A 461,373-nucleotide genomic window follows, 5' to 3' on the forward strand; every position below is an offset into this window, starting at 1 on the left:
ACCGCTCGTGACCATGCCCTGCTGTGCCAGCCATTCACGCATGTAGTGGCCCATATAGACTTCGAGCACGCCGCCTTTGGTCGTCAGTTGGCCGCCGGGGACGTCCCACTCAGGCCAGGCGTTCGGCGTCGACTGCTCCAGCACGCTACCGTTAGTCGCTAAGGGTGCACGTAGGTTATGGCGGCTCATCATCAGCACCTGCTGAAGCTGATAGCCTTCGGGTGGGGTTTGCGCCTGACTCAATCCTGAGAACAATAATAGTGCCGGCATCGCTGCGGCGAGAAGCGTTTTCTTCATCCCTTATTCCTCACAATGTATTAACCAACCCAATGATTGTGACAGAACGTCGTCATTTTTCCTGGGCGGATACCGCATTCTGAAAGATTAGGGAAATTAATGTGATAGGAGTAGCAGAAGAGGAAAACGGGGGAGGCGTGAATCGACTCCCCGCTTGCAGGCGTATTTACTCGCCGCGATACACGCAGCCCGCCGTGCAGGTTTCTTTAACCATGACTGCGCTAAGCAGTGGAACAACCGGTTTTACCTGTTCCCAGATCCAGCGGGACAGTACTTCGCTGGTTGGGTTTTCGAGGCCCGGAATATCGTTCAGGTAGTAGTGATCCAGACGATCGTAGGTTGGCTTGAATGCCGCTTTCAGTTCGGCAAAATCCATGATCCAACCGGTATGCGGATCGACTTCACCGGTTATCTCAAGACGCACCATAAACGAGTGGCCGTGCAGACGACCGCATTTGTGTCCTTCTGGCACGTGCGGCAGATGGTGGGCGGCTTCGAAGGTGAAATCTTTAAACAGTGTGGTGGACATCATGAACTCTCAGTATTGCGGAAAAAAACGCCGCATAGTACCCGAATGCACATTTTTCTGCATTAACTAAAACGGCCAAATAGGCGACGAGTACAAGTATTAATCTCCGTGATGATTATTCTTTAATTATATCAACACCTTATTCAACCTGTTTTAGTGCTATTAACTACCAGGAAAACAGGTTAGTCCATTTGGTTATTTGATATTTCTATCACTTCTTTAATTGTTATTATCGACGTCGTTAACCTTACATTCAGTTCTGTTTTTCCTGATTAGAAACAGCTTTGCTACTGGAACATAACGACGCATGACAACACAGTCCCCCCCTTCAGCGTTGCTCCCGCTAAACCCGGAGCAGATGGCACGCCTTCAGGCGGCCACTACTGATTTATCACCAACCCAGCTTGCCTGGGTTTCCGGCTATTTTTGGGGCGTGCTTAATCAGCAGCCTGGCGCGGGCGCAGCTGTTGCCGCACCGGTCGCTGCTGAAGTCCCGAGCATTACGCTTATCTCTGCCTCGCAGACGGGCAACGCTCGCCGCGTGGCGGAAGCCCTTCGTGACGACCTGCAGGCCGCCAAACTGAACGTGAACCTGGTCAACGCCGGGGATTATAAATTCAAACAAATCGCGTCAGAAAAGCTGCTGGTCATTGTCGCTTCCACACAGGGTGAAGGGGAAGCGCCGGAAGAAGCCGTGGCGCTGCATAAGTTCCTGTTCTCGAAAAAAGCGCCGAAGCTCACCGATACCGCCTTCGCGGTGCTGGGGCTGGGCGACACCTCTTATGAATTCTTCTGCCAGGCCGGTAAAGACTTCGACAGCAAGCTGGCTGAGCTTGGTGGTGAACGTCTGCTCGACCGCGTGGATGCTGACGTAGAATACCAGGCTGCCGCCGCCGAATGGCGCGCGCGACTGGTTGATGTGCTGAAGGCGCGTGCGCCAGCTGCGCCTTCCGTTCAGGCGGCGGCGAGCGGTGCGGTTAATGATATTCATTCGAGCCCGTACACCAAAGAAGCGCCATTAACGGCAACGCTCGCGGTGAACCAGAAAATCACCGGCCGTGATTCCGAAAAAGACGTTCGCCATATCGAAATCGATCTCGGTGACTCCGGCCTGCGTTATCAGCCGGGTGACGCGCTGGGCGTCTGGTATCAGAACGACCCCGAGCTGGTCAAAGAGCTGGTCGAGCTGCTGTGGCTGAAGGGCGACGAGCCGGTCACGGTTGACGGCAAAACCCTGCCGCTGGCCGACGCGCTGCAATGGCACTTCGAGCTGACGGTTAACACCGCCAATATCGTGGAAAACTACGCCACGCTGACCCGCAGTGAATCTCTGTTGCCGCTGGTGGGCGATAAAGCGCAGTTGCAGCAGTATGCCGCGACCACGCCGATTGTTGATATGGTGCGTTTCTCTCCCGCTCAACTTGATGCTGAAGCGCTGATTGGCCTGCTGCGTCCGTTAACGCCGCGCCTCTATTCCATTGCCTCCTCTCAGGCGGAAGTCGAGAGCGAAGTGCACGTGACGCTGGGCGTTGTACGCTACGAGATTGAAGGGCGAGCGCGCGCTGGTGGTGCCTCCAGCTTCCTCGCCGACCGCGTGGAAGAAGAAGGCGAAGTCCGCGTCTTCATCGAACATAACGACAACTTCCGTCTGCCGGCTAACCCGCAGACCCCGGTTATCATGATTGGCCCGGGCACCGGTATTGCCCCGTTCCGCGCCTTTATGCAGCAACGCGCGGCCGATGGCGCAGAAGGCAAGAACTGGCTGTTCTTCGGTAACCCGCACTTCACCGAGGATTTCCTCTATCAGGTGGAATGGCAGCGTTACGTGAAAGAAGGCGTGCTGAGCCGTATCGATATGGCCTGGTCACGCGACCAAAAAGAAAAAATCTACGTACAAGACAAACTGCGCGAACAGGGCGCGGAACTGTGGCGCTGGATCAATGACGGTGCCCACATTTATGTCTGCGGCGACGCTAATCGCATGGCGAAAGACGTTGAGCAGGCATTGCTGGAAGTGATTGCTGAATTCGGTGCAATGGACATCGAAGCGGCGGATGAATTTTTAAGTGAGCTGCGCGTTGAGCGCCGTTATCAGCGAGATGTCTACTAATGAGCGAAAAATACCCAGGGCCTTTAGTGGTCGAAGGCAAACTGACTGACGCCGAGCGCATGAAGCATGAAAGTAATTTCCTGCGCGGCACCATCGCGGAAGACCTGAACGACGGTCTGACCGGCGGCTTCCACGGCGATAACTTCCTGCTGATCCGTTTCCACGGTATGTATCAGCAGGATGACCGCGATATCCGCGCCGAACGCGCCGAGCAGAAGCTGGAGCCGCGCCATGCGATGCTGCTGCGCTGTCGTCTGCCGGGCGGGGTGATCACCACTACCCAGTGGAAGGCCATCGACAAATTTGCCGCTGATAACACCATTTACGGTAGCATCCGTCTGACTAACCGTCAGACCTTCCAGTTCCACGGTATTCTGAAGAAGAACGTGAAGCCGGTGCACCAGATGCTGCACTCCGTCGGGCTTGATGCGCTGGCGACCGCCAACGATATGAACCGTAACGTGCTGTGTACCTCTAACCCGTATGAGTCAGAGCTGCACGCCGAAGCCTACGAGTGGGCGAAGAAAATTTCTGAACATCTGCTGCCGCGCACCCGCGCTTATGCGGAGATCTGGCTCGATCAGGAAAAAGTCGCGACGACGGACGAAGAGCCGATCCTCGGTTCAACTTATCTGCCGCGTAAGTTTAAAACTACCGTGGTGATCCCGCCGCAGAACGATATCGATCTGCACGCCAACGACATGAACTTCGTGGCTGTTGCTGAAAACGGCAAGCTGGTGGGCTTCAACCTGCTGGTCGGCGGCGGTCTGTCCATCGAGCACGGGAATAAGAAAACCTACGCCCGTACGGCGAGTGAATTCGGCTATCTGCCGCTTGAACATACGCTGGCGGTTGCGGAAGCGGTGGTGACGACGCAGCGCGATTGGGGTAACCGTACCGACCGCAAAAACGCTAAAACCAAATACACCCTTGAGCGCGTCGGCGTCGATACCTTCAAGGAAGAAGTTGAGCGCCGTGCGGGGATCAAATTTGAACCGATCCGCCCATACGAGTTCACCGGTCGTGGCGACAGAATTGGTTGGGTGAAAGGGATCGACAACAACTGGCACCTGACGCTATTCATCGAAAATGGCCGTATTCTGGATTATCCGGGCCGTCCGCTGAAAACCGGCCTGCTGGAGATCGCGAAGATCCACAAAGGCGATTTCCGCATCACCGCCAACCAGAACCTGATCATCGCTGGCGTACCGGAAAGCCAGAAGGCGAAGGTAGAGAAGCTGGCTCGCGATCATGGTCTGATGAATGCGGTGAAGCCGCAGCGTGAAAACTCCATGGCCTGCGTGTCGTTCCCAACCTGTCCGCTGGCGATGGCGGAAGCCGAGCGTTTCCTGCCGTCGTTTACTGACAAAGTTGAATCCATTCTGGAAAAACACGGCATTCCTGAAGAACACATCGTGATGCGCGTCACCGGCTGTCCGAACGGCTGTGGCCGAGCGATGCTGGCTGAACTGGGGCTGGTGGGTAAAGCGCCGGGCCGCTACAACGTGCATCTGGGCGGTAACCGCATGGGTACGCGCATTCCGCGTATGTATCGCGAAAACATTACGGAAACCGAAATTCTCGCTTCCGTAGACGAACTGGTTGGGCGCTGGGCGAAAGAGCGCGAAGCGGGTGAAGGCTTCGGCGACTTTACGGTGCGTGCGGGCATCATTCGTCCGGTGCTCGATCCAGCGCGTGATTTCTGGGAATAACCTGAATTGCCGGATGGCGGCATAAATGCCTTATCCGGCCTACCGTCTGCGTAGGCCTGATAAGCGAAGCGCCATCAGGCAAGGCATACAGCGAGGAACTTATGTCCAAACTCGATCTAAATGCGCTGAATGAACTGCCAAAAGTCGAACGCGTGCTGGCTCTGGCGGAAACTAACGCCCAACTGGAAAAGCTAAGCGCCGAGGAGCGTGTGGCCTGGGCATTGGAAAACCTGCCCGGTGAATACGTGCTCTCCTCAAGCTTTGGTATTCAGGCGGCGGTAAGCCTGCATCTGGTAAACCAGATTCGCCCGGATATCCCGGTGATCCTCACCGATACCGGCTATCTGTTCCCGGAAACCTATCAGTTTATCGACGAGTTAACGGACAAACTCAAACTCAACCTACAGGTCTACAGCGCGAAAGAGAGCGCCGCCTGGCAGGAAGCACGCTACGGCAAACTGTGGGAGCAGGGCGTTGAGGGCATTGAGAAATACAATGACATCAACAAGGTTGAGCCGATGAACCGGGCGCTTAAAGAGCTCAACGCACAAACCTGGTTTGCCGGCCTGCGCCGCGAGCAGTCTGGCAGCCGCGCGACGCTGCCGGTGCTGGCGATTCAGCGCGGGGTCTTTAAAGTGCTGCCGATCATCGACTGGGACAACCGTACGGTTTACCAATACCTGCAAAAGCACGGTCTGAAATACCATCCGCTGTGGGATCAGGGCTATCTGTCGGTAGGCGATACGCACACCACCCGCAAATGGGAGCCGGGCATGGCGGAAGAAGAGACCCGCTTCTTCGGGCTTAAGCGCGAGTGCGGGCTGCACGAAGGGTAATGACTCTTTACTCTATTTAACGCCTCTTGCTGTATAGCCGGGGGCGTTTTTATTTGTCAGCAACATGTCTCGATACAGATGGCATCTGCAGAAATAATCATATCAGGGATAAAATAGCGTTAGCAGTTCGGAGTAAGCAGATTCGCAACTCTCACCATCTTGGTGAAAGCTTGAGATACCCGATAAGAAGGTTTTTCGGTGGAATGTGAGATGCATGATAATGATTTTTTTAGTCTTTTAAAATCAATGTGTTAATTTTTGCTTTTGAACTCTGAAAGTTGGTAGAAATTAAAGCGGTATAAAAATATAATGAATTCAATTGGTTATTTTTAGAGTGTTCCCCGCGTGAGCGGGGATAAACCGGTAAGGAAGGTTGCCAGGGATGAGCTTGCAAAGTGTTCCCCGCGTGAGCGGGGATAAACCGCTGATTCTGGCGTTGCTCATATCGCGCAATGAGTGTTCCCCGCGTGAGCGGGGATAAACCGTCGCGCCTTATTTCGTGAAAGTGGAAACACTGGTGTTCCCCGCGTGAGCGGGGATAAACCGATAGTAGTCTCTATAGCGTGGATAACCGAGGGGTGTTCCCCGCGTGAGCGGGGATAAACCGCGCTAACGTTCGTCGGCTTTTCCGGTATCTGTGTGTTCCCCGCGTGAGCGGGGATAAACCTAAAAATATACAAAAAGGGATTGTATTGAGGGCGTGTTCCCCGCGTGAGCGGGGATAAACCGCAAGCTGGTCTGAACGGTGATGCTTTCATCGGGTGTTCCCCGCGCCAGCGGAGATGGGTCGAAAGGATGGGTAATTATTCACGCCTCAAATGATTTGGTAAGCATTAATTATAATGAGTCGGTTATTGAGCTATTAATAATAGGCCTTATTACCTGGGCAATACGACTTTAAATGCCATAAAATCACTTTTTCTTTTTGCTAGTTACATTGTAGATGATTAGCATATCCTTTGTTATATATGGTTTAACTATATAGATAAATTTTGTTTTGTGACGATAAATAATACACATCTATTAGTCATATTGAAAAATAATGTAATAGGATGTTTTATATAATGATGTTTTGAGGTATATCAAAAAATAAATATATGAGTTGCCCAATATAGGCAGATATTCTTGTCACCAACTTGAGGCTTTTGTGACGATATTTAAGTATTGGGGAAAAAGCGCACGTGGAGACAAAAACGGTGGCGACGATTATCACCTGCTGTGCTGGCACTCGCTAGACGTTGCTGCGGTCGGGCATTGGATGGTAATAAACAATATTTATTGTATCGACAATTATCTTCAGAAGTTGGGGTTACAAAGTACCGAGCAGGCCGCACATTTTTTTTCCTGGATTCTGTGCTGGCACGATATCGGAAAGTTCGCTCATTCATTTCAACAATTACATCTTCATACCGATTTTCTCTCTTCTGAAGCGCCCTTGCGGCAATATGAAAATATTTCCCATTCGACGTTAGGTTACTGGCTGTGGAATAATTATTTAAGTGAATGTTCAGAATTATTCCCTCTATCTACGTTATCAGCCCGCAAACTTCGCCGAACCATTGCAATGTGGATGCCGCTGACGACAGGGCATCACGGACGCCCGCCAGATGCTATTCAGGAAGTGAACAATTTTCGCCAGCAGGATAAAGAAGCGGCTCGCGACTTTCTTCTGGCGATAAAGCAGCTATTCCCATTGGTTGAGATTCCCGAATATTGGGATGATGACGAAGGCATTGAACAGATTAATCATCTTTCCTGGTTTATTTCAGCTGCGGTAGTCCTCGCCGACTGGACCGGTTCTTCAACGCGTTATTTCCCGCGTATCGCGGAAAAAATGCCCGTTGAGCATTACTGGAAGCTGGCGCTTAGCAAAGCGAAAGAGGCGGTTTCTGTTTTCCCTCCGTCTGCGGAGATTGCCAAATTCTCAGGTATCACCACGCTGTTTCCCTTTATTCAGCATCCCACGCCGTTACAACAGAAAGCCCTGCAATTGGATATTAGCCCTGATGGTGCTCAGTTATTTATTCTGGAGGATGTGACGGGAGCCGGGAAAACGGAAGCCGCGCTGATACTGACTCATCGTTTAATGGCTGCGGGAAAGGCGCGGGGGCTTTATTTTGGGTTACCAACGATGGCAACCGCAAATGCCATGTTCGATCGTCTGGCGGCAAGCTGGTTGGCGCTGTACCAACCGGAATACCGTCCCAGCCTGGTGCTGGCACACAGTGCAAGTGGATTAATGGACCGGTTTAATCAGTCAATCTGGTCAGGTGATTTAGCTGGCTCAGAGGAACCGGACGATTCACAGCCTTTCAGCCAGGGCTGCGCCGCCTGGTTTGCAGACAGCAATAAGAAAGCGCTGCTTGCCGAGGTGGGCGTCGGCACGTTGGATCAGGCAATGATGGCGGTCATGCCGTTTAAGCATAGTAACCTGCGGATGCTGGGGCTAAGTCAGAAGGTTCTGCTGGCTGATGAGATCCACGCTTACGATCAGTACATGTCACGGATCCTTGAAAGTTTGATCGAGAAACAGGCCCGTGACGGCAATTCCACCATTTTGCTTTCAGCCACACTCTCGCAACAGCAGAGAGAGAGGCTGATTGCGGCGTTTGCGAAAGGCGCGAAATGCCGAGCAGAAGCACCGCTATTAGGCTATGACGATTATCCCTGGCTCACCCAGGTTACGCGCTCGAAAGTGGTTTCCTCGCACGTGGAAACCCGTAAAGAAGTTGAACGTAGCGTCAATGTGGGTTGGATACACAACGAACAGGCGTGCATTGAACGTATCGGTCAAGCGGTGCTTCACGGCAGGTGTATTGCCTGGATACGAAATTCCGTTGATGACGCGGTGCGTATTTATCGACAGCTTGTTTCTCAGGGCGTCGTCTCGCCTGAAAATCTGACCCTCTTTCACAGCCGTTTTGCCTTCTATGACCGCCAGAGAATTGAATCTCAGACGCTTGAACTCTTCGGTAAGCAAAGTGCGGCTCAGCGTCGCGGCAAGGTCATTATCGCTACTCAGGTTATTGAACAAAGTTTAGACATCGATCTCGATGAAATGATCTCCGATTTAGCGCCGGTTGATTTACTGATCCAACGTGCTGGACGACTGCAAAGACACATTCGCTATCGCAATGGGCGAGTAAAAACCTCCGGTCAGGATGAACGAGATTCGCCAGCGTTGCTGATTCTTGCACCTGAATGGGATGACTCGCCGCAAGAAAACTGGCTATCCAGCGTCATGCGCAACAGTGCCTATGTTTATCCCGATCATGGTCGTCTGTGGTTGACCCAGCGCGTGCTGCGTCAGCAAGGCGAGATTCGGATGCCGCAGTCTGCCCGACGACTTATTGAGTCGGTATATGGTGAAGACGTTGAAATGCCTGAAGGATTCGCGAAGACGGAACAGCAGCAGGAAGGAAAATTCTACTGCGACCGGGCATTTGCCAAACAGAACCTCATAAATTTTGCACCAGGGTATAGCCCCGAAAGTGGTGATTTACTGCCGGAAAAACTGTCGACGCGGCTGGCTGAAGAGTCCATCACGCTGTGGCTGGCGAGGATTGTCGAAGGGGTCGTGAGGCCTTATGCGCCGGGAGAACACGCCTGGGAGATGAGCGCATTGCGCGTACGTCAGGGCTGGTGGGAAAAACATAAAGACGGGTTTGAACGACTGGAGGGCGAGGCACTGCGCCAGTGGTGTGTAGAGCAACATCAGAATAAAGAATTTGCCGTGGTGATTGTTGTGTCGAATTTAGATTCGTGCGGCTATTCGTCGCATGAAGGGTTAATCGGAAGTATGGAGGTTGAGCAGATACCTGAATGAATAGCTTCTCACTTTTAACAACGCCCTGGCTTCCCGTGCGCTTTAAAGATGGTTCCATAGGGAAGTTGGCGCCCGTCAATCTGGCGGATGAAAACGTGGTCGATATTGCCGCTACACGAGCCGATTTACAGGGGGCTGCCTGGCAGTTTCTGCTGGGATTGTTGCAATGCAGTATCGCGCCAAAAAACCGCAATCGCTGGGAAGATGTCTGGGAAGATGGACTCAGCGCGGATGCCCTGCATCGCGCGCTGGAACAACTGGAACACGCCTTTCAGTTTGGTGGCGAGACGCCTTCTTTTATGCAGGATTTTGAGCCGCTAACCGGGGAGACGGTTTCTATTGCTTCCCTGTTGCCTGAGATTCCTGGTGCGCAGACCACCAAATTTAATAAAGACCACTTTATTAAACGTGGCGTTACGGAGCGCTTGTGCCCACATTGCGCGGCGCTGGCTCTATTTTCGCTACAGTTAAATGCCCCAGCAGGTGGCAAAGGTTATCGTACCGGGCTTCGCGGCGGCGGGCCGATGACCACGCTTATCGAGTTGCAGGAGTATCAGGGGAACCGGCAAACGCCGCTGTGGCGCAAATTGTGGCTCAATGTCATGCCGCAAGATAGCGCCGAAATGCCGTTGCCTGGCTTATACGATGAATCTGTTTTCCCCTGGCTTGCGGCGACCCGTACCAGCGAACAGGCAAATGCCGTCACAACGCCAGAGCAGGTGAGCCCGTTACAGGCATACTGGGGAATGCCGCGGCGTATTCGCATTGATTTCAACACCACTCACTCAGGCCGTTGCGATATCTGTGAAACGGAAAGTGATGCGCTGCTGAGCGGTATGACCGTTAAAAATTATGGCGTCAATTATGAAGGCTGGCGGCATCCGCTCACGCCTTACCGCCTGCCATTAAAAGAAGGTAGTGGCTTCTATTCCGTTAAGCCTCAGCCTGGTGGGCTTATCTGGCGCGACTGGCTGGGATTGAATCACGAAGGGACTTCAGAAAATAACACTGAGTATCCGGCGCTGGTGGTCAAAACCGTTGGCGCGCATAGCCTGAAAGACACCAGGATTGGGCTGTGGGGCTTTGGTTATGATTTCGACAATATGAAAGCCCGCTGCTGGTATGAACACCACTTCCCACTGCTGTTAACTGAAAACCTCATCCCCAGTCTGCGTAAGGCGGCAAATACCGCGTCGCGTAACCTCAGCTTACTGCGTAGTGCGTTAAAAGAGGCCTGGTTTGCTGATGCTAAAGGCGCGCGCGGCGATTTCAGCTTTATCGATATAGATTTCTGGAATCTGACTCAGGGGCGCTTTTTGCAAATGATTCACGATCTTGAAAATGGCTGGGAGCTGGATGACCGGTTGAGCAAATGGCAAACGGATATCTGGCTATTTACCCGCAGCTATTTTGATGACCGCGTTTTTACCAACCCTTATGAAGGGGTTGATCTCAAACGCATCATGATGGCGCGGAAAAAATATTTCACGAAATCGGCGGAGAAGCAGAGTACGAAAGCCGCCAAAGCCAAAAAGCAGGGGGCTGCTGAATGAAAATAGTGAAGGACGATCATAGAGTGACGTTACGTCAGTGGCATGCAGGGCTACAGGAAAAGCGCGGTCTGCGTGCCAGCCTGCGCCACAGTAAAACGGTGACTGACATCTGTCTCTCGGAAGGGTTCCGCTCCCTGCTGATGCAGACCCATACGTTGTGGAAGATCGACGGGCAAGAGTGGCGCTTTACCGCGCTGGGTATTACAGCGGCGTTGGCCGCACACGTTAAATCAATCGATGAGCGACAGACGTTTGCTGCGCAACTGGGCCAGATGACGGGCAATAACCCGGTGATGTCGGAACTGCGTTTTTCCCGCTTATCGGCGGTGAAAACGCCCGACGAACTTTTGCGTCAGTTGCTCCGCGCGGTTCGGTTGCTGAACGGTGCCGTCAACCTGCCTTCTCTGGCGGAGGATGTTTTTCACTGGTGCCGGGAAAACGATGAATGGCTCAACCATATTCGCCGCCAGCAACGACCAACTGAATTTATTCGCGTCCGCTGGGCTCTGGAGTATTACCAGGCCGGTGAAGCAGATTGCGACAATAACAAAGATTAATAAGGACTCTCTAATGACAACGTTTATTCAACTGCATTTACTGACCGCTTATCCGGCAGCCAACTTGAACCGTGACGATACCGGCGCGCCGAAAACGGTCGTACTCGGTGGTGCCACGCGCCTGCGCGTTTCTTCGCAAAGCCTGAAGCGTGCATGGCGGACGTCCGAACTTTTTGAGCAAGCGCTTGCCGGGAATATCGGTATACGCAGCGGGCGCATTGCGCGCGAGGCGGCGAATATCCTGATTGAAAAAGGCATTGATCCGAAAAAAGCGGTCGAATGGGTAGAGGGGATCGCAAATTGCTTTGGCAAAGTAAAAGCAGATAAGAAAGCAAAAGATGTCCTGACTAACGCTGAAACCGAGCAACTGGTGCATATTAGCCCCGCCGAATTTGAAGCGGTAAAAACGCTGGCGTACCGTTTGGCAGAAGAAAAACGTGCGCCGAAAGAGGATGAACTGGCACTGCTGCGTAAAGATCGCATGGCCGTCGATATTGCGATGTTTGGCCGTATGCTGGCCAACAAACCGGAGTTCAATATTGAAGCTGCTTGTCAGGTTGCGCATGCCTTTGGCGTCAGTGAAACGATCGTTGAAGACGATTTCTTTACTGCCGTCGACGATTTACGTGCTTCTTCAGATGATGCGGGCGCAGGTCACCTGGGGGAAACCGGATTTGGCTCGGCACTGTTTTATACCTATATCTGCATCGACAAAGATCTGCTGCTGAAAAACCTGAATGGCAATGAAGAGCTGGTGAACAAAACGCTGCGTGCATTCGCCGAAGCGGCGCTGAAAGTCTCGCCAACCGGCAAACAAAACAGCTTTGCCAGCCGCGCTTACGCCTCCTGGGCGCTGGCGGAAACAGGGACCGATCAACCACGCTCACTGGCGGCGGCATTTTATAATCCGATCAACGGCACTAACCAACTGGATGTGGCGGTAAAACGCATTACCGAGCTGCGTGAAAAGATGAAAGAAGTCTATGGCGAGCAAACTCAATTTTGCCACTTTGACGTGATGCAGCAGCAGGGAACGATGAAAGACGTCCTGGACTTTATCTGCGCGTAAGGGGCGGCTATGAGCCAATATTTGGTTTTTCAGCTTCATGGGCCAATGGCCTCCTGGGGCGTCGATGCGCCCGGCGAAGTGCGCCATAGCCATGAGCTGCCTTCGCGTTCGGCATTACTGGGGCTGCTCGCGGCAGCGCTCGGTATTCGTCGTGATGAAGAAGCGCGTCTGAACGATTTTAATCGTCATTACTCTTTTTTGCTGTGTGCCAGTGAGGAACCGCGCTGGGCGCGGGATTATCACACGGTGCAGATGCCAAAAGAGGTGCGCAAAGCGCGTTATTTTAGCCGTCGGGAAGAGTTGCAGGATTCTGAGTTGCTCAGCGCGTTGATTTCCAGGCGCGACTACTACACCGATGCCTGGTGGATGGTCGGCGTTGCGATGACGCCGAATGCGCCTTATACGCTGGAGCAACTCCAGGAGGCATTACAACATCCGGTATTTCCTCTATATCTGGGGCGAAAAAGCCATCCGCTGGGGTTGCCGCTTGCACCGTTATTTCTGGAAGGAAGTGCGCCGGATGTCCTGCGCGCTGCCTATCGTCAGTATGCGGATAAATTCAATCAGCTCAAACTTCCTTTGGCGAAATTACAGAGTGAATGCTGGTGGGAAGGGGAACACGACGGCTTAACCGCGAATAAAATTCTGCGCCGCCGTGACAGGCCGTTGAGTCGCCAGCAATGGTTGTTTGGCGAACGTACCGTGAATCAAGGGCCGTGGCTCAGCAAGGAGGAACCGTGTACCTCTCAAGAATAACGTTGTATACCGCTCAGCTTTCGCCTTCACAGCTGCTTCATCTGGTGGATCGTGGTGAGTACGTCATGCATCAGTGGCTGTGGGAACTTTTTCCCGGCGGCAAGGAGCGACAGTTTCTTTATCGTCGCGAGGAGTTACAGGGGGCCTTTCGCTTTTTTGTTTTGTCGCAGGAACAGCCAGCAGAAAGTGCGCTTTTCGACGTGCAGTGCCGCGCGTTTAGCCCTGCGCTAAGCGTGGGGCAGACGTTGCGATTTAACCTGCGTGCGAATCCGACCATTTGCAAAGCAGGTAAGCGCCATGACTTGCTGATGGAAGCAAAGCGCCAGGCCAAAGCGCAGAGGGATAGCCAGGATATTTGGCTCCAGCAGCAGCAGGCGGCGCTGGCGTGGCTGTCTCGTCAGGGGGATCAACATGGATTCTCTCTGCGTGAGGTGAGTGTTGATGCCTATCGACAGCAGCAGATACGACGCGAGAAAGCTCGGCAGATGATCCAGTTCAGCAGTGTGGATTATAGCGGCGTGCTGGTGGTCAACGATCCTGAGCGATTCCTGCAACGACTGGCGGCGGGATACGGTAAAAGCCGGGCGTTTGGCTGCGGGATGATGATGATCAAACCGGGAGACAGTGAGTGACGTTTGTCCCGCTAAGCCCGATCCCCTTAAAAGATCGTACCTCAATGATCTTCCTCCAGTACGGTCAGGTGGACGTACTGGACGGTGCGTTTGTGTTGATCGACAAAACCGGAGTCCGCACGCATATTCCGGTTGGTTCGGTCGCCTGCATTATGCTGGAGCCGGGGACTCGAGTTTCGCACGCGGCGGTGCGTTTAGCGTCTACGGTCGGTACGCTTCTGGTCTGGGTAGGGGAAGCAGGCGTCCGGGTTTACGCTTCTGGTCAACCCGGAGGCGCTCGAGCGGACAAGCTGCTGTATCAGGCAAAGCTGGCGCTGAATGATGATTTACGTCTGAAAGTGGTGCGCAAAATGTATGAACTACGTTTTCGCGAACCACCGCCAGCTCGTCGCTCTGTTGAACAACTGCGTGGTATTGAAGGTTCTCGTGTGCGCCAGACGTATGCGTTGCTGGCGAAACAATATGGCGTGAAGTGGTACGGTCGCAACTATGATCCTAAAGACTGGGAAAAAGGCGATGTCGTCAATCGGTGTATTAGCGCCGCGACATCGTGCCTTTATGGTATTTCAGAAGCGGCTATTCTGGCAGCTGGCTATGCTCCTGCGATTGGTTTTATTCACAGCGGTAAACCGCTTTCTTTTGTTTATGACATAGCCGATATCATTAAATTTGACTCAGTCGTACCAAAGGCATTTGAAATTGCTGCCCGTCATCCTGCAGAGCCAGATAAAGAGGTGCGGCTAGCCTGCCGCGACATATTCCGCAGTACGAAGTTGACCGGCAAACTGATCCCTCTGATTGAGGAAGTCCTTGCCGCCGGTGAAATTGATCCCCCGCAGCCCGCGCCAGATATGTTGCCACCTGCAATACCGGAGCCTGAATTATTAGGCGACGGCGGTCATCGAGGGCGTAGTGGATGAGTATGGTTGTTGTGGTAACGGAAAACGTTCCGCCGCGTCTACGAGGGCGTCTGGCTATCTGGTTGCTGGAAATCCGTGCAGGTGTTTATGTAGGTGATACCTCAAAGCGAATTCGGGAAATGATTTGGCAACAAGTCATGCAATTGGGCGGAGTGGGAAATGTTGTGATGGCCTGGGCGACAAATACGGAGTCCGGTTTTGAGTTTCAAACCTGGGGTGACAATCGACGTACTCCGGTAGATTTGGATGGAATCAGACTGGTGTCTTTTCTTCCTGTTGATAATCAATAGGTTGAGTGTTCTTTAATAAATTGGAATTGTTGCTGATAAGTTGGTAGGTTGTTTCTTGGTAAAAAATGTAATAGAAAACAGTTATATACGTTTAGAGTGTTCCCCGCGCCAGCGGGGATAAACCGTTGCTGAAGCTGGGAAAACGAGGACAGACGATGTGTTCCCCGCGCCAGCGGGGATAAACCGGAAACCGTTCACGGCGAGTCCAACTGATGCTGGTGTTCCCCGCGCCAGCGGGGATAAACCGATTAATACACGTAGTGAAAGTTTAGAGTGTACGTGTTCCCCGCGCCAGCGGGGATAAACCGGAGTTCTGCTTGTCGATTTGCTTTTGATTGAGGTGTTCCCCGCGCCAGCGGGGATAAACCGCTGGTACGTAATGACCTGCTGGCAGCGGTGGGGTGTTCCCCGCGCCAGCGGGGATAAACCGAGTATTATCGACCTGAGCCAGTTACCACCGCCGTGTTCCCCGCGCCAGCGGGGATAAACCGGCATGAGCAGGACTTGACGCGCCAGCAGCAAGCGTGTTCCCCGCGCCAGCGGGGATAAACCGGCATGAGCAGGACTTGACGCGCCAGCAGCAAGCGTGTTCCCCGCGCCAGCGGGGATAAACCGCCAGCAGAGTCAGAGTCGGAAGTTGATGACGTGTGTTCCCCGCGCCAGCGGAGATAAACCGCAGAACGCCGAGGGCTTGAGTTCAACGTGGGCGTGTTCCCCGCGCCAGCGGGGATAAACCGTCATCATAGTATCGTATGAAAAATTGATATCCGTGTTCCCCGCGCCAGCGGGGATAAACCGGCTATAAGCATCCACGGGAATTTAATAAATAAGTGTTCCCCGCGCCAGCGGGGATAAACCGTCTTTAATCGTGACCAGTTCGTGGGACTTCAGGTGTTCCCCGCGCCAGCGGGGATAAACCGCCTGCAAATGACGAAACAACGACCTGAAGCACGTGTTCCCCGCGCCAGCGGGGATAAACCGCCATACAACAATTCGTCCTCAAGGTAGACATGGTGTTCCCCGCGCCAGCGGGGATAAACCAGGACGCAGCACGACGCGAACTGGCCCGACTGCGTGTTCCCCGCGCCAGCGGGGATAAACCGGCGGGTGTTCAGGCGCTGATTAGCTCCACCGAGTGTTCCCCGCGCCAGCGGGGATAAACCGTTCTCAAAAGACGATGCGGCAGCGGGATGGCAGTGTTCCCCGCGCCAGCGGGGATAAACCGGCTAAATTTGGACTGACTGATACCGCGGTCAAGTGTTCCCCGCGCCAGCGGGGATAAACCGCTGCTTTCCAAAGAAATTGGCAACGGCAATCGGTGTTCCCCGCGCCAGTGGGGATAAACCTGATCTGGATAATCTGGAAAGTTTAAGAAACCAGTGTTCCTCGCGCTCAGCGGGGATAATGCCGTTAACAGCGGAGTGCCCCCAGGGTGTAATGCGAAAAAGGTCAAGCAGGGCGCCTGACCTTGATAGTATCAGCTGCGCGCCTTCGCCAGCTCGCGCATCAGCGGCATCATCACCCGTACTACTTCACGGCTGCGGCGCTCAATACGCCCTGGCAGCGCTTTATCGAGATACTGTTGATTATCGATATGGGCGTTGTGCCAACTGGTGCCATCAGGGAAGCTCGCGCTCTTCGCCCGCTGCTGGTAGCCATCTTTTTTACCGAGTGACCAGTTCGTTGCCTCAACGGACAGCACCGGAATTCCGGCTTTATCGAAAATCTCGGCGTCGTTGCAGCAGCCGGTTCCTTGCGGATACTCCGCATTCAGGCCGGGGTTGGTTGCCGCCGCAATACCGCGGCTGTGGGCAATGGCCAGCGCGCGGTCGCGGGTCAGTTTACGAACCGACGCGGGGGTTTTTACGCCGCTGTTGAAATAGATTTTATCGCCGACCACCAGGTTATCGAGGTTGATAACCAGCAGGGTGTTTTTCTTCTCCGCGCTGCTCATGCGCTTCAATAAATTTTCCGCGCCGAGCTTACCTTCTTCTTCACCGCTGGTAGCGATAAAGCGAATGCCATATTGCGTCGGAATACCTTTAAAGCGTTCTGCCAGTTCCAGCATCACGCCGAGGCCCAGCGCGTTATCGTCAATGCCTTGAAGCGTCAGGCCGCCGAGGTTTTTCTCCACGTCGCTATCGCTGTGCGGAGCATAGGTGTCCAGATGCGCCATCACAATAATCTGCTGAGGTGATTTCCCTTCATGCGCCGCGATGACCGTGCTGCCGACAACGTTATGCCAGTTTTTACGGTTATCTTTGGTGGTGTAGATATAACGGCTATTAAAGGTGCGGATATCGCTCTGATAACCCATCTGCGCAAACTGCTGGCGAATATAGTCGGCAGAGAGCATTTCAGCTGGCGTACCGGTAATACGACCCGGGAAATAGGTGGCGATATAGCGAGCTTGCGTATTAGCGATGGTTCCCAGAGGCGCGGTGGCTGCCTGTGCGGGAAGGAGGGTGCAAACGCCGAGCGCCAGGGCTGCCATGCAGTGGCGCAGTGCGGAGAACATAGGAAGTCCTTACAACAGTGCAAAAAAATAGACGCACCTAGTATGAAACTGTGAGGGGCATTACACAATTTCAAAACCTCCTAAATGCCGGAAATTGCGGGCGTTAAGCACTTTTTGATATTTGCTTTTTCAGTTCGTTATTCCTTTGAGTAACAACTCATTCCTTTTCGTAATTTCATTTGGTCTGAACCACCCCCTATAGTCCCTCTATTGCTGATTGTTAGCGAGTTGTAGCACGACACCCGCCACCACAAAAAATAAGCATCGACGACACGACACAATCAGACCCAACACAACAGACGTGCAATGAATCAGGCTTAAGGAACGGTTATGGACCAAAAACGACTTACTCACCTACGGCAACTGGAGGCGGAAAGCATCCATATCATCCGTGAGGTGGCCGCCGAATTTGCAAATCCGGTGATGATGTATTCCATCGGCAAAGATTCCAGCGTAATGCTGCACCTGGCGCGCAAAGCGTTTTATCCTGGCACGCTGCCGTTCCCGCTGCTGCACGTTGATACCGGCTGGAAATTCCGTGAAATGTATGAATTCCGTGACCGTACCGCCAAGGCCTACGGCTGCGAGCTGCTGGTGCATAAAAACCCGGAAGGGGTGGCGATGGGGATTAGCCCGTTCGTACACGGCAGCGCTAAGCATACCGATATCATGAAAACGGAAGGGCTGAAGCAGGCGCTGAACAAATACGGCTTTGATGCCGCATTCGGCGGCGCGCGCCGTGACGAAGAGAAGTCTCGTGCCAAAGAGCGTATTTACTCCTTCCGCGACCGCTTCCATCGTTGGGACCCAAAAAACCAGCGTCCGGAGCTGTGGCACAACTACAACGGCCAGATTAACAAAGGCGAAAGCATCCGCGTCTTCCCGCTCTCCAACTGGACTGAGCTGGATATCTGGCAGTACATCTACCTGGAAAATATCGAGATCGTTCCGCTGTACCTGGCCGCCGAGCGCCCGGTGCTGGAGCGCGATGGTATGCTGATGATGATCGATGACGACCGTATCGATCTCCAGCCGGGTGAAGTGATTAAAAAACGGATGGTGCGCTTCCGTACCCTGGGATGCTGGCCGCTGACCGGCGCGGTAGAGTCCGACGCGCAGACGCTGCCGGAAATTATCGAAGAGATGCTGGTCTCGACCACCAGTGAACGTCAGGGCCGCATGATTGACCGCGACCAGGCCGGCTCCATGGAGCTTAAAAAACGTCAGGGTTATTTCTAAGGAGCCGCCATGAACACCACTATTGCACAACAAATCGCTGATGAAGGCGGCGTTGAAGCGTATCTGCACGCTCAGCAGCATAAAAGCCTGCTGCGCTTCCTGACCTGCGGCAGCGTGGATGACGGCAAAAGTACGCTGATTGGCCGACTGCTGCACGACACTCGCCAGATTTATGAAGACCAGCTTTCGTCACTGCACAACGACAGCAAACGTCATGGCACCCAGGGTGAAAAACTCGACCTGGCGCTGCTGGTGGACGGCCTGCAGGCCGAGCGCGAGCAGGGCATCACCATCGACGTGGCTTACCGCTACTTCTCCACCGAGAAGCGCAAATTTATTATTGCCGACACCCCGGGGCACGAGCAGTACACCCGCAACATGGCGACCGGTGCGTCAACCTGTGACCTGGCGATCCTGCTGATCGACGCCCGTAAAGGCGTGCTCGATCAAACTCGTCGCCACAGCTTTATCTCGACGCTGCTTGGGATCAAACACCTGGTGGTGGCTATCAACAAAATGGATCTTGTTGATTACAGCGAAGAGACGTTTAACCGCATTCGTGAAGAGTACCTGACCTTCGCTGAACAGCTGCCGGGGAACCTGGATATTCGCTTCGTACCGCTGTCTGCGCTGGAAGGCGATAACGTCGCCAGCAGCAGCGACAACATTGCCTGGTACAGCGGCCCGACGCTGCTGGAAGTACTGGAAACCGTGGAGATCCGCCGTACGGTGGACACGCAGCCAATGCGCTTCCCGGTGCAGTATGTTAACCGTCCGAACCTCGATTTTCGTGGTTTTTCAGGCACCGTTGCCTCGGGCAGCGTGAAGGTCGGCCAGCGCGTTAAGGTGCTGCCATCAGGCGTGGAGTCCAGCATTGCCCGTATCGTGACCTTTGACGGCGACCTGCCGGAAGCGTTTGCCGGTGAAGCGGTTACGCTGGTACTGAAAGATGAAATTGATATCAGCCGTGGTGACCTGCTGTTGGATGCGCAGGATGCCCTGCCATCGGTGCAGCGTGCGGCTGTCGATGTGGTGTGGATGGCCGAGCAGCCGCTGGCGGCAGGGCAGAGCTACGACATCAAAGTTGCTGGTAAGAAAACCCGCGCTCGTGTAGATGGCATTCAGTACCAGGTAGATATTAATAACCTGACCCAGCGTGAAGTGGATGCGCTGCCGCTGAACGGTATTGGTCTTGTGGATCTCACTTTTGATGAGCCGCTGGTGCTCGACAAATATCAGGAGAACCCGGTGACCGGCGGCCTTATTTTCATCGACCGGTTAACTAACGTTACCGTGGGGGCGGGGATGGTGCGCGAGCCGAACACCGAAGCAACCGCAGTGGCTTCAGAATTCAGCGCCTTTGAGCTGGAGCTGAATGCGCTGGTGCGCAAACACTTCCCACACTGGGGTGCGCGCGATTTGCTGGGAGGAAAATAATGGCTCAGCATGACGAAAACGTCGTCTGGCACGCCCATCCCATCACCGCGCAGCAGCGCGAGCAACTCCACGGTCATCGTGGGGTTGTGCTGTGGTTCACCGGGCTTTCGGGCTCGGGGAAATCCACCGTAGCCGGCGCGCTGGAAGAGGCGCTGCATGAGCTTGGCGTCAGCACCTATCTGCTGGATGGTGACAATGTGCGTCATGGCCTGTGCAGCGATTTAGGCTTTACCGATGCAGACCGTAAGGAAAATATTCGTCGTGTTGGTGAAGTGGCGAAGCTAATGGTCGATGCCGGGCTGGTGGTATTGACCGCGTTTATCTCGCCGCACCGCGCAGAACGTCAAATGGTACGCGAACGCGTGGGCGATGACCGTTTCTTTGAGGTGTTTGTCGACACGTCGCTGGCGACCTGCGAGGCGCGCGATCCGAAGGGGCTGTACAAAAAAGCACGGGCCGGTGAACTGCGTAATTTTACCGGAATTGATTCATCGTATGAATCTCCCGAGCGGCCTGCTGTCCGCCTTGATGGTGAACAATTAGTAACAAATTTGGTTGCGCAATTATTAGATCTACTCAAGCAGAGCGATATTATCAGATCCTGAAAACGTGCCGGAGTTTGTTGGCTCCGGCCTAACAGGATTATTTATGCGCAATACTCAGAACATCAACGTGGCCCAATCAGAGTCACTCGCCCCTAGCTATGATGAAACCACATGGTCTTTGTCAGGGGCTTTTGTCGGCTTTGTAGCGTGGTTGATGGCACTGGGTATTCCCTACCTGCATTACGGCAATAACACGCTGTTCTTCTTTTTGTACACCTGGCCATTCTTCCTCGCCCTCATGCCTGTTGCGGTCGTTATTGGTGTTGCCTTTCACTCATTAGTAAAAGGCAAACTAGGCTACACAATTGTTGCAACTCTGCTGACGGTCGCTGCTCTGTGCGGTTTGTTATTCATGTGGCTGATGAGTTAATGCTTCTTCATTAGCGATTATCCGCACCTTAGACCATGACAATACGTGTCTCTGTGCCGCTGAAATATGGTAAATTTCCAGCGATATGCGGTATCGCCTGCGGCCGGAGTGGAGAATGACGGTAAGTTATGGGATGATAGGGCCGTTTTTCAGGGGGCAGGATGGGTAAATTAACGCTGCTATTACTGGCTTTGCTGGTCTGGCTACAATATTCGTTGTGGTTCGGAAAAAATGGTCTGCATGACTTCAGTAAAGTTCGTGATGATGTGACCGTACAACAGTCAACCAACGCAAAATTAAAAGCGCGCAACGATCAGCTCTTCGCCGAAATTGATGACCTCAACGGCGGCCAGGAAGCGATCGAGGAACGCGCACGTAACGAACTCAGCATGACCCGTCCGGGCGAAACTTTCTATCGTCTGGTTCCGGATGCGTCTAAACGCACTCAGGGCGCGGGGCAAGCGCAAACTAATCGATAATCAGTCCCAGGATGACGACATGGCCGTAACTTTTCCGGGCGTATGCGCCGTGGTGCCGGCAGCCGGATTTGGCCGCCGCATGCAAACGGACTGCCCAAAGCAATATCTCTCAATCGGTAACAAAACGATTCTGGAACACTCGGTGGATGCGCTACTGGCTAATGCCCGCGTCCAGCGGGTGATTATCGCGGTCTCCGCCGGAGACGAACGCTTCCAACAAACCTCCCTTGCACAACATCCGCAGATAACCGTCGTCGAAGGCGGTGTCGAACGTGCCGATTCCGTTCTGGCAGGTCTGCGGGTGATTGATGACGCCGAATGGGTACTGGTGCACGATGCGGCGCGTCCGTGCCTGCATCAGGATGACCTCACTCGACTACTTAGCCTCAGCGACACCAGCCGCGTTGGGGGCATTCTGGCTGCGCCGGTGCGCGATACTATGAAGCGTGCGGAGCCCGGTAAAGCGGCGATTGCGCACACGGTCGATCGTAACGATTTGTGGCACGCGCTGACCCCGCAATTTTTCCCTCGTGAACTGCTGCTGGAGTGTTTAACCCGGGCGTTGAACGAAGGGGCGTCGATTACCGACGAAGCATCGGCACTAGAATATTGTGGCTTTCATCCTGAGTTGATTGCTGGACGTGCTGATAATATTAAGGTTACTCGCCCGGAAGATCTGGCGCTTGCCGAATTTTACCTCACCCGCTTGGGTTGACCTGGAGAAGACATAATGCGCATTGGACACGGATTTGACGTACACGCGTTTGGCGGTGTTGGCCCGATTATTATCGGCGGCGTACGTATCCCTTATGAAAAAGGGCTGCTGGCGCACTCCGACGGCGACGTGGCGTTGCATGCGCTGACCGACGCCCTGCTGGGCGCAGCAGCGCTGGGCGATATCGGCAAACTGTTCCCGGATACCGACCCTGCATTTAAAGGGGCGGACAGCCGTGCATTGCTGCGCGAAGCCTGGAAACGCGTGCAGGCCAAGGGCTACACGCTGGGCAACGTCGATGTGACGATTATTGCTCAGGCGCCGAAAATGCTGCCGCACATCCCGCAGATGCGCGTGTTTATTGCCGAAGACCTCGGCTGCCATATGGACGACGTAAACGTCAAAGCGACCACCACCGAAAAACTCGGCTTTACCGGGCGTGGTGAAGGCATTGCCTGCGAAGCGGTCGCGCTGTTGCATAAGGCGAAACCATGATTCAGTTTGATGCACTCACCTACCTGCACGGAAAACCGCAGGGAACCGGGCTGCTGAAGGCCAACCCGGAAGATTTTCTGGTGGTCGAAGATTTAGGCTTTGAGCCAGATGGCGAAGGCGAACATATTCTGGTGCGTATTCAGAAAAATGGCTGCAATACCCGATTTGTTGCCGACGCGCTGGCAAAATTCCTTAAAATACATGCCCGCGAAGTGAGCTTTGCCGGGCAAAAAGATAAACACGCGGTGACCGAACAGTGGCTGTGCGCGCGCGTGCCGGGCAATGCGATGCCGGATCTCAGCCAGTTCCAGTTGGAAGGCTGTCAGGTGCTGGAATACGCGCGGCACAAGCGTAAACTGCGTTTAGGCGCGCTGAAGGGCAACCAGTTCACGCTGGTGCTGCGTGAAGTTAAAGACCGCGAGGACGTTGAAGCGCGTCTGCAGGCGATCGCCGAGCGCGGCGTGCCGAACTATTTTGGCGCTCAGCGCTTTGGCATTGGCGGCAGCAACCTGCTTGGCGCGCTGCGCTGGGCCGAGAGCGGTGCGCCGGTGCGCGATCGTAATAAACGCAGTTTTTGGTTGTCGGCGGCGCGCAGCGCGTTGTTTAATCAGATTGTGAGTGAGCGCCTAAAAAAACCGGACTTTAATCAAGTTGTTGACGGTGATGCGCTACAATTATCGGGGCGTGGCAGCTGGTTTGTTGCCACCGACGACGAGCTTGCGGTGCTGCAGGCCCGCGTTGACGCGCGTGAACTGATGATTACCGCCGCGCTGCCAGGCAGCGGCGATTGGGGCACGCAGCGAACCGCCCTGGAGTTTGAACAAACGACGCTGGCTGAGGAGACCGCGCTGCAGTCATTGCTGTTGCGTGAAAAGGTTGAAGCCGCACGTCGCGCTCAACTGCTCTATCCGCAGCAGTTCAGTTGGAACTGGTGGGACGACGTCACCGTCGAACTGCGTTTCTGGCTGCCGGCGGGAAGTTTCGCGACCAGCGTGGTAAGGGAACTTATCAATACAACAGGTGATTATGCGAATATTGCTGAGTAACGATGACGGGATCCATGCGCCAGGCATTCAGACGCTGGCCAGAGCCTTACGGGAGTTTGCCGAGGTTCAGGTAGTTGCACCCGATCGTAACCGCAGCGGTGCGTCGAATTCGCTGACGCTTGAGTCCTCGCTTCGTACCTTCACTTTCGATAACGGCGACATCGCCGTCCAGATGGGCACGCCAACGGACTGTGTCTATCTGGGTGTTAATGCGCTGATGCGTCCGCGCCCGGATATCGTGGTTTCTGGCATTAACGCCGGTCCCAATCTGGGCGACGACGTTATCTATTCCGGCACGGTGGCGGCCGCGATGGAAGGCCGTCACTTAGGCTTTCCTGCGCTGGCGGTCTCATTAAACGGTCATCAGCATTACGACACCGCCGCCGCCGTTACCTGCTCTCTGCTGCGCGCCTTAGCGCGCGAGCCGCTGCGCACCGGGCGCATTCTGAACGTTAACGTTCCCGATTTGCCGCTCGACCAAATCAAAGGCATTCGCGTCACGCGCTGTGGCAGCCGCCACCCGGCGGATAAAGTCATCCCGCAGCAGGATCCACGCGGCAATACGCTCTACTGGATTGGCCCGCCGGGTGACAAATGTGACGCTGGCCCGGACACCGACTTTGCTGCCGTGGATGCGGGCTACGTCTCCGTCACGCCGCTACACGTCGATCTCACTGCCCATAGCGCAAATGAGGTCGTCAACGACTGGCTTGAGCAAGCGAGGGTTGATGCGCAATGGTAGTCAGTAAACGCATCCAGAGCCTGTTGAACCAGCTACGCCAGCTTGGCATTCATGACGAGCGGGTGCTGGAAGCCATGGCGCAGGTGCCGCGCGAAAAATTTATTGATGAAGCGTTTGAACACAGTGCGTGGGATAACGTGGCGCTGCCGATAGGGCAGGGGCAGACCATTTCGCAGCCGTATATGGTGGCGCGAATGACGGAGTTGCTGGAGTTGACCCCTGATTCAAGGGTGCTGGAAATTGGCACTGGCTCGGGGTATCAAACGGCAATCCTCGCACATCTGGTGCATCATGTCTGTTCCGTTGAGCGTATAAAAAGTCTGCAATGGCACGCGCGTCGTCGCCTGAAACAGCTTGATTTACACAATGTATCTACCCGTCACGGCGATGGCTGGCAGGGGTGGCAAGCGCGCGCCCCGTTTGATGCCATTATTGTCACGGCGGCTCCGCTGGAGATTCCGACTGCGCTGATGTCGCAGCTCGACGAAGGCGGTATTCTCGTTTTACCCGTGGGCGATGATCAGCAGTACCTGAAGCGCGTTCATCGGCGGGGAGACGAATTCATTATCGATACCGTAGAGGCCGTTCGCTTCGTTCCCCTGGTGAAAGGGGAACTGGCCTGAGACCCGGATTATTCTGAGGTTTTTTGGCCTTATTCAGCGTATGGTGAACACGTTTTCCAGTGTTCAGCACGTGCGTTGCGCGGTATTCAGTCACTGGCAGTTAACCTATTCCTGGGGGATAAATGAGCGCGGGAAGCCCTAAATTTACCGTTAATCGTATTGTGGCATTATCACTGGCTTCACTTTGGCTGGCCGGTTGTACTTCATCGAATAATGCACCAGCGCCAGTCAGCTCCGTGAACAGTAACGGTTCCAGCAGCACGAGTTCCGGCATGTTGATTACGCCGCCGCCGAAAATGGGCAGCACGGCGCAGTCTACTCCTCAGATTCAGCCGGTACAGCCGGTACAAACGCAGCCCGTTCAGACCCAGCCGCGCGTCGCTCAGCCCGTTGCTGAACAGCCGGTGCAGATGGAAAACGGCCATATCGTCTACAACCGTAAATACGGTGATATTCCAAAAGGCAGCTACGCAGGTGGCAGCACCTATACGGTGAAGCACGGCGATACGCTGTTCTACATTGCCTGGGTTACCGGCAATGACTTCCGTGACCTTGCCCAGCGCAACAACGTCGCCGCGCCATATGCGCTGAACGTCGGTCAGGTGCTGCAGGTTGGAAATGCTTCCGGTCAGCCAATTACCGGCAATAACCCGGTTGCGATAGCCAGTTCACAGTCCAGCAATGGAAGTTCCGGATTAGTCTCAAAACCTGCACAAAATTCAACCGCGGTTGTTGCGTCGACTCCGACAATTACGTATTCTGAGGATTCAGGTGAACAAAGTGCTAACAAAATGTTGCCTAACAACAAGCCTGCGACGAGCACCGTCACAGCGCCTGTAACGGCACCAACTGCGAGCACGACCGTACCGACTGCCAGCAGTACTTCAACCAGTTCGCCAATCTCTTCATGGCGCTGGCCAACTGACGGCAAGATTATCGAAAACTTTAGCGGCACCGACGGTGGCAACAAAGGTATCGATATTGCGGGCAGTAAAGGACAGGCAATCGTCGCAACCGCCTATGGGCGCGTCGTCTATGCCGGTAACGCACTGCGCGGTTACGGTAATCTTATTATCATCAAACACAACGATGATTACCTGAGTGCCTACGCTCATAACGATACAATGCTGGTCCGGGAACAACAGGACGTAAAAGCGGGGCAGAAAATCGCTACCATGGGTAGCACCGGAACCAGTTCAACACGTTTGCATTTTGAAATTCGTTACAAGGGGAAATCCGTCAACCCGCTGCAGTATTTACCGCAGCGATAATTCGGCAAAGTACTTCACATGAACGCTTTCAGGCGACGCTGGCCGCTGCTGGAGCCGCCTGAAAAGTGACATGATAAGGTGCATTGCCTGGGGATCACGGGTAGGAGTCACCTTAATGAGTCAGAATACGCTGAAAGTTCATGATTTAAATGAAGACGCGGAATTTGATGAGAATGGAGTAGAGGTTTTCGATGAGAAAGCCTTGAGTGAAGAGGAACCCAGTGACAACGAACTCGCGGAAGAAGAGCTCTTATCGCAGGGTGCCACTCAACGTGTACTCGACGCGACTCAGCTTTACTTAGGCGAGATCGGCTATTCTCCGTTATTGACCGCTGAAGAAGAAGTCTATTTTGCTCGTCGTGCTCTGCGTGGCGATGTTGCCTCACGCCGTCGGATGATTGAGAGTAACCTCCGTCTGGTCGTGAAAATTGCCCGCCGTTACGGCAATCGTGGTCTGGCGCTGCTGGATCTTATCGAAGAGGGCAATCTGGGGCTGATTCGTGCCGTAGAAAAGTTCGACCCAGAACGTGGGTTCCGTTTTTCAACCTACGCCACCTGGTGGATCCGTCAGACCATTGAACGGGCTATCATGAACCAAACCCGTACTATTCGTCTGCCAATCCATATTGTTAAAGAGCTGAACGTTTATCTGCGTACCGCGCGTGAACTGTCGCACAAGCTGGATCACGAACCGAGTGCGGAAGAAATTGCCGAACAGCTTGATAAACCGGTTGATGACGTAAGCCGTATGCTTCGTCTCAACGAACGCATCACCTCAGTTGATACGCCGCTGGGCGGGGACTCTGAGAAAGCACTGCTCGACATCCTGGCCGATGAAAATGAAAACGGTCCGGAAGACACCACGCAGGACGATGACATGAAGCAAAGCATCGTGAAATGGCTGTTCGAACTGAACGCCAAACAACGAGAAGTGCTGGCGCGTCGTTTTGGTCTGTTGGGGTATGAAGCAGCGACGCTGGAAGATGTTGGTCGCGAGATTGGCCTGACCCGCGAGCGCGTGCGTCAGATTCAGGTTGAAGGTCTGCGTCGTCTGCGTGAAATTCTGCAGACTCAGGGGCTGAATATCGAAGCGCTGTTCCGCGAGTAATACGGTTTTGTTCAAAGAGGTCAGCCGCGAGGCTGGCCTTTTTCTTTGCCTTTTTTCCGAACTATTCCATCATCTTACGCACCAGATGCGTAAACTGATCCTGCTCCTCGGGCGTTAAACGCTGCAAAAATTCGTTGTCCACGCGGTTCCCCACCGGCTGGCTGGCTGCCAGCAAGGCTTCGCCTTCTTCGGTCAAAAAGACAAATCGACGACGCTTATCGTCGGGGTCCTGCTCGCGTCTGACTAATCCTTTAATTTCCATCCTGCTGAGCATCTCGGCGAGCGTCGCCTTGGTGCTGACTGCCACGCTGGTCAACGCCACCTGTTCAATACCCGGGCTTTCGGCGATGGAGCGCATCACCGCATACTGCGGCTTGGTCAGCTCGGGCAATTCATGCTGCCAGCGTGAAGTATGCTGTTGAAAAAGATGGCGAAGCAGGTGGAATGCTTCGTTTTTGATTTCCATGATGACTCTCCGGCAGTGTGCGCGTCTCTATGATAGCCGTTTCAGGCACGTTGAACAAAATGAACAAAAAATGCGTGCGTATACGAACAATCTTGTCAGCGTCATGTAATAGGAGTAAGTTAACTCATATTGTTCGTACACGAACGAAATTGAGGTGAGCAATGAGACTGATTATTGGCATGACCGGCGCCACCGGGGCACCGTTAGGTGTTGCACTGCTCCAGGCACTACGCGATATGCCGGAGGTGGAAACTCACCTGGTCATGTCGAAATGGGCGAAAACTACCATCGAACTGGAAACGCCGTGGAGCGCGCGCGACGTCGCGGCAATGGCCGACTTTAGCCACAGCCCGGCGGACCAGGCGGCCACCATTTCCTCCGGTTCTTTCCAGACCGACGGCATGATTATTATTCCGTGCAGCATGAAAACGCTGGCCGGTATCCGCGCAGGCTACGCCGACGGACTGGTAGGGCGCGCCGCCGACGTGGTGATGAAAGAAGGGCGCAAGCTCGTGCTGGTGCCGCGTGAAATGCCGCTCAGCACTATCCATCTGGAAAACATGCTGGCGCTCTCCCACATGGGCGTGGCGATGGTGCCGCCTATGCCGGCGTTCTACAACCACCCGGAAACGGTCGACGACATCGTTCAACACGTGGTCACGCGAGTGCTCGATCAGTTCGGCCTCAAATACGATAAAGCGCGCCGCTGGCAGGGTTTACCGGCGACGAAACAATTATCACAGGAGAATGCATAATGGCTTTTGATGACTTACGCGGTTTTTTGCAGGCGCTGGAAGACCAGGGTCAACTGCTGAAAATCAGTGAAGAGGTAAACGCCGAGCCGGATCTGGCGGCCGCGGCCAATGCGACAGGCCGTATTGGCGACGGTGCGCCAGCCGTATGGTTCGATAACATCCGTGGCTTCACCGATGCTCGCGTGGTGATGAACACCATCGGCTCCTGGCAGAACCATGCCATTTCGATGGGCCTGCCGATGAATACGCCGGTCAAAAAACAGATTGATGAGTTTATTCGCCGCTGGGATAAATTCCCGATTGCTCCGGAACGCCGCGCGAACCCGGCATGGGCGGAAAACACCGTCGATGGTGACGACATTAACCTGTTCGACATCCTGCCGCTGTTCCGCCTGAACGACGGCGACGGCGGTTTCTATCTCGATAAAGCGTGCGTGGTTTCCCGCGACCCGCTGGACCCGGACAACTTCGGCAAGCAGAACGTCGGTATCTACCGTATGGAAGTGAAGGGCAAGCGTAAGCTTGGCCTGCAGCCGGTGCCAATGCACGATATCGCGCTGCACCTGCATAAAGCGGAAGAGCGTGGTGAAGACCTGCCGATTGCTATCACCCTGGGTAACGACCCGGTGATTACCCTGATGGGCGCCACGCCGCTGAAATACGATCAGTCAGAATACGAGATGGCCGGTGCGCTGCGCGAAAGCCCGTATCCTATTGCCACTGCACCGCTCACCGGTTTTGATGTGCCGTGGGGCTCTGAGGTGATCATTGAAGGGGTTATCGAAGGCCGTAAGCGTGAAATCGAAGGCCCGTTTGGCGAGTTCACCGGACACTATTCCGGCGGCCGTAATATGACGGTGGTCCGTATCGATAAAGTTTCTTATCGCACCAAGCCTATTTTTGAGTCTCTCTATCTCGGTATGCCGTGGACTGAAATTGACTACCTGATGGGCCCAGCCACCTGCGTACCGCTGTATCAGCAGTTGAAAGCGGAGTTCCCGGAAGTGCAGGCGGTTAACGCCATGTACACCCACGGCCTGCTGGCCATTATCTCCACCAAAAAACGCTACGGCGGTTTTGCCCGCGCGGTTGGGCTGCGTGCGATGACCACGCCGCATGGTCTGGGCTATGTGAAGATGGTGATTATGGTTGATGAAGACGTCGACCCGTTCAACCTGCCACAGGTGATGTGGGCGCTGTCGTCGAAGGTTAATCCGGCGGGGGATCTGGTACAGTTGCCAAACATGTCGGTGCTGGAACTCGACCCAGGTTCAAGCCCGGCGGGGATTACCGACAAACTGATTATCGACGCTACCACACCGGTTGCGCCGGACAACCGTGGTCACTACAGCCAGCCGGTACAGGATTTGCCTGAAACCAAAGCCTGGGCTGAGAAACTGACCGCTATGCTGGCTAACCGTAAGTAAGGAGGAAAAGATGATTTGTCCACGTTGCGCCGATGAACATATTGAAGTAATGGCGAAATCGCCGGTAAAAGATGTCTGGACCGTGTACCAGTGCCAGCATTGCCTGTACACCTGGCGCGATACCGAACCGCTACGCCGCACCAGCCGTGAACATTATCCAGAAGCGTTCCGCATGACGCAGAAAGATATTGATGACGCGCCGATGGTGCCAAGCATTCCGCCGCTGCTGGCGGAAGATAAGCGTTAATGTACTCAACAGCGATGGGGATTCACCTCGTCGCTGTTGCCTGTTTTTTTATGGGGAACACTGCCCATATACTGTGATCTGGTCTTATTTCTGCGACGCTCAATATTTCAAAGTATGTAAATATAGACATGATTTTAAAAACAGTATTGACACCGTGTGGTAAATGCGTAAATTGAGTTTTAACAGCACAATAAAAGTAAGTGTTTATTCAGAAGTACTGGGGTTAGCCATTTTGTAATAAGGCCACGAAGTTTGTAGTTTGGGATGCAGTATGTTTTAAGGCCTCGCAGTAATTGTGCTGGAAAGCAAAATGGTAGAGTATGCGCGACGATGTAACGCCTTGTTTTAAATTTATTTACTGCGATTATCGAATCAAGATAAACGCAACGGTAATAAGGCAACGCATCAAAGAGTATATGTCGCGATGGGGGAATGTACTTGTTTAAGACGCCATGCTTAAGTTAGTGATCAGGCTGGCGGTGTGTGTAACAGGATAACTAGAGGGAGGTTTTTAAGTTTTAATGCCCAATATTATCTGTAGTAAACGGGTGCATTTTAAAGCAGTATAAATTGTAGTAATAATTCAGTAAGTTAATTAATGTTAAATCTGAAGTTTGTACTTCCTTAAAAGCCCTTGCCGTACTGGTAAGGGCTTTTTTTCATTCGACGTAAGAGTACATTTTTATTTTTCGATAAATGCAACGGCTATAAATGCGCCACTTCAGCATAAGCGAAGCGGCGCAGATAATTACACCATTCCTTTCAGACGATAAATCCACTCCAGCGCCTGACGTGGGCTCAACGAGTCCGGGTCCAGACCTTCCAGCGCTTCTACCGCCGGGGAAGCCTCTTCCGGTGCCGACAGCAGCGACATCTGTGTCCCATCTACCTGCGTCGCCGCGGCGTTTGGTGAGATGCTTTCCAGCTCGCGCAGCTTCTGACGCGCGCGCTTGATAACCTCTTTCGGCACGCCCGCTAGCTGCGCTACCGCCAGACCATAGCTCTTGCTGGCCGCACCGTCCTGCACGCTGTGCATAAAGGCGATGGTATCGCCGTGCTCCAGCGCGTCCAGATGCACGTTCGCCACGCCTTCCATTTTCTCCGGCAGTTGGGTTAACTCGAAGTAGTGGGTTGCAAACAGCGTTAACGCCTTGATCTTATTCGCCAGATTTTCCGCACAGGCCCATGCTAATGACAGACCGTCGTAAGTTGACGTACCGCGGCCAATTTCGTCCATCAGCACCAGGCTGTTTTCGGTGGCGTTATGCAGAATATTGGCCGTTTCGGTCATCTCCACCATAAAGGTTGAGCGACCAGAGGCCAGGTCATCTGCTGCGCCCACTCGGGTGAAGATACGGTCGATAGGGCCAATCTCCACGCTCTGCGCCGGAACGTAACTGCCGATATAGGCCAGCAGCGCAATCAGCGCCGTTTGACGCATATAGGTACTTTTACCACCCATGTTCGGGCCGGTAATGATCAGCATTCGACGCTGCGGCGACAGGGTCAGCGGGTTGGCGATAAACGGCTCGTTAAGCACCTGCTCCACCACCGGATGGCGGCCTTCGATGATCCGGATACCGGGCTTGTCGATAAACGTTGGGCAGGTGTAGTTGAGCGCATAGGCACGTTCCGCGAGGTTCACCAGCACGTCCAGTTCCGCCAGCGCGCTGGCGCTCTGCTGAAGGTCTGCGAGGTGAGGTAGCAGCAGGTCGAACAGCTCGTCATAAAGCTGTTTTTCCAGCGCCAGCGCCTTGCCTTTTGAGGTCAGAACTTTGTCTTCGTACTCTTTTAGCTCAGGAATAATGTAGCGTTCGGCGTTTTTCAGCGTCTGGCGGCGCACGTAGTTGATAGGCGCCATATGGCTCTGACCGCGGCTAATCTGAATGTAATAACCGTGGACGGCGTTATACCCTACCTTCAGCGTGTCGAGTCCGGTACGCTCGCGCTCGCGAATTTCCAGGCGGTCGAGGTAGTCGGTAGCGCCATCGGCCAGCGCGCGCCACTCGTCTAGCTCTTCATGATAGCCCGGGGCAATCACGCCGCCATCGCGCACCAGCACCGGCGGTGCATCAATAATCGCCCGCTCCAGCAGTTCGCGTAGCTCGGCAAATTCGCCCATTTTCTCACGCAGCATCTGTACCGGCGCGCTGTCGACGCTTTCCAGTTGGGCACGCAGTTCCGGCAACTGCTGGAAGGCGTGGCGCATACGGGCGAGGTCGCGTGGACGTGCGGTACGCAGCGCCAGACGCGCAAGTATACGTTCGAGGTCGCCCACCTGACGCAGCACCGGCTGTAAGTCTGCGGTGGAATCCTGCAAGGCGCCGATAGTCTGTTGGCGCTCGGTCAGTACTTTGGTATCGCGCACCGGCATATGCAGCCAGCGCTTAAGCATACGGCTGCCCATCGGCGTGACGGTGCAGTCGAGCACGGAGGCGAGGGTGTTTTCCAGCCCGCCCGCCAGATTCTGGGTAATCTCCAGGTTACGGCGCGTGGCGGCATCCATAATGATGCTGTCCTGCTGACGATCCATGGTGATGGAGCGGATGTGCGGCAGCGAGGTACGCTGGGTGTCCTTCACGTATTGCAGCAGGCAGCCCGCGGCGCAAAGCCCGCGCGGCGCGCCTTCAACGCCAAAGCCGACCAGGTCGCGGGTACCAAACTGCAGGTTCAGCTGCTGGCGCGCGGTGTCGATTTCGAACTCCCACAGCGGGCGACGACGCAGGCCTCGGCGACCTTCAATCAGCGCCATCTCGGCAAAATCTTCGGCGTATAGCAGCTCGGCTGGGTTAGTACGTTGCAGCTCGGCAGCCATGGTTTCACGGTCGGCCGGTTCGCTGATGCGAAAACGCCCGGAACTGATATCCAGCGTGGCGTAGCCATAGCCTTTGCTGTCCTGCCAGACGGCGGCAAGGAGGTTGTCCTGGCGCTCCTGCAGCAACGCTTCATCGCTGATGGTGCCCGGCGTAACGATACGCACAACTTTACGCTCGACCGGACCTTTGCTGGTGGCTGGGTCGCCAATCTGTTCGCAAATGGCGACGGACTCGCCTTGATTCACCAGCTTGGCGAGGTAGTTTTCGACCGCGTGGTGCGGGATGCCCGCCATCGGGATAGGTTCACCGGCAGAAGCGCCGCGCTTGGTCAGTGAAATGTCGAGCAACTGCGATGCGCGTTTCGCATCGTCATAAAACATCTCGTAAAAGTCGCCCATGCGGTAAAACAGCAGGATCTCGGGATGCTGCGCTTTCAGCTTCAGATACTGCTGCATCATTGGGGTGTGAGAGTCTAGATTTTCTATTGTACTCATCGGTTTGTGATGTCCGTTTTCTTAATTTTTAATGAGTTAGTGGTTTTTGTGGTTATCGTTAGGTTTCACTATGTCTCATCGAATATCATGAAATCCTACATTTAAATGTAGGTTAAAGTGTAGCTTGCCAACCTGTGACTTGGTAAAATATGGGCACACACAGTGCAACCTACATTTATGTTCATGACTGCATAAGGTGCATGATAACGGAGTCTTTATGGTAGGAAAACAAGAGGGAAAGCCACTTTCGTTTAAAGCGGTAGAAATGATGAAGCCTGGCGACAAAGATAAGGCTGATGTAGGCGAAAATCGTGGCTTACGTGTCTCCTGCGGTGCAACTGGGGTTAAGTCTTTTTTCTACCGTTACACAAGTCCTCTGACTGGCAAGCTTGCTCAGGTTAAAATTGGTAACTTTCCGCAGACTTCTCTAGCTGCTGCACGTCTCAAACTCCACGAATTAAAGCTCCTCCGACAGGAAGGTCGGTGCCCTGCGACTGAACTCAAACAAGATAAGCTCCAGCGTGCGATTGAAGCTGAACAGGCTAAGATCCCTGAATTGACCGTACAGGGATTGGTTGAACTGTATCTTACCGAACGTATTGAGGATCGTAAAACGAAGGACGGGAAGGTCATTCCCGGTGCCAGAAAGCCGAAAGGGCAGGCTGAGGTTCGTCGTACTCTCTATGGTGACGCTGTTAAAAGCTTAGGAACCCGGAATGCTGCTGAGATTACGCGCCAGGATGTCATTAATTTAATCAATAACATTGTAGCTCGAGGTGCAACCGTACAGGCTGGGAATGTACTGAGGGAGCTTTCACTCGCATATGAATTTGCAATCGGCCTTGGGCGATTTGATGATAATTTCGCGAATCCGGCGCTGTTAGCAAAATCCAGCTTACGACAGACCAGAATCAAGCTCACAAACGGACGTGGAACACGAGTACTGAGCGAGGACGAGCTTGCAAAATTCCTTAAATGGCTTCCGGGTTCGGCTTACACGCCAACGATCAAAAACGTGTTACGTCTGACTCTCTGGACCGGGTGTCGTACCGGTGAAGTCTGCAATATGGCATGGAAGGATGTTGACCTTGAAAAGGGGACAATACACCTACGTGAAACAAAAACAGGCATTGAACGCTATGTGCAGCTACCTAATCAGGCCATTGATTTTTTAAAGGTTTTACGACTCAATTCCGATGCTTATTTGTTCCCTTCATCCCGTACGAAGTTGCCAATACAGCAGAAATATCTCACTGAGAACGCTTGGCGTATGCGGGAATCAGGAAAAATGCTAGATATACCCGGTTGGAGGCCACATGATTTAAGGCGGACGGTACGAACAGGGTTATCACGGTTACAATGCCCTAATGAAGTCGCTGAGGCTGTTCTTGGGCATACCAAAGGCGGGGTAGAAGGTATTTATAATCTATATAAATATGATGCTGAGTGTAAAAAATGGTTGCAGATATGGGCTGATTATTTAGATACCCTTCTGGATTAATTACATCAGGGGGCTGTGGCGTATTTGCCACGTTGTAACTGGTGTTGCCATCCGCTTGGTATAATCACTCACAGATTGCGATTGTGATGATAACTATTTGCACAAAGGAAATGATATAACCGAAGGCCCACTTCTCGCTCAAAGCGGATCTCCAACCCAGTTAACAAGTCCGCTTCGTGCCAAAAGCAGAACTTGCTTACATTGTGCTATGTTAATTTGTTGGGAGCAGGTCACAAAATCCAGCCAGGACGAAAATAAATAATTGCCATACATTTAGTGTTGATTATTTCGGGATTGTTCATCTATTCTGATTGTATCAGCGAGCAGGCCGGAGTCACTCTTCGTGGATCATCCCATACTTCAGAAAACAATCGTTCTCTTTATTCTTGCCCTATGGGTAATTGATCCATTCAGGACAAAGAGAAGAAAGCATACTGAATCCACCATTGAAGAAGCCGATGCCAGAGAACGTCATAAATGGCGATATCTCAGATGGGGAGTGCGAACAATACAAATTGCAGCGACAGTATATATGTTTGCTATGCTGATTCAGTTTTTACTGAAGTAGACGGCTCAGGCAGGTACGACCGGACGGAATTGGCAGCCAATTCAGCGGAGGCCGGACGGGGTTAAACGTCCCCTCTGTGCCAGTGACCTGCTCCTCGTTGATTCACACGGAAGGCTGTTAGAAATGTGCAATTTTTGCTCACAGCAGACTGTAAGAGTTGATTGTGTGTTGCACTGTGAGATCAAATCAAAACCAATATATTCAGGCATCTTCCCACAGCGCACCCCATTCAACAGGCAATTGCTCCTTATCAAATCCCTCAAACCAGTAAACACTACTTTTTGCCCAACAATAGGCACTTCTCCCCAACCCTAATGAAACAATGCGCGACTCCAGTCCGGCTTGAGACGACCATGCCGTTTAAGGCGCACACCATTACAAGCAGTTGCTCATATTGAGGGAAAGTTAATAAAGAAACTTAACGGCATTTCCTCTTTTGCGCACGTTTCAATTGCCTTGATATCCAGTCTTGGTTACGTTTGCGAATTTTTTGTTTCATTGGCTACTGTTCTGATTCGACTCACTTATTAATCAATGATCTTACTGTATTCCAACGCCATGCTTTGTACAGGAATGTCCGCTTTTCGCTCATAGCAGACGGTTTATAATAATTGTGCCCTGCTGGAGGGCACATCGCTATGTGAAATTTCAATTGATGCAGATTGGTTTTGCCAACTTAAGTTAAGCTTGGTTTCTCAATCCTTTTTCCCATCCAGCATGTCAATCATCATGGGATAAATTCTGTCGCAACTTATCTCTGGATTTTGTACAGCAAAATTCCATCCTTCATCCATCGCAGCAGCAACTTCAGTTGTTGAAGCTATGGGCCAGTCGCTTACGGTGCCATAGACTTTACGGATGGCCTGGTTCTTGTCCATACCCGAACGCTGCTGCTGGCACATACTGACCATCACTTCTGCGGCCTGAGCAGGCTGGCTTACCGGGTACGCTGCCAGCGCCGGAGCGGATACTGTTGTGATGAGCAGTGCGGTAATAATATGCTTCTTCATTGTGTTACCCCTCACTGAACCGGAATACCCTGGACCGGGCTGTTGTCCCATGTCATCGGTCGGTCTTCCGGAATTGCCGGGGCACTGTCAGTGGCCGGTTTGTCAAAAACAGGTTTTGCGCTGGCGGGAAGGTCATCCGGTGAAATAACTCGAGTTTTCACACCCAGCTTCCCACCAACAGCGGCGTTCATCTGGTCGCAGAGGGTTTTTATCTGGAGCCGGATACCGCTCTGGTTTATTCCTTCGCTTTTGAATTGCTGCTCAAGAATAAAGCGGTCCTGAAGGGAATGGTAATAGTTAATATTGTCCTTCGTTAATGTCATGATGTTGCCGGTATTATCCTGATAGCGATTGCTGCGGATAAGTTTGTCCAGTGCGGTTAAGGCCTCATCGCCAGTGTAACCATACTGGTGGCAGGTATTCAGGGTGGCATAAGCCTCATACAGCCCCTGCAAATTTTCTGCGGGGAGTGTTTTTGCCCCGGCACAACCTGAAAATGCCAGAAGCAACATGGCAGCGGTTTTCCTCATCTTCGGTGATCTCCTTTCATTGACGTTTTCATTATCCGTTATGCGCGCTACCGTTAACGGATGCGGATATTTCTGGTGATTTTCCTGGGTGTCAGCGGGCTGCGTTTTTCCACAAAGAAATACGCAACATTGAACGCTGATTTACGATGGTTGCCTCGGCCCAGGGAGGGCCAGTTTCTGAAGGACTCAATCTGTTCTTCGGTATAGGGCGTGTCAGAAAAATCGAACAGTACCAGCAGGGCTTTGCCGTCATACTTCATCAGTTTCTTTACCTCCGTGCTGTTGACTGAGGCTGACAGTGCAGAACGGGCGGCTCCTGGCTTACGGACGGCGAACTCCACCGCCACATCGTCAATGACGAAATCAATATAGCCATGCCCGGAGATACTGCCGGGCAGTTTCCCCCGGACTTCCGGTGAGACGCTGTCGGCAAACCAACCCAGCAGGTAGCAGCGTACCAGCGGTAGCAACTCCCGTTCACTGCATTCGTTAAGGCGCAGGGTTTTGACAAATGCTTTCCGGTAAAGGGAACTAAAAAGGTACTCAAAGCATTCCGTTACTTCAGTAATGGTGGTCGACATACCCTGCTTCCTTCAGCTTTCGTTTTTGACAGACCTACCTGCATAGCGCTCAGGCCAGATGGTTTCGGGCGTAGTGTTCAGTGCCTCCGCAATAATCTTTTCCGCCCGCGGATAGTGGCGCTCAAAAGCGTTATTCAGCGTCCTGGAAGCCAGCCCGTGTTGCCGGGAGAGAGCTGACAGGGAAAGTCCCCGCTTATGCAGGGCGGCGACAATATCTGCCCGGTGCCAGTTAACAGCACTTCCCTTACTTCGCTTTTTTTGCGAATCTGTTGAGTTACTCAATGTATTCACTCCGGGTTGTTAGTACCGGAGATATTAAAAGCGAACAAAAGGAAGTTATCAAGTTCCTTTTATGGTTATTTGCGCTCATTTAACTAACGCTTTGATAAGAGGTGAAATTTTATGAGCAGTGAACAGATGACTGAGCCCTGTGATGCCGGAATGACGGACAGGGGGGAGTGGCTTACAGCAGAGCAGTTTGCCGGAATGGAAGGAATGCCGGGCACAGCGAAAGGGGCGCGGCTACGTCTGGAAAAGCTCACAGCCCTACATCCGGAAATCCGCCGCAAACGCACCAGTGGGAAGGGGTTTCTGTACCATATCAGCGCGGCAGGGATGGCGTTGAAAAGTGAGCGGGATGCGGCAGATACCTCAGCAGACGAGCAGCTTAACCTGTGGATACAGTTGTTCCGTACCATGAAACCGGCCTCTAGGGATAAACTTTTGCAGCAGGCTCTGGCTCAGGTTGCAAGGGACCTGTCTGAAGGAGACGTTAACCAGTAACAAGTGAAGGAGTCGCTGGATAAGTGATAACAAGAATCACTTGCATTAATATATTGATTTTGTTATAATTTATACAGTGGCAGCCATCATGCGCTCAGCCACTGTATCACCACCATTCCGGCTGGTTCACAGCCATCACTTATCCCGGAAATTTACAATGACACTTCCTCGAGACGTTCATGCGTCCCGCCAGGGACAGCATGACTATTTGTGTGGCATCTACAGCCTGATTAATACCCTGAGTTACCTCTATGACGGCAGAGTAAGGCGGGAAAAATTAATGTACCGCCTGCTAAGCAGCTATAAGCGACGATGGGACTTATTTGATCTCCTGACGCTTGGCCTGGATGAAGAGCAGATGGACCACCTGATAGCAGATGTTCTGCTGAGAGGGCATTACGCCCAACATTATCCCCTCTATTTTCATACTCCCTTCCGTTATCGAACCTTGAGAACTCACCGAATATTTCATGATATCAGCGACTGGCTGGCTTCACCGGAGAATCAAGCGCAGCGCGTGGTGATTATGGGGACCACATGGCACTGGTCAGTGGTGGTTCGTACCGATGCTACCCGGTTGTTTTTGTTTGATAGCCTGGGGATACGCAGCCAGCGAAAGGACACGTTTTCAGTACAACCTGAGCTGAAGCGCCATACGTTGCTGCCGGATGCCATTTACTTTGTTGAACGTGAATTCTGAACTAAAAGGTAAGGAGTACATCATGACGTTTATCGCAAGTGATCGTAGCGGTCATTATCAGACGCTGGAGCCGGTTACCCGCGAACAGATTATCCGGTTTGCCCATTCTTTGCTGACCCGCCAGTTTCGCAATCGCCGAAAAATCACCTCATCTGAAGATGTACGTCAGTGGCTGGTGATGAAGCTGGCGCTTGAAAACCGTGAATCTTTTGGTGTGATAATGCTTTCACAGCAACATCATATTCTCGGCTACCAGACATTGTTTACCGGTACGCTGAGCCAGACGATGGTTTATCCCCGCGAAATAGTCAGCCTGGCACTGACGCACAACGCTGCTGCTGTGATACTGGTGCATAACCATCCCAGTGGTGAGCCTGAACCGAGCCAGGCCGATAAACTCATTACCCAAAAAATTACAGACGCACTGGCGTTGCTGGATATCCGCGTGACCGACCATCTCATTGTGGGAGGCGACAAAGCCTGGTCTTTCGCTGAACACGGGTTACTGTGAGTTACCTGGTTTAATACACATTAACCACGGTAATCCACGTTCGCCTTATCCCTTCATTTTTAAACTGTAAATACTGAGGTTTTACCCATGAACATCAATGCCGTTATTCAACCGGCAGGCTTTGTGCTGCCTGTCAGTCTGCAGCTGTTCGACATGTTGATGGCAGAGGCGGGCGAAATACCTGCCAGTAAACATCGCGTCACCGCCGTTACGCTCAACTTCCGGGACCCGGACTACAGCGTGGAGCGGGGCGGTTATCACCCGGTGGAAATCCGGCTAGTTCACCAGGGGGACGAGTGGTGTCTGGACTACGCCACCGATTTTGGCTATGTCGGCAACGTTTATCCCGAGCTTGAGAAAATCATCGATATCAGCTGGTCGCAGGGCTATGTCTGGCACTGCCGTACAGGGGATTTGTCCCCGTCTGAGGCCCGGGCGCTATACACCCTGTGGGAGCGCAACTTCCTGAGCTATCACGCCAGCGGGGTCTACACCACCCGCGTGATGTGGGAAAGCTGAACTGAAGATAATAAAGCCCTGCCGGAGGCGTATCTCACTGGCTGGAATATGGAGACACAAATATGACCCATTCAACACATACACCGTCGCCAGCAACCCCCTGGTGGGGGCTCTGGCGTGATGTGACGCCGCTGTTTGGTGCACGACTGGTACAGGAAGGCCACAACCTACATTTTCTGGCCGACCGGGCCGGGTTTAGCGGTGTGTTCAGCGAAAGCGATGCATGCCATCTGGACCAGGCCTTTCCGCTGTTCATGAAGCAGATGGAAGGCATGCTGTTGTCTGGTGAGCTGGAGCCGCGCAGGGCGAAGGGCATCACACTGCAGGCGAAGGAACTGACTTGTGAGGCTGATACGCTTGGCTCCTGCGGCTATGTATATATCGCCATTTATCCCACTCCTGTCCCGGTTCCAGCAACACAGGACTGAACATATCCGTTCTCTCTTCTGCCGGGCGGATTTCCATAAGCGCGGGCCGGGTTGCCGTTCATGTTCGCGCCTTTTTCAATACTACCCACATTATCACGAGAATACTGTCATGAAAAAACAACCTGTCTCACCGACACGGGTGGCATCGTGCTGCCTGTCGCCTGCTGAAGTCTGGCGCACCCTGCTGACTCACCTGTTGGCACAGCACTACGGGCTTACCCTCAGCGATACGCCGTTTGGCGAGGAAGACACCATTCAGGCGCATATTGAAGCCGGTGTTCCCATGGCGGAGGCCCTGAATGCTGTCGTTGAGATGTATGATCTGGTACGCACAGACCGGGACAATGCGGGCTTTATCCTTGGCTCCCCATTGATTACTACTATTGATGTTCTCCGGGCGCGAAAAGCCACCGGGCTTCTGAATCGGGGAACGTATAAGGCCGTCAGCCATATCACGCAGGGGCGCAGGTCTGCCCCGGACCGCGCCACAATCGCTGAACCCGGAGCGCCGTTGCCGTTGCTGCCATCGGACACGTTCACCCGACAGGATGCGGAGCGTGTTGTGTCAGCGTATGACCGTGTCGCTATTGAGGATGACCAGCATACCCACTTTCGGCTGGCAATACGCGATGCTGAAGGTCAGCTTATCTGGCGGGTCTGGAACTTTGAGCCCGGAGCCGGGCAGGGTCTTAACCACTATCTGCAACGCTATGGCGTGAAAAAATGACCACGCAGGGCTGAATGACATTACCAGATGAATTGACTGCTTCCCCGGCCTGCATGGCCGGGATACTCCATTTTTCAGTATTAAGGATGATGTTATGACCTCGAACCACAAGGGCAGGCGCGCGGAAACTGTACGCCTGCAAAACGTCTCCACCACCAATCCGGCACAGCTTTGGCTGGCAGGTCTGGCGCCTGCCGGGCGCAAGGGGATGCAAAGCCAGCTTCGGCGCTGTGCCGGTATCCTGCTTCCGGGCTCGGATATCGACAGTTACCCCTGGCAGATGCTGAACTACACGGGGGTGATGCTGGTGCGCTCGGCGCTGCTGAATGAGGGCTATGCTGTTGCTACCGTGAACATGGCGCTGTCGGCGCTGAAGTCAGTTGCCGGAGTGGCCTTCAGTATGGGGATACTGGATGCTGATATGCTGGAGCGGATACGCAACGTCAGGCGGGTCAGTGGTGACGGTTGTCGGCAGGGGCGTGCGCTGGCCCGCCATGAAATCCGGTCAATGCTGACGGCGGCAGCGACGTATTCCTCCGTGCGCTGTCAGCGCGAGCGGGCCATTTTATTGCTTCTGTGTGGTGCCGGGCTGCGTGCGGGTGAGCTGGTTGCCCTTAATGTTGAGGATATTGACGTCTCCACGGGGATCGTTTGGGTCAGGGAGGGGAAAGGGCGCAAAAGTCGTGATATTCACCTTGCCGTAAAGGTTTGGACACAGCTGCGGCGCTGGCTAAAGTGCCGGGGAGGGCATGAGGGGCCGTTATTCAGTCGTATCAGCTTGGCAGACCGGCTTGGGCCACGTAGGCTTACCACTACCGGATTGACGGGGCTGTTGGCACAGCTACGCCAGGCCGCTGGCGTGGACTATTTTACCCCGCACGACCTCAGACGAACGTTCATTACACAACTATTGGAACAGGGAACCGACCTCAACGTGGTACGCCAACTGGCAGGTCATGCCGATATCGCCACAACCACCCGCTATGACTACAGGGGCCGAGGTATGCTGGACAGGGCCTCCCGAGCGTTCTGTTGCTGGTAAATCGTAATGGGGGGGATGGCCTTCGTCACCTGCTGGCTAAACAATCAAACGGGGCCAGGGACTATTTTTGATGACTCACAGGCACGTCCAGGGCGGGCTTAGTGCTATGGGGAAGCCGGGAAAGTACGACCAACTCACCACTCCTGATGAATGACACTATCGTACTTCGCGGCCTGGGTATTCCAGAGATACTTGCAGTGTACAGTCTTACCGCCTGGCGCCTCTGCTGAGGCATCATTTTTCCAGTTGTATGTCATTATTTACATACTGACTAATATCATTTTCACTCCATTCCCCTTTCTTCCTATTCGGCGCTCTGTAGCTGCTTTCATTCATGATTTCAGCAACCTCTGCAAGTCTGCGTCTATGTGTATTACGCTGACCTTTCTCGTAAAGCTTGTTAATCATCGTCCGGAGAAAGAACTTATGAGGATTGTCTGTCGCTTCGCTGGCTCTGCACTCAGTGCCCAGATTTTTAGCCACAATGTCTGATACCACTTTTTCCCCTAAGCATGCTTCTGCCTGACTGTGGATACCGGCAGTGACAGCTATACTGCGGAACATATTGATTTCATCGCCCTTCATTTTACCTTCTGACAAGTTTTCCTGAAGTAACGCCAGTAATTCCAGTGTGGTTTCGTCAAGATAAACTTTCACCTGGGTCAGTCCCGCATCTGTCCGCATCTTTGTCGACCGCTGCTGGCGGCTCATCTGTTTTTTCCCTGCCATGTGTGGCTCCCTTCTTTAGCCATTTTAACCACTCTAGCATCTCCCATGTCTGGCCGACATTGATCATACACAAGTGTCGGCCCGACAATGAAACGTCTAACGTGCTTGCAGACGTCCCAAAACGTAGCCGCAGCTTCCGAATTTCGATCTTGTGAATAAGGCACTCCTTGAACTGCTCAAGAGTGCAGAAATATGAACGAGATGAAACTGGTGAAAATTCGGGTCGTACTGGAGCGCTGTGCGGTGAGCCGCGCCACGTTGTACCGGATGATTGAGAAAGGCACTTTTCCACGCCCTAAATCCCTGACTGGAGGGCGAGCGGTAGCCTGGCTGGAAAGTGACGTCAGTGAATGGATTGCTTCCCGCGTCACTACAGGAGGCTGCTGATATGTTTGGTGCAAAAGACCGCATTGCGCGATCAGTATACGTATCGCTGACAGAAGAAGAGCGCCAACTGGAAAAGCTGGCTCTCACCATTCCAGGGTTTGAAACCCGGGATCGGATGGAGAAAGAGCGCCAGTACCGTATAAGAGCAATACAAAAAGCTGTCCAGCAGGACAGGAATGATAACGAGAATGAAAGCAAAGAAGTCAGAAAAGCACACAAAAAGTGGCGAGGAAAGGCTCTTCGGCTAAAGAGGAAACTTAAAGCCTGTATGTTAGATAAGCCATGTGGCAGTGCTGCGTGCCCACAGTGCTTCCGCCTGCACAGGTTACGCAAACTGGCTGAACTGGCCCCGCTGCGGGGGTGTATGAGCGCGTACAGAGTGGTTACGCTGGTTTATTACGATGCCATGCTGGAAGAAGAGCAGATCAGTTGCTGGGACCATAAGAAATTCCGGGAACGGGTCTACAAGATGGTAAAAAGAGCCGGATTTACGGACAAAATAGTGGGGGGCTATGAGCTGGATTTTCACACCGATATTCAGCGCTGGATGCCTCATTTGCATCTGCTGATGCCAAGAGAGCCTGGCGCGCTCAAAACGCTAAGGAAGGCGATGAAAAGAGACAAAAATATACGGGCCAGAGCAGGGATAATTAGTCGACCAATGAAAAGCCAAAAACTAAGGGATTTTGATGCGCAGGTAACTTACTGTTTCAAGGGGATGTGGCAGGAAGTAAGACCCTACCCTGATGAGGTTGGCAAAAGGAGGACCCGCAAGCACAGGCTGCCACCTGTTCTACTGGCACGGGCGCTATGTAAGCAGGATGAGATGGGGTTTACTGGACTGACATTTACTTCTGGGGTGAGAACCCGTAAGTAGTTTGTCCATAAGACAGGATGTCCATAAGCGTTTAGACGCATGTAAGCCATCAGTTGATACACTCAATGGGTATGTATATCTATATGGGTGTATCAACACTATTCAGTGAATATCGTCGGTCATGGTGTCAGATTACATCTGGCTTAAATGTTTCACAGCCCAGATGTGTCCTCCAATAATAAGTAATGTTTCCATCAGTATCTGGTCCCATCCATACCTTTTGATTGAGAAAAAGCATTAGCACTTCTGTTCATGTGGGCGATTCCAGTAATCCGCGACACGTCACCCGTATGTAGCCTTACAAGAGAAAAGACTTCGCAGTTTTCACTTCTTCTTGTCCTCTCCGCTTTTACGTGGACAATAGGGCAAAATCAAGAGGTAATAAAATGACTAATTTTTCTTCAATGGCGGCTTTCTTATGGTCCGTCGCTGACTTACTACGTGGTGATTTCAAGCAATCTCAGTATGGCAGAGTGATTCTGCCATTTACCGTTCTTCGTCGTCTTGAGTGCGTGCTTGCGCCTACCAAACAGGCTGTACTTGATAAGTTACCTGTGGTTGAAAAGCTTGATGAGAACGCTGCCGATGCAATTCTTCGCCACGCTTCCGGGCAACACTTTTACAATACTTCGCCGTTGGACCTCAGTAAGTTGGGGGAAACACAGCCACGACTTAATCTTGAACGTTACATTCGCTCATTCAGCTATGACGCGCGTGAGATCTTCGAACACTTTAAATTCTATGAGTTTATACAGCAGCTTGATGATGCCAATTTACTCTACAAAGTAGCCAAAAAATTTGCCGAGGCTGATTTGAGCCCTTCTTCTGTCAGTAACCACGATATGGGGCTGATATTTGAGGACTTGATCCGCCGGTTTGCAGAAGGTTCTAACGAAACGGCGGGTGAGCACTTTACGCCACGGGATATCGTGCGACTGACAACCTCTCTGGTGTTTGCGGACGACGATGCAGCGTTGACTAAACCGGGACTGATCCGCCGCATCTACGATCCTACTGCCGGGACAGGCGGCTTCCTTTCCAGTGGTATGGAATACCTGCATGGAATAAATCCCAGTGCCAGCCTTCGGGCCTATGGTCAGGAGCTAAACCCAGAGTCTTACGCTATCTGTAAAGCGGACATGCTGATCAAGGGACAAGATATCAGCAATATCAAGCTGGGTAATACCCTCTCTGACGATCAGCTCTGGAATGAGCGTTTTGATTACTGCCTGTCCAACCCACCGTTTGGCGTTGACTGGAAAAAGATTGATACCGTTATCCGCAAAGAACATAAAAAGGGCTACGATGGGCGTTTTGGACCCGGTTTGCCGAGAGTATCCGATGGTTCTTTGCTGTTCTTGCTGCACCTGATTAGTAAGATGAACGATAACAGCCGTATCGGGATCATTCTTAATGGTTCGCCACTCTTTACCGGAGGTGCGGGCAGTGGTGAAAGCGAGATCCGCCGCTTTGTGCTGGAACAGGATCTGCTGGATGCTATTGTCGCGTTGCCGACCGATATGTTCTACAACACCGGGATTGCGACTTACATCTGGGTACTCAGCAATCATAAACCGAAAGAACGTAAGGGCAAGGTGCTGCTGATTAATGCCACGGAGCAATTTGCGCCGATGCGGAAATCTCTTGGTAGTAAGCGTAAAGAGTTAACGGAAGCGCAGATTGACGAGATTGTGAATCAGTATACGCGCTATCAACCTTCGGCTAATGTTAAGCTGTTTAAAACCTCTGATTTTGGCTATCGCCGTATTACGGTGGAAAGACCGCTTAAGCTGGCATTTTATCCACGCGATCTTGATCGTCGCGTAGCGTTGCTGGCGGATAAAGACTGGTCCAAATATGGTGATTTAGAGTTATTAGCCGCTCTGGATGCAATGGATGATAAATATTTAAGCCGGGAAAAATTCAAAAAAGCATTGCCGAAAGTTTCTGCTGCTCAGTTTAAGTTGTTGATAAAACACTTAAGTGAAACAGATGAGAATGCTGAAGTTTGTAAAACTAAGGGTAAGCCAGAACCTGACGCCAGTTTGCGTGATTATGAAAATGTGCCGTTGAGTGAATCTGTTGAAACGTATTTCACACGCGAGGTATTACCCTATATACCTGATGCGTGGATCGATATCGAAAAAACCGATCCTTATGATGGACAGGTCGGTTTAGTGGGTTATGAAATTCCTTTTAACCGCTATTTTTATCAGTATCAGTCGCCACGTTCCTTGGAAGAGATTGATCGCGACTTGGATGAAGTGAGCAGAGAAATTATGGTCTTGCTGGCGGAGGTCCATTCGTGAAGTACAGAGCATATTCAGAATATAAAGACTCTTGTGTGGAATGGCTTGGAGAGATCCCTGCTAGATGGACACTTGAGAAATTCAAATACTTGTTCCAAGTAAGTAATGAAAAAAATGGTGTGGAGCCTGTTGGGCAGATGTTATCTGTATCCGGTTATAGGGGAGTAGAAGTAAAAGAGTACAATGATGAGGCAAAGAAAAGAACGCTTGAAGAAGTAGCAGAATACCGTGTTGTGAGAAAAGGGCAGTTAGTTGTTAATACAATGTGGCTTAACTATTCTGGCCTAGGTGTTTCCGATTATGAAGGATATGTTAGTCCTGCATATAGGGCATATAGGTTTACAAAAAATGTTAATAAGAAATATATACATTATTTGTTGCGTTCAAATCCATACGTCATGGCTTATACTTCGCAAATGCAAGGTATAAGACCAAATTCATTACAAATTAAAACAGATGATTTTCAATCATTGCCTGTACTTTTGCCTTCAGTAGTTGAGCAGGAGTGTATTGCGAAATTTTTAGATTACGAATTGGATAAGATTGACCTATTAATCGACAAACAAGTTCGACTCATTGAACTTCTGAAAGAAAAACGGCAAGCGGTGATTTCTGATGTCGTAAGAAGAGGGTTAAATCATCGTGTTAAGCTCAAAGTTTCAGGAAATGAGTGGTTAGGTGAAGTGCCTGAGCACTGGGGGGTATCCCAGATAGGTTGGCTTTGTAAAGTTGGTAATGGCAGTACTCCTAATAGAGATAATCAATCCTACTGGCTTTCAGGTGATTACCCATGGCTTAATAGCTCTAAAGTAAACGATGATATTGTTACTAATGCAGAGCAATTTGTCACTTCAAAAGCATTGTTGGAGTGCAGTTTACCTTTAGTAAAAAAAGGTAGCGTCATCATTGCAATTACAGGGGAAGGGAAAACGAGAGGTACCTCCGCGTTATTGATGATGGATGCCACTATTAATCAGCATATTGCTTATATGACTCCTTTGTCAAAAAATAAAATATTACCAGAATATCTTCATTTATGGCTTCAAAGTAAATATGATCAGATTCGTTTTGAATCATCTGGTGGGGGCAGTACAAAGGCCGCAATAACTTGTTCTGACGTGAAAAAATATATTATCCCGCTACCGCCATTAAATGAGCAGAAAGTTATTGTTGCTGATGTTGAAGAAAAAAAACGATGTTTCAATACCCTTGTGATGCATTGTGAACAGCAAATATCTTTGCTAAAGGAGCGTCGTTCCGCCCTAATTTCCGCTGCCGTAACAGGTAAAATCGATGTACGCAACTGGCAACCCGCTGCTAAGGACGCTGCATGAGTGATATCCAGCTCTTTCGTTATGGTAAAAACGGTGTCTCTGAACTTCCGGGAAAATCAGCAGCCATTGAAAAAGATCTTCAGAAACTGATCGAGTCTCATATGGAGGCTTTCCTTGGGGTACGTTTTTTGGCGACAGAATACAGCACAGGCAAGACCCATAAGGGGCGCATTGACTCATTGGGGCTGGATGAAAACAACACGCCAGTGATTATCGAATATAAACGTCAGAGTAACGAGAACGTCATTAATCAGGGGTTGTTCTATCTGGACTGGCTATTAGATCATCAGGCCGAGTTCCGTTGGCTGGTGATGGATAAGTTTGGCAAACAGGTTGCTGACGATATCGATTGGTCCAATGCCCGTGTGATTTGCATTGCGGCAGATTTTACCAAATATGACGAGCATGCCGTTGCGCAGATTAACCGCAATATCAATCTTATCCGCTATAAGCTGTTTAACCCTGATCTCCTGATGTTTGAGCTGGTGAATGCTGCTACCGAGACTCACAAGCCTCAGCCTGTTGCAATAGAGAATCAGGTGCCGAAGCAGAAGAAAAATGCTCAACGCTATCGTCTGGATAAGTCTTCCCCTGAACTGGTTGCGCTTTATCAGAATATCTGTGATTTTGCTGATAGCTTGGGTGATGAGGTTCAGCGCAAAGAGTTACTGCTTTATACTGCGTTTCAGAAGATAAAGAATTTTCTAAGCGTCGTGATATGGCCCACAGCCAAAGAACCACACGTCAAGCTTTACCTGAAACTAAAACCGGAGCAGGTGATCATCTCTGATATCGTCAGAGATGTTACTAATTTGGGACACTGGGGAACCGGTGATATTGAGGTGGTTGTCCATAATCAGGCAGATTTAGCAAAAGCTAAGTTACTGATTGAGCAAGCGTATCAAGAGAACTGATATGGTATCTAAATCCGCAGAACTATTATTCCAGAATCACATTATTGAGCAACTATCATCCAGTGGTTGGTTATTTGGAAGCTCATCCGGCTATGATCGTGAAAGGGCGATTTATCCAGAAGATGCGCTTGCTTATGTACAGGAAACCCAGCCGGAAGTCTGGGACAAGTTTTGCGGAATTTATCCAAAAGATACAGATGTACATTTTCTCAACGCGGTTGAGAGACATCTTTCGGCTAAAGGAACCTTGTGGACGCTGAGACATACCTTAGCGGATCGCGGTGCTCGTTTTCAGCTTTGCACCTTTAAACCCGATCATGACCTTAATCCAGACTTGCTGGTTCGCTATTGCGCTAACCGTTTACGAGTAGTACCTGAACTGATTTATTCGCCCAATGGTTATGATGGCCGCATTGATTTGACATTGTTCCTGAATGGGTTGCCTGTCGCCACACTTGAACTGAAATCGGCGTTTAAACAATCGCTTGATGCGGCAAAACTACAGTATATCAATGACCGCCAGCCAAAAACCGGAAATAAACCAGAACCACTGTTGACCTTCAAACGCGGTGCGCTGGTCCATTTTGCGGTCAATCAGTATGAGGTGGCGATGACCACCAAACTGGATGGAAAGAAAACCTTTTTCCTGCCTTTTAACCGGGGAACCGCAGAAGGCGGGGCGGGTAACGATCAACCATTAGAGGGGTATGCGACAGCCTATCTATGGCAGGAAATCCTGCAACCGGATAACTGGCTGCGTATTTTGGGGCGCTACTTACATCTGGAGCAAAAGCGCGTTGATGATGCGCTTGGTCATCAGGAAATCAAGGAAACCCTGATTTTCCCGCGTTACCACCAATGGGTCGCTGTTCAGTCATTGCTGAATGCCGTTCGCGTGGAGGGAACAGGGCAAAAGTACCTTATTCAGCATAGCGCTGGTTCCGGTAAATCCAACTCAATAGCTTGGTTATCCCATCAGTTAGCGTCATTGTACCGCCCGGATGGTAACAAGTTTTTTAATTCGGTAATCGTTATTACAGACCGCACTGTGTTGGATGGTCAATTGCAGGACACGATTTACCAGTTTGAACATCAGGATGGTGTGGTTTGTAAAATCAGCCGTGAGTCGGGTAGTAAGTCTTCGCAACTAACCGAGGCTTTATCGTCTGGTACGGCAATTATCATCGTGACGATCCAGACTTTCCCGCATGTGCTCAAAGCTATTCAGGAAAGTACTGGTCTGAAAGGACGAAGCTTTGCTGTTATCGCTGATGAAGCACACTCAAGTCAGACGGGAACGACTGCTCGACAGCTTCGCGAAGTGCTGATGGCGGAAAAAATAGATGAAGAAGAAATGGATGGTCAGGATGTTATCAATGCGACGCTTGAGGCTCGCAGAGGTTCCTCTGATATAAGCTATTTTGCCTTTACTGCCACGCCTAAAGCCAAGACGTTAGAGCTGTTTGGTAGACCGCCTCATCCCGAAATGCCTTTGGCGAATGACAATAAACCGAAGCCATTTCATCTGTATTCAATGCGACAGGCGATCGAAGAAGAGTTTATTCTGGATGTTCTGAAAAATTACACCAGCTATGGGCAGGCTTATCGTCTGGCACATGATGCCGAAGATAAAGAAGTCGACCGCAAAAAAGCCAAAACGCAGTTGAGCAAGTGGGTTCGCTTACACCCTCACAATATTGCCCAGAAATCACAGGTCATCATTGAACATTTCCGTGAGCATGTTGCTCATTTACTAAATCACGAAGCGAAAGCGATGGTAGTAACCAGCAGTCGCCTCGAAGCAGTAAAATATAAGCAGGCGTTTGATAGCTATGTGCGAGAAAAAGGCTATAAACGTTTAACAGCAATGGTGGCGTTCTCAGGTGAAGTTGTCGATGAGGGCGAAAGCTACACGGAAAACTCGATGAACCCTGGCCTGCAAGGTCGGGATATGCGTAAAGCATTCGATACTGATGATTATCAGGTGATGCTGGTCGCTAATAAATTCCAGACAGGCTTTGACCAGCCCAAACTGGTCGCCATGTACGTTGATAAAAAACTCAAGGGCGTGGATTGTATTCAGACACTATCCCGTCTTAATCGTACGTATCCGGGGAAAAGCAGCACATTTGTTCTTGATTTTGTTAATGATCCTCAGGATATTCTGGCTGATTTTAAAGAGTATTATCAGAATGCCGAACTGGTGCAGGTATCCGATCCCAACCTTGTTTATGCCATTTTCCATAAGCTGAATGAACAGCATATATGGCAATGGCATGAAGTGATTAATTTTTCTGATGCTTATTTTGACCCGAAACGTGGTCCTGAAGCGCTAACGGGGTATTGTAAACCAGCGGTAGATCGTTTTACTCATCGTTACCGCTCCGCGATGGATGTATTACGAGGGGCGTTATCGACACTCGAAGATGCAAAGAAAAGCGGCGATGAAACTTGGCGAGTAAACTGCGAACGTAGTGTTAAGCAAGCTCGTGAAGCGAAGGACGTGCTGGATACGTTCAAAAAAGATATGAATAGCTTTATCCGTTTTTACGAGTTTGCTTCGCAAATTGTCGATCTGGCAGATGAAGAACTGGAACGCTTAAATGTCTTTGCTCGCCACTTGCTGCCGTTGTTAAGAGAGGAGCGGCTTGATGACGATCTTGATATCAGTCAGGTACAGCTAACACACTATAAACTGTGGGAAAAGCGCACCCAGGATCTGAAATTACAAGAAGGGGGAGAAGGACTTAAAGGGATCACCAGCGTCGGTGGCTCAATTGCTGAAAGGCCGAAAGATCTATTATCGCACATTCTGGAACAGCTAAATGAGTTGTTTGGCGAAGAAACGACTGATGCTGACAAGCTGGTATGGCTTGATGGCGTGGCGGCTAAAGTTTCCGAAAATGATTCTGTGATGGATCAACTTCGCCATAACGATATCGAGCAAATCATGCTTGGGGATTATCCTCAGGCCGTACAGAATGCTGTCATCGAAAGCATGGGGGCGTTTGAGAAACATTCAGTTGCTTACCTGTCTGATAAGGATGTTGCCCGTTTAGCCAATCGTTTCATACTTGATGTATTACTTAAAGGGCTTGGCCGATGAGTGAGTCTTTGACGGGGCTTAATGTGAATTCGCGCAGAAAGTTTGGTATAATGCTTAGATGATGTTTTCAGCCCAGATTTTGCTTTTCAGGAGTAATTATGAGCAACAACAAAAAAACTCAGGCAAGCTATGCTAAGCCGTCTCGTGCTGACATCGTTCGCTCAGTAGCAACATCTACGGCTGTTGAAACAGGGCAGTCCTCCGCGAAGATCGAAGCTTCCCTTGAAGCTACACGCAAAAAATTTGCTCATTTACGTCTTGCGGTTTAGCCCCTTCTTAATGCTTCTCTGACCCAGTGTCTCATCGGCTCGTAGTCCATTGATACGCCCGCATGGATAGCCGAGATATACTGGGTTTTGTTTTGCTCCCAGCTTTTATAATCCAGCGGTTTGTATCCTCCCTGAACGGCCATAACGTCGGCTAATAGTCGCGACAAACGCCCGTTTCCTTCTCTGAATGGATGGATGAGTATCAGCTCGACATGGGTTATGGCGATAGCGGTGATGAGTTGTTCTTCGTCCATGCCGCTACACGGCGTGTATTGAGTCAGATACTTCGTGTCGAACTCGTTCAGCAGTTTTGGCAACTGTGCTGAGGGGGCAAACATAAAGCCGCCTTTGCTGATATTAACCGCTCTTTCTTGTCCAGCCCACTCGTAGATGTTACCTAACCAGCGGCGATGCCAGCTTTTTAGCAGGGCTACGCTGAGTTGTCCTTCCGGGAACTGTTCTTCAAAAACAGACTGGTAGAGTTGTTCTAACAGGACAAGTTCAACCTCATCCATCTCATCAGAAGTAGCGATCCCCAGCTTATTAGCCAAAACCTGCTCGCCAGAGTCTTTCTCATACTGGCCTTCACTGCTGGATACATGGTATCGGCTCATGGGGATGCCCTGTGTTATTAGATGGATGGGAAAACAGAGGGAGTATAACGCTGGATGAGTACAGCAAACAATATTCTTAAAATCAGATAGTTACATAAATGTAGGTTGAAATATGGTTTTTATTTTCTGGTGGAAAATTATCTTTAATAATCAGCATTAACACACCAATGCATCATCGGCGTATGTGCATCGAAATTGTCGATTGTACTCATCCGTTTGTGATGTCCATTTTCTAAAATTTTACTGAGTGCGTTATGTGTTCGGACTCATCTGGTGCCGTGGATCTCATGAAATCCGGCCTGTTTTTTCATGAGTACGTAGGGTGCATGATAACGGAGTCTGGAGGGCAGGAAAACAGAAGAGGGGGCCTCGTCCTGAAATGGTGCTATCTGCAAATTGATCTCACCGACCTTTTGCGACGGTTGTCATTATCATGAAAGCGATAGCCGCTATAATCCCCGCCTCTTGTGCGGCTCTTCGCACATGACTCCTTCTGAGTTCAGAGGCTAACATCGATGACATGGCAACAATTTAAACATACCTTTCTGATTAAATTCTGGTCCCCGGTTCCTGCGGTAATCGCGGCCGGTATTCTCTCTACTTATTACTTTGGCATCACCGGCACCTTCTGGGCTGTGACGGGCGAGTTCACGCGTTGGGGCGGGCAATTGCTACAGCTTGCTGGCGTACATACCGAGACCTGGGGCTATTACAAGCTGATTGGCCTCGACGGTACGCCGCTGACCCGTATCGACGGCATGATGATTATCGGCATGTTCGGCGGCTGTTTTGCCGCGGCGCTGTGGGCCAATAACGTCAAGCTGCGCCTGCCGAAAAGCCGCATTCGTATTTTGCAGGCGATTGTCGGCGGGATTATTGCTGGTTTTGGCGCACGTCTGGCGATGGGCTGTAACCTCGCGGCCTTCTTCACGGGCATTCCACAGTTCTCACTTCACGCCTGGTTCTTCGCGCTGGCGACGGCCATTGGCTCCTGGTTTGGCGCACGCTTCACGCTGCTACCTATCTTCAGAATTCCGGTGAAAATGGTCAAAGTCTCGGCGGCATCGCCGCTGACGCAGCGTCCTGACCAGGCGCGCCGTCGTTTCCGTCTGGGTATGCTGGTGTTTATCGGCATGGTCGGCTGGGCGTTGCTGACGGCGGCGGGCAGCCCGAAACTGGGTCTGGCGATGCTGTTCGGTGTGGGCTTTGGTCTGCTGATTGAACGGGCGCAAATCTGCTTTACCTCGGCGTTCCGCGACCTGTGGATCACCGGGCGCACGCAAATGGCGAAGGCCATTATCTTCGGTATGGCGGTAAGCGCCATCGGCATCTTCAGCTATGTGCAGCTTGGCGTGGCACCGAAAATCATGTGGGCTGGCCCAAATGCGGTGATTGGCGGTCTGCTGTTCGGCTTCGGCATTGTGCTGGCCGGCGGTTGCGAAACCGGCTGGATGTATCGTGCCGTCGAAGGGCAGGTGCACTACTGGTGGGTGGGGCTTGGCAACGTGATTGGCTCAACCATTCTGGCCTACTTCTGGGACGATATCTCCCCGTCGCTCGCCACAAGCTGGGACAAAGTGAATCTGCTGACCACCTTTGGTCCGCTGGGCGGTCTGCTGGTGACCTACGGCCTGCTGCTGATTGCGCTGCTGTTAATTCTTGGCTGGGAAAAACGGTTCTTCCGTCGTAACGCTTCCGCCACAATTACTGCGAAGGAGAGTGTATGAAAACGATCGTCCCGGATTATCGTCTGGACATGGTGGGTGAACCTTGCCCGTACCCGGCGGTGGCGACGCTTGAGGCGATGCCGCAGTTAAAGAAAGGCGAAATACTGGAAGTGGTGAGCGACTGCCCGCAGTCGATTAATAACATCCCGGTGGATGCGCGCAACCACGGCTACACCGTGCTCGACATCCAGCAGGATGGGCCAACCATCCGCTATTTAATCCAGAAGTAACCTGCCGCCCTCGCCGTCCGGCGAGGGCGTATTGCTTTATCCAAATCTCGGTAGCAGGTTCAGCGTACTGCCGAACCAGCACAGAATCACCATGACCCCAAACAGGATAACCACCACCGGAATGGCCTTGCCGCCCCAGACGGTAAAGGTTTTCTCCGGGAAGCGTTCGCGCGATTTCAACGCCAGGAACGCGGGTACAATAACGGCCCAAACGGTCGCGCACAGCCCCGCGCCGCCGATGGCGTAAATAAAGCCGTTCGGGAAGATGAGGTACAGTGCCGCCGGGGGGAGGAAGGTGAGCAGCAACGTCTTAAAGCGGCCCCACGGGGTGTTGCCCATTTTGAACAGATCTGCCAGGTAATCAAACAGCCCGAGGGTCACGCCGAAGAAGGAGCTGGCGACCGCGAGGTTAGAGAAGATAAGCAGGAAGAACTCAATCACGCCGCGTTGGTTGGTCCCTAAGAAGGATTTCACTAGCGCATCCACATTCCCGCCCGAAGCAATAATCTCTTTAAAGCTGCTGCGGTGGATATTGCCCATCGTGCAGTAGAGCCAGAACAGATAGATAACCAGCGCTAACAGCGAACCGTAGACGATACTTTTAATGAGTTTGTCTTTACGTTTGCCGTAGCAGATTATCAGGCTGGGAATGTTGCCATGAAAACCAAACGACGCCAGGCATACCGGCACCGCCATCAGAATATAGGGGAGGTAGGTACTGTTCGCTTCCGGTGCCGCAATATCGCGAAGAATGGTGTAGTCGACCTGAAAGAAGAAGGAGCCAAAGACCACCACGAAGGCGATAATTTTAATGCCGAGGAAAAAGGAGGTGATACGGCTAGCCGCAAGGGAGCTAACCCACAGCACGCTGGCGACAAACACTGCGCTACAGATACCGACGATACGTGGATTAACATGCGTTCCGGCGTTGATGCTGATGGTTTCGCTGATGATCGCCCCGTTGGCCGAGATATAGGCATAGGTCAGGATATACAGAACGAAGGCAACGGTAATACCGCTGACCACATTCCACTTATTACCGATTAAATCTTTAGTGATGGTATTAAAACTGGAACCTACGGGATAATTAAGATTAGCCTCTAAAAGTAGTAACCCGGAATGCAACATAGAAAACCAGGAAATAATTAAAATAAATGCACCCCAGAAAAACCATGCCCCAGCAAGGTCAACCGGTAATGCAAACATTCCGCCACCGATGACGGTGCCGGCAATAACCATAATTCCCCAGAAGGAGGAATGTTTTGTATTCGACGCTTCTTCCATGGCCTTCCCTTATTGATAACGTTTACGTTTCTGCTGTCGTCAGAAATAATCAATGATGCCAGGTGCCAGAATCTCCAATGGCTATATCAGTGATATAGCCATTGGAATCGGTGGGAATTAAACTTCTTTCAGTTTTGCGGTGAAGTGTCGTAATACTTTAGGTTCGTACGTAAAGGTTAAGCCTTTAATATTTGGTGCATTCTCCTTCACGTGTTCAAAGGCTTCAATAATGAAGTCCATATGCGTTTGGGTGTAGGTGGCGCGTGGAATGGTTAAGCGCAGTAGCTCTGCCGGGCAAGGGAGCTGCTTGCCGGTTTTCGGATCACGTCCTAGCAGGAAGGAGCCGATCTCAACGGCGCGAATACCGGCGACTTTATACAGTTCACAGGCCAGCGCCTGCGCCGGGAACTGCTCGGCTGGGATGTGCGGTAGCAGCTTACCGGCATCGACAAACGCCGCGTGCCCACCCGCCTGTTGGCAGGTAACGCCGATAGCCTCCAGCCCGTCGACCAGATACTGAATCTGCTTAATACGATAGGAGAGCCAGTCCTGATTCATCCCGTCGGTCAGGCCAACGGCCAGACGTTCCATCGCCCCGCCTTCGAGGCCGCCGTAGGTTGGGAAACCTTCCTGCACCACGCACAGCGTGCGGCATTCGGTGTAAACATCGAAGAAACCATCATCTTTGATACACAGCAGGCCGCCCATCGGCACCATCGCATCTTTTTTCGCCGACATCGCCAGCATATCGGCATATTTGTAGGTTTCGCGGGTAATCTCTTCAATGCTCCAGTCGTGATATCCCGGTTCGCGCTGTTGAATAAACCAGGCATTTTCCGCGAAGCGCGCGGAGTCCATCACCACCGGAATGTCATATTTCTTCGCGATGGCATACATCGCTTTCAGGTTCGCCATGGATACCGGTTGGCCGCCCGCGGAGTTACAGGTGATGGTAGCAACAATATAAGGAACGTTATTGGGGCCGACCTCTTCAATGCCGTTTTCCAACCCCTGCAAATCGAAATCACCTTTAAAATCATTACGCGCAGAGGTATCAAATGCCTCTTTAATATAAACGTTGCGCACAGTGCAGCCGTTAATCTGGCTATGGCCTTGGGTGGTATCAAAGAAATAGTTGGAGAAGGCGACCATTTTGCTGCGGTCCAGCCCTTTTTCCTGCTCGCGCTTTTTGATTAATACCGGAATATAGATTTGCTCTGCGCCGCGTCCCTGGTGGGTTGGAATCGTGTACTGGTAGCCGAAAATCTCTTTAACGGCATGGCATAGCGCGTAGTAGCTGCGGCTGCCGCTATAGGCTTCATCGCCGCGCAGCATGGCAGCCTGCATATTTTGCGTGACGGCGCCGGTGCCGCTGTCGGTCAACAGGTCAATAAAAACATCTTCGCTGTCGAGCAGAAACGGGTTCATGCCCGAAGCAACAATCGCATTTTCACGGTGTTCCCGGGTGGTGCGTTTTACCGGCTCGATAACGCGAATACGGAAAGGTTCTGGCAAATGTTTAAAGTTATTCATGGCGTAATCCTTAATCCTTTTTTAGACACACTCGTCCCGCAGGTTATTCATTTATGATGAAAACCATTTTCTGGGCGCAATACGAATACCTTGACCAGATAACGTTATATAGCGACAAGCCCCGCTCGCGGCATATTAAAAATGCGTGCGGTACATCGCTGCTATTAAACAGTTATCTTGAGATAGGTATGTGATATCAGAAACAGAATTCAGGCTTCTGTTTGCAATGATATGGACGCGAAGTCGTATGAGGGGCTAAGGACGGTGATTGACAATAACGTTGTCAATATTAAACCATTTTGAGGTGTTATACGTTCTATTGTGGAAGTTCATAATGTATGCTCTCCATTAGACACGAATATACATTATTAGATTTAACTTATTTGTCTATTGGCGTTTTATTCAATTGTGAATTTGGTCACGAATGCGTATATCTCATTATCAATAGTGAGTGTTTAGCCTGCACTTAATAAATAAAGCAATAATGACCTACGTGAGTAATAAAGCGGGCGTGAAGCCACGCCCGCTTTATTAAGGTGTCAGATAAATCTGCGGTACCGCCGCTTCCGGGTGCTGGCACATCGCAATTTCTGCGCCGTACCAGCGGTGAATCACCGATTGCTGAATAACTTCCTGCGGCGTGCCCTGCGCTACAAGTTTTCCCTGATGCAGCAGCAGTATCGAGTCGGCCCACAGCGCGGCGAGATTGAGGTCGTGCAGCACGATACAAACATGCAGCTTGCCGCGTCGGGTCAGCTTTTTCAGCAGTCGCAGCAGGTGCTGTTGGTAGTAAAGATCCAGCGCCGAGGTGGGTTCATCCAGAAACAGCCAGCCCTGCGGGCCATCTTCACCCCATAGCTGCGCGAGGCTTCTTGCTAACTGTACGCGCTGCTGCTCGCCGCCGGAAAGCGCCGGATAAAGTCGGCCTGCCAGATGCGTACAGCCGGTTTCGGCCATCACCCGCGCAATCAGCGCCGGGTCAACCTGCGTTCCCCACGGCGCACGTCCCATCGCAATCACCGTTTCTACCGGCCAGTTGGCGTTAAGCTGCGTGCGCTGCAGCATCACCGCGCGGCGGCGGGAAAGGGCGGAGGCAGACCAGGCGCTCAGCGCCTTGCCCTCGATATGCTGCTCGCCGCTGTCGGCGGATAAAAAGCCGGTCAGCAGCCGCAGTAACGTCGATTTTCCTGCGCCGTTAGGGCCAATCAGCGCGGTCACTTCGCCGGGCTGTAGCGCCAGCGAGATATTATCAATTACCTTACGTTTGCCGAGTTTCAGCGATAGCGAGCGCGCAATGTACTGGTTATCCACGCATTCCCCTTTCCTGACGGAAAATAAGCCACAGGAACCACGGCGCGCCGAGCAGGCTAGTCAGCAGACCGACTGGCATTTCGGCGGGCGCGGCGATGGTACGGGCGAGGGTGTCGGCAATCAGCAGTAAAATGGCGCCTGCCAGCAGCGAGCCGGGGATAAGCCCCCGGTGATCCGGCCCCAGCCACATCCGCATCAGATGCGGCACCACCAGCCCGATAAAACCAATGACGCCGCTGATCGCCACCGCAGCGGCCACCAGCACCGCGCTGCACAGCAGCAGCAGCCGTTGCAATACCCGCACGTTAACGCCGAGGTAGTGAGCCTCTTCATCACCCAACTGGAGCAGGTTCAGGCGTGCCGCCGTCCACCAGACTACCAGCGAAGCAGGAATAATCAGCGTGGCGGCAACCAGCAGCGTCGGCCACTCGGCCTGCCCCAGGCTGCCCATTCCCCAGAGTGACATCTGGCGAAGCTGCGTGTCGTTGCTTATCCATGACAGCATGCCCACCAGCGCACCGCACAGGGCGTTAATCGCAATCCCAACCAGCAGCAGGCGGGAGAGCGAACCGTCTCCCGCCTTACTCAGGACAAAAATCACCGCCATCACGGCCAGGCTGCCGATAAACGCCGCCAGCATTGGCGCATACAGGGCCACCAGCGCCGGTACCGAAACGGGTAGCACTACCCAGAAAGACACTGCCAGCGCCGCGCCGCTGCTGATCCCGAGCAGACCCGGGTCCGCCAGCGGGTTACGAAACAGCCCTTGCATCACGCAGCCGGAGAGCGCCAGCGCGCTGCCAACCAGTAGCGCCAGCAGGACGCGGGGCAGGCGGATGGTGAGCCAGATATGACGCAGCACTTCATCGCCCGACGGCCAGATGCTCGCCAGCGGTAGGCGCATGGCGCCGAGCGTGGTGGCAAACAGCGTCAGGGCAACGAGCAGCAGCACCATCAGCCACAGCTGGCGTGAGGCGGTGACGTTCATCAGTGCAGTTGCTCCGCTTTCTGGCGCAGCTGTTGCAGCGCCTGCGGCGTACGCGGGCCGAAGCCCAGCAGTGCCATATCGTCAATCACCAGCACCTGCTTATTGCGCCCGGCAGGCGTTTGTGCCAGCCCCGGCAGCTTCCACAGCGCGGCTTCACCGCCCATGCCTTTCAGACCATCAGCGGAGATAACCACCAGATCCGGCAGGCTGGCTATGACCCCTTCCTGCGACATGGTGCGGTAGTGGTCGAAGCCCTGCATGGCGTTTTGCAAGCCTGCCAGCTTGATAGCACCGTCGGCCGCCGTTTGCTGACCGGCCACCAGCGCGCCGGAACCGCCGTGGCTCAGGATAAACAGCACGCGCTTGTTCAGCGGTTGAGACGGGATGTTGGCCATCTCGTCATGCAACGTTTTGCGCAGCGCATCACCCTGTGGCTGTTTACCCAGCGCGTCGGCAATGACCTTTACCTTGCTGTCCATCGCGGCGGCATCGTAACCGCCCGGCACGTTCACCACCTTCACCTTGCTGCCTTCTACTTTTTGCAGCACCAGCGAAGGCTGTGCCTGGCTGCTGGCGAGTACCAGCGTCGGGCGCAGTGAAAGAATGCCCTCGGCGCTCAGTTGGCGAAGGTAGCCGACATCCGGTAAAGCGGCCGCCTCTGGCGGCCACTGACTGGTGCTGTCGCGTGCGACAAGCGCCGACTTCGCCCCAAGTGCGTAGACAATCTCGGTGACGTCGCCGCCGAGCGTAACGAGTCTCTCCTGAGCAGCCGAAAAGGCCATCAGAGGAAATGCGGCAATCAGGGCAAGCAGGCATCTCATGCAGGCTGTCCTTCTGCTGTCAGCGCATTAATCTGCGCGCGCCACTGAGCCTGTTCTGGTTCACCTTCTGTACGCTGACCAAAAAGCTGGGCAATTTGCGTGCCGTCCTTAGCGAACAGTTCCAGGCTGGTGACGTGGCCGTCAGCGGTGGGTTTACGCGTGACCCAGGTTTCAGCGATATGCTCTTCCATCAGATGGAGAGTGAAGGTTGGGTTAAAGATGTTCAGCCAGCCCTTCATCGGCACGACCTTTTCAATGGTGCCGGTAAAGATTTGCACGCAGCCGGTATTTCCCACGAACACCATAATTTCGTTGGCGTCCTGATTTGCTGCTTCCAGAATCTGAGAAAGCGCATTGTTTGGCACTTTGCAGGCGAGATCGTCACCCACGAGCTCAAAGGCCTGCTGACGGCTCAGGTTATGGCGTTTCATCAGTAAGAAGAACTGGTGGACGTCGGTCATGGCGCGCCATTCCCGATCGACGGTCTGCGCGTCGGCCGTTACGGTGGTGCTGGTGGTTTCTTTGGCTTTCAGCACGAGTGGTGCATTTTCATCAACGATGAAACGCTGCAATACCGCTTCCCAGGCAGCGGTGTCAGTGTTGTCGGTTGCGTAGACTTTAAGCAAGGCATCGCCCTGATGGTCAAAGAACTGGATGCTCTGACGTTCGCCGCGGGCGGTATTCTCCTTGATGAAGAAGACGCTTGCCCACTGATTCAGGAACAGACGTAAATCGAGCGCGCGTGGGTTTAGCACTAACCCGGCATGGCCGCTCAACTGTTGATTGGTAAAAGCACCCACCTGCTCGTGTACGGCATATTCGTTACGGCAGATGCATTTGGTTTCGCCAACCGCTTCCAGCGCGGTCAGAATATCGCGAATTTCGCCGTTCAGTCGTTTGGCATCATGACCAACGCGAGCAAAGGTCAGCTCGGCTTCGCTGATGTTCATTAAACCTGCGATGTCGCGGGCGTATTTGCCTGGGTTTTGTTCTTTTAGCTCAAGCCAGCGAGTGTAGTGGTTCATTGTCTCTTCCTTCCAGATAATGGCCCGGCCAAATGCCGGGCCGAATTGTTACCATTGATAGCTTACGAAAAGTTTGCCGCTGCGGCCGTCCTGCGGGATCCCCTGCGGTGACCAGTACTCTTTATCAAAGGCGTTACCCAGCACCAGCGTGGTGGTCATGCCTTTCAGCGCTTGCTGACCTTGGTAGCTAACGTAGAAGTCGTTCACCGCGTAGCCTGGCTGTTTGCTATAAGAGCTGCTGATGTGCGTTGAGCGATCGGCAAACGTACCAATCCAGCCGACGGAGAAACCGCTGTGAGCAACCGGAATATCCAGCTTGCTGGTGACGGTATCCGGGTTGATGCTGGAGATATACTCGCCGGTATCCGTATCTTTACCGCGGGTGCGGTTATAGGCGACGTCGAGGCTGAACAGGTCAGCGGTATATTTGGTCATCACGTCCCAGCCCCAGATTTTGGCGTTAGGAACGTTATAGGACATGGTGGTCGCCGCGGCGAAATCGACGGTCGTGGAGATGTAGTCTTTCGCTTTGGTATCGAAGTAGCTGGCTTTAAATTCCAGTGCGTCGTTGGAGAGCATCAGGTTGTCAAAGCGTAAGCCGAACCCGTATTCCTGGGTTTCGTTCGTTTCCGGGCGAAGATTTGGGTTTGGTACCCAGTAGTTGGTGTAGAAACGGCCAATCGAGAAGTGCTTCTCGTCATTGTACATTTCACCCATCGTCGGCGCCCGGAAGGCCTGAGCGTAAGAGCCAAACAGCATCAGCCAGTCGGTCGGGCTGACGGTCATGCCCGCGCGCGATGACCATTTATCGGCATCTACATCCGCGTAGCCGTCGCTGCTGCCGCGATAGTTATCGTAGCGAGTGCCGCCTAACAGGGTGACAGGCAGGTCTCGTAGGGTGATTTCATCCTGCAACCAGCCGGAGCTGAAGTCGATTTTCGCGTCAGGGAAGCCGGTCGCCGCACCGCTTGGGCTCTGTTCCTGACGATAGTATTCGCCGCCGTAGGTCAGCAGGTTAGAAGCAAAGGAATCCGCGAACAGACGAGTACGGTTTTCTACCTTACCGCCTTTGGTGGTTTGTTCACGATATTCAGTCGTTTTATCCAGATTTTCGGCGTTAATTCGTGCCTCTGACCAGTACACTTTGGCATCGGCATTCAGCCAGTCGTTACCCTGTGGCGCAATTTTGTAGGACAGCTGCGCATCACGCTGGATAGTCGATCGGTCAACCATTGGGTTGCTGGAAGTTGAGGCTTCAATTTCCTGCGGGTTTTTCGGTTCCTGAGCTTTGTTGTTGTAATAGCGGAAGGAACCACTCAGCGCCTGCGCTTCATCAATGGTCCAGGTTCCCTTCGCCAGCATGTTGTTGATAGATTCATCATTTGGCGCGGTTGAACCGTCGCTCTGTTTTAAGTCCCCGCGATCGCGGCTAGACCAGGCAACCAGGCCATCCAGATTATCCGTACGCCCAAACGCACTGGCGCCCATCCCCAGGCTATGGTCGCCGGTAGCCCCTGTACCAAACACGCGGAATCCGCTGTTCTGGCCTTCCATCAACAGGTCTTTAGCATCCACGGTATCGTAGGAGATTACGCCACCCAGCGCGCCGCTGCCGTACAGTTGGGCGGATGGGCCACGCACGACTTCAATACGCTTGATCAGTGCAGGATCCAGGAACGTGCTATTCAGGTGACCCGTATCCGTACCCTGACGTACGCCATCGACCAGAACCAGCACACCACGACGGTCGTAGCCGCGAAGATTAATGTCTTGCCCGTTGGTTCGGCCTGTGCCGCTCAGCGTAATTCCCGGTACGCTACGCAGGAGGTCTGCGGCTGAACTGGCGGTCTGGTTTTCCGGTGCCGATGCATCAATCACGCTGACCATCATCGGCGCTTCGAAGGCGCTGCGGGCGTTGCCCGTTGCGGTGACGGTAAGGGTGTCTGTTTGGGCAAAAGCCGCTGCAGGTAAGAGGCTACTAATGGCAAGCGCTAACATTGAAGGGCGCAGCGGGGCGTATTGCAGGCGTAACATAACAACTCTCCATAGGGAAATTGAAAAGCGCTTGCTGCCTGGGGATAACCTGGGTGGCTGGCGGTATTTAATAGGTTGTGTTTATTTAGTCAGAATGAGCTTTCCGGATTGCGTCTGGCGCAGCAGATAGTGTTGACCATTATGTTCAATCAAGACCCAGCCTTCTTCGCCGAGCAAAGCTTTACTCTGGATCAGCTGTTTTGAACGGGTCGGAGAAAGCGGCGCGTTTTCTTTTTTTAGTATTGCCGTAGTGTCATGCATATGGGCACATCCGCAGTGAAATGATGAATAAATGTAAATAATGCGAATGATTATCTTTAAGATAAGCGTTCTCATCAAGAACTTTTTCGTAAATCTGTGTCTAAGGTGAATTTATGCGGAAATCATCAAAATAATGCGCTACAAATCGCTATCTTGTGAATATATTTGATTAAATTGATATGAGTATTAAATGATGCCGAAGCCCGCGATTGTTATTACGTACTGCTCCCAGTGCAACTGGATGCTCCGTGCCAGCTGGATGGCGCAGGAATTGTTACATACTTTTAACGTTGACATTGCCTCGGTGATGCTGGTACCCGGCACCGGCGGGATTTTTACTATTACCGTTGGCGAGGTGCTCATCTGGGATCGCAAGCGCGACGAAGGTTTCCCGGATGCTGCCGAGCTAAAGCGCCGGGTACGCGACGTTTGTTTCCCGGAAAAACCGCTGGGACACGTGGATAAGCACGAAGGATAATGCGGCTGCAAAAGCGTCATTAAAAGTGTATTATTAATGCATCTTTATTGGTAAGGAACAGGCTATGGCAGGCAAACGCATCGACCGGGAAAAACGGACCATCCGCAGCATGATTGCGCTCTATCAGCAACGTTGCCCGCAGGCGCAGGATGATGCAGAGCACTATCAGGCGCTGAATGCCTACGCTGATAAACGACTGGATAAGTGCGTGTTTGGCGAGGACAAACCGGCCTGCAAGCAGTGCCCGGTACACTGCTATCAGCCCACCAAACGCGAAGAGATGAAGCAGATTATGCGCTGGGCTGGCCCGCGTATGCTGTGGCGTCACCCGATCCTGACCCTCCGCCATCTGATTGACGACCGTCGCCCGGTGCCGGAGCTTCCGGAAAAATATCGCCCGAAAAAATAGCTACATCGTGCGGCAGTGACGGCGATATTCCGACGGCGAACGTGCCGTATGTTTACGGAAAATCCGGCAGAAGTAGTTGCTGTCCTCAAAGCCGCAGTGATGGGCTATCTCTTTTATTTTCATCTCATACCCACGCAGTAATTTCTTCGCCAGCTCCAGTCGTACTCCGGTCAGATACTCGTTGAATCCCACCGAGCCGGACTTCTGAAACAGGTGCGACAGGTAGTTCGGCGTAATGTGGAACTTCTTCGCCACCGTCTCCCGGCTGAGCGCCTCGGCGGCGTGCTCATCGATATATTCCTGAATGGCCAGAAATAGCTCTTTGCTCTTGCTGACCGTGTCCGCCAGATGGGTGAGCTGATCGATACAGTGGCTCAGCAGCCCGCTCAGCACAATCTGCGCCGTGGGCATCACCGGGCGAATAGCCAGCTCGTTCATCGCCAGCAGCAAATATGACCCGACCCGAGGCCCGAGGCGCGCGACGTGCTGCTTACGGATCTCGACGAATTTTTTGCCGTCGAAACGTTGCAGGCTGAAGCCCAGCTTTTGTTTGCTGAACAGAATGCTAAGGGTGGTGGCAGCACCTTGCCATTGTGGGGCATTCCAACGCCCGCCGGGCAAATAGAGCGCCTGCAATGGGCCTAGCGGCGCGCTCAGGCAGCCGTCTGCAAGCTCGCCTTCCAGCACGATTTCCAGCCGGGGGAACGATACGCTCATCGCCAACTCCGGCGCGGGCTGCGAGGTTTGCGGAAACCGCACGACAAGGTCGCTTTGCCGGGCAAGCAGCTGCTCCAGCACGGGGACGAGGGATTGCTCTGACATGCTCATGTCCTGGTTATTATTCTGGATTTTGAATCTCATCACACTTTATTTTGCTGTACACAAAAATCCAGTGTTGTGTAGCTATCTCATACAGAATGCCGACCGCGCGTGCAGTAACTTTTCATACATGTTGTGAAATGGTTAACAAAAGAGAGGGCGGTATGGACAAGCAAGCGGCATTCTGGCTGGAGGCGCTGGGCGCGAGCGGCGAACTGTCAGCAACGATGAAACATGAACTGGATACTCAAGGCTACACCATCGTCCACGGCGTGGCGGATGCCGACTGGCTGGCGGCGATGCGTGAACGCATTGACTATCTGGTGGAGAAAGAAGGGGAGAACCTGGCGGTGGAGCACCACCAGGAAGAGACGGCGACGCGCGTGGCGAACCTCGTTAATAAGGGCGTAGTGTGGGAAAAGGTGTGGTCGCATCCGCTGATTTTGTCGGCGTGCCGGTACATCTTTGAGGGCGAGTTTAAAATCTCCAGCCTCAACGCCCGCGAGGCGCTGTACAACGGCGGTCATCAGCCGCTGCACGCCGACTGGAAAAAACCGCGCCCGGATTTCCCGAAAGTTCACCTGGTGAATACCATCTGGGCCATCGACGATCTCTACGCCGCCAACGGCGCGCCGCGCATTATCCCGGCGACCCATCTGCGCCCGGAATTGCCGGAGGATGTGTTAGAAGATGTAGGGTTACCGCACCCGGATGAGGTGATTTTTGAGGCCCCGGCAGGCAGCGTGATGATCTACAACGCCCACGCCTGGCACGGCGGCACCACCAACCGCGAAGGCTCACGTCGCCGCGTGCTGCACGGGCTCTATATCGACCGGGCGGATACCGCGCAGCAGGATCAGCGCCGCTGGTTAACGCCGGAAACGGCGAGCCGGTTGACCCCGGCGCAGAAGTGGCTGTTGGATGTGGAATGAGATATTAACGCATTGGCACGGCCAGCTCCCTCTCCCTTTTTAAGGGAGAGGGTTGGGGTGAGGGTTTATCTCCGAGCTGGCCTGTTCCCCTCACCCTAACCCTCTCCCCAAAGGGGCGAGGGGACTGTGCGTTGCGGTCTGTCATTGTTTAGCCCCCCATCACCACCCGATACCCCGCCTGTTCCACCATCGCCCGAATCGGCGCAATCTCTTCGGCTTCCGGCGCTTTTACCCCCGCCATTGCCCACTCACGCTCCAGCAGGGAATACTTCGGCTCGCCGTACTGATGGAACGGCAGCAGATGCACTTCCTCAACCGGTAGCGGTGCCAGAAATGCCAGAATCTGCGCGACGTTCTCGGTGCTGAGGGTGTAACCGGGGATCAGCGGCAGCCGTGGTATCACCTTAATACCTTCTGTAACCAGCAGGCGAAAGTTCTCCAGCACCCGCGGCTGGTTCATGCTCAGCATCTGGCGCGCCTGCGCGCAGTCCATGATTTTGAGATCAAACAGCACTTCATCGCAGGCCTGCGCCAGAGGCAGCAGGCGGCGAGGAGAGGTATCGCCCGCGGTCTCAATAGCGGTACGAATACCCCACTGCTTGAGGCGCTGTAAAAAGCGGGTGGCGAACTCGGCCTGCATCAGCACTTCGCCGCCGGAGAGCGTCACGCCGCCGCCGGACGCGCGGAAGAACACCTCATCTTTGAGCACTTCCCGTTCGAGAGACTCCAGCGTCACGTCGCGGCCAATATGCTCCCACGCGCCCGACGGGCATTCGTCGGCATCCTGTAAACAGGTGGCGCAGTGCAGACACTTGCTCTCCCGGCGGACGGTCTCTATTTTTGGCGACATCGACTCCGGGTTGGCGCACCACGGACAAGAATGTGGGCAGCCTTTGAAGAACACCACGGTGCGGATGCCCTGACCATCGTTTAACGAATAGCGCTGGATATTGAAAATGCGCGCCGTATCGGCGCGCGTCTCAATCACCTCACAGCTGATGCGCGGTGCGGCGGATAATGTCATCCTGAATCTCCTTCGACAGCTCGACAAAGAAGGCGCTGTAGCCCGCGACGCGCACCACCAACCCGGCGAAATCCTGTGGTCGTTGCTGGGCTTCACGCAGCGTTTCGGCGTTTACCACGTTGAACTGAATATGCTGGAGCTTGAGCTTGGTAAAGGCGTGCAGGAAATCCGCCAGCTTATTAAGGCCGCTTTCCCCCTCGAGCGTCGCCGGAGTGAACTTGACGTTCAGCAGCGTGCCGTTGGAGAGCAGGTAGTTATCAAGCTTGCTCACTGATTTCAGCACCGCCGTGGGGCCCTGACCGTCCTGGCCGACCATTGGCGACAGCCCGCCGTCCGCCAGCTGTTCTCCGGCTAAACGTCCATCTGGCGTTGCGCCGACCACCGACCCTAGCGGTACGTGGGCGGAGACGGTATAGGAGCCTGGCGTAAACTGGCCGCCGCGCGGGTTGCGGTATTTTTCCACCTCTTTGCAGTAAAAACGCAGCAGATCGGCGCTGATGTTATCGACATCGTCGATGTCGTTGCCGTATTTCTCAAAGCGGTTAATCAGCCGCGCGCGAACTTTCTCGCCCTCCGGCGTGGCAAAGTTGGCCTTCAGCACCGCCAGCAGTTCGTCGAAGCTCATGCGCTGCTGGTCGAACACCATGCCTTTCAGTGCATGCAGCGAGTCGCTCAGGTTGGCGATACCAATGCCCTGCACGCCGGAGAAGTTGTAGCGTGCGCCGCCGTCGGTAATGTCTTTGCCGTTGGCGATACAGTCTTCAACAAACGAAGAGAGCAGCGGCACCGGTGCCCAGTCGCGGTGGCCGATATCGCAGATATTGCTGCCTTCGACCATCAGCTTAATGTAGTGACGAATTTTGTCGCGGATGCTTGCCAGCAGGCCGTCGTAGGTGAGCTGCGGATCGCCTTCGTGCTCAAGCATGACGATTTCCATTACCTTCAACAGGTTAAACATGGCGATGTCATGCAAACCGTAGGTGCGGCCAGGAATCGATAGCTCGACGCAACCAACCACCGCGTAGTCGCGCGCATCTTCCAGCGACACGCCGCGGTTGAGGAACGCTGGCACCACTACCTCATCGTTGAAGATTTGCGGAATGCCGGTGCCGAGACGCACGGTTTCGGCGGTTTTGCGCAGGAACGGGCGGTCGATCAGTTCGTTGACCCGCACACCGAGGTTCGGCTGCGGCAGACGCACGTTCTGGTAGGCATCCAGGCAGGTAAAGGAGAGGATATTCACCGCGCTGCGGCCATTCTCGGTCAGGCCGCCGAGCAGGGCGGTGTAGCCGGTCGGGAAACCTGCGAAATAGCGGGCGCTGCTGGTGGAGCGCAGCAGCACGATGTCGTTGCATTTCACCCACAATGACTCCAGCAGCTCCTGCATGAACGCCGGGTCTTCGCCGTGGTTCAGCGACGCTTGCCAGAACGGAAGCATGTACTGGTCAAAGCGGCCGAGCGAGATGGAACTGGCGTTCGACTCGTACTGCAAAATGATGTTCATGTACCAAAACAGCTGGCAGGCCTGCCAGAAGTTTTCCGGCTTCTGCCCGGCGTTATGGCGAGAGACGCTAGCGATGGTCTCCAGTTCCTGACGACGCTGTGGGTCAGGGCAACGGTTCGCCATCTCATCGGCCAGCGCGGCGTAGCGCAGGATGTGGCGCTGGGAGGCTTCCAGCAGAATCAGCACCGCCTGGTAAAAGGCGTTATCCGGCTGCTCGTGCAGGTGGGCGTGCATCTCATTAACCAGCGCGTCCAGGCCGTTATTCAGCAGGCGCGGATAGTCGATGATGATATGGCCCTGGCCTTTGTCGGTCTGGTTGACGCTGAATATCTGCGTGCTGACGGCGGCTTTCACTTCATCAGTCATTTGCGCGTTGATGAAGTCTTTCATTGAGCGCTTTTCCCAGTACGGGAACAGTTCGTCGCGGTACAGGCGCTTGTCGTCGTCGCTGATATTAAAACGGTCCTGCGGGCGGGTAGGGAACTGGTCCAGTTCTTTTAGCAGCCAGTATGGGTCCATCTCCGGCGATATAATCCCGGCGCGCGGTTTGATGGTGCGGTTGCCGGCAATCAGTTCATCGTCGCGAATGCTGATGGCGACGTTATCGAGAATATGAGCGGTGGCTTTGGCGCGGCGAATGATGACCGGCTCGCCGTCGGTCTGACGGTGGCTTTCAGTGTAGAGGACGGCACGCTCAAGGGAGATTTCGCGCGGGTTGGCAAAGAGGGCGTCTTTCAGGCGCTGGATACGATTAGTCATTTTGCGGGCTCCTCGGGAGATTAACCTGACGTTTCTTATGGCTTCTACGTTAGGCAAATGCGGGGCGGGGAGACAGAAGAGAATGAGGTGATTTACTGGATTATTGTGATCAAAAGGGAAAAATGAGATCTCAATTTTGTCTGGGTGGTAAACCAGATTGCCGGATGGCGGCTTCGCCTTATCCGGCCTACAGGTCCGTGCCGTTTTTGGGTTTGTAGGCCAGATAAGCGCAGCGCCGTCAGGCGCGACTAATGCAGCGAAGCAACCCAATTCATCGCCAGCTCCGGCCATGCGGCGGCGGGCAGGCCTTTGGTTCCGCGAATGCCAAACCCGTGTTTACCTTCGGCAAACAGATGCAACTCCGTCGGCACGTTATGCGCGCGCAGGGCGTTGAACATCACCAGCGAATTATCGACCGGTACCGACGGGTCATCCACCGCGTGCATCAGGAAGGTTGGCGGTGTTTGAGCGGTGACATTCAGCTCAGGAGAGTAGTGCTTAATCTGCTCGGCGGATGGCGTGTCGCCAATTAATGCGGTGCGTGAACCGGGGTGAGCAATGGCTTTATCCATTGAAATAACCGGGTAGCCGAGCACCACAAAATCAGGACGCGCGCTCTGTTTATCGACATCATCGAGCGGTGAGTAAACCGCTTCGTCGTAGCGCGTCTCAAGGCTTGCGGCTACGTGCCCACCCGCAGAGAAGCCCATCACACCGATTTTTTGCGGATTAATATGCCACTTTGCGGCATTAGCGCGGACGGTGCGCAGTGCTCGCTGGGCGTCAGCTAATGGCGCATTGGCCCCTTCGGCATGACCATCGGCGGGCATGCGGTAGGTCATCACAAACAGCGTGTAGCCTTTGGCGTTAAACGGCGCGGCTAAATCGCTGCCTTCTTTATCCAACACCACCCGCTGATAGGAGCCACCCGGCGTCACCAGCAGCGCCACGCCGTTCGGATGCGCCGGGGCGTAGACGGTGATTTGTGGCGCGCGGATGCCGGTAACGGCGCGATCCGGCAGTTTCGGATCTTTACTACGTTCCACCAGCGCGTAGGTTACCGGGCTGTTTTTAGCCCCCGGCGCTTCGCCATTGGGCCAGACGGAAAGGATGGGTAGAGCGGCAAAAGCCGCCTGCGCGGAAAATGCCAGAACAAGAGCAGCGGACAGAGGTAAGCGAATCATAGACGTCTCCACGGGGAAAACGCTTATTTATCATCCATTAAATTGTGAGAACGGGAATGTATTCACAAAATGGTGTTTCATAAATAGAGAAACGAGAAGGTGTGAGGTGGGTGTTATTCCCGGCGTCGCGTAGCCAAACTGAGCAGCGCGACGCCGGGGAAAACTTACGCGCGGGTGGCGATAAGAATCGCGGAAGCCTTGATCAGCGCAATAGCGCGGCTGCCTTTCGCCAGCTTCATCTCGCTCTGGCTTTCGTTGGTGACCACGGCAACAATCTCAAAGCCAGCGTCGGTTTTGATATGTACCGTCGCGTTTACCGCGCCTTCGGTGACTTGGGTCACTTCACCGGCAAACTGGTTGCGGGCAGAGAACTTCAGGCCACAGTCTTCGGTTGCCAGCGTTACCCACGGGGCTTTAATCAGGGCAATGGCTTCCTTCCCATTGACCAAGCCCAGCGCTTCTTTACTGCTATGGGTGACGATAGCCACCAGCTTTGCGCCGCCCGGCAGGGTCAGTTCGATTTCGTCGTTGACCGCGCCGGTTGAGACTGCGCTGATGATGCCCGTTAATTGGTTACGTGCTGAAACTGCCATACGATACTGCCTCCATTCACTTGTTATCGAATCAGAGGTCAGTATAGCCACAGTTTCTACATTAACGAATCCTTATCAATGCCCAGACGTTTCATTCTTGAGAGCAATGTGGTGCGCTTAAGCCCCAGACGCTGCGCCGCGCCTTTCGCCCCGGCGACCACGCCGTTAGTCTCTTTCAGTACCCGGACGATCAGCTGATATTCGTCTTCGCCCTCTTTCGGCGCTTCGGCAAGCGGCGTCGGCTCCGGTGTTTCTTCGCTGGCAAAGGCCAGCTCCGGCATCGAAAGCTGCAACACGCTGCCGCGCGTCAGCAGCACCGCACGCTCAATCACGTTCTCCAGCTCACGCACGTTACCCGGCCATTCCATCTGGCTCAAGGTGCGCAGCGTTTCCGCCGGAATGCTGTCGATATTGCGCCCCAAACGACGGGCGATTTTAAAGGTGAAGGCTTTCACCAGCAGCGGAATATCTTCCGGACGCTCGCGCAGCGGCGGCAGGTGGATCGGGAAAACGTTCAGGCGGTAGTAAAGATCGCTACGGAATTCGCGATCCAGCACCATCTGCTTGAGATCGCGGTTGGTGGCGGCGATCAGACGTACGTCGGTCTGGATCAGCTTATTGCTGCCCAAGCGCTCGAATTCCTGCTCCTGCAACACGCGCAGCAGCTTCGGCTGTAGCTCCAGCGGCATATCGCCCACTTCATCGAGGAACATGGAGCTTTTATCCGCCAGCTCAAAGCGGCCAATACGCTGGGCGCTGGCACCGGTGAACGCGCCGCGCTCGTGGCCGAAGAGATCGCTTTCCAGCAGACCGGCCGGCATTGCCGCGCAGTTCATCTTCACCATCCGACGGGTGTTTCGGCCGCTCAGATTATGAATGGCGCGGGCAATCAACTCTTTACCGGTGCCGGTTTCGCCGAGGATTAGCACGGTGCTGTCGCTTGGCGCCACCATCTCAACCTGCTTGAGCACGTTGAACATCGCTTCGCTGCGGCCAATGATTTCGCCAAACTCACCGTCAACGTTGTTGAGCTGTTCGGTCAGGGCGAGGTTCTCGTCGACCAGGCGCTCTTTCAGACGATGAATTTCCTGATAGGCGAGGGCGTTATCGACGGCAATGGAGACCCGCTCGGCGATTTGTTTGAGCAGCTTGAGGTTGGCGGCACTAAATACTTTTTCGTCACACTGGGCAAGTTTCAACACGCCAAGCATCTTGTCGCCAGACATCAGCGGCAGCAGGCACAGCGTCTGAATTTTGTCGTCCCACATTTCAAACAGCTGGCGTTCGTACGGGGCCAGCTTGTCCTGCTCGTCGAGGTTAAGCTTGAGCATCTCTTTGCTCTTGAACACCCGCTCGGTCAGCGTGCCGGACTCGTTCACTTCGCTCTGATCGTGGACCGGATCGTTTACGTCAATATAGTGCGTCGAGTAGATGTTCAGCTTGCCTTTGCGGTTACCGCGCAGCACCACGCTGATGGCATCGATATCAAAGTAGTAGTGGATCTCTTTGGCCACCGCGCCGACCAGATCGTCCATGTCGAGACGCGACAGCACGGCGTTGGTGATAGCCACCAGAATGCGGAAGTTATCGCGCTCGCGGCACAAGAGATCGTAGTCGACATTGTTGGTGACACGGCTTTGGATCTGCTCGGTCACCACGGCGACAATCTGCGTAAAGGTGTGCAGACGCTGGTACTCTTTTTCCGTCCATGGCTGGTCATTCTGGCGGATAAATTCACAGCCGCCGAAGATGCGCCCTTCAGCGGCCAGCGGCAGCAGGCAGTAATGGCCAAACGGCGTGTAGAGCCCGCTGTGCGCCAGCTGCGGCCAGGCTTCGAGAAACTCGCTGTAGCTACAATGCAGGGCATCCGGGCGTGAAAGCAGGCGTCTGACCGGCCCATTCGCCAGCACGTTATCGTCTTCATAGGCGATGGGGTTACCCGCTTCGCGCGTCGCGTGGTATCCCGCGCGGTGGTTTCCCGGCTGCAGCAGGATTATCGCCGCGCTGTCTGCCAGCGCAGATTGTTTTGCCAGCTGCGCCAGCGTTTCGCTGAGCGTGGCCAGATCGGGTTGTTGGAGAAGAGTCCGGGTGATATCAAACAGCCCTTGCTGTCCGAGATCGCCCATCGGTGTATACGACATGTAGCTTGCCCATAAAAGCACCGTGATCGGTGCGATAACTAATAATAATAATAAATTGCAGACCTTGAGCGGTCTGTTAACAGATTCGTGGCAGCGGTTCGGCGTGAGGAAGATCCAGCGTGCGTTTTACGCCATACAGGCCGGCAACGCGAACCCCACGACGTTCAGTGATTTCGCCAATGATAGCGGCATCACGGCCCAGTGGATGGGCGCGCAGTGCGGCGAGCACCTCTTCGGCTGCTTCGCGGGTGACGCCAATCATCAGTTTACCCTCATTTGCGAAGTTAAGGGCGTCAAGCCCCAATAATTCGCATACACCGCGCACGGCATCTTTCAGCGGAATATTCTGTTCATGAATCTCAACGCCGTGTCCGCTGGTGGCGGCAAATTCATGGGCTACCGCGTTCACGCCGCCGCGGGTGGCGTCGCGCAGCGCCTTCACGCCAGCAATCGGGCGCAGGCTTTGGATAAGCGGGGTGAGCACCGCGCAGTCGCTTTGCAGTTCGCCATCAAGGCCTAACTGTTCGCGCAGGTTGAGGATGGTCGCGCCGTGATCGCCCAGCGTCCCGCTGACAATCAGCAGGTCACCCGGCGTAAGCGTGGCCGCGCCCCAGTGGATATCGGACGGGATAGCGCCCATCCCGGCAGTGTTGATAAACAGCTTGTCCGCCGCGCCGCGACCCACCACTTTGGTGTCGCCGGTGACGATGGCGATATCCGCCGCTTTGGCCGTTTCCGCCATGCTGTTGACCACCGCCTCCAGCGTCTCCATCGGCAGCCCTTCTTCAATGATAAAGCCGCAGGAGAGATAACGCGGCACCGCACCGCTGACCGCCACGTCGTTGGCGGTGCCGCAAATCGCCAGCTTGCCGATATTGCCGCCGGGGAAGAACAGCGGGTCAATCACGTAGCTGTCGGTGGAGAAAGCCAGACGGTCGCCGTGGGCGGTCAGCGAAGCCAGCGACAGGCGCGCCTGATCTTCCTGCTCCGCCAGCCAGGGGTTGGCGAAGGCTTTCATAAACAGGCCATCGATAAGCTGCTGCATCGCCAGACCGCCGCTCCCGTGCGCTAACTGAATACTCTTCATGCTTCTGCCTCCTGACTACGATATTGATACCAGGCGGCGCACGCGCCTTCTGACGACACCATCAGCGCGCCGAATGCGCTCTGCGGGTTGCAGGTGGCGCCAAACAGCGGGCACTGATGCGGTTTGCAACGGCCGGTCAGCACGTCGCCGCAGCGGGCGCGCGGGTCATCGCAGACGCGCTGCGGCTGCGGTTTGAAGTGCGCTTCCGCGTCAAAACATTGATAGTCCGGCGTCAACTGCACGCCGGAGTCGTTAATTAACCCAAGGCCGCGCCATTCGCTGTCGCCTTTGACTGCAAACACCTCAGCAATGGCGTTCTGCGCAAGCTTGTTGCCGTCATCCGGCACCACGCGACGGTACTGGTTTTCGACACAGGGCGCTGCGGCAATTTTTTGCTCCACCAGCATGTTCACGCCTTGCAACAGGTCGACCGGCTCAAAGCCCGCCACCACCAGCGGACGCTGGTAATCGCTGGCGATAAAGCCATAGGCGTGCGTGCCGATGACCATGCTGACGTGGCCCGGCGCAAGAAACGCATCGATACCGTTGTCCGGCTGGTCGAGCAGACTGCGCAGGGTAGGAATAAGGGTAATATGCTGGCAGAAAAAGAAGAAGTTGCTGACCTTCTGCGCTTTCGCCTGTTGCAAGGTGATGGCGGTGGTCGGCATGGTGGTTTCAAAGCCTAAGCCAAAGAACACCACTTTGCGATCCGGGTTCTGCTGCGCCAGCTTAAGGGCGTCCATCGGTGAATAGACGATACGGATATCCGCGCCGCGCGATTTTGCCTGCATCAGCGAGCCGTTTTTCCCCGGTACGCGCATGGCGTCGCCGAAGGTGCAGAAAATCACCTCTTGATGGCTGGCGATTTCAATACAGGTGTCGATGCGTCCCATCGGCAGTACGCACACCGGGCAGCCTGGCCCGTGGATAAATTCGATGTTCTCCGGCAGCAGCTGGTCGAGACCGAATTTGAAAATCGCGTGCGTATGGCCGCCGCACACTTCCATGATGCGCAGTGGGCGTTCAGCGGTATAGGCCAGAAGCTGCGCCCGGTTTTTCAGGTGGGCAATCAGCTGCATCACCTGCTCGGGTGCGCGGTACTCATCAACAAAACGCATTATCTTTCCTCGCCAAAGAGCAGCGCGCCAACGTCGGGCTCAACTTCAAACATATTTTCCAGCGCCGCGAGAGTATCGCGCGCCTCTTCTTCGTTGATGATGCTCATGGCAAAGCCCACGTGCACCAGCACCCACTGGCCGATGCGCGACTGACCGTTTTCGTCCACCGCGCCGACCAGCGTCAGGTCGACATCGCGCTTAATGCCGCAAACGTCTACCTTCGCCTGTACGCCGTCAATGGCAGAAATTTGTCCAGGAATGCCTATGCACATCGCTGCGTCTCCAGCCAGTTCAGCCAGGTGTCCATGCCTTCACCGCTGGTGGCGGAGAGCAGGATGATTTCAATATTCGGGTTCACTTCACGCGCGCAGGCGAGGCATTTCTCAACGTCGAAATTGAGGTACGGCAGCAGGTCAACTTTGTTGAGCAGCATGACCGACGCGGCGGCAAACATATGCGGGTACTTGAGTGGCTTGTCTTCACCTTCGGTGACCGACAGCACGGCGACTTTGTGGCGCTCGCCTAAATCAAAGCTCGCCGGGCAAACCAGGTTACCAACGTTTTCGATAAACAGAATTCCGTTGCTCTCGAGCGGCAGGCGCGGGGCGGCATCGGCAATCATCTGCGCATCAAGGTGACAGCCTTTCCCGGTGTTGACCTGAATCGCCGGTGTGCCGGTGGCGCGAATGCGCGCGGCGTCGTTCACCGTCTGCTGGTCGCCTTCGATAACGGCGCAGGATACGCGGTCTTTCAGGCGCATCAGGGTTTCGGTGAGCAGGGTGGTTTTACCGGAGCCGGGGCTGGAAACCAGATTCAGCACCAGCAGCTCGCGGGCGGCAAAGCGCGCGCGGTTGCGGGCGGCAATCTGGTTGTTTTTATCCAGCACGTCGATTTCGACTTCCAGCATCCGGCGCTGGCTCATGCCCGGCGCGTGGGTGCCCGCTTCGCCGTGACCGTAGTGCAGGTCGCCGTTGTCGGCGGCCTGTGGTTCAAACTCTCGGGTTCTGACGCCGGTAATGGACAGCGCCGGACGGCCTGCCGGGGCGAAAGGTGCGCTGCGGAACAGCGAGTGCGGGTTACGTTCATCGCCCTCTATATAGAGGTTGCCATCGGCACAACCACAGGTGGTACACATACTTTACTCCTGATCAATTTCAATTCGCTGAATCTGTAAACCGTCGTCGGCGACGATGCGCAGGTTGTCGCTATGGCACTGCGGACAACGGCGCACGTGAACTGACACGAGCTGAACGTACTGCTGGCAGGATTCACACCAGCATTCCGCTTCCTGTTCCTCGACGTGCAGTGTACAGCCTTCAGCCAGCGTGCCGCGGCACACCAGATCAAAACAAAAGGTCATTGCGCTCGTCTCTACACAAGAAAAAGCGCCGACCTTCATCCAGACGCCGGTGACGCGCTTCGCGCCGTTCTGTACCGCCTGTTGTTCGACAATTTCCAGCGCTCGCTGGCAGAGCGTGATTTCGTGCATAACGCCTCCTGTTTCATAACTCGCCGTGATAATGCAATAACGATGCCAGAGATGAAAAAAGGTCATTAAAGACTGTCGATGACGATGTCGTACTGACGAAATGACATGTCACTGTGGCAGTGTCATTTCATTAAATATCAATTAAATCAATTAATTAAAAATATGGCATGAAAAGTGCTTAGGAGGCTTGTTTCTATTAACCGGGTAACCGACATGACTATTTGGGAAATTAGCGAGAAGGCCGACTATATCGCCGATCGTCACCGCCGCCATCAGGATCAATGGCGTGTCTACTGCAACTCTCTGGTTCAGGGGATTACGTTGTCCAAAGCGCGTCTGCATCACGGCATGAACTGCGCGCCAGAGAAAGAGCTGAGCTTCGTGCTGTTCGAACATTTCGTGGTTTCTGTCAGCCTTGCCAGCGGCTTTAACAGCCACACCGTTGAGTACGTTGTTGAAACCCGCGACGGCCTGAATAAACAGTGTGTGGGCAGCGCCGAGATGAGCATGAACGGCTTTATTGACGGCACCGTCAATATCCGTGACCGCGAGCAGGTGCTGGAACACTACCTGGAAAAAATTTCGCCGGTATACGACACCCTGTATGCGGCGCTTGAAAGCGACAGCCCGGTCAGTTTCAGCCAGCTGGCACCAGAGTCTCAACGGGCTTCTCACGCTTGATTATCGGTGTGTCGACGGGTGTCGAAATGACACTTGCTCTGCATGATTTCGTCAAAAATGACTGTCACCTGAGGAAGACCTGGTGAATCGTTTTGTAATTGCTGACTCTACCGTTTGTATCGGTTGCCGTACCTGTGAAGCGGCCTGTGCGGAAACGCATCGCCACCACGGCCTGCAATCTATGCCGCGGCTCAGAGTAATGCTTAATGAAAAAGAATCCGCGCCACAGATGTGTCACCACTGTGAAGACGCGCCGTGCGCCGGGGTATGCCCGGTCAATGCGATTACCCGCGTCGATGGCGCCGTACAGCTGAATGAAAGCCTGTGCGTCAGCTGCAAACTGTGCGGCATTGCCTGCCCGTTTGGGGCGATTGAATTTTCCGGTAGTCGCCCGCTGGATATTCCAGCAAACGCCAACTCACCGAAAGCGCTGCCTGCGCCACCGGCTCCGGCTCGCGTCAGTACGCTGCTGGACTGGGTGCCTGGCGTTCGCGCCATCGCGGTCAAATGCGACCTGTGCCACTTCGACGAAGAGGGCCCGGCCTGCGTGCGTACCTGTCCGACTAAAGCGCTGCATCTGGTGAACAATATGGACATCGCCCGCGTCAGCAAACGCAAACGCGAACTGACCTTCCACACCGATTTAGGCGATTTGACGCTGTTCCAGGCGCAACAAGGAGAGGCGAAATGAGCGTCATGACGTTGATTAATAGCGCAGTGGCCTGGTTTGCCGCTGCCGCCGTGCTGTCCTTTGTGCTGTCGTTTAATAAATCTCTGAGCGGTTTTGTCGCCGGTGTCGGCGGCGCGCTGGGCAGCCTGTGCGCGGGCCTGGCGGGCGTTCAGGTGCTGGTTCACGGTTTCCCGGTGATAGGTAGCCTGTCGCTGGTTCACTACAGCGTGCTGGTGTCGCCGCTGAACGCGGTATGGTTGATTGCGCTCGGCCTGTGCGGCCTGTTTGTCAGCCTCTACAACATTGACTGGCACCGTCACCCGAACGTGAAAAGCAACGGTCTGCTGATCAACATCCTGCTGGCGGCTGCCGTCTGCGCGATTGTGGCGAGCAGCTTCGGTTCGCTGGTGGTGATGGCGGAAATCATGGCGCTGTGCGGCGCGTTCCTCACCGGCTGTGCTTCTTCCGGCAAGCTGTGGTTTGTGCTGGGCCGTCTGGGTACCATTCTGCTGGCGATTGCCTGCCTGCTGCTGTGGCAGCGCTACGGTACGCTGGATCTGGTACTGCTGAACGAACGTGCGCAGATGCTGCCAATCGGTTCTGACATCTGGGTGCTTTGCGTGATTGGCTTTGGCCTGCTGGCAGGGATCATCCCGCTGCACGGCTGGGTGCCGCAGGCGCACGCTAACGCGAGCGCACCGGCCGCCGCGCTGTTCTCTACCGTGGTGATGAAAGTGGGTCTGCTCGGCATTCTCACCGTATCGCTGTTGGGCAACGTTCAACCGCTGTGGTGGGGCATTGCGCTGCTGGTGCTGGGCATGATCACCGCGTTTGTCGGCGGTCTGTACGCGCTGATGGAACACAATATTCAGCGTCTGCTGGCGTACCACACGCTGGAAAACATCGGCATTATCCTGCTCGGTTTAGGCGTGGGCGTGACCGGTCTGGCGCTGCAGGAACCGGTAATGGTGGCGCTGGGTTTGACCGGCGGTCTGTACCATCTGCTCAACCATAGCCTGTTCAAAACCACGCTGTTCCTCGGCGCGGGCTCCGTCTGGTTCCGCACCGGTCACCGCGACATCGAGAAGCTGGGCGGTATCGGCAAACGTATGCCGATGATTTCGCTGGCGATGTTAGTCGGCCTGATGGCAATGGCCGCGCTGCCGCCGCTGAACGGCTTTGCCGGTGAGTGGGTTATTTATCAGTCCTTCTTCAAGCTGAGCACCAGCGGGGCGTTTATTGGTCGTCTGCTGGGGCCGTTGCTGGCCGTTGGCCTGGCGATTACCGGCGCGCTGGCGGTGATGTGTATGGCGAAAGTCTACGGCGTGACCTTCCTCGGTGCACCGCGCACTAAAGAGGCGGAAAACGCCTGCTGCGCGCCGCTGCTGATGGCCATTAGCACCGTGGTGATGGCGCTGCTGTGTATCGTTGGCGGCGTTGCCGCGCCGTGGCTGCTGCCAATGCTGAGCGCCGCCGTGCCGCTGCCGATGGCCACCGCGCACACCGTGGTCTCCCAGCCGATGATTACCCTGCTGCTGATTGCCTGCCCGTTATTGCCGTTCATCATTCTGGCGCTGCTCAAAGGCAACCGCCTGCCAAGCCGTTCTCGCGGCGCGGCGTGGGTCTGTGGTTACGACCACGAACAATCCATGGTGATCACCGCGCACGGTTTTGCGATGCCGGTGAAGCAGGCCTTTGCTCCAGTGCTGAAACTGCGCAAATGGCTCAACCCGGTCTCTCTGGTTCCGGGCTGGCAGAATGCGGCGGCGCCGCTGCTGCTGCAACGTCTGGCGCTGGTTGAACTGGCGGTGCTGGTCGTGATTGTCATCTCTCGAGGAGCCTGAACATGACGTTCCTATTTGCTGTACTGCAGGCGCTGGTACTGTTCGCCGTCGCGCCGCTGCTTTCCGGTATCACCCGCGTGCTGCGCGCACGGTTGCATAACCGTCGCGGGCCGGGCGTGATGCAGGAGTATCGCGACATCATCAAACTGCTGGGCCGTCAGAGCATTGGCCCGGACGCTTCCGGCTGGGTGTTCCGCCTGACGCCGTTTGTGATGGTCGGCGTGATGCTGACGATTGCGACCGCGCTGCCGGTAGTGACCGTCGCATCCCCAATGCCGGGTCTGGGCGACCTGATTACGCTTATCTACCTGTTTGCCATTGCGCGTTTCTTCTTTGCCATTGCCGGCCTCGACACCGGCAGCCCGTTCACCGCTATCGGCGCAAGTCGTGAAGCGATGCTCGGCGTGCTGGTTGAGCCGATGCTGCTGCTGGGGCTGTGGGTCGCAGCGCTGGTCGCGGGCTCTACCCATATCAGCAATATCACCAACACCCTGTACCACTGGCCGGTCAGCCGCAGCATTCCGCTGGTGCTGGCCTTCTGCGCCTGCGCTTTCGCCACCTTTATCGAAATGGGCAAACTGCCGTTCGACTTAGCGGAAGCAGAGCAAGAGTTGCAGGAAGGCCCGCTGTCCGAGTACAGCGGCAGCGGCTTTGGCGTGCTGAAGTGGGGCATCAGCCTCAAACAGCTGGTGGTGCTGCAGATGTTTGTTGGCGTCTTCATTCCGTGGGGACAGATGACCAGCTTTAGCGTTGGTGGTCTGGTGATTGCCGTGATTGCCGCCATCGTCAAGCTGGTGGTCGGCGTGCTGATTATCGCCCTGTTCGAAAACAGCATGGCGCGTCTGCGTCTGGATATTACCGGTCGTATCACCTGGACCGGGTTCGGTTTAGCCTTTTTAGCCTTCGTCTCCTTGCTGGTGGCGTGATAAGAGAGTTTTGAGCATGTCTGAAGAAAAAGTGGGTCAACACTACCTCGCTGCGCTGCACCAGGCCTTCCCGGGCGTGGTGCTGGACGAAGCCTGGCAGACCAAAGACCAGTTAACGATTACCGTGAAGGTGAACTACCTGCCGGAAGTCGTCGAGTTTCTTTACTACCAGCAGGGCGGCTGGCTGTCGGTGCTGTTCGGCAACGATGAACGTAAACTGAACGGACACTATGCGGTCTACTACGTGCTGTCGATGGAAAAAGGCACCAAGTGCTGGATTACCGTGCGCGTCGAAGTTGACCCTAACACCCTCGAATACCCGTCCGTAACGCCGCGCGTTCCGGCGGCGGTCTGGGGCGAGCGCGAAGTGCGTGACATGTACGGCCTGCGCCCGGTGGGCCTGCCCGACGAACGTCGTCTGGTGCTGCCGGATGATTGGCCGGATGAGCTGTACCCGTTGCGTAAAGACAGCATGGACTATCGTCAGCGCCCGGCACCGACTACCGATGCCGAAACCTACGAGTTCATCAACGAGCTGGGTACCAAGAAAAACAACGTGGTGCCAATTGGCCCGCTGCACGTTACTTCCGATGAACCGGGTCACTTCCGCCTGTTCGTTGACGGCGAGAACATCATCGACGCCGACTACCGTCTGTTCTATGTCCACCGCGGCATGGAAAAACTGGCGGAAACCCGCATGGGTTACAACGAAGTGACGTTCTTGTCTGACCGCGTGTGCGGCATCTGCGGCTTTGCCCACAGCACCGCGTATACCACCTCCGTCGAGAACGCGATGGGCATCGTGGTACCGGAACGTGCGCAGATGATTCGTGCGATTCTGTTGGAAGTTGAGCGTCTGCACTCGCACCTGCTGAACCTCGGCCTGGCGTGCCACTTCACCGGCTTCGACTCCGGCTTTATGCAGTTCTTCCGCGTTCGTGAAGCCTCCATGAAAATGGCGGAAATCCTGACCGGCGCGCGTAAAACCTACGGCCTGAACCTGATTGGCGGTATCCGTCGTGACTTCCTGAAAGACGACATGATCCAGACCCGTCAACTGGCGCAGCAGATGCGCCGTGACGTGCAGGACCTGGTGGATATTCTGCTGAGCACCCCGAACATGGAACAGCGCACCGTCGGTATCGGCCGCCTGGATCCGGAAATCGCCCGTGACTTCAGTAACGTCGGCCCGATGGTTCGCGCCAGCGGTCACGCCCGTGACACCCGCGCCGATCACCCGTTCGTGGGCTACGGTCTGCTGCCGATGGAAGTGCATAGCGAGCAGGGCTGCGACGTTATCTCCCGCCTGAAAGTGCGTATCAACGAGGTGTTCACCGCGCTGAATATGATTGATTACGGCCTCGATAACCTGCCTGGCGGCCCGCTTGCGGTGGAAGGGTTCACCTACATTCCAAACCGCTTCGCGCTGGGCTTCTCGGAAGCGCCTCGCGGTGACGATATCCACTGGAGCATGACCGGCGACAACCAGAAGCTGTACCGCTGGCGCTGCCGTGCGGCGACCTACGCCAACTGGCCAACCCTGCGCTATATGCTGCGCGGCAACACCGTTTCCGATGCGCCGCTGATTATCGGTAGCCTCGACCCTTGCTACTCCTGTACCGACCGTATGACCGTGGTCGATGTGCGTAAGAAGAAGAGCAAGGTCGTGCCGTACAAAGAACTTGAGCGCTACAGCATCGAACGTAAGAACTCGCCGCTGAAATAAGGAATCGTCATGTTTACCTTTATCAAAAAAGTCATCAAAACCGGCACTACGACATCGTCCTATCCGCTGGAACCGATGCCGGTTGATAAAAACTTCCGCGGCAAACCGGAACACAATCCGCAGCAGTGCATCGGCTGCGCGGCGTGCGTGAACGCGTGCCCGTCGAACGCGCTGACGGTGGAAACCGACCGCGTCAGCAACCAGCTGGCGTGGCAGTTCAACCTCGGCCGCTGCATCTTTTGCGGCCGCTGCGAAGAAGTGTGCCCGACGGCAGCGATCAAGCTGTCGCAGGAGTACGAACTGGCGGTGTGGAAGAAAGAAGATTTCTTGCAGCAGTCCCGTTTTGATATCTGCAACTGCCGCGTCTGCAACCGTCCATTTGCGGTGCAAAAAGAGATTGATTACGCCATTGCGCTGCTCAAGCACAACGGCGACAGCCGCGCGGAAAACCACCGCGAAAGCTTTGAGACCTGCCCGGAATGTAAGCGTCAGAAATGTTTGGTGCCTTCCGACCGTATTGACCTGACTCGCCACATGAAAGAGGCCATCTGATGAGCAACTTAATAGGGCCACGCGACGACAACGGCATGCCGGTGCCGATGACGGTAGAAGAATCTATCGCCAGCATGAAGGCGTCGCTGCTGAAAAACATCAAGCGTTCCGCCTACGTATACCGCGTGGACTGCGGCGGCTGTAACGGCTGTGAAATCGAAATCTTTGCCACGCTTTCACCGTTGTTCGACGCCGAACGTTTCGGCATTAAAGTGGTGCCGTCACCGCGTCATGCCGACATTCTGCTGTTTACCGGCGCGGTGACCCGCGCCATGCGTTCTCCGGCGCTGCGCGCCTGGCAGTCCGCGCCAGACCCGAAAATCTGTATCTCCTACGGCGCTTGCGGCAACAGCGGTGGGATCTTCCACGACCTGTACTGCGTCTGGGGCGGCACCGACAAAATCGTGCCGGTAGACGTTTACATTCCGGGCTGCCCGCCAACGCCTGCGGCAACGCTGTACGGCTTCGCCATGGCGCTGGGCCTGCTGGAGCAGAAAATCCACGCTCGTGCGCCAAGTGAACTGGACGCGCAGCCGGCTGAAATTCTGCATACGGATATGGTCCAGCCGCTGCGCGTGCAGGTTGACCGCGCCGCGCGCCGCCTGGCGGGCTACCGCTATGGTCGCCAGATTGCCGACGACTATATGCTGCACTTGGGCCAGGGGGACACCCAGGTTCAGCAGTGGCTGGCCACAGAAAACGATCCGCGTCTGACGGAAATCGTCACGCAGCTTAACCACGTAGTAGAAGAGGCACGTATTCGATGAGCGAACAGGTGGTGTTCAGTCAACTGAGCCGTAAATTTATTGATGAGAACGATGCCACGCCTTCCGAGGCGCAGCAGGTTGTCTATTACAGCCTGGCGATTGGCCACCATCTTGGGGTCATCGACTGTCTCGAAGCCGCGCTGACCTGTCCGTGGGATGCGTATCTGGCGTGGATTGCTACGCTGGAAGCGGACAATACTGCGCGGCGCAAAATGGAAGGCGTGCCGAAGTACGGCGAGATTGTCATCGACAGCAACCATGTGTCGATGCTGGCGAACGCGTTTGATAAAGCGCGGGCGTCACAAACGCCGCAGCAAAAAGAGTGGAGCCAAGCGATGCTCAATATGCTGCACGCCATTCATCAGGAGAGCGCCATCTATCTGATGGTGCGCCGCCTGCGCGACTGATTTTACGATTGAGGAATGACCATGACTGACGTTTTACTCTGTGTCGGCAACAGCATGATGGGCGACGATGGCGCTGGCCCTCTACTTGCCGAAATGTGTGCAGCCCAGCCGAAAGGGGCGTGGGTCGTGATTGACGGTGGTAGCGCACCGGAAAACGATATTGTGGCGATCCGCGAGTTGAACCCGGATCGTCTGCTGATTGTTGATGCCACCGATATGGGGCTGAACCCCGGTGAGATTCGCATTATCGACCCGGACGATATCGCTGAGATGTTTATGATGACCACCCACAATATGCCGCTGAACTACCTGGTCGATCAGCTGAAAGAAGACGTGGGTGAGGTGATTTTCCTCGGCATTCAGCCGGATATCGTGGGTTTTTATTACCCAATGACCCAGGCGATTAAAGACGCGGTTGAGGTGGTTTATCAGCGTCTTGAAGGGTGGCAGGGGAATGGCGGGTTTGAACCGTTAGCGGTTGAGGATGAAGAGTAGCTTATCTTCGCCAGAAAAAAGGCCTCTTGAGGCGAACGCCGTCTTAAGAGGCCGTGTAAGAGATGATTTATACCTATAGGTAGCTTAGGCGTAGACGTAATTAACCTGCCGCTTCGACTTTAAAATCTTTATAGTAATACGCTTTATCCCGGTCGGTTATTTCTCTGATAACTTTGCATGGTACGCCCGCCGCAACGACATTTGCGGGAATATCTTTCGTGACAACGCTGCCTGCACCGATAACGCTGTTTTCTCCAATTGTGACTCCCGGATTGATAACCACGTTGCTGCCGATCCACACATTGTTTTCTATCGTCACCGGGAAAGAAAACATCTCGCCTTTTTCCCTCAATTCATGGTGGACCGGGTGTCCGGTTACCGAAATCGTAACGTTAGGGGCGATCAGGACATTATCACCAATCGTCACCGTGTGATCGTCAACAATGGTGAAGTTGAAATTGGCATAAAAATAGTCACCGATAAAAATATTACTGCCGTAGGCGAAGCGAATGGGCGGTTCAATCCACGGATTCTTTCCCACTTTACCGAACATTTTATAAATGAGCTCAATTCTCTTTTTTTCTTCGGACGGGCGGGTGTTATTAAAGTCATACATTAATTCTTTGCCGCGCAGTCTCTCTTCTGGTAACCTTTCACACATATCCGTGAATAGCATGCCTGATTTTATTCTCTCTCTCATCGGAATGTTCATTAGCGTTATTTCATCCTGATTTTATTGGCTATTTTTTGCGAGATAATGGGAGAACGGCTTTGCCCCGCTAAGGGTAAATACCGAGATGGCCGTGAAGCTTAGCGCAATCATCCCCAGAACCAGATAAGCCCCCTGGAAACCAATGCTCTCGTACATGTTGCCCGCCAGTACGGACATAAAAATCATTGCCAGCTGTTTGAAGAAACAGAAGCACACCAGATAAATCGTTGCGGAGAAACGCACCTCAAACTGGCTGGTGATGTATTTAAAGCAGCCGACTATCAGGAACGGTATCTCAAACATATGCAGCGTTTTAAGGATAACGACTTCCAGCGCAGAGGTGGCGAATGAGGAGCCGATAATCCGCACCGACATAATCGTCCCCGCCAGCAGCAGGGCGTTTTTACCGCCGATGCGATTCACAATCAGCGGCGCAAAGAACATGATGCAGGCGTTGAGCAATTCCCCCATGGTAGTGACGTAGCCAAACACGCGGGTACCCTGTTCACCGGTGGCAAAGAACGAGGTGAAGAAGTTGGCAAACTGTTGGTCAAATACGTCATAGGTACAGGAGACGCCGACTACGTACAGTGAAAGGAACCAGAGCTTCGGCTGCTTGAACAGTTCCAGAGCCAGCTTAAGGCTGAAGGCCGAGTGGTTGGCGCCTACCGCGTCTGCAACCTGTGCGGAAGAAGGAACCTCCGTTTTTGAAAAGAACAGCAGCAGGGCCAGAATGACTGCGCAGCCGGAGCCCAGCCAGAAGACAAACTGGTTATTGATGTTAAACATAATTCCGGCAATCGAGGCGCACAGCGCCCAGCCCACGCAGCCGAACATGCGCGCGCGGCCAAATTCGAAGTTGCTTCGGCGACTTGCCTTTTCAATATAGGCTTCAATCGCAGGGGCACCGGCATTGTAAATAAAGCCAAGGTAAATCCCGCCGACAATCGAACCCAGCAGAATATTAGCCTGTAATAATGGACCGAAGACGTAAATAAAGAATGGGGCAAACATCACCAGCATTCCGGTAATCACCCATAGCAGATGTTTACGCAGGCCGAGCTTATCGGAAAGTAAACCGAAAATAGGCTGGAATAGCAGTGAGAACAGTGAAATACAGGCGAAGATAATACCGGTATCCCCTTTGCTGATATGGTTTATATCGTGTAACCAGATCGGGAAGAAAGGGAAATAGGCACCCATAATGAAAAAATAAAAGAAGAAGAAAAAGCCAAACATCCAGAAATTAGTATTTTTTAAATAATACATGATGGACTTCCTTTCGAAGAAAGCTGGCAGGCGTTAACCTGCCAGATAATTATGTTTAACCCCAGACCAACTGGTAGTGGTAGCATCCGGCGCTCAGTTGGTATTCCGGAGAAACAGAAGGGCTCCAGGAGTCGTCTCCGCCCACGCCCATATGGAAGCCATCAATATTGAGCCAGGTTCCCGCTTCAGGTTGTAGCAGATGGCGGTGACTGGTCTCCATTAGCTGCTTCTGACCGTAGCGGCTAATGTTGAACTGGAAATCACCGCGCCAGCAGTGCGGGCCATAGCTCAGTTCGCGAGTGTGGCAGCGCAGGCCGTTTTCGCTTGGGAAAACATAAGGGGTGTACATGGCATCCAGCGGCAGATCCCAACGATCGACGCAGGCAGAAGAAAGCCGGTCTGGATAGTTTTCATGTGGGCCTAATCCCAACCAGTTGACCCGATCCGCCACTTGCGCAAGCTGACAGCTCAGGCCGATGCGTGCCGGATGCGGGGTCCCGCCGGCAACCTCAACGTCCACGCTGATGTGCATCTCGCCCTGGCCGTCAATGCGGTACGTTTTGCGGCTGACAAACAGCGTCTCTCCGCGGTACTGCCACGCGTGCGCGGTGGTTATCAGCACCGCGCTTGCCAGTGCGTCCGCCTCACATTGCAGTAAGGTAGCCTCAAGCTGATAGTGACCGGCAGCTTTCCAGCGTTCTACCCAGGCATTAGGATCAATGCGGGTTGACTCGCTCACGCCGATATCGTTGTCCAACGGCGCGCGGGTAAATTGATCGATGAGCGGGGTCAACAGCTGCGCTTCTTCGCCAATCGAATACTGCGTGAGCAGGCCAGCATGGCGGCTGAACACCCAGCATTTATTGCCGACGGTGATACGGTATTCGCCCTCGCTGGCGGTAAGCTCAGGTGTGCGGCTGGCGGATTTTGGCAGCGGCGTGCCGAGCTTCTCGCCCACTTTCCACTGCTGCCATGCGCAAATATGCCCTGCCTCTGACCATGCGGTTGCCTGCGGTTGTTCGACGCGAACCGTCAGCCACAGTTCACCCTCATGTGCCTGTTGCGGACGTTCTGGTAGGGTAATGACCTGCCGACCCTGCGGTGGAATATCCAGCGTCGTCACGCCTGAAGCCAACGGTTTGCCGTCCAGCGCCAGCGACCAGTGCAGCACTTCGTTATCGCTGTGGCGGAACAGGTATTCGCTGACAACTTCAATCTGACATTTGTCTCCCGGCAACAGAGCAAACTGGAAAAACTGCTGCTCGTGTTTGGCTTCATATAGCGCCGGGTGTGGCGTACGATCGGCGAACACTAGCCCGTTCATGCAGAACTGCCGATCGTTTGGCGTATCACCAAAATCGCCGCCGTATGCTGACCAGGCGTTACCGTTCTCATCGTATTTGATCAACGATTGATCCACCCAGTCCCAGACAAAGCCGCCCTGCAGGCGCGGATATTGACGGAACGCCTGCCAGTATTTGGCAAAACCGCCGAAGCTGTTCCCCATGGCGTGGGCATATTCGCAGAGGATCAGCGGACGTTGCTCTCCGGGTAATGACAGCCATTTTTTGATTGACCATTTTGGCACTGCGGGGAAGGGTTGATCCTGATCAACACGGGCGTACATCGGGCAGATGATGTCGGTGGCAGCAGAGTCTGCGCCGCCGCCTTCATACTGCACCGGGCGGGAAGGGTCTTCTGACTTCAGCCAGCGGTACAGGGCATCGTGGTTGGTACCATGACCGGACTCATTGCCCAGCGACCAGATAATGATGCTTGGATGGTTGCGATCGCGCTGCACCATGCGCGTCACGCGCTGGCTCATGGCCGGTAACCATGCCGGATCGTCGGTCAGGCGATTCATCGGCACCATTCCGTGCGTCTCAATATTGGCTTCATCCACCACGTACAGGCCGTAGCGATCGCACAATGTGTACCACAGCGGATGGTTCGGATAGTGAGAGCAGCGCACAGCGTTAAAGTTATTTTGCTTCATCAGCACGATATCCTGCACCATCGTTGCCTCGTCCATCACCTGACCGTTGACCGGGTGATGCTCATGGCGGTTGGTGCCGCGAATCAGCAGCGGTTTGCCGTTCAACAGCAGCAGACCATTTTCAATGCTGACCTGACGGAAGCCGACATCGCTGGCCTCAGCTTCTATCAGCGTGCCGTCGACGGTGTGTAATTGCGCCACGGCACGATACAGATTTGGCGTTTCCGCGCTCCACAGCGCCGGTTCTTTGACGTTCAGGCGCAGGGTAACCCGGTCCTGATAAGCTCCGCGCTCGTCAATAATGTCACTGCCCAACGCGGCGGTATTTTCACCAATTAACGTTTCGTTATCCCACAGCTGCACCGTCACGCGTAAATTATCGTGCAGCTCACCCGCGACCCGGACCTGCGTTTCCAGAACGGCACGGCTAAAGTCGTCGTTAAAACGGGTGTTAATTTGCAGGTCGCTGATTTGGGTGGCGGGCTTATGGAGTATTGATACATCGCGGAAAATCCCACTCATCCGCCACATGTCCTGGTCTTCCAGATAGCTGCCATCGCTCCAGCGCAGCACCAGTACCGCCAGACGGTTTTCACCGCTACGCAGATAATCGCTGAGGTCGAATTCAGACGGTAGACGGCTGTCCTGCCCGTAGCCCACCCAGCGTCCGTTACACCACAGATGGAACGCCGAGTTCACGCCGTCAAAGATGACCCTCGTTTGGCCTTGCTGAAGCCAGACATCGTCAATACAAAATGTGAGCGAGTAACAGCCTGTAGGATTCTCTGCTGGCACAAACGGCGGATTAACCGGAATAGGATACGCCACGTTGGTGTAAATCGGCGCATCATAGCCGTCCATCTGCCAGTTAGATGGGACGTTGATGGTATCCGCCTGAGGCAGATCGCTCGCCAGCCAGCTTTCCGGAACCGCTTCAGGAGAGGCAAACCAGCTAAATTTCCATTGCCCGTTCAGGCTGCGCTTTTGTGAAGAGTCTCGTCCGGCGTGAGCATCATCGGCATTTCGCCAGCTGTAAAAAGGAGGATGCGCTTCCAGACGGTTGAGCTGCGTTACGCCAGGGTTTTCCCAGTCGCGACGGTGTAGTACGGCGGCGAGTGAATCGGTGTTCAGGGACATATCTGTATCCTTATCGAAATTGTTATCCGCTCACAATTTTTGTTAAAATAGGGGCGTAGCGTTCTTTCTGTAAAGGATGAGATGAGCAATGAGTGAGCTAACTCACACAATTTCACTCGCTCACATTTTGGGGGAGAGCTGAGAGATCTGCCGTGCTAGCTGGATGAGTGAATTGGCCAATGCTTCAGGGGAAGCCGCATGGGTAGTGGGAGGACAAACGGTCTTGCGTTGAATCAGTGATACCGGCAGTAGCTGATTGTTCGCGGCGGGTTCGTCGGCAGATAGCTGTAGCAGCTTGTCTACGCTCGTTTTTCCAAGCAGCGAGAAATCCTGTCTGATGGTGGTTAGCGGCGGAATATAGCAGGCGCTATCCTCGGTATCATCATAGCCAATAATGGAGATGTCGCTCGCTACGCGCAGACCGAACTCGCTGATGGCCCGCATCGCGCCGAGCGCCATCTGATCGTTCGCGACCAGCATAGCGGTTGGAATGGTGCCGTTATTAAGCATCTGCAAGGTTTGCTGAAAACCGGACATCGCACTCCAGTCACCTTCCGTTTCGGCAACCGGCTGCAGGTGGTATTGCGTCAGATATTTATGCCAACCCGCGAGTCTCAGCCGCGCGGAGATTGATGAGTTTGGCCCGGCTAGTAGCGCAATGCGTTTATGCCCATGCTCCACCAGATGCTCAACCCCCAAACGTGCGCCATCATCGTGAGAGAAAATCACGCTGTTAATGGGAGAGGTATCAGAAACATCAAGAAAAAGTACCGGCACGTTGCCACAGCTTGCTGCAACCTCAATAGCGTCATTTTCATCGAGCGGATAGTTAACGATCAAACCGGTTACCCGTTGCGTTAGCAGATTATGTACTGCCGCTTTACAGGCTTCCACGCCGTTACGTTCCACCATGGCGATGACCACGCTGGCACCTGAACTGTCGGCGCGGGATTTAATCGCCGCGACAATCTGCGACGGCGCATGCAGCGCGAGGTTAGTGGTTGCAACGCCGATGAGCGGCGTCTGTTTCCCCGCCAATTGCTGCGCAACGCGGTTGGGGATGTAATTCAGCTCAGCCATTGCGGCTTCGACTTTTTCACGGGTTTTGGCGGAAACGTGGCGAGCCTGATTCACGACGCGAGAGACGGTCTGATAAGAGACCCCCGCATGGTCTGCAACATCGTACAGCGTTACCGGTTTCACACTCATTACCCCTGAATTCAATGTGTTCTGCACGCTATGATGCCACACCTCCCATAAAAATAGGAGGTGGTGCAATCTCATGCATTGAGCCAGAGAGTGACTTTTACGCCAAATCTTGCCCGTTGCTGGCAATCACCTTCTTATACCACCAGAACGACTTCTTACGCGTGCGAGCCAGCGTGCCGTTGCCCGCATCATCGCGGTCAACGTAGACAAATCCGTAGCGCTTGCTCATCTCGCCGGTCGACGCTGCCACGAGATCGATACAGCCCCAGGTGGTGTAGCCGATAACCGGAATCCCGTCTTCAATGGCTTCACCCATCGCCCGAATATGCTCGCGCAGATAGCTGATGCGGTAATCATCATCAATCTGCCCGTCCGCGTTGACCACGTCTTTCGCGCCGAGGCCGTTTTCCACCAGAAACAACGGCTTCTGATAACGGTCGTACATCATGTTCATGGTGATGCGCAGGCCGAGCGGGTCGATGCCCCAACCCCATTCGCTGGCCTTGATGTACGGATTTTTCAGCGACTTCACAATGTTTGCCGCATTGGTGTTGTTGGCGTTCATCTCCGCCGATGCGCAGCGCGAGGCGTAGTAGCTGAACGAGACAAAGTCGACGGTGTGCTTGAGGATTTCATCGTCGCCCGCTTCTTTAGCGATCGTCACGCCTTTCTCGCGGAACACCCGCGCCGAGTAGGCCGGATAGCTGCCGCGTGCCTGTACGTCGATAAAGAACAGGTTCTCGCGGTCTTTCTCCAGCGCCGCCCACACGTCTTCTGGCTTGCAGGAGTAAGGATAGAAGTTACCGCCCGCCAACATGCAGCCGACCTGGTTCTGCGGGTTCACCTCATGGGCGATTTTCGTTGCCAGCGCGCTGGCGACCAGTTCGTGGTGCGCGGCCTGGTACTTCACCTGATCCTGGTTTTCGCCGTCTTCAAACACCAGCCCTGCGCCGGAGAACGGGCTGTGCAGCATGATGTTGATTTCGTTGAAGGTCAGCCAGTATTTCACCAGTCCGTCGAACGCCTCAAAGCAGGTGCGGGCGTAACGGGCAAAGAAATCGACCATTTTACGGTTGCGCCATGAACCGTATTCGGTGACCAGATGCATCGGTACGTCGAAGTGGCACAGCGTCACCAGCGGCTCAATGCCGTACTTCTGGCACTCGCGGAACAGGTCGCGGTAGAAGGCGATGCCCGCTTCGTTTGGCGTCAGTTCGTCACCGTTCGGGTAGAGACGGCTCCAGGCAATCGAGGTGCGGAAAACGGTAAAACCCATCTCCGCCATCAGCGCAATATCTTCTTTGTAGCGATGATAAAAATCGATCGCCTGATGGCTCGGATAGAACTCATCGTCGCGCAGCGTAAAGCGCTTCTCTTGCCCCAGCTTCACCGGCAGGCGGTTCGCGCCGTGCGGAATCATATCCACGGTGGTCAGCCCTTTGCCGCCCTCAAGATAAGCCCCTTCGGCCTGGTTGGCGGCAATGGCGCCGCCCCAGAGAAACCCTTGCGGAAATGTCGACATGCGTTACCTCGCTAAAAATTTATGAAATTCGTGCCGTCACAGTAGCGGCAGGCGTAGCGGCCTGACGTTTACGTGCCTCAACGGCAGCCTCTTCGACGGGAATATCTTCAAAACCAAGAATCAGCGTCAGCACAAAGGAGAGCACCACCGCCAGCGCCATGACCCCAAACACCCAAACGATAGTCATTGGGTTAGCCGGGTCGAAGAACTGCACGCTGGTGAATAGCCCGGGCGCGGCCATGGAGTGGCTGGCAAGCCCGACAGCACCGGCAATACCGCCGCAGATAAAGCCACTTATCAGGCTGGCAATCAGCGGGCGTTTCAGGCGGATGGCGACGCCGTACAGCGCCGGTTCGGAAATCCCGGCCAGGATCGCGGAAGCGGCAGCCGCCAGTGCGGTCTGGCGCAGCTCCGGGTTTTTGGTTTTCCACGCCACCGCCAGTGACGAACCGCCGAGCGACAGGTTGGCACCGATTTCCGACGGCATCACCATGCCTTCTTTGCCGGTTTCGGCGATGGTCTGAATGATGGTTGGCGTAAAGACGCGGTGCATCCCGGTCATCACCAGCAGAGGCCACAGCGCGCCCATAATGGCGACCGACAGCCAACCTAGATAGCCGTGAATGGTGTACACCAGCGCGGAGATAGCGCTACCGATCCAGATACCAATCGGGCCGATCAGCAGGATAGCCAGCGGTGCGGCAATCAGCACGATAAGCATCGGCTTAAGGAAGTTTTTGGTCACCGCCGGGGTGATTTTGTCGACCCAGCGTTCAATGTAGGAGAGGCACCAGGTCATCACCAGCGCCGGGATAACCGTGTAGGTGTACTTGACCGCCGTCACCGGAATATAGGCAAATTCGACGTGCTCGCCCTGGGCGGCTTTCGCCATCAGCTCAATAAAGCTCGGGTGCACCAGTACCCCGGCGATAGCAATCGCCAGCGACATATTGGTTTTGAATTTCACCGCCGCGGAGGCAGCCACCATCAGCGGCAGGAAGAAGAACGCGCCGTCGCCGATCACCGTCAGAATGGTGAGCGTCGGCGCGCCTTTTGGCAGCACGCCGGTCATCTCGAGGATCATCGCCAGCAGCTTGACCATCGATCCACCGATAATTGCTGGGATCAACGGCGACATGGTGCCGATCAGCGCGTCGAGGATCCCGGCGCCAATGCGGCGTAAAGTGAGCTTCGGTTTTCCGACCGGGGCGGCAGGCTGCAGGTTGCTCGGCAGCAGGTTCACCACCTCGCGATAGGCCTGAGAGACGGTGTTGCCGATAATCACCTGGCACTGGTTGTCGTTACGCACCACGCCCAGCACGCCGCTGATGCCCTTGAGGCTGGCGCTGTCGACCTGCGTTTCGTCTTTCAGTACGAAGCGCAGACGGGTCATGCAGTGCGTGACGGCGGAGATGTTCTCCACGCCGCCGAGTGCGCCCACCACGGATTGCGCCAGAGCCGCATAGTTTTTAGACATCGGAAAATCCTGTTTTATCAGTAGGGTACTTATCGCTTATCGCCCGATGTAGTCGGGGTGATGAAACGTTGTATAGGAAACCGGTTCCACATAATATTCATGTGTTAATTTTGTTACATCAAGATCTAATTTTTGTTTTTGGTTAATTCGTGAAATCGATCACAGGAATGTCCGTTGAGCAAAAAGCGCACGCATCGGCGGGTGCTGTAAATAACGAAACGGTGCAGTACACTGCTGGCAAATGATTTCTCAAGGGTATGAATATGACGACAATGCTGGAGGTAGCGCGACGGGCGGGCGTGTCGAAAGCCACCGTATCCCGGGTGCTATCGGGCAACGGTTATGTCAGTCAGGAGACGAAGGACCGGGTGTTTCTGGCCGTCGAAGAGAGCGGCTATCGGCCCAATCTGCTGGCGCGTAATCTGGCGACCAAAAAGACGCAGACCCTGGGGCTGGTGGTCACCAACACGCTTTATCACGGTGTCTATTTCAGCGAGCTGCTGTTCCATGCGGCGAGTATGACGGAAGACCAGGGGCGACGCCTGATTCTGGCGGACGGTAAGCACAGCGCCCAGGAAGAACGTGAGGCGATTCAGTATCTGCTCGACCTGCGCTGCGACGGCATTATTATTTATCCCCGTTTTCTGAGCGTCGACGATATTGACGACATTATTCAGCAACAGCAGCAGCCGATATTAGTCATCAACCGTCGATTGCGGCGAAATAGCAGCCACTGCGTTTACTGCGATCAAAAATCCGCCAGCCAGAACGCGGTGGAGCGATTAATCAGCCTCGGCCATCGCGATATTGCATTTATTACCGGTTCGCTCGATTCGCCGACCGGCATTGAGCGTCTTTCTGGCTATAAAGATGCGCTAACGAAGCACGGTATTGCGGTACGCAACGAACTGATTGTTGAAGGAAAGTGGACGCCCGCAACCGGTGCCGCCGGGGTGGATACGCTGCGCGAGCGGCAGGTCAGCTTTAGCGCGCTGGTCGCCAGTAATGACGATATGGCGGTGGGGGCGATTAAGCGCCTGCACGTCCACGGAATAAACGTGCCGCAGCAGGTTTCGGTGCTGGGTTTTGATGACATAACCCTCGCGCCTTATATGGTTCCCGCGCTCTCCAGCGTGCGTATTCCGGTCACGGAAATGATCAAAGAGACCATTCATCGCCTTATTTTCATGCTCGACGGCGGGGACTTTAAATATCAGCAAACCTTCCCGGGTGAACTGATTGAGCGTGAGTCCATCGTTCCGGGGCCGCACGCTTAGCGTCGTCAGCTGTCATCGTCATAAGTGACGATGACAGCTTATCCTTCATCACCAGCCAAAAAATCCCCTTTAAAAACAGACAACTAAAAGTTGGCTCGAATAATGCATTCTCCCGCGAATTCACTGTCATTGCTGGAGAAGTTGATGAACCGTTTCATCATTGCTGATGCGAGTAAATGTATTGGCTGCCGGACATGCGAAGTCGCATGCGTGGTGTCCCACCAGGAAGATCAGAACTGCGCCGCGCTGACGCCGCAATCTTTCCTGCCCCGTATTCACGTTATTAAAGGCGTGAATGTATCTACCGCTACCGCCTGCCGTCAGTGCGAAGACGCCCCGTGCGCCAACGTCTGCCCGAACGGCGCTATCAGCCGCGACAAAGGTTTTATTCACGTGATGCAGGAACGCTGCATTGGTTGCAAAACCTGCGTGGTGGCCTGCCCTTACGGCGCGATGGAAGTGGTAGTGCGTCCGGTCGTTCGCGACAGCGGCGCGGGCCTTAAAGTGCGTGCGGAAAAAGCGGAAGCCAACAAGTGTGACCTCTGCTACCACCGCGAAGCTGGCCCAGCCTGTATGGAAGCCTGCCCGACTCATGCGCTGTTTTGCGTGGACCGCAGCAAGCTTGAACAGCTGAGCGCGGAAAAACGTCGTCGCGCTGCGCTCGATAGCGCCACGTCTATCTCTCTTTAATCATCCTTATTTCTCTTTTAACAGGTCTGTTACTGATGAAAAAAATCACGAGTGTGTGCCCTTACTGTGGCGCTGGTTGCAAACTGAAGCTGGTTGTCGACAACGGTAAAATTATTCGCGCCGAGGCCGCCGAAGGGAAAACCAACCAGAATGAGCTGTGCCTGAAGGGCTATTACGGCTGGGACTTCCTTAACGATACCAAGCTGCTGACCCCCCGATTAACGCAGCCGATGATCCGCTATGAAAAAGGCGGCAAGTTCACCCCCGTGAGCTGGGATGAGGCGATTCGCTATACCGCGAAGCGTCTTGGCGATATCAAAGCCAAATTCGGGCCGCGCGCCATTATGACCACCGGGTCATCGCGCGGCACCGGCAATGAAACTAACTACGTGATGCAGAAATTCGCCCGCGGCGTGCTGCACACCAATAATGTCGACTGCTGTGCGCGCGTCTGTCATGGCCCATCGGTGGCCGGGCTTCAGGATGTGCTGGGCAACGGCGCGATGAGCAACAGCATCGGCGATATCGAAAACTCCCGCTGCCTGCTGGTCTTTGGCTACAACTGCGCGGACTCGCACCCGATAGTGGCGCGTCGCGTGATTAAAGCGAAAGACAAAGGGGCCAAAATTATCGTCTGCGATCCGCGTCGTATTGAAACCGCGCGCATCGCCGACCAGCATCTGCAAATGCGCAACGGCAGCAATATGGCGCTGGTGAACGCTTTCGCCCACGTGCTGCTGGAAGAAGACCTGTACGACCACGAATACGTTTCTCGCTACACCACCGGGCTTGATGAACTGCGTGAAGTGGTCAAAGACTACGCGCCGGAAGCGGTGGAATCCCTGACCGGCATTCCGGCCATGCAGGTTCGCCAGGCGATGCGTACCTACGCGGCCGCGCCGTCGGCGACCATTATGTGGGGCATGGGCGTGACCCAGTTCGGCCAGGCCGTTGACGTGGTGAAAGGGCTGGCAAGCCTGGCGCTGCTGACCGGTAACCTCGGACGTGAAGCCGTTGGCGTTGGCCCGGTGCGTGGGCAGAACAACGTGCAGGGCGCGTGTGATATGGGCGTGCTGCCAAACCAGTTCCCTGGGTATCAGGACGTGGTCGATGCCGCCGTGCGCGAGAAGTTCGCCAGGGTCTGGGGCATCGACGCCAGCCTGATGGACGACAAAGTTGGCGTACGCATTACTGAAGTACCGCATCTGGCCATCGAAGGGAAGGTGAAAGCCTACTACATCATGGGCGAAGACCCGCTGCAAACCGAGGCGGATTTAGGCCTGGTGCGCCAGGGATTTGAAGCGCTCGACTTTGTGGTGGTGCAGGACATCTTTATGACCAAGACCGCCGAACAGGCGGACGTGCTGCTGCCCGCCACCTCATGGGGCGAACACGGCGGCGTCTTCACCTGCGCCGACCGCGGCTTCCAGCGCTTCGAAAAAGCCATCGAACCGACCTATAACGTGAAGCGTGACTGGGAAATTATCAGCCTGCTGGCAAGCGAAATGGGCTACCCGATGCATTACGACGACAACCAGCAAATCTGGGACGAAATGCGCGAGCTGTGCCCGCTGTTCTACGGCGTAACCTACGAAAAAATGGGCGAGATGGGGCACGTGCAGTGGCCATGCCCGACGCTCGATCATCCGGGGACGCCGTATCTGTACGAAGGTAATCAGTTCGCCACGCCTGACGGTAAAGGCCACCTGTTCGCGGCTCCGTGGCGTGCGCCAGCAGAAACGCCGGACGACGACTTCCCGCTGGTGCTCTGCACCGTACGCGAGGTCGGGCACTACTCTTGTCGCTCGATGACCGGCAACTGTGCGGCGCTGCAATCGCTCGCCGATGAACCCGGCTTTGTGCAGATGAACCCGCAGGATGCCAGCCTGCTTGGCGTGCATGATAAGCAGCTGGTGTGGGTCTCCTCGCGTCGCGGCAAGGTGATTAGCCGCGCCAGCGTCAGCGAACGCATCAACCATGGCAGCGTTTATATGACCTACCAATGGTGGATTGGTGCCTGCAACGAACTGACTCAGGACAACCTCGACCCTATCTCGAAAACGCCGGAAACCAAGTACTGCGCGGTGAAAATCGAGGCGATAGAGGATCAGAACTGGGCCGAAATCTACGCGCAGGACAGCTATCAGTCGATGAAAACGCGCCTGAACGCGGCGCTCAACGGGTAATCAAATGAACGCAAACGGCGTGCAGATCCGCATCTGCGGAAAAGTACAGGGGGTGGGCTTCCGCCCCTTCGTCTGGCAACTGGCACAGCAGCGCGGCTGCCTTGGCGATGTCTGTAACGACAGCGCTGGCGTCCTGCTACGCCTGTTCGGTGACGAAGCGGATTTTATCGCCGCGCTGTACCAGTACTGCCCGCCGCTTGCGCGTATTGATAGTACCCACGTCGAGCCATTCGAGTGGCCGACGCTGCCGACCGATTTTACTATTCGCCAGAGCGGTGCCGGGGCGATGAGCACCCAGATTGTCCCGGATGCGGCAACCTGTCCGGCCTGTCTGGCGGAAATGAACGACCCGCAGGAGCGGCGCTACCGCTATCCGTTTATCAACTGCACCCACTGCGGGCCGCGCTTTACCATTATTCACGCTATGCCCTATGACCGTCCGCTGACGGTGATGGCGGCGTTTCCGCTCTGCCCGTCGTGCGAGGCGGAGTACCGAAACCCTTACGACCGTCGTTTCCACGCCCAGCCGGTGGCCTGCGCCGAGTGCGGGCCGTGGCTAATGTGGCACAGCGGTGAGCAACGCGCGGAAAAAGAAGCGGCGCTTGCTGCCGCTATCGCCATGATTGAAGCCGGTGGCATTGTGGCGGTGAAGGGAATTGGCGGCTTCCATCTGGCCTGCGATGCGGGAAATGCCGCGGCGGTGGCGACGCTTCGGGCTCGCAAACATCGCCCGGCAAAACCGCTGGCGGTGATGATAGCTAACGCTGACGCGCTGTCGATTGACGCGCGCTCGCTGCTCAATACCCCCGCCGCACCGATTGTGCTGGTGGATAAACATCTGGTCTCTGGGATCTGCCAGGAGATTGCGCCGGACCTCGCGGAAGTAGGCGTGATGCTGCCCGCCAACCCGCTACAGCATCTGCTGATACAGGCGCTGGCGCGCCCGTTGGTGATGACCTCCGGCAACCTGAGCGGTAAACCTCCGGCGTTGACTAACGACAGCGCGCTGGCGGATTTGGCCGATATTGCCGACGGTTTCCTGTTACACAACCGCGATATCGTGCAGCGCATGGATGATTCGGTGGTGTGCCAGAGCGGCGAAATGCTGCGCCGTTCGCGCGGCTATGTGCCGGATGCGCTGACTCTGCCGCCGGGCTTTCGCGACGTACCGCCGATGCTCTGTCTTGGCGCGGACATGAAAAATACCTTCTGTCTGGTACGCGGCGACCGGGCGGTACTCAGCCAGCACTTTGGCGACCTGACCGACGATGGCGTGGAAGCCCAGTGGCGACAGGCGCTGGCGCTGATGCAGTCCATTTATGACTTTACGCCGCAGGCGGTGGTGGCGGATTACCATGCGGCTTATCGTTCTTCTCAGTGGGCGACGGAGCTTGCGCTGCCGCAGCATCAGGTACTGCATCACCATGCCCACATTGCCGCCTGCCTTGCTGAACACGACTGGCCGCTCGACGGTGGTGACGTGATTGCGATGGCGCTCGACGGTATTGGCATGGGCGAGCACGGCGCGCTGTGGGGCGGTGAGTGTCTGCGCGTGAGCTACCGCGAGTGCGAACATCTCGGCGGCCTGCCCGCCGTGGCGCTGCCGGGTGGTGATCTGGCGGCGCGTCAGCCGTGGCGCAACCTGCTGGCGCACTGTCTGGCGTTCGTTCCAGATTGGCAAATGTTCGGTGAGACGCAAGCGGTGCGGCAACAGAACTGGCCGCTGCTGGCGCAGGCGATCCAGCGTGGGCTCAATAGCCCGCTGGCGTCTTCTTGCGGCCGTCTGTTTGACGCGGTGGCCTGTGCGGTGGGCTGCACGCCGCTCGCGCTGAGCTATGAAGGCGAGGCGGCCTGTCGGCTGGAAGCGCTGGGGACAGGCTGCGCGGGCATTGTTCATCCGGTGACCATGCCGGTTGTTGATAGCCAGTTGGATCTCGCCACCTTCTGGCCGGCGTGGCTTGGCTGGCAGGCGACCCCGGCGCAAAAAGCGTGGGCGTTTCACGACGCGCTGGCGCAGGGCATCGCCACCTTAATGCGTCAGCACGCAGAACGTTTGTCGCTGTCGACGCTGGCTTTCGGCGGCGGCGTGCTGCATAACGCGCTGCTGTGCAGCCGTCTTACGCATTATTTACACGATTTCACTTTGCTCTTTCCGAAGCGTTTACCCGCGGGGGATGGGGCAATTTCATACGGGCAGTCTGTGATTGCTGCAGCTCGCCATCTGGTTTAAGGAGTTACTCATGTTGTGGAATGTTCTTCGTCAACAGCCGCGCGCAACGCTGCTGGTTCTGGTTCTTGTGTTGGCGAATTTACTGGCCTGGGGTTGGGCATGGCAGGCATTTGGTCATAACGGCGCGCTGATGGCCGCCAGTCTGCTGGCGTGGGGCTACGGCCTGCGTCACGCGGTGGACGCCGACCATATTGCGGCGATTGATAACGTCACCCGTAAAATGATGCAGCAGGGCAAGCGCCCGTTCGGCGTCGGTGCCTGGTTCTCACTCGGTCACTCCTCCATCGTGGTGCTGGCGTCAGTGGCGATTGCCGCCACGGCGACCGCGTTCCAGCACAAAATGAGCTGGTTCCACGACACCGGTAGCATCATCGGCACGACCGTGTCGGCGGTGTTCCTGCTGGCAATGGCGCTGGTGAACCTGATTATTCTGCGCGGCGTGTGGCGCAGCTTCCAGGCGCTGAAAAAGGGTGAGTCGGTCTCAGCCGAGCTGCCGGTTGCGGGCGGTATGATGAGCGCGCTGTTCAGCCGTACTTTCCGCCTGATTGGCAAAAGCTGGCATATGTACCTGGTGGGTTTCCTGTTTGGTCTGGGCTTTGATACCGCTACCGAAATTGGCGTGCTGGGCATCTCTGCCGCCAGCGCCTCGAGCGGGATGTCGATGTGGTCGATTATGGTCTTCCCGGCGCTGTTTGCGAGCGGCATGGCGTTGGTTGATACGCTGGATAACATTCTAATGGTGGGCGCGTACGGCTGGGCCTTCAATAAGCCGCAGCGTAAGCTTTACTACAACATGACCATTACCGGCGCATCCGTGGTGGTCGCGCTGTTTATCGGTGGGCTGGAAGCGCTGGGGCTGATTATCGATAAGTTCGACCTGACCGGCGGCATCTGGAGCGGTGTGTCGATGCTGAGCGATAACCTTGGTAACGCGGGCTTTGTGGTGATTGGTCTGTTCGCGCTGTGCTGGTTGGTGTCGATGGTGAACTACCGCTGGCGCAACTATGACGCACTGGTGGTGCGTTAAGGGAATTCAGCTACCCGCTTCGCGGGTAGCTGAAAGTTCGGTGACGTGTTATTCAAATTTCACCGGATTGTCGCGATAGGCTTTGAGCTTCTCACGCATCCAGCGGCTGCTATTACGGTTAACCGCGCTGACGACGCCCGTCGTGGCTCCGCCACCAACCTGTACGTGGAAAATACCGCGTGACGGGAAGTCGTGGTATTTCGCCGTCGAGAGATCCCAGGATTGGCGGCTAAATAGATCGCGAGGGTTGCGGCCCATCATACCAACGTGTACGTCGAGAAATTCAATGTCCAGCAGCTTGGTATTGATAGCATCTACGGCGCTGCCAATTTCAGGATGACCCATCAGATAGCTACCGCCGGTGCCCCAGAACTGTTCCTCCAGTTCGCCAACTTCCTCGCTGACGCTTGCCAGGCGGCTAGCCGGAACCTGCCATGGCATGACCGGCTGGCGCAGATGGCGGCTGAGCGAAGCGCAGAAATCAAACGTCCGATCCCACTCATAAGGCGAATAACAGTAACCGTTTTTATAGGCGCGAGCGGTGAAGTCATCGGCCTCGTAGCGATCGGCAGCCATAAAATCGGCTCCTTTGGCAACGGCGGATGCGCCATTGGCGAGCGTATATTCGATATCGTCAAACACGCCGACCATCAGCGCATATTCTGCCGAGAGTTTACCCGCGAGTTCAGGGGTAATGGTCATGCGCTTTTTCGTGCCGTCTTCAGGATCGAAAACATCATCGTAGGTAAAGTCCTGGTACACCCACTGTGAGCCGCCAACGCTCCACAGGTTGATTTGCCAGCCGAGAACGACGTCCGGCGCAACCACGCGTACCAGCCAGTTAACCGCCTTAATGTAGCCTTTCAGCGTGTCGGAAATGCCCGCCGGGATGGTGATATCAACACCGTGGTGCGCCATAGCTTCCGCCAGCGGCTTGCGAACCGTCACCGGATAATCTGCGGCGAAACCGTATTTTTGGCATTCGCCAAGGTAATCCGGGTTAACGATAAAGCCAGCCGGTACCGGGTGCTCGTCATCCTTCATTGCCTGAGCCATTTGCAGCGCCTGAATGAAGTTCGCGAAGCTAAACTGGTGACGGACAGGATCGTTAATAATATTGGTCACATCGCCCAATGACAGGTTGCAGGTATAGGACACCATGACGGGCAGCACGTGTTCTTGCGTGCTGCCCGTAACGTTACGCGCCATTTCGATGATTTTTGGCGTAGGCTCTTTTGCTGGATCCAGGTAGGCGGATGCATCTCCCATACCATCGTCGCCGGAATATTTAAAGAGAGACGACACGCGCGCTTCGGCAAGGTCCGCCACATTACTCGGCGACATATCGGCACAGCCGCCAAAGCTCAGAAAGTCCGGGAACCCTTTAACATGCAGATTCGCACCTTCTGTTACCGCGACCGTTAAGGTCAACGCTGCGTCATTATCAACCCGCAGCTGCTGCGAGGCGGTATCAACGTAATAAATGACGCCATTCTGAATCACGGTAGGGCTTTCTACACGGTAGTTCCCCGGCGCGATGCTGGCGATGGCGTTGTGATTGCCCGGCTGCATCGGCAGATTGCCGAAATGATATTGGCGCGGAGTATCATTTTCGTCGATGAGGCGAATATAAAATGCGGCATCCACGGTTTTTTCCGCGTTAATGGCGATATTAAGCGCGGCGGAGTGCGCCGCGGTATCACTCTGCGAGTGAATCTGAGCGTCGCCAAAAACAATATTCTCGTGCTGATTATTCAGCGGCCCTTGCACGACATCAACGCAGTAGTGGGCGTTGTTCAATCTGATATCGTCAATGCGCAGGGTGAACTGACCGCTAATCGGCAATTGCTGCAGGCGGACTGACTGCCCGACGCGCAGTGCGATGCGTTGCGCTTCAATCCCGTTCTCCTCGTAAACCAGCTGTAAAGTTTCATTGTACAGCGCGTGCGATGTGGATAAATCGAGCTTCACATCGAGGGTGGTACTGCGTTGTGCGGGCCCAAAGGTGACGTTCAGCGCGGTGCGCTGGCCTTTGCCGATGGTCACCTGAGAGGACCCCAAGGCTACCTCGGCCCGTACGGTTCCATCAGCGGTGCACAGCTGCGCGGCGCTGACGGTGTAGGTACCGGCGACAATACTCAATGTATTATTTCCCGCCACCAGCGCGCACGTTTCGCGTTGTTCACCGCGGGTCAGCACCAGTTCCAGCGGCGTCTGCTCCAGCCCGGCCGGGAAGGCGGCACAGGTGACGACAAGCTCGCCTGCGACCTGAGTTTCTTCATCTGCGGCGAGCGTGAAGGAATCCTGGAACGTCTGCCAGGCCGGCACCGTATCGGATGCCACATTCACGCCCATATGGATCGTGGAAATAGCGTTACCAATTGCAGAACCATCGGCAGCGGAAATTGTTAATTTGATATCAAATATACCGCTGGAAATTTCGCTGGTCTCGACATCTGTTTTTAATTCACACCATGGGTTGGTGGAAATAGTTATATCGCCGGCAGTTACCTTCCCCGGCGCGCTGAATGTCAGCACCATTTTTTCTTTGATATCGATAACTTCAGCGGTCGTCGATTTTAAATTGTTGATATCAACTGTCGGATACCAGGTATCGCTGCTGAAGGTGAGTTCAAATCCTAATTGCATGAGTTATCTCCGTTAATTTCTTTTTCATGTGGTATTTTTATGACACGCAGGGGCGTCTACCGCTTATTGGCGTTATTTACCCTGTGGGCTTTTACTTATAAACGACAGTTAATGAGAAAACAGCTATGTAAAAGAGATGGTGATAGTTAATGATTGAATGTTATCTGCGGCAGATTTATTAATGTCGCGAGGGGGTTGTGATGATGTAGAAATAGATTTTAATGATGTTAAGTTAGTCGGGGATAATAATAAAAAAGCCCCGGGCAGCGGGGCAAGTAACAATGAGACTTTCGCGCGTCCTTGCGCATGCGGTTAAATTAAACAGTGAACAGAGGGGGAAGCCTTATTGATGGAGTGACTTCAGCAAAGCAAAGGCCTCTTTCATTCGTTCTTCGCTCACCACGAAAGCGCACAGCTGCTGACGGTCGTCATACCCCTGCGCCAGCATGCCGTCGGCGCGAGTTTCAATCTTCCAGTTCAAATCCGGGCGGCGGGTTTCACCGGCCAGATGCAGCGGCAGATCCGGCGTTTTCACCTTTACCAGCATGTTCGGCAGCTTCAGCTCGCCGGGCTGGCCGAGCAGGTTTTTCGCCAGACACATGGCGCTCATCAGAATCGGCTGTAGGAACGGCAGCACCGTACCGTTAATCTCAGCGCAGTCGCCCAGCGCGTAGATATCCGGATTACTGGTGCGCAGCGTACCGTCGACCTTCACGCCGCGGTTAATCTCGAGACCTGCCATGCGCGCCAGCGCCGTTTCCGGGCGCAGGCCGGTGGCGGCCACTACCGCATCAACCTCGACGTGGGGGTCACGGTCAAAGGTGGCGCGAATGCCGCTGGCGGTCTGTTCTAGCGACTGCAGCTGAGATTTCAGCAGCAGATGAATACCCATGTCGGTCAGACGATGCTGCAAACGGCTGCTTACTTCCGGCGGCATCAGCGAAGCTAGCACGCTGGCAGAGTTATCGACCACGGTGACCGCTTTACCGGCGCGGCTGAAGTCCATTGCCAGCTCGCAGCCAATCAAACCACCGCCGATAATCAGCACGCGTCGGGCATCGCGCAGCGTACTTTGCGCCGCGCCAAACTCCTGCTGGCTGTTGAGGGTCAGCATCAGCTCTTTGCCCGGTACCGGCGGCACGATGGTGGATGCGCCCGTTGCCAGCACCAGTTTGTCGTACTGCCACTCATGGTTCTGGCTTTTCACCACATGCGCGGTTGCATCGATGCTGGTCACCCAGGTCTGCGGGAACAGGTTCAGGTTGTACTGCTCGGCGAACTCGCCTGCGGTTTGCAGTGTGAGGTCGGCGGCGGTTTGCCCCCGGCTCACCACATGGCTTAAGTCCGGCTTGTTGTACTCGTCGATGCTGTCGGCGGCGATGAGCGTCAGTTTGACGCTCGCGTCGAGCTTACGAATATTTTTCACCAGCTGGCGGGCGGCGAAGCCCGAGCCAACGATCACGATGCCATGATTCATTTTGCCTCCGTCGCCAGTACGTCGAAGACGTCTTTGCCTAAAGAGCATTCTGGACACAGGAAGTTGTCCGGGACTTCGCTCCACGGGGTGCCTGGCTGCACGTCCTGATTAGGTTCACCTTTGGCTGGGTCGTAGATCCACTGGCACACGCTGCACTGCATGCTTGGGCCGAGGTCGGCTGCGGCAGCGGCGGCACAGGCCTCTTTCGCGGCGTCGGGTTTTGCGGTGGCTTCTGGCAGCGGAGCCAGCGCCCACTGGCGAGCGATTTCACGACCGTGCTGACGGCACACTTCCAGCGCATCAACATCAGGACGCCATTTGGCTTTCAGACTCAGGGACATTTCAAAGCCAGCATCCTGCAAACGGGTCGACAGACGGTCGACCGCGCCGCCGCTCCAGCCGTGCGAACCAAAGGCGCTGGCGCGCTTGTTACGAAAGCGCAGGCCGGTCATCTCTTCCACCAGGCCAGCGATTTTCGGCATCATCACGTTGTTCATGGTTGAAGTCCCAACCAGCACGCCTTTAGAGCGGAAGACGTTGGTCAGAATTTCGTTTTTATCGCTGCGGGCGACGTTGAAGATTTTCACCGCCACGTTCGGGTCAACTTCGTTGATCCCCTGGGCAATGGCGTCCGCCATCATGCGGGTGTTGTTGGACATGGTGTCGTAGAAGATAGTGATACGGTCTTCCTGATAGTCCGCCGCCCATTTCAGGTACAGTTCAACAATCTGGGTTGGGTTATCGCGCCATACCACACCGTGAGAGGTGGCAATCATATCAACCGGCAGGTTGAAGCCGAGGATCTCGGTGATTTTTGGCGTCACCAGGCGGCTGAACGGGGTCAGGATGTTGGCGTAGTAGCGCTGGCACTGTTCGAACAGTTCGGTCTGATCTACTTCGTCGTTGAACAGGCGTTCGTCACAGTAGTGCTGGCCGAAGGCATCGTTACTGAACAGCACCGCGTCGCCGGTCATGTAGGTCATCATGCTGTCAGGCCAGTGCAGCATCGGGGTTTCCACGAAGATCAGCTGTTTGCCGTTACCGATGTCCAGGCTGTCACCGGTTTTCACCACGTGGAAGTTCCACTCTGGGTGATGGTGGTGACCGTTGATGGAGTCAATGGCGTTGGCGGTGCAGTAGATTGGGGTGTCCGGGATCTGCGACATCAGCTCGGTCAGCGCACCGGCGTGGTCTTCTTCAGCGTGGTTAATGATGATGTAGTCGATGTCAGCGAGGTCGATTTCATCGCGCAGGTTCTGTACGAATTCACGACTGAATTTATGGTCGACGGTATCAATCAGGACGTTTTTTTCTTCACGGATAAGGTAGCTGTTGTAGCTGCTGCCGCGCAGCGTTTTGTATTCGGTACCGTGGAAATCACGTACTTCCCAATCACGTTGACCAACCCAATGAATGTTATTTTTAACCAGAATAGACATAGCAACCTCAATTAATTCAGCGTTTTTCAAAAAAGATGTATTGCTAATTGCAGGTTGTGTGCCAACTTTTTAATTAATTGATTTTATTGAATTAATTAATTTTTACCTCTTTGTTGTTAGTCAAAATGACTATGCTTGATATTGTCAATATGACATTATGCATTGTCAAAATGACTGTAAGAGGTACGCCATGAGCTTTTCCGTTGATGTGCTGGCGGGCATCGCCATAGAACTCCAGCGCGGCGTCGGTCATCAGGACCGATTCCAGCGTCTGATCACCACGCTGCGTCAGGTGCTGGAGTGCGATGCCTCGGCGCTGCTGCGCTACGACGCCCGGCAGTTTATTCCGCTGGCGATCGATGGGCTGGCGAAAGACGTACTCGGCAGGCGCTTTACCCTCGAAGGGCATCCGCGGCTTGAAGCGATTGCCCGCGCGGGTGACGTGGTGCGTTTCCCGGCGGATAGCGATTTACCCGATCCGTACGACGGCCTGATCCCCGGTCAGGAAAGCCTGAAGGTCCACGCCTGTATCGGGCTGCCGCTGTTTGCCGGGCAAAACCTGATTGGCGCATTAACCCTCGATGGCATGTCGCCGGACCAGTTCGACGTGTTCAGCGATGAAGAGCTGCGGCTGATTGCCGCGCTGGCGGCGGGGGCGCTCAGCAACGCGCTGCTGATTGAGCAGCTTGAAAGCCAGAATATGCTGCCGGGCGCGCCGACCGACTTTGAGCAGGTAAAAGAGACGCAGATGATTGGCCTGTCGCCGGGCATGATGCAGCTTAAAAAAGAGATTGAGATTGTTGCTGCCTCTGACCTGAACGTGCTGATAAGCGGCGAAACAGGCACCGGTAAAGAGCTGGTGGCGAAAGCGATTCATGAGGGCTCGCCGCGCGCGGTCAGCCCGTTGGTTTATCTGAACTGCGCCGCGCTGCCGGAGAGCGTGGCTGAGAGTGAGCTATTTGGTCACGTCAAAGGGGCATTTACCGGGGCTATCAGCAACCGCAGCGGCAAGTTTGAAATGGCCGACAACGGTACGCTGTTCTTAGACGAAATTGGCGAGCTGTCGCTGGCGCTCCAGGCCAAGCTGCTGCGCGTATTACAGTATGGCGATATTCAGCGCGTCGGTGATGACCGCAGCTTGCGCGTTGACGTGCGGGTGCTGGCCGCCACCAACCGCGACCTGCGTGAAGAGGTGGTTGCCGGTAATTTCCGCGCCGACCTGTTCCATCGCCTGAGCGTGTTCCCGCTTTCTGTGCCACCGCTGCGTGAACGAGGTGATGACGTGGTGTTGCTGGCGGGCTACTTCTGCGAGCAGTGTCGGCTGCGGCTTGGATTATCGCGAGTGGTATTAAGCAGCGGCGCGCGGACGCATCTGCAAAGCTACGGTTGGCCGGGTAACGTGCGCGAGCTTGAACATGCGGTACACCGTGCGGTTGTGCTGGCGCGGGCAACCACGCGCGGCAACGGCGAGGTGGTACTGGAAGCGCAGCACTTTGCGTTTCAGGAAGGGACGCCAACGACGGCGGTCGTCGAGACAGCGGCGCCGATGCCGGCGGTGAACAACCTGCGTGATGCTACCGAGCATTTTCAGCGGCAGATGATTCGCCAGGCTTTAGAGACGCATCAGCATAACTGGGCGGCAAGCGCCCGGGCGCTGGAGACAGACGTCGCCAACCTGCACCGGCTGGCGAAACGTCTTGGGCTGAAGGATTAAAGGATCCCGGCCTGGTAGAAGTTTTGCAGGTTAATCGCGCCGACCAGTCGATGGTTTTCATCCACCACCGGCGCGGCGCTGATTTTCTGCTTCATCAGCTGTTCTTTGGCGTCGACCGCACGCGCTTGATCGTGCAGGGTCACGCCGCCTTTGGTCATCGCGTCGTTAACGCAATCGTCCAGCGAACCGCCGCTTACCAGCCAGCGGCGCAGGTCGCCGTCGGTGAAGACTCCCTGAACCTGTGATTGCTCGTTACAGACCGCGACCATCCCCATGCCGGTACGGCTGAGTTCGAGCATCGCGTCCATTACGCTTGCGTGAACGGTGACCTGCGGGACATCGTCCTCGTGACGCATCAGGTGGTGAACGCGGTTGAGCAGACGTGCGCCCAGCGAACCGGCCGGGTGAGAGCGAGCAAAATCTTCTTCGTTAAAGCCGCGGGCCTGCATAACGGCAATCGCCAGCGCGTCGCCCATCATCAGCGTGTTGACGGTGCTGGAGGTGGGCGCCAGGTGCATCGGGCAGGCTTCGCGCTCAACGGCAATGTCGAGCACGGCATCGGCCGCCTGCGCCAGCGCGGAGTTGGCCTTGCCGGTCATCGCCAACAGCACCACGGATTTTTCTTTCAGCCGCGGAATGATGTAGTCCAGCTCTTTGGCGCTGCCGGAGTAGGAGATAAAAAGCATGACGTCGCGGCTCTCTACCATCCCCAAATCGCCGTGCAGCGCTTCCGCCGGATGAACAAAGAAAGCGGGGGTGCCGGTGCTGGCGAAGGTGGCGGCGAGTTTTTTGCCGATATGGCCAGATTTGCCCATCCCGGAAACAATCAGTTTGCCTTTGCAGTTCAGGATGGCGTTGGCGGCCTGAACAAAGGTCTCGTCAAGACGGTCGGGTAGGCGGCTGGCTTCCTGCAGTTCCAGTAAGAGGGCCTTACGCCCGGCCTCTAACAAAAAATCACTCATTGCTCTCTCCGGTTATGATTACTTCAATCCCTTTGTCTTCCAGCGCTTGACGAAACGCCGGGTCGATTCCCGCGTCGGTAATCAGCTTATCAACGCTTTCCAGACTGCACACCACGTTAGGGCTTTTGCGTCCGAATTTTGAGGAGTCTGCCATCAGAATCACTTCGCGTGCGGCGTTGCACATCGCTTTACTGACGGTATAAACCTCGTTAAAGGTGGTCACGCCAGCGTTCAGATCGATGCCGTCAGTGCCCATAAAGAGTTTATCAAAGCTGAAATGCTCAAAGGCATTTTCCGCCAACTGCCCGTGGAACGAGGCTGATTTTTTGCGGAAGGTGCCGCCCGGCATCAGGATAGTCTGTTCATTGTCCAGTTCCGACAGCGCGTTAACGATATGCAGGCTGTTGGTCATGACGGTGATGTTGCGAAAGCGAGCAAGCATGGGAACCATCTGTAGCACGGTGCTGCCTGCATCCAGAATGATGGAGTCACCGTCGTGGATAAAGGTGATAGCCGCTTGCGCGATACGCTCTTTTTGGTGGGTATTGATGAGCGTTTTGTGATCGATAGGCGGGTCGGACTCATCTTTGTTTAACACCACGCCGCCGTAGGTTCGAATGACGGTTCCGGCATTTTCCAGAATGACCAGATCCTTGCGAATGGTGGTACCCGTGGTGTCAAAGTACTGGGCCAACTCTTCAACCGAGCATTTACCCTGTTTTTGCAGATGCTCAAGAATAGCGGCCTGACGCTGACGAGGTTTCATAGGCGTGATTACCCTGACATAAATTTGCGAAATGATAATTTCGCAAGCTATTAGCATTCACAACGAAATTACCCATGTTTCAGTTTAAGCGCCAATGATAGTGCATTCTGCGAGAGGGGATCATGGGGAAAGATCACATCGGGCTGTAATTCATCACGATGTTTTCATTTACCCCGTCAATTTCACCCGGTCTGGCGAACACGGTCACTCCTTTCATAAATAGCGTATCGACGATGTGGAGATGTTCATCCAGCGCGACAGCGACCACGACGCGTGGCTTAAAGCGACCGCCGGAGCGCCCTACGCCAACGCGACCCTACTGGCAGAGTTTGTCGAACGCCCGGTTGAAGCGGTGGATTTGCCAGCCGCCCAGCGTGAGCTGAGCGCACCAGGCGATAACGGCAACGGTAATCAGGGCTGAAACCATAGTGTGCTCCTGGTGGTGCCGGATGGCGGTGGTGCCTTATCCGGCCTACCGATTTGATGTAGGCCCGGTAAGCGTAGCGCCACCGGGCATAGCGTTTAGAACATCACCTGGCCGCCGGTGACGTTGATTGACTGGCCGGTACAGTAGGAGGCTTTCTGACTGGCATAGAACAGCAGCATGTTCAGCACATCCTGATAATCGCAGCCGCGTCTGAGCGGTACTTTATCGATGTAGTATTGTTCCACCTCACCCGGCTCAATACCAAGCTTGGTGGCATACTGCGGCAGCAATGATTGAAACATCGGTGATTTCAACAGGTTGCCCAACATTAGCGAGTGTACGGTGATGCCGTACTCGGCCAGATCTAACGCCAGCGACTGCGTTAAGCCTACGCCGCCAAACTTTGCGGCGCTGTAGCCGGAGTTGTGTTTGCTGCCCACCTTGCCGGATTTTGAGTTGATTTGAATGATCCGTCCGGCAACGCCGTCGCGGATCATCAGCCGCGAGAATTCGCGGGCGCAGAGGAAATAGCCCACCAGGTTGACCTGAAGCGAGCGGTCGAAATCACCCAGTTCGAAATCGCTGATAAATGCGGCTTTGGCGATGCCCGCGCTGTAGACCAGCAGATCTACGCGGCCAAAAATTTCGTCGACGCCGCGTGAGAGCGCCAGCACGCTGTGTTCGCTGGTGGCATCGGCACCAAAGCCATAGGCCATCCCCTCGCCAAATTCGGCGTTAATCTCTTGCGCCACGCTGGCGGCTTTATCGCTTTGAATATCGACCACGGCGATGCGGTATCCTTCTGCGGCGAGGCCGCGGCAGAGGAATGCCCCAAGGGTCTGGCCTCCACCAATAACTACGGCAACCTGCTTCATTATTTTCTCCTTAAATATTAATCGATAAACTGCAAAATGGTTCCCGGTGCGATATCGTCCGGCGTTGACCCAGCGAGGTGTACCGTGCCGGGAAATTTCGCTTCGTTTCGTCCATCGAAGCACAGAGTGATATGCCCCAGTTCACGTAAGTTTTGTTCGGCTACGCTGCCTACGGCGGTGACCCGATAGCGCAGTTCGCCTATCTCAACGTGCATGCCGCTCTGGAGGGGGCCATTTAAACTGCCGGGGCGGTGGATGTAGCAAAACTCTTCAATATCCGCCGGTGCACCTTCCCGGAAGGTGATCAGCATCTGGTCGCCCAACGCCTCCGCGGCGCTCTGGCCGATGCGAGTAATGGTGGTCTGATAAATCACGGTCATCACTGATTCTCTATTGATAGATAAATCCGGAAACAAACCAGGCAATCAGCACGGTTGGCGCTCCGGTCAGAAAACGGCTCACCAGCACGGAAGGCACGCCCACGCGTACGGTGTTTTGTCGCGCCTCGGCGAGGGATAACCCCACTGGAATAAAGTCGCATGCGGCCTGCGCGTTAATCGCAAACAGGGCGGGTAACGCCAGGTGTGGCGGGATATTGCCAAGCCCAATCTGTACGCCTATCAGGACGCCAATCACCTGAGCGATAACGGCCCCTGGGCCGAGGAAGGGGGATAGCAGCGGGAAAGAGCAGATTAGCGCCAGTGTGACCAGCCCGAGCGGATGGCTGGCAAGCGGTGCCAGTCCGTGGGCTATCCAGTCGCCGAGGCCTGACGCCATGATGATGCCGATAAGCGCCGAGACGAACGCCATAAAGGGAAGAATGGTCTTGAGTACCGTATCAATGGTATCTCGACCCGCCTGAAACAGTACCGCTACCGCCGAGCCCATTCCCATGCCGACTTTGGCGAGTAGGCCATCGCTCTGTTCAGTTATCTTTTTCGTGGTGTCGTAGTCGCGTCCGCTGGCGGTCGTAGGTTTTGCTGGGGGAGTTACGCCGGTAGCTTCGCTGGCTTCACCGACAAGGCGTATGTTCTCTTCCCTGACGCCGGAGACGTAAATGTCCTCCAGGATAAACTGCGCCAACGGGCCGGATTTGCCGGTGGCATGGATATTAATGGTAGGAATACGGCGCTTCGGATAGATGCCGCAGCGCAATGTGCCGCCGCAGTCGATGATCGCGACCCCTATTTCCTGTTCAGGCGGTTCACCCTCTTTAAAGCCATCGACGGCCTGCCAGCCGGTGAGCTCGGCGAGTTTGTCGACGATTGCCGGGCGGGTTCCGGCCGTGATGTAGACGATTTTCTTACCGGGTACAGCGTCCAGCTCAAGCGGGCCGCCCCAGCCGCCGGTTCCTCTTTCAATATGAATGCGCGTCATTATGCTGCTCCCGACAGTTGAACGTGCTGTTCCAGTTGAATGCCCATTTTTTTCTCAAAGACGGCGGTGGTGAAGTCCGTAATCCAGCCGCGGAAGAAGTTGGTGACCAGACCCAGCAGCAGGTAACTCACCGCCAGCGGCCCAAGCGGCAGCCCTAATGTCGTCAGGCCATTGGCGATGCCCAGATAGACAAACAGTTCGCCTGGGTTGATGTGGGGGAACAGCCCGTTCATGGAGTGGCAGCTATAGGAAGCGGCGGCATAGTAGCTGGGCTTGTACTTCTCTGGCATAAAGCGCCCCAGACTCAGAGTCATTGGGTTGCAAAACACAAATGTGCCAATGCAGGGCAGTAGCAGGTAGCGAGAGACCGGATTGCCCGCGCAGCGTTGAGCAAACCGCTCAATGCGGTGCTGACCGATGAAGTTAATGAGCGCATTCATGATGACCAGCAGGCTAATCAGCAGCGGAAGAATGCCAGTCACCATGCCGGTGAAGACCTCTCCGCCTTTCTGAAACAGCCCGATGAACCATTCAGCTCCCAGGGTAATGGTGTCGACCATAGTTATCTCCTGTAGGGATTTATCGTTTTATTACCAAAAGGTGGGATATTTTAATCAGATTGAAAGGTTTTAAAGTGTTATTTTGATCGCAAAATGAAAGGTAAATATTTTATTGTGAAAGTTATTGCGAGCGTGGCCGCAGGAAAAAGAGCAAACGAAGTGTAGAAATGAGAAATTCTGCGAGCGAGCGCGACAACCGCTTCCTTGCGGCGTGGCGGATGCTTTACCATATTTAACTCTTGCTGATATTGTTAAACGGATGTCCCATGTTGAAGCGTCGTGTTCTGGCTTTACTCCCCCTGTGTGTCCTGCTAGCTGCCTGTAGCAGCAAACCTAAAACGGCTGAAGTCCCGGCAACCACCTCCGGCGGTTTTCTCCTTGAACCTCAGCACAATGCGCTGATCCCGACCGGTGATTTTGCCAATAACCCGGCGGCGGAGCAGTTCATCGATAAGATGGTGAGTAAGCACGGCTTTGACCGACAGCAGCTGCATGAAATTCTCTCCCAGGCCAAGCGCCTGGACTACGTACTGCGCCTGATGGACAGGCAGGCGCCGACCGGCCAGCCGCCAGTCGGCCCGAACGGGGCGTGGCTGCGCTATCGTAAGCAGTTTATTACTCCGGATAACGTACAAAACGGCGTGGTGTTCTGGAACCAACACCAGGACGCACTGCAGCGTGCATCACTGGTCTACGGCGTACCGCCGGAAATTATCGTCGGGATTATTGGCGTTGAGACCCGTTGGGGTCGTGTGATGGGTAAAACGCGTATCCTCGATGCGCTGGCGACCCTCTCGTTTAACTATCCACGCCGCGCTGAATACTTCTCTGGCGAGCTGGAAACCTTCCTGCTGATGGCGCGTGATGAACAGGACGATCCGTTGGATCTGAAAGGTTCGTTTGCTGGCGCGATGGGCTACGGCCAGTTTATGCCGTCCTCCTATAAGCAGTATGCGGTTGATTTTAACGGTGATGGTCACATCAACCTGTGGGATCCGGAAGACGCTATTGGCAGCGTGGCGAACTACTTCAAACAGCACGGCTGGGTGAGCGGCGACGCGGTGGCGGTTCAGGCAATGGGGCAGGCTCCGGGGCTGGATAATGGGTTCAAAACCAAATACAGCGTTTCGCAGCTGGCGGCGGCAGGCTTAACGCCGATGCAGCCTCTGGGCAACCATCAGCAGGCAAGTCTCCTGCGACTGGATATCGGTACGGGCTACCAGTACTGGTACGGGCTGCCGAACTTCTACACCATCACCCGCTATAACCACAGCACCCACTATGCGATGGCGGTCTGGCAACTGGGCCTGGCGGTCGCTCAGGCGCGCGGTCAGTAATCCTTCCTTCTGGCTCCCCTCGGCTCTGAGGGGGGCTTGTTACATTTAGCATCATTTCCTGCCGTTTACATCTTAGCGCCAATCCAATATTGTTATGTTATAACATTAAATAGTGAGGCAAAGATGTTCACTCCTGTTTTTATGGCCAGCAGCATGACGCGGGTTTTGCTGGCCTGCGCGCTATTGGCCGCGCTGTGGTTGATGGTCTGGTGGGCGGTGTCGCTGCCATGATTGAACTGGATAATCTGGTGGCTGGCTATGAAGGCGCAGCCATTACGCCATCGCTGAGCGGCGTGATTCAAAAAGGCAGCATGACGGCGATTGTCGGCCTGAACGGCTGCGGCAAATCGACTTTACTGAAAACGCTGGCGGGGTTTATTCCGCCAGTGAGCGGCGTGATTCACTGGACGCCTTCGCGCCCGGTTATTGGCTGGCTGGCCCAGCGTCATGCGCTGGAGTCGCAGTTTCCGCTGACCGTGCTGGATGTTGTCAGTCAGGGCGCATGGCCACGCGTCTCGCTTCTGCGCGGCCTGCGTAGCGATACGCGCCAGCGCATTCAGGCGTCGCTGGCACGAGTCGGGCTGGCGAGCATGGCGAAAACCCCGATTGATGCGCTGTCCGGTGGTCAATTTCAGCGGATGCTCTTTGCCCGTGTGCTGGTACAGCGGGCACCGTTGGTGATGCTCGATGAGCCCTTTACCGGCATTGATGAAGCGACCAGCCATGACCTGATGGGCGTGATTCAGGAGATGCATCAGCAGGGGCAGACCGTGCTGGCGGTACTGCACGATAACCAGCGCGTGGCGGAGTATTTCCCGGAAACGCTGCTGTTGGCCCCACAAAATGCCTGCTGGGGACATACCCGCGACGTGCTTCCGGCGTTTAGTTCCGCGAGGCTCGCATGATCTGGCACACCTTTTTCCAACCCTTTATTGAATTTGGCTTTATGCGCCGGGCGCTGGTGGTATGCCTTGCCCTGTCGCTCAGCACCACGATCCTCGGCGTCTTTTTACTGCTACGGCGAATGAGCCTGATGGGCGACGCGCTGTCGCACGCCATTCTTCCCGGTGTGGCGGTGGGCTATCTGGTGAACGGCATGTCGCTGCTGGCGATGACCGTCGGCGGTTTTATTGCCGGTATTACGGTGGCGCTGGTGGCCGGCTGGGTCAGCCGTCGCACGCCGCTGAAAGAGGACGCCAGCTTTGCCGGATTCTACTTAGGATCGCTGGCGCTGGGGGTCACGCTGGTGTCGCTGCGCGGCTCCAACGTCGACCTACTGCACCTGTTGTTCGGTTCGATTCTGGCGGTGGATAACGATGCCGCGCTGTTTGTGGCGGGTGTCGCCAGCCTGACGCTGCTCTGCATTGCTCTCTTCTACCGGGGGCTGGTGAGCGAAGCGTTTGACAGCAGTTGGCTGCAGGTGAATGCGCGCTGGCTGCCCGTGTTGCTGCACGGGCTATTTCTGGCGTTGCTGGTGCTCAACCTGGTGGCTGGCTTTCAGGTGCTGGGCACGCTGATGGCGGTAGGCGTCATGATGCTGCCCGCCGTCGCGGCGCGCTGCTGGGCGAAAACCTTGCCGTCAATTCTGCTGCTGGCAGCGCTGATAGGCGGAATATGCGCCTGGATGGGGCTCAGCCTGTCCTGGGCGGCGAACCTGCCCGCAGGGCCATCGATTGTGCTCACCGCCAGCGGCGTATTTTTGATTTCTGTGTTTTTTGGCAAGCGAAGCCGGCTGACCGTTAGCTGGCAAAAACGAAGAGGATAGGGGACATAATGAAACGTATTGGGGTGATTCTGGCGTTGGCGTTAGGGCTGACGGCGCAAGGTGCGATGGCAAAAACGCTGAACGTGGTCAGCAGCTTCTCGGTGCTGGGCGATATGGTGAAACAGGTCGGCGGTGAACATGTTCATGTCGACACGCTGGTCGGTCCGGACGGTGACCCGCACACCTTCGAGCCGTCGCCGCAGGATAGCGCGCTGCTCAGCAAAGCGGATGTAGTGGTGGTTAACGGGCTGGGGCTGGAGGGTTGGATGGATCGCCTCATTAAGGCCTCCGGCTTTAAAGGTGAGCTGATAGTCGCCTCGACGGGAGTGAAAACGCATACGCTGGATGAAGACGGCAAAACGGTCACCGACCCGCACGCCTGGAACAGCGCAGCGAATGGCGCACTGTATGCGCAGAATATTTTGACCGGACTGGTCAAAGCCGACCCGGAAGACAGCGCGGCGCTGAACGCCTCCGGCAAGCGCTATATTGGTGAGCTTAACGACATTCACAGCTGGACTAAACAGCAGTTCAGCGCCATTCCACAGGCGAAGCGTAAAGTGTTGACCAGCCACGATGCTTTCGGCTATTTCTCGCGGGCTTATGGCGTCACCTTCCTGGCTCCGCAGGGGCTCTCTTCCGAGAGCGAAGCCAGCGCAGCGCAGGTAGCGGCGTTGATTACGCAAATTAAGGCGGACGGCGTGCATACCTGGTTTATGGAAAACCAGCTTGACCCACGTCTGGTGAAGCAGATTGCAGCGGCGACCGGCTCACAGCCGGGCGGTGAGCTGTATCCGGAAGCGCTGTCAAAACCGGGGGGCGTGGCGGACAGCTATGTCAAAATGCTGCGTCATAACGTCGAGCTTATCGCTGCCAGCATGCGCTAAATCTAGCCTTTCTTCGCCCCGGTTCTTCCGGGGCGTTCAATTTCGGAATCCCCCTCGTAAAATCACTATCCCGTCCCCACATCTGTTCTGAAAGTGCTATCTTTGATGGCCTCTTTATCGAGCTTAAGCGGAGCGATGATGACAGATTCAGAATTAATGCAGCTTAGCGAACAGGTCGGCTTGGCGCTGAAGGCTCGCGGGGCGACACTCACCACCGCAGAGTCCTGTACCGGTGGCTGGATAGCGAAAGCCATTACCGATATTGCCGGTAGTTCGGCCTGGTTTGAACGCAGTTTCGTGACCTACAGCAACGAGGCGAAATCGCAGATGATCGGCGTGCGTGAAGTGACGCTCGAACAGTATGGCGCGGTCAGCGAGCAGGTGGTTATAGAGATGGCAATTGGCGCACTGCGCGCGGCGCGTGCCGATTTTGCCATCTCGGTCAGCGGCATTGCCGGGCCAGACGGCGGCAGCGCTGAAAAGCCGGTGGGCACAGTCTGGTTTGGTATTGCCACCGCCGCTGGGCAGGGCATTACACAGCGTGAATGCTTCGAGGGGGACCGCGAATCAGTACGTCGTCAGGCGACGGCCTACGCGCTTAATCTCCTCTGGCAACAATTTCTACAAAACACTTGATACTGTATGACCATACAGTATAATTGCCTCAACAGAACAGAATTCACTATCCGGTAACACCCGGTATGACAGGAGTAATAATGGCTATCGACGAAAACAAACAGAAAGCGTTGGCTGCAGCGCTGGGCCAGATCGAAAAGCAATTCGGTAAAGGCTCCATCATGCGTCTGGGTGAAGACCGTTCCATGGACGTGGAAACTATCTCTACCGGTTCGCTTTCGCTGGATATCGCGCTGGGCGCTGGCGGCCTGCCAATGGGCCGTATCGTCGAAATCTACGGGCCAGAATCCTCCGGTAAAACAACGCTGACGCTGCAGGTTATCGCTGCCGCGCAGCGTGAAGGCAAAACCTGTGCGTTTATCGACGCTGAACACGCGCTGGACCCAGTCTATGCTCGCAAGCTGGGCGTTGATATCGACAACCTGCTGTGTTCTCAGCCGGACACCGGTGAACAGGCGCTGGAAATTTGTGACGCGCTGGCGCGTTCTGGTGCGGTAGACGTTATCGTTGTCGACTCCGTTGCGGCACTGACGCCGAAAGCGGAAATCGAAGGCGAAATCGGCGACTCTCACATGGGCCTCGCGGCACGTATGATGAGCCAGGCGATGCGTAAGCTGGCGGGTAACCTGAAGCAGTCCAACACGCTGCTTATCTTCATCAACCAGATCCGTATGAAAATCGGCGTGATGTTCGGTAACCCAGAAACCACCACCGGTGGTAATGCGCTGAAGTTCTACGCTTCCGTACGTCTTGATATCCGTCGTATCGGCGCGGTGAAAGAGGGCGACAACGTTGTCGGCAGCGAGACCCGCGTGAAGGTTGTGAAGAACAAAATTGCAGCTCCGTTCAAACAGGCTGAATTCCAGATCCTCTACGGCGAAGGCATCAACTTCTTCGGTGAGCTGGTCGACCTTGGCGTGAAAGAGAAGCTGATTGAGAAAGCGGGCGCCTGGTACAGCTACAACGGTGACAAAATTGGTCAGGGTAAAGCGAACGCTATCTCCTGGCTGAAAGAGAACCCGGCTGCGGCGAAAGAAATTGAGAAGAAGGTGCGCGAGCTGCTGCTCAACAACCAGGACTCTACGCCGGACTTCGCCGTTGATAACAACAGCGTTGAAGAAACCAACGAAGACTTCTGATAATCTCTGAACTGAGACGAAGGGCTGCTTATGCAGCCCTTTTTGCATTTATTACGACGGTAAAACATCATGACCGAAAACTCACCGCGTCGTTCCGCCTATGCCCGCCTGCTGGATCGCGCCATTCGCATTCTGGCGATGCGCGACCACAGTGAACAGGAACTGCGGCGCAAACTTACCGCCCCGGTGATGGGGAAAAATGGTCCAGAGCCCATCGATGCACCGCCGGAAGAGGTTGAAAAGGTGGTGGCCTGGTGTTTTGAAAACCGCTATCTCGACGATAGTCGCTTTGTGCAGCAATTTATGGCCGGACGTAGCCGCAAAGGGTACGGCCCGGCGCGGATTCGTCAGGAATTGGGGCAAAAGGGCATTGCGCGCGACGCCATCGAGCAAGCCATGCGCGAGTGCGACATTGACTGGGCGGCGCTGGCACGCGATCAGGCGGTGAGAAAATACGGTGAGCCGCTGCCGACCACCTTTGCTGAAAAGGTCAAAATCCAGCGATTTTTGCTCTACCGTGGCTACCTGATGGAAGATATCCAGGAAATATGGCGAAATTTTGCGGATTGACCGCACTGGGGATTTTACTTCCCTTTAAAGAAAACTTATCTTATTCCCACTTTTTCCGTCCGGAGGCGGGTTGTTTTTAAAGCGATCCGCGTCGGTGACGAATATTCCTTAATACACAAAATCATTCAAGCCGCATCCGAGCGGCGGGCGAGAGAAGCTTCAGGCGGGAACTTCAGTACGTGTCTGAAGGTGAAAACAGCCGTTGCCTCGCGGTTTGAAGGATGAAGTGTAGCTTGATGTCAGGATAATTATGAGCAAGAGCACCGCTGAGATCCGTCAGGCGTTTCTCGACTTTTTCCATAGTAAAGGCCACCAGGTAGTTGCCAGCAGCTCCCTGGTGCCGAATAACGACCCTACGTTGCTGTTTACCAATGCCGGGATGAACCAGTTCAAAGATGTGTTCCTCGGTCTCGACAAGCGTAATTATTCTCGCGCGACTACCGCGCAGCGTTGCGTACGTGCGGGCGGTAAACACAATGACCTGGAAAACGTCGGTTACACCGCACGTCACCACACCTTCTTCGAAATGCTGGGTAACTTCAGCTTCGGCGACTATTTCAAGCACGACGCTATTCAATACGCGTGGGAGCTGCTGACCGGTGAAAACTGGTTCGCCCTGCCGAAAGAGCGTCTGTGGGTCACCGTTTATGAGAGCGATGACGAAGCTTACGAAATCTGGGAAAAAGAAGTCGGTATCCCGCGTGAGCGCATCATCCGTATCGGTGACAACAAAGGTGCGCCGTACGCATCGGATAACTTCTGGCAGATGGGCGACACCGGTCCTTGCGGCCCGTGCACCGAGATCTTCTATGACCACGGCGACCACATCTGGGGCGGCCCTCCGGGTTCCGCTGAAGAAGACGGCGACCGTTACATTGAGATCTGGAACATCGTCTTCATGCAGTTCAACCGTCAGGCTGACGGCACCATGGAACCGCTGCCGAAGCCGTCTGTGGATACCGGTATGGGTCTGGAGCGTATCACCGCTGTCCTGCAGCACGTGAACTCCAACTATGACATCGACCTGTTCCGTAAGCTGATTGACGCGGTGGCAAAAGCGACTGGCGCAACCGACCTGAGCAACAAGTCCCTGCGCGTTATCGCGGACCACATTCGTTCCTGTGCGTTCCTGATTGCCGATGGCGTGATGCCGTCTAACGAAAGCCGCGGCTATGTGCTGCGTCGCATCATTCGTCGCGCGGTCCGTCATGGCAACATGCTGGGCGCGAAAGACACCTTCTTCTACAAGCTGGTTGGCCCGCTGGTAGACGTGATGGGTGCCGCAGGTGAAGAGCTGAAACGTCAGCAGGCGCAGGTTGAGCAGGTTCTGAAAACCGAAGAAGAACAGTTTGCTCGTACGCTGGAGCGTGGTCTGGCGCTGCTTGACGAAGAGTTGGCAAAACTGACCGGTGACACGCTGGACGGCGAAACCGCATTCCGTCTGTACGACACCTACGGCTTCCCGGTTGACCTGACGGCGGACGTTTGCCGTGAGCGCAATATCAAAGTTGATGAAGCTGGCTTTGAAGCCGCAATGGAAGAGCAGCGCCGTCGTGCGCGGGAGTCCAGCGGTTTTGGCGCCGACTACAACGCGATGATTCGCGTTGATGGTACTTCAGAATTTAAAGGCTATGACCATCTGGAACTGAACGGCAAAGTCACTGCGCTGTTCGTTGACGGCAAAGCGGTAGAGTCTATCGCTGCCGGTCAGGAAGCGGTTGTGGTGCTGGACCAGACGCCATTTTATGCTGAATCAGGCGGTCAGGTTGGCGATAAGGGCGAACTGAAAGGCGCGGGCTTTAGCTTTGCGGTCAGCGACACCCAGAAATACGGCCAGGCGATTGGTCACCTCGGCAAGCTGGCGACCGGCGCGCTGAAAGTGGGTGACGGTGTGCAGGCTGACGTTGATGTAGCACGCCGTGCACGCATCCGTCTGAACCACTCTGCAACGCACCTGATGCACGCGGCGCTGCGCCAGATTCTGGGTACGCACGTTGCGCAGAAAGGCTCGTTGGTAAACGACAAGGTTCTGCGTTTCGATTTCTCCCATTTCGAAGCCATGAAGCCGGAAGAGATTCGCGCGGTTGAAGATCTGGTCAACGCTCAGATTCGTCGCAACCTGCCAATCGAAACCAACATCATGGATCTCGAAGCGGCGAAAGCGAAGGGTGCAATGGCGCTGTTCGGTGAGAAATATGACGACCACGTTCGCGTTCTGAGCATGGGCGACTTCTCTACTGAGCTGTGCGGTGGTACCCACGCTTCTCGTACCGGCGATATCGGTCTGTTCCGCATCGTGTCTGAGTCAGGCACCGCGGCAGGCGTTCGTCGTATCGAAGCCGTAACCGGCGAAGGCGCGATTGCCACGCTGCACGCTGAAAGCGATCGCCTGAGCGATATTGTGCAGCTGCTGAAAGGCGACAGCCATAACGTCACCGAAAAAGTGCGTACCGTTATTGAACGTACGCGTCAGCTGGAAAAAGAGCTGCAGCAGCTTAAAGAGCAGGCGGCAGCACAGGAAAGCGCGAACCTTTCCAGCAAAGCTGAGACTATTAACGGCGTTAACCTGCTGGTGAGCGAGCTTGCCGGCGTTGAGCCGAAGATGCTGCGTACTATGGTCGACGATCTGAAGAACCAACTGGGTTCTGCGGTTATCGTGCTGGCGACGGTTGCAGAAGGTAAGGTTTCTCTGATTGCAGGCGTGTCTAAGGATGTGACCGACCGTGTGAAAGCAGGGGAGCTGGTTGGCATGGTCGCTCAGCAGGTGGGCGGCAAAGGGGGCGGACGTCCGGATATGGCGCAAGCTGGCGGTACCGACGCGTCTGCGCTCCCTGCTGCACTGTCCAGTGTGAAAGGCTGGGTCAGCGCTAAACTGTAATAACAATAAACGCATGCGGGTGCCTTAACGTTAAACGTTAAGGCACCTTGCATATGCGGTACTGATAACGATAAAGTCAGGTTGAAGTCATGTAAATCGGCTAAACTTACATTTAACAGAGTGTGATGCTGTGACCGCTTACACGAAGGTGTTTGTCATTGCTGACCTTTTGGCGTTATATGATGGAGAATGCCGGGATACAGAGAGACCCGACTCTTTTAATCTTTCAAGGAGCAAAGAATGCTGATTCTGACTCGTCGAGTTGGTGAGACCCTCATGATTGGAGATGAGGTCACTGTGACAGTTTTAGGGGTGAAGGGTAACCAGGTGCGCATCGGCGTAAATGCCCCTAAAGAGGTCTCTGTTCACCGTGAAGAGATCTACCAGCGTATCCAGGCTGAAAAATCCCAGCAGTCCAGTTACTAAGTTCTCGCGTCTCACCCCGCGGGTGAGACGCACCTCTCGCAGTTTTCTTCGCTTTCCTCTCATTTTTTTCCTTTTTTCTTCGCCCCAGCGCTTTTACGCCCATTTTCTTTTTTGCTGCTATACCGGCAAAAACGCAATTTATCTGTTGATAAAACGTGCATTCTGTCTTTTTTAACAGCTTATTGCGTGTGAAATGTGCAAACGAAAAAAATCTACGGAAAATTGTTTGACTTATAAGTCCCAGAAAGTAATATGTGCGCCACACAGCAACGATGAGCAGAAACAAGTTCTTCGAAGCACTCGCAAGAGGTGTTGTTGGTGAGGTGGCCGAGAGGCTGAAGGCGCTCCCCTGCTAAGGGAGTATGCGGTCAAAAGCTGCATCCGGGGTTCGAATCCCCGCCTCACCGCCATTTGCATCCGTAGCTCAGCTGGATAGAGTACTCGGCTACGAACCGAGCGGTCGGAGGTTCGAATCCTCCCGGATGCACCATCTTCTCTGAGATAACGCATTAGCGTTGTAACAGAAAATCGATAGCGCCTTAGCAGCGATATCAAATCTGCAGTAAAGTAAGTTTCCCGATGCATCCGTAGCTCAGCTGGATAGAGTACTCGGCTACGAACCGAGCGGTCGGAGGTTCGAATCCTCCCGGATGCACCATATTCTCCGAGATAACAGCTAAACTGTTGTTTCAAGGTCTGCGAGATGATCGCAAGCACCAGGGAGGATAGCGTTGCTTTAGCAACGACCCGAAGGGCGAGGCGCAGCCGAGTAATCCTCCCGGATGCACCATCATCTTACTTGATGTCGCTTTTATAGCGGTATCAATATCGGCAGTAAAGCAATTTTCCCGATGCATCCGTAGCTCAGCTGGATAGAGTACTCGGCTACGAACCGAGCGGTCGGAGGTTCGAATCCTCCCGGATGCACCATATTCTCTGAGATAACGCATTAGCGTTGTAACAGAAAATCGATAACGCCTTAGCAGCGATATCAAATCTGCAGTAAAGTAAGTTTTCCGATGCATCCGTAGCTCAGCTGGATAGAGTACTCGGCTACGAACCGAGCGGTCGGAGGTTCGAATCCTCCCGGATGCACCATCTTCTCGAAAATCCCCCTGTTTTCTAGTTCTCAATATTTCTACAAATCTGCCTGCTTTATTTTTCCCAAAAATCTTCTTCACACTTTTCTGATTGGCAACTCATTCTTTCCACTATAATTTATCTCTGATACACCCTTATTCTGGTGACCTGAGTGCAAGGAGAGAAATCCATGAAATGGTTCAAAGCAATGGCTGCGTCTTGTGCAGCGCTTCTGGTAGCTATCTCGCTGTCTGGCTGTGCGGGTTCTTCAACCAAGGAAAGTACCGGTGGTTATATCGATGATACGGTCGTGACCACGAAGGTAAAAACCGCGCTGTTCAGCGATAAACAGATTAAATCCAGCGAAATTAATGTGCAGACCTTTAAAGGTCGCGTGCAGCTCAGTGGCTTTGTGTCATCCGCTGCCGATGCAAAACGTGCGGTAGAGGTCACGCGCCAGGTTCAGGGCGTACGGGTTGTTGAAAACGACATGCAGATAAAATAACCCCGGCCAGTCACGATAACAAAGGCACCGATAAGGTGCCTTTGCCGTCTCTACGGCTATCAGCGACAATTAGCCCCTTTTGCGATAAAGTAACGTCACGTTGGCTAAGGATGAGAAGACAATGTACGAACGCTATGCTGGATTGATTTTTGATATGGATGGCACCATCCTTGATACGGAACCTACGCACCGTAAGGCGTGGCGTGAAGTGTTGGGGAAATATGGAATGCAGTTCGACGAACAGGCGATGGTTGCCTTGAACGGCTCTCCGACCTGGCGCATTGCCCAGGCGATTATTGAAAGCCATCAGGCCGATTTAGATCCTCATCTTCTCGCCCGTGAAAAAACCGCGGCGGTGAAATCGATGCTGCTGGACTCGGTCACGCCATTACCGCTTATTGAAGTGGTGAAGGAGTGGCACGGTCGTCGCCCTATGGCGGTGGGTACGGGCAGCGAAAGCGCCGTAGCTGAAGCGCTGCTCGCACATCTGGGGCTACGCAATTATTTTGCGGCCGTTGTCGCCGCCGATCACGTGAAACAGCACAAGCCAGCACCGGATACCTTTTTACTGTGCGCTGAGTTAATCGGCGTACCCCCTGAGCGCTGTGTGGTGTTTGAAGATGCCGATTTTGGCCTTCAGGCCGCGGCGGCTGCGGGAATGGATGCCGTTGACGTACGTCTGCTGTGAATGAATTTCTGGCACTAGGGTCGCTGTTTGCAAGCAGCTTCCTGAGTGCAACGCTGCTGCCGGGTAACTCCGAAGCCGTGTTGGTCGCGCTGCTGCTTTCGGGCGCGAGTAAGCCCTGGCTTCTGGTAGTAATAGCAACAATGGGTAATAGCCTTGGCGGGGCTACTAACGTTATTCTTGGTCGTTTTTTTCCATTACGCAAAACATCGCGGTGGCAGGAAAAAGCGGTGGGTTGGCTCCGACGCTATGGTGCAGCAACGCTGCTGCTGAGCTGGATGCCGGTCATCGGCGATTTGCTGTGCCTGTTGGCAGGGTGGATGCGTATTTCCTGGGGACCAGTACTCTTTTTTTTATGCCTGGGGAAAGCGTTACGTTACGTCGCAGTCGCGGCGCTGACGCTTCAGGGCATGACGTGGTGGCACTAATTGGATGGCAGGTGGAATATCGCATCTCCACGATGACAATTATGCTTAATAAAATGAATTCGACAGGCGGGAGGTCAATTTGATCCCGGACGTATCACAGGCGCTGTCCTGGCTGGAAAAACATCCTCAGGCTCTTCAGGGGATCCAGCGCGGACTTGAGCGCGAAACGCTGCGCGTTAATGCAGATGGTTCTCTGGCAACAACCGGTCATCCGGAAGCGCTAGGCGCAACCCTGACCCATAAATGGATCACCACGGACTTTGCTGAAGCCCTGCTGGAGTTTATTACTCCGGTCGATGGCGACATCGACCATATGCTGACGCTCCTGCGTGATGTGCATCGCTACACCGCACGTCAGCTGGGCGATGAACGCATGTGGCCACTGAGTATGCCTTGCTATATTGCGCCGGGCCAGGATATTGAACTGGCGCAGTACGGCACATCAAATGTTGGTCGCCTGAAAACCCTGTATCGTGAAGGGTTGAAGAACCGCTATGGCGCGCTGATGCAGACTATCTCCGGCGTACATTACAACTTCTCACTGCCAATGGCATTCTGGGAAGCGAAGTGCGGTTCGCATGATAAAGAGGCGATTTCAGCCGGTTATTTCCGTCTCATTCGCAACTACTATCGCTTTGGCTGGGTAATTCCGTACCTGTTTGGCGCCTCGCCGGCAATTTGTTCTTCCTTCTTACAGGGCAAACCGACCTCGCTGCCGTTTGAGAAGACGGAATGCGGCATGTACTACCTGCCGTACGCCACCTCTCTGCGCCTGAGCGACCTTGGCTATACCAATAAATCGCAAAGCAATCTCGGAATTACGTTTAACGAATTGCACGAGTATGTGGCAGGATTGAAGCGCGCGATTAAAACGCCGTCGGAAGAGTATGCCCGTATCGGTCTTGAGAAAGACGGAAAATACCTGCAAATCAACAGCAACATCCTGCAGATTGAAAACGAGCTGTATGCGCCAATCCGTCCTAAACGCGTCACGCGCGACGGTGAAACGCCTTCCGATGCGCTGCTGCGCGGCGGTATCGAGTATATCGAAGTGCGTTCGCTCGATATCAACCCGTTCTCACCGATTGGCGTGGACGAGCAGCAGATTCGTTTCCTCGACCTGTTTATGGTCTGGTGCGTGCTGGCCGATGCGCCAGAGATGAGCAGCGACGAGCTGCTGTGTACCCGTACCAACTGGAATCGCGTGATTCTGGAAGGGCGCAAGCCGGGCCTGACGCTGGGTATTGGCTGCGAAACGGCACAGTTCCCGTTGAGCAAAGTGGGTAAAGATCTGTTCCACGATCTCAAGCGTGTGGCGCAGACGCTGGACGGTATGAACGGCGGTACGGAATACCAGAAAGTGTGTGACGAGCTGGTCGCGAGCTTTGATAATCCAGAATTAACCTTCTCCGCACGCATTCTGCGTTCTATGCTTGATGAGGGCATTGGTGGCACAGGTAAAGCGTTGGCGGAACAGTATCGTACGATGCTGCGTGAGGAGCCGCTGGAAATTCTGAGTGAGGAAGATTTCGCGAAGGAGCGTGATGCGTCCCGTGCGCGTCAGCAGCAGATTGAAGAGGCGGATAACGAACCGTTTGAAGCACTGCTGGCAAGACACGCCTGATACAAAAGAAAAAGGCCACATCACTGTGGCCAAAATATACATCTCTGAATCAGGGATGATGATAACAAATGCGCGTCTTTCATATATTAAGACTGGCATGGGAACAAAGAGTTCAGTTTATTTTAAAAAAAATCACATTATCCTGAAGCGGAATGCGGTGGAATGCATAAAGTTGATTCTATTCAAGTGGTTATAAACCGTTGGTGATAGAAAAAAGTGCACTACCCGGGAGCATGAAGGAGATATCGGAGGTTACGAAATGCCGTTGTTAGATAGCTTCACAGTTGATCATACCCGTATGGAAGCACCTGCCGTTCGCGTAGCGAAGAAAATGAACACGCCGCACGGTGACGCGATCACGGTTTTTGACCTGCGTTTTTGCGTACCGAACCAGGAAGTGATGCCAGAACGTGGGATCCACACGCTGGAGCACCTGTTTGCGGGCTTTATGCGTGACCATCTGAACGGTAATGGCGTTGAAATCATTGATATCTCGCCAATGGGTTGCCGTACCGGTTTCTACATGAGCCTGATCGGTACTCCGGATGAGCAGCGCGTGGCAGATGCCTGGAAAGCGGCGATGGCAGACGTACTGAAAGTGCAGGATCAAAATCAGATCCCTGAGCTGAACGTTTACCAGTGCGGGACTTATGAAATGCACTCCCTCAGCGAAGCGCAGGACATTGCGCGTCATATCATTGAACGTGACGTTCGCATCAACAGCAATGATGAGCTGGCGCTGCCAAAAGAGAAGCTGAAAGAACTGCATATTTAGTTTTGTGCGTTCAGCAAGCTGATAAAACCCGGTTCGCTCCGGGTTTTTTATTGCCCGTCGTTCAGGTTGACTACGCTCCGTGTAGGCCGGATAAGGCAACGCCGCCATCCGGCAATTTGCGTCGGACTACCGGATGGCGCTCCGCTTATCAGGCCAACCGAGCGTGTGCGAATTCAAGTCAAAAAAAAGCCAGCTCGCTTGAGCTGGCTTTTTCATTAGTGGGCGCCTCCGCCCCCGCCACCCGCCCCGAAAGGCGGTCTGGCGAACCACACCAATCCCAACAGAATGAGGAATATCCCGGCCGAAACCCAGAAGATTTCGTTGGCGGAGACAATCAGCCCCTGGTTGGTAATCTGCTGGGCAATCCAGCCGGAAGCCTGCTGTTGCGTCATCCCCATGCCCTGCAGCTGATCGTACATCTGCTGGGCGTTAGGGTTAAACGGCGTCACAGACTCCGTTAGCTGCGCGTGGTGCAGCGCCTCGCGGTTGGTCCACAGCGTCGTGGTAATCGACGTGCCGATAGAGCCTGCTAGCGTACGGGTAAAGTTCGACAGGCTCGATGCGGCCGCCAGACGCTCAGGCGGTAGCCCAGAGAGCGTGATGGTGGTCAACGGCATGAAGAAGCACGCCACGGCGAAGCCCTGAATAAACTGTGGCCAGGCCGACGCGCCGAAGTCCATCCCCGGTTCGAAGGTATAGGCGCGCCAGTAGAAACAGACGGCATACATAATAAAGCTGAAGGTGACCAGTCGGCGCATGTCCAGCTTGTGGGCAAAGCGGCCGATAATCGGCGACAGCAGGACAGGGATAACCCCGACCGGCGCTGACGCCAGGCCTGCCCAGGTTGCGGTATAACCGTAGACCTCCTGCAATAGCTGCGGCAGCAGAACAATCGCGCCGAAGTAGAGCATATAGGCAAGGCTGATACACAGACAGCCGATGGTAAAGTTTCGCGACTTAAACAATGACAGATCGACTATCGGGTTATCGTCGGTCAGCTCCCAGACAATCAGGAAGCTCAGCGATACCACCGCCACCACCGTCAGTACGACTATCTCAGTTGAGTTAAACCAGTCGAGTTCTTTACCCTGGTCGAGCATAACCTGCAGGCTACCGATACCCAGCACCAGCAGCGCCAGACCAATACCATCAATGCGTCGCTGCTCGGTCTTGGTTTCACGTCCGCGCAGGCTCTGGAGGCTTAACAGCACGACCAGCGCACCGATTGGTACGTTGATAAAGAAGATCCAGCCCCAGTGATAGTTGTCGCTGATATAGCCGCCAAGAATGGGGCCGCAAATTGGCGCGACAATCACCGTCATTGACCACAGCGCCAGCGCGACGGCGCGCTTGGCCGGCGGGTAGTTGTTGAGCAACAGGCTTTGTGACAGCGGAATAAGCGGCCCGGCAACAACCCCCTGAATCACGCGGAAGAAGATCAGCATGCCCAGGCTGTTGGATACCCCACACGCCCATGACGCAATGACAAAGGCGATGGTTGACCACAGGAACAGCTTCACCTCACCGACGCGTTTTGCCAGCCAGCCGGTAATCGGAATGGAGATGGCGTTCGCCACCCCAAACGACGTGATTACCCATGTCCCCTGACTCAGCGATGAGCCAAGGTTACCGGCGATGGTCGGGATAGCCACGTTGGCGATGGTGGAGTCCAGCACCTGCATGAAGGTGGCCAGCGACAGCGCAATGGTCATAATGACCAGTTGCGCGCCTTCCAGCGGTTTTTGCTGTTGCATTACGCGCACCCCAGCATTAGTTGGCGTTGGCCTGGACGATGTCGTTGATCAGCTTGTTAACCGGGTCGAGGCTGATTTCACGCGCGTTACTCTCGTAAACCGGGCTGGTGCGAATCTGATTAGCCAGAATCTGACCGTCGCGGTTGGAGGTATCCACTTTCACCAGCGTAGACAGACCAATGCGCAGCGGGTGCTGTTCCAACTGTTTTTCGTCCAGTTCGATACGTACAGGTAAGCGCTGTACTACCTTGATCCAGTTACCGGTGGCGTTCTGTGCTGGCAGCAGAGAGAAGGCGCTACCGGTACCCATATCCAGACCGACCACTTTACCGGTGTACTTCACATCATCGCCGTAAATATCGCTGACGACGGTGACCGGTTGGCCGATACGCATATGCGCAAGCTGGGTTTCTTTGAAGTTCGCGTCTACCCACAGGTTACTGGCAGGCACAACGGCCATCAGCGGCGTGGTCGGGCTAATCTGCGCGCCCGGCTGTACGGAACGACGAGAAACGTAGCCGCTCATCGGGCTGACGATTTTGGTACGCTGCAGGGCAAGCCATGCGTTACGGACTTCGGTCGCGGCCTGACGAACCGTAGGCTGATCTTCAAGCTTAGTGCCGAGGATCATCGCCTGGTTAGCGTTGTACTGTTGAATTGCTACGTCCAGAGCAGCCTGCGCGCTGGTGACGGCGTCTTTGGCGTGCTGCAGCTCTTCACGGCCAATCAGGTTGGCGTTGCCCAGCGGGATACGACGGTTAAGGTCGGTTTGCGCCTGAGCCAGCGTGGTTTTACGAATATCGATATTCGCCTGCAGCTGCTTGTTGTTGATCATCAACTGACGCATCTGGCGGACGCTTGAGGCAAGCTGAGTCTGCGCTTTCTCAAAGGCCTGTTGAGCATCGGTCTGATCGAGGGTGACCAGCACGTCGCCCTGCTTAATATAGTCGGTGTTGTCGGCCCAGACTTTGGTCACGCTGCCTGATACCTGCGACATGATTTGAACCTGGTTACCTGCCACGTAAGCGTCATCGGTTTCTTCATAATGACGCAACACCAAAAACCAGTAGCTCCCATAGGCTACGGCAATAATAACAAAGAGCAAGGTCAACAAGATGAGGGCGCGTTTACGTTTGCCTTTCTTGTTGGCGGTTTGCTGCGGGGCTTGAGTCTCCGCATTTGCGCTCATGTGATTCTCCACATTCTTATTATTTATTTCGGCTTAGCCGACCTGTTTTTCTACCAGAAAGGCCAGCAGAGGTTATCTGCTGGCCTGTTCATCTGATTTTTTGGAGCGGTGGTATCAGCGCAAGGCATCCAGTACGGAACCGTCTTCTTCCATCTGATCCAGACGGGTGAGAAGCTTGCGAGTGATATGCTCAAGCTGGTCTTTCTCAGCCAGGCTCAATGAAGACCAAAGCTGATGCAGACAGTGATGCTGAGGAGGCAGAACCTCGTTCAGGAACTGATGACCTTTTTCAGTCAGCTGCAGGTGCAGGCAACGGCGGTCATTGTCGCTTTCACGGCGCTCAATCCAGCCACGTTTTTCCAGTTCATCGGCGATACGCGTGGCATTGGTGCGCGACGAACCCAGCGCGCAGCTGAGTTCAGAAGGCTGAATACTGTGATTTTCTTGAGACTCCAGCGTGATTAGCGCCATAAACAACGTCTCGTTGATCCCCTGAGCTTTCAGCATTTTATTACGGTTGTCCAGCAGCTTGCCCTGCATGTGCATGCAAAGACGAGTGAGAAGGATCTCCTGGAAAGGGAACTCTTCGCTGCGGCTGGCGCGGAATTTCAGCATTTGTTCAATGGGCGTAAACGAACTATCCATCTGGGCATTACCTCATTAGTTACAGTCGATATAGTAACGATAGTGACAAATAAAGTAAATGAATTATTATCCGTAATTTATGCGGTTAGTCTATGACATAAAGATGCCGGATACGTATATCCGGCGTCCGCTCTTTTATTCCGCTTCCTGACGATGATAACCCCACCACCAGACCAACAGGTTGGCAGCGGCTAGCAGACCACCTGCAAGGCACACGCCCATCCAGCCTGCGTGCTGCCAGGCGGAGGCTGAAAGCAACGAACCTGCCGCGCCGCCGATGAAGTAACTGGTCATATAGCCTGCGGTGAGGCGGTTACGGGCATCTGGCTGTACGCGGTATATCACCGTCTGGTTGGTGATATGCACGCCCTGCACCATCAGGTCGAGCACCAGAATTCCGATGATTAACGCGATAGCGGACGTATGCCCGTACCAGATAGCCACCCAGGAAAGCAGCAACAGTACCAGACCCCAGGTGGTGGTCAGATGCGCTTTGCCTTTATCCGCCAGCCCGCCAACCGGACGAGCGCCCAGCGCACCGGCAGCACCGGCTAAACCAAACAGGCCGATGGTGCCTTCCGAGTAGTTAAACGGCGCGCCGGAGAGCAGAAACGCCATCGACGTCCACAGAATGCTGAAGTTGGCGAAAGTCAGGCAGCCGAGCAGTGCGCGGGTGCGCAGCAGCTTGTCACGGGCAAAAAGGCTGAAGATGGAGCCGAGCAGCTGTGGGTAGTTGAGGTGCGTCTCCTGCTTGAGCTTCGGCAGCCCGCGCCACAGCGCGAAGGCCAGTAGCACCATCAGCGCGGAGGCGACCCAGTAGACGGTGCGCCAGCCGCCAAGGCTTGCCAGCAGCCCGGCAACGGTACGTGCCAGCAGTATCCCGAGCAGCAGCCCGCTCATCACCGTACCGACCACCTTGCCGCGTTTTTCTGGTGAGGCGAGGGTCGCCGCCATCGGCACCAGCAGCTGGGCGACGACCGAGAACAGGCCGGTCAGCGCGGTGCCGAGGATCATCATGCCAAGTGAACTGCTGCTGGCGGTAATCAGCATGCCGCCAGCGGCCAGCAGGGTCATGAGGACAATAAGCGAGCGACGCTCAAACATATCGCCGAGCGGCACCAGGAACAGTAGTCCGGCAGCATAGCCAAGCTGGGCGGCGGTGACGATAAAACCGGCCTGTCCGGCGCTGAGCGAGAAATGGCGGGCGATAGTCTCCAGAAGCGGCTGGGCGTAGTAGTTACTGGCTACGGCAAGACCGGTGGCAACGGACATTAAAACGATCAAAGCCGGGCTAAGCCCGTGAGCAGGTTTAGTCATGGTATTGAGAAAGTAAGGAAAGATGGGGTCGATAATAACGAAAGGTGTGGGGGAGGGGGAAAATGATGCGTAGCGGATTGTGCTTTTTGATGGACGTCGTGCCTTCCTCTGCCGGGCTGCCGGGCTGCCGGATGGCACTACGCTTATCCGGCCTACTTTGGCGTTGCATGTTCCTGTAGACCGGATAAGGCAAAGCCGCCATCCGGCAATCGGTGGCGGCGTAACGGCTAATTTACTTCTGCGCGGCCAGCGCCTCTTTCACCCAACCATCAAACACCTGCTGGTGGGCCTGAATCCAGCCATCTACCTGACCCTGCACGTCCGCTTCAGACGCTTTACCATCATGCATCATGGCGTTCTGGGCATTAATGTCGGACAGCGGCAGTTTCATAATGGCAAACAGCTTCGCCGCAGCCGGGTTCTTCTCGGCCCAGGCTTTGTTAGCCACAATGTGCATTGTGCTGACTGGGAAACCGTAGTTTGCGCCGTTAGACAGCTTAGTATCGATGTTTTTCTGCACGCCAGGCAGGGAAGAGAACGGCACCTGCAGCCAGACGACATCTTTACCCGGCTTCAGTACGTCGCTCACCCAGTAAGGCGTCCAGGTGTAGTACAGAATCGGCTTACCTTCTTTAAAACGGGTGATGGTATCGGCCATCATCGCCGCATAGTTACCCTGGTTGTGATCGACTGATTTAGTCAGATCATAGGCCTCCAACTGGTGGTTAATCACCGCTTCACAGCCCCAGCCAGGGTTACAACCGGTGAGGTCGGCTTTGCCGTTACCGTTGGTGTCAAACAGCTTGGCAATCTTAGGGTCTTTAAGCTGAGCAATGTTGGTGATGTGGTATTGATCGGCGGTTTTTTTATCGATCAGATAGCCCTGCGCTGCGCCGTTGACCAACGTGCCTTCGCGATAGAATTTCTTGTCACCACCGGCGGCGGCGTACATGTCATCATGCAGCGGGATCCAGTTGACGGCGGTGAAGGTGGCATCACCCGCGGCCAGCGAAGTGTAAGCCACGTTGTAGTCGACTTCGTTTGGCTTATCGACGGTATAGCCCAGTTTTTCCAGCGCGCGGCTCACCAGCAGGGTCTGGAAGGTTTCTTCAGAAAGGGTGCTCTGTACCGGCTGGACGGTAATGCCTTTCCCTGGGAGGTCGGCGGCGAAAGCGCTGGCCGAAACCAGCGTAGTGAAAGCGGTAGCTAAGACGAATGAGTGTCGCATCGTTGTTCCTTTAATAGTGATTGTTGCGGAGCATTGGCCCGACGCCTGCCGGGCCAATACGATGGTTACTTAGAGAAGGGGCGCATCAGCAGGCCGACCGGGCCGGTATTGAACCAGCGACGATTGCCTTTGCTGCGAGAATCGCGGCCTACGGCCTGGGTCAGGCGGTCGAGAATAATGGCGAGGATAACAATCCCCACGCCGCCTACGGTGGCAAGACCCATATCCAGACGACCGATACCGCGCAGAACCATCTGGCCCAGACCGCCGACGGCGATCATCGAGGCGATAACCACCATCGACAGCGCCAGCATCAGCGTTTGGTTAACACCGGCCATAATGGTCGGCATCGCCAGCGGCAGCTGCACTTTAAACAGCATCTGGCGCGGGCTGGCACCGAATGAGCGTGAGGCTTCGATAAGGTCGGCCGGCACCTGGTTAATCCCGAGAATGGTCAGACGCACAATCGGCGGCAGGGCAAAGATAATGGTCACCACCACCCCCGGTACGTTACCGATACCGAACAGCATGACGATCGGCACCAGATAAACGAACGCCGGAGTCGTCTGCATCGCATCGAGCAGCGGCCGGATAATCTTCGACGCCCGCGGGCTGCGCGCCAGCCATATGCCAAGCGGTAGGCCTATCAACACGCAGAACAGCAGCGCGGTGAGCACCAGCGCCAGGGTAATCATCGCCTGCGACCAGGCACCGATAGCACCGATAGCAATCAGCGAAATCAGCGTCGCAACGCCCATACCGACGCTGGAGATCTGCCAGGCAATCAGGGCGAAAATAATAATCGCCACCGGCGCAGGCATCCCTAACAGCAACTGCTGGAAGGCACTCAGGATGTAGTCGACGGGCACACGAATGCCCTGGAACACTGGACGGAAGTGCGTTACCACCCAGTCGATTCCTTCTGTCACCCAGCTATCGAGCGGGATCAGCGTCTTATGGAACGGGTCCATAATGTTGAAGTGTTCCGCCTGCGGTGCGGGCGCGCTGTGCAGCCAGTCTGCGCCGCCGCCGGAAGGGGCGGATGCCGGTGAACCCCAGGCATCGGCGGAGTTTGCCGCGCTATCGGCGGCCGGTGTGGTATCCCACGGATTAGATTGATCAGCCATTGTTGTTTACCCCCTCGCGATCTAATGCCTGTAGCAGCATTCTTTTTGAAATAACGCCGACATACTGCTGTTCTTCTCCAACAACCGGTACGGCGCAGGGTGCATGACCCACGTGAGAGAGCAATTCGCTGAGCGGCGTTTGGGCATCAACGGCCAGCGGCTCGTCAATTAATGCCGCCTCGATTCCCTGATTCGCCTTTAAGGCTTCTTTCAATGAATCGATGGACACAATGCCAACAAACTTATTACCGCGTTCGATGACGTAACCATATTCACGGTCATCATCCTGTAATAATTTCAGTGCCGAACGAGGACCGAAACCAGGCGTTTTACGGATAAGGCCATCCGGATTACGGCGGGCAATATCTTTGGCGCTAAATACCTGACTAATATCCACGCCGCGGAAGAAGGTGCGGACATAATCATTGGCCGGGTTATTCAGAATTTCATCAGGCGTGCCGACCTGTACCACTTCGCCATTTTGCATAATGGCAATACGGTCGCCAATTCGCATCGCTTCATCGAGGTCATGGGAAATAAAGACCACGGTACGCTGATGTTTCGCCTGTAATTTTACCAGCTCATCCTGCATCTCAGTGCGGATTAATGGGTCGAGCGCCGAAAAGGCCTCATCCATTAATAGAATGTCGGGATTGATGGCAAGCGCGCGGGCTAGACCGACACGCTGACGCATACCGCCGGAGAGTTCGTCCGGGTAGCCATGAGCGTAATTCTCAAGACCTACCTGACGCAGCGCGTCCAGCGCTTTCTCCTGGCGTTCCTGTGCGGGAACACCGGCCAGATCCATACCAAAGGCGGTATTATCCAGTACGCTCATATGCGGCATTAGCGCAAAGGACTGGAATACCATCGCGATTTTTTTACGGCGAACTTCACGCAGCTCGGCATCGGATATTTTGGCAATATCGATACCGTCTATCAGCACCTGACCACGTGTGGGCTCTATCAGACGATTGAGAAGGCGTACCATGGTGGATTTGCCGGAGCCGGATAATCCCATGATGACAAATATCTCGCCTTCTTCAATGGCCAGACTGGCGTCTTTAACGCCAAGTGATAATCCTGTTTTATCGAGAATTTGCTCTTTGGTAAAACCTTTCTCGATATATTTAAATGCTCGCTGTGGGTGCTCGCCGAATATTTTATAAAGATTCTTAACTTCTAATTTAACTGCCATGCAATATGCGATTTCCTGTTTTTAGTTTATGTCGATATGCTACCTGATGAGAATAATGACCTGTTTATACCCTAGCATACTGAGACGATGTGACAACCCTCAATCCGGTTTCACTCGAAATAATCCGAAGGGTGATATTGCCGTCATTTCCCATGATATAAGGGCTGAGGGCGAATTGAGGATTATTGAATTTTTTATGAATTTCGTTATGAAATTTGGTTGAGGTCTAAAAAATCGTATGAATATTGTCTGAAAATCCACAGGTGAATTCAGGCTGATATTTGTATGATGATGGTGATTTTTTAAGAAATATCCGGGTAATAATCAGGGTGATATTTGGCAGGGAAACGGAGAATGACGGTGGAAAATAAGTGCCCGCAAATAGCGAATATTTGCGGGCATTTTTTAACTACATGCGCATGCTGACGGCCAGGCGATTAAAGGCGTTCATCAGGCTGATGGCGAAGGTCATGTCGCTAATCTGCTCGGCGCTGAAATGGCTGAGCAGCGGCTGATAAACGCTGTCTTCGGCGCGGTTTTCGGCAATGTGGGTCAAATCTTCTGCCCAGGCCAGCGCCGCACGCTCGGCATCGCTGAAGTGATGACTCACTCGCCATCCTGCCAGCGCATCCAGCTTCACCTGATCGACGCCAGATTTACGCAGCGCTTTGCTATGCATCTCCAGGCAGAAGGCGCAGCCGTTAATCTGCGACACGCGCAGGTAAAGTAGTTCCAGAAGGGGACGCTCCAGCGAGCTTTTTTCCAGCGCCATGCTGGCCTGAACCAGCCCGGCGTAGACGTTTGGGCTCAGTTCACTATAGGGTTGGCGTAATGCAGTCATGTTGTCACTCCTCGTTCAAGATGGGACAAAAATAGCACTATAATGGTCTTAAAAAGATAGCCATATTTGGAGTAAAAAATAAGACCATGAAACCGAGCGGCGTACCACGCTATCAGCAGATTGCGAGAGAGCTGAAAGCGACGATTGAACAGGGCGAACTGAAGGCGGGCAGGCGCTTACCCTCCAGCCGGGTCTATGCACAAGAGCTTGGCGTCTCAAGGGTGACGGTGGAAAACGCCTACGGTGAGCTGGTGGCGCAAGGCTGGCTGGAACGCCGCGGGCAGTCGGGCACGTTTGTAAGCGATCACTTAACCCTTGAGCCCGTGACCGCCAAGCCACTGGGGTTTGGTGGCGAGCATTTCCAGCCGCAGCCTTTCCAGCTTGGCCTTCCCGCGCTGGATCTCTTTCCTCGTGGCCTATGGGCGCGGGTGATGGGGCACCGGCTACGCACGCAAACCCGTTTCTGCCTGGCTCTGGGGGACGTTTGCGGCGAACTGTTGCTGCGCCAGGCCATTGTGGAATATCTCAGGCTCTCCCGCAGCATAGAGTGCGAGGCCGAACAGGTGTTTATCACCTCTGGCTATGCGGCTTCTATGGGGCTTATATTGCAGGCGCTGGAAGCGCGCGGGGAGGGTATGTGGATGGAAGACCCCGGGTTTCCGCTGATTCGTCCGGTTATTGAACAACAGGGCGTCACGCTGCACCCGGTGACGGTTGATGATGAGGGAATGAACGTTGAATGGATAACGCAGCACCCTACGACCGCCCGTTTTGCGCTGCTGACGCCGGCTCATCAAAGCCCGACCGGGGTCGCACTTTCGCTTCCACGCCGTCGACAGCTACTGGATTGGGCCGCGCACCATGACGCGTGGATCATTGAAGATGATTATGACAGCGAGTTTCGCTATCAAGGCAAGCCGCTGCCGCCGCTCAAAAGCCTGGACGCGCCGCAGCGGGTGATTTACGCCGGTACGTTCAGCAAGTCGCTGTTCCCGGCGCTACGGACAGCCTGGCTGGTGGTGCCGCTGCCGCTGGTGGCGGCATTTCGTCGTCAGGCGCAGCGGCTGGCCTGCCCGGTACCGGTGTTGTGCCAGCAGACGCTGGCCGACTTTTTGCGCGAAGGGCATTTCTGGCGGCATCTGAAGAAAATGCGCGTTCACTATGCCGAGCGTCGGCGCTGGCTGGAAACCGCATTGCGAACAGAGGGTTTTCAGGTGCTGGAGCAGTTAGGCGGTATTCAGCTGGTGGTCACGGTAGAGGGAGACGATCGCGCGATGGCACGGCGGGCGCGACAAGCCGGGCTGGCGGTGCAGGCGGTGAACGACTGGCGAATCCACCCGCGCGGTAAGGCCGGGCTTATCATGAGCTTTACCAATATTGTGTCGCAGCAGATGGCCGATGCGCAGGTGGCGGCGTTGAAGGCGGCGATAAAATAAAAACCCCGGAGTATCAGAGACACCCCGGGGGAGACGCGTTTTTATTATCTACATCGTTGTGATTATATTATCGACGACTGCCTAATAATACGCCAATAAAAATCCCTACCGCCGCGGCAGCGCTCACACTTTGCCAGGGTTTATCGCGAATATAGTCATCAGCGCTGCCAGCAACGTCACAGACGCTTTGCTGTAAACGGTTGCGACCGTGCATGCGCGCGCGCGTTTCGCTTAGCAGCTTTTTCGCATTGTGGCGGACGGCCTCAATTTCGTCTTTGTCGTCGCTGGCCCAGCTCTTGATAATGCCTTCAAGGCTGTCGGCTAATTGGCTGACGTCGTTATGAATATCCTGAACTTCATCATCAGCATTGTTGCGATTAAGTGATTTAAACATGGCGTTCTCCACAAAATTAGATGGAGCGTTAAGTGTAGGTCACCTGACATAAATTGCCGAATATTATCCAGTTTCTGGAATTATCTGAAAGCGAGGCGAATACTGATTACGGTAAGGTGGCGATGCAGTAAAAGATGACGAGGATAAAATATGTATTTACGACCTGATGAGGTGGCGCGCGTTCTTGAAAAAGCGGGCTTTACCATGGATGCGGTAACCCCAAAAGCATACGGCTATCGCCGTGGCGAGAATTATGTGTACGTCAACCGCGAAGCGCGAATGGGGCGCACGGCGCTGATCATTCATCCGGCGCTAAAAGATCGCAGTAACAAATATGCCGAGCCGGCTTCCGATATTAAAGCCTGCGATCACTACGCTGAGTTCCCGCTCTATTTAGGCGGTGAAGTTGAGCAGCATTACGGTATCCCGCACGGTTTTAGTTCACGTATGGCGTTAGAGCGCTTTTTAGATGGGCTGTTTGGCGAGAAACGGTAAATAAGTGACTGGCTGAGCGTAGCCAGTCACTTATATCAATACGATTATGCTTTTGCCTGTGTGTACTGTTCCACGCGGAACAGACGACGGCAGAAATCCAGGAAATAGCCGTACGCGGCACCCATCACCAGCGATATGACGGCGTTAGAACTGACCGCCGCCAGAATCTGGTGCCAGTCGGCACCCACGCTCAGCAGAATAAGTACATATACCGGCGACTGGAAGGTGACATAAGCCAACGGGTCCGCCACGCGTTTTACCCAACCCGCCGGGCTAATGCGAGCCGCCTGTCGCATAATAAAATCGCGATAAATACCGTACGGCCACGCAATAATAATGTTGACCGGGATAGCAACCAGACGCGATGAAAGTGACTGCTCAAAGGTCATTCCTGAGAGAAATATTTCAATCATCATGTTCACGACGGAACAGTAGACAACCATGGCGAAAGTGTCTGCTGCCGCATGACGCAGGCGTGACTGCGCAGAGAACATCGGTATGCTCCTCGAAAATGAACGGTTAATACAGAAAGTGGTCTGTTTTATGGCGTTTTGGGTTGGTTTAATTGACGTGTATAGATTATCCATCTGGATTGGAACAAACAACTAGTGAAATATTTTTATTTAATGCGCTTTTGTCAATAAAATGCTCTGTTATTGATTGTTTTCTGTTTGCCGCGCTATTTTTGTTTTCATTGTCTATTTTTTATAAATAAATCATTGAGTTATTGTTTGTTTCGCAATGGTGAAAAAGGATGAGAAATAGTGCTAACCATGGCGTAAGTGAGGCAATGCTGATTTTTATGTGAATGGGGTCACATTCAGCGTTTTTATCCGATAAAAAGCCGATCTTTTAGCGTTTAGTTCTGAGTGAAGTATGTGGAAGGTATGCGGAATTTATGGATAACTATTCATTTCGTCAGGAAGGATGCGGTGAGCCATGCCCACCGCAGTCAACGTTAGCAAACGCCAAAGTCGCCTTCTTCACTATACGGCGCAACGTCCGCCGCTTTTAGCGTGTACTGCTTGCCGTTTTCATCATTGGCCTGTACTGCCACGATGCTGTCTTCATGTACTTCAATGACTTTTAATTTTGGTCCGCCCATTTTGGGTTGAACCAGAGAGCCAGGTGCAAACATCTCAGGTGCTCCTTTGTTATTGAGTTCTTATACGCCGCTGGTGGATGAGCGCCGATTCCACGGCATCACCGCCAGCAGTCGCGCCATGCCGCAAAAGCCGGTCACTCCCGCAAAGGTTAAACCTGCACCGACAAAGGCGCTGAGCAGGAAGAACGCGCTGGAGAGGCTATATCCGAGCACGACGCCCAGTAAAATTAGCACGCCTGCGGCAATCTGTACCTGGCGCATTAGGGGTAGGGGCTGCGATTTATCCACTGTGGTGGCGAGGCCGGCCTGACGCCAGGCTTCAATACCGCCCGCGAGGAGTTTGACCTGCGCCGGGGCTGCGGCGGCTATCAACCGGTTCAGGTTGTTGCGCGCGCGATTACCGGACTGGCAGTGGAAAATAATGACTGCGTCGTCATTGGCGGTAAGCGTGACGCCTTGTTCTATTTTACCCAGCGGCAACAAACGAGCGGCGGGAATATGTTCACGAGCGTACTCGTCGGGGTCGCGAATATCGACGAGCATAGCGCCTTGCTCAATCAGCGCAAGGGCCGCTTGTGGGGTGATCTCTTCAACGGTCATTCAACTTCCCTCTTCAGGGCAATAGACGGCTTTTAATGTGGCAACAATTTGCCTCACCGCCTCGTTGCGGATGGAATAGTGGATACGCTGCGCGTCGCGCTGGCTGTCAATCAGCCCCTCTTCACGCATGCGTGCCAGGTGCTGCGAGGTAGCGGATGGGCTTAGGCCGCTGGCAGTAGCTAACTCACCGGCGCTGATACCGGGCGCATCGCAAAGCATGCAGAGGATCAGCAGACGGTTGGGGTTGCTCATCGCTTTCAGCAGCGCGGCGGCTTCACCGGCGCGTGTTTTCAGGAGTTTGCTGTCATTCATAGTTATTTTAGTATTTTCTTAATTAAGTAAACTCTAAACTAACGAGCAGGCTTTTACCAGTTAAACGTTCAGCTTGTTAATGAACATGTTGAATTATGTGTGAGTGGTCTAAAAAATCTGGAGCAAGGAAAAAACGGAGATAGGAATATTCTTAGTTTGACTTAAGGAAACCGCATTTTATGTGATAAAAAAAGAACAGCGATATGCATGTGGTGGTTAATTTCGTTAAATTTACGCTGATAATGTTGCAATAAACCTCTGCTGCTGAAGATTGAATGTGTTTTCTTTTCTGATTTTGGGCAACATAAATTCATGGTTTTTTATTTTTATTTATACGGTGCAAATACTTTTACGGCTATTTCACTAAACAATAATTTTGCATCGCGAATTAATGAGCATACTATATGTGCAGTATATCTAATGAATTAATTATCATTGATTGCTAATTGGGTAATAAATATTTAATGGCTTCTGTTTGTATGCGTTAAACAGAGCTGAGATTGCGCATTAAATACCCTGCGGATGGAATGAATACATTATAAACATGGAGGATATGATGGCTGTAAGGTCGGTGGGTCATATTTTGAACCGGACTTTCGGCTTAAATATAAGTTTAATCGAGAACGATTATGAATACACAATTCCGCATTATGGCGTGCATCGTTGCTGCATTAGTTTCTGGCGCGGCTGGCGCTGCAACCGCCTCCACATCGGGTGCGCAGGGGGCTGGTGGACAGGTCAACTTTAAAGGCACCATCACGGATGCTTCCTGCAACGTGGATGCCGATAGCAAAGGACAGGATGTCGACCTTGGTACCTGGGATAAAAGCTATCTTAGCGCTGCGGGTACTGAAACGACAAAAACAGCCTTCCATATCAAAGTGGCCGATTGCCCTGATTCGGTAAAGCAAGTATCCGTTCTATTTGATGGTCAGAAGGACCAACAGATGCCAGAACTGCTTGCGGTGACGTCCGGCGCGACCGGTGTGGGTATCAAACTGTACGAAGACGACCAAACCAGTAAAGTTACGCTGGGCACAGCATCTAAAAAGCAAAATGTGGTTGCCGATTCCCAGGGGACGGGTTCAGCCGACCTGAAGTTCTACGCTGACTATATGTCTACCGGCGCGGCGATTACCGCCGGTCAGGCAAACGGCGTTGCTGATTTCAATATGGTTTACAACTAATAAAACCGAGAGCAGAAGGCGACTTCTGCTCTTTTTTCGTCCTGGAACGTTGGGTATTCCCATGAATCGATTGATTGCGAGCATCGCTCTTTCTTTATTTATTACCTCGGCTACGGCGCATGCGGGAATTGTCATGGGCGGTACTCGTGTAATATATGAAGAAGGTAAGCGAGAAGCCTCTATTTCGGTAACCAATGCCGACGGTAATACGCCTTATTTAGTGCAGTCGTGGGTTGAAAATTATTCTGCGAGTGATAAGTCTCAGCCACCGTTTATTGTTACGCCACCGCTGTTTCGCCTCGACCTGGAACAGAAAAACGTTCTGCGTATAAATTTTACCGGTAGTCGTCTGCCTGCCGATCGTGAATCTGTTTTCTGGCTGAATGTGAAAAGTATCGCACCATCAAATAAGAACGAGGCAAACAAATTACAGGTCAATATTAAGTCAAAATTTAAGCTTTTTTATCGTCCTGGAAACCTTTCTGGAGAGGCTCGCGATGCGTGGCAGAAGCTGACCTTTGAGACCCGCGGTGCAAGCCTGGTGGCGCATAACCCTACGCCGTACTTTGTCTCCTTTTTCTCGTTATCCGTTGGTGGTCAGGAGCTGGAAGCTCCGGGGATGATAGCCCCATTTAGCGACCAGTCCTGGCCTGTTAGCCGCTCTGGTGTGGTGAAATGGCGAGCCATCAACGACTTCGGCGGTATTACTGACTTCGCACAACGTTAACCTTTAATTCCGCTATTTCCGTGAAAAAGATAACTTCAGATCTGCTGCGCGATGATGCACTCGCCGCGACGAACACGCTGCTAGCCTGCGTACCCACGGCGCTTTTCTTGCTGTGCTATTACCCTTGCGCGCGTGCGGAAGACTATTTCGATCCGGCGGCGCTGGAGCTAAGCGATCCCCAGCAAAAGACCGCCGATCTGCACTATTTCGCGAAACCGGGTGGGCAGCAGCCAGGAAGCTACTCTGTTTCGGTGTGGGTTAATGATCAACAGGTTGCGCAGGAAACCATTGAGTTTGTTGATGACAGCGGCGAGCTGCTACCGCGTCTGACGGTGGCGAAGCTGGCGGAGTTCGGCGTGAACGTTAGCGCGTTGGCCGGGTTTAAACCATTGCACGATGGCGACACGTTGACGCACATTGAGCGGTTTATCCCCGATGCCCGCAGTCAGTTCGATTTTACCGCTCAACGATTAAACCTGAGCATCCCGCAAGCGGCGATGGAACAGCAAAGCCGGGGCTACGTTGATCCTTCGCGCTGGGACGATGGCATTCCAGCGGCATTCGTCGATTACAATCTGACCGGCTCGCAGGCGCGACAGGGTGAAAGCGACGTTCGTTCCAGCTACCTGAATTTGCGCAGCGGCGTGAATCTCGGTAGCTGGCGGCTGCGTAATATTGCGGCCATGCAGTATGACAAAACGCGCCGCTGGCGCTCGCAAAGCACCTATTTGCAGCGCGATATCCGGGCGCTGGAAAGCCAGCTTCGCATCGGTGATACCTATACCAACGGCGATGTGTTTGATAGCGTGCAGTTTCGCGGCGTGCAGCTAATGTCGCAAGAAGAGATGCTGCCGGATAGCCAGCGAGGATTTGCGCCGGTGATTCGCGGGATGGCACACAGCAACGCCAAAGTCACCGTTTCCCAGCATGGTTATGTGATTTATGAAACCTTCGTCGCGCCGGGTGCGTTTGTCATTAACGATCTCTATCCCACCGCGCAAAGCGGCGATCTTGAAGTGACCATTAAAGAGAGCGACGGTTCCGAGCGCAAGTTCACCCAGCCGTTCTCCGCGGTGCCGTTTATGCTGCGCCAGGGGCGGATGAAATACAGCGTGAGCGCGGGGCGTTATTACTCAACTCAGCCGCAAATTCGCCAGCCGCAGTTTGTGCAATCGACGCTGTTTTACGGTCTGCCTGCCGATATCACTTTCTACGGGGGTATGCAGCTGGCAGAGGACTACCAATCATGGTCGGCGGGTCTGGGTCACGGTTTCGGCGAACTGGGATCGCTGGGGGCAGATTACACCAGCGCTACCACCCGTACGCCCTCCGGTCAGCGCTATCGTGGTCATTCGGCGAGGTTACAGTATCAGAAGAGTTTTGCCTCCAGCGGCACCACGCTCAGCCTCGCGAGCTATCGCTACTCCTCCAGCCGCTATTATGATTTTGGCGAGGCAAACGGCCTGGAAGGGCGCTATGGCGTCTCCGATAACAAACGCAGCCGCGAAGAACTATCGCTGTCACAAACGCTCGGCGCGGTAGGGAGCCTTTCAGCATCCGCCTGGACCCAGACCTATTGGCACTCACAGGGGCATGATGAAACGGTACACGTCGGTTTTTATAGCACCTGGAAGGGCATCTCCTGGGGGCTCGGCTACTACTACACGCAGTCGTCACAGCGCTATAAAAGCGACCGCTCACTCTCTTTCAACATCAATATCCCCCTCGGCAGTCGGCTTGCAGACAGCGCTGTGAGCTATAGCACCACCTCTGATAACAACGGCTACACCTCACAGCAGGTATCGCTGTATGGCTCGGCGCTGGAGAAAAACAATCTCTACTACACCGTCCAGCAGGGATACGGCAACAAAGGGCAGGGGAGCAACAGCGGGATGTCGCTGGATTATCGTGGCGGCTATGGCGAAACGCAGCTTGGTTATCAGCACGATAAGAGCGGTAGCCAGCTGACCTGGGGGGCGTCGGGGTCGATTGTGGCGCACCCGCACGGCATCACCTTCGGCCAATATACCGGCGACAGTTTTGCCATCGTCCGCGCGCCGGGGGCCGATAACGTGGCTATCCAGAACGGTACCGACCTGCACACCGATTGGCGTGGCTACGCCATTGTGCCAACGCTGACCGCCTACCGAAAAAATGATATCAGCCTGGATACCGAATCAATGTCTGACGATACCGAAGTGGAATTACAAGGACAAACGGTTATCCCAAGCGGCGGAGCCATTGTTGAAGCCCGCTATCAAACCCATATCGGCAGCCGCGTGCTCTTTACCCTTCGCGGACAACATGGCCCGCTGCCGTTTGGGGCCAGCGCCAGGTTGCTGGGTGACGACAGCGCGGCATCGGGCATTGTTGCCGAGCAGGGGCAGGTCTATCTCAGCGGAATGCCAGATGACGGCATTGTTGAAGTTCGCTGGGACGATAACCGCACCGAGCACACGTGCCACGCGAGTTTCCATCTTCTGAACAACCCACAGCCTGTGCCGGTGAAAACGGTGAGTGCGCTGTGTCTCTGAAAGGGTTAAATATGTGCAGGAATCACGCAGTTATCCGCTTCATTATGCTGTTGGCGATGGCCTGCGGTTGCCAGAGTGCGTGGGCGGAAAGCTGCAGTAACACCATCGGTGAGATGACCATTAATACTCAGAACATACAGTATTTGCCGACGCTGCCGGTGAACTCCCAAATGTCACATTCGATGGCCGATAACGGCAGCGGCATCCGTTTTACCTGTGACCTGCAGGTGCCAGCGGCAAACTGGAAGCGAGTGGTTTATCAGCAGGTAGATACGTCGGGGGCGGCGGTGGCTGTGAACGGCGTGCATATCTTTTCCACCAAACTCACTGGATTAGGTTATTCGCTAGGCTTCCAGTGTAATGGCGGAGCGGTGCACTACATTGACGGCAGTTCAACGCCTGCGGGAAACGCCTCGGCAACCATCTGCGACAGCGATGATCTGCCGTCGCTGCTGACGCAAAAAGAGGTGGTCATCAAAGCCTACGTCACCTTCTACAAGACCGGGGATATCGCGCTTTCAGGCGGTAACCATACCAACGTCGATGCTCAACCTCAGGTCGGCAAACTGTTTATGGATCTACGTGATGCATCAAATACTGGCACGTCCACGACCTCGCCAACGTTTCTCGGCCTGTCGGCGCTGAACGTTGATATCGGTGCCAGCGGTAGCTGCCAGGTGACGACGCCGACGATAAACGTAGGGCTAGGCTCGGTGAGTAAAACGGAGTTTAAAGGCGTTAACACGACCGGCGGCACGGCGCAGAGCTTTGCGATACCGGTGTATTGCTCCCAGCCGACCGATGTACGCATTGGCTTTTTTGGCCAGGAGGCTGACCCGGCGTTCCCGGATACCCTGGCGATTACCCCGATGAGCGGCGCGGCAGGCGGCGTCGGCGTGAAGCTAAGCTATGGTAACAACAGCGCCCCTGCGCCAGCGGCCGGTACTGCGGTAAAAATTAACGAAGCCGCTAATCTTCCGTTGCTGAAAACGGTGACGGCAAGTGAGGCTGCCAGCGCCGAGCGAATTAACTTTACCGCCCAGTATGTGCAGACCGGCAGCGTGGTGAGCGCCGGGACGGCCAACAGCCTGGCGACGTTTACGCTTATTTATAACTAACCGGGGGAGAGGGTTAGGGTAAGGGGGAAATTGCGGAGGAATAAAAACTATCCCCTCCGCTTGTTTAAAACATAAGCTGAGAAACCTCAATACCGTCACTTTTCAGCAGGTTTCTGCGCGTGCAGGATCCGCTGCGTCTCATCACTACTCAGCGTGTAATCAAAGAAACGCTGGTAAAAATCCTGCGTCACTTTTGCGATATCCACCTCTGGGAAACGGTCCGGGTGCAGCATCAGCGCCGCCCACTGGATCTGTAGCGCGCTTTCGGTACCGTAGCGATCCCATGGGAACACGCCCGCAGGGTTCTGCAAGACCTTGCCGTTTTTCACCGCTTTGAGCCCCGAGAACAGCGCGGCATACTGCGAGTCCTCAATTGAGCCGCAGTTTGCCCCGAGAATAATCACGTCTGGCTGCCAGGCCAGTACCCGCTCCGGCGACACTTCTTTCATATTGCCCTGAATCTCCGCCGCGGCGTTTTTGCCGCCCGCGAGGTTAATCCAGGTATCAATCAACGTGTGGCTGCCATCCACTTTTAGCGGCTTAAGCGATTGAATATGCAGCACGCTTGGCCGCTGCTCCGCCGTCAGCCCCTGCATTTTGCTTTGCACATTTTCAAGCGCTGTCTGTAGATACTGGTTATAGGCCTTCGCCCGTGTCCGCGCATCGTCGGTACCCAGAACGTCGGCGGTAGTGGTGACGGATTTCATCAGCGACGGATAATCGGTAAAGGCCATTTGTAGTGTAGGCAATCCAGCCTGACGATAGCTTTCCGCTTTATCGTTGCCCGCGGAGGTGAAGACCACATCTACCTTTTTGGCCAGCAGGCTCTCGGGGTTAAAGGCGGTACCGCGAACCTGCAAGGCCTGATTCAACGTCGGCGTGATTTTAAACATCCACGGCTGACTTTCCGGATGGTTAACGGTGGCGACGATTTTACGGCCTGCCCCCAGCGTCATCAGCACCGAGTGGTGCGCAAACCAGCCGTCGGCGATGGCGTTCACCTGGTCGGGAACGGTAACGGTATGACCGGCATCATCCACGACCTGGCGGGAAGCCAGGGCGGGGAAAGCCAGCCAGGCGCAGAGCAACCACGCATGGCGACGTTTCATCGACTTACTCCTTAAAAATCAATCTGCATAGAGAGTTGTGCCTCTCGCGGCGCCCCAAGCTGCGCGCTGGCATTGCCTGCGCCGGTATAACCGGTTAACGCACCAGGAACCACGTTGGTCCAGTAGCGACGGTTAGTCAGGTTGGTGACGTCCAGACGAAAGGTCACGGGGGTGTTATAGACGCGAGTCGCGTAGCTCGCACCGGCATCCACCGTGGTGTAGCTGCCTACCCAACTGTCATTGGCGTTATCGGTCGCACGACGGCCAACGTAACGTACGTTGGTATCCACATCGACGCCCGGTAGCTGCTCAATGCTGTAAACCGCCAGCATGCTGGCGGTAAAGCGCGGTACGCCGACCACCTGCTTGCCGTCTGCGCTAGCGCTGGCGGTATCGTGGAGACGTGGGTCAAGCCAGGTGGCGCCGCCGAACAGACGTAAATTGTGGGTGACGTGACCATCAGCCATCAGCTCCAGGCCGCGGTTTTTCTGCATGCCATCCTGGGCGAAATCACCGTTGTCGTTGGTATAGGCAAAGGGACGTTTGGCCTGGAACAGCGCGGCGGAGAGCATCAAATCCCGCATTGGGGCATATTTCGCACCCACTTCAACCTGATGGCTACGGTACGGGTCGAGGATCTGTCCGGCATTGTTTGCGCCGGTTGGCGCGGTATCGCCCTGCTGCATGCTATCGGCCCAGGTGGTGTAAAGCGTGATGTTGTCGATAGGCTTATACATCAGGCTTGCAGAACCACTCGCGCCGCTGTCTTTTTTGTCGCTGGTCTGCTTGTAGGTCTTGTTGTAGTTGCTGACCGTAAACAGGTTTTCGCTGCCGGAAAGCAGCAGGCTCCACTGCGGGCTGAAGTGCAGGGTGTCGCTCAACAGGAAGGCATGCTGCGTGGTGGTCGCGGATTGATAGCGTTTGTTGAAATCTGGGTACGGTGGACGTGGGTAGACTGGGTGCTGATCCAACGAGGATTTACCCAGCGTAAAGGTGCCGCCGTCGACAGGGTTATAGTTTTTCCACACGAAGCCGCGCACCCCGGTGCTGATGTCGTGGGTCAGCCAACCGGTGTCCACGCTGCCGGTCAGGTTCGCCATATAGCTGTTGATGGTAAAGCGGCTGGCGGCGGAGTCGGAGGTGGTGGTGGTGTAGCTGCCGTGGTTATCGGTCAGGGTATTGGTGACGGTGGTGGATTCACGGTCCGCAATCTGGCGCAGCACGCCAACGTCCAGCAGCCAGTTACCGTCGAAGTCATGCTTCAGATGCAGGCTAGCGGTGCTGGTTTCATCATCGTTACCGGCATAGCTCTGGCCGTATTTGGCTTTGGTTGGGTCAAGTGGGGAAGGGAAGTGAACCCCTTTTGCCAGTGCGAATGAGCCCGGCATTCCTTTATCGTAATAGTGGTAATAGCTGAAGTTGCTCTCCAGTACCGTTTTATCGGTGAGCTGGAAGTCGAGGCCGAGGCCCGCATACTGTCGGCGTTTGTGGCTGCCGCTGGTATAGCCGTGACCCTCATCGTTCAGCAGGTTGAGGCGGTATTTTACACGGTCGCCGTCATCGATAGGGCCGCTGAAGTCCATGGAGGTCAGCGTGCCGTTACCGGTGCTGGTGCCTACGGTCACGCGGTGCAGCGGGGTGTCGGTCGGACGTTTAGAGACCAGGTTAAACATCCCCGCCGGGTTCGCCGGGCCGTACAGTGAACCTGCCAGGCCACTTAACACCTCAACGCTTTGGAACTGCTCTGCCGGGTATTCGGTGGTGGAGACGGCATTCAGGCCATCAATCATATGGTTTTGCACCACGCTGCCCTGCATACCGCGGGTTTGCGGGCGAACCCCGTCACCCTGCACGGAAGGCATGTAGCGGTAAACATCTTTGACGCTTTTGAGCTGCTGCTCGTTGATGAGTGGAGAAGACATCGTCTGAACTGACCAGGGAACATCCATCACCGTTCGTTTGCCCAGACTGCCTAAGGTCGCCTGTTTTTCCGAAGCGGGCGGCTCCTGCGCACTGCTGTTATCGGCAGCGGCGGCACCAGCGGAGACCACCATGGTGTCCTCAGCATAGCCAGATTGCGACATCGCCAGGCACGAGAATGCCAGGAGCCCCGAAGCGAACGGTATAGTTTTATTATCGAACATTTTAATATTCAGTGTGTTAGCGGAAAGACTGGTGGTAACCGGGTTACCATCTACGCATGAGGGGAACAGCTATTATTATTTGTATGATGAATATCATGGGGAATGTCGCTATATATGTCAATACATAACGAGTGGTAGGTGCAAGTGAAGAAGGTTTGTGCGTTATAGGGTAGGCAGGCGTAAAAAAAGCCGCATTAGCGGCTTTTTGAGGTTCAGGCGAGCAGGGTTATTCGCTGACTTTTTTCTCGAGTTCAGCGGCACCGTCTTTGGTTTTATCCCAGCCTTTCTGAGCGCCTTCTTTGGTGGCGTCCCACCCTTTCTGGGAAGCATCTTTGGTTTTATTCCAGCCTTTCTGGGCGCCTTCTTTGGTGGCATCCCACCCTTTTTCGGTCCCTTCTTTGGTTTTATGCCATGTTTTCTGAGCGCCTTCGCTCACCTGGCTACCTACGCTGTCGCTCTTACCTTCGGTGGCGTGCTTAGACTTCAGCTTAAGCTCTTCGCCCTGGTTCTGTGCCTGATGCAGTTTCTCTTTTGCGGTGTTCGCGTTTGCCTGTGCCTGGGCAACCGTGTCGTCGGTGGCGTGTGTGGTCGCTGCGAAAACAGGGGAAGCCAGCAGAAGCGCTGAAAGTGCAATTGTTGTTTTTTTCATAACAAATCCTCATCAGTTTGTGAGCGATAGGAATGATGGCACAGACTTTTGAATGAGGCTTTAGGAATAAACTGTAATTGAATCATTGTGTTCCAACAGGCGGTTTTGGTCAGCGTCCAAAACCGCCTGTGAATCATCATCTTTCCAGCACGATAAGCGGCGCGTCGTCGTGCGTTCGGGTGACGGCCACTTCGGCTTGATAAAGGTTGCGCAAGGCGGATTCCGTCAGCACTTCTTGCGGTGTGCCGTTATCAATGACCTGACCTTTTTCTAACAGCACGATGCGGTCGGCGTAGCGTGCGGCAAGGTTGAGGTCGTGCAGCACACAGCAGACGTTAAACTGCCGCTTCTGTACCAGCTCGCGCAGCAGACGGAACAGATGCTGCTGGTGGTGAATATCCAGCGCAGAGGTCGGTTCATCGAGGAACAGCCACTTTGGCGTAGGCTCCGGTTCCCACAGCTGTACCAGTAAACGCGCCAACTGGACCCGCTGCTGCTCGCCGCCGGAGAGGTGACGATAGTCGCGGGAAGCCAGTTCACGGCAGTCGCACAGCGCCATAATATGTTCCGTCTCATCGCGCGGGTTACTGCTGCGATGCGGGTGGCGACCCATGCGGATAACTTCCATCACGCTGAAGGGGAACGCCATATCGTGGTTCTGGCGCATCACGGCCCGGCTTTTGGCCAGCGCCTCGGTTGGCCACGCATCCAGCGGTTTGCCAAACATCGAGCAGGTTCCGCTGTCCGGCTTCAGGTAGCCGGTTAGCTGGCGCAGTAGCGTTGATTTCCCAGCGCCGTTTGGCCCAAGAATAGCGACGATTTCTCCACCGGGCAGCGTGAGTGAAACGTTGTGAGTCAGGCGACGGCCGTTGATGCTGTAGGTGAGATTCTGAGCTTCAATCATAGCGCTCTCCGTGTCCGCAGGATCAGCCAAAGAAAATAGGGGCCGCCGATAAGGCTGGTGAGCAGGCCAACCGGCATTTCAGCGGGCTGCACCAACGTGCGTGCCAGCGTGTCGGCAACCAGTAAAAGGCAGGCGCCAGCAAGCGTTGAGCAGGGCAGCAGCCAACGGTGATCGGCACCAATGGTCATGCGAATAAGATGCGGAATAACCAGACCGATAAAGCCAATGACGCCGCTGACCGACACCGCCGCGCCAACCAGAAGTGAACTGAGCAACAGCAGCAGTTGCCGCTTTCGCTTCACGTTCACGCCGAGGTAGTGCGCCTCTTCATCGCCGAGCTGCAGCAGGTTCAGCGTGGTGGCAAGCCAGGCGGTGGCGACCATGGCGGGCAGCGCAAACGACGCGGCAACCAGCAACGTCGGCCACTGTGCCTGGCCCAGACTGCCCATCATCCACAGCGTGAGCTGACGCAGCTGCTGTTCGTCGCCGACATAGCTCAGAATGCCGATCGCCGCGCCACAAAGCGCGTTGATGGCGATCCCCGCCAGCAGAAGCTGGATCATGCCGCCGTGGTGGTGGCGCAGGCTAATCAGGAAGATAACGGCGCACACCACCAGGCTACCGACGACGGCGAAAATCATCTGTTCGTACAGCAGAAACGCGGCGGGGAGTGAAACCGGGAAAATAATGGCGACGCCAACCATCAGCGCCGAACCGCTGCTGACGCCTAACAGGCCGGGGTCGGCCATCGGGTTACGAAATAGCCCCTGCATGATAACCCCGGCGGTAGCCAGCGCGCCGCCAACCAGCACGGCCAGCAGCACGCGGGGCAGGCGAATGTTAAGCCAGATGTCACGGTAGTGCGCATCCTGCAACGAGGCGAAGGTGATTTTTAGCGCTCCCTGGCTGGCGCCAACCAGCACGAGGGTCGCCAGTATCAGCAGCAGGCCGATAAAAACGCTGAAAGAAGAGAGTGAATCCTTGAACACGCAAAGCTCCGTTACATCGATGCGGCGCGATGGACCGCGCCGCAGAGTGATTATGCCGGTTTGAGGTCCGGCTCAACCAGGCTGTAAACCTGCTGGTTGAGCGTCGGGGCGCTGGCTAACGCCTGAATATGCGCGGCGACATCCGCACGCTGCACAAAACCATGCACTTCCTGTTGCTGCACGCGCAGCGCCTTACCGCTCGCTTCACCGCTGAGCAGGCCCGCAGGGCGCAGAATGGCGTAGTCCAGCGTGCTGGTTTGCAGCCAGCTTTCCGCCAGGCTTTTCTCGCGAACGGCCTGACCAAACGCCGCTTTGGCGCGCGGGGAGAGGAATGGCCAGCTATCGCCGCAGCCGAGCGATGTCACCAGAATCATGCGGCGAAGACCGGCTTTTTCCGCTTCATCAATCACTGTGCGGTGGGCGAGATAATCCTGTGCGCCGCCCATCGTGGAGATAACTGTCGCCGTTTCACCAGCGGCCTGGCAGGCCTTGGCGACAATATCAGCGTTACAGGCATCGCCGATAAAAACCTGCGCGCCTAGCGCTTCCAGCCGTGCGGCGGCCTCTGGGTTACGCACCAGCGCCACCACCGGGCGTTTTTCTGCCAGCGCCAGCGCGGCGGTGAGTGCGCCAATGCCTTTACCTCCCGCGCCAAAAATTAACCATGGGCTCATCAGGATTCTCCCTTCAGTACGGCCGCGAGCGTACGGAAGGCGTCAACCTGCTCGCTCAATAGTTGGCGGTGGTCGTCGCGACCAAGGAAGATTTTGAACATCGCGCTGCCCTCGGCGTTGAAGAACAGGATCGATGCGGTATCCATCGCCATAAATTTGCGTTCAACCAGGGCAATGTGGGTGCAGTTTTCCGCTTTGATGTGGCCGGTCATACCTTTCTTACCGCGCAGGTTAAAGTAGCCGTGGCGATGGAAGCCGGACGGCAGTTCACCGGTAAATTCCAGAATCACATCAGCGGTATGCACCAGCGTTGTGACCTTGCCCCATTCGGCGACGGTGTCCCAGACGGTGTCGAACTTGTCGCCCGCGACCAGCGTGTGGGATGGCAGGTTTTTCAGTACTTCCAGCAGCGTGGTGTTGTACTGGCCTGCGATAGCTTCCAGCGTGCCGTCAGGCTCGGTTTTTAAAAAATCGTGCAGGGATACGTTGCTCATCATTAACTCCTGTTATTGGGTTTCAGCCGCAATGCGCGGTGTGTTAAGTGCCTGAATAAGTTCATCAAGAGACTGCAAAATGTTGCTCGCCCAGAAGCGTCCTTCGTTGGTCAGGCGCAGGCAGGTTGAGTCGTCCAGCGTCAGCCCGGCGCGGTGCCATTGGGCGAGCAGCGGGGCGAGTTTCGCCGCATGCGGGGTCAGCGCGTCCAGCGGCACGCGGGCGGTTTCAACGCCAGATTGCAGCAGGTGCCGCCACTGGAAGCCGCGCTCGGCGGTACGCATCATCATCATCAGCGGCTTTTTCCCCGCGGCGATGGATTCGTGCCAGGCGTTGAGGTTGCGCTCGACCATCCACGAATAACCGTTGACGGAGCCGCCCGCGCCGGAGCCCAGCGCCAGGCAGTCTGCGCCCTGTTTAATCAGTAAATTGTAGAGGTTACGCTCGCGGGTGGTGCGCGCCCAGTGGCTATTGCTGATGCAGCGCCAGCCGGCCTGGTCCATAAAGTCGCAGCCCTGAAGGTAGAGGTCACGGCGCTCGGCAGGCTGCGGCACGCTGGTCCGGCCGTTCTCAACCGCCTTGCCAAGCGGCGTATTGGGCAGCAGATTAAGGGCGTAAAGGTCTACGCCATCAAGGCCGATATCACGGGCAATCGCCAGATCTTCCCCCCACAGCGCGGCGTTCTGGCCGGGCAGGCCAAACAGCAGATCACACACCACCGCGGCGCGGTCGCGCTTGACCAGCCCTTCCATAAAGGCGATGGCGGTAGGGCCGTCGGAGGTGCGGGCCATCTTCTTACGGATTTTGCTGTTAAACGACTGAATGCCAATGGAGAAACGGTTAGCACCGGCATCCAGACAGGCGTCGATACGCGCGTCGTCAAAGTTCAGCACCCGGCCTTCAATGGTGATTTCACAGTCCGGCGCCAGCGGTAGACGCTCGCGCAGCGCGGTGATGATGCGCGCCAGGTCGCGGGCCGAGAGCGCCGATGGTGTGCCGCCGCCGAAGTAGACGGCGTGAATTGGGGCGGACTGGTGCAGCACGCTGTCGGCCTCCATCTCTATTTCACGCAGCAGCGCATCGGTGTAGCGCGCGCAGTGGTCTTCTTCATAGCGGTTCTGGTAGAAACCGCAGAAGGTGCAGTGGGTAGCGCAGAACGGAATGTGCAGATACAGCAGGCGCTTGCGCGGCGGCGCGGCGTGAGCCAGCACCTCTTGCCAGGTGTGTTCAAGCTGTTCTTTGGAGATAGGTACTGCGCCACGCCAGGGCATCGTCGCCCGGCGGTCTTTAAAGGGCTGGCCGCCCTCCAGCGCAAAATGTGGGGTTAAATCCAGGTCGGTAGGGGTATTCAACATCATCGGTCTTTCTACGTCCTTTAGTGTGGCCAGAACTGGCGGTGCAGCGTTTCAACCGCGTCAGCAACGCGCGGGCCCATGCCGAGGATCAGTGATTGATCGAGTACCACGATGCGCTGGTTTTTCCACGCGTTGGTGCGGGTGATCCCAGCGATGGTGCTCAGGCGGTTGAGGTCGCCATCGACCATTTGTGAGGTGACGATAATCACCTCCGGGTTAGCGGCAATCAGCGCTTCTGCGCTGTAGCTGCGATACTGCGGATGCTGCGCGACGTTGCGGGCACCGGCGAGGGTCATAATGGCATCGGCAACGCTGCCTTTCCCCGCGACCTGCGGAGCGCTGCCCCCGGCGCTGAGAATAAACAGCGCGCTCACCGGGGCCGGTTTGCTGGCGCTGCTCTGCGCCACTTTTTCCAGCCGCTGGCTCAGCGTATTGATAAGCACAGTGCCGCGTTCTTCGTCGCCAAGCTCGCGGGCAAGCGTGCGGATATTGGTGTACATCTGCTCGACGGTGGCCGGAACGCGTGGCAGGGTCAGCACCGCGACGTGCTGCGAACGTAGCTGGTCAAACACCAACTGCGGGCCCGCATCCTGCCAGGTGATAAAGCGGGTAGGACGCAGCGATAAAATGCCTTCGCTGCTGAGCTGCTTCCAGTAGCCGATGTGCGGCAGCGCCGCGGTTTCCGGTGGGTATGAGGTGGTTTCATCCACCCCGACTACGCGCTCGCCCGCGCCGAGCGCGTAAATCAGCTCGCTAAGTGAACCTCCGGCAACCACGATACGGTCAGCCGCCTGGACACTGAACACGGCGGCCAGCGCCAGTAATCCGATAGCCAGTTTTTTCATCGTCAGAATTTCCATGCAAAGCCGACCGCCGCGTTTAAGCCCGCCGCAGGAATAGACTCATGCGCCGTGCGGTAGCGTTTATCGGTCAGGTTATTGAGCGCCAGATTGACCTGATACTGGTCGTTAGCGCCGAATTCGGTGTTAACCGCCAGGTTCAGCGTGGCCCAGCCAGGCGTGCGCGTCTCTTCCGTACCGGTATCGTCTTTGGCGCTGGAGGCTGCGCGGATAAAGAGGTCGGAAGTGACGTTTGCCGCATTGAGCATCAACGTGTGTTTCACCCCGACACGGCCGTTAATCGTCGGCTCGCCGGTATTGGTGGTTTTCCCCGTCGGGCTTTCAAATTCACGGCGAATCAGGTTGCCGCTGACGTAAGGCGATACGATCCAACCGTTATATTCAGCGCTCAGCTCCATGCCCCAGGTTTTGGCGCGGTCAATGTTGTCGTAGTAATAGTTGCCACTACGCGCTGAGTTGGTCGTGCCGTTACAGATAGCCTGACCAGAACAGGCGACGCTGGCGATATAGTCCTTTGCCTGCGAATAGTAGACTGCGCCATCCACCAGCCAGAGGTTACCGTTGTAGCGGGCACCCAGCTCGTAGTTGTTGGAGTGCTCGGCTTTCAGGTTGGCATTGCCGTAGGTTGTCCCGCCCCCTGCAGAGGTTTGCGAAAACAGCTGCGTCAGCGTTGGGAAGACGTAGCCTTGAGCGAACGCTGCGCGCAGTTCAATGTTATCGAATCCTGAGTAGCGCAGGCTGGTGGCGCTAACCAGCGCATTGTCGCTTGTAGACTGTGCTCCGATAGACGTGTCTTTCGTGATGCCGTTTGTTGTGGAATTCGAATCGCCACGGGTGAGTTTTGACGACAGCCAGTACTGGCGAGCGCCGAGCGTCCAGGTCCAGTTATCGGCAAAATGCCAGTCGTTCTGGGCGAACAGCGAGGTATTGCTCTGCTCAGACTCGTTATAAGCGCGGGTTTGGGTTTCACGCGATATCGGCTTCAGGTAAGTTGAGCCGTTGGTGGTCTGAGAGACACGGTCACGCTGGTACTGTGTGCCGACGACCAGGTTGTTATTGGCCGGCAGCGAGAAGTTGCTTTGTAACGTCACACCCTGGGTGTATTGCTTGTCGTTGGTTTGCGTTTGGTTATGAACAGCCGACGTCAGTACTTCGTTTTCAAACTTACGGGCGATGGTCTGCTCGTAGGCGTCGAGGTGGATCTTCTTCAGATAATCACCGTCGACATCGACGTCGTAGAACAAACCGACCTTTTCACGTTCCAGTTTCGGCAGCTTGACGCTAAAGGCATCGTAATCGCCGTTCGGGTCTTCGTAGTAGGTTTGGGTTGAGAGCTTGTAGCGGTCCAGCGACAGCCCGAAATGCTGATTATCCAGATTGTAGCCAAGCCAGACGCCCTGACTGTTGTTGCGGAAATTGGTGTTTGGTAGACGGCCGTCCGGCGTATCGCGATCGCCCTGATCGGAATAGCTGCCGTTGATACGGTAATCAAACTGTCCAATGCTACCCCACGCTGCCGCCGACTCTTCCCAGCCAGCCGTGGCGGAGTTGTAGACCGCTTTCACCGTCCCTGCGAGCGGCTTATCGCCGCCTTTTTTGGTGATGAAGTTCACCACGCCACCGATGGCCTGTGAGCCGTACAGCACCGAGTAAGGGCCTTTGACCACTTCAATGCGCTCCAGCGCCGACTCGTCAATCAGCAACCCGGCACCGTAGTTTTGCCCGGCACGCTGGTAGGTGACTTCCTGACCGTCGATCAAAATCAGTACGCGGGAGGAGGCCTCGCCGCGGATACGAATCTGCTTACGCCCGGCCAGCGCGTTATCGGTGATCTCTACGCCGGGAATATCCTGCAAATCGTCGGCAATGGAGGTGCTGGTAGAGTTTTGCAGCGTCTGGTGGTCGATAACCTGAATAGTTGCCGGGCTTTCCCACAGCGAGCTTTCCGAACGGTTCGCGGTGACGACGAGCGTCTCTTCTTTACTGGTTTTGTTCGGCGTGGTGGATGACGTAGAGGCTGACGCCGCGCTGGCGACAAACAGCGACAGCGCGGAGAGCACGAAGGACCCTCGGGTAATGGAGTGCAACATCGGAAACCCTATAAATAGATATGATAATAATAATTACTATCAATTACATTTGCACATGATAAAAAGCACGTCCAGCATCGAAGGTATAAACAAAATGCATCTTTGATTTGGGTCAATTTATGCGGGAGAGAAGCCAGCTGAATGTGATATTGATCACCATAATACTGATAGTAATTAGGTGGTTAATGATGTGAATTTTCGATAAGGAAGGATTATCAACTAATCGGGCGAGGGCAAAGAAAATAGAGGGAGGAGAACACATTAGAGGAATGTTGAATGTTGCTTTTTGGTAATGCGGTTGCTTGATTATGTATTACATTTGTTAATGTTTTGGATTTTTCAGGAAGGATCCCTGTAGGGGACGACCAAACATAACCGAGACCGGGTAAGACAATATGAAATACGTTATTTTACTGCTTATTATCATTTCGGTGCTCTACGTGCATTTTCGCGGCAAAATCCGCTTTCGATTCTGGCGACAGCTCTCCGACCACTCCACTTTTACCGCCCCCTTAAACGGCTTTATGTATCTCTTTTCACGCGTGCCGAATACCCCGTATCTCCGCCCAGAGAACTTCCCGGAGCTGGCGGTGCTGAGGGATAACTGGGAGACCATCCGCGAAGAGGGGATTCATCTGCAAAAAATGGAGCAGATTAAAGCCGCGGAAAAATACAACGACGCTGGCTTTAACTCCTTCTTTAAAACCGGATGGAAGCGCTTTTACCTGAAATGGTATGAAGACGCACACCCTTCGGCCAGTGAGCTCTGCCCAAAAACCACCGAACTGCTGCGCACCATTCCATCGGTTAAAGCGGCGATGTTCGCAACGCTACCCGATGGCAGCCGCCTACCGCGCCACCGTGACCCATACGCGGGTTCACTGCGTTATCATCTTGGCCTTGCAACGCCCAACGACGACCGCTGTTATATCGAGGTCGACGGCGATCGCTATAGCTGGCGCGACGGTGAAGGTGTGCTGTTTGATGAGACCTATATTCACTATGCGGAAAATACCAGCGGTGAGAATCGACTGATCCTGTTCTGCGATATTGAACGCCCAATGCGTTACCGCTGGGCGCAGAAAATTAACCATTGGTTGGGACGTAATCTGATGAGCGCCGCCGTAGCACCCAATGATACCGGAGACCGTATCGGTGGTATTAACCGTAGCTTCCGCTATATCTACCAGATTCGTATTGTGGGTAAGCGATTGAAGAAGTGGAATAAAACGGTGTATTACATTGTGAAATGGACACTATTTATAGGCATTGCGGTGCTGATCTGGCGAGCATTTTAGGTACATCTGATTAATGATTCGTTTTTATCCTATTAATTCTGATAGGGCAGCAAGCCTGCCCTGCGATTATATTTAAAATAATTTAACCCTTATTGAGTATAAATAGGGGTAGGTGCTGTTGAGATTAAAAAGTAATACCCTCGGTGATTAAAAGGGGTATATGATATGCATCATATTTTCCCATTCCAGACTACGCGCATCGGCGTGGAAAGAGAGGCAGAATCATGCAGCGAATCATTATCCCCACTCATTATGTTCATACCCGCACCACGCCGCTGTGGACCAAAGAAACCGCACCGGCGTCTATCTGGAAACGCCACCTTGATGCCGGTACGCGACAGGGGGTATTCCCTCGCCTGGCGGTGATGCAGGGGGCGATTCGCTACTATGGTTATGCCGATGAGACCAGCCCGGACCCGGTTGAAACCATGACGATTGAAGCCGGCCAGTTTGGCGTTTTTCCGGCGGAGAAATGGCACCGTATTGAAGCATTAAGCGACGACACCGTATTTAATGTTGATTTCTATGTCGATCCTAAGATTTTGATAGAAGGATGAAATGGGCACTATGAATAGTGAAAATAAAGGTTATTCCTTAGCGGTTATTAACGGTAATAACAAAGCGAAACAGGAAAAGGTTTATCTAAAACCGATGGCGCTTTATGTTCCTGATATTGCCGTACAGGCTGTCGCTGAGCTTATTTCTCCACTTTCTCCTGATAATTCCCAGGGTAAAGGCTTCCTGCTGACCGTCACCAATAATAATAACGGTGTGTCGGTGGATAAAGAGTTTGCTGAATTGAGCGAGTTGCAGGACCCGACCGTGGCCGCTGATGCGGTGAAAGATCTGGTGAACATTGTTCGCGGGTATGAGTCGGACGAAGAGACTAACGTCTGCGGTTGGTAGTACAGCTATTCCTTTCTTAGCATTGCATTACAGTTAGCAGGTATCCTGGACGGGTTTACAAGGTTATCTGCTGCTGTCCCCCCACGATCGCTTCCTGAATTTGCGCTTTTTAACCCCCTATTATTTGGAGCTAACGTTGCAAATGATTAGGCAACCTATTTCGTTGTGGATATGCTAAATGGCGAATTAAAAGATATAACATTCAGGAGGTTATGGTGCGTCATTTTTATTCTGGGATAGTTGTTGGTCTGGCATTACTGGCATCGGCATGTGCGCCGGGGCCTTTAGGTACAAAGCGTTACGATCCGTACACCGGGCAGGATGCAGCTGTTGTCTACACTCAGCTCAATGACCAACATCAAGGATTGGTTTACTTTCAGCGTTTTGCCAAAGAAGGTGATTGCTATAAAGATCAGGAGCTTATTTATATCAGCAATAACCTTATGGCAGGCAAAGTTCACCGCTTTTATGAAAGCCGAATTCGTCCCAACCAGTATTGGGCCCTCTATGTGATGGATAACTCAAGCGGCCGTCAAATCGTCACGCAAACCGCGTTTATTCCTGAAGCCGGAAAACATTATGTTGCCATACCTTACCAGGGCGTAGTGGAAGTGCCGCTGGATCTGAAGTTATCGGGTAGCGACAACTTAGATAAAATTTATGAACAATATAAAGATAAACCGGCTAAGCCGTGGAATGTGCGTAGTGGGGTGTGTAAGTTCTGGTTTGCGAAATTGATGGGGGCGTAGGTTTTTGCTTTGCTGGCGGCGAGTCTGCTTGCGGGTGTACTTCTGTTTGAACGTTTCAGACTTTGATATATCGCAGGATAAAATAGCAGACACAAAAAAGCCCGCTAGGCGGGCTTTTAGGACTTCGTCTCAGGCTCTGGTGACCATCAACAAAGAATTTTGGTGGGCTGGCGGAGTCTGAATTGGTTGTGTAACCAGTTGTTTTATAATACTTAACTTTCAATTCAATTTTCAATTTGGTCCCATTGTTGGTCCTAAAAGAAAATGTCAGGTTTTTTTGGCAGGGGAGGGGAGGTTATAGCAGGAGCCTCTTCGTTGGTGAGATTAGCATTTTGCTTTCCTTTAGTCTGCTCTGTATTTAAGCGTTTATTTCACGTTATTTTTTAGCAAGCCGGTAGAGCGCCTTGCTCGCAGAATATCCACTACGGAAATATACGGGGTTTGTTCTTGCCACGAAAATCCATTCCTGTCGATACGAACCAGTTCGTATTTTTCCACCAGAAAGTTGACTGCATCGGCCAGGGTGATCCCGGCATCAATATGTTCCTTAATAACAGTTTCATCACTGAATGGCGTGTCGTTCAGTGTCAGGCCATAGTGCGTTTCCAGCAGGCGTGTCAGTAACATTTGCCAGACGGCCACGGGCGGCAGACATAGCTTCGCCGCCTGCGGAGTTGTTGCAGGTAAAGTTTTCATGTTTGCTCTCGTGAAATTTGTTAGCGCTGAGTGGGATAAACGGCGACGTATACGTAGCCGCAACTGCCAAGGGTATCGGCTTCGCAGGTGAAACCGTTGTGATACAGGATGACGCAGTGGGCATGGCAAGGGTTCATTTCACCGGTGGTCAGCATCAATTCCATCTGACTGATAAAATGCGGAAATGCCACATCCAGCTTAAGACATTCGGCGTCACTGATCTTACCGGTGATACTGGCCCGATCAGCCAGATAATGCAGCCGGTTCCCCTCCTGCACCAGACGGGCTCCCAGGTGTGGCGTGATATTTCGCTGCAGACCCCATGTGATTTTGCTCATTGATAACCTCTTTATTGTCAGTTCAGGGTGATACTCATCAGGCAGGCATACGGTCCGTTGCGGTCCTGGCGGCGTTCGGCGTATACCGCCAGCACACCGGGAATATCCGGAATTTCCCTGCCGGTGTAATGGCAGACGCTGCCATGCCACTGGTATTTGCCGGTGCAGTAGCGAAAGATTCGGGACTCAGGATGCTGGCGGTATATCGTCATTGCCCGGCGTTTACTGATAATTTTCATTTAATACCTCACAGCAGACCGTGTTCTGCGAACGAATAGATTTGCCTGCCACCGACAATCAGATGGTCGGGGACACGGATATCCACCATCTGAAGTACCTGAATCAGCCGCTGCGTGAGGGCTTTGTCAGCCTGGCTGGGCGTCGTCTCGCCGGAAGGATGGTTATGCGCCAGTATTACCGCCGCCGCGTTGAAATACAGGGCGCGCTTGACCACCTCCCGGGGATGCACCTCGGTGCGGTTAATCGTGCCGCTAAAGAGCGTCTCATGGGCAATAAGCTGATTCTGGTTGTCCAGATACAACACCCGGAACTCTTCCCGCTCAAGTGCGGCCATATGCAGTCGCAGCCATTCACGGACAGCATGTGTGGAGGTGAAGGCCACCCCGGGCTCATGCAAATGCCTGTCTAGAACCCTGAGAGCACGCTGGATGAGACGCCGGTCCTGTGGCGTTATCTCGCCGGGTAAAAAGGAAAGCTGTTTCATTTGTTGTTCCTCCGGTCAGTCGATGATACGCAGAATGGCGTGGGCTTCAGGATGTTGGAGGGCATAGTCCCGCAGGCGATAATAGTGCTCCGTCATGGCATCGCATTCGGTGCGACAGGCGTGATGGCTGTATTCGATCAGGCAGACAGCAATGCCTGCGGCTTCCGCGCTCATTTCAGCACCATTGCCATTCATGCTGTTGAACAGATGCCATTTATCGTCATCCTCAGCATCGGGTGCCATAAACGCCCCGCCATTGCTGAGTGTGTAAAACGACCAGATACCGCCGCTGTACTTGTCACAGAAGCGGTCCATCCAGACAAAAATTCGTGGCTCCAGCGTTATCCACTGCGGAATGGAGCTGAAGTGCTGTGGCCAGAAGTTGATACGCTGTTCGTCGGGTACCAGCGTGGCACTGAGGGTGAACTGCGGTTCGTTAGCGGGAACAAACTCGTGCTGTGTCTGTGTTGTCATAGGGTTTCTCCGTCAATAAAAAACGCCAGCGGCGATGGCTGGCGTATGAGGTGGGGTAATCAGGGTCTGAAAAATGACTGCAGTCAGTCGGTGGATAATGCTCTGCAAATGCCATCCTGCCCGATATACCGGTTGAGGGCCGTACCGGCATCCGGTTCAAAGTTCCACGCCCGCCAGACCATCCGGCCTTCGGGGTCGCGAACCACCAGACGGAAGTGACTGTCCTGGTCGTCTTCAATGGCGATGTTGTGATATCGGCGGGTAATCGCTTCGGCCTGCTGTCGGATGAAAGGTCCCGGTGGTAACCATTTAGGTTCAGACATTCGGTGTACCTTAAAAGCAAAATCCCCTGTCGCAAAAGCGACAGGGGACTGAAAGAGAGGAAGGAAAAATAGGGTATGTTTCGTGTCGTAACGATAACACTACTGCTTAGCAGCTTGTTTTGCTTTTTCCCAGGATGGTCGGTTCGGGCCGGAAAACTCTTTCATGTCTGACCAGTAACCGATAGGGTACTGGATAACAGTTTCATCACCGACGCCGATGTCAACAGACAGATATTGACCACCTTTAATGGAGCCTTTGCGCACCCAAGCATTTGGACTACAGGTTCCAGTATCTCGCTGTTGCCAGGAACGGTCATCCCTGTCAATGATGTAAAAATCACCTAATGAACACCCACTTGCAGATTTGTGATTTAACACGGCGGCCACGTGTTTGGTATTACCAACAATCACACAACTGTTATGTTTACCGCCGCACATGTTCCACAGAGTGTCACCGTTACCCCCGGTAAATTCCCAGATGGTATTCGCTGGTGGTGCATCATTGGACGTGGTAGTGACGGTTGGCGTGTGTGTTGGTTCCGCAGTCCCATTGACTAATGCACGTAATACTTTCAGCTCACCATCACTTGGGGTGTTAACCCATTGCCCATCTTTACCGTTGCTGTAGAAGCCCACGAAGTTATGGAGGTCAGGCTGGTACAAGAATGTCAGATTGTGGTTACCACAGTTACCGTCTTCACACATAAAACCTTTCAGGTAGACTTTACCGTCAATTTTTACTGGTTCCATCGGACCCGCTGGACCATTCATCTCGTCGAGCATCGCCGGTAAACCATTCTGATTCATGGTCTCATCAAACGACTTTTTGTACGCTGGGTCGGTTTTGTACAGGTCGAAAGGATATGGGCAGGTATTGTTTTCTGACTGACAGTTCTTGGCTTCTACCGCCGTTTTGGCGGTTGCCTGGACTACAGTCGGGGCCATCAGTGCCACAGACAATGCCAACCAACTCCATTTCACATTTGCAGAGAAAGATTTTCTTTTCATTATAAGACTCCTTATAAAGCCCCTGATGCGTCAGGGGCTGTGGGCGTATGCTCGCGTATGGCGCTCTGAAGTAGCACCGAAGCTAGTGGGGTGGCGGAGACCGGTTGCCACTCCGTCATTCCCTGTCGCCAAACCAGAGTGGCGGCAGTCAGTTCACCGTGAACAATCAGGCCGGTGATGTCGTCTTCGGTCACATTGTCGTGACGTACGCCATTTATCTCGTAATGCCATGTCATTGTTTTTCCTTGTTAACAGAGGTCATTAAACCAAAGCTCATCCCGATCCCCCGTTATCGGCAGCCTGTGACAAAACTTCACGGATACAGCTGAAGTGAGGAAGTGCCCGGATAAAGCCTGCCTGAGTGGTTAACAGGCTGAGTCGTTTTCGAGGGGTAAAAGTGGTGTTCAGGATTGTCACTGCATGGATGGTCGCCAGAGGATGCACGGTTATATGCCCGTTAAGTTCACCGGTGAGGTACCAGCAGCCGTCGAGAAATATCAGACGGTACGGGGCCAGTCCGTCACAACGTTCACCGTCCGCGAGCAGCAATACACGCTGGCTGCCGGTGATGGCGCTGACCAGTCGATAAAATACCAGCGGGCTGGTGGTCGTTATCGGCTGTGGTGACTGCCACACCAGGCAAGGGGTTCCATCCGATGCCAGCAGTGCGCCCGCCAGACGCCGGTCCAGCCCCGGAAAGATATCGGCCAGCCCGGCCCGGTATGCAAAAGTCAGCACATCCAGTTCACCCTGCGGACCTGCACCGGTCCGCAGGCGATAGCATCCCTGATGACATTCGAGGTCCAGGTACATCAGTCGTTCGCGAAAATCCCGGTACAGGGTACGGACCGACACATCAAACTCGGTCGCCAGTTTTTGCATCTCTAACGTTTCACCCGCCACAAGACGGCTGATAATCAGCGACAGCCTGACCGCCAGCCTGTCGTAGCGGCGCTCTGTCAGTGGCATGGAGGCTCCTCCGCATGGTTAACTGACTGAAAGAAATAAGATTCTAAAGGAGAGGGTTGACAGGATATGTCCACGACGGGAATTAATTTGGGAAGCGCATGAAGCCCGTGATTATCAGACCTGCGCGGATTTCTGATGATTTAACCGGCAAGTTCTGTGCACCCGAAATGACAGGGTGTGTCATTTATTCACATTTTAATAACCATGCCAGAGGTAAAATGTGAACTCACGCAGGCCGGAAACCACTGAGCATGGCTTCCGCCATCACCCACAGTGCCCGGTTAAGCTTCACATCTCCGTCAATGCCGCGCACGGCACGGGTATGCGTTCGCACGCCTTTTACACTACGTCCGCTAAGCCCGCCTTTTATCAGGTTCTCCTGAATACGCTGGTAGGTGGTCCACAGGTCATTACTCTCATCCTGCCAGCGGCGTGGGGAAAGTATTTGTGACGGGGCAACCGGCTGGTGGTCCTCACCAAAGCGGTACGTCAGCGCGGCCTGTGCCAGAGCCTGCTGAGCAGGTGGCGGCAGCATCAGCGACTGCATGGCATCTCGCTTTTCTTCCACACGGTCAAAAATCCCCAGCACTTCATACGCCCCTTCAATCACCTGACTCACCACATCTCCTTTGTGCGGCACCCGCACCTCACCAAAAGACTCACCGCAGACGAGCCCGTTCTGGCACACTGCACGGAATAATCCCGGCAGCATCTGATACGAACTTGTGCCGTCATGCGAGTTGAGCAGAATGATTTCCGGGACCTGTTTACCGGTAATCTGTCCCTCCCGACGCAAACGCAACATATGCTTTGTATGCTCCCGACGACCAGGGTCACGTACCCGGGTCTGACAGGCAAAGAATGGCTGAAAGCCTTCGCGCTGCAGGCTGTCCAGCAGGGAGATGGTCGGAATATAGGTATAACGTTCACTGCGGGATTCGTGTTTATCCTCGCTGAACACGCTGGGCACCACACGAAACAGCTCTTCACGGGTTAACGGACGATCACGACGAATAAGGTTTGCTGCGCCAAAGCGCGAAGCCAGACGGGTCATAAGCAGACTCCTCATGATGGAAAATAAAGACAAAAAAGCCCTGCCGCTCAAATGGCGACAGGGCTCAGGAAACGACGGATTAAGAAGCAATATTCAGAAGAAGAAATTCCAGACGGCACGGGCAACCGACACCACTGTGCCGCGCACGGCCTGAATGACGGCCCGCATCGGGGCGGGAATAAGGGGCAAAGCACTGATGGTATCAAGTACTGCACCTACGGTTTCACCGAAATCGTCACGGGCCTGCTCCCGGACTACCGTTGTGCGAAAGGGATGCTGCAGTTGCGACACCACCGGGCTGCTGGCCTCACGCGGCAGGCAACGGATCATGCGCTCTGCCATCACCCGTAGTCCCCACTGTAGACGGACCGACACAGCACACACCGGATGCACGGGCTGGAACAGCTCATGCAACAGGCAGATTTTGCGGCTGATGTTTTGCTTCTGCTCTGTGGATAATCGTTCTCCTCCGCTGGTGGGTTCAGCTTTGTCTGACTGGCTGATAACAAACAGCACCTTATGCCGGTATGCCTCACCAATCACTTGCCGGTAAAAATGCTCATCCACCGCCAGAGCCCGATCATCAGCCTTAATCAGCCACAGTACTAGGTCGAGCCGGGGTAGCTGTTCGCGGTACAGCGCAGCATACTCAGTATCGCGTGCACCACTTTCCCCCACGCCGGGAAGGTCCACCAGCGTCATATAGCGCTCACCGACTTGCAGACGAAAGCGCAGAGGTTCACGTGTACAGGCCGCCACATCGCTGACCGGCGACACTTCACCGGCAAACAGGGCATTGCACAGCGACGATTTTCCCGCCCCTGTTTTCCCCATAATGCCGATAACTGGCTCGTAGTTTGTGAGCTGACGAATTTGCTGCATGACCCGTTCTGAGGCCCATTCTGGTAAGCCCTTAAGTGAGCCCTGCAAGGACTGCAACCCTCCCAGATTATTCATGATATCTCCTGAAACAAAGAAAACAAAAACGGCGAATCCTTATGGATTCGCCGTTATAGTGATATGTTCAAGATGATGATATATATTTGAAAAGTTTTGGAATGCGTTCTCATTGCGAACGGTATAAAATTTCTGGCGTTCCCTTTCATAATTACATTTTTTAGGATCAGGCAGGCACAATCTATGCAATGTCTGAGATAACTACATCCATTTTTACTTGACTACCACCAACAAAAATATAGTGGTGCAGGAGAAAACGTGAAGTATCAGATAGTAGGTGGTGCAGGCCTGCACCGCAGCGAAACCAAAACAGTTGATATGATGGTTAAGCAGTTACCAGATAGTTGGTTTGGCTATGCTGGCTTGGTTGTTACTGATAGCCAAGGATCGATGGAAATCGATACGCTAATTATTACTGCTGACCGGCTGCTATTAGTCGAGCTTAAAGAGTGGAATGGTAACATCACATACGAAGGGGGTAAGTGGCTGCAAAATGGTAAGCCACGAGGCAAAAGTCCCTATCAGATCAAGCGTGAGCATGCACTGCGACTAAAAGATTTGTTGCAGGAAGAGCTATCTCGTAAGTTGGGTTACTTTTTGCATGTTGAGGCTCATGTAGTGCTGTGTGGCACTGCAGGTCCTGAGAACTTGCCATCAAGTGAGAGTCGCTATGTTCATACCCGTGATGAATTCTTGACTATAGGCAACCCCAAAAATTACGAAAAGCTGGTGCAGGACACTAACTTTTCTCATCTTTTTGAGGGGGGAAAGCCTCGGCCAAATTCAGATGAGGCATTACCGATCATTAAGTCCTTCTTTGAAGGCCCAAAAGTCAGGCCTTTACCACTTAAAGAAAGCGGTTATCTTGCGAACGATAAGCCATTCTTTAGTCACCCTCACATGGTCTACAACGAATTCAGGGCTACCCACAAAGACAATAGTCAACACAGAGGTCTGCTGCGTCAGTGGAACTTTGATGCCCTGGGTGTGGCAAATGCAATGCAAACATTATGGTCTGAGATAGCGCTGCGTGAGACTCGAGTCGGTCGCTTGGTTCGTCATGGCAGTGCAACTATGCAGGATTATATGTTGCGTGCGGTAAGGGAATTATCCGAGGAGGATATAACTGATGATGCCCGTGAGCTGTATGAATTACGCCGTAGTTTTAGCCGATTGGATGAGATACTAGATAGCGAAGCTGACGGATGGAGTAAGTCTGATCGTATTGATCGCGTTCGTGCATTATTGGCTCCATTCTCTGAATTACATAGCCTAGGTATCGGCCATTGTGATATTGACCCGCACAATCTATGGTACGCAGGGGATCAAAAGAGCATTGTCGTTACTGGTTTTGGCGCAGCCTCGCTGGAGGGACATAATAGCCTAGAGGCATTACGTCCGACATTGCAAAGTGCTCCATATACTCTGCCCGAAGATGCTTTTGAAGAAGCAGTTGAGCCCTATCGCCTAGATGTATTCATGTTGGCTGTAATTGCTTATCGTATTTGTTTTGCAGGCGAATCGTTACTGACTCCTGGACAGATGCCTGAATGGCGAGCTCCATTAACTGATCCTTTTAGCGGCATTTTAAATAGCTGGTTTGAACAAGCTCTTAACCTTGAGCCAAGTAAACGCTTTCCACGTGCGGACATAATGCTCAATGAGTTTAATGCGGCTACTAAGGAACATAGCCAAGAATTTGATGAAGCTAACCAGATTTATCAAGAGTTAAAGCAAAACAAATTCTTTCGCGAAGGGATGAACAGCGTTGGTGTGTTAATTGAGTTTCCTCCGCTTCCTGAACAGTTGCCTATGGTTTACCCTGCGCTTGCTGCCATTGCTACGACTGGCAGCATCAGTTATCACTGTGAACAAGGTGGGAAAGCCCTGCAGGTAAAATTGTGGGATGGCGTGATTTTGAATCCTCAGCAACCTGGTGTTAACCGCCGTATCCACGCTTTTAAGCAGCGAATCGATAAGCTTACGCATATAAATCTGCCAACTCCTAAGGTGCGTTCCTGTGGACTATTAGGACAAGGCGGCTTGTATGTAGTGAGCGAGTATGTGGATGGTCTACCGTGGTCACAGTTTATTGCTGAGAACGTTTTAGAACAATCCCAACGTTTCACAATTGCGGAGACGTTGATCAACACCATTCATGCTTTTCATGAAAAACAGTTACCTCATGGAGATCTTTGCCCAGAGAAACTGCTGGTACAAGTCGGGGAGCAGACAGCAATTACTCTGATTGGATTGCTTGAATTCAGTGATGAATTAACTGCAGATAATCGCTACCAGCCAGATAATCCTGAAAGTACTGATGCTTTTGGGCGAGATTGCTTTGCAGTATATCGTATGGTGGAGGAGCTATTTAGTGAAGATATGCCAGTACCGGTGCAAGCTGAGTTAGAACGTGCAAAGCAAACCGTTGACGGTATACCTATCGCGCTCGATCCTTTGCTGCAGTCACTTCGAGCACCGGAACAAGCTGAGATTAAGCAAGTTGTGGAGTCTGAGTCACAGGATAATGTAATTCCTGTTTGCTGGGGCGCAGATGATTGGCCGCAAGAAGTGAAGCTTCTAGAACAAAATGATGGGATCTATCATTTTCACTGTAACTGGTCAGCTAACCCACGCTTTGCGCATGAATTGCGTTGTAACATCACTGGCCTAGGTGAGCGGCTATTGGTAGACCTGGATCCTGATAATCGCACTATTAATAGAATAGTGTATAAAAAAGGATTATCGATCGAAGAAAGTATAAAGGCTGGTAAATATTCCCAAGCTAAAATTAATACTCAACTTTCATTACAGCGTGGCTCACTTAATCAGCGCAATACTTTTATTGAACTACTGTTTAATCTCGAGCCAGTAATTGACGCCATCATTGAGCGGGCTAATCCTAATCAAGAGATGGATGAAGATGACTTCGATAGTAGTGAGTCAAGTCCAGTTGAGTTGTGGCAGGCATTGTCTGACACAGAAGTAGACCTACGAGATATAGTCAACATCGATTCAACTGACTTTCAGGAATCACCAAGTGGTTGCTTACTCTACCCATATACTACGGAATCCGGTGCTGACCTCAGCTTTGAACTTGATGATAAGATCATTGTTTATATTAAAGATAAGCGTGAATCAGTGCAGTTAGGGGAGTTGCGACTAAGTGAGACTACGCCGAATCTATTGGCTATTCGCTTTGATTTCGATGCTGCTCGTAAGCGAATTAGTAGCGGCAGCCAGCTACAATTGGAGTCGATCCGTGACAAATCATCAAGAGAGTTGCGTCAAAGAGCCCTTCAACGAGTAATTGAAAACAAAGCAGAGATCCAGCATCTGCCACAGTATTTTGATTACCACCAGAAACCCTGCATGCAGCAAATGCAACCGCGGCCATCCGCGGAGACATTACGCGAGCTTTATGATCAGCCTGGACAACGTTTTAATGAACAGCAGCTCATGGCGTTTCAACAGTTGGTCGAGTTGGGACCTGTTGGAGTTCTGCAGGGACCGCCAGGAACAGGTAAAACAACCTTTATTTCAAAATTTATTCACTATCTGTATCAACATTGCGGTGTGAATAATATTCTTCTGGTCGGCCAATCCCATGCGTCTGTTGATAATGTTGCCATCAAGGCTAGAGAGCTCTGCCATACAAAAGGAATGGAACTGGATACAGTACGTATTGGTAATGAACTTATGATTGATGAGGGTATGCTAAGTGTTGCAACTAAAGCTCTTCAGCGACAGATTCAGCATAAATTTCACCGTGAATATGACCTGCGAGTTAGCTCCCTAGGAAAGCGTCTAGGGATGGCTCCATTATTAGTCAAACAGTTATGTCAGTTACATCGTACGCTGAATCCCTTGATGGTGACATATGGCCAATATAGCCGTGAGCTGGATAAAGTAGAACAGACAAAGAGCAGTAGTATTAGTCATCAAGAGCGACTGACTGAATTATTAGAACAAAGCAATCAGCTTAAACTGCGAACACAAGAAATTATTAACTCAATATTCGATGACAGCTTGCTGAAAACTCTCGTCTATGATGAGACCTTGATAAGACAGTTGGCTGAGCAAATTGCCATACAATGCAGTTATAACAATCCAGAGAACCTTGAACGTTTTCTGCAGCTATTGGAAATGAGCCAAGAGTGGATGGATGTATTACGCGGCGGCGAGGCTGGGTTTGATCGATTTATGTTCAAAAGTAAGCGATTGGTTTGCGGAACTCTTGTTGGTGTTGGGAATCGTCGACTAGAGCTAGCTGAGTCTAGTTTTGATTGGGTAATAGTTGATGAGGCTGGCCGAGCACAAGCTGCTGAATTGATGGTAGCGCTGCAATCAGGCAAGCGAGTGTTGCTGGTAGGGGATCATAAACAATTGCCACCATTCTATCATCAACAGCATCTTAAGTTAGCCTCTAAGAAGTTAGAACTCGGGAAAGGGATCTTTTACGAGTCTGATTTTGAACGCGCTTTTAAAGCAACAGACGGCGTAACACTCGATACTCAATATCGAATGGTAGAACCAATTGGCGAGTTAGTATCGGAGTGCTTTTACGCTCAAGATATCGGTAAACTGCATTCATCGAGGAAAGTCTCGCCAGATTGGTATTCCCAGTTACCAAGTCCTTGGAACAAAACTGTTACTTGGATCGATAGTTCGAGCCCTAATGAAGCAGGTGCAGAAGAGCATAAGGGTAATGGCCGTTACTATAATCAACGAGAAGTCCGGCTACTGTTAGAGGCTTTGCAGTCATTGTCGAGCGATGACTGCATTGCACAGCTTGAGCAAACTATTACCACAGAGCAGCCATATCCTATTGGTATAATCACAATGTATCGTCAGCAAAAAGAGGAAATTGACAATGCTATCAGTCGGGCTGAATGGGCTGCATCGTTACGTGGTTTGATTAAGATCGATACCGTTGATTCATATCAGGGCCAGGAGAACAAGATAATTATCCTCAGTCTGGTTCGCGATAACCCCAACAAACTACAAGGTTTCCTGCGCGATGCGCCGCGAATAAACGTTGCTATTTCGCGAGCTCAAGAAAGGTTATTGATTCTGGGAGCTAGGCGTATGTGGTCAAAGACCAATAATGATTCAGCACTTGGAAACGTTCATGAATTTATTAGTAAACAGGTTGCCGTAGATGAACCCAACTACCAAATCCTGTGTGGTCAAAGTCTGCTTGGAGATAACAACTAATGTCAGAACCACGTCTGGGTAATCTGATTACCGTTTTACTACCTGCGCGTAGTTACAAGATCAACTGCGCTTTGACCACTGAAAAACTGATGCCTGGAATTGAACAGTTTGCATGTCGCTTGCTGCTGATTTTTGATCAGCTCTATCCCAGCGAGTTACAGAATTACTTTGGTCTAACCGATCGTGAGCGAGAGGTATTGCTTGATGGCTTGCTGGCTAACAGACTGATCAACATTAACCCTGATGGGCATATTGAGGCTAGCTCATTCCTACGTAAGCATGCAGCTAGTAATGGTGGGAAGCCAAGTTTAGTTAAGTATCAAGAACGTACAGAGGAAGTGGCATTCGATCTATTAACTCTTTCGATATGTAAACCGCAACCGAATCGTCGTTTTACTTCTGGACTGCCAGAGCTATTGCCTCGGCATCAGATCGGGGGAGATGCTGCTGCGGTAACAGAGGCTTTTAGCTCCCAGTTTCGCCACCATCTTTTGCTCAGCCGCAACAGCGAGTATGAGCGTCAAAGGACTAGATTATATAAGATAATGGGCTGTAGTTCGCATGAAATGGTGCAGCTCCCAATAGAGATAGAGGTTAGCTACGATGCTTCTGCTGGTAGCATTGAGCCGCAGAAATTTACTCGCTCCTATGAATATTTAGGTAACACCCGACTGCCGCTTTCAAACGAGCTGGAGGCTCATATCGCAGATTTTTTGGGAGAACATAAACTAGATGAATTTGGTATCGACTGTGAAGATTTCTGTAAACTAGCAAATGATAAAGTGTTGTTACAATTTGCTAATGGTTATAAGTTCGACTATTCCGGCTGGATAGAGGCTCGCGAACAACGGAAAACTGGCTACGGTACTTCATTGACTACCGGCATGTTAGGGGCTGTTTATTTGCCGCACAACTCTAAGCTGTTCATTAGTATGTTGCATAATGCATTACGTGATTATGTGGGTAAAACAGCTCCAAAAGCGCTGTGGTATAGCAGTAAAGTACCACTGTGGGGAGCTAATGGCAGTCAACTTTCGCGTTTTAATCGCGATCTAGGCGATATACTTGGTAATTATGCCGATGATAAGATTGCCCGCATTTCGCTTTTACACCCAAGCGCTGATGAAGGTGAGAAACGTCAAGAACGTAAGCGACACTTAGGTCGTTTTCCTACCGGTATTGGCCTTACTTCAGAGGCTAAGTTTGATCGTTTGGAGATCCTCTTAATTCCTGATGTGATTGCTTTGGTGCAATACCACGGTCAACCTAATTCTGATAGTGCATTAACCCTGCCGATTGGTTATATAACCGTTGAGCCAGAGCGTTTAGAATTACTTAAAAACCTAATGATTAAGCGAATTGAAGGGGTTGTTGCAACCATCAATTGGTCTGAATCAAAACTTGAAAATTTAACTTCGCTATTACCTGTTGAGTTTCTGATTAAACTGAATAAGAAAAGTGGTGAAGATGTGGATGCTGCAATACAAAAAATGCAAATTGCTAACCGTGCTGAAACCGCACGGGCAATTTTATCGCTGCGCAAGTAGCATTTATATTGCAGCGAATAAATTTTTCTAGGTTGCTATGAACTAGCTAAAGGACAAAAAATAGGTGAGCGGCGTTATTCATGTCAAATGAGATAATGCTAAATTGATAGGAATTTATACCCCTCCGACCATTTTGAATGGTCGGAGTTAATTATGCTTTTTTTTAAATAAATTGAGCTTTCGGTTTGACCTGCCCCCGGTGTAAGCATACCTGTTTTAGTTCCACGCACTTTTTGAGATTTCCGGGTTCCTGATGATATGCAGGCAGGGTAACGCTTGGAACCATAAGCGTGTTCACTGGATTTACTGTCTGCAGAAACTGAGTTTTCGTCGAAAAGGAAAGCAACGTCTGCCAAGCCGTAGCCCGGCACCACTGGCTACGCCAGAAGCGCTTAACCAGAGTGAGGTAATCCCCCCGTAGAAGGCCATGGAAGTCACTCTAAAATTTATGTTTGTAATGAATTTGAGTTCGACAGCAATTATCTACCTTATCCTAATAAAAACCTTGCAAATAGAAAGGGAACTTGCCCATATACTATAAATTCGGTAGCAGGTGTCGGGTCGAAGAACTTTCTGAGATTAGTAAACAGTTGTTTTGAAGAAAAATAATTGGGGACGTTATGTGGCATGACAATGAGACAACCGTTGATTACGTTAATTTTCGCCTAGTAGCAAAAGCATGTGCGGAGCTCATTCAAGATACCGGTGGGGAGCCAATCTCGATTGGGATCTCGGGAGGCTGGGGCGCAGGAAAATCGTCACTTGTACGGATGATCGCATCTGAGTTATCGCTGGAACAGACTGTCGGAGTGGGAATTGCCTCTGAGGAACGACCAAAACATGTAGTGATAACTTTCAATCCATGGCTTTACCAAGGCTTTGAGGATGCACGTACCGCGCTGCTACAGACGGTTGGAGATGCAGTACTTGAGGCTGTAGTCGCTCAGAATAGTGGACTTTTAGGTAAGGCAAAATCCCTCGTCAAGCGCATTAATTTTCTACGGTTGGCTCAACTTGGTGGAGAAGTTGCAGCCACTTTGATCACAGGGGTTCCGGTCGGTCTTATTGGAAAAGTTGTCGAGGCTGGAAAAGGTGCATTGCAGAATGAATCACTTAATGAAGGCATCGCAGTCGCCAAAGATGCATCAGATGCTACCAAAGGACTCTTGAACGAAGCTAAACCCGTTTCGCTGCCAAAAGAAATACAATCCTTTCGGGAAGCCTTGGAAGAGCTACTCGTCGAGCTGAATATCACGTTGGTAGTCTTTGTCGATGACCTTGATCGATGCCTACCTAAGACTGCTATTTCAACGCTCGAGGCTATTCGGTTGCTACTGTTTCTGCGTCGAAGTGCATTCGTCATTGCCGCGGACGATGTGTTTATTCGTGGAGCCGTCCGTGTCCACTTTGCTGGTACTGGTTTGGATGACGATATCGCAACTAATTATTTCGACAAGTTAATTCAAGTTCCATTGCGAGTACCAAGACTGGGCGCTAACGAGACTAAAGCATATACCGCGTTGCTATTTTTGGAACGTGCTCACCGCAGCGGACAGCTGAAAACCGAGAGTTTTGAGAAAGCTAAACTCAGCGTAGAAGCTCGACTACGAGAAACTTGGACGGGAAAAACCGTTGATCTTGCATTCCTCGAAACGCTGGTGGAAAAGGAGGATGCTGAGTTGCTCGACCTAATGGGGCTAGCTGAGAGGTTGGCTCCATTACTTTTTAGTGCAAGTACAGTCCAGGCCAACCCACGACTGATTAAGCGATTTCTTAATACCGTGTTTTTGCGTAAGACATTAGCTAAACCACAAGGCATTGATGTGGATGTACAAATTCTGGCTAAGTGGCATTTGCTCGAGCGGTGTGACGAAGCTACGGCGAATGCATTGGCAGAAAAGGTTTCGGCCGAAAACGAAGGCAGAGTCAGCATTCTTCATGACGCAGAGATGGCAGCTAAAGACCCGGATAATACGCTCCCCACCCTATTTGGAGATAAAGAGTTTGTTCGTGAGTGGCTGCAGCTTAAACCTCTGCTTGGTGATATGGATATGCGACCAATATTGCACCTCAGTAGAGATAGCACCGTTAGGGATTTTGGTGCCGATGATCTGAACGTAGCAGGTAAAGCATTACGTGATGCGTTGGTGGCAGCCCGAAATTCGAACGAAGCATTAAAACAGCAAATAATGGATGCTGGTGAACTGCAGTCTGGTCTTGCCATGGCTCGCGCCTGGGAAATTCGGCGACCAAACCGTTTATGGCAAAAGGCCGAAGAGGTCTTGATGCTTATCGAGGTGTCTCATATTCACCCAAGTACCGGGGCTCGAGCCGCTGCACTCATTAGTCAGGCACCTATTTCTCAGCTCGCCCCAGGCTTGGTTTCAGCTTTGACAGAGTGTAGCTGGGCGAAAGATGTTTTATCTAAGTGGGAACGGGACGAACAGATTCCGAAACCTGTTAAACGTGCAATTGAAAACGCAAGGAAGAAATAAATAAATGGGTACCTCGACCTCAAGCGCAGGAGCCGGTTCTGGCGCATCATTTGATCCACCATGGCTAGATGATGCTGAAACTGGCATTGACTCTAGCCAGGCAGACAAACCTATATCACCAAATCCAGCTCCCGAAGATGGCTCTGATGGTGCAAATGACAGTGACTCGGAGAATGACAACACTACACCGCAGCATGTAGAAAGTCCGGCGGCAGCGCCAGCGGGTCGTTATCAGGAAGCACGAAGGGCTCTCACGGGTTTCGTGCAATCTGGTAGTGGATCTGATTTACGGCGAGGTATTTCGAGTTTCATTAAAAAAGGTATGGGCGGCGCAGTAAAAGCGGCGAGTCGTATGCGCACCGGCGCTATAGCTTCTGCTTCATTAGGGGGCTTTCTGGCAACAGCCCGAGATGGGACCGACCCTGATATCGATGCGTGGGTTGCTTCGGTAAAACAGAGAAATCTATCTGCCCATGATACTGCACTAGAAGTTGTACAAAAGCTGCTGCCCACGGGTGGAAGTATTGACGAAGAGTCAGCCAAGCATGCAATGAATCAGGCCATCTCTCATCTTTATGAAGTAGATCCCACTGCTGATATCTTCAATCTTGCGGATGACCAGATTGCCAATGTAATGGCATTCACAGTGGCGTACGATGTTTACAACCGGGTTCAACTTGAACTCGGAAGGGTTTTTGAAAAGCTAAAATATGTACCCAGCGTCATACAACAGCGATTAGCACAAGTACTTGACTACATTATGGTTGTTGTTAACAAATCGATGGGAAAGGTACGTTCTGGCAGTACTTCACATTCCATGCGAGAAATTGCGACTTCGGCGTTACAAGACGCCCTTACGGTGTTCTCTGAATCATGAAAATTCTTTGCTCAAGTATCAATTCGCTACCCCAAAATGTGCCAGTAGGCACTCGTGCATTCACCTTCCTAGAGGCATCATCACGACCCGGCATTGGACGTATTGCCTCTGGTTGGCTGCGTAAGCTAGAAAGTGCTGGCTATGCCCCATCGATCCCAGTGTGGGATTTCATGCTTTTTTGTTTTGCTGTTTATGCCTCAGATGTTGCTGTTCTTCGCAAAAATAGTGCTGATGGTTGGACTCGCCAAATTGAGCTCGATATTACACTTAATGATCCAGTTCCTTGGGAAGCAAATAAAGCTATTGCAGAGGAAATGCTTCGAGTTCTTTCTGGTGACTTTTGGACGCTGCACTTCCTGCCTGGCGGCCCAACACCACCAAAAGGCAATCACAGAGAGTGCGACCGAGATTGTGTGTCACTACTTTCTGGAGGCCTTGATAGCCTGATAGGTGGTATAGATGCAACAGCAGCAGGGCGTAAACCAATTTTTGTGTCACAACTTGCTTTTGAAGATTCTGCTCGGCAAGTTGCCTATGCTGATGCACTAGGTGGAGGCGACTGGCATCAACAGTGGAGTCATAAAGTCGTTTTTAGTGGTAAAAAAGAAACATCGACCAGAGCTCGCTCAATGGCGTTCTATGGTCTTGCTGTGCTCGCTACATCATTGTTAGCGGTCAAAAGAGCCGAAATATTGGTACCAGAAAATGGATTCATAAGTATCAATCCTCCATTGCTTCCGGGAAGGATGGCTAGCCTCAGCACAAGAACAACACATCCACAGTTCATGACTTTCCTTCAAAAATTACTTGATGCCGTTGGCGTCAATGCTCAATTGTGTATGCCCTATCGGTTCATGACGAAGGGAGAGATGTTGGCACAGTGTGCAGATCAAACACTGCTAGCAAGATTTGCATGTGATTCGACAAGTTGTGGTCGTTTCCGTACCTACAACCGAACACACTGCGGTCGATGCGTGCCATGTATGGTTCGTAAAGCTGCGATTCAGCGTTGGGGTATTTCTGATACGACAAGATATAAATTCACCAATCTGTCGTTGGCAGGAAAAGCAAATGCTGACGATCCAATGGCAGTGGCTTGTGCTGTACTCGCCGCCGAAAAAAAAGGGATTGATGCCTTCCTAGGGGCCACACTAGCCTTTGCGTCAGCTGCGGATCGCCCTCATTATCGTCACGTTGCTGAACAGGGTTTAGCTGAGTTAGCTGCCTTGCTTCGAAGGGACGGTATAATTTGATGGATTTCCACTGCCACTTAGATCTTTATCCGAATGCCAAGAAAGTCTACATCGAAGCATTGCAGCGAACCGAATTTGTATGGCTGGTTACAACTAGCCCAAGAGCATACGCTGCAACTTCGAAAGTTCTGGCTACCACTCAGAAATGTTTCATTTCCCCAGGCCTACACCCTGAGATAGCAGATAAAAAACATAGCGAATTGGAAATGTTGCTATCACAAATGGAGGATTGCACTGGTATTGGCGAAATTGGTCTGGATGGTTCATCACGGTGCAGGCCGTACTTTGAACTTCAAAAGAATATATTTAAAGCCATTGTTGAAAAGTGTGTAGGACTAGGTGGGCGAGTTCTCAGCATTCATTCTCGGGCTGCAGCCAAGGAAGTTTTAGATATTCTTGATGTGAATCCTGGGTTTGGCACAGCGGTTCTTCACTGGTTTACCGATTCACCTTCCGTCCTTCGAAGAGCAGCCGATGCCGGCTGTTGGTTCAGTGTTGGACCAACAATGATGGAGTCTGCTAATGGACGTAAGCTGGCAGCACTGATGCCACGTGATCGAGTGGTCCCAGAGAGCGATGGACCATTTGCGAAAATGCGTGGTGCGCATGTAATGCCATGGGAGGCTAATACTGTAACAATTAAATTAGCTGAGATATGGAATATATCGCAAGATGAAACATCGTTTTTGCTGAGATCGAATGGCTTACTTCTAATGAAACGTTTAGGGCTCTAATTTTTTAGCATTACACTGAGTGTGGCTTCTTGACCTGAACAAAAGCATCATACTACGTCGGAAGTGGACGGATATAATTCTATTGAAACAAAGAAAAGCAATTGAAGAGACTCATCAGACGTTTGGGTATTTCCAGCATATCTTGCTGGATATGCCAGCTTACCCAGGTACTGTTAGAAATACAGAACGTTAAACCGATGAAGTGTTTTGAATTGCCGATAGTGGGAGCAACTCGTCTTCTCCTGAATGAGTAATCTAATGTGTATTAGCTTAGGCCAAAAGTGTGTATCTTGCTTCCTAGCAACTGCTACAGCTGCTACACGTAGCAGCTGTAGCAGGGGAGTCATAAAGCATCATTTGCTTTTTCGGACTGCGCCAGCGCTTTTCTGCTGACGTCTGGTCGTTTTTCCCTTCTTCTTAAATTCCCCCTCTCTACGTATTTCTGATGCAATCCTCAAAGCCTCACATATCTTTCCCCGAAGACGTCTTGGCTTTTCTGTTACTCCGGAAAATATCCTGATGTGTCCTAGTTCTTCTCCTGGGCATCTCAAATAACTAATAAAAACATTGATGCTACTCAGGAAATTATAAAGTGTGCATTTATCAAGTACGCCAACCAGGTTTTCATTCAATTCACGAGTTGTTAGTGTTTTATTTTTCACTATAAGCCCGGCTAGTTCATTACTGTCAATGCTATCACCTGTTTCGCGAATAAGGATATTTAATTTACCCAGCGCACATTCTATTTCATCAAGAATCCCGAATATAGCTTGTGGACACTCATCAGATAGTGAATCTTCAGATGAATAACTTACCTTTCTTATCAGGTGGTTATACATTTTTATTGCACGCATGATCGTCATGTTATCTGCGCATAATACAAGATTACTATCAGTTTCTCCCTGAGTTACAGCAATAAGTTCGGTAACAGCACCTTGATTGCTCAAGGTGCTGTTTATCACGGACAGTAATGTTTTGTTTCTTATTTTTTTTCTTTCCAGTTTCACTTTTAATGCCAGTTTGATAACTGAAAAGGCTGAGGGCAGGTAACCAATCGGTAAGGTAGTTAATGGGATTTTGTTTATAAGTCGGAATGCTTCATCTGTTTTATCCTGACTGAGAAAAATGATGACTTGCAAAAGTTGGAAGTAGGGTATTAGTACATCTGAGTTAGATGCGGATTTGAAACAAGATGCTATTTCGGCTAAATCCCATTTAGAATATTTGGTGTTATTCCTAGTGTTAAAAATAAGCCATTTTAATTCGTGTACATAACGATACGGTTTTTCCTCTATAGTTACCGAAACGGGCCGGATAGCCATATTATAAAATGGAAGAGTAATGTAATGTAACAGTTTTTCGTCATACCCCTTAGAGTAGATATATCGACACAAAATACCATAACTATTGTTATAATTAATGCCATTGTTCACTGTGTGTCGGTAATGCATGGATACCGCGGTGACTGCTGAGGTCTTGCGTTCGAATGCAAGCAGCACGTTAAGCGACAGATAAGCCCTTTCAATTTTATTTAAATTTAGTGAGTTGACTTTTATGTTCTTTTCAGGAATGTAGCTTTCATTATACTCTGAACGGCAATCTTCTATTACTCTCTTTATAGTCGCTTCCTTCTGTCCACTACTTGCTTTAATATTATTAATGAAATTAATAAGTGATGTCAGATGATCCGTGTAGTGAAAATCAAGTGTGCGAATATATTCCCGTAGATATTCTTTCACTCCTGCATAAATCTTTCTTTTATCAGCTCTTTCGTGTGGGCAGTGTGTGCTGATCAAAAAACGATGAATATGGTAATAGAAATGCATTTCATCATCGGGGGGAAGAGAATTATAGACGTCTAATGCTACTATGGGAGGCAATGCGACCTGAAGGTAGCGCTTTGTGATTTGGCGATTATCTAGATGAGAAAAGACCGGAATATGCATTAGCGCGTTATATAGTTGCTCGTATTTGTAAAAAACTTCGCGTCTTTCTTCGAGGCTGAAGACTTCATTGCTGTCAATTATTCTTATTACATCGTTATAGCCTTGATCAAAAAAATTCTGATGAAAGGAAAAACTGCTGTTTCCACGCACTTCACGCCGTTCGTCATCCTTTTCAAACAGGCCAAAGCACTGGTAAAGACGATACATCATATCAGCAAAAGCATGAGTCCCCACGTTCCCTCCGGTTGGTTTCCGTTTTATGACGGGGACAGTATCTCAGATGGTATGAGAGAGTTCGAGCGCTGACTAAGACGTCCAATAAGGGGAACTAACAATGTTAAAGCCATGCGAACAAACGAACCATTCTAACCAGCCTCTGCGCATTCTGCGTATGGCTGAATTGACGGCACTCCTGGGAATATCCCGATCCAGCATCTACGAGAAATTGAACCCAAAATCCCGTTACTACGATGCTGATTTTCCTAAACCGATCCGGCTTGGGGCTGCATCTGTCGGCTGGCGCTCTACCTCTGTAGACGAGTGGCTCGCTTCCCGAACAGTTTAATTTTTTTACCAAAAAAAGGATGATGCAATGAGCAATAAATTTAAAAGCAAAATTAATCATGAACTTAACCTGAAGTTTGACATACTACCACGCCACATCAGGTATTGGGCTTCGCATTTGCACTACATAACTGGAGTGGCTATCGAAATAATCCTTGTTACGTTATTAGCCTTTTTAGGGCTGGCCTGTCAGGATTTGTACTGTGTTCAGTTAAAGAATAAACAGCGATTTCCTCTGGCCTTATATCTGCTGCTGCTTTCAAGATCTGGCAGTGGAAAATCAACAATATTCAGATTGTTGAAAGACCCTTTTGCACAACAGGAACGGGAGTTTGAAGATACTTATCGTGCTGAGCTTAAAGCATATGAGCGAAAAAATATTCTTTGGGAGGCAGAGTTTGAAGTATTAAACAGGCTTTATAAAAAGACTCTGAGCAAGGGTGAAGATACTACCGAAACGGGTAAGGCGCTTGAAGAGTACATTGGTCGAAAGCCGGATAAACCAGTAAGAAAGATCATTATCACAACGAATCCGACAAGCGAAGCTCTCGCAAAAGCAATCGGGCTAGAGTATCAAAATAAGGCGCTTTTTAATGACGAGGCAACAGCAGTATACAAGGGGAGTGTGTTCAACAACCCCGCGCTTCTCAATACATACTGGTGCGGAGACAAAATCACGATAGACAGGGCATCCAGTGAAAGTTTTGTTATTGAAAATTATGTATTTTCATGTTTTTTAATGATGCAACCTCAACCTTATAACAATACCAGCAGACAGAAAAGAGTAAACATCAGAGAGACTGGATTGCAGGCGCGTACACTGATGATAGACATGGAGCAGATTACTACACCGTGCATCATCAGTGACCATTATACTCATAGTGAGTCAGTGCTTTCTGAATTGTACTCAGTGATAACGCGGCATTTAAAAGCGGGTGTGAGGCGAAGAGAAAATGATGATGAGTTAATAACACTGACGTTGACCCCGGATGCTCAGGAGCTATTGGGTGCAACTTCGTTAAGTTTGCAGCAAAAGATGAAACCTGGAGGCTCCTTGTATCACTACGATGATATAGGTGCTCGGATTATAGAGCAGGGGCTCAGAATGGCAGGCATTTTTCAAGTTTCTGGTGACCCTGATTCGACAATAATAACAAAGGAAAATTTGTTATCAGCTTTGAATCTGATGGACTGGTTTGTCAATCACGCCATCACAAAAATTGATTCTACAAGAGAGTTGAGTGATGAAGAAAAAATATTATTCTGGATGGAGTCGCGCCTTGTTCAAAATGGTTCTTATAATTTCAGTAGAAATGTCATGATCAAAAATGGACCGTTATCAACCAGATGCTCTGCGCGCTTGATGCCAGCATTGGCTAAGCTTGAATCTAAAGGAAAGGTACAATTATACGAAGAAGCAGGTATAAATTATGTCAAATTTACCGGTTCAAAAATGCATCCTGTCGAACTGGCAGAGAAAACTAACACACCCGTATACCTGTCTGGATCACTGGCAATGAGCAAGCTTGTTAAGCCTGAATAACTTCAGAGTAATATTTATTATTTATCAAGGGGTTACCTTGTTGGCAATCCCTGGCTGGTTGCGGGTTCGACTATCGCGGATAATATTTTTTCTTAGCTTAGCTAGTCGGTATATGTAATATACTGGATTGGCCCCTATATTTCCATACACTTTTTATCACTTAACCCATTACTGGTTCGCCGCCGCAGATATTCCCGTGGCGAACGATACCCCAGTGCACTATGCGGATGCCATTCGTTGTAATGTTCGAAGGCCTCCGCAAGGTTCTTTACCGCTGTTAACCCGTCGGGTTTCGGCATGATGCTGATGTAATCGCGCTTCATCGTTTTCACGAAGCTCTCTGCCATCCCGTTGCTTTCCGGGCTACGTACCGCCGTATGTTTAGGCTCCAGTCCTACCATTCTGGCGAACTGACGCGTCTGATAAGAACGGTAGGCTGAACCGTTGTCTGTCAGCCACTCAACTGGGGATGTCGGCAGGCTGTTACCGAAGCGACGCTCCACGGCACCCAGCATGACGTCCTGCACGGTTTCACTGTCATATCCACCGTTACTGGCCGCCCAGTAAAGTGCCTCGCGATCGCAACAGTCCAGAGCGAACGTGACCCGCAGTTTTTCACCGTTATCACAGCTGAACTCGAAGCCGTCAGAGCACCACCGCTGGTTACTTTCTCCAACGGCCACTTTCCCTGTATGCGCCCGCTTCGATGGCGGTATTTCCGGTTTACGCTCAAGCAGCAGCGCATTCTGACGCATGATGCGGTATACGCGTTTGGCATTGATCACCGCCATGTCGTCAGTTTCTGATTGTCTGCGCAACAGTGCCCATACCCGACGATAACCATAGGTGGGCAGATCGCCGATAACGGTATGGATACGGGCCAGCGCGTCAGTATCATCAGGCTTGCGCTTGCACCGACGATCCTGCCAGTCCTTCGACCGACGGGCTATGGCATGCAGTTGCGCACGTGAGACCCGGAGGCAACGACTGACAAGGCTTATTCGCCATCCTCCGGTAACAAGGGCACGTGCGCTATCCACTTTTTTTGTCGGCCATATTCAACGGCTTCTTTTAGCAGCTCGTTTTCCATGGTTTTCTTGCCCAACAGGCGCTGCAGCTCTTTAATTTGCTTCATCGCAGATGCCAGCTCCGACGCGGGCACAACCTGTTCTCCTGCGGCAACGGCTGTAAGGCTGCCTTCCTGATACTGCTTACGCCACAGGAACAGCTGACTGGCAGCAACGCCATGCTGACGGGCGACCAGCGACACGGTCATTCCGGGCTCAAAACTCTGCTGAACAATGGCGATTTTTTCCTGAACACTTCGCCGTCTGCGCTTCTCTGGACCTAAAACATCAATCATTCGGACTCCAACGACTAGTCTAAAAACTAGTATTAAGACTATCACTAACTTAAGTGATACCAACTGTCTGGAGATTCATGGGGCCAGTCTATATACCTCGTATATCTTGTTAACATATACGTGTATACCAGTTAACTAACCAGCCCTATATGACAGATACCAGCAGAGATAATACATCCCTGCAAAGGGACCTGTACGCCTAATTACATGGGTAGCCTACTGCTACCCACTAACAAAAATTACTTGAGTAATTTATTATGAGATCACCTAATGAGTTATCTGAAAAAGGATTTGAATCCCTTCTGCTGGATGCAGAAAATAAATATAGATCCCGGATGTCGCGATATATGCTTCGTCGCTCGCTTGCGGTGGTATATGATTTTCTTGAGAAGAATAACCGCATATTCGCCGTGTTTGCTGTCTTGAGATTTGCTCAGTCCCATGCTGCCGATGAACCTGATTTACCATTGTGTTTTCAAAGAGATGATGAGAAGGCTATCACCCGAGCCTTAGACTCCCTGAAAAGCCAGCTACGGGCTGAGCACCTGCGTTCAGGCAGGGCTGGTGAACCTGCATTACCCGCTTATATCTGGGCCCGAGAACGTAATACCAGCGAACATCCCCACTACCACCTAGTTCTGTTGTTTGACAGAGAGGTTTATGCTTATCTCGGGAATTATACCGAACCTGATGCTGATAATATGGCGACTCGTATTCAGAAAGCTTGGTGCAGCGCTATTGGACTTGATTATCCCGATTACGCCAGTCGGGTTCATTTCCCGAAGAACCACACAGCCTGGTTCACACGACACCACGCATTAACGTTAAGCCCTGATTATTATGACTTCCTGCTACGGGTCGCTTACCTGGCAAAGAACAACACCAAACATTTAAGTGACGGTTACCGGAACTTAGGCACAAGTCAGATAACGTCATAGCCACTGTAAGGCCAGTAGAACCTCAGTTGCAGATTTGCCGATATAAGCGCAGATCTGCACTCTTATCCTCGTTCTATGTTTACCATCAGCCAACAAGCTGGCGATAATCACATTCCATCTCATCGACGAAATCGTCACCGATTGTCGGAAATCCAAAGATTAAACGTTCCTTCCCTTGAATTCTAAATAAATTATAGAGATAGCTGTCCTTTCGGTGAGCGACGTGAACAGGCACAAATGGCCTGCTTCTTACGATATCTTCGTTTAGTTTACTGGCGTTGATGATGTTGTATTGGTCCCCAGTGATATCAATAGCGTAATCCCCCACTTCCAGCCAGTAGTGAGTTATCACGCCATTTTTACCGGTGGCTCCTGTGACACCCTTCAATTCCAGCTCGGGCCATAATTGCAGAAAGTGGAAGGAAAGCAGCATTGAGCAAAGCCTGCAACTCATGACAGGAAAGTCGTGAGGTATGAGGTAGGTTGTTGATGGATCACATTTTTCGAGTGGCTCTCTAAATCTACTCGCCTCTTCATGTGCAGCCCGAAGGGTAAACAAAATTTTTCCCCTGATTTATTATAATAGTGTCTGGAAGTGCCCGTACCAATGGAAGGCTGGTTTATCAGGTATTAGAGGTCGCAGCCAGAACATAATCTCCCATGTCTGCATCATTTGGCGTCATTCAACAAGTCTGTACGATTGCAGGCTGCTTCACATTTATTTCTGATAGTACGAGCCAATGCTCTTCCGGTCAAATCATGCATGTAGCCCAAGAAATAAGATATTTTAAAACAGGATTGCGTCATTACCACACACTCCTGTTTTTTGCTTTTGTGGATTAAGAATTTCTCCTATCCAGTGAGCTTTAATGTTGTAAATTCAACTTCAGTGAGGCTACCACTATCTGCCTTTTTCACAAAGTCAGCCCACCATTGCATCATTGGACGACGTTGCTCTAGGTAATCGCTACGATTATAAGCTCGCCGAACCTCATTTTTGTCAACATGAGCCAATGCTGCTTCAATAATATCAGGCGGAAATCCCTGCTCATTGAGAGCAGTGCTGGCGATAGAACGCAAGCCATGAGAAACGAGAACGCCTCCTAATCCAGCACGCTTGAGTGCTGCATTCACTGTTTGGCTGTTCATCGGCTGGGTTGGTTTGATGCGACTGGGAAAGATAAATTCTCGGCCACCACTGAGAGACTTCATCATTTCCAGAATAGCGAGAGCTCCATCAGATAATGGAACCGTATGGTCCCGGTTCATCTTCATTCGAGCAGCAGGAATTTTCCATTCTCTAGCATCAAAATCGATCTCATCCCATAGAGCTTCAGCGGCTTCGGCAGGGCGGGTAATGGTGAGAAGCTGCCACATGAACAGGCATCGTGTGGACAGGCTGATACTTGCCGTGCGCATAGTCTGCATTAGTTGTGGAAGTTGATCCGGGCGGATACTAGGCATGTTTTTCTTCTGCGGTTTCTCGAACGCTTTCCCGATGTTTACGCTGGGAACTGCATCAATCAAGCCTGTGTTCTGCGCATAAATCATGACTTCGTTAATACGCTGACAAAGGCGGCGAACAGTCTCTAATGCACCTCTGGCCTGAACCGGCTGAACTGCTTTAACCAGAGTATGAGCCTTAATCTCAGTGACACTGATATCACCGATTGCCGGGAAAACATCTCTCTCAAGCGAGCGCCAGATATCGTCGGCATAGTCCTCTGTTACGCTGGTTTTCTTCACATTCCACCAACGCTCGGCAACTAACAAGAAGGTATTGGTTTTGGCCTCTTGAGAATTCCTCACCTGTTCTTTCTGATGCTCCTGAGGATCAATGTCTTTTGCTAATAAAACTCGAGATTCAGCTCTTAGTTTACGCGCATCAGAAAGTGATACGGCAGGGTAGGCTCCAAAGCTCTGCTTGGTTCGCTGCTTTGTCAGAGGTCGATAGTAACGGAACTGCCATAGCTTACTACCACTGGACTTGATTAGCAGAGTAAGCCCGTCACCATCATACAGCTGGTAATCGGCATCTTTAGGTTTAGCGGCTTTGATTTCCGTATCGGTTAACGGCTTGGTTTTTCTTGCCATGGTGAGTCTCCATGCGTTTAGGACCAACGAAAACAATAGAGCTTTTCGTTGGGCCTATCAATGGGCCTAAAAGGTTCGGATTTAATTAGTTCTCTTCGGACTTAGCGGGACAAATTGAGGGCACAAAAAAGCCCGCAGGGCTTGCGCCGTGCGGGCTATTAGGACTTCATCGGATGACTCTGGTAATCACCGATGGAGAATTTTGGTGGAGCTGGCGGGAGTTGAACCCGCGTCCGAAATTCCTACATCCTCGGCACTACATGCTTAGTCAGTCTTTACATTCGCCTGGCACCTGCGGACAGACACGCCACTACCAGACTAGCCTGATTAGTTTTAACGCTTCAACCCCAGGCAGGGCTTCCACGCGATCTCTTTTGGGTTTGACCTCTCTTTGATCCCCGTCTTAAGAGCGGAAGCTAGGGAGAGAGGGCTCAGAGCAGGTTATTAAGCTGCTAAAGCGTAGTTTTCGTCGTTTGCGACTATTTTTTGCGGCTTTTTACGAGGCCAACCGCCCCTCGGCATGCACCTTGGGTTTCGCAAATCCCGTCGAATCCAGAATCAGCCCCAATGTGTTACAGCGAGTATAACAGATTTGCCATACGCCACACTAGTCCATATTGCAGGAAGTGTTGGGGAACATGCTTGCTGTATGAATTGCAATCAATCTGACAGCGGGATGCATTTTTTGATTGGGAAAAATCTTCGAACCACGGCAGCGAAACGTATCGATAGTACGTAATTAATTAATAAAAAGATATATCGTATATCTGCAATTTAATATCTTTAATAAGCTGATTATTTAAATTCTATTTAATGAATTTCATACTAAAGGTTTAGTGCTGCTTAACTTATGCATCAGAAGTATTGGATATATTATGTATCAAGAAAAATACCAATAAATTGTGATGTTTACATTTGCCTATACCGAGAACATTGATTATATGTTCTTATATTGTGAAAACATTGATGTCGATGAAAATAATGAATTTTCCGTTTAAAAACAGCCCCTTGGTATTCGGTGTGTTCATCTAGCATGAAATGTTGATTTCGCAAGTTTAATACTGTGCGTCAGGTCGCGTGCATCATAATTTCTGACGCTGAGATCGGATAATGCTTTTTCGAGGTGACAATATGGCCCCGCAAAATAGTCTTCCAGGTGCAGTTGATGTATTAAATCGAAAAACCGGCGATGTCGTCATGGAATATGCAAAAAATGGTGACCGGGTTGTGGATCTTACCGAAACCAGCGTTGTTCGGGTGAATGCATCACCGGATGTGGTGAGCGGATACGAGCGCCAAGGAAACGATCTGATTGTCCATATGAAAGATGGGACAACGGTTCGTTACCAGAACTTCTTTAAGCTTGATGCTGAAGGTTTACACAGCGAACTCATCTTTGAAGATGCCCTTGGCACTCATCATGCCGTCTTCCCTGCGGTCGAAGCCGCGCCGATGGCGGCTGAGGCTATTGTGCCGGTCTTTAGCGATGTTGCGCTGGGCACGCTGATTGGGGCTGGGGGAATTTCGGCGCTGGCCGTGTTAGGCGGACTGGCTGCCGTTGGCGGCATTGTTGGTATTGCGGCTGCGTCTGGTGGTGGAGGCGGTAATCATCACAGCGACGGCGACACGCCAACAAAACCTCCGGTCACGACACCAACTATCACCGTGTCTCCTATCGCCACCGATAACATTATCAACCAGGCAGAGAGTGCTATTGCGCAGATTGTTAGCGGCAATACGCAGTCGCAATTTGCCGGCAGCACGTTAACCGTCAGCCTGAACGGCCAGAGCTGGAGCACGACGGTAAATAAAGACGGTAGCTGGAGCGCCTCAATACCGCCGACGCTGCTACAGTCCATCGCGGATGGTTCGTATGTCGTTAAAGTGACCCTGACGACGAAAACGGGCGTCACGGTGAGTAAAGATGTCTCGATACTTATTGATACCACACCTCCCGATCTGACCCTGACGCCGTTCACTCCCGGCGGCGTGGTGGATCAAGCGCAGCATAGTGCGGATAAAATCGTTCGCGGTACGGTAAGCGATCTGGAGCCAGGCTCGACGATCGTTGTTACGCTCAATGGCAAAACCTACACCACCCAAGCTGATGCGAATGGTAACTGGCAGTTGCTGATCCCGCAGGCGGATATGGCGCTGTTGGGGGATGGTCAGTCTTATACCATTACCTATACCGCGACGGATACCGCGGGTAACAAAACCGTTGAATCCCAGACGATTACGACCAATTTCTCGGCCCCCGATATTTCTGTCGACCCGTTTGCTGGTGATAATATCGTCAATAGCGCAGAGGTGTTGGTCAACCAAACGCTCAGTGGGCATACCTCGAATATCCCGGCCGGACAGGTGGTGACCATCACGCTTGGCGGTAAAACTTACTATGCGGAAGTGCTGGGGGATGGCTCGTGGAAAACGATCATTCCTGCCGGGGACCTGGGTGCGTTATCGCAGGGGAACAATGCGCTGACGGTGACCGTTAACGATGGCAGCGGCAATTCCGCCATTAAGACCGTTCCTATCGATGTCGATACCACGCAGCCTGCTATCGCCATTGCCATTGTGTCAACCGACGACTACCTCAATGCTCATGAGGCCGAGCAGCCGCTGGTTGTGCGAGGCGTCGTAACGGGATTTGCTGCGGGCGTCGCGGTTACCGTGACGGTGAATGGCAAATCTTATACTGTGTCGACGATTGATGCCTCCGGGAACTGGAGCGTGTCGATCCCGTCGAGCGATCTGCTGGCGATGAAAGACGGGCCAAATGTTATCACCGCGACGGCAAGCCTGAATACCCAGACGGCGCAGGATCAGCATACGTTAAATGTGCAGATCCACACGGTGCCAGAACTGGTGATTGACCCGCTGTTTAACGATGGCTATCTGAACGCGAGTGAACAAAAGGTCAATCAGGTCATCAGCGGTAACACCGGCGTCACCGGCTCGGGGCAAAAGGTGACAGTACAGTTAGGCGGCAAAACCTATACCGCCACGGTTGATGGTGACGGCACCTGGAGCGTCACTATCCCAGCCGTCGATTTGCAGAAACTCCCGGATGGCCTGCTGACCGTGACGGTGAATGCCAGCGATGCGGCGGGCAACTCAATGCCAGCGACGCAAACCGCTATCGTCGACACGATTTCTCCACCTTTGACCGTTTTACCGCTGACCACCGACGGTAAACTTAATGCCGCTGAGCTGACGCATAACCAAACATTGAGTGGTATTAGCGGTGTGGGTGAGCAAGGGCAGGTGGTGACGGTGATCCTGAACGGGAAAACCTATTACGCCGTGGTGGGTAATGATGGTAACTGGAACCTGTCTCTGCCGAGTGTGGATCTCGGCCAGTTGCAAACCGGGAGTTATCCGCTGACGGTGACGCTTACCGATGCGGCCGGAAACACCACGACTGTGTCGCAATCCATCTCCGTGAAAACCACCCCGTTGCAACTCGGGGTGCAGGCATTAACGGATGGCAACACGCTGGACGCGGCGGAAGTGAAAGTCGACCAGATTCTGCATGGCACCTCCAATGCCGAAGCGGGCAGTATAGTCACGTTAACGCTGGGAAGTGCGACCTTCCAGGGGGTAACGGATGCACTCGGTAACTGGCAGATCACGCTGCCTGCGGCGGCGCTGCAAAAACTCAGCGACGGCACGCAAAACCTGACGGTCAGTATCACTGATGCTTACGGCCAGACCAAAACCATCACATCGAGCTTTGATGTTGATACCAAAACCGATGCGGTGGCGATCAGTATCATCTCCAATGATGATTACCTGAATGCCGATGAAGCGCTTGCCGGGTTAACTGTCCACGGGAATAGCGCCGGGTTACCCGCAGGCACAATCGTCAACATTTTACTCAACGGCGCAAGCTATGTAGCGGCTATCCAGGCCGATGGTTCGTGGCAAACCTTTATCAATGCCACCGCACTCAACGCGTTGACCGACGGCGTGCATACCCTTCAGGCAACGGTCGTGACGGCCAATGGTACGGTGATTGATAGCCACAACTTTATCTCGGCGATTCACACGCCGGTGGTGGTCTCCGTCAATACGCCGTTTGTTGATGGCATCGTAAACATTGTGGAATCAGGCCAGAACCAGACCCTGACCGGTACATCGGGGGTGACGGGGGCGGGGCAAACCGTGGTCGCCACGCTTAACGGCCAGCAGTATATCGGCGTTGTGAACAGCGATGGCACTTGGTCTGTTACGTTGCCACAGGGGGCGATGGAGAGCCTGCCTAACGGCCCTGGCACCGTTAATGTCAAAGTGACGGATGTCGCGGGCAATACCTCAAATACGGATGTTAACTTTACCGTCGATAAAACGGCGCCAACGCTGTCGATCACACCGCTCAACGGCAACGACGTATTGAATAATGACAACGTGACAAATGGGGTAACGCTTAGCGGTACAACCTCAACGGACACCGCGTCGGTGGTAGTGACCATTAACGGGAACAACTACACCGCCACGGTGACCAACGGAAGCTGGAGTATTGGCCTGGGCAACGGCGCACTGGGAGGGCTGTCGCAGGGGATCAATTCCTATACGGTGACGGCAACCGATAATGCCGGTAATACCACCTCAGTAGTGCGTAGCGTCAGCGTTGATACCGTCGCGCCGAACGTGGTGATGAACCCGGTCACCAGTGACAATACGCTTGATATCGCTGAACTGAACACAGGTTTTAGCCTGAGCGGCAAAACGGTACCCGCTGAACCGGGCGCGACGGTGGTGATTAATCTTAATGGGACAACGTTGACTGGAGTGGTGAGCGCGGACGGCAGCTGGACAATTCCTGTCTCGCCGAGCGTGGTCAGCGGCCTGACGAACGGTACCTACCTGGTTTCTGTCACCGTGACGGACTCGGCAGGTAACGCTTCCCAGACGGTCTCCAACGCCTTTAATGTCGATACCACGGCCAGCGCTATTGCGATTAACCCCATCGAGTCTGATGACAAAATCAGCGCTGTTGATATTGCCGATGGTTTGACCATCAACGGGACGTCGGCGCGCATTCCTGACGGTGGTACCGTCACCATCACGCTCAACGGCGTGCAATACACCACCACGGTTAACGCTAGCGGATTCTGGCAATTGACGGTACCGATGTCTGCCGCGGGCGCAATTGCCGACGGCACGGCGACGGTGACGGTTTCTGCGGTGGATATCGACGGTAAAGCCGTTTCCGGCGAACACCAGTTCACCATCATTACCCATAACTTACCGCAGCCTACCATTAACGCGCCGTTTGGCGATGGCGTGGTGAATGCCGCAGAAGCGGCGGCGGGCGGTAACCTTAGCGGCAGCACCGGTGTACTGGGCACGGGGCAAACGGTGACCGTCAGACTGGATAACGGTTCATTGCTGACGGCGACGGTGGATGCCAGCGGTAACTGGACGCTGCCGTTAACTCCTGCGCAGCTTGGCGCGCTAGGCCAGGGCGGACATACCGTGACCGTTACGGTGACGGATGCGGCTGGAAACCAGAATACCACCACCACGCCTGTTGTTGTGGACACGACCGCGCCGATCTTAGGGATTAATACGGTTACCAACGACAACATTGTCAACAGCATTGAGGCGGCAGGCACCGTCAACATTACCGGTACGGGCGTCTACGATCCGGCGCATCCCCAGACCATTAGCGTGCTGGTCAATGGGCAACACTACGACGCGATTCTGCAGTCTGATAACACCTGGAGCATCGCCTTACCGGCAGGGGCGTTATCCGGCGTGCCGGATGGCCCGGTCACGGTGAAAGTGACGATTACGGATTATGCCGGTAACAGCAATACGGTAACCTCCAGCTTTACCCTTGATGCATCTGCCGCGAATGCACCGCAGGTGCAAATTGGCAAAGTCTCTGGCGATGATTTTGTTAATGCCAGCGAAGCCGGTAATCCACTGATTATCTCCGGCACCACGGTGCGGGTGGAAGCGGGGCAATCGGTCACCGTGACGTTGAACGGCAAAACCTATTCCGGGACGGTGCTCGCCGATGGAACGTGGTCGGTCAGCGTACCCGCGCTTGACCTGGCAAACGTGCCGGACGGCGCGCGAGTGGTTACCGCTACCGTGACGGACATTTCGGGTAACACGGCATCGGTGAATCACAACGTGACGTTTGTCGCCCAGCCGGCGTCACAGCCGACGATCACTATTGGCACGGTGGCGCAGGATGATGTGATTAACGCCCTTGAACATAACGCGCCGCTGACGATCTCCGGCTCGTCGACGCATCTGGCGTCCGGTACGGTTATCACCGTGTTGTTCAACGGTAATATCTATACTGGCAGCGTGGGGAGTAACGGTAGCTGGAACGTTACCGTACCGCGCGCGGATGTGCAGGCGCTTGCCGACACGCCGACAAACGCCCCTTACGTCATTTCCGCCTCGGCGACCGATGCCGCGCAAAACCCGGCCTCCGCCACCCACAACGTCGCGGTGGATACCAGCGCGCCAACGCTGGTGGTCGATCTCGCCAACTCGTTCCTCAGCGATTCGCGAGTCAGTATTGCAGAGGCGGCCGTCGATCAAATCGTCAACGGAACCGGTACTGCAGGTGAGACGGTCACGCTGTCCATCAATAATAAAGTGCTCTCGGCGGTGGTTGATCAGAATGGAAACTGGTCGATGTCGATCTCGACAACGGACCTCAAATCACTGCCGCAAGGTTCTTCACAGTTGACGTTCAGCAGTACCGATGCACAGGGGAACAGCAGTTCGCAGACGGTGGGCATCAACGTGAAAACCACCGGTGGGCCGAGCCTCACATTGAACACCATGTTTGGCGATAACATTGTCAGCATTAATGAAGCGGCGAACGGCGCAACGTTGACGGGCACAGCCAGCGGTCTGGCAGACGGCTCAACCGTGGTTGTCAATATTAATGGCCAGCTTTTCACCGGAACGGTCTCCGGCAGCACCTGGTCGGTAGCGGTTGGTGCTGGTTTACTGACCACCAGCGGGCAGTTCACCGTGACCGTGACGGGACAAGATGCCTGGGGTAACCCGGCGACGGTGAACGGTAATCTGGATGTGGTGTTGCAGCGCCCAACCGCGGCGTTGATAGGCCCGTTGTTTGGTGATGACAATATTCTTAGCCAGGCAGAGGCCAACGCGGGCGTACAGCTGACGGGCTCAACGGGGCAGGCTGGGCCTGGGCAAACGGTCAAAATTATCCTTGATGGTTTACAGGAGTACACCGGGTCCGTTGATGTTAACGGCAACTGGACGGTTACACTCACTCCTCAGCAGTTGAACTCGATTGTTGATGGTACGCATGTTGTGAAGGTGTCCGTGACTGACCGCGCGGGTAATACCGCCGTCTCCGCCGATACCTCCATTAATGTCCGCACCGATCCATTACCGCAACCCGATCTGACGAAGCCGTTTACCGACGGTATTCTCAACGCCGCCGAAGCGGGAGTCGCGTTAGGTCAGACAATTACCGGGCAAATCGGGCTGTCGGCTTCGCTTGTCAAAAGTGTGATGGTCAGCATCAACAATGGTACGCAGGTCGCCGCAACGGTGAATGCCGACGGTAGCTGGTCGCTGCTTCTGGATACGGGAACGTTGCAGGCGCTACCGGATGGGACCTTGCCGGTTAGCATCATAGTGACCGATATCGCCGGCAACCAGTCCAGCGGGCAGGGCAGTTTCGACGTGATTACCCATGCGTTGCCGAAGGCAAACTACGCCATACCGTTTGGTGATTTTGCCATCAGCGCCAGCGAGATCCTGACCGACCAATCAATTACAGGGAACACGGGCGTCAAGGGCGCAGGACAAACGGTATCCGTGGTTCTGGGCACCAAAACCTATATCGGTACGGTGGATGATAACGGTGACTGGGTGGTGACCGTGCCGCAGTTGGATCTGTCTGCACTGACCAATAATGCGTCCCTCGGATTTAGCGTGACGGTTACCGATCGTGCGGGTAACAGCGCAAGCACCGTTCCGGGTGATACGCCAAACGTCACGGTACACACCAGCCTGCCTGCGCCAACGGTCATCAACCCGTTCGGCGATGGCATTCTCAACATCACGGAAGCTGCGGGCGCGGTGACGCTTATCGGGGCGACCGGTGTGACCGGGGCGAATCAGTATGTCACGGTAAAAATAGATGTGAATGGCATTACCTATACCGCCAATGTGGATCCGTCAGGCAACTGGTCGGTGAGCTTACCGGCAGGTTCATTGCAGTCGCTGACGGCGGGCCAGCATCAAATCACGATCTACGCCCAGGATCAGTACGGTAACAGCAGCACCAGCACCACCAATTACCAGGTTGCGTTGACACCACCTGCGGTGACGATCACCTCGCCTATCTTTGGCGATGGTTACGTTAGTGCGGCGGAGGTGCTGACGGGAACAACGCTGAGCGGCACGTTCTCAACGTCTTACCCGAACGGGACGTTGGTGAAAGTCACCATTGGCGGAAAAACCTTCGATGCGACGGTCAACGGTACGCAGTGGAGCCTGACGATGGACGCCACCGCCTGGGGGACCGTGACGGCGAGAGGCGCGCAGAGCATTATCGTGTCAGTAGAGGATGGCGCGCATAACGTCAATACGGCAACCTCGACGGTGACCCTGCTGCTGGATATCCCGACGGTAACCATTGGCACATTGTTTGCTGGCGACAACCTGCTCACCTACGCGGAAAGCCAAACCAACCAGTCAATTACCGGGACATCCACCAATCTGCAAACCGGCGACACGATACGTGTCACCTTTACCGGTGGCAGCGTCTTCACCACCACGGTGCAGGCGGATGGTAGCTGGTCACTGCTGTTGACGCCAGCACAAATGGCTACGCTGCAAACGGGGATAATTACCGTTGAAGGGATTGATAAAGCAGGAAACGTTGGCGGCATAGTGGGGAATGGCGGAGTACTGACCGTTAACCTGACGCCGCTATCTTATTCCGTCAATATGGATTTGGTGGCGGGAGATAACTACGTTAATGCCGGTGAGTTTACCAATGGCAACCTGCATCTTTCCGGTCATGCCTTCAATCTGGCCGGTACCACGGTCACTATCCTCAACGGTGTGACGCCAGTGGGGACGGAGTTGGTGGCAGCCGATGGTAGCTGGTACTTTGACATTCCTCGCGCTTCTCTTCCGGATGGGACGTATACCTTTACGGTACAAAGTAACGCCCAGGCGGCAATTCCCGCGTCGCAAACGGTAGTGATTGATACCGTGGCACCAACCTTAACCGTCGGCGCGTTTGCGGTGGATAACCTGGTGAATGCCGCGGAGAAAGGTGTCGCTCAGGCCATTAGCGGAACGTCAGATGCTAACGGCAGCCTGGTGACGATTACCCTGAACGGCAAAACGTACACCGCGCTGGTTGCGGCAGGCGTTTGGTCGGTAGACGTTCCTCAAGCCGATATGGCGGCGCTGGCGAACAGCAGTTACACCATCACAGCCACCATCCGTGATCCTGCGGGCAACCAGACGAATGCGTCGCAGACCTTCACGGTTGATAGCGTCGCGCCGTTGTTGACAGTTGATGCGGCGGGGATCCCGGCGGTACTGAGTACGGTCAACATGGCGACCGGGATCGTGGTGCAAGGTAAGGGCGAACCGGGAAATGCGGTTACCATTACGCTGGGGCCATTGACATGGAGCGGGACCGTCGATGCGCAGGGTAACTGGAGCTACACCTTCCCGCAGCTCAATCTGTCTTCGCTGACGGATGGCGCACAGGTGGTCAGTATCACCTCAAAAGATGCCGCGGGTAACGTTTCCACCAACAATGTGTCGCTGAATGTGGCGCTGAATGCCGGGCTGGGCGTGGTTGTCGACCAGGTCTTTAACGACGGCATTTTGAACGTTGCGGAGTCGCTGGTCACGCAGACGCTCACCGGGCATATCAACGGTAATTACCAAGGCGCGAAAGTGTCGCTGACGATTGCCGGGGCCAACTTCACGCTCAACAACATCGCTGTCGCCGCAGATGGGTCGTACTCCTTCTCGTTGCCGCCGTCGATTTGGCTGGGACTGGTGACCAATACGCTGCAACTGCGTGTCGATGTGGTGGATGCCAACGGCAACACGACCTATAAAACGGTCGATTTCGGCCTGGCATTAACCAATCTGCCGGTGATTAGCAATGTGCTGGTGGCGGGCGATAACTTCCTGAACCTCGCGGAAAGTACGGCTAACCAGGTAATTTCGGGTACCGTCAGTAACGTCACGAATGTAACTAAAGTGGTTATCAATTTCGGCGGGCAGGCTATTACGGCCACCGTTGATGCGCTGGGGAACTGGACGGCGAACCTTCCGTCTGCGCTATTGAGTAGCTTGCCGGACGGCGCGGCATCGATAGGCGTCGCGGTTACCGATAAATACGGCAACGTCATCAATACCAACGCCAGCTTTACGGTGGTCAGCCACAATCTGCCGATGATTTCGCTGGATGCGCTGTTTGGCGACGGCGTGCTGAGTATTCCTGAACTGGCTGGCGCGCTGTTAAGCGGTACGGCGACCAATCTGGCTGGGCGCACGTTAACCATCCAGATAGGCAATACCACGGCCTTCACCACCAACGTGGATAATACCGGGCACTGGTCGGTGAATCTGCCGGATGCGGTGAAATCAGTGCTGCAAGGGCTGGGCAGCGGTAATCAGACGGTGACGATTACCGCCACTGACCAGTACGGCAACCCGGCGAGCCAGACCGGCACGATTAAAGTCGATCTGATAGCCCCGGTCTTGAACAGCGTCGTGGCGTTTGGCGACGGGCTGCTTAGCGTCGCTGACTCGCTGATTAACCAAACCATCACCGGTACGGTTTTGAACGCCCCGCTGGGGTCCACCGTGCAGGTCACCATTGGCACGAAAGTGTTTAATGGCGTGGTGACGGCGTCGGGCAGCTTCACCATCGGTTTAACGCCGACCGATCTGGCAAGTCTGGCCGATGGCACCTTTACGCCGTCGGTGAAAATCACCACCCCGGACGGCAACGTCTCAACCACCGCCGGTGCGGCGATTACGGTGGGCTTGAAAAACCTGCCAACGGTGGCGATCACCTCCCTGTTCGGCAACGACGGCTATCTGAACCATGCCGAAGCCGTGGCGGCGCAGACCATCTCCGGGACGGTGACCGGGCTGACCTCCGGTCAGGTCACGGTGACGGTTGGGGGCACAAGCTATCTGGCTAACATCACCAACGGCACCTGGTCGCTGGCCTTGCCTGCGGGCGTACTGTCGTCTATTGCCGATGGCGCGATGAACGTCAGCGCGTCGGTCGTGGATGCGGTGGGGAATACGGTCTCCAGTAGCCAATTGATTAACGCCATCGTACAAGGGGTGCCGACAGTTGGGCTGAATACGCTGTTTGGCAACGGTATTCTTGACCTGGTCGATCTCCTGACCAATCCAATCCTTTCCGGGACCAGCACGCATCTGGCGGTCGGCACGCAAATCGTGGTGACGGTGGGGGCACTCACCTTCAATACCACGGTCGGTGCGAACGGTGTGTGGCAAATTGCCGTGCCATCAGTGTCGCTCCAGAGTTTGCCGGACGGAACCAACAGCCTGGCAGTGACGGTTAAAGCAACGGATGTTGCAGGTAACGTAGCGACGGCCTCGCAAAATGCCAGCGTGTCGATTCAGGCAACGCCGACGGTGTCCATTTCTTCGCTGTTTGGCGACAGTGCGCTGAGTCTGGCTGATGTGAGCGTTGCGCAGACCATTTCGGGTACCAGCCAGAATGCGGTGGGCACGACGCTGACGGTCTCGCTGGGGGGGAAAAATTACCTCACGACGATTGCTGCCGACGGTAGCTGGCTCGTCTCGATACCAAAAGCGGATCTCAGCGCGTTGGCCGACGGCTCTCAATCCGTCAGCGTTGCGCTGACCAACGCCGCCGGTAAGGTGGCAACCATTGCCAGCGCCGTTGACGTCATCACCCACAATCTGCCAACGATTTCGCTGACCTCGCTGTTCGGTAACGATGGTTACCTCAATATCAGCGAAGCAGCAAGTGGACAGGTGATCGGCGGCAAGATTGGCGGCGTAGTGAGCGGTTCCACGGTCGTGGTGACGCTCGGCGGGACGCAGCTCAATGCGGTGGTGGATTCCAGCGGTAACTGGACGGCGACGGTGAACAAGAGCTTGCTGCAAGGGCTGGCGAATGGTTCAACTACCGTCGGGATTTCGGTTACCGACCGGGTGGGAAATACCACGTCAACCTCGACCGATGTGCAGGTGAAATTTACCCAGCCGACGCTGAGCATGACGCCGTTAACTAACCTGGTTGGCCTGTTGCTGAACGTAGTGCTAGGGCTGGTGTCATCGGTCAAACTGACCATCAGCGGGACCTCAACGAACCTTGACCAGGGCTCAATTGTTCATCTTAACCTGGTGAACCTGGCGACCTCCACGGCCGTTGTCGGTTCTGACGGTAAATGGTCGGCACAGCTCGACGTCGGGCTGGATTTGGCAAAAATCCTGTCGTTGAGCACCATCATCAACCTCTATGCCGCGGATGTGGCGGGCAACGTTGGGTATCTCAACATTGGTTTAGGGGGCGGGAATGCCACCACAACGCCGCCAGCGGGCACCACGACGCTGGCGGCAGAGGCGACCACCTTCTCCCTGATGACGGCCAGTGCGGAGGATAATACCAGTACGCAATCAACGGACAGCTCGTCCACGACGACGCACACGACCACAACCACTGACGGTACAACCACCGAAAGCACGACGACGTCGGAGGCGGCTTACACCATTGGCGGGCTCACGATCTCGCTGGCCGACGGTACGACCTTGAGCAGCGATAGCGTACATGGCGGTACGGGTAACGACACAATCCACTTGTCGACGCTCGGGTTTACCGAAATTGATGGTGGGGCAGGTACCGATACGCTGGTGCTCGACGGTTCGAACATGGTGCTGAACCTGATCGAGCTTGCAGGGAAAGTGCACAACATTGAAGTTATCGATCTCGGTAGGGCGGGGAATAACAGCGTGACGTTGGACGTTAACGAAGCGCTGACGATCACCGATAAACCGGCGGACGATCTGTTGATCAAAGGCAGTGACGGCGACCAGGTCAACCTCAAGCAGGGAGCAAATGATACCTGGGCCGTTACCGGCCAACGTGAAGTGGACGGCGTCCAGTTCGATATTTACCACAACAGTTCGCAGACCAATACGCTCAGCGATGTGCTTATCCAGCATGGTTTGCACGTCAACATGGTTTAACAGAACGCGCCTCAGGGACGAGGCTAATTACCGACTGACAATATCACCACGGGCAATCCTAAGGTGGACAAATGAAAAACGCCGTATGTCTGTTGTTATTAGCTGTGCCCGTTGCGAGTCTGTTGGCGGCACCCGGTGGGGACGCGCAGTATCGCTGGCAGTCCGCGCCGAGTGAACAACTTCAGGCACAGCTCACCATTAAGGAAGCGATCCTCCGTGCTTTTGCCCGCAACCCGAAAATCGCCCAGGCCGCGGCGCAAATTCGCGTGGGGAAAGCCAATCTTGATGAAGCGAAAAGCGCCTGGTTCCCGCAAGTTTCCCTGCAGGGCAATATGGGGCGATCGCACCGTACCGACTCCGCCGGGTCGTTGAATAACAATGGTTCTGGCGGTGTGTTGCTAAAACAGCTGCTGTACGATTTTGGCAAAACGGGCGGCAGTATCGATGAGCAAAATAACCTCTCCGATGCGTGGCGTTTTGACCTTTACAGCACGCTCAATGACGTTGCGACGCAAACGTTGCAGACCTATCTCCAGGTAAAACGTTACCAGGCGCTGGCGCAGGTGGCGCGCGACAACATTCAATCGCTTAACAACATTGAAGAGATGGCCAAACTGCGTGCTCAGGCGGGATTAAGTTCACAGTCCGACGTGCTGCAAGCGCAGTCGCGGATTGCCGGAATGAACGCGACGCAGGCGCAGTATGAAGCACAAATGCATACCGCGCAGGCGGCGCTTAGCGTGCTCACCGGGGTCATGTCAAATTCACTTCCCGATCTGCCAGAAGATCTCATGAAGCAGAAAATCTCCGTAAATGCGCTGCCTTATGAGCGCAATAACGCCGTGCGCAGCGCGCAGTCCAAACAGCTGGCGGCGGAGCAGCGTATTCGCCAGGCGCAGGCGCAGCACTGGCCGACGATCTCGGTACAAGCGGGGCGTACTCGTTACGAAAACGATCAAAGCAACTATTGGGATGACCAGGTGCAGTTGGTGGTTGATGCGCCAATCTATCAGGGCGGCGCGGTCAGCGCCCGCGTAGATGCAGCACAGGGCGATCGGGCGAGCGCTCAGGCGCAGGTTGAAGCCAGCAAGCTGGATATCAACCAGCGTGCCGCCACCGCCTGGGCTGACCTGACCGGTGCGCAGACGCGCCAACAGGCGGGCGAGGCGCAGTCGGTCAGCGCTGAACTGGCACGTCGCGTTTATCGTGATGAATATCGTCTCAGCAAGCGTAGCCTGAACGATCTTCTGAGCGTTGAACAGGATGTGTTTCAGGCAGACAGCGCGTCAATTACTGCCCGCTATGATGGGTGGGACGCCGCCGTTCGCTACGCCGGCGCGGCGGATAATTTGTTGGATATGCTCGGGATTGAGCGCAGTCGTACCGTGGGCGATGACCTGCCCGCACTATAAGCCCTCAAAAGGCAGGAGTGTTTATGCAAGAGCCTGATACCGAAAGCTGGGTTAACGTCATGGTACGTGCGGCGGGGCGTTTTGGTTTACCCGCCGATGCGCCAGCGGTGCGCCAACAGATGCGCTGGTTTGAAAACCTGCCCCTCAATGCCCGGCTCGAGCGATTGAGCGGTTTAATGGGGTTGCAGGTACACCGTGTGCCGCTGGCAAAAATGCGCTGGAGCGCACAGAATCTGCCGGTCATCGTGCAGCTAGAAAGCGGCGAGCTGATGCTGCTGGAAGCGCTGAACGCCGATGGTTTGGTGACCTACTGGCTTAACAACGGCGGCGATCTGGTGCGTGAAGAGTCGCTGGAGACGTTGATTACCCGCATTAACCCCGAAGTGGTGATGCTGGGCATTGCCGTACGCGGGCGAGATTCACGTATTGATGACTTTACCCATCCGTGGGAAGCGCATTGGTTCTGGCGTCACTTCCGCCATACCGGGCGCAAGCTGTCGGAGATTGCGCTGGCCTCTATCGTGGGCAACGTGATGGCGCTGGCGGGGATTTTGTTTTCCATGCAGGTCTACGATCGCGTTATCCCGGCGCAATCTTTCCCCACGCTGTGGGTGCTGTTCTTCGGCGTGCTGCTGGCGGCGGCGCTGGAGTATATGATCCGTCTGGCGCGAACCTATGTGTCTGACATTATGGGCAAACATATCGATCTCGATCTATCGGCAATGTTCTTTGCCCGCGCACTGTCGATAAAAAACGATGCGCGCCCCAAATCCACCGGATCATTTATCTCTCAGCTTCGCGAACTGGATCAGGTGCGTGAATTGTTGACTTCGACCACCGTGGGCGCGGCGATGGATATGCCGTTTGTTCTGCTGTTTTTAGGCATTATTGCGTTGGTCGGCGGCCCGCTGGTGGTGATCCCGCTGATCGCCATTCCGTTGATTGTGATCCCTGGTTTACTGGTGCAGTGGCCGATGGCCAAGCTGGCGAAAGAGGGGATGCGCGAAAGCGCGATCCGCAATGCGGTGCTGGTGGAGTCGATCGAAGGGGTTGAAGACATTAAGGCGCTACAGGCCGAACCCTACTTCCAGCGTCAATGGGAAACAACTCATGCGGTGGGGGCCAGTATTGGCATGAAACAGCGCGTTTGGGGCGCAAGGCTTAGCGGCTGGGCGTCGACCGTCCAGCAGATTACGTATGCCGGTATGCTGGTGTTTGGCTGTTTTTTGGTGATTGATGGCAGTATCACCACCGGTACGCTGGTTGCTTGCAGCATGTTGTCTTCGCGTACGATTGCACCACTGATGCAGCTGACGATGGTCTTTTCCCGCTGGCAGCATGCAAAATCCGCCATGACCGGGCTGGATGAACTGCTGAAAAAGCCGCTGGATAAAGAGGCCGACAAAAAGATGGCGCATTGCCCTGTGCTGGCGGGGCACTATCAAATGCAGCAAATGCAATACAGCTACGATGTGGAAAAAGGCGAACAGGCGCTGAACATCGACGGGCTGGAGATTATGCCCGGTGAGCGAGTGGCCATTTTGGGGAAAACCGGGGCGGGGAAATCGACGCTGCTGCGGCTGCTGTCCGGACAGGTTCAGGCGACAAAAGGAAAAACCATTATTGATGGGGTCGATATGGCGCATGTCGATCCGAACGATGTTCGTCGTCAGGTTGGGTATTTATCGCAGGACTCGCGGCTGTTTTTCGGCACCTTGCGGCAAAACCTGATGCTGGGGCACCCGCATGCCACCGAAGCCGAGCTTATCCAGGCGCTGCGCATCAGTGGCGCGATAAACCTGGTGCAACAGGATGCCGCTAGCCTGGATCGGCTCATTAACGAAGGCGGCCGCGGTTTGTCCGGCGGACAGCGCCAGATGGTACTGCTTAGCCGCCTGATCGTGCGAAATCCGCAAATAGTGCTGTTGGATGAGCCGACCGCCTCCATGGATGAACAGCTGGAAGAGTGGGTGATCCGCCAGTTACACCAGTGGTTGACCGGGCGCACGCTGGTGCTGGTTACCCACCGGCCAGCGCTGCTCAAGCTCGTCGACCGAATTATCGTGCTGGAGAATGGCCGGGTTGTGGCGGACGGTCCGCGCGACGAGCTGCTGAATCAGGCACGGCGTAACAGCAATGTTGCTTCAATTGTTCCGGGCGGTGCGTCATGATCGAAGCCAAAATGCAGGATGAGCTTAATCGGCAAAGTCGTCTTTCTTCATCGGTTATCTGGCTTAGCGTGCTTGGGCTCCTGATCTTCATTCTTTGGGCGCGCTGGGCGATTCTGGACGAGGTGACGGTTGGCACCGGTAAGGTCACCCCTTCCACCCATGCGCAGGTGATTGAAAGCCTTGACGGCGGCATTGTGAGTGAATTGCTGGTGAAAGAGGGTGATATCGTCAATCGCGGGCAAATGCTGGCGCGGCTCGATCAGACTCGCTTCCAGTCTAATTTTGGTGAGGCGGCGGTGCGCGTACGGGCGCTGCGCGCGTCCAGCGAGCGTTTACGTTCTGAACTGACCGGCCAGCCGCTGAAGTTTAGCGCTGAATCACTGAAAGAACCGGCGCTGGTGGCACGTGAGCAGCAGCTGTACGACTCGCGGCGGAGAACGCTCAATCAAACGGTGGCGAATTTGCAAAAATCGCTGCAACTGGTGAATGCTGAAATCAGAATGACCAAGCCGCTGGTGGCGAGAGGCGCAGCCGGTGATGTTGAGGTTATCCGGCTGGAACGACAGGCGGCAGAGCTGCAGGGCAAAATGGATGAAGCGCAAAACCAGTACGCCGTGCGTGCACGCGAAGAACAGGTCAAAAACGATGCGGATCTCGACGCGCAGCTACAGGTGATGGCGGGGAAAGCCGACCAGGTTGAACGTGCGTCGCTATTTTCTCCCGTCCGCGGCGTCGTGAAGGATATTCAGGTCAATACCGTTGGTGGTGTGCTGCAGCCGGGCGGCAAATTGATGGAGATTGTGCCGCTGGAGGACCAGCTTTTGATTGAGTCGCGGATAAACCCGCGCGATATCGCCTACATTCGCCCCGGCCTGCCGGCGACGGTAAAAATCACCGCTTACGACACCTCCATTTATGGTGACCTGAAAGGGACCGTTGAGGTAGTGTCGCCAGATACTTTGCAGGATGAGGTGCGCCGCGATCAGTTTTACTATCGCGTGTATGTTCGCACGCAGCAGGCGGAGCTGGTGAATAAGCAGGGTAAACGGTTCCCGATAATGCCGGGGATGGTCGCTAACGTGGAGATCAAAACGGGGCAGAAATCGGTGCTCGATTATCTGATTAAACCGTTGAACAAAATGAAGGAAGCGCTGAGGGAACGGTAAGTTGTGAAGCACTTGCCTGCGATGGCAGGCAAGTGCGGGTATTATTAACGCCCGGCGTGTTTCATAATGCGGGCTTTATCCAACTGCCATTCGCGATCTTTGAGATCGGAACGTTTATCGTGCTGTTTCTTACCTTTCGCAACGCCGATTTTTACCTTACACCAGGCGTTCTTCCAGTACAGCGATAGCGCGACGACGGTGTAACCTTCGCGGTTGATACGCCCGAACAGGGAGTCCAGTTCGCGCTGGTTGAGCAGCAGTTTACGGGTGCGTGTCGGATCGCAAACGTAGTGCGTTGATGCTACGGCCATCGGGGTGAAGTTCGCGCCAAATAGGAAGGCTTCGCCATCTTTCAGGATAACGTAGCTATCACCAATGTTGGCTTTACCTGCGCGCAGGGATTTCACTTCCCAACCCTGGAGGGCAAGGCCCGCTTCAAATTCTTCTTCGATAAAGTATTCGTGGCGGGCGCGTTTATTCAGCGCAATCGTGGCTGATCCAGGTTTGTGTGCTTTTTTCTTTGTCATAATGTCCTGAACTTATCGCTTATCTCAATAACACTGCCTCAAGCTCCCGCGAGGCGCAATGGGTTATCTTAGCACGATATAGCCCGCCTCCGTTTTTTTTAGCAGTAGATAAATGATACTATTTACGCCGTGTTCGTGAATGGAAATTGCTATGCCTCAGATTAGCCGTACTGCGCTGGTTCCCTACAGCGCGGAGCAAATGTATCAACTGGTGAATGATGTGAATGCCTATCCGGATTTTATCCCCGGTTGTACAGGCAGCCGTGTTCTGGAGTCCGGCCCGACGCAAATGACGGCGGCGGTGGATGTCTCTAAGGCAGGTATCAGTAAGACCTTTACCACGAGAAATACGTTAACCAGCAACCAGAGCATCCTCATGCATCTGGTCGATGGGCCGTTTAAAAAACTGATTGGTGGCTGGAAGTTTACGCCGCTGAGCCAGGACGCCTGCAAGATTGAGTTCCAGCTTGATTTTGAGTTTACCAATAAGCTCATTGAGCTAGCGTTTGGTCGCATCTTTAAAGAGCTGGCGCTGAATATGGTGCAGGCGTTCACGATGCGCGCTCGCGAGGTGTACAGTGTCGGGTAAAATCGCCGTGGAAGTGGCGTATGCGCTGCCGCAAAAGCAGTACTTGCAGCGTGTGACGTTAGACGAAGGCGCGACGATAGAGCAGGCGATTCAGGCCAGCGGCCTGCTGACCCTGCGAGATGACATTGACCTCGCTAAAAACAAGGTCGGTATCTACAGCCGTCCGGCTAAGCTCGACGATGTGGTTCATGACGGTGACCGGGTCGAGATTTATCGCCCGCTGATTGCTGACCCGAAAGAACTGCGCCGCCAGCGCGCCCAGCAAAAGAGCTGACCATTCTGTAGCCCGGACGAGGTGCGATAGCACCGACTCCGGGGTTTCCCGGCGTCACTACGTTCGACCGGGCTACACGTTGTAGGCCGGATAAGGCGAAGCTGCCATCCGGCAAACCGTTCGGATCGCAGACATAAAAAAAGCGCTCAATGAGCGCTTTTTTTGCATTTGTGACACACCGCCGCTGATTTATTTGGTCAGCGCTGGCTTGTTGTCGATGTTAGTCAGTACGCCGCTGCTGTTGAAGGTCAGGGTCAGCGTCTGCTGAGTGACGGACTCATGCCCTGGCTGCTGACGGAAAACGTAGAACCAGGTGTTGGTGCCGAACGGGTCGGTCATCATCGGGGTACCTAAGGTATAGGCAACCTGTTGTTGCGTCATGCCAACACGGATTTTGGCAACGTCGTTAGGTACCAGGTAGTTCCCCTGACTAATATCAGGACGGTAAACCACTCGCTCCAGAGTGGAACAGCCTGCAGTCATCATCAGAAGAACCGCTGCGGCAGCAGTCAGCGTTTTACAGCGCATAGTGATTTGATTCCTTTTCGGGCCCGAGCAGTACGCGGCTCATATGTAATGTGCCGATGATAATAGACCTGAGGTAAGTTGGAAACCTTTGATATCAGGTCTTACGGCGTTTTTATTGTGAACTCAGACTCTAAGAAACCAAAAAAGTTTATGCGGCCAGCAACTCTTTCGCGTTTGCCAGCGTATTCCGCGTGACTTCGCTACCGCCGAGAAGGCGCGCCAGCTCCTGCAGACGGGCGCGTTTATCCAGCGGCTGCATGTGCGTTTCCGTCATTGCGCCGTCGGTCTCTTTGCTGACGTAGAAATGGTGGTGACCACAGCCAGCCACCTGCGGCAGGTGCGTTACGCACATCACCTGAGTGGATTCACCCAACTGGCGCAGCAGTTTACCCACCACCGCCGCCGTTGGGCCACTGATACCCACGTCGACTTCATCGAAGATAAGCGCCGGGGTTTCCATTTTACGTGCAGTGATCACCTGAATAGCTAACGCTATACGCGACAGCTCACCGCCGGATGCCACTTTGGCAATCGCCTGCAGCGGCTGACCGGGGTTAGTGGTCACGCGGAATTCAATGCGGTCTGCACCTTCGGCGGTCAGGTGCTGCTCTTCAAAGCGAACGTCGATATCAAACAGGCCGTGCGGCATAGAGAGCATGTGCATGCTGTCGGTAATCAGCTGTGAAAGCTCCTGAGCGCTTGCCTGACGCTGTGCATGCAGCTGGCGTGCCGTTTCCATTGCCATCTGGTGATGACGCGATACCGCGTGTTTCAGCGTCTCTAGTGAGTCGCTCTGGTCGTCGAGTAGCTGCTGTTCGTCCAGAAGAGATTGATAGTACTCCGGTAGCGCTTCCGGTGAGATTTGGTGCTTACGCGCCAGCGAGATCTGTTTGGACAGGCGCTGCTCCAGCTCGAACAGGCGATTAGGGTCGAGGTCCAGGCGGTCGCAGTAGTGGCGCAGCTCGTCGCTGGCTTCGCTCAACTGAATGGCCGCTTCCTCCAGCATGTCCAACACGCCAGACAGTTTGCCGTCCATGCTCACCAGTTCGTCCGCCAGCTGACGGGCGGTGTAGAGCTGGCTTTGCAGGTTGACGTCCTCACCATCGGCAAGGATTGTCAGCGCATGCTGGCTGGTGGAGATAAGCTGCCCGCTGTTGGCAAGGCGCTTGTACTCTTCGTCAATTTGTTCGTATTCGCCCGGACGTGGGTTGAACTCGATAAGCTCTTTTAGCTGATACTGCAGCAGCTCTGCGCGGGCGGCGCGCTCCTGGCTTTGCTGCTGATGGGTTGCGAGATCGCGGCAGCTTTGGTTCCACAGGCGGTAGTGTTCGGCCATTTGACGAACGAGAACAGATTCGCCGACGTAAGCATCAAGCAGGGTTTTCTGATGTTCAGGTTTAACCAACTGCTGATGTGCATGCTGGCCGTGGATCTGGATAAGCAACTGACCCAGCTCGCGCAGCTGAGAGAGTGGTACCGCTGTGCCGTTGATAAAGCCACGGGAGCGGCCGTCGCTGCTGATAACGCGGCGCAGCAGGCATTCGCGGCCGTCTTCCAGTTGGTTCTCTTCGAGCCAGCGCAGGGCTGCAGGGGTGTCTTTGAGTGCAAAGCGGGCGCAGAGGTCGGCGCGGCTGGCACCAGCACGGACCATATCGGCTTCGGCGCGGCCACCCAGGCATAGGCCGAGGGCATCGATTGCAATTGATTTACCGGCACCGGTTTCGCCGGTGATGGCCGTCATGCCGCTGTTGAAGTCGATTTCAAGTTCACGAACGATGGCAAAATTGCTGATGGTCAGTTGTGCTAACATAGCCGCTTCCTGTATGAAAACCCATAACTGTGTTTTCATACAGTATAAACTGGATTTTTATCCAGTAAAGAGGCGGCGATTAAATTAGAACAATTTTTTTGACCAGCCGAGCTTGGTGCTTAATGTGTTGAAATAACTGTAGTCTTTTGGGTGAATCAGATTGAGGTGGTAGTCGCTGCGGCGAATTAACACGTCTTCACCTTCCTGAATCGGCAGGGCTATCTGGCTGTCGCAGCTGATTTCAAGGTCGCTACGGCGGTGTGAGAAGCGCAGACGAATGGTGCTGTTGCTGTTAATCACCAGCGGGCGCGCCGACAGCGTGTGCGGGAACATCGGCACCAGGGTGATGGCATCCAGCGAAGGCGTCAGGATTGGGCCGCCCGCCGAGAGCGAGTAGGCCGTTGAGCCGGTTGGGGTAGAAATAATCAGCCCGTCTGAGCGCTGGGAGAACGCAAAGGTCTCGTCGATATAGACTTCAAACTCAATCATATGCGCGACTTTACCCGGGTGCAGCACCACTTCGTTGATGGCGGTGCTGATGCGCTTCTGGCAGTTTTGCTGACAGACCTGCGCTTCCAGCAGGAAACGTTTTTCAGCAATAAAGTTACCGTCCAGCACATCGGCTAATTGCTGGTGCGCGTTGTCCGGGTCAAGGTCGGTAAGAAAACCGAGATTGCCGCGGTTAATGCCGATTACGCTGATGTCGTAACGGGCAAGGGTGCGCGCCGCGCCGAGCATATTGCCGTCGCCGCCGACCACTACCGCCAGGTCCGCCTTCTGGCCAATTTCCGCCAGCGTGCCGGTCTGGACGTTGTCCAGCTTGAGTTCTTTGGCTATTTGACGCTCAACAATGACATCGTAGCCCTTGGTGCACAGCCAACGATAGAGCATTTCATGTGTCGTCAGGGCCGTCGGGTGACGGGGATGTCCTACAATACCGATACACTTGAAATGATTGTTCATTTTCTGAATGTCCTTGTGCCGAAGATGGGTGACAATGTGACAGCTTCCCTTGAAACCCGGAATCTGATCCCCATAATAAGCGAAGTTAGCGAGATGATTGCGAAAAAACGCGGAGAAATTCATGAGTAGTAAAGAACAGAAAACGCCTGAGGGGCAATCCCCGGAAGAAATTATCATGGAACAGCACGAAGAAGTTGAGGCGGTTGAACCAAACGCTTCTGCTGAACAGGTGGATCCGCGCGACGAAAAAATTGCGAACCTCGAATCGCAGTTAGCGGAAGCTGAAACCCGCGAACGCGAAAGCGTCCTGCGCGTGAAGGCTGAAATGGAAAACCTGCGTCGCCGTACCGAAATCGATGTTGAGAAGGCGCACAAGTTCGCGCTGGAAAAATTCGTCAACGAACTGCTGCCGGTGCTGGATAGCCTGGACCGTGCGTTGGAAGTGGCGAACAAAGACAACGAAGAGATGGCGCCGATGATCGAAGGTATCGAACTGACCCGTAAGTCGATGCTGGACGTGGTGGCGAAGTTTGGCGTGCAGGTTGTGGCGGACATCAACGTCCCAATGGACCCGAACGTACACCAGGCCATTGCGATGGTTGAGTCCGAAGACGTCGCGGCTGGCAACGTGCTGATGGTGATGCAGAAGGGTTATACCCTGAACGGTCGTACCATTCGCGCGGCGATGGTTTCCGTCGCGAAAGCGAAGGCATAATCTTCGCTTTTCCCTCTCCCCAGGCAGGGAGAGGGAATATTCTTTAATCCTTCACGCTTTCCCGAAGCGGCTTCACCGGATTCACCTGCACCTGCTTAATCACGTTATCCTGTACGTCGAGAATATCGATATCGTACTGGGCAATGCGCACGCGTGTGCCAGCGGCCGGGATCTCTTCTAACGCTTCCACAATCATGCCGTTAATGGTGCGTGCTTCGTCTTCCGGCAGGTGCCAGTTGAAGGCTTTATTTAATTCGCGCACGTTCGCGCCGCCGTCAATAATCACCGAGCCGTCGTTTTGTGGGTTGACCTCTTCGGCCAGCGAGGGAGACATTGACGTCGTAAAATCACCCACGATCTCTTCCAGAATATCTTCGACCGTTACCAGCCCCTGAATATCACCGTACTCATCGACCACCAGGCCGACTTTCTTCTTGTTACGCTGGAATTTCACCAGCTGCGTGCTGAGCGGGGTACCTTCCGGGACGAAGTAAATCTCATCGGCGGCGCGCAGCATCACTTCTTTGGTGAACTCCTTTTTCTCGGTCATCAGGCGGTAGGCTTCGCGGAGGCGGAGCATGCTGATGGCGTCATCCAGCGAGTCACGGTACAGCACGATGCGGCCATGCGGTGAGTGGGTGAGCTGGCGAACTATCGACTTCCAGTCGTCGTTGATGTTGATACCGACGATTTCATTGCGCGGCACCATGATGTCATCGACGCTCACTTTTTCGAGGTCCAGCACCGACAGCAGCATGTCCTGGTTGCGTCGTGAAATCTGCGAGCGGGATTCGTTCACGATGGTGCGCAGCTCGTCTTTGCTCAGCGCGCTGCTGATGGTGATGTCGGTTTTAATGCCCATCATGCGCATCAGAATGCGGGTAATCAGGTTCAGGAACCAGACCAGCGGCATCATCAGAATTTGCAGCGGTGCCAGCAGGAAGCTGCTTGGGTAGGCCACTTTTTCCGGGTAGAGCGCGGCAATGGTTTTTGGCAGCACTTCCGCGAATACCAGCACCACGAAGGTCAGCACCCCGGTGGCGATGGCAACGCCCAGGTCGCCGTACAGGCGCATGCCGACGATGGTGCCCAGCGCTGAGGCCAGAATGTTGACGAGGTTGTTGCCAATCAGCACCAGGCTGATGAGGCGGTCAGGTTTTTGCAGCAGTTTTTCGACGCGGCGCGCCGGTTTATTGCCCTGTTTTGCCAGATGACGGAGCCGATAGCGGTTCAGCGTCATCATGCCGGTTTCAGAGCCTGAGAAATAGGCAGAGATGACCACCATGATGATCAGCGTAACGATCAGCGTGGTGGTTGAGATATGTTCCAAGTGAATTCCTTAGTACTTAGCCCACAAATTGTTGAATGACACGGCTACCGAAGTAGGCGAGCGTCAGGATGCCGGCGCCGGCAACGTTAAACCAGACGACTCGACGACCGCGCCACCCTTCATGGTAGTGGCCCCATAACAAGACGATATAGACGAACCAGGCGATGATGGAAAGGACGGCCTTGTCGATATTTTCCATGCTGAAGAGGTTATGCATGTAAAACAGGCCGGTACAAAGCGTCAGCGTAAGCAGCACGACGCCAACCTGGGTGATGTGAAACATTTTGCGTTCAATGACCATCAGCGGCGGCATTTCATGGCTAAATGCCAGCTTCTTATTTTTCAGCTGATAGTCAATCCACGCTAATTGCAACGCATAGAGCGCAGCGATAATCAGCGTGGCGTAGGAGAACAACGATAGCCCGATATGCACCATCATTCCCGGTGTGGCTTCCAGGTGAGTAATAAACTCGTTGGGCATAAAGGTGGCGAAGGCGAGGTTTATCAGCGCGAAAGCGTAGACGATAGGCAGCAGCAGCCAGCCACGGTTTCGCGAGGCGACGATGGTCATTACCGTACAGATCATCAGGCTCACCAGCGAGCCGACGTTCAACAGGCTGAGATTCTGCCCGCTTTCACCGCCCGGCAGAATACGGGCTTCCAGCGCAAACGCATGGCACACCAGCGCAACGGTGGCAGAAAAAATCGCCATACGCCGCCAGCCGCTGTTTTTTTGCAGCAGGCCGGGAATGATCAGCGCCAGGCTGATGGAGTAGGCAACAAGCGCGAGCAGGGCAAAAACAGGCATAAAGTGTCGGCAGTCGTCAAATAGAAGAAAGAGATGCAGTATATACGCAAAATCATTCGAGTTGTATCAAGGCGCAGATCCTGCGTGAAGGATGATGTGAATGGCGTAACGTGATACAGCGCTAACCGCAGCATCACAACTCCCCCGGTGTCGTGTTATACTCCGGCAAATTTTCGTTTTTTTGTCGCGCTAGCGACTCACGTTTCCACCCCAGGCGAGAGACAATGTTTGATAATTTAACCGATCGTTTGTCGCGCACGCTGCGCAATATCAGTGGCCGTGGACGCCTTACTGAAGACAACGTAAAAGAGACGCTGCGCGAAGTGCGCATGGCGCTGCTGGAGGCTGACGTTGCGCTGCCGGTAGTGCGTGATTTTATCAATCGCGTAAAAGAAAAAGCGGTTGGTCACGAAGTTAACAAGAGCCTGACCCCGGGTCAGGAGTTCGTCAAAATCGTTCGTAGCGAACTGGTTTCGGCGATGGGCGAAGAGAACGAGACGCTCAACCTGGCGGCACAACCACCGGCCGTAGTGCTGATGGCGGGCCTGCAGGGTGCGGGTAAAACGACTAGCGTCGGTAAGCTGGGTAAATTCCTGCGCGAGAAGCACAAGAAGAAAGTGCTGGTCGTTTCTGCCGACGTTTATCGCCCGGCGGCGATCAAACAGCTGGAAACCCTGGCTGAGCAGGTTGGCGTGGACTTCTTCCCGTCTGACGTTGGCCAGAAGCCTATCGATATCGTTAACGCGGCGCTGAAAGAAGCGAAGCTGAAATTCTACGACGTGCTGCTGGTGGATACCGCCGGTCGTCTGCACGTTGACGAAGCGATGATGGACGAAATCAAACAGGTTCACGCGGCGATTAAGCCGGTTGAAACCCTGTTTGTGGTCGATGCCATGACCGGCCAGGATGCGGCGAATACCGCCAAAGCCTTTAACGAAGCGCTGCCGCTGACCGGCGTGGTGCTGACCAAGGTCGACGGTGATGCGCGCGGCGGTGCGGCGCTCTCTATTCGTCACATTACCGGTAAGCCAATTAAATTCCTCGGCGTCGGCGAGAAAACCGAAGCGCTGGAGCCGTTCCATCCCGATCGTATCGCTTCCCGTATCCTCGGTATGGGCGACGTGCTGTCGCTTATCGAAGATATCGAAAGCAAGGTCGACCGTGCGCAGGCTGAGAAGCTGGCGACTAAGCTGAAGAAGGGCGACGGTTTCGACCTGAACGACTTCTTAGAGCAGCTCAAGCAGATGAAAAACATGGGCGGCATGGCAAGCCTGATGGGCAAGCTGCCGGGCATGGGTCAGATCCCTGATAACGTCAAATCTCAGATGGATGACAAAGTGCTGGTGCGTATGGAGGCTATCATCAACTCGATGACGCTGAAAGAACGCGCGAAGCCTGAAATCATCAAGGGCTCCCGCAAGCGTCGTATCGCCCAGGGCTGCGGCCTGCAGGTGCAGGACGTGAACCGTCTGCTGAAGCAGTTTGACGACATGCAGCGCATGATGAAGAAGATGAAGTCGAAAGGCGGCATGATGAAAATGATGCGCGGCATGAAAGGTATGATGCCGCCAGGATTCCCTGGCCGTTAATCCCTCTTTGGAAGTGCGCTGACCAAAGGGTCGCGCACTTCTATACTGACAAATACGTCTACTTCACGCTGCCTATTACGATAACGCCCTGGTTATCGTGCGGTAAAAGGCAGATGTTGATTGCAATTCCCCCAAAAATGAGTAAAATTTTCGGGCTTTTAATATGACACCGGGCCCCCTCCCTCGATGGGGCCCGGTTGTTCTATTCACACAAGAGGATGTTATGGTAACTATTCGTTTAGCACGTCACGGCGCTAAAAAGCGTCCGTTCTACCAGGTTGTTGTTACTGACAGCCGTAACGCACGTAACGGTCGCTTCATCGAGCGCGTTGGTTTCTTCAACCCAATCGCTTCTGCGACTGAAGAAAGCACCCGTCTGGACCTGGATCGCATCGAGCACTGGGTTGGCCAGGGCGCAACTATCTCTGATCGCGTATCTGCGCTGATCAAAGAAGCTAAGAAAGCAGCTTAATCTGTCACGGTGGTCATGATGAGCAAGCAACACACCGCACAAGCACCTGTTGATCCGATCGTATTGGGGAAAATGGGTTCTTCCTACGGTATCCGTGGTTGGCTCAGAGTGTTTTCCTCCACCGAAGACGCCGAAAGCATTTTTGACTATCAGCCCTGGTTAATCCAGAAGGCGGGTCAGTGGCAGACCGTTGAGCTGGAAAGCTGGCGCTACCACAATCAGGATATCGTCATTAAGCTGAAAGGCGTTGACGATCGCGATGCCGCGAATCTGCTGACGAACTGCGAAATTATCGTGGATTCTTCGCAGCTGCCGGCGCTGGAAGATGGAAGCTATTACTGGAAAGACCTGATGGGCTGCCAGGTAGTAACCACTGAAGGCTACGGTCTCGGTAAAGTCATCGATATGATGGAAACCGGGTCGAATGACGTTCTCGTCATTAAGGCAAACCTGAAAGATGCATTTGGCATCAAGGAGCGGTTGGTTCCGTTCCTCGATGGGCAGGTTATCAAGAAAGTCGATCTCGCTACTCGTACTATCGAAGTAGATTGGGATCCTGGTTTTTAAACCACCGGATAAACGGTAAAAGACGGCGCTATGTGGATTGGCATAATTAGCCTGTTTCCTGAAATGTTCCGCGCAATTACCGATTACGGGGTAACTGGCCGGGCAGTTAAAAATGGCCTGCTGAACATCCAAAGCTGGAGTCCACGCGACTTCACGCATGACCGGCACCGTACCGTGGACGATCGTCCTTACGGCGGCGGACCGGGGATGTTAATGATGGTGCAACCTTTACGGGACGCCATTCATGCAGCAAAAGCCGCGGCAGGTGAAGGCGCGAAGGTGATTTATCTGTCACCTCAGGGACGCAAGCTTGATCAAGCGGGCGTCAGCGAACTGGCCACGAATCAAAAGCTGATTCTGGTATGTGGTCGCTACGAAGGCATAGATGAGCGCGTGATTCAGACCGAGATTGACGAAGAATGGTCTATCGGCGATTACGTTCTCAGCGGTGGTGAGTTACCGGCAATGACGCTGATCGACTCCGTTTCCCGGTTTATTCCGGGTGTACTGGGTCATGAGGCTTCAGCATTCGAAGATTCGTTTGCTGATGGATTGCTGGACTGCCCACACTATACTCGCCCTGAAGTGTTAGAAGGGATGGAGGTACCGCCAGTTCTGCTGTCGGGAAACCATGCTGAGATACGTCGCTGGCGTTTGAAACAGTCGCTGGGCCGCTCCTGGCTTAGAAGACCTGAACTTCTGGAAAACCTGGCTCTGACTGAAGAGCAAGCAAGGTTGCTGGCGGAGTTCAAACAGGAACACGCACAACAGCAACATAAACATGATGGGCTGGTCTGAGACCCCCAAATATCAGTTTACCCAGGATAAGAGATTAAATTATGAGCAACATTATTAAGCAACTTGAACAAGAACAGATGAAGCAGGACGTACCTTCCTTCCGTCCGGGTGATACCGTGGAAGTGAAAGTATGGGTTGTTGAAGGTTCCAAAAAACGTCTGCAGGCATTTGAGGGCGTGGTTATCGCTATTCGTAGCCGCGGTCTGCACTCTGCATTCACTGTTCGTAAAATTTCCAACGGCGAAGGCGTTGAGCGTGTCTTCCAGACTCACTCTCCAGTTGTTGACAGCATTGCTGTTAAACGTCGTGGTGCTGTACGTAAAGCTAAACTGTACTACCTGCGTGAGCGCACTGGTAAGTCTGCTCGTATCAAAGAGCGTCTTAACTAAGATTCGCGCAAGCGACATCCTGTTAAAGAGGGCTGGCCGAAAGGCTGGCCCTTTTTTATATACGCGGCCCTAACCATAGGACTGCGTAACGCTAACGGTTTAAAAATCCTCCATAAAATGGCACCTCTCGTTAACAGTTATTAGCTAAATCATTTACAATGCCTGCTCGTATCAGGAGAGTCGAGTGAGCAGAAAAGCCTTCAATCTATCAGCCCTTAAACAGCGAGCCGCCTGGCTTGCGCTGTTTGCTATGGCGCTGATTATTGTGGCACCGCTTATCTCGGTTTCGTTGCAGCAATCGCCGATGAGCGCGATGCCGGGTATGCATCATGAAATGAGCATGCCTATGCCGATGTCCGCACATCACTCTGCGCCGGACAGTATGCCTATCGATCACGGTGAGGCCTGCGGCTACTGCGTGCTCCTCACCCATGTTCCGGGACTGATTCTGGCCCTGTGCGTTCTGCTAAGCGCACTGATGCTTCGCGTGGCTACTGCACCTTTCCCGCCGCTGGTTTTCCACTGGCGTGAATTCCCCTGGCTGTTCCCCGAAACTCGCGCGCCGCCGGTGCCGTCTGCTTTACCTGCTTAATAACGATAACTAGCGCTTTAGCGTTACATCGCTCTTATTTGCTTAAAGGAAGAGTATGACAACCTGCACCTCGCGGGCGGCATGGGTGCACCTGCTGCGCCGCCTGCACTTTTTTATCGGCCTGTTTGTCGGGCCCTTTATTTTCATCGCGGCCCTTACCGGCACGCTGTATGTCGCAACCCCTCAACTGGAGAACTTGCTTTATCGCCAGGCGTTACAGGGGGAGATGACCGGTGAGCGGCATCCGCTCGTGGAACAGATTGCCGTGGCCAAGCGTACATTGGAAACGCCGCTGCGCCTGAGCGCGGTACGGCCTGCGTTGGAGGCGGGGGAGACGACGCGAATCATGTTCGACGACCCCGAACTCGCGCCTTCTGAGAACCGCGCTATCTTTATCGACCCCGTCACCCTTGCGGTAAAAGGTGATATGACGGTCTATGGCACCAGCGGAATCTTACCGCTGCGCCAGTGGATTGATTATGCCCACCGTTCGCTGCTACTGGGGGATATCGGGCGCTTGTACAGCGAACTGGCAGCATCGTGGATGTGGGTTGCTGCATTGGGAGGGATCGTGCTGTGGGCCTTTACCCGACCAAAACGACGCATCAAAAATCGTGTACAGAACACCCGCCGCATTCACGTTACGCTTGGCTGGTGCCTACTGGCCGGCATGTTGCTGTTTTCGGCGACCGGTTTAACCTGGTCCCAATGGGCGGGTGGTAACGTCGATAAGCTGCGTGCCACTTTTGGTTGGCTGACTCCACAGGTGAATACGCAGCTGCACGGTAGCAAAGCGATGGTGATGGACCCACATGCCGAGCATCATACACAACATCAGGGAATGGTGATGAATGAGCCGCCGGTAGCCCTGGATCGAATTGATGCGATCCTCCTGGCGGCACAGCGAAGCGGTATTGATGCAACGCATCTGGAGATCCGTCCACCGCGTAGCGTGGATCGCACCTGGACGGTGACGGAAATCGATCGCCGCTGGCCGACACAGGTTGATGCGGTAGCTATCGATCCTGGCTCACTGGCCATTCTCGACTATACCCGGTTCGCCGATTTCCCGTTGATGGCGAAGCTTACCCGCTGGGGCGTAGATTTCCACATGGGTGTACTGTTCGGCCTGCCCAACCAGCTACTGCTGATCGCCTTTGGTCTTGCGCTCTGTGTCGCGATCGTCATGGGCTATCGGCTGTGGTGGATAAAACGTCCGGCTCAAGCGCAGATAAGCCCGTTACAGACCTTGTCGCATAGCTGGTTGGCATTGTCGTTACCCGCAAGATTGGTGACGCTGGCGCTCGCCGTGGCTTGCGGATTATCACTGCCGGTGATGGGAGTGAGTCTGGCGTTGTTTATTCTGTTTGACTGGCTGCGCTGGCGAGCGGCGTTACGCATGCCTCTCGCCGAATCGTCCACCAAATAATATTATGGCGTGCTGATAACTACCGCAACCCGGCGGTTTTCAGCACGCCCTTGTGTGGTGCTGTTGCTGGCAACAGGGTATTTCTTACCGAGTCCTCGGGTAGTGAGATTACTACGAGGAATATTGGCTCCTTTAGCCCAGGCATCGGCAACGACATTTGCACGTTTCAACGACAGCATTTCGTTATAGCTGTCTTCACCGTAGTTATCGGTATGACCGTCCATTCTGGCATGATTTAAACCCGTTGCGGCAAGGCGTGAAGCCATGGTCTGGATCTGTGTTTCGCTCTCTGGGCGGAGCCCCGATTCATTTTTACCAAATAGAATTTTATCAGACAGCCCCAGCGACCAGTCGCCATTCAATTCGTTAAAGCCATAAGATTTCATCGCTGCGATTTGTTCAGGCGTAAATTTGCCTTCAGGTGGCGTCTGGCAGCCCGCCAGGACTAATGATGCCAGTAAACAGGGTGCAAGATATCGCTTTAACATGTTATTTTCCTTTCTAACTTGTTGTTTTATTTCGCTGATTTTTTACCTGATACATATTGCGATCTGCATTTTCCAAAAACAGCTCCAGTGAGTTACTTTCCCACGCCAGCGCATAGCCAATGCTAAGAGACATCGAGGTACGCTGGCCGTTGTGCAGATCGAACGAGCGATCAAACTGCTGCGCCAGGGCGGTACAAATACGTTGAACGTCTTGCACAGAATGGACGTCAGAGAGCACCATCGCAAACTCATCACCGCCGAGGCGGTAGGCGTGATAGCGTTGTCCGCCGAAGGTAATCATCCGGCTGGCAATTTCTGTCAGTACGCTGTCTCCCGCGTTATGTCCCCAGGTATCGTTGATGTGCTTAAAGTTGTCGGCGTCGAGAAAAAGCAACGCTGAGTGCGTTTTGGCAACGGGATCGTTCATTAACGCCGCAATGCTATTACGAAATGCCGCCCGGTTTGCCAGGCCGGTGAGAGGATCGTGCATAGCAGAGCGCATCAACTGGGCGTTTTTATCTTGTAGTTGTCGTTGCCATTCTTCCATTTCGTCCAGAAGGCTGTTGAAATCTTCGCCAAAGCGATGGAATTCCTCAATGCGTCCTTCTTTTACGCGGCGCGAGAAATTACGGTTGGTGCGTACATCATGGACAACATCGGTGATATTTTGCATTTCGTCGACCATGCCATGATGCAGCGAACGCGTGATGGTGAGCGCAATGGCGGAGGCAAAAAGAATGCAGCCGGTCAGCACCGCAAAGGACATCCAGATGAAGTGGCTGATCAGACTGTCGCGAGCCGTCAGACAGATTTCGCCCACCAGATTTCCGTTATGCATAATTGGCTGAGTGACAGGAACGGGGAATAGCCATTGGCTGACCAACAGGCCAAGCGTATCGGTATTCCCTTCTGGGCGCCATTCCCAGTGTGCGAACTGTTTGTTATTCCTGTCATAGACGTCCGCCATTGCAAACTGCCCCTGTCTACCCAGCGTGGCAAGGGTTTCATTGGCGGCCTGCGGATCGTTGAAAACCAGCGTGGCTTCAAGGGTGTGACTCATTGTGGCACCCGTGAGTTCGAGATTCTTTTGTGCGTATTGCTTTAACGTTAATACGGAAGCAAAACACAGCAGAAGCCATATAAATGTCATCGTTGTGATGACGCTTATCATACTGATACGCCTCAACGTTTTTTTAAACGTCGGACGGGTCGTTGATGTGGAATCCTTATTCATGCTTCTTATTCCGTGCAAGCATTAATACATCCGGATGGACCCTTACACCACTACGAGACAGTGCATCCAGATTGACAGAAAACCGGACCTGACCGCCATCGATGACTAAACAAAATGCGCTACCAACAGTACAGTCTGGGTTATGTTCCGAGATGACGAGCAGCGGCTGGCGGTGATATTGGTTAATTAACTCAATCTGTTGGTCAGGTGTTTCAGTGCCGAAATAAATACCATTACATTTTGCCACCAGAGCGTCCTGAGCATTGCGGACAAGCTCTGGAGTATAGGGTAATGCGCTTTGCTCACTGGCCATGCTGAGCGCCTGTATATATTGGGATGAAGAAAAAATACAGAGCTTTGGCTGCCCAGAAAGTGAAGGCCATCGCGTATAGCTTACGATACCAGACACCATAGAACGTACCGATTTATCGGTGTCCGTGAAGGGGCTAGCGGTTGCAGGAACCAGCGCCAGGGATAGTAGTAGTGTCAGTATCAGTCGGAGCAAAGAGGTCAATGGAGATTTTCTCACAAGAATCCGCCATTCCATCCGGAAAATAGTCACTCGGTTGAGTTGCTGGCAGAACATTATTGTTAATCAAAGCCATTATTATGTCAGATATTCTATGTGTGTAATTTAAGTTAAATCTCACTGTTGTATTTATTTCATCACGATAATAGAAATCAATGAGGGCTGTAGATGTTGAGTTTTCTTCCCTTGTATCTTTAGTCAGTCTTCATGGATAGTGTGGAAGAAAATATTCGCCAGCTAATATTTTGTGATGAGTAATATTTCGCATATCCCTTCTCTTTTGCAAGCCATCGGTATCATGGCTGGCATATTCATTACGATTTCTTGCTGCATTGTTAAATTTATCGGCCAGGGTCGGGTTATCTTTAATCTAAACGTCATGGCAGGATTTTTAACGCGACTCAGGCGTAAGAGAATCTGGAGCGAGCAGGAGAATGTGGTGCCAGTAACGCATCTCCCGCTTTGACTCGTCATCGGCTAAAAAGCGTGCGTACCAAAAACTTTACGCATTTAGAGGTGATTATTTGCAATAAAATAGGCTTTGTAAAGTAAAGTGTACGTATTTTGGATTGAAATCTTTACTTTCTGTGATATTGTTAGTTCACCTCATTGAGGAAACCACTATCGCAAACGAGCCATAACAGGTAATGCCATCATGCAAAAAGACGCGCTGAATAACGTAAATATCGCCGATGAACAGATTCTGATCACCCCGGATCAGCTGAAAGCTGAATTCCCGCTCACCGTTGAGCAGGAAGCGCAAATCGCCCAATCACGTAAAACGATTTCTGACATTATCGCCGGCCGCGATCCGCGCCTGCTGGTAGTGTGTGGGCCTTGCTCTATTCACGATCCTGAAGCTGCCATCGAATACGCGCGTCGATTTAAAACCCTTGCGGAAGAGGTCAGCGATAGCCTCTACCTGGTTATGCGCGTCTATTTTGAAAAGCCTCGTACTACCGTGGGCTGGAAAGGGCTTATCAACGATCCGCACATGGATGGCTCGTTTGATGTCGAAGGTGGTCTGAAAATTGCTCGTCGTCTGCTGGTTGAGCTGGTCAGCATGGGGCTGCCGCTGGCAACCGAAGCGCTGGATCCGAACAGCCCGCAGTACCTGGGGGACCTGTTTAGCTGGTCCGCGATTGGTGCGCGTACGACTGAATCTCAGACCCACCGTGAAATGGCCTCTGGTCTGTCTATGCCGGTTGGTTTCAAAAACGGTACCGATGGTTCACTGGCCACCGCTATCAACGCCATGCGTGCCGCGGCTATGCCACACCGCTTTGTCGGTATCAACCAGGCCGGTCAGGTCTGCCTGCTGCGCACCCAGGGTAACCCGGATGGTCATGTGATTCTGCGCGGTGGTAAAAAGCCGAACTACGGCCCGGAAGATGTAGCGCAGTGTGAAAAAGAGATGGAACAAGCAGGACTGCGTGCATCGCTGATGGTAGATTGCAGTCATGGTAATTCCAATAAAGACTACCGCCGTCAGCCTGCGGTGGCGGAATCCGTTGTCGCACAGATCAAAGACGGTAACCGTTCAATTATTGGTCTGATGATTGAGAGCAACATTCACGAAGGTAACCAGTCTTCCGAGCAGCCGCGCTGTGATATGAAATACGGCGTATCGGTCACTGATGCCTGCATCAGTTGGGAAGTGACGGATGCACTGTTGCGTGAGCTCGACAAGGATTTACGCGGCCATCTGGCGGCTCGTCTGGCGTAAGAGGATTGTATGGTTGCTGAACTGACCGCACTGCGCGATCAAATTGATGAAGTGGATAAAGCGCTGCTGAGCCTGCTGGCTAAGCGTCTGGAATTGGTGGCGGAAGTTGGGGAAGTCAAAAGTAAATATGGCTTACCGATTTACGTCCCGGAGCGTGAAGCGTCCATGCTGGCTTCACGCCGCAAAGAAGCGGCTGCGCTGGGCGTACCGCCCGATTTGATTGAAGATGTGCTGCGTCGCGTCATGCGGGAGTCTTACTCCAGCGAAAACGACAAAGGCTTTAAAACCCTTTGTCCGTCGCTGCGCCCTGTTGTGATCGTGGGCGGCGGTGGCCAAATGGGGCGACTGTTTGAAAAAATGCTGACGCTGTCTGGCTACCAGGTGCGGACGCTGGAGAAAGATGACTGGGCGCGTGCGCCTGAGCTGGTTGCTGATGCCGGAATGGTGATTGTCAGCGTACCTATTCATGTGACTGAGCAAATTATCGAGAAGCTGCCGCCGCTGCCAGCGGATTGTATTCTTGTCGATCTGGCGTCGGTAAAAGCGGGTCCGTTACAGGCCATGCTTTCCGCGCATCAGGGGCCCGTTTTAGGGCTGCACCCGATGTTCGGCCCGGACAGCGGCAGCCTGGCAAAGCAGGTTGTTGTGTACTGCGATGGCCGTCAGCCAGAGGCGTACCAGTGGTTCCTCGAACAGATTCAGGTCTGGGGCGCGCGTCTGCATCGCATCAGCGCGGTAGAGCACGACCAGAACATGGCCTTTATCCAGGCACTGCGTCACTTTGCGACCTTTGCCTACGGCCTGCACCTGGCGGAAGAGAACGTCCAGCTGGAGCAGTTGCTGGCACTCTCGTCGCCGATTTACCGCCTGGAGCTGGCGATGGTCGGGAGGCTGTTCGCTCAGGACCCGCAGCTTTATGCTGATATCATTATGTCGTCTGGCAATAACCTGGCGCTGATTAAACGCTACTACCAGCGCTTTGGCGAGGCTATCGGTTTGCTGGAGCAGGGGAATAAGCAGGCGTTTATCGACAGCTTCCGCAAAGTTGAACACTGGTTCGGCGACTACGCGCAGCGCTTCCAGAGTGAGAGCCGCGTCCTGTTACGGCAGGCGAACGACAGTCGACAATAACGAAACTGTATATACTTGAAAGCCAGGGGAAATCCTCTGGCTTTTTTTATGGGATGAACAGAATGGCTGACGCAAACCTGCTGTTTGATTACACCGGCCACCTGCCGGAATGCCCGACCTGGAGCGAAGCGGAACAGGCGCTCTACTGGGCGGATATCATGGAGTGTGAAATTCACCGCTATGTGCTGGCGACCGGCGAGCATCGGGTTTTACAGTTCCCGGAAGAGGTGGGCTGCTTTGCACTGCGGGAAAACGGTGGCTTTATTGTCGCCCTACGCAGCGCTATCTGGCTTGCCGACAGCCGTGGCCTGCTCCAGCATAAAGTGTGTGATAACCCGAGTAACCCGCAGCTGGCGCGCTTTAACGACGGCGGCACCGACCGCGACGGACGTTTTTATGCCGGTACCTTCTGGGGGCCGGGTGACTATAACGGCGCGCTGCTGGTGAGGATTGATAATCAACTGAGGCCGAAAGTGGTTCAGTGCGATATTCACGGCGCGAACGGGCTGGCGTTTAGCGAAGATAAAAACTGGATGTATACCTCGGATACGCCAAACGGCGTGATTTACCGTACGCCGCTGGATAAGCATGGCGAACCGCAAAGACGTGGGGTGTTCCGCCGGTTTAACGCGGGGGAGGGCATTCCTGACGGTGCGGCTATCGACGAAGAAGGATGCTACTGGAGCGCGATGTTTGACGGCTGGCGGATTGCACGCTTCTCGCCAACGGGCGAACAGCTTGCCGAATATCGCTTGCCGGTGCGCTGCCCGACGATGGTGTGCTTTGGTGGCGCGGATAGGCGCACGCTCTTTATCACCACCACCCGCGAGAACATGTCGGCGGCGGAGGTGGCGCAGTATCCGCTTTCCGGCGCCATCTTCACCCTGCCAGTAGAGGTAGCAGGGATGAAGAAGCTGCCGTTTATCGAACGTTAAACCGGGTCGACCGGCACCACGTTCTCGCTTGGGTAACAGCCCAGCACTTTCATCGAACGGGTGATTCCGGAAAGCTCTTTCAACGCCTTTTGCATCGGCAGGGATTCCAGGTTGGCCTGGATGTCGAGATAAAACATCTCTTCCCACGGGTTGCCGTAAATAGGGCGTGATTCGAGCTTAGTCATGATCAGGTTATGGTTGCGCAGAACCAGCAGCGCCTCAACCAGCGCACCAGCCTGTTGTCCGGTAGCGATAAGCAGGGTCGTTTTAGCCGGTACCTGATCGGAGACGTTCACTGATTTACGCGCCAGCACCAGGAAGCGGGTGATGTTCTGCGTCTGGTTGGCCTGGCAATGCTCCAGTACCTGCAGACCATACAGCTTCCCACCGGCTTCGCTGCCTAATGCGGCGACGGTAGGGGAGTTGGCCTGCGCGACTTTTTCCATCGCCGCCGAGGTGCTCTCGGTGTACTCAATTTTCCACTGCGGATAATGGCTCAGGAACTGACTGCACTGCTGGAACGGTTGCGGGTGGCTGTAGACCGTCTCGATGGTCTCAAGCGTTGTGGTACCGTTCACCAGCACGCAGTGGTCAATAGGCACCGTCATCTCACCGACAATCGACAGGCTGGTGTGCTGCAGCAGATCGTAGACATCGTTAATCCCGCCGGAACTGGTGTTTTCGATAGGCACGACGGCGTAGTCGGCCTGGCCGGTCTCGACCTGATTAAAGATATCGGCGAACTTCACGCACCCGCTTTCGATAAACTGCTCGAAGTGACGAGCGGCATACTGGCGCGCAGCCAGATGCGAGTAAGACCCTTTTGGTCCCAGAAACGCAACGCGAGCAGAGTGCGGGTTTATTTTGTTCAGGTGCTGCTGCAATAGCGTCTGCTGAGTGAGCACGGAATCTTCAATGATGAGCTGGAACAGACGCGTGATGTAGTGGGCATCGAGCTGATGCGTTTTGCCGATGGTGATAAGGCGTTCCAGCAGGTCACGTTCGCGATCGATATCGCGTACCGGGCGATGAGAGGCCAGCTTTGCCTTACCCACTTCTATGGCAAGGCCGCGGCGTTCTGCCAGCAGGCTGACCAGTTTCTCATCGAGGGCGCTTATCTTATCGCGTATTGCCAGTAACGGGTTTTCCGAAGTCATCATGTTTGCCTTTCTTGTTATCAATAAAAAAGGCCTCCCGGGTGGGAGGCCTTATTGTTCGTCTTCGCATTCTTTATCACACGACGAAACGCCTCCCAATCAGGGGAAGGTAAAAAAGAATGCGAAGAAAAACGGTAGTCGTATCACAGCAGGTTAAATCCTTAGTGTGGTGAGGTTTTACAGTACCTGCTCTGTTTTCGTTCTGTCAATAAAAAACGCGCCCGAAGGCGCGTTGGCGATACACATTAAAGTACAAAGTTCAGTTTACTCTTCTTCAACTTCTTCTACGAAGCTTGCGTCTTTCACCGACGTTGCGGCGCGACGGGCTTCCCCTTTGTGTTGCACCTTATTGAGCTGCCGCTCCAGCTTGTTGATCAATTCGTTAATGGCGGTGTACATATCTTCATGTTTAGCGCTGGCGACCAGATGCCCGTTTGGGGTATTCATCGTGGCGTCCGCTACAAATCCCTGTGGCTCTTTGGACAGGATGATATGTGGGTTAATTAAGTGGGTTTGCCATTTTTCCAATTTTGAGAGACGGTCTGCGACATGCTGGCGAATAGCCGGAGTAATTTCCATTTGTTTACTGGTAATGTTCATTGTCATAAATTTTACCTCTTGTCTTTCCGTCTTGGTGATTCCAGCATACCTCGGATTTGGTTAAAATGTGTGATAAAGATCACATTATTTTGTCACTTTTTGTCAGTGCATTCATTTTGTGAGTCAGGACAGGAAGAAGTGATTTTTTACTTGTCGGTTCGGGAAAATACCGCCATATTTGATAGGATGACCTGGAGCTAAACCGCTTCAGCTATGACGTGAAACGAATAAAAAAACGGCAGCCACAGGGCTGCCGTTTTGCTTGATAGGATTGTCCGAATCAGGACTGCGTATTTTTGCTGTTGGCCGCGATGATTTTCGCGACTTTATCAGCCTGCGCGGTCATCTGCATTTCACGATAGGCGTTTTCCATCTTAGGAAGCGCGTCGCGGGTAGCCTGAGTGTCCGGGTAGTTACGCAGCATGTTTTCGGTGCGGTTAACCACAGCTACCCATGCACCACGTGCAGTGTAGTAATCAACAACGGAAAGTTCATACTTCGCCAGACGGTCTTTCAGGAAGATAAGACGCTTGTTGGCATCGGTGACGTACTGACTGTTCGGGTAGCCGCGCACCAGCTTCGAGAAGTCATTGAATGCGTCACGCGCATGTTGCGGATCGCGGTCGGAACGGTCTACGCCGAAGAAGCCCTGCAGCGCGCTATCGTCCAGCGCCATGTTCGTCAGGCCGCGCATGTACATCACATAGTCGATGTTCGGATGGGTCGGGTTAAGACGAATGAAACGGTCAATTGCGGCCTGGGCCAGCGGCAGATCGGCATTCTTATAGTATGCGTAGATCAGATCCAGCTGGACCTGCTGAGAATATGGCCCAAACGGATAGCGGTTATCCAACGCTTCCAGTTGCGTTATTGCCTGTTTCCAGTTACCGTCCTGCAGCTTTTGCTGAGCAGTTGCGTAGATTTCATTAGGCGGATTATCAGGAACTTCGTCCTTTGAACCAGAGCACCCCGCCAAAGCCAGGCTCAACGTGGCCGCTGCCACCAGATATTTCATGCGCGTCATGACGTTTTGACTTTCCTCAAAATGTTTATACGGGATATTCACAGTTCCTGTTCCCGACTAAGACCAGCTACAATAGCACACTATATTAAACGGCGAAGCCGTAAAAACCCAACGTTAACGAAGAAGCTGTATATGGCACAACGAGTACAACTCACCGCAACGGTGTCCGAGTCACAACTTGGACAACGCTTAGATCAGGCTTTGGCCGAAATGTTCCCTGATTATTCGCGTTCGCGCATAAAAGAATGGATCCTCGACCAACGCGTACAGGTAAATGGCAAAGTTTCAGACAAGCCAAAAGAGAAAGTCATGGGCGGCGAGACCGTCTCTATTGACGCCGAAATCGACGAAGAGATCCGCTTTGAAGCGCAGGATATCCCACTCGATATCGTTTATGAAGATGATGACATCATGGTCATCAACAAACCGCGTGACCTCGTGGTGCACCCAGGCGCCGGTAACCCGGACGGCACGGTGCTGAACGCGCTGCTGCACTATTATCCACCGATTGCTGATGTGCCGCGTGCGGGCATCGTGCACCGTCTGGATAAAGACACTACCGGGTTGATGGTGGTGGCGAAAACCGTTCCGGCACAAACGCGTCTGGTGGAATCGCTGCAGCTGCGTGAAATCACCCGTGAGTACGAAGCGGTGGCAATTGGTCACATGACCGCAGGCGGTAGCGTTGAAGAACCTATCAGCCGCCACCCGACCAAGCGTACGCATATGGCGGTACATCCAATGGGCAAACCGGCGGTAACGCACTATCGCATCATGGAACACTTCCGTGTGCACACGCGTCTGCGGCTGCGTCTGGAAACCGGACGTACGCACCAGATCCGCGTGCACATGGCGCATATTACCCATCCGCTGGTGGGCGATCAGGTCTACGGTGGCCGGCCACGTCCGCCGAAAGGTGCATCGGATGAGTTCATTTCCGTACTGCGTAAGTTTGACCGTCAGGCGCTTCACGCGACCATGCTGCGCCTCTATCACCCGATTTCGGGGATTGAAATGGAATGGCATGCGCCAATCCCACAGGATATGGTTGATCTGATTGCGGTGATGCGCGACGACTTTGAAGAACATAAGGATGACGTAGACTGGCTATGACCAAAATCATTGTCCCGGAGTGGCCGCTGCCAGCAAGCGTAGCAGCCTGCAGTTCAACGCGCGTGGGCGGGGTTAGCGAAGGCGCGTGGGATTCTCTGAATCTCGGCGCTCACTGCGGCGATAACCTCGAACACGTAGAAGAGAACCGTAAGCGCATGTTCGCGGCAGGCAAGCTACCGTCGAAACCGGTGTGGCTTGAGCAGGTGCACGGTAAAGATGTTCTGCATCTGACCGGTGAGCCGTACGCTGCTAAACGTGCCGATGCCTCCTACAGCAATACGCCCGGGACAGTGTGTGCGGTGATGACAGCCGATTGTCTTCCCGTTCTCTTTTGCAACAAAGCGGGAACGGAAGTGGCCGCAGCGCATGCTGGCTGGCGTGGTTTGTGCGACGGTGTGCTCGAGGAGACCGTTGCCTGCTTCAAAGACAGTCCCGAAAACATTCTTGCCTGGTTTGGCCCAGCGATTGGGCCGCAGGCCTTTGAAGTCGGCCCCGAAGTGCGTGACGCGTTTATGGCGAAAGATGCCAACGCGGTTAGCGCATTCCGTCCAGTCGGCGAAAAATACTATGCTGATATCTACCAGCTGGCGCGTCAGCGTCTGGGTAATATCGGTGTGACCGCTGTCTTTGGCGGTGACCGCTGTACTTTCAGCGAAAAGGATGATTTTTTCTCTTATCGCCGTGACCGTACTACAGGTCGTATGGCAAGTTTCATCTGGCTGATATAACCTATAGAATCAAGACGATCCAGAAGGCAGACATTTTTTTCTCATTGACCAGGTCATTTAACCTTGAATAATTGAGGGATGACCTCATTTAATCTCCTGTAGCAAATTTGACCTAGTATGGGAGGAGTCATGCGTCTGGATCGTCTTACCAATAAATTCCAGCTTGCTCTTGCCGATGCCCAGTCGCTGGCACTCGGGCACGACAACCAATTTATCGAACCTCTTCATTTAATGAGCGCCTTACTGAATCAGGAAGGGGGCTCGGTACGTCCATTATTAACGTCTGCTGGCATTAATGCCGGCCAGTTGCGTACTGCTATCGATCAGGCGTTGAGCCGCTTACCTCAGGTGGAAGGCACCGGTGGTGACGTGCAGCCGTCTCAGGATCTGATGCGTGTACTGAATCTTTGCGACAAGCTGGCGCAAAAACGTAACGACAACTTTATTTCGTCAGAACTGTTCGTTCTGGCGGCGCTTGAGTCTCGTGGCACTCTGACCGACCTGCTAAAAACGGCAGGCGCAACTACCGCCAATATCACTCAAGCAATTGAACAGATGCGCGGAGGTGAAAGCGTGAATGACCAGGGTGCCGAAGACCAACGTCAGGCATTGAAGAAATATACGGTCGATCTGACCGAACGCGCCGAGCAGGGCAAACTTGACCCGGTTATCGGCCGTGATGAAGAAATTCGCCGTACCATTCAGGTACTGCAGCGTCGTACCAAAAACAACCCGGTATTAATTGGTGAGCCGGGTGTAGGTAAAACCGCCATCGTTGAAGGGCTGGCGCAGCGCATTATTAACGGTGAGGTACCGGAAGGCTTAAAAGGCCGTCGCGTACTGGCGCTGGATATGGGCGCGCTGGTGGCCGGGGCGAAATACCGCGGGGAGTTTGAAGAACGTCTGAAAGGCGTGCTGAACGATCTGGCGAAACAGGAAGGTAACGTCATCCTGTTTATCGATGAGCTGCATACCATGGTCGGTGCAGGTAAAGCCGACGGCGCGATGGATGCCGGTAACATGCTGAAACCGGCGCTGGCGCGTGGTGAACTCCACTGCGTAGGCGCAACGACGCTGGATGAGTATCGCCAGTACATCGAAAAAGATGCGGCGCTGGAACGTCGATTCCAGAAAGTGTTCGTTGCAGAGCCTTCGGTGGAAGACACCATCGCGATTCTGCGTGGTTTGAAAGAACGTTATGAACTGCACCACCACGTGCAGATTACTGACCCGGCAATCGTGGCGGCAGCAACGCTGTCTCACCGTTATATTGCCGACCGTCAGTTGCCGGATAAAGCCATCGACCTTATCGATGAAGCTGCGTCCAGCATTCGTATGCAGATTGACTCGAAGCCGGAAGAGCTCGACCGACTAGACCGCCGTATCATTCAGCTGAAGCTGGAGCAGCAGGCGTTAATGAAAGAGTCTGACGAGGCGAGCAAGAAACGTCTCGATATGCTGAACGATGAGCTGAACGATAAAGAGCGTCAGTACTCTGAGTTAGAAGAGGAGTGGAAAGCGGAAAAAGCGTCCCTCTCCGGCACGCAGACCATTAAAGCTGAACTGGAACAGGCGAAAATCGCCATTGAGCAGGCGCGTCGCGTCGGCGATCTGGCGCGGATGTCCGAACTGCAGTACGGCAAAATTCCAGAGCTGGAAAAACAGCTGGAAGCGGCAACCCAGTCTGAAGGCAAAACCATGCGCCTGCTACGTAATAAAGTGACGGATGCTGAGATTGCCGAAGTGCTGGCGCGCTGGACCGGTATTCCGGTTGCCCGCATGCTGGAAGGCGAGCGTGATAAGCTGCTGCGTATGGAGCAGGATCTGCACAGCCGCGTGATTGGGCAGAACGAAGCGGTTGAGGCGGTATCGAATGCGATTCGCCGTAGCCGTGCGGGGCTGTCCGATCCTAACCGTCCAATTGGCTCATTCCTGTTCCTGGGGCCAACCGGGGTAGGTAAAACCGAACTGTGTAAAGCGCTGGCTAACTTTATGTTCGACAGCGACGACGCCATGGTGCGTATCGACATGTCCGAGTTTATGGAGAAACACTCCGTGTCTCGTCTGGTCGGTGCGCCTCCGGGATATGTCGGTTATGAAGAGGGCGGTTACCTGACGGAAGCGGTTCGTCGTCGTCCTTATTCCGTCATCCTGCTGGATGAAGTAGAGAAAGCGCATCCGGATGTATTCAACATTCTGCTGCAGGTTCTGGACGATGGTCGTTTGACCGACGGGCAGGGGAGAACGGTCGACTTCCGTAACACGGTGGTCATCATGACTTCTAACCTCGGTTCCGACCTGATTCAGGAACGTTTCGGTGAACTGGACTACGGTCATATGAAAGATCTGGTACTGGGTGTGGTCAGCCACAGCTTCCGTCCAGAGTTCATTAATCGTATCGATGAAGTAGTGGTCTTCCATCCGTTGGGTGAAAACCATATCGCTTCGATTGCTCAGATTCAGCTGCAGCGTTTGTACCAACGTCTTGAAGAGCGTGGCTACGAAACGCAGATGTCTGATGAAGCGCTGCAATTGCTGAGTCAGAACGGTTACGATCCGGTGTATGGCGCACGTCCGTTGAAACGTGCCATCCAGCAGCAGATTGAAAACCCGCTGGCCCAGCAGATTCTGTCCGGCGAGCTGATTCCTGGCAAAGTTATCCGTCTGGAAGTTAAAGACGACCAGATTGTGGCAGTGCAGTAAGTCACAAAAAGCAGAAAACGAGCCCTTTAGGGCTCGTTTTTGTTTAAAAACCAGGCGAAAATAAGATGATTGAATGAAAAGTGAGCGAATGATAAGTTTTTTCTAATTTATGCTTGCGACTTCTCAGTATCTCCCTATAATGCGCCTCCACTGACACGGAACAACGGCAAACAAGCCGCCGGGTCAGCGAGATTCTCCTGAGAATCTCGAGAGACGAAAGCGAAAATAAACGCTTGACTCTCAAGCGGGAAAGCGTAATATGCACATCCCGCGCCGCTGGCAAAGCGAAGCGGCACTGCTCTTTAACAATTTATCAGACAATCTGTGTGGGCACTCGAAGATACGGATTCTTAACGTCGCAAGACGAAAAATGAATACCAAGTCTCTGAGTGAACACGTAATTCATTACGAAGTTTAATTCACGAGCATCAAACTTAAATTGAAGAGTTTGATCATGGCTCAGATTGAACGCTGGCGGCAGGCCTAACACATGCAAGTCGAACGGTAGCACAGAGAGCTTGCTCTTGGGTGACGAGTGGCGGACGGGTGAGTAATGTCTGGGAAACTGCCCGATGGAGGGGGATAACTACTGGAAACGGTAGCTAATACCGCATAACGTCGCAAGACCAAAGTGGGGGACCTTCGGGCCTCACACCATCGGATGTGCCCAGATGGGATTAGCTGGTTGGTGAGGTAATGGCTCACCAAGGCGACGATCCCTAGCTGGTCTGAGAGGATGACCAGCCACACTGGAACTGAGACACGGTCCAGACTCCTACGGGAGGCAGCAGTGGGGAATATTGCACAATGGGCGCAAGCCTGATGCAGCCATGCCGCGTGTATGAAGAAGGCCTTCGGGTTGTAAAGTACTTTCAGCGAGGAGGAAGGCATTAAGGTTAATAACCTTAGTGATTGACGTTACTCGCAGAAGAAGCACCGGCTAACTCCGTGCCAGCAGCCGCGGTAATACGGAGGGTGCAAGCGTTAATCGGAATTACTGGGCGTAAAGCGCACGCAGGCGGTCTGTCAAGTCGGATGTGAAATCCCCGGGCTCAACCTGGGAACTGCATTCGAAACTGGCAGGCTAGAGTCTTGTAGAGGGGGGTAGAATTCCAGGTGTAGCGGTGAAATGCGTAGAGATCTGGAGGAATACCGGTGGCGAAGGCGGCCCCCTGGACAAAGACTGACGCTCAGGTGCGAAAGCGTGGGGAGCAAACAGGATTAGATACCCTGGTAGTCCACGCCGTAAACGATGTCTATTTGGAGGTTGTTCCCTTGAGGAGTGGCTTCCGGAGCTAACGCGTTAAATAGACCGCCTGGGGAGTACGGCCGCAAGGTTAAAACTCAAATGAATTGACGGGGGCCCGCACAAGCGGTGGAGCATGTGGTTTAATTCGATGCAACGCGAAGAACCTTACCTACTCTTGACATCCAGAGAACTTAGCAGAGATGCTTTGGTGCCTTCGGGAACTCTGAGACAGGTGCTGCATGGCTGTCGTCAGCTCGTGTTGTGAAATGTTGGGTTAAGTCCCGCAACGAGCGCAACCCTTATCCTTTGTTGCCAGCGGTTCGGCCGGGAACTCAAAGGAGACTGCCAGTGATAAACTGGAGGAAGGTGGGGATGACGTCAAGTCATCATGGCCCTTACGAGTAGGGCTACACACGTGCTACAATGGCATATACAAAGAGAAGCGACCTCGCGAGAGCAAGCGGACCTCATAAAGTATGTCGTAGTCCGGATTGGAGTCTGCAACTCGACTCCATGAAGTCGGAATCGCTAGTAATCGTAGATCAGAATGCTACGGTGAATACGTTCCCGGGCCTTGTACACACCGCCCGTCACACCATGGGAGTGGGTTGCAAAAGAAGTAGGTAGCTTAACCTTCGGGAGGGCGCTTACCACTTTGTGATTCATGACTGGGGTGAAGTCGTAACAAGGTAACCGTAGGGGAACCTGCGGTTGGATCACCTCCTTACCTTAAAGAAGCGTTCTTTGAAGTGCTCACACAGATTGTCTGATGAAAAGTAAATAGCAAGGCGTCTTGCGATTGAGACTTCAGTGTCCCCTTCGTCTAGAGGCCCAGGACACCGCCCTTTCACGGCGGTAACAGGGGTTCGAATCCCCTAGGGGACGCCACTTGCTGGTTTGTGAGTGAAAGTCGCCGACCCCAATATCTCAAAACTTACCTTCGGGTGACGTTTGAGATATTTGCTCTTTAAAAATCTGGATCAAGCTGAAAATTGAAACAGCACACTGAATTCTGTTCTCCGTAATAAGAACAGACTGAGGTGTGTTTGAGTCTCTCAAATTTTTGCAGCACGATGATGAATCGAAAGAAACATCTTCGGGTTGTGAGGTTAAGCGACTAAGCGTACACGGTGGATGCCCTGGCAGTCAGAGGCGATGAAGGACGTGCTAATCTGCGATAAGCGTCGGTAAGGTGATATGAACCGTTATAACCGACGATTTCCGAATGGGGAAACCCAGTGTGTTTCGACACACTATCATTACGTGAATACATAGCGTAATGAAGCGAACCGGGGGAACTGAAACATCTAAGTACCCCGAGGAAAAGAAATCAACCGAGATTCCCCCAGTAGCGGCGAGCGAACGGGGAGCAGCCCAGAGCCTGAATCAGCATGTGTGATAGTGGAACGGTATGGAAAGGCCGGCGATACAGGGTGATAGCCCCGTACACAAAATTGCATGTGTTGTGAGCTCGATGAGTAGGGCGGGACACGTGGTATCCTGTCTGAATATGGGGGGACCATCCTCCAAGGCTAAATACTCCTGACTGACCGATAGTGAACCAGTACCGTGAGGGAAAGGCGAAAAGAACCCCGGCGAGGGGAGTGAAAAAGAACCTGAAACCGTGTACGTACAAGCAGTGGGAGCATCCTTCGGGGTGTGACTGCGTACCTTTTGTATAATGGGTCAGCGACTTATATTCTGTAGCAAGGTTAACCGAATAGGGGAGCCGCAGGGAAACCGAGTCTTAACTGGGCGTTAAGTTGCAGGGTATAGACCCGAAACCCGGTGATCTAGCCATGGGCAGGTTGAAGGTTGGGTAACACTAACTGGAGGACCGAACCGACTAATGTTGAAAAATTAGCGGATGACTTGTGGCTGGGGGTGAAAGGCCAATCAAACCGGGAGATAGCTGGTTCTCCCCGAAAGCTATTTAGGTAGCGCCTCGTGAACTCATCTTCGGGGGTAGAGCACTGTTTCGGCTAGGGGGTCATCCCGACTTACCAACCCGATGCAAACTACGAATACCGAAGAATGTTATCACGGGAGACACACGGCGGGTGCTAACGTCCGTCGTGAAGAGGGAAACAACCCAGACCGCCAGCTAAGGTCCCAAAGTCACAGTTAAGTGGGAAACGATGTGGGAAGGCTCAGACAGCCAGGATGTTGGCTTAGAAGCAGCCATCATTTAAAGAAAGCGTAATAGCTCACTGGTCGAGTCGGCCTGCGCGGAAGATGTAACGGGGCTAAACTGTGCACCGAAGCTGCGGCAGCGACACTATGTGTTGTTGGGTAGGGGAGCGTTCTGTAAGCCTGCGAAGGTGTCCTGTGAGGGATGCTGGAGGTATCAGAAGTGCGAATGCTGACATAAGTAACGATAATGCGGGTGAAAAACCCGCACGCCGGAAGACCAAGGGTTCCTGTCCAACGTTAATCGGGGCAGGGTGAGTCGACCCCTAAGGCGAGGCCGAAAGGCGTAGTCGATGGGAAACAGGTTAATATTCCTGTACTTGGTGTTACTGCGAAGGGGGGACGGAGAAGGCTATGTTAGCCGGGCGACGGTTGTCCCGGTTTAAGCATGTAGGCGGGAAGTTTAGGTAAATCCGGACTTCTTTTAACGCTGAGGTGTGATGACGAGGCACTACGGTGCTGAAGTAACAAATGCCCTGCTTCCAGGAAAAGCCTCTAAGCATCAGGTAACATCAAATCGTACCCCAAACCGACACAGGTGGTCAGGTAGAGAATACCAAGGCGCTTGAGAGAACTCGGGTGAAGGAACTAGGCAAAATGGTGCCGTAACTTCGGGAGAAGGCACGCTGATATGTAGGTGAAGTGATTTACTCATGGAGCTGAAATCAGTCGAAGATACCAGCTGGCTGCAACTGTTTATTAAAAACACAGCACTGTGCAAACACGAAAGTGGACGTATACGGTGTGACGCCTGCCCGGTGCCGGAAGGTTAATTGATGGGGTTAGCGGCAACGCGAAGCTCTTGATCGAAGCCCCGGTAAACGGCGGCCGTAACTATAACGGTCCTAAGGTAGCGAAATTCCTTGTCGGGTAAGTTCCGACCTGCACGAATGGCGTAATGATGGCCAGGCTGTCTCCACCCGAGACTCAGTGAAATTGAACTCGCTGTGAAGATGCAGTGTACCCGCGGCAAGACGGAAAGACCCCGTGAACCTTTACTATAGCTTGACACTGAACACTGGTCCTTGATGTGTAGGATAGGTGGGAGGCTTTGAAGCGCGGACGCCAGTTCGTGTGGAGCCAACCTTGAAATACCACCCTTTAATGGCTGGTGTTCTAACGTAGACCCGTAATCCGGGTTGCGGACAGTGTCTGGTGGGTAGTTTGACTGGGGCGGTCTCCTCCTAAAGAGTAACGGAGGAGCACGAAGGTTAGCTAATCCTGGTCGGACATCAGGAGGTTAGTGCAAAGGCATAAGCTAGCTTGACTGCGAGAGTGACGGCTCGAGCAGGTGCGAAAGCAGGTCTTAGTGATCCGGTGGTTCTGTATGGAAGGGCCATCGCTCAACGGATAAAAGGTACTCCGGGGATAACAGGCTGATACCGCCCAAGAGTTCATATCGACGGCGGTGTTTGGCACCTCGATGTCGGCTCATCACATCCTGGGGCTGAAGTAGGTCCCAAGGGTATGGCTGTTCGCCATTTAAAGTGGTACGCGAGCTGGGTTTAGAACGTCGTGAGACAGTTCGGTCCCTATCTGCCGTGGGCGCTGGAGAATTGAGGGGGGCTGCTCCTAGTACGAGAGGACCGGAGTGGACGCATCACTGGTGTTCGGGTTGTCATGCCAATGGCATTGCCCGGTAGCTAAATGCGGAAAAGATAAGTGCTGAAAGCATCTAAGCACGAAACTTGCCCCAAGATGAGTTCTCCCTGACTCTTTAAGAGTCCTGAAGGAACGTTGAAGACGACGACGTTGATAGGCTGGGTGTGTAAGTGTAGCGATACATTGAGCTAACCAGTACTAATGAACCGTGAGGCTTAACCTTACAACGCCGAAGATGTTTTGGCGAAAGAGACATCGATATTCAGCTTGATTACAGATTACATCAGAACGCACAAAGCGGTCTGATAAACAGAATTTGCCTGGCGGCTGTAGCGCGGTGGTCCCACCTGACCCCATGCCGAACTCAGAAGTGAAACGCCGTAGCGCCGATGGTAGTGTGGGGTCTCCCCATGCGAGAGTAGGGAACTGCCAGGCATCAATTAGTGAAGAAGCCCATCCTGACGGATGGGCTTTTTTGCGTGTGTGGAAAATGAAAGCACGAAGCATGAAGCACGCTGCCGGATGGCGGCGAAAACGCCTTATCCGGCCTACAAATGCCCTACCTTTAACGTTTTCAACCCCCTTCGTTTGCCCCTTGTACCTGCAGTTACTCCTAAACCGTGATCTTGCTAATGAAAAATGTGATGCTAATCACTAATTTAAATATAACAATTATATAACATTTTATTTACTAAAATACCTGCCTGCGTGACGTGTACGCCCGGTTAAGGCAGGAGATCGCTTTTGGCAGGAGTTAACGAATGGCTGTAACCAGTGTGACCCCAGAAGGGACGCTTACCGGCAGCGATACTCGCCGTCGAGTCATGGCAATTGTTGGGGCATCATCGGGGAATCTCGTTGAATGGTTTGACTTTTATGTCTACTCGTTCTGTTCTCTGTATTTTGCTCATATCTTCTTTCCATCCGGAAATACGACCACCCAGCTTCTACAAACCGCAGGCGTCTTTGCTGCTGGTTTTCTGATGCGCCCTATTGGAGGATGGCTATTTGGCCGTATTGCCGACCGTCGCGGGCGTAAAGTCTCGATGCTTATTTCCGTCTGCATGATGTGCTTTGGCTCGCTGGTTATCGCCTGCCTGCCCGGTTACAGCGTGATTGGTACCTGGGCTCCAGCGCTGCTGTTGCTGGCTCGTTTATTCCAGGGACTCTCTGTTGGCGGGGAATATGGCACCAGTGCAACCTACATGAGTGAAGTGGCGGTTGAAGGACGTAAAGGATTCTATGCGTCATTCCAGTATGTCACCTTAATCGGCGGCCAGCTGTTAGCGGTACTGGTCGTCGTTATCCTGCAAAACGTAATGGACAGCGACAGTCTTCACGCCTGGGGATGGCGTATCCCATTTGCTATGGGGGCGGTACTGGCTATTGTGGCATTGTGGCTGCGCCGTCAGCTCGATGAAACATCGCAGAAAGAAACCCGGACGCTGAAAGAAGCGGGCTCCTTCAAGGGGCTATGGCGTAATCGTAAAGCATTTATGATGGTGCTTGGTTTTACTGCTGCTGGCTCGCTAAGCTTCTATACCTTCACGACTTATATGCAGAAATATCTGGTGAACACAGCGGGCATGAGCGCTAACCTCGCCAGCGTCATTATGACGGCAGCATTGTTTGTCTACATGCTGGTACAGCCATTCTTTGGCCTGTTATCAGACAAAGTCGGTCGTCGTACCTCTATGCTTTGTTTTGGCGCCCTTGCAACGCTGTTTACCGTGCCGATTCTCTCCGCATTGCAGAACGTCACCTCACCGTATGCCGCGTTTGGCCTGGTCATGTGTGCATTGCTGATTACCAGCTTCTATACCTCGATTAGCGGGATCCTGAAAGCTGAGATGTTCCCGGCACAGGTGCGCGCACTGGGTGTCGGACTCTCTTATGCGGTCGCGAACGCGTTGTTTGGTGGTTCAGCTGAATACGTGGCGCTGTCGCTGAAGTCGCAGGGTATTGAGACCGCCTTCTTCTGGTATGTTACCGTGATGGCGGCGTTGGCCTTCCTCGTATCGCTGAAGCTGCACCGCAAAGGGAAGGGGTTACGCCTGTAGCGTTAATGCTGCGCCAGCTGCCACACCGCATAGCCGGTTGTGGCACCGGCGACGTCCCACGCAAAGTCTTTCCAACTCCAGCCGCTCCCAGCCGGGCGGCTGTCCCAGAGCTCTTTCGATGCCCCCAGACTCACCGAAAACATAAAGCCAATAGCGGCGCTGCGGTCACGACTGATACCCTGGTGCTGTGCATACTCATTACCAGCGGCAGAGAGCATAGCTGATGCAATAAAGTGCTGTGCTTTATCCTGGCCGGTCCAGCTATCGTTTGCCATGTGGCTACAACCGCTTAATAAGAGCGTACAGAAAAGAACAAACACGCGGATCATTGGAGGCTCCCTGAAAAAAAGCCCCGTCGAAACGAGGCTGCAATTTAAAGGATACGGCTGATGAGTCTGTCGATACGAATACGTCGCAGACGGCGGATAAGCTTGCGTACCTTAACCGGATATTCGGCGATACTTTGCAGATCGCGGAAATCATTCACCACTGTGGTGTGTTTGCGGATCAGATCCAGCTCTTTCTGGCGCATTGAGGCCAGCTGCTTTTTCGGATCGTGGATCAGCACGGCATTTTCCAGATCCAGACGCCAGGCGCGTGGATTGAGGTTATTGCCGGTGAGCAGGATCCACTCGTTGTCGACCCACATCCCCTTCAGGTGGTAGGTATTATCCTCGTCTTTCCACAGACGCACGGTTAACTGATCGGTATTAATGTAATACTGCAGACGGCTCAGGAAGCGACGCAGGTTAATTTCATACAGATAAGGCAGCGCGCCGATAATTTTAAACGGCTCGCTTTCCGGGATGTAGAAGTCATTTGCCGTTTTATCACCGACGATAATCTCGACCTTTTTTCCATCCCGCAGCAGGCGAATAATATTCCGTACTAGCAGCGCAGGCAGGTTGAAATACGGCGTGCAGATGGTGAGTTTTTCCTCAGTGCACGGCATCAGGTGGAAAATCGTCTTGTTCAGAACGCTGGTTTTACCCAGACCAACTAATGGCGTGACGGTGAGTTCATCATCGCTGGCATCGCCTTCAAAATGGTAACTGGTATCACGTAACTCCTGGCGGTACAGGCGGATATCGTTTTTGATTTCTGGGCTTTTCGGACGCTCGGTATTATCGAGACGGTTAACGCCGCGGCCTTCAACCAGATTTTCCGACACCCAATTAAACATGATGTCGGCCATTTTCGGATTACGAATGCACTGATAGCGGTCATAGCGATATTTATCGTGCTGGTGCAGATAGACATCGTTGATACTCGCGCCGCTGTACAGCACGCAGTCATCAATAATGAAGCCCTTAAAGTGCAGTACGCCGAGCGCTTCACGGGTGTTGATAGGCACGCCGTAAACGGGAACCTCTACGCCCGGGTTTTCTTTCGCGGTACGGCAGTACCAGTCGGCATTGGTGTTAGATGCCGCTGCACCAATACGCCCACGCTGTGCACGATGCCAGTCAACCAGCACACGGACTTCAAGTTCCGGGCGTTGACGTTTGGCGTTGTACAAGGCTTGCAGAATCGTCTTTCCGGCGTCGTCCTGTTCGAGGTACAACGCGACGATGCAGATTCGGCGCGTGGCGCTGGCGATTTTTGCGAGCAGAGCTTCACGGAAATCTGCTGGAGCATAGAAAAACTCAATATCATCAACAGACTGTGAAAGCTTGGGTAGTTGGGCAAGGTGTTGTTGATGTTTATTACGCTTAAATTTTGACAACATCACAGTGCGTTTCTTCTCTGGTTTAGTGAAGGGTCCTCTGTACCTGGCAGACGACGTAAGCGGTCAATGATATCATCTCTGTCGGGTAAGGGCAGCATTTCCAGCAACTTAGTCATTACTCAGCCTTAAGGAAAGACCCACAATCCCATCTTCCAGCTGAATATCAACGTCAAAGCCGAGCTTTCTCGCGAGCGCTATCATCCCGCGGTTATTGGGCATGGTAATGCCATTCAGGCGCAGTAAACCGTGAGCGCGGGTATAGTTAATCAGTTTATCGAGTAGCCGCCCGCCGAGCCCAAGGCCTTTCAGATCAGAACGTACCAGTACGGCGAATTCCGCATCGATATTATCAGGATCGGAAATCGCTCGTGTTACGCCGAGGATCTCTGTCTCATCGCCGGAACCATGAACGGCAACAAAGGCCATTTCTCGATCGTAGTCGATCTGCGTCATATTGGCTAAATCGTCGTGGGTAAACTCGTTAATCTCGCTGAAGTAGCGATAGTAAAGATCTTCTTTTGTGACTCGAGCGATGAACTGCTGCAACAGCGGTTCATCTTCCGGGAGGATAGGGCGGAACAAACAGCGCTCACCGTTTTTCATGATCACCCACTCCTCAAGATGTTGAGGATACGGGCGAATAGCAAGGCGGCTTTCGCTTGAACCGCTAAATGGAGCGATATCCAGCGTGACGTCCAGCGCGGTAAATTCACTGCCGGAAACTAACAGCGGATGAATATCCAGGCGTTGGATTTCCGGGCAATCGACAATCAGGTTAGAAACCTGGACTAAAAGCTGGCTTAAGCCCGGGATATCTAACGGACGGAGTGCGCTGCGGCCGCGGATTTTTTTGCTCTTAATTGCCTGAATAACCAGATAGCGCGCCAGCGTCATATTGAGCGGCGGTAGCGCAACGGCGGCCTGATCTTCCGCACGCCACTCTACACCCCCCTCGCCCAGCATAATCAGTGGGCCGAAAACCGGGTCGTGCTCAACCACCACGCGTAATTCCTGTGCGCCGGCACGGTTAGCCATACTTTGTACCAGCAGGCCGTGAATGCGCGCCTGTGGCCAGGTCATTTTGACACGGTCGAGGATTGCGTCGGCGGCTTGCTGCACTTCGGTAGCGGTGCGAAGATAGAGCATCACGCCCTGAACTTCCGATTTATGCGGGATATCCGGCGAGCGTAGCTTCAATGCCACGGGATAACCAATTTGCTCGGCGATATGAACGGCCTCTGCGCTGTCTGAGGCAATCCAGGTCGGCAGCGTATTCAGCCCGTAGGCTTCCAGAATCGGACGAACTTCGTGGGTGTCCAGCGCGCCGATGCCGTTGTCTATCGCCTGCTGTAATAGCTCGTGGGCCTGCGAGGTATTTGCCGTCAGGCTATGCGGCAGCGCCGGTGTTTCCCGCAGCTGCTTCTGGTTACGCCGGTATTCCACCATATGCATAAAGGCGGTAATCGTCCCTTCCGGCGTGCGGTAGGTTGGAATGCCCGCATCGCTGAACATGCGGCGCGCTTCCCGCGATGAGTATTCGCCGCACCAGTTGGTCAACACGCTAATATAGTTCCCGCGCGGGTGCTTCTTGATGAGGTCAATCAACGCTGTCGCGCTTTCACTTCCCGGCGCCGTGGCGCTTGGGGAGTGGATCACCATCAGGGCATCCAGGTCCGGGCTATCGAGCAGCACTTTCACCGCCGCTAAATAGTGTTCAATGCTGGCATCGTCACGCAAATCCAGCGGGTTATTGGCTTCGACGGTTTCCGGCAATAGCTGCTGTAGCTGCTGGCGCGTCTCGTCGCTGAGTGTGGTGAGTTTACCGTTGCGCGCCCAGTGTTCATCCAGCGCCAGTGCCGCTGGGGCCGCACCGTTGCTGATAATCATCAACCGCTCGCCGCGCAAGGGGCGCATATGGCTAAGGGTTTCAACGGCAGAGAAAAGTTCGTGAGTGTCCTGTACGCGCAGCAGACCCGCGCGTTGAATCGCGGCATCCCATGCCGGGTCCATACCTGAGTTAACGTGAAGCAGGCGTTGTGCCGCCGGGCTGCGTCCGCTTTTGATCACCAGAATCGGCTTATTGCGTGAGGCGCTGCGCGCGGCAGAGACAAAACGTCGCGCATCGCTGAGCTGCTCCAGATAGAGCAAGATGGCGCTGGTTTTGCTGTCCCGCGCCAGATAATCGAGCAGGTCGTCGACATCAATGTCCAGGCTGTCGCCAAGCGCGATAAAGTAGGAAAACCCCATTTCGCGCTGTTGGGCCCAGTCGAGAATGGTATTGGAAACGGCGGCAGATTGAGAAATAAAGGCCAGTTTTCCTTTGCGAATGGGCACCGGTGAAAAGCTGGCATTCAGACCCTGCCAAGGCGCGAGCAAGCCCAGGCTGTTTGGCCCAAGGAGGCGCATCTGGTAGCGGGCAGCACATGCTTTAAGTTCACTGAACTGGTCGGGCGTCGAGGAGAGAATAATGCAGGTTTTACAGCCTTTTTCCCCCAGAGCCTCCAGCAGTTCGAGGTTACGACGCGCGTGGGTACAAAGTACCGCAAGATCTGGAGAGAAGGGCAAGCTGGCAATAGTCGGCCAGGCGAGAACGCCGAGCACCGCTTTCCAGGCCGGAGTTACGGGCAGAACGGGGCCAGCAAAGCCACCGGCCAGCAGGTTCTGCATCATTAAAAAACCGGCCCGCTGTGGTTTCATCGAGGCGCCAATCACCGCAATAGATTTTGGCCTCAGAAGTGCTTCCAGCCCACGTTGACTCATAGCCGTCTTCCTTACGCGACAGTAATCCTATGAGTTTAACCGTTTTCCGCTTCGGCTGTTGTGATGTTGCCCTGATGATGAGCTTTTCCTGCAAGGTAGTTATCACGAAAGCGGGTGAAGTGCTGGCTAAGTGCTGAAGCCGCGCCGGTATCATTGGCTAAATCCAGCAGCGCAATGGCCACTTCCGCAGTGCAGTACTGACCTTCGGCATGCACCTCCCGCAGGCTGTAGGCGGATACGCGCGACAGGTCGACGGAGATAAGCGGGATATTGTCCAGCCACGGGCTTTTGCGGAACATTTTCCGCGCTTCTGGCCAGGTTCCGTCTAACATAATAAACAGCGGCGGCTTTCCAGCGGGGGGCGCGCTGAGTACCTGACGGTCCGGGTCGGCATAAGATGACGGGAAAACCACCATTGGCTGATAGTCCGGGTTTTTAACCAGCTCGAGCAGCGCCTGAGGCGGCTCGGTACGTGACCATTGGAACGCATCTGTTTGCGGCAAAATATCGGCAATCAGGCGACCCGTGTTGCTGGGCTTCATTGGTTCGGTATCGAACATCACCAGGCAAAAGCGGCTCTTTGCCGGATGCGGGGCGATGGTGTCGCACAGACAATAGCGTTGCACCAGCAGACAACGCTGGCAGCGGCGAACCCGATTACCACGGGCAAGGAAAGGTCGAGTCGCACGGGCTAAACGCTCAGCGCGCAACCGAAGAACGGCGTTATCAATCATGGGAATCGTACGGCAAAGAGACTATTGTCGCAGAGGCGGATACGGGGCACAAGATGTGCCCCGGTGGGATTATGCCTGCAGCGCTTCGTTCAGCCAGCTTTCAAACGGCGCTTTTGGTACCGCGCCGTTAAGCATATCGACGACTTCACCATTTTTGAAAATCATGATGGTCGGGATGCTGCGGATTCGGAAACGGGCGCTGAGCTCGCGTTCCGCTTCGGTGTTCACTTTCACAAAGCGAATTTTGCCGCTTTGTTCTTCGGCCACATCCTCGAAGATGGGCGCGAAGTTACGGCAAGGGCCACACCATGGCGCCCAGAAATCAACAACAACGGGGAGATCGTCCTTCAGCAGTTTATCCAGCGTGCTGTCCGTGGCATTAATGACTTCGCCATCAAACAGGTCTTCACCACAGCGTCCACATTTTGCCGCTTCGTTAATACGCGCTTCTGGAATGCGATTAAGCGCCTGGCAGTGGGCACAAACGGTATTCATAACTCACCTCTGGGTCATCGTGTTGCAGAACGGCAATGTTGCCGAATGTTTCTATAATGTTACGCATTATCGTTCAGAGCGTATTAATCGACAATGTGTTTTATCCAATGGGTACAATAGTCGTGGTCTTTTGTACGAAGTCATAGCTAAGCGCTAGCACATCAGGTAATCTGCGCGCTTCGCGCAGCGCAGGTGGAGAAAAACATGAGCGACGAACTGAAGAACAAAAACGGCAAGGTCAAAGTGATGTACGTCCGCAGTGACGATGACTCGGACAAACGCACCCAAAATCCTCGTACTGGTAAAGGCGGAGGCCGTCCTGGCACATCCCGTGCTGGTGCTTCCCGTGCCGAAGGCGGTCGTCGCCCTGCCCGTGATGAGAGAAAGGGTCCTAACAGCGAACGCGGCCGTGAACGTGGCCGTGACCGCGATGTAGAACGCGATCGCGATCGTGGTGAAGGCTCCCCATGGCGTACGGTTTCCCGTGCTCCGGGTGATGACGCACCGGCGAAAGCCGATCACGGCGGGATCAGCGGTAAAAGCTTTATCGATCCAGAAGTACTGCGTCGTCAGCGCGCGGAAGAGACTCGCGTATACGGCGAAAACGCCTGTCAGGCACTGTTCCAGAGCCGTCCGGACGCTATCGTTCGCGCATGGTTCGTACAGAGCGTAACCCCGCGCTTTAAAGAAGCGCTGCGTTGGATGGCGGCAAACCGTAAAGCCTATCACGTGGTTGATGAAGAAGAGCTGGCGAAAGCGTCCGGTACTGAACACCACGGCGGCGTGTGCTTCCTGATCAAAAAACGTAACGGGACTTCCGTACAGCAGTGGGTCGCCAAAAGCGGCGAAGATGACTGTGTACTGGCGCTGGAAGATGCGGGTAACCCGCATAACCTCGGCGCAATGATCCGCAGCTGCGCGCACTTCGGTGTGAAAGGCGTGGTACTGCAGGATGCGGCTCTGCTGGAATCCGGTGCGGCTATCCGTACCGCAGAAGGTGGCGCTGAACACGTTGAACCTATTACCGGTGACGGTTTCATCGATGCGCTGGAGCAGTTCCGCGATGCGGGCTACACCATCGTAACGACCAGCGGCAACGGCCGTGGCCTGCCGCTGTTCCAATCCGAGCTGCCTAAGAAGATGGTTCTGGCGCTGGGTCAGGATCGCGATGGCGTTTCCGAAGCGGCGGCCGCTATTGCTGACATGAGCGTTTCTATCGACGGAACTCGTGCCGTTGAAGGCCTGAACGTCTCTGTGGCGACGGGCGTGCTGTTAGCCGAATGGTGGCGTCAGCATAAAGCGTAATCAAACGCGATGTTGAAAAAAAACCGGAAGAGGCGACTCGACCGGTTTTTTTATATCTGCAATATTTCCCGAACTATTCCGGCAGCACCGGCATCCAGTCAATCGGCGCTTCGCCACGCTGCTCTAGCCACTCATTCGCCTTCACAAAATGGTTACTGCCAAAGAACCCGCGGTGCGCAGAGAGCGGCGATGGGTGAGGTGCTTTCAGCACGCAGTGGCGCTGAGTATCAATAATCGCGCCTTTTTTCTGCGCGTGCGATCCCCATAATAAGAACACGACGCCTTCGCGATGTTCGTTAATCAGCGCGATCACTTTATCGGTAAAAGTTTCCCAGCCAAGGCTTGCGTGCGAGTGCGCCTGTCCTGCACGAACGGTCAGCACGGTGTTGAGCAGCAGCACGCCCTGGCGCGCCCAGCTCTCAAGATAGCCGTGGTTTGGGCGCGTAAAACCGGGGATGGTTCCTTCAAGCTCTTTATACATATTCAAGAGGGAGGGCGGCGTCGCGATACCCGGCTGCACGGAGAAGGCCAGACCGTGCGCCTGATTGGGACCGTGATACGGGTCCTGCCCGAGGATCACGACCTTCACATCGTTTAACTCGGTAAAGCGAAAAGCGTTAAAGACATCTTTCTGCGGCGGATAGATAGTCTGGCCGGACTGACGCTCGCTGGCGACGGTGGCTAGGGTGTTCACAAAATAAGGCTGCTCTTTCTCAGCGGCCAGCACGTCGTGCCAGGTTAATGGGGTGGTCATCTCGCTCTCCTGCGAATTGCTATCGGTATAGCTTAACTGCTTCTTTCGACATCACAAAATCAGAAGGCGTCGGTTATTGCTGGTGGGACAAAAAAAGTTGAATCTTTACAAAGATTTTTGTGTGCATCGCAGGGCGTAACTTGATGCAAAACAAGTATATTCAGATATGACCTCTTTTATGGTGTGGTTTTTATTGATTTAAATCAAAGAATCAAGGGTGTTCGAGGGGTATATATACACTCAAGCAACAATGGTTTTACCAATTGGTCGCGGTCAGGCCGGTTAAAAACGAATATAAAGAGCCTTAGGGAGGCATCAAATGATTACAGGTATCCAGATCACCAAAGCTGCAAACAAAGACCTGCTGAACTCATTCTGGCTGCTCGACAGCGAGAAAGGCGAAGCACGCTGCCTGTGTGCAAAAGGCGGTTACGCAGAAGATGACGTTGTAGCCGTTAGCGCGCTGGGCGACATTGAATACCGTGAAATCCCGGTTGAAGCGAAACCAGAAGTTCGCGTAGAAGGCGGTCAGCACCTGAACGTAAACGTGCTGCGTCGTGAAACTCTGATGGACGCGGTTGAGCATCCCGAAAAATACCCACAGCTGACCATCCGTGTTTCTGGTTATGCAGTGCGCTTTAACTCACTGACTCCAGAGCAGCAGCGCGACGTTATTGCTCGTACCTTTACTGAGAGCCTGTAATTTCTCAGGGGTGGGAAAATGGCGTGCCGGGCTAGCCCGGCATCAGTAGACGAATCCCTCCGCAGGGTGCCTGCGGGGGGATTTTTTTATTTTGCTTCTTCGCGTCCAATCAGAAAGGTAGTGAGCGTAAAGGAGAGGATCAGCGCGATGGCCACGCCGGAAAGCGCAAAGACAAAATAGGGGCCGATATAGGCGGGCAGGCTAAAAATACTCGATAAAATATAGCCATACAGCCGCACACCAAAGAAGGCGATAAACGCCGATGCCAGAGAACTGGCGATGGTCGCCGCGATAAACGCTTTTTTGTAACGCGTAAGTACGCCGAACAGCGCGGGCTCGGTAATGCCCAACAGCGCGGAAATCGCGGCGGAAAGCGTCACCGTCCGGTTCTCTTTGCTCACTCGCCAGATGGCAAAGGTGGAGCCTGCGATGGCCATGTTAGCCATAAACATCATCGGCATCAGCATGTCGTAGCCACGGTCGCTAAAGTTTTGCAGGGCAATCGGCGTCATGGCGTGATGCATTCCGGTCAGAATCGCCACCGGACGAATCGCGCCGACAACCAGCCCGGCGAAGCTTGCCGACACGCCAAACAGCCCTTCGATAAACCACGCCAGCATTTTACCCAGCCAGATACCAATCGGACCAATGATGACCAGCGCTGCCAGCGCGGCAAGGAACAGCGTCAGCGTTGGGGTAAAGACCGTTTTCAATACCTCCGGCATGATTTTGTCGACCGCTTGATGAATGTATTTCAGCGCCAGAATCGAGAAAATGACCGGGATAACGCTTGAGGCGTAGTTAAAGACCGAGACCGGAATGGCGTTAAATAACCAGAGCGCAGAGGCAGCATCCGCCTGATGGGCCGCCAGCGCTTTTGCGGCGTCAATTAGCGTCGGATACATCAGGCATGCCGCAACCGCCGCCGCCAGATACTCATTGGTCTTGAAGATCTTCGCTGCCGAAACGGCCAGGAAAAACGGTAGGAAGTAGAAAACACCGCTCGCGATCAGGTCGATTATCATCACGGTATCACTTTTCGGCGACACCAGCTTCAGGGCGATAAGCCCGGCCAGCAGCCCTTTAATCATCCCCGCGCCCGCAATTGCGGGAACGATTGGACCAAATACGCCAGAGACCGTATCCATAAACAGCGATACCAGGCTTTTACGCGCTTTAGGCGTGCTGTGAGATACGTTCTGGCCGCCGGTGCCTAAGGTCTCCTGCAGTTGTTCGTACCAGCTATTGACCCTGGGCCCGATAATTATTTGAAACTGATCGCTTTGTAGCTGTGCGCCCAGCACGCCAGGCAGGTTTTTAATTTCTTCCTGCGCGACTTTATTATCATCAATTAAATCAAAGCGTAACCGCGTCATACAGTGCCAGACTTTATTGATATTTTCCCGACCACCCACCAGACCAATAATTCGGCTGATAGCCTCTTGCGTCCCCATAGCGGCTCCTGCGATATGTATGTTGTTATCTTTGTCTGTAGAAATGGTAAATAAGCTAATCAGTAAAAACAAACCAATAAATGATGATGAAAATCACATTCTTTCCTGTATTTGGTATTGAGTGGTAGGTAATCGGTAAATTGGTACGTTTTTTAAATATAAATATCTCTATTTCCAGACCAAAATATTTATTCGATAAAAAGGTTTACCGAACCCTGAAAATAGGGTGAAGATAATAAGAAATTGATATTTATTTTGCACAGGGAGCTTTCTGTGAAACCGACGTTGATTACTGCGATTGAGTGCTTTATCACCCGCCCAGACCGCCACAACCTGGTGACGGTGCGGGTGACAGCGGATAATGGAGTGGTGGGGTTGGGCTGCGCAACGTTCCAACAGCGCCCGCTGGCGGTGAAAACGCTGGTGGATGAATATCTTCAACCGTTGCTGGTGGGGCGAGACGCCAACAATATCGAAGACCTCTGGCAGATGATGAACGTTAATGCTTACTGGCGTAACGGCCCGGCGATGAATAACGCCATTTCAGGTGTGGATATGGCGCTGTGGGATATCAAAGCGCAGCTTGCTGGTATGCCGCTGTATCAGCTGTTGGGGGGAAAATCCCGCGATGCGATTGCGGCCTATACCCATGCCAGCGGCGAAACGCCAGATGAGCTGTTTATCTCTGTCGATAAGCTTCTGGAGCAGGGCTACCGTCATATTCGCTGCCAGCTCGGTTTTTACGGCGGTACGCCGCGAGAAATGCATACGCCGGAGAACCCAACGCCGGGAGCATGGTTCGATCAGGACGAGTACGTGCGCAATACGGTTGAGATGTTCTGGCTGCTTCGCGCGCGTTACGGGCATCGTTTCCACATTTTACATGATGTCCACGAACGCCTCTTTCCGCAGCAGGCGCTACAGCTGGCAAAGCAGCTTGAACCCTATCAGCCGTGGTTTATTGAAGATATTTTATCGCCGCAGCAGAGCCCGTGGCTGGCGCAGATTCGCCAGCAGAGCAGCGTGCCGTTAGCGATGGGGGAGTTATTCAATAACCCTGCTGAGTGGCATGACCTTATCGTCAACCGGCAGATTGATTTTATCCGTTGCCATATTTCGCAGATTGGCGGCATTACGCCTGCGCTGAAGCTGGCGGTACTGTGCCAGGCCTTTGGCGTGCGCCTGGCATGGCACGGTCCTGGGGATATGACGCCTATCGGCGTGGCGGTGAATACGCACCTGAATATCCATTTGCACAATGCCGCTATCCAGGAGTTTATCCCACGCTCTGCCATGACGGATGCGGTATTCCCCGGTGCGCCTGAGGTGAAAAATGGCTTTATCTACCCGCCGACGGTGCCCGGCATTGGCGTAGGTTTTGATGAGGCGCTGGCGTTGCAGCATCCGGTAGCGTACCGCCCGCACGAATGGACCCAGAGCCGTCTACCAGACGGTACTATTCACACGCCGTAAATCAGCTCTGAGGCTGCTGGCGGAAGGTGAGGTTGTCGCGGTTATGTGGGATCACGTAGGTGCAGCTGTAGTTGATATCGATAATGTCGCTTATCTCATACACGCGACCGCCGTCGAGGATCCCGCGGTTATTGATGTGCATCGCTGGGCTGCCCTTTTTGCAGCCCAGTAGAATTGACTGCTCGCGGCTTACGCTGACCGCCCGGTAGCTGGTCAGCAGGTGGGAAATCTGCAACCCTTTGCTCAGCACGTATTGCTGCAACGAGCGTTCAATCACGACCTGATTGAGATCGCTGAACATCTCGGCGGGCATGCGGGAGATTTCAATTTGGGTTGCGACGTCATCGACAATGCGTAACCGGCAGAACTGCCAGATAAAATCATCATCGGTGAGGCCGAAAATTTGCCTGTCTTCCCGTTCGGGCCGCTTTTTGTGCAGGCTTATCATACGATAGCGCATCTGATCGAAGCGCTTTTCGGTTATTGAGTTATAGACCAGCGGGTTGTTGCGCGTCTGCTCGTTAATCCAGATACCGGAACCTTGCACAATGCGAACCACCCCGATACTGGCGAGTTTCTCCAGCGCCTGACGAATGGTAAAGCGCGACACGCCGTACTCCTCTGCCAGCTGTCTCTCTGGCGGGAGCTTACGTGGCCCTTCGCTGTGCTGCTGGTAAATTTTGCTGAGGAGATCCTGGGTCACAAACTCTTTTTTCTTCATGGCCAGCGTCCGTTACTTTCCAATATGAAAACGCCGGGAGGTTATCCCGGCGTTTGCTTTACTCTTCGCTAGTCTGCTCTGGCGCAGCGCCGCCGCTTGGCTTGCGGCGTTTGCCAACGTTCTTGGCATCGCGATGGCGTACCTTGACGCGCGGTTTTTCTTTGTCCTTTTCTTTTTTCTTCTCAGCGCGTTTAGCGAGGACTTTCTTCGACGGTTTACCCGTCATTTTGTCGCTCGGTGCGCGCGTCGTCGGACGCAGTTCTTCAATCACGCGAGACTTCAGCGGTTCTTCGATATAGCGGCCAATTTTCAGCAGCAGCAGGTGATCGTGCGTTTCCACCAGGGAAATCGCCGTCCCTTTACGTCCGGCACGGCCGGTACGACCGATACGGTGCAGATAGGTATCTGCGCCGCGCGGCATATCGAAGTTAATCACGTGGCTGACGTCGGGGATATCAATCCCGCGCGCGGCAACGTCGGTTGCGACCAGCACGTTAACGCGACCATCGGTCAGACGCTTGATGCCCTCGTTACGCTTGATCTGCGGCATTTCGCCTTCGAGGTAGCAGTTGTTGATACCGGCCTGGCGCAGGATTTCCGCCAGCTCGTGCACGCGCTCACGCTTACGCACAAACACGATGGTACGGGTGGCATCTTCCTGCTTCAGCAGGTGTTTCAGCAGCTCAACCTTGTGCTCGAAGTTATCAGCGCGATAGTACCACTGATGAATTTTCTTACGCTCGCGGGTCGACGGTGTTGCAGATACTTCGACCGGATCTTCCAGCAGACGTTCGGCAAAGTCTTTAATCGCTTCGCCTTCCAGCGTGGCGGAGAACAGCAGCGTCTGCTTACGCCAGCGGGTTTCACCGGCAATATGCTCGATGTCCTGGGCGAAGCCCATGTCCAGCATACGGTCTGCTTCGTCGAGGATCAGCGTCTCAACGGCGCGGCAGTCGAAGTTTTCTTCTTTAATATACTGCAGCAGACGACCGGTGGTCGCCACCACGATATCCTGGTTTTCGCTGAACACTTCGGCGTGGTTCATATACGCGACGCCGCCGGTGATGGTAGCGATATCCAGATGCGTGTTTTTTGCCAGCTCGCGAGCATGATCGGCGACCTGCATCGCCAGTTCACGCGTAGGCGTGAGGATCAGGATGCGCGGCGGGCCAGATTTTTTGCGCGGGAAGTCGAGCAGGTGCTGCAACGCAGGCAGCAAATACGCCGCTGTTTTACCGGTGCCGGTTGGCGCAGAACCGAGAACATCACGTCCATCGAGCGCAGGCGGAATGGCGGCAGCCTGAATGGCAGTCGGGCGTGTAAAGCCTTTGCTCTGGAGGGCTTCCAGAAGGCTTTCGTCAAGTTCAAGTTCGGAAAAAGTCGTTACAGTCATGATTACCTCTGTGTGAGGCGCTGATTATAGACGTTACGGCTCTAATCTTCATCTGTTTGTATGGCTATCTGTTCTCGGGTATTGTGCATAGCTATAAAAGCACATGCAGTTCCCCTGGCAAGGTTGACCATGATCTCTGATTCTAAATCCGCGCTGCGCCGCAACGGATTTACTTTTAAGCAGTTTTTTGTTGCCCACGATCGTTGTGCGATGAAGGTGGGTACGGACGGTATTTTACTGGGTGCGTGGTCGCCTATCGCTCGGGTTAATCGGATCCTTGATATTGGTACGGGAAGCGGCCTGTTGGCGTTAATGCTGGCGCAGCGTACCGATGAAAATGTGGTTATCGATGCCGTTGAGCTCGATGAAGATGCGGCTGAACAGGCGCGGGAAAACGCGGCCGAATCGCCGTGGGCTGAACGTATTCAGGTTCACACAGCGGATATTCAGCAGTGGGTGGCTGGATTGACGACGCGCTATAACCTGATTGTCAGCAACCCGCCTTACTATGAGCAGGGCGTGGAGTGCGCCACGCCGCAGCGCGAGCAGGCGCGTTATACCACCTCACTCGACCACGAAACGCTGCTGGCCTGCGCGGCGAATGCGATTACTGAAGATGGTTTCTTCTGCGTGGTGCTGCCGGAAAACATCGGCCAGATGTTTACTCAACAGGCGTTATCCATGGGCTGGCATTTGCGCCTGCGCACCGACGTGGCGGAAACTGAAATGCGCCTGCCGCATCGCGTACTGCTGGCGTTTTCTCCAAAAGGGGGAGAGTGCTTTAGCGACAGGCTAGTGATCCGTGGGCCAGAGCAGCAGTACTCGGAAGGCTACACTGCGCTGACCCAGGCGTTCTATTTATTTATGTGAACCAGCGGCGAAAGGACGGATGGGCCCGACTCCGCTAACAGATCCGGATAATCCAGCGTGTAGTGCAGGCCGCGACTCTCTTTGCGCATCATCGCGCAGCGTACGATAAGCTCGGCAACCTGAACCAGATTACGCAGCTCCAGCAGGTTGTTCGATACGCGGAAACGTGAATAGTACTCGTCCAGCTCCTGTTGCAGCATGGTGATACGACGCAGCGCGCGCTCCAGACGTTTGGTGGTGCGCACAATGCCGACATAGTCCCACATAAAGAGGCGCAGCTCGTGCCAGTTATGCTGGATGACGACCAGCTCATCGGAGTTTTCCACGCGACTTTCATCCCACGCGGGCAGTTTTTCCGCCTGACGCGCGTACGGCATGCGCTTGTGAATATCTTCCGCCGCCGACCAACCGTAGACCAGGCACTCCAGCAGTGAATTCGACGCCATGCGGTTGGCCCCGTGCAGGCCGGTATAGCTCACTTCGCCGATGGCATAAAGGCCGTCAACATCGGTGCGGCCATAGTCGTCAACCATCACGCCGCCGCAGGTGTAGTGCGCAGCAGGTACGATCGGTACCGGTTCTTTGGTCAGGTCGATGCCAAGCCCCAGTAATTTGTCATAAATCATCGGGAAGTGCTGGCGCACAAAATCTTCTGGCTTATGACTGATGTCGAGGTACATGCAGTCGACGCCAAGGCGCTTCATTTCATGGTCGATAGCGCGCGCGACGATATCGCGAGGTGCCAGCTCAGCGCGCTCGTCAAAGTCTGGCATAAAGCGACTGCCATCAGGGCGCTTCAGATGCGCGCCTTCGCCGCGCAGCGCTTCGGTCAGCAGGAAGTTACGCGCCTGTGGATGGTACAGCGCCGTCGGGTGGAACTGATTAAACTCGAGGTTCGCCACGCGACAGCCTGCGCGCCAGGCCATGGCGATACCGTCTCCAGAAGAGATATCCGGGTTGGTGGTGTACTGATAAACCTTGGATGCCCCGCCGGTGGCCAGTACGACTGATTTTGCCGCACAGGTTTCAACCTTCTCTTTATTGCGATCCCAAATCCACGCTCCTACCACGCGACGGGTCCCTGGCAGGCCGACCTTATCTGAGATAATTAAATCAACGGCGTTGCTGCGCTCGAGAATACGGATATTGGGGTGGTTAATGGCCTTACTCACCAGGGTATTTTCGACTTCGCGCCCGGTAGCATCGGCGGCGTGCAGAATGCGTCGATGGCTGTGTCCGCCTTCGCGCGTCAGATGATAACTCTCTTCTCCGTTTGCCTGCACCTGAGTATCAAACAGCACGCCCTGATCGATAAGCCACTGCACGCAGTGTTTAGCGTTGCTGGCGACAAACGATACGGCCTGACGGTCGCAAATTCCGGCGCCGGCAATCAGCGTGTCATCAATGTGCGATTCAATGCTGTCCGTTTCATCGAAAACGGCGGCGATACCGCCTTGCGCATAGAAGGTTGAGCCTTCGCTAATCGGCCCTTTGCTCAGCACGATAACCGAACTGTGCTCTGCAAGACGCAGCGCCAGCGATAAACCCGCAGCCCCGCTGCCGATAATCAGTACATCACAAGAAAGTTCTGGAAGTGAGTTCATTATCTTTGTTTAATTTACTAAACACGGTGATCGCAGAGTAGCACTATAAAAGCGAGGTGTGCAGGGTTTTTTTGAACTATGGTTGTAATTGCTAAACATCTGGTGACAAAACAGGCGAGAAGAGAGGCGAAGAAATAAGAAGAACGCTATGAGGTTTGAGACGTATTTATGGTGAAATAAAAGCCGCGTTACGTTACTCTTCACGGGATTTGCGTTTTTATTTCGCAACTTACGTATTGGTAAGCATCAGCAGACTTATAATGATAGACAATGAACGGTTTGCGGCTAAAGAAAAAACAAAGCGTAACGGAACTTTACGAAACTCGAACACTCTAAGTCACTGCTTGCTCATAATGTAGTGCTGGAGTGGCATTCTGATTACGCATGGGAATAAGGTTTGGGGAGACATTACCTCGGATGAGCGAGCAGTTAACGGACCAGGTCCTGGTTGAACGGGTCCAGAAAGGAGATCAGAAAGCTTTTAACCTTCTGGTAGTGCGCTATCAGCATAAGGTTGCGAGCCTGGTCTCCCGCTATGTACCCTCTGGCGATGTGCCGGATGTGGTACAAGAGTCTTTTATTAAGGCCTATCGCGCGCTGGATTCTTTCCGGGGAGATAGTGCTTTCTATACGTGGCTGTACCGTATTGCGGTGAATACAGCTAAAAATTACCTGGTTGCTCAGGGTCGTCGTCCGCCGTCTAGTGATGTTGACGCGAACGACGCCGAAAACTTTGAAAGCGGTGGCGCTTTGAAAGAAATTTCGAACCCTGAGAACTTAATGTTGTCAGAAGAACTGAGACAGATAGTTTTTCGTACCATTGATGCGCTTCCGGAAGATTTACGCATGGCAATTACCTTGCGGGAGCTCGATGGCCTAAGCTATGAAGAGATAGCGGCTATCATGGATTGTCCGGTCGGTACGGTTCGTTCACGTATCTTCCGTGCGCGAGAAGCTATTGATAATAAAGTTCAACCGCTTATCAGGCGTTGATGGAAGCGGGATACTGGAAAAGGTATTAGGCATGCAGAAAGAAAAACTTTCCGCCTTAATGGATGGTGAAACGCTGGATAACGAGCTGCTGACAGAGTTGACGCGCTCGCCAGAGTTACAGGAAACCTGGGCAAGCTATCACCTGATCCGCGACTCGCTTCGCGGCGACACCGGTGACGTGCTTCACTTCGATATTTCCTCTCGCGTTATGGCCGCCATCGAAAATGAGCCCGTTCGTCTTCCGACAGCGCCGCTTATTCCTGAAGCCCAGCCAGCACCACATCAATGGCAGAAGATGCCGTTCTGGAGCAAGGTTCGTCCATGGGCCAGTTCGCTTACCCAGATGGGGGTGGCAGCTTGCGTATCGCTTGCTGTTATTGTCGGCGTTCAGCACTATAATGGGCAACCGGAATCCTCCCAACCTGAATCACCGGTATTCAACACGCTGCCGATGATGGGTAAAGCCAGTCCAGTGAGTCTGGGGGTTCCTTCGGAAGCGTCGGCAGGCAGCACCGGGCCGCAACAGGTTCAGGAACAGCGCCGCCGTATTAATGCTATGCTGCAGGACTATGAATTGCAGCGTCGCTTGCATTCAGAACAGCTTCAGTTTGAGCAGGCACAAACCCAGCAAGCGGCTGTTCAGGTGCCAGGATATCAAACTCTAGGAACGCAATCGCAGTAATGAAGCAACTTTGGTGTGCCATGTCACTTGTGGCTGGTAGCCTGTTCTTCACCGCCAACGCCTCGGCTGATGTATCGTCCGGGGCGTTGTTGCAGGAGATGAATCTGGCCAGTCAGTCACTCAACTACGAGCTGTCGTTCGTCAGCATTAATAAATCAGGCGTTGAATCTCTGCGCTATCGTCACGTGCGTCTTAATGGACAACCGCTGGCGGAATTGCTGCAGATGGACGGCCCTCGCCGCGAAGTGGTTCAGCGTGGAAACGAGATCAGCTACTTTGAGCCGGGTCTCGATCCGTTCACGCTGAACGGCGACTATATTGTCGACTCGCTACCCTCTCTGGTTTATACCGATTTCAAACGTCTGGCGCCTTACTACGATTTTATCTCCGTAGGACGTACGCGTATTGCGGACCGCATGTGTGATGTGATCCGCGTCGTGGCGCGAGACGGCACACGCTATAGCTATATCGTGTGGATGGACTCCGAAAGCAAGCTGCCGATGCGCGTTGACCTGCTCGACCGCGATGGCGAGACGTTGGAACAGTTCCGGGTTGTGGCTCTCTCAACGGGCGATCAGGTAAGCTCCAGCATGCAGGGGCTGGCGAAAGCCAACCTGCCGCCGCAGCTCTCCTTGCCAACAGGGACCAATGCGACCTTCAACTGGACGACAAGCTGGCTGCCGCAGGGCTTTAAAGAGGTCTCCAGCAGCCGTCGCACGCTGCCGAGCGTCGACAGCCCGGTTGAATCCCGTCTCTATTCCGACGGCCTGTTTAGCTTCTCTGTGAACATCAGCCGCGCGACGGCTAACAGCAGCGAGCAGATGCTGCGTACCGGTCGTCGAACGGTCACAACGACCATCCGCAATCAGGCTGATATCACGATTGTTGGCGAGCTTCCGCCTCCGACGGCGAAACGCGTTGCTGACGGTATTCAATTCAAGGGCGCACAATGATTAAAGAGTGGGCTACCGTTATTGCATGGGATAACGGAATTGCGCAGGTGAGTTGCGATGTAAAAGCCTCCTGCAATAGCTGCGCATCACGTGCAGGCTGCGGCAGCCGAGTGCTGAATAAGCTGGGGCCGCAGACCACCCACACCATTTCTGTTCCTAGCGCTGAACCGCTGGTGACAGGGCAAAAAGTGGAATTGGGCATTACCGAAGGTAGCCTGCTTGGCTCTGCCATGCTGGTTTATATGTCTCCGCTGCTGGGGCTGTTCGTGGTCGCGGCACTGTTCCAGGTCCTGTTCGGCACCGATATTGCGGCGCTCAGCGGCGCGGTGCTCGGCGGCGTTGGCGGGTTCCTGATTGCCAAAGGCCTCTCGCCGCGGCTTGCCGCGAGGGAAACCTGGCAGCCCATCATCATCAGCGTGGGGCTTCCGCCCGACCTGATTCGCACGACATCGTCTACCGAAATGAGCCAGTGATTACGCTGGCTTTATTATTTTTGGAACGCTCCTCGCAGGAAGCGCTATGCTTGCGGGAAGAGCATTTCCTGGTTACGCGGTTGTAGTGTAGAATGCGGCGTTTTCGAACGACTATACACAAAATCATTCGAGTTGCATCAAGGCGGCAAGCGAATGAATCCCCGGGAACGTACACCAGTACGTGATAGGGGTGAGTGAGTGCAGCCAACGCCGAGGCAACTCGAAGGATGACGTGTATACAACGTCAGGCTCCGTACCGCGGCCTCAAAGTATTCGTAAGGCATAAATATTTTAATATATGAAGAATATACGTAACTTCTCCATCATTGCACATATCGACCACGGTAAATCGACGCTGTCTGACCGCATTATTCAGATTTGTGGTGGCCTTTCCGACCGCGAAATGGAAGCCCAGGTTCTGGATTCAATGGATCTGGAACGCGAACGTGGCATTACCATCAAAGCGCAGAGCGTGACGCTGGACTTTAAATCAGCCGACGGGGAAACCTATCAGCTGAACTTTATCGACACCCCAGGCCACGTCGACTTCTCCTATGAAGTTTCCCGTTCCCTCGCGGCCTGTGAAGGCGCATTGCTGGTGGTTGACGCCGGGCAGGGCGTAGAGGCACAGACGCTGGCTAACTGCTACACCGCCATGGAAATGGATCTGGAAGTCGTGCCGGTTCTGAATAAAATCGACCTGCCAGCCGCCGATCCAGAGCGCGTAGCGGAAGAGATTGAAGATATCGTCGGCATCGACGCCACCGATGCAGTACGCTGCTCGGCGAAAACCGGCGTGGGCGTGACCGACGTGCTGGAACGTCTGGTGCGCGATATTCCACCGCCGGAAGGTGACCCGGAAGGCCCGCTGCAGGCGCTGATTATCGACTCCTGGTTCGATAACTACCTGGGCGTGGTATCGCTGGTGCGTATTAAAAACGGCACTATGCGTAAAGGCGACAAAATTAAGGTGATGAGTACCGGTCAGGTCTACAACGCAGACCGTCTGGGTATCTTCACGCCGAAACAGGTTGACCGTACCGAGCTGAAATGCGGCGAGGTAGGCTGGCTGGTTTGTGCAATCAAAGACATCCTGGGCGCGCCGGTAGGGGATACCTTAACGACATCGCGTAACCCAGCGGATAAAGCGCTGCCGGGCTTTAAAAAGGTGAAACCTCAGGTTTACGCCGGCCTGTTCCCGGTCAGCTCTGACGATTACGAAAACTTCCGTGATGCGCTCGGCAAGCTGAGCCTGAACGATGCTTCCCTGTTCTATGAGCCAGAAAGCTCTACGGCGCTGGGCTTCGGCTTCCGCTGCGGCTTCCTCGGCCTGCTGCACATGGAAATCATTCAGGAACGTCTGGAACGTGAATACGATCTGGATCTGATCACCACCGCGCCTACCGTAGTGTATGAAGTGGAAACCACGGGCAAAGAAACTATCTACGTTGATAGCCCTTCCAAGCTGCCGCCGCTGAATAATATTTATGAACTGCGTGAGCCAATCGCGGAATGTCACATGCTGCTGCCGCAGGCTTACCTCGGCAACGTGATTACGCTGTGTATTGAGAAGCGTGGCGTGCAGACCAACATGGTTTACCACGGTAACCAGGTCGCGCTGACCTATGAAATCCCGATGGCGGAAGTGGTGCTCGACTTCTTCGACCGTCTGAAGTCTACCTCCCGTGGCTATGCGTCGCTGGACTACAACTTCAAACGCTTCCAGGCGTCTGACATGGTTCGCGTTGATGTTCTTATCAACAACGAGCGCGTCGATGCACTGGCGCTGATCACGCACCGCGATAACTCTCAGAGCCGTGGCCGTGAACTGGTTGAGAAGATGAAAGATCTGATCCCACGTCAGCAGTTTGATATTGCGATTCAGGCGGCCATCGGCACGCACATTATCGCGCGTTCAACCGTTAAGCAGCTGCGTAAAAACGTTCTGGCGAAATGCTACGGTGGCGATATCAGCCGTAAGAAAAAGCTGCTGCAAAAACAGAAAGAGGGTAAAAAGCGAATGAAGCAGATCGGTAACGTTGAACTGCCGCAGGAAGCCTTCCTCGCCATTCTGCATGTCGGTAAAGACAATAAATAATCTCTAAGGAGTTGGCATGGCGAACATGTTTGCCCTGATTCTGGTGATTGCCACACTGGTAACGGGCCTTTTGTGGTGCGTTGATAAGTTTATCTTCGCGCCCAAGCGTCGGGAACGTCAGGCGGCAGCACAGGTTGCCACCGGCGAAGCGCTGGATAAAAAGACGCTGAAGAAAGTTGGCCCGAAACCGGGCTGGCTGGAAACCGGCGCGTCGGTCTTCCCGGTGCTGGCCATCGTGTTGATCGTGCGTTCATTTATCTATGAACCGTTCCAGATCCCGTCTGGTTCGATGATGCCAACGCTGCTGATTGGTGACTTTATCCTGGTGGAGAAATTTGCCTACGGGATTAAAGACCCTATCTACCAGAAGACGCTGATTGAAACCGGTCATCCGAAACGTGGCGACATTGTGGTGTTCAAATACCCGGAAGATCCGCGCCTTGATTACATCAAGCGTGCCGTGGGTCTGCCTGGGGATAAAGTCACCTACGATCCAATCGCCAAGCAGGTCACCATTCAGCCAGGTTGCAGCTCCGGTCAGGCGTGCGGTAGCGCGCTGCCGGTGACCTACTCCAACGTTGAACCGAGCGATTTCGTCCAGACCTTCTCCCGCAGCAACGGCGGCGAAGCGACCAGCGGCTTCTTTGAGATGCCACAGGGCGAAAGCAAAGCGGATGGCGTGCGTCTGACGCAGCGTCAGGAGACACTGGGCGATGTGAATCACCGTATCCTGACCGTGCCAATCGCGCAGGATCAGGTCGGCATGTATTACCACCAGTCCGGTTTGCCGCTGGCAACCTGGATAGTGCCACCGGGCCACTACTTCATGATGGGTGACAACCGCGACAACAGCGCGGACAGCCGTTACTGGGGCTTTGTGCCGGAAGCGAACCTGGTGGGTAAAGCGACCGCCATCTGGATGAGCTTTGAAAAACAAGAGGGTCAATGGCCAACCGGCGTGCGTTTAAGCCGCATCGGTGGGATCCATTAATTCTTAGCCTGACTTCACGCGGTGGCTGAATAGTCGCCGCGTGAATTATTTCGTGTTTTAATCCATTCAAACTAACGACATCCCTTGTCGTTGCGTATAGAATATCCCCCCGAAGTTTCGGATGTCTCTTATCAGGGACACGGCACACGAAACCGCATTGGTTTCCTTCAGGTCTGTTTCGTGTGCTGCATTTTTGACGCATTTATTTATTTGGTATCGCATGAACCCCATCGTAATTAATCGGCTTCAACGAAAGCTGGGCTACACTTTTGTTCATCAGGAACTGTTGCAACAGGCATTAACGCACCGCAGTGCCAGCAGCAAGCACAACGAACGCTTAGAGTTTTTGGGCGATTCAATTTTAAGCTATGTGATCGCGAACGCGCTCTATCACCGCTTCCCACGCGTGGATGAAGGCGATATGAGTCGTATGCGTGCGACGCTGGTTCGCGGCAATACGCTGGCGGAAATCGCTCGTGAATTTGAGCTGGGCGAATGCCTGCGCTTAGGGCCGGGTGAGCTGAAAAGCGGCGGCTTCCGTCGGGAATCTATTCTGGCGGATACGGTTGAAGCGTTAATTGGCGGGGTGTTCCTCGACAGTGATATTCAAACCGTTGAACAACTGATCCTCTCCTGGTACCAGACACGTCTGGACGAAATCAGCCCAGGTGATAAACAAAAAGATCCAAAAACACGCTTGCAGGAGTATCTGCAAGGCCGTCACCTGCCGCTGCCGTCTTATCTGGTGGTTCAGGTGCGCGGGGAAGCACACGATCAAGAATTTACTATCCACTGCCAGGTTAGCGGCCTGAGTGAACCGGTGGTCGGCACAGGTTCCAGTCGTCGCAAGGCGGAACAGGCTGCCGCCGAACAGGCGTTGAAAAAGCTGGAGCTGGAATGAGCGAAGAAAAAACTTACTGCGGATTTGTTGCCATCGTCGGTCGTCCGAACGTTGGCAAATCCACGCTGCTGAACGAACTGCTGGGGCAGAAGATCTCCATCACGTCTCGTAAAGCGCAAACCACGCGTCACCGTATTGTCGGTATTCATACCGAAGGTGCGTACCAGGCTATCTATGTTGATACCCCGGGTCTGCACATGGAAGAGAAGCGTGCAATCAACCGTCTGATGAACAAAGCGGCGAGTAGCTCTATCGGTGACGTTGAGCTGATCATTTTCGTGGTTGAAGGTACCCGCTGGACGCCTGACGACGAGATGGTGCTGAACAAACTGCGCGGCGGTAAAGCGCCGGTGATTCTGGCGGTGAACAAAGTCGATAACGTGCAGGAAAAGGCGGATCTGTTGCCGCACCTGCAGTTCCTCGGCAGCCAGATGGATTTCCTCGATATCGTACCGATGTCTGCAGAGACCGGTCTGAACGTGGATACCATCGCTGGTATCGTGCGTAAGCACCTGCCGGAAGCTATTCACCACTTCCCGGAAGACTACATCACCGACCGTTCGCAGCGCTTTATGGCCTCTGAAATCATCCGTGAAAAACTGATGCGTTTCCTGGGTGCAGAACTGCCGTATTCAGTCACCGTTGAAATCGAACGCTTCGTCTCTAACGAGCGCGGCGGATACGACGTTAACGGCCTGATTCTGGTTGAGCGTGAAGGGCAGAAGAAGATGGTTATTGGTAACAAAGGTTCCAAGATTAAAACCATCGGTATCGAAGCCCGTAAGGACATGCAGGAGATGTTCGAAGCGCCTGTTCACCTTGAGCTGTGGGTGAAAGTGAAATCTGGCTGGGCCGACGACGAACGCGCACTGCGCAGTCTCGGTTATACCGACGATCTCTGAGAATAACCCCCGATGGAAGGCTGGCAGCGCGCATTTGTCCTGCATAGTCGTCCCTGGAGCGAAACCAGTCTAATACTGGACGTCTTCACGGAAGAGTCGGGTCGCGTGCGCCTTGTGGCTAAAGGCGCACGTTCCAAACGTTCCAACCTTAAAGGTGCGCTTCAGCCCTTTACCCCCTTATTAGTTCGCTTTGGCGGGCGTGGCGAAGTCAAAACGCTGCGTAGCGCGGAAGCCGTCTCTCTTGCACTTCCCTTAAGCGGCATCACGCTTTACAGCGGCCTGTACGTCAACGAGCTGCTCTCCCGCGTGCTGGAGCACGAAACCCGCTTCTCTGAACTCTTCTTCGATTACCTGTATTGCATCCAGGCGCTGGCCGGTGCGACGGGCTCGCCAGAACCCGCGCTGCGCCGCTTTGAGTTAGCGCTGCTGGGGCATCTGGGCTATGGCGTCGATTTTCTGCACTGTGCCGGGAGCGGCGATGAGGTCGATGACACCATGACCTACCGCTACCGTGAAGAGAAAGGGTTTATCGCGAGCGTGGTTATCGACAACAACACCTTTACCGGGCGCCATTTGAAGGCGCTTGAGAGCCGCGAATTTCCTGATGTGGACTCGCTGCGCGCCGCGAAACGCTTTACCCGTATGGCACTGAAGCCGTATCTTGGTGGCAAACCGCTTAAGAGCCGCGAGCTATTTCGCCAGTTTGTCCCCAAGCGGTAACCCTGATTGCACTCATCCCGTTTTTCCCTCGCCCTGTGGGCGGGTTGCTGGGGTGAGGGGAAATGAACGTTAAAAATAAAGACACGAGGATTGTCATGGCTGAATTACTGTTAGGCGTCAATATTGACCACATTGCCACCCTGCGTAACGCGCGCGGCACCGCCTATCCCGATCCGGTTCAGGCGGCATTTATCGCCGAGCAGGCCGGTGCGGATGGCATCACCGTGCATTTACGTGAAGATCGTCGCCACATCACCGACCGCGACGTGCGCATTCTGCGTCAGACGCTGGACACCCGCATGAACCTGGAGATGGCCGTCACCGAAGAGATGCTGACCATCGCCTGTGAAACCAAACCGCATTTCTGCTGCCTGGTGCCGGAAAAACGTCAGGAAGTGACCACTGAAGGTGGTCTGGACGTAGCCGGTCAGCTCGACAAAATGCGCGATGCCTGCAAACGCCTTGCCGACGCCGGTATTCTGGTGTCGCTGTTTATCGATGCCGATAACGCACAGATTAAAGCCGCTGCCGACGTTGGCGCGCCGTATATCGAAATCCACACCGGCTGCTATGCCGATGCCACCACCGATGCGGAACAGGCTAAAGAGCTTGAGCGCATTGCGAAAGCGGCGACCTATGCAGCCAGCCTGGGACTGAAGGTTAATGCGGGTCACGGCCTTACCTACCACAACGTTAAAGCCGTTGCCGCGCTGCCGGAAATGCACGAGCTGAATATCGGCCATGCCATTATTGGTCGTGCGGTAATGACCGGTCTGAAAGAGGCGGTTGCCGAGATGAAACGCCTGATGCTGGAAGCGCGCGCGTAATGGCGATTCTGGGGCTCGGTACCGATATCGTCGAAATCGCCCGTATTGAAGGGGTCATTGCCCGTAGCGGCGATCGCCTTGCTCGTCGCGTGCTCAGCGATAACGAATGGGCCATCTGGGAGACGCACCAGCAGCCGGTGCGTTTTCTGGCGAAGCGCTTTGCAGTCAAAGAAGCGGCCTCTAAAGCGTTGGGCACCGGTATTCGTAACGGCCTGGCGTTTAACCAGTTTGAAGTTTACAACGATGAGATGGGTAAACCGAAGCTGCGGTTATGGGGGGAGGCAAAGTTGCTGGCAGAGCGAATGGGCGTGGCGCATATGCATGTGACGCTCGCCGATGAGCGTCACTACGCCTGCGCAACGGTGATTATCGAAAGCTAGATCTTGTCCGCGTGATGCATCTGGACGAATTTATCCCACAGCTGCTCTTCGCTTTCTGCATGTGCCGGATCCTTGAGAATGGTATTCGGGATCGGGCACACTTTCTGACAGGTTGGCGTGTCGTAATGGCCAATGCACTCGGTGCAGCGATCGCTGTTGATCTCATAGATGCTATCACCCATCGAAATCGCCTCGTTCGGGCATTCCGGTTCGCACATATCGCAGTTGATACATTTTTTGGTGATTAACAGCGCCATCAGGACATTCTCAGAAACGAAATAAACAGGGCGCGCATTATACGCTCATTTTCCGCCCAGGCCATACCTTTTCTGTGGTAATAGCACCGGCGATCAAACCAGCTTTTTCACCAGCGCTTCGCTATGGCGAATACGCTCCGGCGCGTTTTCCAGGTCCTGCTGTACCAGTCCCATAAACAGCAGGTCGGTCAGCATCATCTGCGCGCTGGTCGAAGAGATAGCCGCGCTGCGGGTGGCTTGCTCTTCGGCAATGGTATACAGACAGTGTGTCGCACGCTGCTGAAGGGCATTGGGCGAAAAGCCGGTGATAGCCACCACCTTGCCACCGACACGCAGCATCTCATCGGCGGCGAGATTAATTTCACGACGCGCACCGGAGTAAGAGATAGCCAGCAGCAAATCATCCTGAGTCATCGCCTGAACGGTAGCCAGCAGGGCGTGCATATCCTGCTCGGAAACGGCGTTCAGACCGATTTTCATCAGCTTCCAGCTAAAGTTACGCGCAACCAGGCCGGAGGCACCAATCCCCGTCAGGACAATGCGGCGCGCGTTGCGCAGCAGGTTGACTGTCTCCAGCAGCTTGTCTTCAGTGTTGACATCGAGCGAAGCGTGCATCGCCGCCACGTTGTCTTTAATCAGTTTCTCACCGACAAGACGCAGGGGGTCATCACCGCAGATCTGGTTATGAACCGGCACGGAATGCGGATTCGCGTTGCTGGCGAGGGCTTCGCTCAGTGCGAGTTTAAGCGCGGGAAAGCCTTTAAAGCCGAGCTTCTGGGCGAACTTCACCACGCTAGATTGGCTGACGCCAGACTGGCTGGCGAGCTGCTGCGAACTTAAATGCCGCGCTAAATCAGGCTGCGCCAGAATAAAATCGGCGAGCTTTCTATCGCTTTGCGCCAGCTGGGGATAACGCTGACGAATACTGAGTAAACAATTCATAATAACCTCGCGGGCACAATGAGCACGACGTGCCAGGCCACCATTCTGCTCGTTTGCAAGAATTTTGTATTCTATTATAACGGAATATATCGAATTAAATGTGCTATGTGTTTGTAAAAACGTCGCTATTTTTATCAAACGCGCCCGGTGGCGAAAGTCAGAGGGTTCTCTGATAGTCTGTAATCTGGAACGTCAGGAACTGACAGGAGTTGCATTTGGCTAATCACGTTCGCCGCGTGGTGTTTTTTGACCTTGATGGCACGCTGCACCAGCAGGATCTGTTCGGTGCTTTTTTACGATATCTGCTGCGCCGATTACCGCTGAATACGCTGCTGGTGCTCCCTTTGCTGCCGATTATTGGCGCGGCGATGCTGGTGAAAGGCCGCGCGGCGCGCTGGCCGGTGAGCGTGTTGCTGTGGGCATGCACCTTTGGCCGTCGTGAGACCACGCTAAGGGCGCTGGAGGCCAGCTTTATCGTCAGGTTTCGCGCTGCCGTCACGCCGTTTCCCGCGGTTCAGCAGCGGCTGGATAGCTACCTCCAGCATCAGGATGTCGACGTCTGGCTTATCACCGGCTCCCCCCAAACGCTGGTAGAGCGCGCATATGTGGATGCGCGTTGGATGACGCAGGTGAACCTGATTGGCAGCCAGATGCGTCGTGCCTTCGGCGGCCGAGTGTTATCGGTGCGCTGTCTGGGGCGTGAAAAAGTGGTGCAGCTTGAACAGCGCCTCGGCGCGCCGCTGCGTTTATACAGCGGCTACAGCGACAGCAAGCAGGATAACCCGCTACTCTTTTTCTGCGAGCATCGCTGGCGGGTGACTTCTCACGGCGAGCTGGAGCAACTGGAATAGTCAGCGCTGCGCTTTGGCGGAATTTGTGTATAATGCGCCGCGTTTTATCATCTGGAGTCCCCACGTTGTCCGACATTGAACTGAATCATGAATACTGGATGCGCCATGCGCTTGTGCTTGCCCAACGAGCCTGGGACGAGGGGGAAGTACCGGTGGGGGCTGTGCTGGTGCATAACAATCAGGTGATAGGTGAAGGGTGGAATCGCCCGATTGGCCGTCATGATCCTACTGCGCATGCGGAAATCATGGCGCTGCGCCAGGGAGGACTGGTGCTGCAAAACTACCGTCTGATTGATACTACGCTGTATGTGACGCTGGAACCCTGCGTGATGTGTGCCGGTGCGATGGTGCATGGGCGTATAGGTAATCTGGTCTTCGGCGCGCGTGACGCCAAAACCGGCGCGGCAGGGTCGTTAATCGACGTGCTGCATCATCCGGGAATGAACCACCGGGTAGAGATAACCGAAGGGGTGCTGGCTGAGGAATGCTCAGCGATGCTTAGCGACTTCTTCCGCCATCGTCGCCAACAGCAAAAGGCGCTCAGGCAGGCGGAGAAGGGCAGCTAGTTTTTCGAGGTGAAGCGCAGCAGCGGTGAGTCGCTGTTATTGCGATCGCCCCGGCGCAGGAACGAAAAAATGCCCGTGTCGTTTTCGCTGTGCTGTAACTCATGTGGCGATACCGCCGGATAGGCTTCCGCTATCGCCATCTCTTCCGTCGCTTTCTTCTCTTTTTCCTGCAAATAGCCCACCAGGCTTATCTGGTACTTACGGATGTTTTCCACATAGGCATAGGCCTCGTGCCCGCGGGCGTAGCCGTAGGTGAGCTTGCTGTACCAGGGTTTCTGGCTGAGCAGCGGAAGCCGCTGTTTGACGTCGGCCCAGCTATCCGGATTGCCTTTCTGCTTCGCCGTCAGCGCGCGGGCGTCGAGCATATGCGCATAGCCCATGTTATAAGCCGCCAGCGCAAACCAGATTTTTTCATCCTGCGGCACGCTGTCCGGCACTTTGCTCATCATATCCTGTAGATAGCGCATCCCGCCGCTGATGCTCTGCTCGGCATCGGTACGGTCGCTGAGTCCAAGACTCTGCGCGGTATTTTTGGTCAGCATCATCAGGCCGCGCACGCCAGTAGGCGAGGTGGCAAGCGGGTCCCAATGTGATTCCTGGTAGGAGATGGCGGCGAGCAGCTTCCAGTCGATTTCGCTCGCGTACTTCTCAAATAGCGGCTGCAGGTCTGGCAGTACGCTATCGACCGCGCGCAGGAACGAGCGGGTATCGACATAGTCGAAATCGTCGCCGTGGCCGAGGTACTTCTCTTCCAGGCGGGCAAGGGTGCCGTCTTCATTAATATTGTTGAAGAAGTCGAGCATCGCCGCGGAGAGCGTGTTGTCGTCATCTTGCAGGCTAAACCAGGTGACTGGCTGTTCGTCGGTGACATCAAGGGCCACCGCGAGCTCCGGGTGTACGCGCTGGAACAGGCCGATAGCCACGGAGTCGGCGATGGTGTAGTCGAGCTTACCGTCGATAACCGCCTGCATCAGATCGGCTGAACTGCGTTTTTCATCAACGGTCCAGGAGAGGTCCGGATATTTCTGTGCCTGCAAATTTTGCAGGTCGCTGATGACCACCTGACCAGGGGCAATGGTCAACTGGTCGGCGGTTACGTTGCTAAGATTTTTCGGCCGCGTGCTGCCAACGCGGTAAACCAGCTGCTGGGAAACCGAATAGTATGTCGGCCCCGCCTGGTAGCTTTTGATGCGCTCGCTGTTATAGACCAGACCGGCGGCCAGCATATCGGCATCACCATGGTCCAGGTCGTCAAATAGCTGGCTGATGTTTTGTCGCACCGTGACTTTCAGCTTCACACCCAGGTAGTCGGCAAACTGCTGGGCAAGCTCATAATCAAGCCCGTAGTCTTTATCATTGACGGTGGTGTAGGTCAGCGGGGACTGTACGGTACTGACGCGCAGCTCCCCCCGCTCTTTGATCGCGGCGATACGATTCTCTGGTTTGCCAAACCAGGGAATAGAGGGCCAAAGCGCCGCCGCGAGCAGCAGCGTAACCAGGCCAATGAGCAGGTAATTAATCTTTAACTTTTTCAAATAGTTAATTCACTGCGTTGCCAGAAAAGTAACCCGATAATCTAAAGTGTTGTTCCAGAATGAGCGGCATTTTGCTTAACATTGCGCCAGTTGGCAACTTATTCGAGAGATACGTCACATCTATTGATAAAGAAAAGAGATGCGTTTATTTCGACGCAAACGGTTTCGTCGGGACGCAGGATTCTCTATAATAGCGCCCGTTCTCCCCCATTGCGCACACTGAAAGCTGAGAAGACGAGAGACTTATGATGGAAATTCTGCGTGGTTCGCCTGCACTGTCTGCATTTCGTATTAACAAACTGCTGACGCGGTTTCAGGCAGCCAACCTCCTGGTAAGCAATATTTACGCCGAGTATGTCCATTTTGCTGACCTGGACGCGCCGCTTAATAAAGAAGAGCGAGCGCGACTTGAGCGACTATTGCAGTATGGCCCAAGCCTCAATAGCCATAACCCAACCGGTAAACTGCTGCTCGTCACCCCTCGCCCTGGCACCATCTCCCCCTGGTCTTCAAAAGCTACCGATATCGCCCACAACTGCGGCTTAGCGCAGGTTCTGCGTCTGGAACGCGGCGTGGCGTACTACATTGACGCTGCCAGCCTGACCGCTGAGCAGGTGAGCGCGGTGGCGGCCGAACTGCACGACCGCATGATGGAGAGCGTATTTGACTCGCTGCAGGACGCCGAAAAACTGTTTGCCCATCACCAGCCGGCACCGGTTGCCAGCGTGGATCTGCTGGGGCAGGGTCGTCAGGCGCTGATTGATGCCAACATTCGTCTGGGTCTGGCGCTGGCAGACGACGAAATTGACTACCTGCAGGATGCGTTCACCAAACTGGGTCGCAACCCGAACGACATCGAGCTCTACATGTTCGCCCAGGCGAACTCAGAGCACTGTCGTCACAAGATTTTTAACGCCGATTGGATTATCGACGGTAAACAGCAGCCGAAGTCGCTGTTTAAGATGATCAAAAACACCTTTGAAACCACGCCGGATCACGTGCTGTCTGCCTATAAAGACAACGCCGCGGTGATGGAAGGCTCTGAAGTCGGCCGCTACTTTGCCGACCACAAAACCGGACGCTACGATTTCCATCAGGAGCCTGCGCATATCCTGATGAAGGTAGAAACCCATAACCACCCGACGGCTATCTCTCCATGGCCGGGCGCGGCAACCGGCTCTGGCGGGGAAATCCGTGATGAAGGTGCAACCGGTCGCGGCGCGAAGCCAAAAGCGGGGCTGGTGGGCTTCTCCGTTTCCAACCTGCGTATTCCTGGTTTTGAACAGCCGTGGGAAGAAGATTTCGGCAAACCGGATCGTATTGTTACCGCGCTGGATATCATGACCGACGGCCCGCTGGGCGGCGCAGCGTTTAACAACGAATTTGGTCGTCCGGCGCTGACCGGCTACTTCCGTACCTACGAAGAAAAAGTGAACAGCCACAACGGCGAAGAGCTGCGCGGTTATCACAAGCCGATCATGCTGGCGGGCGGGATCGGCAACATCCGCGCCGATCACGTACAGAAAGGTGAGATCGTGGTGGGCGCGAAGCTGATCGTGCTCGGTGGCCCGGCGATGAACATCGGCCTTGGCGGCGGTGCGGCCTCTTCAATGGCTTCCGGCCAGTCTGACGCCGACCTCGACTTCGCTTCCGTGCAGCGCGACAACCCGGAAATGGAACGCCGCTGCCAGGAAGTTATCGATCGCTGCTGGCAGCTGGGCGATGCCAACCCAATTCTGTTTATCCACGACGTGGGCGCGGGCGGTCTGTCTAACGCCATGCCGGAACTGGTGAGCGACGGCGGACGCGGCGGTAAATTCCAGCTGCGCGACATCCTGAGCGATGAGCCGGGCATGAGCCCGCTGGAAATCTGGTGTAACGAATCCCAGGAACGCTACGTGCTGGCGGTAGCCGCTGATCAGCTTCCGCTGTTCGATGAGCTGTGTAAGCGTGAACGCGCGCCGTACGCGGTCATCGGTGAAGCCACCGAAGAGAAGCACCTGACGCTCAGCGACAGCCACTTCGACAATCAGCCAATCGACATGCCGCTGGACGTACTGCTCGGTAAAACGCCGAAGATGACGCGCGACGTGCAGACGCTGAAAGCGAAAGGCGAAGCGCTTGCGCGTGAACACATTACGATTGCCGACGCGGTGAACCGCGTGCTGCACCTGCCAACCGTGGCGGAGAAAACCTTCCTCGTGACCATCGGCGACCGTACCGTCACCGGCATGGTTGCGCGCGACCAGATGGTCGGCCCGTGGCAGATCCCGGTCGCCAACTGCGCGGTGACAACCGCTAGCCTCGACAGCTACTACGGCGAAGCGATGTCTATCGGTGAGCGTGCGCCCGTTGCGCTGTTGGACTTCGCGGCTTCCGCCCGTCTGGCGGTAGGCGAAGCGCTGACTAACATCGCCGCGACCCAGATTGGCAACATCAAACACATTAAACTCTCGGCAAACTGGATGTCGGCGGCAGGTCACCCTGGCGAAGACGCCGGTCTGTACGAAGCGGTGAAAGCGATCGGCGAAGAGATGTGCCCACAGCTGGGTCTGACCATTCCGGTGGGCAAAGACTCCATGTCAATGAAAACCCGCTGGCAGGAAGGCAATGAGCAGCGCGAAATGACCTCGCCGCTGTCGCTGGTGATTTCTGCCTTTGCCCGCGTTGAAGATGTGCGTCACACCATCACGCCGCAGCTGGTCACCGAAGACAACGCCTTGCTGCTGATTGACCTTGGTAAGGGTCATAACGCGCTGGGTGCGACCGCGCTGGCGCAGGTTTACCGTCAGCTGGGCGATAAACCGGCCGACGTGCGTGACGTCGCGCAGTTGAAAGGCTTCTACGAGGCGATTCAGGCGCTGGTCGCGCAGCGTAAGCTGCTGGCCTATCACGACCGTTCCGACGGCGGCCTGCTGGTGACCCTGGCCGAGATGGCCTTTGCCGGTCATTGCGGCGTGGAAGCCGACGTGGCAACTCTTGGCGACGATCGTCTGGCGGCGCTGTTTAACGAAGAGTTGGGTGCGGTGATTCAGGTTCGTGCCGCTGACCGTGAAGCGGTAGAAGCGATTCTGGCGGCCAACGGCCTGGCAGACTGCGTACACTTCCTCGGTAAAGCCGTTGAAGGCGACCGCTTCACCCTGACTGCCAACGGTCAGCCGGTATTCAGCGAAAGCCGCACTACGCTTCGTATGTGGTGGGCTGAAACCACCTGGCAGATGCAGCGTCTACGCGATAACCCAGAGTGTGCCGATCAGGAACACGACGCGAAAGCGAACGATAACGACCCGGGCCTCAACGTGAAGCTCACCTTTGATATCGACGCTGACGTGGCGGCACCTTACATTGCGACCGGCGCGCGTCCGAAAGTGGCGGTGCTGCGCGAGCAGGGCGTTAACTCCCACGTTGAGATGGCGGCTGCTTTCCACCGTGCGGGCTTTGATGCCATCGACGTACACATGAGTGACCTGCTGGCAGGACGTACCGGTCTGGCAGACTTCCAGGCGCTGGTGGCCTGCGGTGGCTTCTCCTACGGTGACGTACTCGGTGCGGGCGAAGGCTGGGCGAAATCCATCCTGTTCAACAACCGCGTACGCGATGAGTTTGCGACCTTCTTCCACCGCCCTCAGACGTTGGCGTTGGGCGTGTGTAACGGCTGTCAGATGATGTCTAACCTGCATGAGCTGATCCCTGGCAGTGACCTGTGGCCGCGCTTTGTGCGTAACCATTCCGACCGTTTTGAAGCGCGCTTCAGCCTGGTGGAAGTGGCCAGCAGCCCATCGCTGCTGCTCGCTGGGATGGAAGGTTCCCGCATGCCAATCGCCGTTTCTCACGGTGAAGGCCATGTAGAAGTTCGCGACGGTGCGCATCTGGCACAGCTTGAAAGCAAAGGGCTGGTGGCACTGCGCTTCGTAGATAACTTCGGCAAAGTTACCGAAGCTTATCCGGCGAACCCGAACGGCTCGCCAAACGGGATCACTGCCGTGACCAACGAAAGCGGTCGCGTCACCATTATGATGCCGCACCCGGAGCGCGTGTTCCGTACGGTCTCCAACTCCTGGCACCCGGAAAACTGGGGCGAGGACAGCCCGTGGATGCGTATCTTCCGCAATGCGCGTAAGCAGCTTGGCTAAGACTAACGCTTAACGTATCAAGCCCCTCCTGGTGAGGGGCTTTTTTGTTTCTGCGCTTTCCCGGCATTGCGTTTCTCGGCCGGGCTACATTCGAGGCGATGCGAGGGTGTCGGGAAACCCCGACATTGATGGTATTGCAGTGTCGCCAAATGGAGACGTTTAATTTAATGATTTATATATAGTTTTTAATAATCGATTTTTGGTGTTGCTAATTAGCGACAGAAAGCCCAAAAGCCGCTCAGCAGTGACCAATATGGTTATTGGTATATTTTCTATATTTATCATTATGTTAATTTATTGTTTTGTATTGTGGCACGCATCGTGCATAATATTAACCAGTGGCTCATTCACCTTCTTATGTCAGCCCCTTCGGGACGTGCTACATAAACTTCGAATGACGCACAACAAGGTGCCTGCCGTCCAGCAACTGATAATAGCGCTGCTTTATCAACCATCGGGCGAAACGTTGAGTTAGGCACCGCCTTATTCCATAACAAAGCCGGGCTTCTGCCCGGCTTTGTTATTTCTGGCCTTTCCCTCATCGATAACCTCAGTTAGCATTCCGTTACGTTGATTGACTGAGACATCTCTTTTGAAACGCCTCTCGCTTTCCCCACGATCGCTTCGCCAACTGGTGACGCTGGCTTTCCTGCTGATTCTGCTGCCACTGCTGGTGCTTGCCTGGCAGGCATGGCAGAGCCTCAATATGCTCAGCGCGCAGGCCGAACAGACCAACCGCACCACGCTGATGGATGCCCGACGTAGCGAAGCGATGGCGAACGTCGCGCTGGATATGGAGCGCAGCTACCGCCAGTACTGTGTGCTGGATGACCCGACGCTGGCGAAGGTGTATCAGAGCCAGCGTAAGCGCTATAGCGACATGCTGGAGGCGCACGCAGGCGTGCTGCCGGACGACACGCTTTATCAGCGGCTGCGGCAGAATCTTCATGACCTGACGACGCTCCAGTGCACCAACAGCGGCCCGGAAAAGCAGGCGGTGGCGAAGCTCGAAGCCTTCTCCAGCGCCAACGGCGAGCTGGTGCAGGCGACGCGAACCGTGGTCTTCTCTCGTGGACAACAGCTACAGCAAGCGATTGCTGAACGCGGCCAGTTCTTTGGCTGGCAGGCGCTGGTGCTGTTCCTGGTCAGTCTGGCGATGGTGCTGCTGTTTACCCGTATGATAATCGGCCCGGTGAAGGGCATTGAGAGCATGATTAACCGGCTGGGCGAAGGGCAATCGCTGGACGGCGAAGTGATGTTCCGCGGCCCGCGTGAATTGCGCTCCGTTGGGCAGCGTATTATCTGGCTCAGCGACCGCCTCTCCTGGCTGGAGTCGCAGCGTCACCAGTTCCTGCGTCACCTCTCCCACGAACTGAAAACGCCGCTGGCCAGCATGCGCGAGGGCACCGAACTGTTAGCCGATCAGGTTGTCGGCCCGCTGACGGCGGAGCAAAAAGAGGTGGTGGCTATTCTCGACAGCAGCAGCCGCAATCTGCAGACCCTGATTGAACAACTGCTGGACTACAACCGTAAACTCAGTGAAACCACCGTACGCATGGAGTACGTGGCGCTGGCACCGCTGGTGGAAATGGTGGTTTCCGCGCACAGTCTCCCGGCACGGGCTAAACTGATGCACACGCAGGTTGACCTACAGGCGCCAGCTTGTCTGGCTGAGCCGACGCTTCTGATGAATGCGTTGGATAATCTCTACTCGAATGCGGTGCACTATGGCACTGAATCCGGTAACATTTATCTTCGTAGCCATCGGGATGGCGCGCGGATAGCCATAGACGTTATCAATACCGGTACGCCGATCCCGGACGGCGAAAAATTAATGATTTTCGAGCCTTTCTATCAGGGCAGCCATCAGCGTAAAGGTGCGGTGAAAGGAAGCGGCCTGGGGTTAAGCCTTGCGCGTGACTCCGTTCGGAAAATGCACGGAGAGCTTCAGCTTCTCGACACCCCGGACGGCAGCGTCTGTTTTCGCATTGAGCTTCCCGTACCAGGGCTTGAAAAAACAATCACATGAATCAAAATCGAGTCACTATGCCCCAATTTTTAGCACGGACAAGTCGGATACCACGGCGGTGGTGCGGCGGGTTAATTGGACTCGCCTGCCTGATGCTTTCCGGGTGTAATAGCACGCTGACGCCGCATAGCCTTGGCAGCAGCGCCGAAAGCGGCGAACCGCGCCAGCAGGTCGCGGATTATCTATCGACCAACTGCGACGATATCTGGTCGCTGGACGGCGACACCGCCGAGAACAACCCCCTTTACTGGCTGCGCGGCGTAGACTGCGCCAACCGTTTGTCGGCGGCACACGCGCGTGCTGAAGCCAGCCCGCTGACAGCGGATACCTGGCAGGGTGCGTTGAAGCGCGGCATCCTGCTGGCTAACGCTAAAATCACCCCGACCGAGCGTCGGCAGGTGGTCACGGCGATTGATAACCTCAGCCCGCAAATACCGGTCCGCATTCGCCCGCTGTACCAGCTCTGGCGCGATGGACAGGTATTACAGCTGTCGCTGTCTGATGAACGTCAGCGATACAGCAAACTACAGGAGACCAGCGACGGACAGTTGGATGCGCTGCGCCTGCAACAGCAGCAGCTACAGGGCGAACTGGATTTAACCACCCGCAAACTGCAAAACCTGACGGATATCGAACGCCAACTCTCCACCCGTAAACCGGGCGCTGATATGTCTCATGGCGCGGCAGCTGACGAGGATAAACATGACTAACCGTAAACCTGCGCACCTGCTGCTGGTGGATGATGACCCCGGCCTGCTGAAGCTTCTCGGGATGCGTCTGACCAGCGAAGGCTATCGGGTCGTTACGGCAGAAAGCGGCCAGCAGGGGCTGCGTGTGCTGGCGAAAGAGCGTATCGACCTGGTGATTAGCGACCTGCGCATGGACGAGATGGACGGTCTGCAGCTGTTCAGCGAAATTCAGAAAGTGCAGCCGGGGATGCCGGTGATTATCCTGACCGCTCACGGTTCAATTCCTGAAGCGGTCTCAGCGACCCAGCAGGGCGTGTTCAGCTTCTTAACCAAACCGGTGGACAAAGACGCGCTGTATAAAGCTATCGATGAAGCGCTGGAGCGCACGTCACCGGCTAACGATGAACGGTGGCGCGAAGCGATTGTCACCCGCAGCCCGCTGATGCTACGCCTGCTTGAACAGGCGCAGATGGTGGCGCAGTCGGACGTCAGCGTGCTGATTAACGGCCAGAGCGGCACCGGTAAAGAGATTCTGGCGCAGGCCATTCATAACGCCAGCCCGCGCCACGCCAAGCCGTTTGTGGCTATTAACTGCGGGGCTCTGCCGGAGCAGCTTCTGGAGTCTGAACTGTTTGGTCATGCGCGCGGCGCGTTTACCGGCGCGGTCAGCCACCGGGAAGGTCTGTTCCAGGCGGCGGAAGGCGGCACTCTGTTTCTTGATGAAATTGGCGATATGCCCGCGCCGCTGCAGGTGAAACTGCTGCGCGTATTGCAGGAGCGCAAGGTGCGTCCGCTCGGCAGCAACCGCGACCTCGATATCAACGTGCGCATTGTCTCCGCCACCCACCGGGATCTGCCGAAAGCGATGGCCCGCGGCGAGTTCCGTGAAGATCTCTTCTACCGCCTGAACGTGGTAAATCTCAAGATCCCAACCCTTGCCGAACGTACCGAAGATATTCCTCTGCTGGCAAACTACCTGCTGCGTCAGGCGGCGGATCGCCATAAGCCGTTCGTTCGCGCCTTTTCCACCGACGCGATGAAGCGCCTGATGGCAGCCAACTGGCCTGGCAACGTGCGCCAGTTGGTCAACGTGATTGAGCAGTGCGTGGCGCTGACCTCATCGCCGGTTATCAGCGACGCGTTGGTCGAACAGGCGCTGGAAGGGGAGAACACCGCGCTGCCCACCTTCGTGGAAGCGCGCAATCAGTTTGAACTCAACTACCTGCGCAAGCTGCTGCAAATTACCAAAGGTAACGTCACTCATGCGGCACGTATGGCCGGACGAAACCGTACGGAGTTCTACAAATTGCTCTCCCGACATGAACTGGATGCGAACGACTTTAAAGAGTAGCACCCGAAATACGTCTGATTTATGATACGGTGAGCAACCGGTTACGCGATAAAAACGACAGGAACACCATGAAAAAGATTGATGCGATTATTAAACCCTTCAAACTGGATGACGTACGTGAAGCGCTGGCGGAAGTTGGCATCACCGGGATGACGGTAACGGAAGTGAAAGGTTTTGGCCGTCAGAAGGGCCATACCGAACTGTACCGCGGTGCGGAGTACATGGTCGACTTTCTGCCGAAGGTAAAAATTGAGATCGTGGTGACCGACGATATCGTCGATACCTGTGTGGATACCATTATTCGTACCGCGCAGACCGGTAAAATCGGCGACGGCAAAATCTTTGTCTTCGACGTGGCGCGCGTGATTCGTATCCGTACCGGCGAAGAAGACGACGCAGCAATCTAATCGAGGTGGGCCGGATGATGGCGTAAACGCCTTATCCGGCCCACTGCTTTACTCGTCGGCCTGCGCCAGCGGTACGCTGGACGAACCCAGCAGACGTTTCAACGCTACCAGCACCACAATCAACGCCACCACGCCCAGCGTCCATTCCCCCATCTGCGAGAAAAAGTGCCCATAGGCATCGATAGCCGTATCGCTAATTTGTGATTCGGTGGTTTTCTGCGCCACCACGCCCGCCAGCCAGTTGGCCACCGAGCCGGTTGCCAGCATGTAGATGCCGGTTAGCACGCCGGTTACGCCGGGCAGGTTCAGTCGCGTAATCTGCGCCATCGCCACCGGGTCAATAAACAGTTCGGCGAAGCCCATCAGCGCTAGTCCGGCGACCATCATGCCCATCGAGGCCTGACCGTGCAGTTGAGCACCGTGCGCGTTCAATGCCAGCAGCATAAAGCCCGCGCCCATTAGCACCAGCCCGAACGCGAACTTCAGCCATACCCGCAGGGCGGAGCTGATGCTGCTTTCCGGACGCGCAAGCCAGGCCAGCACCACGCCCGCCGTCATCACTGCCACGGCGTTGACCGACTGGAAGAGGGCGGTAGGCACCTCGAAACTCAGCCAGTGACGGTTAACAAAATGGTCGATGAACAGACTGATAGAGCTACCGCCCTGCTGGGCCAGCACCCAGAACAGCGTCCCGGTCAGCATCAACAGAATGATTTGCCACAGCGCGCGGCGATGTTCCGGGAAACGCAGCATAATGCGCGCGACGATAACCGTCGCGACCGCGCAGACCAGCGCCAGTAGATAGCCTGACTAGTCATTTTGCAGCAGCAGGGTGAAAAACAGCGGTGCGGCGCACAGCATCAGCACCAGCCAGCCCCAGGTCGGCAGGACGAACTTCACCGCCCGTAGCGCCGGTTGGTTAACCCCCTGCGTATGACGGAAGTGGCGATGGCCGCTTAAGAACACGATAAGGCCAATGAACATGCCGATGCCCGCCAGCGCGAAGCCGACGTGCCAGCCGTACCACTGCGCTGCCAGCCCGCAGGCGATAGGCGCGGCGATAGAGCCGATATTGCCAGCGGCGTAGAGCAGCGAGAAACCACCGTCACGGCGATGGTCGTCTGGTTCGTACATTTCACCCAGCAGGCAGCTGATGTTGGACTTAAACAGCCCGTAGCCGCAGATAATAATCGCCAGTGCGAGATACAGGCTCCACGTGGAGTCCGATTCCACGCCGAGCACGATATGCCCGAGCGTCATCAGTAGCGCGCCTGCAATGACGGCGGTGCGGTTGCCGAGCAGGCGGTCGGCGAGCCAGCCGCCCAGAATAGGGGTCACATAGACCAAAGAGGCGTAGGCGCTGAAGAGGTCGATAGCGTGGCTATCGTTGAAGCCAAGCTGGTGGGTAAGATAAAGGATGAGCAGGGCACGCATGCCGTAAAAACTGAAATATTCCCAGATTTGAATCGCCACGATGTAGTAGATCGCGCGCGGTTGTGAGGGTGTTTTCATCTCGACTCCTTGCTGTGTGAATGCATGAAAAAGGGAAGTGGCAAGCCACTTCCCTTTGGTCTTTCTAATTATTTTTTAGCGTCTTTCAGCACTTTAACCGTGTAACGACCATCGGCTTGACGATACGCGCCGTGGATGTCGGTTTCAAAGCCTGGGTAATGCGCGCCGATTTCGCACAGCATCTGCAGGAACTCCAGCACCGGACGGCTCTCTTCGGTGATCATCTCGCCTGGCATCACCAGCGGTACGCCTGGAGGATACGGCAGGATCATGTTGGCGTTGATGCGGCCAACCACTTCATCCAGGTACACCTCTTCCGTTTCGCCGTGCAGCTCTTTCTGGAACGCTTCGAACGGCGTGATTTCCATGGCTGGCAGCACTTCGAACGCGCGGAACATCAGATCCGGCAGGTTGTGGTGCTCAACCAGTTTATGGATGCTCTGCGCCAGCTCCTGGATACGCATGTTTTCATAGAATTCAGGCGCTTCCTGGTACAGCGAAGGCAGAATGTTTTTCACGCGCAGGTTCAGGTCAAAGGCGCGTTTGAACTCGGTCAGCGCGCGCAGCAGGCTCAGCGCTTTGGTTTTATCGATGCCGATGCTGAACAGGAACAGCAGGTTGTATGGGCCCGTTTTCTCAACGATGATGCCGCGTTCGTCGAGGTACTTAGCCACCAGGCTCGCCGGAATACCGAAGTCGTCCATGGTACCGTCTTTCTTCATGCCCGGAGTCAGGATAGTGACTTTGATCGGGTCGAGGTACATGTGTTCATTGTCGATATTTTTGAAGCCGTGCCATGCGCTGTCAGAACGCAGCGGCCAGCAGTCAGGGCCGTCGATGTGCTCAGGCTGCCAGACGTCGAAGAACCAGCCTTCGGACTCGCCTTTCAGACGTTTGATCTCTTTACGGAACTTGATAGCGCGTTCTATAGAACCGTTAATCAGACGCTTACCGGCATTGCCTTTCATCATCGCCGCGGCGGTTTCAGTGGATGCCACGATACCGTAATGCGGAGAGGTGGTGGTGTGCATCATGTAGGCTTCGTTGAAGGTCTCTTCGTTGATGTCGCCCTTCACGTGGATCATCGATGCCTGAGAGAACGCTGCCAGCAGTTTATGCGTGGATTGGGTCTCATAAATCACTTTGCCTTCAACACGGTCGCCGCTCATCCCACATTTACCCGCATAGATTGGCGAGAAATTGGTGTAAGGCACCCAGGCTGAGTCGAAGTGGATGGATTTCACATCCAGCGTCTTCTTGATGTAGTCGGTGTTGTACAGCAGGCCATCATAGGTGGAGTTGGTGATCACCGCGTGCACCGGCCAGGTGGCGTTTGGCGTAGCTTTCACGCGTTTTTCAATGGTAGCGCGCTGGAATTCGCTCTGCGGGATGCCGCCGAGAATACCGTAAGCGTTACGGGTCGGGCGGAAGTAGATCGGCGTGATGTTGCTCATCATCATCAGATGCGTCAGCGATTTATGGCAGTTACGGTCGATAAGCACCGTGCTGCCCGCCGGTGCGGAGTACATCCCGACGATTTTGTTCGCGGTAGACGTACCGTTAGTCACCATATAGCTACGTTCGGCGTTAAAGACGCGCGCAATATACTCTTCGGCTTCTTTGTGCGGGCCAGAATGGTCCAGCAGAGAACCCAGCTCGGAAACGGAGATGGAGATGTCAGATTTCATCGCGTTAGGGCCGAAGAAATCATGGAAGATGCTGCCTACCGGGCTTTTCTGGAAGGCGGTGCCGCCCATGTGGCCTGGCGTACAGAAGGTGTATTTGCCCTCACGCACGTATTTGAACAGCGCTTTGGTCAGCGGTGGCAGAATGGTATCGATGTATTCGTCGGTGCTCTGGCGGATTTTCGCCGCGATGTCTGCCGCTGCGCCCAGCGCATACTCGAAGAAGCGAACCTGCATGCGCAGATCGTTGAGGCTAACGTCCAGCGTGGAGTAGCTGTTGGCAAAAGCGTAAACCGGCATGTACTCGTTCAGCGCGCTGATCTCTTCGCACAGCTCAAGGTTGTACTTATCCCAGTCGAAAATCACGCCGCAAAGATTGGCATTATTTTCAATCAGCTTCAGCAGGTCTTCACGGTCATTTGGGTAAACGATGCGGAAGTTCAGGCCTTCCAGCGCACGATGAAGTTCACGAATAGGCTCTTCTTTAAAGTAGACGCCCATGTGGTTCATGATAGCAATAACGTTCATAGTCATAGTCATGTTTCCGGATAAAGAAGGCCCCTCCCGCAATGATGTTGCAGGTGAAGGAAGGAGCCTTAGAGAAATGAGGGGGAGCGATTAAAGCGCTTCAGCCGTTTTGTTTTCGTCGTCGTTATGCTGACGCTGGTGCATTTTGCGACCATAGAACATCAGGATGACCAGGCTGACGATAAAGGTGCCGGACAGTTCGAAGGAGCTTGCGCCCATCAGCGCGATGAAGCAGAACGCACAGCCCAGAACCGAACAGATAAGGCTCACGAAGTTGCGCACGTTGATGCCTTCGAAGCGAATCAGGTCAACGCAGGAGTAGAAGTAAGGCAGCATGGTCAGCAGTACGGCAATACCGGTCAGTTCGCCGAACAGGTCAGAGGCTTTACCGCCGCTGGAGTTCATCACAGTGATGATAATCATCAGACCGGTCATTTTCAGGGCCGCCAGCAGCAGGCCTTTCTTAGGAATGCCGTTTTTATCAAGCTCGCCATACACTTTCGGGAAGTTGCCGTCGTCGGCGGCACGCACGCCTGCCTGACCAACCAGCATCATCCAGGAGCCCAGAGAAGTCAGGCACGCGAAGGCGGTAAAGGCGGAAACCAGCGGCGCTGCCCAACCGCCCAGAATGGTAGAGGCGCTGACGGCAAACGGTGCACCGGAAGAGGCCATCACGGAAGCCGGGTACATACCGGAAATAACCTGAGTGGCGGCGATATAAACGATACCTGCCAGCGCGGTACCCAGCATGGTTGCCATCGGTACGGTACGTTTCGGGTTTTTCACCATGCCGGTGCTGACAGCGGCAGATTCCACGCCGACAAACGCCCACAGGCACAGCAGAATACTTTTGATAACCGCATGTGGATCGGTGGTGGTTGAGGTGTTCCAGTTTGCGTGGTAGGTCGCCATATCAAACCAGTGCCAGCCGACAACGGCGGTCAATACAACCGGAATCAACACCAGGAACAGGCCGATAGTGGTCAGACGGCTTACCCAGGTACCACCCAGCATGTTGATAAAGGTGAACAGCCACACGATGGCGATACACGCGATACCGGCAGGAATCGGGTTATTGAGAACTGGGAAGTAGGTAGATAAATAGGAGACAGCAGTAATACCGATAGCCAGGTTACCGATCCAGTTGGCGTGATAATAAAGTACGCCTGTCTGGAAACCGAAAGCCGGAGATAATTCGCCAGCGTACGCAATTGGTCCACCCTGCTGCGGGTTTTTTGTCGCCAGTCGGGCGTAAACGTAAGCCAGTGACATGGCACCAATAATAGAAATAACCCAGCCCCAAATAGCAATACCACCGATGCTGGCGAGGTTCGCGGGTAATAGTGCAATACCGCTCCCCATCATATTCCCGGCAACAACGCCGGTACAGGCAAATAGCCCGATCTTCTTGGCAGAACTCATGTTCGTTTCTCCTGAACAGTATTTTTAGGACCGGATCGCTGAATGAGTAATACCAAGTGACCCGACCAACTGATGGCAATTATTACTGAGCAGGCTAAGAGAAGTCCTAAAGTAAAAGTGAAATTAAAACAAACACAGAAAAGATGAGGTCTTTACCTTTTTCGCGTAACACATCAGGATAAAAACTTTATATCAGGAAAAGGTAAATGACGACTAATTACAAATGGTTAGGTGGTGGTATCTTGCGGAGCTTGATGTTGCTGCAAGGTAACAATTAACACCTTGCGGCAACATCAATATTACATTAAGAAATTGATTATTTAACCAGAATAATCGAATAGTCTGGCTAACGATTACTCATTGATTAAAAATGTCTGCAAATAAGGGACTATTTTTTCTATCGACGTCTGGAATACGCCGTTTTGAATCCAATACAGCGTGTTCTCGCCAGGGCGCAAATTGAATGCCGTAATATACGCATCTGCCGCCAGTCGACTCTCGCCTTTCATTTCATAAGCCTTACCGAGCAGCACGTAGTTGAGCCATGACATCTCCAGCGCAATGCTTTTATTGATGGCGTCATAAGCATTATCAACGTGGCCTTTACTTAAATAATCGATAGCTTTAATGCGATAAAGCACGGCGCTGTTTTGAATTTCCGGTATCTGCTCCACGCGCGTTAATTCTTCATTCAGCGCTGCCAACTGCTGGTTATCAAAAGGCTGCTGAGATTGGCGTAATACATCCACCATTGTTTTTTGTGCGGAGGCGTACGAGAAACCCGGTGAAGATTTAATAATGCTGTCGAGCAGAGTGCTGGCCTTGTTTAACGATGGCGCATCGCCAATCGACACCAGTTGCAACGCCTGGTAAAACTGCGCCAACGACTGTGCTTCAGGCAGCTTAAGCCGCGTCAGCTGCTTCTGCATGTCTTCAGGCCACGGCTGTGCCAGGACGCTGGAGAGGCTATCGAAGAGATCGCTCTGGATGGAAACGAGGTTACTGTCGGTCACGAAGTAGCGTTTATCGAGCATCGTGGAAGCATCGGCGTTGTCGACCAGCAGGACGGACATAAAGCATTGCTGGGCGCGATAGTGGCGCTGGTTAACAAAGCTGATGGTCAGCGTCTTACCCGAACTGCTGGGTTCATTGACGTTATAGTTGGTTTTGTCATGAACCATAAAGGTTGAGTAAGTGTTCAGCGAGGTGGTAATCAACGTCCCGAGACCGATGGCATAAGACTGCTGAGAGACCCAGTTATTACAGGAGGATCCGGGCTCAAAGCGTACGTCAATATCACGCGGGTTAAGCAGCAGATGCGAACGCGTCACCTGTGGGTGCGGGCGGACTATGGTCAACAGGACCATGGCAATCAGCACGCCAAGCGACAGTAAAAAGGCGCACTGGGTCCAGAAGTTGGCAAACCAGCGGCGATTTTTCTGCGTGGGTGGCGCTTGTACAGACGGTTTTTGCGTCGGGACGACCGGCGCTATCTCGGGGGCGGTCGCATCCAGAGGTACCTGCGTTTCATCTTTTATGTCGGACTCATCAAGCCAGGTGACCGCTGCCGTTAACTGATAACCGCGTTTGGGTACGGTAATAATGTATTCAGCGTTGCTGTCTCCGCCGTCGCGCAGCGACTTACGCAGCTCTGAAATACTCTGAGTGACCACGTGACTGGTGACGATATTACGCATCCAGATGTTATCAATGAGTTCGTCACGACTCAGTACTTCCCCCGGGTGACGGGCGAAATACATTAATAGATCGATTAACCGAGGTTCGAGGGTGAGCTGGCGTCCGGGCCGGCTGATTTGATTAACTGAAGGCGTGACCAGCCATTCTCCAACGCGCACAACGGGCTGTTGCATAACAATAAGTCACCAAAGGAAAAATAATGGGAGAAGTTATCAATGATAACACAGTTGAATACCCTATTTTTTGACTCGGGAGAGCGTTAATGAAGAGAGTCTGGTGCGGTGAGCGGGTAGAAAACTACCCGCTCGGAAAGAAAAGATTACAGGACTTTATGCGGGCCGAAGCATTCGTAATGAATACGCTCGGCGTTGACGCCTAAGGCAACCAGCTGTTTTGCCGCGTGCTGCATAAAGGCAACCGGGCCGCACAGATAGAATTGCATCTGCGGGTCACGCAACTTATCGGCAAGTGTTGAGAGCGTCATCAGTCCTTCGCTGTCGAATGCGTTGGACTGGCGGTCTGCGTCGGTCGGGGTGCGATACCACAGGTGCGACGTGAAGTCAGGCAGCGCGCTACCCAGCGTTTTCACCTCATCGGCAAAGGCGTGAACGTCGCCATTTTCGGCTGCATGGAACCAGTTAACCTGCGCTGGGTGGTGGTTTTTAGACAACGTATCCAGCATCGCCAGCATCGGCGTTTGCCCCACGCCGCCGGAAATCAGCGTGACCGGCGTCTGCGGGGTGACGTTCAGGAAGAAGTCGCCAGCAGGTGCAGCCAGATAGACTACATCACCTTCTTTTGCTGCGTTATGCAGCCAGTTCGATACCTGACCGCCGTTTTCACGTTTCACGGCAATGCGGTAGCCTTTACCGTCTGGTTTACGGGTCAGAGAGTACTGACGAATTTCCTGATACTCGAAGCCTTCCGGCTTCAGCCATACCGCCAGATACTGGCCCGGCTGATAATCCGCAACTGGCTGACCGTCCACCGGTTCCATCTCGAAGCTGGTGATAAGTGCACTGCGCGGCGTCTTTTTCACGATGCGGAAGGCGCGGGTGCCTTCCCAACCGCCGGTTTTGCTGGCGTTATCCTGATAAATCTCGGCTTCGCGGTTGATAAACACGCCCGCCAGCACACCGTAGGCTTTGCCCCAGGCGTCCAGCACTTCCTGGCCCGGGCTAAACATCTCATCCAGCGTCGCCAGCAGATGCGCACCTACGATGTTGTACTGCTCCGGCTTAATCTGGAAGCTGGTGTGCTTCTGGGCAATTTTCTCTACCGCTGGCAGCAGTGCAGGCAGATTTTCAATATTGCTGGCGTAGGCGGCAATGGCGTTAAACAGCGCTTCACGCTGGTCGCCGTTACGCTGGTTGCTCATATTGAAAATCTCTTTCAGCTCCGGATTGTGGGTGAACATCCGATCATAAAAGTGGGCGGTGAGCTTTGGTCCAGTTTCAACCAGCAGGGGAATAGTGGCTTTTACGGTGGCGATGGTTTGAGCGTCTAGCATGGCAGGTCTTCCTTTCAATGTTATCTAATGTTGCATGTTAAATGCATCTTATAAAAATACCCCTGCTTTGTAAATGGTTCTTTGAAGGAATGCGCTATTGCGGTTACAACTTGAATTATTCACATCACAATCCTGAAAAGAAATCCGTTTCCCTGTCGTAGCCCTTTATTCCTCAACCCCTTGTGTGGCGCGGAGGTAAACGTTTGCGTAATTTCGTTTGTCAAGACCTGTTATCGCAGAACTAATCAGTTATACTGTTGGCCGTTGTCCAATTGGACTGCCTTTTCAGGCCAAAATTTAATTGTTAGCTGAGTCAGGAGATGCGGATGTTAAAGCGTGAAATGAACATTGCCGATTATGATGCCGAACTGTGGCAGGCTATGGAGCAGGAAAAAGTACGTCAGGAAGAGCACATCGAACTGATCGCCTCCGAAAACTACACCAGCCCGCGCGTTATGCAGGCGCAGGGTTCTCAGCTGACCAACAAATACGCTGAAGGTTACCCAGGCAAACGCTACTACGGCGGTTGCGAATACGTTGATATCGTTGAACAGCTGGCGATTGACCGTGCGAAAGAACTGTTTGGCGCAGACTACGCTAACGTGCAGCCGCACTCCGGCTCTCAGGCTAACTTCGCTGTCTACACCGCGCTGCTGCAGCCGGGCGATACCGTGCTGGGTATGAACCTGGCGCAGGGTGGCCACCTGACTCACGGCTCCCCGGTTAACTTCTCCGGCAAACTGTACAACATCATCCCTTACGGTATTGATGAGTCCGGTAAAATTGACTACGACGAGATGGCTAAGCTGGCTCAGACCCACAAACCGAAAATGATCATCGGTGGCTTCTCTGCTTACTCCGGCGTTGTAGACTGGGCAAAAATGCGTGAAATCGCAGACAGCATCGGTGCTTACCTGTTCGTCGACATGGCACACGTTGCCGGTCTGATTGCCGCAGGCGTTTACCCGAACCCGGTTCCACACGCACACGTTGTGACCACGACCACTCACAAAACCCTGGCGGGTCCACGCGGTGGCCTGATCCTGGCGAAAGACGGCAGCGAAGAGCTGTACAAAAAACTGAACTCCGCCGTGTTCCCAAGCGCGCAGGGTGGCCCACTGATGCACGTGATCGCCGGTAAAGCGGTTGCGCTGAAAGAAGCGATGGAGCCAGAGTTCAAAGTTTACCAGCAGCAGGTTGCTAAAAACGCTAAAGCGATGGTGGAAGTGTTCCTGAACCGCGGCTACAAAGTGGTTTCTGGCGGTACTGAAAACCACCTGTTCCTGCTGGACCTGGTGGATAAAAACCTGACCGGTAAAGAAGCTGATGCCGCGCTGGGCCGCGCTAACATCACCGTTAACAAAAACAGCGTACCGAACGATCCTAAGAGCCCGTTCGTGACTTCCGGTATCCGTATCGGTTCCCCAGCGGTAACTCGCCGCGGCTTCAAAGAAGCTGAAGTGAAAGAGCTGGCCGGCTGGATGTGTGATGTGCTGGACAACATCAACGATGAATCTGTCATCGAAAGCGTCAAAGCGAAAGTGCTGGATATCTGCGCTCGCTTCCCGGTTTACGCGTAATCGCTAACCGTAAGATGCAAAAAAGGCCGCGTATGCGGCCTTTTTTTATGCCTGATAAGCATAGTGCCTTCAGACAAACCATCAACGCCTATCTAACGAAATTTTCCCCGGCCCGGCAATCGCCAGCAGCAGGAACGCGCCTGAAATACTGACGTTCTTGTAGAAGTTAATCATGTTTGGCATCACCGCATCACCGGTCATGTTCCAGAAGTGGTGGCCAATCACCGCCGTCCCCAGAGTGTAGAAGATAAAAAGCACCGCCAGCGGACGGGTAAAGAAGCCCAGAATCACCAGGATAACGGCAGGCACTTCCATCACAATGGCAATAATGGCGGCGAGGGAAGGCATCGGTGCGCCCGACGCCGCCATATATTGTACCGTCCCGTCGAAGTGAAGCATTTTGGGATAGCCGAAAAGAATAAACAGCAGCACGATGGCGATACGGGCGATTAGCAGTAGCAGATCGCGCGAAGCGCCGAAGTCGAGATAACGGAGAGCGTTCATGGTCATTCCATTGTGTAAGTACGTGTGATTTAAACGTAATACACAATATGGCTCCCTGCCAGCGCGCGCACATAAATCAGTCTTATGGCTGGAACGCACGTATTGTGCCTGACGGGACCATAACCCTGCTTTGATGCCCGGTTATATGAATATTTCTAATACGAAGTTCGTCGTTTTTCTGCTCGCTCTTATTACAGATTCAGCGAGAAGCCTTTAGAACCTTACCGCATTTTTCATCGCTCGCCTGGCCGTTGCCGCTCATTGCGGCCTGAATGCACTCCTGGTAATCCAGCGATGAAAGGGTTTCGTTACTGCTATGCGTTTGTGGCTTTGACGGTGTGCTGGCACAGCCCATCAAGAAAAATACAACGAGCGCGGGGAGAAGGGGTTTCATGGTTCCATCCTGAGATATTGGTGTCCGTGATGACAGTGTGCACCGCGGTGAAGCGAGCGCTGTAACCGTTTGTGCGGACGGATGACTGGCGCAAAAATAGATAAAGGTGACGCCCATCACAATTATCTCGTTAACGTGAGGAGTAGTTCTCTTCAGAATGTGGGTTGAGTCATTAGACTAGGGATTCCACAACGGGAGGAACCATGGTTTTGCACTCCACGCGCTGGCTGGCGCTCAGTTACTTCACCTACTTTTTTAGCTACGGTATTTTTCTTCCTTTCTGGAGCGTCTGGCTCAAAGGCGCAGGGCTATCGCCCGAAACCATCGGTCTGCTGCTCGGCGCGGGGCTGGTTGCCCGTTTTCTCGGGAGCCTGCTGATTGCGCCGCGCGTGAGCGATCCTTCGCGCTTAATCAGCGTACTGCGCATTCTGGCGCTGATGACGCTGCTGTTCGCCGCCGCGTTCTGGGCGGGAACGCAGGTCGCCTGGCTGATGGTGGTGATGATCGGCTTCAACCTGTTCTTCTCGCCGCTGGTGCCATTGACCGATGCGCTGGCGAATACCTGGCAAAAACAGATAACCATGGACTATGGCCGGGTGCGACTGTGGGGCTCGATTGCCTTTGTGATTGGCTCTGCGCTCACCGGTAAGCTGGTCAGCCTGTTCGATTATCACGTGATTTTGTTGATGCTGAGCCTTGGCGTCGCGTCGATGCTGTTGGGGATGCTGCTGAAGCCTTCGGTGATGCCGCTCGGCGAAACTCGCCATCAGGAGAGCGTTGGTTGGCCAGCCTGGCGCTCCTTAATCACGCAAAACTGGCGCTTTCTCGCCTGCGTCAGTCTGCTTCAGGGGGCTCACGCGGCCTATTACGGTTTCAGCGCCATCTTCTGGGAAGGGGCAGGATATTCGGCATCGGCCATCGGCTATCTGTGGTCGTTGGGCGTGGTCGCCGAAGTGGTCACTTTTGCGCTGAGCAAAAAAGTTTTCCGCCGCTTTAGCGCGCGGGATCTGCTGCTGCTGTCGGCGGTTTGCGGCGTTATCCGCTGGGGGCTGATGGGCTGGACCACGAGCCTGCCGTGGCTGATTCTGATTCAGATCCTGCATTGCGGCACCTTCACCGTCTGTCATCTGGCGGCGATGCGCTATATTGCCGCCCGCCAGGGAAGCGAAGTCATTCGCCTGCAGGCGGTCTACTCGGCGGTGGCGATGGGCGGCAGTATTGCGGTGATGACCATGTTCTCCGGCTTCCTTTATCAGCATCTCCATCAGGGGTTGTTCTGGGTGATGGCGCTGGTGGCACTACCGGCACTGGTGCTGCGACCAAAAACCGTCGCCCGCTAGGTCTCCAGAATCTTGCAGATATGCTGCTGCTGGTGCTCGCTGAGCGGTTGTTCGGCGTGGATCAGCGGCGGCGAAAACAGGGGCAGGGCAATCGCGTAAGGCGAGATAACCAGCGTGCTGTTTTTCGGCGCGCCTTCTTTCTGGAACGTATTAACCGCCAGGTATTTCACGGTCAGCGGCAGCAGCGTCAGTTCGCGAAGCTGCTGTTCTATCTCTTGCTCAAGCGCCGGGTTATTTCCGGTCAGCAGTACCACCTGTTTTTCCTGTAGATCGCTTTCCTGCATCAGTCCTGCTCCAAAAATTACCGCAATCAGCGCCGCTTCATCGTCGCTAAAATTCAGGCTATAGCGCGTTTCAAAGTCACTCAGCGCCGCGCGGGTGGTACGAATTAAGCGTGGGTAGAGGCGGTGGATCTCTTCGGGGAGATGATGATCGATACCGATCTCAAACACGCAGCGATTCAGCGCCTGCGACAGATGCACGTAGAGTTGATCGTGCAGACCGCGCTCATCGGTGAAATGGCAGTGCGCTTCATGTTGAAAACGATCGACCAGCCTGGCAATTGCCAGATGCAGCTGCTTATCCTGCTCACGCCCATCAAACAGAGGATTGGGCACCTTCAGCAGCATAAACAGCAACGCGAGGAAGTGCTGCTCGTTATGATTCGGCGTCTGCATAACGCGTCGCTGCCAGTGATGGACAATATCCGCCGCCATCTGGTATTCAACGGTCGACTGTGTCCAGGCGCTTTGTAGCGGAGTAAAGCGTGGGCTTTCTCCCTGATGGTGCTGTAGCAGACAGTATTGCAGATACAGACGCAGGAACTGCCCGTCGCGACATTCGAATTCGCGCTGCAGGCTGCGGGCACAGCGGTTTACCAGCGCCTGCAGGTTGGTTTCATCGTACAGCGTACGAGGAATTTTCAGCCGTTTGAGCTGCGTTTTAAGTGCCGGTGTAAAATGTTGGGTAACAAAATGGGGGCACAAACGCAATGCGCGGCGAAGCCAGTGCAGCAAGCACAGGCGCAGGTCGAGAGTGGTGCCTTCAATCCGATAGCAGCCATCCGCCTGAGTGGCGATCGCCAGACGATGGTAACGCTCAACCTCCTCTCCGGCTTCAATGACATCTTGCCGGGCGGTGGAAACATCGACATTATTCACCATGCCAATGTATTCCGCCGTGATGGAATGACCAGGGAGATAGAGCATCAGCAGCGCCTGGCAGCGGCGCTGCGGACTGGAAAGCACAGATGGCGGTTCGAGTACGGTCATCATCTGTTGGGATCCAGCAGCAGGTTATGAGCTTAAGAATAGACAAAAGATAACGGTAGCTAATGAGCTTTAGCTAAGGAATGCAGGTGACGGTCACAGAATTTTTCACTGAGGAACGGATGAAGAGAGTGAAACAATGCGCGGTTCTGACGTTTCTTACGCTTTTATCGGCAAACGCCGGCGCGCATCCGCATAGTTTTATTACCATCACCAACCAACTGGTGGTGGCCGATGGCAAGCTGACCGGCATGAAAATGCGCTGGGTGATGGATGAGCTCACCTCGGCGGATTTGCTCTATGACGCGGGGAAGGCGAAACCGGGCGATGAGGTCTGGAAAAAACTGGCAGCGGAAGTGATGGCAAACGTGCTGGGACAGCACTATTTTACCGAGTTCTGGCACGACGGGAAAAAGGTGAAGTTCGAGAATCTGCCAACCGCTTACGGCCTGGCTCGTCAGGGGCATCAGGCGGTGCTGACCTTTACGCTACCGCTGGCAACGCCGCAGCCGCTGGCGGGACAGACCTATACCTTTTCCACTTTTGACCCAACGTACTATGTCGATATGAGCTATGAAAAGGACGGTGACGTCGCGTTCGGCCCTGATTTCAAAGGGGCATGCAAGGTCAGCGTTCATACGCCAAAACCGAATGAAGACATGCTCTCCTACGCGCAGTCGCTCGACAAAGCGGATGCGCCGCCGGAGGACATGGACCTTGGAAAACAGTTTGCTCAGAAGGTGACTATCGCATGTCAGTAACCTCCTTTAGCCGCCGTACGTCGCGCCGCTGGCTTCCACTCTGGCCGCTGCTGTTGTTCTTCATCGTCGCAGCCTTCGGCCTGCTGTGGCTTTGGCACGCCTGGCCGCAGGTCATGATGAAAAGCGTTATCTGGCAGCGCGATGTTAACCAGCAGATGAGTGGCTTATTAAAAGCGGTGGCGGAGAATCCGACTCAGGCGGGTGGGGCGCTACTGTTGTTCAGCTTTGTCTACGGCGTACTGCACGCGCTGGGGCCAGGACACGGAAAGGTGGTTATCACGACGTGGCTGGCAACCCATCCTTCAAAATTAAAATCCAGTATTGGCCTCACGCTCGCCGCTTCTTTATTACAGGGGCTGGTGGCAATAGGGCTGGTGGTGGTGGTTCTGACGCTGTTGCAGCTTCCGGCGAGGCAGCTGCATCTCAGCAGCTTTTGGCTAGAGAAGGGCAGCTATGCGCTCGTGGGCGTACTGGGACTCTTATTGTGCTGGCGGGCGCTAAAAAAGCTGCGGGCAATGCTGCGCAAACCGAAGTTTACCGCGTTTACGCCGCACCACGTTCATGACCAACACTGCGGCTGCGGCCATCAGCATATGCCCGACCCGAAACAGCTTGAGCGCGATGAAGACTGGCGTGCCAGGCTGGTGATTGTGCTGTCGATGGGAATGCGCCCCTGCTCCGGGGCCATTATGGTGCTGCTGTTTAGTAAAGTGATTGGCGTGTTCGGCTGGGGCGTTGCCTCCGCGCTGGCGATGGCGGCGGGTACATCTATCACCATCTCTTCTCTGGCGCTGCTGGTTCACGCTTTTCGCACCCTTGCGGTGAAACTCAGCGGCAATCGCACGCCGGTACTCTGGCGGCAGGTAGGCTGGACGACGCTAGCGCTGGCAGGTGGGGTGGTTCTGGTGGCAGCGGCTGTGGTCATGTGGGTGAGCGCAGTGCCGGTCGGTAGAGGGTTAAGACCGTTCTAAAGCTGAAATGCTGGTCAAAATAAGGTGACCAGCATGCTTTCACGAGAGGATTCGGCCAGCTTTAACGTTAGTTCAACGTATAATTCAGCGTGATTTCAGCCTTCAACACCTGGGAAACCGGGCAGCCCGCTTTGGCTTTCTGGATGATGCCATCAAACTGTCTCGGATCGATACCGGGCACTCTCACCTTACTTTGCAGGGCGATTTTGGTAATGGCAAATCCGCTATCGGTTTTGTCCAGCGAGACGTCTGCCGTGGTATCAATGGTATCAGCGGTATAACCCGCTTCGCCCAGCATCAGTGATAACGCCATCGAAAAACAGGCTGCGTGTGCGGCGCCAATCAGCTCTTCCGGGTTGGTGCCTTTTGCGCCTTCAAAGCGAGTATTAAAGCCGTAAGGTTGTTGGTTAAGAACGCCGCTTTCGGTAGAAACCGTCCCTTTTCCGCGTTTGATATCGCCTGACCAGTGCGCTGAACCATGCTTGTGAATTGTCATTCTCATTCTCCTTTTGGCTAACAAAAGGTTAAGTATAGACGACGGATTTGGGAGTAACGGGAAGCGCGATAATTCTGGGGCAGGGGAGGGGTAAAAAAAAGAAGCCCACAACGGGCTTCTTCTTAATGACGCAATGTCCGGACTTAGCGCTTCAGCGCTTCGCTCAGCTCGTCACGCATGTTCGCCAGCATGGCTTTCACGATGCGTGGGTTACCAGCAACGATGTTGCCGGTCATCATGTAGTTGTGGCCACCGGTGAAGTCACAAACGATGGAACCTGACTCACGAGCGATCAGTTCGCCAGCGGCGAAGTCCCATGGCTTCAGGCCGATTTCGAAGAAACCGTCAACGCGCGCAGCGGCAACGTAGGCCAGATCCAGCGCAGCGGAACCGGAGCGACGGAAGTCCGCGCATTCGGTAAACATTTTGCCGAGGATGTTCATGTAGGCAGGGGCGTGCTGTTTCACTTTGAACGGGAAACCGGTCGCGATGATGGTGCCATCCAGGTCGCGGGCAGTGCTGCCACGCAGACGGTAACCGTTAAGCTGTGCGCCCTGGCCGCGAGTTGCGGTGAACAGTTCGTTGCGCATTGGATCGTAAACCACAGCCACTTCAGTACGGCCTTTGATGCGTACGGCGATGGAAACGGAGAAGTGTGGAAGACGTTTGATAAAGTTGGTGGTGCCATCCAGTGGATCGATAACCCATTGAACATCCAGATCTTCGCCAACATGTTCACCGCTTTCTTCGGTGATGATGGTGTGTTGCGGGTAAGATTTGCGAATGGTGTCGATAATCATCGCTTCAGCGGCTTTATCAACGTTAGTCACGAAATCGTTGCTGCCTTTCTGGCTCGCTTCAACAGCTTCTGGTGTTTCGTAGTTTTTGGCAATCAGGTTACCCGCCTTGCGCGCTGCGCGCACGGCGATGTTCAGCATCGGATGCATCAGGTTACTCTCACTGGATGTTAAAGAACGGGGAAAACGGCGTATATCATAGCAGCGAATTCGGATTCTGTCTCAGGTTTATGGTAATATGGTCGAATAATCTTTAGACGAAGAATGACAATGCTGCAAAATATCCGAATCGTGCTGGTCGAAACCTCTCACACCGGCAATATGGGCTCCGTCGCCCGCGCTATGAAAACCATGGGGTTAACCAACCTGTGGCTGGTCAACCCGCTGGTGAAACCGGACTCCCAGGCCATCGCTCTGGCCGCCGGTGCCAGCGATGTCATTGGCAACGCGCAGATCGTCGATACCCTCGATGAAGCGCTGGCCGGTTGTAGCCTGGTGGTTGGCACCAGCGCGCGTTCCCGTACGCTGCCGTGGCCGATGCTCGACCCGCGCGAGTGCGGTCTGAAAAGCGTCTCAGAAGGTGAACATGCGCCGGTCGCGCTGGTGTTCGGTCGTGAGCGCGTTGGCCTGACCAACGATGAACTGCAGAAATGTCATTACCACGTCGCGATTGCCGCTAACCCGGAATACAGCTCGCTGAACCTGGCGATGGCCGTGCAGGTTATTGCTTATGAAGTGCGCATGGCCTGGCTGGCGACGCAGGAAAGCAATGAACCGAAGGTTGAGCACGAAGAGACGCCGTACCCGCTGGTGGACGATCTTGAACGTTTCTACGGTCACCTGGAGCAGACGCTGCTCTCTACCGGTTTCATTCGTGAAAACCATCCGGGGCAGGTGATGAGCCGTTTACGTCGTCTGTTTACCCGCGCGCGCCCGGAAAGCCAGGAGCTGAACATCCTGCGTGGAATTCTGGCGTCTATCGAGCAGCAGAATAAAGGCAAGTAACCGCGTTAATGCCGGATGGCGCTTCGCTTATCCGGCCTACAAATCGTGCGGCCCGTAGGCCGGATAAGCGAAGCGCCATCCGGCAAATCAATACCGCACGGAACGCCAAATACCTGACTAAATTACTCAAGTAAATAGTTGACTGTTTTAGTCAGGAATGTCAGACTTGGCCCTGCTATGCAATACCCACAATATTATTAAAAACCCCGGGCAGGGGCGAGTTTGAGGTTAAGTAAGACATGAGACTGACATCTAAAGGGCGTTATGCCGTAACCGCGATGCTGGACGTTGCACTCAACTCCGAAGCGGGCCCGGTGCCGTTGGCTGATATTTCTGAACGTCAGGGAATTTCACTCTCCTATCTGGAGCAGCTGTTCTCCCGTCTGCGTAAAAATGGCTTAGTATCCAGCGTACGCGGACCTGGCGGTGGTTATCTGCTGGGTAAAGAAGCAAACCACATCGCAGTGGGTGAAGTGATTAGCGCAGTGGACGAGTCCGTTGACGCAACCCGCTGTCAGGGGAAAGGTGGTTGCCAGGGCGGCGATAAATGTTTGACCCACGCACTCTGGCGCGATCTGAGCGACCGTCTGACTGGCTTCCTGAACAACATCACCCTCGGTGAACTGGTCAATAACCAGGAAGTTCTGGATGTGTCTGGTCGCCAACATTCGCACGACACCTCCCGCAATACCCGCGTACAAGACGCAATCGACGTTAAGTTACGTGCATAATCCACCTGCTCTGCCGTGTGCCTTATCGGGCGCACGTAGCAGGGCTGGTTATAGATAAAAATGAGATTTCAGAGTCAGGCCGGGACAGCGTCCCGTCAACACGGTCGTACATCCAGCCGGTTGCCTGACTCCTTGCATTGAGTGATGTACGGAGTTAAAGAGCAATGAAATTACCGATTTATCTCGACTACTCCGCAACCACGCCGGTGGACCCGCGTGTTGCCGAGAAAATGATGCAGTTTCTGACCCTGGACGGGACCTTTGGTAACCCGGCCTCTCGTTCACACCGTTTCGGCTGGCAGGCTGAAGAGGCGGTAGATATCGCCCGTAACCAGATTGCCGACCTCGTGGGTGCAGACCCGCGTGAAATCGTCTTCACCTCCGGTGCGACTGAATCCGACAACCTGGCGATTAAAGGTGCAGCCAACTTTTATCAGAAAAAAGGCAAGCACATCATCACCAGCAAAACCGAGCATAAAGCCGTGCTGGACACCTGTCGTCAGCTCGAGCGCGAAGGTTTCGAAATCACCTATCTGGCGCCACAGCGCAACGGCATTATCGATCTCAAAGAGCTCGAAGCCGCTATGCGGGACGACACCATCCTCGTCTCCATCATGCACGTGAACAACGAAATCGGCGTGGTGCAGGATATCGCGACCATCGGCGAAATGTGCCGTGCACGCGGCATTATCTATCACGTGGATGCCACTCAGAGCGTGGGCAAACTGCCTATCGACCTGAGCCAGCTGAAAGTTGACCTGATGTCCTTCTCCGGTCACAAAATCTACGGTCCAAAAGGTATCGGCGCGCTGTACGTTCGTCGTAAACCACGTATCCGTATCGAAGCGCAGATGCACGGCGGCGGTCACGAGCGCGGCATGCGTTCCGGTACCCTGCCTGTTCACCAGATCGTCGGCATGGGCGAAGCTTACCGTATCGCGAAAGAAGAGATGGAGACCGAAATGGCCCGTCTGCGCGGTCTGCGTAACCGTCTGTGGAACGGCGTGAAGGATATGGAAGAAGTCTACCTGAACGGTGACCTTGAGCAGGGCGCTCCAAACATCCTCAACGTGAGTTTTAACTACGTTGAAGGTGAATCCCTGATTATGGCGCTGAAAGACCTGGCGGTTTCCTCCGGTTCTGCCTGTACTTCCGCAAGCCTTGAGCCATCCTACGTGCTGCGCGCACTGGGCATGACCGATGAGCTGGCGCATAGCTCCATTCGTTTCTCTTTAGGTCGTTTCACTACCGAAGAAGAGATTGACTACACCATCAATCTGGTTCGCAACTCCATTGGCCGTCTGCGCGACCTTTCTCCACTGTGGGAAATGTTCAAGCAGGGCGTGGATCTGAACAGCATTGAATGGTCGCATCATTAATCGGTACCGATAAGGAGAATTCATCATGGCTTACAGCGAAAAAGTAATCGATCACTACGAGAACCCACGTAACGTAGGTTCTTTCGACAACAGCGACGAGAGCGTCGGTAGCGGCATGGTCGGTGCTCCGGCCTGCGGCGACGTGATGAAGTTGCAGATTAAAGTCAACAATGAAGGTATCATTGAAGACGCGCGTTTCAAGACCTACGGCTGCGGTTCCGCCATTGCTTCCAGCTCCCTCGTGACCGAGTGGGTGAAGGGGAAATCCCTGGACGAAGCACAGGCCATTAAAAATACCGATATCGCAGACGAGCTTGAACTGCCACCAGTGAAAATTCACTGTTCTATCCTGGCAGAAGACGCGATTAAAGCCGCCATTGCGGATTACAAAAGCAAACGTGAAGCAAAATAATTAAGAGTTGAGGTTTTTATGTCGATTACCTTAAGCGACAGTGCAGCAGCGCGAGTCAATACCTTCTTGTCAAACCGCGGTAAAGGGTTTGGTCTGCGTCTTGGCGTGAGAACGTCCGGTTGTTCAGGTATGGCCTATGTACTGGAATTTGTTGACGAGCCGGCGGCAGAAGATACCGTTTTCGAAGACAAAGGCGTGAAGGTTGTCATCGACGGTAAGAGCCTGCAATTTCTTGACGGCACGCAGCTCGACTTCGTGAAAGAAGGTCTGAACGAAGGGTTTAAATTTACTAACCCGAACGTCAAAGACGAGTGCGGTTGCGGCGAAAGCTTTAACGTCTGATTTTGAGTCCTGCCAACCCCACCATAGTTTTACGGCTGTGCGTGGGGTTTGTTTTAAATAGTTAACCCTGAGATCGTCATGGATTACTTCACTCTCTTTGGATTGCCAGCCGATTATCACGTAGACACTCAGGCCCTCGCGGCACGCTTCCAGGACCTGCAGCGTCAGAACCACCCCGACCGTTTTGCTAGCGGCAGCGACGCTGAACAGCTCGCGGCGGTTCAGCGTTCTGCGAACATCAACCAGGCATGGCAAACGCTGCGTCATCCGCTGACGCGTGCTGAATATCTGCTCTCCCTTCACGGCTTTGATCTTGCCTCCGAACAGCACACCGTGCGCGACACCGCGTTCCTGATGGAACAGCTGGAACTGCGCGAAGAGCTCGACGAAATTGAACAGGCGAAAGACACTGACCGTCTGGAAGGGCTTCTCAAGCGTATCAAATCGATGTACAGCCAACGCCAGCAGCAGATGGTGGCCGAACTTGATTCGCAGACGTGGGACGCGGCGGCGGATACCGTACGCAAACTGCGTTTTCTCGATAAACTCCAAAGCAGCGCTGAATTACTCGAAGAAAAGCTGCTCGATTTTTGATTCTGGAAGCTTAACATGGCCTTATTACAAATTAGTGAGCCGGGTCTGAGCGCCGCACCGCACCAGCGTCGTCTGGCGGTGGGTATTGACTTAGGCACCACCAATTCCCTGGTGGCTACCGTGCGTAGCGGTCAGGCAGAAACGCTGGCCGACAATCAGGGGCATCACCTGCTGCCTTCCGTTGTGCACTATCAGGAGCAGGGCCACGTGGTCGGCTACGATGCACGCACCAACGCCGCGCTGGACCCTGCCAACACCATTAGCTCCGTCAAACGCATGATGGGCCGCTCGCTGGCGGATATCCAGGCGCGTTACCCACACCTGCCGTACCAGTTCCAGGCAAGCGAAAACGGCCTGCCGATGCTGGTGACCAAGGCCGGTGTACTGAACCCGATCCGCGTCTCGGCCGATATCCTCAAAGCGCTGGCGGCTCGTGCCACCGAAACGCTTGAAGGCGAACTTGATGGCGTGGTGATTACCGTTCCCGCTTACTTCGACGATGCACAGCGTCAGGGCACCAAAGACGCCGCGCGTCTGGCGGGCCTGCACGTGCTGCGTCTGCTGAACGAACCGACCGCCGCAGCTATTGCCTACGGCCTCGACTCCGGTCAGGAAGGGGTGATTGCCGTCTACGATCTGGGCGGCGGCACCTTCGATATCTCTATTCTGCGCCTGAGCCGCGGCGTGTTTGAAGTGCTGGCCACCGGCGGCGATTCCGCGCTGGGCGGCGACGACTTCGACCACCTGCTGGCCGACCATATCCGCGAACAGGCGGGCATTGCCGATCGCAGCGACAACCGCGTACAGCGCGAGCTGCTTGACGCCGCTATCGCCGCCAAAATCGCCCTGAGCGATGCCGACCGCGTGACCGTTGAGGTTGCAGGCTGGAAAGGTGAAGTGACCCGCGAACAGTTTAACGACCTGATTTCCGCGCTGGTGAAGCGCACGCTGCTGGCCTGCCGCCGCGCGCTGAAAGATGCGGGCGTGGAAGCCGAAGAGGTGCTGGAAGTGGTCATGGTCGGTGGTTCTACCCGCGTACCGCTGGTTCGTGAGCGCGTAGGTGAATTCTTTGGCCGCACGCCGCTAACCTCTATCGACCCGGATAAAGTGGTCGCCATTGGCGCCGCTGTTCAGGCTGATATTCTGGTCGGCAACAAGCCGGACAGCGAAATGCTGCTGCTCGACGTGATCCCGCTCTCTCTCGGCCTCGAAACCATGGGGGGCCTGGTAGAGAAGGTTATCCCGCGTAACACCACCATTCCGGTGGCGCGCGCGCAGGAGTTCACCACCTTTAAAGACGGCCAGACCGCGATGTCCATCCACGTGATGCAGGGCGAACGCGAACTGGTGCAGGACTGCCGTTCACTGGCGCGCTTTGCGCTGCGCGGTATCCCGGCGCTACCGGCTGGCGGTGCGCACATTCGCGTGACCTTCCAGGTGGACGCCGACGGCCTGCTGAGCGTCACCGCCATGGAAAAATCCACCGGCGTTGAGTCGTCTATTCAGGTGAAGCCGTCCTACGGTCTGACCGATGGCGAAATCGCCACCATGATTCAGGATTCCATGAGCTATGCCGAGCAGGACGTGAAAGCACGTATGCTGGCAGAGCAGAAAGTGGAAGCCGCTCGCGTGCTGGAAAGCCTGCACAGCGCGCTGGCCGCTGATGCCGCGCTGTTAAGCGCCGCAGAGCGTCAGGAAATTGACGAGGCTGCCGCCGTGCTGAGCGCGGTTGCCGAGGGCAATGACACTGACGCCATAGAACAAGCCATTAAAAACGTTGACAAACAAACCCAGGAATTCGCCGCTCGCCGTATGGACCAATCCGTCCGTGTCGCGCTGAAAGGCCAATCCGTGGACGAGGTTTAATATGCCAAAGATTGTTTTTTTGCCACATCAGGACCTGTGTCCGGATGGCATCGTTGTGGAAGCTGAGACCGGTGAAACTATTCTGGATGCTGCGCTGCGTAGCGGTATCGAGATTGAACACGCCTGCGAAAAATCCTGTGCCTGCACCACCTGCCACTGCATCGTGCGTGAAGGCTTCGACTCGCTGCCAGAAAGCACCGAAGACGAAGACGATATGCTGGATAAAGCCTGGGGGCTGGAACCAGATAGCCGCCTGAGCTGCCAGGCCCGCGTAACGGATGAAGACCTGGTGGTCGAAATTCCGCGTTACACAATTAACCACGCGCGCGAGCACTAAGAGGATAGTATGGGACTTAAGTGGACTGACAGCCGCGAAATCGGCGAAGCGCTATACGATGCTTACCCGGATACTGATCCGAAAACGGTGCGCTTTACCGACATGCACCAGTGGATTTGCGACCTCGAAGATTTTGATGACGATCCTCAGGCATCAAATGAAAAAGTTCTTGAGGCAATTCTGCTAGTCTGGTTGGATGAAGCAGACTAAGTCACATAACGGGCTGCCATTCGGCGGCCCGTTTGCTAATAAGGATAAAAAAATGACAGAAGCCATGAAAATTACCCTTTCTACTCAGCCAGCCGATGCGCGCTGGGGTGAAAAAGCGGCCTATAGCATTAATGATGAAGGTATTGTCCTGCACCTGACCGGCCGCGACGATGCGGGTCTTATCCAGCGCGCGGCGCGTAAGATCGACGGCATGGGCATCAAGCATGTTGCGCTGGCTGGTGAAGGCTGGAATGTTGATCTGGCGTGGGCTTTCTGGGCGGGCTACAAAGGGCCAAAAGGCACCCGTCAGGTTGAATGGCCTGAACTGGACGACGCACAGCGCCAGGAACTGGACAACCGTCTTATCTACATTGATTGGGTTCGCGACACTATCAACGCCCCGGCGGAAGAACTGGGGCCGGAACAGCTGGCGCAGCGTGCGGTTGACCTGCTGTGCGGTGTGGCGTGCGACAATGTCTCTTATCGCATCACCAAAGGCGAAGATCTGCGTGAGCAGGGTTACGCTGGCCTGCACACCGTGGGTCGTGGTTCCGAACGTCCACCGGTGCTGCTGGCGCTGGACTACAACCCAACGGGCGATAAAGAAGCACCGGTTTACGCTTGCCTGGTCGGTAAAGGGATTACCTTCGACTCCGGCGGCTACAGCATCAAACAGAGTGCGTTCATGGACTCCATGAAGTCCGATATGGGCGGTGCGGCGACGGTGACCGGCGCGCTGGCGCTGGCGATTACTCGTGGCCTGAACAAGCGCGTAAAACTGTACCTGTGCTGCGCGGACAACCTGATCAGCGGTAATGCCTTCAAGCTTGGCGATATCATCCACTACCGTAACGGTAAAAATGTGGAAGTGATGAACACGGATGCGGAAGGTCGCCTGGTGCTGGCCGACGGCCTGATTGACGCTAGCGCGCAGAAGCCTGAGCTTATCATCGATGCGGCAACCCTGACCGGGGCGGCCAAAACCGCGCTGGGCAACGATTACCACGCGCTGTTCAGCTTTGACGACAAGCTGGCTAACCGCCTGCTGGCGAGCGCCAGTGCGGAAAATGAAGCCTTCTGGCGTCTGCCGCTGGCGGAGTTCCACCGCAACCAGCTGCCGTCTAACTTTGCTGAGCTGAACAACACCGGCAGCGCGGCCTACCCGGCGGGCGCAAGCACCGCGGCGGGCTTCCTGTCCCACTTCGTAGAGAACTATCACGAAGGTTGGCTGCACATCGACTGTTCCGCCACCTACCGTAAAGCGGCCGTTGAGCAGTGGTCGGCGGGTGCAACCGGGCTGGGCGTGCGGACTATCGCGAATCTGTTGACCGCCGAATAATCTTTTCCCCTCACCCTAACCCTCTCCCCAAAGGGGAGAGGGGACCGTCCGGTGTTCTCCCTTACCCAATGGCGATGGTTTTTCTCCCTCGCCCCTTTGGGGAGAGGGCCGGGGTGAGGGGTATTCACACCTTCTGGAAGCACTATGTCTGAAAGCAAAAACGAACTCGAAACGCTGCTGGAACAAGCGGCGACCGAACCCGCTCATCGTCCGGCCTTTTTCCGCACCTTGCTGGAATCCACCGTCTGGGTTCCCGGCAGCGCGGCTGACGACCAGCAGGTTGTTGACGACAGCGCCTTAGAATTACAGCACTGGGAAAAAGACGATGGCACCTCCGTCATCCCGTTTTTCACCTCGCTGGAAGCGTTGAAAGAGGCGGTGACGACCGAGCAGGCCTTCGTGGTCATGCCGGTACGTACGTTGTTTGAAATGACCCTCGGTGAGACGCTGTTCCTGAACGCAAAGCTGCCGACCGGCAAAGAGTTTACTCCGCGTGAAATCAGTCACCTGATTGGCGAAGAGGGCAATCCGCTCAGTACGCAGGAAGTGCTCGAAGGCGGCAGCGCGCTGCTGCTCTCGGAAGTGGCAGAGCCACCGGCTCAGATGGTGGAGTCGCTGACTACGCTGTTTAAAACCCTGAAAACGGTGAAACGTGCGTTTATCTGTTCCATTAAAGAGCGTGCGGACGAGCAGCCGAATCTGCTGATCGGTATTGAAGCGGAAGGGGATATCGAAGAGATTATTCACGCCGCTGGCAGCGTGGCGACCGACACTCTACCGGGTGACGAGCCGATTGATATCTGTCAGGTAGTAGAAGGCGAGAAGGGCATCAGCCACTTTATGCTCGCCCATATCACGCCGTTCTATGAAAAACGCTGGGGCAGCTTCCTGCGTGATTTTAAGCAGAACCGAATCATTTGAAACCATGCCGGATGGCGGCGTAAACGCGTTATCCGGCCTACCATTGTAGCCCGGGCGAGGCGTTTACGCCGACCCCGGGATGGCTTTACACCTGAGGCTCAATCGGCAAATCGTCGCGCGCGCCCCATTCGCTCCAGGCGCCGTCATACAGCACCACCTCTTTTGCATCCAGCGTTTTCAGCGCCAGCAGCACTACCGCCGCCGTCACGCCGGAACCACAGCTGGTGATAATCGGCTGGCTAAGATCAACGCCCTGACGGGCAAAAATCGCTTCCAGCTCGTCCGTGGTTTTCAGTTCACCGTTAAAGGTGAGCTCGTTCCATGGCACGTTCAGCGCACCGGGAATATGGCCGCGGCGCAGGCCGGGACGCGGTTCATCCACTTCAGCATTAAAACGACCGGCTGGACGTGCATCGACAATCTGCACCGAGCGCTCATGGCTTGCCAGCAGCACATCGGTCAGACGTACAACGGCCTCGGCGTTAAACTTAACCTCAAATTCGCCTTCACCGGCATCAACATCGCCTTTTTCGAGCAGCAGTTCATCGCGCTGCCAACCCGCGAGGCCGCCTGCCAGAATAGAAACGTTTTCCACGCCGAAGGTTTCCAGCATCCACCACGCGCGCGGCGCGGAGAACAGGTTACCTTCGTCATAGACCACCAGATGCTTATCGCTGTTGACGCCCAGTTCGCGCATGGCAACAGCGAAGGCTTCAGGACGCGGCATCATGTGCGGCAATGAAGTGGTATGGTCGGAAAGCGCTTCGATATCAAAGAACAGCGCGCCAGGCAGATGACCCGCGCGGTATTCGCCTGCCATATCCCGGTGCTCCTGCCCTGGAGGTGCCATCCGGGCATCAATGATTTGAACTGCCGGGTCGTTAATGTGCTCAGCCAGCCAATCGGCGGCGACAAAGAAAGAGGTGGTCATGAGGTGCCTCCATTTGCAAACGTAGAGGAATTGTCGACGTTTTCCCTTAGGCTGACAAGTTAACTACGCCCTGGTTGTGATTGAGGCGATAGGGAATCTGAAAAGGATGTCCGGAAATGACCGTTCTATTGGTAAAAGTCACGTTTGCGCATAATACTATGTCAATTAACGAAATAGAGACTTAACGTCAGAGGTTCTAAGGATGAAACCGTTCCGTTTAGCCGTGCTTGCTATGCTGACCGCCACGCTTCTTGTCGGATGTGACGATAGCAAGAAAGCGCCGGATGCCAAACCCGCCGCTTCCGCATCGCAGAAAGCCGCGCCCGCCAAACCAGATGCTGCACAGTTGGAAAAGCTGGCTCAACAAAGCCAGGGTAAAGCGCTTACGCTACTTGATGCCTCTGAAGTGCAGCTCGATGGCGCCGCCACGCTGGTGTTGACCTTCTCTATTGCGCTTAACCCCGATCAGGATTTCAGCAAAACCGTCCACGTTGTGGATAAGAAAAGCGGCAAGGTTGACGGCGCCTGGGAGCTAGCACCCAACCTGAAAGAGCTGCGCCTACGCCATCTTGAGCCTAAGCGCGACCTTATTGTGACCGTCGACCCCGAACTGGTGGCGCTGAATAAAGCGACCTTCGGTACCAGCGTTGAAAAAACGCTGACCACCCGAGATATTGCGCCAAGCGTTGGTTTTGCCAGCCGTGGCTCTCTGCTGCCCGGTAAAGTGGTTGAAGGGCTGCCGGTGATGGTGCTCAACGTGCCGCACGTCGACGTTAACTTCTTCCGCGTGAAGCCTGAGTCGCTAGCGGCGTTTGTCAGCCAGTGGGAGTACCGCAGTTCGCTCAGCAATTGGGAATCTGATGAACTGCTGAAAATGGCGGACCTCGTCTATACCGGACGTTTTGACCTGAACCCGGCGCGCAACACGCGGGAAAAATTGCTGCTGCCGCTGAAAGACATCGCGCCGCTGCAGCAGTCTGGCGTTTATATTGCGGTGATGAATCCGGCCGGACAATACAGCTACAGCAATGCCGCTACGCTCTTTACCTTAAGCGATGTTGGCGTATCGCTGCACCGCTACCACAATCAGCTGGATGTCTTCACTCAAAGCCTCGAGAACGGCGCTGCCCAATCAGCAGTTGAGCTGACGCTGCTTAACGACAAAGGGCAAACGCTGGCTCAGGCCAACAGCGATAGCCAGGGCCATGCTACCCTCAAAACCGATAAAGACGCCGCGCTGCTGCTGGCGCGAAAAGAGGGGCAAACCACTTTACTCGACCTGAAACTTCCGGCACTGGATCTGGCCGAGTTCGATATTGCGGGGGACCCGGGCTACAGCAAACAGTTCTTTATGTTTGGCCCTCGAGATCTTTATCGTCCCGGTGAAACGGTGATCCTCAACGGTTTGCTGCGCGACGGTGACGGCAAGCCGCTGCCAGAACAGCCGGTGAAACTGGAGGTGGTGAAACCGGACGGGCAGGTCATTCGTAGCGTGGTGAGCCAGCCGGTCAACGGCCTGTATCAGTTTACCTACCCGCTGGACGCTAGCGCGGGAACCGGCATGTGGCATATTCGCGCTAACACTGGCGATAACCAACTGCGCGAGTGGGATTTCCACGTTGAAGATTTTATGCCCGAACGCATGGCGCTGAACCTGACGCCGCAGCCCACACCGCTAGCACCGGGTGACGACGTGAAGTTTGACGTGGTGGGTTACTATCTTTACGGCGCGCCAGCCAGCGGTAACAGCCTGCAGGGTAAGCTCTTTTTACGTCCGCTACGCGAGGCCGTGGCCGCGCTACCGGGCTTCCAGTTTGGTGATATTGCTGAAGAAAATACCTCCCGCAGCCTCGATGAAATGAACCTGACGCTGGACGGCAAAGGTCGTGGTGAGGTCACCACCGCCAGCCAGTGGCAGGAAACGCACTCGCCGCTGCAGGTCATCCTGCAGGCAAGTTTGCTGGAGTCCGGCGGTCGCCCGGTAACCCGTCGTGCCACTCAGGCCATCTGGCCCGCGCCTGAACTGCCGGGTATTCGTCCGCAGTTCGCCAGCAAGGCGGTCTATGACTACCGCACCGACACCACGGTGAATCAACCGATCGTCGATGAAAACAGCCAGGCGTCGTTTGATATCGTTTACACCAATGCGCAGGGTGAAAAAAAGGCTGTTTCTGACCTTCAGGTTCGGCTGATCCGCGAACGGCGTGACTACTACTGGAACTGGTCGGAAAGCGACGGCTGGCAGTCCCGTTTTGATCAAAAAGATCTGGTCGAGGGCGAAGAGTCGCTGAGCCTGAAAGCCGATGAAACCGGCAAGGTCAGCTTCCCGGTAGAGTGGGGCGCTTATCGGTTAGAGGTTAAAGCGCCTGACGACGCGGTGACCAGCGTGCGCTTCTGGGCCGGTTATAGCTGGCAGGACAACAGCGACGGCAGCGGCGCGGCGCGTCCGGACCGCGTCACCCTGAAGCTGGACAAACCGAACTACCGACCTGGCGATACCATTAAACTGCACGTCGCGGCCCCGGCGGCGGGGAAAGGCTATGCCATGGTGGAGTCCAGCGACGGCCCGCTGTGGTGGCAAGAAATCAACGTTCCGGCGGAAGGGCTGGATCTTTCCATTCCGGTGGATAAGAGCTGGAACCGTCACGATCTTTACCTCAGTACGCTGGTGGTGCGCCCGGGTGATAAATCCCGCTCCGCCACGCCGAAACGGGCGGTGGGCGTGCTGCATCTACCGCTTGGCGATGAACAGCGTCGGCTGGGTGTGACGCTTGAAAGTCCGCAAAAAATGCGGCCAAACCAGCCGCTGACCGTCAAGGTGAAGGTGAACCGCAAAGAGGGCGATACGCCGAAGCAGGTGAACGTGCTGCTTTCCGCCGTGGATAGCGGCGTGCTGAACATTACCGACTACACCACCCCCGACCCGTGGCAGGCGTTCTTCGGCCAGAAACGTTACGGCGCGGATATCTATGACATCTACGGCCAGGTGATTGAAGGTCAGGGGCGATTGGCGAGCCTGCGCTTTGGCGGCGATGGTGATGAACTTAACCGCGGTGGTAAACCGCCGGTTAACCACGTCACGATTATTGCCCAGCAGGCGCAGCCCGTCACGCTTGATGAAAACGGCGAAGGCACCATTACGATGCCGATTGGTGATTTTAACGGCGAGCTTCGCGTGATGGCGCAGGCCTGGACGGTGGAAGATTTTGGCAGCGCTGAGTCTAAAGTGGTGGTTGCCGCACCGGTGGTGGTTGAGCTGAATACGCCGCGCTTTATGGCCGGTGGTGACAGCGCGCGACTGACGCTGGACGTAACCAACCTGACGGACAAACCGCAGACGCTCAACGTTCAATTAGCGGCCAGCGGCCTGCTACAGCTGAAAGGCGCACAGCCGGAGCCGGTTACGCTGGAGCCTGGCGTACGCCATACGCTTTTTGTCCCAGTTAGCGCTGGCGAAGGCTACGGTGATGGTGAAGTCGATGTCACGGTGACGGGGATGACGCTACCGGGTGAAACTCTGGCCGACTTCCACAAACAGTGGAAAATTGGCGTGCGTCCGGCCTATCCGGCACAAACCGTCAACAGCGGCGCGGTGCTACAACCGGGTGAAAGCTGGAACGTTCCGGAAAACCAGCACCTGAACTTCTCACCGGCTACGCTACAGGGGCAGCTGCTGTTAAGCGGTAAACCACCGCTGAATCTGGCCCGCTATATTCGCGAACTGAAGGCCTATCCGTACGGCTGCCTGGAGCAGACCGCCAGCGGCCTCTTCCCGCAGCTTTATACCAACGCCGCGCAGCTTAAAACGTTGGGCATTGTCGGTGATAGCGACGACAAACGTCGCGCGGCGGTGGATATCGGGATTTCGCGTCTGCTGCAAATGCAGAAAGATAACGGCGGCTTCGCGCTGTGGGATAAAGACGGCCCGGAAGAGTACTGGCTGACCGCCTACGCGATGGACTTCCTGGTGCGCGCGGGTGAGCAGGGCTATAGCGTACCGGCAGAGGCGATTAACAAAGGCAATAACCGTATGCTGCGCTATTTGCAGGAGCCGGGGCTGATGAACGTACGTTATACCGACGATAACGCGGCAAGCCGCTTCGCGATTCAGGCCTATGCAGGTCTGGTGCTGGCACGGCAGCAAAAAGCGCCGCTTGGCGCGCTGCGTGAACTGTGGGAGCGTCGTGCTCAGGCGGGTTCCGGCCTGCCGCTAATGCAGCTAGGGATTGCGCTGAAAGCGATGGGGGATGCACCGCGCAGCGAACAGGCTATCCAGCTTTCGCTCACCACCAAACGTGAGGATCAGCGGCGCTGGCTGGCGGATTACGGCAGTGCGCTTCGCGATAACGCGCTGATGCTATCGCTGCTGGAAGAGAACAAGCTGCTGCCTGACGCGCAAAACACGCTGCTGCAAACGCTCTCCGAGCAGGCGTTCAGCGAACGCTGGCTGTCGACCCAGGAGAACAATGCGCTGTTCCTGGCGGCGAAAGGTGTACTGGACCTGCCGGGCAACTGGCAGGCGCAAACCTCGTTTGAAAGCCAGCCGCTGCAAGGGGAGAAAGCCCTGACGCGAAATCTCGACGGTGACCAGCTTTCTACCTTGACGGTGACGAACAAGGGTGAACAGCCGCTGTGGCTGCGCCTTGATAGCACAGGGTATCCGGAGAATGCGCCTGTGGCGTCAAGCAACGTGCTGCATATCGAGCGGCAGTTCTACGGCACCGACGGGCAGCGTAAATCGCTCTCATCATTGCGCAGCGGTGAACTGGTACTGGTGAAGCTGGACGTTAACGCCAGCCAGAACGTACCGGATGCCCTGGTTGTTGATATGCTGCCGGCGGGGCTGGAGTTAGAAAACCAGAACCTGGCGAACAGCAGCGCCAATCTACAGGACAACGGCGCTGAGGTGCAGGAGTGGCTAAACCAGATGCAGCAGGCGGATATCCAGCATATGGAATTCCGCGACGATCGCTTTGTGGCGGCGGTTTCGGTGAGCGCCAATCAACCGGTGACGCTTATCTACCTCGCTCGTGCGGTGATGCCGGGCACCTACCGCGTGCCGCCGTCTCAGGTTGAGTCTATGTATGTTCCGGGCTGGCGCGCCGTTGGGGCAGCGGACGATATGCTAATCGTTGTGCCGTAGGATGCGTCTTGCCTGGATTAAACGCCCCGTCTGGCGATGGCTAGCCGGGGCGGTCGTGTTGTTGTGCGCTGTCGTTGTGCTGGCTGATAAACTCTGGCCGTTGCCGCTCCATGAGGTCACCCCCGCTCGGGTAGTAGTGGCGGAGGACGGCAGCCCGCTGTGGCGTTTTGCCGATGCGCAGGGGATCTGGCGCTATCCGGTGACTATCGAAGAGGTGTCGCCGCGCTATCTTGATGCTCTCATTCAGTATGAAGACCGCTGGTTCTGGGATCATCCCGGCGTAAATCCGTTATCTATTGCGCGTGCGGCCTGGCAGGATGTGACTTCGGGGCGCGTAGTGTCCGGCGGCAGCACCCTGACCATGCAGGTCGCGCGCTTGCTCGACCCGCACCCGCGAACCTTCGGCGGTAAATTTCGTCAGCTCTGGCGCGCGATGCAGCTGGAATGGCACCTCTCCAAACGAGACATCCTTACCCTTTACCTCAATCGTGCCCCGTTTGGCGGTACGCTACAGGGTATTGGTGCGGCAAGCTGGGCCTATCTTGGCAAACCTCCCGCCCAGTTGAGCTACGCCGATGCCGCACTGCTGGCGGTGTTGCCACAGGCACCGAGCCGCCTGCGCCCGGACCGCTGGCCCGCTCGCGCTCAGGCGGCGCGTAATAAAGTGCTGGACCGCATGCTAGTGCAGCAGGTCTGGTCGGCCGAGGTGGTGAAAGAGGCGAAAGAGGAGCCGGTCTGGCTGTTTCCGCGGCAAATGCCGCAGCTTGCACCGCTCTTTTCACGCCATATGCTGGCCCGCAGTCGGGATGAGAAAGTGGTCACAACTCTGAATGCCGGGTTACAGCGCCAGCTTGAAGAGATGGCTCTGAACTGGAAATCGCGCTTGCCGCCGCGTAGTTCGCTCGCGATAGTGGTGGTGGATAACCGAGACATGAAAGTGCGCGGCTGGGTGGGCTCAGTGGATATCTCCGATGACAGCCGGTTTGGTCATGTCGATATGGTGACGGCGGTTCGCTCGCCGGGTTCGGTGCTGAAACCGTTTTTGTACGGCATGGCGCTCGACAGCGCGTTGATCCATCCGGCTTCGCTGTTGCAGGATGTGCCGCGGCGAGTGGGTGACTACCGCCCCGGCAATTTTGACAGCGGTTTTCACGGCCCGGTAAGCATGAGCGATGCGCTGGTGCGTTCATTGAATCTTCCGGCGGTGCAGGTGCTGGATGCCTACGGGCCTAAGCAGTTCGCCGCTCGTTTGCGTAATGCCGGGCTGCCGTTGATTTTGCCTGCGGGTGCGGAGCCAAACTTGTCGCTGATTCTTGGTGGCTCGGGGGCAAGGCTTGCGGATATTACCGCCGCCTATAGCGCCTTCGCCCGTCATGGCAAAGTGGGCAAACTGCGCCTGCTGGCCAGCGATCCGTTGGTAGAGCGCCCCTTGCTCTCTGCGGGGGCTGCGTGGATTATTCGCCGCATTCTTGCCGGAGAAGCCCAGCCGGTGCCCGATGCCTCATTACCGCAGGTCGTGCCGCTGGCATGGAAAACCGGTACCAGCTATGGCTATCGCGATGCGTGGGCCATCGGCGTAAACGCTCGCTATAGCATTGGTATCTGGACGGGCAGACCGGACGGCACGCCGGTAGCCGGGCAGTTTGGTTTTGCCAGCGCGATTCCGCTGCTCAATCAGGTGAGTAACCTGCTGCTGGCCAGCACTACGCGCCAGCAGGAAGGGCTCGACCCGCGCCCTGCATCGGTAAGCTCGGCGGAGATTTGCTGGCCAGGTGGGCAACCCTTGCCGGCTGGAGACAGCAACTGCCGTCGACGGCTGTCCACCTGGGTGCTGGATAACAGCCTGCCGCCGACGCTGCTGCTGCCGGAGCAAGAAGGGATGCAGGGAATTCGTTTCCCGCTGTGGCTGGACGCTGAAGGTAAGCGCGTCGCGGCGGATTGTCCTGACGCCCGTGAAATCAAGCTCGACGTCTGGCCGCTGCCGCTGGAGCCGTGGCTGCCCGCCGGAGAGCGCCGCGCCGCGCGACTGCCGCCGGTTTCGACGAGTTGCCCGCCGCGCCAATTGCAGAATGCCGCCCCGCTGATGCTTTCCGGTATTCGTGAAGATGCGGTGATTCGACGTTTGCCCGGTGAGCCGAGCGCAAAAGTCGTGCTGCAGGCAAGCGGTGGGGAAGGGCGACGCTGGTGGTTCCTCAACGGTGAACCGCAGGCGAGTGCTGGCGATAGTCTGACGTTAACGCTGACAGCCCCGGCGGCTTATCAACTGGTGGTGATGGATGAAGCGGGGCAGACGTCGGTGGTGAATTTTACGCTACAGTGAGTGACGTCGCCGGTTGGTGTTACGCTTACCCGGCCTACAATATGGCATCGACCCGTAGGCCCGATAAGCGTAGCGCCATCGGGCAAAACCGGCGCGCAATAACCAAACCGAGCGTGTTACAAAATGTGTTGCTTAAAAGTGTTTTATTTTAAAAAAATGTTACCTTCATCCATAGGCAACGACGCATCCGGTCTTTATAATCCGCGCCAGGTCATACAACTGCTGTATGCACGACAACATAAAATTAGAGGTAATCATGGCTATTGAACGTACTTTTTCCATCATCAAACCAAACGCGGTGGCAAAAAACGTTATTGGCAGCATCTTCTCTCGCTTTGAATCAGCAGGGTTTAAGATTGTTGGCACCAAAATGCTGCACCTGACCGTTGAGCAGGCTCGTGGCTTCTACGCTGAGCACGATGGTCGTCCATTCTTCGACGGTCTGGTTGAGTTCATGACCTCCGGCCCAATCGTGGTTTCCGTACTGGAAGGCGAAAACGCCGTTCAGCGTCACCGTGACCTGCTGGGCGCAACCAACCCAGACAACGCGCTGGCTGGCACGCTGCGTGCTGACTACGCGGACAGCTTCACCGAAAACGGCACCCACGGTTCTGACTCCGTAGAATCCGCCGCGCGCGAAATTGCTTTCTTCTTCGCAGAAGGCGAAGTGTGCCCACGTACCCGCTAAGGGCACGTTTACACTTTATTTAGCGAATGCCGCGTGCAGACGTGGCATCCGTGCGCCAGAATTTGTACAATGCAGCGCCCCCGGACGAGCAGACCGCTTTCCTGGGGCGCTTCTTTTTATCAACCCTCCAGGGGCCATAACGTGTAACAACGAGGCCGGAATAGAAAATGTCTGAACAAATTGTCACGCCTGAGAGCGCCATCCCGGCGGTTCCCAACAAAGATGGAAAAATTAACCTGCTGGATCTTAGCCGTCCGCAGATGCGCGAGTTTTTTAAAGACTTAGGCGAAAAACCCTTCCGCGCCGACCAGGTGATGAAGTGGATGTACCACTACTGCTGCGACGACTTTGATGAAATGACTGACATCAACAAAGTCCTGCGCGGCAAGCTCAAAGAAGTCGCTGAAATTCGCGCCCCGGAAGTGGTGGAAGAGCAGCGTTCATCTGACGGCACCATCAAATGGGCGATTGCCGTTGGCGATCAGCGCGTTGAAACCGTTTATATTCCAGAAGACGATCGCGCCACCCTGTGCGTCTCTTCACAGGTCGGTTGTGCATTAGAGTGTAAATTCTGCTCTACGGCTCAGCAGGGCTTTAACCGTAACCTGCGGGTATCGGAAATTATCGGCCAGGTCTGGCGCGCGGCGAAAATCGTCGGTGCCGTCAAAGCGACCGGCGTACGTCCTATCACCAACGTGGTGATGATGGGCATGGGTGAACCGCTGCTGAACCTGACCAACGTGGTTCCAGCAATGGAAATCATGCTGGACGATTTCGGTTTTGGTCTCTCTAAACGTCGCGTTACCCTGTCTACCTCAGGCGTTGTGCCTGCGCTGGACAAACTGGGCGACATGATTGACGTGGCGCTGGCTATTTCCCTGCACGCACCGAACGACACCATCCGTGACGAAATTGTACCTATCAACAAAAAGTACAATATCGCGACGTTCCTGGAATCTGTTCGTGGCTACATTTCGAAGTCCAACGCCAATCAGGGCCGCGTGACCATCGAATACGTGATGCTTGACCACGTCAACGACGGTACCGAGCATGCGCATGAGCTGGCTGCACTGCTGAAAGATACGCCGTGCAAGATCAACCTCATTCCGTGGAACCCGTTCCCGGGTGCGCCGTATGGTCGCAGCTCTAACAGCCGTATCGACCGTTTCTGTAAAGTGTTGATGGGCTACGGTTTTACCACTATCGTGCGTAAAACTCGCGGAGATGACATTGATGCCGCCTGCGGTCAGTTGGCCGGTGATGTTATCGACCGTACCAAGCGTACAATGCGTAAGCGTATGCAGGGTGAAACCATTGAAGTAAAAGCGCTGTAATTCAGCGTGACGTGCGCCTGAAAGGGCGCACGTAGAGTCAAGTGCTTAAGGATTAGGCGAAACGTACTGATCTGGTTAATAATTACGGTGCGTTTCGACAAGTATTGAGGCAGTATGTAGCGTTGCAATTACAGCGTGAATACTGCCTTTGACGCTGTTTTGGATAGGGTACACCCGACAGCCAGTCTGTCAGTTCGAACACACGACCGGATGTTTCGCGGTGCGGGCAAGATTCCGCATCAGAACCTTAAATTTCACGAATCAGCAGTTGTAGCGAATGAATACTGAAACCAACCACGACCAACAAGAAGCACAGACCACGGGTGTCCGTTTGCGTAATGCCCGTGAACAACTCGGACTCAGCCAGCAAGCCGTTGCAGAACGCTTGTGCCTGAAGGTTTCCACCGTTCGTGATATTGAAGAAGATAAGGCGCCTGCTGAACTCGCTTCAACATTCTTGCGTGGTTATATCCGTTCCTACGCTCGCCTCGTGCATATCCCCGAGGAAGAGCTGCTGCCGATGATGGAAAAGCAAGCGCCGGTACGCGCGGCGAAAGTCGCACCGATGCAGACCTTCTCCTTGGGTAAACGTCGCAAAAAACGCGATGGCTGGCTGATGAGCTTTACCTGGCTCGTGCTGTTCGTGGTGGTCGGTTTAACCGTCGCCTGGTGGTGGCAGAACCACAAAGCGCAGCAGGAAGAGATCACCACCATGGCCGATCAGTCCTCCGTTGAGCTGAAAGCGAACGGCAGCGACGCTCAGGATATCCCGCTGAACACCGGCGCGGATGCTAACCAGGCTCCAACAACCGCTGATTCCGCAACAGCACCAGATACCGCGACCGCCGCACCAACGGATGCCGCACCATCTGCGACTACCGCACCAGCAGCGACAGCACAGAATAACGCCGTTGTGGCACCGTCTCAGGCTAACGTCGACGGTACCGTAGCGCAAACCACAACTCCTGCACCACAGACCGCTACGCCGGGCGCACTGCCAACTGACCCGGCTCAGACAACTGCCCCGGTTGCTGATGGCAACGCGCTGGTGATGAACTTCTCCGCCGACTGCTGGCTGGAAGTCACCGATGCTACCGGTAAGAAGCTGTTCAGCGGTCTGCAGCGTAAAGGTGGTAACCTGAACCTGAGCGGTCAGGCACCTTACAAACTGAAAATTGGTGCACCGGCCGCAGTACAGATTGAATACCAGGGTAAACCTGTCGATCTGAGCCGCTTTATCAGAACTAACCAGGTTGCGCGCCTGACCGTGAGTGCTGAACAATCACCAGCACAATAACAGACGCGTAATGCGGGAGATTTTTCATGCACAACCAGGCTCCAATTCAACGTAGAAAATCCACACGCATTTACGTTGGGAACGTGCCGATCGGCGATGGGGCTCCTATCGCCGTACAGTCGATGACCAATACGCGCACAACAGACGTTGAAGCGACGGTTAATCAAATTAAGGCGTTAGAACGCGTTGGGGCGGATATCGTTCGCGTATCCGTACCGACGATGGACGCCGCAGAAGCCTTCAAGCTTATCAAACAGCAGGTTAACGTCCCGCTGGTTGCCGATATTCACTTCGACTACCGTATCGCCCTGAAAGTGGCGGAGTACGGCGTTGACTGCCTGCGCATTAACCCGGGTAACATCGGCAACGAAGAGCGTATTCGCATGGTTGTTGACTGCGCTCGCGATAAAAACATCCCTATCCGTATCGGCGTTAACGCCGGGTCGCTGGAAAAAGATCTGCAGGAAAAATACGGCGAGCCTACGCCGCAGGCGCTGCTGGAATCAGCCATGCGCCACGTGGATCACCTCGATCGTCTGAACTTCGATCAGTTTAAAGTCAGCGTGAAAGCGTCAGACGTTTTCCTGGCAGTGGAATCTTATCGCCTGTTGGCGAAACAGATCGATCAACCGCTGCACCTTGGGATCACCGAAGCGGGCGGTCTGCGTAGCGGCTCCGTGAAGTCGGCGATTGGCCTTGGTCTGCTGCTGTCCGAAGGGATCGGTGATACGCTGCGCGTTTCGCTGGCGGCGGATCCGGTTGAAGAGATCAAAGTTGGTTTCGATATTCTGAAATCACTGCGTATCCGCGCGCGCGGGATCAACTTCATCGCCTGTCCAACCTGTTCACGTCAGGAATTTGACGTTATCGGGACGGTCAATGCGCTGGAACAGCGTCTCGAAGATATCATCACCCCGATGGACGTATCGATCATCGGCTGCGTGGTAAACGGCCCTGGCGAAGCGCTGGTGTCGACGCTGGGCGTGACCGGCGGCAACAAAAAAAGCGGCCTGTATGAAGACGGCGTGCGTAAAGACCGCGTTGATAACGACGATATGATTAGCCAGCTTGAAGCAAGAATCCGCGCGAAAGCCTCGGTGCTTGATGAAGCGCGTCGTATCGACGTTCAGCAGGTTGAAAAATAACGAGATGGGAAGCGGCTTGCTTCCTGTGTATGATTGAACCCCAGGCGCAGAACGCGCTGAGGGTTCATTTTTATATATAAAGAGAATTAACGTGGCAAAAAACATTCAAGCCATTCGCGGCATGAACGATTATCTGCCTGGCGAAACCGCCATCTGGCAGCGCATTGAAGGCACACTCAAGCAGGTGCTCGGCAGCTACGGTTATAGCGAAATCCGTTTGCCGATTGTAGAGCAGACCCCGTTGTTCAAACGCGCTATCGGTGAAGTGACCGACGTGGTTGAAAAAGAGATGTATACCTTCGAAGACCGCAATGGCGATAGCCTGACGCTGCGTCCGGAAGGTACTGCGGGCTGTGTACGCGCCGGCATCGAACATGGTCTTCTGTACAATCAGGAGCAGCGTCTGTGGTACATCGGGCCGATGTTCCGCCACGAACGCCCTCAGAAAGGACGTTATCGCCAGTTCCATCAGCTGGGTTGTGAAGTCTTCGGTCTGCAGGGCCCAGACATCGACGCTGAGCTGATTATGCTGACTGCGCGCTGGTGGCGTGCGCTGGGTATCTCTGAACACGTGAATCTGGAGTTGAACTCCATCGGTTCTCTGGAAGCTCGAGCCAACTACCGTGACGCGCTGGTCGCCTTCCTTGAGCAGCATGTTGAAGTGCTGGATGAAGACTGCAAACGTCGTATGTACAGCAACCCGCTGCGCGTGCTGGATTCCAAAAACGCAGACGTTCAGGCGCTGCTGAATGACGCTCCTGCGCTTGGCGACTATCTGGATGAAGAATCCCGTGAGCACTTTGCTGGCCTGTGCGCACAGCTTGATGCTGCCGGTATCGCCTACACCGTTAACCAGCGTCTGGTTCGCGGTCTGGACTACTACAACCGTACCGTTTTCGAATGGGTTACCAACAGCCTCGGCTCGCAGGGTACCGTGTGTGCCGGCGGTCGTTATGATGGTCTGGTTGAGCAGTTAGGCGGCCGCGCTACCCCTGCGGTAGGCTTCGCGATGGGTCTGGAACGTCTTGTTTTATTAGTTCAGGCAGTTAATCCGGAATTTAAAGCAGATCCTGTTGTCGATATATACCTGGTTGCTTCAGGCACCGATACTCAGTCAGCCGCAATGCGTCTGGCAGAACAGGTGCGTGATGCATTACCGGGTGTAAAACTGATGACCAACCACGGCGGCGGCAACTTTAAGAAACAGTTCGCGCGCGCTGATAAATGGGGCGCACGTATTGCCCTGGTTCTGGGTGAGTCAGAAGTTGAGCAAGCCACTGTTGTCGTGAAGGATTTGCGCTCTGGTGAGCAGACAACCGTAACGCAGGAAGGCGTTGCCGCGCATTTGCGCACTATTCTGGGTTAATCTCCAGGACATCATTATCAGGAGAAGGGCTGCGTGGAAATAAATAACGAAAACGATCAGGTTGAGGCGCTTAAAAGCTTCTTTGCTGAAAATGGCAAAGCGCTGGCCGTTGGGGTAATTTTAGGGATCGGTGCGCTGGTTGGCTGGCGTTACTGGAATTCCCATCAGGTAGACTCGGCCCGGGAATCTTCCGCGGCTTACGAAAATGCCGTTTCTTCTCTTAGTTCAGGGAAACCGGAAGCGCTGGCCGCGGCTCAGAAATTTGCCGCAGAGACCAAAAACACCTATGGTGCGTTTGCCTCTCTGGAACTGGCTCAGGTCTTCGTGGACAAAAGCGACCTTGCTCAGGCTGAAAAACAGCTGCAGCAGGGCCTGGCAGCCGCATCTGATGATAATCTGAAATCCGTTATCAGCCTGCGTCTGGCGCGCGTTCAGCTACAGCTGAAGCAGCCTGACGTTGCTCTGAAAACGCTGGAAGGCGTGAAGGGCGAAGGCTGGACGGCAATTGTTGCTGATTTACGCGGGGAAATCCTGCTCAGTAAAGGTGACAAGCAGGGCGCACGTGCGGCGTGGGAAGCTGGCGCTAAGAGCGATGCATCGCCCGCGCTGAGCGAAATGATGCGCATGAAAATTAATAATTTGTCCGTCTGAGAGGGACCCGATGCAATTGCGTAAATTACTTTTGCCAGGACTGCTTTCTGTCACTCTGTTGAGTGGTTGTTCACTGTTTAGCGGCGAAGAAGATGTTGTTAAAATGTCTCCTCTGCCAACCGTAGAAAACCAGTTTACGCCGTCTACCGCATGGGATGTTTCCGTCGGCAGCGGTATCGGTGATTTCTACTCCAACCTGCATCCGGCCTATGCGGACAGCGTGGTTTACGCGGCTGACCGTAAAGGTACCGTGAAAGCGTTGAACGCGGATGACGGGAAAGAAGTGTGGTCCGTTAACCTGGCGGAAAAAGATGGCTGGTTCTCTCGTAAGCCAGCGCTGCTCTCCGGCGGCCTGACCGTTGCCGGTGGCCACGTGTACGTGGGCAGCGAAAAAGCGCAGGTTTATGCGCTGGATGCGGGCGACGGCGCTGTTGTCTGGAAAACCACGGCAGCAGGCGAAGTGCTTTCTCGTCCAACCGTCAGCGATGGCCTGGTTCTGGTTCACACCAGCAACGGTCAGCTGCAGGCGCTGGATGAAAACAGCGGTGTTGTGAAATGGACGGTGAACCTGGATATGCCTGCGCTCTCTCTGCGCGGCGAATCTGCACCGGCTGTTGCTTATGGCGCGGCGATTGTTGGCGGCGATAACGGTCGCGTGAGCGCGGTACTGATGCAGCAGGGTCAAATGATCTGGCAGCAGCGTATTTCTCAGGCTACCGGCTCTACCGAAATCGACCGTCTGAGCGATGTGGATACCACTCCGGTTATCGTGAATGGCGTTGTCTACGCGTTAGCCTACAATGGTAACCTGACGGCGCTGGATCTGCGTAGCGGTCAGATTATGTGGAAACGCGAGCTGGGCTCGGTGAACGATTTCATCGTTGACGGCGACCGTATCTACATCGTTGACCAGAATGACCGTCTGCTGGCGCTGACCACCGACGGTGGCGTGACCCTGTGGACGCAGAGCGATCTGCTGCACCGTCTGCTGACCTCTCCGGCGCTGTATAATGGCAGCCTGGTGGTAGGTGATGCAGAAGGCTACATGCACTGGATTAACCCGGAAGATGGCCGTTTCGTGGCTCAGCAAAAAGTTGACAGCGCGGGCTTCCTGACGGACCCGGTTGTTGCCGACGGTAAACTGCTGATTCAGGCGAAAGACGGTACGGTTTACGCGATTACGCGTTAACACCGGCGTTAATTCAGCAATGGACGGCTCCTGAATGCTCAGGGGCCGTTTGCTATTTATAGATTTTGTCAAAATTTTGAGTATATGAGGCTTTAACATGGTACCTGTGGTCGCGCTTGTCGGGCGCCCTAATGTTGGAAAATCCACGCTTTTTAACCGCCTGACGCGCACTCGTGATGCGCTGGTTGCGGATTTCCCGGGTCTGACTCGTGACCGTAAGTACGGTCGTGCTGAAGTTGAAGGGCGTGAGTTTATCTGTATCGATACCGGCGGTATCGATGGCACGGAAGAGGGCGTGGAAACGCGCATGGCGGAGCAGTCACTGTTGGCGATTGAAGAAGCCGACGTTGTGCTGTTTATGGTTGATGCACGTGCGGGGCTGATGCCTGCGGACGAAGGTATTGCCAAACATCTGCGTGCTCGTGAAAAGCCAACCTTCCTGGTGGCGAACAAAACGGACGGTATTGATCCGGATCAGGCCGTTGCTGACTTCTGGTCGCTGGGCCTTGGTGAAATCCACGCGATTGCGGCCTCTCATGGCCGTGGCGTGACCACCCTGCTGGAAACCGTTCTGCTGCCGTTCGTTGACGATATCAACCCGCCGGAAGAAGTGGACGAAGACGCCGAGTATTGGGCGAAATTCGACGCTGAAAATGGCGAAGGGGTAGAAGAGCCGGAAGACGACTTCAACCCGCAGGATTTGCCAATCAAAATCGCTATCGTCGGTCGCCCGAACGTAGGTAAGTCTACGCTTACTAACCGTATCCTCGGCGAAGACCGCGTGGTGGTTTACGATATGCCGGGCACTACCCGTGACAGTATCTATATCCCGATGGAGCGCGATGAGCGTGAATACGTGCTTATTGATACCGCAGGTGTGCGTAAGCGCGGCAAGGTAACGGATACGGTTGAGAAATTCTCCGTTATCAAAACCCTGCAGGCCATTGAAGATGCTAACGTTTGTCTGCTGGTCATTGATGCCCGTGAAGGTATCTCCGATCAGGACCTGTCGCTGCTGGGCTTTATCCTCAATAGTGGGCGCTCACTTGTTATCGTCGTCAACAAGTGGGACGGCCTGAGCATGGAAGTAAAAGAGCAGGTGAAAGAGACCCTGGACTACCGTCTGGGCTTTATCGACTTTGCTCGCGTACACTTTATCTCCGCGCTGCACGGCAGTGGAGTAGGTAATCTGTTCGAATCTATCCGTGAAGCGTATGACAGCTCGACCCGCCGCGTCGGTACCGCGCTGCTGACCCGCATCATGACCATGGCGACTGAAGATCACCAGCCTCCGCTGGTTCGTGGTCGTCGCGTGAAGCTGAAATATGCCCACGCCGGTGGTTATAACCCGCCGATTGTGGTTATCCACGGTAACCAGGTGAAAGACCTGCCGGATTCCTACAAGCGCTATCTGATGAACTACTTCCGCAAATCGCTGGACGTGATGGGTACGCCTATCCGTATTCAGTTCAAGGAAGGCGAGAACCCGTATGCGAACAAACGCAATACGCTGACGCCAACCCAGATGCGTAAGCGTCAGCGTCTTATTCGACACATTAAGAAGAGCAAATAAGCAATTCTTTTAGCGCCGAATAGCCAAAAACCCGCGGAAGCGGGTTTTTTTATGGTCGCTGTAGGCCGGATAAGCAGAGCGCCATCCGGCGTCAAAGCGCACGTTGCCCGCGCTAAGATTTCCAGCGCGACTGACGAATCACGCTGCAGAAATTGCCGGGAACAAACGTTGGGTCTTTGTCGGCAATAACGTCTGCCTTTACGTTACCGAAGGTGGTCTGCGTTTTACCCTTAATACCGTCGTAGAATGCGCTGATGATGTTCTCTTTAAAATTGTCGAGGCGCGGGTGCTGCTGAACCACGGCTTCACGGCTCTCGTCATTAAATTCCTCGTAACCGATACCCAGCACGTCCATTTCCACCCCAGCGGTTAACAGCGCAATTTCAGGTGCCATAAATTCCGGAATACCCGGCGTGGTATGCAGCGCTATCGCCGTCCACACTTTATCGATATCGGCAGTCGCCACGCCGTGCCCTTCCAGGAATGCGCGGGCGGCGTTAGCGCCATCCACTTCAAAACGTTTATCACAGCTGCAGTGCTCATGTGTCAGGCCAATATCATGGAACATGCAGCCGACATACAGCAACTCGTGGTCTACCTTCAGTTCGCGGCGTAAACCGACCAGTGCGCCCCAGTAGTAGACGCGGCTGGAATGATGGAACAGCAGATCGCTTTCGGTATCGCGAATAAATTCAGTGGTTTCGCGGGCCAGTTTGCTGTCGGGAATACGGATGCCTTGCACGTTGATAGTCATATTTTCCTCCTCACGGGTTGTTGAAGGGGAGTTTACAAGGCATTCTGTATGTCATGAATTGTCGTTTTACGACGATTTAAGACATTGCATCGAATCAGGACACTCCCATTTATGAAACGCGTTATTGCCCTTCTTGCCGTGCCTGGCGTTCAGCTATTGGACGTTTCCGGCCCGCTGGATGTCTTTGCTGAGGCTAACCGGATCCTACATCGCGAGGTGTATGAGTTTGCCGTTATCGCGCTGGAGGAGACGACGGTGAGCGCCTCATCTGGTGTGAAGCTGGTGGCGAACGCGCGATTGGCAGACACAGATGCACTTCAGCCGGATACGTTTTTGCTGGCCGGTGCGCCGGAAGTCTGGCAGCAGACGCTGAACGATGAGCAAATCACGCGTATCCGCAGGCTTTGTGAAAACAGTCGTCGCTATGGCTCCGTCTGTACCGGCGCGTTTCTATTAGCGCAAACGGGGCTGCTGACCCAGCGTAAAATCACCACGCACTGGGCCATGACCTCCCGCTTTATGGCGACGTTTTCAGACGTTGAGGTGGATGCGGATGCACTCTATGTCGCGGACGGCCCGGTCAGAACGGCGGCGGGCGTGACTTCGGGTATGGATTTAGCCATCCGACTGGTGGAAGAGGATTTGGGGCGCGAGGTGGCGCAGGAGATTGCCTGTAATCTGGTCATGTTTTTCCGCCGCCCGGTTAATCAGGGACATTTTATACTCCACAGCGCAGTCTCCACGACCGGTCGCAACGCGTTCCAGGATTTACAGCGCTGGACGCTCGCGAATCTGGCAACGGTGCTGAACCTGCAGGATATGGCCGACCATATTGGTCTGAGCGCTCGCCATCTGGGCCGGCTTTTTCGCCAGGAGATGAATATGGCCGCCGGTGAGTGGCTGGAGGCCGGGCGCATTGACCGCGCGAAAATGCTGCTGGAAAGCGGCACGCTGCCGCTGAAAACCATCGCTAGCCAGTGCGGATATTCCAGCAGCGACGTGCTGCGAAGGGCTTTTATCAAACGCGTCGGCATCACGCCTTCGATGTACCGACGGTTGAATGTGGCCCGGCCGTGGTCAGAATAAATGTACCTAAGCGGTGGCTTATAACGGAGTTTGCTCGCGTAGCTGAAAATTATCACCCAGACTTAAGTCAAAGACATAGTTTGTGCACGCATTGTGCTTTACACTGCGCGCTGCAAAAATTGAGTCAACAAACGGTTAAAGTAGGCGGTAAGGTCGATGAACGGAACAATCACAACCTGGTTTAAAGATAAAGGTTTTGGGTTTATCAAAGATGAAAACGGCGATAACCGCTATTTTCATGTGATTAAGGTTGCCAACCCCGATCTGATTAAGAAAGATGCCGCGGTGACCTTCGAACCCACGACGAATAACAAAGGGCTGTCTGCTTATGCGGTGAAGGTCATTCCGGAAAGCAAGCATATCTATATCGCGGGCGAGCGTATCAAGCTCACGTCGATCAAATCCTTCCTGGTTTACAGCGAGGAAGTACCTGCCGATGCCCCGATTGATAAAGAGAATGCGGTGCTGTCCGTGGGGCTTCTGATGAACAGCATCAAGCCGAAATCGGCGGAGAAAAAGGGTGAAATGCGTACGCTGAAGAAGCTGGCGATCACCACTTTCCAGGGCACGACGCTTATCTTCTCAGAAGATGAGATTGATATTGAAGCCACGGTGAAAATGCTGAAGGTCTGAAACCTGTACAGCGTCGAAGAATGAGACTAACCCCAGGAGCGATGTATGAATAATGACATTCCACTGAAGTATTATGATATAGCCGAAGAGTACGCCTCAGAATCAGCCAAGCCCGTCGGTGAGTCTGAATTGGATGCACTGGCGCATTACTTCCAGCTGCTGTTGACCCGTTTGATGAACAACGAAGAGATCAGCGAAGAAGCGCAGCAGGAGATGGCGACTGAAGCCGGTATCAGCGCCCAGCGTATTGATGAGATTGCCAACTTCCTGAATGAGTGGGGCAACGAGTAATTTGCTACGCCTCTCCGGGGCTTTGCATCCAGCGATCCCAGTCGGGGTTTTCCCCGATGCTTTCGACCAGAAAATCGATAAAACTTCTGACTTTGGGATCCTGGTAATGCCCCGGATGATACAGTGCATACAGGCTGTAATCATTTTCCCGTGCGCTGTATTCCGTCAGTACAGGCACCAGTTCCCCTCTGGCGATTGAATCGCCCAGCATGTAGGTCGGCAGGCTGACAATCCCCTGATGATGCAACGCGGCATGAAGTAGCCCGAGCGTACTGTTCACTTCGATTATGCTCTTCACCTTTAGCGCGCTAAAGCCGCCATTGACGTTCTGATAGCGCCAGTTATCGGAAACATTGGGGTTTATCAGACAGTCGTGTTGCTCAAGATCTTCCAGTCTTTGCGGTATGCCGCACCGCGCAAAATAGTCCCGGCTGGCGCAGTACACCCAGTTAATTTTGCAGATTTTACGCAATGCAAAATTGGTCGGCGGGTGTGCGGTAATCCTAAGGGCTATATCAAAATTTTCTTCGTTAAGATTAACGTTCTGGTCATTTAAATCGACACCGAGCGTGACGTCCGGGTTATCCTGGCGATATTCGCTATAAATTCGCATAAGATGGCAGACGCCGAAGGCAATAGAGCAGGTGACGCGCAGCTTGCCCTGCGGGTGATGGTTGAAGCTGGCGATATTGGCCAACGACTCGTCCAGCTCTTCTAACAGGCGCTGTGCGCGGAACAGCAGATATTGCCCCGGCTCGGTCAGAATTAGGGTACGGGTGGTTCGCTTTAACAGCACGACACCGAGCTGATCCTCAAGCTGGCTGATACTGCGACTCACGGAAGAGGGAGTCAGGTTCAGCTTGTGTGCGGCTGCAGAAAAGCTATTGCATTCCACCACTTTGATAAACGTTTTCAGGTGATGAAAAATGGAATAGTTATCAATTTTTAATTTCGCGAGTGCCGCATTTTTATTTGATGACATCGCTATTCCTTTTTTAACGATTTATAGCCGTGACGGTTTTGAAATTTGAGGCCAATCACAGTAAACATGACTCGACGCCCCATCTATTCGCTATGCGCAATAAAAAACGCCGTCAGCTGCTACCTTACCCGAACGAAGCAGGAAAGAAAAATAGAATCTTTTTATGGTTTAATGCTTTGTTTTTAATGATGTTATTTATTTTTTCATAAAAAGCGAGAGGCTCGTCAATTTTTGCGTTAAATGCAAAGGTATTGTTAGTGATTAACACCGTTCAGACCTTTCTTTATCCCTATCAGATCCCCTACCATTTGTACTGACAGATACATCAATACGGTTTTTTGAGTTTCTATTCTAAATAACACTTATAAATAGGAATGCATATAATGGCTGAGATACTCGAAAATAAATCTAATAATTTATATAAGTCCATTCCCTTTACGAAATATGATGTTGGCTGGGTGATTCTCTGCATTGGTATGGCCATTGGTTCTGGCATCGTTTTTATGCCGGTACAGGTGGGTATTAAAGGGATTTGGGTCTTTATTGTTTCGGTGGCAATTTCATACCCCGCCATTTACATCCTGCAGAGTCTTTATCTGAAAACGCTGTCAGAAACGGATGATTGCCAGGATTACGCCAGCGTCATCACCCAGTATCTGGGAAAAAACTGGGGGATAGGTTTAGGCATTGCCTACTTCCTGATGCTGCTACACGGAATGTTTTCTTACTCGCTGGCGGTAAGTTTTGATAGTGCATCTTATATTCAAACCTTTGGCCTGACGGAAGGACTGCTGTCTGATTCTATCTGGTATGGGCTAATAATTCTGACGGTGTTGGTCTGCATTGCTTCGCAGGGTGAAAAGCTGCTGTTTAAGGTTTCTGGCCCGATGGTGTGCGTAAAGTTCGGTATTATCGTGATGCTGGGTTTGGTGATGGTGCCATACTGGAACTTCAGCAATATCAGCGCATTTCCGCCCGTTCTGGAGTTTATGCGTGACGTTTTCCTGACGCTACCTTTTACGTTATTTTCTATTTTATTTGTACAGATATTAAGCCCAATGAATATCGCGTATCGCAAGATAGAAGCCGATAAACGTATTGCGACTTATCGGGCGATTCGCGCCAATCGAGTGGCCTATATTATTCTGGCCGTCGCGGTACTGTTTTTTGCTTTTTCGTTCACCTTTGCCATTAGCCACGAGCAGGCCGTATCGGCTTTTGAACAGAATATATCGGCGCTTGCTATTGCAGCTCAGGTTATTCCTGGTTCGGTCGTTAAGGCGATGAGCGCGCTGCTAAATATCTTTGCCATTCTGACGGCGTTTCTTGGTATCTATCTTGGTTTTCAGGAAGCCATCAAGGGGATCGTTGTTAACGTGATTACCCGGTTTATTCCAGAAGAAAAAATTAACCAGAAGGTGCTGCATGTGGCCATCAGCATTGGGGTGATCCTCGGGCTGTGGGTCTGGATCTCCACGCGCTTTTCGATCCTGTTCTTTATGCAACTGGGGAGCCCGCTATTTGGCCTGGTTTCCTGTCTGATCCCTTGCTATCTGGTTTATAAGGTGAAGGTGCTACATCAGTTTAAAGGGGTAGGTGTCTGGTTCATCATTTTCTTCGGCATCTTGCTGTGCTTATCGCCTTTCTTTAAGTTCTTTGAGTAACGTTCGGTGGTTACGATGTTTTCGCGACCAGGGAAATTAATGAGGTAATCCATGAGTAATCGATCCACATCCGACTTTAACATCAGTACCCAAATCACCCAGCTTGGCCGGGATGCCAGCAAACAGGCGGGGTTTGTGAACGTACCGGTCTATCGCGGCTCGACGGTGATTTTCCCGACGGTAAACGATCTCGAGCATAATCGCGCCGAGTTTAATTACGGCACGATGGGCACGCCGACCATTGCCAGCCTGGAAAATGCCTGGAGCGCGCTGGCGGGCGCGGCGGGTACGGTGCTATCGCCGTCTGGCCTGGGGGCGATTGCGCTATCGCTTTTGACCACCCTGAAAGCGGGCGATCACCTGCTGATGCCCGACAGCGTTTATCGGCCAACCCGCAATTTCTGCGCCGGGATGCTGACCAAAATGGGCATTGAGACCACCTACTATGACCCGCTGATTGGCGCGGAGATTGAGAGCCTGTTCCGGCCCAATACCACCACGCTGTTTCTGGAATCGCCGGGTTCGCAAAGCTTTGAGATTCAGGATGTTCCGGCAATGACCCGCGCGGCGAAAAAGCACAATATTGCCACCATTATCGATAACACCTGGGCGACGCCGATTTTCTTCCGCGCCCACGAACACGGTTGCGACCTGTCGCTGGAAGCGGGGACGAAATACCTCGGTGGGCATTCTGACCTGCTGATGGGGGTGGTGTCGGCTAATGAAAGCTGGTGGCCTAAGCTTCGCCAGACCTACGATCTGATGGCGATGCTGCCCGGCGCTGAAGACTGCTTCCTGGCGCTACGCGGCCTGCGTACCATGCATCTGCGGCTGAAAGAGGCGGAAAAACGCGGTCTGGAGATGGCGCACTGGTTAAGTGAACGCCCTGAAGTGATGAAGGTACTGCACCCGGCGCTACCGGAATGCCCGGGACATGAACTGTGGAAGCGTGATTTTACCGGTTCATCGGGGCTGTTTTCTTTCGTCCTTAAGCCGGAATTTACCAAAGCGGGCGTGGCGAACATGCTGGATCATATGGGCATTTTCGGCATGGGATATTCGTGGGGCGGCTTTGAAAGCCTGATGATTCCATTCAACTGCGCTGACTATCGTACCGCCACCACCTGGCAGCCGGGGGGCCTGACGCTGCGCATTCAGATTGGCCTCGAAGATATGGATGACCTGAAGACCGATCTGGCCGAAGGTTTTGCCCGATTACGTGCAGTTGTGTAACCCGATACGCCACCGCGGACAATACTTCACGGTGGCGCTTCACGCATAATGGCGCTAAATGTCGTTATCTTATACGTGAGTCGGAAATTATGAATATTGGATTTATCGGCCTGGGCGCCGTGGTAGAAACCGCCTATCTTCCTGCGCTAGCACGACTGTCATTCCCTATCTCCTCGCTTTGGGGATACGACCTGAATCCACAGCGCACGCTCCCGGGTGTGAACGCCTGTGAGTCACTGGCTGAGCTGCTGGAAAAGCCGCTTGATGTGCTGTTTATCACCACCGTCTCGTTGCAGCATCTGCCCGCGCTCGAGCAGGCGCTGCGTTCTGATATTCCCCGCATCGTGGTGGAAAAACCGGTTGCCGCCACGCTTGCGCAAATTGATAGCCTGCGCCAACGTCTTGTCCATGAAGACAATGCCCGACGCGTGCTGGCGCTGGACCACTGGATGGCTCGCGATGGCGCGTGGTGTCTGGCGCAGGGGAAAATGGATGACCGCTGGCAGCCGGAGGATTCGGCGAGCGTAACTGCGCCGCCGGTGACTTCGCTGGACGATATTGTCAGCATCGACGGCTTTCTGCTGGAGCCGAGCGGCTTTAATGCCGCAGGCGAGCCTATCGCCCTGAACTTTACCACCGGCGAGCCCGACACCCGTGAGTTTCGCCATCCTGATGGCGTGATTGTCGATATCGGCACCCACGTGCTGGCGATGATGCGTGAGACGGTGCGCTATCTCGGCGGTAGCGATGAAATTCAGCTGGTGGCGGAACAGGTGAAAGACCGGCTGGGGCGGCCTATCGCGCATGGCGATACCGAAACGGCGGAAGGGGAGGCGCACCTCAAAGGCACGCTGGGTCATATTCCGGTTAACCTGTGGCTGAACAAATACGCCGGGCCGGGCGTTGAGCGCAAAGGGATCCGTATTTATCTACGCGACGGGCGCATTATCAGCCAGACTCGTGCCCCCGGGGGTGAAAGCGTGGAGCTGATTGATGGTGATAGCGTGATGCGCTGGACGCGACCGGGTGCCATTTATGCACACTGTCTCGGAGAGCAAATCCTCGGCAAGCGCAGCCTGTTTTTCCGCGCGCCGGATGAAGTGGCAAAACTCACTCAGCGACGCATGGCGGAAGTGGAGACGCTTTTACGTATCCAGCAGCAGCTACGCGGGGAACACTGAGCGGTGAGTCGTGGTAAAATAGCGGCACAAGAACCGCGTTAAGGAGTCGTCATGGAATTCATCTGCCCAACCTGTCAGGCCTCGCTGGAGGTGCTGGGTAAACAGGCACACTGCGACCACTGCGAGAAAGATTTTACGCTGGAGGCGCGCTGCCCGGAATGCCACAAACCGCTGGAGGTGTTGAAAGCCTGCGGCGCGGTGGACTACTTCTGCCAGAACGGCCACGGCCTGATATCGAAAAAGCGGGTGGAGTGGGTGCCGGTCGGCGAATAATTTTACGGTGGTACCACGTTTATGCCGGGCGGCGGCTGTGCCTTACCCGGCCTACGTGCGTTTGTGCCCGACGGTAGGCCTGATAAGCGCAGCGCCATCAGGCATTGGCTTTATCATCGGCCTCTTACAACGCTTTTTTACGCGCTCGCGTTTTCTTCTGTGCGGTGATCGTGCGGATTTCACTTTCTACCCAGCCGTCTGCCAGACGCGTAGTCAGCATCTCTCCCGCCTTCGCCTGCTTCGTTTGCTTCAGCACTTTGCCATCGCTGGCGGTAGTGACGCTGTAGCCACGGGCAAGCGTTGCCAGCGGGCTGACGGCTTCCAGATGCGTAACCGCATTGCCAAAGCGCTCGCGCTGCTCGCTGAGGCGGGCGCGAATATTCTCGGCCAGACGATATTCCAACTGCTGAATACGCGATTGGGCGCGATGAATGCGCGGCTGCGGGTTTTGCTGGTTCAGGCGCTGTAGCGTGCGCTGCTGGCGCTGATTGGCCTGCTTCATCTGGTTTTCCAGCGCCGTGCTCATGCGCTGGCGAAGACGTTCTAGCGTCGTCTGCTGGCGCGCCAGTCGCAGCTGCGGGTGCTGCTGCTGGAGGCGATGGAACATCTGGGTAAAGCGGCGGCTGCGGTTGGCTAGATAGTAGTCCATCGCCATGCCGAGACGCTGCTGAGCGGATTGGATCTGGCGGACTAACTCCTGCTGATTGCGGCTGACGATTTCCGCTGCGGCGGACGGCGTCGGCGCGCGTAGGTCGCCAACGAAATCAGCAATGGTAACGTCGGTTTCATGGCCGACGGCGCTTACCACCGGAATACGGCTGGCAAAAATAGCCCGCGCCACGCGCTCGTCGTTAAAGCTCCATAAATCTTCCAATGAACCACCGCCGCGCCCGACGATCAGCACGTCGCATTCGCCGCGGGCGTTGGCCAGCTCAATGGCGCGCACGATTTGCCCCGGCGCATCTTCGCCCTGAACGGCGGTAGGGTAAATCACCACCGGCAGCGATGGATCGCGGCGTTTCAGCACGTGCAGAATATCGTGCAGCGCTGCCCCGGTTTTCGAGGTGATGACTCCAACGCAGTGCGCCGGTGAGGGGAGCGGCTGTTTAAACTGTTGGTCAAAGAGGCCTTCGGCCTGGAGCTTCGCCTTCAGCTGCTCGTATTTCTGCTGCAACAACCCTTCGCCCGCTGGCTGCATGCTCTCGACGATGATTTGATAATCACCGCGCGGCTCGTACAGCGTAATATTGGCGCGGACCAACACCTGTTGCCCATGCTGAGGGCGGAACGTCACGCGGCGGTTGCTGTTGCGGAACATCGCGCAGCGCACCTGGGCGTTATCGTCCTTTAAGGTGAAGTACCAGTGGCCAGAAGAAGGTTGAGTGAAGTTTGAAATCTCGCCGCTAATCCACACCTGGCCCATCTCCTGCTCAAGCAGTAGACGCACCGTCTGGTTAAGGCGGCTAACGGTAAAAATTGAGGGGCTTTGTGAGGATAACATGTGAGCGGGATCAAATTCTAAATCAGCAGGTTATTCAGTCGATAGTAACCTGCCGGGGGGCGATCGCAAGCATTTTTTGCAAAAAAGTGTAGATGCAATCGCTTACGCTCTGTATAATGCCGCGGCAATATTTAATAACCTCCCAGGTGAGATATTGCCCATGCTACGTATCGCAAAAGAAGCCCTGACGTTTGACGACGTCCTCCTCGTTCCCGCTCATTCTACCGTTCTGCCGAACACTGCTGACCTCAGCACCCAGCTGACCAAAACGATTCGTCTGAACATTCCTATGCTCTCTGCGGCAATGGACACCGTGACTGAAGCGCGCCTGGCAATTGCCCTGGCACAGGAAGGCGGCATTGGTTTTATCCACAAAAACATGTCCATCGAGCGCCAGGCGGAAGAAGTTCGCCGCGTGAAGAAACACGAATCTGGCGTGGTTACCGACCCACAGACCGTTCTGCCAACCACGACGCTTGCTGAAGTGAAAGAGCTGACCGAGCGTAACGGCTTCGCGGGCTACCCGGTTGTGACTGAAGAAAACGAACTGGTCGGTATCATCACCGGTCGTGACGTGCGCTTCGTGACCGACCTGAGCCAGCCGGTGAGCGTTTATATGACGCCGAAAGAGCGCCTGGTTACCGTTCGCGAAGGCGAATCACGTGAAGTGGTCTTCGCTAAAATGCATGAACGCCGCGTAGAGAAAGCGCTGGTGGTTGACGATAGCTTCCACCTGCTGGGCATGATCACCGTTAAAGACTTCAAAAAAGCAGAACGTAAACCAAACGCCTGTAAAGATGAGAAAGGTCGTCTGCGCGTAGGCGCGGCGGTTGGTGCAGGTGCGGGCAATGAAGACCGCGTTGATGCGCTGGTTGCGGCGGGCGTTGACGTCCTGCTGATTGACTCCTCCCACGGCCATTCCGAAGGCGTTCTGCAACGTATCCGTGAAACCCGTGCAAAATACCCAGATCTGCAGATCATCGGCGGCAACGTGGCAACTGGCGCAGGCGCTCGTGCCCTGGCTGAAGCCGGTTGCAGCGCGGTTAAAGTGGGTATCGGTCCTGGCTCCATCTGTACGACTCGTATCGTAACTGGCGTAGGTGTACCGCAGATCACCGCCGTTTCTGACGCGGTTGAAGCGCTGGAAGGCACCGGTATCCCGGTTATCGCCGACGGCGGTATCCGTTTCTCCGGTGACATCGCCAAAGCGATCGCCGCAGGTGCTGCTGCCGTGATGGTAGGCTCCATGCTGGCAGGTACCGAAGAATCCCCGGGCGAAATCGAACTCTACCAGGGCCGTTCTTACAAATCTTACCGTGGTATGGGCTCCCTGGGCGCGATGTCTAAAGGCTCTTCCGACCGTTACTTCCAGAGCGATAACGCTGCCGACAAACTGGTACCGGAAGGTATCGAAGGTCGCGTAGCCTATAAAGGTCGCCTGAAAGAGATCATTCACCAGCAGATGGGCGGCCTGCGTTCCTGTATGGGTCTGACCGGCTGTGGTACCATCGACCTGCTGCGTACGAAGGCTGAATTCGTGCGTATCAGCGGCGCGGGTATCCAGGAAAGCCACGTTCATGACGTGACCATCACCAAAGAGTCCCCGAACTATCGCATGGGCTCCTGATAAGTTTCCGCGCCCGGTTTTCACCGGGCGCTTTGTTATTGTTTCACTTGCCTCGGAATTAATGTCAAATGACAGACAATATTCATAAACATCGCATTCTCATCCTTGATTTCGGTTCCCAGTACACCCAGCTGGTTGCACGTCGCGTACGTGAACTGGGCGTCTATTGTGAGCTGTGGGCATGGGATGTTACTGAAGCCCAAATCCGTGAGTTCAATCCGAGCGGTATCATCCTCTCCGGCGGCCCGGAAAGCACCACCGAAGCAAACAGCCCACGTGCGCCAGAGTACGTGTTCAACGCTGGCGTGCCGGTCTTCGGCGTATGCTACGGCATGCAGACCATGGCAATGCAGCTCGGCGGCCACGTTGAAAGCTCCACCGAGCGTGAGTTCGGCTACGCGCAGGTTGAAGTGCAGACCGACAGTGCGCTGATTCGCGGTATCGAAGACTCCCTGACCGCTGAAGGCAAACCGCTGCTGGACGTATGGATGAGCCACGGCGACAAAGTGACCGCCATCCCAGAAGGCTTTGTCACCGTTGCCAGCACCGAGACCTGCCCGTTCGCCATTATGGCGCACGAGGAAAAACGCTTCTATGGCGTGCAGTTCCACCCGGAAGTGACCCACACCCGTCAGGGTCTGCGTATGCTGGAACGTTTTGTACGCGACATCTGCCAGTGTGAAGCGCTGTGGACCCCAGAGAAAATTATCGACGACGCCGTTGCCCGCATCCGTGAGCAGGTTGGCGACGATAAAGTGATCCTCGGCCTGTCCGGCGGCGTGGACTCTTCCGTGACCGCGATGCTGCTGCACCGCGCAATCGGTAAAAACCTGACCTGCGTGTTCGTCGACAACGGTCTGCTGCGTCTGAATGAAGCGCAGCAGGTGATGGATATGTTTGGCGACCACTTCGGCCTGAACATCGTTCATGTTGAAGGTGAGCAACGCTTCCTCGATGCGCTGAAAGGCGAAAACGATCCGGAAGCCAAACGTAAAATCATCGGCCGCGTGTTCGTTGAAGTCTTCGACGAAGAAGCGCTGAAGCTGGAAGACGTTAAGTGGCTGGCACAGGGCACTATCTACCCTGACGTTATCGAATCTGCGGCTTCCGCTACCGGTAAAGCGCACGTCATCAAATCTCACCACAACGTGGGCGGCCTGCCGAAAGAGATGAAGATGGGTCTGGTTGAACCGCTGCGTGAGCTGTTCAAAGACGAAGTGCGTAAAATTGGTCTGGAACTGGGCCTGCCGTACGACATGCTGTACCGTCACCCGTTCCCGGGTCCAGGCCTCGGCGTTCGCGTGCTGGGCGAAGTGAAGAAAGAGTACTGCGACCTGCTGCGTCGCGCGGACGCTATCTTCATTGAAGAACTGCACAAAGCTGACCTGTACAACAAAGTGAGCCAGGCGTTCACCGTGTTCCTGCCGGTCCGTTCCGTTGGCGTGATGGGCGATGGCCGTAAGTACGACTGGGTTGTCTCCCTGCGCGCTGTCGAAACCATCGACTTTATGACGGCACATTGGGCGCACCTACCGTACGATTTCCTCGGCCGCGTATCCAACCGCATCATCAACGAAGTCAACGGCATCTCCCGCGTGGTGTATGACATCAGCGGTAAGCCACCGGCTACGATTGAGTGGGAATAATATTCCTGCGGTAGTGACGTTAATAAGCCTCTGCTAGCAGAGGCTTTTTTTATGCAGCGTTATCTCTACTTTGTATATCCCATAGACATATCCCAAAACATCCTTATACTATTCATAAGTACAAAAAATAGCCGCCGGAGGTCGCAATGGAAAAGACAACGATATTCAAAAGCAACCGCAGCCAGGCGGTGCGTTTGCCAAAAGCGGTAGCGATGCCGGAAGACGTTAAACACGTCGATATTATTGCTATTGGGCGGACACGAGTGATTACGCCTGCAGGTGAAAGCTGGGATAGCTGGTTTGACGGCGAAAGCGTTACATCAGATTTTATGGCGACGCGGGAACAGCCGGGTGAACAGGATAGGGAAACGTTCTGATGCTCAAGTATATGCTGGATACTAATATTTGTATCTATACCATCAAGAATAAACCGCAGGCGGTTCGTGAAGCATTCACTCAGCACTACGGGCGAATGTGCATCAGTTCCGTCACGTTGATGGAGTTAATCTATGGGGCGGAAAAATCCGCAGCGCCGGAAAAAAATCTGCGCGTGGTAGAAGGTTTTGTGGCCCGGCTGGAGGTACTGAACTATGGCAATGACGCCGCCATTCAGACCGGGCAGATAAGGGCTGAGTTGGCAAAGGCAGGCACCCCTATTGGCCCGTATGACAGTATGATAGCCGCCCATGCTCGTTCGCTCGGGTTGATTATGGTCACTAATAATACCCGCGAATTTGAGCGAATCAGCGGGCTGCGTCTCGAAGACTGGAGCATTAGCTAGCCGCGTAACCGTCTGAACATCAAGCTCGGCTCCTTCCCCGGTACATCATCAATTTCCTGCACCAGCGTCAGCCCGCACTTTAGCAGCACCTTCTGCGAGGCAAGATGGTTTTTGCGCACGATGCCCACCACGTCTTCCAGCTTCAGCACGTTGAATGCGTAATCGATAGCCAGCAGGGCAAACTCGGTTGCCAGGCCTTTGCCCCAGGCTTCGGGGGAAAAACGATACCCCAGGTTGTTCACCGTAAAGTCGGGATAATCGACAATGCGTATACCACCAAAACCAATGATTCGCTGCGGGTTTGCTCGCAGGCTAATCGCCCAGTTGCCGTAGCCATAGCTTTCAATATGTTCGAGCCACCCCGCCAGCACCTGGCGCGAATAGGCGATATCCGCATGCGGGCCCGCGGGGTTAAAGGTGTTGGTCGCCGGGTCACCGTAAATGCGATAAAGATCGTCGAGATCGTCTGCCGTTGCCGGGCGTAAGGTGAGATGTTCGGATTGCAGATGCATGTGGATTATCCTTGTCGATAAGGTTGTTCATCGCGCGTTTTTATTGTGCGACTAGCCTGGCACAGCGCAATCGACACCGCCAGCCCCGCAACGATAAGTGCCAGTACGGCAGATATCATCAGGCTGCCATTGATGCCCAGATGCTGGTTTAGCCAGGCATAGGCAAACGGCGAAGCGGCGGCCAGCAACTGCGCAGGAATCAACAATATGCCGGTGCGTCGGGCATAGTCTTCTGCGGCGAAGAGCTGTAGTGGCAGGGTGGCCTTAAAGACGGTGGTTAGCCCATTGATAGCGCCATAGCCGAAAACAAAGCCACCGGCAGCCCAGGCGATATGCGCGCTGCTGATGCCGAGAAGAAAACAGAGCGGGATGGAAAACGTGGTGAGCAGCGTGAGCTTTATCGGCGTTAACGCTGAGCCTGAGGCTACCTCAAGAAAACGTGCGCCGGTCTGCCCGACGCCCCAGAGTATGCCAATAGTGACGGGCAGACCGTGGGCCGCGATAAACTCTGGTAGGTGCGTGGAGGTGCCGTTGGAGATAAAGGTCACCAGCGCAATCAGCAACGCGAAGAGCAGGCCGGTGCGGCGATCGCGCAGTGATGCGGGAGCGCGTTGCAAAGACTTCACTGAGGGTAATTTTTGGTTTGGCAACGTTGTTACCAGCAGGGCGCTGATAACCCCCAGTAGGGCGTAAACCAATAACGCATCTCGCCAGCCGATAACCGTCAATAGCGCCGCACCCAGCGGCCAGAACAGGGCGGAAGCAAGTCCACCGGCAAGCGTAACGCGAGAGAGTGTCGGGCGGGCGCGCTGGCCGTACAAATTCACCAGTGCGGCGAAAAGCCCGTCATAGAGCGCCAGCCGCATACCGATACCGGTTATCAGCCAGGCGGCATACCAACCCATGAGCGTGTGAATCACGGACATCAGCAGGCAGCCAGCGGCTATCAGTAGCGTGCCGCTCACGACCACACGCTGACCGCCAAAATGCGCCAGCAGGCGGGCAACCCAGGGGGAGAGTAGCGCCATCATCAGCATCGCCAGCGTCAGTCCCAGATAAATATGCGTTGATGCCCATCCGGTATCCTGCGCAATCGCGCGGGCGAAGGTGCCCGGCATATAAAATGAAATCCCCCAGTTGATGAGCTGGTTACCCCCAGCAGCGAGCGTGATGGAGAGCGGTGCGGCAGGTGTTTTCATTAGCTTTCCGTAAGTTATGCAGTTGCTGGCAGCATAACCTGCGCGCTATTGTGCAGGCAGAGCCCCCCGTTTATGACCCTGATAAGAGAAACTTTGAATGATGACGCTGAACCTGGGATATCTGGCGACGTTTCGTTTGGTCGCCCAACGTGGCAGCTTTTCCGCGGCGGCGGATGTGCTGGGTATTTCCCAGCCTGCGGTGAGCCTACAGGTGCGGCAGCTTGAACAGTTTTTGCAGACCAGGCTGATTGAACGTACCGGGCGCGGTGTGAAGGCAACGGCGGCGGGCATGGCGCTACTGTTGCATGGTGAACGTATTGAACAAGCGGTGAATGAAGCGGTGCAGTCGGTCAATGACTGCAGTCAGAACGTGAGCGGCACCGTTTCGCTTGGGACCGGCGCCACGGCCTGTATTCATCTGTTACCGCCGCTTTTGCAGCAGTTGCGTGAACGATACCCGATGCTGGTGGTGGGGGTGACCACCGGTAATACGCAGGATATTGCCCGTGCGGTGGAAGAGAACCGTCTCGATATGGGGTTGGTTACGCTCCCTGCTAGCGGACGCGGTCTGGATATCACGGCGGTATTACGCGAAGAGTTTGTGTTTATTAGCGCTAGCGCTCAGGCCGAACTCAGCCCTGAGGCGTTACAGAACCTGCCGCTGATTGCCTTTGAAGCCGGGAGCGGGACGCGCACGCTGATTGATGGCTGGTTTCAGCAGGCCGGGTTGCAGGTGACACCCGTGATGCAGCTTGGCAGCATTGAAGCCATTAAACGAATGGTGGCCGCAGGTTTGGGGTACAGCATTATTCCGCGTATGGCCGTTGCGCGTCGCTACGATAGTGAAGGGCTGCATGTTCAGTCGCTGTCGCCGCTGCTTTATCGTCAGCTGGGTGTGGTGCTGCGTCAGGATAAAATTCGCAGTAAAGGGATAACGGAGGTTATCCGGTTATTACAGCAGCATGAGTGGAATACTCCCCTCTGAAAAGAGGGGAGACGGCAGTTAGCCTACCCGGTGCAGCTGTCGCTGAGGCCGGTTGGTGACGTTCTCCACGCGAATATCCATCTGCGGGTACGGAAGGTCGATGTGATTGGCATCCATCGCTTCTTTGATGTTTTCCAGCAGATCGTAATAGGTGTTCCAGTATTCGGCGTTACGTACCCACACGCGAACGTAGAAGTTCAGTGATGAGGCTCCCAGCTCACCCAGACGTACGGTCGTCCCCCGGTTCTGGTCGATACGTTTATCCTGTTCGATGATGTGCGTAATCACGCTTTTCACATCAGCGATACGACTCTGATAGCCAACGCCAATGACCAGATCGATACGGCGGAATGGGTGACGTGAGTAGTTGATGATGTTGTCGGCGATGATCTTACCGTTCGGGATAACCACTTCTTTACTGTCACCGGTAAGCAGAGTGGTGGAGAAAATATGGACCTTCTCAACGGTGCCGGTCATGGTGCCAATCTGCACCACTTCACCGGCACGGAAAGGACGCAGGGAGACCAGCATCACGCCGGCGGCAAAGTTTGACAGCGAACTTTGCAGCGCCAGACCAACGGCCAGACCCGCAGCACCGATGACCGCAATGATGGAGGATGTTTCAATGCCCAGGCGACCCAGCGCGGCGACCACGGAAAAGGCGAGCGTGATGTAACGCACCAGTGCGGTAAAGAACTGCACAATGGTGATATCAACCTTGCGCTTTAACAGCAGTTTCTCCAGGCCACGGGAGAGCACACGGGATATAAATTTACCGATAAATAATAGAATAATCGCGGCAACGATGTTCCAGCCAAACTGGATAACGGCGTCACTGTGCCCTGACATCCACTCCAGGCCGCTTTTTATTTTTGGAAATAACGTAAAACCAGTCATGCTCAAACCCTGTCGCGTTAAAGTTAATAGTGGGTAAAACAATTAAATATTCAAAACATATATAAATTTTTTATATATTGGGGTGATTTTTGAGTTATGCCTTGGTGATTATTAGTGCGCTTACTGATTCTTTTTTATGCTCTTTATCTGGGCTGTAAAAAATCAGCGCGGCATGTTGCGACTGTAGAAAAAGAAAAGTTTGTGTAATTGTGCTGGAATTAGTTTTTTTACCAATATCGGCAGATAAAGTTCGGGGTTCAGCCAGAAAGCGGGGTAGCCAAATTCCTTACCGGATGGTTAAAAGTCGGGTTGTTAGCCATCCGGTAAGGAATCTCGGTGTAAAAAAATGGTGGGTGCAGGGCGTTAACGAACGTCTGTTTGTGCGGGAGGCGTCTTTTGCGACAGGCTGCTTTGCTGGGATTCTTTTTTGTCCTGGTGGTGATGCCACGCACCGATAGAGGAGTAGACGAAGCGTCCGAAGAAGAAGATAAAGCTGATAAGCAGTACGATTCGGGTCATTCGACCGTTAAATCGGTGTCGCTTGCGTAGGCTGGTAACCTGGCTCACAAAGGGGTCCTTTTGTTATACCCATTGACGGGCGATGGGTACATTAAGGCACAGAGAGGGGCGGGGGTCAATTGCGGTGAATGTAAAGAACCGTCAGATAAAACATTAATTAATGTTATATAAGATATTATTCGTATTCACAAGCTGGCGTTGATAATTGGCGATAGACCTAAAAATAGAAAATTAATGTTTTGATGTGTGCTATTTGTTGACTCATATCAAACTTCATTCGTAACCGATAACTAAAATCTTCGCCTGACCCGCGTAATAGCTTCTGTCGCGGCCTTTTTAAGCCAGGTTGGATGCCTGTCTGAAAATACCCAGCCGGATTTGGGGTATCCTTAGAGCATCTATGAATTTCTGTAAATTATATAAGCAATATCGAGATGAATGGTGGGGGCTACCCCTGATATTGCCTCTTCTTGTGTTACCCGTTATCAAAATTGCTAATACATATACCTATATTGGCGGTGCCAGGACTTATCTTTATTACCTTCCTCTGCCTTTTATGCTTTGCATGATGTTGTTTTTTAGCTGGAAAGCACTGCCTGGTCTGATTGCCGGTATTGGCTGCTATCTGACGAAAGATATGCACTTCGTTGAAAAGTTGGGCATCGCGCTACAGTTCCTCATTCCGACGATAGTGGCGTGGGGAGGCTATCAGTTTTTTAACCAGCAGAGAAAGATGGTCTCGCATGGCGATACACGGCTGATGGCGTATAGGCTGTTCTGGCAGATGTTCATCCCGGCGACGATTTTCCTGCTTTTGCTGCAGTTTACCTTATACCTGGGGCTCTACCCGAGCCAGAGGAATACGGCGTGGGCCTCGCCGCTGACCCAGCGTAATTTAATTAACTATCAGTCGCTGCTGATGGGGTATCTCACGGGGGTACCGCTGTGCTATTTGCTGATTCGCTTAATCCGTAATCCTAACTACTTCCGCAGCTTTTTATCGCAGGTTCGACGCGATTTCGATCCTAAGGTGACAGGGCTGGAGATGCTGGTCTGGGCGGTAATGGTTGCCGGCATCTTTTCGATGCTGATGTCCCCACTGACGAAAGCGAGCTCGATTTTTAGTACGAACTACACGATATCTTTGCTGCTGCCGGTTATGCTCTGGGGCGCAATGCGTTTTGGCTACCGCTTTATCTCGGTGGTCTGGACGATGATGTTGATTGTGGCCATCCATTATCATTACCACTTTGTTCCCCGAAGCGCGGGCTACAGCGTGCAGATGGCGATTACGTCATCCAGCTTTCTTATTTTCTCGTTCATTATCGCGTACATGGCGATGCTCTCCAGCCGTCAGCGGGCGATTCATGAACGCGTACGCCGTATTGCGTTTATCGACCCGGTTGTCAGCTTGCCCAATATGCGCGCGCTGAGTCGAGCGATTAACCATACTCCCTGGTCGGTACTCTGTTTTTTGCGGATGCCGGACCTCGAAGTACTGACGCGCCACTACGGCATTATGCTGCGCATTAACTACAAGCAGAATCTGGCTAAATATATCTGCGATGTACTTCGCCCCGGCGAGGATGTGTACCAGCTCACCGGTAGCGATTTGGCGATGCTGTTGCATACCGAATCCTACAAAGATCGCCTTGACGACCTGTATGCCCATATACAGCAATTCCGCTACAGCTGGAATGGGATGCCGCTCCAGCCGCAGGTTGGGGTCAGCTACTGCTATATTCATTCGCCGATCTCTCATCTCTCGTTAATGCTAGGCGAGCTGAATACGGTGGCAGAGCTCTCTTTGGTCACCAATAGGCCGGAAAACCTGCAGCGCCGTGGCGCGCAGTATCTGCAGCAGGAACTGAAAGATAAGATTGCGATGATGGTAAGGGTGCAGCAGGCGCTGGAGAACAATGGTTTCCGCCTGATGGCGCAGCCGATTGTCGGCGTGCGTGGCGATGATTATCACGAAGTCCTGCTGCGTATGGTGGGTGACGATGGCGAGCTGATTTCACCGCTGCTGTTCTTACCCGTCGCCTACGAGTTTGGCATGGCGTCGCGTATCGATCTTTGGGTGCTGGAAAATACGTTGCGCTTTATGGCGAGTCGTCGGAAAAGCAACCCGGGTATGCGTCTGGCGTTGAATCTCTCACCCTCAACGGCGAGCGGGACCGGGTTTTCTCAGCAGGTTAAAGACCTTCTGGCAGAGTACAGTATTGAGGCCTGGCAGCTGGTCTTTGAAATTACCGAGAGCCATTCGCTGGTTAACGCCGATCAGGCGCGGCGAACGCTGCATGAACTTCAGGATCTGGGCTGTCGGGTGGCGATTGACGACTTCGGTACCGGCTATGCCAGCTACGCGCGTCTCAAACATATCAGCGCCGATATTCTGAAAATCGACGGTAGCTTTATCCGCAATATTGCGACCAGCAGCCTGGATTACCAGATTGTCTCGTCTATTTGTCATCTGGCGCGGATGAAGAAAATGCGGGTAGTGGCGGAATACGTCGAGAACGAAGAGATTCGCACGGCGGCGATTGCGCTGGGGATTGATTATCTGCAGGGGTACGGTATTGGCAAGCCAGCTCCCCTGGAGGAGCTGGCGATAGCGGAACCAGCGGCGTGTGAATCAGGCGGCGACGACTTCGTCGGGCTCCCGCTCCTCAGTGATTTTTAACAGCCAGCCGGTGACGCTTTCCCAATACTGCTGCTCTTTTTCCAAATCGAGCAGCACCAGCGCGTTCTGGGTAAACCAGTCGTGCGGGAAGCAGAGCGTCCAGTGGTTCGCTTCCGTCGTCAGCTTCAGCGTCGGCGGCGTTGTCGTTGCCTGTCGCTGATTATTCAGCAGCACGCCAAGGCGCAGTAGCTGAATCATCGGCAGGAACTGTTTCTTTTTGAACAACGTAAAGCGTGGTAGCTCATCGAGCTTAATCGCCTTACGGTGGAAACGAACCAGCGTCGACATCAGGTACTGCTGCTCCTGGTTAAAGCCCGGCAGGTCGCTGTTTTGCAGAATATAGGCAGAGTGGCGATGCATACCGCTGTGGTTAATATTCAGCCCGACTTCATGCAGCATTGAAGCCCATTTCAGCAGTGCGGTCAGCTGAGGATTGCCCAGTTTAGGGTTCTGCTCCAGCCACTGATCGTACATTTGCATGGTCGTTTCCAGTACGCGCTGCGCCTGTTCACGGTCGATGTTGTACTGATTTGCCAGGCTTTGCGCGGTACGGCTGCGCACGTCCTGGTGACGGAAGCGGCCTTCCATTTCATACAGCACGCCTTCACGCAGCGCACCGTCGGAAAGACGAAGCTCTTTAATCGCCAGCGAATCAAACACGCCGCAGAGAATCGCCAGCCCGGGTACGAACACGCCTTTACGTTCTTCCGACAGGCCCGGCAGGCTCAGACTATTGAAGTTTTTATACTTCAGCACCTCTTCAACCAGCATCTCGAGTCGCTCTGGGGTGATAAACCCGTCCTTTTCGCCCATCTCGACCAGCACTTCATGCGCCGCTTTGATGGTGCCTGACGCGCCCATGGCAAAATTCCAGCCCTGAATACGGTACTGCCATGCCAGCGTCTCCAGCTTCTGCACCGCCGCAAGGCGAGCACGCTGGAAGTTCTCACGGTTGATGGTCCCGGCGAGGAAGAACTGTTGCGCAAAACTCACGCAGCCCATGCGACGGCTTTCAACCAGGCGAGGTTCAAAGTCTTCACCGATCACCAGCTCAGTAGAGCCGCCGCCGATATCGATAACCAGCTTGCGGCCTTTTTCAGGCTGGGTGTGCTCTACGCCCATAAAAATCAGACGGGCTTCTTCGTTCCCGGAGATGATTTCAATGGGGTAAGGGATCACCTTTTCTGCACGCGTCAGAAACTCGGTGGCGTTCGCCGCCTGACGCAGGGTGTGAGTACCCACGATGCAAACGCTGGAAGGGGAGAACCCCTGTAGGCGTTCAGCAAACAGTGACAGGCAGCTCAGCCCGCGTTCAATCGCCTCTTCGCTCAGCATGTTGTTTTCATCCAGCCCATCGGCCAGATGAACGCGCTGCTTCAGTCGGCCGATAATCTGCATCGCGCCGTCGACAACGCGCGCGATAACCATATGAAAACTGTTCGAACCGAGATCAACCGCCGCAAACTCCTGCGGCCGGGGTGCTTTGCTTTTTATTGGCATAGGTTAGTCAGGTTGTTCAAGTAATTTGAGGTAATCGTAAATCGCCTGCTGCGCGCGGACCTTGCGTCGGTTACCGCGTGGCACATAGCGATTACTCAGTTCTTTATCAATAAAGCGGGCCTTCACCGTATCACTGAACAGAATATCGATAATATCGAGGATCCGCTGTTTAAGACGCGGGTCGAGCAGCGGTGTGGCTACTTCGATACGGTAGTCGATATTTCGGGTCATCCAGTCAGCGGAGGAGAGATAAACGCGTTTATCGCCGCCGTTCTCAAAAATATAGATGCGATCGTGCTCAAGGAAACGGTCAACGATACTAATTACGCGAATATTATCGCTGATCCCTTCCAATTCTGGAATCAGAGAACACATGCCGCGGATGAGCAGATTAACCTGCACACCAGAACTGGAGGCCGCATACAGGCGATCGACCAGCCCTTTATCGACCAGGTTGTTCAGCTTCAGGGTGATCCCCGCGGCCTGGCCGTTTTGCGCATTGGCAATTTCACGGTCGATCATCTCGTAAAGCAGACGACGGGAGTTCTGCGGCGATACCAGCAGGTAGTCGAAGGTGACCGGGCGGTACGGGTTCTCAATAAAGTTGAACACTCGACGCACTTCGTTGGTGATACGGGCATCGGCGGTGATTAACGAGTAGTCGGTGTAGATTCGCGCCGTTTTCTCGTTAAAGTTGCCGGTACCAATGTGCGCGTAGCGCACCACGTCATCGCCCTCTTTACGCGAGATAAGGAACAGCTTGGCGTGAATTTTCAGCCCCGGTGCGGAGAAGATAACGTGAACGCCCGCTTCGGTCAGGCGCTTCGCCCAATGGATGTTGGCTTCTTCATCAAAGCGCGCCTGCAGCTCCACGACCACGGTGACTTTTTTACCGTTGTGGGCGGCATGGATCATCGCATCAATAATGCGTGAGTCTTTCGCCACGCGGTAGATGTTGATCTTAATGGCCAGCACGCTCGGGTCAAACGAGGCCTGACGCAGCAGCTCGAGCACGTGCTCAAAGGTGTGGTACGGGTAGTAGAGCAGCACATCGCGTTCGCGAATGGCATCAAAGCCGTTACGGAACTTATCAAACCAGACGTGGCGCAGGCGCGGCATCGGCTTGTTGACCAGGTTGGCTTTGCCGACGTTCGGGAAGCCAATAAAGTCTTTAAAGTTATGATAGCGACCGCCCGGCACGATGGAGTCGTAGCGGGAAATGGTCAGCTTTTTACGCAACATTTCTACCATGGCGTCCGGCATATCGCGCTGATACACAAAGCGTACCGGCTCAGCGGTGAGACGCTGCTTCAGGCTCGAGGACATCAGCTCCATCAGGCTCGACTCCATCTCGTGTACCAGATCGTACTCGGCATCACGGGTCATTTTCATGGAGTAGGCGTTGAGGGCATCGTAGTCGAAGAAGCCTTTGAAGATGTCATCCAGACAGTAGCGAAGGATGTTATCGAGCAGGATCATCGGTTTACGACGGCGCGGCGTTTCGGGTGGCAGGTTAACGAAGCGCGGCACTTTATCTGACGGGATCTCCAGCAGCGCGTAGTTGATCTCATCGCCGCGGATGATTTCTACCGCCAGATAGGTGTAATCGTCTTTCAGGAACTGGACCAGGTCGGTCTCCCGGTTCAGCAGAATCGGGGTGATATGCTGGCGCAGATGCTGTTTAAAGTAGTGACGAAGCCAACCCTGTTGATTAACGGAAAGCTGACGTTCGTTAATCAGGAAGATTTGGTTGCGGGCCATCTCCAGCAAGAGTTCGTTGTACAGGCCATCAAACTCTTGATCGGCTTTCAGCACCCGAGCCTGAATACGGCTCAGCAGGTGACGGGAATGCGTGGTTACGCCTTGTTCTTCACTAATGATGATGCGGCGCTTCAGCTCTGCAAAGCGGACCTTATAGAATTCGTCGAGGTTGTTGGAGTAGATCCCCAGAAAACGCATGCGCTCAATCAGCGGGTTACTTTTGTCTGCCGCTTCCTGGAGGACGCGCTCGTTGAATGACAACCAGCTCAGTTCTTTTTCGATGTACAGTTTTTCCTGACCCATTACTACTTACACTCCGGTTTGTTCACGGGACGCGGCAAAGTCGTCTCACTGTTTATATTGCTAGCTTTGCCGGGCTATGTCCAACTGTGTCATCTAAGTATGACAGTTATCCTGATTTGCATAAAAAAGAGGGCCATAAAGGCCCTCTTAGTAAGGTAGCCCGGCCGAACGAAGTGACGCCGGGGAGATACCCCGGAGTCGACGCTGACGCGTCTCGTCCGGGCTACAGGATTTATTCTGCTGCATGGCCTTCCGGTGGCAGCTTCACGTCATCCAGCCAGGCATGGTTATCCTGCATCTTCAGACGACCACTGAGGAACCAGCCCACCACCAGAGGATAGATAGCGTGCTCCTGCGCCTGAACGCGAGAGGTGATTTCCTCTTCATCATCTCCGTCGAAAACCGGTACCTTGGCCTGCAAAATGACCGGCCCGCCGTCCAGTTCTTCGGTAACAAAGTGTACCGAGGTGCCGTGTTCCGTATCGCCGTTATCGAGCGCCTGACGATGGGTATTCAGCCCTGGGTATTTCGGCAGCAGGGAAGGGTGGATGTTGAGCAGTTTGCCCTGATAGTGCTGAACGAACTCAGCGCTCAGAATGCGCATGTAGCCCGCCAGCACCACGACATCGGGCGCATAAGCGTCAATTTCATGCATCAGCTCGCGGTCAAAGGCTTCGCGGCTGGCAAACTGACTTGCCGCCAGCGCGTGCTGGGGTATGCCCGCCTCGCGCGCCCGCTCAAGGCCGAACGCATCGGCCTTGTTGCTGAATACCGCTCGAATGGTGCCAGGAATCCTTTTCTGCTCACAGGCGTCAATTAGCGCCTGTAAGTTGCTGCCGCTGCCGGAAATCAGCACCACGATATTTTTCATTTATTCGATGACCACACGCTGTTCGGAATCAGAGGCTTTGATATAGCCGATTTTCCACGCGTTTTCACCTTTTTCGTTCATCAGCGCAATGGCTTTGTCAGCCTGGTCAGCCGCCAGCGCGATAACCATGCCCACGCCGCAGTTGAAGGTACGGTACATTTCATGCTGACTCACGTTACCGGCATCCTGTAGCCAGTTGAATACTGCTGGCCACTGCCAGGAGGATTCATCAATAACGGCCTGAGTATTGTCTGGCAGCACGCGCGGGATATTTTCCCAGAAGCCGCCACCGGTCAGGTGCGCAATGGCGTGAACATCAACGCTGGCGATCAGTTCCAGGATAGATTTCACATAGATGCGGGTCGGTGCCAGCAGATGGTCAGCCAGTGTTTTGCCTTCAAGCTGGGTGGTGTCCGGGTTGCAGCCGCTGACTTCAACAATTTTACGCACCAGCGAATAGCCGTTGGAGTGCGGGCCGCTGGAGCCGAGGGCAATCAGCACGTCACCGTCGGTCACTTTGCTGCCATCAATGATTTCTGATTTCTCAACGACGCCGACGCAGAAACCGGCCACATCGTAATCTTCACCGTGGTACATGCCCGGCATTTCAGCGGTTTCGCCGCCAACCAGCGCACAGCCAGACTGCAGGCAGCCTTCAGCGATGCCGTTGATAACGCTTGCTGCGGTATCGACGTCGAGCTTACCGGTCGCATAGTAGTCGAGGAAGAACAGTGGCTCAGCGCCCTGAACCACCAGGTCGTTTACGCACATTGCCACGAGATCGATCCCGATGGTGTCGTGACGTTTTAAATCCATCGCTAAACGCAATTTGGTACCAACGCCGTCAGTGCCGGAAACCAGCACCGGTTCGCGATATTTTTGTGGCAGCGCGCACAGTGCGCCGAAACCGCCTAATCCACCCATCACTTCTGGACGGCGAGTTTTCTTCACCACCCCTTTGATACGGTCAACCAGAGCGTTTCCTGCGTCAATATCAACACCGGCATCTTTATAGCTGAGAGAGGTTTTGTCGGTCACTGCTAAGTCTCCACGCGTTTGCGATAGCAAGAAAAATCGGCGCAATTCTATCAGTCCAGGCAAACGTTTGCGAGCCTATTCTGATCCCAATTTTCGTGGCCCGGTTTTTCCATCGTTTCCATCAATATATCGGTCAAATATGATACTGCTCACGAAAATGAAACCGGGTACACCCTTGTTCTTGCATCCATTACGGCGAATCCACATCATGTCACTGAAACCGGTTTCTGTTTTTGTTTCAGCAGAGCCAATAGCAGATGTGAAAACGGCCACAAGGGATGAACGGAATGAAGATTGCTGCCTTTGATATTGGAGGTACGGCGTTAAAGATGGGCGTTGTTGCCGCAAGCGGTGAACTGCTCGAAAAAGGAAAACAGCCCATCAGCGACAGCGATGGCGACCAGATTCTGGCGGCAATGGAAAGTTGGATTGCGGCCCATCCTGAATGCACCGGTATCGCTATCAGCGCGCCGGGCTACGTTAACCCCCATACCGGTTATATCGAAATGGGCGGTGCCATTCGTAAATTCGATAACTTTGCCATTAACGCGTGGCTGGAAGAACGAACCGGGCTTCCGGTCGCTATTGAGAACGATGCGAACTGTGTGCTGTTGGCCGAGCGCTGGCAGGGCAAGGCTCGCGATATGGCTAACTGCCTGGTAATGACCATCGGCACCGGCATCGGCGGCGCTATCTTCTGTAACAACCAACTGGTGCACGGTGCCCGTTTTCGCGCTGGCGAATTCGGTTATATGCAAACCACCCGTCCCGGCGCTCGCGACGTTCGTCGCTACTCGATGAATGAAAACTGCACGTTGCGCGTGCTGCGCTATCGCTACGCGCAGCATATCGGCAAAACGCTGGACGAGGTGACGGGCGAGGAAATTTTTGACCGCTTTGAGGCGGGGGATGCCGTCTGCCAGCGGCTGGTGTCGGAGTTTCTCAATGATATCGGCACCGGCCTTTATAACCTGGTGAACCTGTTTGACCCGCAGACCATTTTCATCGGTGGCGGCATCGTGGAGCGGCCTGGCTTCCTGGCGCTGATGCGCGAACATCTGGCCTGGTTCGGCATCGCTGAATATATCGATACCGTCAGCCACGGCAACGACGCCGGGCTTATCGGCGCGGTTTACCATTTCAATCAGCACTATTCGCAGCGACAACTTACTGTTTAACGAGGGAAAGATATGTCTGGATTTAAAGCTGGGTTTCTCTGGGGCGGCGCGGTAGCCGCACACCAACTTGAAGGCGGTTGGCAGGAAGGCGGGAAGGGCGTGAGCGTGGCGGACGTGATGACCGCCGGGGCGCACGGCGTGCCGCGCGAAATTACCAACGGCGTCCTGCCAGGGAAAAATTATCCAAACCACGAAGCCATCGACTTTTACCACCGTTATAAAGACGATCTGAAGCTGTTCGCCGAAATGGGCTACAAGTGCTTCCGCACCTCTATTGCCTGGACGCGTATTTTCCCCAACGGCGACGAGCTGACGCCGAACGAAGCGGGCCTGCAGTTCTATGATGACCTGTTCGACGAATGCCTGAAGCTCGGTATCGAGCCGGTCATTACCCTGTCGCACTTCGAGATGCCGTATCACCTGGTCACCGAGTACGGCGGCTGGCGCAACCGTAAGCTGATTGAATTCTTCGTTCGCTTTGCCAAAGTGGTGTTTACCCGTTACCAGCACAAAGTGAAGTACTGGATGACGTTCAACGAAATCAACAACCAGGCGAACTTCCACGAAGATTTTGCGCCTTTCACCAACTCTGGCCTGAAGTATCAGCCGGGTGAAGACCGCGAGCCGGTGATGTATCAGGCCGCACACTATGAGCTGGTGGCGAGCGCGCTGGCGGTGAAAGTCGGGCATGAAATCAACCCTGCGCTGCAAATTGGTTGCATGATTGCCATGTGCCCAATCTACCCGCTGAGCTGCGCGCCGAATGACATGATGATGGCGATGAACGCCATGCACCGTCGCTACTGGTTCACCGACGTGCACGTGCGCGGCAAGTATCCGCAGCATCTGCTGAACTACTTCGAGCGTCGTGGTTTTGAACTCGATATCACCGATGAAGACCGCCAGGCGCTGGCTGAGGGCTGCGTCGACTACATCGGCTTTAGCTACTATATGTCGTTTGCCACCAAAGCCACCGACGATAACCCGCAGCTCGACTACGACGAAACCACCAGTCTGGTTTCCAACCCGTACGTACAAAAATCTGACTGGGGCTGGCAGATTGACCCGGTGGGGCTGCGCTACTCCCTGAACTGGTTCTACGACCACTATCAGCTGCCGCTGTTTATCGTGGAGAACGGCTTTGGGGCGATTGACGTGCTGGAGAGCGACGGCACGGTGAACGACCAGTACCGTATCGACTATCTTGCTGCGCATATCGCCGAAATGAAAAAAGCGGTCGTGGAAGACGGCGTGGATCTGATGGGCTACACCCCGTGGGGCTGCATCGACTTGGTTTCCGCCGGTACCGGCGAAATGAAGAAACGCTACGGCTTTATTTATGTCGATAAAGACAACGAAGGCAACGGCACGCTGGCGCGCAGCCGTAAAAAATCTTTTGCCTGGTATCAGAAGGTGATTGCGACCAACGGCAGCGAGCTCTAACTCGCTGAATACGTAATATAAAACCCCGCGAGTCGGGGTTTATTTTTATCCTGTCTAATACTCTCTGAGGACCCATTCGCCGCTTTGCTTGATCCTGGTCAATCATCATAGGTATGGCGCAATCGGAAAAAAGCGGTATAATCCCGCGATTTTTTTTGTGGCTGCCCCATCTAAAGGAGAAAGAGAATGAAGATTGTGGAAGTTAAACACCCACTCGTCAAACACAAGCTGGGCCTGATGCGCGAGAACGACATCAGCACCAAACGCTTCCGTGAACTCGCCTCCGAAGTCGGCAGCCTGCTGACTTATGAAGCTACCGCCGGTCTGGAAACCGAGAAAGTGACCATCGAAGGCTGGAATGGTCCGGTAGAAATCGACCAGATCAAAGGTAAGAAAATTACCGTTGTGCCAATCCTGCGTGCAGGCCTGGGCATGATGGACGGCGTACTGGAAAACGTACCAAGCGCGCGTATCAGCGTGGTCGGTATGTACCGCGACGAAGAGACGCTGGAGCCGGTTCCTTACTTCCAGAAGCTGGTCTCTAATATCGATGAGCGTATGGCGCTGATCGTTGACCCGATGCTGGCAACCGGCGGCTCCGTTATCGCTACCATCGACCTGCTGAAAAAAGCGGGCTGCTCCAGCATTAAGGTGCTGGTGCTGGTTGCTGCGCCGGAAGGTATCGCGGCGCTGGAAAAAGCGCATCCGGACATCGAGCTGTACACCGCGTCGATTGACCAGGGCCTGAACGAGCACGGATACATTATTCCGGGCCTCGGCGATGCCGGCGATAAGATTTTTGGTACTAAGTAAACGAAAAAATAAAAAGAGCCGACTTTGATAGTCGGCTTTTTTTTGAATAAAAAAACTGAGACTAATAACACAGAGGAAAACACAATGACGCGCCGTGCAATTGGGGTAAGCGAAAGACCACCGTTGTTACAGACCATCCCGCTTAGCTTGCAGCATTTATTCGCCATGTTTGGCGCAACCGTGCTGGTGCCAGTCCTGTTTCACATCAACCCGGCCACCGTCCTGCTGTTCAACGGTCTCGGAACGCTGCTGTATCTCTTCATCTGTAAAGGCAAAATCCCGGCTTATCTGGGCTCCAGCTTTGCCTTTATCTCCCCGGTACTGCTGCTGCTGCCGTTAGGCTACGAAGTGGCGCTGGGCGGCTTTATTATGTGCGGCGTGCTGTTCTGCCTGGTCTCCTTCATCGTGAAAAAAGCGGGCACCGGCTGGCTTGACGTGATGTTCCCCCCTGCGGCGATGGGCACAATCGTTGCCGTTATCGGCCTGGAATTGGCGGGCGTTGCGGCTAACATGGCGGGTCTGCTGCCGCCGGACGGTCAGTCTGCGGATACTAAAACCATCATCATCTCCCTGGTGACGCTGGGTGTAACCGTGTTTGGCTCGGTGCTGTTCCGTGGCTTCCTGGCTATTATCCCGATTCTTATCGGCGTGCTGGTGGGCTATGCGCTCTCCTTCGTGATGGGCGTCGTGGACACCACCCCGATTGCCGAGGCGCACTGGTTCGCGCTGCCAACCTTCTATACCCCACGCTTTGAGTGGTTTGCCATCTTCACTATCCTGCCAGCGGCGCTGGTGGTCATTGCCGAACACGTCGGCCACCTGGTGGTGACGGCGAACATCGTCAAGAAAGACCTGATTCGTGACCCTGGCCTGCACCGCTCGATGTTTGCGAACGGTCTCTCCACCGTGATCTCCGGTTTCTTTGGCTCTACCCCGAACACCACCTACGGCGAAAACATCGGCGTGATGGCGATTACTCGCGTGTACAGCACCTGGGTTATCGGCGGTGCGGCAATCATTGCGATTCTGCTCTCCTGCGTTGGTAAGCTGGCGGCGGCGATTCAGATTATCCCACTGCCGGTCATGGGCGGTGTTTCTCTGCTGCTGTACGGGGTCATCGGGGCTTCCGGTATCCGCGTGCTGATCGAATCCAAAGTGGACTACAGCAAAGCGCAGAACCTGATCCTGACCTCCGTTATCCTGATCATCGGCGTGAGCGGCGCGAAAGTGCACATCGGCGCGGCTGAGCTGAAAGGCATGGCGCTGGCGACGATCGTGGGTATTTGTCTGAGTCTGGTCTTCAAACTGATCAGCGTCCTACGCCCGGAAGAAGTGGTGCTGGACGCGGAAGACAGTGAAACCTCTAAGTCGTGATCCTAAAGCCGGGCGGATCGCCGCCCGGTTCTCTCCCCAGCTATTTCTGTGTTAAACTCTTCCCGTTTTTTCGTAAGCCCATGTTGAGGTCTCCTCTGAACGCACCGGCACAGCTCTCTTTGCCACTTTATCTTCCTGATGATGAAACCTTTGCGAGTTTCTTCCCAGGCGATAACCCTTCTTTACTTGCTGCACTGCAAAACGTGCTGCGGCAGGAACACAGCGGATACATCTATATCTGGGCGCGCGAAGGCGCCGGGCGCAGCCATTTGCTGCATGCGGCCTGTGCAGAACTCTCCCAGCGCGGCGATGCCGTGGGCTACGTTCCGCTGGATAAACGTACCTGGTTTGTGCCGGAAGTGCTGGAAGGGATGGAGCAGCTTTCGCTGGTTTGCATCGATAACATCGAGTGCGTGGCGGGAGACGAATTGTGGGAAATGGCGATTTTTAATCTCTATAACCGGATCTTAGAGTCGGGGAACACTCGCTTGCTGATCACCGGCGATCGTCCGCCGCGTCAGTTGAATTTGGGCCTGCCGGATCTTGCTTCGCGCCTCGACTGGGGGCAAATCTACAAGCTCCAGCCGCTGTCTGATGAAGATAAATTACAGGCCTTGCAATTACGTGCTCGTCTGCGCGGCTTTGAAATGCCGGACGATGTGTGTCGCTTCATGCTTAAACGCCTGGATCGCGAAATGCGCACGCTGTTCCAGACGCTGGATCAGCTCGATCATGCCTCCATTACCGCTCAGCGCAAGCTAACCATTCCGTTTGTGAAAGAGATTCTGAAGCTGTAGTACATTTCCCGGCGGCGCTTCGCTTGGCCGGGCTACACGAAGCAGTAGCCCAGCCGAACGCAGTGACGCCGGGTTTACTCTCTAATATCCAGATCGTTAAGCAAATGCTGCATCAGCAGCGGAATTGGCCTGCCTGATGCCACGCTTTTCCCCCCTTCGCGCCACAGCGCCGTACCGCTGACATCCAGATGCGCCCACGGAATATCTGCCGGGCAGAAGTGGTGAAGCAGCCAGGCCGCAGAGGCGCTGATCGCTGCGTTGTTGGTCGGCGTATTGCATAGATCAGCAATGGCGCTCTCCGTTTGCTTTTTCAACCTGGCATCCAGCGGCAGCGACCAGACTTCATCGCCGCTCTGTTCCCCGGCGGTGGTTAAGGCCGAACGCAACGCGTTATCCTGGGTCATCAGCCCGCTCAGATCATAGCCCAGCGCTTTAACCACCGCACCGGTTAGCGTGGCGAGGTCGATAATATACTGCGTTTGCGCATGACGCTGGCTGGCCCAGGCGATAGCGTCGGAGAGCACCAGGCGGCCTTCGGCGTCGGTATTATTAATTTCCACCGTCATGCCGTTACAGGCGCGGGCCACGCTGCCCGGCTGCATGGCGTCGGGGCCGATGGCGTTTTCCGCCAGCGCCAGTACGCCCATCACCCGCACCGGTAATTTAAGCTCAGCGATGCAAAGCATCAGTCCAAGGACGTTGGCCGCACCGCACATGTCATACTTCATGGTGTACATGCCCGCGCCTTCTTTCAGCCACAGGCCGCCAGTGTCGAAAGTCACGCCCTTGCCGACATAGCTGCGCACCGGGCCATGGCTCGCCCCTTCGTAATGAATGGCCAGCAGGCGCGGTGGGCGGCTGGCACCCTTGCCTACCGCATGCAGCAGGCCAAGGCCTTGTTCGACAATGGCCTTTTCATCCAGCACTTCACAACGCAGGGTAGGGAAGGGGGCGCACAGACGCTGGGCTTCTTCCACCACATACTGCGGCGTGCACTGCTCGGAAGGGGTATCCGCCAGGCGGCGGGCGGCAATCATGCCGTTGGCTATCGCCTGCTGTTGGCTGAACAGGGTTTCAAGACGTGCCTGTTCAGCGTCGGAACAGAAAGCATCAATATGCGTCAGGCGTACATCGCTTCGTGCGGACGTTTTCAGCCCGAGGTCCGTCAAGGTGTGGGACTGGTTAAACAGAAAACGCAACGTTTTAGTCAGGGCCGTGTTGTGAATGTGCGTACAGTCGAGCAGCACGTTGCTGCATATCGGCGTGGCAAACAGCGGACGCAGGAAGGTGAGCAGCGAGTCGGTCAGGCTGTCCTGCCAGGCGTTTTGCGGCACGATGGTGATACGGGCGAATGGCCCACAGCCGAAACCGGTGTCCGCCAGCTTTCCCTGGGCTGCGCGCGCCGTCATCTCGGCAATCAGCGGGTTATTGCGCAGCACATCCTGCTGGAGCAAAGGGCTGTCGGGCCAGGTGATGAGATGGCTCTGTTCTTGCTCGCTTCCGAGCGTCGTCACTAAGCGGTAGTTAATCATCGTTTATTCCTCGATAGGGGCGCGAATGCGGTCGGCATAGGCCTGCATCCAGGCGTCGTCCACCGGCTGATAATGGGTTTTCTCTTTAACGCGCTCGGCGCGGAACACCGTCAGCGGCTGAGTGGCGGTGGCGACCACAAACGAGAAGGTTTTGATGTTGGTTGCCGCGCCGAACTCGCCTTTGCGGTTCATGCAAACCACGGAGAGATCCCCCGCACGGCCAAAGCGCGACATCAGCTTATCTTCCAGTTCGTACACCACCGAATCCGCCGCCTGCTGCGGGGTCATACCCTGTTCCATCCGGCGGACGATTTCGTAGCTGGTGCAGCCTTTCATTAAATCTTCACCCACGCCGGTGGCGGTAGCCGCGCCGATGAGGCTGTCGCAGTAGAAGCCGGAGCCGATAATCGGTGAGTCGCCAATTCGTCCGCGTTTTTTCATAAACAGGCCGCTGGTGGAGGTGGCCACGCTCATCGAGCCCTTTTTGTCGAGAGCGATAACGCCGACGGTGTCGTGACCGTCGTAGGGGCTTAGCCCTTTGTCCAGCGTCTCGCGGCAGCGTTTACGGTAGTGCTGCATCGCGCGTTCGGTGAGCATTTTTTTCTCGGTAAAGCCCTGGCTCAGCGCCCATTCGCGCGCGCCCTGGCCGACCAGCAGCGAGTTATAGCGCTGGCGACCCAGCGCCTGCGCTACTTTCACCGGGTTAGCGATGTCGACCAGATTACCCACCGCGCCAAAGGCCAGCGTATCGCCGTCCATCCAGGCGGCGTCCAGTTCTACCTCGCCGTTCTCGGTTGGCAGGCCGCCATAGCCTACCGATTTGTAGAACGGAAAATCTTCTACTGCGACCACGGCATCCACCACGGACGTCGCTGCTGCACTGCCTGCTGCCAGCGCGGACGCCGACTCCTCTACGCCTTCCAGCGCCATACGCCAGGTTGCAATAATTCCCCACATCTTTTTGTTACTCCTGTTTTGCTAGCGTGCTGGATTCCTCAACGGTACTGATTTCCGCATTACGGTACTGCTTATCGACGATGCGCATAAACGGCAGGTACAGCATCGCGCCAATCAGCAGGTTAATGATTTGCATCACGCTGCCGGAAATATGTCCGGTAACGATAAATCCGCTGATCACCGGCGGCAGCGTCCACGGGATAAACACCCCGGTGGTCACGGCGACGGCACCCACTTTCATCGCCAGATACTGGATAGTCACCAGCACCAGTGGCACCAGGTTGAACGGGATCAGCATGATAGGGTTCATAATCACCGGCAGGCCGAAAAGTACCGGTTCGTTGATGTTGAAGATGGATGCCCCCGCGCCCAGTCGCGCCACTTCGCGCATGTTTTTACTGCGTGCGAAAATCAGCATGGCGATGACCAGCGACAGCGTGGCCCCTGCGCCACCCATCCAGATCATGTCGAAAAATTGTTCGGTAATAATGTGCGGCGGCGTGACGCCTGCCTGAATGGCTGCAATGTTGTCGGTCTGGTTTTCCATCCACAGTGGACGGATGATGCCGTTGACCATCGAACCCGAGTTAATCCCCACTGACCACAGAATGGTGATGCTGAATACGGTCATCAGTGCGCCAAAATAGGAGGTGCCGAAGTGGCGAACCGGGGTGGCGACGACGTCATAAATGAACTGGTGAATGGTGCTGTAGTGGGTGTTCTCAAAGCCGATGCGAATCGCCAGTACCAGAATCATCACCACCAGTGCCGGAATCAGCGCAGCGAAAGATTCCTGTACCGCAGGTGGTACCCCTTCCGGCATTTTGATGACCAGTTTTTTGCGCTTCAGCCAGCAGAACAGCTCGGTCCACAGCAGTGAGCCAATCATGGCGACGAACAGACCTTTGGTGCCAATCCATTCAACCGGCATCACGGTAATGCCGCCGTTTTCGGCAACCTTAATAAACGGCGTCAGGATCAGGAAGCAGACCAGCGCCAGAATGCCGCTGGAGATGCGGTCATCGCCGTAGTGCTCCGCGAGTCGGTAGGCGACAAGGAAGCTGATAAACAGCGACATGGTAGAGAAGACCGCGTTAAACGGGATCTCGATAATGGCGCTCCAGCTTGCGCCGAAGGTGCTGGACATAAACTGCTGATAGCCCTGATTCGGGAACGACGAGATAACCAACAGAATGGAGCCGACGATAATAAACGGCATAAAGGAAACATAGGCACCGCGGATGGCACCAAGATGACGTTGCTGTGCGGTTTTCGCCGCAATCGGCATCAATTTCTCTTCTAAAAATCCCAGAACATTGTTCATTGTGAACTCCGTATAAGATTAACGGACATTGTGTGTGTTATGTAATAGAAAACGACGAAGAGGATTATGGGAGAAAGCCTGGCCCGGAAAGGTGAAACGGGTCACAATGCATCGACTTTATTCATATAAATCTCATATGATTAGTTATAAATATCTCAAGGAAAGCCATGGAAATTAAGCTGCATGCTAACGCGACAACGACACCGCGTATTCGTAAATACCTCCAGGAATCGGATAAAAGTGACCGTGAACTGGCGCTGGAACTGGGTATTTCCGTGACGACAGTACGGCGCTGGCGTAAGCGTGAGCAGACGGCGGATAAAAGCACGACGCCTGTGGTGATACACAAAGCGATGAGACAAGAGCAGATTGTGTTGATTAACGCGCTGCGCGAAATCCTCCGCGCGCCGTTAGACGATCTGCTGTTTATGGTGCAGGAAGGGCTAGGCATTCCGCTGTCCCGCGCGACGCTCAGCCGTTACCTGACGCCGTCTTATCCGAAAAATGGTGAGGCCATACTGCAAGGTAAGAAGGCGCTTAAAGCGGGCATTCGGCCACAGACGCTGACGCTGCATTACCGCTTTTTGTCGCTGCATATGGACGATGACGGTGACCATCACCTGCTGTGGGCGCAGGAGCCCGTAAGCGGCTGGTGTGCGGCGCGCATCTACTCGGGTATGTCATCGCCGCTGGTTATCCACTGGCTGGATGCGGTGCTGGAACAGTTTCCGGGTGATATCCAATCTGTTGAGATTAAAAGTGATGAGTGGTTAAGCGAAACGTATATTACCGCGCTAAGTCAGCATCTGGCCGAGCGCGAGATAAACGTCAGCGTAACGACGACGGAGCGGAAGCATCAGGCGGTGGCGGTCACCGTACCGCTGGTGACGATTATCCCCGCGCTGCGTGCTTGTACGCCAGACGAACTCGTCATGAAGCTGTGTGCGTTATTTAACGGCGGCAAGGAACAGAAAAAACTGGGGAATATGACGCCGCAGGCTTTTCTGGAAGCGCTGCGGCTTTAGGGGGAATCAGCGGACGATTTCCAGGACCTGCTCCGGTGGGCGGCCAATGCGTGCCTGCCCGTTGTGGACCACGATAGGGCGCTCAATCAGCTTCGGGTTCTCTACCATCGCCTGGATAAGCTGTTTTTCGCTAAGCTGGCTATCGGCAAGGTTCAGCGACTTGTAGAGATCTTCTTTCTGGCGCATCAGTTCGCGTGCGCTGCCAAGCCCCAGCATCTTGATCAGCTTGCCGATCGTGTCGGCATCCGGTGGCGTGTCGAGGTAAAGCACGACCTCAGGGTCGATACCGTTATCCTTCAGCAGGCTTAAGGTCTCGCGGCTCTTTGAGCAGCGCGGGTTGTGATAAATCGTGACCGAATCCGTCATCGTCTCTCCTATTACATTTTCTGATAAGGGCGGAAGCGTTCCTGCAGCTGACGCAGCTGATCGATACGGGCATCGTAACGAGCCTGCTGCAGACTGCGCAATTTCACCTGCGCGCTGGCCGCGCTGAGCATGGAAATTGCCTGGTCGAGCCTTCCCACCAACGCCATATTCTCGGCGCGAGCGGCCAGCTCCTGGTCTCGGTTACCCAGTGCGGCCTCCGCCTGGGCGAGCAAATCCCAGCCGTTGGTGTCGTCTTTATTGTTAAAGGTGTAGCGATTAAGAATGGTTGCCGCTTCCGCTGGCTGCCCGCCTTCAAGCAGGGCGTTAGCGAGGTTGAGCTGTAGTACCGGGTTCGTGCGCAGTTCACGGGCATTCTTCAGACGAGTAATGGCCTCGTTGGTTTTCTTCTGCCCGAGATCGATATCCGTTGCCAGGTCAAGATACCAGGCATTTTGCGGATCGGCACTCAGCAACGGCTGAAGCTGTTTGCTTGCTTCGGCGTAGTTCTTGGCTTCCATTGCCAGCAGCGCACGTCCGTACTGGGCGGCATGCTGTTCGCGAATATTGCCCTTCGACCAACCGTCAAGCAGGTCGCTGCCGAGCTGGTTTTGCCCGGAGTTGTACATGCCCAGCGTACGTGCTTTGGCAAAGTAGAAATCCGCGGAAGATTGCACGACCACCGGGCGCATCTGGTTTGCACGGTTACGCGCATCGGCCAGACGGCTTTCCGGCAGGGGGTGAGTCAGCAGCATTTCCGGTGGTCGCGATGAGTAACGCGACTGGTCGAGCAGCTTTTCCATAAAGGCCGGCATGGCCTGTGGGTCGAAGCCTGAACGTTGCAGTACCTGAATACCAATACGGTCAGCTTCTTCTTCATTCTGTCGGGTAAAGCTGATGATGCCCTGTTGGGTGCCCGCCAGCGTACCGCTTAATGCGGCCATACCCGCCTGTGGGCTGGCCATAGCCAGCAGAATTGAGCCGAGCGCGCCGACCCAGGTCAGCGGAGCGTTGCGCTTTTGGTCTTCCATTGCGCGCGCAAGGTGGCGCTGCGTCACGTGGGAGATTTCGTGCGCCATAACCGAAGCCAGCTGGCTCTCGGTGTCAGAATAGCGGAACAACGCCGAGTGCAGCACCACGTTACCGCCGAAGAAGGCGAAGGCGTTGATATCGTCGTTATTAATCAGATAAAAGTGGAACGGTGTCCGCACGGAAAACGCGTGCGAGACCAGACGCATGCCGAGTGAGTTGATGTACTGGACCAACAGCGGGTCGTTAATCAGCGGCGCGCTTCCGCGCAGCTGGCGTACGTAATAATCCCCCATCTGCATCTCCTGACCAATGGAGAGCGTGCTTCCTGCGGAGGTGCCCATATCCGGGAGGTTGTCCGCAGAATCTGCAAAGGCGGGAGCAATTTGCCCGAGCGCAAGCGTTGCAATAAGGGATGCCAACAGCGTTTTTTTCAACTGCCTGAACATAACCTCTGTCCTGTAATGTGGGGATGTGCCTGTTTTGACCAACAGCCTAATGTTACGTTCCATTATGTGCTGCTCTGGGAGTGTATCTATCTGCTCACGGGTTGAAAATGATAATCGCGTGATTGTTGGGATAAATATAAAAAGCGGAGTCTTTTTTGTGACACTTCGATACAATTCATCTTCTGTGTGAAAGCAACACGTTCAGGGAATCGATTTATGCTCGAGATGTTGATGCAGTGGTACCGCCGCCGATTTAGTGACCCGGAGGCGATCGCGCTGCTGGTTATTCTGGTAGCAGGTTTTTGCATTTTGTTCTTCTTCAGCGGCCTGTTGGCGCCGCTGCTGGTTGCGCTGGTGCTGGCCTACCTGCTGGAGTGGCCGACCGTCCGTCTGGAGCGGCTGGGCTGGTCTCGTACCTGGGCTACTACCGCGGTGATGGTGCTGTTTATCGGCATTCTGCTGCTGATGGCCTTTGTGGTAATGCCGATTGCCTGGCAGCAGGGGATTAACCTTATCCACGATATGCCCGGCATGCTGAATAAACTCTCCGATTTTGCCGCCACGTTGCCGCGTCGTTACCCAGCATTGATGGATGCGGGCATTATTGATGCGATGGCTGAAAACATGCGTACGCGGATGCTGACGCTGGGCGATTCGGTGGTCAAATATTCCGTCGCTTCGCTGGTCGGGCTGCTGACGCTCGCGGTCTATCTGGTGCTGGTGCCGCTGATGGTCTTCTTCCTGGTGAAGGATAAAGAGCAGATGCTGAACGCCGTGCGCCGCGTGCTGCCGCGTAACCGGGGTCTGGCGGGGCAGGTGTGGAAAGAGATGAACCAACAGATTACCAACTATATCCGCGGTAAGGTGCTGGAGATGATCGTCGTTGGGGTTGCTACGTGGCTTGGCTTCCTGATGTTTGGTCTTAACTACTCGCTGCTGCTTGCCGTGCTGGTTGGGCTGTCGGTACTTATTCCTTATATCGGCGCATTTGTGGTCACCATTCCGGTGGTCTGCGTGGCGCTGTTCCAGTTTGGCCTGGGCACCGAGTTCTGGAGCCTGTTTGCGGTCTATCTGATTATTCAGGGGCTGGACGGAAACCTGCTGGTACCGGTGCTGTTCTCCGAAGCCGTGAACCTTCACCCGCTGGTGATTATTCTCTCGGTAGTGATTTTCGGCGGGCTGTGGGGCTTCTGGGGCGTGTTCTTTGCGATTCCGCTGGCCACGCTGATTAAAGCGGTGGTGCACGCTTGGCCAGATGGGCTGGTGACGGAAGAAGATGTGTCGAATTGACGTGTAGCCCGGGCGAGACGTTTACGCCGACCCCGGGGAAATCCCGGCGTCGCTGCGCTCGGCCGGGCTACGTTATTGGCTTAAGAATTTGCCTGCAGCCAGCCCAGCACGATGTCGTGGTGGTTGGTGGTCTTGAAGTCGTCAAAGACGTGCTCGACTTTACCATCTGCGTCAATCAGGAAGCTGGTACGGTGAATGCCGTCATAGGTTTTGCCCATAAAGGTTTTTTCACCCCAGATGCCAAACTGCTCGCAAACCTGGTGATCTTCATCGGAGAGCAGCGTGAAGTTCAGCAGCTCTTTTTCGGCAAAGCGGGAGAGCTTTTCAGGCTTATCGGTGCTGATGCCCAGCACTTCAACGCCCACTTTTTTCAGCTCATCCATATTGTCGCGAAGGCCGCAGGCCTGCACGGTGCAGCCAGGGGTCATTGCTTTCGGGTAGAAATAGACCAGAACACGTTGTCCCTGGAAGTCGGTTAAATTTACCTGCTCGCCGTCTTGATCGGGCAAACTAAATTTCGGTGCGATATCACCGGCTTTCAGTGGGTTCATTACTCAGCTCCATCCTGTTCGTCATGCTGTGAATAATTGATCACGTTTATACTGCCTTGTGCATTGAGTTCTGTACATAGGGCTTTGAACGCTTGCTCAATATTTGATGCATTTTTCGTAGCGGGACTGTGGGCCGTAATCTGGATGAACAGCTGTGCGACGCCTTCGTTATCGCCCGGCTGCGTGCGTGACACCAGCTCGGCAATGTTCATCTCCCAGCTATCAAACAGCGCGGTAAAGCGCTCAATAATATGCGGCGAATCAGGCACCTCGACCTGCACCCAGACCGTTGCCGGCATAGCCGGACGTGGACGCGCGGTGGTACGTTTCATCACGATAAGCAGATCCAGCTCTGCGCCTTTTAGCGGCAAGGTGGACTCAATCAGCGTAATCGCATTCCAGGAACCGGAAAGCAGCATAATAAAAGTGAACTCATCCCCCAGCATGGCCAAGCGACTGTCTTCGATATTACAGCCGCAGCTGCTCACGTGACGGGTAATCGTATTGACGATGCCAGGGCGATCCGCGCCCAGGGCTGTAATGACCAGATAGTGTTGTAATGAGGCTGTCAAACCTGTTCTTCCTTTAAAAAGGTGCGGTATTCCTTAGGAAAGCATAAAAAAAACCGGCATACAACATTCTGAAGGGCTTCAGTCTCTTGCTTTTATTACAAGACCAAACGTACCATTGAGATTCATGTCCGCACGTCAGCACAGAGGATGGCCCATGTTCACGGGAAGTATTGTAGCGCTTGTCACGCCGATGGATGAAAAAGGTAATGTCGACCGTTCAAGCCTGAAAAAACTGATTGATTACCATGTCGCCAGCGGAACCTCGGCGATTGTCTCGGTAGGGACTACCGGCGAATCAGCAACGCTCAGCCACGAAGAGCATGGCGATGTCGTGATGACCACGCTGGAGCTGGCCGACGGCCGCATTCCGGTTATCGCGGGTACGGGGGCAAATGCAACCGCAGAGGCGATCAGCCTGACCCAGCGTTTTAATAATAGCGGCGTGGTAGGTTGTCTTACCGTTACCCCGTATTATAACCGTCCGACCCAGGAAGGTTTGTTCCAGCACTTCAAAACGATCGCTGAGCATACTGACCTGCCGCAAATTCTGTATAATGTGCCGTCCCGTACCGGTTGCGATATGCTGCCGGAAACCGTAGGTCGCCTGGCGAAGATTAAAAATATTATCGCGATTAAGGAAGCCACGGGGAACTTAAGCCGTGTTCATCAGATCAAAGAGCTGGTTTCAGATGACTTCATCCTGCTGAGCGGTGATGATGCAACGGGTCTGGACTTCATGCAGCTCGGCGGTCAGGGCGTTATTTCGGTGACGGCGAACGTTGCGGCGCGTGATATGGCGGAAATGTGCAAACTGGCAGCTGATGGCCAGTTTGATAAAGCGCGTATCATTAACCAGCGTCTGATGCCGCTGCACAATAAATTATTTGTCGAACCCAATCCGATCCCAGTGAAATGGGCATGTAAGGAATTGGGACTTGTGGCGACCGATACCATGCGTTTGCCGATGACACCTATCACCGACCACGGTCGTGATGTTGTGGCATCTGCATTGAAGCATGCCGGTTTGCTGTAAAGTTTAGGGAGATTTGATGGCTTACTCAGTACAGAAGTCGCGCCTGGCGAAGGTTGCGGGGGTATCGCTGGTTTTACTGCTTGCGGCCTGTAGTTCCGACTCGCGCTATAAGCGCCAGGTGAGCGGTGATGAATCCTACCTGCAAGCAACACCGTTAAGTGAACTTCACGCCCCTGCGGGCATGATTCTGCCGGTTGAAAATGGCGACTACAACATTCCAGTCGCCAACGGCAGCGGTGCCGTCGGCAAAGCGCTGGATATCCGTCCGCCGGCACAGCCGCTGGCGCTGGTTTCCGGTGCGCGTACCCAGTTTACGGGTGATACCGCCACGCTGCTGGTAGAAAATAGCCGTAGCGGTTCTCTGTGGCCGCAGGTTGTCAGCATCGTTCAGGCGAAAAACTACACCATCACCAAACGTGATGATGCTAGTCAGACGCTGACGACGGACTGGGTTGAGTGGAACCGTCTTGATGAAGACCAGCAGTACCGTGGTCGCTATCAGATCTCCGTACAGCCTCAGGGTTATCAGCAGGCTGTAAACGTGAAGCTGATTAACCTCGAACAGGCTGGCAAGCCGGTTGCTGACCGTGCTTCCCTGCAGCGTTATAGCGCTGAAATGCTGAACGTTATCTCTGCGGGCCTGGATAAGAACGCGACAGATGCCGCGAACAACGCCAGAGGCTCTGCCGGTGCAACCTTCGACGTTCAGAGCGCCGCCGATGATACCGGTCTGCCAATGCTGGTCGTCCGTGGTCCGTTCAACCAGGTGTGGCAGCGTCTGCCAGCAGCGCTGGAAAAAGTGGGCATGAAAGTGACCGATAGCACCCGCTCTCAGGGCAGCATCGCGGTGACTTACAAACCGCTGTCCGACAGCAGCTGGAGAGATCTGGGCGCAAGCGATCCGGGCATGGTATCCGGTGACTACAAACTTCAGGTCGGTGACCTGGACAACCGTAGTAGCCTGCAGTTCATCGATCCGAAAGGCCATCCGTTGACGCAGTCTCAGAATGACGCCCTGGTAGCAGCATTCCAGGCAGCATTTACGAAGTAATTAAAGAGGGCTGGAGCAATCCGGCCCTTTTTTCTGTATAGTGACGCAATCGTGTGCGTCGGCAGAAAATGCACAAATATTTATCGTAATCATCACTGGAGTGACAAAGATGCAAAAGCTAGCTGAGTTGTATCGTGGTAAAGCGAAAACCGTATACAGCACCGAAAACCCGGATCTGTTGGTACTCGAATTCCGTAACGATACGTCAGCAGGGGATGGTGCTCGCATTGAGCAGTTCGATCGTAAAGGCATGGTGAACAACAAGTTCAACCATTTCATTATGAGCAAACTGGCAGAAGCGGGGATCCCAACCCAAATGGAAGCGCTGTTGTCTGATACCGAATGCCTGGTGAAAAAGCTGGATATGGTGCCGGTGGAATGCGTTGTGCGTAACCGTGCTGCAGGATCGTTGGTGAAACGCTTAGGGATTGAAGAAGGTATCGAGCTCAATCCACCGCTGTTTGACCTGTTCCTGAAAAACGATGCGATGCACGACCCGATGGTTAACGAATCCTACTGTGAAACCTTCGGCTGGGTGAGCAAAGAGAACCTGGCGCGTATGCAGGAACTGACCTTCAAAGCGAACGACGTGCTGAAAAAGCTGTTTGACGATGCGGGCCTGATCCTGGTCGATTTCAAACTGGAGTTCGGTCTGTTTAAAGGCGAAGTGGTGCTGGGCGATGAGTTCTCGCCGGACGGCAGCCGTCTGTGGGACAAAAAGACCATGGACAAAATGGACAAAGACCGTTTCCGTCAGAGCCTGGGTGGCCTGATTGAAGCGTACGAAGAAGTGGCACATCGTTTAGGCGTTAAGCTCGACTAAGTTTTTATGCTTTCCCCGGCGTCGCTTTGCTCGACCGGGCTACCTGATTCGTAGCCCGGTCGAGCAAAGCGACGCCGGGAATCCCCGCACAACATTTCCAGTGGTAATCCCCCCCGTAACCGCCTACGATCGTATCAGTATTTCTGAGAATAAGACTGAGGTAGTTATGCGTTGGCAAGGTCGTCGCGAAAGCGACAATGTAGAAGACCGGCGGAACAGTTCGGAATCCCCGATGATGGGAGGGCGCGGCCCTGGTTTTCGCATCCCGAGCGGTAAAGGCGGCATTGTTTTGCTGATTATCGTGCTGGTGGCCGGTTACTATGGCGTGGACCTCACGGGCCTCATGACCGGTGAACCTGTAGGCCAGCAGCAAACCTCTCAGCGGGTGAGCGGCCCGAAAGATGATGAGGCGGCGAAATTTACCTCAGTTATCCTTGCCACTACGGAAGACACCTGGGCGCAGGAGTTTAAGGCGATGGGTAAAACCTATCAGCCGCCGCGTCTGGTGATGTACCGCGGTGCGACCCGTACCGGTTGCGGCACCGGGCAATCGGTAATGGGGCCGTTCTACTGCCCGACCGACAGCACGGTCTATATCGACCTCTCATTCTACGACGACATGAAAAACAAACTTGGCGCGGGCGGCGATTTTGCGCAGGGCTATGTCATTGCGCATGAAGTCGGCCACCACGTACAAAAGCTGCTGGGTATCGAGCCTAAGGTGCGCCAAATGCAGCAGGGTGCGTCGCAGGCGGAGGTGAACCGTCTGTCCGTGCGTATGGAGCTGCAGGCGGACTGCTTTGCCGGTGTCTGGGGCCATAATATGCAGAAGCAGGGTATTCTGGAAGCCGGTGACCTGGAAGAGGCGCTGAACGCCGCCCAGGCCATTGGCGATGACCGTTTGCAGCAGCAGGGTCAGGGGCGTGTGGTGCCGGATAGCTTTACGCATGGCACCTCACAGCAGCGCTATACCTGGCTGAAACGCGGCTTTGATAGCGGTGACCCGGCGCAGTGCAATACCTTTAGCAAATCGCTCTGACGACATGCCGAAGGTCATGGATGAACTGCTGGCGCACGCTGAGCGCATGGCACAGGAAGGAATTCGCCGCCTGCTGGTGATAAGCGGCGAACGCGCATGGAGCGAGCAGCAGGCCGCGGCGTTTCGCGCCGCGGTGGGTGATGATGTGCTGTGGGTCGGCCTGAGTCCGGTCTCCGAGCCCTTTTGCCCGTCATCTAAGCTGGTGACGCTGCTGGGGCGTGAGTTCCAGCACGCTATCTTCGACGCCCGCGATGGCTTTGATGTCTCCGCTTTTGCCGCACTGGCTGGCACGCTGCGGGCCGGAAGCTGGCTGATACTGCTGGTGCCGGAATGGGGCGAATGGTCCCATCAGGCCGATGTGGATTCGCTGCGCTGGAGCGACACGCCGGAACCTATCGCTACGCCGAACTTTGTCGACCATTTTTGCCGGTCGCTCTCCCGACATCCCGAGACGTTAGTCTGGCGACAGGGCGCGCCGTTGCCGTTCCTTACGTTCTCCGTAAGAGCTGACTGGCATCGTGCTAACGGCGAGCCCGCGCGCGAGCAGCAGACGATTTTAGCGGCGTTGGCGAACGCGAGCGCACCGGTATCGGTAATAACGGCAGAACGCGGGCGTGGAAAGTCAGCGCTGGCGGGTATGCATATCCAGCGTATGCCCGGTGAAGCTATCGTCACCGCGCCTTCCCGTGCTGCTGCGGAGGTCATTGCCGCCTTTGCTGGCGATCGTTTTCGCTTTATGGCTCCTGATGCGCTGCTGGCGTCGGATGAACGCGCCGACTGGCTGGTGGTTGATGAAGCCGCTGCTATCCCCGCACCACTACTCCAGAAACTTATCGCTCGCTTTCCCCGTACGCTGCTGACCACCACCGTGCAGGGTTACGAGGGCACCGGACGCGGCTTTTTACTTAAACTCTGCGCTGCGTTTCCAGAACGTCACGTTTTCACCCTCAACCAGCCTATTCGCTGGGCGGCAGGGTGCCCGCTGGAAGCGCTGGTTAACGATGCGCTGATTTTTCACGATGAGGCGTTCACGACATCGCCAACCGGTGAGGTGACGCTGGTGCCCGTTTCGCAATCCGCCTGGCGGTCCAGCCCTGAACAACCTACCGCGCTGTACCAGCTTCTTTCCGGCGCCCATTACCGCACCTCACCGCTCGACCTCCGGCGGATGATGGATGCGCCGGGTCAGCATTTTATCAGCGCGGAAACGCCGCAGGGGCTTGCTGGTGCGCTCTGGCTGGTCGATGAAGGCGGATTGTCGCCCGAGCTGAGCCAGGCAGTATGGGCGGGCTTTCGTCGTCCCCGAGGGAATCTGGTAGCACAGTCACTGGCGGCTCATGGTGGCAGCCCGCTGGCCGCGACGCTTATCGGGCGGCGTATTAGCCGGGTTGCGGTCCACCCACAGCGTCAGCGCGGGGGTATCGGACAACAGTTGATAGCGCGGGCGTGGGCGAGGGCGGCGGGATGTGACTATCTCTCGGTGAGTTTTGGTTATACCGAGGCGCTGTGGCGGTTCTGGCAGCGCTGTGGTTTTACGCTGGTGCGTATCGGCACTCAACGAGAGGCGAGCAGCGGCTGCTACGCTGCGATGGCGCTGCGCCCGCTCACCTCGGCTGGAGAGGCGCTGACGCAGCGCGAGCACCGTCGGTTGTGTCGTGAGTGGCGTTGGCTTTCCCTGTGGGTCGATGAAAAAGTGCCGCTCGCGGAAATAACCGAGACTATCCTTACAGATGATGACTGGTGGGATCTGGCCGGGTTTGCTTTTGCGCATCGCCCGATGCTGGCAGCACTCGGGAGCTTGCATAAGCTGTGTGAAGCCAGCACGCTTTCGCTGCCAGCGCTGCGCGGGCGGCTTTCCGGTGATAGCGAACCCGCTCTTTGCACTCGCCTGCGGCTGCACGGGCGAAAAGCGCTGTTGGTGCGCCTGCGTGATGAGGCAGCACAGGCTATGCTGAGTCTTGACGGTGAACGAACAAATCAACTCGCCAAACGTGTCCAACAACTGCAATTTTTTTAACTGACTCATTCAGTTAAATGGCATGGTCATTATTTTGGTGCGGCGTAAACTGACCGTCAAAACCAAGGAGACAGCCATGACACACGATCACTTTGTTGTTCAAAGCCCCGCGAAGCCCGCTCAACAGCTGCTGCTGTTGTTTCATGGCGTGGGCGATAATCCGGTGGCAATGGGACAGATCGGCAGCTGGTTTGCGCCGCTGTTTCCTGATGCGCTTATCGTTAGCGTAGGGGGGGCGGAGCCCTGTGGTCCGGCACCAGGCCGCCAGTGGTTCTCCGTGGCGGGCGTGACGGAAGAAAACCGTCAGGCACGCATTGATGCCATCATGCCGACCTTTATTGAAACCGTGCGCTACTGGCAGAAACAGAGCGGCGTGAGTCCTCAAGCGACGGCATTAATTGGCTTTTCTCAGGGGGCAATTATGTCGCTCGAGGGGATTAAAGCGGAGCCGGGGCTGGCATCACGGGTGATTGCCTTTAACGGCCGCTACGCGACGATGCCGGAAAAAGCGGACACCGCCACGACCATCCACCTGATTCACGGTGGAGAAGATCGGGTTATCGATCTTGCCTGGGCGGTGAAAGGTCAGGAGGCGCTACAGGCCGCAGGCGGCGATGTGACGCTGGATATCGTTGAGGATTTAGGCCACGCGATAGACGATCGCAGCATGCAGTTCGCGCTGGATCACCTGCGTTATACCGTGCCGAAGCACTATTTCGATGAAGCGTTGGGCGGCAGCACCCCGAAAAATGACGATCTCATCGAGATGATGTAAGTCTTGTGGGTTCCCGGCTTGCCGGGAACCTGTAGGCCGGATAAGCCAAAGCCGCCATCCGGCAATTCATGGCGGCGATGCCTGATGGCGCTGCGCTTATCAGGCCTACATGAGAGCGGCCGACTGATGAAGTGATTTATTTCTTCGGCTGGTCCTTCTTCGGCCAGTCGTCGTCATCATCCCATTTGTCGTTAAAATCACGGTGCGGAGGCAGCTCCGGTTTATCGGCGAGGAATTTTTTGTGATCGACGCGATTCAGATCTTTGATCACGTTGATAATGACCCCTACCAGAAACACCAGTACCAGAATCCACCAGTATTTTGTCAGCCAATCCATGCGCATTACCCCTTATGTTGTGCCGTCAGGCGACAAGTTGTTCCATGATGCGCTGGTACATCCGCGCCAGCATCTGCAGGTCTGCGGCGTTCACACACTCATTAATTTTATGAATGGTGGCATTCACCGGACCCAGCTCAACAACCTGCGCGCCCATCTGGGCGATAAAGCGACCATCTGACGTCCCGCCGGTGGTCAGCAGTTGTGGTTCTATTTCATTATAGTGCGCGATAGCGTTCACTACCGCGTCGACCAGTTTACCGCGTGCGGTCAGGAACGGCTGTCCGGAAATCCACCAGTCAACGCTATAACGGAGCTGATATTTATCCAGCAGGGCGATAACGCGCGATTTGATCATCTCGTCGGTTAGTTCGGTGCTGAAGCGGAAGTTGAACTGCACGAACAGATCGCCTGGGATCACGTTGTTGCTGCCAGTACCGGCCTGAATGTTGGCAATCTGCATGCTGGTCGGCGGGAAGAATTCGTTGCCCTGATCCCACTCGATCGATACCAGTTCATTCATCCACGGCGCGGCGCGGTGAACCGGGTTATCGGCGAGGTGTGGATACGCCACGTGCCCCTGAACGCCGTGAATGGTCAGGTTGCAGGTCATTGAGCCACGGCGACCGTTTTTAACCACGTCACCCACCACTTCCGTGCTGGACGGCTCGCCCACCAGGCAGTAGTCCAGGCGCTCATTGCGCGCCATCAGCGCTTCAACCACTTTTACCGTACCGTGAGTAGCGCTGGCTTCTTCATCGGAAGTGATCAGGAACGCCAGGCGACCTTTATGATTCGGGTGCTGGGCGACGAAACGTTCTGCCGCCACAACCATCGCCGCCAGCGAGCCTTTCATGTCGGCAGCGCCGCGGCCAAACAGCATGCCGTCGCGGATTGTCGGTTCAAACGGTGGGTTAATCCAGCGGTCAGCATCGCCAGCAGGCACCACGTCGGTGTGGCCTGCGAACGCCAGCGTTTCTCCTTTGCCGCGCCATGCCCAGAAGTTCTGGGTATCGCCAAAGTCCATCGGCTCAATGGTAAAACCTGCTGCACGCAGGCGTTCAATCATTAACGCCTGACAGCCCGCATCGTCCGGGCTAAGAGAAGGGCGGCGAATAAGCTGCTGAGCCAGCTCAATGACTGGGCAAGACATAAACTAGACCTCGTTATTTTCGTTATCTGAAAACAGTAGAACAGGGCCAACGGCGTTAGCGCGCTTTGGCGACCCATTGGCTATAACTGGTATCACTAAAACCCAGCAGCATAGGCTGTGCGGGCGCGCAGAGCAATGGTCGTTTGATGATAGCGGGCATTTCCAGCATCAGCGCGGCAGCGGCGTCGGCGTTGTTGATTCCGACGCGGACCTGCTCATCCAGCTTACGCCAGGTGGTGCCACGGGTATTCAGCAGCGCTTCCCATCCCAGCTCATTAATAAAGGATGCCAGCAGCTCGGGCGTCAGGCCATCAACGCGATAATCGTGAAAGCGATATTCAACCTGGTGCTCATCCAGCCAGCGGCGGGCTTTCTTGATGGTGTCGCAGTTCTTTATTCCGTAGAGAGTGGTCATGTTCCGCCTTTATATCTGCAGGTTTTAGGGGACTCGAATATACACGTAATTCAGTCCGCTGCCCGTTTTAATTTCATCCGGCCAAAGTGGCTGAAAAAAGTACAGTTTATCATGCTGTCTACGCGCTTTTACGTAGTTTGATTGCTTTGTCGTAGGGTAAATTTGTATCATATGATTCACATTCTGATAACTATTTCAGAATGTTGCTGTGCGTCACATTAAATGTCAAAATTCCGGCCCATAGTGACCTCAAGCAGTAAAGAAAGGTTGGCAGCGGCAATCAAAGTAATCGGATTAACCGTATTCACAGGTCATACATTTGTACGTAAAATACGCATAATAATAAGAGAGGTAGTTATGATCGAACGTGAACTGGGGAACTGGAAAGATTTTATTGAAGTGATGCTTCGTAAATAATTTTCAGCAATGTGATTAAAAGCGCTGTGTTCTTTCAATTACCATGATGGTGTTGTTTGCAGTACAGAGTAGTTGCATCACATAAAGGTAAAAAGGCGACATTTAAATGTCGCCTTTTCTGTTTCTGGCTTTCGCGTTCAGGCTGGCTGAAACAGCCTGAACGATTTTGTAGCAATTTACTCTGGCTTCTCTTTCAGCGGGAAGCGTCGACGTACCAGAACAAAGAACAGCGGTACGAAGAAAATGGCCAGAATGGTTGCCGAAATCATCCCGCCAACCACGCCGGTGCCCACGGCATGCTGGCCGCCGGAGCCTGCACCGGTGGTGAGGGCCATTGGCAGCACGCCGAAGATAAAGGCCAGTGAGGTCATTAAGATCGGGCGCAGACGCTGGCGACAGGCTTCAAGCGTAGCGGTCATCAGATCTTCCCCTTTCTGGTTCAGATCGTTGGCAAACTCGACGATCAGAATAGCGTTTTTCGCCGATAGCCCGATGACCGTCAGCAGACCCACCTGGAAGTACACGTCATTTTCCAACCCGCGCATCCAGGTCGCCAGCAGCGCACCGATAACCCCCAGCGGAACCACTAGCATGACCGAGAAGGGCACGGACCAGCTTTCATACAACGCTGCCAGACAGAGGAAGACAACCAGCAGCGAGATAGCATACAGCGCCGGAGCCTGTGCGCCCGACAGCCGTTCCTGATAGGACATTGCCGTCCACTCAAGGCCGAAGCCGGTTGGCAACTGCTGCACCAGGTTTTGCATCACGTCCATAGCGGTACCGGTACTGACTCCCGGCGCGGCTTCACCAATAATTTCAACCGCCGAGTAACCGTTGTAGCGCTCCAGACGCGGGGAACCAGTCTCCCAGCGTGAAGTGGCAAAGGCGGAGAACGGCACCATCTGCCCGGAATTATTGCGCACGTACCACAGATTCATATCTTCCGGCAGCATGCGGTATTTTGCGGCGGCCTGAACGTACACTTTCTTCACGCGACCGCGATCCATAAAGTCGTTCACGTAGCTTGAACCCCACGCGGTTTGCAGCGTGTCGTTGATATCATCGATAGAAACGCCCAGCGCCTGTGCTTTACGCTGATCGATATCGACCTGCAGCTGTGGGCTATCGTCCAGACCGTTGTGGCGTACGCGCGTCAACTCTGGATTGTTGCCCGCCAGCTCCAGCAGTTTGTCACGGGCAGCCATCAGCGCATCGTGTCCGGCACCGGCGTGATCCTGCAGCTCCATATCGAAACCGGCAGAGCTCCCGAGGCCGCTAATGGCCGGCGGGCTGCTGGCGTAGACACGGGCCTCTTTGATTTTATTCAGCGCTTTGGTGGCGCGTTCGATAATGGCAAACGCGGTGCCGGTTTTGCTGTCACGTTCGTCCCAGTCTTTCAGGCGCACGAACATGCGTGCGACGTTTTGACCGTTACCGCCGGGGCCGGAGCCGATGGTGGCAAAGATGGACGTGACGTTGTCTTTCTCGTTTTTGAAGAAATAATCTTCAACTTGTTCAACTACCTTCAGCGTCTGCTGTTGGGTTGAACCGCTCGGCAGCTGTACCGAGGTGGTGAACATACCGCGGTCTTCCAGCGGCAGGAATGACGAAGGCAGGCGCAGGAACAGGAACACCATACCGCCCAGCAGCAGCACGTAAATCAGCATCCAGCGCACGCTGCGATGGAGAATTCTGGCCACGCCCGACTCATAGCGGCGGGCGCTGGCATCAAAGTGGCGGTTGAACCAACCGAAGAAGCCTTTAGTGCCGTGCACTTCCCCTTTATGAATAGGCTTGAGGATCGTCGCGCATAGCGCCGGGGTCAGAATCATCGCCACCAGCACCGACAGCACCATCGCCGAAACAATGGTAATGGAGAACTGGCGATAGATTGCCCCAGTGGTGCCGCCGAAGAAGGCCATTGGAATAAAGACCGCCGACAGCACCATGGCGATGCCCACCAGCGCGCCCTGAATTTGCCCCATCGATTTGCGCGTCGCCTGCCGCGGCGTGAGCCCTTCGGTACTCATTATTCGCTCGACGTTCTCAACCACCACGATAGCATCATCCACCAGCAGGCCGATGGCGAGCACCATCGCGAACATCGTCAGGGTATTTATGCTGTATCCGCAGGCGTAGAGAATGGCGAAGGTGCCCATCAATACGACCGGTACGGCAATAGTGGGAATCAGCGTGGCGCGGAAGTTCTGCAGGAACAGGTACATCACCAGGAACACCAGCAGGATGGCTTCGAGCAGCGTTTTTACCACATCCTTGATGGAGGCTTTCACGAACGAAGTGGTCTCGTAGGCGACTTTATATTCCAGCCCGTGCGGGAAGTACTGTTTCAATTCGTCCAGACGCTGGATAACCCGCTCGGCGGTGGCCATTTCGTTGGCACCGGAGGCGAGTTTAATCCCTAAGCCGGAGGCTGGGTTGCGGTTATAACGGCTGAGGTAGTCATACTTTTCGGCACCCATTTCCACGGTGGCGACATCGCCCAACGTCACCTCTGAACCGTCCTGGTTGACGCGAAGCGTAATGTCGCGGAACTGCTGCGGCGTTTGCAGCAAAGATTGGGCGTTAATCGTGGCGTTCAGCGCCTGCTTGTCGATAGACGGTGTGCCGCCAAGCTGGCCGACCGCAATCTGGGCGTTCTGCGATTTAATGGCATTGGTCACGTCCGCAGTGGTCATCTGATAGCTGTTCAGTTTGGCCGGATCCAGCCAGATACGCATCGAATACTGCGAGCCGTAGGCGTCGATATCACCCACGCCATCAACGCGGCTGATAGGGTCCTGAACGTTACTGGCGACGTAGTCGGAAATATCCTGCTTATCCATGCTGCCGTCGGTGGAGACGAAGGCGATGGTCAGGATGTTGGTATCCCCGGTTTTTCGCACCGTAACACCCTGGGTTTGCACCGCCTGCGGCAGCTTGTTCATGGCGGTTTGTAGCTGGTTTTGCACCTGCTGCACCGCTTCATCAGGATCGGTCCCGGCGACGAAGCTTAAGGTAATCGTCGCCTGCCCGGTGGCGCTGCTTTGGGAAGACATGTACATCAGGTTATCGATACCGGTCATATTCTGCTCGATAACCTGCGTGACGGTGTTCTCCAGCGTTTGCGCGGAGGCACCAGGATAGTTAGCGGTCACACGCACGTTAGGCGGTGCCAGGTCAGGGTATTGCTCAACGGGTAATGAAAATATCGCCAGGGCCCCTGTGAGGCACAAAAGGATTGCCAGCACCCAGGCAAAAATGGGGCGATCAATAAAGAAATTCGCCATCAGGATCAGAACCTCATGTTGTTCATTTTTTTATGTACTGAATTGCGTGAAACACTGTAGCCGTAAGGCTCTCAGCAATCGTGGAGAAAAAAAGGAGATAATGTAAATTATCATTCCGCTTTTCTGAAACGGTTTGCACATCCTTACGCTATTGGCCTCACGACCTGAAACGTAATTTCATTGAAGCTGAAATTTTTTGATCTGCCACATCATACTGATAAATAGTCCCCGTTTCTGGGCAAATGGACATTGCCTGGGGGATAAGTACTCGGCTAATAAATAGGACTTATAAATATAAGGTTAATTTGGACCATAGGCTGAGAATGTATGAACCGTTTTATTAGGGTAGATAGCCAAAAATGCATTGGATGCAAGGCGTGTGAAGTAGCCTGCGTGATGTCGCATAACAATGAACAGCATGTGTTAACCCCTGCTCAGTTTATTCCGCGTATTACCACCGTGAAGATGAATAATCAGCGAGGGGCGGCAACCTGCCATCACTGTGAGGATGCCCCTTGCGCTCGTAGCTGCCCGAACGGCGCGATTCGTCAGAGTGATGATGCTATTCTGGTCGATCAGGCGAAATGTATCGGCTGCAAATCCTGCGTCGTTGCCTGCCCGTTTGGCACCATGCAGATAGTGCTGACGCCAACTGCAGAGGGGCGCGTTAAAGCGAGCGCCCACAAATGCGATCTGTGCCATGAGCGCGCGGCGGGTCCGGCGTGCGTGGAAAACTGCCCGGCGGATGCACTTCAACTGATGACCAGTCAGCAGCTTACCGATATTGCTAAAAATCGTCGCCTACAGACCGCGTGCCGGGAAGCGCAGCCGTGGCATAGCGACAGCCGCGCCGTTGCGCCGGAAGTGAAGCGCAGTAAAGTCGAGCAGATGGCACAAACGCCGACACGCGGTGAGGCCGATAAGCTCAACATTGAGGCCCGCAAAACCGGCTTTGCGGAAATCTATCTGCCGCTAAAAGAAGCGCAGGCGCAGCAGGCTTCCTCACGCTGCCTGACCTGCGGCGAGCACAGCATCTGCGAATGGACCTGCCCGCTGCACAACCATATTCCGCAGTGGATTGAACGGGTGAACGCTGGTGATATCGACGCGGCGGTAGAACTGTCGCATCAGACTAACCCACTGCCGGAAATCACCGGCCGCGTCTGCCCGCAGGATCGACTCTGCGAAGGAGCCTGCACCATTCGTGATGAACATGGTGCGGTGACTATCGGCAATATCGAACGCTATATCTCTGATCGCGCGCTGGCTAAAGGCTGGCGGCCTACCGTCGGTAACGTTGCCAGCAGCGGCAGACGAGTGGCGATTATCGGTGCTGGCCCGGCGGGGCTGGCGTGCGCCGATATTCTGGTGCGTCAGGGGGTAGAGGCGGTAGTGTTTGACCGCCACCCGGAAATTGGTGGCCTGCTGACCTTCGGCATTCCTTCCTTCAAGCTGGATAAATCGCTGATGGCGCGTCGGCGTGAAATTTTCACTGAGATGGGCATTCGCTTTGAGCTGAACTGCGAGGTGGGTAAAGATATCGCCCTGGAGACGCTGCTTGCTGATTACGACGCGGTGTTTGTCGGCGTTGGGACCTATCGCTCGATGAAGGCCGACCTGCCGAATGAAGACGCGCCGGGTGTTTACGACGCCTTGCCGTTCCTGATAGCCAACACCAAAAACGTGATGGGCATCAGTGAGCTACCTGACGAACCCTATATCAATACCAAAGGGTTGAACGTGGTGGTGCTCGGTGGCGGCGACACGGCGATGGACTGCGTGCGTACCGCACTTCGCCACGGCGCGCAAAAAGTGACCTGTGCCTATCGACGCGACGAAGCCAACATGCCGGGGTCGAAAAAAGAGGTCAAAAATGCCAAAGAAGAGGGGGCCGAGTTTGAATTTAACGTTCAGCCGGTGACCCTTGAACTGGATGAGAAGGGCCACGTGTGTGGTATTCGCCTGCTGCGTACCCAGCTTGGCGAGCCGGATGCTCAGGGCCGCCGACGTCCAATGCCAATACCAGGCAGCGAGTTTGTGATGCCCGCGGATGCGGTGATCATGGCCTTTGGCTTCCATCCGCACAGTATGCCGTGGCTCAATGCCAAGGGTGTCGATGTGGATGACTGGGGGCGCATTCGCGCCAACGTCAATTCGCCTTACCGCTACCAGACCAGCAATCCACAGATTTTCGCCGGCGGTGACGCTGTGCGTGGCGCTGATTTGGTGGTGACGGCGATGGCGGAAGGGCGGCACGCCGCGCAGGGTATTCTCGACTGGCTTGGGGTAAAAATCACTCCAGCGCATTGACGATAGCTGGGCTCGGCGGCGTAATATGTCTTATCCGTATTACGCCGTGGAGCCCGCATGTCCCTGAATATTACCGTCATCAAAGATAAAATTCTCTCCGATAACTACTTTATCCTGCGCAATATCACCTACGATTTAACCCAGCGAAACGGCGATGTGGTCCAGCACAAACGTGAAGTCTATGACCGTGGTAACGGCGCGACGGTGTTGCTGTATAACCGCCAGAAACAGAGCGTGGTACTGGTGCGTCAATTCCGTGTCGCCACCTGGGTTAACGGTAACCTCGACGGGATGCTAATCGAAACCTGCGCGGGGCTGCTGGACGATGATGAGCCGGAAGCCTGCATCCGCAAAGAGGCGATTGAAGAGACCGGCTACCAGGTGAGCAACGTGCGTAAGGTCTTCCAGCTTTATATGTCACCGGGAGGCGTTACCGAGATAGTTCACTTCTTCATTGCCGAATACGATGAGCGTCTGCGACAAAATAACGGTGGTGGGGTGGAGGATGAAGACATTGATGTGTTGGAATTGCCGTTCGCTCAGGCAATTGAGATGATTCGTAGTGGCGAAATTTGCGACGGTAAGACGGTGATTTTACTTCAGTATCTGCAAAGTTCAGGCCTTATGGCGCAATAAAGGACAATGCTCAATCCGATAATTCTGATTGAGACTCGCCGCTTCGCTAGTGAAGATACCCCCCAGTATATTGATGTTTTTTTCTTCTGGGGTTGTACCGTCCATGCGTTACCACGTTCTCCTCTTTTTCTTCTGCATCGGGTTGCTCCCGACGTCGTTGACGTGGGCGGCCCCGGCGCAGCAGCTTTTCTCTGATTGGTTAGTCACCTGTAATAACCAGAATTTCTGCGTAACGCGCAACGTGGGGTTACACCATGGTCTGGTCATGACGCTCAGTCGCAGCGCCGGGGCGCACACCGATGCCCAGCTCCGTATTGAGTTGGGTGGCCTGGTCAACCCGGTAGCGGCCGTACCGGCGATAGAGCCGCGTCTGCTGCTTGATGGTCAACCGCTTAAGCTGACCGGCGAGCACTGGAAGGTGCAGCCTAAGCTACTGACCACCGGCGATAGCGTCACCATTGATGCCTTCTTACAGCAAATTCAGGATGCCGATGCCATCACGCTGGTGAAGGGCGTTCAGGTGATGTCGCTAAAAGGGCTGAAGGCGGCGCTGCTGTTTATCGATGCCCAGCAAAAACGCGTAGGCAACGAAACGGCATGGGTGCGCAAAGGGGATGAGCCGCCGATGAGCGTACCGCCCGCACCGGCGTTGAAGTCGGCGGTGAAAGTAATTCCTGCGCCGACGCCGCTCAGCCACGACGAGTACAACGACCTGCTCGATTTCGGCACCTGGCGTATGAACAATAATCAGTGCTCACTGGATCCTGGCCGCCGTGAAGTCTGGGTGACGGCATTAAGCGATGATAAAGCATTGATAATGACCAGCTGTGAATCAGGTGCTTATAACACCATCTATCTCGGCTGGCTGGTGTCGCGCAAGAAACCCTTTATCACCACGCCCATTCGTCTTCGTCTGCCGTTCCTGCCCGCTGGCAGCGACAGCCGCGATATCGAGTTGGTCAATCTGACCTTCAATGAGAACTCGCGGGAACTGGTGACGTTGGATAAGGCCCGCGGGCTGGGCGACTGCGGCGTGCAGACGCGCTGGCGTTTTGACGGCCAGCGTTTCCGCCTGGTGCGCTACGCCGCGCAGCCAGAGTGCGATAACTGGCAAAGCGCCGACGCGTGGGCGACACAGTGGGTCTCAGGTTAACGTTTTCTGATTTCCGTAATATAGGTAACGGCCACGTTGGCGGCAAAGTTGGGTACGTCGTCAAACGCCTTCTGGCCTACTGGAGAAGCAAAGGCAGCCATCGCATCCTCTAGTGAATCAAACCACAGTTCAGAAAATCCGTCGATCGGCGAGTCGGGGTAGACCCGGCGGTCGATAGGATTCAACACATAGCCACGTAGCCCCGGCAGTTCGAGGGCAATTTTGCTGTGTACCGCCTGCCAGTGGGCCACAAACTCTTCAAAACTCTGCGTTGTTTTTTTCGTCAGCAGACCGACGTGCTTAAAACCGTTTGCCGTTGTCATCGTGTTCTCCAGCCTATCAACTCAATGATTAATTTAACTATTTAGGATGATGGCTTAACAGGCCTGCTTTGCCACATGATGATGATTCGTCATCACGTTGCATACTATGATTGATTTTATTTTGGCGATAAATGGGGGATTGGTTGCTTCTTTGTAGACATAAATTCTCCAATACGCTAAAGCATAGCGATGGCAACCCAATGGATGAACAACGATGCGAAAAACCGATAATCTTGGCGGTATTACTGCTTTTGTAACGACCGCGCAGCAGGGAAGCTTTACCGCCGCCGCAGAGCTGCTGGGGCTGACTAAATCGGCTGTAGGCAAGAGCGTGAGCCGTCTGGAAGCGCGCCTGGGACTGACGTTGTTCCTGCGTTCCACCCGCCGTTTGAGCCTGACGCCGGATGGGGAAGCCTTCCTCTCCCGCTGCCAGCAGGCCATTGATATCCTTGAGCAGGCAGAAGCGGAGCTCACCGCCCACGTCATTCACCCGGCGGGCAGGCTTCGGGTTGACCTGCCGTCGGCCTTCGGTCGGCAACGTATTCTTCCCATCCTGCTGGCGATTACCCAGCGCTACCCTGAACTGTCGCTGACGGTGACCTTTAGCGAACGCTTTGTCGATCTGATTGAAGAGGGGATCGATTTGGTGGTGCGGATCGGTGAGCTGGCTGACAGCAGCGGGCTGGTGGCCAGAAGGCTAACGACGCAGAAGCTGGTTATCTGTGCGGCTCCCGCGTATCTCAAGGCGTTCGGAGAGCCGCAGTGTGTCGATGCTCTCGCTCGTCATCGCTGCGTGGTCGGTTTTCGGCGCAATCAGCCTCTATCCTGGCTTATCAAATCGGCGGACGGAAAGATAACGCGTTTCACGCCGCCGCCCACTTTTGAGATGGCCGACGGCGACGCGATGCTTGCCGCAACGCTTGCGGGCTGTGGGCTATCGCAGCTTCCACGCTGGCTGGTGGCGGAATCATTGGCGTCGGGGGCGCTGGTCGAAGTCCTGGCCGAAACCGCCGGTGGCGAAATGCCTATCAGCGCCATCTGGCCAAAAAATCGTCAGATGCTGCCGAAAATTCGTTATGCGGTGGACGAGCTGATAAAGGCAGGGCTTGAAGGACGGCTGGATTAAAACCATAACTTTTTGGTTATAGCTGGCATAACGAAAAAGCATAGATGGATATCATGATCTTGCTATCGATAATTGGTAACATATAGACAATAAATCAATAACAAATCAAGGCGTGTTCGCAAGAGTATGGCGGCCTTCAAAGTTTACCGGGCTGTCAAAGGCGATACTAGGCGCTTCCTTCGGGAGTGCATCAGGAACGTAATTGCGCTTCACCCTTTTAGTTCGATACGTGAAAGGAACCCCAAATGGACGACCAATTAAAACAAAGTGCCCTCGATTTCCATGAATTCCCTATCCCAGGAAAAATTCAAGTCTCTCCGACTAAGCCGCTGGCAACGCAGCGCGACCTTGCGCTGGCCTACTCTCCGGGCGTAGCGGCCCCGAGCCTGGAAATCGAAAAAGACCCGCTGGCGGCGTACAAATATACGGCGCGTGGCAACCTGGTCGCGGTGGTGTCAAACGGCACCGCGGTACTCGGGTTGGGGAATATCGGCGCGCTTGCCGGTAAACCGGTGATGGAAGGCAAGGGCGTTTTGTTCAAGAAGTTCGCCGGTATTGATGTTTTCGACATCGAGGTGGACGAAACCAACCCTGATAAATTTATCGACGTGGTTGCTGCGCTGGAGCCGACTTTCGGCGGCATCAACCTGGAAGATATCAAAGCACCGGAATGTTTCTACATTGAGCAGAAACTGCGCGAGCGTATGAACATTCCTGTGTTCCATGACGATCAGCACGGTACGGCTATCATCAGCACCGCGGCTATCCTCAACGGCCTGCGCGTGGTAGAGAAAAATATCTCCGACGTGCGCATGGTGGTTTCCGGCGCGGGCGCGGCGGCGATTGCCTGTATGAACCTGCTGGTGGCGCTGGGGATGCAGAAACACAATATCGTGGTATGCGACTCGAAGGGCGTGATTTACGAAGGCCGCGAGCCCAATATGGCGGAAACCAAAGCCGCTTACGCGGTGAAGGATGACGGTAAACGCAGTCTCGACGACGTGATTGCTGATGCGGATATCTTCCTTGGCTGCTCCGGCCCGAAAGTGCTGACCCAGGAGATGGTCAAAAAGATGGCACGCGCGCCGATGATTCTGGCGCTGGCTAACCCTGAGCCAGAAATTCTGCCGCCGCTGGCGAAAGAAGTGCGTCCGGATGCCATTATCTGTACCGGCCGTTCTGACTACCCGAACCAGGTGAACAACGTGCTGTGCTTCCCGTTCATCTTCCGCGGTGCGCTGGACGTTGGCGCAACGGCGATTAACGAAGAGATGAAGCTGGCGGCAGTCCACGCGATTGCGGAACTGGCGCACGCCGAGCAGAGCGAAGTGGTAGCCTCCGCCTACGGTGACCAGGACCTGAGCTTTGGCCCAGAATATATTATTCCTAAGCCGTTCGATCCGCGTCTGATCGTTAAGATCGCTCCTGCGGTAGCGAAAGCGGCGATGGATTCCGGCGTGGCGAAGCGCCCGATTGCCGATTTCGATGCGTATATCGAAAAACTGAGCGAGTTCGTCTACAAAACCAACCTGTTCATGAAGCCGATTTTCTCGCAGGCCCGTAAAGAGCCGAAGCGCATTGTACTGGCGGAAGGGGAAGACAATCGCGTGCTGCACGCGACGCAGGAGCTGATTACGCTCGGTCTGGCGAAGCCGATTCTGATTGGCCGCCCAAGCGTCATTGAAATGCGTTTGCAGAAACTGGGCCTGCAAATTAAAGCCGGCGTGGACTTTGAAATCGTCAACAACGAGTCCGACCCGCGCTTTAAAGAGTACTGGCAGGAATACTACAGCCTGATGAAGCGCCGCGGGATTACCCAGGAGCAGGCGCAGCGTGAAATGCGCAGCAACACCACCGCGATTGGCTCCATTATGGTGCTGCGCGGCGAAGCTGACGGCATGATCTGCGGCACCATCGGTGACTACCATGAGCACTTCAGCGCCGTACAGCCGCTGTTTGGCTACCGCGACGGCGTTCACACCGCGGGCGCAATGAATGCGCTGCTGCTGCCAAGCGGCAACACCTTTATTGCCGATACCTACGTCAACAATGACCCAACGCCAGAACAGATTGCTGAAATCACCCTGATGGCGGCGGAAAGCGTGCGTCGTTTTGGTATTGAACCGCGCGTGGCGCTGCTGTCACACTCTAACTTTGGCTCGTCCGATTGCCCATCAGCCAGCAAAATGCGCGATGCGCTGGAACTGGTGAAGGCACGTGCGCCTGAGCTGATGATTGACGGTGAGATGCACGGCGATGCCGCGCTGGTGGAAAGCATTCGTAATGACCGTATGCCGGACAGCCCGCTGAAAGGCTCTGCGAATATCCTGGTGATGCCAAATATGGAAGCGGCGCGTATCAGCTACAACCTGCTGCGCGTATCCAGTTCTGAAGGGGTAACCGTGGGGCCAGTGCTGATGGGGGTATCGAAGCCGGTACATATCCTGACGCCGATTGCTTCCGTCCGCCGCATCGTTAACATGGTGGCGCTGGCGGTAGTCGAAGCGCAGACCCAGCCGCTGTAACAATGTAGCCCGGGGAGGCATTCACGCCGACCCCGGGAATGGCACCGAGCTAATCCCGGCGGCACTTCGCTTGGCCGGGCTACAGGAGCCAGTCTTTCACTTTGATAAATTCGCTTAAGGCGGCTTCCGGGCTGCCTTCTTCCGGCTGGTAGTTATACTCCCAGCGCACCAGCGGTGGCATCGACATCAAAATCGACTCCGTGCGCCCGCCGGTCTGTAGGCCGAACAGCGTGCCGCGGTCCCACACCAGATTAAACTCCACGTAGCGCCCGCGGCGATAGAGTTGGAAATCGCGCTCACGTTCGCCGTACGCCATCGCTTTTCGTCGTTCAACAATTGGCAGGTAGGCATCGGTGAAGCCTTTCCCTACCGCTTGCATAAAGCCAAAGCAGTGGTCGAAATCAGGCGTATTCAGGTCGTCAAAGAACAAGCCGCCAATGCCGCGCTGCTCGTTGCGGTGCTTGAGATGAAAATAATCATCGCACCACTTTTTATAGCGCGGATAGACATCCTCGCCAAACGGCAGACACAGGTCTCGGGCGACAGTGTGCCAGTGCACCGCATCTTCCTGAAAACCGTAGTAGGGCGTTAAATCGAAGCCGCCGCCAAACCACCATACCGGCTCAGCGCCCGGTTTTTCGGCGATAAAGAAGCGGACGTTAGCGTGGCTTGTCGGCACGTATGGGTTGCGCGGGTGTACCACCAGCGACACGCCCATGGCTTCAAAACTGCGTCCGGCAAGTTCAGGGCGATGTGCCGTTGCTGATGCGGGCATCGCATCGCCATGGACGTGGGAGAAGTTCACCCCGGCCTGTTCAAAGACGCTGCCATCGCGCAGTACTCGGCTGCGACCGCCGCCGCCAGCTTCACGCTGCCAGCTATCTTCAATAAAGGTGCTGCCATCTACGCGCTCAAGCTGCTGACAGATATCGTCCTGCAGCTTGAGCAGAAAGGCTTTCACCTGCTGTACGTTGATGGTCATTAACGTCTCTTCGCGTGGGCTTTCTGGTTATCAAACCAGTGGAAGTAGCTGATGATGCCGGAAGCAATCGCATCGGCAATTTTCTGCCTGAACGCGGCGGTACCCAGCAGCTTCTCTTCTCCTGGGTTGGTGATAAACGAGGTTTCCACCAGCACTGAAGGAATGGACGGCGACTTCAGCACCACAAATGCGGCCTGTTCTGTACTGCGACTGTGCAGCTTGTGCACCGGCTTAATTTTCTTCAGCACGTGCGAGCCGAGCGTCAGGCTGTTTTTAATGGTGTCGGTCTGAACGAGGTCAAACAGCACCTGCTGGAGCAGGTGGTCTTTATCCTTGGCCTTTTTACCGGCGAGTTCATCGGCGGCGTTCTCTTTGTCCGACAGGTATTTTGCCATGGCGCTACTGGCCCCACGGTTAGAAAGGGCAAACACCGATGCGCCCGCCGCTGAAGGGTTAGTAAAGCCGTCCGCGTGAATCGACATAAACAGATCCGCGCCGTGCTGATGGGCAATTTCGACCCTGTCGTAAAGCGGAATAAAGGTGTCGCCCGAGCGGGTCAATTTGGCATCGATACCGTTCTTCTGCAAAATAGCGCGGACGTTTTTGGCAATCGCCAGCACCACGTGTTTCTCTTTCGAACCGTTATGCCCAATGGCGCCGGTATCAATACCGCCGTGGCCTGGGTCCAGCATCACTAAGCGTCTGCCCGACGATTTCTTCGCCGGTTTGCTGTGACCGTTGCTGGTTTTTAAATTGGTCTCTTTAGCGACTGCCTGAGAGGCGATCCCCGACAGCGTGAGTGCAGCCAGTCCGGCTTTTAGCACCTGGCGGCGCGAAGTCAGTATTTTTAAGGGTTTAAAAGTGCTCATTCCGGCCTGAGTTGTAAAAACAAGAATCCATATGTTATATCGTATCGAGAATTTCGTTACGACTGTTCGTGATGAGAATTGTTTTACTTTTCATTTCAATACGTGTCTGTACCGTATTATGCCATTTTTTTCACTGTGCCGCGTCAGATATTGGCTAAATTGCCCGTTCACGCCATAATCACTGTTTTTAAACCTGAAAAGGCGGGCAATACCATGGAGATACGCGTTTTTCGCCAGTCGGACTTTGAAGAAGTCATCACCCTGTGGGAGCGCTGCGATCTGTTGCGCCCGTGGAACGATCCGGAGATGGACATCGAGCGCAAGGTTAACCATGACGTGAGTCTGTTTCTTGTCGCGGAAGTCAACGGTGAAGTGGTCGGCACCATTATGGGCGGCTACGATGGCCACCGCGGCTCTGCGTACTACCTGGGTGTGCACCCGGAATACCGTGGCCGCGGCATCGCCAATGCGCTGCTGAATCGCCTGGAGAAAAAGTTGATTGCCCGCGGTTGTCCGAAAATCCAGATCATGGTTCGTGAAGAAAACGACGTGGTGCTTGGTATGTACGAACGTTTAGGCTACGAACATGCCGACGCACAAAGTTTAGGTAAGCGCCTGATAGAAGATGAAGAGTACTGAGTTTTCACCCGCTGATTACGACCCGCAGGGCCGTCTGCGCCTGCCTTTTCTGTTCTGGTGTCTGCTACTGTTGCAGGCGCGGACGTGGGTACTTTTCCTGATGGCGGGCGCATCACGCGATCAGGGCGATGCGCTGCTGAATCTGTTTTATCCTGACCATAGCCTTTTCTGGATTGGGCTGCTTCCCGGCGTGCCGGCGGTTCTGGCCTTTTTGCTAAGCGGGCGGCGGCATCTTTATCCGCGCCTATGGAAATGGCTGCGCCCGGTCCTGATCCTCGCCCAACTGATTTTACTGCTCTGGCAGCCGTGGATGTGGCTGGGCGGTGAAGCGCTTTCCGGCGTGGGATTAAGCCTGTTTTTACTCGATATTTTTGCCTTATGGTGGCTTATCACCAACCGGCGTTTACACGCCTGTTTTACGGATGTCGCAGAATAGACGGCACTTTTTGTGTTTACTGGACTCCAATAGGCCTGACTTGAATATATAGGAAGTATCAATGAAATCGCTGCGTTTACTCTTGTGTGCCCTCCCTCTGGCGCTGACCGGCTGTTCAACGTTGTCGTCGGTGAACTGGTCTGCCGCCTATCCGTGGAACTGGTTTGGTTCCTCCGCCGGTGTGACGGAGCAGGGCGTGGGCGGCCTTAATGGGTCCACCGCGCTGAACGAACAGGCGATTAGCGATGCGCTTGGTAGCAGCTATCGTCTGCGTAGCGGGATGAAGGCGCACGACGGTAACATCGTTCATTACTTTGAAGCGCTGCGCGGCGATAAGCTGGCGCTGGTGATTAACGGCGATAGCGGCACCGTTAGCCGTATTGATGTTCTTGATGACAGTATTGAAGCCGCAGATGACGTGAAGGTCGGCACTCCGTTTAATAAAATTTACGATAAAGCCTTTGGCAACTGTCAGGCGACAACGGGAGACGACAGCAACGTCGTCGAGTGTAAGGCCAAAGGCAGCGAGCACATCAGCTACCAGTTCTCGGGCGACTGGCAGGGGCCGCAGGGTTTGATGCCGCCGGACGATACCTTGAAAAACTGGACGCTGAAGAAAATCATCTGGCGTCGCTAAATTTGACGCTAGATAGCCCGTAGATGTCAAAAGCGGGTACAATGTGTGAGGTTTTTATATGCCACGATGTCGTGGCATTTTATTTTCAGGAGGAGCGATGTCTCAGGTTCAGAGCGGCATTTTGCCGGAACATTGCCGCGCGGCGATTTGGATTGAAGCCAATGTTAAAGGGGACGTTAACGCCCTGCGTGCCGGTAGCAAAATTTTTGCCGAAAAGCTGGCGGCGTTTCAGGATAAATTCCCGGACGCGCATTTAGGCGCAGTGGTGGCGTTTGGTCACGACACCTGGCGCGAGCTGAGCGGCGGCGTAGGTGCAGAAGAGCTGAAAGACTTCCCTCCGTACGGTAAAGGACTTGCACCCTCCACGCAGTTTGATGTGCTGATCCACATTCTGTCGCTGCGCCACGACGTAAACTTCTCCGTTGCTCAGGCTGCACTGGTGGCGTTCGGTGATGCCCTGGACGTGCAGGAAGAAGTGCACGGTTTCCGCTGGGTTGAAGAGCGTGACCTGAGTGGTTTCGTTGATGGCACCGAGAACCCGGCGGGCGAAGAAACTCGCCGTGAAGTGGCCGTGATTAAAGACGGCGTTGATGCGGGCGGCAGCTATGTCTTCGTTCAGCGCTGGGAGCACAACCTCAAGCAGCTTAACCGCATGAGCGTACCGGATCAGGAAATGATGATTGGCCGTACCAAAGAAGCCAACGAAGAGATCGACGGCGACGAACGCCCGGAAACCTCTCACCTGACCCGTGTTGACCTGAAAGAAGACGGCAAAGGGCTGAAAATTGTGCGTCAGAGTCTGCCTTATGGCACCGCGAGCGGTACCCACGGCCTGTACTTCTGCGCGTACTGTGCGCGTCTGCATAACATTGAACAGCAGCTGCTGAGCATGTTTGGCGACACCGACGGTAAGCGCGATGCGATGCTGCGTTTTACTAAGCCGGTGACCGGTGGGTATTACTTTGCGCCTTCGCTGGATAAGTTAGTGGCGTTGTAAGGTGCATTCTCTTCAGATGCCATAAAACGTGTCGTCTGATAGTGATACCGGCATGCCGCAATCAGTAGAGCATCGTTATCAAGTTTGTAGACAAGTCGATGCTCTAATGTGATCCGGCGGGACCAGAATCCCGCCAGATCAAATTTCAGCGGTTCTGGCTTACCTTTGCCGATAAAGGGCGTGCGTTTAATCTCCCTGATAAGCTCGTTTATCTTTTTTATCATGCTCTTATCCGTATCTTGCCAGTACAGATAATCGTCCCATGCCTGTGCTGACCAGATAAGTTTCACTCCATCAGATCCCTTTGGATACCTTTTCCAGTCTTTAGCTCCTCAATCGCATCCATGAGTCGTCCGGCATTTGCGGGTGATTGCATCAGATAAGCGGTTTCTTCCAGCGAACTGTATTCCTCGAGCGACATCAGCACGCATGCCTTACCGTTTTGTTGGGTGATGATAATAGGGGCGCGATCTTCCGTCGCTTGCCGTAACGTTGTGGATAGGTTTTGCTGGGCTTCGCTATCGCTGATTATTCTCATTGCACTCTCCAGATGATGTCATACATATCCATTGTATGTGTGCGGATATTTGACCCTGGATTAACAGCCCGAACAAGCCGTTGATAATGCTTTTGCGAGGCGTTATCCAGATATTCCTGGCATGTTAAAAATCCTTATTCTCTTTTCAACTTCCAAATCACCAAACGGTATATAAAACCGTTACTCCTTTCGTCTCCGTTATAAATACACTGGTGCTCAGAGAGTCTTCAAACGATAGGGTGCGCAATGGCTATGACGTTACTGAAAAAAAGATACCTGGCGCTGGCCGCTTCAATGCTGCTGGTGGCACAAGCACAGGCGACGGAGCTGTTAAACAGCTCTTATGACGTCTCCCGTGAGCTGTTCGCCGCCCTGAATACGCCGTTTGAACAGCAATGGGCGAAGGACAACGCGGGTGACAAGCTGACGATTAAGCAGTCTCACGCCGGTTCTTCCAAGCAGGCGCTGGCTATTTTGCAGGGCTTAAAAGCTGACGTTGTAACTTATAACCAGGTGACCGATGTGCAGATTCTGCACGACAAAGGCAACCTGATCCCGGCCGATTGGCAGTCTCGTTTGCCAAATAACAGCTCGCCGTTCTACTCGACCATGGCGTTCCTGGTGCGTAAGGGCAACCCGAAGCATATCGAGAGCTGGAGCGATCTGGTGCGTCCGGACGTGAAGCTGATTTTCCCGAACCCGAAAACCTCCGGCAACGCGCGCTATACCTATCTGGCAGCGTGGGGCGCCGCGGACCAGGCTGACGGCGGTGATAAAGCCAAAACTCAGCAGTTTATGACTCAGTTCCTGAAAAATGTCGAAGTGTTTGATACCGGCGGCCGTGGCGCGACCACCACTTTCGTGGAGCGCGGTCTGGGCGATGTGCTGATCACCTTCGAGTCTGAAGTGAACAATATCCGCAAGCAGTATGAAGATCAGGGCTTCGAAGTGGTGGTGCCGAAGGTCAACATTCTGGCGGAGTTCCCGGTCGCGTGGGTCGACAAAAACGTCAAGGCTAACGGTACCGAGAAGGTGGCGAAAGCCTACCTGAACTATCTGTATAGCCCGCAGGCGCAGACCATCGTCACCGACTACTACTACCGCGTGAACAACCCGCAGGTGATGGACAAGCTGAAAGACAAATTCCCGCAGACCGAACTGTTCCGCGTGGAAGACAAATTTGGCGCCTGGCCTGAAGTGATGAAAACGCATTTCGCCAGCGGTGGTGAGTTAGACAAGCTGTTAGCGGCGGGGCGTAAGTAATGTTTGCTGTTTCTTCCAGACGCGTGCTGCCGGGCTTTACCCTGAGCCTCGGCACCAGTCTGCTGTTTGTTTGTTTAATTCTGCTGCTGCCGCTGAGCGCGCTGGTCATGCAACTGGCGCAGATGAGCTGGTCGCAGTACTGGGACGTGATTACCAACCCGCAGGTGGTGGCAGCCTACAAAGTGACGCTGCTGTCGGCGTTTGTGGCTTCGATTTTTAACGGCGTGTTCGGCCTGCTGATGGCGTGGGTGTTAACCCGCTACCGTTTCCCGGGCCGTACGCTGCTGGACGCGTTGATGGATCTGCCGTTTGCGCTGCCAACGGCGGTGGCAGGCCTGACGTTGGCGTCGCTGTTCTCAGTGAACGGCTTCTACGGTGAGTGGCTGGCGAAGTTTGATATTAAGGTGACCTACACCTGGCTCGGCATCGCGGTTGCGATGGCGTTCACCAGCATTCCGTTTGTGGTACGTACCGTTCAGCCGGTGCTGGAAGAGTTAGGCCCTGAATATGAAGAAGCGGCGGAAACCCTGGGTGCTACGCGCTGGCAGAGCTTCCGTAAAGTGGTGCTGCCGGAACTTTCCCCGGCGCTGGTGGCGGGCGTCGCGCTGTCGTTCACCCGCAGCCTTGGCGAGTTTGGCGCGGTGATTTTCATCGCCGGGAACATTGCCTGGAAGACGGAAGTGACCTCGCTGATGATCTTTATTCGCCTGCAGGAGTTTGATTATCCAGCGGCGAGCGCGATTGCATCGGTTATCCTCGCAGCCTCTCTGCTGCTGCTGTTCTCCATCAATACCTTGCAAAGTCGCTTTGGTCGACGTGTGGTAGGTCACTAATGGCGGAAGTTACTCAATTGAAGCGCTATGACGCACCCCGCATCAACTGGGGTAAATGGTTTCTGATTGGTACCGGGATGCTGGTTTCGGCCTTTATCCTGCTGGTACCGATGATCTACATCTTCGTCCAGGCCTTCAGCAAAGGGCTGATGCCGGTGCTGCATAACCTGGCCGACCCGGACATGCTGCACGCCATCTGGCTGACGGTGATGATTGCGCTGATTACCGTGCCGGTAAACCTGGTGTTCGGCGTGCTACTGGCATGGCTGGTGACGCGCTTTAACTTCCCGGGTCGTCAGTTGTTGCTGACGCTGCTGGATATCCCGTTTGCCGTCTCGCCGGTCGTCGCGGGTTTGGTTTATCTGCTGTTTTACGGTTCCAACGGCCCACTCGGCGGCTGGCTGGAAGCGCATAACCTGCAAATTATGTTTGCCTGGCCGGGCATGGTGCTGGTCACCATCTTTGTGACCTGCCCGTTCGTGGTTCGTGAATTGGTACCGGTAATGCTGAGCCAGGGCAGCCAGGAAGACGAAGCGGCGGTGCTGCTTGGCGCTTCCGGCTGGCAGATGTTTAAACGCGTCACGTTGCCAAATATTCGCTGGGCGCTGCTGTACGGCGTGGTGCTGACTAACGCCCGCGCAATCGGTGAGTTTGGCGCGGTGTCGGTGGTCTCCGGCTCGATTCGCGGCGAGACCCTGTCGCTACCGTTACAGATTGAACTGCTGGAGCAGGACTACAACACCGTCGGTTCCTTTACCGCCGCCGCGTTGCTGACCCTGATGGCTATTTTGACCTTGTTCTTAAAGAGTGCGTTGCAGTGGCGTTTGCATAATCAAGAAAAACGCGCGCAACAGGAGGGAAATCATGAGCATTGAGATTGCCAATATTAAGAAGTCTTTTGGTCGCACCCAGGTGCTGAATGATATCTCTCTGGATATCCCTTCCGGCCAGATGGTCGCGCTGCTGGGGCCGTCCGGCTCCGGGAAAACCACGCTGCTGCGCATCATTGCCGGGCTGGAGCACCAGACCAGCGGGCATATTCGCTTCCACGGCACCGACGTCAGCCGCCTGCACGCGCGCGATCGTAAAGTGGGATTTGTGTTCCAGCACTACGCGCTGTTCCGCCATATGACGGTGTTCGACAACATCGCCTTTGGCCTGACGGTGCTGCCTAAGTGCGAGCGCCCAAACGCCGCAACCATTAAAGCAAAAGTCACCAAACTGCTGGAGATGGTGCAGCTCGCCCATCTGGCAGACCGCTATCCGGCACAGCTCTCTGGCGGACAAAAACAGCGCGTGGCGCTGGCTCGTGCGCTGGCGGTGGAGCCACAGATTTTACTGCTCGACGAACCGTTTGGCGCGCTGGATGCGCAGGTACGTAAAGAGCTGCGTCGCTGGCTGCGTCAGCTACATGAAGAGCTGAAATTCACCAGTGTTTTCGTCACCCACGATCAGGAAGAAGCGATGGAAGTCGCTAACCGCGTGGTGGTGATGAGCCAGGGTAATATCGAACAGGCCGATGAGCCGGATCAGGTATGGCGAGAGCCAGCCACCCGCTTCGTACTGGAGTTTATGGGGGAAGTGAACCGTTTGCAGGGCACCATTCGCGGCGGGCAGTTCCACGTTGGCGCGCACCGCTGGCCGCTGGGCTATACGCCGTCGTATCAGGGGCCGGTGGATCTGTTCCTGCGTCCGTGGGAAGTGGACGTGAGCCGCCGTACCAGTCTCGATTCCCCGCTGCCGGTTCAGGTGCTGGAAGCCAGCCCAAAAGGTCACTACACCCAATTAGTTGTCCAGCCTCTGGGGTGGTATCACGAGCCGTTGACGGTGGTGATGCGCGGGGACGACGCGCCGCTGCGTGGCGATCGTCTGTTTGTGGGCTTGCAGAACGCACGCCTCTATCACGGCGACCAGCGTATTGAGTCCCATGAGACGCTTGCTCTGGCAGAAACGGCCTGATAGCTTAATCGCACGTGGTTTTGCCGGGTGGCGCTACGCTTACCCGGCCTACAAAACAATACTGACAGGCCCGGTAAGCGAAACGCAGCCGGGCTTTTTATTGGACAGCAGAAGTGAATACATTAGAACAAACGATCGGCAACACGCCGCTGGTCAAATTACAACGTCTGGGGCCGGATAACGGCAGTGAAATCTGGATCAAGCTGGAAGGCAATAACCCAGCGGGGTCGGTCAAAGACCGCGCGGCGCTGTCGATGATTGTCGAAGCCGAAAAACGCGGTGAAATAAAGCCGGGCGATGTGCTGATTGAAGCGACCAGCGGTAATACCGGCATTGCGCTGGCGATGATTGCGGCGCTCAAGGGCTATCGCATGAAGCTGCTGATGCCCGACAACATGAGCCAGGAGCGCCGTGCGGCAATGCGGGCCTACGGTGCCGAGCTGATTCTGGTCACTAAAGAACAAGGGATGGAAGGGGCGCGTGATTTAGCCCTTGAAATGGCCCAGCGCGGCGAAGGCAAGCTGTTGGATCAGTTCAACAATCCGGATAACCCGTACGCGCACTACACTACAACCGGCCCGGAAATCTGGCAGCAGACTGCGGGGCGCATTACCCATTTCGTCTCCAGTATGGGCACCACCGGGACGATTACCGGCGTGTCGCGCTTCTTACGCGAGCAGGACAACGCGGTGACTATCGTTGGCCTGCAGCCGGAAGAGGGCAGCAGCATTCCGGGGATTCGCCGTTGGCCTGCGGAATATATGCCGGGCATTTTTAACGCCAGTTTGGTTGACCAGGTGCTGGATATTCACCAGAACGACGCGGAAAACACCATGCGTGCGCTGGCGGTGAAAGAAGGCGTGTTCTGCGGCGTGAGTTCCGGCGGTGCGGTGGCGGGCGCCATTCGCGTGGCTGAACAACATCCGGGAGCAGTGGTGGTGGCGATCATCTGCGATCGCGGCGATCGCTACCTTTCAACCGGCGTGTTTGGCGAAGAGCACTTCAGCCAGGGCGCGGGGATTTAAACTTCCGGATTATCCAGCAGGTCTGTGCCGTAGGAGTTATCTACGGTACAGAGCCAGCGGCCTGCGAACTTTTGAAAAACGTAGGTAGCGCGGCGCGTAACCTGCGTTGACTCTCCCTGCGCTAACGGAATATCCAACCGGGTTTCCATAATCACCAGCGCGTTATCACCGCCTTCAATAATCTCCATTCGCCCCTGCGTCACCACTAGTCGATGCTGAAAATAGTCGGCGATGGCAGTAAACGCTTTGCGAATATTCTCTTTGCCGCTAACGACCATGCCCGGTTTGACCACCAGGGTGGCGTCGTCAGCATAGTATTCCATCAGCGTGGCGTAGTCCTCCTGCGAGATGGCGCGGTCGCAGGCTTCGATAACGGCTTTAAGCGATGATGCTGGCATGGATTCTCCTTGGCTAGGGGGACTTCCCCGGCGGCGCTGCGCTTGGCCGGGCTACGGGGTGCAGACTCGTAGCCCGGACGAGGAGAAGCCGACTCTGGGGAACTACTGGGTCAGCTTATCAAGGAATGCCCATAACTTCTGGTTCATTTCGCGATAATCGTGCGCGCGCATCTCCTCCACCGAGCGGATAAACGGTTTGCCTTTGGCCTCCGCCAGTTCCTGCTCGGAATGCTGAATCAACCCTTCGACGGCGTCAGCGGTAAATTCCATATGGCACTGGAAGCCATAAACCTTATCGCGATACTGAACGATTTGGCGCGGGCAGCCGGCGCTTTCGGCCAGGATTACCGCGTCTGCCGTCAGACCTGGCATATCGTTGTGCCAGTGGCCTACGGTTAAAGGTGAGCCCAAATGGCTGAATAGCGGGTGTTCGAGCCCAGCTGCGGTAAGCGTAATCGGGTAGTGGCCGATTTCTTTATTTGGGCTCTGTTGTACCTCTGCGCCCAGCGCTTCACCAATCAGCTGCGAGCCAAGACAAATCCCTACCACGATACGCCCAGCTTCAATCGCCTGGCGAATCAGCCGCTGCTCGGCTTTCGAATCAAAATAGGGGCACTCGGCAAGAGTGGTGCGCGGTGACTGCGGGCCGCCAAAGACCACCAGCATATCAAACCCGTCGGCGTTCTCCGGCACCGCGTTACCGGCGTAAACGTGGGTCTCGCTCATATTATGGCCGCGCGTAGCAGCCCAGGGCAGGTAGGCTCCCGCAGATTCAAATGATTCGTGGATAACAAAATGGACGCGCACGGAAGTTCTCCTGTTAGCGGCTTAGCGCCTGACGAATATCGCCAGCTAGCCGGTTGATGTCGTTGTCGTTGAGTGTTGAAAGCGTAATACGCAGGCCTTGCGCCGGAGACTGCACGCCAAAAGCATCGCCTTCGCGTACCAGCCAGCCGGATTTGGCGAGCGTAAAAGCCATGTCCTGGCTGGAGTCCGTAAGCGGTAGCCAGAAGTTCAGGCCATCGCCGTGGGCAATATGGGTTATCCCTTGCGCACGTAGCGCCTGCGCCATTTTTTGTTGTTGCCCGGCGTAAAACTGTCGGGTCTGTTCGAGGGATTGCTGGAAATCTGTGTCGCTTAAGCAGGCGTAGACCAGATCCTGCAACAGATGGCTGACCCATTGACTACCGGCGTTAAGCCGCAATCTCAGCTTCGCCGAGGTAGCGGTATCGCTGGCGACAAAAGCTAGCCGCAGATCCGGGCCTAACGTTTTCGACACTGAACGAACCACCGCCCAGTGCTGTGTTTGCGGCGCAATCACCGGGTGCCAGGGCGCTTCGGCGAGTAGGGCAAAGTGGTCGTCTATTATCACTAGCGTTTGCGGGTAGCGGCTCAGCACCTGCTGTAATGCAGCGGCGCGGGCGGCGCTCAGGCTGCACCCGGTGGGGTTATGGGCGCGTGGCGTCAGGATCACGGCACGAGCGCCTTTACTCAACGCCTGCTCCAACTGTTCTGGCTGCATCCCTTCACGGTCAATGCTGACCGGGCTGGCGTTAAAGCCGCTGTAGCGTAGCATGCTGATGCTGCTCAGAAAGCAGGGGTCTTCGACGGCAACGCTGTCGCCAGGCAGAAGGTGGGCGCTCAGCAGGCGCTCAATAGCATCAATCGCCCCGCTGGTAAGGTCGATTTCTCCAGCTACGGGCATAACATCCTGCATCCACTGCGCCGCCCAATCGGCCAGAGCTGGTGATACCGGCGTATCGCCGTACAGACGCGGCGTGCTGCTGATGCGTGAGAGGTACTGCGCCAGGTTTGGCAGTCGTTTCGTTGCGGGATTACCGCTGGAGAGATCGGTAAGCGGCGTATGCGGATTACCGCCTTCCAGCGCCACCGGAGCGGCGGTCTCTTTAACCACGGTGCCGTTACGACCCAGGCTCAGCGCCAGCCCGGAGGTCACCAGCCGCTTATAGGCAGACGCCACCGTGTTGCGGTTTACGCCAAGCCGGGTAGCCAGTTCACGCACCGGCGGCAGCGTTTCTCCCTTCGCTAATGTCCCGCGGGTGATATGCTGACGAATACTGTCAAAGATTTCGTTGGCGCTTTTTCCGTCGATCATTATTGACCTATGACAAAATGAATTTTAGCATATGACGATAATAGTGAGGCGTTAGCCCGCTGTCCAGAGTCAGAGGAGAAGTAGATGGGGCAGGATAGTGAGATACAGTCGGTGCTCTTCAACGATACGCACCGGGCATTACAGACGGACATCGTGGCCGTTCAATCGCTGGTGGTCTACGGCAGCGTAGGTAACAGCATTGCGGTACCCGCGATAAAATCCCACGGCCTGAGGGTGACTGCCGTGCCGACGGTGCTGTTCAGCAACACGCCGCACTACGAGACGTTCTACGGCGGCGTCATTCCCGGTGAGTGGTTCGGCGGCTATCTGAAGGCACTGAATGAGCGTGATGCGCTGCGTGAACTGAAGGCGGTCACCACCGGCTATATGGGCAGCGCGGAGCAAATTGCGCTACTGGCCGAGTGGCTGAAAACGGTACAGGTATCGCACCCGGATATCTGCATTCTGGTCGACCCGGTCATTGGCGATGTCGATAGCGGTATCTACGTGAAGGCGGAAATTCCGCAAGCCTATCGTACCCATTTGTTGCCGCTGGCGCAGGGGCTAACGCCGAACGTGTTCGAGCTGGAAATGCTGAGTGGCAAGCCGTGCCGTACGCTGGATGAAGCGGTTCTGGCGGCAAAATCTTTACTCAGCGATACGCTGAAGTGGGTGGTGATCACCAGCGCGCCAGGACGGACGGAAAACAACATTACCGTCGCCGTTGTGACACCGGAAGCGGTAGAGGTGATTGAACACCCGCGTCTGGAAACGGACTTAAAAGGCACCGGCGATCTGTTTTGCGCTGAGCTGATTAGCGGCATCGTACGGCAACAGCCGCTCGCCGCCGCGGCACATGCGGCGGCAGAACGGGTGCTGGCAGTGATGAGTTGGACGCAGAAATGCGGTTGTGATGAGCTAATACTGCCGCCGGCAGGGGAGGTGCGATGAAGTGTTATCGTCTGGTTATTCGGCATAATGGCCGTCTGGTAGGGCATTTTGATACCAGCGGGCAGGATGCCCTTGAGGATGCCTGCGTCGCGCGGGCAATGTTTGGCGTTACCGGTGGCTATCAGTGTGAACTGCTGGTGTCCGATTCCGAGCGCCGGATGCTGGAAAGCGGGCCGGAAGGAATGAAAGTTCTGATGCGCGAACCGTGTTTTCGTCCGGTGACGTCACAGCTGTAACCCGTAAGTTGGCGCTGAAATGTTCGCAATATTGTAGGCCTGATAAGCGTAGCGCCATCAGGCAGTGCGCCGCTCCATCGCCGGATGGCGGCGCAAGCGCCTTATCCGGCCTACATACTACAGGCAAAAAAAATGGCGCCATTCGGCGCCATTTTTATATGCGGTTAAGCATTATTTTTTAATGCGAATAACCGGGGTCTCACCCACTGTCACGCTACCGGACAGTTTGGTCAGTTCTTTGATCTCGTCCATGTTGGAGATAACCACCGGAGTCAGGGTAGACTTGGCTTTTTCTTCCAGCAGGGCCAGATCGAACTCAATCACGGTGTCGCCAACTTTAACGCGCTGGCCTTCTTCCGCGATGCGAGTGAAACCTTCGCCTTTCAGTTCAACGGTATCGATACCGAAGTGAACGAACAGCTCGATGCCGCTATCGGATTCGATAGAGAAAGCGTGGTTGGTTTCAAAAATTTTACCGATGGTGCCGTCAACCGGTGCAACCATTTTGTTACCGGTTGGTTTGATAGCAATGCCATCGCCAACAATCTTCTCAGCAAACACTACATCCGGCACGTCTTCGATGTTGACGATTTCGCCAGAGAGCGGTGCAATGATCTCAATGGTTCCGGTGTCTTTTTTATCATCAGAAACCAGAGATTTCAGTTTATCGAACAAACCCATGATCTTCTCCTAAGCAGTAATTTGGGCCGCGTCTCGTGGATTAGCAGATTGTTTTTTCTTCAATGAACTTGTTCACCAACGCCAGCAGTTCGTCTGTGGTCGGTTGAGCAAGCGCTTGCTCTGCTAATACCTTCGCATCTTCGAAGTTCGTGTTACGGATAATCTTCTTAATGCGCGGGATAGAAATGGCGCTCATAGAGAATTCGTCCAGACCCATCCCCAGCAACAGAAGTGTAGCACGTTCGTCGCCTGCAAGCTCACCACACATGCCAGTCCATTTGCCTTCAGCATGAGAAGCATCAATAACTTGCTTGATCAAAGTGAGGACAGACGGTGACATTGGCTGGTAAAGATGTGAAATCATATCATTACCACGGTCAACTGCCAGAGTATACTGCGTTAAATCATTGGTACCGATACTAAAGAAATCAACTTCTTTGGCTAAATGACGCGCAATGGTCGCTGCCGCAGGTGTTTCCACCATTACGCCAACTTCGATTGATTCGTCAAACGCTTTACCTTCGTCGCGCAGTTCCTGTTTGTAGATTTCGATCTCTTTCTTCAGTGCACGCACTTCTTCAACAGAGATGATCATCGGGAACATGATGCGCAGTTTGCCGAAAGCAGAGGCACGCAGGATAGCGCGAACCTGGTCACGCAGGATCTCTTTACGATCCATTGCGATACGCACGGCACGCCAGCCCAGGAACGGGTTCTCTTCTTTCGGGAAGTTCATGTACGGCAGCTCTTTGTCGCCACCGATATCCATGGTACGGACGATAACTGCCTGAGAGCCACACGCTTCAGCAACGGCTTTGTACGCCGCAAACTGCTCTTCTTCAGTTGGCAGCGCGTCGCGGTCCATGAACAGGAATTCGGTGCGGTACAGACCAACACCTTCTGCGCCGTTACGCTCAGCACCGTCGATATCACGCACGGTACCGATGTTGGCACAAACTTCAACCTGGTGGCCATCAAGGGTGATTGCCGGCAGATCTTTCAGTTTAGCCAGTTCGGCTTTCTCATTGGCAACCTGCTCCTGAATGGCGCGCAGCTGCTCAATTTCTTCGTTAGTTGGGTTGACGTAAACTTTGTTGTTCACGGCATCCAGAATCAGATAGTCGCCATTTTTCACCTGAGTGGTGACGCTACCGGTACCCACGATGGCTGGCAGCTCCAGGGAACGCGCCATGATAGAGGTGTGGGAAGTACGGCCACCGACGTCAGTGATAAAGCCCAGCACCTTCTTCAGGTTCAGCTGTGCGGTTTCAGACGGCGTCAGGTCTGCGGCAACCAGGATAACTTCATCCTGAATGGCGCTCAGGTCAATAATGGCCAGACCCAGGATGTTGCGCAGCAGGCGCTTACCGATGTCACGTACGTCAGCCGCACGTTCTTTCAGGTATTCATCATCCAGTTCTTCCAGGGCAGTTGCCTGACCTTCGATAACTTCATGCGCAGCTGCATCAGCCGTCATGTTCTTATCTTTAATCAGGGCTATGATTTCCTGCTCCAGCTCCTCATCTTCGAGCAGCATGATGTGCCCTTCGAAGATGGCTTCTTTTTCTTCACCGAAAGTTTCGCCAGCCTTGGTCTTGATAGCTTCCAGCTGAGCTGACGCTTTAGAACGACCGCTCAGAAAACGTTCAACTTCCTGCTCTACTTTATCGGCAGAAATTTTCTTCCGGTCGATGACAATTTCATCTTCTTTCAGCAGCAGTGCGTTGCCAAAAGCGATACCCGGGGATGCTAAAATGCCTGAAATCATAACCCTACCTTACTTGTGACTGATATTTAAAAGAACTCGTTGAACTTACTCGAGTTCAGCCATCAGTTTAACCAGATGCTCAACTGCTTTCTGCTCGTCTTCACCTTCTGCGGACAGGGTAACAACGGTGCCCTGGGTCAGACCCAGAGTTTGCAGTTTGAACAGGCTTTTCGCGCTAGCGCTTTTGCCGTTGGAGGTCACAGTGATCTCGGAAGTGAAGCCTTTCGCTTCTTTAACAAACTGAGCAGCAGGGCGGGTATGCAGACCGTTCGGAGCGGTAATGGTAACTTCTTGCTGGAACATTATATTTCCCCAACTTATAGGTTTAGTGTTGTGGAACTAAAGTCTAGCCTGGTGGATAGACTTTAGCCTGTATTACAAATCAAGCGACGCCCACAAAATCAGCACTACCATCGGCGACAAACCATCCGACGCAGACGCTTCTGGCCTTTGACGTTTCGCTTATCATTAAACATTATGCCGTGAAAGCAGGATTTGAACCAAATCATAAAATCGATTCAGCTAGTGGAAAACCTGTTAAGAATAATTTCGCGGCTCAAAATAAATATGAGAGGTTAAATACCAGACCTACGGAGGTGAATCAATGCCAGGGGGGGTAAAAGTTTGATGTATGCCACAAAAAAGCACCCAGAAGGGTGCTTTTTTACACGATTTTAACCGACTGGCATTACTGTTGCAGTTCTTTCTCGGTGAAGAGATCTGCGAACAGCGCCGTGCTTAAATAACGCTCACCCGAAGACGGTAGGATAACCACAATATTCTTATTGGTAAAGGTTTCATCTTCCTGGAGTTTCAATGCTGCGGCAACCGCTGCACCGGAAGAGATACCCGCCAGAATGCCTTCTTCTTCCATCAGGCGGCGCGCCGTGGAAATAGCTTCTTCGTTGGTAATCGCGACAACTTTGTCGATCAGCTTCAGATCGAGGTTGCCTGGGATAAAGCCTGCACCGATGCCCTGAATTTTGTGTGGGCCTGGTTTCAGTTCTTCGCCCGCCAGCGCCTGAGCGATAACCGGAGAATCGGTTGGCTCAACGGCAACGGAAATCAGGTCCGTTTTGCCTTTGGTATTTTTGATGTAGCGCGTAACGCCGGTCAGCGTACCGCCGGTGCCCACGCCTGCAATGAATACGTCAACCTGCCCGTCGGTATCTTCCCAGATTTCCGGGCCGGTGGTTTTTTCGTGGATTTCCGGGTTAGCCGGGTTGCTGAACTGCTGCAGCAACAGGAATTTTTCTGGGTTGCTGGCAACGATCTCTTCGGCTTTTTGAATGGCACCTTTCATGCCTTTCGCGCCTTCGGTCAGTACCAGATTCGCGCCCAGCGCTTTCAGCAGCTTGCGGCGTTCAACGCTCATGGTTTCTGGCATGGTCAGCGTCAGCTTATAACCACGCGCGGCTGCAACATAGGCCAGAGCGATACCGGTGTTGCCGCTGGTTGGCTCAACCAGTTCGATGCCAGGTTTCAGCACACCGCGTTTTTCGGCATCCCAAATCATATTGGCACCGATACGGCATTTGACGCTAAAGCTTGGGTTACGTGACTCAACCTTCGCCAGAATACGTCCGTTACCGATGCGGTTCAGTCGTACCAGTGGTGTATGACCGATAGTCAGGGAGTTATCTTCAAAAATCTTACTCATGGCCTATCCTTAACTGTATGAAATTTGGGGTACTCGACCAGCATACCTGCTTAAAGATTCTGCGGAAGTAAGGATTTCGCATATCTATATACTGAAGGGAAATAATGGCTATCGGGATGGAATAAGGCAAGGCATAACGGTAAAAGGTAGGCCGGATGGCGCTGCGCCTATCCGGCCTAAACATCAGTTGTGCATTAGGTCTGAAAGTGAGGTTATTTCCACATGGCGTGTTTATCGCGATAGCAGTCAACCCACATCGCCGTTGCGCCGCAGATAGCGACGGGAATAATGACCAGGTTCAACACGGGAATCAGCGTGAACAGGCTTACCAGTGAACCAAACTGCATATTGGTCACTTTGCGGGTGCGCAGCGCCTCTCGCATGGTCTTAAACGGTACTTTATGGTTGTCGAATGGATAGTCGCAGTACTGAATGGCCAGCATCCATGCGCTGAACAAGAACCACAGCACAGGGGCTACCGTCTGACCGATTCCCGGAATAAAGTACAGCAGGAGCAGCACGATGGCGCGTGGCAGATACCACGCGAGCTTCTGCCATTCGCGTTTCATGATGCGCGGCAGATCCTTCATCATGCCAATCACCCCAGTATCCGGCGGCGTTGCACCAGTTAAGCGCGCTTCCAACTGTTCGGCCAGCAGGCCGTTAAACGGCGCGGCAATCCAGTTGGCGATGGTTGAAAAGAAATAGCCGAAAACCAGCAGAATGGAGATAACCACCACCGGCCATAGCAGGTAGCTCAGCCACTGCAGCCAGTCGGGGATACGGCTCATTAAGGACGGAATCCAGCTTTCCAGCTTGCTGAACAGCCACCAGAAGGCGCCGCCCATCAGAATAATATTGACCAACAGCGGTAAGATGACGAATCGGCGGATACCCGGCATGCCGATCAGTTTCCAGCCCTGAGAGAAGTAGTAAACGCCGCTACGTGCGGCAGGGGTGGGCGATGAAACCATGGTCAGATGAAGCTCCTTTAACTGACTACATTGAAAAGACGTCTATATATTATCGGGTTGTTGGACAATGACCAGTTAGGAAATGTTCGAAAAACCAGCAAAAAATACGATTTTACTCATCTTTCTGCGGTGAATGTCATGTGCACACTTGCACTTGACGTGATGGGCAAATACTCTTAGTGAGTAAATGTTTGCCGTGGTGGCAAGGTGTTAGAACAACAGAGAATATAATGATGCAGGATTTGCGTCTGATATTAATCATTGTTGGCGCGATCGCCATACTTGCTTTACTGGTTCATGGTTTCTGGACGAGCCGTAAAGAGCGTTCATCTATGTTCCGCGATCGTCCAATGAAGCGAATGAAGTCTCGTGATGCCGATGATGAATCGGAAGAAGACTTCGATGACAATGTTGAAGGCGTGGGTGAAGTTCGTGTCCACAAGGTCAATCACGCCCCTGGGGCTGCTGGGGAGCATGAAGCCCCTCGTCACGCGCCTCAACACCAGTACCAGCCGCCTTACGAGCGTCAGGCGCCTCAGCCTGCGCGCGCGCCAGAGCCGGTACAGCAGCCGCATGCACAACAGCCGCATCAGCCTGCACAGCCCGCGCCGGTACCGCCGCCGCAGCCTGTACAGCAGCCTCAGCGACCGCCGGTGGTAGAGCCTCAGCCTGTGGCCCAGGCGCCACAGCACGTTGCTCAGCAGCCCGTCGCACCGCAGGCACCACAGCCGGTTGCAGAACCCGTACAGCCGCCGCAGCCAGAACCGGTTGCTGCCCAGCCTGCGCCTGAACCCGCTCAGCCAGAGAAACCTGAGCGTAAAGAAACGGTCATCGTGATGAACGTCTCTGCGCATCAGGGTACGCAAATTAACGGTGAACTGCTGCTGAACAGCATCCAGCAGGCCGGTTTTAAATTTGGCGATATGAATATTTTCCATCGTCATCTCAGCCCGGACGGCAGTGGCCCGGCATTGTTTAGCCTGGCCAACATGTTGAAGCCTGGTACTTTTGATCCAGATACCATGGCTGAGATGCTCACGCCTGGCGTCACCATCTTTATGCAGGTGCCGTCCTACGGCGACGAGCTGCAGAACTTCAAGCTGATGCTGCAATCAGCGCAGTATATTGCTGACGAAGTGGGTGGTGTGGTGCTGGACGATCAGCGCCGTATGATGACGCCGCAAAAGCTGCGTGAGTATCAGGACCGTATCCGCGAAGTCAAAGACGCTAACGCCTGATAGGCTCGCGCGTTGCCAATCCTTCCTGAACCCCCGCCTGTCGGGGGTTTTTTATCATTGATGGTGTGATATGCAATCTATAGAACAACAACTGAATGAACTGCGAGCGACGCTTCGCCATCATGAATATCTGTATCACGTTTTAGATACCCCGGAACTGCCGGACGCGGAGTATGACCGTCTGATGCGTGAACTGCGCGAGCTTGAAGCGCAGCACCCGGAGCTGATTACCTCCGATTCGCCGACTCAACGCGTTGGCGCCGAGCCGCTGGCGGCGTTCAGCCAGATTCGCCATGAAGTGCCGATGCTGTCGTTGGACAATGTCTTTGACGAAGAGAGCTTCCTTGCTTTTAACAAGCGCGTTCAGGATCGCCTCAAGAGCACGGATAAACTGACCTGGTGCTGCGAGCTTAAGCTGGACGGCCTGGCGGTCAGTATCCTGTATGAAAACGGTGTGTTTGTCAGCGCTGCGACCCGTGGTGATGGTACCACCGGTGAAGACATCACTTCGAACGTCCGAACTATTCGCGCCATTCCGCTGAAGCTGCGCGGAGATAACATTCCGGCTCGCCTGGAAGTGCGTGGCGAAGTGTTTATGCCGCAGGCTGGGTTTGAAAAAATCAACGACGAAGCTCGTCGCACCGGCAATAAAGTGTTCGCCAACCCGCGTAACGCCGCCGCAGGCTCACTGCGCCAGTTAGACCCGCGGATTACCGCGAAGCGACCGCTTACTTTCTTCTGCTATGGCGTGGGCGTACTCGAAGGCGGCGAACTGCCGGATACTCATCTGGGGCGCTTGCTACAGTTTAAAGCCTGGGGGCTGCCGGTGAGCGATCGCGTCACGCTGTGCGACTCCCCGGAGGAAGTGCTTGCTTACTATCACAAGGTAGAAGCAGACCGTCCGACGCTCGGTTTTGATATCGATGGTGTGGTCATCAAGGTGAACTCGCTGGATTTACAGGAACAGCTAGGCTTCGTGGCCCGTGCGCCGCGCTGGGCGGTGGCGTTTAAGTTCCCGGCGCAGGAACAGATGACCTTTGTGCGCGACGTGGAGTTTCAGGTAGGGCGCACCGGGGCGATTACGCCAGTGGCGCGCCTTGAGCCGGTGCAGGTAGCCGGTGTGCTGGTCAGTAACGCGACGCTGCATAACGCCGATGAAATCGAACGTCTTGGCCTGCGCATCGGCGATAAAGTGGTGATTCGCCGTGCGGGTGATGTTATTCCGCAGGTGGTCAACGTGGTGCTTTCCGAGCGTCCGGATGACACTCAGGAAATCGTCTTCCCGACCCATTGCCCGGTGTGTAATTCCGATGTCGAGCGCGTGGAAGGCGAAGCCGTTGCTCGTTGCACCGGTGGCCTTATCTGCGGCGCACAGCGCAAAGAGTCGCTCAAGCACTTCGTTTCCCGCCGTGCGCTCGACGTGGACGGCATGGGCGACAAAATCATCGACCAACTGGTCGAAAAAGAATATGTCCATACTCCGGCCGATCTTTTCACCCTGACCGCAGGCAAACTGACCGGGCTTGACCGTATGGGGCCGAAATCGGCGCAGAACGTGGTCAGTGCGCTGGAAAAAGCGAAGCAGACCACCTTTGCTCGTTTCCTCTATGCGTTAGGTATCCGTGAAGTCGGTGAAGCGACGGCGGCCGGGCTGGCGGCCTACTTTGGCACGCTTGAGGCGCTGGAAGCTGCGTCCATTGAAGAGCTGCAAAAAGTCCCTGATGTCGGCGTGGTGGTGGCGAATCACGTCTTCAACTTCTTCGCCGAAGAGAGCAACCGTAACGTTATCCAGCAACTGCTGAAAGAGGGTGTGAACTGGCCTGCTCCAGTGGTGATTAACGCCGAAGAGATAGACAGCCCGTTTGCTGGCAAAACCGTGGTGCTGACCGGCAGCCTGAGCCAGATGTCCCGTGACGATGCCAAAGCGCGTTTGGTTGAGCTGGGCGCGAAAGTCGCCGGTAGCGTGTCGAAGAAGACCGACCTGGTGATTGCCGGTGAAGCCGCGGGCTCGAAGCTTGCCAAAGCGCAGGAGCTTGGTATTGAGGTTATCGACGAAGCTGAAATGCTGCGTCTGCTAGGAGTCTGAGGTGGATAAAGCGCAGCTGATTGAGATAGCCAACACCGAAATGCCGTTCGGCAAATATAAAGGTCGGCGGCTGATTGATGTGCCGGAAGAGTATCTGCTGTGGTTTGCCCGAAAGGATCAGTTTCCGGCCGGGCACCTTGGCGAACTGATGCAGCTGACGCTGCTCATCAAAACGGAAGGGCTGAGCCAGCTGGTTCAGCCCCTGAAACGCTAGCTTCCTACGCGGGCATGCTCTTTGGCCTGCGCTTTTTCGGCCTGCGCCTTGTAGCGACGGGCCAGCACCGCACAGGTCATCAGCTGAATCTGGTGGAAGATCATCAGCGGCAGCACCATCATCCCCAACACTGACGTCGGGAAGAGAATATTGGCCATTGGAATACCGTTGGCCAGACTCTTTTTCGACCCGCAGAAGACAATCGTAATCTCATCCGCCTTGTTGAAGCCCAGACGACGAGCGACCACGGTATTAATCAGAATCACCAGCGCCAGCAGCACGATGCTTACCACGACGATAAACAGCAGTGACCCTACGCCAACCTTATGCCAGATACCGTTGACCACCGCTTCGCTGAAGGCGGAATAGACCACCAGCAGAATAGAAGTCTGGTCGGTTTTGGATATCCACTTTTTGTGTTTGGTCACAAACGCCGCCGTCCATGGACGGGAAAGGTGCCCCAGCACAAACGGCAGCAGCAGTTGCAGCATGATTTTGCCCACCTGCTCAAGGCTACCGCCTGCGCCGTGTACGTTCATCACCAGGCCAACCAGCAGCGGCGACAGGAAGATACCCAGCAGGCTGGACGCCGATGCAGAACACACCGCGGCGGCGACGTTACCGCCAGCCAGTGAAGTAAAGGCGATAGCGGACTGTACGGTAGCGGGCAGAATGCACAGATACAGGAAGCCGGCATAAAGCTGCGGGTCGACGTTAATCGGTGCCCACCAGGCAAACAGTACGCCCAATACCGGGAAGACCACGAAGGTGCTGCACATTACCCACAGGTGCAAGCGCCAGTGGCTACCACCGGCAATAATCGACTCACGGGACAGCTTGGCACCGTGCATAAAGAACAGCAGTGCGATGGCGGCTGTGGTCAGATTTTCAAAAAAGGGAACGAAGTCGCCGCGCGCCGGAAAGAAGGTGGCAAGCAGGACAACCGCAATAAGGGTCAGCGTAAACGGATCTAAAATGCGGAAAAGTTTCATAAAGACTCCTGAAGATCGATGCATACATTTTGCTTTTTTATTTTTGAGAAATAAAATTGATTTATTGCATTCATTCATGAAAAAAACAGATGAATTACTCATTGCGGCAGTTGAAGGTGTTTGTCACGGTGGCGCAGGCGAAGAGTTTTAGCCGGGCAGGGGAGATAATCGGCCTCAGCCAGTCGGCGGTCAGCCATAGCGTGAAGGAACTGGAGAGTCAGACGGGCGTCCGCCTGCTTGACCGTACCACGCGCGAAGTGGTGCTGACGGAAGCGGGGCAGCAGCTTGCCGCTCGCCTGGAACGGCTTCTGGATGAGCTACAGGGCACGCTGCGGGAGGCGGGACGTACCGGACAGCAGCTAAGTGGTACGGTCAGGGTGGCGGCTAGCCAGACGATTTCAGCGCATCTGATCCCTCAGTGCATCGCCGAAAGCAACCGCCGGTATCCGGACATTCGCTTTGTGCTGCACGACCGGCCGCAGCAGTGGGTGCTGGAGAGTATCCGCCAGGGAGATGTTGATTTTGGTATCGTTATCGATCCTGGCATAGTGGGGGATTTGCAGTGCGAAACGGTGCTCTCCGAGCCGTTCTTCCTGCTGTGTCGCAACGATCACCCATTTGCCGTTATGCCGGAAGTGGACTGGCAGGCGCTTCAGGGGGCGGAACTGGTGCTACAGGATTATGCTTCCGGCAGCCGGATGCTGATTGATGCGGCGCTCCAACTGCATCAGATTGAGGCGAACATCGTGCAGGAAATTGGCCACCCGGCGACGCTGTTTCCCATGGTGACGGCAGGAATTGGCATCAGCATTATTCCGGCGCTGGCGTTACCGTTGCCGGAAGGGAGTCCACTGGTGGTGAAGCGGATGTCACCAGGCGTAGAGCGCCAGCTGATGCTGGCGAGACGGAAAAATCGTTCGCTCTCCACCGCAGCCCAGGCTCTGTGGGACGTGGTACGGGAGCAGAGCCAGTGTCTGACGAATAAACGTCAACAGGACCCGCTCTATCAGACGTAGATATCGATTTGGTGATCGTCGCTGGGTGAGTTGATGCCGGTTGTCGCGGCCGACGAGGCGTCGAGTTTTTCTTGCTCTTTTTCAGCTTGCTGGCGCTGTAGCTGAGCAAGCTGCGCTTCCAGCATGGTTATCTGTTCCTGAATCATTTCCGCTTGCTTTTGTTTTTCTTCCGTACTCCCGCTGCCATCAGCAATCTCTTTGAGCTGCTGGGTCAGCTTAACAATCTGTTGGGTGATACGTGCCATTTGTGATGCCGCATCGTTACCGCTCGGAGCAGCGTTGCTGGTGGTAGTTTTTAGCGAAGCGATAGAGGTAGCGCTGATGGTGGTCATGGTGAACGCCTTATTGGGAGAAATATAAGGAGTATCGGCAGAATGGGGGGAGACTTGAGCTTTTCCCGGCGGCGCTGCGCTTGGCCGGGCTACATAAAACGCAGATAGCAAAAAGGCGCCTTTAGGGCGCCTTTTTACATTGGTGGGTCGTGCAGGATGACTCACTTCGCTCGCCCTTCGGGCCGTCGCCGTAAACGGCTCCGTTGTCTCACTACGTTCGACACCGAACCTGCGGCAGGTTCGAATCGTTTATATCGCAGATAGCAAAAAAGCGCCTTTAGGGCGCTTTTTTACATTGGTGGGTCGTGCAGGATGACTCGCTTCGCTCGCCCTTCGGGCCGTCGCCGTAAACGGCTCCGTTGTCTCACTACGTTCGACACCGAACCTGCGGCAGGTTCGAATCGTTTATATCGCAGATAGCAAAAAAGCGCCTTTAGGGCGCTTTTTTACATTGGTGGGTCGTGCAGGATTCGAACCTGCGACCAATTGATTAAAAGTCAACTGCTCTACCAACTGAGCTAACGACCCGAAGTGGTGGGTGATGACGGGATCGAACCGCCGACCCCCTCCTTGTAAGGGAGGTGCTCTCCCAGCTGAGCTAATCACCCACTTCGGTACTTCACATTTTGACAGAAAATCCAGCTGGCGAGAAAGTGGTGGGTGATGACGGGATCGAACCGCCGACCCCCTCCTTGTAAGGGAGGTGCTCTCCCAGCTGAGCTAATCACCCACTTCTCAATTTTCTGTTCTACACGGCGGAGACTACATAAAGTAGTTGGTGGGTGATGACGGGATCGAACCGCCGACCCCCTCCTTGTAAGGGAGGTGCTCTCCCAGCTGAGCTAATCACCCCCGCTGTGTGGAGTCGCATTATAGGGAGAGTTGAAAATGAGTCAACGCCTTTTATAAATAATTTATCTGTTCGTCGTAAAATTAGACAATGCGATCGCAAAACGCGCTATGGTGTATGAATTGTATGCAAAAAATGCAAACCATGCGCTTGCGGTGGGAACAACCGAGTGGGAGTGATAGAATATTGCCCACTTCTATTTCCAGGATTTGCCGGTTGTCGGCATGTTTATAAACGTAAGGCCATTTCATGAAAATCAAAACTCGCTTCGCGCCTAGCCCGACTGGCTATCTGCACGTCGGCGGTGCTCGTACTGCTCTTTATTCCTGGCTTTTCGCACGTCACCATAAAGGTGAGTTTGTGCTGCGTATTGAAGACACCGATCTCGAGCGCTCAACGCCGGAAGCCATTGAAGCCATCATGGATGGTATGAACTGGCTGAATCTGGAGTGGGATGAAGGCCCGTACTATCAGACCAAACGTTTCGACCGCTACAACGCGGTGATTGATGAAATGCTGGAAGCAGGCACGGCATATAAATGCTACTGCTCCAAAGAACGTCTGGAAGCGCTGCGCGAAGAGCAGATGGCAAACGGCGAGAAGCCGCGTTATGACGGCCGTTGCCGACACGGTCATGAACATCATGCTGACAATGAGCCATGCGTGGTGCGTTTTGCTAACCCGCAGGAAGGTTCCGTTATCTTTGACGACCAGATCCGTGGGCCGATCGAATTCAGCAACCAGGAGCTGGACGATCTGATCATCCGTCGTACTGATGGTTCCCCAACCTACAACTTCTGCGTTGTGGTTGACGACTGGGATATGGAAATTACCCATGTTGTCCGTGGTGAAGACCATATCAACAACACCCCGCGTCAGATAAACATCCTGAAAGCGCTGAATGCGCCGGTGCCGGTTTACGCGCACGTATCGATGATCAACGGCGACGACGGTAAAAAACTGTCTAAACGCCATGGCGCGGTCAGCGTCATGCAGTATCGTGATGACGGCTACCTGCCGGAAGCGCTGCTGAACTATCTGGTGCGTCTGGGCTGGTCCCATGGCGATCAGGAGATCTTCACCCGTGAAGAGATGATCGAATTCTTCTCTCTGGGCGCGGTCAGCAAATCCGCCAGTGCGTTCAACACCGACAAACTGCAGTGGCTGAACCACCACTACATCAATACGATGGCGCCGGAATATGTCGCGACGCACCTGCAGTGGCATATTGAGCAGGAAAATATTGATACCCGCGTGGGCCCGCAGCTGAGCGAGCTGGTGAAACTGCTGGGTGAGCGCTGCAAGACCCTGAAAGAGATGGCGCAGAGCTGCCGTTACTTCTATGAAGACTTTGCAGAGTTCGACGCGGACGCCGCGAAGAAACACTTGCGCCCGGTAGCACGTCAGCCGCTGGAAGTGGTGCGTGATAAAATCTCCGCAATCACTGACTGGACCGCTGAAAACGTCCACCACGCGATTCAGGCAACCGCCGATGAGCTGGAAGTGGGTATGGGTAAAGTCGGTATGCCGCTGCGTGTTGCCGTTACCGGCGCAGGTCAGTCACCAGGCCTGGACGTAACCGTTCATGCGATCGGTAAATCCCGTAGCATCGAGCGCATCAACAAGGCGCTGGCGTTTATCGCCGAGCGTGAAAGCCAGCAGTAATCGGCATTCAGATGTAAAAAAAGCGGGGAAACCCGCTTTTTTTATACCTAATCATTTTGCTCGCTCAGTCCGAGCCGCGATAGAAAACCGCAAATTCCCTCACGCGCCAGCAATCGATGTAAACGCTCTTTCTCCGGCGGCGTCATATTCTGTAAGACATCGCTGATTTGCCGCCAGACTTCGTCAGAGGCGTGGGTGGTGTAACTGCCGGCTGGTTCGTCTATCTGGTTTTCATTCGGGAGTTGGCGAAAAGCGGGCGTATTAACCAGAAAGTCCATCACCTCATCGCTCATAAAGATAAGCCGCGCACGACCACCTTTAATGCCGGGCATCGGTTCAGTCTGCCAGCCCCTTTCACGAATCCAGCGATTGACCGTCTGTCGAGTCATACCCAGCATCTCAGCCAGTTCTTCTGTGGACATCTTTGCGGGAAGTTTTTTCATAGACATTGCTTAACCGCGAATTCCTAGACGTTGCAATAAACCACTAATCCCTTCCCGTAGCAGCAGTGACGTGAGCTGTTTCTGCTCGCTCTCGGTCATTTCATCAACCAGCGTCAGCAGCAGCGTGTGGAAAGGGTTGTCGCTGCCGTTCACCGCATAAGAGGCCGAAGATTCGGAGGCGCGCTGGGCGCTATGGATAAACTCCATCACTTCATCGTTCACGTGCACCACGCGAGCTTTTCCTCCCTGAACGCCGGGACGGGGGGACGTTTTCCAGCCCTCTTTGCGCACCCATTTGTTGATGGTTTGTCGGCTGTATCCCGTCAGATGAGCAATCTCCTCCGGCGTCATTCGTTCCTTGAGCATACAATTTCCTGAGTCGCAGTGTGGGAATTACAGGTCCATGTTATAGCATCATTTTATGAGAAAACGTGACCGGTTTAACTCCAACCTGCGAGGAGGCGAGCAATATGGCGCGTTTGCCTGCTTTTTCAGCGATTAGAACTATTTCGCCTATTTTGCCGTTGACACTGTGTAAGGGAATTCATATTATGCCGCCCGTCAACACGACAGCTTTACGTTGGGGCTATAGCTCAGCTGGGAGAGCGCTTGCATGGCATGCAAGAGGTCAGCGGTTCGATCCCGCTTAGCTCCACCAAATCCTGCTCCCATCAGGTTTGGAACGTAAAGAAACTGTGGGGCTATAGCTCAGCTGGGAGAGCGCTTGCATGGCATGCAAGAGGTCAGCGGTTCGATCCCGCTTAGCTCCACCAAAATTCGAAACCCTCGCCTAAGGCGGGGGTTTTTTTATCTTCAGCATGGATAAAAATTCAGCATTTAGCTTTTAAAAGCCCCATACAGATCAGGATTCCATCTCTTAAACTTGCGTCAATAAATTCACCACCATAATATTCAGAGAGTCAAACTACGTACGATAAAGGATATCGGCAGATACGCATGATGGCGATTCGGAGTACCCAAGCAAGGAAATTCTGTCTGGCTTTGATAATGAGCCTGGTGGCTATCCCTTTTTCCAGATATATATCTCCCACTGCTTTTTATGATGGTCATTCCGTATATCTAGCCTGGCTTCCGCTTGGCGTGATGATTGCGTTGATCATGCTATTTGGTCGCCATGCGATTGTTCCACTGGCAATTGGATTTACCGTCACCAACTATTGGCAACTGCATCTATCGCCATTTTATTCATTAACATTATTATTCTGTCAGTTGGCGGCTGTTTGTATCTCGTGTCTTATTTTGTACTCCGTGCTTGGGCGACGATGGCGACATGGTAATCCAATAAAAAACATATGGTTGCATGTTTTTTGGTTAGGGTTTGCTGCGCCCGTGATGGGCAAGGTCTTGATGTATCTCACCGGTAAAATCATTGCTATACCGGAATTAATGTACAGTTATTTTAATATAACTTCAGTTATTTACACTATTGTTGATATACAAGGATTAGTTTGTGCTTCATTGATTTTTACGAAGCTCTTCTATTATCCGTTAAGAATGTGCTTGAACCCAAGATACGCCAAAACATTTTGGCGTCGAAATTTCGTTTGTTACACCGGGTTCAAAAATCGTGTATTTATCATCTGTTGGTTTACCAGCCTCATCGGCATGCTGGTATTTTTATGTGCTCCCTTCGGTGATTATTATTTCGCTGGTTACCTTGTCCCTGCAATATTTATCTTTTTCTCTTTTGGCATCAGCCAGTTGGCCTACCCGATGGTCATTTTGGCCTGGACGGTTTCCGCCTTCCTGTTGGTGATGTACAACACCAATTTTCTCCATGGCGTACAGACGCAGTATTCACTGGCGTTTATTCTCTCGTCACTGATCTCCTTCACGGTGTGCTTGTTATATCTGCTTCAGGTTTACAATCGAAGCCAGCGGCTGAAGACGATGTGGCAAGAGCAGGCAATGCTGGATCCTATTACCGGCCTGCCCAACCTGCGCGCGCTGGAGGAGTACATGGCGCGTCCGGACCCGGTCAGCGTCTGCTGCCTGCATATCAGGAATCTTGAATTTCTCAGCCGTCACTACGGCATGATGATGCGTATTCAGTGCAAACGTAGCATAACGCAGGTGTTACAGCCCATTCTTTGCAAGGAGGAGAAACTATTCCACCTGCCCGGCAATGAGCTCCTGCTGGTGTTAAACGGGCCAGATACCCAAGCACGCTTAACTCATCTGATTGACTATCTTAGCAGTAAGGAAATTCGCTGGAATAATTCAGTGCTGAATCTCGAATACGGCATCTCCTGGGGACGGGCGCGCGCGCGCGATAACAATCTCCATCATATGCTGGGGCAGTTAAGCTGGCTCGCGGAACAGGCCGGCGAGGGGAATCAAATCCTGAAGCTGGATAATGGTCATGTGGAAGCATTCGATCTGAACAGCGAACGCATTGTTTTACTCAACCGGGTTAAAAATGCGCTGGATTGGGGGGGCTTTATGCTTTATGCCCAGCCCATCAGGAAATCTTCAGGTGAAGGATATTACGAGATTCTTAGCCGCCTTGTTGATTCACAAGGCATGGTGATGCCGGATAAATTTATCCCCGTGCTGGCACAGTTTAACCTCAGTAAGCGCTTTGATATGCAGGTGCTGGAGTACCTGTTCAGTTCGTTGGATGAGCTGGGTGGAAAGCGTTTCTCCGTTAACCTGATGCCGTATACCCTGATGCAAAAGGGGAGCGCCGCTGAGATTATCGCGCTATTTCGGCGTTATCACATCGATGTTAACCGTATCATCATTGAAATAACTGAGGAACAGGCGTTCTCTAATTCCGATGTCAGCGTAGCCAACATTCAGCAGCTACGTCGCTTTGGCTGTCGAATCGCCATTGATGATTTCGGCACCGGTTATGCCAACTATGAACGGCTCAAACGTCTGGAGGCTGACATCATTAAGATTGATGGCTGCTTTGTGCGTGATGTATTGAATGACCCAATGGATGCAATGATCATTCGCTCCATCTGCGAGCTCGCGAAGGTGCGTAATCTAGAGGTTGTGGCGGAATATGTGGAAACACAAGCGCAGCTGGAGCTTCTGGAGCAGCTTGGCGTCCACTACATGCAGGGTTACTTGATCGATAAGCCGCGGCCGCTGTGGCAGCTTGAGAACAAAAAAAAGGGTCTGTAACCACGTTACAGACCCTTGGATGTAGCGAGACTAAATTACAGAACCAGTGCCGCGATAGAAGCAGACAGTACGCTCACCAGCGTGGAACCATAAACCAGTTTCAGACCGAAGCGGGAAACCACGTTACCTTGCTCTTCGTTCAGGCCTTTAATAGCGCCCGCGATAATACCGATGGAAGAGAAGTTCGCGAAGGAAACCAGGAATACGGAGATGATGCCGACGGCGCGCGGAGAGAGCTCAGCGGCAACCTTTTGCAAGTCCATCATTGCAACGAATTCGTTGGAAACCAGTTTGGTCGCCATGATACTACCGACCTGCAGGGATTCACTCGCAGGTACACCCATGATCCATGCAACTGGATAGAAGATGTAGCCCAGAATGCCCTGGAAGGAGATGCTGTAGCCAAACCAGCCGGTCACGGTAGCGAACAGGGCGTTCAGCGCGGCGATCAGGGCGATAAAGCCGATCAGCATCGCAGCAACGATAATCGCAACTTTGAAACCTGCCAGAATGTATTCACCCAGCATTTCGAAGAAGCTTTGCCCTTCGTGCAGGTTAGACATCTGGATGTTCTCTTCGCTGGCATCAACGCGGTACGGGTTGATCAGCGACAGAACGATAAAGGTGCTGAACATGTTCAGTACCAGCGCCGCAACAACGTACTTCGGCTCCAGCATGGTCATGTAGGCGCCAACGATAGACATGGAAACGGTAGACATCGCCGTGGCCGCCATGGTGTACATGCGGTTACGGGACATTTTGCCGAGGATATCTTTATAGGCGATGAAGTTTTCAGACTGGCCCAGAATCAGGGAGCTGACGGCGTTGAAAGACTCCAGTTTGCCCATGCCGTTGATTTTAGACAGCACGGTACCAATCGCACGAATGACAATTGGCAGAACACGAATGTGCTGCAGAATACCGATAAGTGCAGAGATGAAGACGATAGGGCAGAGGACTTTCAGGAAGAAGAAAGCCAGGCCTTTATCGTTCATGCTACCGAAGACGAAGTCGGTCCCGTTGTTCGCGAAACCAAGCAGTTTTTCGAACATTTCAGCAAAGCCACGCACGAAGCCCAGACCAACGTCGGAGTTCAGGAAGAACCATGCCAGTAAAACTTCAATGACAAGTAGTTGAATAACATAACGAATACGAATCTGTTTGCGGTTGGTACTGACCAGTAAGGCCAGGATGCCTACCACAACGAGCGCGAGAATAAAATGCAAGACGCGGTCCATATTTGCTCCAAACATGAGACGGGTTAAATTTTCTTGCACATTCTATGTAACATCATTAAATAAAACGAGATCCCCGTCCCACTATATTTAGTTCCTGTGAGCAAACTCAAAATTAGTGATCAAAGATACATTTTTGTGATGTTAAGTAAATGTATGAAAAGTTCCCTTGTTGTACTACTCTCATCATAAGCGTACACCAAACCCCCGCAACCTCCAGTCTGGCAATTGATTCCGGCTATCAGAGTAATCATTATCATCTCTTACAAATGAACTTGATAATCATTCTCATTCTGTTAGCCTGAAACATAGCAAAGGCTATGTTTTTGAGGCAGAGAATGAGCAACAGTCGCGTTGAAAGTAACACCGGTCGAGCAGCGCGCCGTATGAGGCTTGCGCTGATGGGGCCAGCATTTATTGCCGCCATCGGCTATATCGATCCCGGCAACTTCGCTACCAATATTCAGGCGGGGGCGAGCTTCGGCTACCAGTTGCTGTGGGTCGTTGTCTGGGCAAACCTGATGGCGATGCTGATTCAGGTGCTGTCGGCTAAGCTCGGCATCGCTACGGGGAAAAACCTGGCGGAGCAGATTCGTGATCACTATCCGCGCCCGGTGGTGTGGTTTTACTGGGTGCAGGCGGAAATTATCGCCATGGCGACCGATCTTGCTGAATTTATTGGCGCGGCTATCGGCTTTAAACTGATCCTCGGGATTTCGCTGCTGCAAGGCGCTGTGCTTACTGGGATCGCGACCTACTTAATTCTGATGCTGCAACGCCGTGGGCAAAAGCCGTTGGAAAAAGTGATCGGTGGCCTGCTGCTGTTTGTCGCGGCGGCCTATATCGTGGAGTTGGTTTTCTCCCAGCCGCAGCTGGCGCCGCTCGCGAAAGGAATGATTATTCCGTCATTACCTAACTCCGAAGCGGTGTTTCTTGCAGCGGGCGTGCTGGGTGCGACCATCATGCCGCACGTTATTTATCTGCATTCATCACTGACTCAACATCTGCACGGCGGGAGCGCGAAAGAGCGCTATCACGCGACGCGCTGGGACGTGGCAATTGCCATGACCATTGCTGGTTTTGTTAACCTGGCGATGATGGCGACGGCGGCTGCGGCGTTCCATTTCCACGGGCACACCGGCATTGCTGACCTCGACGAAGCGTATCTCACCCTCGAACCGTTGTTGAGCCATGCGGCGGCAACCATCTTCGGTCTGAGCCTGGTCGCGGCGGGGCTCTCCTCTACGGTCGTGGGGACGCTGGCCGGTCAGGTGGTGATGCAGGGCTTTATTCGCTTCCATATTCCGCTGTGGTTCCGCCGTGCGGTGACGATGCTACCGTCATTTATCGTGATTCTGATGGGGCTCGACCCGACGCGTATTCTGGTCATGAGCCAGGTGCTGCTTAGCTTTGGGATCGCGCTGGCGCTGGTGCCGCTGTTGATTTTCACCAGCAACCGTCAGCTAATGGGTGAGCTGGTCAACACATTGTGGATTAAACGTATTGGCTGGGTGATTGTGGCGATTGTGGTAGCGCTGAATGGGTGGCTGCTGGTGGGAACGTTGATGTAGTCTGCATGGCGTCTCTACGCTCGCCCGGGCTACTTTTGAATGGTAGCCCGGGCGAGCGTAGAGACACCGGGAAAATCAATGGTGATGCCCGTGTCCATGACCGTGGCCTCGCCCACGACCGCGGTGATCGTCGCGATCGCCCCAGCCGTCGCGATAGCCGCGTTCATAGGCATTATGTTTATCCCAGCCCCGGTGCCAGCCGTTATCGCGGTGATACCAGTTACGGTGCCAGTAATCACGGTCGCGCCAGCGGCCGCCGTCCCAGTAGTTACCGTAGTTATCGCGATCGCCAATTTGTAATTTTACGGATGGCAGCAGGGTGATTTCACCAGCATTCGCGAACATCGGGGCCGATGCTATCAACACTGCCGCCAGAATCAGTGACCTGAACATACTTCTCTCCTATTACGATCGTGGCCTGTAAGGCCTGTTAACGCAATATTACAATTCGGTAAATACCGCGATTATTGGAGTAACTCTTAAATCGCCAGGAGAGAGCATTTTTTGCTAAAATCGCTGTTATTTTATACCGCTCAGAATGCGGTCAATTTCGGCACATTCTTGTGCGCTGAAATGACGGTTTTCCAGCATACCGACGGCGTCATCAAGCTGCGCGGTCTTACTGGCACCAATCAGAACTGATGTCACCGCCTGTTGACGCAGTACCCATGCCAGCGCCATCTGCGATAGCTTCTGCCCACGCTGCTCGGCCATCGCGTTGAGCTGGCGTACGGCGTCAAGCTTGCCGTCAGTCAGTTGCTCAGGCTTCAGAAAGATACTGCCGCTGGCGGCACGGGAATCGGCCGGAATGCCGTGCAGGTAACGGTCGGTCAGTTGACCCCCTGCCAAGGGTGAAAAGGCAATACAGCCCACACCTTCTTGCTTCAGTACCTGAAGCAGGCCGTTTTCAGCACCGCGCTCAAGCATCGAGTACTTCGGCTGGTGAATAAGGCATGGCGTGCCGAGATCGTTGAGAATCGCAATGGCCTGGCTTGCCAGTTCAGCCGGATAATTGGAAAGCCCAATGTACAGTGCTTTACCCTGGCGAACGATATGATCCAGCGCGCCCATGGTTTCCAGCAGCGGCGTTTCCGGGTCTGGGCGGTGGTGGTAGAAGATATCCACATACTCAAGCCCCATCCGCTTCAGGCTTTGATCAAGGCTTGAAATCAGATACTTGCGCGAGCCCCAGTCGCCGTATGGCCCGTCCCACATGGTATAGCCAGCTTTACTGGAGATAATCAGCTCATCGCGATAGGGCAGAAAATCTTCCCGCAGAATACGGCCAAAGTTGCTTTCAGCCGAACCTGGAGGTGGCCCGTAGTTATTGGCTAAATCAAAATGGGTGATCCCAAGGTCAAACGCGTGGTGCAGCAGCTGGCGGCTGTTTTCGACACGCGTTTCATCCCCGAAGTTGTGCCATAGCCCCAATGAAACGGCTGGTAGCTTGAGGCCGCTATTGCCGCAGCGCTGAAACGTCATGGCTTCATAACGCGTAGGGCAAGCCTGGTAAACCATTGTGTCCTCCAGATTATCCGGTTGTGTATACGCTTACACTAACCAATGTCCACCGGCTCGTACACTCCTGAAATCTGTAAAATTAGCTTTCCAGAGGACTTTCTTATGAATTCTGGACAGCCTTAACACTTCTTCAATACTCAAAGGAACAGCTGACTGGAGGAGGTGCATGATGACAACGTCCTATACCGTGGCAGATTACCTGCTAGACCGCCTCGCCGACTGCGGCGTTGACCACCTGTTTGGTGTCCCCGGAGACTACAACCTCCAGTTTCTCGACCATGTTATTGCCCACCGTCAGATACGTTGGGTTGGCTGTGCCAACGAACTCAACGCCGCCTACGCCGCTGACGGCTATGCGCGAATGCAGGGCTGTGGCGCACTGCTCACCACCTTCGGCGTAGGGGAGCTTAGCGCGCTAAACGGGGTGGCGGGGAGCTTTGCCGAACACGTCCCGGTGCTGCATATCGTCGGGGCGCCAAGTACCAGCGCACAGCAGCGACGTGAGTGTTTACATCACACGCTGGGAGATGGCAATTTTGACCATTTTCGCCAGATGAGCGCCCCGGTTTCAGTGGCGCAGGGTGTGCTTGATGCGGCTAACGCGCGCGATGAAATTGATCGGGTGCTGCGCGATATTGTGCGTTACAGTCGTCCTGGCTATCTCCTGCTACCCGCGGATATTGCTTCACTGCCCACCTCACGCCCTGTAAACGCTCTCACCGTGAATAATGCACCGACAGACTCAACTGAACTGGCCGAGTTTGTCTCACATGCCCGCGCTTTGCTGCGCGATAGTCGTCGCGTGTCGTTGCTGGCGGATGTGCTGGCGCTACGCTTTGGCCTTCAGTCGACGTTAAACAAATGGGTGGATGCGGTGCCGATTCCTCACGCCACCATGCTGATGGGGAAAGGGCTATTTAATGAGACTCACGCTGGGTTTGTGGGTACTTACAGCGGCGGGGCGAGCCTGCCGGAGACGCGCGCGGCGATTGAAGATGCTGACGTTATCTTTTGTATCGGCACCTGTTTTACCGACACGATCACCGCGGGATTTACCCACCATATTCCGCAGGAGAAATCCATTGAGATCCAACCTTTTGCAGCTAGAGTCGGGAAACGCTGGTTTAGCGGGATAAGTATGCAGGAGGCGGTTAATGCGCTTATGACGCTGAGTCGTGACTTCTCGGCCCAGTGGCAAATCCAGCCGGGCAGGGTGATGAAGTCTGCGTCAGCGGATAACGGGCATCTGACCCAGCGCCATTTCTGGCAGACGCTGGAAAAATACCTCCAGCCGCACGACATTTTACTGGGCGACCAGGGGACGGCGGCGTTTGGGCTTGCTGACCTGACGCTGCCGCAGGGGGCGAGCCTGATAGTTCAACCGCTGTGGGGGTCGATTGGTTACACGCTGCCCGCCGCGTTTGGCGCACAGACCTCACAGCCGGACAGGCGCGTGGTGCTGGTGGTGGGGGATGGCGCGGCACAGTTGACCATTCAGGAACTCAGTTCGATGCTGCGTGACGGGCTCCGTCCATTGATTCTGCTGCTAAATAATGAAGGCTACACGGTGGAGCGCGCGATCCACGGCCCGGAACAACGTTACAACGATATTAGCCTATGGAACTGGACCCAGATCCCGCAAGCGCTCAACCTGGACTGCCAGGCCGAGTGCTGGAAAGTGACCAATGCCTCGCAGCTCAACGATGCGCTTACCCGTGCGACACGGGGTGACAAGCTGATGCTGCTCGAAGTCATGCTGCCAAAAATGGACATTCCTCCGCTACTAAAAGCCGTCACCCAGGCGCTGGAAGCCCGCAGCAACGGGCATTAATCCTTCCGTTTACGCGGCACCATCATCGTCGGTTTCCCCGCCAGCAAGAGCCAGGCGGGGAGCATGACGATGCATAATAGCGGGAGCAGCGTAGTATCAGGCACGACGACGGCGGCCATAAACAGGCTCAGCCATGCATCGCGAGTGACAACCAGCACCAGCCCCAGAATGGCGCAGGAGACGGTAATGGCTGCCGGCACGGCGTCAACGTGCGCGTGGAGCATCAGACCGAGTGCCACAGCCACAAACACCGCTGGGAAGATGCGACCGCCGCGGAAACCACAGGCGGCGGCAACGACCAGCGCCGCCAGCTTGCTCAGCGCAAATAGCATGTAGTCGCCCGCGCCGAAAGATTGTCCGGCCGTTAACCTCTGCATCTCATCCAGGCCTTTAAATAGCGTAATCGGGCCGCCAACGGTGCCGATAAGCCCCAGTACAAAACCGCCCACGCCCAGGATCAGTACCGGATGCTTCAAACGATGGACCAGCGCGTGCAGGTGCGGCAGGCACCAGACCGCCACCATACCGATGGCGATAGCAAAGACGGCCACGATAGCACCGCTGAAAATGTCGACCAGCCGCAGGCCCTGATAGTGCTCAATGGGCAGGGAGAACTGCGGATGGAAGAACATGCCGGTGGTTAACGCCCCGGCGGCAGCGGCGAGCAGGGGAGCGAACAGCCTGTCCCACAGTGGGGAATCATTATTGCCCGTCAGCGTCTGGGAGAAAATCAGCGCGGCGGCAACCGGCGTCCCAAACAGCGCGCCGATAGTGCCTGCGGCGGCGAGAATGGTCCAGTCAAGGGAACTCACGCGCGGGAAAAATCGCGCACCCAGCGCCACGGCCAGCGCAATGTTCACCGACATAATCGGGTGTTCAGGACCGAGGCTTACGCCACCTGCCAGCCCGATAATTAGCGCAATCAACAATCCCGGCAAATGGGACGGTGGAACCGCCGCGCCGATGAGCGGCTCGCTGGCCGGGTCCGGCCCGGCATGACCAGGGCTATAGCGAATAACCAGACCGACGGCGATACCGGTCAGGGTTAGCATCAGGATTATCCAGAGCGGTGAGTCAAAGGATACGCCAAACGCGGCGGGCAGATTACGCCACAGCAGGTGTTGCAGCACGGACGCAATTTTCATCACCACAATCAATATCAGGCTAGAAGCGATGCCGATAAGCACAGCGGGAACAGAGAGCAACAACATCGTTCGGGCTCGCGGATGGAGCATGTTTTTATCCTTTTGACTGAATGCTGAGGTTACTTTGCATTTTCCTGCGTTTACGTTCAGCGCAAATGGTGCTGAATCGATACGGCGCTACGGCCTGTGCATCTGATAAAAATGACGCCAAAAATGTGACCGGGATCGATAATCCTGGGGTGCTCACACAAACGTCATTGTCGTGAAAGCGCCTTGAATTTACAGTGTGACAAAGATTTATTCTGACTTTAGCGGAGCCGTAACGGAATGACAAAGTTTGCTTTAGTGGGTGATGTTGGGGGCACCAATGCGCGTCTGGCATTGTGCGATTTAGCCAGCGGTGAAATTTCGCAGGCGAAAACCTATTCCGGCCTGGATTATCCAAGCCTGGAAGCCGTTGTCCGCGTCTATCTCGACGAGCATAACGTGTCGGTTGAAGACGGCTGCATCGCCATTGCCTGCCCGATTACCGGCGACTGGGTGGCGATGACCAACCACACCTGGCAGTTTTCCATTGCGGAAATGCAGAAAAACCTCGGTTTCTCTCATCTGGAAATCATCAACGACTTTACCGCGGTCTCGATGGCGATTCCGATGCTGAAAAAAGAGCATCTGATCCAGTTTGGCGGTACCGAGCCGGTTGAAGGCAAACCGATCGCCGTTTACGGCGCGGGCACCGGCCTTGGCGTCGCGCATCTGGTGCACGTCGATAAACGCTGGGTCAGCCTGCCTGGTGAAGGTGGTCACGTCGATTTCGCGCCGAATAGCGAAGAAGAAGGGATTATTCTTGAAGTGCTGCGTGAAGAGATTGGTCACGTATCCGCCGAGCGCGTCCTGTCCGGCCCGGGCCTGGTCAATCTCTACCGCGCGATTGTGAAGTCTGACAACCGCGTGCCGGAAAACTATAAGCCGAAGGATATTACCGAACGCGCGCTGGCTGACACCTGCACCGACTGCCGCCGTGCGCTGTCGCTGTTCTGCGTCATCATGGGCCGTTTTGGTGGCGACCTGGCGTTAACGCTTGGCACTTTTGGCGGCGTTTATATCGCCGGTGGTATTGTGCCGCGCTTCCTTGAGTTCTTCAAAGCCTCCGGCTTCCGTGGTGGGTTTGAAGATAAAGGCCGTTTTAAAGATTACGTTCATCCAATCCCGGTCTATCTGATTGTTCACGACAACCCAGGCCTGCTTGGCTCCGGTGCGCACCTGCGTCAAACGCTGGGGCAAATTCTGTAAACTGCCTGATGGCGCTACGCTTATCAGGCCTACAAAAAACACGTAGCCCGGCTGAGCGTAGCAACGCCGGGAAGCACATCCCCAAACCGCGTTCAATTCGCGGTTTTTTTTCGCCCGTCTTCTGCCATTCCGACACGCGTCACACTTCTGTCAGGCAGGATTATTTGTCCAGTAAAAGCATTGTTCGTCTGCTAACAATGACCGAGGCGACTTAGCCATAATCCCTCTCGTTAACTATCTGGAGGAGTTTGTGATGACTAAGAAACTGATTGCCGTCTGCGCATGCCCAATGGGGCTGGCACACACTTTTATGGCTGCCCAGGCGCTGGAAGAAGCGGCGGTGGAAGCGGGATATGAAGTCAAAATTGAAACGCAGGGCGCCGACGGTATTCAGAACCGCCTGACCGCGCAGGATATTGCCGAAGCGACCTTAATTATCCACTCCGTTGCCGTCACGCCGGAAGACAATGAGCGTTTCGAAACGCGCGACGTGTACGAAATTACCCTACAGGATGCCATCAAAAACGCCGCGGGCATTATTAAAGAAATCGAAGAGATGGTTGCAGCCGAACAACAATAACTGTCGACAGGGATACCACTATGGCCATAAAAAAACGCAGTGCAACCGTTGTGCCAGGCGCATCTGGTGCTGCCGCGATAAAAACGCCGCCAGCCGCCCGTAACAGCTTTTGGGGCGAACTCCCGCAGCATGTGATGTCCGGGATTTCGCGCATGGTACCGACGCTTATCATGGGCGGGGTGATCCTCGCCTTCAGCCAGCTGATTGCTTATAGCTGGCTGAAGATCCCTGCCGACACCGGCATTATGGATGCGCTCAATAGCGGGCAATTTTCGGGCTTTAACCTCTCTTTGTTAAAGTTTGCCTGGCTGTCGCAATCCTTCGGCGGTGTCTTGTTTGGTTTTGCGATCCCGATGTTTGCCGCGTTTGTGGCGAACTCTATCGGCGGTAAGCTGGCGTTTCCGGCCGGGTTTATCGGCGGATTGATGTCTACTCAGCCGACGCAAATGCTTAATTTTGACCCCAATACGCTGCACTGGGTGACGACCGCACCGGTTCCTTCCACCTTTATTGGTGCGCTGATTATCTCCATCGTTGCCGGTTATCTGGTGAAGTGGATGAACCAGAAGATCCAGTTGCCTGATTTTCTGCTCGCGTTCAAAACAACCTTTTTACTGCCGATCCTCTCCGCGATTTTCGTCATGCTGGCGATGTATTACGTCATTACTCCTTTCGGCGGCTGGATCAACGGCGGCATTCGCACGCTGCTGACCACGGCGGGCGAGAAGGGCACGCTGATGTACGCGATGGGGATTGCAGCGGCAACGGCTATTGACCTCGGCGGCCCGATCAACAAAGCGGCGGGTTTTGTGGCCTTTAGTTTTACCACCGATCACGTCCTGCCAATTACCGCCCGTTCGATTGCTATCGTCATTCCACCGATTGGCCTGGGTCTGGCGACCATCCTTGACCGTCGCTTAACCGGCAAACGCCTGTTCAGCGCCCAGCTTTATCCGCAGGGTAAAACGGCGATGTTTCTCGCGTTTATGGGCATCAGCGAAGGGGCGATTCCGTTTGCGCTGGAGAGCCCGATCACCGCGATCCCGTCCTACATGGTAGGGGCGATTGTGGGTTCAACCGCTGCCGTCTGGCTAGGTGCGGTGCAGTGGTTCCCTGAGTCGGCTATCTGGGCGTGGCCGCTGGTAAGCAACCTTGGCGTCTACATGGCGGGGATTGCGCTGGGGGCGATTATTACCGCGCTGATGGTGGTGTTCCTGCGTAACCTGCAGTACCGCAGAGGCAAACTGCTGATTGAAAGCCTCTAAGGATAAGGACGAAACAATGACGTTATTGGCATCGCTGCGGCAGTGGCTGGTTGAACAGGAGCTTGACGCGGTATTGATTTCATCGCGCCAGAATAAGCAGCCGCACCTGGGCATTTCTACCGGCTCTGGCTATGTGCTGATTGCGCGCAACAGCGCGCATATTCTGGCTGATTCGCGCTATTACGCCGATATTCAGTCTCGTGCCGACGGCTACCAGCTTCATCTGCTGAACGCCGAGCGAACCCTGGCAGACATCGTGAACCAGATTGTGGCCGACGAAGATCTTTACACCGTCGGTTTTGAAGGGGCACAGGTAAGCTGGCACACCGCCCAGCGCTGGCAGGCATCCATTAAGGCCGCGCTGGTAGGGACTTCTCTTGATGCGCTACGGCAAATTAAAACGCCGCGGGAAATTGACCTGATTCGCCAGGCCTGCCGGATTGCGGACCAGAGCGCGGAGCATATTCGTCGCTTTATTCAACCGGGAATGCTTGAGCGGGAGATTGCCGCCGAACTCGAATGGTACATGCGTACGCTTGGTGCGGAAAAAGCCGCTTTCGATACCATTGTCGCCAGCGGTTGGCGCGGCGCGCTGCCGCACGGTAAAGCCAGCGATAAACGCGTGGAAGCCGGAGAGCTTATCACGCTCGACTTCGGCGCTCAGTATCAGGGCTACTGCTCTGATATGACGCGGACATTTCTGGTTTCCGGTGCGATGGCACCCGAAGCGCATCCGCTGTTTTTGGTCTATCAGGTGGTACTTCAGGCCCAGCTTGCAGGCATTGCCGCCATTCATCCGGGCGCGCGCTGCCATGATGTGGATTTCGCCGCACGTCACGTCATTAATGAAGCGGGCTACGGGGAATACTTTGGACACAATACGGGTCACGCGATTGGCATTGATGTTCACGAAGATCCGCGTTTCTCGCCGACGGATGCCACCGCGCTTGCGGCGGGGATGCTGCTGACCGTTGAACCCGGCATCTATCTTCCAGGTCAGGGGGGCGTGCGAATTGAAGATATCGTGCTGGTAACGCCTGACGGCGGCGAAGTGCTCTATAGCATGCCAAAAACATTGTTATGCACGGGAGAGGCATGATGGATTTATCGCTACTGAAAGCCCTGAGCGAGGCGGATGCGATCGCCTCCTCAGAACAAGAAGTTCGTCAGATCCTGCTGGATGAAGCGGATCGTCTGCACAAAGAGGTGCGCTTCGATGGTTTGGGATCGGTACTGATCCGATTAAATGAATCCGATGGCCCGAAGGTGATGATCTGCGCGCATATGGATGAGGTGGGTTTTATCGTTCGCAGCATCTCTTCTGAAGGGGCGATTGATGTGCTGCCGGTCGGCAATGTCCGCATGGCGGCGCGTCAGCTACAGCCGGTTCGCATCACCACCCGTGAAGAAAGCAAAATTCCCGGCCTGCTCGACGGTGAACGTAACGGTAACGACGTGGGATCTCTGCGGGTAGATATTGGCGCGCGCTCTTATGATGAAGTGGTTCAGGCCGGGGTGCGTCCGGGCGATCGCGTGACCTTTGATACCCCTTTTCAGGTGCTGCCGCATCAGCGGGTGATGGGCAAAGCGTTCGACGACAGGCTGGGCTGCTACCTGCTGGTGGCGCTGCTGCGTGAACTGAGCGAGACCGAATTACCGGCCGAAGTCTGGCTGGTGGCAAGCTCCAGCGAAGAAGTCGGGCTACGCGGCGGGCAAACGGCCGCGCGCGCGGTGGCTCCGGATGTGGCGATTGTGCTGGATACCGCCTGCTGGGCAAAAAATTTTGACTACGGAGCGGCAAATCACCGTCAGCTGGGTAAAGGCCCAATGCTGGTGTTGAGTGACAAATCACTGATTGCGCCGCCGAAGTTGATTGCCTTAGTTGAACGCGTATCCGCCGAAGCCGATATTCCGTTACAGCTCGATATGTTCAGCAACGGCGGCACCGATGGCGGCGCGGTACACCTTAGCGGAACCGGGGTTCCGACGATAGTGATTGGCCCGGCAACCCGTCATGGGCATTGCGCGGCGTCTATTGCGGACTGCCGCGACATTATGCAAACCCAGGCGCTGCTATCCGCGCTGATTACCAGCTTTACGCGTGAGACCGTGGCTCATCTGACGGACTTCAGATGCTGATCTCACGCTAACAGGAGTGGTTATGTTAACGATTCAATTTCTCTGCCCGCTGCCGAATGGCCTGCACGCTCGCCCCGCATGGGAGCTGAAAGAACAGTGCAGTCAGTGGCAAAGCGATGTCACCTTTATCAACCATCGTCAGAATGCGCAAGCTGATGCGAAAAGCTCGTTAGCGCTGATTGGCACCGGCACGCTGTTCAATGATAGTTGCAGTCTGAACATTACCGGCCGCGATGCCGAACAGGCCAGGCGTGCGCTGGAGGAGTACATCCAGAACCGCTTTATTGACAGTGATAGCATTCAGCCGACGGCAGCGGAGCTGGCGGCACACCCGCTGCCGCGCTCGCTGATTCGTCTTAATCCGGACCTGCTGTACGGCAACGTGCTGGCCGCAGGGGTGGGCGCGGGAGTGCTGACGTTGTGCAAAAGCGACAGTCTGGATATCTATCGAGCCATTCCCGCCAGCGCCGAAGACACGACGCGGCTGGAACACAGTCTGGCGACGCTTGCCGAGCGCCTGAATCTCCAGCTTCGTGAGCGTGGAGGAGAAAGCAAAACCATTCTTAGCGCCCACTTATCGCTCATCCAGGACGATGAATTTGCCGGAAATATCCGCCGTCTGATGGCGGGGCAACAGAAGGGTCTTGGCGATGCCATCATCACCAATATGGAGCAGGTCTGCGACAAGCTGCTGGCCTCCGCCAGCGATTACCTGCGTGAGCGGGTGAGCGATATTCGCGATATCAGCGAACAGCTGCTGCATATCACCTGGCCCGACCGCCGCCCGCGTAACGCGCTGGTGCTGGATAAACCGACGATTCTGGTGGCGGAAGACTTGACGCCTAGCCAGTTTTTAAGCCTTGATTTACAACATCTTTCCGGCATGATTCTGGAAAAAACCGGGCGTACCTCCCACACCTTGATTCTGGCTCGCGCCTCCGCTATTCCGGTGCTCAGCGGGCTACCGCTGGAGGCGATTGCGGGCTACGCCGGCTTACCGGCGGTGTTGGACGCACAGTGCGGCGTGCTGGCGGTCAATCCCAATGACGCAGTGAGCGGCTACTATGCGATAGCGCAACGCCTGGCTGAAAAGCGCCAGCAGCAACAGGCGCGGGATGCCGCGCAGATAGCGCTTACCAAAGATAACCAACGCATCGACGTTGCCGCTAATATCGGCACCGCGCTGGAAGCACCCGGCGCCTTTGCCAATGGGGCCGAAGGCGTTGGGTTGTTCCGCACTGAAATGCTGTTTATGGACCGGGATAGCGCTCCCGACGAGCAGGAGCAGTTTGAAGCTTACCAGCAGGTGCTGCTGGCGGCTGAAGGCAAGCCGGTTATTTTCCGCACCATGGACATTGGCGGGGATAAAAACATTCCCTATCTCAATATTCCGCAGGAAGAAAACCCGTTCCTTGGCTATCGTGCGGTGCGAATTTATCCCGAATTTGCCGGGCTATTTCGCAGCCAGCTGCGCGCTATTCTGCGCGCGGCGGCCTTCGGCAATGCGCGGCTGATGATTCCGATGGTGCACAGCCTTGATCAGATCCTGTGGGTCAAAAGTGAACTACAGAAAGCCGCCGCGGCGCTTAAGCAGGAAGGGCTGCGGCATGCTGGAAATATTTCATTGGGCATTATGGTTGAGGTGCCTTCGGTCTGTTACATCATTGACCATTTCTGCGATGAGGTGGATTTCTTCAGTATCGGTTCCAACGATATGACGCAGTACCTCTACGCGGTCGACCGCAATAACCCTCGGGTATCTCCGCTGTATAACCCGATTACGCCATCGTTCCTGCGCATGTTGCAGCAGATTATTCGCGTGGCGCACGATCGCGGGAAATGGGTGGGCATTTGCGGTGAACTGGGTGGAGAAAGCCGCTATCTACCGCTACTGTTGGGGCTCGGCCTTGATGAACTGAGCATGAGTAGCCCGCGGATCCCGGCGGTGAAAAGCCAGATTCGCCAACTGGATGCCAGTACCTGCCGCGAACTGGCGCTTAAGGCGTGCGAATGCCGGAGCGCGCAGGAGATTGAAACGCTGCTGAACGCGTTTGCGCCGGAGAAAGACGTACGTCCGCTGCTAGCGCGAGAGAATATCTTTGTCGGCGAGTCGTTTGCCAACAAAGAGCAGGCGATTCAGTTCCTCTGCGGTAACCTCGGCGCGAATGGGCGCACAGAGCATCCGTTCGAGCTGGAGGAAGATGTCTGGCAGCGTGAAGAGATTGTCACCACCGGCGTAGGGTTTGGCGTGGCCATCCCGCACACCAAATCGCAGTGGATACGTCATTCCAGTATCAGCATTGCACGCTTATCACAGCCGATAGACTGGCAGTCCGAAATGGGCGAGGTGGAGCTGGTGATTATGCTGACGCTGGGTGCCGACGAAGGCATGAACCATGTGAAGGTTTTCTCACAGCTGGCGCGGAAACTGGTGAATAAGCAGTTCCGTCAGTCGCTGTTTGCGGCAGAAGATGCCAATGCGATTTTAACGCTGCTGGAGTCGGAACTGGTGTTCTAAAGTGAGCGTATGACGTTGCAGGCCGGATGGCGTTTCGCTTATCCGGCCTACGCGGAGATGGGGTTATCGGCCCAGGATTTCCTTACGGATAATCTCGGCGCCTGCGCTTAGCGCGTTGAGCTTGCCGCGAGCCACCTGGCGAGGCAATGGTGCCATGCCGCAGTTGGTTGACGGGTAGAGGTTCTCTGCATCGACAAACTGCAGCGCTTTGCGCAGCGTCTCAGCCACTTCCTCTGGCGTTTCAATAGCGTGGTTCGCAACGTCAATCGCTCCCACCATCACTTTTTTACCGCGGATCAGTTCCAGCAGATCCATTGGCACGCGGGAGTTGTGGCACTCCAGCGAGATAATATCGATATTCGAAGATTGCAGCTTAGGGAATGCCTCTTCGTATTGACGCCACTCTGAACCCAGCGTTTTCTTCCAGTCGGTGTTGGCCTTAATGCCGTAGCCGTAGCAGATGTGTACCGCGGTTTCGCACTTCAGACCTTCAATAGCGCGCTCTAATGCCGCGATACCCCAATCATTCACCTCATCGAAGAACACGTTAAAGGCCGGTTCATCAAACTGGATAATATCCACGCCTGCGGCTTCTAGCTCGCGAGCTTCCTGGTTGAGAATTTTGGCAAATTCCCACGCCAGCTTTTCACGGCTTTTGTAGTGATTGTCATACAGTGTATCAATCATGGTCATTGGCCCCGGCAGCGCCCACTTGATAGGCTGCTTAGTCAGCTGACGCAGGTAACGCGCATCGTCAACAAACACCGGTTTTTGACGTGCCACTTCATCGACAACCGTTGGCACGCTGGCATCGTAGCGATTACGGATTTTCACGATCTCGCGTTTTTCAAAATCCACGCCGCTCAGGTGCTCAATAAATGTGGTGACGAAGTGCTGACGGGTCTGCTCGCCGTCGCTAACAATATCAATACCGGCCAGCAGCTGTTCTTGCAGGGAGAGACGCAGCGCATCCTGTTTCCCTTCAACTAACTCGTCGTTCTGTAATTTCCATGGTGACCACAGCGTCTCTGGTTGAGCAAGCCAGGACGGTTTCGGCAGGCTGCCAGCGGTGGAAGTCGGGAGCAATGTTTTCATATTCAATAACCTGGTATTATTTGTTAATCAAAGAGCGTAGTTAGCGGACCATTGCTCAAGAATGTTCTGATACGGCTTGATAAAGTGCTCTTCGGTAAATTTCCCCTGCTCAATCGCTAAGCGGCTGCGTTCTTCACGGTCATAAACAATTTTGGTTAATGAGTGATCCTGCTGGTTCAGGTCTGGCTGATAGCACAGGCCCGCCGCCGAGTTGGCATTGTAAATTTCCGGGCGATAAATCTTCTGGAACGTCTCCATGGTGCTGATGGTGCTGATAAGCTCCAGGCTGGTGTAATCACTCAGCAGGTCACCGGAGAAGAAGAACGCCAGCGGCGCAACGCTGTTTTGTGGCATGAAATAGCGTACTTTCAGGCCCATCTTGCCGAAGTACTGCTCGGTCAGGGAGGCGCTGCTCGGCTGGTATTCAATGCCCAGCACCGGGTGTTCATTGCCCGTGCGGCGATAAACATCTTTGCTCGACACGCTAAGGCAGATAACCGGCGATTTTTTGAAGTTCGCTTTGTACTCCGGTGAGTTGGCAAAGTGCTTAAAGATATTGCCGTGCAGCTCGCCAAAGGTATCCGGAATGTTAAATTCGGTTCTGTTTTTATTATGCTCAAGCAGCAACACGCTGAAGTCATAATCACGAACGTAGGAAGAGAAGTTATTGCCAACAATGCCTTCAATACGTTCGTTGGTTTTCTTATCAACAATATGGGTTTTCAATATTTCGATGGCTGGAAACGCCGTGGTTTTACCTTCCGCATCGATATTCATCTCAACGGAAATAATCTCAAGCTCAACGCCGTAACGATCGCCTTTAGGGTTATCCCAATGCGCTAACGTATTGAAACGATTGTCAATCATCTTCAATGTATTGCGCAGGTTCTCCTGACGGTTCTCCCCACGAGCCAGATTCGCGAAGTTAGTGGTAATACGCGTATTTTCTGACGGGTTATAGTTTTCGTCGAAGGTGCTGCTCTTGATAGTAAAGGTAAAATCTTTATTCATCGTCTCTGTCATCCCGAGTGCTGATATGAAAATTAAATTCACTTACTGATTGCCAGAGACGCTGCTCTGCTTTTCTCATTCAGCAGTCTTAATGTTGCCGATAAGTTAATGTTGATAATTTATGCCAGAGGCGGTGAAAGAGGGAAAGCGACTTAATTTCAATGCAACATGAGGGAAGTTCATGATGCGGGGAATAGGTGAAAAAGAGAAGTGTGTCACGAAACGCCGCAGCGGGCTCTCCGGCGCGTTTAGCACCGGAGAATAGGGCTAATCAAGCTCAGAGAGCATTTGACCGTTGCTGAAGCTCCAGTCATCGGCGGTATTGAACTGAATCATCACCATCACATCATCAGGAGAAATATTCATCTTCGTATTGAGTCGTTCACAGAGCGTCCTGCAAAGGTTTCTCTTTTGCGCAGATGAACGCGGTTTTCCCGCAAGGATATGAAACTGAATGAAGTTGTCGCTACGCCCTGCGCTGTAATAGCGGCTATCAAACACGCGCTGGTTTGCCGGTAGCGTTTCAAACACCTGAAAACGATCGTGGGGCGGGACGACAAATTCGTCTTCGAGGCTTTGCTGCAGAATGTCAGATATCTGCGCTATCTGGGCATCGCTGTAGCCCTGGCGTAGGGTTATTCGGGTAAATGGCATTGTCGTTATTCCTCATCCAGACATTCGAGAGCGGACACCGCCGCAGGCCAGCCCGCGTAGAACGCCAGATGGGTGAACGCTTCCACCATTTCGGCTTTTGTCAGGCCATTTTGCTGCGCAAAGTGAATGTGCCAGGGGATTTGCTGCACGCGCCCAAGCGCGGTGAGGGCGGCAAGCGTAATCAGGCTACGTTCGCGTGATGAAAGTCCTTCACGTTGCCAGATATCGTTAAACAGCAGTTCCTGGCTTAGCTCGGCTAACTTTGGTGCGATGCGGGCCAGGGTTTCACGATCGAGGGGCTTTGACATGGTGTTCTCTCCGTATTGACAGTGAACCCATTCTGGCGAGATATTTTCGTCCTGAAAATTGAATCGTTTTTGATTGTCAATCCCGAATTTCAGGACAATTATGAATAAAGTTCCCCCTTCGCTCGACCTCGACGCGCTGCGCAGCTTCGTTACCGGCATGGAGTCCGGCAGCTTTGCGCTGGCGGCACAACGTCTTTGCCGCTCAACTTCTGCGGTCAGCGCGCAGTTGAAAAAGCTGGAGCAGCAGTGCGGTACCGCGCTGGTGGTCAGGAAAGGCCGTCATCTGGAGCTGACCCACAACGGTGAGATATTGCTGGGCTATGCCCGTCGGCTGCTGGCGCTAAACGATGAAGCGCAGCGCGCGCTAAACAGCGAACCGTTACAAGGTGAGATTCGTATTGGCATGCAGGAAGATTTCGGCGAATCCCTGATGCCCGGCATCCTTGGCGAGTTTAAGCGTCACCATCCGGGAATGCGGATGTCAGCCCGTATCGACCGTAACCCAGCGTTGCTCGAAGCGCTTAACGACAATAGGCTCGATCTGGCGCTGCTCTGGCAGCCGGAGGGAGAACTCAAAAACGGCAGGCTGATAAGTCAGTGCTCGCTGGAATGGATAGCGCATCCGGATCTCAATATTGCCGCGCTGCTGACGCAGGGCGAGCCGCTGCCCCTGGTGATGTTCGAGCACCCTTGTATGATGCGCTCTCGCGCCATTGACAGCCTGGATCGGGCGAATATTCCCTGGCAGGTGGTTTTTGTCAGCCACAGCCTGAGCGGTATCTGGTCGGCGGTGCAGGCGGGGCTGGGCATTACGCTGCGAACGCGTATTGGTATGCCGGGCAGCCTGTGTGTCGTGGAAAACCTGTTGCCCTCGCCGGGCAATTTAGGCATTACCCTGAAAATGAATACCGGAACGGCGACGGTTAGCGAAGCGCAAGCGGCGCTAGGCGCGCTTATGGAAGCGGCGTTAACCGGCGTGGCACGCGTGCGCTGATGATACGTTGGGTGAAGAAAATTCATTTATGATAAAAAGGGAGCGGGCAACAATGCCTGAAACCGGACGGAGCAGACAATGAGAACGCAAAAACGGTGTTTGGGGTACGTTGCCATCGTGGTGGATGATTACGATCGCGCCATCGCGTACTACACGCAAAAGCTTGGATTTACCCTCGTTGAAGATACGCCGCAGCCCGGTAAGCGCTGGGTGGTGGTTTCTCCGAACCCGGAAAGCGACTGCAATTTACTTCTGGCGCGCGCTTCAAACGAGCGGCAGGAAGGGTTTATTGGTAATCAGTGTGGCGGGCGGGTGTTTCTGTTCTTGCAAACTGATGATTTCTGGCGCGATTACAACGCCATGAAGGCAAATGGTGTGACGTTTTGCGAAGCGCCGCGAGAAGAAGAGTACGGTACGGTGGTGGTATTTGAAGACCTGTATGGCAACCGCTGGGATCTCTACCAGAACAAGCAAGGCTAACGTTGTGCGTATAATACGCTGTCGACACGCTCCATATGGCGCTATTTACTGATATGAATCTCAATCGTTTTTGCTATCTGCTGCTGGGCCTTGCGGCGCTCGGCAGTATTTTTACGCTGCATCCTTTTATGATGTGGTTTCTCCTGGTCAACGTTCTGACCATCGTGATTTATGGCGTCGACAAACTTGCCGCGCGCAAGGCCTGGCGCCGTGTGCCGGAATCTACGCTGCTGATTTTTGGTATGGTCGGTGGCTGGCCCGGCGCGATTGTGGGCCAGCAGTCCTTTCGCCACAAAACGCAAAAGCAGCCGTTTAAAACCTATTTCATCATCAGCGTGATAGTGAGTATCGCGGCGATGGTGGCGATTTACCTGCTGCTTACCAGGGGGATGGTATGAACCTGTACATCACTGACCCGAACGGGGACTTAGTCTTACAAAACGGCAGTCGCATCGTGGTTGAGTTTGATGACGGTAAAACGCTCGAACTGACAGACAGTCCGCAGCCGCTACCGGCTGAAATCCCAGAAGGTATTCACCTCTGGGGAGGCAGAATGCCATCTGAGACGGATTATACCGGGTGCTCACAGCTGAACATGATACCGGTGGCGGCGAACGGCATGATTATCTCTCCACGGCATGAAAATATTATTGCTTCGGGTGAAATAGCGCTGTTCATTGCGAGTACTGAAGGGGATTTACGTCCTGTGAAAGAGAATAAGTTACTGATTGAAATGAGCAATGGAAAAACGCTTGAGATCATGGCTGACTATGGCAAAAAGGGGCTGCTTATCTGGGGTGGGCGTGAGCCTATTGCTGGTCTGCCCCTGGAAGAACTCCAGAAAAGAACCGAAAGCCTGGGTATTTACCCGTTAGCCAGTAATGTTGTGCATCTCTTTCCCTATCAACTGGCGTAGTGCCGCGCCGCGCTTCTGAGCGGCGCCGGCGATCGCCATGATTGTGGTTAATGGTCTTTGTCGGCGGAGGTGTTTTCGCGCGACAGTGAGATATTTTTTTCGCGTAATAGCCGCAGCATCCGATTATGCTGCCATTGGGCAATACGTTCCCGGAAGACAAACGTCCTCAGTGCACGAACGGCAATCAGCGAGCCCCAGATAAGCGTCACTATCAGTGACCAGTAACTCCCCGGGGAGTAAAAGTAGTTCACCGTCATCAGCGCGGCGCAGATCAGAAAAGCAATGGTCAGGGTGCGATAGAAGCGAGCCTCTTCCAGTACACGACGCCTGGCATCGAGAATGCGCGTATCCAGTGCGTCGTTTGCCAGCTCTGCCTCATCGGACAGCTCAGATACCGTGACATTAAACACGGAGGCTAGCGCGCTGATTGTTTCTAGTCCCGGCGTATGCCCCTTTTCAATGCGTTGTACCGTTCTTACAGACAGAGAAGCCAGCTGCGCGAGCTGTTCCTGTGACCATGCATTTTTGAGCCGGTAAGCTTTGATTTTTTCACTGGTATTCATGATTGTTGCCTCGCAGATTCGTGATAGAAAGATTCTTGCACATCTTTTCCCGCAGCGGCACGACAGGCAGGCGACATCAACCCGACACGCGGACGACATCCTGATTTGGGTGGCTTTTTTAACCTGCCGCTCAACGGTAAAATTCGCTATGCAGGCCAGGATAGCGGATGCTAAAAACGTTAACGTATTGAGATAATAGATAAGGATAGGGCTGTGTTAAAAAAATTGGTCACAGGGCAACTGAGCTTGCCGATGACGTTCTGGGGATGGGGATTTTGTGGCGCTCTGGTGTTGGGCCTTCTGGGGCTGGCTGGGGTCCATACCGGCCATGCGGCGATGGTGCCGCTGTCTTATATCTTTAAGGTGATTCTGTTCTGCGCGGTATTATCCGGGATTACGTTTATTCAACGCCGGAAAATCACGGTGTTTGGCGTGCTGGCGTTTATTATTGTCCTGGTGCTATTGGTGCTTAACGGCATCATGTTTATCGGGCTATCTTCATTATTGTTTGAATAACTCTCGCGCGAAAATAACGCATTGATGGAGCCATTTCAGGTTATACGCCGGTAACCGACGATAGGTTATCGGTGAACTCAGTATTAACTACCGCTTTTTGGTGACCGCCTCACACTTTCCCTTATTTTTCGCTAAGACTAAGACGCCGGACCTCACAAACAGGCGTATTAAACATTTCATTAACATTTCTCTTGCGACGATTGTTGAATAATTTTATTAATATTTAATCGCTTACATTAAATAGCGAAGCACTCTATTCATCATCACTCACGAGCTGACCTATGACGACAAAACCTGCCGCTGAAGTTTGTGCGGCTCCTGGCCTGTTTCAGACGTTAAAAACGTTCCCCGCGACCGTCCATGCGCTGCTGTTTTTTACCCTGGTCATTCGGTTCAGCTATTTTATGGCGTGGCCATTTATCGCCGTTATCATGACGCAGAATTATCATATGTCGCCTATTGCCATTGGTCTGGCGATGACCAGTAGCGCGCTTATTTCGGTGGTGCTCGGGATGTATGGTGGGCAGATCTCTGACAGGTTGGGGCGACGGGTTATTCTTCTGCTGGGCTGTGGGTTTTCCGCCGTGGGCTACATCATTCTGGCGCAGGCGACGGGCATGGCGCTGTTTATCTGTGGCCTGATGATTATCGGCGTCTGTTTTGCGTGGGTTGACCCTCCGGTGCGCGCGCTGATGAGTGATTTATTGGGCGACCGTCGCCGCCGTGCGCTTGCCCTGCAAATGCGCTACTACCTGATAAACGTCGCGGCCGTCTTTGGCCCTCTGGTGGGGATCGTTTTCGGCCTGACATCGCAAAAGGGCACTTTCCTGATAACGGGCCTCAGCTACCTGCCGTTTTTCGTCTACGTACTGCTGTTTGTTCCTGCGGGTAAACTTCTGGATGAGGGGCAGCAGACCGGCAGCGGGCCTGCTATTAAGTTTCATCAGGTAATAGGCGTGATTGCCAGAGATAAAATCTATATTGCGGCGCTGCTGTGCAGTATTTTGTGCAGCGTGGTGTTTATCCATTATGAAGCCGTTCTGCCCCAGTATCTTCTGTCGCTGGATGGCAACGCAGCGATTAAACTGATAACCCTGATACTGGTTACCAACGCCTGTACTGTGCTGGTATTTCAGACCTTTATCGTGCGATTTATGGCGCAGATGACGCTGCCCAGGCGCATTCTGATGGGCGGTGCGGTCTTCTTTCTCGCGCAACTGAGCTTTTTTTCCATACGCTCGACGGACATGGGGCTCTGGCTGTCGGCTACCTGCCTGTTTAGCATGGGGGAGGCGATTTTGATGCCGAACCTGAACATTTTGCTCGATCAGCTCGCGCCGGCTGAGCATCGTGGCGCTTATCTGGGAGCATCAACGCTGTCGACGCTGGGTATCGCTGTCGGGCCGCTAATCGGTGGAGTACTGCTCGCGATGACCGGGGCGGGGGTGTTTATCGGCACAGCGTTGCTGAGCCTGCTGCTGTGCGCAATTATTTATATCAGCAGAAGAAACATGCTGGCGCGCCTGCTGGACGCTTAAATGGGGGGGGGCGCGCCAGCAAGCAAAATACGCTGTATCAGATTTATGCCTTAAATCGTGCACCGTACTCTCCCGGTGTGAGCCCAAATTCCCGATGGAAAAGTCGACAAAAATAGTCGCTATCCTGATAGCCGCAGCGCTGTGCCACTTCCGCAATCGAGAGATGGTATTTTTGCAGGATCATCCTTGCTTTTGCCATGCGCACCCAGCGCACGTATTCGACAAAGCTCATAGTGCCGTGTTGGGTAAACAGCTTTGAGAGATGGTTGGGCGTGATATTGAAAAACTGTGCCACGCTGTCGCGGGTGAGCGGCTGCGCATAGTTGTCCTGTACCCAGTTGCACATGCTCTGGTAGAGAAATTCTGAACGCGGGCGCTGTGCTTCCGGACGTATATTAACAACGCTCCGGCACAGGTGCAGCAGGCTGAGCATCAGCGGTTGAATAACATCCTGCATCTGCGGTGAGCGGCTCAGATGGGTTAGGGCGGTGAGGATGGCTTCGCCTTCGCCGCGCTGCAGATGCGGAAGTTCGATACGACGAACCGGGCGGAGCAGGGAGGCGGTGCGGTTATCGTAGAACGAAAGCCCCAGCCAGGCCGGAGCAAAAACCAGGCTTAACAGCATCACCGGTTTATCGCTCACCGGCAGGTTCGCGGCGCGAGCGGGAATAAACAGCATCTCCCCCTCGGTCAGGCGATGCTGATCTTTATGCAGTTGATTGCCGTATTCGCCGCGCAACACCACGTCGAGGCGCGGGAGGTCTAGGCACAGACTGCCGTTTGGCAGACTGGTGGGATGGGTGGCAAACCAGACTCGGCCTAGCCTTTGTGAATTGAGCACCAGGCCGCTGAACAGATCGGCAAAAAACTGTTGGTCTGCTGGTAGTTCTGATGCTTTCATTCCCCATCCTGCGCTATAAATGCATTATCTGCCTGAATTCTTTCACCTTACTGCGGCTTACCGGCACCTGGAACTCCAGGTCACGCAGGCGCAGAATATAGGTGTTATTAAACCACGGTTCTATCTCGCGTATTTTATTCAGGTTCACACAGAAGGAACGATGACAGCGGAAAAACTGGCTAGACGGTAGCTTGGCGCAAAATTCGGTGATGTTCATCGGCATCACGTACGATTCGCGCCGGGTATAGACGAAGGTCATTTTTTCGTGCGCTTCGGCGTAGTAGATATCGTTAACCGGCGTGACGATAATGCGCTCGTCTTTAATCAGGTTAACCGTGTCATTTTCACGCGGCGCGCTGCTGACAACGTTAACATTGCCAGATTGCTGCTGTTGCCAGCTCGACTCGAGCTTTTGCAGCATGGTGACGATGCGTGATTCCTGATACGGCTTCAGAATGTAGTCAAATGCTTCCAGCTCAAAGGCTTCTACCGCATGTTCTTTCCACGCGGTGATAAAGACAATAAATGGCTTGTGGGCAAACTGACTGATGTTTTGCGCCAGCAGCACGCCGTCGAGCGACGGAATGTTGATGTCGAGAAAGATGGCATCGACTTTGTTGTGCTGCAAAAATTTAAGCACGTCGAGCCCGTCGTCAAACGTACCGATAATCTCCATCTGGCTATGCTGTTGAATCAGCCAGGTTAGTTCCTGCTGGGCCAGGAATTCATCTTCAACAATGATGACCTTCATACGGGCTCCGGGTTAAGGCAGTAACGTGGCGGCGGCCGGAATGGCCGTACGCTGGTTTGGAATATAGAACGCAATCTCGGTGCCCGGCTCCAGGCGGCGGATATGCAGCCCTTCACCGTACAGCAGCTTAACGCGGTGGTGTACGTTCAGCAGGCCAATTTTGTTGCCCGGCATTTCATTGGCTTCGACTCGCGCAATCACCAGCGGGTCGATGCCAGGGCCAGTATCCCGCACGCCGATACGCACGCGGTTGCCGGACTCCGTCACACTAATGGTGACTACACCTTTCCCTTTGCTGCGCTGAATTCCGTGCACGATGGCGTTTTCCACCAACGGTTGAATCAGCAGGCTGGGAATAAAGCAGTTCACCTCATCGTCGATATCGTAAATCACCGTGAGCTTATCGCCGAAACGCGCCTGCTCAATGGCGATATAGTCTTTAATCTGGTACAGCTCTTTACGGATATCAATCTGCTCATCATCTTTTAATTCAATGTTATAGCGCAGGTAGCGTGAGAGATTGAAAATCAGCTGCCGTGCGGTATCCGGGTTCATGCGAATCGACGACGAAATGGCGTTCAGCGCGTTAAACAGAAAATGGGGATTAATTTTACTTTGCAGCGCGCGCAGCTCTGCCTTATTTGCCATTTCCCGCAGCTGTTCGGCGCGGGAAACCTCAAGTTGGGTCGAAATGATCTGCGATAAACCGATCGCCATTTCCTGTAGCGAGGACGTTATCTGGTGCGCGTGGCAGTAATAGATTTTCAGCGTCCCGGTCACTACCCCGGTTTCCAAAAGCGGGATCACCAGCATCGAGTGGATTTCCGGCGTGCGGTAGGCTTCATCATTGTTTTTAATGATGATTTCGTTGTTGTTGATAGCCTGTTTGGTGGTTGGGCTGATGGCGTCATCATTGTTGTGGTAGTTATCTTCTCCCACGCCAACGTATGCCAGTACGCGATCGGTGTTGGTTATGGCTACCGCATCGGCGTGAATATCCTGGCGAATGATGTCGCAAATCTGGCGCAGTGTGTCGCTGTTAATCTGGCGAAACAGAGGCAGGGTTTTATTGGCGATATCCAGCGCCAGCTTGGCCTGGCGCGCAGCGCTGGCCTCTTTTTCACCCTCAACGCTCTGCACCAGCAGGACGATAAAGCCGATACAGACGCTGCCGGCAATCATCGGGATGCCGATTTTCGACACAATGTCGACCCCAAGCGCCATGGTTGGTGCAAAAAGAATCACCAGAATCATGGTGCCCGTTTCGCACAACATACCGCCGAGGATACCTACACGCCAATGCCGCTCTTTTGGGACTTTGCGGTGAATGACGCCCGAAATAATGCCTGCGGCAATGGTGGTAATAAAACAAGGAATGGCGGTCACTCCGCCAATATCGCTTAAATAACGGTACGCACCGGCAATGATCCCGGTAATGATACCCACCCAAGGACCGAAAAGGATGCCCGCGGACATCACCGAAATAATCCTGACGTTCACCAGCGACCCTTCCACCGGCACGCCGGACCAGGTGCTGAAGATAGCAAACATCGAGAAAATAACCGTTACCGCCAACAGTTCTTTCGGGGTATGCGCGGATTTATGCAGCAGTTCGCGGAACAGACGGATGCGAATCAGGAAAAAGAGGCAAATCAGCATTAATGCGGCTCGATCATAGACCGCGAGCAGCATATCGAATATTTCGTGCATGGGAGCGCCGGGTTTTTCAGGAAAGTCTTATGATAAGAAACCCGGCGGCGGATGACCAGCGATACGCATGAATAGGGATAAACCTTATTTTTAAAAGGGGATTGATAGAGAAAATGAATCATGAAGGAGAGATGGTGAATCTGCGAAGCATCACAACAGCTACAATGCAAAAATCTGGATAACACACTGTTATTATAATGTTCTGTTTTTCACTTATCCGAACAACGGTGATTGATTCGTTTGTTCGCGACTTCCCCTTTTAACCACAGCAATAATTTTTTACGTCCCCTCTCGACAGCGCCATTTTTTTCAGGTTATTTTCTAGTCATGCCACATCGGTGGCAGCGTCGCTCGAACGGTTCGGGCGCTAACGTAAATCTGAGGAACCTATGGCTGACTCCAGTCCTGAACGCCGTTTTACGCGTATCGATCGCTTACCCCCTTATGTTTTTAACATCACCGCTGAACTGAAAATGGCTGCGCGTCGGCGCGGCGAAGATATCATCGATTTCAGCATGGGGAACCCGGACGGCGCGACGCCGCCGCACATCGTCGAGAAGCTCTGCACCGTGGCACAGCGCCCGGACACCCATGGCTACTCCACTTCGCGAGGTATTCCGCGCCTGCGCCGCGCGATTTCTCGCTGGTATCAGGAGCGCTACGACGTTGAAATTGACCCGGAAGACGAAGCGATCGTCACCATTGGTTCGAAAGAGGGTCTGGCGCACCTGATGCTGGCCACGCTCGATCACGGTGATACCGTGCTAGTGCCAAACCCAAGCTACCCGATCCACATTTACGGCGCGGTGATTGCCGGGGCTCAGGTACGATCCGTACCGCTGGTGGAAGGCGTCGACTTCTTTAACGAGCTGGAACGTGCGATTCGCGAAAGCTACCCAAAACCAAAGATGATGATCTTAGGTTTCCCGTCTAACCCGACCGCGCAGTGCGTCGAGCTGGAATTCTTCGAAAAAGTGGTCGCGCTGGCCAAACGTTACGATGTGCTGGTGGTGCACGACCTGGCCTATGCCGACATCGTGTACGATGGCTGGAAAGCGCCGTCGATTATGCAGGTACCCGGTGCGCGCGACGTGGCAGTAGAGTTCTTCACGCTGTCCAAAAGCTACAACATGGCGGGCTGGCGTATCGGCTTTATGGTCGGTAACAAAACCCTGGTCAACGCGCTGGCGCGTATTAAAAGCTATCACGACTACGGCACCTTCACGCCGCTTCAGGTGGCGGCCATTGCCGCCCTCGAAGGGGATCAACAGTGCGTGCACGATATTGCTGCCCAGTATAAGCGCCGCCGGGATGTGCTGGTGAAAGGGTTGCATGAAGCGGGCTGGATGGTCGACATGCCGAAAGCGTCAATGTACGTGTGGGCTAAGATTCCGGAGCAGTACGCGCATATGGGCTCGCTGGAGTTTGCCAAGAAGATGCTGCAGGACGCGAAGGTGTGCGTATCTCCGGGTATCGGCTTTGGTGACTATGGAGACACTCATGTCCGTTTTGCGTTGATTGAAAACCGTGACCGCATTCGTCAGGCTATCCGTGGAATTAAAGCCATGTTCCGCGCCGACGGTCTGCTGCCGTCAGAGCACAAACCGGCTGGCTGATTTTCGTTGCCCCACAAATGCAAACAGGAGCCAATTGGCTCCTGTTTTTTTTGCATTTTTATTGGCTAGATCATCAGGGCGAACGTGCCGGCAAAAACGATGACCATAAAGGAAATGCCCATAAAGAAATATTTCACGACTCATCTCTCCGCGTAATTTTTTCTACGCATTTATGACCAGGTAGTACTACGAGCTGATATCAACCGACGGAAAAAGACTGACCCATTTTCGCGGCTGACATCACCTCAGAATTCTGTGCATTTGTGCTCCAGATGGCGCTAATGTACGCCTAAAGATGAGGGGAAACAAGAGAGATTTTTTTATTAATTTTTAGTTACTTACGAGTGTCGTGATTCGGCGACACTTTAATTTCATCCGGTAATAAATTTCATTCTGGCGACGTTTATTTTGACCGTTTCTCGCCCTTTAAACCCTATTGATTTTATGGCTAATTTTGCGACAGACGTCAAAAAATTTTGCCGTACCTGCGTACCCCTCATCCTTTTTTCCGCTGCTGCAAAATGTGCTGCTGCTTTCGTGAGCGATCTCTGACTTTTGCTTTTTCGCCGCGATGTAAATATGGACCAGGCTCAATTGTGGAGATATTGGCAGGTTTTGTTTTTACTTTTTGTTTTTTCAATGAATACTTGAAGGCCGAGGGATAATACTAATAGAGGATTTTTTATGATGACTCAGAGCATTCGCCGCTCAATGTTAACGGTGATGGCGACGCTACCCCTGCTATTTAGCAGCGCAACGCTGCATGCGCAGACGAACAGCGTGCAACAGCAGCTGGAAGCCCTGGAGAAAAGTTCGGGAGGTCGGCTTGGCGTTGCGCTGATTAACACCGCCGATAATTCGCAGATTCTCTACCGTGCCGATGAACGTTTTGCGATGTGCAGTACCAGTAAGGTGATGGCGGCCGCGGCGGTGCTTAAACAGAGCGAGAGCGATAAGCACCTGCTAAATCAGCGCGTTGAAATCAAGAAGAGCGACCTGGTTAACTACAATCCCATTGCGGAGAAACACGTTAACGGCACGATGACGCTGGCTGAGCTTGGCGCAGCGGCGCTGCAGTATAGCGACAATACTGCCATGAATAAGCTGATTGCCCATCTGGGTGGGCCCGATAAAGTGACGGCGTTTGCTCGCTCGTTGGGTGATGAGACCTTCCGTCTGGACAGAACCGAGCCCACGCTCAATACCGCCATTCCAGGAGACCCGCGTGATACCACCACGCCGCTCGCGATGGCGCAGACCCTGAAAAATCTGACGCTGGGTAAAGCGCTGGCGGAAACTCAGCGGGCACAGTTGGTGACGTGGCTTAAGGGCAATACTACCGGTAGCGCGAGCATTCAGGCGGGTCTGCCGAAATCATGGGTAGTGGGCGATAAAACCGGCAGCGGAGATTATGGCACCACCAACGATATCGCGGTTATCTGGCCGGAAAACCACGCGCCGCTGGTTCTGGTGACCTACTTTACCCAACCAGAGCAGAAGGCGGAAAGCCGTCGGGATGTTCTGGCTGCGGCGGCGAAAATCGTAACCCACGGTTTCTGATGCAATAAATGGAGCGAGGTATCGCTCCATTTACGTTAAAAATGTGCTCCTGAACTTCAGTCTTGTCTTGCAACGAACCCTCATCTCTTTCTATCATTCCGCTCTTTTTTCTGAACCAAATAGCTTAGCTTTAGGAAGGTAATAGATAACGATTTCTTATGTAAACTATTTTATTTTAAATAATGTTTAAGGCATTTAATTATTAGGTTGTTTGTTTTTATTGTAATTATCTGATTTACACTTGCAGTATTCCTATTTTTTTACAGTGGAATAATTTCAGCCTTCCGTATCTCCTTTCTGTCTGCATGGTTGTTTTCTAATGGTTTTTTATGCTTTAAGAATTTTATTTATTTTTAATAGTTGAACTAAGAGCCATCTTAAAAGCTTATTGACAATAAATTACCTCAATGAAATTATTCTAATATGGATAAGGAGGGGACAATGAAGTCGCTCAATAATAATTTTGCAAGAGTTACCTGTATGAGCTGCCCTTCTCATTGTGAAGTTAAGCCAAATGCCTCTCTACGGGTTTCATTTTGTCAGGAATACTGTTTTTGTACCTGGCCTGAAGCCAGTCGCTATTTCTCACTCGGTATCATGGAGGGTCTCCTTAAACAGCAATATCACTACCTGTATCTTGGGTGTGTTTTTGTTGATTTCTCTATTAGCTATCTGCGTTTTTTTACTGACAAAAAATGGTTGGACTATTTATACGAAACAAAACTAAAGATTGTTCTCGTTTGCGATAGGCACCTCAGACCATTGGCTAATTACTGGTATAAGCATCACAAAGATATTTTTTTGATTATTTATCAACAGGATAATTTAAAGTCTGCTGGTGAGAAATTAAAGAAAAGATTTATCTATCAGAGAGATGCGTTTTTTCATGGACTATCTCTGTCAACGCTCGAGTTCGATGTCCTGGGGGCACTGATTGCGGGTGAAGATTGTAACCATCTGGCCAGGGGGCGCCATCTTGATATCCGTGCGGTGTATGCCGCAAAGCGACGGGCGGAGAAGAAAATGGGTGCTGATATCAATACGCTACTTCGATTTTCGCACTCATCATAAACGTCATTAAATAGGTTTGTTTTTATCTTTTCTAAATCACCTCATGGTGAGGGAGGCTTACAATTTAAATTCAATGAAAGGATGTTTTTCATTATTTAAACATTGATGTAAATACGTCATGACGGGCTCCCTGCGTCTTAATAAAAGGTAGTCTGATAAATAAATATTAAAACAACAATCTGGCAGCAACACAAAAAGGAAGAAGAGAAGGAGTTTATTATGATGCCAAAACCTCTGGAACGTAAGCCGTTAGCACTGTGTATCGCCACCGCGTTACTGATGTCTAATTTCTATTGTACTACCGCGCATGCCGAAACATTTCTTGCAACTACTACACTTTATTATTATGGATCCGGTAATAGCAATGGAAATAACAGCGACTTCACCAACTATGATGAGGTGAATATCACTACCACCGATAGAGGAACAACCAGCGGTGGTCTTAAAGGCTGGGCTATCTACATGAACGGTGAGAACTATAAGTTTAACGATCTTACTGTTAAAACCACCGGCATGACGGCGGACGGTATTCACACCAAGAATGGTGGCGGCAATATCGTTATTGAAAATTATAACGCTATTACCAGTGGTTACAGCTCCGATGGTATCAACCTTGGACGGGAGCTTAACGCGAACTATTCCCGCGTGACGGTCAACAATGAAACCAACATTAAGGCGGCGGGTATGGGCGTTCGCGCCAACGCCTCAATCAATAACGCCAATGCGGTTGCCACTATCACCCTTAATGGGCCAACAACCATTGAAACCACCTCCGCAGGCTCTACTGTGGCGGGCTATGCGGTGTATGCCGGCCAGGATACCGAAGCCAACAGTACGGCGGTGAAAGGCAAGGCGGAAATCTTCCTCAATGGTGATAGCACGCTTAAAACGGTCGGCAAGAGCGCACACGCCGTTTATGCCCGGGCTGCGGGCACCGTGTCGTTGGGTAATGTGAATATTTCGGCAATGGGTGACTTAGCCAACGGGCTGTTTGCTTCTTCGTCATCAGCAGGTCAGCAGGCGGCTATTTATCTGGCAAAAGATGCCGTGATTAACGTAGGCACCGGCTCAGCGGTTTATGCCTCCGGCGCCGAGGCGCTGGTAAAATCTTACGACATTGATAGCGGTACAGAGGTAGCGGGCGTTTACCTGATAAACGGGAATATCGTTGCCGATAACGATGGACAGGTTTCGCTGCATATGGCGGACGGTAGCGTGTTCACCGGTATCACCAACTCAAATCAACTAGCAGCCTCAGCCGCCAATGCCGGGGATATCGCCCTGCAGATTGATGGCAGTAACAGCCTCTGGAAAATGACCGGTGATTCGGTGCTGTCCTCACTCACGCTGAATAACGGTACGGTTGAGTGGGCGGGAGCATCGGCGGGTAACGTGTTGACGGTGGCCGGTAATTACCAGGGAAACAACGGCCTTCTGCGGATTAATACGGTGCTCGGTGATGATAATTCGGTGACCGATAAGCTGGTGGTGGAAGGCGATACTTCCGGTACCACGTTTGTCGCCGTCACCAATGCCGGGGGCAGCGGTGATAAGACGATTAACGGGATTGAAGTGATCCACGTTGATGGCGCTTCTGACGGCAACTTTGTTCAGTCCGGACGCATTGTCGCTGGCAGCTATGAGTATGCGCTGCGCCGGGGAGAAGGGACAGCGTTTAACCACTGGTATTTGATGAACGCCGCAACCACCCCGGAAGAACCGGTGCCAGAAAAGCCAACGCTGCGTCCGGAGAGCGGCTCCTATATTGCCAACCTGGCCGCGGCCAACACGATGTTTACGACTCGTCTGCATGACCGACTGGGTGAGACGCAGTATATCGACCGGTTAACGGGGGAACAGAAGGTCACCAGCATGTGGATGCGTAACGTCGGGGGGCACACGCGCTTTAAAGATTCCAGCGGGCAGTTGAGTACCCAGAGCAACCGCTATGTGCTTCAGCTGGGGGGCGATATTGCCCAGTGGAGTACCAACGGCCTTGATCGTTGGCATCTGGGGCTGATGGCTGGCTACGGCAATAGCCAAAGCAATACGCAGTCTGATGTGAGTCGTTATCACTCCCGAGGGCAGGTCACGGGCTATAGCGCCGGGATTTATGGCACCTGGTATGCAAACGAAGCGGATAAAACGGGCAGTTATCTGGATAGCTGGATCCTCTACAACTGGTTTAACAATAAGGTGTACGGAGAGAGACTGGCGAGCGAGAAATATGATTCAGACGGCATTACCGCATCCGTTGAGGGGGGCTATAGCTTCCTGATGGGTGAGCGTCGCGACGGGCGCTCTACTTATTGGCTACAGCCGAAAGCACAGCTCACCTGGATGGGGGTGCAGGCCGATAATCATACGGAAGCAAACGGTACGCGTGTGAAGGGGAAGGGCGATGGCAACCTGCAAACCCGACTTGGGCTGAAAGCGTTTATCAAAGGATATAGCGCGATCGATGAAGGGAAAGAACGTGAGTTTCAGCCGTTCGTTGAGACTAACTGGATCTACAACACGCGGTCCTACGGCGTTGTCATGAATGGTGTCACCAACTACCAGGCGGGGACGCGCAATATCGGTGAACTCAAAGCCGGTGTGGAAGGACAGTTAGGGAAAAACCTGCATCTCTGGGGCAACGTCGCTCAGCAGATTGGGGATAAAGGTTACAGCGATACACAGGGTATGCTGGGGATGAAGTACGCCTTCTGATGCTTTGGCTAGGTGGCTGGTGTAAAGCACTCCAGCCACCTGTTTTCGCTGGTGGTGCTGATGTGCTGGCGTATCGAGAACGCGATGAAAATTTATGCTGAAGAGTTGCGCATCATTATGGACGCTATCATGAAGATTATTTTTGATGATGGTGAAGACACTCAACGCGATATGACTTTTCGAACATTGTTACAGGAGATGGAGACCAGAGAGTACCCTGAATCGGTAAGAACGTTGTGCCAGCAGGCTGCTCATACCTGGAGCCTGGCGAATGATATGACGGAGGCTGCGGATAAAAAGACACTGCAGCAGTCGGCGATTGCAAATCTTCTGGCTGCCTTCGGGCGTATCAACGGCCTGGTAGCAACGGAAGCCTACATCCTACAACGAAATAAAGAGCAGCTCGGCTTACGCTAGGTGTTCAACGATTTCCCTGAAAGTTTGCCCCGTGATAAACGGGGCTTTTTTTATCGCCTTAATGGGGAAGATAGCGGTCACCCACCTGCGCTATCGCATACCAGGCCATCAGCTCGGCCGTACCCGCGTCTCCTTCTGCAGGGGACCACGGCGCATAATCTTCTTCAGCAACGGGTTGATAGGCTCCCTGCTTCACTTCAAAAATCACGCCGCCGTTATCGAGCGATAGCACCGCGTGCCAGATTCCGGCCTCCATTTCCAGCACGGTGCAGGTTTCTCCAGGCACCGCCCGGTGCGTCACCGTACCTTGCTCATCAAAATTCAGCACGACAAAGCGCCCGCTGAGCGGCAGTAGCAGCTCAAAGGTGTGCGGATGACGATGGGGGCGTACATAGGTGCCAGGCTCCATAGCAATCGCCAGGCGCTGAACCGGGTCGCTTAACTCCGGGTGAAAGTTACGGTGCGCACGCAGGCGAGGGGAATGTGCGGCGGCGGCACTTTGCTGTTGCATATCGTTACAGGTGATCTGCTTCATCCTGACGGCCTTGTTAATAGAGGAAATTATGGTCGCCAGATTGCCAGAACCTGATAGGTAAGTGAAGCGCCGGCTTGTGTCTTACATCACCAGGGCTCATAGTTGCATTGTTGTTATTTAATTTATGAATAATTGTTATGTGAGAGATGCCGATGGAGATGTACCTGAAGAAGATGAAGAGCGAATGGCTTTCGCTACTTGAGCAGACCGAACCTCACATACGACAGTTGACCGCAGAAATTGCGGTGGCAAATGCACGCACGCTGTGTGCCGAGTTTTATAAAGTGGTGCTGGCTGACCCGCATGCTGAAGAGTTTCTCAGCAATGAGCAGGTGGAAAAACAGCTTAAGAGCGCGCTCGAACGGTGGATCATCGATATCCTGTCTTGCAAAGAGGAGGATATTGACCGCCTGCTTGCGGCCCAGCACACTGTGGCTGAAGTGCACGCGCGCATCGGCATACCGGTTGAGCTAGTGGAGATGGGCTTCCGGGTGCTGAAAAAAATTCTCTATCCCGTCATTATTTTTAGTTCTCAGGTGTCTGCGGATAAGCTGCAGATCTACCATTTTTCTATCAACAGTATCGATCTTGCGATGGAAGTGATGTCACGGGCCTTTTCTTTCAGCGAAAGCAGTATGTCGAAAGACGATGAAAACTATCGTATTTTCTCACTGCTGGAGAACGCTGAAGAGGAGAAAGAGCGGCAGATTGCAACATTGCTGACCTGGGAGCTCGATATTCTTTATAAAGTCGTACTCGATGTTGATTTAGGGAATGGTATGCCGCTCAGCCAGTCTGATTTCGGCCTCTGGTTTAACCATAAAGGTCGCCACTATTTCAGTGGAATTGCCGAGGTGGGGCATATTTCAAGGCTGATGCAGGATTTTGACGGTGTGATTCATGCCCTGAGCACCGAGGGGAAATCACTCGGTAATAAAGCCGAGCGTAATAAATTCCTGATTCAGCTCAGGAGCACGGTATCGCAGATCCTGACCTTGTTACGCGAGCTGTTCGAAGAGGTCTCGCGCCATGAGGTGGGTATGGACGTCCTCACCCGGCTGCTCAACCGCCGCTTCCTGCCGACTATCTTCAAACGTGAAATTGCCCATGCTAACCGGGTTGGCACGCCGTTGTCAGTCCTGGTGATTGATGTGGACAAGTTCAAACAGATTAACGATACCTGGGGTCACAATACCGGCGATGAGATTTTACGTCGCGTCTCCCAGGTCTTTTATGACAACGTCCGAAGCAGCGACTACGTTTTCCGCTACGGCGGCGATGAATTTGTTATTGTGCTGACTGAAGCGACGCAAATTGACACGCTGCGTACCGCCGAGCGTATCCGCAGCCGGGTGGAAAAAACCAAGGTGAAGGCCTCGGACGGCAACGATATTTCGCTTTCGCTGTCGATTGGTGCGGCGATGTTTAATGGCCATCCGGACTATGAGCGTTTGATTCAACTGGCGGATGAAGCGCTTTATATCGCGAAAAAACGGGGAAGAAACCGCGTGGAGATGTGGAAGGCTGGGCAGTAAATTAGTCTGCTGTGGTTTCATTTTCTTGCGTGGAAGGAAGGTATTTTACGCAGCCGCATCGTTTTGGGTGCGGCTGTCACGCGTCATCCGACCTCATGCAATTCCAGATATCCTTTTCTGATGTCATACCGCAGATGTTTTGTCAGTGAAAACTGCGGATCTGCGGGATCGAATCTACGTCTGATCATGTCCTGGTAGGCCTGCACGGTCATGCCGTCATATATTTCTTGATTGATATTATAGCCTGAGCAGTTTGCACCATTGCTTGTTCCATTACGGTGGGACGTGCCGATAATACGAATAATAAAATCTGGATATTCAGACAGATTAATACCGTGGACGTTTTGAGCAGAAATAATCATGAGATATAAGCTTCAAAGGGGGAATGGTGTGCGACGAAGCATAGTGGAATATTCGGGATTTGTCCCTGCAGGAATCGAATAAATGTCTAATTTTATGATATTTATAGTTTTATTTTTATCGTAAATGTCTGGTACCAGCAAAAATACCATCAAGGGCCGTCAGAATGATGATTTTGGGCAAAGCAGGAATGTAATCCAGGGATGGCAAGGCATCATATGGCCGACACTATGCTGTATGAGGCATTGAGCTGTTAATATAGCCGTCCCGAGGATGAACGCTGCGTGTGATGGAGTGATATGACTAGTAATCATTGGCTGGACCAAATGACAGAGTGGCTCAACGAAGCCCGACAGATGCACCAAAATCTCAACAAAAAAAATGCTGTTGAGTTTAATGTTTTTCGGTATATCACTGCAGACGAAAATGGTCTTTCACGCATCCTGGCTGACTTGCTCGACGTGCGCGGTGTTCATGGTCAGCAAGCTCTCTTTCTCAGTACCTTTCTAGATTTGATAGGGAAAAGCTTATGGGATGCAACATCTTGTCGGTTTGTTGAGTGTGAACAGCAGACTGATGCCCTGGGCACTAAACGTCGAATTGATATCGTCGTACAAGGGGAGCGATGGACACTTGGTATAGAGAACAAACCCAGTGCCGCCGATCAACCCAATCAGGTTTTGGACTATCTCCACGAGCTAAGGAAGCGCCGCAGCGTACTAAACGAAACGTTGCTGATTTACCTGACTCCTGAAGGGAACAAGCCAACTCCGTTTAGTATTGATGTGCACCAATGTGACGCCGCGCTTCAGTCTGGTGAGCTTGTCCTCCTGTCGTATCAAAGCCTCGTCGTTTGGCTTGAAGGGCTGTGCAAAAATGATGATATACCTTACCGCTTGCGAGTCTTTCTATTCGATTTGCAGCGTTTTATTTCGGTGAATGTGCTGAATTGCAGGGAGGGAAAGGTTGTGGATGTTTTGTTAGACAAGATCTTTACTGACGAATCAACGCTGGATACCACGTTAAGTCTACTAAGTCTGCAAAATAGCATTTATCAAACGCTGACGAAAAAAGCGACTGCAGATTTGATTCCACCAGCAGGCTGGGAGGTATGTCGAAAATTATATCCAGATTACGGGATTGGATTGCGTCCACCAGAGGCCATTGGCTGGCACTACTGTATCGAACCTTTCAAAGGGAGTTATCAGGATTGGAGTTACGGCATCAAGCTGGATGATGCTTCGAATGCTACCGAATCAGCCTTGCTGGCTGCGCAACAACTCAAAATAGATTTCCCAACAGGGGCGAAAGCGAGTGCCTGGTGGCCATGGTGGCGTAGTTTTAATGGATATTTGTCGCATGACCTTGATCCCATTGAATACAGGGATTGGCTTTCGAGTAATCGTGCATGGCTTGAAATGAACAATGGTGAGTTCTCCAGGCGCTGTGTCGATTTGTTTGTTCGGTTACATGAGTCGGTTAGCAGTAGAAGTGGTTCTAACGAATAATGGTTTTCTAGTCGTTGCCCAAAACCTCGTGTCAGGTCATTACGTAACGCACTAATCTGTGTAAAATCAGAGCTCACCCAATATCGTGGAGTGCTTTGCTATGGCTGGCGTAAACAAATCTCATCTGAGCGAAACGGACATCATCACCAAATTTATCCTACCAGCGGTTAAGGGTGCTGGCTGGGACATGATGTCGCAGGTCCGTCAGGAAGTGAAACTCCGCGATGGTAAGATTGTGGTTCGCGGCAAACTGGCCTCACGTATCAAAGTTAAGTCTGCGGACATTGTTCTTTATCACAAGCCGAATTTGCCGCTTGCGGTGATAGAAGCCAAAGCCAATCAGCACGCCATCAGCAAAGGAATGCAGCAGGGTCTGGACTACGCCAGCTTGCTTGATGTTCCCTTTGTGTTTGCGACCAATGGCGACGGTTTTGTTTTCCACGATAAAACCAACCCGCAACAGCTTGAGTCAGAAATCACCCTCAGTGATTTTCCAACTCCTGAACAACTCTGGCAGAAATATTGTCTCTGGAAAGGGTTTACTCAGGAACAGCTGCCCGTCATAAGCCAGGACTACTACGATGACGCCAGCGGAAAATCCCCTCGTTATTATCAGATGCAGGCGATCAACCGAACGGTAGATGCTGTATCAGCGGGTAAGAACCGCATTCTATTGGTGATGGCTACCGGGACGGGGAAAACCTACACCGCATTCCAGATAATCTGGCGGCTGTGGAAAGCGAAAAACAAAAAACGCATTCTGTTTCTCGCAGACCGAAATATTCTGGTCGATCAGACCAAACGCAACGATTTTAAGCCATTTCGCTCAGCGATGACCAAAGTGACCGGGCGCACCGTTGACCCCGCTTATGAAGTGCATCTGGCGCTGTACCAGGCCATTACCGGGCCAGAAGAACATCAAAAAGCCTATAAGCATGTTGCACCGGATTTCTTTGATCTGATAGTCATCGACGAATGCCACCGTGGCAGCGCCTCTGAAGATTCTGCCTGGCGGGAGATCTTGGAATATTTTGGCAGTGCTACCCAGATTGGCCTGACGGCAACACCGAAAGAAACCGAAGAAGTCTCCAGCACCGATTACTTTGGTGATCCGGTTTATACCTATTCCCTGAAAGAAGGCATTGAAGACGGCTTTCTCGCACCTTACAAAGTCGTGCGCGTTGATATCGACGTTGATGTCCAGGGCTGGCGACCGGTTAAGGGTCAGTTAGATAAATACGGCGAAGAGATAGAGGACCGTATTTACAACCTGAAAGATTTTGACCGCATGCTAGTCATTGATGAGCGCACCATGCTGGTGGCGCAGACCATCACCGATTACCTGAAACGTACCAACCCAATGGATAAAACTATCGTTTTTTGCAACGACATCGATCACGCTGATCGAATGCGTCATGCCCTGGTGGTGCTCAACCCCGAGCAGGTGTTGAAGAACGAAAAGTACGTGATGAAGATCACCGGTGACGATGATATCGGCAAGGCTCAACTGGATAACTTTATCAATCCTAAAAAAGCCTACCCCGTTATCGCGACAACATCAGAATTGATGACCACTGGCGTTGATGCGCAGACCTGCAAGCTGGTGGTATTGGATCAAAATATTCAGTCGATGACGAAGTTCAAACAAATCATCGGGCGCGGCACACGTATCAACGAAAAGTACGGCAAGCTGTGGTTCACCATTCTCGACTTCAAAAAAGCGACAGAACTGTTTGCCGATCCACGCTTTGACGGCTTGCCAGAAAAAGTGCTGGTGGTAAAACCTGACGACATTTCGGACCCGGCGTCTGATTTTAATGATCAACTCGATGCGGAAGATAGCGCTGATGATGATAGTGTCGTCAATGAAACACGTGAAGATAGTGCAGAATATACGGTTAACCACGACAAGTTCACTGGAAACGGCGAATTCCACGACGATGACGAAAACAAAGTCCGCAAATTCTATGTGAACGGTGTGGACGTTAAAGTGCTGGCGAAGCGCGTTCAGTACTACGATGCTGACGGTAAACTGGTGACCGAATCTTTCCAGGATTACACCCGCAAAACGATGCTCAAAGACAGCGAATACGCCTCTCTGGATAGCTTCGTGCGCAAATGGCAGGAAGCTCCCCGCAAGCAGGTCATCATTGAAGAACTGGAGCAACTCGGAATTCTGTGGGATGTGCTGGCCGAAGAAGTCGGAAAAGATCTCGATCCGTTTGATCTGCTCTGTCACGTAGTGTACGGTCAGCCGCCGTTGACGCGCCATGAGCGTGCCGCCAACGTGCGTAAACGTAATTACTTCACCAAATATGCCGAACCCGCGCAGCAGGTGCTGAACACGTTGCTGGATAAATACGCTGATGAAGGCGTGCGGGAAATCGAAGACGTGCAGGTGTTGAAGCTGAAACCCTTTGATTCGATAGGGCGTCCGATTGAAATCATCAAAACCCGCTTTGGTGATAAACAAGCCTATGAGCAGGCAGTGAATGAACTGGAAAACGAAATCTACCAGTTACCGCCGCGCTCAGCCTGATAACGTATAAATACATTGCCATTGACCGCGTCTGCGACCGGTGGCATCCTTTTTTAAGTATGGAAAGAAAACATGTCGATTAGCTCAGTCATTAAATCCCTTCAGGACATTATGCGTAAAGACGCCGGTGTGGACGGCGATGCCCAGCGTCTAGGGCAGCTTTCATGGCTGCTGTTTTTGAAGATTTTTGATACCCAGGAAGAAGAGCTGGAACTGGAGCAGGATGACTACCAGTTCCCGATCCCCCAGCGCTATTTATGGCGTAGCTGGGCGGCGAACAGCGAAGGCATCACCGGTGATGCGTTGCTGGAATTTGTGAACGACGACCTGTTCCCGACGTTGAAAAACCTCACCGCGCCGATCGATAAGAACCCGCGTGGCTTTGTGGTCAAACAGGCGTTCAGCGATGCCTACAACTACATGAAAAACGGTACGCTGCTGCGGCAGGTGATCAACAAGCTCAATGAAATCGACTTCAGCAGCAGCCAGGAACGTCATCTGTTTGGCGATATCTACGAACAGATCCTGCGCGACCTGCAAAGCGCCGGGAATGCGGGTGAGTTCTACACCCCGCGTGCCGTGACGCGTTTTATGGTCAACCGCATTGATCCGAAGCTCGGCGAGTCGATTATGGATCCGGCCTGCGGAACCGGTGGTTTCCTCGCCTGCGCATTCGATCATGTGAAAGAGCATTACGTCAACACCACCGAAGACCATAAAACTCTGCAGCAGCAGATCTATGGCGTAGAGAAAAAACAGCTTCCGCACCTGCTGTGTACTACCAATATGCTGTTGCACGGCATCGAAGTGCCGGTGCAAATCCGCCACGACAACACCCTCAACAAACCGCTCTCTTCATGGGATGAACAACTGGACGTGATCGTCACCAATCCACCGTTTGGCGGTACCGAAGAAGACGGCATTGAGAAAAACTTCCCGGCAGAGATGCAGACTCGTGAAACCGCCGATCTGTTCCTGCAACTCATTATCGAAGTGCTGGCCGACAAAGGCCGCGCGGCTGTGGTGTTGCCGGATGGCACACTGTTTGGCGAAGGTGTAAAAACTAAAATCAAAAAGCTGCTCACCGAAGAATGCAACCTACACACCATCGTGCGTTTGCCAAACGGCGTGTTTAGCCCCTACACCGGTATTAAAACCAATATTCTGTTCTTCACCAAAGGCCAGCCAACCAAAGATGTCTGGTTCTATGAGCACCCGTACCCGGATGGTGTGAAGAACTACAGCAAAACCAAACCGATGAAGTTTGAAGAGTTCCAGACCGAAATCGACTGGTGGGGCAGTGAATCTGACGGTTTTGTCAGCCGCGAAGAGAACAATCAGGCGTGGAAAGTCAGCATCGGCGACATCATTGCCCGCAACTTTAACCTTGATATAAAGAACCCGTATCAGGGCGAAACCGTCAGCCACGACCCGGATGAGCTGCTGGCGCAATACCAGACTCAGCAGGCGGAAATCGGCGAGCTGCGTAACCAGCTGCGCGATATCCTCGGAGCCGCGCTGGCGGGCAACAAGGGGGCGAACTGATGGCCGTTGAGAAACTGATCACCGACTACATCGATATCTGGTCCTCTGCACTGCAAACCCGCTCCATGGCCGGGCGCAGCAGTAACGGTAAAATCGACCTCTATGGTATTAAGAAACTGCGCGAGCTGATTCTGGAACTGGCGGTGCGCGGCAAACTGGTGCCGCAGGACCCGAATGATGAACCGGCGTCTGAGTTATTGAAACGTATTGCTGTCGAGAAAGCGGAGCTGGTGAAGCAGGGTAAAATTAAAAAACAGAAGCCGCTACCTGAGATTAGCGAGGATGAAAAGCCGTTTGAGTTGCCGGAGGGGTGGGAGTGGCAAAGATTGATCGAGTTGGGTTCATGGGCCATAGGCTCAGGGTTTCCAACTTCTATTCAAGGCATTACCTCTGAAGATATCCTGATGTGTAAAGTTAGTGACATGAATCTTCAAGGAAATGAAAAATATATTAAAGCTACAAACAATACTATCTCCGAGGAATCGGCTATTCAGCGAAAAATAAATGTTTCCGAACCCGGAACGGTAATATTTCCTAAAATTGGTGGGGCTATTGCTACAAATAAAAGACGGATACTTGTCAAAAAAACAGCCATTGATAATAACTGCTTAGGGGTAAGACCTTTTGAACGAATAAATCTTGAGTGGTTTTTTTTAATCCTGAACGCCATTGATATGGCGAAGTATCAATCAGGAACATCTGTGCCTGCTATAAATCAGAGCGTGATTGGCAATATTGTTATTGCTCTTCCATCTGAGTGTATGCAAGCCAGAATAGTAGCAAAAGTTGAAGAGTTAATGTCCCTCTGCGACCAACTAGAACAGCACTCCCTGTCCAGCCTGGATGCCCACCAGCAACTGGTTGAAACCCTGCTGGCAACGCTGAGCGACAGCCTAAATGCCGAAGAACTCGCCGAAAACTGGGCGCGAATCAGCCAGCACTTCGACACACTATTTACCACCGAAGCGAGTATTGACGCGCTTAAGCAAACCATCCTGCAACTGGCGGTGATGGGGAAACTGGTACCGCAAGATCCTACCGATGAACCGGCATCAGAACTGCTAAAACGTATTGAGCAGGAAAAAGCACAATTGGTGAAAGAAGGCAAAATTAAAAAGCAAAAACAGTTGCCACCGATTAGTGAAGAAGAAAAACCGTTTGAGTTGCCGCAGGGGTGGGAATGGTGTCGTTTAGGTGGTATCGCTTATGTATTTTCTGGGAACACGTTCAAAAGCGAAGATTTTAATAATGAAAGTGGTGCGAAGTGTATTAAAATAACAAATGTAGGTGTTAACAATTTTGCTCATACTAATGACTACTTACCTGTTGATTTTTTGAATGTTTATAACGATTCGTTAGTTCAATGTGGTGATTTGTTATTAGCCATGACTAGACCTTATATTAGTGATGGACTTAAAGTATGTGTGTGCCCAAATTCATATGATCGATCTTTATTAAATCAGCGAGTTTGTGCTATTAGACCATATCATAAATCAAAACTTTATTATAAATATATGAGTTGTGAAACTGTATTGAATATTTATCAATCGAGATTTAATAACTCTGGGTTACAACCCAACTTAAAAATGAATGATATTACGGAACTTTTAATTCCAGTGCCACCAACTGCAGAACAGGACAGAATAATCACAACTATTGAAATGATGTCAGAAATATGTGACCAACTCAAATCTCGTCTGCAATCCGCCCAACAAACCCTGCTCCACCTGGCGGATGCCCTCACCGACGCAGCATTAAACTAAGGAGCAGACGATGCCGGTTCATCATGCTATCTGGCAGGTAGGGGAGAACCCTCAGCCGTTAACCATCAGTAAGCTCGCCAGTGAAAAACTGCTGCAGAAGATGATTATTCAAGATCCGTCCATACTATCCGATCAGTGGATGATTATCGGTTAGGAGGTCAATACGCTCGACAGTGGGCGTATTGACCTGTTGGCTATCGCGCCGGATGCCTCGTTGATCCTGATTGAACTGAAACGTGACCGAACGCCGCGTGAGGTAGTCGCGCAGGCACTGGATTATGCCTCTTGGGTGGATGACTTATCCACTGAGCATCTGTCGCAGATCTATGAAAAATTCTCTGGCGGCAATCTTGGTGACGCATTCAGGCAGCGCTTCAACGTTGAACTCGAAGATGACGCTATCAACAAGTCACACCAAATAATCATCGTCGCGGCAGAGCTAGATCCCTCCACTGAACGTATCGTTGACTATCTGAGTAAATATGGAATCTCGATTAACGTGCTGTTCTTCAGGGTGTTCCAGCACGGAGACGAGCAGTTCTTAAGTCGCGCCTGGCTTATCGATCCTAGTGAGACACAAACCAACGCCGCGCAGGCTACTGCCACCGGCGCTAGTGGCAAAGAATCCTGGAACGGTGAGTTTTACGTTTCGTTTGGTGATCCACAAAGCCGGGTTTGGGAAGAAGCACGACGCTACGGGTTTATCAGCGCGGGTGGCGGAAGTTGGTATAGCCAGACGTTAAAGCAGTTGCAGCCTGGCAATCGTGTGTGGGTAAAAATCCCGGCAACAGGTTATGTCGGTGTCGGCATAGTACAGAGCGCCGTTGAACCTGCCAGTAGTTTTACGGTCGATACTGATAGCGGTGAAAAGCTGGCGATGGACGTACTCAAGTTTGGCGACTGGTATCGCGAAAATGCTGACGACCCCGACAAATCAGAATACTTTGTCCCTGTGAAATGGCTTGAAACCCGCAGTGAAGAACAGGCGGTGAACGAGGTCGAATTCTTCGGCAACCAGAACACGGTATGTAAGCCTACCACGCCAAAATGGCGCCATACAGTGGATAAGCTAAAACGTATATTTTTACGTTGGGATAATGAACTGCCTGAATAAGGAGGGTAAGCATGATGTCTGTTAACGATAAGGTGTTGAGGCTCGCCTTCCAGGGGGAATGGGACGCTCTGTTACCGATTCTTCGTGATTATCCTCATCTGGTAAATCTTCCCAGTGAACCGAAAGGATATATACCGCTGCATCAGGCTGCATGGCATGGGGCTAATTTGTCGGTTATTGGCGAATTGTTAACGCTTGGCGCTGACCGAAGTGCGACAACGAACACCAAGCGGCAGACGGCTTATGACATCGTCATTGAAAAGCACAAACGACCTGATCTCGAGTTCCTTCTTTTCCCACAAAAAGTGACGATCGCGCAAATCATCAGAAAGGTGGTGGCCACTGAGCGGCAATTGTT

407 protein-coding genes, 12 tRNA genes, 3 rRNA genes, 1 other RNA gene, 8 pseudogenes, 2 CRISPR repeat arrays and 1 other annotated feature (2 of these 434 cut by a window edge) are annotated in these 461,373 nt (G+C 54.0%); of the genes and pseudogenes, 250 read left to right on the forward strand and 181 right to left on the reverse strand.

Going from position 1 to position 461,373, the window contains the following annotated elements; translation table 11 throughout:
* Positions 1 to 297, reverse strand: the beginning of a protein-coding gene (agp, locus tag MY052_RS04950) for a bifunctional glucose-1-phosphatase/inositol phosphatase (protein WP_123650594.1). It extends 945 nt beyond the left edge of the window; only the first 297 of its 1,242 coding nucleotides appear in the window; it begins with the start codon at positions 295 to 297; the stop codon falls past the left edge of the window.
* A gap of 166 nt (positions 298 to 463) precedes the next feature.
* On the reverse strand, positions 464 to 829 hold the full coding sequence (queD, locus tag MY052_RS04955; protein ID WP_163446301.1) for a 6-carboxytetrahydropterin synthase QueD: 366 nt from the start codon (positions 827 to 829) through the stop codon (positions 464 to 466).
* Between the two features lie 304 nt (positions 830 to 1,133).
* On the opposite strand from queD, the gene cysJ reads away from it, so the two are divergent.
* The 11 genes from cysJ to cas2e all read left to right on the forward strand — a co-directional run bounded on the left by cysJ (position 1,134) and on the right by cas2e (position 15,087).
* Positions 1,134 to 2,936, forward strand: coding sequence for an NADPH-dependent assimilatory sulfite reductase flavoprotein subunit (gene cysJ / locus MY052_RS04960; protein WP_202217279.1), 1,803 nt, complete (start codon positions 1,134 to 1,136; stop codon positions 2,934 to 2,936).
* The gene (gene cysI, locus MY052_RS04965; protein WP_248538308.1) at positions 2,936 to 4,648 is read left to right on the forward strand and encodes an assimilatory sulfite reductase (NADPH) hemoprotein subunit; all 1,713 of its coding nucleotides are present in this window, start codon (positions 2,936 to 2,938) and stop codon (positions 4,646 to 4,648) included. Before cysJ ends, cysI begins: the two co-directional genes overlap by 1 nt.
* 101 nt (positions 4,649 to 4,749) lie before the next feature.
* A complete protein-coding gene (gene cysH / locus MY052_RS04970) occupies positions 4,750 to 5,484 on the forward strand; it encodes a phosphoadenosine phosphosulfate reductase (RefSeq protein ID WP_035892862.1) in 735 nt (244 codons plus the stop codon).
* Positions 5,485 to 5,818: 334 nt separating this feature from the next.
* A CRISPR array of direct repeats spans positions 5,819 to 6,212; the repeat unit is 28 nt; unit sequence GTGTTCCCCGCGTGAGCGGGGATAAACC.
* Between the two features lie 419 nt (positions 6,213 to 6,631).
* Positions 6,632 to 9,310: a CRISPR-associated helicase Cas3' gene (gene cas3, locus MY052_RS04975; protein ID WP_202217281.1), complete on the forward strand. Its 2,679-nt coding sequence runs from the start codon at positions 6,632 to 6,634 to the stop codon at positions 9,308 to 9,310.
* Positions 9,307 to 10,863: a type I-E CRISPR-associated protein Cse1/CasA gene (casA, locus tag MY052_RS04980; RefSeq protein WP_248538309.1), complete on the forward strand. Its 1,557-nt coding sequence runs from the start codon at positions 9,307 to 9,309 to the stop codon at positions 10,861 to 10,863. Before cas3 ends, casA begins: the two co-directional genes overlap by 4 nt.
* Entirely contained in the window at positions 10,860 to 11,420 is a 561-nt protein-coding gene (gene casB / locus MY052_RS04985; protein ID WP_202217283.1) for a type I-E CRISPR-associated protein Cse2/CasB, read from the forward strand. The genes casA and casB overlap by 4 nt, the downstream gene beginning before the upstream one ends.
* Positions 11,421 to 11,433: 13 nt before the next feature.
* Entirely contained in the window at positions 11,434 to 12,489 is a 1,056-nt protein-coding gene (gene cas7e / locus MY052_RS04990) for a type I-E CRISPR-associated protein Cas7/Cse4/CasC (protein WP_202217284.1), read from the forward strand.
* 9 nt (positions 12,490 to 12,498) lie between these two features.
* On the forward strand, positions 12,499 to 13,245 hold the full coding sequence (cas5e, locus tag MY052_RS04995) for a type I-E CRISPR-associated protein Cas5/CasD (RefSeq protein WP_202217285.1): 747 nt from the start codon (positions 12,499 to 12,501) through the stop codon (positions 13,243 to 13,245).
* A complete protein-coding gene (cas6e, locus tag MY052_RS05000) occupies positions 13,227 to 13,877 on the forward strand; it encodes a type I-E CRISPR-associated protein Cas6/Cse3/CasE (protein WP_202217286.1) in 651 nt (216 codons plus the stop codon). Before cas5e ends, cas6e begins: the two co-directional genes overlap by 19 nt.
* The gene (gene cas1e / locus MY052_RS05005; RefSeq protein WP_202217287.1) at positions 13,874 to 14,797 is read left to right on the forward strand and encodes a type I-E CRISPR-associated endonuclease Cas1e; all 924 of its coding nucleotides are present in this window, start codon (positions 13,874 to 13,876) and stop codon (positions 14,795 to 14,797) included. The genes cas6e and cas1e overlap by 4 nt, the downstream gene beginning before the upstream one ends.
* Positions 14,794 to 15,087 carry a type I-E CRISPR-associated endoribonuclease Cas2e gene (gene cas2e / locus MY052_RS05010; protein ID WP_248538310.1) on the forward strand — a complete coding sequence of 98 codons (294 nt, stop codon included), beginning with the start codon at positions 14,794 to 14,796 and terminating at the stop codon, positions 15,085 to 15,087. Before cas1e ends, cas2e begins: the two co-directional genes overlap by 4 nt.
* 96 nt (positions 15,088 to 15,183) lie before the next feature.
* Positions 15,184 to 16,434: a CRISPR direct-repeat array (repeat unit 29 nt; unit sequence GTGTTCCCCGCGCCAGCGGGGATAAACCG).
* Positions 16,435 to 16,564: 130 nt separating this feature from the next.
* On the opposite strand, the gene MY052_RS05015 is transcribed toward cas2e, so the two are convergent.
* Entirely contained in the window at positions 16,565 to 17,605 is a 1,041-nt protein-coding gene (locus tag MY052_RS05015; RefSeq protein ID WP_123650591.1) for an aminopeptidase, read from the reverse strand.
* Positions 17,606 to 17,935: 330 nt separating this feature from the next.
* Between MY052_RS05015 and cysD the strand changes: the two genes are divergently transcribed.
* From cysD to rpoS, 12 genes are all read left to right on the forward strand, one after another.
* On the forward strand, positions 17,936 to 18,844 hold the full coding sequence (cysD, locus tag MY052_RS05020; protein WP_035892866.1) for a sulfate adenylyltransferase subunit CysD: 909 nt from the start codon (positions 17,936 to 17,938) through the stop codon (positions 18,842 to 18,844).
* A 9-nt stretch (positions 18,845 to 18,853) separates the two neighbouring features.
* Positions 18,854 to 20,281: a sulfate adenylyltransferase subunit CysN gene (cysN, locus tag MY052_RS05025; protein ID WP_202217289.1), complete on the forward strand. Its 1,428-nt coding sequence runs from the start codon at positions 18,854 to 18,856 to the stop codon at positions 20,279 to 20,281.
* On the forward strand, positions 20,281 to 20,886 hold the full coding sequence (gene cysC / locus MY052_RS05030; RefSeq protein ID WP_248538311.1) for an adenylyl-sulfate kinase: 606 nt from the start codon (positions 20,281 to 20,283) through the stop codon (positions 20,884 to 20,886). Before cysN ends, cysC begins: the two co-directional genes overlap by 1 nt.
* Positions 20,887 to 20,929: 43 nt before the next feature.
* Positions 20,930 to 21,256 (forward strand): DUF3561 family protein, encoded by a 327-nt coding sequence (locus tag MY052_RS05035; protein ID WP_035892872.1) that lies wholly within the window; start codon positions 20,930 to 20,932, stop codon positions 21,254 to 21,256.
* 161 nt (positions 21,257 to 21,417) lie between these two features.
* Positions 21,418 to 21,735: a cell division protein FtsB gene (gene ftsB / locus MY052_RS05040; RefSeq protein WP_035892874.1), complete on the forward strand. Its 318-nt coding sequence runs from the start codon at positions 21,418 to 21,420 to the stop codon at positions 21,733 to 21,735.
* Positions 21,736 to 21,754: 19 nt separating this feature from the next.
* The gene (ispD, locus tag MY052_RS05045) at positions 21,755 to 22,450 is read left to right on the forward strand and encodes a 2-C-methyl-D-erythritol 4-phosphate cytidylyltransferase (RefSeq protein WP_035892876.1); all 696 of its coding nucleotides are present in this window, start codon (positions 21,755 to 21,757) and stop codon (positions 22,448 to 22,450) included.
* A 15-nt stretch (positions 22,451 to 22,465) separates the two neighbouring features.
* Entirely contained in the window at positions 22,466 to 22,945 is a 480-nt protein-coding gene (gene ispF, locus MY052_RS05050) for a 2-C-methyl-D-erythritol 2,4-cyclodiphosphate synthase (protein ID WP_035892877.1), read from the forward strand.
* On the forward strand, positions 22,942 to 23,991 hold the full coding sequence (gene truD, locus MY052_RS05055; protein ID WP_248538312.1) for a tRNA pseudouridine(13) synthase TruD: 1,050 nt from the start codon (positions 22,942 to 22,944) through the stop codon (positions 23,989 to 23,991). Before ispF ends, truD begins: the two co-directional genes overlap by 4 nt.
* Complete coding sequence (gene surE / locus MY052_RS05060; protein WP_035892880.1) at positions 23,972 to 24,733, forward strand: 5'/3'-nucleotidase SurE; 762 nt, start codon at positions 23,972 to 23,974, stop codon at positions 24,731 to 24,733. The genes truD and surE overlap by 20 nt, the downstream gene beginning before the upstream one ends.
* Positions 24,727 to 25,356, forward strand: coding sequence for a protein-L-isoaspartate(D-aspartate) O-methyltransferase (locus tag MY052_RS05065; RefSeq protein ID WP_248538313.1), 630 nt, complete (start codon positions 24,727 to 24,729; stop codon positions 25,354 to 25,356). The genes surE and MY052_RS05065 overlap by 7 nt, the downstream gene beginning before the upstream one ends.
* A 122-nt stretch (positions 25,357 to 25,478) precedes the next feature.
* Complete coding sequence (gene nlpD, locus MY052_RS05075) at positions 25,479 to 26,627, forward strand: murein hydrolase activator NlpD (protein WP_420828630.1); 1,149 nt, start codon at positions 25,479 to 25,481, stop codon at positions 26,625 to 26,627.
* Positions 26,628 to 26,742: 115 nt separating this feature from the next.
* Positions 26,743 to 27,735 (forward strand): RNA polymerase sigma factor RpoS, encoded by a 993-nt coding sequence (gene rpoS / locus MY052_RS05080; RefSeq protein WP_035892885.1) that lies wholly within the window; start codon positions 26,743 to 26,745, stop codon positions 27,733 to 27,735.
* Between the two features lie 61 nt (positions 27,736 to 27,796).
* Here rpoS and MY052_RS05085 read toward each other — a convergent pair whose 3' ends face one another.
* Positions 27,797 to 28,201, reverse strand: coding sequence for a MarR family winged helix-turn-helix transcriptional regulator (locus MY052_RS05085; protein WP_035892887.1), 405 nt, complete (start codon positions 28,199 to 28,201; stop codon positions 27,797 to 27,799).
* Positions 28,202 to 28,362: 161 nt separating this feature from the next.
* Here MY052_RS05085 and MY052_RS05090 point away from each other — a divergent pair, with 161 nt between their 5' ends.
* Genes MY052_RS05090 through MY052_RS05100 form a run of 3 tightly spaced genes read left to right on the forward strand, consistent with a single transcriptional unit; the run spans position 28,363 to position 30,630 of the window.
* Positions 28,363 to 28,956, forward strand: a complete 594-nt coding sequence (locus MY052_RS05090; RefSeq protein ID WP_202217292.1) for a non-oxidative hydroxyarylic acid decarboxylases subunit B — start codon at positions 28,363 to 28,365, stop codon at positions 28,954 to 28,956.
* A complete protein-coding gene (locus tag MY052_RS05095) occupies positions 28,956 to 30,383 on the forward strand; it encodes a non-oxidative hydroxyarylic acid decarboxylases subunit C (RefSeq protein ID WP_035892890.1) in 1,428 nt (475 codons plus the stop codon). Before MY052_RS05090 ends, MY052_RS05095 begins: the two co-directional genes overlap by 1 nt.
* Before the next feature lie 10 nt (positions 30,384 to 30,393).
* Entirely contained in the window at positions 30,394 to 30,630 is a 237-nt protein-coding gene (locus MY052_RS05100) for a non-oxidative hydroxyarylic acid decarboxylases subunit D (RefSeq protein WP_035892892.1), read from the forward strand.
* 748 nt (positions 30,631 to 31,378) lie between these two features.
* Here MY052_RS05100 and mutS read toward each other — a convergent pair.
* A complete protein-coding gene (mutS, locus tag MY052_RS05105; protein ID WP_248538314.1) occupies positions 31,379 to 33,940 on the reverse strand; it encodes a DNA mismatch repair protein MutS in 2,562 nt (853 codons plus the stop codon).
* A gap of 217 nt (positions 33,941 to 34,157) precedes the next feature.
* Here mutS and MY052_RS05110 point away from each other — a divergent pair, with 217 nt between their 5' ends.
* Positions 34,158 to 35,441, forward strand: a complete 1,284-nt coding sequence (locus MY052_RS05110; protein ID WP_032333284.1) for a tyrosine-type recombinase/integrase — start codon at positions 34,158 to 34,160, stop codon at positions 35,439 to 35,441.
* Between the two features lie 1,263 nt (positions 35,442 to 36,704).
* On the opposite strand, the gene MY052_RS05115 is transcribed toward MY052_RS05110, so the two are convergent.
* The 4 genes from MY052_RS05115 to MY052_RS05130 are packed head-to-tail and all read right to left on the reverse strand — an operon-like array spanning position 36,705 to position 38,412.
* Complete coding sequence (locus MY052_RS05115) at positions 36,705 to 37,019, reverse strand: hypothetical protein (RefSeq protein WP_032333283.1); 315 nt, start codon at positions 37,017 to 37,019, stop codon at positions 36,705 to 36,707.
* An 11-nt stretch (positions 37,020 to 37,030) separates the two neighbouring features.
* Positions 37,031 to 37,549 carry a hypothetical protein gene (locus MY052_RS05120; protein WP_032333282.1) on the reverse strand — a complete coding sequence of 173 codons (519 nt, stop codon included), beginning with the start codon at positions 37,547 to 37,549 and terminating at the stop codon, positions 37,031 to 37,033.
* A 53-nt stretch (positions 37,550 to 37,602) separates the two neighbouring features.
* Entirely contained in the window at positions 37,603 to 38,130 is a 528-nt protein-coding gene (locus tag MY052_RS05125; protein WP_000108266.1) for a hypothetical protein, read from the reverse strand.
* Positions 38,131 to 38,142: 12 nt separating this feature from the next.
* A complete protein-coding gene (locus MY052_RS05130; RefSeq protein ID WP_001442951.1) occupies positions 38,143 to 38,412 on the reverse strand; it encodes a helix-turn-helix domain-containing protein in 270 nt (89 codons plus the stop codon).
* A 120-nt stretch (positions 38,413 to 38,532) separates the two neighbouring features.
* Here MY052_RS05130 and MY052_RS05135 point away from each other — a divergent pair, with 120 nt between their 5' ends.
* From MY052_RS05135 to MY052_RS05170, 8 genes and pseudogenes are all read left to right on the forward strand, one after another.
* On the forward strand, positions 38,533 to 38,913 hold the full coding sequence (locus MY052_RS05135) for a hypothetical protein (protein WP_032333280.1): 381 nt from the start codon (positions 38,533 to 38,535) through the stop codon (positions 38,911 to 38,913).
* Positions 38,914 to 39,070: 157 nt separating this feature from the next.
* On the forward strand, positions 39,071 to 39,613 hold the full coding sequence (locus tag MY052_RS05140) for a hypothetical protein (protein WP_000174655.1): 543 nt from the start codon (positions 39,071 to 39,073) through the stop codon (positions 39,611 to 39,613).
* Between the two features lie 22 nt (positions 39,614 to 39,635).
* Positions 39,636 to 40,124, forward strand: a complete 489-nt coding sequence (locus MY052_RS05145; protein WP_045146589.1) for a JAB domain-containing protein — start codon at positions 39,636 to 39,638, stop codon at positions 40,122 to 40,124.
* 87 nt (positions 40,125 to 40,211) lie between these two features.
* On the forward strand, positions 40,212 to 40,643 hold the full coding sequence (locus MY052_RS05150) for a DUF2787 family protein (RefSeq protein ID WP_032333279.1): 432 nt from the start codon (positions 40,212 to 40,214) through the stop codon (positions 40,641 to 40,643).
* 62 nt (positions 40,644 to 40,705) lie between these two features.
* Complete coding sequence (locus MY052_RS05155; RefSeq protein WP_248538315.1) at positions 40,706 to 41,071, forward strand: type IV toxin-antitoxin system YeeU family antitoxin; 366 nt, start codon at positions 40,706 to 40,708, stop codon at positions 41,069 to 41,071.
* A 109-nt stretch (positions 41,072 to 41,180) separates the two neighbouring features.
* Positions 41,181 to 41,537, forward strand: a pseudogene (locus tag MY052_RS24255) (TA system toxin CbtA family protein); the annotation flags it as partial.
* 96 nt (positions 41,538 to 41,633) lie between these two features.
* Entirely contained in the window at positions 41,634 to 41,798 is a 165-nt protein-coding gene (locus tag MY052_RS24260; RefSeq protein WP_232248709.1) for a DUF905 family protein, read from the forward strand.
* Between the two features lie 94 nt (positions 41,799 to 41,892).
* The gene (locus tag MY052_RS05170) at positions 41,893 to 42,840 is read left to right on the forward strand and encodes a tyrosine-type recombinase/integrase (RefSeq protein WP_032333276.1); all 948 of its coding nucleotides are present in this window, start codon (positions 41,893 to 41,895) and stop codon (positions 42,838 to 42,840) included.
* Between the two features lie 234 nt (positions 42,841 to 43,074).
* Here the strand turns inward: MY052_RS05170 and MY052_RS05175 are convergent, their stop codons facing one another.
* A complete protein-coding gene (locus MY052_RS05175) occupies positions 43,075 to 43,569 on the reverse strand; it encodes a hypothetical protein (protein WP_063857557.1) in 495 nt (164 codons plus the stop codon).
* Positions 43,570 to 43,761: 192 nt separating this feature from the next.
* On the opposite strand from MY052_RS05175, the gene MY052_RS05180 reads away from it, so the two are divergent.
* The 7 genes from MY052_RS05180 to MY052_RS05210 all read left to right on the forward strand — a co-directional run bounded on the left by MY052_RS05180 (position 43,762) and on the right by MY052_RS05210 (position 52,765).
* A complete protein-coding gene (locus MY052_RS05180; RefSeq protein ID WP_032333275.1) occupies positions 43,762 to 43,956 on the forward strand; it encodes a helix-turn-helix transcriptional regulator in 195 nt (64 codons plus the stop codon).
* A 1-nt stretch (position 43,957) separates the two neighbouring features.
* The gene (locus MY052_RS05185; protein WP_032333274.1) at positions 43,958 to 44,833 is read left to right on the forward strand and encodes a hypothetical protein; all 876 of its coding nucleotides are present in this window, start codon (positions 43,958 to 43,960) and stop codon (positions 44,831 to 44,833) included.
* Positions 44,834 to 45,219: 386 nt separating this feature from the next.
* The gene (locus MY052_RS05190) at positions 45,220 to 47,142 is read left to right on the forward strand and encodes a type I restriction-modification system subunit M (RefSeq protein ID WP_032333273.1); all 1,923 of its coding nucleotides are present in this window, start codon (positions 45,220 to 45,222) and stop codon (positions 47,140 to 47,142) included.
* Entirely contained in the window at positions 47,139 to 48,476 is a 1,338-nt protein-coding gene (locus MY052_RS05195) for a restriction endonuclease subunit S (protein WP_032333272.1), read from the forward strand. The genes MY052_RS05190 and MY052_RS05195 overlap by 4 nt, the downstream gene beginning before the upstream one ends.
* Positions 48,473 to 49,390: a DUF5655 domain-containing protein gene (locus MY052_RS05200; protein ID WP_023063267.1), complete on the forward strand. Its 918-nt coding sequence runs from the start codon at positions 48,473 to 48,475 to the stop codon at positions 49,388 to 49,390. The genes MY052_RS05195 and MY052_RS05200 overlap by 4 nt, the downstream gene beginning before the upstream one ends.
* 1 nt (position 49,391) lies before the next feature.
* Entirely contained in the window at positions 49,392 to 52,496 is a 3,105-nt protein-coding gene (locus tag MY052_RS05205; RefSeq protein ID WP_032333271.1) for a type I restriction endonuclease subunit R, read from the forward strand.
* Positions 52,497 to 52,594: 98 nt separating this feature from the next.
* Positions 52,595 to 52,765, forward strand: coding sequence for a hypothetical protein (locus MY052_RS05210; protein ID WP_000069461.1), 171 nt, complete (start codon positions 52,595 to 52,597; stop codon positions 52,763 to 52,765).
* On the opposite strand, the gene MY052_RS05215 is transcribed toward MY052_RS05210, so the two are convergent.
* Positions 52,762 to 53,379 (reverse strand): Fic/DOC family protein, encoded by a 618-nt coding sequence (locus MY052_RS05215; protein ID WP_034167216.1) that lies wholly within the window; start codon positions 53,377 to 53,379, stop codon positions 52,762 to 52,764. The two genes, MY052_RS05210 and MY052_RS05215, sit on opposite strands and share 4 nt — an antisense overlap.
* A 515-nt stretch (positions 53,380 to 53,894) precedes the next feature.
* Here MY052_RS05215 and yedE point away from each other — a divergent pair.
* Both yedE and yedF read left to right on the forward strand, forming a co-directional pair.
* Complete coding sequence (yedE, locus tag MY052_RS05220) at positions 53,895 to 55,106, forward strand: selenium metabolism membrane protein YedE/FdhT (protein ID WP_035892597.1); 1,212 nt, start codon at positions 53,895 to 53,897, stop codon at positions 55,104 to 55,106.
* Positions 55,103 to 55,336 (forward strand): sulfurtransferase-like selenium metabolism protein YedF, encoded by a 234-nt coding sequence (yedF, locus tag MY052_RS05225; protein ID WP_035892595.1) that lies wholly within the window; start codon positions 55,103 to 55,105, stop codon positions 55,334 to 55,336. Before yedE ends, yedF begins: the two co-directional genes overlap by 4 nt.
* A 36-nt stretch (positions 55,337 to 55,372) precedes the next feature.
* Here the strand turns inward: yedF and tnaB are convergent, their stop codons facing one another.
* The 9 genes from tnaB to hemP all read right to left on the reverse strand — a co-directional run bounded on the left by tnaB (position 55,373) and on the right by hemP (position 64,668).
* Positions 55,373 to 56,620: a low affinity tryptophan permease TnaB gene (tnaB, locus tag MY052_RS05230; protein ID WP_035892594.1), complete on the reverse strand. Its 1,248-nt coding sequence runs from the start codon at positions 56,618 to 56,620 to the stop codon at positions 55,373 to 55,375.
* Between the two features lie 117 nt (positions 56,621 to 56,737).
* The gene (tnaA, locus tag MY052_RS05235; RefSeq protein WP_202217297.1) at positions 56,738 to 58,153 is read right to left on the reverse strand and encodes a tryptophanase; all 1,416 of its coding nucleotides are present in this window, start codon (positions 58,151 to 58,153) and stop codon (positions 56,738 to 56,740) included.
* A 255-nt stretch (positions 58,154 to 58,408) separates the two neighbouring features.
* On the reverse strand, positions 58,409 to 58,486 hold the full coding sequence (gene tnaC / locus MY052_RS24265; protein WP_072011356.1) for a tryptophanase leader peptide: 78 nt from the start codon (positions 58,484 to 58,486) through the stop codon (positions 58,409 to 58,411).
* A gap of 198 nt (positions 58,487 to 58,684) precedes the next feature.
* Positions 58,685 to 59,464 carry a heme ABC transporter ATP-binding protein gene (locus MY052_RS05240; RefSeq protein WP_248538316.1) on the reverse strand — a complete coding sequence of 260 codons (780 nt, stop codon included), beginning with the start codon at positions 59,462 to 59,464 and terminating at the stop codon, positions 58,685 to 58,687.
* Positions 59,457 to 60,452, reverse strand: coding sequence for a FecCD family ABC transporter permease (locus MY052_RS05245; RefSeq protein ID WP_202217299.1), 996 nt, complete (start codon positions 60,450 to 60,452; stop codon positions 59,457 to 59,459). The genes MY052_RS05240 and MY052_RS05245 overlap by 8 nt, the downstream gene beginning before the upstream one ends.
* On the reverse strand, positions 60,452 to 61,273 hold the full coding sequence (locus tag MY052_RS05250) for a heme/hemin ABC transporter substrate-binding protein (protein WP_248538317.1): 822 nt from the start codon (positions 61,271 to 61,273) through the stop codon (positions 60,452 to 60,454). The genes MY052_RS05245 and MY052_RS05250 overlap by 1 nt, the downstream gene beginning before the upstream one ends.
* Positions 61,270 to 62,298: a hemin-degrading factor gene (gene chuS / locus MY052_RS05255; RefSeq protein WP_248538318.1), complete on the reverse strand. Its 1,029-nt coding sequence runs from the start codon at positions 62,296 to 62,298 to the stop codon at positions 61,270 to 61,272. Before chuS ends, MY052_RS05250 begins: the two co-directional genes overlap by 4 nt.
* Positions 62,299 to 62,346: 48 nt before the next feature.
* Positions 62,347 to 64,332 (reverse strand): TonB-dependent hemoglobin/transferrin/lactoferrin family receptor, encoded by a 1,986-nt coding sequence (locus tag MY052_RS05260; RefSeq protein ID WP_248538319.1) that lies wholly within the window; start codon positions 64,330 to 64,332, stop codon positions 62,347 to 62,349.
* 81 nt (positions 64,333 to 64,413) lie between these two features.
* A complete protein-coding gene (hemP, locus tag MY052_RS05265) occupies positions 64,414 to 64,668 on the reverse strand; it encodes a hemin uptake protein HemP (protein ID WP_373995147.1) in 255 nt (84 codons plus the stop codon).
* 115 nt (positions 64,669 to 64,783) lie between these two features.
* Between hemP and MY052_RS05270 the strand changes: the two genes are divergently transcribed.
* Together MY052_RS05270 and MY052_RS05275 are read left to right on the forward strand one after the other, a co-directional pair.
* On the forward strand, positions 64,784 to 65,071 hold the full coding sequence (locus MY052_RS05270) for an Rdx family protein (protein ID WP_202217303.1): 288 nt from the start codon (positions 64,784 to 64,786) through the stop codon (positions 65,069 to 65,071).
* 64 nt (positions 65,072 to 65,135) lie between these two features.
* Positions 65,136 to 65,480 carry a nitrous oxide-stimulated promoter family protein gene (locus MY052_RS05275; protein WP_248538320.1) on the forward strand — a complete coding sequence of 115 codons (345 nt, stop codon included), beginning with the start codon at positions 65,136 to 65,138 and terminating at the stop codon, positions 65,478 to 65,480.
* On the opposite strand, the gene MY052_RS05280 is transcribed toward MY052_RS05275, so the two are convergent.
* Positions 65,481 to 66,302 (reverse strand): helix-turn-helix transcriptional regulator, encoded by an 822-nt coding sequence (locus MY052_RS05280; RefSeq protein ID WP_051910727.1) that lies wholly within the window; start codon positions 66,300 to 66,302, stop codon positions 65,481 to 65,483.
* A 161-nt stretch (positions 66,303 to 66,463) separates the two neighbouring features.
* Between MY052_RS05280 and MY052_RS05285 the strand changes: the two genes are divergently transcribed.
* Positions 66,464 to 67,231 (forward strand): phytanoyl-CoA dioxygenase family protein, encoded by a 768-nt coding sequence (locus MY052_RS05285; protein WP_123650577.1) that lies wholly within the window; start codon positions 66,464 to 66,466, stop codon positions 67,229 to 67,231.
* A gap of 148 nt (positions 67,232 to 67,379) precedes the next feature.
* Here the strand turns inward: MY052_RS05285 and MY052_RS05290 are convergent, their stop codons facing one another.
* From MY052_RS05290 to hypA, 10 genes are all read right to left on the reverse strand, one after another.
* The gene (locus MY052_RS05290) at positions 67,380 to 68,255 is read right to left on the reverse strand and encodes a [formate-C-acetyltransferase]-activating enzyme (protein ID WP_248538321.1); all 876 of its coding nucleotides are present in this window, start codon (positions 68,253 to 68,255) and stop codon (positions 67,380 to 67,382) included.
* A complete protein-coding gene (locus tag MY052_RS05295) occupies positions 68,221 to 70,518 on the reverse strand; it encodes a formate C-acetyltransferase (protein WP_248538322.1) in 2,298 nt (765 codons plus the stop codon). Before MY052_RS05295 ends, MY052_RS05290 begins: the two co-directional genes overlap by 35 nt.
* Before the next feature lie 248 nt (positions 70,519 to 70,766).
* The gene (locus MY052_RS05300) at positions 70,767 to 71,702 is read right to left on the reverse strand and encodes an alpha/beta hydrolase (RefSeq protein WP_202217307.1); all 936 of its coding nucleotides are present in this window, start codon (positions 71,700 to 71,702) and stop codon (positions 70,767 to 70,769) included.
* A gap of 164 nt (positions 71,703 to 71,866) precedes the next feature.
* Entirely contained in the window at positions 71,867 to 72,295 is a 429-nt protein-coding gene (locus MY052_RS05305) for a TOBE domain-containing protein (RefSeq protein ID WP_248538323.1), read from the reverse strand.
* Between the two features lie 56 nt (positions 72,296 to 72,351).
* Positions 72,352 to 74,436 carry a formate hydrogenlyase transcriptional activator FlhA gene (gene flhA / locus MY052_RS05310; protein WP_123650572.1) on the reverse strand — a complete coding sequence of 695 codons (2,085 nt, stop codon included), beginning with the start codon at positions 74,434 to 74,436 and terminating at the stop codon, positions 72,352 to 72,354.
* Between the two features lie 76 nt (positions 74,437 to 74,512).
* Positions 74,513 to 75,523, reverse strand: a complete 1,011-nt coding sequence (hypE, locus tag MY052_RS05315; protein WP_248538324.1) for a hydrogenase expression/formation protein HypE — start codon at positions 75,521 to 75,523, stop codon at positions 74,513 to 74,515.
* Positions 75,520 to 76,641 (reverse strand): hydrogenase formation protein HypD, encoded by a 1,122-nt coding sequence (hypD, locus tag MY052_RS05320; protein WP_248538325.1) that lies wholly within the window; start codon positions 76,639 to 76,641, stop codon positions 75,520 to 75,522. The genes hypE and hypD overlap by 4 nt, the downstream gene beginning before the upstream one ends.
* Positions 76,641 to 76,913: a HypC/HybG/HupF family hydrogenase formation chaperone gene (locus MY052_RS05325; RefSeq protein ID WP_035892574.1), complete on the reverse strand. Its 273-nt coding sequence runs from the start codon at positions 76,911 to 76,913 to the stop codon at positions 76,641 to 76,643. Before MY052_RS05325 ends, hypD begins: the two co-directional genes overlap by 1 nt.
* Positions 76,904 to 77,776, reverse strand: coding sequence for a hydrogenase nickel incorporation protein HypB (gene hypB, locus MY052_RS05330; protein ID WP_123650569.1), 873 nt, complete (start codon positions 77,774 to 77,776; stop codon positions 76,904 to 76,906). Before hypB ends, MY052_RS05325 begins: the two co-directional genes overlap by 10 nt.
* A gap of 3 nt (positions 77,777 to 77,779) precedes the next feature.
* The gene (hypA, locus tag MY052_RS05335) at positions 77,780 to 78,130 is read right to left on the reverse strand and encodes a hydrogenase maturation nickel metallochaperone HypA (protein WP_035892572.1); all 351 of its coding nucleotides are present in this window, start codon (positions 78,128 to 78,130) and stop codon (positions 77,780 to 77,782) included.
* A 213-nt stretch (positions 78,131 to 78,343) separates the two neighbouring features.
* On the opposite strand from hypA, the gene hycA reads away from it, so the two are divergent.
* The 9 genes from hycA (at position 78,344) to hycI (ending at position 86,198) form a co-directional block, all read left to right on the forward strand.
* Entirely contained in the window at positions 78,344 to 78,811 is a 468-nt protein-coding gene (gene hycA, locus MY052_RS05340; protein ID WP_035892571.1) for a formate hydrogenlyase regulator HycA, read from the forward strand.
* Positions 78,812 to 78,893: 82 nt separating this feature from the next.
* Positions 78,894 to 79,502 carry a 4Fe-4S dicluster domain-containing protein gene (locus MY052_RS05345; RefSeq protein WP_035892570.1) on the forward strand — a complete coding sequence of 203 codons (609 nt, stop codon included), beginning with the start codon at positions 78,894 to 78,896 and terminating at the stop codon, positions 79,500 to 79,502.
* The gene (gene hycC / locus MY052_RS05350; RefSeq protein WP_035892569.1) at positions 79,499 to 81,325 is read left to right on the forward strand and encodes a formate hydrogenlyase subunit 3; all 1,827 of its coding nucleotides are present in this window, start codon (positions 79,499 to 79,501) and stop codon (positions 81,323 to 81,325) included. The genes MY052_RS05345 and hycC overlap by 4 nt, the downstream gene beginning before the upstream one ends.
* Positions 81,326 to 81,327: 2 nt before the next feature.
* Positions 81,328 to 82,251: a respiratory chain complex I subunit 1 family protein gene (locus tag MY052_RS05355; protein WP_123650566.1), complete on the forward strand. Its 924-nt coding sequence runs from the start codon at positions 81,328 to 81,330 to the stop codon at positions 82,249 to 82,251.
* 16 nt (positions 82,252 to 82,267) lie between these two features.
* Positions 82,268 to 83,977 carry a formate hydrogenlyase subunit HycE gene (hycE, locus tag MY052_RS05360; protein ID WP_123650565.1) on the forward strand — a complete coding sequence of 570 codons (1,710 nt, stop codon included), beginning with the start codon at positions 82,268 to 82,270 and terminating at the stop codon, positions 83,975 to 83,977.
* A gap of 9 nt (positions 83,978 to 83,986) precedes the next feature.
* A complete protein-coding gene (locus tag MY052_RS05365) occupies positions 83,987 to 84,529 on the forward strand; it encodes a formate hydrogenlyase complex iron-sulfur subunit (RefSeq protein WP_035892566.1) in 543 nt (180 codons plus the stop codon).
* Positions 84,529 to 85,296, forward strand: a complete 768-nt coding sequence (locus tag MY052_RS05370; RefSeq protein WP_248538326.1) for an NADH-quinone oxidoreductase subunit B family protein — start codon at positions 84,529 to 84,531, stop codon at positions 85,294 to 85,296. The genes MY052_RS05365 and MY052_RS05370 overlap by 1 nt, the downstream gene beginning before the upstream one ends.
* Positions 85,293 to 85,703, forward strand: coding sequence for a formate hydrogenlyase maturation HycH family protein (locus MY052_RS05375; protein ID WP_248538327.1), 411 nt, complete (start codon positions 85,293 to 85,295; stop codon positions 85,701 to 85,703). Before MY052_RS05370 ends, MY052_RS05375 begins: the two co-directional genes overlap by 4 nt.
* 21 nt (positions 85,704 to 85,724) lie before the next feature.
* The gene (gene hycI, locus MY052_RS05380; RefSeq protein ID WP_202217313.1) at positions 85,725 to 86,198 is read left to right on the forward strand and encodes a hydrogenase maturation peptidase HycI; all 474 of its coding nucleotides are present in this window, start codon (positions 85,725 to 85,727) and stop codon (positions 86,196 to 86,198) included.
* Between the two features lie 100 nt (positions 86,199 to 86,298).
* On the opposite strand, the gene lacA is transcribed toward hycI, so the two are convergent.
* The 6 genes from lacA to ascF form a co-directional block, all read right to left on the reverse strand.
* Entirely contained in the window at positions 86,299 to 86,910 is a 612-nt protein-coding gene (gene lacA, locus MY052_RS05385) for a galactoside O-acetyltransferase (RefSeq protein WP_248538328.1), read from the reverse strand.
* Positions 86,911 to 86,931: 21 nt separating this feature from the next.
* Positions 86,932 to 88,179: an MFS transporter gene (locus MY052_RS05390; protein WP_202217314.1), complete on the reverse strand. Its 1,248-nt coding sequence runs from the start codon at positions 88,177 to 88,179 to the stop codon at positions 86,932 to 86,934.
* 55 nt (positions 88,180 to 88,234) lie between these two features.
* Positions 88,235 to 91,312, reverse strand: a complete 3,078-nt coding sequence (locus MY052_RS05395) for a beta-galactosidase (protein WP_248538329.1) — start codon at positions 91,310 to 91,312, stop codon at positions 88,235 to 88,237.
* Positions 91,313 to 91,432: 120 nt separating this feature from the next.
* Complete coding sequence (locus MY052_RS05400; protein WP_202217315.1) at positions 91,433 to 92,521, reverse strand: LacI family DNA-binding transcriptional regulator; 1,089 nt, start codon at positions 92,519 to 92,521, stop codon at positions 91,433 to 91,435.
* A 97-nt stretch (positions 92,522 to 92,618) separates the two neighbouring features.
* The gene (locus MY052_RS05405) at positions 92,619 to 94,043 is read right to left on the reverse strand and encodes a 6-phospho-beta-glucosidase (protein WP_248538330.1); all 1,425 of its coding nucleotides are present in this window, start codon (positions 94,041 to 94,043) and stop codon (positions 92,619 to 92,621) included.
* A 19-nt stretch (positions 94,044 to 94,062) separates the two neighbouring features.
* Complete coding sequence (gene ascF / locus MY052_RS05410) at positions 94,063 to 95,520, reverse strand: PTS cellobiose/arbutin/salicin transporter subunit IIBC (protein WP_248538331.1); 1,458 nt, start codon at positions 95,518 to 95,520, stop codon at positions 94,063 to 94,065.
* 263 nt (positions 95,521 to 95,783) lie between these two features.
* Between ascF and MY052_RS05415 the strand changes: the two genes are divergently transcribed.
* From MY052_RS05415 to MY052_RS05435, 5 genes are all read left to right on the forward strand, one after another.
* A complete protein-coding gene (locus tag MY052_RS05415) occupies positions 95,784 to 96,797 on the forward strand; it encodes a LacI family DNA-binding transcriptional regulator (protein ID WP_035892556.1) in 1,014 nt (337 codons plus the stop codon).
* 144 nt (positions 96,798 to 96,941) lie between these two features.
* Entirely contained in the window at positions 96,942 to 97,487 is a 546-nt protein-coding gene (gene hydN / locus MY052_RS05420; protein ID WP_035892555.1) for an electron transport protein HydN, read from the forward strand.
* Positions 97,488 to 97,522: 35 nt separating this feature from the next.
* Positions 97,523 to 99,673 carry a formate dehydrogenase subunit alpha gene (gene fdhF, locus MY052_RS05425; RefSeq protein ID WP_248538332.1) on the forward strand — a complete coding sequence of 717 codons (2,151 nt, stop codon included), beginning with the start codon at positions 97,523 to 97,525 and terminating at the stop codon, positions 99,671 to 99,673.
* A gap of 4 nt (positions 99,674 to 99,677) precedes the next feature.
* On the forward strand, positions 99,678 to 101,903 hold the full coding sequence (gene hypF, locus MY052_RS05430; RefSeq protein ID WP_248538333.1) for a carbamoyltransferase HypF: 2,226 nt from the start codon (positions 99,678 to 99,680) through the stop codon (positions 101,901 to 101,903).
* A 10-nt stretch (positions 101,904 to 101,913) separates the two neighbouring features.
* On the forward strand, positions 101,914 to 102,930 hold the full coding sequence (locus tag MY052_RS05435) for a HoxN/HupN/NixA family nickel/cobalt transporter (protein ID WP_035892551.1): 1,017 nt from the start codon (positions 101,914 to 101,916) through the stop codon (positions 102,928 to 102,930).
* 48 nt (positions 102,931 to 102,978) lie between these two features.
* On the opposite strand, the gene MY052_RS05440 is transcribed toward MY052_RS05435, so the two are convergent.
* The 3 genes from MY052_RS05440 to norV form a co-directional block, all read right to left on the reverse strand.
* Positions 102,979 to 105,579, reverse strand: coding sequence for a hypothetical protein (locus MY052_RS05440; protein WP_248538334.1), 2,601 nt, complete (start codon positions 105,577 to 105,579; stop codon positions 102,979 to 102,981).
* A 343-nt stretch (positions 105,580 to 105,922) separates the two neighbouring features.
* Entirely contained in the window at positions 105,923 to 107,056 is a 1,134-nt protein-coding gene (gene norW, locus MY052_RS05445) for an NADH:flavorubredoxin reductase NorW (protein ID WP_248538335.1), read from the reverse strand.
* A complete protein-coding gene (gene norV / locus MY052_RS05450) occupies positions 107,053 to 108,495 on the reverse strand; it encodes an anaerobic nitric oxide reductase flavorubredoxin (RefSeq protein WP_248538336.1) in 1,443 nt (480 codons plus the stop codon). The genes norW and norV overlap by 4 nt, the downstream gene beginning before the upstream one ends.
* A gap of 190 nt (positions 108,496 to 108,685) precedes the next feature.
* Here norV and norR point away from each other — a divergent pair, with 190 nt between their 5' ends.
* Complete coding sequence (gene norR, locus MY052_RS05455; protein WP_035892545.1) at positions 108,686 to 110,209, forward strand: nitric oxide reductase transcriptional regulator NorR; 1,524 nt, start codon at positions 108,686 to 108,688, stop codon at positions 110,207 to 110,209.
* Here the strand turns inward: norR and gutQ are convergent.
* From gutQ to srlA, 7 genes and pseudogenes are all read right to left on the reverse strand, one after another.
* Complete coding sequence (gene gutQ, locus MY052_RS05460) at positions 110,206 to 111,171, reverse strand: arabinose-5-phosphate isomerase GutQ (protein ID WP_248538337.1); 966 nt, start codon at positions 111,169 to 111,171, stop codon at positions 110,206 to 110,208. The genes norR and gutQ overlap by 4 nt on opposite strands.
* Positions 111,164 to 111,937, reverse strand: a complete 774-nt coding sequence (gene srlR / locus MY052_RS05465) for a glucitol operon DNA-binding transcriptional repressor SrlR (RefSeq protein ID WP_202217322.1) — start codon at positions 111,935 to 111,937, stop codon at positions 111,164 to 111,166. Before srlR ends, gutQ begins: the two co-directional genes overlap by 8 nt.
* A 68-nt stretch (positions 111,938 to 112,005) precedes the next feature.
* Positions 112,006 to 112,364: pseudogene (gene gutM, locus MY052_RS05470) on the reverse strand (transcriptional regulator GutM).
* A gap of 95 nt (positions 112,365 to 112,459) precedes the next feature.
* Complete coding sequence (gene srlD, locus MY052_RS05475; RefSeq protein ID WP_248538338.1) at positions 112,460 to 113,239, reverse strand: sorbitol-6-phosphate dehydrogenase; 780 nt, start codon at positions 113,237 to 113,239, stop codon at positions 112,460 to 112,462.
* 17 nt (positions 113,240 to 113,256) lie between these two features.
* Positions 113,257 to 113,619, reverse strand: coding sequence for a PTS glucitol/sorbitol transporter subunit IIA (srlB, locus tag MY052_RS05480; protein ID WP_248538339.1), 363 nt, complete (start codon positions 113,617 to 113,619; stop codon positions 113,257 to 113,259).
* A 10-nt stretch (positions 113,620 to 113,629) separates the two neighbouring features.
* Positions 113,630 to 114,616 carry a PTS glucitol/sorbitol transporter subunit IIB gene (gene srlE / locus MY052_RS05485; protein WP_202217324.1) on the reverse strand — a complete coding sequence of 329 codons (987 nt, stop codon included), beginning with the start codon at positions 114,614 to 114,616 and terminating at the stop codon, positions 113,630 to 113,632.
* A complete protein-coding gene (gene srlA / locus MY052_RS05490) occupies positions 114,616 to 115,176 on the reverse strand; it encodes a PTS glucitol/sorbitol transporter subunit IIC (protein ID WP_248538340.1) in 561 nt (186 codons plus the stop codon). The genes srlE and srlA overlap by 1 nt, the downstream gene beginning before the upstream one ends.
* Positions 115,177 to 115,442: 266 nt before the next feature.
* Between srlA and mltB the strand changes: the two genes are divergently transcribed.
* The 19 genes from mltB to luxS all read left to right on the forward strand — a co-directional run bounded on the left by mltB (position 115,443) and on the right by luxS (position 129,911).
* A complete protein-coding gene (mltB, locus tag MY052_RS05495; protein ID WP_248538341.1) occupies positions 115,443 to 116,513 on the forward strand; it encodes a lytic murein transglycosylase B in 1,071 nt (356 codons plus the stop codon).
* 194 nt (positions 116,514 to 116,707) lie between these two features.
* A complete protein-coding gene (locus MY052_RS05500) occupies positions 116,708 to 117,418 on the forward strand; it encodes a metal ABC transporter ATP-binding protein (RefSeq protein ID WP_185064426.1) in 711 nt (236 codons plus the stop codon).
* Positions 117,415 to 118,278, forward strand: coding sequence for a metal ABC transporter permease (locus MY052_RS05505; RefSeq protein ID WP_035892541.1), 864 nt, complete (start codon positions 117,415 to 117,417; stop codon positions 118,276 to 118,278). The genes MY052_RS05500 and MY052_RS05505 overlap by 4 nt, the downstream gene beginning before the upstream one ends.
* An 8-nt stretch (positions 118,279 to 118,286) precedes the next feature.
* Positions 118,287 to 119,165, forward strand: coding sequence for a metal ABC transporter substrate-binding protein (locus tag MY052_RS05510; protein ID WP_248538342.1), 879 nt, complete (start codon positions 118,287 to 118,289; stop codon positions 119,163 to 119,165).
* Positions 119,166 to 119,303: 138 nt separating this feature from the next.
* The gene (gene pncC / locus MY052_RS05515) at positions 119,304 to 119,801 is read left to right on the forward strand and encodes a nicotinamide-nucleotide amidase (RefSeq protein ID WP_035892539.1); all 498 of its coding nucleotides are present in this window, start codon (positions 119,304 to 119,306) and stop codon (positions 119,799 to 119,801) included.
* A gap of 80 nt (positions 119,802 to 119,881) precedes the next feature.
* Positions 119,882 to 120,940 (forward strand): recombinase RecA, encoded by a 1,059-nt coding sequence (gene recA, locus MY052_RS05520; RefSeq protein WP_035892538.1) that lies wholly within the window; start codon positions 119,882 to 119,884, stop codon positions 120,938 to 120,940.
* A gap of 69 nt (positions 120,941 to 121,009) precedes the next feature.
* The gene (gene recX / locus MY052_RS05525) at positions 121,010 to 121,510 is read left to right on the forward strand and encodes a recombination regulator RecX (RefSeq protein ID WP_248538343.1); all 501 of its coding nucleotides are present in this window, start codon (positions 121,010 to 121,012) and stop codon (positions 121,508 to 121,510) included.
* 250 nt (positions 121,511 to 121,760) lie between these two features.
* The gene (gene alaS, locus MY052_RS05530) at positions 121,761 to 124,388 is read left to right on the forward strand and encodes an alanine--tRNA ligase (protein ID WP_248538344.1); all 2,628 of its coding nucleotides are present in this window, start codon (positions 121,761 to 121,763) and stop codon (positions 124,386 to 124,388) included.
* A 240-nt stretch (positions 124,389 to 124,628) separates the two neighbouring features.
* Positions 124,629 to 124,814: a carbon storage regulator CsrA gene (gene csrA / locus MY052_RS05535; RefSeq protein WP_000906486.1), complete on the forward strand. Its 186-nt coding sequence runs from the start codon at positions 124,629 to 124,631 to the stop codon at positions 124,812 to 124,814.
* Positions 124,815 to 125,131: 317 nt separating this feature from the next.
* Positions 125,132 to 125,224, forward strand: a tRNA-Ser gene (locus tag MY052_RS05540).
* A 3-nt stretch (positions 125,225 to 125,227) separates the two neighbouring features.
* Positions 125,228 to 125,304: transfer RNA gene (locus tag MY052_RS05545), tRNA-Arg, on the forward strand.
* 91 nt (positions 125,305 to 125,395) lie between these two features.
* A tRNA-Arg gene (locus MY052_RS05550) sits at positions 125,396 to 125,472 on the forward strand.
* Between the two features lie 195 nt (positions 125,473 to 125,667).
* Positions 125,668 to 125,744 (forward strand) — tRNA-Arg (locus tag MY052_RS05555).
* 91 nt (positions 125,745 to 125,835) lie between these two features.
* A tRNA-Arg gene (locus tag MY052_RS05560) sits at positions 125,836 to 125,912 on the forward strand.
* A gap of 172 nt (positions 125,913 to 126,084) precedes the next feature.
* The gene (locus MY052_RS05565; RefSeq protein WP_035897502.1) at positions 126,085 to 126,399 is read left to right on the forward strand and encodes a BON domain-containing protein; all 315 of its coding nucleotides are present in this window, start codon (positions 126,085 to 126,087) and stop codon (positions 126,397 to 126,399) included.
* Positions 126,400 to 126,520: 121 nt separating this feature from the next.
* Positions 126,521 to 127,087 (forward strand): fructose-1-phosphate/6-phosphogluconate phosphatase, encoded by a 567-nt coding sequence (gene yqaB / locus MY052_RS05570; RefSeq protein ID WP_202217329.1) that lies wholly within the window; start codon positions 126,521 to 126,523, stop codon positions 127,085 to 127,087.
* A complete protein-coding gene (locus MY052_RS05575; RefSeq protein ID WP_035897507.1) occupies positions 127,084 to 127,512 on the forward strand; it encodes a YqaA family protein in 429 nt (142 codons plus the stop codon). Before yqaB ends, MY052_RS05575 begins: the two co-directional genes overlap by 4 nt.
* A gap of 79 nt (positions 127,513 to 127,591) precedes the next feature.
* Positions 127,592 to 129,136: a glutamate--cysteine ligase gene (gene gshA / locus MY052_RS05580; protein ID WP_035897509.1), complete on the forward strand. Its 1,545-nt coding sequence runs from the start codon at positions 127,592 to 127,594 to the stop codon at positions 129,134 to 129,136.
* A gap of 259 nt (positions 129,137 to 129,395) precedes the next feature.
* Positions 129,396 to 129,911: an S-ribosylhomocysteine lyase gene (luxS, locus tag MY052_RS05585; protein ID WP_035897511.1), complete on the forward strand. Its 516-nt coding sequence runs from the start codon at positions 129,396 to 129,398 to the stop codon at positions 129,909 to 129,911.
* 215 nt (positions 129,912 to 130,126) lie between these two features.
* On the opposite strand, the gene emrB is transcribed toward luxS, so the two are convergent.
* The 8 genes from emrB to MY052_RS05625 form a co-directional block, all read right to left on the reverse strand.
* On the reverse strand, positions 130,127 to 131,665 hold the full coding sequence (emrB, locus tag MY052_RS05590) for a multidrug efflux MFS transporter permease subunit EmrB (RefSeq protein ID WP_035897513.1): 1,539 nt from the start codon (positions 131,663 to 131,665) through the stop codon (positions 130,127 to 130,129).
* Between the two features lie 16 nt (positions 131,666 to 131,681).
* A complete protein-coding gene (emrA, locus tag MY052_RS05595; RefSeq protein WP_123652672.1) occupies positions 131,682 to 132,854 on the reverse strand; it encodes a multidrug efflux MFS transporter periplasmic adaptor subunit EmrA in 1,173 nt (390 codons plus the stop codon).
* A gap of 114 nt (positions 132,855 to 132,968) precedes the next feature.
* The gene (mprA, locus tag MY052_RS05600; protein ID WP_035894612.1) at positions 132,969 to 133,499 is read right to left on the reverse strand and encodes a transcriptional repressor MprA; all 531 of its coding nucleotides are present in this window, start codon (positions 133,497 to 133,499) and stop codon (positions 132,969 to 132,971) included.
* A 135-nt stretch (positions 133,500 to 133,634) separates the two neighbouring features.
* On the reverse strand, positions 133,635 to 134,816 hold the full coding sequence (locus tag MY052_RS05605) for an MFS transporter (RefSeq protein WP_035894613.1): 1,182 nt from the start codon (positions 134,814 to 134,816) through the stop codon (positions 133,635 to 133,637).
* Positions 134,817 to 135,048: 232 nt separating this feature from the next.
* Positions 135,049 to 136,044, reverse strand: a complete 996-nt coding sequence (gene proX / locus MY052_RS05610) for a glycine betaine/L-proline ABC transporter substrate-binding protein ProX (protein ID WP_035894614.1) — start codon at positions 136,042 to 136,044, stop codon at positions 135,049 to 135,051.
* A 65-nt stretch (positions 136,045 to 136,109) separates the two neighbouring features.
* Complete coding sequence (proW, locus tag MY052_RS05615; RefSeq protein ID WP_035894615.1) at positions 136,110 to 137,171, reverse strand: glycine betaine/L-proline ABC transporter permease ProW; 1,062 nt, start codon at positions 137,169 to 137,171, stop codon at positions 136,110 to 136,112.
* Positions 137,164 to 138,369 (reverse strand): glycine betaine/L-proline ABC transporter ATP-binding protein ProV, encoded by a 1,206-nt coding sequence (gene proV, locus MY052_RS05620; RefSeq protein WP_035894616.1) that lies wholly within the window; start codon positions 138,367 to 138,369, stop codon positions 137,164 to 137,166. The genes proW and proV overlap by 8 nt, the downstream gene beginning before the upstream one ends.
* 409 nt (positions 138,370 to 138,778) lie before the next feature.
* A complete protein-coding gene (locus MY052_RS05625; protein ID WP_035894617.1) occupies positions 138,779 to 139,210 on the reverse strand; it encodes a carboxymuconolactone decarboxylase family protein in 432 nt (143 codons plus the stop codon).
* A gap of 86 nt (positions 139,211 to 139,296) precedes the next feature.
* Here MY052_RS05625 and pdxR point away from each other — a divergent pair, with 86 nt between their 5' ends.
* On the forward strand, positions 139,297 to 140,646 hold the full coding sequence (gene pdxR / locus MY052_RS05630) for a MocR-like pyridoxine biosynthesis transcription factor PdxR (RefSeq protein ID WP_248538345.1): 1,350 nt from the start codon (positions 139,297 to 139,299) through the stop codon (positions 140,644 to 140,646).
* A 67-nt stretch (positions 140,647 to 140,713) separates the two neighbouring features.
* Here the strand turns inward: pdxR and MY052_RS05635 are convergent, their stop codons facing one another.
* Complete coding sequence (locus MY052_RS05635; protein WP_202217335.1) at positions 140,714 to 141,040, reverse strand: DUF883 family protein; 327 nt, start codon at positions 141,038 to 141,040, stop codon at positions 140,714 to 140,716.
* Positions 141,041 to 141,190: 150 nt separating this feature from the next.
* Between MY052_RS05635 and MY052_RS05640 the strand changes: the two genes are divergently transcribed.
* Positions 141,191 to 141,535 (forward strand): DUF2002 family protein, encoded by a 345-nt coding sequence (locus MY052_RS05640; RefSeq protein WP_035894620.1) that lies wholly within the window; start codon positions 141,191 to 141,193, stop codon positions 141,533 to 141,535.
* 44 nt (positions 141,536 to 141,579) lie between these two features.
* Here the strand turns inward: MY052_RS05640 and MY052_RS05645 are convergent, their stop codons facing one another.
* The 4 genes from MY052_RS05645 to MY052_RS05660 form a co-directional block, all read right to left on the reverse strand.
* The gene (locus tag MY052_RS05645) at positions 141,580 to 142,029 is read right to left on the reverse strand and encodes an L-alanine exporter AlaE (protein WP_035894622.1); all 450 of its coding nucleotides are present in this window, start codon (positions 142,027 to 142,029) and stop codon (positions 141,580 to 141,582) included.
* A gap of 464 nt (positions 142,030 to 142,493) precedes the next feature.
* The gene (locus MY052_RS05650) at positions 142,494 to 142,673 is read right to left on the reverse strand and encodes a hypothetical protein (protein ID WP_035894623.1); all 180 of its coding nucleotides are present in this window, start codon (positions 142,671 to 142,673) and stop codon (positions 142,494 to 142,496) included.
* 27 nt (positions 142,674 to 142,700) lie between these two features.
* Positions 142,701 to 143,240 (reverse strand): rhodanese family protein, encoded by a 540-nt coding sequence (locus MY052_RS05655; RefSeq protein WP_202217336.1) that lies wholly within the window; start codon positions 143,238 to 143,240, stop codon positions 142,701 to 142,703.
* Entirely contained in the window at positions 143,241 to 143,552 is a 312-nt protein-coding gene (locus MY052_RS05660; protein WP_202217337.1) for an ArsR/SmtB family transcription factor, read from the reverse strand. It lies immediately after the preceding gene.
* Between the two features lie 629 nt (positions 143,553 to 144,181).
* On the opposite strand from MY052_RS05660, the gene MY052_RS05665 reads away from it, so the two are divergent.
* The 4 genes from MY052_RS05665 (at position 144,182) to MY052_RS05680 (ending at position 149,118) form a co-directional block, all read left to right on the forward strand.
* Positions 144,182 to 144,739: a fimbrial protein gene (locus MY052_RS05665; protein WP_035894626.1), complete on the forward strand. Its 558-nt coding sequence runs from the start codon at positions 144,182 to 144,184 to the stop codon at positions 144,737 to 144,739.
* Between the two features lie 61 nt (positions 144,740 to 144,800).
* Positions 144,801 to 145,466: a fimbrial biogenesis chaperone gene (locus tag MY052_RS05670; RefSeq protein WP_248538901.1), complete on the forward strand. Its 666-nt coding sequence runs from the start codon at positions 144,801 to 144,803 to the stop codon at positions 145,464 to 145,466.
* 20 nt (positions 145,467 to 145,486) lie between these two features.
* Complete coding sequence (locus tag MY052_RS05675; RefSeq protein WP_420828631.1) at positions 145,487 to 148,000, forward strand: fimbria/pilus outer membrane usher protein; 2,514 nt, start codon at positions 145,487 to 145,489, stop codon at positions 147,998 to 148,000.
* 11 nt (positions 148,001 to 148,011) lie between these two features.
* Positions 148,012 to 149,118 (forward strand): fimbrial protein, encoded by a 1,107-nt coding sequence (locus MY052_RS05680; RefSeq protein ID WP_248538346.1) that lies wholly within the window; start codon positions 148,012 to 148,014, stop codon positions 149,116 to 149,118.
* A 95-nt stretch (positions 149,119 to 149,213) separates the two neighbouring features.
* Here the strand turns inward: MY052_RS05680 and MY052_RS05685 are convergent, their stop codons facing one another.
* From MY052_RS05685 to MY052_RS05730, 10 genes are all read right to left on the reverse strand, one after another.
* The gene (locus MY052_RS05685) at positions 149,214 to 150,227 is read right to left on the reverse strand and encodes an ABC transporter substrate-binding protein (RefSeq protein WP_248538347.1); all 1,014 of its coding nucleotides are present in this window, start codon (positions 150,225 to 150,227) and stop codon (positions 149,214 to 149,216) included.
* A gap of 11 nt (positions 150,228 to 150,238) precedes the next feature.
* The gene (locus MY052_RS05690; RefSeq protein ID WP_248538348.1) at positions 150,239 to 152,371 is read right to left on the reverse strand and encodes a TonB-dependent receptor; all 2,133 of its coding nucleotides are present in this window, start codon (positions 152,369 to 152,371) and stop codon (positions 150,239 to 150,241) included.
* A gap of 226 nt (positions 152,372 to 152,597) precedes the next feature.
* Complete coding sequence (locus MY052_RS05695) at positions 152,598 to 153,020, reverse strand: hypothetical protein (protein ID WP_035894633.1); 423 nt, start codon at positions 153,018 to 153,020, stop codon at positions 152,598 to 152,600.
* Between the two features lie 136 nt (positions 153,021 to 153,156).
* Entirely contained in the window at positions 153,157 to 153,924 is a 768-nt protein-coding gene (locus tag MY052_RS05700; protein WP_248538349.1) for a heme ABC transporter ATP-binding protein, read from the reverse strand.
* Positions 153,921 to 154,913: a FecCD family ABC transporter permease gene (locus MY052_RS05705; RefSeq protein WP_221181521.1), complete on the reverse strand. Its 993-nt coding sequence runs from the start codon at positions 154,911 to 154,913 to the stop codon at positions 153,921 to 153,923. Before MY052_RS05705 ends, MY052_RS05700 begins: the two co-directional genes overlap by 4 nt.
* A 50-nt stretch (positions 154,914 to 154,963) precedes the next feature.
* Positions 154,964 to 155,587 (reverse strand): SDR family oxidoreductase, encoded by a 624-nt coding sequence (locus tag MY052_RS05710; protein WP_248538350.1) that lies wholly within the window; start codon positions 155,585 to 155,587, stop codon positions 154,964 to 154,966.
* Positions 155,587 to 156,081: a heme utilization cystosolic carrier protein HutX gene (hutX, locus tag MY052_RS05715; RefSeq protein ID WP_248538351.1), complete on the reverse strand. Its 495-nt coding sequence runs from the start codon at positions 156,079 to 156,081 to the stop codon at positions 155,587 to 155,589. Before hutX ends, MY052_RS05710 begins: the two co-directional genes overlap by 1 nt.
* Before the next feature lie 12 nt (positions 156,082 to 156,093).
* Complete coding sequence (gene hutW, locus MY052_RS05720; RefSeq protein ID WP_248538352.1) at positions 156,094 to 157,437, reverse strand: heme anaerobic degradation radical SAM methyltransferase ChuW/HutW; 1,344 nt, start codon at positions 157,435 to 157,437, stop codon at positions 156,094 to 156,096.
* A 17-nt stretch (positions 157,438 to 157,454) separates the two neighbouring features.
* On the reverse strand, positions 157,455 to 158,279 hold the full coding sequence (locus tag MY052_RS05725; protein ID WP_248538353.1) for a heme/hemin ABC transporter substrate-binding protein: 825 nt from the start codon (positions 158,277 to 158,279) through the stop codon (positions 157,455 to 157,457).
* A 2-nt stretch (positions 158,280 to 158,281) separates the two neighbouring features.
* Complete coding sequence (locus tag MY052_RS05730) at positions 158,282 to 160,384, reverse strand: TonB-dependent receptor (protein ID WP_248538354.1); 2,103 nt, start codon at positions 160,382 to 160,384, stop codon at positions 158,282 to 158,284.
* Positions 160,385 to 160,779: 395 nt separating this feature from the next.
* Here MY052_RS05730 and lpxO point away from each other — a divergent pair, with 395 nt between their 5' ends.
* The 4 genes from lpxO to MY052_RS05750 all read left to right on the forward strand — a co-directional run bounded on the left by lpxO (position 160,780) and on the right by MY052_RS05750 (position 163,337).
* Complete coding sequence (gene lpxO / locus MY052_RS05735; protein WP_035894642.1) at positions 160,780 to 161,682, forward strand: lipid A hydroxylase LpxO; 903 nt, start codon at positions 160,780 to 160,782, stop codon at positions 161,680 to 161,682.
* 224 nt (positions 161,683 to 161,906) lie between these two features.
* On the forward strand, positions 161,907 to 162,239 hold the full coding sequence (locus MY052_RS05740) for a TehB family protein (RefSeq protein ID WP_035894643.1): 333 nt from the start codon (positions 161,907 to 161,909) through the stop codon (positions 162,237 to 162,239).
* 10 nt (positions 162,240 to 162,249) lie between these two features.
* Positions 162,250 to 162,588 (forward strand): DUF1869 domain-containing protein, encoded by a 339-nt coding sequence (locus MY052_RS05745; RefSeq protein WP_248538355.1) that lies wholly within the window; start codon positions 162,250 to 162,252, stop codon positions 162,586 to 162,588.
* 212 nt (positions 162,589 to 162,800) lie between these two features.
* Positions 162,801 to 163,337, forward strand: coding sequence for a hypothetical protein (locus MY052_RS05750; protein WP_202217349.1), 537 nt, complete (start codon positions 162,801 to 162,803; stop codon positions 163,335 to 163,337).
* 366 nt (positions 163,338 to 163,703) lie between these two features.
* On the opposite strand, the gene MY052_RS05755 is transcribed toward MY052_RS05750, so the two are convergent.
* The 11 genes and pseudogenes from MY052_RS05755 to MY052_RS05805 form a co-directional block, all read right to left on the reverse strand.
* Entirely contained in the window at positions 163,704 to 164,033 is a 330-nt protein-coding gene (locus tag MY052_RS05755; protein WP_054626383.1) for a TA system toxin CbtA family protein, read from the reverse strand.
* 20 nt (positions 164,034 to 164,053) lie between these two features.
* The gene (locus MY052_RS05760; protein WP_054626382.1) at positions 164,054 to 164,371 is read right to left on the reverse strand and encodes a type IV toxin-antitoxin system YeeU family antitoxin; all 318 of its coding nucleotides are present in this window, start codon (positions 164,369 to 164,371) and stop codon (positions 164,054 to 164,056) included.
* Between the two features lie 17 nt (positions 164,372 to 164,388).
* Positions 164,389 to 164,610: a DUF987 domain-containing protein gene (locus MY052_RS05765; protein ID WP_054626381.1), complete on the reverse strand. Its 222-nt coding sequence runs from the start codon at positions 164,608 to 164,610 to the stop codon at positions 164,389 to 164,391.
* 8 nt (positions 164,611 to 164,618) lie between these two features.
* Positions 164,619 to 165,095 (reverse strand): JAB domain-containing protein, encoded by a 477-nt coding sequence (locus MY052_RS05770; protein ID WP_054626380.1) that lies wholly within the window; start codon positions 165,093 to 165,095, stop codon positions 164,619 to 164,621.
* Positions 165,096 to 165,110: 15 nt separating this feature from the next.
* Positions 165,111 to 165,569, reverse strand: coding sequence for an antirestriction protein (locus MY052_RS05775; RefSeq protein WP_049606139.1), 459 nt, complete (start codon positions 165,567 to 165,569; stop codon positions 165,111 to 165,113).
* Between the two features lie 83 nt (positions 165,570 to 165,652).
* Entirely contained in the window at positions 165,653 to 165,892 is a 240-nt protein-coding gene (locus MY052_RS05780) for a DUF905 domain-containing protein (RefSeq protein ID WP_054626379.1), read from the reverse strand.
* A 99-nt stretch (positions 165,893 to 165,991) separates the two neighbouring features.
* Complete coding sequence (locus MY052_RS05785) at positions 165,992 to 166,900, reverse strand: Ivy family c-type lysozyme inhibitor (protein ID WP_248538356.1); 909 nt, start codon at positions 166,898 to 166,900, stop codon at positions 165,992 to 165,994.
* Positions 166,901 to 166,962: 62 nt separating this feature from the next.
* Positions 166,963 to 167,136 (reverse strand): annotated as a pseudogene (locus tag MY052_RS05790) (DUF4339 domain-containing protein); the annotation flags it as partial.
* A 37-nt stretch (positions 167,137 to 167,173) separates the two neighbouring features.
* A complete protein-coding gene (locus MY052_RS05795; RefSeq protein WP_054626378.1) occupies positions 167,174 to 167,869 on the reverse strand; it encodes a hypothetical protein in 696 nt (231 codons plus the stop codon).
* A 226-nt stretch (positions 167,870 to 168,095) separates the two neighbouring features.
* Complete coding sequence (locus tag MY052_RS05800) at positions 168,096 to 168,923, reverse strand: DUF932 domain-containing protein (RefSeq protein WP_054626377.1); 828 nt, start codon at positions 168,921 to 168,923, stop codon at positions 168,096 to 168,098.
* Between the two features lie 93 nt (positions 168,924 to 169,016).
* Positions 169,017 to 169,880 carry a GTPase family protein gene (locus MY052_RS05805; RefSeq protein ID WP_054626376.1) on the reverse strand — a complete coding sequence of 288 codons (864 nt, stop codon included), beginning with the start codon at positions 169,878 to 169,880 and terminating at the stop codon, positions 169,017 to 169,019.
* A gap of 258 nt (positions 169,881 to 170,138) precedes the next feature.
* Between MY052_RS05805 and MY052_RS05810 the strand changes: the two genes are divergently transcribed.
* From MY052_RS05810 to qatD, 7 genes and pseudogenes are all read left to right on the forward strand, one after another.
* Entirely contained in the window at positions 170,139 to 175,097 is a 4,959-nt protein-coding gene (locus MY052_RS05810; RefSeq protein WP_094909260.1) for an AAA domain-containing protein, read from the forward strand.
* On the forward strand, positions 175,097 to 176,644 hold the full coding sequence (locus MY052_RS05815) for a hypothetical protein (RefSeq protein ID WP_054626374.1): 1,548 nt from the start codon (positions 175,097 to 175,099) through the stop codon (positions 176,642 to 176,644). The genes MY052_RS05810 and MY052_RS05815 overlap by 1 nt, the downstream gene beginning before the upstream one ends.
* A 247-nt stretch (positions 176,645 to 176,891) precedes the next feature.
* Positions 176,892 to 177,047: pseudogene (locus MY052_RS05820) on the forward strand (IS3 family transposase); the annotation flags it as partial.
* A gap of 217 nt (positions 177,048 to 177,264) precedes the next feature.
* Positions 177,265 to 179,139: a KAP family P-loop NTPase fold protein gene (locus MY052_RS05825; protein WP_054626373.1), complete on the forward strand. Its 1,875-nt coding sequence runs from the start codon at positions 177,265 to 177,267 to the stop codon at positions 179,137 to 179,139.
* A 4-nt stretch (positions 179,140 to 179,143) separates the two neighbouring features.
* Positions 179,144 to 180,016, forward strand: a complete 873-nt coding sequence (qatB, locus tag MY052_RS05830; RefSeq protein WP_248538357.1) for a Qat anti-phage system associated protein QatB — start codon at positions 179,144 to 179,146, stop codon at positions 180,014 to 180,016.
* Positions 180,013 to 181,269, forward strand: a complete 1,257-nt coding sequence (gene qatC, locus MY052_RS05835; protein WP_215412380.1) for a Qat anti-phage system QueC-like protein QatC — start codon at positions 180,013 to 180,015, stop codon at positions 181,267 to 181,269. Before qatB ends, qatC begins: the two co-directional genes overlap by 4 nt.
* Positions 181,269 to 182,003, forward strand: coding sequence for a Qat anti-phage system TatD family nuclease QatD (qatD, locus tag MY052_RS05840; protein ID WP_054626370.1), 735 nt, complete (start codon positions 181,269 to 181,271; stop codon positions 182,001 to 182,003). The genes qatC and qatD overlap by 1 nt, the downstream gene beginning before the upstream one ends.
* Positions 182,004 to 182,356: 353 nt before the next feature.
* On the opposite strand, the gene MY052_RS05845 is transcribed toward qatD, so the two are convergent.
* Positions 182,357 to 184,183, reverse strand: coding sequence for a hypothetical protein (locus MY052_RS05845; RefSeq protein WP_103284127.1), 1,827 nt, complete (start codon positions 184,181 to 184,183; stop codon positions 182,357 to 182,359).
* A 157-nt stretch (positions 184,184 to 184,340) separates the two neighbouring features.
* On the opposite strand from MY052_RS05845, the gene MY052_RS05850 reads away from it, so the two are divergent.
* A complete protein-coding gene (locus MY052_RS05850) occupies positions 184,341 to 184,514 on the forward strand; it encodes a helix-turn-helix transcriptional regulator (RefSeq protein ID WP_374680575.1) in 174 nt (57 codons plus the stop codon).
* Between the two features lie 27 nt (positions 184,515 to 184,541).
* Positions 184,542 to 186,056 (forward strand): DUF3987 domain-containing protein, encoded by a 1,515-nt coding sequence (locus MY052_RS05855; RefSeq protein WP_054626366.1) that lies wholly within the window; start codon positions 184,542 to 184,544, stop codon positions 186,054 to 186,056.
* A 134-nt stretch (positions 186,057 to 186,190) separates the two neighbouring features.
* Here the strand turns inward: MY052_RS05855 and MY052_RS05860 are convergent.
* Positions 186,191 to 187,419 (reverse strand): IS3-like element ISEc36 family transposase gene (locus tag MY052_RS05860; RefSeq protein WP_154298512.1). Its coding sequence is split into 2 segments (ribosomal slippage): positions 186,191 to 187,104 and positions 187,104 to 187,419, totalling 1,230 coding nucleotides; the frame shifts between segments, so codons are not numbered across the junction.
* 257 nt (positions 187,420 to 187,676) lie between these two features.
* Here MY052_RS05860 and MY052_RS05865 point away from each other — a divergent pair.
* Positions 187,677 to 188,357 carry an inovirus Gp2 family protein gene (locus MY052_RS05865; RefSeq protein WP_094909254.1) on the forward strand — a complete coding sequence of 227 codons (681 nt, stop codon included), beginning with the start codon at positions 187,677 to 187,679 and terminating at the stop codon, positions 188,355 to 188,357.
* Between the two features lie 85 nt (positions 188,358 to 188,442).
* On the opposite strand, the gene MY052_RS05870 is transcribed toward MY052_RS05865, so the two are convergent.
* From MY052_RS05870 to ssrA, 3 genes are all read right to left on the reverse strand, one after another.
* Entirely contained in the window at positions 188,443 to 188,790 is a 348-nt protein-coding gene (locus tag MY052_RS05870) for a hypothetical protein (RefSeq protein WP_224376444.1), read from the reverse strand.
* A gap of 419 nt (positions 188,791 to 189,209) precedes the next feature.
* Positions 189,210 to 190,451, reverse strand: a complete 1,242-nt coding sequence (locus tag MY052_RS05875; RefSeq protein WP_248538358.1) for an integrase — start codon at positions 190,449 to 190,451, stop codon at positions 189,210 to 189,212.
* A gap of 203 nt (positions 190,452 to 190,654) precedes the next feature.
* Positions 190,655 to 191,017, reverse strand: a transfer-messenger RNA (tmRNA) gene (gene ssrA, locus MY052_RS05880).
* Positions 191,018 to 191,648: 631 nt separating this feature from the next.
* Between ssrA and MY052_RS05885 the strand changes: the two genes are divergently transcribed.
* The 4 genes from MY052_RS05885 (at position 191,649) to MY052_RS05900 (ending at position 208,451) form a co-directional block, all read left to right on the forward strand.
* On the forward strand, positions 191,649 to 203,702 hold the full coding sequence (locus MY052_RS05885) for an Ig-like domain-containing protein (RefSeq protein ID WP_248538359.1): 12,054 nt from the start codon (positions 191,649 to 191,651) through the stop codon (positions 203,700 to 203,702).
* Between the two features lie 71 nt (positions 203,703 to 203,773).
* Positions 203,774 to 205,114, forward strand: a complete 1,341-nt coding sequence (locus MY052_RS05890; RefSeq protein ID WP_248538360.1) for a TolC family outer membrane protein — start codon at positions 203,774 to 203,776, stop codon at positions 205,112 to 205,114.
* Between the two features lie 23 nt (positions 205,115 to 205,137).
* Positions 205,138 to 207,285, forward strand: coding sequence for a type I secretion system permease/ATPase (locus tag MY052_RS05895; RefSeq protein ID WP_248538361.1), 2,148 nt, complete (start codon positions 205,138 to 205,140; stop codon positions 207,283 to 207,285).
* Positions 207,282 to 208,451, forward strand: a complete 1,170-nt coding sequence (locus MY052_RS05900; RefSeq protein WP_248538362.1) for a beta-barrel domain-containing protein — start codon at positions 207,282 to 207,284, stop codon at positions 208,449 to 208,451. Before MY052_RS05895 ends, MY052_RS05900 begins: the two co-directional genes overlap by 4 nt.
* A 44-nt stretch (positions 208,452 to 208,495) precedes the next feature.
* Here MY052_RS05900 and smpB read toward each other — a convergent pair whose 3' ends face one another.
* The gene (smpB, locus tag MY052_RS05905; RefSeq protein ID WP_035894933.1) at positions 208,496 to 208,978 is read right to left on the reverse strand and encodes an SsrA-binding protein SmpB; all 483 of its coding nucleotides are present in this window, start codon (positions 208,976 to 208,978) and stop codon (positions 208,496 to 208,498) included.
* A 151-nt stretch (positions 208,979 to 209,129) separates the two neighbouring features.
* Here smpB and MY052_RS05910 point away from each other — a divergent pair, with 151 nt between their 5' ends.
* Together MY052_RS05910 and MY052_RS05915 are read left to right on the forward strand one after the other, a co-directional pair.
* On the forward strand, positions 209,130 to 209,567 hold the full coding sequence (locus MY052_RS05910; protein ID WP_035894934.1) for a type II toxin-antitoxin system RatA family toxin: 438 nt from the start codon (positions 209,130 to 209,132) through the stop codon (positions 209,565 to 209,567).
* Positions 209,557 to 209,841, forward strand: a complete 285-nt coding sequence (locus tag MY052_RS05915) for an RnfH family protein (protein ID WP_035894935.1) — start codon at positions 209,557 to 209,559, stop codon at positions 209,839 to 209,841. The genes MY052_RS05910 and MY052_RS05915 overlap by 11 nt, the downstream gene beginning before the upstream one ends.
* Positions 209,842 to 210,030: 189 nt before the next feature.
* Here the strand turns inward: MY052_RS05915 and bamE are convergent, their stop codons facing one another.
* The 3 genes from bamE to nadK form a co-directional block, all read right to left on the reverse strand.
* Positions 210,031 to 210,369, reverse strand: coding sequence for an outer membrane protein assembly factor BamE (gene bamE, locus MY052_RS05920; RefSeq protein ID WP_035894936.1), 339 nt, complete (start codon positions 210,367 to 210,369; stop codon positions 210,031 to 210,033).
* 148 nt (positions 210,370 to 210,517) lie between these two features.
* Positions 210,518 to 212,179, reverse strand: coding sequence for a DNA repair protein RecN (gene recN / locus MY052_RS05925; protein WP_248538363.1), 1,662 nt, complete (start codon positions 212,177 to 212,179; stop codon positions 210,518 to 210,520).
* A gap of 84 nt (positions 212,180 to 212,263) precedes the next feature.
* Complete coding sequence (gene nadK / locus MY052_RS05930) at positions 212,264 to 213,142, reverse strand: NAD(+) kinase (protein WP_035894938.1); 879 nt, start codon at positions 213,140 to 213,142, stop codon at positions 212,264 to 212,266.
* Between the two features lie 121 nt (positions 213,143 to 213,263).
* On the opposite strand from nadK, the gene grpE reads away from it, so the two are divergent.
* Positions 213,264 to 213,857: a nucleotide exchange factor GrpE gene (gene grpE, locus MY052_RS05935; RefSeq protein ID WP_035894940.1), complete on the forward strand. Its 594-nt coding sequence runs from the start codon at positions 213,264 to 213,266 to the stop codon at positions 213,855 to 213,857.
* Positions 213,858 to 213,900: 43 nt separating this feature from the next.
* On the opposite strand, the gene MY052_RS05940 is transcribed toward grpE, so the two are convergent.
* A complete protein-coding gene (locus MY052_RS05940; RefSeq protein WP_115073779.1) occupies positions 213,901 to 215,187 on the reverse strand; it encodes an HlyC/CorC family transporter in 1,287 nt (428 codons plus the stop codon).
* 16 nt (positions 215,188 to 215,203) lie between these two features.
* Positions 215,204 to 215,995, reverse strand: a complete 792-nt coding sequence (locus tag MY052_RS05945) for a cytochrome C assembly family protein (protein WP_035894943.1) — start codon at positions 215,993 to 215,995, stop codon at positions 215,204 to 215,206.
* Positions 215,996 to 216,219: 224 nt separating this feature from the next.
* Between MY052_RS05945 and ffh the strand changes: the two genes are divergently transcribed.
* The 7 genes from ffh (at position 216,220) to MY052_RS05980 (ending at position 221,831) form a co-directional block, all read left to right on the forward strand.
* The gene (ffh, locus tag MY052_RS05950) at positions 216,220 to 217,584 is read left to right on the forward strand and encodes a signal recognition particle protein (RefSeq protein ID WP_115073781.1); all 1,365 of its coding nucleotides are present in this window, start codon (positions 216,220 to 216,222) and stop codon (positions 217,582 to 217,584) included.
* 223 nt (positions 217,585 to 217,807) lie between these two features.
* Positions 217,808 to 218,056 (forward strand): 30S ribosomal protein S16, encoded by a 249-nt coding sequence (rpsP, locus tag MY052_RS05955; protein WP_202217387.1) that lies wholly within the window; start codon positions 217,808 to 217,810, stop codon positions 218,054 to 218,056.
* An 18-nt stretch (positions 218,057 to 218,074) separates the two neighbouring features.
* Positions 218,075 to 218,623: a ribosome maturation factor RimM gene (gene rimM, locus MY052_RS05960; protein ID WP_035894946.1), complete on the forward strand. Its 549-nt coding sequence runs from the start codon at positions 218,075 to 218,077 to the stop codon at positions 218,621 to 218,623.
* Positions 218,624 to 218,653: 30 nt separating this feature from the next.
* Entirely contained in the window at positions 218,654 to 219,421 is a 768-nt protein-coding gene (gene trmD, locus MY052_RS05965; protein ID WP_035894947.1) for a tRNA (guanosine(37)-N1)-methyltransferase TrmD, read from the forward strand.
* 41 nt (positions 219,422 to 219,462) lie between these two features.
* Entirely contained in the window at positions 219,463 to 219,810 is a 348-nt protein-coding gene (rplS, locus tag MY052_RS05970; RefSeq protein WP_006687325.1) for a 50S ribosomal protein L19, read from the forward strand.
* 250 nt (positions 219,811 to 220,060) lie between these two features.
* Positions 220,061 to 220,402: a DUF2946 domain-containing protein gene (locus MY052_RS05975; RefSeq protein ID WP_248538903.1), complete on the forward strand. Its 342-nt coding sequence runs from the start codon at positions 220,061 to 220,063 to the stop codon at positions 220,400 to 220,402.
* A gap of 55 nt (positions 220,403 to 220,457) precedes the next feature.
* Positions 220,458 to 221,831, forward strand: coding sequence for a PepSY-associated TM helix domain-containing protein (locus MY052_RS05980; protein ID WP_248538364.1), 1,374 nt, complete (start codon positions 220,458 to 220,460; stop codon positions 221,829 to 221,831).
* A gap of 2 nt (positions 221,832 to 221,833) precedes the next feature.
* Here MY052_RS05980 and MY052_RS05985 read toward each other — a convergent pair whose 3' ends face one another.
* Genes MY052_RS05985 through yfiR form a run of 3 tightly spaced genes read right to left on the reverse strand, consistent with a single transcriptional unit; the run spans position 221,834 to position 224,100 of the window.
* Entirely contained in the window at positions 221,834 to 222,319 is a 486-nt protein-coding gene (locus MY052_RS05985; RefSeq protein ID WP_123652265.1) for an OmpA family protein, read from the reverse strand.
* A gap of 13 nt (positions 222,320 to 222,332) precedes the next feature.
* Positions 222,333 to 223,553, reverse strand: coding sequence for a diguanylate cyclase DgcN/YfiN (dgcN, locus tag MY052_RS05990; protein WP_248538365.1), 1,221 nt, complete (start codon positions 223,551 to 223,553; stop codon positions 222,333 to 222,335).
* On the reverse strand, positions 223,546 to 224,100 hold the full coding sequence (yfiR, locus tag MY052_RS05995) for a regulatory sequestration protein YfiR (protein ID WP_420828639.1): 555 nt from the start codon (positions 224,098 to 224,100) through the stop codon (positions 223,546 to 223,548). Before yfiR ends, dgcN begins: the two co-directional genes overlap by 8 nt.
* A 637-nt stretch (positions 224,101 to 224,737) precedes the next feature.
* On the opposite strand from yfiR, the gene aroF reads away from it, so the two are divergent.
* The 3 genes from aroF (at position 224,738) to MY052_RS06010 (ending at position 227,874) form a co-directional block, all read left to right on the forward strand.
* Positions 224,738 to 225,808, forward strand: coding sequence for a 3-deoxy-7-phosphoheptulonate synthase AroF (gene aroF / locus MY052_RS06000; RefSeq protein ID WP_035894954.1), 1,071 nt, complete (start codon positions 224,738 to 224,740; stop codon positions 225,806 to 225,808).
* 9 nt (positions 225,809 to 225,817) lie between these two features.
* The gene (gene tyrA, locus MY052_RS06005) at positions 225,818 to 226,939 is read left to right on the forward strand and encodes a bifunctional chorismate mutase/prephenate dehydrogenase (protein ID WP_035894955.1); all 1,122 of its coding nucleotides are present in this window, start codon (positions 225,818 to 225,820) and stop codon (positions 226,937 to 226,939) included.
* A gap of 62 nt (positions 226,940 to 227,001) precedes the next feature.
* A complete protein-coding gene (locus MY052_RS06010) occupies positions 227,002 to 227,874 on the forward strand; it encodes an SMP-30/gluconolactonase/LRE family protein (protein ID WP_248538366.1) in 873 nt (290 codons plus the stop codon).
* On the opposite strand, the gene pheA is transcribed toward MY052_RS06010, so the two are convergent.
* From pheA to bamD, 4 genes are all read right to left on the reverse strand, one after another.
* The gene (pheA, locus tag MY052_RS06015; RefSeq protein ID WP_035894957.1) at positions 227,871 to 229,031 is read right to left on the reverse strand and encodes a bifunctional chorismate mutase/prephenate dehydratase; all 1,161 of its coding nucleotides are present in this window, start codon (positions 229,029 to 229,031) and stop codon (positions 227,871 to 227,873) included. The two genes, MY052_RS06010 and pheA, sit on opposite strands and share 4 nt — an antisense overlap.
* Before the next feature lie 23 nt (positions 229,032 to 229,054).
* Positions 229,055 to 229,179: a sequence feature (Phe leader region), on the reverse strand.
* Positions 229,131 to 229,178, reverse strand: coding sequence for a pheA operon leader peptide PheL (gene pheL, locus MY052_RS24270; protein WP_369709598.1), 48 nt, complete (start codon positions 229,176 to 229,178; stop codon positions 229,131 to 229,133). (Overlaps the previous feature by 48 nt.)
* A gap of 116 nt (positions 229,180 to 229,295) precedes the next feature.
* Positions 229,296 to 229,637, reverse strand: coding sequence for a ribosome-associated translation inhibitor RaiA (raiA, locus tag MY052_RS06020; protein WP_035894958.1), 342 nt, complete (start codon positions 229,635 to 229,637; stop codon positions 229,296 to 229,298).
* Positions 229,638 to 229,911: 274 nt separating this feature from the next.
* Positions 229,912 to 230,655 (reverse strand): outer membrane protein assembly factor BamD, encoded by a 744-nt coding sequence (bamD, locus tag MY052_RS06025; protein ID WP_248538367.1) that lies wholly within the window; start codon positions 230,653 to 230,655, stop codon positions 229,912 to 229,914.
* A gap of 132 nt (positions 230,656 to 230,787) precedes the next feature.
* Between bamD and rluD the strand changes: the two genes are divergently transcribed.
* From rluD to MY052_RS06065, 8 genes are all read left to right on the forward strand, one after another.
* The gene (rluD, locus tag MY052_RS06030; protein WP_035894959.1) at positions 230,788 to 231,768 is read left to right on the forward strand and encodes a 23S rRNA pseudouridine(1911/1915/1917) synthase RluD; all 981 of its coding nucleotides are present in this window, start codon (positions 230,788 to 230,790) and stop codon (positions 231,766 to 231,768) included.
* Positions 231,765 to 232,496, forward strand: coding sequence for a purine nucleoside phosphorylase YfiH (gene yfiH, locus MY052_RS06035; RefSeq protein ID WP_248538368.1), 732 nt, complete (start codon positions 231,765 to 231,767; stop codon positions 232,494 to 232,496). The genes rluD and yfiH overlap by 4 nt, the downstream gene beginning before the upstream one ends.
* Before the next feature lie 129 nt (positions 232,497 to 232,625).
* On the forward strand, positions 232,626 to 235,199 hold the full coding sequence (gene clpB / locus MY052_RS06040) for an ATP-dependent chaperone ClpB (protein WP_123652260.1): 2,574 nt from the start codon (positions 232,626 to 232,628) through the stop codon (positions 235,197 to 235,199).
* A gap of 436 nt (positions 235,200 to 235,635) precedes the next feature.
* Positions 235,636 to 237,175 (forward strand): 16S ribosomal RNA (locus MY052_RS06045).
* A gap of 85 nt (positions 237,176 to 237,260) precedes the next feature.
* A tRNA-Glu gene (locus MY052_RS06050) sits at positions 237,261 to 237,336 on the forward strand.
* A 219-nt stretch (positions 237,337 to 237,555) separates the two neighbouring features.
* Positions 237,556 to 240,463 (forward strand): 23S ribosomal RNA (locus MY052_RS06055).
* Positions 240,464 to 240,559: 96 nt separating this feature from the next.
* Positions 240,560 to 240,675, forward strand: a 5S ribosomal RNA gene (gene rrf / locus MY052_RS06060).
* Together the 16S, 23S and 5S rRNA genes with 1 tRNA gene alongside form the textbook arrangement of a ribosomal RNA operon.
* Before the next feature lie 326 nt (positions 240,676 to 241,001).
* Positions 241,002 to 242,300 (forward strand): MFS family transporter, encoded by a 1,299-nt coding sequence (locus tag MY052_RS06065; protein WP_035893796.1) that lies wholly within the window; start codon positions 241,002 to 241,004, stop codon positions 242,298 to 242,300.
* A gap of 2 nt (positions 242,301 to 242,302) precedes the next feature.
* On the opposite strand, the gene MY052_RS06070 is transcribed toward MY052_RS06065, so the two are convergent.
* From MY052_RS06070 to trxC, 5 genes are all read right to left on the reverse strand, one after another.
* Positions 242,303 to 242,629 carry a YfiM family lipoprotein gene (locus tag MY052_RS06070; protein ID WP_373240735.1) on the reverse strand — a complete coding sequence of 109 codons (327 nt, stop codon included), beginning with the start codon at positions 242,627 to 242,629 and terminating at the stop codon, positions 242,303 to 242,305.
* A gap of 44 nt (positions 242,630 to 242,673) precedes the next feature.
* The gene (gene pssA, locus MY052_RS06075) at positions 242,674 to 244,029 is read right to left on the reverse strand and encodes a CDP-diacylglycerol--serine O-phosphatidyltransferase (protein ID WP_035893798.1); all 1,356 of its coding nucleotides are present in this window, start codon (positions 244,027 to 244,029) and stop codon (positions 242,674 to 242,676) included.
* Positions 244,030 to 244,137: 108 nt separating this feature from the next.
* Complete coding sequence (locus tag MY052_RS06080) at positions 244,138 to 246,789, reverse strand: bifunctional acetate--CoA ligase family protein/GNAT family N-acetyltransferase (protein ID WP_248538369.1); 2,652 nt, start codon at positions 246,787 to 246,789, stop codon at positions 244,138 to 244,140.
* Between the two features lie 35 nt (positions 246,790 to 246,824).
* The gene (locus MY052_RS06085; protein WP_123650358.1) at positions 246,825 to 247,523 is read right to left on the reverse strand and encodes a tRNA-uridine aminocarboxypropyltransferase; all 699 of its coding nucleotides are present in this window, start codon (positions 247,521 to 247,523) and stop codon (positions 246,825 to 246,827) included.
* 69 nt (positions 247,524 to 247,592) lie between these two features.
* Positions 247,593 to 248,018: a thioredoxin TrxC gene (trxC, locus tag MY052_RS06090; protein WP_123650357.1), complete on the reverse strand. Its 426-nt coding sequence runs from the start codon at positions 248,016 to 248,018 to the stop codon at positions 247,593 to 247,595.
* 204 nt (positions 248,019 to 248,222) lie between these two features.
* Between trxC and MY052_RS06095 the strand changes: the two genes are divergently transcribed.
* Entirely contained in the window at positions 248,223 to 249,323 is a 1,101-nt protein-coding gene (locus MY052_RS06095; RefSeq protein WP_248538370.1) for a tRNA/rRNA methyltransferase, read from the forward strand.
* Between the two features lie 73 nt (positions 249,324 to 249,396).
* Here MY052_RS06095 and ung read toward each other — a convergent pair whose 3' ends face one another.
* Positions 249,397 to 250,077 (reverse strand): uracil-DNA glycosylase, encoded by a 681-nt coding sequence (gene ung, locus MY052_RS06100; protein WP_035893808.1) that lies wholly within the window; start codon positions 250,075 to 250,077, stop codon positions 249,397 to 249,399.
* Positions 250,078 to 250,396: 319 nt separating this feature from the next.
* Here ung and grcA point away from each other — a divergent pair, with 319 nt between their 5' ends.
* The gene (gene grcA / locus MY052_RS06105) at positions 250,397 to 250,780 is read left to right on the forward strand and encodes an autonomous glycyl radical cofactor GrcA (protein WP_035893810.1); all 384 of its coding nucleotides are present in this window, start codon (positions 250,397 to 250,399) and stop codon (positions 250,778 to 250,780) included.
* A gap of 86 nt (positions 250,781 to 250,866) precedes the next feature.
* On the opposite strand, the gene MY052_RS06110 is transcribed toward grcA, so the two are convergent.
* A complete protein-coding gene (locus tag MY052_RS06110) occupies positions 250,867 to 252,234 on the reverse strand; it encodes a PTS transporter subunit EIIC (protein ID WP_248538371.1) in 1,368 nt (455 codons plus the stop codon).
* A 273-nt stretch (positions 252,235 to 252,507) separates the two neighbouring features.
* Between MY052_RS06110 and MY052_RS06115 the strand changes: the two genes are divergently transcribed.
* Positions 252,508 to 253,707 carry an enolase C-terminal domain-like protein gene (locus MY052_RS06115; protein ID WP_248538372.1) on the forward strand — a complete coding sequence of 400 codons (1,200 nt, stop codon included), beginning with the start codon at positions 252,508 to 252,510 and terminating at the stop codon, positions 253,705 to 253,707.
* A 1-nt stretch (position 253,708) separates the two neighbouring features.
* Here MY052_RS06115 and MY052_RS06120 read toward each other — a convergent pair whose 3' ends face one another.
* On the reverse strand, positions 253,709 to 254,428 hold the full coding sequence (locus MY052_RS06120; RefSeq protein ID WP_248538373.1) for a GntR family transcriptional regulator: 720 nt from the start codon (positions 254,426 to 254,428) through the stop codon (positions 253,709 to 253,711).
* A 58-nt stretch (positions 254,429 to 254,486) separates the two neighbouring features.
* Positions 254,487 to 255,821 carry an ATP-dependent RNA helicase SrmB gene (gene srmB / locus MY052_RS06125; protein WP_248538374.1) on the reverse strand — a complete coding sequence of 445 codons (1,335 nt, stop codon included), beginning with the start codon at positions 255,819 to 255,821 and terminating at the stop codon, positions 254,487 to 254,489.
* Positions 255,822 to 255,953: 132 nt separating this feature from the next.
* Between srmB and trmN the strand changes: the two genes are divergently transcribed.
* A complete protein-coding gene (gene trmN, locus MY052_RS06130) occupies positions 255,954 to 256,691 on the forward strand; it encodes a tRNA(1)(Val) (adenine(37)-N(6))-methyltransferase TrmN (protein WP_123650365.1) in 738 nt (245 codons plus the stop codon).
* Here trmN and nadB read toward each other — a convergent pair.
* A complete protein-coding gene (gene nadB / locus MY052_RS06135; RefSeq protein WP_115073785.1) occupies positions 256,676 to 258,295 on the reverse strand; it encodes an L-aspartate oxidase in 1,620 nt (539 codons plus the stop codon). The two genes, trmN and nadB, sit on opposite strands and share 16 nt — an antisense overlap.
* A gap of 417 nt (positions 258,296 to 258,712) precedes the next feature.
* Here nadB and rpoE point away from each other — a divergent pair, with 417 nt between their 5' ends.
* The 11 genes from rpoE to acpS all read left to right on the forward strand — a co-directional run bounded on the left by rpoE (position 258,713) and on the right by acpS (position 268,215).
* A complete protein-coding gene (rpoE, locus tag MY052_RS06140; protein ID WP_035893821.1) occupies positions 258,713 to 259,288 on the forward strand; it encodes an RNA polymerase sigma factor RpoE in 576 nt (191 codons plus the stop codon).
* 31 nt (positions 259,289 to 259,319) lie between these two features.
* Positions 259,320 to 259,970, forward strand: coding sequence for an anti-sigma-E factor RseA (gene rseA / locus MY052_RS06145; RefSeq protein ID WP_035893823.1), 651 nt, complete (start codon positions 259,320 to 259,322; stop codon positions 259,968 to 259,970).
* Positions 259,970 to 260,923, forward strand: a complete 954-nt coding sequence (gene rseB, locus MY052_RS06150; RefSeq protein WP_115073787.1) for a sigma-E factor regulatory protein RseB — start codon at positions 259,970 to 259,972, stop codon at positions 260,921 to 260,923. The genes rseA and rseB overlap by 1 nt, the downstream gene beginning before the upstream one ends.
* Positions 260,920 to 261,396, forward strand: a complete 477-nt coding sequence (gene rseC, locus MY052_RS06155) for a SoxR-reducing system protein RseC (RefSeq protein WP_202217424.1) — start codon at positions 260,920 to 260,922, stop codon at positions 261,394 to 261,396. Before rseB ends, rseC begins: the two co-directional genes overlap by 4 nt.
* A gap of 298 nt (positions 261,397 to 261,694) precedes the next feature.
* Positions 261,695 to 263,494, forward strand: a complete 1,800-nt coding sequence (lepA, locus tag MY052_RS06160; RefSeq protein ID WP_035891292.1) for a translation elongation factor 4 — start codon at positions 261,695 to 261,697, stop codon at positions 263,492 to 263,494.
* A 16-nt stretch (positions 263,495 to 263,510) separates the two neighbouring features.
* Positions 263,511 to 264,485, forward strand: a complete 975-nt coding sequence (gene lepB / locus MY052_RS06165; RefSeq protein WP_185670084.1) for a signal peptidase I — start codon at positions 263,511 to 263,513, stop codon at positions 264,483 to 264,485.
* A 220-nt stretch (positions 264,486 to 264,705) separates the two neighbouring features.
* Positions 264,706 to 265,386, forward strand: coding sequence for a ribonuclease III (gene rnc / locus MY052_RS06170; RefSeq protein ID WP_035891295.1), 681 nt, complete (start codon positions 264,706 to 264,708; stop codon positions 265,384 to 265,386).
* The gene (era, locus tag MY052_RS06175) at positions 265,383 to 266,288 is read left to right on the forward strand and encodes a GTPase Era (RefSeq protein ID WP_035891297.1); all 906 of its coding nucleotides are present in this window, start codon (positions 265,383 to 265,385) and stop codon (positions 266,286 to 266,288) included. Before rnc ends, era begins: the two co-directional genes overlap by 4 nt.
* Before the next feature lie 12 nt (positions 266,289 to 266,300).
* A complete protein-coding gene (gene recO / locus MY052_RS06180) occupies positions 266,301 to 267,008 on the forward strand; it encodes a DNA repair protein RecO (protein WP_035891300.1) in 708 nt (235 codons plus the stop codon).
* Between the two features lie 95 nt (positions 267,009 to 267,103).
* Positions 267,104 to 267,835 (forward strand): pyridoxine 5'-phosphate synthase, encoded by a 732-nt coding sequence (pdxJ, locus tag MY052_RS06185; RefSeq protein ID WP_035891302.1) that lies wholly within the window; start codon positions 267,104 to 267,106, stop codon positions 267,833 to 267,835.
* Positions 267,835 to 268,215 (forward strand): holo-ACP synthase, encoded by a 381-nt coding sequence (gene acpS / locus MY052_RS06190; RefSeq protein WP_035891303.1) that lies wholly within the window; start codon positions 267,835 to 267,837, stop codon positions 268,213 to 268,215. The genes pdxJ and acpS overlap by 1 nt, the downstream gene beginning before the upstream one ends.
* Here acpS and MY052_RS06195 read toward each other — a convergent pair.
* Positions 268,212 to 268,472 (reverse strand): YfhL family 4Fe-4S dicluster ferredoxin, encoded by a 261-nt coding sequence (locus MY052_RS06195; RefSeq protein ID WP_035891308.1) that lies wholly within the window; start codon positions 268,470 to 268,472, stop codon positions 268,212 to 268,214. The genes acpS and MY052_RS06195 overlap by 4 nt on opposite strands.
* A 93-nt stretch (positions 268,473 to 268,565) precedes the next feature.
* A complete protein-coding gene (locus tag MY052_RS06200) occupies positions 268,566 to 269,414 on the reverse strand; it encodes a MurR/RpiR family transcriptional regulator (RefSeq protein WP_035891310.1) in 849 nt (282 codons plus the stop codon).
* Between the two features lie 215 nt (positions 269,415 to 269,629).
* On the opposite strand from MY052_RS06200, the gene yfhb reads away from it, so the two are divergent.
* Entirely contained in the window at positions 269,630 to 270,265 is a 636-nt protein-coding gene (gene yfhb, locus MY052_RS06205) for a phosphatidylglycerophosphatase C (RefSeq protein WP_202217427.1), read from the forward strand.
* A 32-nt stretch (positions 270,266 to 270,297) separates the two neighbouring features.
* Positions 270,298 to 270,831 carry a tRNA adenosine(34) deaminase TadA gene (tadA, locus tag MY052_RS06210; RefSeq protein ID WP_072011316.1) on the forward strand — a complete coding sequence of 178 codons (534 nt, stop codon included), beginning with the start codon at positions 270,298 to 270,300 and terminating at the stop codon, positions 270,829 to 270,831.
* Here tadA and mltF read toward each other — a convergent pair.
* Positions 270,828 to 272,366: a membrane-bound lytic murein transglycosylase MltF gene (gene mltF / locus MY052_RS06215; protein WP_035891317.1), complete on the reverse strand. Its 1,539-nt coding sequence runs from the start codon at positions 272,364 to 272,366 to the stop codon at positions 270,828 to 270,830. The two genes, tadA and mltF, sit on opposite strands and share 4 nt — an antisense overlap.
* Before the next feature lie 245 nt (positions 272,367 to 272,611).
* Between mltF and purL the strand changes: the two genes are divergently transcribed.
* From purL to glnB, 5 genes are all read left to right on the forward strand, one after another.
* The gene (gene purL / locus MY052_RS06220; protein WP_248538375.1) at positions 272,612 to 276,499 is read left to right on the forward strand and encodes a phosphoribosylformylglycinamidine synthase; all 3,888 of its coding nucleotides are present in this window, start codon (positions 272,612 to 272,614) and stop codon (positions 276,497 to 276,499) included.
* 592 nt (positions 276,500 to 277,091) lie between these two features.
* Positions 277,092 to 278,528 carry a two component system sensor histidine kinase QseE/GlrK gene (qseE, locus tag MY052_RS06225; RefSeq protein ID WP_202217430.1) on the forward strand — a complete coding sequence of 479 codons (1,437 nt, stop codon included), beginning with the start codon at positions 277,092 to 277,094 and terminating at the stop codon, positions 278,526 to 278,528.
* A 17-nt stretch (positions 278,529 to 278,545) separates the two neighbouring features.
* Entirely contained in the window at positions 278,546 to 279,238 is a 693-nt protein-coding gene (gene qseG / locus MY052_RS06230) for a two-component system QseEF-associated lipoprotein QseG (protein WP_390885199.1), read from the forward strand.
* On the forward strand, positions 279,231 to 280,568 hold the full coding sequence (gene glrR / locus MY052_RS06235; RefSeq protein ID WP_035891328.1) for a two-component system response regulator GlrR: 1,338 nt from the start codon (positions 279,231 to 279,233) through the stop codon (positions 280,566 to 280,568). The genes qseG and glrR overlap by 8 nt, the downstream gene beginning before the upstream one ends.
* A gap of 68 nt (positions 280,569 to 280,636) precedes the next feature.
* Positions 280,637 to 280,975 (forward strand): nitrogen regulatory protein P-II, encoded by a 339-nt coding sequence (glnB, locus tag MY052_RS06240; protein ID WP_002914032.1) that lies wholly within the window; start codon positions 280,637 to 280,639, stop codon positions 280,973 to 280,975.
* A gap of 48 nt (positions 280,976 to 281,023) precedes the next feature.
* Here glnB and dtpD read toward each other — a convergent pair.
* The 5 genes and pseudogenes from dtpD to hmpA all read right to left on the reverse strand — a co-directional run bounded on the left by dtpD (position 281,024) and on the right by hmpA (position 289,330).
* Positions 281,024 to 282,487, reverse strand: a pseudogene (gene dtpD, locus MY052_RS06245) (dipeptide permease DtpD).
* 68 nt (positions 282,488 to 282,555) lie between these two features.
* A complete protein-coding gene (gene cadA / locus MY052_RS06250) occupies positions 282,556 to 284,700 on the reverse strand; it encodes a lysine decarboxylase CadA (protein WP_035891521.1) in 2,145 nt (714 codons plus the stop codon).
* A 90-nt stretch (positions 284,701 to 284,790) separates the two neighbouring features.
* On the reverse strand, positions 284,791 to 286,122 hold the full coding sequence (gene cadB, locus MY052_RS06255) for a cadaverine/lysine antiporter (protein ID WP_202217433.1): 1,332 nt from the start codon (positions 286,120 to 286,122) through the stop codon (positions 284,791 to 284,793).
* Between the two features lie 353 nt (positions 286,123 to 286,475).
* Entirely contained in the window at positions 286,476 to 287,993 is a 1,518-nt protein-coding gene (cadC, locus tag MY052_RS06260; RefSeq protein WP_248538377.1) for a lysine decarboxylation/transport transcriptional activator CadC, read from the reverse strand.
* Between the two features lie 146 nt (positions 287,994 to 288,139).
* Positions 288,140 to 289,330 (reverse strand): NO-inducible flavohemoprotein, encoded by a 1,191-nt coding sequence (hmpA, locus tag MY052_RS06265; RefSeq protein ID WP_035891342.1) that lies wholly within the window; start codon positions 289,328 to 289,330, stop codon positions 288,140 to 288,142.
* Between the two features lie 326 nt (positions 289,331 to 289,656).
* Between hmpA and glyA the strand changes: the two genes are divergently transcribed.
* Complete coding sequence (gene glyA, locus MY052_RS06270; RefSeq protein WP_035891344.1) at positions 289,657 to 290,910, forward strand: serine hydroxymethyltransferase; 1,254 nt, start codon at positions 289,657 to 289,659, stop codon at positions 290,908 to 290,910.
* Positions 290,911 to 290,991: 81 nt separating this feature from the next.
* Here glyA and MY052_RS06275 read toward each other — a convergent pair whose 3' ends face one another.
* Together MY052_RS06275 and MY052_RS06280 are read right to left on the reverse strand one after the other, a co-directional pair.
* Positions 290,992 to 291,414 (reverse strand): DoxX family protein, encoded by a 423-nt coding sequence (locus tag MY052_RS06275; RefSeq protein ID WP_202217435.1) that lies wholly within the window; start codon positions 291,412 to 291,414, stop codon positions 290,992 to 290,994.
* 199 nt (positions 291,415 to 291,613) lie between these two features.
* Positions 291,614 to 291,808: a ChiQ/YbfN family lipoprotein gene (locus tag MY052_RS06280; RefSeq protein WP_248538378.1), complete on the reverse strand. Its 195-nt coding sequence runs from the start codon at positions 291,806 to 291,808 to the stop codon at positions 291,614 to 291,616.
* Between the two features lie 203 nt (positions 291,809 to 292,011).
* Between MY052_RS06280 and MY052_RS06285 the strand changes: the two genes are divergently transcribed.
* Positions 292,012 to 293,148: a 3-phenylpropionate MFS transporter gene (locus MY052_RS06285; protein ID WP_035891354.1), complete on the forward strand. Its 1,137-nt coding sequence runs from the start codon at positions 292,012 to 292,014 to the stop codon at positions 293,146 to 293,148.
* Here MY052_RS06285 and csiE read toward each other — a convergent pair.
* On the reverse strand, positions 293,145 to 294,422 hold the full coding sequence (gene csiE, locus MY052_RS06290) for a stationary phase inducible protein CsiE (RefSeq protein ID WP_248538379.1): 1,278 nt from the start codon (positions 294,420 to 294,422) through the stop codon (positions 293,145 to 293,147). The genes MY052_RS06285 and csiE overlap by 4 nt on opposite strands.
* A 116-nt stretch (positions 294,423 to 294,538) precedes the next feature.
* Here csiE and MY052_RS06295 point away from each other — a divergent pair, with 116 nt between their 5' ends.
* Together MY052_RS06295 and MY052_RS06300 are read left to right on the forward strand one after the other, a co-directional pair.
* Positions 294,539 to 295,177 carry a DUF1007 family protein gene (locus MY052_RS06295; RefSeq protein WP_035891523.1) on the forward strand — a complete coding sequence of 213 codons (639 nt, stop codon included), beginning with the start codon at positions 294,539 to 294,541 and terminating at the stop codon, positions 295,175 to 295,177.
* A complete protein-coding gene (locus tag MY052_RS06300) occupies positions 295,168 to 296,148 on the forward strand; it encodes a nickel/cobalt transporter (protein ID WP_248538380.1) in 981 nt (326 codons plus the stop codon). The genes MY052_RS06295 and MY052_RS06300 overlap by 10 nt, the downstream gene beginning before the upstream one ends.
* 67 nt (positions 296,149 to 296,215) lie before the next feature.
* Here the strand turns inward: MY052_RS06300 and MY052_RS06305 are convergent, their stop codons facing one another.
* Both MY052_RS06305 and suhB read right to left on the reverse strand, forming a co-directional pair.
* The gene (locus MY052_RS06305; RefSeq protein ID WP_035891357.1) at positions 296,216 to 296,644 is read right to left on the reverse strand and encodes an OsmC family protein; all 429 of its coding nucleotides are present in this window, start codon (positions 296,642 to 296,644) and stop codon (positions 296,216 to 296,218) included.
* A 143-nt stretch (positions 296,645 to 296,787) separates the two neighbouring features.
* The gene (gene suhB / locus MY052_RS06310; RefSeq protein ID WP_035891358.1) at positions 296,788 to 297,591 is read right to left on the reverse strand and encodes an inositol-1-monophosphatase; all 804 of its coding nucleotides are present in this window, start codon (positions 297,589 to 297,591) and stop codon (positions 296,788 to 296,790) included.
* Positions 297,592 to 297,711: 120 nt separating this feature from the next.
* On the opposite strand from suhB, the gene trmJ reads away from it, so the two are divergent.
* From trmJ to sseB, 11 genes are all read left to right on the forward strand, one after another.
* On the forward strand, positions 297,712 to 298,446 hold the full coding sequence (trmJ, locus tag MY052_RS06315; protein ID WP_035891359.1) for a tRNA (cytosine(32)/uridine(32)-2'-O)-methyltransferase TrmJ: 735 nt from the start codon (positions 297,712 to 297,714) through the stop codon (positions 298,444 to 298,446).
* Between the two features lie 239 nt (positions 298,447 to 298,685).
* On the forward strand, positions 298,686 to 299,177 hold the full coding sequence (iscR, locus tag MY052_RS06320) for a Fe-S cluster assembly transcriptional regulator IscR (RefSeq protein WP_035891361.1): 492 nt from the start codon (positions 298,686 to 298,688) through the stop codon (positions 299,175 to 299,177).
* A 164-nt stretch (positions 299,178 to 299,341) separates the two neighbouring features.
* On the forward strand, positions 299,342 to 300,556 hold the full coding sequence (gene iscS / locus MY052_RS06325; RefSeq protein WP_035891364.1) for a cysteine desulfurase: 1,215 nt from the start codon (positions 299,342 to 299,344) through the stop codon (positions 300,554 to 300,556).
* Between the two features lie 25 nt (positions 300,557 to 300,581).
* A complete protein-coding gene (iscU, locus tag MY052_RS06330; RefSeq protein ID WP_005120408.1) occupies positions 300,582 to 300,968 on the forward strand; it encodes a Fe-S cluster assembly scaffold IscU in 387 nt (128 codons plus the stop codon).
* Between the two features lie 18 nt (positions 300,969 to 300,986).
* On the forward strand, positions 300,987 to 301,310 hold the full coding sequence (gene iscA / locus MY052_RS06335) for an iron-sulfur cluster assembly protein IscA (RefSeq protein ID WP_035891367.1): 324 nt from the start codon (positions 300,987 to 300,989) through the stop codon (positions 301,308 to 301,310).
* Between the two features lie 78 nt (positions 301,311 to 301,388).
* The gene (gene hscB / locus MY052_RS06340; RefSeq protein ID WP_035891370.1) at positions 301,389 to 301,904 is read left to right on the forward strand and encodes a co-chaperone HscB; all 516 of its coding nucleotides are present in this window, start codon (positions 301,389 to 301,391) and stop codon (positions 301,902 to 301,904) included.
* 15 nt (positions 301,905 to 301,919) lie between these two features.
* Complete coding sequence (gene hscA, locus MY052_RS06345; RefSeq protein ID WP_202217440.1) at positions 301,920 to 303,770, forward strand: Fe-S protein assembly chaperone HscA; 1,851 nt, start codon at positions 301,920 to 301,922, stop codon at positions 303,768 to 303,770.
* 1 nt (position 303,771) lies between these two features.
* The gene (gene fdx, locus MY052_RS06350) at positions 303,772 to 304,107 is read left to right on the forward strand and encodes an ISC system 2Fe-2S type ferredoxin (protein WP_035891374.1); all 336 of its coding nucleotides are present in this window, start codon (positions 303,772 to 303,774) and stop codon (positions 304,105 to 304,107) included.
* A gap of 9 nt (positions 304,108 to 304,116) precedes the next feature.
* Positions 304,117 to 304,317 carry a Fe-S cluster assembly protein IscX gene (iscX, locus tag MY052_RS06355; protein WP_035891375.1) on the forward strand — a complete coding sequence of 67 codons (201 nt, stop codon included), beginning with the start codon at positions 304,117 to 304,119 and terminating at the stop codon, positions 304,315 to 304,317.
* Between the two features lie 52 nt (positions 304,318 to 304,369).
* On the forward strand, positions 304,370 to 305,656 hold the full coding sequence (gene pepB / locus MY052_RS06360; RefSeq protein ID WP_248538381.1) for an aminopeptidase PepB: 1,287 nt from the start codon (positions 304,370 to 304,372) through the stop codon (positions 305,654 to 305,656).
* Positions 305,657 to 305,800: 144 nt separating this feature from the next.
* Complete coding sequence (gene sseB / locus MY052_RS06365; RefSeq protein ID WP_035891377.1) at positions 305,801 to 306,577, forward strand: enhanced serine sensitivity protein SseB; 777 nt, start codon at positions 305,801 to 305,803, stop codon at positions 306,575 to 306,577.
* An 85-nt stretch (positions 306,578 to 306,662) separates the two neighbouring features.
* Here the strand turns inward: sseB and sseA are convergent, their stop codons facing one another.
* Complete coding sequence (gene sseA / locus MY052_RS06370; protein ID WP_248538382.1) at positions 306,663 to 307,508, reverse strand: 3-mercaptopyruvate sulfurtransferase; 846 nt, start codon at positions 307,506 to 307,508, stop codon at positions 306,663 to 306,665.
* 202 nt (positions 307,509 to 307,710) lie between these two features.
* Here sseA and MY052_RS06375 point away from each other — a divergent pair, with 202 nt between their 5' ends.
* From MY052_RS06375 to der, 10 genes are all read left to right on the forward strand, one after another.
* Positions 307,711 to 312,651 (forward strand): alpha-2-macroglobulin family protein, encoded by a 4,941-nt coding sequence (locus MY052_RS06375; RefSeq protein WP_248538383.1) that lies wholly within the window; start codon positions 307,711 to 307,713, stop codon positions 312,649 to 312,651.
* A 1-nt stretch (position 312,652) separates the two neighbouring features.
* Entirely contained in the window at positions 312,653 to 314,971 is a 2,319-nt protein-coding gene (pbpC, locus tag MY052_RS06380; RefSeq protein ID WP_248538384.1) for a peptidoglycan glycosyltransferase PbpC, read from the forward strand.
* 256 nt (positions 314,972 to 315,227) lie between these two features.
* The gene (ndk, locus tag MY052_RS06385; RefSeq protein ID WP_035891385.1) at positions 315,228 to 315,659 is read left to right on the forward strand and encodes a nucleoside-diphosphate kinase; all 432 of its coding nucleotides are present in this window, start codon (positions 315,228 to 315,230) and stop codon (positions 315,657 to 315,659) included.
* 167 nt (positions 315,660 to 315,826) lie between these two features.
* A complete protein-coding gene (gene rlmN / locus MY052_RS06390; protein ID WP_035891388.1) occupies positions 315,827 to 316,993 on the forward strand; it encodes a dual-specificity RNA methyltransferase RlmN in 1,167 nt (388 codons plus the stop codon).
* A gap of 277 nt (positions 316,994 to 317,270) precedes the next feature.
* On the forward strand, positions 317,271 to 318,290 hold the full coding sequence (gene rodZ, locus MY052_RS06395; protein ID WP_248538385.1) for a cytoskeleton protein RodZ: 1,020 nt from the start codon (positions 317,271 to 317,273) through the stop codon (positions 318,288 to 318,290).
* A gap of 26 nt (positions 318,291 to 318,316) precedes the next feature.
* Positions 318,317 to 319,435 carry a flavodoxin-dependent (E)-4-hydroxy-3-methylbut-2-enyl-diphosphate synthase gene (gene ispG / locus MY052_RS06400; protein ID WP_035891392.1) on the forward strand — a complete coding sequence of 373 codons (1,119 nt, stop codon included), beginning with the start codon at positions 318,317 to 318,319 and terminating at the stop codon, positions 319,433 to 319,435.
* A 91-nt stretch (positions 319,436 to 319,526) separates the two neighbouring features.
* Positions 319,527 to 320,801 carry a histidine--tRNA ligase gene (gene hisS / locus MY052_RS06405; protein ID WP_035891394.1) on the forward strand — a complete coding sequence of 425 codons (1,275 nt, stop codon included), beginning with the start codon at positions 319,527 to 319,529 and terminating at the stop codon, positions 320,799 to 320,801.
* A gap of 33 nt (positions 320,802 to 320,834) precedes the next feature.
* Entirely contained in the window at positions 320,835 to 321,452 is a 618-nt protein-coding gene (locus MY052_RS06410; protein ID WP_035891397.1) for a YfgM family protein, read from the forward strand.
* A 10-nt stretch (positions 321,453 to 321,462) separates the two neighbouring features.
* Entirely contained in the window at positions 321,463 to 322,641 is a 1,179-nt protein-coding gene (gene bamB, locus MY052_RS06415; RefSeq protein ID WP_035891399.1) for an outer membrane protein assembly factor BamB, read from the forward strand.
* A gap of 97 nt (positions 322,642 to 322,738) precedes the next feature.
* Entirely contained in the window at positions 322,739 to 324,214 is a 1,476-nt protein-coding gene (gene der, locus MY052_RS06420) for a ribosome biogenesis GTPase Der (RefSeq protein WP_035891400.1), read from the forward strand.
* Positions 324,215 to 324,326: 112 nt separating this feature from the next.
* On the opposite strand, the gene MY052_RS06425 is transcribed toward der, so the two are convergent.
* Positions 324,327 to 324,968, reverse strand: a complete 642-nt coding sequence (locus tag MY052_RS06425; RefSeq protein WP_248538386.1) for an HD domain-containing protein — start codon at positions 324,966 to 324,968, stop codon at positions 324,327 to 324,329.
* Between the two features lie 111 nt (positions 324,969 to 325,079).
* Between MY052_RS06425 and MY052_RS06430 the strand changes: the two genes are divergently transcribed.
* From MY052_RS06430 to MY052_RS06440, 3 genes are all read left to right on the forward strand, one after another.
* The gene (locus MY052_RS06430; RefSeq protein ID WP_248538387.1) at positions 325,080 to 326,054 is read left to right on the forward strand and encodes a GlxA family transcriptional regulator; all 975 of its coding nucleotides are present in this window, start codon (positions 325,080 to 325,082) and stop codon (positions 326,052 to 326,054) included.
* Between the two features lie 156 nt (positions 326,055 to 326,210).
* Positions 326,211 to 326,687: a cold-shock protein gene (locus MY052_RS06435; protein WP_035891411.1), complete on the forward strand. Its 477-nt coding sequence runs from the start codon at positions 326,211 to 326,213 to the stop codon at positions 326,685 to 326,687.
* Between the two features lie 45 nt (positions 326,688 to 326,732).
* Entirely contained in the window at positions 326,733 to 326,978 is a 246-nt protein-coding gene (locus tag MY052_RS06440) for a DUF2543 family protein (RefSeq protein WP_123650323.1), read from the forward strand.
* Between the two features lie 4 nt (positions 326,979 to 326,982).
* Here the strand turns inward: MY052_RS06440 and MY052_RS06445 are convergent, their stop codons facing one another.
* Positions 326,983 to 327,960, reverse strand: a complete 978-nt coding sequence (locus MY052_RS06445; protein WP_035891416.1) for a LysR family transcriptional regulator — start codon at positions 327,958 to 327,960, stop codon at positions 326,983 to 326,985.
* A 383-nt stretch (positions 327,961 to 328,343) separates the two neighbouring features.
* On the opposite strand from MY052_RS06445, the gene MY052_RS06450 reads away from it, so the two are divergent.
* The 4 genes from MY052_RS06450 to MY052_RS06465 all read left to right on the forward strand — a co-directional run bounded on the left by MY052_RS06450 (position 328,344) and on the right by MY052_RS06465 (position 332,311).
* Entirely contained in the window at positions 328,344 to 329,624 is a 1,281-nt protein-coding gene (locus MY052_RS06450) for an amino acid permease (RefSeq protein ID WP_081918511.1), read from the forward strand.
* Positions 329,625 to 329,675: 51 nt separating this feature from the next.
* Entirely contained in the window at positions 329,676 to 330,857 is a 1,182-nt protein-coding gene (gene metC, locus MY052_RS06455) for a cystathionine beta-lyase (RefSeq protein WP_123650320.1), read from the forward strand.
* A gap of 89 nt (positions 330,858 to 330,946) precedes the next feature.
* Positions 330,947 to 332,038, forward strand: coding sequence for a Gfo/Idh/MocA family oxidoreductase (locus MY052_RS06460; protein WP_248538388.1), 1,092 nt, complete (start codon positions 330,947 to 330,949; stop codon positions 332,036 to 332,038).
* Between the two features lie 51 nt (positions 332,039 to 332,089).
* Positions 332,090 to 332,311: a zinc ribbon domain-containing protein gene (locus MY052_RS06465; protein WP_248538389.1), complete on the forward strand. Its 222-nt coding sequence runs from the start codon at positions 332,090 to 332,092 to the stop codon at positions 332,309 to 332,311.
* A gap of 124 nt (positions 332,312 to 332,435) precedes the next feature.
* On the opposite strand, the gene xseA is transcribed toward MY052_RS06465, so the two are convergent.
* Positions 332,436 to 333,812: an exodeoxyribonuclease VII large subunit gene (gene xseA, locus MY052_RS06470; RefSeq protein WP_248538390.1), complete on the reverse strand. Its 1,377-nt coding sequence runs from the start codon at positions 333,810 to 333,812 to the stop codon at positions 332,436 to 332,438.
* 160 nt (positions 333,813 to 333,972) lie between these two features.
* Between xseA and guaB the strand changes: the two genes are divergently transcribed.
* The 4 genes from guaB (at position 333,973) to vapC (ending at position 337,866) form a co-directional block, all read left to right on the forward strand.
* Entirely contained in the window at positions 333,973 to 335,439 is a 1,467-nt protein-coding gene (guaB, locus tag MY052_RS06475; protein WP_035891430.1) for an IMP dehydrogenase, read from the forward strand.
* A 68-nt stretch (positions 335,440 to 335,507) separates the two neighbouring features.
* On the forward strand, positions 335,508 to 337,085 hold the full coding sequence (gene guaA / locus MY052_RS06480; protein ID WP_248538391.1) for a glutamine-hydrolyzing GMP synthase: 1,578 nt from the start codon (positions 335,508 to 335,510) through the stop codon (positions 337,083 to 337,085).
* 146 nt (positions 337,086 to 337,231) lie between these two features.
* Positions 337,232 to 337,462, forward strand: coding sequence for a type II toxin-antitoxin system VapB family antitoxin (gene vapB, locus MY052_RS06485; RefSeq protein WP_248538392.1), 231 nt, complete (start codon positions 337,232 to 337,234; stop codon positions 337,460 to 337,462).
* The gene (gene vapC, locus MY052_RS06490; protein WP_248538393.1) at positions 337,462 to 337,866 is read left to right on the forward strand and encodes a type II toxin-antitoxin system tRNA(fMet)-specific endonuclease VapC; all 405 of its coding nucleotides are present in this window, start codon (positions 337,462 to 337,464) and stop codon (positions 337,864 to 337,866) included. Before vapB ends, vapC begins: the two co-directional genes overlap by 1 nt.
* Here vapC and MY052_RS06495 read toward each other — a convergent pair.
* Both MY052_RS06495 and MY052_RS06500 read right to left on the reverse strand, forming a co-directional pair.
* On the reverse strand, positions 337,863 to 338,378 hold the full coding sequence (locus tag MY052_RS06495; RefSeq protein WP_248538394.1) for a GNAT family N-acetyltransferase: 516 nt from the start codon (positions 338,376 to 338,378) through the stop codon (positions 337,863 to 337,865). The genes vapC and MY052_RS06495 overlap by 4 nt on opposite strands.
* A 5-nt stretch (positions 338,379 to 338,383) precedes the next feature.
* On the reverse strand, positions 338,384 to 339,577 hold the full coding sequence (locus tag MY052_RS06500; protein ID WP_248538395.1) for an MFS transporter: 1,194 nt from the start codon (positions 339,575 to 339,577) through the stop codon (positions 338,384 to 338,386).
* A 72-nt stretch (positions 339,578 to 339,649) separates the two neighbouring features.
* Here MY052_RS06500 and MY052_RS06505 point away from each other — a divergent pair.
* A pseudogene (locus tag MY052_RS06505) lies at positions 339,650 to 340,562 on the forward strand (LysR family transcriptional regulator).
* A gap of 18 nt (positions 340,563 to 340,580) precedes the next feature.
* Here the strand turns inward: MY052_RS06505 and mscS are convergent.
* On the reverse strand, positions 340,581 to 341,459 hold the full coding sequence (mscS, locus tag MY052_RS06510; protein WP_035891439.1) for a small-conductance mechanosensitive channel MscS: 879 nt from the start codon (positions 341,457 to 341,459) through the stop codon (positions 340,581 to 340,583).
* Between the two features lie 363 nt (positions 341,460 to 341,822).
* Positions 341,823 to 342,026 carry a YfgG family protein gene (locus MY052_RS06515; RefSeq protein ID WP_072011319.1) on the reverse strand — a complete coding sequence of 68 codons (204 nt, stop codon included), beginning with the start codon at positions 342,024 to 342,026 and terminating at the stop codon, positions 341,823 to 341,825.
* A gap of 352 nt (positions 342,027 to 342,378) precedes the next feature.
* Here MY052_RS06515 and MY052_RS06520 point away from each other — a divergent pair, with 352 nt between their 5' ends.
* Positions 342,379 to 344,661, forward strand: coding sequence for a sensor domain-containing phosphodiesterase (locus tag MY052_RS06520; RefSeq protein WP_248538396.1), 2,283 nt, complete (start codon positions 342,379 to 342,381; stop codon positions 344,659 to 344,661).
* Here the strand turns inward: MY052_RS06520 and ppx are convergent.
* The 4 genes from ppx to purM form a co-directional block, all read right to left on the reverse strand.
* Positions 344,614 to 346,161: an exopolyphosphatase gene (gene ppx, locus MY052_RS06525; RefSeq protein ID WP_035891441.1), complete on the reverse strand. Its 1,548-nt coding sequence runs from the start codon at positions 346,159 to 346,161 to the stop codon at positions 344,614 to 344,616. The two genes, MY052_RS06520 and ppx, sit on opposite strands and share 48 nt — an antisense overlap.
* Before the next feature lie 3 nt (positions 346,162 to 346,164).
* Complete coding sequence (gene ppk1 / locus MY052_RS06530) at positions 346,165 to 348,225, reverse strand: polyphosphate kinase 1 (RefSeq protein ID WP_035891442.1); 2,061 nt, start codon at positions 348,223 to 348,225, stop codon at positions 346,165 to 346,167.
* Positions 348,226 to 348,457: 232 nt separating this feature from the next.
* Positions 348,458 to 349,096, reverse strand: coding sequence for a phosphoribosylglycinamide formyltransferase (gene purN / locus MY052_RS06535; protein WP_123650260.1), 639 nt, complete (start codon positions 349,094 to 349,096; stop codon positions 348,458 to 348,460).
* Positions 349,097 to 350,134, reverse strand: coding sequence for a phosphoribosylformylglycinamidine cyclo-ligase (purM, locus tag MY052_RS06540; RefSeq protein ID WP_035891446.1), 1,038 nt, complete (start codon positions 350,132 to 350,134; stop codon positions 349,097 to 349,099).
* Between the two features lie 287 nt (positions 350,135 to 350,421).
* Here purM and bglK point away from each other — a divergent pair, with 287 nt between their 5' ends.
* The 5 genes from bglK (at position 350,422) to MY052_RS06565 (ending at position 355,739) form a co-directional block, all read left to right on the forward strand.
* Entirely contained in the window at positions 350,422 to 351,312 is an 891-nt protein-coding gene (gene bglK / locus MY052_RS06545; RefSeq protein WP_248538397.1) for a beta-glucoside kinase BglK, read from the forward strand.
* A gap of 12 nt (positions 351,313 to 351,324) precedes the next feature.
* Entirely contained in the window at positions 351,325 to 352,755 is a 1,431-nt protein-coding gene (locus MY052_RS06550) for a 6-phospho-beta-glucosidase (protein WP_035891450.1), read from the forward strand.
* 186 nt (positions 352,756 to 352,941) lie between these two features.
* Positions 352,942 to 353,568, forward strand: a complete 627-nt coding sequence (gene upp, locus MY052_RS06555) for a uracil phosphoribosyltransferase (RefSeq protein ID WP_035891452.1) — start codon at positions 352,942 to 352,944, stop codon at positions 353,566 to 353,568.
* Positions 353,569 to 353,652: 84 nt separating this feature from the next.
* On the forward strand, positions 353,653 to 354,942 hold the full coding sequence (gene uraA, locus MY052_RS06560; protein ID WP_248538398.1) for a uracil permease: 1,290 nt from the start codon (positions 353,653 to 353,655) through the stop codon (positions 354,940 to 354,942).
* Positions 354,943 to 355,037: 95 nt separating this feature from the next.
* Positions 355,038 to 355,739: a DnaA inactivator Hda gene (locus MY052_RS06565; protein WP_185668937.1), complete on the forward strand. Its 702-nt coding sequence runs from the start codon at positions 355,038 to 355,040 to the stop codon at positions 355,737 to 355,739.
* A gap of 74 nt (positions 355,740 to 355,813) precedes the next feature.
* Here the strand turns inward: MY052_RS06565 and MY052_RS06570 are convergent, their stop codons facing one another.
* Genes MY052_RS06570 through celB form a run of 3 tightly spaced genes read right to left on the reverse strand, consistent with a single transcriptional unit; the run spans position 355,814 to position 359,552 of the window.
* Positions 355,814 to 357,271, reverse strand: a complete 1,458-nt coding sequence (locus tag MY052_RS06570; protein WP_248538399.1) for a leucyl aminopeptidase family protein — start codon at positions 357,269 to 357,271, stop codon at positions 355,814 to 355,816.
* Between the two features lie 3 nt (positions 357,272 to 357,274).
* A complete protein-coding gene (locus MY052_RS06575; protein ID WP_202217456.1) occupies positions 357,275 to 358,228 on the reverse strand; it encodes a glycosylasparaginase in 954 nt (317 codons plus the stop codon).
* Positions 358,229 to 358,235: 7 nt separating this feature from the next.
* Positions 358,236 to 359,552 carry a PTS cellobiose transporter subunit IIC gene (celB, locus tag MY052_RS06580; protein ID WP_035891463.1) on the reverse strand — a complete coding sequence of 439 codons (1,317 nt, stop codon included), beginning with the start codon at positions 359,550 to 359,552 and terminating at the stop codon, positions 358,236 to 358,238.
* A gap of 167 nt (positions 359,553 to 359,719) precedes the next feature.
* On the opposite strand from celB, the gene MY052_RS06585 reads away from it, so the two are divergent.
* Positions 359,720 to 360,577 (forward strand): XRE family transcriptional regulator, encoded by an 858-nt coding sequence (locus MY052_RS06585; protein WP_248538400.1) that lies wholly within the window; start codon positions 359,720 to 359,722, stop codon positions 360,575 to 360,577.
* A gap of 6 nt (positions 360,578 to 360,583) precedes the next feature.
* Here the strand turns inward: MY052_RS06585 and arsC are convergent, their stop codons facing one another.
* Positions 360,584 to 360,943, reverse strand: a complete 360-nt coding sequence (gene arsC, locus MY052_RS06590) for an arsenate reductase (glutaredoxin) (protein WP_035891466.1) — start codon at positions 360,941 to 360,943, stop codon at positions 360,584 to 360,586.
* 11 nt (positions 360,944 to 360,954) lie between these two features.
* Positions 360,955 to 362,418, reverse strand: a complete 1,464-nt coding sequence (gene bepA / locus MY052_RS06595; protein ID WP_035891468.1) for a beta-barrel assembly-enhancing protease — start codon at positions 362,416 to 362,418, stop codon at positions 360,955 to 360,957.
* Between the two features lie 216 nt (positions 362,419 to 362,634).
* On the opposite strand from bepA, the gene MY052_RS06600 reads away from it, so the two are divergent.
* On the forward strand, positions 362,635 to 363,708 hold the full coding sequence (locus MY052_RS06600) for an AI-2E family transporter (RefSeq protein ID WP_035891470.1): 1,074 nt from the start codon (positions 362,635 to 362,637) through the stop codon (positions 363,706 to 363,708).
* An 80-nt stretch (positions 363,709 to 363,788) separates the two neighbouring features.
* Here the strand turns inward: MY052_RS06600 and bcp are convergent, their stop codons facing one another.
* Together bcp and MY052_RS06610 are read right to left on the reverse strand one after the other, a co-directional pair.
* Positions 363,789 to 364,259 (reverse strand): thioredoxin-dependent thiol peroxidase, encoded by a 471-nt coding sequence (gene bcp / locus MY052_RS06605; protein WP_115073789.1) that lies wholly within the window; start codon positions 364,257 to 364,259, stop codon positions 363,789 to 363,791.
* Positions 364,259 to 364,831, reverse strand: a complete 573-nt coding sequence (locus MY052_RS06610) for a glycine cleavage system transcriptional repressor (protein ID WP_035891472.1) — start codon at positions 364,829 to 364,831, stop codon at positions 364,259 to 364,261. Before MY052_RS06610 ends, bcp begins: the two co-directional genes overlap by 1 nt.
* Before the next feature lie 154 nt (positions 364,832 to 364,985).
* On the opposite strand from MY052_RS06610, the gene dapA reads away from it, so the two are divergent.
* The 6 genes from dapA to ypfH all read left to right on the forward strand — a co-directional run bounded on the left by dapA (position 364,986) and on the right by ypfH (position 371,569).
* On the forward strand, positions 364,986 to 365,864 hold the full coding sequence (gene dapA / locus MY052_RS06615; RefSeq protein ID WP_035891474.1) for a 4-hydroxy-tetrahydrodipicolinate synthase: 879 nt from the start codon (positions 364,986 to 364,988) through the stop codon (positions 365,862 to 365,864).
* Positions 365,865 to 365,880: 16 nt separating this feature from the next.
* Positions 365,881 to 366,915, forward strand: coding sequence for an outer membrane protein assembly factor BamC (bamC, locus tag MY052_RS06620; RefSeq protein WP_035891476.1), 1,035 nt, complete (start codon positions 365,881 to 365,883; stop codon positions 366,913 to 366,915).
* 109 nt (positions 366,916 to 367,024) lie between these two features.
* On the forward strand, positions 367,025 to 367,738 hold the full coding sequence (purC, locus tag MY052_RS06625; protein WP_035891480.1) for a phosphoribosylaminoimidazolesuccinocarboxamide synthase: 714 nt from the start codon (positions 367,025 to 367,027) through the stop codon (positions 367,736 to 367,738).
* A gap of 166 nt (positions 367,739 to 367,904) precedes the next feature.
* Positions 367,905 to 368,777: a KPN_02809 family neutral zinc metallopeptidase gene (ypfJ, locus tag MY052_RS06630; protein WP_123650249.1), complete on the forward strand. Its 873-nt coding sequence runs from the start codon at positions 367,905 to 367,907 to the stop codon at positions 368,775 to 368,777.
* A 16-nt stretch (positions 368,778 to 368,793) separates the two neighbouring features.
* On the forward strand, positions 368,794 to 370,794 hold the full coding sequence (locus MY052_RS06635) for a tRNA(Met) cytidine acetyltransferase TmcA (protein ID WP_248538906.1): 2,001 nt from the start codon (positions 368,794 to 368,796) through the stop codon (positions 370,792 to 370,794).
* A 76-nt stretch (positions 370,795 to 370,870) separates the two neighbouring features.
* The gene (gene ypfH, locus MY052_RS06640) at positions 370,871 to 371,569 is read left to right on the forward strand and encodes an esterase (protein WP_123650248.1); all 699 of its coding nucleotides are present in this window, start codon (positions 370,871 to 370,873) and stop codon (positions 371,567 to 371,569) included.
* A gap of 136 nt (positions 371,570 to 371,705) precedes the next feature.
* Here ypfH and MY052_RS06645 read toward each other — a convergent pair whose 3' ends face one another.
* The 3 genes from MY052_RS06645 to MY052_RS06655 are packed head-to-tail and all read right to left on the reverse strand — an operon-like array spanning position 371,706 to position 373,474.
* Positions 371,706 to 371,906 carry a YpfN family protein gene (locus MY052_RS06645; protein WP_035891485.1) on the reverse strand — a complete coding sequence of 67 codons (201 nt, stop codon included), beginning with the start codon at positions 371,904 to 371,906 and terminating at the stop codon, positions 371,706 to 371,708.
* 25 nt (positions 371,907 to 371,931) lie between these two features.
* Positions 371,932 to 373,059, reverse strand: coding sequence for a succinyl-diaminopimelate desuccinylase (dapE, locus tag MY052_RS06650; RefSeq protein WP_035891487.1), 1,128 nt, complete (start codon positions 373,057 to 373,059; stop codon positions 371,932 to 371,934).
* Between the two features lie 55 nt (positions 373,060 to 373,114).
* On the reverse strand, positions 373,115 to 373,474 hold the full coding sequence (locus MY052_RS06655) for an ArsC family reductase (protein WP_248538401.1): 360 nt from the start codon (positions 373,472 to 373,474) through the stop codon (positions 373,115 to 373,117).
* Positions 373,475 to 373,831: 357 nt separating this feature from the next.
* Here MY052_RS06655 and ypfM point away from each other — a divergent pair, with 357 nt between their 5' ends.
* On the forward strand, positions 373,832 to 373,891 hold the full coding sequence (gene ypfM / locus MY052_RS06660) for a protein YpfM (RefSeq protein WP_001386977.1): 60 nt from the start codon (positions 373,832 to 373,834) through the stop codon (positions 373,889 to 373,891).
* A 176-nt stretch (positions 373,892 to 374,067) separates the two neighbouring features.
* Here the strand turns inward: ypfM and acrD are convergent, their stop codons facing one another.
* Positions 374,068 to 377,181, reverse strand: a complete 3,114-nt coding sequence (gene acrD / locus MY052_RS06665) for a multidrug efflux RND transporter permease AcrD (protein WP_035891490.1) — start codon at positions 377,179 to 377,181, stop codon at positions 374,068 to 374,070.
* A 327-nt stretch (positions 377,182 to 377,508) separates the two neighbouring features.
* Between acrD and aegA the strand changes: the two genes are divergently transcribed.
* The 3 genes from aegA to MY052_RS06680 all read left to right on the forward strand — a co-directional run bounded on the left by aegA (position 377,509) and on the right by MY052_RS06680 (position 381,280).
* Positions 377,509 to 379,491 carry a formate-dependent uric acid utilization protein AegA gene (gene aegA / locus MY052_RS06670; RefSeq protein ID WP_248538402.1) on the forward strand — a complete coding sequence of 661 codons (1,983 nt, stop codon included), beginning with the start codon at positions 377,509 to 377,511 and terminating at the stop codon, positions 379,489 to 379,491.
* 57 nt (positions 379,492 to 379,548) lie between these two features.
* A complete protein-coding gene (gene nudK, locus MY052_RS06675) occupies positions 379,549 to 380,127 on the forward strand; it encodes a GDP-mannose pyrophosphatase NudK (protein WP_035891494.1) in 579 nt (192 codons plus the stop codon).
* 103 nt (positions 380,128 to 380,230) lie between these two features.
* The gene (locus tag MY052_RS06680; RefSeq protein WP_248538403.1) at positions 380,231 to 381,280 is read left to right on the forward strand and encodes a DUF1176 domain-containing protein; all 1,050 of its coding nucleotides are present in this window, start codon (positions 380,231 to 380,233) and stop codon (positions 381,278 to 381,280) included.
* Here the strand turns inward: MY052_RS06680 and MY052_RS06685 are convergent.
* Entirely contained in the window at positions 381,277 to 381,603 is a 327-nt protein-coding gene (locus MY052_RS06685) for an EthD family reductase (protein ID WP_123650244.1), read from the reverse strand. The two genes, MY052_RS06680 and MY052_RS06685, sit on opposite strands and share 4 nt — an antisense overlap.
* A gap of 214 nt (positions 381,604 to 381,817) precedes the next feature.
* On the opposite strand from MY052_RS06685, the gene MY052_RS06690 reads away from it, so the two are divergent.
* Together MY052_RS06690 and maeB are read left to right on the forward strand one after the other, a co-directional pair.
* Complete coding sequence (locus MY052_RS06690; RefSeq protein WP_248538404.1) at positions 381,818 to 382,729, forward strand: LysR family transcriptional regulator; 912 nt, start codon at positions 381,818 to 381,820, stop codon at positions 382,727 to 382,729.
* A gap of 245 nt (positions 382,730 to 382,974) precedes the next feature.
* Positions 382,975 to 385,254, forward strand: coding sequence for an NADP-dependent malic enzyme (maeB, locus tag MY052_RS06695; protein ID WP_248538405.1), 2,280 nt, complete (start codon positions 382,975 to 382,977; stop codon positions 385,252 to 385,254).
* 79 nt (positions 385,255 to 385,333) lie between these two features.
* On the opposite strand, the gene hemF is transcribed toward maeB, so the two are convergent.
* Positions 385,334 to 386,236 (reverse strand): oxygen-dependent coproporphyrinogen oxidase, encoded by a 903-nt coding sequence (gene hemF / locus MY052_RS06700; RefSeq protein WP_202217461.1) that lies wholly within the window; start codon positions 386,234 to 386,236, stop codon positions 385,334 to 385,336.
* The gene (amiA, locus tag MY052_RS06705; RefSeq protein WP_035891505.1) at positions 386,236 to 387,105 is read right to left on the reverse strand and encodes an N-acetylmuramoyl-L-alanine amidase AmiA; all 870 of its coding nucleotides are present in this window, start codon (positions 387,103 to 387,105) and stop codon (positions 386,236 to 386,238) included. Before amiA ends, hemF begins: the two co-directional genes overlap by 1 nt.
* Before the next feature lie 213 nt (positions 387,106 to 387,318).
* Here amiA and MY052_RS06710 point away from each other — a divergent pair, with 213 nt between their 5' ends.
* The 4 genes from MY052_RS06710 (at position 387,319) to MY052_RS06725 (ending at position 389,814) form a co-directional block, all read left to right on the forward strand.
* The gene (locus MY052_RS06710; protein ID WP_035891508.1) at positions 387,319 to 387,744 is read left to right on the forward strand and encodes a GNAT family acetyltransferase; all 426 of its coding nucleotides are present in this window, start codon (positions 387,319 to 387,321) and stop codon (positions 387,742 to 387,744) included.
* On the forward strand, positions 387,731 to 388,180 hold the full coding sequence (locus tag MY052_RS06715) for a DUF2919 domain-containing protein (protein WP_248538406.1): 450 nt from the start codon (positions 387,731 to 387,733) through the stop codon (positions 388,178 to 388,180). Before MY052_RS06710 ends, MY052_RS06715 begins: the two co-directional genes overlap by 14 nt.
* A gap of 61 nt (positions 388,181 to 388,241) precedes the next feature.
* Positions 388,242 to 388,817 (forward strand): RpoE-regulated lipoprotein, encoded by a 576-nt coding sequence (locus MY052_RS06720; RefSeq protein ID WP_202217463.1) that lies wholly within the window; start codon positions 388,242 to 388,244, stop codon positions 388,815 to 388,817.
* A gap of 97 nt (positions 388,818 to 388,914) precedes the next feature.
* Positions 388,915 to 389,814 carry a Dyp-type peroxidase gene (locus MY052_RS06725; protein ID WP_248538407.1) on the forward strand — a complete coding sequence of 300 codons (900 nt, stop codon included), beginning with the start codon at positions 388,915 to 388,917 and terminating at the stop codon, positions 389,812 to 389,814.
* 38 nt (positions 389,815 to 389,852) lie between these two features.
* On the opposite strand, the pseudogene MY052_RS06730 reads toward MY052_RS06725, so the two are convergent.
* Positions 389,853 to 390,104: pseudogene (locus MY052_RS06730) on the reverse strand (Txe/YoeB family addiction module toxin); the annotation flags it as partial.
* Complete coding sequence (yefM, locus tag MY052_RS06735; RefSeq protein ID WP_248538408.1) at positions 390,101 to 390,352, reverse strand: YoeB-YefM toxin-antitoxin system antitoxin YefM; 252 nt, start codon at positions 390,350 to 390,352, stop codon at positions 390,101 to 390,103. The gene yefM and the pseudogene MY052_RS06730, both read right to left, overlap by 4 nt.
* Positions 390,353 to 390,598: 246 nt before the next feature.
* Between yefM and MY052_RS06740 the strand changes: the two genes are divergently transcribed.
* The 5 genes from MY052_RS06740 (at position 390,599) to cysM (ending at position 395,432) form a co-directional block, all read left to right on the forward strand.
* The gene (locus tag MY052_RS06740; protein ID WP_248538409.1) at positions 390,599 to 391,615 is read left to right on the forward strand and encodes a sulfate ABC transporter substrate-binding protein; all 1,017 of its coding nucleotides are present in this window, start codon (positions 390,599 to 390,601) and stop codon (positions 391,613 to 391,615) included.
* A complete protein-coding gene (gene cysT, locus MY052_RS06745) occupies positions 391,615 to 392,448 on the forward strand; it encodes a sulfate/thiosulfate ABC transporter permease CysT (RefSeq protein WP_035897290.1) in 834 nt (277 codons plus the stop codon). The genes MY052_RS06740 and cysT overlap by 1 nt, the downstream gene beginning before the upstream one ends.
* Positions 392,448 to 393,323, forward strand: coding sequence for a sulfate/thiosulfate ABC transporter permease CysW (cysW, locus tag MY052_RS06750; protein ID WP_123650233.1), 876 nt, complete (start codon positions 392,448 to 392,450; stop codon positions 393,321 to 393,323). The genes cysT and cysW overlap by 1 nt, the downstream gene beginning before the upstream one ends.
* A complete protein-coding gene (cysA, locus tag MY052_RS06755; protein ID WP_248538410.1) occupies positions 393,313 to 394,407 on the forward strand; it encodes a sulfate/thiosulfate ABC transporter ATP-binding protein CysA in 1,095 nt (364 codons plus the stop codon). The genes cysW and cysA overlap by 11 nt, the downstream gene beginning before the upstream one ends.
* 113 nt (positions 394,408 to 394,520) lie before the next feature.
* Positions 394,521 to 395,432 carry a cysteine synthase CysM gene (cysM, locus tag MY052_RS06760; protein ID WP_248538411.1) on the forward strand — a complete coding sequence of 304 codons (912 nt, stop codon included), beginning with the start codon at positions 394,521 to 394,523 and terminating at the stop codon, positions 395,430 to 395,432.
* Here cysM and MY052_RS06765 read toward each other — a convergent pair.
* From MY052_RS06765 to ptsJ, 3 genes are all read right to left on the reverse strand, one after another.
* Positions 395,429 to 395,830, reverse strand: a complete 402-nt coding sequence (locus MY052_RS06765; RefSeq protein WP_248538412.1) for a YybH family protein — start codon at positions 395,828 to 395,830, stop codon at positions 395,429 to 395,431. The two genes, cysM and MY052_RS06765, sit on opposite strands and share 4 nt — an antisense overlap.
* A 102-nt stretch (positions 395,831 to 395,932) precedes the next feature.
* Positions 395,933 to 396,637, reverse strand: coding sequence for a type 1 glutamine amidotransferase (locus MY052_RS06770; RefSeq protein WP_248538413.1), 705 nt, complete (start codon positions 396,635 to 396,637; stop codon positions 395,933 to 395,935).
* 13 nt (positions 396,638 to 396,650) lie between these two features.
* The gene (gene ptsJ / locus MY052_RS06775; RefSeq protein WP_248538414.1) at positions 396,651 to 397,946 is read right to left on the reverse strand and encodes a MocR-like B6 salvage transcription factor PtsJ; all 1,296 of its coding nucleotides are present in this window, start codon (positions 397,944 to 397,946) and stop codon (positions 396,651 to 396,653) included.
* 84 nt (positions 397,947 to 398,030) lie between these two features.
* On the opposite strand from ptsJ, the gene pdxK reads away from it, so the two are divergent.
* Complete coding sequence (pdxK, locus tag MY052_RS06780; RefSeq protein WP_248538415.1) at positions 398,031 to 398,897, forward strand: pyridoxine/pyridoxal/pyridoxamine kinase; 867 nt, start codon at positions 398,031 to 398,033, stop codon at positions 398,895 to 398,897.
* Positions 398,894 to 399,133 carry a cytoplasmic protein gene (locus MY052_RS06785; protein ID WP_115073804.1) on the forward strand — a complete coding sequence of 80 codons (240 nt, stop codon included), beginning with the start codon at positions 398,894 to 398,896 and terminating at the stop codon, positions 399,131 to 399,133. The genes pdxK and MY052_RS06785 overlap by 4 nt, the downstream gene beginning before the upstream one ends.
* Positions 399,134 to 399,304: 171 nt before the next feature.
* Here MY052_RS06785 and crr read toward each other — a convergent pair whose 3' ends face one another.
* The 5 genes from crr to cysZ form a co-directional block, all read right to left on the reverse strand.
* The gene (gene crr, locus MY052_RS06790) at positions 399,305 to 399,814 is read right to left on the reverse strand and encodes a PTS glucose transporter subunit IIA (protein WP_035896914.1); all 510 of its coding nucleotides are present in this window, start codon (positions 399,812 to 399,814) and stop codon (positions 399,305 to 399,307) included.
* A 40-nt stretch (positions 399,815 to 399,854) separates the two neighbouring features.
* Positions 399,855 to 401,582: a phosphoenolpyruvate-protein phosphotransferase PtsI gene (ptsI, locus tag MY052_RS06795; protein WP_035896912.1), complete on the reverse strand. Its 1,728-nt coding sequence runs from the start codon at positions 401,580 to 401,582 to the stop codon at positions 399,855 to 399,857.
* 45 nt (positions 401,583 to 401,627) lie between these two features.
* On the reverse strand, positions 401,628 to 401,885 hold the full coding sequence (gene ptsH / locus MY052_RS06800; RefSeq protein ID WP_002913505.1) for a phosphocarrier protein Hpr: 258 nt from the start codon (positions 401,883 to 401,885) through the stop codon (positions 401,628 to 401,630).
* Positions 401,886 to 402,270: 385 nt separating this feature from the next.
* Entirely contained in the window at positions 402,271 to 403,242 is a 972-nt protein-coding gene (gene cysK / locus MY052_RS06805) for a cysteine synthase A (protein WP_035896911.1), read from the reverse strand.
* Between the two features lie 212 nt (positions 403,243 to 403,454).
* Positions 403,455 to 404,216, reverse strand: a complete 762-nt coding sequence (gene cysZ, locus MY052_RS06810; RefSeq protein ID WP_248538416.1) for a sulfate transporter CysZ — start codon at positions 404,214 to 404,216, stop codon at positions 403,455 to 403,457.
* A 230-nt stretch (positions 404,217 to 404,446) separates the two neighbouring features.
* On the opposite strand from cysZ, the gene zipA reads away from it, so the two are divergent.
* The 3 genes from zipA (at position 404,447) to MY052_RS06825 (ending at position 407,754) form a co-directional block, all read left to right on the forward strand.
* Positions 404,447 to 405,454: a cell division protein ZipA gene (zipA, locus tag MY052_RS06815; protein WP_248538417.1), complete on the forward strand. Its 1,008-nt coding sequence runs from the start codon at positions 404,447 to 404,449 to the stop codon at positions 405,452 to 405,454.
* 70 nt (positions 405,455 to 405,524) lie between these two features.
* A complete protein-coding gene (gene ligA / locus MY052_RS06820; RefSeq protein ID WP_035896908.1) occupies positions 405,525 to 407,540 on the forward strand; it encodes an NAD-dependent DNA ligase LigA in 2,016 nt (671 codons plus the stop codon).
* 1 nt (position 407,541) lies between these two features.
* The gene (locus tag MY052_RS06825; RefSeq protein WP_035896906.1) at positions 407,542 to 407,754 is read left to right on the forward strand and encodes a DUF3820 family protein; all 213 of its coding nucleotides are present in this window, start codon (positions 407,542 to 407,544) and stop codon (positions 407,752 to 407,754) included.
* Here MY052_RS06825 and MY052_RS06830 read toward each other — a convergent pair.
* Positions 407,751 to 408,746, reverse strand: coding sequence for a bile acid:sodium symporter family protein (locus MY052_RS06830; protein WP_248538418.1), 996 nt, complete (start codon positions 408,744 to 408,746; stop codon positions 407,751 to 407,753). The genes MY052_RS06825 and MY052_RS06830 overlap by 4 nt on opposite strands.
* An 89-nt stretch (positions 408,747 to 408,835) precedes the next feature.
* On the opposite strand from MY052_RS06830, the gene MY052_RS06835 reads away from it, so the two are divergent.
* Positions 408,836 to 409,762: a LysR family transcriptional regulator gene (locus MY052_RS06835; protein ID WP_035896915.1), complete on the forward strand. Its 927-nt coding sequence runs from the start codon at positions 408,836 to 408,838 to the stop codon at positions 409,760 to 409,762.
* Here MY052_RS06835 and MY052_RS06840 read toward each other — a convergent pair.
* From MY052_RS06840 to MY052_RS06870, 5 genes are all read right to left on the reverse strand, one after another.
* A complete protein-coding gene (locus tag MY052_RS06840; RefSeq protein WP_035896903.1) occupies positions 409,753 to 410,094 on the reverse strand; it encodes a FlxA-like family protein in 342 nt (113 codons plus the stop codon). The genes MY052_RS06835 and MY052_RS06840 overlap by 10 nt on opposite strands.
* 452 nt (positions 410,095 to 410,546) lie before the next feature.
* A tRNA-Lys gene (locus MY052_RS06855) sits at positions 410,547 to 410,622 on the reverse strand.
* 4 nt (positions 410,623 to 410,626) lie between these two features.
* Positions 410,627 to 410,702: transfer RNA gene (locus MY052_RS06860), tRNA-Val, on the reverse strand.
* Between the two features lie 46 nt (positions 410,703 to 410,748).
* Positions 410,749 to 410,824 (reverse strand) — tRNA-Val (locus MY052_RS06865).
* Between the two features lie 46 nt (positions 410,825 to 410,870).
* A tRNA-Val gene (locus MY052_RS06870) sits at positions 410,871 to 410,946 on the reverse strand.
* Positions 410,947 to 411,193: 247 nt separating this feature from the next.
* Here MY052_RS06870 and gltX point away from each other — a divergent pair.
* Positions 411,194 to 412,609, forward strand: a complete 1,416-nt coding sequence (gene gltX, locus MY052_RS06875; RefSeq protein ID WP_035897893.1) for a glutamate--tRNA ligase — start codon at positions 411,194 to 411,196, stop codon at positions 412,607 to 412,609.
* Positions 412,610 to 412,656: 47 nt separating this feature from the next.
* On the opposite strand, the gene MY052_RS06880 is transcribed toward gltX, so the two are convergent.
* The gene (locus tag MY052_RS06880; protein WP_248538419.1) at positions 412,657 to 413,052 is read right to left on the reverse strand and encodes a YfeC-like transcriptional regulator; all 396 of its coding nucleotides are present in this window, start codon (positions 413,050 to 413,052) and stop codon (positions 412,657 to 412,659) included.
* 9 nt (positions 413,053 to 413,061) lie between these two features.
* Entirely contained in the window at positions 413,062 to 413,418 is a 357-nt protein-coding gene (locus tag MY052_RS06885; RefSeq protein ID WP_035897901.1) for a YfeC-like transcriptional regulator, read from the reverse strand.
* 216 nt (positions 413,419 to 413,634) lie between these two features.
* Between MY052_RS06885 and MY052_RS06890 the strand changes: the two genes are divergently transcribed.
* The 3 genes from MY052_RS06890 to MY052_RS06900 all read left to right on the forward strand — a co-directional run bounded on the left by MY052_RS06890 (position 413,635) and on the right by MY052_RS06900 (position 416,205).
* Positions 413,635 to 413,710: transfer RNA gene (locus tag MY052_RS06890), tRNA-Ala, on the forward strand.
* Between the two features lie 39 nt (positions 413,711 to 413,749).
* A tRNA-Ala gene (locus MY052_RS06895) sits at positions 413,750 to 413,825 on the forward strand.
* Positions 413,826 to 414,060: 235 nt separating this feature from the next.
* Positions 414,061 to 416,205, forward strand: a complete 2,145-nt coding sequence (locus MY052_RS06900; protein ID WP_420828632.1) for an EAL domain-containing protein — start codon at positions 414,061 to 414,063, stop codon at positions 416,203 to 416,205.
* A 35-nt stretch (positions 416,206 to 416,240) separates the two neighbouring features.
* Here the strand turns inward: MY052_RS06900 and MY052_RS06905 are convergent, their stop codons facing one another.
* Entirely contained in the window at positions 416,241 to 417,443 is a 1,203-nt protein-coding gene (locus MY052_RS06905) for a NupC/NupG family nucleoside CNT transporter (protein WP_035897259.1), read from the reverse strand.
* A 335-nt stretch (positions 417,444 to 417,778) separates the two neighbouring features.
* On the opposite strand from MY052_RS06905, the gene MY052_RS06910 reads away from it, so the two are divergent.
* Positions 417,779 to 419,011, forward strand: a complete 1,233-nt coding sequence (locus MY052_RS06910; RefSeq protein ID WP_035897260.1) for an Nramp family divalent metal transporter — start codon at positions 417,779 to 417,781, stop codon at positions 419,009 to 419,011.
* A 75-nt stretch (positions 419,012 to 419,086) separates the two neighbouring features.
* On the opposite strand, the gene MY052_RS06915 is transcribed toward MY052_RS06910, so the two are convergent.
* Positions 419,087 to 419,404, reverse strand: a complete 318-nt coding sequence (locus tag MY052_RS06915) for a DUF2502 domain-containing protein (protein ID WP_123650218.1) — start codon at positions 419,402 to 419,404, stop codon at positions 419,087 to 419,089.
* 126 nt (positions 419,405 to 419,530) lie between these two features.
* The gene (gene mgrA / locus MY052_RS06920) at positions 419,531 to 420,529 is read right to left on the reverse strand and encodes an L-glyceraldehyde 3-phosphate reductase (protein WP_248538421.1); all 999 of its coding nucleotides are present in this window, start codon (positions 420,527 to 420,529) and stop codon (positions 419,531 to 419,533) included.
* A gap of 172 nt (positions 420,530 to 420,701) precedes the next feature.
* Here mgrA and MY052_RS06925 point away from each other — a divergent pair, with 172 nt between their 5' ends.
* Positions 420,702 to 422,363 carry an alpha-keto acid decarboxylase family protein gene (locus MY052_RS06925; protein ID WP_248538907.1) on the forward strand — a complete coding sequence of 554 codons (1,662 nt, stop codon included), beginning with the start codon at positions 420,702 to 420,704 and terminating at the stop codon, positions 422,361 to 422,363.
* Here the strand turns inward: MY052_RS06925 and MY052_RS06930 are convergent.
* Positions 422,360 to 423,598, reverse strand: coding sequence for an ion channel protein (locus tag MY052_RS06930; protein ID WP_123650216.1), 1,239 nt, complete (start codon positions 423,596 to 423,598; stop codon positions 422,360 to 422,362). The two genes, MY052_RS06925 and MY052_RS06930, sit on opposite strands and share 4 nt — an antisense overlap.
* 237 nt (positions 423,599 to 423,835) lie before the next feature.
* Between MY052_RS06930 and glk the strand changes: the two genes are divergently transcribed.
* The 6 genes from glk to ptsP all read left to right on the forward strand — a co-directional run bounded on the left by glk (position 423,836) and on the right by ptsP (position 431,303).
* Positions 423,836 to 424,801 carry a glucokinase gene (gene glk, locus MY052_RS06935; protein ID WP_248538422.1) on the forward strand — a complete coding sequence of 322 codons (966 nt, stop codon included), beginning with the start codon at positions 423,836 to 423,838 and terminating at the stop codon, positions 424,799 to 424,801.
* A 253-nt stretch (positions 424,802 to 425,054) separates the two neighbouring features.
* A complete protein-coding gene (locus tag MY052_RS06940) occupies positions 425,055 to 425,381 on the forward strand; it encodes a PTS fructose transporter subunit IIB (protein WP_035895492.1) in 327 nt (108 codons plus the stop codon).
* 20 nt (positions 425,382 to 425,401) lie between these two features.
* Positions 425,402 to 426,646 carry a PTS fructose transporter subunit IIC gene (locus MY052_RS06945; RefSeq protein ID WP_035895494.1) on the forward strand — a complete coding sequence of 415 codons (1,245 nt, stop codon included), beginning with the start codon at positions 425,402 to 425,404 and terminating at the stop codon, positions 426,644 to 426,646.
* Between the two features lie 16 nt (positions 426,647 to 426,662).
* Positions 426,663 to 427,745 (forward strand): aminopeptidase, encoded by a 1,083-nt coding sequence (gene ypdF, locus MY052_RS06950; RefSeq protein ID WP_248538423.1) that lies wholly within the window; start codon positions 426,663 to 426,665, stop codon positions 427,743 to 427,745.
* Entirely contained in the window at positions 427,745 to 428,785 is a 1,041-nt protein-coding gene (gene ypdE / locus MY052_RS06955) for an aminopeptidase (RefSeq protein WP_248538908.1), read from the forward strand. Before ypdF ends, ypdE begins: the two co-directional genes overlap by 1 nt.
* 22 nt (positions 428,786 to 428,807) lie before the next feature.
* Positions 428,808 to 431,303 carry a phosphoenolpyruvate--protein phosphotransferase gene (gene ptsP, locus MY052_RS06960; protein WP_248538424.1) on the forward strand — a complete coding sequence of 832 codons (2,496 nt, stop codon included), beginning with the start codon at positions 428,808 to 428,810 and terminating at the stop codon, positions 431,301 to 431,303.
* Positions 431,304 to 431,366: 63 nt separating this feature from the next.
* Here ptsP and MY052_RS06965 read toward each other — a convergent pair whose 3' ends face one another.
* The 4 genes from MY052_RS06965 to MY052_RS06980 form a co-directional block, all read right to left on the reverse strand.
* Positions 431,367 to 432,398, reverse strand: a complete 1,032-nt coding sequence (locus MY052_RS06965; protein WP_123650213.1) for a methionine synthase — start codon at positions 432,396 to 432,398, stop codon at positions 431,367 to 431,369.
* 27 nt (positions 432,399 to 432,425) lie between these two features.
* Positions 432,426 to 433,409, reverse strand: a complete 984-nt coding sequence (locus MY052_RS06970; protein ID WP_035895503.1) for a DUF1852 domain-containing protein — start codon at positions 433,407 to 433,409, stop codon at positions 432,426 to 432,428.
* Positions 433,410 to 433,676: 267 nt separating this feature from the next.
* On the reverse strand, positions 433,677 to 434,063 hold the full coding sequence (locus MY052_RS06975) for a tautomerase family protein (RefSeq protein ID WP_035895505.1): 387 nt from the start codon (positions 434,061 to 434,063) through the stop codon (positions 433,677 to 433,679).
* 5 nt (positions 434,064 to 434,068) lie between these two features.
* Entirely contained in the window at positions 434,069 to 434,371 is a 303-nt protein-coding gene (locus tag MY052_RS06980; RefSeq protein WP_035895507.1) for a carboxymuconolactone decarboxylase family protein, read from the reverse strand.
* A gap of 100 nt (positions 434,372 to 434,471) precedes the next feature.
* Here MY052_RS06980 and MY052_RS06985 point away from each other — a divergent pair, with 100 nt between their 5' ends.
* The 4 genes from MY052_RS06985 to MY052_RS07000 all read left to right on the forward strand — a co-directional run bounded on the left by MY052_RS06985 (position 434,472) and on the right by MY052_RS07000 (position 436,761).
* Positions 434,472 to 435,365, forward strand: a complete 894-nt coding sequence (locus MY052_RS06985) for a LysR substrate-binding domain-containing protein (RefSeq protein WP_115073811.1) — start codon at positions 434,472 to 434,474, stop codon at positions 435,363 to 435,365.
* A 78-nt stretch (positions 435,366 to 435,443) separates the two neighbouring features.
* Positions 435,444 to 435,845, forward strand: coding sequence for a VOC family protein (locus MY052_RS06990; protein WP_035895509.1), 402 nt, complete (start codon positions 435,444 to 435,446; stop codon positions 435,843 to 435,845).
* A 53-nt stretch (positions 435,846 to 435,898) separates the two neighbouring features.
* Positions 435,899 to 436,243, forward strand: a complete 345-nt coding sequence (locus tag MY052_RS06995; protein WP_035895511.1) for a DUF1294 domain-containing protein — start codon at positions 435,899 to 435,901, stop codon at positions 436,241 to 436,243.
* Positions 436,240 to 436,761 (forward strand): hypothetical protein, encoded by a 522-nt coding sequence (locus MY052_RS07000; protein WP_035895513.1) that lies wholly within the window; start codon positions 436,240 to 436,242, stop codon positions 436,759 to 436,761. Before MY052_RS06995 ends, MY052_RS07000 begins: the two co-directional genes overlap by 4 nt.
* A 47-nt stretch (positions 436,762 to 436,808) precedes the next feature.
* On the opposite strand, the gene MY052_RS07005 is transcribed toward MY052_RS07000, so the two are convergent.
* Complete coding sequence (locus MY052_RS07005) at positions 436,809 to 437,324, reverse strand: helix-turn-helix domain-containing protein (protein WP_051910776.1); 516 nt, start codon at positions 437,322 to 437,324, stop codon at positions 436,809 to 436,811.
* 213 nt (positions 437,325 to 437,537) lie between these two features.
* Here MY052_RS07005 and MY052_RS07010 point away from each other — a divergent pair, with 213 nt between their 5' ends.
* On the forward strand, positions 437,538 to 437,840 hold the full coding sequence (locus MY052_RS07010; RefSeq protein ID WP_035895519.1) for a hypothetical protein: 303 nt from the start codon (positions 437,538 to 437,540) through the stop codon (positions 437,838 to 437,840).
* Between the two features lie 281 nt (positions 437,841 to 438,121).
* Positions 438,122 to 439,378, forward strand: coding sequence for an MFS transporter (locus MY052_RS07015; RefSeq protein ID WP_035895521.1), 1,257 nt, complete (start codon positions 438,122 to 438,124; stop codon positions 439,376 to 439,378).
* A gap of 43 nt (positions 439,379 to 439,421) precedes the next feature.
* Here MY052_RS07015 and MY052_RS07020 read toward each other — a convergent pair whose 3' ends face one another.
* From MY052_RS07020 to MY052_RS07030, 3 genes are read right to left on the reverse strand one after another with little or no spacing between them, the layout of a single operon-like run.
* A complete protein-coding gene (locus MY052_RS07020) occupies positions 439,422 to 440,279 on the reverse strand; it encodes a helix-turn-helix domain-containing protein (protein ID WP_115073813.1) in 858 nt (285 codons plus the stop codon).
* Between the two features lie 13 nt (positions 440,280 to 440,292).
* Positions 440,293 to 441,030 (reverse strand): LytR/AlgR family response regulator transcription factor, encoded by a 738-nt coding sequence (locus MY052_RS07025; RefSeq protein WP_035895523.1) that lies wholly within the window; start codon positions 441,028 to 441,030, stop codon positions 440,293 to 440,295.
* A gap of 12 nt (positions 441,031 to 441,042) precedes the next feature.
* The gene (locus MY052_RS07030; RefSeq protein WP_035895525.1) at positions 441,043 to 442,740 is read right to left on the reverse strand and encodes a sensor histidine kinase; all 1,698 of its coding nucleotides are present in this window, start codon (positions 442,738 to 442,740) and stop codon (positions 441,043 to 441,045) included.
* Between the two features lie 389 nt (positions 442,741 to 443,129).
* Between MY052_RS07030 and alaC the strand changes: the two genes are divergently transcribed.
* Complete coding sequence (gene alaC, locus MY052_RS07035; protein ID WP_202217489.1) at positions 443,130 to 444,356, forward strand: alanine transaminase; 1,227 nt, start codon at positions 443,130 to 443,132, stop codon at positions 444,354 to 444,356.
* A 65-nt stretch (positions 444,357 to 444,421) separates the two neighbouring features.
* Here the strand turns inward: alaC and ypdK are convergent, their stop codons facing one another.
* Positions 444,422 to 444,493, reverse strand: a complete 72-nt coding sequence (ypdK, locus tag MY052_RS07040) for a membrane protein YpdK (RefSeq protein WP_100249902.1) — start codon at positions 444,491 to 444,493, stop codon at positions 444,422 to 444,424.
* Positions 444,494 to 445,040: 547 nt separating this feature from the next.
* On the opposite strand from ypdK, the gene blaCTX-M reads away from it, so the two are divergent.
* The 4 genes from blaCTX-M (at position 445,041) to MY052_RS07060 (ending at position 450,116) form a co-directional block, all read left to right on the forward strand.
* Positions 445,041 to 445,916, forward strand: coding sequence for a CTX-M family extended-spectrum class A beta-lactamase (blaCTX-M, locus tag MY052_RS07045; protein WP_248538425.1), 876 nt, complete (start codon positions 445,041 to 445,043; stop codon positions 445,914 to 445,916).
* Positions 445,917 to 446,357: 441 nt separating this feature from the next.
* On the forward strand, positions 446,358 to 446,987 hold the full coding sequence (locus MY052_RS07050; protein WP_248538426.1) for a helix-turn-helix transcriptional regulator: 630 nt from the start codon (positions 446,358 to 446,360) through the stop codon (positions 446,985 to 446,987).
* 219 nt (positions 446,988 to 447,206) lie between these two features.
* On the forward strand, positions 447,207 to 449,699 hold the full coding sequence (locus MY052_RS07055; protein ID WP_248538427.1) for an autotransporter outer membrane beta-barrel domain-containing protein: 2,493 nt from the start codon (positions 447,207 to 447,209) through the stop codon (positions 449,697 to 449,699).
* 12 nt (positions 449,700 to 449,711) lie between these two features.
* Complete coding sequence (locus MY052_RS07060) at positions 449,712 to 450,116, forward strand: hypothetical protein (protein WP_202217492.1); 405 nt, start codon at positions 449,712 to 449,714, stop codon at positions 450,114 to 450,116.
* 58 nt (positions 450,117 to 450,174) lie between these two features.
* Here MY052_RS07060 and MY052_RS07065 read toward each other — a convergent pair whose 3' ends face one another.
* Positions 450,175 to 450,651 (reverse strand): WbuC family cupin fold metalloprotein, encoded by a 477-nt coding sequence (locus MY052_RS07065; protein ID WP_248538428.1) that lies wholly within the window; start codon positions 450,649 to 450,651, stop codon positions 450,175 to 450,177.
* A gap of 152 nt (positions 450,652 to 450,803) precedes the next feature.
* Here MY052_RS07065 and MY052_RS07070 point away from each other — a divergent pair, with 152 nt between their 5' ends.
* A complete protein-coding gene (locus tag MY052_RS07070; protein WP_202217494.1) occupies positions 450,804 to 452,186 on the forward strand; it encodes a diguanylate cyclase in 1,383 nt (460 codons plus the stop codon).
* Between the two features lie 83 nt (positions 452,187 to 452,269).
* Here MY052_RS07070 and MY052_RS07075 read toward each other — a convergent pair whose 3' ends face one another.
* Entirely contained in the window at positions 452,270 to 452,548 is a 279-nt protein-coding gene (locus MY052_RS07075) for a hypothetical protein (RefSeq protein ID WP_202217495.1), read from the reverse strand.
* 297 nt (positions 452,549 to 452,845) lie between these two features.
* Between MY052_RS07075 and MY052_RS07080 the strand changes: the two genes are divergently transcribed.
* The 6 genes and pseudogenes from MY052_RS07080 to MY052_RS07105 form a co-directional block, all read left to right on the forward strand.
* On the forward strand, positions 452,846 to 454,054 hold the full coding sequence (locus tag MY052_RS07080; protein ID WP_248538429.1) for a PDDEXK-like family protein: 1,209 nt from the start codon (positions 452,846 to 452,848) through the stop codon (positions 454,052 to 454,054).
* Between the two features lie 100 nt (positions 454,055 to 454,154).
* Positions 454,155 to 456,593, forward strand: a complete 2,439-nt coding sequence (gene hsdR / locus MY052_RS07085) for an EcoAI/FtnUII family type I restriction enzme subunit R (RefSeq protein ID WP_248538430.1) — start codon at positions 454,155 to 454,157, stop codon at positions 456,591 to 456,593.
* Between the two features lie 72 nt (positions 456,594 to 456,665).
* The gene (locus MY052_RS07090) at positions 456,666 to 458,138 is read left to right on the forward strand and encodes an N-6 DNA methylase (protein ID WP_248538431.1); all 1,473 of its coding nucleotides are present in this window, start codon (positions 456,666 to 456,668) and stop codon (positions 458,136 to 458,138) included.
* The gene (locus MY052_RS07095) at positions 458,138 to 459,901 is read left to right on the forward strand and encodes a restriction endonuclease subunit S (protein WP_248538432.1); all 1,764 of its coding nucleotides are present in this window, start codon (positions 458,138 to 458,140) and stop codon (positions 459,899 to 459,901) included. Before MY052_RS07090 ends, MY052_RS07095 begins: the two co-directional genes overlap by 1 nt.
* Before the next feature lie 10 nt (positions 459,902 to 459,911).
* A pseudogene (locus MY052_RS07100) lies at positions 459,912 to 461,015 on the forward strand (nuclease).
* Between the two features lie 11 nt (positions 461,016 to 461,026).
* On the forward strand, positions 461,027 to 461,373 hold the 5' end (the start) of the coding sequence (locus MY052_RS07105) for an ankyrin repeat domain-containing protein (RefSeq protein WP_248538433.1). Its footprint extends 616 nt past the window's final position; the window shows 347 of its 963 coding nt (coding positions 1-347); its start codon is at positions 461,027 to 461,029; its stop codon lies beyond the right edge, outside the window.

Origin of the sequence: Kluyvera ascorbata (genome assembly GCF_023195735.1) — a bacterium.
Lineage (GTDB): Bacteria > Pseudomonadota > Gammaproteobacteria > Enterobacterales > Enterobacteriaceae > Kluyvera > Kluyvera ascorbata.

Coding starts and splice junctions, on each gene's coding strand:
- queD (WP_163446301.1), bottom strand. CDS start 829: ATGATGTCCACCACACTGTTTAAAGATTTCACCTTCGAAGCCGCCCAC.
- cysJ (WP_202217279.1), top strand. CDS start 1,134: ATGACAACACAGTCCCCCCCTTCAGCGTTGCTCCCGCTAAACCCGGAG.
- cysI (WP_248538308.1), top strand. CDS start 2,936: ATGAGCGAAAAATACCCAGGGCCTTTAGTGGTCGAAGGCAAACTGACT.
- cysH (WP_035892862.1), top strand. CDS start 4,750: ATGTCCAAACTCGATCTAAATGCGCTGAATGAACTGCCAAAAGTCGAA.
- casA (WP_248538309.1), top strand. CDS start 9,307: ATGAATAGCTTCTCACTTTTAACAACGCCCTGGCTTCCCGTGCGCTTT.
- casB (WP_202217283.1), top strand. CDS start 10,860: ATGAAAATAGTGAAGGACGATCATAGAGTGACGTTACGTCAGTGGCAT.
- cas7e (WP_202217284.1), top strand. CDS start 11,434: ATGACAACGTTTATTCAACTGCATTTACTGACCGCTTATCCGGCAGCC.
- cas5e (WP_202217285.1), top strand. CDS start 12,499: ATGAGCCAATATTTGGTTTTTCAGCTTCATGGGCCAATGGCCTCCTGG.
- cas2e (WP_248538310.1), top strand. CDS start 14,794: ATGAGTATGGTTGTTGTGGTAACGGAAAACGTTCCGCCGCGTCTACGA.
- MY052_RS05015 (WP_123650591.1), bottom strand. CDS start 17,605: ATGTTCTCCGCACTGCGCCACTGCATGGCAGCCCTGGCGCTCGGCGTT.
- cysD (WP_035892866.1), top strand. CDS start 17,936: ATGGACCAAAAACGACTTACTCACCTACGGCAACTGGAGGCGGAAAGC.
- cysN (WP_202217289.1), top strand. CDS start 18,854: ATGAACACCACTATTGCACAACAAATCGCTGATGAAGGCGGCGTTGAA.
- cysC (WP_248538311.1), top strand. CDS start 20,281: ATGGCTCAGCATGACGAAAACGTCGTCTGGCACGCCCATCCCATCACC.
- MY052_RS05035 (WP_035892872.1), top strand. CDS start 20,930: ATGCGCAATACTCAGAACATCAACGTGGCCCAATCAGAGTCACTCGCC.
- ftsB (WP_035892874.1), top strand. CDS start 21,418: ATGGGTAAATTAACGCTGCTATTACTGGCTTTGCTGGTCTGGCTACAA.
- ispD (WP_035892876.1), top strand. CDS start 21,755: ATGGCCGTAACTTTTCCGGGCGTATGCGCCGTGGTGCCGGCAGCCGGA.
- ispF (WP_035892877.1), top strand. CDS start 22,466: ATGCGCATTGGACACGGATTTGACGTACACGCGTTTGGCGGTGTTGGC.
- truD (WP_248538312.1), top strand. CDS start 22,942: ATGATTCAGTTTGATGCACTCACCTACCTGCACGGAAAACCGCAGGGA.
- surE (WP_035892880.1), top strand. CDS start 23,972: ATGCGAATATTGCTGAGTAACGATGACGGGATCCATGCGCCAGGCATT.
- MY052_RS05065 (WP_248538313.1), top strand. CDS start 24,727: ATGGTAGTCAGTAAACGCATCCAGAGCCTGTTGAACCAGCTACGCCAG.
- nlpD (WP_420828630.1), top strand. CDS start 25,479: ATGAGCGCGGGAAGCCCTAAATTTACCGTTAATCGTATTGTGGCATTA.
- rpoS (WP_035892885.1), top strand. CDS start 26,743: ATGAGTCAGAATACGCTGAAAGTTCATGATTTAAATGAAGACGCGGAA.
- MY052_RS05085 (WP_035892887.1), bottom strand. CDS start 28,201: ATGGAAATCAAAAACGAAGCATTCCACCTGCTTCGCCATCTTTTTCAA.
- MY052_RS05090 (WP_202217292.1), top strand. CDS start 28,363: ATGAGACTGATTATTGGCATGACCGGCGCCACCGGGGCACCGTTAGGT.
- MY052_RS05095 (WP_035892890.1), top strand. CDS start 28,956: ATGGCTTTTGATGACTTACGCGGTTTTTTGCAGGCGCTGGAAGACCAG.
- MY052_RS05100 (WP_035892892.1), top strand. CDS start 30,394: ATGATTTGTCCACGTTGCGCCGATGAACATATTGAAGTAATGGCGAAA.
- mutS (WP_248538314.1), bottom strand. CDS start 33,940: ATGAGTACAATAGAAAATCTAGACTCTCACACCCCAATGATGCAGCAG.
- MY052_RS05110 (WP_032333284.1), top strand. CDS start 34,158: ATGGTAGGAAAACAAGAGGGAAAGCCACTTTCGTTTAAAGCGGTAGAA.
- MY052_RS05115 (WP_032333283.1), bottom strand. CDS start 37,019: ATGAAGAAGCATATTATTACCGCACTGCTCATCACAACAGTATCCGCT.
- MY052_RS05120 (WP_032333282.1), bottom strand. CDS start 37,549: ATGAGGAAAACCGCTGCCATGTTGCTTCTGGCATTTTCAGGTTGTGCC.
- MY052_RS05125 (WP_000108266.1), bottom strand. CDS start 38,130: ATGTCGACCACCATTACTGAAGTAACGGAATGCTTTGAGTACCTTTTT.
- MY052_RS05135 (WP_032333280.1), top strand. CDS start 38,533: ATGAGCAGTGAACAGATGACTGAGCCCTGTGATGCCGGAATGACGGAC.
- MY052_RS05140 (WP_000174655.1), top strand. CDS start 39,071: ATGACACTTCCTCGAGACGTTCATGCGTCCCGCCAGGGACAGCATGAC.
- MY052_RS05145 (WP_045146589.1), top strand. CDS start 39,636: ATGACGTTTATCGCAAGTGATCGTAGCGGTCATTATCAGACGCTGGAG.
- MY052_RS05150 (WP_032333279.1), top strand. CDS start 40,212: ATGAACATCAATGCCGTTATTCAACCGGCAGGCTTTGTGCTGCCTGTC.
- MY052_RS05155 (WP_248538315.1), top strand. CDS start 40,706: ATGACCCATTCAACACATACACCGTCGCCAGCAACCCCCTGGTGGGGG.
- MY052_RS05170 (WP_032333276.1), top strand. CDS start 41,893: ATGACCTCGAACCACAAGGGCAGGCGCGCGGAAACTGTACGCCTGCAA.
- MY052_RS05175 (WP_063857557.1), bottom strand. CDS start 43,569: ATGGCAGGGAAAAAACAGATGAGCCGCCAGCAGCGGTCGACAAAGATG.
- MY052_RS05180 (WP_032333275.1), top strand. CDS start 43,762: ATGAACGAGATGAAACTGGTGAAAATTCGGGTCGTACTGGAGCGCTGT.
- MY052_RS05185 (WP_032333274.1), top strand. CDS start 43,958: ATGTTTGGTGCAAAAGACCGCATTGCGCGATCAGTATACGTATCGCTG.
- MY052_RS05190 (WP_032333273.1), top strand. CDS start 45,220: ATGACTAATTTTTCTTCAATGGCGGCTTTCTTATGGTCCGTCGCTGAC.
- MY052_RS05200 (WP_023063267.1), top strand. CDS start 48,473: ATGAGTGATATCCAGCTCTTTCGTTATGGTAAAAACGGTGTCTCTGAA.
- MY052_RS05205 (WP_032333271.1), top strand. CDS start 49,392: ATGGTATCTAAATCCGCAGAACTATTATTCCAGAATCACATTATTGAG.
- MY052_RS05210 (WP_000069461.1), top strand. CDS start 52,595: ATGAGCAACAACAAAAAAACTCAGGCAAGCTATGCTAAGCCGTCTCGT.
- MY052_RS05215 (WP_034167216.1), bottom strand. CDS start 53,379: ATGAGCCGATACCATGTATCCAGCAGTGAAGGCCAGTATGAGAAAGAC.
- yedE (WP_035892597.1), top strand. CDS start 53,895: ATGACATGGCAACAATTTAAACATACCTTTCTGATTAAATTCTGGTCC.
- yedF (WP_035892595.1), top strand. CDS start 55,103: ATGAAAACGATCGTCCCGGATTATCGTCTGGACATGGTGGGTGAACCT.
- tnaB (WP_035892594.1), bottom strand. CDS start 56,620: ATGGAAGAAGCGTCGAATACAAAACATTCCTCCTTCTGGGGAATTATG.
- tnaA (WP_202217297.1), bottom strand. CDS start 58,153: ATGAATAACTTTAAACATTTGCCAGAACCTTTCCGTATTCGCGTTATC.
- tnaC (WP_072011356.1), bottom strand. CDS start 58,486: ATGAACTTCCACAATAGAACGTATAACACCTCAAAATGGTTTAATATT.
- MY052_RS05245 (WP_202217299.1), bottom strand. CDS start 60,452: ATGAACGTCACCGCCTCACGCCAGCTGTGGCTGATGGTGCTGCTGCTC.
- MY052_RS05250 (WP_248538317.1), bottom strand. CDS start 61,273: ATGAGATGCCTGCTTGCCCTGATTGCCGCATTTCCTCTGATGGCCTTT.
- chuS (WP_248538318.1), bottom strand. CDS start 62,298: ATGAACCACTACACTCGCTGGCTTGAGCTAAAAGAACAAAACCCAGGC.
- MY052_RS05260 (WP_248538319.1), bottom strand. CDS start 64,332: ATGTTACGCCTGCAATACGCCCCGCTGCGCCCTTCAATGTTAGCGCTT.
- hemP (WP_373995147.1), bottom strand. CDS start 64,668: ATGAGAACGCTTATCTTAAAGATAATCATTCGCATTATTTACATTTAT.
- MY052_RS05270 (WP_202217303.1), top strand. CDS start 64,784: ATGATGCCGAAGCCCGCGATTGTTATTACGTACTGCTCCCAGTGCAAC.
- MY052_RS05275 (WP_248538320.1), top strand. CDS start 65,136: ATGGCAGGCAAACGCATCGACCGGGAAAAACGGACCATCCGCAGCATG.
- MY052_RS05280 (WP_051910727.1), bottom strand. CDS start 66,302: ATGTCAGAGCAATCCCTCGTCCCCGTGCTGGAGCAGCTGCTTGCCCGG.
- MY052_RS05285 (WP_123650577.1), top strand. CDS start 66,464: ATGGACAAGCAAGCGGCATTCTGGCTGGAGGCGCTGGGCGCGAGCGGC.
- MY052_RS05290 (WP_248538321.1), bottom strand. CDS start 68,255: ATGACATTATCCGCCGCACCGCGCATCAGCTGTGAGGTGATTGAGACG.
- MY052_RS05295 (WP_248538322.1), bottom strand. CDS start 70,518: ATGACTAATCGTATCCAGCGCCTGAAAGACGCCCTCTTTGCCAACCCG.
- MY052_RS05300 (WP_202217307.1), bottom strand. CDS start 71,702: ATGATTCGCTTACCTCTGTCCGCTGCTCTTGTTCTGGCATTTTCCGCG.
- MY052_RS05305 (WP_248538323.1), bottom strand. CDS start 72,295: ATGGCAGTTTCAGCACGTAACCAATTAACGGGCATCATCAGCGCAGTC.
- flhA (WP_123650572.1), bottom strand. CDS start 74,436: ATGTCGTATACACCGATGGGCGATCTCGGACAGCAAGGGCTGTTTGAT.
- hypE (WP_248538324.1), bottom strand. CDS start 75,523: ATGAAGAGTATTCAGTTAGCGCACGGGAGCGGCGGTCTGGCGATGCAG.
- hypD (WP_248538325.1), bottom strand. CDS start 76,641: ATGCGTTTTGTTGATGAGTACCGCGCACCCGAGCAGGTGATGCAGCTG.
- MY052_RS05325 (WP_035892574.1), bottom strand. CDS start 76,913: ATGTGCATAGGCATTCCTGGACAAATTTCTGCCATTGACGGCGTACAG.
- hypB (WP_123650569.1), bottom strand. CDS start 77,776: ATGTGTACCACCTGTGGTTGTGCCGATGGCAACCTCTATATAGAGGGC.
- hypA (WP_035892572.1), bottom strand. CDS start 78,130: ATGCACGAAATCACGCTCTGCCAGCGAGCGCTGGAAATTGTCGAACAA.
- hycA (WP_035892571.1), top strand. CDS start 78,344: ATGACTATTTGGGAAATTAGCGAGAAGGCCGACTATATCGCCGATCGT.
- hycC (WP_035892569.1), top strand. CDS start 79,499: ATGAGCGTCATGACGTTGATTAATAGCGCAGTGGCCTGGTTTGCCGCT.
- MY052_RS05355 (WP_123650566.1), top strand. CDS start 81,328: ATGACGTTCCTATTTGCTGTACTGCAGGCGCTGGTACTGTTCGCCGTC.
- hycE (WP_123650565.1), top strand. CDS start 82,268: ATGTCTGAAGAAAAAGTGGGTCAACACTACCTCGCTGCGCTGCACCAG.
- MY052_RS05365 (WP_035892566.1), top strand. CDS start 83,987: ATGTTTACCTTTATCAAAAAAGTCATCAAAACCGGCACTACGACATCG.
- MY052_RS05370 (WP_248538326.1), top strand. CDS start 84,529: ATGAGCAACTTAATAGGGCCACGCGACGACAACGGCATGCCGGTGCCG.
- MY052_RS05375 (WP_248538327.1), top strand. CDS start 85,293: ATGAGCGAACAGGTGGTGTTCAGTCAACTGAGCCGTAAATTTATTGAT.
- hycI (WP_202217313.1), top strand. CDS start 85,725: ATGACTGACGTTTTACTCTGTGTCGGCAACAGCATGATGGGCGACGAT.
- lacA (WP_248538328.1), bottom strand. CDS start 86,910: ATGAACATTCCGATGAGAGAGAGAATAAAATCAGGCATGCTATTCACG.
- MY052_RS05390 (WP_202217314.1), bottom strand. CDS start 88,179: ATGTATTATTTAAAAAATACTAATTTCTGGATGTTTGGCTTTTTCTTC.
- MY052_RS05395 (WP_248538329.1), bottom strand. CDS start 91,312: ATGTCCCTGAACACCGATTCACTCGCCGCCGTACTACACCGTCGCGAC.
- MY052_RS05400 (WP_202217315.1), bottom strand. CDS start 92,521: ATGAGTGTGAAACCGGTAACGCTGTACGATGTTGCAGACCATGCGGGG.
- MY052_RS05405 (WP_248538330.1), bottom strand. CDS start 94,043: ATGTCGACATTTCCGCAAGGGTTTCTCTGGGGCGGCGCCATTGCCGCC.
- ascF (WP_248538331.1), bottom strand. CDS start 95,520: ATGTCTAAAAACTATGCGGCTCTGGCGCAATCCGTGGTGGGCGCACTC.
- MY052_RS05415 (WP_035892556.1), top strand. CDS start 95,784: ATGACGACAATGCTGGAGGTAGCGCGACGGGCGGGCGTGTCGAAAGCC.
- hydN (WP_035892555.1), top strand. CDS start 96,942: ATGAACCGTTTCATCATTGCTGATGCGAGTAAATGTATTGGCTGCCGG.
- fdhF (WP_248538332.1), top strand. CDS start 97,523: ATGAAAAAAATCACGAGTGTGTGCCCTTACTGTGGCGCTGGTTGCAAA.
- hypF (WP_248538333.1), top strand. CDS start 99,678: ATGAACGCAAACGGCGTGCAGATCCGCATCTGCGGAAAAGTACAGGGG.
- MY052_RS05435 (WP_035892551.1), top strand. CDS start 101,914: ATGTTGTGGAATGTTCTTCGTCAACAGCCGCGCGCAACGCTGCTGGTT.
- MY052_RS05440 (WP_248538334.1), bottom strand. CDS start 105,579: ATGCAATTAGGATTTGAACTCACCTTCAGCAGCGATACCTGGTATCCG.
- norW (WP_248538335.1), bottom strand. CDS start 107,056: ATGAATCATGGCATCGTGATCGTTGGCTCGGGCTTCGCCGCCCGCCAG.
- norV (WP_248538336.1), bottom strand. CDS start 108,495: ATGTCTATTCTGGTTAAAAATAACATTCATTGGGTTGGTCAACGTGAT.
- norR (WP_035892545.1), top strand. CDS start 108,686: ATGAGCTTTTCCGTTGATGTGCTGGCGGGCATCGCCATAGAACTCCAG.
- gutQ (WP_248538337.1), bottom strand. CDS start 111,171: ATGAGTGATTTTTTGTTAGAGGCCGGGCGTAAGGCCCTCTTACTGGAA.
- srlR (WP_202217322.1), bottom strand. CDS start 111,937: ATGAAACCTCGTCAGCGTCAGGCCGCTATTCTTGAGCATCTGCAAAAA.
- srlD (WP_248538338.1), bottom strand. CDS start 113,239: ATGAAGCAGGTTGCCGTAGTTATTGGTGGAGGCCAGACCCTTGGGGCA.
- srlB (WP_248538339.1), bottom strand. CDS start 113,619: ATGACCGTGATTTATCAGACCACCATTACTCGCATCGGCCAGAGCGCC.
- srlE (WP_202217324.1), bottom strand. CDS start 114,616: ATGACGCGCATTCATATTGAAAGAGGAACCGGCGGCTGGGGCGGCCCG.
- srlA (WP_248538340.1), bottom strand. CDS start 115,176: ATGGTCGACACCATTACCCTGGGAGCTGAATGGTTCATCGGGCTGTTT.
- mltB (WP_248538341.1), top strand. CDS start 115,443: ATGTTGAAGCGTCGTGTTCTGGCTTTACTCCCCCTGTGTGTCCTGCTA.
- MY052_RS05505 (WP_035892541.1), top strand. CDS start 117,415: ATGATCTGGCACACCTTTTTCCAACCCTTTATTGAATTTGGCTTTATG.
- MY052_RS05510 (WP_248538342.1), top strand. CDS start 118,287: ATGAAACGTATTGGGGTGATTCTGGCGTTGGCGTTAGGGCTGACGGCG.
- pncC (WP_035892539.1), top strand. CDS start 119,304: ATGACAGATTCAGAATTAATGCAGCTTAGCGAACAGGTCGGCTTGGCG.
- recA (WP_035892538.1), top strand. CDS start 119,882: ATGGCTATCGACGAAAACAAACAGAAAGCGTTGGCTGCAGCGCTGGGC.
- recX (WP_248538343.1), top strand. CDS start 121,010: ATGACCGAAAACTCACCGCGTCGTTCCGCCTATGCCCGCCTGCTGGAT.
- alaS (WP_248538344.1), top strand. CDS start 121,761: ATGAGCAAGAGCACCGCTGAGATCCGTCAGGCGTTTCTCGACTTTTTC.
- csrA (WP_000906486.1), top strand. CDS start 124,629: ATGCTGATTCTGACTCGTCGAGTTGGTGAGACCCTCATGATTGGAGAT.
- MY052_RS05565 (WP_035897502.1), top strand. CDS start 126,085: ATGAAATGGTTCAAAGCAATGGCTGCGTCTTGTGCAGCGCTTCTGGTA.
- yqaB (WP_202217329.1), top strand. CDS start 126,521: ATGTACGAACGCTATGCTGGATTGATTTTTGATATGGATGGCACCATC.
- luxS (WP_035897511.1), top strand. CDS start 129,396: ATGCCGTTGTTAGATAGCTTCACAGTTGATCATACCCGTATGGAAGCA.
- emrB (WP_035897513.1), bottom strand. CDS start 131,665: ATGCAACAGCAAAAACCGCTGGAAGGCGCGCAACTGGTCATTATGACC.
- emrA (WP_123652672.1), bottom strand. CDS start 132,854: ATGAGCGCAAATGCGGAGACTCAAGCCCCGCAGCAAACCGCCAACAAG.
- mprA (WP_035894612.1), bottom strand. CDS start 133,499: ATGGATAGTTCGTTTACGCCCATTGAACAAATGCTGAAATTCCGCGCC.
- MY052_RS05605 (WP_035894613.1), bottom strand. CDS start 134,816: ATGACTAAACCTGCTCACGGGCTTAGCCCGGCTTTGATCGTTTTAATG.
- proX (WP_035894614.1), bottom strand. CDS start 136,044: ATGCGACACTCATTCGTCTTAGCTACCGCTTTCACTACGCTGGTTTCG.
- proW (WP_035894615.1), bottom strand. CDS start 137,171: ATGGCTGATCAATCTAATCCGTGGGATACCACACCGGCCGCCGATAGC.
- proV (WP_035894616.1), bottom strand. CDS start 138,369: ATGGCAGTTAAATTAGAAGTTAAGAATCTTTATAAAATATTCGGCGAG.
- MY052_RS05625 (WP_035894617.1), bottom strand. CDS start 139,210: ATGACTGCATTACGCCAACCCTATAGTGAACTGAGCCCAAACGTCTAC.
- pdxR (WP_248538345.1), top strand. CDS start 139,297: ATGAAACCGAGCGGCGTACCACGCTATCAGCAGATTGCGAGAGAGCTG.
- MY052_RS05635 (WP_202217335.1), bottom strand. CDS start 141,040: ATGTTTAAATCACTTAATCGCAACAATGCTGATGATGAAGTTCAGGAT.
- MY052_RS05640 (WP_035894620.1), top strand. CDS start 141,191: ATGTATTTACGACCTGATGAGGTGGCGCGCGTTCTTGAAAAAGCGGGC.
- MY052_RS05645 (WP_035894622.1), bottom strand. CDS start 142,029: ATGTTCTCTGCGCAGTCACGCCTGCGTCATGCGGCAGCAGACACTTTC.
- MY052_RS05650 (WP_035894623.1), bottom strand. CDS start 142,673: ATGTTTGCACCTGGCTCTCTGGTTCAACCCAAAATGGGCGGACCAAAA.
- MY052_RS05655 (WP_202217336.1), bottom strand. CDS start 143,240: ATGACCGTTGAAGAGATCACCCCACAAGCGGCCCTTGCGCTGATTGAG.
- MY052_RS05660 (WP_202217337.1), bottom strand. CDS start 143,552: ATGAATGACAGCAAACTCCTGAAAACACGCGCCGGTGAAGCCGCCGCG.
- MY052_RS05665 (WP_035894626.1), top strand. CDS start 144,182: ATGAATACACAATTCCGCATTATGGCGTGCATCGTTGCTGCATTAGTT.
- MY052_RS05670 (WP_248538901.1), top strand. CDS start 144,801: ATGAATCGATTGATTGCGAGCATCGCTCTTTCTTTATTTATTACCTCG.
- MY052_RS05680 (WP_248538346.1), top strand. CDS start 148,012: ATGTGCAGGAATCACGCAGTTATCCGCTTCATTATGCTGTTGGCGATG.
- MY052_RS05685 (WP_248538347.1), bottom strand. CDS start 150,227: ATGAAACGTCGCCATGCGTGGTTGCTCTGCGCCTGGCTGGCTTTCCCC.
- MY052_RS05690 (WP_248538348.1), bottom strand. CDS start 152,371: ATGTTCGATAATAAAACTATACCGTTCGCTTCGGGGCTCCTGGCATTC.
- MY052_RS05695 (WP_035894633.1), bottom strand. CDS start 153,020: ATGAAAAAAACAACAATTGCACTTTCAGCGCTTCTGCTGGCTTCCCCT.
- MY052_RS05700 (WP_248538349.1), bottom strand. CDS start 153,924: ATGATTGAAGCTCAGAATCTCACCTACAGCATCAACGGCCGTCGCCTG.
- MY052_RS05710 (WP_248538350.1), bottom strand. CDS start 155,587: ATGAGCCCATGGTTAATTTTTGGCGCGGGAGGTAAAGGCATTGGCGCA.
- hutX (WP_248538351.1), bottom strand. CDS start 156,081: ATGAGCAACGTATCCCTGCACGATTTTTTAAAAACCGAGCCTGACGGC.
- hutW (WP_248538352.1), bottom strand. CDS start 157,437: ATGATGTTGAATACCCCTACCGACCTGGATTTAACCCCACATTTTGCG.
- MY052_RS05725 (WP_248538353.1), bottom strand. CDS start 158,279: ATGAAAAAACTGGCTATCGGATTACTGGCGCTGGCCGCCGTGTTCAGT.
- MY052_RS05730 (WP_248538354.1), bottom strand. CDS start 160,384: ATGTTGCACTCCATTACCCGAGGGTCCTTCGTGCTCTCCGCGCTGTCG.
- lpxO (WP_035894642.1), top strand. CDS start 160,780: ATGAAATACGTTATTTTACTGCTTATTATCATTTCGGTGCTCTACGTG.
- MY052_RS05740 (WP_035894643.1), top strand. CDS start 161,907: ATGCAGCGAATCATTATCCCCACTCATTATGTTCATACCCGCACCACG.
- MY052_RS05745 (WP_248538355.1), top strand. CDS start 162,250: ATGAATAGTGAAAATAAAGGTTATTCCTTAGCGGTTATTAACGGTAAT.
- MY052_RS05750 (WP_202217349.1), top strand. CDS start 162,801: ATGGTGCGTCATTTTTATTCTGGGATAGTTGTTGGTCTGGCATTACTG.
- MY052_RS05755 (WP_054626383.1), bottom strand. CDS start 164,033: ATGAAAACTTTACCTGCAACAACTCCGCAGGCGGCGAAGCTATGTCTG.
- MY052_RS05760 (WP_054626382.1), bottom strand. CDS start 164,371: ATGAGCAAAATCACATGGGGTCTGCAGCGAAATATCACGCCACACCTG.
- MY052_RS05765 (WP_054626381.1), bottom strand. CDS start 164,610: ATGAAAATTATCAGTAAACGCCGGGCAATGACGATATACCGCCAGCAT.
- MY052_RS05770 (WP_054626380.1), bottom strand. CDS start 165,095: ATGAAACAGCTTTCCTTTTTACCCGGCGAGATAACGCCACAGGACCGG.
- MY052_RS05775 (WP_049606139.1), bottom strand. CDS start 165,569: ATGACAACACAGACACAGCACGAGTTTGTTCCCGCTAACGAACCGCAG.
- MY052_RS05780 (WP_054626379.1), bottom strand. CDS start 165,892: ATGTCTGAACCTAAATGGTTACCACCGGGACCTTTCATCCGACAGCAG.
- MY052_RS05785 (WP_248538356.1), bottom strand. CDS start 166,900: ATGAAAAGAAAATCTTTCTCTGCAAATGTGAAATGGAGTTGGTTGGCA.
- MY052_RS05795 (WP_054626378.1), bottom strand. CDS start 167,869: ATGCCACTGACAGAGCGCCGCTACGACAGGCTGGCGGTCAGGCTGTCG.
- MY052_RS05800 (WP_054626377.1), bottom strand. CDS start 168,923: ATGACCCGTCTGGCTTCGCGCTTTGGCGCAGCAAACCTTATTCGTCGT.
- MY052_RS05805 (WP_054626376.1), bottom strand. CDS start 169,880: ATGAATAATCTGGGAGGGTTGCAGTCCTTGCAGGGCTCACTTAAGGGC.
- MY052_RS05815 (WP_054626374.1), top strand. CDS start 175,097: ATGTCAGAACCACGTCTGGGTAATCTGATTACCGTTTTACTACCTGCG.
- MY052_RS05825 (WP_054626373.1), top strand. CDS start 177,265: ATGTGGCATGACAATGAGACAACCGTTGATTACGTTAATTTTCGCCTA.
- qatB (WP_248538357.1), top strand. CDS start 179,144: ATGGGTACCTCGACCTCAAGCGCAGGAGCCGGTTCTGGCGCATCATTT.
- qatC (WP_215412380.1), top strand. CDS start 180,013: ATGAAAATTCTTTGCTCAAGTATCAATTCGCTACCCCAAAATGTGCCA.
- qatD (WP_054626370.1), top strand. CDS start 181,269: ATGGATTTCCACTGCCACTTAGATCTTTATCCGAATGCCAAGAAAGTC.
- MY052_RS05850 (WP_374680575.1), top strand. CDS start 184,341: ATGGCTGAATTGACGGCACTCCTGGGAATATCCCGATCCAGCATCTAC.
- MY052_RS05855 (WP_054626366.1), top strand. CDS start 184,542: ATGAGCAATAAATTTAAAAGCAAAATTAATCATGAACTTAACCTGAAG.
- MY052_RS05865 (WP_094909254.1), top strand. CDS start 187,677: ATGAGATCACCTAATGAGTTATCTGAAAAAGGATTTGAATCCCTTCTG.
- MY052_RS05870 (WP_224376444.1), bottom strand. CDS start 188,790: ATGCTGCTTTCCTTCCACTTTCTGCAATTATGGCCCGAGCTGGAATTG.
- MY052_RS05875 (WP_248538358.1), bottom strand. CDS start 190,451: ATGGCAAGAAAAACCAAGCCGTTAACCGATACGGAAATCAAAGCCGCT.
- MY052_RS05885 (WP_248538359.1), top strand. CDS start 191,649: ATGGAATATGCAAAAAATGGTGACCGGGTTGTGGATCTTACCGAAACC.
- MY052_RS05890 (WP_248538360.1), top strand. CDS start 203,774: ATGAAAAACGCCGTATGTCTGTTGTTATTAGCTGTGCCCGTTGCGAGT.
- MY052_RS05895 (WP_248538361.1), top strand. CDS start 205,138: ATGCAAGAGCCTGATACCGAAAGCTGGGTTAACGTCATGGTACGTGCG.
- MY052_RS05900 (WP_248538362.1), top strand. CDS start 207,282: ATGATCGAAGCCAAAATGCAGGATGAGCTTAATCGGCAAAGTCGTCTT.
- smpB (WP_035894933.1), bottom strand. CDS start 208,978: ATGACAAAGAAAAAAGCACACAAACCTGGATCAGCCACGATTGCGCTG.
- MY052_RS05910 (WP_035894934.1), top strand. CDS start 209,130: ATGCCTCAGATTAGCCGTACTGCGCTGGTTCCCTACAGCGCGGAGCAA.
- bamE (WP_035894936.1), bottom strand. CDS start 210,369: ATGCGCTGTAAAACGCTGACTGCTGCCGCAGCGGTTCTTCTGATGATG.
- recN (WP_248538363.1), bottom strand. CDS start 212,179: ATGTTAGCACAACTGACCATCAGCAATTTTGCCATCGTTCGTGAACTT.
- nadK (WP_035894938.1), bottom strand. CDS start 213,142: ATGAACAATCATTTCAAGTGTATCGGTATTGTAGGACATCCCCGTCAC.
- grpE (WP_035894940.1), top strand. CDS start 213,264: ATGAGTAGTAAAGAACAGAAAACGCCTGAGGGGCAATCCCCGGAAGAA.
- MY052_RS05945 (WP_035894943.1), bottom strand. CDS start 215,995: ATGCCTGTTTTTGCCCTGCTCGCGCTTGTTGCCTACTCCATCAGCCTG.
- ffh (WP_115073781.1), top strand. CDS start 216,220: ATGTTTGATAATTTAACCGATCGTTTGTCGCGCACGCTGCGCAATATC.
- rpsP (WP_202217387.1), top strand. CDS start 217,808: ATGGTAACTATTCGTTTAGCACGTCACGGCGCTAAAAAGCGTCCGTTC.
- rimM (WP_035894946.1), top strand. CDS start 218,075: ATGAGCAAGCAACACACCGCACAAGCACCTGTTGATCCGATCGTATTG.
- trmD (WP_035894947.1), top strand. CDS start 218,654: ATGTGGATTGGCATAATTAGCCTGTTTCCTGAAATGTTCCGCGCAATT.
- rplS (WP_006687325.1), top strand. CDS start 219,463: ATGAGCAACATTATTAAGCAACTTGAACAAGAACAGATGAAGCAGGAC.
- MY052_RS05975 (WP_248538903.1), top strand. CDS start 220,061: ATGGCGCTGATTATTGTGGCACCGCTTATCTCGGTTTCGTTGCAGCAA.
- MY052_RS05980 (WP_248538364.1), top strand. CDS start 220,458: ATGACAACCTGCACCTCGCGGGCGGCATGGGTGCACCTGCTGCGCCGC.
- MY052_RS05985 (WP_123652265.1), bottom strand. CDS start 222,319: ATGTTAAAGCGATATCTTGCACCCTGTTTACTGGCATCATTAGTCCTG.
- dgcN (WP_248538365.1), bottom strand. CDS start 223,553: ATGAATAAGGATTCCACATCAACGACCCGTCCGACGTTTAAAAAAACG.
- yfiR (WP_420828639.1), bottom strand. CDS start 224,100: ATGGAATGGCGGATTCTTGTGAGAAAATCTCCATTGACCTCTTTGCTC.
- aroF (WP_035894954.1), top strand. CDS start 224,738: ATGCAAAAAGACGCGCTGAATAACGTAAATATCGCCGATGAACAGATT.
- tyrA (WP_035894955.1), top strand. CDS start 225,818: ATGGTTGCTGAACTGACCGCACTGCGCGATCAAATTGATGAAGTGGAT.
- MY052_RS06010 (WP_248538366.1), top strand. CDS start 227,002: ATGGCTGACGCAAACCTGCTGTTTGATTACACCGGCCACCTGCCGGAA.
- pheA (WP_035894957.1), bottom strand. CDS start 229,031: ATGACTTCGGAAAACCCGTTACTGGCAATACGCGATAAGATAAGCGCC.
- raiA (WP_035894958.1), bottom strand. CDS start 229,637: ATGACAATGAACATTACCAGTAAACAAATGGAAATTACTCCGGCTATT.
- bamD (WP_248538367.1), bottom strand. CDS start 230,655: ATGACGCGCATGAAATATCTGGTGGCAGCGGCCACGTTGAGCCTGGCT.
- rluD (WP_035894959.1), top strand. CDS start 230,788: ATGGCACAACGAGTACAACTCACCGCAACGGTGTCCGAGTCACAACTT.
- yfiH (WP_248538368.1), top strand. CDS start 231,765: ATGACCAAAATCATTGTCCCGGAGTGGCCGCTGCCAGCAAGCGTAGCA.
- clpB (WP_123652260.1), top strand. CDS start 232,626: ATGCGTCTGGATCGTCTTACCAATAAATTCCAGCTTGCTCTTGCCGAT.
- MY052_RS06065 (WP_035893796.1), top strand. CDS start 241,002: ATGGCTGTAACCAGTGTGACCCCAGAAGGGACGCTTACCGGCAGCGAT.
- MY052_RS06070 (WP_373240735.1), bottom strand. CDS start 242,629: ATGATCCGCGTGTTTGTTCTTTTCTGTACGCTCTTATTAAGCGGTTGT.
- pssA (WP_035893798.1), bottom strand. CDS start 244,029: ATGTTGTCAAAATTTAAGCGTAATAAACATCAACAACACCTTGCCCAA.
- MY052_RS06080 (WP_248538369.1), bottom strand. CDS start 246,789: ATGAGTCAACGTGGGCTGGAAGCACTTCTGAGGCCAAAATCTATTGCG.
- MY052_RS06085 (WP_123650358.1), bottom strand. CDS start 247,523: ATGATTGATAACGCCGTTCTTCGGTTGCGCGCTGAGCGTTTAGCCCGT.
- trxC (WP_123650357.1), bottom strand. CDS start 248,018: ATGAATACCGTTTGTGCCCACTGCCAGGCGCTTAATCGCATTCCAGAA.
- MY052_RS06095 (WP_248538370.1), top strand. CDS start 248,223: ATGAGCGACGAACTGAAGAACAAAAACGGCAAGGTCAAAGTGATGTAC.
- ung (WP_035893808.1), bottom strand. CDS start 250,077: ATGACCACCCCATTAACCTGGCACGACGTGCTGGCCGCTGAGAAAGAG.
- grcA (WP_035893810.1), top strand. CDS start 250,397: ATGATTACAGGTATCCAGATCACCAAAGCTGCAAACAAAGACCTGCTG.
- MY052_RS06110 (WP_248538371.1), bottom strand. CDS start 252,234: ATGGGGACGCAAGAGGCTATCAGCCGAATTATTGGTCTGGTGGGTGGT.
- MY052_RS06120 (WP_248538373.1), bottom strand. CDS start 254,428: ATGAAGAAAAAAGAGTTTGTGACCCAGGATCTCCTCAGCAAAATTTAC.
- srmB (WP_248538374.1), bottom strand. CDS start 255,821: ATGACTGTAACGACTTTTTCCGAACTTGAACTTGACGAAAGCCTTCTG.
- nadB (WP_115073785.1), bottom strand. CDS start 258,295: ATGAACTCACTTCCAGAACTTTCTTGTGATGTACTGATTATCGGCAGC.
- rpoE (WP_035893821.1), top strand. CDS start 258,713: ATGAGCGAGCAGTTAACGGACCAGGTCCTGGTTGAACGGGTCCAGAAA.
- rseA (WP_035893823.1), top strand. CDS start 259,320: ATGCAGAAAGAAAAACTTTCCGCCTTAATGGATGGTGAAACGCTGGAT.
- rseB (WP_115073787.1), top strand. CDS start 259,970: ATGAAGCAACTTTGGTGTGCCATGTCACTTGTGGCTGGTAGCCTGTTC.
- rseC (WP_202217424.1), top strand. CDS start 260,920: ATGATTAAAGAGTGGGCTACCGTTATTGCATGGGATAACGGAATTGCG.
- lepA (WP_035891292.1), top strand. CDS start 261,695: ATGAAGAATATACGTAACTTCTCCATCATTGCACATATCGACCACGGT.
- lepB (WP_185670084.1), top strand. CDS start 263,511: ATGGCGAACATGTTTGCCCTGATTCTGGTGATTGCCACACTGGTAACG.
- rnc (WP_035891295.1), top strand. CDS start 264,706: ATGAACCCCATCGTAATTAATCGGCTTCAACGAAAGCTGGGCTACACT.
- era (WP_035891297.1), top strand. CDS start 265,383: ATGAGCGAAGAAAAAACTTACTGCGGATTTGTTGCCATCGTCGGTCGT.
- recO (WP_035891300.1), top strand. CDS start 266,301: ATGGAAGGCTGGCAGCGCGCATTTGTCCTGCATAGTCGTCCCTGGAGC.
- pdxJ (WP_035891302.1), top strand. CDS start 267,104: ATGGCTGAATTACTGTTAGGCGTCAATATTGACCACATTGCCACCCTG.
- acpS (WP_035891303.1), top strand. CDS start 267,835: ATGGCGATTCTGGGGCTCGGTACCGATATCGTCGAAATCGCCCGTATT.
- MY052_RS06195 (WP_035891308.1), bottom strand. CDS start 268,472: ATGGCGCTGTTAATCACCAAAAAATGTATCAACTGCGATATGTGCGAA.
- MY052_RS06200 (WP_035891310.1), bottom strand. CDS start 269,414: ATGAATTGTTTACTCAGTATTCGTCAGCGTTATCCCCAGCTGGCGCAA.
- tadA (WP_072011316.1), top strand. CDS start 270,298: ATGCGCCGCGTTTTATCATCTGGAGTCCCCACGTTGTCCGACATTGAA.
- purL (WP_248538375.1), top strand. CDS start 272,612: ATGATGGAAATTCTGCGTGGTTCGCCTGCACTGTCTGCATTTCGTATT.
- qseG (WP_390885199.1), top strand. CDS start 278,546: ATGCCCCAATTTTTAGCACGGACAAGTCGGATACCACGGCGGTGGTGC.
- glrR (WP_035891328.1), top strand. CDS start 279,231: ATGACTAACCGTAAACCTGCGCACCTGCTGCTGGTGGATGATGACCCC.
- glnB (WP_002914032.1), top strand. CDS start 280,637: ATGAAAAAGATTGATGCGATTATTAAACCCTTCAAACTGGATGACGTA.
- cadA (WP_035891521.1), bottom strand. CDS start 284,700: ATGAACGTTATTGCTATCATGAACCACATGGGCGTCTACTTTAAAGAA.
- cadB (WP_202217433.1), bottom strand. CDS start 286,122: ATGAGTTCTGCCAAGAAGATCGGGCTATTTGCCTGTACCGGCGTTGTT.
- cadC (WP_248538377.1), bottom strand. CDS start 287,993: ATGCAACAGCCCGTTGTGCGCGTTGGAGAATGGCTGGTCACGCCTTCA.
- hmpA (WP_035891342.1), bottom strand. CDS start 289,330: ATGCTAGACGCTCAAACCATCGCCACCGTAAAAGCCACTATTCCCCTG.
- glyA (WP_035891344.1), top strand. CDS start 289,657: ATGTTAAAGCGTGAAATGAACATTGCCGATTATGATGCCGAACTGTGG.
- MY052_RS06275 (WP_202217435.1), bottom strand. CDS start 291,414: ATGAACGCTCTCCGTTATCTCGACTTCGGCGCTTCGCGCGATCTGCTA.
- MY052_RS06280 (WP_248538378.1), bottom strand. CDS start 291,808: ATGAAACCCCTTCTCCCCGCGCTCGTTGTATTTTTCTTGATGGGCTGT.
- MY052_RS06285 (WP_035891354.1), top strand. CDS start 292,012: ATGGTTTTGCACTCCACGCGCTGGCTGGCGCTCAGTTACTTCACCTAC.
- csiE (WP_248538379.1), bottom strand. CDS start 294,422: ATGATGACCGTACTCGAACCGCCATCTGTGCTTTCCAGTCCGCAGCGC.
- MY052_RS06295 (WP_035891523.1), top strand. CDS start 294,539: ATGAAGAGAGTGAAACAATGCGCGGTTCTGACGTTTCTTACGCTTTTA.
- MY052_RS06300 (WP_248538380.1), top strand. CDS start 295,168: ATGTCAGTAACCTCCTTTAGCCGCCGTACGTCGCGCCGCTGGCTTCCA.
- MY052_RS06305 (WP_035891357.1), bottom strand. CDS start 296,644: ATGACAATTCACAAGCATGGTTCAGCGCACTGGTCAGGCGATATCAAA.
- suhB (WP_035891358.1), bottom strand. CDS start 297,591: ATGCATCCGATGCTGAACATCGCCGTGCGCGCAGCGCGCAAGGCGGGT.
- trmJ (WP_035891359.1), top strand. CDS start 297,712: ATGCTGCAAAATATCCGAATCGTGCTGGTCGAAACCTCTCACACCGGC.
- iscR (WP_035891361.1), top strand. CDS start 298,686: ATGAGACTGACATCTAAAGGGCGTTATGCCGTAACCGCGATGCTGGAC.
- iscS (WP_035891364.1), top strand. CDS start 299,342: ATGAAATTACCGATTTATCTCGACTACTCCGCAACCACGCCGGTGGAC.
- iscU (WP_005120408.1), top strand. CDS start 300,582: ATGGCTTACAGCGAAAAAGTAATCGATCACTACGAGAACCCACGTAAC.
- iscA (WP_035891367.1), top strand. CDS start 300,987: ATGTCGATTACCTTAAGCGACAGTGCAGCAGCGCGAGTCAATACCTTC.
- hscB (WP_035891370.1), top strand. CDS start 301,389: ATGGATTACTTCACTCTCTTTGGATTGCCAGCCGATTATCACGTAGAC.
- hscA (WP_202217440.1), top strand. CDS start 301,920: ATGGCCTTATTACAAATTAGTGAGCCGGGTCTGAGCGCCGCACCGCAC.
- fdx (WP_035891374.1), top strand. CDS start 303,772: ATGCCAAAGATTGTTTTTTTGCCACATCAGGACCTGTGTCCGGATGGC.
- iscX (WP_035891375.1), top strand. CDS start 304,117: ATGGGACTTAAGTGGACTGACAGCCGCGAAATCGGCGAAGCGCTATAC.
- pepB (WP_248538381.1), top strand. CDS start 304,370: ATGACAGAAGCCATGAAAATTACCCTTTCTACTCAGCCAGCCGATGCG.
- sseB (WP_035891377.1), top strand. CDS start 305,801: ATGTCTGAAAGCAAAAACGAACTCGAAACGCTGCTGGAACAAGCGGCG.
- sseA (WP_248538382.1), bottom strand. CDS start 307,508: ATGACCACCTCTTTCTTTGTCGCCGCCGATTGGCTGGCTGAGCACATT.
- MY052_RS06375 (WP_248538383.1), top strand. CDS start 307,711: ATGAAACCGTTCCGTTTAGCCGTGCTTGCTATGCTGACCGCCACGCTT.
- pbpC (WP_248538384.1), top strand. CDS start 312,653: ATGCGTCTTGCCTGGATTAAACGCCCCGTCTGGCGATGGCTAGCCGGG.
- ndk (WP_035891385.1), top strand. CDS start 315,228: ATGGCTATTGAACGTACTTTTTCCATCATCAAACCAAACGCGGTGGCA.
- rlmN (WP_035891388.1), top strand. CDS start 315,827: ATGTCTGAACAAATTGTCACGCCTGAGAGCGCCATCCCGGCGGTTCCC.
- rodZ (WP_248538385.1), top strand. CDS start 317,271: ATGAATACTGAAACCAACCACGACCAACAAGAAGCACAGACCACGGGT.
- ispG (WP_035891392.1), top strand. CDS start 318,317: ATGCACAACCAGGCTCCAATTCAACGTAGAAAATCCACACGCATTTAC.
- bamB (WP_035891399.1), top strand. CDS start 321,463: ATGCAATTGCGTAAATTACTTTTGCCAGGACTGCTTTCTGTCACTCTG.
- der (WP_035891400.1), top strand. CDS start 322,739: ATGGTACCTGTGGTCGCGCTTGTCGGGCGCCCTAATGTTGGAAAATCC.
- MY052_RS06425 (WP_248538386.1), bottom strand. CDS start 324,968: ATGACTATCAACGTGCAAGGCATCCGTATTCCCGACAGCAAACTGGCC.
- MY052_RS06430 (WP_248538387.1), top strand. CDS start 325,080: ATGAAACGCGTTATTGCCCTTCTTGCCGTGCCTGGCGTTCAGCTATTG.
- MY052_RS06435 (WP_035891411.1), top strand. CDS start 326,211: ATGAACGGAACAATCACAACCTGGTTTAAAGATAAAGGTTTTGGGTTT.
- MY052_RS06440 (WP_123650323.1), top strand. CDS start 326,733: ATGAATAATGACATTCCACTGAAGTATTATGATATAGCCGAAGAGTAC.
- MY052_RS06445 (WP_035891416.1), bottom strand. CDS start 327,960: ATGTCATCAAATAAAAATGCGGCACTCGCGAAATTAAAAATTGATAAC.
- MY052_RS06450 (WP_081918511.1), top strand. CDS start 328,344: ATGGCTGAGATACTCGAAAATAAATCTAATAATTTATATAAGTCCATT.
- metC (WP_123650320.1), top strand. CDS start 329,676: ATGAGTAATCGATCCACATCCGACTTTAACATCAGTACCCAAATCACC.
- MY052_RS06460 (WP_248538388.1), top strand. CDS start 330,947: ATGAATATTGGATTTATCGGCCTGGGCGCCGTGGTAGAAACCGCCTAT.
- MY052_RS06465 (WP_248538389.1), top strand. CDS start 332,090: ATGGAATTCATCTGCCCAACCTGTCAGGCCTCGCTGGAGGTGCTGGGT.
- xseA (WP_248538390.1), bottom strand. CDS start 333,812: ATGTTATCCTCACAAAGCCCCTCAATTTTTACCGTTAGCCGCCTTAAC.
- guaB (WP_035891430.1), top strand. CDS start 333,973: ATGCTACGTATCGCAAAAGAAGCCCTGACGTTTGACGACGTCCTCCTC.
- guaA (WP_248538391.1), top strand. CDS start 335,508: ATGACAGACAATATTCATAAACATCGCATTCTCATCCTTGATTTCGGT.
- vapB (WP_248538392.1), top strand. CDS start 337,232: ATGGAAAAGACAACGATATTCAAAAGCAACCGCAGCCAGGCGGTGCGT.
- vapC (WP_248538393.1), top strand. CDS start 337,462: ATGCTCAAGTATATGCTGGATACTAATATTTGTATCTATACCATCAAG.
- MY052_RS06495 (WP_248538394.1), bottom strand. CDS start 338,378: ATGCATCTGCAATCCGAACATCTCACCTTACGCCCGGCAACGGCAGAC.
- MY052_RS06500 (WP_248538395.1), bottom strand. CDS start 339,577: ATGAAAACACCTGCCGCACCGCTCTCCATCACGCTCGCTGCTGGGGGT.
- mscS (WP_035891439.1), bottom strand. CDS start 341,459: ATGACTGGTTTTACGTTATTTCCAAAAATAAAAAGCGGCCTGGAGTGG.
- MY052_RS06520 (WP_248538396.1), top strand. CDS start 342,379: ATGAATTTCTGTAAATTATATAAGCAATATCGAGATGAATGGTGGGGG.
- ppx (WP_035891441.1), bottom strand. CDS start 346,161: ATGCCAATAAAAAGCAAAGCACCCCGGCCGCAGGAGTTTGCGGCGGTT.
- ppk1 (WP_035891442.1), bottom strand. CDS start 348,225: ATGGGTCAGGAAAAACTGTACATCGAAAAAGAACTGAGCTGGTTGTCA.
- purN (WP_123650260.1), bottom strand. CDS start 349,096: ATGAAAAATATCGTGGTGCTGATTTCCGGCAGCGGCAGCAACTTACAG.
- bglK (WP_248538397.1), top strand. CDS start 350,422: ATGAAGATTGCTGCCTTTGATATTGGAGGTACGGCGTTAAAGATGGGC.
- MY052_RS06550 (WP_035891450.1), top strand. CDS start 351,325: ATGTCTGGATTTAAAGCTGGGTTTCTCTGGGGCGGCGCGGTAGCCGCA.
- upp (WP_035891452.1), top strand. CDS start 352,942: ATGAAGATTGTGGAAGTTAAACACCCACTCGTCAAACACAAGCTGGGC.
- uraA (WP_248538398.1), top strand. CDS start 353,653: ATGACGCGCCGTGCAATTGGGGTAAGCGAAAGACCACCGTTGTTACAG.
- MY052_RS06570 (WP_248538399.1), bottom strand. CDS start 357,271: ATGATTAACTACCGCTTAGTGACGACGCTCGGAAGCGAGCAAGAACAG.
- MY052_RS06575 (WP_202217456.1), bottom strand. CDS start 358,228: ATGTGGGGAATTATTGCAACCTGGCGTATGGCGCTGGAAGGCGTAGAG.
- celB (WP_035891463.1), bottom strand. CDS start 359,552: ATGAACAATGTTCTGGGATTTTTAGAAGAGAAATTGATGCCGATTGCG.
- MY052_RS06585 (WP_248538400.1), top strand. CDS start 359,720: ATGGAAATTAAGCTGCATGCTAACGCGACAACGACACCGCGTATTCGT.
- arsC (WP_035891466.1), bottom strand. CDS start 360,943: ATGACGGATTCGGTCACGATTTATCACAACCCGCGCTGCTCAAAGAGC.
- bepA (WP_035891468.1), bottom strand. CDS start 362,418: ATGTTCAGGCAGTTGAAAAAAACGCTGTTGGCATCCCTTATTGCAACG.
- MY052_RS06600 (WP_035891470.1), top strand. CDS start 362,635: ATGCTCGAGATGTTGATGCAGTGGTACCGCCGCCGATTTAGTGACCCG.
- bcp (WP_115073789.1), bottom strand. CDS start 364,259: ATGAACCCACTGAAAGCCGGTGATATCGCACCGAAATTTAGTTTGCCC.
- dapA (WP_035891474.1), top strand. CDS start 364,986: ATGTTCACGGGAAGTATTGTAGCGCTTGTCACGCCGATGGATGAAAAA.
- bamC (WP_035891476.1), top strand. CDS start 365,881: ATGGCTTACTCAGTACAGAAGTCGCGCCTGGCGAAGGTTGCGGGGGTA.
- purC (WP_035891480.1), top strand. CDS start 367,025: ATGCAAAAGCTAGCTGAGTTGTATCGTGGTAAAGCGAAAACCGTATAC.
- ypfJ (WP_123650249.1), top strand. CDS start 367,905: ATGCGTTGGCAAGGTCGTCGCGAAAGCGACAATGTAGAAGACCGGCGG.
- MY052_RS06635 (WP_248538906.1), top strand. CDS start 368,794: ATGGATGAACTGCTGGCGCACGCTGAGCGCATGGCACAGGAAGGAATT.
- ypfH (WP_123650248.1), top strand. CDS start 370,871: ATGACACACGATCACTTTGTTGTTCAAAGCCCCGCGAAGCCCGCTCAA.
- MY052_RS06645 (WP_035891485.1), bottom strand. CDS start 371,906: ATGGATTGGCTGACAAAATACTGGTGGATTCTGGTACTGGTGTTTCTG.
- dapE (WP_035891487.1), bottom strand. CDS start 373,059: ATGTCTTGCCCAGTCATTGAGCTGGCTCAGCAGCTTATTCGCCGCCCT.
- MY052_RS06655 (WP_248538401.1), bottom strand. CDS start 373,474: ATGACCACTCTCTACGGAATAAAGAACTGCGACACCATCAAGAAAGCC.
- acrD (WP_035891490.1), bottom strand. CDS start 377,181: ATGGCGAATTTCTTTATTGATCGCCCCATTTTTGCCTGGGTGCTGGCA.
- aegA (WP_248538402.1), top strand. CDS start 377,509: ATGAACCGTTTTATTAGGGTAGATAGCCAAAAATGCATTGGATGCAAG.
- nudK (WP_035891494.1), top strand. CDS start 379,549: ATGTCCCTGAATATTACCGTCATCAAAGATAAAATTCTCTCCGATAAC.
- MY052_RS06680 (WP_248538403.1), top strand. CDS start 380,231: ATGCGTTACCACGTTCTCCTCTTTTTCTTCTGCATCGGGTTGCTCCCG.
- MY052_RS06685 (WP_123650244.1), bottom strand. CDS start 381,603: ATGACAACGGCAAACGGTTTTAAGCACGTCGGTCTGCTGACGAAAAAA.
- MY052_RS06690 (WP_248538404.1), top strand. CDS start 381,818: ATGCGAAAAACCGATAATCTTGGCGGTATTACTGCTTTTGTAACGACC.
- maeB (WP_248538405.1), top strand. CDS start 382,975: ATGGACGACCAATTAAAACAAAGTGCCCTCGATTTCCATGAATTCCCT.
- hemF (WP_202217461.1), bottom strand. CDS start 386,236: ATGACCATCAACGTACAGCAGGTGAAAGCCTTTCTGCTCAAGCTGCAG.
- amiA (WP_035891505.1), bottom strand. CDS start 387,105: ATGAGCACTTTTAAACCCTTAAAAATACTGACTTCGCGCCGCCAGGTG.
- MY052_RS06710 (WP_035891508.1), top strand. CDS start 387,319: ATGGAGATACGCGTTTTTCGCCAGTCGGACTTTGAAGAAGTCATCACC.
- MY052_RS06715 (WP_248538406.1), top strand. CDS start 387,731: ATGAAGAGTACTGAGTTTTCACCCGCTGATTACGACCCGCAGGGCCGT.
- MY052_RS06720 (WP_202217463.1), top strand. CDS start 388,242: ATGAAATCGCTGCGTTTACTCTTGTGTGCCCTCCCTCTGGCGCTGACC.
- MY052_RS06725 (WP_248538407.1), top strand. CDS start 388,915: ATGTCTCAGGTTCAGAGCGGCATTTTGCCGGAACATTGCCGCGCGGCG.
- yefM (WP_248538408.1), bottom strand. CDS start 390,352: ATGAGAATAATCAGCGATAGCGAAGCCCAGCAAAACCTATCCACAACG.
- MY052_RS06740 (WP_248538409.1), top strand. CDS start 390,599: ATGGCTATGACGTTACTGAAAAAAAGATACCTGGCGCTGGCCGCTTCA.
- cysT (WP_035897290.1), top strand. CDS start 391,615: ATGTTTGCTGTTTCTTCCAGACGCGTGCTGCCGGGCTTTACCCTGAGC.
- cysW (WP_123650233.1), top strand. CDS start 392,448: ATGGCGGAAGTTACTCAATTGAAGCGCTATGACGCACCCCGCATCAAC.
- cysA (WP_248538410.1), top strand. CDS start 393,313: ATGAGCATTGAGATTGCCAATATTAAGAAGTCTTTTGGTCGCACCCAG.
- MY052_RS06765 (WP_248538412.1), bottom strand. CDS start 395,830: ATGCCAGCATCATCGCTTAAAGCCGTTATCGAAGCCTGCGACCGCGCC.
- ptsJ (WP_248538414.1), bottom strand. CDS start 397,946: ATGATCGACGGAAAAAGCGCCAACGAAATCTTTGACAGTATTCGTCAG.
- pdxK (WP_248538415.1), top strand. CDS start 398,031: ATGGGGCAGGATAGTGAGATACAGTCGGTGCTCTTCAACGATACGCAC.
- MY052_RS06785 (WP_115073804.1), top strand. CDS start 398,894: ATGAAGTGTTATCGTCTGGTTATTCGGCATAATGGCCGTCTGGTAGGG.
- crr (WP_035896914.1), bottom strand. CDS start 399,814: ATGGGTTTGTTCGATAAACTGAAATCTCTGGTTTCTGATGATAAAAAA.
- ptsI (WP_035896912.1), bottom strand. CDS start 401,582: ATGATTTCAGGCATTTTAGCATCCCCGGGTATCGCTTTTGGCAACGCA.
- ptsH (WP_002913505.1), bottom strand. CDS start 401,885: ATGTTCCAGCAAGAAGTTACCATTACCGCTCCGAACGGTCTGCATACC.
- cysK (WP_035896911.1), bottom strand. CDS start 403,242: ATGAGTAAGATTTTTGAAGATAACTCCCTGACTATCGGTCATACACCA.
- cysZ (WP_248538416.1), bottom strand. CDS start 404,216: ATGGTTTCATCGCCCACCCCTGCCGCACGTAGCGGCGTTTACTACTTC.
- zipA (WP_248538417.1), top strand. CDS start 404,447: ATGATGCAGGATTTGCGTCTGATATTAATCATTGTTGGCGCGATCGCC.
- ligA (WP_035896908.1), top strand. CDS start 405,525: ATGCAATCTATAGAACAACAACTGAATGAACTGCGAGCGACGCTTCGC.
- MY052_RS06830 (WP_248538418.1), bottom strand. CDS start 408,746: ATGAAACTTTTCCGCATTTTAGATCCGTTTACGCTGACCCTTATTGCG.
- MY052_RS06835 (WP_035896915.1), top strand. CDS start 408,836: ATGAATTACTCATTGCGGCAGTTGAAGGTGTTTGTCACGGTGGCGCAG.
- MY052_RS06840 (WP_035896903.1), bottom strand. CDS start 410,094: ATGACCACCATCAGCGCTACCTCTATCGCTTCGCTAAAAACTACCACC.
- gltX (WP_035897893.1), top strand. CDS start 411,194: ATGAAAATCAAAACTCGCTTCGCGCCTAGCCCGACTGGCTATCTGCAC.
- MY052_RS06880 (WP_248538419.1), bottom strand. CDS start 413,052: ATGAAAAAACTTCCCGCAAAGATGTCCACAGAAGAACTGGCTGAGATG.
- MY052_RS06885 (WP_035897901.1), bottom strand. CDS start 413,418: ATGCTCAAGGAACGAATGACGCCGGAGGAGATTGCTCATCTGACGGGA.
- MY052_RS06900 (WP_420828632.1), top strand. CDS start 414,061: ATGAGCCTGGTGGCTATCCCTTTTTCCAGATATATATCTCCCACTGCT.
- MY052_RS06905 (WP_035897259.1), bottom strand. CDS start 417,443: ATGGACCGCGTCTTGCATTTTATTCTCGCGCTCGTTGTGGTAGGCATC.
- MY052_RS06910 (WP_035897260.1), top strand. CDS start 417,779: ATGAGCAACAGTCGCGTTGAAAGTAACACCGGTCGAGCAGCGCGCCGT.
- MY052_RS06915 (WP_123650218.1), bottom strand. CDS start 419,404: ATGTTCAGGTCACTGATTCTGGCGGCAGTGTTGATAGCATCGGCCCCG.
- mgrA (WP_248538421.1), bottom strand. CDS start 420,529: ATGGTTTACCAGGCTTGCCCTACGCGTTATGAAGCCATGACGTTTCAG.
- MY052_RS06925 (WP_248538907.1), top strand. CDS start 420,702: ATGACAACGTCCTATACCGTGGCAGATTACCTGCTAGACCGCCTCGCC.
- MY052_RS06930 (WP_123650216.1), bottom strand. CDS start 423,598: ATGCTCCATCCGCGAGCCCGAACGATGTTGTTGCTCTCTGTTCCCGCT.
- glk (WP_248538422.1), top strand. CDS start 423,836: ATGACAAAGTTTGCTTTAGTGGGTGATGTTGGGGGCACCAATGCGCGT.
- MY052_RS06940 (WP_035895492.1), top strand. CDS start 425,055: ATGACTAAGAAACTGATTGCCGTCTGCGCATGCCCAATGGGGCTGGCA.
- MY052_RS06945 (WP_035895494.1), top strand. CDS start 425,402: ATGGCCATAAAAAAACGCAGTGCAACCGTTGTGCCAGGCGCATCTGGT.
- ypdF (WP_248538423.1), top strand. CDS start 426,663: ATGACGTTATTGGCATCGCTGCGGCAGTGGCTGGTTGAACAGGAGCTT.
- ypdE (WP_248538908.1), top strand. CDS start 427,745: ATGGATTTATCGCTACTGAAAGCCCTGAGCGAGGCGGATGCGATCGCC.
- ptsP (WP_248538424.1), top strand. CDS start 428,808: ATGTTAACGATTCAATTTCTCTGCCCGCTGCCGAATGGCCTGCACGCT.
- MY052_RS06965 (WP_123650213.1), bottom strand. CDS start 432,398: ATGAAAACATTGCTCCCGACTTCCACCGCTGGCAGCCTGCCGAAACCG.
- MY052_RS06970 (WP_035895503.1), bottom strand. CDS start 433,409: ATGAATAAAGATTTTACCTTTACTATCAAGAGCAGCACCTTCGACGAA.
- MY052_RS06975 (WP_035895505.1), bottom strand. CDS start 434,063: ATGCCATTTACCCGAATAACCCTACGCCAGGGCTACAGCGATGCCCAG.
- MY052_RS06980 (WP_035895507.1), bottom strand. CDS start 434,371: ATGTCAAAGCCCCTCGATCGTGAAACCCTGGCCCGCATCGCACCAAAG.
- MY052_RS06985 (WP_115073811.1), top strand. CDS start 434,472: ATGAATAAAGTTCCCCCTTCGCTCGACCTCGACGCGCTGCGCAGCTTC.
- MY052_RS06990 (WP_035895509.1), top strand. CDS start 435,444: ATGAGAACGCAAAAACGGTGTTTGGGGTACGTTGCCATCGTGGTGGAT.
- MY052_RS06995 (WP_035895511.1), top strand. CDS start 435,899: ATGAATCTCAATCGTTTTTGCTATCTGCTGCTGGGCCTTGCGGCGCTC.
- MY052_RS07000 (WP_035895513.1), top strand. CDS start 436,240: ATGAACCTGTACATCACTGACCCGAACGGGGACTTAGTCTTACAAAAC.
- MY052_RS07005 (WP_051910776.1), bottom strand. CDS start 437,324: ATGAATACCAGTGAAAAAATCAAAGCTTACCGGCTCAAAAATGCATGG.
- MY052_RS07015 (WP_035895521.1), top strand. CDS start 438,122: ATGACGACAAAACCTGCCGCTGAAGTTTGTGCGGCTCCTGGCCTGTTT.
- MY052_RS07020 (WP_115073813.1), bottom strand. CDS start 440,279: ATGAAAGCATCAGAACTACCAGCAGACCAACAGTTTTTTGCCGATCTG.
- MY052_RS07025 (WP_035895523.1), bottom strand. CDS start 441,030: ATGAAGGTCATCATTGTTGAAGATGAATTCCTGGCCCAGCAGGAACTA.
- MY052_RS07030 (WP_035895525.1), bottom strand. CDS start 442,740: ATGCACGAAATATTCGATATGCTGCTCGCGGTCTATGATCGAGCCGCA.
- alaC (WP_202217489.1), top strand. CDS start 443,130: ATGGCTGACTCCAGTCCTGAACGCCGTTTTACGCGTATCGATCGCTTA.
- blaCTX-M (WP_248538425.1), top strand. CDS start 445,041: ATGATGACTCAGAGCATTCGCCGCTCAATGTTAACGGTGATGGCGACG.
- MY052_RS07050 (WP_248538426.1), top strand. CDS start 446,358: ATGAAGTCGCTCAATAATAATTTTGCAAGAGTTACCTGTATGAGCTGC.
- MY052_RS07055 (WP_248538427.1), top strand. CDS start 447,207: ATGATGCCAAAACCTCTGGAACGTAAGCCGTTAGCACTGTGTATCGCC.
- MY052_RS07065 (WP_248538428.1), bottom strand. CDS start 450,651: ATGAAGCAGATCACCTGTAACGATATGCAACAGCAAAGTGCCGCCGCC.
- MY052_RS07070 (WP_202217494.1), top strand. CDS start 450,804: ATGGAGATGTACCTGAAGAAGATGAAGAGCGAATGGCTTTCGCTACTT.
- MY052_RS07075 (WP_202217495.1), bottom strand. CDS start 452,548: ATGATTATTTCTGCTCAAAACGTCCACGGTATTAATCTGTCTGAATAT.
- MY052_RS07080 (WP_248538429.1), top strand. CDS start 452,846: ATGACTAGTAATCATTGGCTGGACCAAATGACAGAGTGGCTCAACGAA.
- hsdR (WP_248538430.1), top strand. CDS start 454,155: ATGGCTGGCGTAAACAAATCTCATCTGAGCGAAACGGACATCATCACC.
- MY052_RS07090 (WP_248538431.1), top strand. CDS start 456,666: ATGTCGATTAGCTCAGTCATTAAATCCCTTCAGGACATTATGCGTAAA.
- MY052_RS07095 (WP_248538432.1), top strand. CDS start 458,138: ATGGCCGTTGAGAAACTGATCACCGACTACATCGATATCTGGTCCTCT.